At 70.7% G+C, this 461,373-nt stretch carries 367 protein-coding genes, 1 tRNA gene, 7 pseudogenes and 1 riboswitch (2 of these 376 cut by a window edge); of the genes and pseudogenes, 176 read left to right on the plus strand and 199 right to left on the minus strand.

Going from position 1 to position 461,373, the window contains the following annotated elements; genetic code table 11:
* Positions 1 to 814, plus strand: partial view of an ATP-grasp domain-containing protein gene (locus ACIRB1_RS03560; RefSeq protein ID WP_403464429.1) — the 3' portion only. 329 nt of this gene lie to the left of the window's left edge; only the last 814 of its 1,143 coding nucleotides appear in the window; its start codon lies beyond the left edge, outside the window; the stop codon is at positions 812 to 814.
* Positions 815 to 952: 138 nt separating this feature from the next.
* Positions 953 to 2,635 (plus strand): carbohydrate binding domain-containing protein, encoded by a 1,683-nt coding sequence (locus ACIRB1_RS03565; protein WP_352180981.1) that lies wholly within the window; start codon positions 953 to 955, stop codon positions 2,633 to 2,635.
* A gap of 54 nt (positions 2,636 to 2,689) precedes the next feature.
* Here the strand turns inward: ACIRB1_RS03565 and ACIRB1_RS03570 are convergent, their stop codons facing one another.
* The 3 genes from ACIRB1_RS03570 to ACIRB1_RS03580 all read right to left on the minus strand — a co-directional run bounded on the left by ACIRB1_RS03570 (position 2,690) and on the right by ACIRB1_RS03580 (position 7,959).
* Positions 2,690 to 5,749: an alpha-mannosidase gene (locus ACIRB1_RS03570; protein WP_403464430.1), complete on the minus strand. Its 3,060-nt coding sequence runs from the start codon at positions 5,747 to 5,749 to the stop codon at positions 2,690 to 2,692.
* Positions 5,750 to 5,860: 111 nt separating this feature from the next.
* Complete coding sequence (locus ACIRB1_RS03575) at positions 5,861 to 7,198, minus strand: 6-phospho-beta-glucosidase (protein ID WP_403464431.1); 1,338 nt, start codon at positions 7,196 to 7,198, stop codon at positions 5,861 to 5,863.
* Complete coding sequence (locus ACIRB1_RS03580) at positions 7,195 to 7,959, minus strand: DeoR/GlpR family DNA-binding transcription regulator (RefSeq protein WP_019058991.1); 765 nt, start codon at positions 7,957 to 7,959, stop codon at positions 7,195 to 7,197. Before ACIRB1_RS03580 ends, ACIRB1_RS03575 begins: the two co-directional genes overlap by 4 nt.
* 149 nt (positions 7,960 to 8,108) lie before the next feature.
* Between ACIRB1_RS03580 and ACIRB1_RS03585 the strand changes: the two genes are divergently transcribed.
* The 8 genes from ACIRB1_RS03585 to ACIRB1_RS03620 all read left to right on the plus strand — a co-directional run bounded on the left by ACIRB1_RS03585 (position 8,109) and on the right by ACIRB1_RS03620 (position 19,708).
* Entirely contained in the window at positions 8,109 to 9,125 is a 1,017-nt protein-coding gene (locus ACIRB1_RS03585) for a carbohydrate kinase family protein (RefSeq protein ID WP_352180977.1), read from the plus strand.
* Positions 9,126 to 9,221: 96 nt separating this feature from the next.
* Positions 9,222 to 10,508: an extracellular solute-binding protein gene (locus ACIRB1_RS03590; RefSeq protein ID WP_352180976.1), complete on the plus strand. Its 1,287-nt coding sequence runs from the start codon at positions 9,222 to 9,224 to the stop codon at positions 10,506 to 10,508.
* Complete coding sequence (locus tag ACIRB1_RS03595) at positions 10,508 to 11,467, plus strand: sugar ABC transporter permease (protein ID WP_352180975.1); 960 nt, start codon at positions 10,508 to 10,510, stop codon at positions 11,465 to 11,467. Before ACIRB1_RS03590 ends, ACIRB1_RS03595 begins: the two co-directional genes overlap by 1 nt.
* 13 nt (positions 11,468 to 11,480) lie before the next feature.
* The gene (locus ACIRB1_RS03600) at positions 11,481 to 12,344 is read left to right on the plus strand and encodes a carbohydrate ABC transporter permease (RefSeq protein WP_403464432.1); all 864 of its coding nucleotides are present in this window, start codon (positions 11,481 to 11,483) and stop codon (positions 12,342 to 12,344) included.
* Positions 12,344 to 15,265 carry a glycoside hydrolase family 2 TIM barrel-domain containing protein gene (locus tag ACIRB1_RS03605; RefSeq protein ID WP_403464433.1) on the plus strand — a complete coding sequence of 974 codons (2,922 nt, stop codon included), beginning with the start codon at positions 12,344 to 12,346 and terminating at the stop codon, positions 15,263 to 15,265. The genes ACIRB1_RS03600 and ACIRB1_RS03605 overlap by 1 nt, the downstream gene beginning before the upstream one ends.
* A 52-nt stretch (positions 15,266 to 15,317) precedes the next feature.
* A complete protein-coding gene (locus ACIRB1_RS03610) occupies positions 15,318 to 17,165 on the plus strand; it encodes a LamG-like jellyroll fold domain-containing protein (RefSeq protein ID WP_403464434.1) in 1,848 nt (615 codons plus the stop codon).
* Between the two features lie 27 nt (positions 17,166 to 17,192).
* A complete protein-coding gene (locus ACIRB1_RS03615) occupies positions 17,193 to 18,866 on the plus strand; it encodes a PHP domain-containing protein (protein ID WP_403464435.1) in 1,674 nt (557 codons plus the stop codon).
* Positions 18,866 to 19,708 (plus strand): hypothetical protein, encoded by an 843-nt coding sequence (locus ACIRB1_RS03620; protein ID WP_403464436.1) that lies wholly within the window; start codon positions 18,866 to 18,868, stop codon positions 19,706 to 19,708. The genes ACIRB1_RS03615 and ACIRB1_RS03620 overlap by 1 nt, the downstream gene beginning before the upstream one ends.
* Before the next feature lie 73 nt (positions 19,709 to 19,781).
* On the opposite strand, the gene ACIRB1_RS03625 is transcribed toward ACIRB1_RS03620, so the two are convergent.
* From ACIRB1_RS03625 to ACIRB1_RS03640, 4 genes are read right to left on the minus strand one after another with little or no spacing between them, the layout of a single operon-like run.
* Positions 19,782 to 20,237, minus strand: coding sequence for a MaoC family dehydratase (locus ACIRB1_RS03625; RefSeq protein ID WP_266774220.1), 456 nt, complete (start codon positions 20,235 to 20,237; stop codon positions 19,782 to 19,784).
* A gap of 23 nt (positions 20,238 to 20,260) precedes the next feature.
* A complete protein-coding gene (locus ACIRB1_RS03630; protein WP_403464437.1) occupies positions 20,261 to 21,763 on the minus strand; it encodes a long-chain fatty acid--CoA ligase in 1,503 nt (500 codons plus the stop codon).
* Between the two features lie 10 nt (positions 21,764 to 21,773).
* Entirely contained in the window at positions 21,774 to 22,643 is an 870-nt protein-coding gene (locus tag ACIRB1_RS03635) for an amidohydrolase family protein (RefSeq protein ID WP_352181362.1), read from the minus strand.
* Between the two features lie 11 nt (positions 22,644 to 22,654).
* Positions 22,655 to 23,572, minus strand: coding sequence for an SDR family oxidoreductase (locus ACIRB1_RS03640; RefSeq protein WP_352180968.1), 918 nt, complete (start codon positions 23,570 to 23,572; stop codon positions 22,655 to 22,657).
* A 278-nt stretch (positions 23,573 to 23,850) separates the two neighbouring features.
* On the opposite strand from ACIRB1_RS03640, the gene ACIRB1_RS03645 reads away from it, so the two are divergent.
* The gene (locus ACIRB1_RS03645) at positions 23,851 to 24,276 is read left to right on the plus strand and encodes a MarR family winged helix-turn-helix transcriptional regulator (RefSeq protein WP_266774218.1); all 426 of its coding nucleotides are present in this window, start codon (positions 23,851 to 23,853) and stop codon (positions 24,274 to 24,276) included.
* A gap of 20 nt (positions 24,277 to 24,296) precedes the next feature.
* Complete coding sequence (locus ACIRB1_RS03650) at positions 24,297 to 25,181, plus strand: IclR family transcriptional regulator (protein WP_403464438.1); 885 nt, start codon at positions 24,297 to 24,299, stop codon at positions 25,179 to 25,181.
* 147 nt (positions 25,182 to 25,328) lie between these two features.
* Here ACIRB1_RS03650 and ACIRB1_RS03655 read toward each other — a convergent pair whose 3' ends face one another.
* A complete protein-coding gene (locus ACIRB1_RS03655) occupies positions 25,329 to 27,989 on the minus strand; it encodes an FAD/NAD(P)-binding protein (RefSeq protein WP_403464439.1) in 2,661 nt (886 codons plus the stop codon).
* A 341-nt stretch (positions 27,990 to 28,330) separates the two neighbouring features.
* On the opposite strand from ACIRB1_RS03655, the gene ACIRB1_RS03660 reads away from it, so the two are divergent.
* Together ACIRB1_RS03660 and ACIRB1_RS03665 are read left to right on the plus strand one after the other, a co-directional pair.
* Positions 28,331 to 29,575, plus strand: a complete 1,245-nt coding sequence (locus tag ACIRB1_RS03660; RefSeq protein ID WP_403464440.1) for an Ig-like domain-containing protein — start codon at positions 28,331 to 28,333, stop codon at positions 29,573 to 29,575.
* Positions 29,576 to 29,849: 274 nt separating this feature from the next.
* Positions 29,850 to 31,253, plus strand: a complete 1,404-nt coding sequence (locus ACIRB1_RS03665; RefSeq protein WP_403464441.1) for a glycoside hydrolase family 16 protein — start codon at positions 29,850 to 29,852, stop codon at positions 31,251 to 31,253.
* A 28-nt stretch (positions 31,254 to 31,281) separates the two neighbouring features.
* On the opposite strand, the gene ACIRB1_RS03670 is transcribed toward ACIRB1_RS03665, so the two are convergent.
* Entirely contained in the window at positions 31,282 to 32,223 is a 942-nt protein-coding gene (locus tag ACIRB1_RS03670) for a helix-turn-helix domain-containing protein (protein ID WP_403464442.1), read from the minus strand.
* Positions 32,224 to 32,369: 146 nt separating this feature from the next.
* Here ACIRB1_RS03670 and tkt point away from each other — a divergent pair, with 146 nt between their 5' ends.
* The 8 genes from tkt (at position 32,370) to ACIRB1_RS03710 (ending at position 42,872) form a co-directional block, all read left to right on the plus strand.
* Positions 32,370 to 34,445, plus strand: coding sequence for a transketolase (tkt, locus tag ACIRB1_RS03675; protein WP_352180961.1), 2,076 nt, complete (start codon positions 32,370 to 32,372; stop codon positions 34,443 to 34,445).
* A 19-nt stretch (positions 34,446 to 34,464) separates the two neighbouring features.
* On the plus strand, positions 34,465 to 35,640 hold the full coding sequence (gene tal, locus ACIRB1_RS03680; RefSeq protein ID WP_403464443.1) for a transaldolase: 1,176 nt from the start codon (positions 34,465 to 34,467) through the stop codon (positions 35,638 to 35,640).
* Positions 35,637 to 37,235, plus strand: coding sequence for a glucose-6-phosphate dehydrogenase (zwf, locus tag ACIRB1_RS03685; RefSeq protein ID WP_403464444.1), 1,599 nt, complete (start codon positions 35,637 to 35,639; stop codon positions 37,233 to 37,235). The genes tal and zwf overlap by 4 nt, the downstream gene beginning before the upstream one ends.
* Positions 37,232 to 38,167 carry a glucose-6-phosphate dehydrogenase assembly protein OpcA gene (gene opcA / locus ACIRB1_RS03690; RefSeq protein ID WP_352180958.1) on the plus strand — a complete coding sequence of 312 codons (936 nt, stop codon included), beginning with the start codon at positions 37,232 to 37,234 and terminating at the stop codon, positions 38,165 to 38,167. The genes zwf and opcA overlap by 4 nt, the downstream gene beginning before the upstream one ends.
* Positions 38,160 to 39,833, plus strand: a complete 1,674-nt coding sequence (pgi, locus tag ACIRB1_RS03695; RefSeq protein WP_403464445.1) for a glucose-6-phosphate isomerase — start codon at positions 38,160 to 38,162, stop codon at positions 39,831 to 39,833. Before opcA ends, pgi begins: the two co-directional genes overlap by 8 nt.
* A gap of 5 nt (positions 39,834 to 39,838) precedes the next feature.
* Complete coding sequence (gene gnd / locus ACIRB1_RS03700) at positions 39,839 to 40,714, plus strand: phosphogluconate dehydrogenase (NAD(+)-dependent, decarboxylating) (RefSeq protein WP_352178250.1); 876 nt, start codon at positions 39,839 to 39,841, stop codon at positions 40,712 to 40,714.
* 7 nt (positions 40,715 to 40,721) lie between these two features.
* Positions 40,722 to 41,309, plus strand: a complete 588-nt coding sequence (locus ACIRB1_RS03705) for a histidine phosphatase family protein (protein ID WP_352177441.1) — start codon at positions 40,722 to 40,724, stop codon at positions 41,307 to 41,309.
* A gap of 99 nt (positions 41,310 to 41,408) precedes the next feature.
* Positions 41,409 to 42,872, plus strand: a complete 1,464-nt coding sequence (locus ACIRB1_RS03710; RefSeq protein ID WP_352177442.1) for a membrane-associated oxidoreductase — start codon at positions 41,409 to 41,411, stop codon at positions 42,870 to 42,872.
* On the opposite strand, the gene ACIRB1_RS03715 is transcribed toward ACIRB1_RS03710, so the two are convergent.
* Positions 42,859 to 44,700: a TIM barrel protein gene (locus ACIRB1_RS03715; RefSeq protein WP_352177443.1), complete on the minus strand. Its 1,842-nt coding sequence runs from the start codon at positions 44,698 to 44,700 to the stop codon at positions 42,859 to 42,861. The genes ACIRB1_RS03710 and ACIRB1_RS03715 overlap by 14 nt on opposite strands.
* A gap of 119 nt (positions 44,701 to 44,819) precedes the next feature.
* The gene (locus ACIRB1_RS03720) at positions 44,820 to 45,734 is read right to left on the minus strand and encodes a shikimate dehydrogenase (RefSeq protein WP_352178251.1); all 915 of its coding nucleotides are present in this window, start codon (positions 45,732 to 45,734) and stop codon (positions 44,820 to 44,822) included.
* A 214-nt stretch (positions 45,735 to 45,948) separates the two neighbouring features.
* Here ACIRB1_RS03720 and ACIRB1_RS03725 point away from each other — a divergent pair, with 214 nt between their 5' ends.
* Positions 45,949 to 46,614: a TetR/AcrR family transcriptional regulator gene (locus ACIRB1_RS03725; RefSeq protein ID WP_403464446.1), complete on the plus strand. Its 666-nt coding sequence runs from the start codon at positions 45,949 to 45,951 to the stop codon at positions 46,612 to 46,614.
* 185 nt (positions 46,615 to 46,799) lie between these two features.
* The gene (locus ACIRB1_RS03730) at positions 46,800 to 48,140 is read left to right on the plus strand and encodes an MFS transporter (RefSeq protein ID WP_403464447.1); all 1,341 of its coding nucleotides are present in this window, start codon (positions 46,800 to 46,802) and stop codon (positions 48,138 to 48,140) included.
* A gap of 324 nt (positions 48,141 to 48,464) precedes the next feature.
* On the opposite strand, the gene ACIRB1_RS03735 is transcribed toward ACIRB1_RS03730, so the two are convergent.
* Positions 48,465 to 48,920, minus strand: coding sequence for a PPOX class F420-dependent oxidoreductase (locus ACIRB1_RS03735; RefSeq protein WP_403464448.1), 456 nt, complete (start codon positions 48,918 to 48,920; stop codon positions 48,465 to 48,467).
* An 85-nt stretch (positions 48,921 to 49,005) separates the two neighbouring features.
* Here ACIRB1_RS03735 and ACIRB1_RS03740 point away from each other — a divergent pair, with 85 nt between their 5' ends.
* Together ACIRB1_RS03740 and ACIRB1_RS03745 are read left to right on the plus strand one after the other, a co-directional pair.
* On the plus strand, positions 49,006 to 49,599 hold the full coding sequence (locus tag ACIRB1_RS03740) for a TetR/AcrR family transcriptional regulator (RefSeq protein WP_352177447.1): 594 nt from the start codon (positions 49,006 to 49,008) through the stop codon (positions 49,597 to 49,599).
* A gap of 230 nt (positions 49,600 to 49,829) precedes the next feature.
* A complete protein-coding gene (locus tag ACIRB1_RS03745; RefSeq protein WP_352177448.1) occupies positions 49,830 to 51,059 on the plus strand; it encodes a serine hydrolase domain-containing protein in 1,230 nt (409 codons plus the stop codon).
* A gap of 77 nt (positions 51,060 to 51,136) precedes the next feature.
* Here ACIRB1_RS03745 and ACIRB1_RS03750 read toward each other — a convergent pair whose 3' ends face one another.
* The 5 genes from ACIRB1_RS03750 to ribA are packed head-to-tail and all read right to left on the minus strand — an operon-like array spanning position 51,137 to position 56,151.
* A complete protein-coding gene (locus ACIRB1_RS03750) occupies positions 51,137 to 52,285 on the minus strand; it encodes a saccharopine dehydrogenase family protein (protein WP_403464449.1) in 1,149 nt (382 codons plus the stop codon).
* Positions 52,278 to 53,345, minus strand: a complete 1,068-nt coding sequence (locus ACIRB1_RS03755; protein WP_403464450.1) for a saccharopine dehydrogenase — start codon at positions 53,343 to 53,345, stop codon at positions 52,278 to 52,280. Before ACIRB1_RS03755 ends, ACIRB1_RS03750 begins: the two co-directional genes overlap by 8 nt.
* Positions 53,342 to 54,487: an NAD(P)/FAD-dependent oxidoreductase gene (locus ACIRB1_RS03760; protein WP_403464451.1), complete on the minus strand. Its 1,146-nt coding sequence runs from the start codon at positions 54,485 to 54,487 to the stop codon at positions 53,342 to 53,344. The genes ACIRB1_RS03755 and ACIRB1_RS03760 overlap by 4 nt, the downstream gene beginning before the upstream one ends.
* Positions 54,484 to 55,455 (minus strand): ornithine cyclodeaminase family protein, encoded by a 972-nt coding sequence (locus tag ACIRB1_RS03765; RefSeq protein WP_403464452.1) that lies wholly within the window; start codon positions 55,453 to 55,455, stop codon positions 54,484 to 54,486. Before ACIRB1_RS03765 ends, ACIRB1_RS03760 begins: the two co-directional genes overlap by 4 nt.
* Positions 55,456 to 55,488: 33 nt before the next feature.
* Positions 55,489 to 56,151, minus strand: coding sequence for a GTP cyclohydrolase II (gene ribA, locus ACIRB1_RS03770; protein ID WP_352177453.1), 663 nt, complete (start codon positions 56,149 to 56,151; stop codon positions 55,489 to 55,491).
* Positions 56,152 to 56,189: 38 nt separating this feature from the next.
* Between ribA and ACIRB1_RS03775 the strand changes: the two genes are divergently transcribed.
* On the plus strand, positions 56,190 to 56,945 hold the full coding sequence (locus ACIRB1_RS03775) for a creatininase family protein (RefSeq protein ID WP_403464453.1): 756 nt from the start codon (positions 56,190 to 56,192) through the stop codon (positions 56,943 to 56,945).
* A gap of 140 nt (positions 56,946 to 57,085) precedes the next feature.
* Here the strand turns inward: ACIRB1_RS03775 and ACIRB1_RS03780 are convergent.
* From ACIRB1_RS03780 to ACIRB1_RS03800, 5 genes and pseudogenes are all read right to left on the minus strand, one after another.
* Positions 57,086 to 58,174 (minus strand): annotated as a pseudogene (locus tag ACIRB1_RS03780) (YbhN family protein); the annotation flags it as partial.
* The gene (locus tag ACIRB1_RS03785; protein ID WP_403464454.1) at positions 58,171 to 59,271 is read right to left on the minus strand and encodes a trans-aconitate methyltransferase; all 1,101 of its coding nucleotides are present in this window, start codon (positions 59,269 to 59,271) and stop codon (positions 58,171 to 58,173) included. The pseudogene ACIRB1_RS03780 and the gene ACIRB1_RS03785, both read right to left, overlap by 4 nt.
* Entirely contained in the window at positions 59,268 to 60,452 is a 1,185-nt protein-coding gene (locus ACIRB1_RS03790; RefSeq protein ID WP_403464455.1) for a glycosyltransferase family 4 protein, read from the minus strand. Before ACIRB1_RS03790 ends, ACIRB1_RS03785 begins: the two co-directional genes overlap by 4 nt.
* Complete coding sequence (locus tag ACIRB1_RS03795; protein ID WP_403464456.1) at positions 60,449 to 60,847, minus strand: 6-pyruvoyl trahydropterin synthase family protein; 399 nt, start codon at positions 60,845 to 60,847, stop codon at positions 60,449 to 60,451. The genes ACIRB1_RS03790 and ACIRB1_RS03795 overlap by 4 nt, the downstream gene beginning before the upstream one ends.
* 151 nt (positions 60,848 to 60,998) lie before the next feature.
* Positions 60,999 to 61,979 carry a zinc-binding alcohol dehydrogenase gene (locus ACIRB1_RS03800; protein ID WP_403464457.1) on the minus strand — a complete coding sequence of 327 codons (981 nt, stop codon included), beginning with the start codon at positions 61,977 to 61,979 and terminating at the stop codon, positions 60,999 to 61,001.
* Between the two features lie 105 nt (positions 61,980 to 62,084).
* On the opposite strand from ACIRB1_RS03800, the gene ACIRB1_RS03805 reads away from it, so the two are divergent.
* Positions 62,085 to 62,855 carry a CDP-alcohol phosphatidyltransferase family protein gene (locus ACIRB1_RS03805; protein ID WP_403464458.1) on the plus strand — a complete coding sequence of 257 codons (771 nt, stop codon included), beginning with the start codon at positions 62,085 to 62,087 and terminating at the stop codon, positions 62,853 to 62,855.
* Positions 62,856 to 62,910: 55 nt separating this feature from the next.
* Here ACIRB1_RS03805 and ACIRB1_RS03810 read toward each other — a convergent pair whose 3' ends face one another.
* The 6 genes from ACIRB1_RS03810 to ACIRB1_RS03835 form a co-directional block, all read right to left on the minus strand.
* Positions 62,911 to 63,648 carry a YcnI family protein gene (locus ACIRB1_RS03810; RefSeq protein WP_403464459.1) on the minus strand — a complete coding sequence of 246 codons (738 nt, stop codon included), beginning with the start codon at positions 63,646 to 63,648 and terminating at the stop codon, positions 62,911 to 62,913.
* Positions 63,649 to 63,687: 39 nt separating this feature from the next.
* Positions 63,688 to 64,296, minus strand: coding sequence for a hypothetical protein (locus ACIRB1_RS03815; protein ID WP_403464460.1), 609 nt, complete (start codon positions 64,294 to 64,296; stop codon positions 63,688 to 63,690).
* Positions 64,297 to 64,369: 73 nt separating this feature from the next.
* On the minus strand, positions 64,370 to 65,662 hold the full coding sequence (locus tag ACIRB1_RS03820) for an MDR family MFS transporter (RefSeq protein WP_403464461.1): 1,293 nt from the start codon (positions 65,660 to 65,662) through the stop codon (positions 64,370 to 64,372).
* Entirely contained in the window at positions 65,659 to 67,557 is a 1,899-nt protein-coding gene (locus ACIRB1_RS03825) for an ABC transporter permease subunit (RefSeq protein WP_403464462.1), read from the minus strand. The genes ACIRB1_RS03820 and ACIRB1_RS03825 overlap by 4 nt, the downstream gene beginning before the upstream one ends.
* A 3-nt stretch (positions 67,558 to 67,560) precedes the next feature.
* On the minus strand, positions 67,561 to 69,117 hold the full coding sequence (locus tag ACIRB1_RS03830) for an ABC transporter substrate-binding protein (protein WP_403464463.1): 1,557 nt from the start codon (positions 69,115 to 69,117) through the stop codon (positions 67,561 to 67,563).
* Between the two features lie 5 nt (positions 69,118 to 69,122).
* On the minus strand, positions 69,123 to 69,659 hold the full coding sequence (locus ACIRB1_RS03835; RefSeq protein WP_352177465.1) for a GNAT family N-acetyltransferase: 537 nt from the start codon (positions 69,657 to 69,659) through the stop codon (positions 69,123 to 69,125).
* 157 nt (positions 69,660 to 69,816) lie between these two features.
* On the opposite strand from ACIRB1_RS03835, the gene ACIRB1_RS03840 reads away from it, so the two are divergent.
* From ACIRB1_RS03840 to ACIRB1_RS03850, 3 genes are all read left to right on the plus strand, one after another.
* Positions 69,817 to 70,764 (plus strand): ATP-binding protein, encoded by a 948-nt coding sequence (locus ACIRB1_RS03840; protein WP_352177466.1) that lies wholly within the window; start codon positions 69,817 to 69,819, stop codon positions 70,762 to 70,764.
* Between the two features lie 54 nt (positions 70,765 to 70,818).
* Positions 70,819 to 71,211: an SCO5389 family protein gene (locus tag ACIRB1_RS03845; protein WP_403464464.1), complete on the plus strand. Its 393-nt coding sequence runs from the start codon at positions 70,819 to 70,821 to the stop codon at positions 71,209 to 71,211.
* A gap of 227 nt (positions 71,212 to 71,438) precedes the next feature.
* Complete coding sequence (locus ACIRB1_RS03850; RefSeq protein ID WP_403464465.1) at positions 71,439 to 71,567, plus strand: DUF6408 family protein; 129 nt, start codon at positions 71,439 to 71,441, stop codon at positions 71,565 to 71,567.
* A gap of 71 nt (positions 71,568 to 71,638) precedes the next feature.
* Here ACIRB1_RS03850 and ACIRB1_RS03855 read toward each other — a convergent pair whose 3' ends face one another.
* The 7 genes and pseudogenes from ACIRB1_RS03855 to ACIRB1_RS03885 form a co-directional block, all read right to left on the minus strand.
* Positions 71,639 to 73,753: a DUF2075 domain-containing protein gene (locus ACIRB1_RS03855; protein ID WP_403464897.1), complete on the minus strand. Its 2,115-nt coding sequence runs from the start codon at positions 73,751 to 73,753 to the stop codon at positions 71,639 to 71,641.
* Between the two features lie 221 nt (positions 73,754 to 73,974).
* Positions 73,975 to 75,857: pseudogene (locus ACIRB1_RS03860) on the minus strand (DNA/RNA helicase domain-containing protein).
* A gap of 198 nt (positions 75,858 to 76,055) precedes the next feature.
* Positions 76,056 to 77,930, minus strand: a complete 1,875-nt coding sequence (locus ACIRB1_RS03865; protein WP_403464466.1) for a discoidin domain-containing protein — start codon at positions 77,928 to 77,930, stop codon at positions 76,056 to 76,058.
* A 142-nt stretch (positions 77,931 to 78,072) separates the two neighbouring features.
* Positions 78,073 to 79,431 carry a GH1 family beta-glucosidase gene (locus ACIRB1_RS03870; protein WP_403464467.1) on the minus strand — a complete coding sequence of 453 codons (1,359 nt, stop codon included), beginning with the start codon at positions 79,429 to 79,431 and terminating at the stop codon, positions 78,073 to 78,075.
* A gap of 38 nt (positions 79,432 to 79,469) precedes the next feature.
* Positions 79,470 to 80,339, minus strand: a complete 870-nt coding sequence (locus ACIRB1_RS03875; RefSeq protein WP_352177470.1) for a carbohydrate ABC transporter permease — start codon at positions 80,337 to 80,339, stop codon at positions 79,470 to 79,472.
* Entirely contained in the window at positions 80,332 to 81,327 is a 996-nt protein-coding gene (locus ACIRB1_RS03880) for a sugar ABC transporter permease (RefSeq protein ID WP_352177471.1), read from the minus strand. The genes ACIRB1_RS03875 and ACIRB1_RS03880 overlap by 8 nt, the downstream gene beginning before the upstream one ends.
* A gap of 8 nt (positions 81,328 to 81,335) precedes the next feature.
* Positions 81,336 to 82,652, minus strand: coding sequence for a sugar ABC transporter substrate-binding protein (locus tag ACIRB1_RS03885; RefSeq protein ID WP_352177472.1), 1,317 nt, complete (start codon positions 82,650 to 82,652; stop codon positions 81,336 to 81,338).
* 210 nt (positions 82,653 to 82,862) lie between these two features.
* Between ACIRB1_RS03885 and ACIRB1_RS03890 the strand changes: the two genes are divergently transcribed.
* Entirely contained in the window at positions 82,863 to 84,629 is a 1,767-nt protein-coding gene (locus tag ACIRB1_RS03890) for a coagulation factor 5/8 type domain-containing protein (protein ID WP_352177473.1), read from the plus strand.
* A gap of 87 nt (positions 84,630 to 84,716) precedes the next feature.
* Here ACIRB1_RS03890 and fusA read toward each other — a convergent pair whose 3' ends face one another.
* From fusA to ACIRB1_RS03930, 8 genes are all read right to left on the minus strand, one after another.
* Positions 84,717 to 86,774 (minus strand): elongation factor G, encoded by a 2,058-nt coding sequence (gene fusA, locus ACIRB1_RS03895; protein WP_352177474.1) that lies wholly within the window; start codon positions 86,772 to 86,774, stop codon positions 84,717 to 84,719.
* 269 nt (positions 86,775 to 87,043) lie between these two features.
* Positions 87,044 to 87,898 carry an NlpC/P60 family protein gene (locus tag ACIRB1_RS03900; protein ID WP_352177475.1) on the minus strand — a complete coding sequence of 285 codons (855 nt, stop codon included), beginning with the start codon at positions 87,896 to 87,898 and terminating at the stop codon, positions 87,044 to 87,046.
* A 155-nt stretch (positions 87,899 to 88,053) separates the two neighbouring features.
* The gene (locus tag ACIRB1_RS03905) at positions 88,054 to 91,920 is read right to left on the minus strand and encodes a helix-turn-helix domain-containing protein (RefSeq protein ID WP_403464469.1); all 3,867 of its coding nucleotides are present in this window, start codon (positions 91,918 to 91,920) and stop codon (positions 88,054 to 88,056) included.
* Between the two features lie 169 nt (positions 91,921 to 92,089).
* Positions 92,090 to 92,467 (minus strand): hypothetical protein, encoded by a 378-nt coding sequence (locus ACIRB1_RS03910; protein ID WP_352177477.1) that lies wholly within the window; start codon positions 92,465 to 92,467, stop codon positions 92,090 to 92,092.
* Positions 92,468 to 92,674: 207 nt separating this feature from the next.
* Positions 92,675 to 93,367, minus strand: coding sequence for a response regulator transcription factor (locus ACIRB1_RS03915; RefSeq protein WP_352177478.1), 693 nt, complete (start codon positions 93,365 to 93,367; stop codon positions 92,675 to 92,677).
* On the minus strand, positions 93,364 to 94,683 hold the full coding sequence (locus ACIRB1_RS03920; RefSeq protein WP_403464470.1) for a sensor histidine kinase: 1,320 nt from the start codon (positions 94,681 to 94,683) through the stop codon (positions 93,364 to 93,366). The genes ACIRB1_RS03915 and ACIRB1_RS03920 overlap by 4 nt, the downstream gene beginning before the upstream one ends.
* 84 nt (positions 94,684 to 94,767) lie before the next feature.
* Entirely contained in the window at positions 94,768 to 95,613 is an 846-nt protein-coding gene (locus tag ACIRB1_RS03925; RefSeq protein ID WP_352177480.1) for an ABC transporter permease, read from the minus strand.
* On the minus strand, positions 95,610 to 96,545 hold the full coding sequence (locus ACIRB1_RS03930; RefSeq protein WP_352177481.1) for an ATP-binding cassette domain-containing protein: 936 nt from the start codon (positions 96,543 to 96,545) through the stop codon (positions 95,610 to 95,612). Before ACIRB1_RS03930 ends, ACIRB1_RS03925 begins: the two co-directional genes overlap by 4 nt.
* A gap of 302 nt (positions 96,546 to 96,847) precedes the next feature.
* Between ACIRB1_RS03930 and ACIRB1_RS03935 the strand changes: the two genes are divergently transcribed.
* Positions 96,848 to 97,960, plus strand: a complete 1,113-nt coding sequence (locus ACIRB1_RS03935) for a glycosyl hydrolase 53 family protein (RefSeq protein WP_352177482.1) — start codon at positions 96,848 to 96,850, stop codon at positions 97,958 to 97,960.
* A 64-nt stretch (positions 97,961 to 98,024) separates the two neighbouring features.
* Here ACIRB1_RS03935 and ACIRB1_RS03940 read toward each other — a convergent pair whose 3' ends face one another.
* A complete protein-coding gene (locus ACIRB1_RS03940; RefSeq protein ID WP_352177483.1) occupies positions 98,025 to 99,044 on the minus strand; it encodes a glycosyl hydrolase in 1,020 nt (339 codons plus the stop codon).
* 306 nt (positions 99,045 to 99,350) lie between these two features.
* Between ACIRB1_RS03940 and ACIRB1_RS03945 the strand changes: the two genes are divergently transcribed.
* Positions 99,351 to 100,094, plus strand: coding sequence for a phosphotransferase (locus ACIRB1_RS03945; RefSeq protein ID WP_352177484.1), 744 nt, complete (start codon positions 99,351 to 99,353; stop codon positions 100,092 to 100,094).
* Between the two features lie 50 nt (positions 100,095 to 100,144).
* Here ACIRB1_RS03945 and ACIRB1_RS03950 read toward each other — a convergent pair.
* Positions 100,145 to 100,324 (minus strand): annotated as a pseudogene (locus tag ACIRB1_RS03950) (sigma-70 family RNA polymerase sigma factor); the annotation flags it as partial.
* Between the two features lie 60 nt (positions 100,325 to 100,384).
* The gene (locus ACIRB1_RS03955) at positions 100,385 to 101,755 is read right to left on the minus strand and encodes an MATE family efflux transporter (RefSeq protein WP_352177485.1); all 1,371 of its coding nucleotides are present in this window, start codon (positions 101,753 to 101,755) and stop codon (positions 100,385 to 100,387) included.
* A 231-nt stretch (positions 101,756 to 101,986) separates the two neighbouring features.
* Between ACIRB1_RS03955 and ACIRB1_RS03960 the strand changes: the two genes are divergently transcribed.
* Positions 101,987 to 103,141, plus strand: coding sequence for a Gfo/Idh/MocA family oxidoreductase (locus ACIRB1_RS03960; RefSeq protein ID WP_352177486.1), 1,155 nt, complete (start codon positions 101,987 to 101,989; stop codon positions 103,139 to 103,141).
* Between the two features lie 456 nt (positions 103,142 to 103,597).
* Here the strand turns inward: ACIRB1_RS03960 and ACIRB1_RS03965 are convergent, their stop codons facing one another.
* Together ACIRB1_RS03965 and ACIRB1_RS03970 are read right to left on the minus strand one after the other, a co-directional pair.
* Positions 103,598 to 104,269 carry a DUF4232 domain-containing protein gene (locus ACIRB1_RS03965; protein ID WP_403464471.1) on the minus strand — a complete coding sequence of 224 codons (672 nt, stop codon included), beginning with the start codon at positions 104,267 to 104,269 and terminating at the stop codon, positions 103,598 to 103,600.
* Between the two features lie 237 nt (positions 104,270 to 104,506).
* Complete coding sequence (locus ACIRB1_RS03970) at positions 104,507 to 105,397, minus strand: glycoside hydrolase family 19 protein (protein ID WP_352177488.1); 891 nt, start codon at positions 105,395 to 105,397, stop codon at positions 104,507 to 104,509.
* Positions 105,398 to 105,801: 404 nt separating this feature from the next.
* On the opposite strand from ACIRB1_RS03970, the gene ACIRB1_RS03975 reads away from it, so the two are divergent.
* The gene (locus tag ACIRB1_RS03975; RefSeq protein ID WP_403464472.1) at positions 105,802 to 106,053 is read left to right on the plus strand and encodes a Smr/MutS family protein; all 252 of its coding nucleotides are present in this window, start codon (positions 105,802 to 105,804) and stop codon (positions 106,051 to 106,053) included.
* 84 nt (positions 106,054 to 106,137) lie between these two features.
* On the opposite strand, the gene ACIRB1_RS03980 is transcribed toward ACIRB1_RS03975, so the two are convergent.
* Entirely contained in the window at positions 106,138 to 109,425 is a 3,288-nt protein-coding gene (locus tag ACIRB1_RS03980; protein WP_403464473.1) for a lectin, read from the minus strand.
* Between the two features lie 644 nt (positions 109,426 to 110,069).
* On the opposite strand from ACIRB1_RS03980, the gene ACIRB1_RS03985 reads away from it, so the two are divergent.
* Positions 110,070 to 111,794 (plus strand): carbohydrate binding domain-containing protein, encoded by a 1,725-nt coding sequence (locus ACIRB1_RS03985; protein ID WP_403464474.1) that lies wholly within the window; start codon positions 110,070 to 110,072, stop codon positions 111,792 to 111,794.
* Positions 111,795 to 111,883: 89 nt separating this feature from the next.
* Here ACIRB1_RS03985 and ACIRB1_RS03990 read toward each other — a convergent pair.
* From ACIRB1_RS03990 to sucC, 5 genes are all read right to left on the minus strand, one after another.
* Positions 111,884 to 111,968, minus strand: a tRNA-Leu gene (locus ACIRB1_RS03990).
* A 184-nt stretch (positions 111,969 to 112,152) separates the two neighbouring features.
* Positions 112,153 to 112,596, minus strand: a complete 444-nt coding sequence (locus ACIRB1_RS03995) for a MarR family transcriptional regulator (protein ID WP_352177492.1) — start codon at positions 112,594 to 112,596, stop codon at positions 112,153 to 112,155.
* 113 nt (positions 112,597 to 112,709) lie between these two features.
* Positions 112,710 to 114,302: an aldehyde dehydrogenase family protein gene (locus ACIRB1_RS04000; protein WP_403464475.1), complete on the minus strand. Its 1,593-nt coding sequence runs from the start codon at positions 114,300 to 114,302 to the stop codon at positions 112,710 to 112,712.
* A 214-nt stretch (positions 114,303 to 114,516) separates the two neighbouring features.
* On the minus strand, positions 114,517 to 115,425 hold the full coding sequence (gene sucD / locus ACIRB1_RS04005; RefSeq protein ID WP_352177494.1) for a succinate--CoA ligase subunit alpha: 909 nt from the start codon (positions 115,423 to 115,425) through the stop codon (positions 114,517 to 114,519).
* Between the two features lie 11 nt (positions 115,426 to 115,436).
* Positions 115,437 to 116,567, minus strand: a complete 1,131-nt coding sequence (gene sucC / locus ACIRB1_RS04010) for an ADP-forming succinate--CoA ligase subunit beta (protein WP_352177495.1) — start codon at positions 116,565 to 116,567, stop codon at positions 115,437 to 115,439.
* A 179-nt stretch (positions 116,568 to 116,746) separates the two neighbouring features.
* Here sucC and ACIRB1_RS04015 point away from each other — a divergent pair, with 179 nt between their 5' ends.
* The 5 genes from ACIRB1_RS04015 (at position 116,747) to ACIRB1_RS04035 (ending at position 124,730) form a co-directional block, all read left to right on the plus strand.
* Positions 116,747 to 118,429, plus strand: a complete 1,683-nt coding sequence (locus ACIRB1_RS04015; protein ID WP_403464476.1) for a thiamine pyrophosphate-binding protein — start codon at positions 116,747 to 116,749, stop codon at positions 118,427 to 118,429.
* Positions 118,430 to 118,440: 11 nt separating this feature from the next.
* Positions 118,441 to 119,673, plus strand: coding sequence for a formyl-CoA transferase (gene frc, locus ACIRB1_RS04020; protein ID WP_352177497.1), 1,233 nt, complete (start codon positions 118,441 to 118,443; stop codon positions 119,671 to 119,673).
* Between the two features lie 4 nt (positions 119,674 to 119,677).
* Positions 119,678 to 121,822: an acetate--CoA ligase family protein gene (locus tag ACIRB1_RS04025; protein WP_403464477.1), complete on the plus strand. Its 2,145-nt coding sequence runs from the start codon at positions 119,678 to 119,680 to the stop codon at positions 121,820 to 121,822.
* A 120-nt stretch (positions 121,823 to 121,942) separates the two neighbouring features.
* Complete coding sequence (locus ACIRB1_RS04030; protein ID WP_352177499.1) at positions 121,943 to 123,331, plus strand: OFA family MFS transporter; 1,389 nt, start codon at positions 121,943 to 121,945, stop codon at positions 123,329 to 123,331.
* Position 123,332: 1 nt separating this feature from the next.
* Complete coding sequence (locus tag ACIRB1_RS04035; RefSeq protein WP_403464478.1) at positions 123,333 to 124,730, plus strand: OFA family MFS transporter; 1,398 nt, start codon at positions 123,333 to 123,335, stop codon at positions 124,728 to 124,730.
* A 116-nt stretch (positions 124,731 to 124,846) separates the two neighbouring features.
* Here the strand turns inward: ACIRB1_RS04035 and ACIRB1_RS04040 are convergent, their stop codons facing one another.
* The 4 genes from ACIRB1_RS04040 to ACIRB1_RS04055 all read right to left on the minus strand — a co-directional run bounded on the left by ACIRB1_RS04040 (position 124,847) and on the right by ACIRB1_RS04055 (position 128,240).
* Positions 124,847 to 125,524 carry a GntR family transcriptional regulator gene (locus ACIRB1_RS04040; protein WP_352177501.1) on the minus strand — a complete coding sequence of 226 codons (678 nt, stop codon included), beginning with the start codon at positions 125,522 to 125,524 and terminating at the stop codon, positions 124,847 to 124,849.
* A 192-nt stretch (positions 125,525 to 125,716) separates the two neighbouring features.
* Positions 125,717 to 126,655: a beta-ketoacyl-ACP synthase III gene (locus ACIRB1_RS04045; RefSeq protein ID WP_403464479.1), complete on the minus strand. Its 939-nt coding sequence runs from the start codon at positions 126,653 to 126,655 to the stop codon at positions 125,717 to 125,719.
* Positions 126,656 to 126,805: 150 nt separating this feature from the next.
* A complete protein-coding gene (locus ACIRB1_RS04050) occupies positions 126,806 to 126,940 on the minus strand; it encodes a hypothetical protein (protein WP_019065011.1) in 135 nt (44 codons plus the stop codon).
* Complete coding sequence (locus ACIRB1_RS04055) at positions 126,909 to 128,240, minus strand: OFA family MFS transporter (protein ID WP_352177503.1); 1,332 nt, start codon at positions 128,238 to 128,240, stop codon at positions 126,909 to 126,911. Before ACIRB1_RS04055 ends, ACIRB1_RS04050 begins: the two co-directional genes overlap by 32 nt.
* A gap of 305 nt (positions 128,241 to 128,545) precedes the next feature.
* On the opposite strand from ACIRB1_RS04055, the gene ACIRB1_RS04060 reads away from it, so the two are divergent.
* Both ACIRB1_RS04060 and fdhD read left to right on the plus strand, forming a co-directional pair.
* Positions 128,546 to 129,517: a 2-dehydropantoate 2-reductase gene (locus tag ACIRB1_RS04060; protein ID WP_352177504.1), complete on the plus strand. Its 972-nt coding sequence runs from the start codon at positions 128,546 to 128,548 to the stop codon at positions 129,515 to 129,517.
* Positions 129,518 to 129,667: 150 nt separating this feature from the next.
* The gene (fdhD, locus tag ACIRB1_RS04065) at positions 129,668 to 130,516 is read left to right on the plus strand and encodes a formate dehydrogenase accessory sulfurtransferase FdhD (protein WP_352177505.1); all 849 of its coding nucleotides are present in this window, start codon (positions 129,668 to 129,670) and stop codon (positions 130,514 to 130,516) included.
* Between the two features lie 135 nt (positions 130,517 to 130,651).
* Here the strand turns inward: fdhD and ACIRB1_RS04070 are convergent, their stop codons facing one another.
* A complete protein-coding gene (locus ACIRB1_RS04070) occupies positions 130,652 to 131,470 on the minus strand; it encodes a LysR family transcriptional regulator (protein WP_403464480.1) in 819 nt (272 codons plus the stop codon).
* 102 nt (positions 131,471 to 131,572) lie between these two features.
* Here ACIRB1_RS04070 and ACIRB1_RS04075 point away from each other — a divergent pair, with 102 nt between their 5' ends.
* Positions 131,573 to 132,319 (plus strand): SDR family oxidoreductase, encoded by a 747-nt coding sequence (locus ACIRB1_RS04075; RefSeq protein WP_403464481.1) that lies wholly within the window; start codon positions 131,573 to 131,575, stop codon positions 132,317 to 132,319.
* A 33-nt stretch (positions 132,320 to 132,352) separates the two neighbouring features.
* Here ACIRB1_RS04075 and ACIRB1_RS04080 read toward each other — a convergent pair whose 3' ends face one another.
* Positions 132,353 to 132,901, minus strand: a complete 549-nt coding sequence (locus tag ACIRB1_RS04080) for an isochorismatase family protein (RefSeq protein WP_403464482.1) — start codon at positions 132,899 to 132,901, stop codon at positions 132,353 to 132,355.
* A gap of 304 nt (positions 132,902 to 133,205) precedes the next feature.
* Here ACIRB1_RS04080 and ACIRB1_RS04085 point away from each other — a divergent pair, with 304 nt between their 5' ends.
* The gene (locus tag ACIRB1_RS04085) at positions 133,206 to 135,074 is read left to right on the plus strand and encodes an exo-alpha-sialidase (protein WP_403464483.1); all 1,869 of its coding nucleotides are present in this window, start codon (positions 133,206 to 133,208) and stop codon (positions 135,072 to 135,074) included.
* 10 nt (positions 135,075 to 135,084) lie between these two features.
* Positions 135,085 to 136,323: a hypothetical protein gene (locus ACIRB1_RS04090; RefSeq protein WP_403464484.1), complete on the plus strand. Its 1,239-nt coding sequence runs from the start codon at positions 135,085 to 135,087 to the stop codon at positions 136,321 to 136,323.
* Here ACIRB1_RS04090 and ACIRB1_RS04095 read toward each other — a convergent pair.
* Positions 136,256 to 137,272 carry a bile acid:sodium symporter family protein gene (locus ACIRB1_RS04095; RefSeq protein WP_403464485.1) on the minus strand — a complete coding sequence of 339 codons (1,017 nt, stop codon included), beginning with the start codon at positions 137,270 to 137,272 and terminating at the stop codon, positions 136,256 to 136,258. The two genes, ACIRB1_RS04090 and ACIRB1_RS04095, sit on opposite strands and share 68 nt — an antisense overlap.
* A gap of 174 nt (positions 137,273 to 137,446) precedes the next feature.
* Here ACIRB1_RS04095 and ACIRB1_RS04100 point away from each other — a divergent pair, with 174 nt between their 5' ends.
* Positions 137,447 to 138,313: a LysR substrate-binding domain-containing protein gene (locus ACIRB1_RS04100; RefSeq protein ID WP_352177511.1), complete on the plus strand. Its 867-nt coding sequence runs from the start codon at positions 137,447 to 137,449 to the stop codon at positions 138,311 to 138,313.
* 119 nt (positions 138,314 to 138,432) lie between these two features.
* Here ACIRB1_RS04100 and ACIRB1_RS04105 read toward each other — a convergent pair whose 3' ends face one another.
* Positions 138,433 to 139,404: an Lrp/AsnC family transcriptional regulator gene (locus ACIRB1_RS04105; RefSeq protein ID WP_352178253.1), complete on the minus strand. Its 972-nt coding sequence runs from the start codon at positions 139,402 to 139,404 to the stop codon at positions 138,433 to 138,435.
* 117 nt (positions 139,405 to 139,521) lie between these two features.
* On the opposite strand from ACIRB1_RS04105, the gene ACIRB1_RS04110 reads away from it, so the two are divergent.
* Both ACIRB1_RS04110 and ACIRB1_RS04115 read left to right on the plus strand, forming a co-directional pair.
* A complete protein-coding gene (locus ACIRB1_RS04110; protein WP_352177512.1) occupies positions 139,522 to 141,021 on the plus strand; it encodes an MFS transporter in 1,500 nt (499 codons plus the stop codon).
* A 241-nt stretch (positions 141,022 to 141,262) separates the two neighbouring features.
* Positions 141,263 to 143,089 (plus strand): long-chain fatty acid--CoA ligase, encoded by a 1,827-nt coding sequence (locus tag ACIRB1_RS04115; protein ID WP_352177513.1) that lies wholly within the window; start codon positions 141,263 to 141,265, stop codon positions 143,087 to 143,089.
* Positions 143,090 to 143,101: 12 nt separating this feature from the next.
* Here ACIRB1_RS04115 and ACIRB1_RS04120 read toward each other — a convergent pair whose 3' ends face one another.
* From ACIRB1_RS04120 to ACIRB1_RS04135, 4 genes are read right to left on the minus strand one after another with little or no spacing between them, the layout of a single operon-like run.
* Positions 143,102 to 145,144: a PQQ-dependent sugar dehydrogenase gene (locus tag ACIRB1_RS04120; RefSeq protein WP_352177514.1), complete on the minus strand. Its 2,043-nt coding sequence runs from the start codon at positions 145,142 to 145,144 to the stop codon at positions 143,102 to 143,104.
* Positions 145,141 to 149,718, minus strand: a complete 4,578-nt coding sequence (locus tag ACIRB1_RS04125; RefSeq protein WP_403464486.1) for a glycosyl hydrolase family 28 protein — start codon at positions 149,716 to 149,718, stop codon at positions 145,141 to 145,143. Before ACIRB1_RS04125 ends, ACIRB1_RS04120 begins: the two co-directional genes overlap by 4 nt.
* 48 nt (positions 149,719 to 149,766) lie before the next feature.
* On the minus strand, positions 149,767 to 150,555 hold the full coding sequence (locus tag ACIRB1_RS04130; protein ID WP_403464487.1) for a Tat pathway signal sequence domain protein: 789 nt from the start codon (positions 150,553 to 150,555) through the stop codon (positions 149,767 to 149,769).
* A gap of 4 nt (positions 150,556 to 150,559) precedes the next feature.
* Entirely contained in the window at positions 150,560 to 151,735 is a 1,176-nt protein-coding gene (locus ACIRB1_RS04135) for a glycoside hydrolase family 105 protein (RefSeq protein WP_403464488.1), read from the minus strand.
* A gap of 480 nt (positions 151,736 to 152,215) precedes the next feature.
* Between ACIRB1_RS04135 and ACIRB1_RS04140 the strand changes: the two genes are divergently transcribed.
* Both ACIRB1_RS04140 and ACIRB1_RS04145 read left to right on the plus strand, forming a co-directional pair.
* Positions 152,216 to 153,052, plus strand: coding sequence for an aldo/keto reductase (locus ACIRB1_RS04140; protein WP_352177518.1), 837 nt, complete (start codon positions 152,216 to 152,218; stop codon positions 153,050 to 153,052).
* Positions 153,053 to 153,237: 185 nt separating this feature from the next.
* Positions 153,238 to 153,930 (plus strand): glycoside hydrolase family 75 protein, encoded by a 693-nt coding sequence (locus ACIRB1_RS04145; protein ID WP_403464489.1) that lies wholly within the window; start codon positions 153,238 to 153,240, stop codon positions 153,928 to 153,930.
* An 80-nt stretch (positions 153,931 to 154,010) separates the two neighbouring features.
* Here the strand turns inward: ACIRB1_RS04145 and ACIRB1_RS04150 are convergent, their stop codons facing one another.
* Complete coding sequence (locus ACIRB1_RS04150; protein ID WP_266774119.1) at positions 154,011 to 154,715, minus strand: SDR family oxidoreductase; 705 nt, start codon at positions 154,713 to 154,715, stop codon at positions 154,011 to 154,013.
* Between the two features lie 127 nt (positions 154,716 to 154,842).
* The gene (locus ACIRB1_RS04155; protein WP_403464490.1) at positions 154,843 to 155,805 is read right to left on the minus strand and encodes a class I SAM-dependent methyltransferase; all 963 of its coding nucleotides are present in this window, start codon (positions 155,803 to 155,805) and stop codon (positions 154,843 to 154,845) included.
* 150 nt (positions 155,806 to 155,955) lie between these two features.
* Here ACIRB1_RS04155 and ACIRB1_RS04160 point away from each other — a divergent pair, with 150 nt between their 5' ends.
* Positions 155,956 to 156,732, plus strand: a complete 777-nt coding sequence (locus ACIRB1_RS04160) for a phytanoyl-CoA dioxygenase family protein (protein ID WP_352177522.1) — start codon at positions 155,956 to 155,958, stop codon at positions 156,730 to 156,732.
* A gap of 46 nt (positions 156,733 to 156,778) precedes the next feature.
* Here the strand turns inward: ACIRB1_RS04160 and ACIRB1_RS04165 are convergent, their stop codons facing one another.
* Together ACIRB1_RS04165 and ACIRB1_RS04170 are read right to left on the minus strand one after the other, a co-directional pair.
* Positions 156,779 to 158,494 (minus strand): glycoside hydrolase family 6 protein, encoded by a 1,716-nt coding sequence (locus ACIRB1_RS04165; protein WP_403464491.1) that lies wholly within the window; start codon positions 158,492 to 158,494, stop codon positions 156,779 to 156,781.
* Between the two features lie 82 nt (positions 158,495 to 158,576).
* The gene (locus ACIRB1_RS04170) at positions 158,577 to 160,058 is read right to left on the minus strand and encodes a cellulase family glycosylhydrolase (RefSeq protein ID WP_403464492.1); all 1,482 of its coding nucleotides are present in this window, start codon (positions 160,056 to 160,058) and stop codon (positions 158,577 to 158,579) included.
* A 277-nt stretch (positions 160,059 to 160,335) separates the two neighbouring features.
* Here ACIRB1_RS04170 and ACIRB1_RS04175 point away from each other — a divergent pair, with 277 nt between their 5' ends.
* Positions 160,336 to 163,254, plus strand: coding sequence for a glycoside hydrolase family 48 protein (locus tag ACIRB1_RS04175; RefSeq protein ID WP_403464493.1), 2,919 nt, complete (start codon positions 160,336 to 160,338; stop codon positions 163,252 to 163,254).
* A 245-nt stretch (positions 163,255 to 163,499) separates the two neighbouring features.
* Positions 163,500 to 166,193 carry a cellulose binding domain-containing protein gene (locus ACIRB1_RS04180; RefSeq protein WP_403464494.1) on the plus strand — a complete coding sequence of 898 codons (2,694 nt, stop codon included), beginning with the start codon at positions 163,500 to 163,502 and terminating at the stop codon, positions 166,191 to 166,193.
* An 85-nt stretch (positions 166,194 to 166,278) separates the two neighbouring features.
* Here ACIRB1_RS04180 and ACIRB1_RS04185 read toward each other — a convergent pair whose 3' ends face one another.
* The 3 genes from ACIRB1_RS04185 to ACIRB1_RS04195 all read right to left on the minus strand — a co-directional run bounded on the left by ACIRB1_RS04185 (position 166,279) and on the right by ACIRB1_RS04195 (position 168,558).
* Positions 166,279 to 167,028, minus strand: coding sequence for a class I SAM-dependent methyltransferase (locus tag ACIRB1_RS04185; RefSeq protein WP_403464495.1), 750 nt, complete (start codon positions 167,026 to 167,028; stop codon positions 166,279 to 166,281).
* 74 nt (positions 167,029 to 167,102) lie between these two features.
* Positions 167,103 to 167,408, minus strand: coding sequence for a 4a-hydroxytetrahydrobiopterin dehydratase (locus tag ACIRB1_RS04190; protein ID WP_352177528.1), 306 nt, complete (start codon positions 167,406 to 167,408; stop codon positions 167,103 to 167,105).
* A gap of 121 nt (positions 167,409 to 167,529) precedes the next feature.
* Positions 167,530 to 168,558 carry an ADP-ribosylglycohydrolase family protein gene (locus ACIRB1_RS04195; protein ID WP_403464898.1) on the minus strand — a complete coding sequence of 343 codons (1,029 nt, stop codon included), beginning with the start codon at positions 168,556 to 168,558 and terminating at the stop codon, positions 167,530 to 167,532.
* Positions 168,559 to 168,892: 334 nt separating this feature from the next.
* Here ACIRB1_RS04195 and ACIRB1_RS04200 point away from each other — a divergent pair, with 334 nt between their 5' ends.
* The 5 genes from ACIRB1_RS04200 (at position 168,893) to narI (ending at position 176,398) form a co-directional block, all read left to right on the plus strand.
* A complete protein-coding gene (locus ACIRB1_RS04200; protein ID WP_403464496.1) occupies positions 168,893 to 169,756 on the plus strand; it encodes a helix-turn-helix domain-containing protein in 864 nt (287 codons plus the stop codon).
* A 138-nt stretch (positions 169,757 to 169,894) separates the two neighbouring features.
* On the plus strand, positions 169,895 to 173,578 hold the full coding sequence (locus ACIRB1_RS04205; RefSeq protein ID WP_403464497.1) for a nitrate reductase subunit alpha: 3,684 nt from the start codon (positions 169,895 to 169,897) through the stop codon (positions 173,576 to 173,578).
* A complete protein-coding gene (narH, locus tag ACIRB1_RS04210) occupies positions 173,578 to 175,185 on the plus strand; it encodes a nitrate reductase subunit beta (RefSeq protein WP_352177532.1) in 1,608 nt (535 codons plus the stop codon). The genes ACIRB1_RS04205 and narH overlap by 1 nt, the downstream gene beginning before the upstream one ends.
* Positions 175,185 to 175,679, plus strand: coding sequence for a nitrate reductase molybdenum cofactor assembly chaperone (gene narJ, locus ACIRB1_RS04215; protein WP_403464498.1), 495 nt, complete (start codon positions 175,185 to 175,187; stop codon positions 175,677 to 175,679). The genes narH and narJ overlap by 1 nt, the downstream gene beginning before the upstream one ends.
* The gene (narI, locus tag ACIRB1_RS04220; RefSeq protein WP_403464499.1) at positions 175,676 to 176,398 is read left to right on the plus strand and encodes a respiratory nitrate reductase subunit gamma; all 723 of its coding nucleotides are present in this window, start codon (positions 175,676 to 175,678) and stop codon (positions 176,396 to 176,398) included. The genes narJ and narI overlap by 4 nt, the downstream gene beginning before the upstream one ends.
* Here narI and dnaK read toward each other — a convergent pair.
* The 6 genes from dnaK to ACIRB1_RS04250 all read right to left on the minus strand — a co-directional run bounded on the left by dnaK (position 176,395) and on the right by ACIRB1_RS04250 (position 184,514).
* Positions 176,395 to 178,275, minus strand: a complete 1,881-nt coding sequence (gene dnaK / locus ACIRB1_RS04225) for a molecular chaperone DnaK (protein ID WP_403464500.1) — start codon at positions 178,273 to 178,275, stop codon at positions 176,395 to 176,397. The genes narI and dnaK overlap by 4 nt on opposite strands.
* A 115-nt stretch (positions 178,276 to 178,390) precedes the next feature.
* A complete protein-coding gene (locus ACIRB1_RS04230; RefSeq protein WP_266774099.1) occupies positions 178,391 to 178,816 on the minus strand; it encodes an OsmC family protein in 426 nt (141 codons plus the stop codon).
* Between the two features lie 54 nt (positions 178,817 to 178,870).
* Positions 178,871 to 180,673 (minus strand): DUF2201 family putative metallopeptidase, encoded by a 1,803-nt coding sequence (locus ACIRB1_RS04235; RefSeq protein ID WP_352177536.1) that lies wholly within the window; start codon positions 180,671 to 180,673, stop codon positions 178,871 to 178,873.
* Complete coding sequence (locus ACIRB1_RS04240; RefSeq protein WP_403464501.1) at positions 180,670 to 181,731, minus strand: ATP-binding protein; 1,062 nt, start codon at positions 181,729 to 181,731, stop codon at positions 180,670 to 180,672. The genes ACIRB1_RS04235 and ACIRB1_RS04240 overlap by 4 nt, the downstream gene beginning before the upstream one ends.
* A 91-nt stretch (positions 181,732 to 181,822) precedes the next feature.
* Positions 181,823 to 183,898 carry a phage holin family protein gene (locus ACIRB1_RS04245; RefSeq protein ID WP_403464502.1) on the minus strand — a complete coding sequence of 692 codons (2,076 nt, stop codon included), beginning with the start codon at positions 183,896 to 183,898 and terminating at the stop codon, positions 181,823 to 181,825.
* Between the two features lie 184 nt (positions 183,899 to 184,082).
* Complete coding sequence (locus ACIRB1_RS04250) at positions 184,083 to 184,514, minus strand: hypothetical protein (RefSeq protein WP_266774095.1); 432 nt, start codon at positions 184,512 to 184,514, stop codon at positions 184,083 to 184,085.
* Positions 184,515 to 184,599: 85 nt separating this feature from the next.
* Here ACIRB1_RS04250 and ACIRB1_RS04255 point away from each other — a divergent pair, with 85 nt between their 5' ends.
* Together ACIRB1_RS04255 and ACIRB1_RS04260 are read left to right on the plus strand one after the other, a co-directional pair.
* A complete protein-coding gene (locus ACIRB1_RS04255; protein WP_352177539.1) occupies positions 184,600 to 185,373 on the plus strand; it encodes an MBL fold metallo-hydrolase in 774 nt (257 codons plus the stop codon).
* A complete protein-coding gene (locus ACIRB1_RS04260) occupies positions 185,370 to 185,999 on the plus strand; it encodes a DedA family protein (protein WP_403464503.1) in 630 nt (209 codons plus the stop codon). Before ACIRB1_RS04255 ends, ACIRB1_RS04260 begins: the two co-directional genes overlap by 4 nt.
* A 103-nt stretch (positions 186,000 to 186,102) precedes the next feature.
* Here the strand turns inward: ACIRB1_RS04260 and ACIRB1_RS04265 are convergent, their stop codons facing one another.
* The 7 genes from ACIRB1_RS04265 to ACIRB1_RS04295 form a co-directional block, all read right to left on the minus strand.
* Positions 186,103 to 187,164, minus strand: coding sequence for an MBL fold metallo-hydrolase (locus tag ACIRB1_RS04265; protein WP_403464504.1), 1,062 nt, complete (start codon positions 187,162 to 187,164; stop codon positions 186,103 to 186,105).
* The gene (locus tag ACIRB1_RS04270; protein WP_403464505.1) at positions 187,161 to 188,408 is read right to left on the minus strand and encodes an aminotransferase class I/II-fold pyridoxal phosphate-dependent enzyme; all 1,248 of its coding nucleotides are present in this window, start codon (positions 188,406 to 188,408) and stop codon (positions 187,161 to 187,163) included. The genes ACIRB1_RS04265 and ACIRB1_RS04270 overlap by 4 nt, the downstream gene beginning before the upstream one ends.
* Before the next feature lie 53 nt (positions 188,409 to 188,461).
* Positions 188,462 to 189,061, minus strand: coding sequence for a hypothetical protein (locus tag ACIRB1_RS04275; protein WP_352177543.1), 600 nt, complete (start codon positions 189,059 to 189,061; stop codon positions 188,462 to 188,464).
* A gap of 260 nt (positions 189,062 to 189,321) precedes the next feature.
* Entirely contained in the window at positions 189,322 to 190,125 is an 804-nt protein-coding gene (locus ACIRB1_RS04280; RefSeq protein WP_352177544.1) for a SigB/SigF/SigG family RNA polymerase sigma factor, read from the minus strand.
* Between the two features lie 128 nt (positions 190,126 to 190,253).
* A complete protein-coding gene (locus tag ACIRB1_RS04285; RefSeq protein ID WP_352177545.1) occupies positions 190,254 to 190,475 on the minus strand; it encodes a DUF6158 family protein in 222 nt (73 codons plus the stop codon).
* A gap of 111 nt (positions 190,476 to 190,586) precedes the next feature.
* Positions 190,587 to 192,206 carry an ABC-F family ATP-binding cassette domain-containing protein gene (locus ACIRB1_RS04290; protein WP_352177546.1) on the minus strand — a complete coding sequence of 540 codons (1,620 nt, stop codon included), beginning with the start codon at positions 192,204 to 192,206 and terminating at the stop codon, positions 190,587 to 190,589.
* A 163-nt stretch (positions 192,207 to 192,369) separates the two neighbouring features.
* Positions 192,370 to 193,041, minus strand: coding sequence for a histidine phosphatase family protein (locus tag ACIRB1_RS04295; protein ID WP_352177547.1), 672 nt, complete (start codon positions 193,039 to 193,041; stop codon positions 192,370 to 192,372).
* A gap of 154 nt (positions 193,042 to 193,195) precedes the next feature.
* Here ACIRB1_RS04295 and ACIRB1_RS04300 point away from each other — a divergent pair.
* The 3 genes and pseudogenes from ACIRB1_RS04300 to ACIRB1_RS04310 all read left to right on the plus strand — a co-directional run bounded on the left by ACIRB1_RS04300 (position 193,196) and on the right by ACIRB1_RS04310 (position 195,808).
* Positions 193,196 to 194,695: pseudogene (locus ACIRB1_RS04300) on the plus strand (bifunctional phosphatase PAP2/diacylglycerol kinase family protein).
* Between the two features lie 78 nt (positions 194,696 to 194,773).
* Complete coding sequence (locus ACIRB1_RS04305) at positions 194,774 to 195,595, plus strand: class I SAM-dependent methyltransferase (RefSeq protein ID WP_403464506.1); 822 nt, start codon at positions 194,774 to 194,776, stop codon at positions 195,593 to 195,595.
* A gap of 42 nt (positions 195,596 to 195,637) precedes the next feature.
* Positions 195,638 to 195,808 carry a hydrophobic protein gene (locus ACIRB1_RS04310; RefSeq protein ID WP_403464507.1) on the plus strand — a complete coding sequence of 57 codons (171 nt, stop codon included), beginning with the start codon at positions 195,638 to 195,640 and terminating at the stop codon, positions 195,806 to 195,808.
* Between the two features lie 107 nt (positions 195,809 to 195,915).
* Here ACIRB1_RS04310 and ACIRB1_RS04315 read toward each other — a convergent pair whose 3' ends face one another.
* Entirely contained in the window at positions 195,916 to 197,763 is a 1,848-nt protein-coding gene (locus tag ACIRB1_RS04315) for a transketolase (RefSeq protein ID WP_403464508.1), read from the minus strand.
* A 137-nt stretch (positions 197,764 to 197,900) separates the two neighbouring features.
* Here ACIRB1_RS04315 and ACIRB1_RS04320 point away from each other — a divergent pair, with 137 nt between their 5' ends.
* On the plus strand, positions 197,901 to 198,248 hold the full coding sequence (locus tag ACIRB1_RS04320) for a VOC family protein (protein WP_328827594.1): 348 nt from the start codon (positions 197,901 to 197,903) through the stop codon (positions 198,246 to 198,248).
* 21 nt (positions 198,249 to 198,269) lie between these two features.
* On the opposite strand, the gene ACIRB1_RS04325 is transcribed toward ACIRB1_RS04320, so the two are convergent.
* Positions 198,270 to 200,222, minus strand: coding sequence for a DUF5107 domain-containing protein (locus ACIRB1_RS04325; protein ID WP_403464509.1), 1,953 nt, complete (start codon positions 200,220 to 200,222; stop codon positions 198,270 to 198,272).
* A gap of 145 nt (positions 200,223 to 200,367) precedes the next feature.
* On the opposite strand from ACIRB1_RS04325, the gene ACIRB1_RS04330 reads away from it, so the two are divergent.
* Positions 200,368 to 200,715: a DUF6204 family protein gene (locus tag ACIRB1_RS04330; protein ID WP_352177552.1), complete on the plus strand. Its 348-nt coding sequence runs from the start codon at positions 200,368 to 200,370 to the stop codon at positions 200,713 to 200,715.
* Here the strand turns inward: ACIRB1_RS04330 and ACIRB1_RS04335 are convergent.
* The 7 genes from ACIRB1_RS04335 to ACIRB1_RS04365 all read right to left on the minus strand — a co-directional run bounded on the left by ACIRB1_RS04335 (position 200,687) and on the right by ACIRB1_RS04365 (position 208,568).
* Positions 200,687 to 201,238, minus strand: a complete 552-nt coding sequence (locus ACIRB1_RS04335) for a GNAT family protein (RefSeq protein ID WP_352177553.1) — start codon at positions 201,236 to 201,238, stop codon at positions 200,687 to 200,689. The two genes, ACIRB1_RS04330 and ACIRB1_RS04335, sit on opposite strands and share 29 nt — an antisense overlap.
* Positions 201,239 to 201,258: 20 nt before the next feature.
* Complete coding sequence (locus tag ACIRB1_RS04340; RefSeq protein ID WP_352177554.1) at positions 201,259 to 201,501, minus strand: LapA family protein; 243 nt, start codon at positions 201,499 to 201,501, stop codon at positions 201,259 to 201,261.
* 91 nt (positions 201,502 to 201,592) lie between these two features.
* The gene (locus ACIRB1_RS04345) at positions 201,593 to 203,386 is read right to left on the minus strand and encodes a CocE/NonD family hydrolase (protein ID WP_403464510.1); all 1,794 of its coding nucleotides are present in this window, start codon (positions 203,384 to 203,386) and stop codon (positions 201,593 to 201,595) included.
* A gap of 133 nt (positions 203,387 to 203,519) precedes the next feature.
* The gene (locus ACIRB1_RS04350) at positions 203,520 to 204,467 is read right to left on the minus strand and encodes an LD-carboxypeptidase (RefSeq protein ID WP_403464511.1); all 948 of its coding nucleotides are present in this window, start codon (positions 204,465 to 204,467) and stop codon (positions 203,520 to 203,522) included.
* A complete protein-coding gene (locus ACIRB1_RS04355) occupies positions 204,464 to 206,416 on the minus strand; it encodes a prolyl oligopeptidase family serine peptidase (protein WP_403464899.1) in 1,953 nt (650 codons plus the stop codon). The genes ACIRB1_RS04350 and ACIRB1_RS04355 overlap by 4 nt, the downstream gene beginning before the upstream one ends.
* A gap of 15 nt (positions 206,417 to 206,431) precedes the next feature.
* Positions 206,432 to 207,742 carry a M20/M25/M40 family metallo-hydrolase gene (locus ACIRB1_RS04360; RefSeq protein ID WP_403464512.1) on the minus strand — a complete coding sequence of 437 codons (1,311 nt, stop codon included), beginning with the start codon at positions 207,740 to 207,742 and terminating at the stop codon, positions 206,432 to 206,434.
* Positions 207,735 to 208,568 (minus strand): M55 family metallopeptidase, encoded by an 834-nt coding sequence (locus ACIRB1_RS04365; RefSeq protein WP_352177559.1) that lies wholly within the window; start codon positions 208,566 to 208,568, stop codon positions 207,735 to 207,737. Before ACIRB1_RS04365 ends, ACIRB1_RS04360 begins: the two co-directional genes overlap by 8 nt.
* A 366-nt stretch (positions 208,569 to 208,934) precedes the next feature.
* On the opposite strand from ACIRB1_RS04365, the gene ACIRB1_RS04370 reads away from it, so the two are divergent.
* A complete protein-coding gene (locus tag ACIRB1_RS04370) occupies positions 208,935 to 213,215 on the plus strand; it encodes a discoidin domain-containing protein (protein ID WP_403464513.1) in 4,281 nt (1,426 codons plus the stop codon).
* A 73-nt stretch (positions 213,216 to 213,288) separates the two neighbouring features.
* Here ACIRB1_RS04370 and ACIRB1_RS04375 read toward each other — a convergent pair whose 3' ends face one another.
* Entirely contained in the window at positions 213,289 to 214,629 is a 1,341-nt protein-coding gene (locus ACIRB1_RS04375) for a beta-1,3-glucanase family protein (RefSeq protein WP_403464514.1), read from the minus strand.
* 270 nt (positions 214,630 to 214,899) lie between these two features.
* Between ACIRB1_RS04375 and ACIRB1_RS04380 the strand changes: the two genes are divergently transcribed.
* On the plus strand, positions 214,900 to 215,709 hold the full coding sequence (locus ACIRB1_RS04380) for a thioesterase family protein (protein ID WP_403464515.1): 810 nt from the start codon (positions 214,900 to 214,902) through the stop codon (positions 215,707 to 215,709).
* Positions 215,710 to 215,724: 15 nt separating this feature from the next.
* On the opposite strand, the gene ACIRB1_RS04385 is transcribed toward ACIRB1_RS04380, so the two are convergent.
* The 5 genes from ACIRB1_RS04385 to ACIRB1_RS04405 form a co-directional block, all read right to left on the minus strand.
* The gene (locus ACIRB1_RS04385) at positions 215,725 to 216,435 is read right to left on the minus strand and encodes a TetR family transcriptional regulator (protein ID WP_352177562.1); all 711 of its coding nucleotides are present in this window, start codon (positions 216,433 to 216,435) and stop codon (positions 215,725 to 215,727) included.
* A gap of 137 nt (positions 216,436 to 216,572) precedes the next feature.
* Positions 216,573 to 217,298, minus strand: coding sequence for a class I SAM-dependent methyltransferase (locus tag ACIRB1_RS04390; protein WP_352177563.1), 726 nt, complete (start codon positions 217,296 to 217,298; stop codon positions 216,573 to 216,575).
* 163 nt (positions 217,299 to 217,461) lie between these two features.
* Entirely contained in the window at positions 217,462 to 219,963 is a 2,502-nt protein-coding gene (locus tag ACIRB1_RS04395) for a SpoIIE family protein phosphatase (RefSeq protein ID WP_403464516.1), read from the minus strand.
* 138 nt (positions 219,964 to 220,101) lie between these two features.
* Positions 220,102 to 222,525: an MFS transporter gene (locus ACIRB1_RS04400; protein WP_403464517.1), complete on the minus strand. Its 2,424-nt coding sequence runs from the start codon at positions 222,523 to 222,525 to the stop codon at positions 220,102 to 220,104.
* Between the two features lie 183 nt (positions 222,526 to 222,708).
* A complete protein-coding gene (locus ACIRB1_RS04405) occupies positions 222,709 to 223,152 on the minus strand; it encodes an SRPBCC family protein (protein ID WP_352177566.1) in 444 nt (147 codons plus the stop codon).
* A gap of 168 nt (positions 223,153 to 223,320) precedes the next feature.
* On the opposite strand from ACIRB1_RS04405, the gene ACIRB1_RS04410 reads away from it, so the two are divergent.
* The 4 genes from ACIRB1_RS04410 to ACIRB1_RS04425 all read left to right on the plus strand — a co-directional run bounded on the left by ACIRB1_RS04410 (position 223,321) and on the right by ACIRB1_RS04425 (position 227,150).
* A complete protein-coding gene (locus ACIRB1_RS04410; protein ID WP_403464518.1) occupies positions 223,321 to 224,367 on the plus strand; it encodes an Rv2578c family radical SAM protein in 1,047 nt (348 codons plus the stop codon).
* A gap of 147 nt (positions 224,368 to 224,514) precedes the next feature.
* A complete protein-coding gene (locus ACIRB1_RS04415) occupies positions 224,515 to 226,098 on the plus strand; it encodes an alpha/beta hydrolase (RefSeq protein ID WP_403464519.1) in 1,584 nt (527 codons plus the stop codon).
* Between the two features lie 69 nt (positions 226,099 to 226,167).
* On the plus strand, positions 226,168 to 226,566 hold the full coding sequence (locus tag ACIRB1_RS04420; protein ID WP_403464520.1) for a RidA family protein: 399 nt from the start codon (positions 226,168 to 226,170) through the stop codon (positions 226,564 to 226,566).
* A 41-nt stretch (positions 226,567 to 226,607) separates the two neighbouring features.
* Positions 226,608 to 227,150: a GNAT family N-acetyltransferase gene (locus tag ACIRB1_RS04425; protein ID WP_403464521.1), complete on the plus strand. Its 543-nt coding sequence runs from the start codon at positions 226,608 to 226,610 to the stop codon at positions 227,148 to 227,150.
* A gap of 150 nt (positions 227,151 to 227,300) precedes the next feature.
* Here the strand turns inward: ACIRB1_RS04425 and ACIRB1_RS04430 are convergent, their stop codons facing one another.
* Positions 227,301 to 227,876 carry an adenylosuccinate lyase gene (locus ACIRB1_RS04430; RefSeq protein ID WP_403464522.1) on the minus strand — a complete coding sequence of 192 codons (576 nt, stop codon included), beginning with the start codon at positions 227,874 to 227,876 and terminating at the stop codon, positions 227,301 to 227,303.
* A gap of 372 nt (positions 227,877 to 228,248) precedes the next feature.
* Here ACIRB1_RS04430 and ACIRB1_RS04435 point away from each other — a divergent pair, with 372 nt between their 5' ends.
* From ACIRB1_RS04435 to pssA, 9 genes are all read left to right on the plus strand, one after another.
* Entirely contained in the window at positions 228,249 to 230,054 is a 1,806-nt protein-coding gene (locus ACIRB1_RS04435; protein ID WP_403464523.1) for a 3-hydroxyacyl-CoA dehydrogenase family protein, read from the plus strand.
* Between the two features lie 118 nt (positions 230,055 to 230,172).
* Positions 230,173 to 231,000 carry a TetR family transcriptional regulator gene (locus tag ACIRB1_RS04440; protein ID WP_352177573.1) on the plus strand — a complete coding sequence of 276 codons (828 nt, stop codon included), beginning with the start codon at positions 230,173 to 230,175 and terminating at the stop codon, positions 230,998 to 231,000.
* Positions 231,001 to 231,424: 424 nt separating this feature from the next.
* The gene (gene ccrA / locus ACIRB1_RS04445; protein ID WP_352178256.1) at positions 231,425 to 232,762 is read left to right on the plus strand and encodes a crotonyl-CoA carboxylase/reductase; all 1,338 of its coding nucleotides are present in this window, start codon (positions 231,425 to 231,427) and stop codon (positions 232,760 to 232,762) included.
* A 10-nt stretch (positions 232,763 to 232,772) separates the two neighbouring features.
* Positions 232,773 to 234,812 (plus strand): protein meaA, encoded by a 2,040-nt coding sequence (locus ACIRB1_RS04450; protein WP_403464524.1) that lies wholly within the window; start codon positions 232,773 to 232,775, stop codon positions 234,810 to 234,812.
* Positions 234,809 to 235,780 carry a CoA ester lyase gene (locus ACIRB1_RS04455; protein WP_352177575.1) on the plus strand — a complete coding sequence of 324 codons (972 nt, stop codon included), beginning with the start codon at positions 234,809 to 234,811 and terminating at the stop codon, positions 235,778 to 235,780. Before ACIRB1_RS04450 ends, ACIRB1_RS04455 begins: the two co-directional genes overlap by 4 nt.
* A gap of 4 nt (positions 235,781 to 235,784) precedes the next feature.
* Positions 235,785 to 236,354: a MaoC family dehydratase gene (locus ACIRB1_RS04460; RefSeq protein WP_352177576.1), complete on the plus strand. Its 570-nt coding sequence runs from the start codon at positions 235,785 to 235,787 to the stop codon at positions 236,352 to 236,354.
* Positions 236,355 to 236,356: 2 nt separating this feature from the next.
* Entirely contained in the window at positions 236,357 to 237,562 is a 1,206-nt protein-coding gene (locus ACIRB1_RS04465) for an acyl-CoA dehydrogenase family protein (RefSeq protein WP_352177577.1), read from the plus strand.
* 169 nt (positions 237,563 to 237,731) lie between these two features.
* Positions 237,732 to 238,388 (plus strand): phosphatidylserine decarboxylase, encoded by a 657-nt coding sequence (locus ACIRB1_RS04470; RefSeq protein ID WP_352177578.1) that lies wholly within the window; start codon positions 237,732 to 237,734, stop codon positions 238,386 to 238,388.
* Positions 238,389 to 238,410: 22 nt separating this feature from the next.
* On the plus strand, positions 238,411 to 239,229 hold the full coding sequence (gene pssA / locus ACIRB1_RS04475) for a CDP-diacylglycerol--serine O-phosphatidyltransferase (protein WP_266776869.1): 819 nt from the start codon (positions 238,411 to 238,413) through the stop codon (positions 239,227 to 239,229).
* Positions 239,230 to 239,304: 75 nt separating this feature from the next.
* Here the strand turns inward: pssA and ACIRB1_RS04480 are convergent, their stop codons facing one another.
* Positions 239,305 to 240,423, minus strand: coding sequence for a glycerate kinase (locus tag ACIRB1_RS04480; protein ID WP_403464900.1), 1,119 nt, complete (start codon positions 240,421 to 240,423; stop codon positions 239,305 to 239,307).
* A gap of 280 nt (positions 240,424 to 240,703) precedes the next feature.
* Here ACIRB1_RS04480 and ACIRB1_RS04485 point away from each other — a divergent pair, with 280 nt between their 5' ends.
* On the plus strand, positions 240,704 to 241,201 hold the full coding sequence (locus tag ACIRB1_RS04485; protein ID WP_403464525.1) for an NUDIX domain-containing protein: 498 nt from the start codon (positions 240,704 to 240,706) through the stop codon (positions 241,199 to 241,201).
* Between the two features lie 139 nt (positions 241,202 to 241,340).
* Entirely contained in the window at positions 241,341 to 242,066 is a 726-nt protein-coding gene (locus ACIRB1_RS04490) for a Sir2 family NAD-dependent protein deacetylase (protein ID WP_352177580.1), read from the plus strand.
* Between the two features lie 114 nt (positions 242,067 to 242,180).
* On the opposite strand, the gene ACIRB1_RS04495 is transcribed toward ACIRB1_RS04490, so the two are convergent.
* Both ACIRB1_RS04495 and ACIRB1_RS04500 read right to left on the minus strand, forming a co-directional pair.
* Entirely contained in the window at positions 242,181 to 242,666 is a 486-nt protein-coding gene (locus ACIRB1_RS04495; RefSeq protein ID WP_403464526.1) for a methylated-DNA--[protein]-cysteine S-methyltransferase, read from the minus strand.
* Positions 242,667 to 242,682: 16 nt separating this feature from the next.
* Positions 242,683 to 244,149: an AlkA N-terminal domain-containing protein gene (locus tag ACIRB1_RS04500; RefSeq protein WP_403464901.1), complete on the minus strand. Its 1,467-nt coding sequence runs from the start codon at positions 244,147 to 244,149 to the stop codon at positions 242,683 to 242,685.
* Between the two features lie 150 nt (positions 244,150 to 244,299).
* Here ACIRB1_RS04500 and ACIRB1_RS04505 point away from each other — a divergent pair, with 150 nt between their 5' ends.
* Together ACIRB1_RS04505 and ACIRB1_RS04510 are read left to right on the plus strand one after the other, a co-directional pair.
* Entirely contained in the window at positions 244,300 to 245,589 is a 1,290-nt protein-coding gene (locus ACIRB1_RS04505) for an aminotransferase class I/II-fold pyridoxal phosphate-dependent enzyme (protein WP_403464527.1), read from the plus strand.
* Positions 245,590 to 245,701: 112 nt separating this feature from the next.
* Positions 245,702 to 246,088: a luciferase family protein gene (locus ACIRB1_RS04510; protein WP_352177583.1), complete on the plus strand. Its 387-nt coding sequence runs from the start codon at positions 245,702 to 245,704 to the stop codon at positions 246,086 to 246,088.
* Positions 246,089 to 246,111: 23 nt separating this feature from the next.
* On the opposite strand, the gene ppk2 is transcribed toward ACIRB1_RS04510, so the two are convergent.
* The 3 genes from ppk2 to ACIRB1_RS04525 are packed head-to-tail and all read right to left on the minus strand — an operon-like array spanning position 246,112 to position 248,458.
* Entirely contained in the window at positions 246,112 to 247,002 is an 891-nt protein-coding gene (gene ppk2 / locus ACIRB1_RS04515) for a polyphosphate kinase 2 (protein ID WP_403464528.1), read from the minus strand.
* A gap of 50 nt (positions 247,003 to 247,052) precedes the next feature.
* On the minus strand, positions 247,053 to 247,286 hold the full coding sequence (locus ACIRB1_RS04520) for a hypothetical protein (RefSeq protein WP_266774041.1): 234 nt from the start codon (positions 247,284 to 247,286) through the stop codon (positions 247,053 to 247,055).
* A 17-nt stretch (positions 247,287 to 247,303) separates the two neighbouring features.
* Positions 247,304 to 248,458 carry an anion permease gene (locus ACIRB1_RS04525; protein WP_403464529.1) on the minus strand — a complete coding sequence of 385 codons (1,155 nt, stop codon included), beginning with the start codon at positions 248,456 to 248,458 and terminating at the stop codon, positions 247,304 to 247,306.
* A 291-nt stretch (positions 248,459 to 248,749) separates the two neighbouring features.
* On the opposite strand from ACIRB1_RS04525, the gene ACIRB1_RS04530 reads away from it, so the two are divergent.
* Positions 248,750 to 250,618, plus strand: a complete 1,869-nt coding sequence (locus ACIRB1_RS04530) for a M1 family aminopeptidase (protein WP_403464530.1) — start codon at positions 248,750 to 248,752, stop codon at positions 250,616 to 250,618.
* Between the two features lie 177 nt (positions 250,619 to 250,795).
* On the opposite strand, the gene ACIRB1_RS04535 is transcribed toward ACIRB1_RS04530, so the two are convergent.
* The 8 genes from ACIRB1_RS04535 to ACIRB1_RS04570 all read right to left on the minus strand — a co-directional run bounded on the left by ACIRB1_RS04535 (position 250,796) and on the right by ACIRB1_RS04570 (position 260,370).
* Entirely contained in the window at positions 250,796 to 251,305 is a 510-nt protein-coding gene (locus tag ACIRB1_RS04535; protein WP_403464531.1) for an O-acetyl-ADP-ribose deacetylase, read from the minus strand.
* Positions 251,302 to 252,711 (minus strand): phytoene desaturase family protein, encoded by a 1,410-nt coding sequence (locus ACIRB1_RS04540; protein ID WP_403464532.1) that lies wholly within the window; start codon positions 252,709 to 252,711, stop codon positions 251,302 to 251,304. Before ACIRB1_RS04540 ends, ACIRB1_RS04535 begins: the two co-directional genes overlap by 4 nt.
* 110 nt (positions 252,712 to 252,821) lie before the next feature.
* The gene (locus ACIRB1_RS04545; protein ID WP_403464533.1) at positions 252,822 to 253,664 is read right to left on the minus strand and encodes an inositol monophosphatase family protein; all 843 of its coding nucleotides are present in this window, start codon (positions 253,662 to 253,664) and stop codon (positions 252,822 to 252,824) included.
* 121 nt (positions 253,665 to 253,785) lie between these two features.
* Positions 253,786 to 255,579, minus strand: a complete 1,794-nt coding sequence (locus ACIRB1_RS04550) for a gamma-glutamyltransferase family protein (protein ID WP_403464534.1) — start codon at positions 255,577 to 255,579, stop codon at positions 253,786 to 253,788.
* 34 nt (positions 255,580 to 255,613) lie between these two features.
* Positions 255,614 to 257,611 (minus strand): LamG-like jellyroll fold domain-containing protein, encoded by a 1,998-nt coding sequence (locus ACIRB1_RS04555; protein WP_403464535.1) that lies wholly within the window; start codon positions 257,609 to 257,611, stop codon positions 255,614 to 255,616.
* 115 nt (positions 257,612 to 257,726) lie between these two features.
* Positions 257,727 to 258,554, minus strand: coding sequence for a class I SAM-dependent methyltransferase (locus ACIRB1_RS04560; RefSeq protein WP_403464536.1), 828 nt, complete (start codon positions 258,552 to 258,554; stop codon positions 257,727 to 257,729).
* A complete protein-coding gene (locus ACIRB1_RS04565; protein ID WP_403464537.1) occupies positions 258,551 to 259,258 on the minus strand; it encodes a response regulator in 708 nt (235 codons plus the stop codon). Before ACIRB1_RS04565 ends, ACIRB1_RS04560 begins: the two co-directional genes overlap by 4 nt.
* Complete coding sequence (locus ACIRB1_RS04570; protein ID WP_403464538.1) at positions 259,255 to 260,370, minus strand: sensor histidine kinase; 1,116 nt, start codon at positions 260,368 to 260,370, stop codon at positions 259,255 to 259,257. Before ACIRB1_RS04570 ends, ACIRB1_RS04565 begins: the two co-directional genes overlap by 4 nt.
* Before the next feature lie 165 nt (positions 260,371 to 260,535).
* Between ACIRB1_RS04570 and ACIRB1_RS04575 the strand changes: the two genes are divergently transcribed.
* Complete coding sequence (locus tag ACIRB1_RS04575) at positions 260,536 to 261,531, plus strand: carboxymuconolactone decarboxylase family protein (protein WP_403464539.1); 996 nt, start codon at positions 260,536 to 260,538, stop codon at positions 261,529 to 261,531.
* A 164-nt stretch (positions 261,532 to 261,695) separates the two neighbouring features.
* Positions 261,696 to 262,367 (plus strand): hypothetical protein, encoded by a 672-nt coding sequence (locus ACIRB1_RS04580; RefSeq protein ID WP_403464540.1) that lies wholly within the window; start codon positions 261,696 to 261,698, stop codon positions 262,365 to 262,367.
* Between the two features lie 46 nt (positions 262,368 to 262,413).
* On the opposite strand, the gene ACIRB1_RS04585 is transcribed toward ACIRB1_RS04580, so the two are convergent.
* The 10 genes from ACIRB1_RS04585 to ACIRB1_RS04630 form a co-directional block, all read right to left on the minus strand.
* Positions 262,414 to 263,946, minus strand: a complete 1,533-nt coding sequence (locus ACIRB1_RS04585) for an NCS1 family nucleobase:cation symporter-1 (protein ID WP_403464541.1) — start codon at positions 263,944 to 263,946, stop codon at positions 262,414 to 262,416.
* A 128-nt stretch (positions 263,947 to 264,074) separates the two neighbouring features.
* On the minus strand, positions 264,075 to 265,094 hold the full coding sequence (locus ACIRB1_RS04590) for a TIGR03842 family LLM class F420-dependent oxidoreductase (protein ID WP_352177597.1): 1,020 nt from the start codon (positions 265,092 to 265,094) through the stop codon (positions 264,075 to 264,077).
* A gap of 11 nt (positions 265,095 to 265,105) precedes the next feature.
* Complete coding sequence (hydA, locus tag ACIRB1_RS04595; protein ID WP_403464542.1) at positions 265,106 to 266,509, minus strand: dihydropyrimidinase; 1,404 nt, start codon at positions 266,507 to 266,509, stop codon at positions 265,106 to 265,108.
* Between the two features lie 163 nt (positions 266,510 to 266,672).
* A complete protein-coding gene (locus tag ACIRB1_RS04600; protein WP_352177599.1) occupies positions 266,673 to 267,515 on the minus strand; it encodes a nitrilase-related carbon-nitrogen hydrolase in 843 nt (280 codons plus the stop codon).
* Positions 267,516 to 267,727: 212 nt separating this feature from the next.
* Positions 267,728 to 269,308, minus strand: coding sequence for a PucR family transcriptional regulator (locus ACIRB1_RS04605; RefSeq protein ID WP_352177600.1), 1,581 nt, complete (start codon positions 269,306 to 269,308; stop codon positions 267,728 to 267,730).
* Between the two features lie 28 nt (positions 269,309 to 269,336).
* The gene (locus ACIRB1_RS04610; protein ID WP_403464543.1) at positions 269,337 to 270,623 is read right to left on the minus strand and encodes an aspartate aminotransferase family protein; all 1,287 of its coding nucleotides are present in this window, start codon (positions 270,621 to 270,623) and stop codon (positions 269,337 to 269,339) included.
* Positions 270,620 to 271,462 (minus strand): nitrilase-related carbon-nitrogen hydrolase, encoded by an 843-nt coding sequence (locus tag ACIRB1_RS04615; RefSeq protein WP_403464544.1) that lies wholly within the window; start codon positions 271,460 to 271,462, stop codon positions 270,620 to 270,622. The genes ACIRB1_RS04610 and ACIRB1_RS04615 overlap by 4 nt, the downstream gene beginning before the upstream one ends.
* Before the next feature lie 180 nt (positions 271,463 to 271,642).
* The gene (locus ACIRB1_RS04620) at positions 271,643 to 273,301 is read right to left on the minus strand and encodes a hypothetical protein (protein WP_403464545.1); all 1,659 of its coding nucleotides are present in this window, start codon (positions 273,299 to 273,301) and stop codon (positions 271,643 to 271,645) included.
* A gap of 136 nt (positions 273,302 to 273,437) precedes the next feature.
* Positions 273,438 to 274,631 (minus strand): MFS transporter, encoded by a 1,194-nt coding sequence (locus tag ACIRB1_RS04625; RefSeq protein ID WP_403464546.1) that lies wholly within the window; start codon positions 274,629 to 274,631, stop codon positions 273,438 to 273,440.
* Positions 274,632 to 274,665: 34 nt separating this feature from the next.
* A complete protein-coding gene (locus ACIRB1_RS04630) occupies positions 274,666 to 274,917 on the minus strand; it encodes a helix-turn-helix transcriptional regulator (RefSeq protein ID WP_352177605.1) in 252 nt (83 codons plus the stop codon).
* A gap of 32 nt (positions 274,918 to 274,949) precedes the next feature.
* Between ACIRB1_RS04630 and map the strand changes: the two genes are divergently transcribed.
* A complete protein-coding gene (gene map, locus ACIRB1_RS04635; protein WP_352177606.1) occupies positions 274,950 to 275,720 on the plus strand; it encodes a type I methionyl aminopeptidase in 771 nt (256 codons plus the stop codon).
* A 124-nt stretch (positions 275,721 to 275,844) separates the two neighbouring features.
* Complete coding sequence (locus ACIRB1_RS04640) at positions 275,845 to 278,394, plus strand: ATP-dependent Clp protease ATP-binding subunit (protein WP_403464547.1); 2,550 nt, start codon at positions 275,845 to 275,847, stop codon at positions 278,392 to 278,394.
* A 61-nt stretch (positions 278,395 to 278,455) separates the two neighbouring features.
* On the opposite strand, the gene ggt is transcribed toward ACIRB1_RS04640, so the two are convergent.
* Positions 278,456 to 280,255 (minus strand): gamma-glutamyltransferase, encoded by a 1,800-nt coding sequence (ggt, locus tag ACIRB1_RS04645; RefSeq protein WP_403464548.1) that lies wholly within the window; start codon positions 280,253 to 280,255, stop codon positions 278,456 to 278,458.
* A gap of 142 nt (positions 280,256 to 280,397) precedes the next feature.
* Here ggt and ACIRB1_RS04650 point away from each other — a divergent pair, with 142 nt between their 5' ends.
* Both ACIRB1_RS04650 and ACIRB1_RS04655 read left to right on the plus strand, forming a co-directional pair.
* Entirely contained in the window at positions 280,398 to 281,153 is a 756-nt protein-coding gene (locus ACIRB1_RS04650) for a hypothetical protein (RefSeq protein WP_352177609.1), read from the plus strand.
* Between the two features lie 116 nt (positions 281,154 to 281,269).
* Positions 281,270 to 282,835, plus strand: coding sequence for a CocE/NonD family hydrolase (locus tag ACIRB1_RS04655; protein ID WP_403464549.1), 1,566 nt, complete (start codon positions 281,270 to 281,272; stop codon positions 282,833 to 282,835).
* 37 nt (positions 282,836 to 282,872) lie between these two features.
* On the opposite strand, the gene ACIRB1_RS04660 is transcribed toward ACIRB1_RS04655, so the two are convergent.
* From ACIRB1_RS04660 to ACIRB1_RS04680, 5 genes are all read right to left on the minus strand, one after another.
* Positions 282,873 to 283,730, minus strand: a complete 858-nt coding sequence (locus ACIRB1_RS04660; RefSeq protein ID WP_403464550.1) for an amino acid ABC transporter permease — start codon at positions 283,728 to 283,730, stop codon at positions 282,873 to 282,875.
* A complete protein-coding gene (locus tag ACIRB1_RS04665) occupies positions 283,727 to 284,371 on the minus strand; it encodes an amino acid ABC transporter permease (RefSeq protein WP_352177612.1) in 645 nt (214 codons plus the stop codon). The genes ACIRB1_RS04660 and ACIRB1_RS04665 overlap by 4 nt, the downstream gene beginning before the upstream one ends.
* Positions 284,372 to 284,382: 11 nt before the next feature.
* Positions 284,383 to 285,294, minus strand: coding sequence for a glutamate ABC transporter substrate-binding protein (locus ACIRB1_RS04670; RefSeq protein ID WP_352177613.1), 912 nt, complete (start codon positions 285,292 to 285,294; stop codon positions 284,383 to 284,385).
* Between the two features lie 17 nt (positions 285,295 to 285,311).
* Complete coding sequence (locus ACIRB1_RS04675; protein WP_403464551.1) at positions 285,312 to 286,055, minus strand: amino acid ABC transporter ATP-binding protein; 744 nt, start codon at positions 286,053 to 286,055, stop codon at positions 285,312 to 285,314.
* Positions 286,056 to 286,168: 113 nt separating this feature from the next.
* On the minus strand, positions 286,169 to 286,576 hold the full coding sequence (locus ACIRB1_RS04680) for a DUF6278 family protein (RefSeq protein WP_352177615.1): 408 nt from the start codon (positions 286,574 to 286,576) through the stop codon (positions 286,169 to 286,171).
* 147 nt (positions 286,577 to 286,723) lie between these two features.
* Between ACIRB1_RS04680 and ACIRB1_RS04685 the strand changes: the two genes are divergently transcribed.
* Positions 286,724 to 288,049 (plus strand): alpha/beta hydrolase family protein, encoded by a 1,326-nt coding sequence (locus tag ACIRB1_RS04685; RefSeq protein ID WP_403464552.1) that lies wholly within the window; start codon positions 286,724 to 286,726, stop codon positions 288,047 to 288,049.
* Between the two features lie 43 nt (positions 288,050 to 288,092).
* On the opposite strand, the gene ACIRB1_RS04690 is transcribed toward ACIRB1_RS04685, so the two are convergent.
* The 8 genes from ACIRB1_RS04690 to ACIRB1_RS04725 all read right to left on the minus strand — a co-directional run bounded on the left by ACIRB1_RS04690 (position 288,093) and on the right by ACIRB1_RS04725 (position 299,057).
* A complete protein-coding gene (locus ACIRB1_RS04690; protein ID WP_352177617.1) occupies positions 288,093 to 288,872 on the minus strand; it encodes an exodeoxyribonuclease III in 780 nt (259 codons plus the stop codon).
* Positions 288,873 to 288,902: 30 nt separating this feature from the next.
* Complete coding sequence (locus ACIRB1_RS04695; RefSeq protein WP_403464553.1) at positions 288,903 to 289,538, minus strand: MBL fold metallo-hydrolase; 636 nt, start codon at positions 289,536 to 289,538, stop codon at positions 288,903 to 288,905.
* Between the two features lie 94 nt (positions 289,539 to 289,632).
* Positions 289,633 to 290,922, minus strand: coding sequence for a 4-carboxymuconolactone decarboxylase (gene pcaC, locus ACIRB1_RS04700; protein WP_403464902.1), 1,290 nt, complete (start codon positions 290,920 to 290,922; stop codon positions 289,633 to 289,635).
* A 292-nt stretch (positions 290,923 to 291,214) separates the two neighbouring features.
* Positions 291,215 to 292,744 carry an SWIM zinc finger family protein gene (locus ACIRB1_RS04705; RefSeq protein WP_403464554.1) on the minus strand — a complete coding sequence of 510 codons (1,530 nt, stop codon included), beginning with the start codon at positions 292,742 to 292,744 and terminating at the stop codon, positions 291,215 to 291,217.
* Positions 292,745 to 293,496: 752 nt separating this feature from the next.
* Positions 293,497 to 296,331 carry an SNF2-related protein gene (locus tag ACIRB1_RS04710; RefSeq protein WP_403464555.1) on the minus strand — a complete coding sequence of 945 codons (2,835 nt, stop codon included), beginning with the start codon at positions 296,329 to 296,331 and terminating at the stop codon, positions 293,497 to 293,499.
* A 97-nt stretch (positions 296,332 to 296,428) separates the two neighbouring features.
* Complete coding sequence (locus ACIRB1_RS04715; RefSeq protein ID WP_403464556.1) at positions 296,429 to 297,010, minus strand: sugar kinase; 582 nt, start codon at positions 297,008 to 297,010, stop codon at positions 296,429 to 296,431.
* Entirely contained in the window at positions 297,007 to 298,155 is a 1,149-nt protein-coding gene (locus ACIRB1_RS04720) for an ROK family glucokinase (RefSeq protein ID WP_266774003.1), read from the minus strand. Before ACIRB1_RS04720 ends, ACIRB1_RS04715 begins: the two co-directional genes overlap by 4 nt.
* Before the next feature lie 164 nt (positions 298,156 to 298,319).
* The gene (locus ACIRB1_RS04725) at positions 298,320 to 299,057 is read right to left on the minus strand and encodes a GntR family transcriptional regulator (RefSeq protein ID WP_352178259.1); all 738 of its coding nucleotides are present in this window, start codon (positions 299,055 to 299,057) and stop codon (positions 298,320 to 298,322) included.
* A gap of 130 nt (positions 299,058 to 299,187) precedes the next feature.
* Between ACIRB1_RS04725 and ACIRB1_RS04730 the strand changes: the two genes are divergently transcribed.
* Positions 299,188 to 300,204 (plus strand): Gfo/Idh/MocA family oxidoreductase, encoded by a 1,017-nt coding sequence (locus ACIRB1_RS04730; RefSeq protein WP_403464557.1) that lies wholly within the window; start codon positions 299,188 to 299,190, stop codon positions 300,202 to 300,204.
* 307 nt (positions 300,205 to 300,511) lie between these two features.
* Here the strand turns inward: ACIRB1_RS04730 and ACIRB1_RS04735 are convergent, their stop codons facing one another.
* The 3 genes from ACIRB1_RS04735 to ACIRB1_RS04745 form a co-directional block, all read right to left on the minus strand.
* Entirely contained in the window at positions 300,512 to 301,696 is a 1,185-nt protein-coding gene (locus tag ACIRB1_RS04735) for a cytochrome P450 (protein WP_403464558.1), read from the minus strand.
* A 65-nt stretch (positions 301,697 to 301,761) separates the two neighbouring features.
* On the minus strand, positions 301,762 to 302,442 hold the full coding sequence (locus ACIRB1_RS04740) for a response regulator (RefSeq protein ID WP_403464559.1): 681 nt from the start codon (positions 302,440 to 302,442) through the stop codon (positions 301,762 to 301,764).
* Positions 302,443 to 302,600: 158 nt separating this feature from the next.
* Positions 302,601 to 303,848: a histidine kinase gene (locus ACIRB1_RS04745; RefSeq protein ID WP_352177626.1), complete on the minus strand. Its 1,248-nt coding sequence runs from the start codon at positions 303,846 to 303,848 to the stop codon at positions 302,601 to 302,603.
* 236 nt (positions 303,849 to 304,084) lie between these two features.
* On the opposite strand from ACIRB1_RS04745, the gene ACIRB1_RS04750 reads away from it, so the two are divergent.
* Positions 304,085 to 304,474: a ribonuclease gene (locus tag ACIRB1_RS04750; RefSeq protein ID WP_352177627.1), complete on the plus strand. Its 390-nt coding sequence runs from the start codon at positions 304,085 to 304,087 to the stop codon at positions 304,472 to 304,474.
* A 151-nt stretch (positions 304,475 to 304,625) separates the two neighbouring features.
* Here the strand turns inward: ACIRB1_RS04750 and ACIRB1_RS04755 are convergent, their stop codons facing one another.
* Both ACIRB1_RS04755 and ACIRB1_RS04760 read right to left on the minus strand, forming a co-directional pair.
* The gene (locus ACIRB1_RS04755) at positions 304,626 to 305,780 is read right to left on the minus strand and encodes a DUF6745 domain-containing protein (protein ID WP_403464560.1); all 1,155 of its coding nucleotides are present in this window, start codon (positions 305,778 to 305,780) and stop codon (positions 304,626 to 304,628) included.
* Positions 305,781 to 305,836: 56 nt separating this feature from the next.
* The gene (locus ACIRB1_RS04760) at positions 305,837 to 306,163 is read right to left on the minus strand and encodes a hypothetical protein (protein WP_328931989.1); all 327 of its coding nucleotides are present in this window, start codon (positions 306,161 to 306,163) and stop codon (positions 305,837 to 305,839) included.
* A gap of 167 nt (positions 306,164 to 306,330) precedes the next feature.
* On the opposite strand from ACIRB1_RS04760, the gene ACIRB1_RS04765 reads away from it, so the two are divergent.
* From ACIRB1_RS04765 to ACIRB1_RS04790, 6 genes are all read left to right on the plus strand, one after another.
* The gene (locus tag ACIRB1_RS04765; RefSeq protein WP_403464561.1) at positions 306,331 to 307,290 is read left to right on the plus strand and encodes an STM4015 family protein; all 960 of its coding nucleotides are present in this window, start codon (positions 306,331 to 306,333) and stop codon (positions 307,288 to 307,290) included.
* On the plus strand, positions 307,287 to 308,468 hold the full coding sequence (locus ACIRB1_RS04770) for an STM4014 family protein (protein WP_403464562.1): 1,182 nt from the start codon (positions 307,287 to 307,289) through the stop codon (positions 308,466 to 308,468). Before ACIRB1_RS04765 ends, ACIRB1_RS04770 begins: the two co-directional genes overlap by 4 nt.
* 7 nt (positions 308,469 to 308,475) lie before the next feature.
* On the plus strand, positions 308,476 to 309,291 hold the full coding sequence (locus tag ACIRB1_RS04775; protein WP_403464903.1) for an STM4013/SEN3800 family hydrolase: 816 nt from the start codon (positions 308,476 to 308,478) through the stop codon (positions 309,289 to 309,291).
* Positions 309,288 to 310,625 (plus strand): STM4012 family radical SAM protein, encoded by a 1,338-nt coding sequence (locus tag ACIRB1_RS04780; RefSeq protein ID WP_403464563.1) that lies wholly within the window; start codon positions 309,288 to 309,290, stop codon positions 310,623 to 310,625. The genes ACIRB1_RS04775 and ACIRB1_RS04780 overlap by 4 nt, the downstream gene beginning before the upstream one ends.
* 9 nt (positions 310,626 to 310,634) lie before the next feature.
* Positions 310,635 to 311,555 carry an STM4011 family radical SAM protein gene (locus ACIRB1_RS04785; RefSeq protein WP_403464564.1) on the plus strand — a complete coding sequence of 307 codons (921 nt, stop codon included), beginning with the start codon at positions 310,635 to 310,637 and terminating at the stop codon, positions 311,553 to 311,555.
* A 126-nt stretch (positions 311,556 to 311,681) separates the two neighbouring features.
* Complete coding sequence (locus ACIRB1_RS04790) at positions 311,682 to 312,680, plus strand: CHRD domain-containing protein (RefSeq protein WP_352177633.1); 999 nt, start codon at positions 311,682 to 311,684, stop codon at positions 312,678 to 312,680.
* An 84-nt stretch (positions 312,681 to 312,764) separates the two neighbouring features.
* Here the strand turns inward: ACIRB1_RS04790 and ACIRB1_RS04795 are convergent, their stop codons facing one another.
* The 5 genes from ACIRB1_RS04795 to allB all read right to left on the minus strand — a co-directional run bounded on the left by ACIRB1_RS04795 (position 312,765) and on the right by allB (position 318,098).
* Positions 312,765 to 313,670 (minus strand): DMT family transporter, encoded by a 906-nt coding sequence (locus tag ACIRB1_RS04795; protein WP_352177634.1) that lies wholly within the window; start codon positions 313,668 to 313,670, stop codon positions 312,765 to 312,767.
* Positions 313,671 to 313,761: 91 nt separating this feature from the next.
* A complete protein-coding gene (locus tag ACIRB1_RS04800; RefSeq protein WP_352177635.1) occupies positions 313,762 to 314,394 on the minus strand; it encodes a dihydrofolate reductase family protein in 633 nt (210 codons plus the stop codon).
* 92 nt (positions 314,395 to 314,486) lie between these two features.
* Positions 314,487 to 315,299 carry an AIM24 family protein gene (locus ACIRB1_RS04805; RefSeq protein WP_352177636.1) on the minus strand — a complete coding sequence of 271 codons (813 nt, stop codon included), beginning with the start codon at positions 315,297 to 315,299 and terminating at the stop codon, positions 314,487 to 314,489.
* 118 nt (positions 315,300 to 315,417) lie between these two features.
* On the minus strand, positions 315,418 to 316,533 hold the full coding sequence (gene alc / locus ACIRB1_RS04810) for an allantoicase (RefSeq protein WP_352177637.1): 1,116 nt from the start codon (positions 316,531 to 316,533) through the stop codon (positions 315,418 to 315,420).
* A gap of 227 nt (positions 316,534 to 316,760) precedes the next feature.
* The gene (allB, locus tag ACIRB1_RS04815; RefSeq protein ID WP_352177638.1) at positions 316,761 to 318,098 is read right to left on the minus strand and encodes an allantoinase AllB; all 1,338 of its coding nucleotides are present in this window, start codon (positions 318,096 to 318,098) and stop codon (positions 316,761 to 316,763) included.
* A gap of 274 nt (positions 318,099 to 318,372) precedes the next feature.
* Between allB and ACIRB1_RS04820 the strand changes: the two genes are divergently transcribed.
* Entirely contained in the window at positions 318,373 to 319,167 is a 795-nt protein-coding gene (locus ACIRB1_RS04820; RefSeq protein WP_352177639.1) for an IclR family transcriptional regulator, read from the plus strand.
* Positions 319,164 to 319,865, plus strand: coding sequence for a DUF6304 family protein (locus ACIRB1_RS04825; RefSeq protein ID WP_403464565.1), 702 nt, complete (start codon positions 319,164 to 319,166; stop codon positions 319,863 to 319,865). The genes ACIRB1_RS04820 and ACIRB1_RS04825 overlap by 4 nt, the downstream gene beginning before the upstream one ends.
* 1 nt (position 319,866) lies before the next feature.
* Here ACIRB1_RS04825 and ACIRB1_RS04830 read toward each other — a convergent pair whose 3' ends face one another.
* Complete coding sequence (locus tag ACIRB1_RS04830) at positions 319,867 to 320,187, minus strand: DUF5955 family protein (protein WP_403464566.1); 321 nt, start codon at positions 320,185 to 320,187, stop codon at positions 319,867 to 319,869.
* Positions 320,188 to 320,375: 188 nt separating this feature from the next.
* Between ACIRB1_RS04830 and ACIRB1_RS04835 the strand changes: the two genes are divergently transcribed.
* Positions 320,376 to 320,975 carry an NTP transferase domain-containing protein gene (locus tag ACIRB1_RS04835; RefSeq protein WP_403464567.1) on the plus strand — a complete coding sequence of 200 codons (600 nt, stop codon included), beginning with the start codon at positions 320,376 to 320,378 and terminating at the stop codon, positions 320,973 to 320,975.
* Between the two features lie 187 nt (positions 320,976 to 321,162).
* Positions 321,163 to 322,785 carry a malate synthase A gene (aceB, locus tag ACIRB1_RS04840; protein ID WP_352177643.1) on the plus strand — a complete coding sequence of 541 codons (1,623 nt, stop codon included), beginning with the start codon at positions 321,163 to 321,165 and terminating at the stop codon, positions 322,783 to 322,785.
* A gap of 41 nt (positions 322,786 to 322,826) precedes the next feature.
* Here the strand turns inward: aceB and ACIRB1_RS04845 are convergent, their stop codons facing one another.
* From ACIRB1_RS04845 to ACIRB1_RS04860, 4 genes are all read right to left on the minus strand, one after another.
* Positions 322,827 to 323,096: an Rdx family protein gene (locus tag ACIRB1_RS04845; protein WP_352177644.1), complete on the minus strand. Its 270-nt coding sequence runs from the start codon at positions 323,094 to 323,096 to the stop codon at positions 322,827 to 322,829.
* A complete protein-coding gene (locus ACIRB1_RS04850) occupies positions 323,093 to 324,016 on the minus strand; it encodes a HipA family kinase (RefSeq protein WP_352177645.1) in 924 nt (307 codons plus the stop codon). The genes ACIRB1_RS04845 and ACIRB1_RS04850 overlap by 4 nt, the downstream gene beginning before the upstream one ends.
* Before the next feature lie 20 nt (positions 324,017 to 324,036).
* A complete protein-coding gene (locus ACIRB1_RS04855) occupies positions 324,037 to 326,235 on the minus strand; it encodes a protein kinase (RefSeq protein ID WP_403464568.1) in 2,199 nt (732 codons plus the stop codon).
* Positions 326,236 to 326,395: 160 nt separating this feature from the next.
* Entirely contained in the window at positions 326,396 to 327,910 is a 1,515-nt protein-coding gene (locus tag ACIRB1_RS04860; RefSeq protein WP_403464569.1) for an IucA/IucC family protein, read from the minus strand.
* A gap of 151 nt (positions 327,911 to 328,061) precedes the next feature.
* Between ACIRB1_RS04860 and ACIRB1_RS04865 the strand changes: the two genes are divergently transcribed.
* The 3 genes from ACIRB1_RS04865 to ACIRB1_RS04875 are packed head-to-tail and all read left to right on the plus strand — an operon-like array spanning position 328,062 to position 331,660.
* Positions 328,062 to 329,576, plus strand: coding sequence for an IucA/IucC family protein (locus tag ACIRB1_RS04865; protein ID WP_403464904.1), 1,515 nt, complete (start codon positions 328,062 to 328,064; stop codon positions 329,574 to 329,576).
* A 9-nt stretch (positions 329,577 to 329,585) separates the two neighbouring features.
* Complete coding sequence (locus ACIRB1_RS04870; protein WP_403464570.1) at positions 329,586 to 330,851, plus strand: VWA domain-containing protein; 1,266 nt, start codon at positions 329,586 to 329,588, stop codon at positions 330,849 to 330,851.
* Entirely contained in the window at positions 330,851 to 331,660 is an 810-nt protein-coding gene (locus tag ACIRB1_RS04875) for a hypothetical protein (protein WP_403464571.1), read from the plus strand. The genes ACIRB1_RS04870 and ACIRB1_RS04875 overlap by 1 nt, the downstream gene beginning before the upstream one ends.
* 54 nt (positions 331,661 to 331,714) lie before the next feature.
* On the opposite strand, the gene ACIRB1_RS04880 is transcribed toward ACIRB1_RS04875, so the two are convergent.
* Positions 331,715 to 332,344 carry a winged helix-turn-helix transcriptional regulator gene (locus ACIRB1_RS04880; protein WP_403464573.1) on the minus strand — a complete coding sequence of 210 codons (630 nt, stop codon included), beginning with the start codon at positions 332,342 to 332,344 and terminating at the stop codon, positions 331,715 to 331,717.
* An 88-nt stretch (positions 332,345 to 332,432) separates the two neighbouring features.
* Between ACIRB1_RS04880 and ACIRB1_RS04885 the strand changes: the two genes are divergently transcribed.
* From ACIRB1_RS04885 to ACIRB1_RS04905, 5 genes are all read left to right on the plus strand, one after another.
* Positions 332,433 to 333,641: a pyridoxal phosphate-dependent aminotransferase gene (locus tag ACIRB1_RS04885; protein WP_352177651.1), complete on the plus strand. Its 1,209-nt coding sequence runs from the start codon at positions 332,433 to 332,435 to the stop codon at positions 333,639 to 333,641.
* 36 nt (positions 333,642 to 333,677) lie between these two features.
* Complete coding sequence (locus ACIRB1_RS04890; protein ID WP_403464574.1) at positions 333,678 to 334,211, plus strand: HAD domain-containing protein; 534 nt, start codon at positions 333,678 to 333,680, stop codon at positions 334,209 to 334,211.
* Positions 334,212 to 334,214: 3 nt separating this feature from the next.
* Positions 334,215 to 334,814 (plus strand): histidine phosphatase family protein, encoded by a 600-nt coding sequence (locus ACIRB1_RS04895; protein WP_352177653.1) that lies wholly within the window; start codon positions 334,215 to 334,217, stop codon positions 334,812 to 334,814.
* Between the two features lie 59 nt (positions 334,815 to 334,873).
* Entirely contained in the window at positions 334,874 to 335,533 is a 660-nt protein-coding gene (locus tag ACIRB1_RS04900) for a hypothetical protein (RefSeq protein WP_403464575.1), read from the plus strand.
* A gap of 114 nt (positions 335,534 to 335,647) precedes the next feature.
* Positions 335,648 to 336,070, plus strand: a complete 423-nt coding sequence (locus tag ACIRB1_RS04905; RefSeq protein WP_352177655.1) for an acyl-CoA thioesterase — start codon at positions 335,648 to 335,650, stop codon at positions 336,068 to 336,070.
* Positions 336,071 to 336,104: 34 nt separating this feature from the next.
* On the opposite strand, the gene ACIRB1_RS04910 is transcribed toward ACIRB1_RS04905, so the two are convergent.
* A complete protein-coding gene (locus tag ACIRB1_RS04910; protein ID WP_266773967.1) occupies positions 336,105 to 336,494 on the minus strand; it encodes a helix-turn-helix domain-containing protein in 390 nt (129 codons plus the stop codon).
* Positions 336,495 to 336,596: 102 nt separating this feature from the next.
* Here ACIRB1_RS04910 and ACIRB1_RS04915 point away from each other — a divergent pair, with 102 nt between their 5' ends.
* Entirely contained in the window at positions 336,597 to 338,036 is a 1,440-nt protein-coding gene (locus ACIRB1_RS04915) for an MFS transporter (RefSeq protein ID WP_403464576.1), read from the plus strand.
* Positions 338,037 to 338,173: 137 nt separating this feature from the next.
* On the opposite strand, the gene ACIRB1_RS04920 is transcribed toward ACIRB1_RS04915, so the two are convergent.
* Positions 338,174 to 339,028, minus strand: a complete 855-nt coding sequence (locus ACIRB1_RS04920) for an NAD(P)H-binding protein (protein WP_403464577.1) — start codon at positions 339,026 to 339,028, stop codon at positions 338,174 to 338,176.
* Between the two features lie 96 nt (positions 339,029 to 339,124).
* On the opposite strand from ACIRB1_RS04920, the gene ACIRB1_RS04925 reads away from it, so the two are divergent.
* Entirely contained in the window at positions 339,125 to 339,928 is an 804-nt protein-coding gene (locus ACIRB1_RS04925) for a helix-turn-helix domain-containing protein (RefSeq protein WP_403464578.1), read from the plus strand.
* Positions 339,929 to 339,995: 67 nt separating this feature from the next.
* On the opposite strand, the gene ACIRB1_RS04930 is transcribed toward ACIRB1_RS04925, so the two are convergent.
* From ACIRB1_RS04930 to ACIRB1_RS04960, 7 genes are all read right to left on the minus strand, one after another.
* Positions 339,996 to 341,360, minus strand: a complete 1,365-nt coding sequence (locus ACIRB1_RS04930) for a nucleobase:cation symporter-2 family protein (RefSeq protein WP_403464905.1) — start codon at positions 341,358 to 341,360, stop codon at positions 339,996 to 339,998.
* A 266-nt stretch (positions 341,361 to 341,626) separates the two neighbouring features.
* The gene (locus tag ACIRB1_RS04935; protein WP_403464579.1) at positions 341,627 to 343,006 is read right to left on the minus strand and encodes an 8-oxoguanine deaminase; all 1,380 of its coding nucleotides are present in this window, start codon (positions 343,004 to 343,006) and stop codon (positions 341,627 to 341,629) included.
* 119 nt (positions 343,007 to 343,125) lie between these two features.
* Positions 343,126 to 344,073, minus strand: coding sequence for a factor-independent urate hydroxylase (pucL, locus tag ACIRB1_RS04940; protein WP_403464580.1), 948 nt, complete (start codon positions 344,071 to 344,073; stop codon positions 343,126 to 343,128).
* Between the two features lie 89 nt (positions 344,074 to 344,162).
* Positions 344,163 to 344,561, minus strand: a complete 399-nt coding sequence (gene uraH / locus ACIRB1_RS04945) for a hydroxyisourate hydrolase (protein WP_403464581.1) — start codon at positions 344,559 to 344,561, stop codon at positions 344,163 to 344,165.
* Positions 344,558 to 345,076, minus strand: a complete 519-nt coding sequence (gene uraD, locus ACIRB1_RS04950; RefSeq protein WP_352177662.1) for a 2-oxo-4-hydroxy-4-carboxy-5-ureidoimidazoline decarboxylase — start codon at positions 345,074 to 345,076, stop codon at positions 344,558 to 344,560. The genes uraH and uraD overlap by 4 nt, the downstream gene beginning before the upstream one ends.
* A 155-nt stretch (positions 345,077 to 345,231) precedes the next feature.
* Positions 345,232 to 345,600: a helix-turn-helix domain-containing protein gene (locus ACIRB1_RS04955; RefSeq protein ID WP_352177663.1), complete on the minus strand. Its 369-nt coding sequence runs from the start codon at positions 345,598 to 345,600 to the stop codon at positions 345,232 to 345,234.
* Positions 345,597 to 345,848: a hypothetical protein gene (locus ACIRB1_RS04960; protein WP_352177664.1), complete on the minus strand. Its 252-nt coding sequence runs from the start codon at positions 345,846 to 345,848 to the stop codon at positions 345,597 to 345,599. Before ACIRB1_RS04960 ends, ACIRB1_RS04955 begins: the two co-directional genes overlap by 4 nt.
* Positions 345,849 to 345,986: 138 nt before the next feature.
* Here ACIRB1_RS04960 and ACIRB1_RS04965 point away from each other — a divergent pair, with 138 nt between their 5' ends.
* The 4 genes from ACIRB1_RS04965 to ACIRB1_RS04980 all read left to right on the plus strand — a co-directional run bounded on the left by ACIRB1_RS04965 (position 345,987) and on the right by ACIRB1_RS04980 (position 350,147).
* Positions 345,987 to 346,817: a TIM barrel protein gene (locus ACIRB1_RS04965; protein WP_403464582.1), complete on the plus strand. Its 831-nt coding sequence runs from the start codon at positions 345,987 to 345,989 to the stop codon at positions 346,815 to 346,817.
* Between the two features lie 38 nt (positions 346,818 to 346,855).
* The gene (locus ACIRB1_RS04970; protein ID WP_384868055.1) at positions 346,856 to 347,746 is read left to right on the plus strand and encodes a 2-hydroxy-3-oxopropionate reductase; all 891 of its coding nucleotides are present in this window, start codon (positions 346,856 to 346,858) and stop codon (positions 347,744 to 347,746) included.
* 343 nt (positions 347,747 to 348,089) lie between these two features.
* On the plus strand, positions 348,090 to 349,547 hold the full coding sequence (locus ACIRB1_RS04975) for a catalase (RefSeq protein WP_403464583.1): 1,458 nt from the start codon (positions 348,090 to 348,092) through the stop codon (positions 349,545 to 349,547).
* 366 nt (positions 349,548 to 349,913) lie between these two features.
* Complete coding sequence (locus ACIRB1_RS04980) at positions 349,914 to 350,147, plus strand: hypothetical protein (protein ID WP_352177668.1); 234 nt, start codon at positions 349,914 to 349,916, stop codon at positions 350,145 to 350,147.
* Positions 350,148 to 350,345: 198 nt separating this feature from the next.
* On the opposite strand, the gene gcl is transcribed toward ACIRB1_RS04980, so the two are convergent.
* Positions 350,346 to 352,130, minus strand: coding sequence for a glyoxylate carboligase (gcl, locus tag ACIRB1_RS04985; RefSeq protein WP_352177669.1), 1,785 nt, complete (start codon positions 352,128 to 352,130; stop codon positions 350,346 to 350,348).
* 175 nt (positions 352,131 to 352,305) lie between these two features.
* Here gcl and ACIRB1_RS04990 point away from each other — a divergent pair, with 175 nt between their 5' ends.
* Positions 352,306 to 353,013, plus strand: coding sequence for a hypothetical protein (locus tag ACIRB1_RS04990; protein ID WP_352177670.1), 708 nt, complete (start codon positions 352,306 to 352,308; stop codon positions 353,011 to 353,013).
* 33 nt (positions 353,014 to 353,046) lie between these two features.
* Here the strand turns inward: ACIRB1_RS04990 and ACIRB1_RS04995 are convergent, their stop codons facing one another.
* Together ACIRB1_RS04995 and ACIRB1_RS05000 are read right to left on the minus strand one after the other, a co-directional pair.
* On the minus strand, positions 353,047 to 354,654 hold the full coding sequence (locus ACIRB1_RS04995; RefSeq protein WP_403464585.1) for an AMP-binding protein: 1,608 nt from the start codon (positions 354,652 to 354,654) through the stop codon (positions 353,047 to 353,049).
* Entirely contained in the window at positions 354,651 to 356,321 is a 1,671-nt protein-coding gene (locus tag ACIRB1_RS05000) for an AMP-binding protein (RefSeq protein ID WP_403464586.1), read from the minus strand. The genes ACIRB1_RS04995 and ACIRB1_RS05000 overlap by 4 nt, the downstream gene beginning before the upstream one ends.
* Positions 356,322 to 356,446: 125 nt before the next feature.
* On the opposite strand from ACIRB1_RS05000, the gene ACIRB1_RS05005 reads away from it, so the two are divergent.
* The 4 genes from ACIRB1_RS05005 to ACIRB1_RS05020 all read left to right on the plus strand — a co-directional run bounded on the left by ACIRB1_RS05005 (position 356,447) and on the right by ACIRB1_RS05020 (position 362,113).
* The gene (locus ACIRB1_RS05005; protein ID WP_403464587.1) at positions 356,447 to 357,280 is read left to right on the plus strand and encodes a response regulator transcription factor; all 834 of its coding nucleotides are present in this window, start codon (positions 356,447 to 356,449) and stop codon (positions 357,278 to 357,280) included.
* Positions 357,281 to 357,451: 171 nt separating this feature from the next.
* Positions 357,452 to 360,268, plus strand: a complete 2,817-nt coding sequence (locus ACIRB1_RS05010; protein WP_403464588.1) for an ATP-binding protein — start codon at positions 357,452 to 357,454, stop codon at positions 360,266 to 360,268.
* A 202-nt stretch (positions 360,269 to 360,470) separates the two neighbouring features.
* Entirely contained in the window at positions 360,471 to 361,262 is a 792-nt protein-coding gene (locus ACIRB1_RS05015; protein ID WP_403464589.1) for a S1 family peptidase, read from the plus strand.
* A gap of 203 nt (positions 361,263 to 361,465) precedes the next feature.
* Complete coding sequence (locus tag ACIRB1_RS05020) at positions 361,466 to 362,113, plus strand: LysE family translocator (protein WP_352177676.1); 648 nt, start codon at positions 361,466 to 361,468, stop codon at positions 362,111 to 362,113.
* A gap of 76 nt (positions 362,114 to 362,189) precedes the next feature.
* Here ACIRB1_RS05020 and ACIRB1_RS05025 read toward each other — a convergent pair whose 3' ends face one another.
* On the minus strand, positions 362,190 to 363,536 hold the full coding sequence (locus ACIRB1_RS05025) for a DNA glycosylase AlkZ-like family protein (protein WP_403464590.1): 1,347 nt from the start codon (positions 363,534 to 363,536) through the stop codon (positions 362,190 to 362,192).
* A 163-nt stretch (positions 363,537 to 363,699) separates the two neighbouring features.
* Here ACIRB1_RS05025 and ACIRB1_RS05030 point away from each other — a divergent pair, with 163 nt between their 5' ends.
* Together ACIRB1_RS05030 and ACIRB1_RS05035 are read left to right on the plus strand one after the other, a co-directional pair.
* Positions 363,700 to 364,869, plus strand: a complete 1,170-nt coding sequence (locus ACIRB1_RS05030) for a magnesium and cobalt transport protein CorA (protein ID WP_403464591.1) — start codon at positions 363,700 to 363,702, stop codon at positions 364,867 to 364,869.
* 277 nt (positions 364,870 to 365,146) lie between these two features.
* A complete protein-coding gene (locus ACIRB1_RS05035) occupies positions 365,147 to 365,716 on the plus strand; it encodes a hypothetical protein (protein ID WP_403464592.1) in 570 nt (189 codons plus the stop codon).
* A gap of 128 nt (positions 365,717 to 365,844) precedes the next feature.
* On the opposite strand, the gene ACIRB1_RS05040 is transcribed toward ACIRB1_RS05035, so the two are convergent.
* Positions 365,845 to 367,455, minus strand: coding sequence for a purple acid phosphatase family protein (locus ACIRB1_RS05040; RefSeq protein WP_403464593.1), 1,611 nt, complete (start codon positions 367,453 to 367,455; stop codon positions 365,845 to 365,847).
* A gap of 544 nt (positions 367,456 to 367,999) precedes the next feature.
* On the opposite strand from ACIRB1_RS05040, the gene ACIRB1_RS05045 reads away from it, so the two are divergent.
* The 9 genes from ACIRB1_RS05045 (at position 368,000) to ACIRB1_RS05085 (ending at position 380,150) form a co-directional block, all read left to right on the plus strand.
* Positions 368,000 to 368,533 (plus strand): universal stress protein, encoded by a 534-nt coding sequence (locus tag ACIRB1_RS05045; RefSeq protein WP_403464594.1) that lies wholly within the window; start codon positions 368,000 to 368,002, stop codon positions 368,531 to 368,533.
* A 159-nt stretch (positions 368,534 to 368,692) separates the two neighbouring features.
* Positions 368,693 to 369,136, plus strand: a complete 444-nt coding sequence (locus ACIRB1_RS05050) for an SAV_915 family protein (RefSeq protein ID WP_352177683.1) — start codon at positions 368,693 to 368,695, stop codon at positions 369,134 to 369,136.
* A 9-nt stretch (positions 369,137 to 369,145) separates the two neighbouring features.
* Positions 369,146 to 370,495, plus strand: coding sequence for a diaminopimelate decarboxylase (lysA, locus tag ACIRB1_RS05055; protein ID WP_403464595.1), 1,350 nt, complete (start codon positions 369,146 to 369,148; stop codon positions 370,493 to 370,495).
* A gap of 253 nt (positions 370,496 to 370,748) precedes the next feature.
* The gene (locus ACIRB1_RS05060) at positions 370,749 to 372,554 is read left to right on the plus strand and encodes a methylmalonyl-CoA mutase family protein (protein WP_403464596.1); all 1,806 of its coding nucleotides are present in this window, start codon (positions 370,749 to 370,751) and stop codon (positions 372,552 to 372,554) included.
* Complete coding sequence (gene scpA, locus ACIRB1_RS05065) at positions 372,554 to 374,740, plus strand: methylmalonyl-CoA mutase (RefSeq protein WP_403464598.1); 2,187 nt, start codon at positions 372,554 to 372,556, stop codon at positions 374,738 to 374,740. The genes ACIRB1_RS05060 and scpA overlap by 1 nt, the downstream gene beginning before the upstream one ends.
* Positions 374,737 to 375,729, plus strand: a complete 993-nt coding sequence (meaB, locus tag ACIRB1_RS05070; RefSeq protein WP_352177686.1) for a methylmalonyl Co-A mutase-associated GTPase MeaB — start codon at positions 374,737 to 374,739, stop codon at positions 375,727 to 375,729. The genes scpA and meaB overlap by 4 nt, the downstream gene beginning before the upstream one ends.
* 98 nt (positions 375,730 to 375,827) lie before the next feature.
* A riboswitch (cobalamin riboswitch) is annotated at positions 375,828 to 376,052 on the plus strand.
* A gap of 136 nt (positions 376,053 to 376,188) precedes the next feature.
* Positions 376,189 to 378,507: a 5-methyltetrahydropteroyltriglutamate--homocysteine S-methyltransferase gene (metE, locus tag ACIRB1_RS05075; RefSeq protein ID WP_403464599.1), complete on the plus strand. Its 2,319-nt coding sequence runs from the start codon at positions 376,189 to 376,191 to the stop codon at positions 378,505 to 378,507.
* Between the two features lie 105 nt (positions 378,508 to 378,612).
* Positions 378,613 to 379,197, plus strand: a complete 585-nt coding sequence (locus ACIRB1_RS05080; protein ID WP_403464600.1) for a histidine phosphatase family protein — start codon at positions 378,613 to 378,615, stop codon at positions 379,195 to 379,197.
* Positions 379,198 to 379,349: 152 nt separating this feature from the next.
* Positions 379,350 to 380,150, plus strand: a complete 801-nt coding sequence (locus ACIRB1_RS05085; protein ID WP_403464601.1) for a polysaccharide deacetylase family protein — start codon at positions 379,350 to 379,352, stop codon at positions 380,148 to 380,150.
* A 61-nt stretch (positions 380,151 to 380,211) separates the two neighbouring features.
* On the opposite strand, the gene ACIRB1_RS05090 is transcribed toward ACIRB1_RS05085, so the two are convergent.
* On the minus strand, positions 380,212 to 381,222 hold the full coding sequence (locus tag ACIRB1_RS05090; protein ID WP_352178265.1) for a DUF2278 family protein: 1,011 nt from the start codon (positions 381,220 to 381,222) through the stop codon (positions 380,212 to 380,214).
* Between the two features lie 202 nt (positions 381,223 to 381,424).
* Between ACIRB1_RS05090 and ACIRB1_RS05095 the strand changes: the two genes are divergently transcribed.
* Complete coding sequence (locus tag ACIRB1_RS05095) at positions 381,425 to 381,865, plus strand: SRPBCC family protein (RefSeq protein ID WP_403464602.1); 441 nt, start codon at positions 381,425 to 381,427, stop codon at positions 381,863 to 381,865.
* Between the two features lie 140 nt (positions 381,866 to 382,005).
* On the opposite strand, the gene ACIRB1_RS05100 is transcribed toward ACIRB1_RS05095, so the two are convergent.
* A complete protein-coding gene (locus ACIRB1_RS05100) occupies positions 382,006 to 382,647 on the minus strand; it encodes a LysE family translocator (RefSeq protein WP_403464603.1) in 642 nt (213 codons plus the stop codon).
* A 172-nt stretch (positions 382,648 to 382,819) separates the two neighbouring features.
* On the opposite strand from ACIRB1_RS05100, the gene ACIRB1_RS05105 reads away from it, so the two are divergent.
* Entirely contained in the window at positions 382,820 to 384,985 is a 2,166-nt protein-coding gene (locus ACIRB1_RS05105; protein ID WP_403464604.1) for a PQQ-binding-like beta-propeller repeat protein, read from the plus strand.
* Between the two features lie 10 nt (positions 384,986 to 384,995).
* On the opposite strand, the gene ACIRB1_RS05110 is transcribed toward ACIRB1_RS05105, so the two are convergent.
* The 5 genes from ACIRB1_RS05110 to ACIRB1_RS05130 all read right to left on the minus strand — a co-directional run bounded on the left by ACIRB1_RS05110 (position 384,996) and on the right by ACIRB1_RS05130 (position 391,735).
* Positions 384,996 to 386,147, minus strand: a complete 1,152-nt coding sequence (locus ACIRB1_RS05110) for an XdhC family protein (RefSeq protein WP_403464605.1) — start codon at positions 386,145 to 386,147, stop codon at positions 384,996 to 384,998.
* Between the two features lie 46 nt (positions 386,148 to 386,193).
* Entirely contained in the window at positions 386,194 to 387,654 is a 1,461-nt protein-coding gene (locus tag ACIRB1_RS05115; protein WP_403464606.1) for an NCS2 family permease, read from the minus strand.
* Positions 387,655 to 387,861: 207 nt separating this feature from the next.
* A complete protein-coding gene (locus tag ACIRB1_RS05120) occupies positions 387,862 to 390,249 on the minus strand; it encodes a molybdopterin cofactor-binding domain-containing protein (RefSeq protein WP_352177694.1) in 2,388 nt (795 codons plus the stop codon).
* A 2-nt stretch (positions 390,250 to 390,251) separates the two neighbouring features.
* Positions 390,252 to 390,836, minus strand: coding sequence for a (2Fe-2S)-binding protein (locus ACIRB1_RS05125; RefSeq protein ID WP_403464607.1), 585 nt, complete (start codon positions 390,834 to 390,836; stop codon positions 390,252 to 390,254).
* A complete protein-coding gene (locus ACIRB1_RS05130) occupies positions 390,836 to 391,735 on the minus strand; it encodes a xanthine dehydrogenase family protein subunit M (protein ID WP_352178266.1) in 900 nt (299 codons plus the stop codon). The genes ACIRB1_RS05125 and ACIRB1_RS05130 overlap by 1 nt, the downstream gene beginning before the upstream one ends.
* Before the next feature lie 310 nt (positions 391,736 to 392,045).
* Here ACIRB1_RS05130 and ACIRB1_RS05135 point away from each other — a divergent pair, with 310 nt between their 5' ends.
* Positions 392,046 to 393,719, plus strand: a complete 1,674-nt coding sequence (locus tag ACIRB1_RS05135; RefSeq protein ID WP_352177696.1) for a PucR family transcriptional regulator ligand-binding domain-containing protein — start codon at positions 392,046 to 392,048, stop codon at positions 393,717 to 393,719.
* 117 nt (positions 393,720 to 393,836) lie between these two features.
* Positions 393,837 to 394,619 carry a hypothetical protein gene (locus tag ACIRB1_RS05140; RefSeq protein ID WP_352177697.1) on the plus strand — a complete coding sequence of 261 codons (783 nt, stop codon included), beginning with the start codon at positions 393,837 to 393,839 and terminating at the stop codon, positions 394,617 to 394,619.
* Between the two features lies 1 nt (position 394,620).
* Here ACIRB1_RS05140 and ACIRB1_RS05145 read toward each other — a convergent pair whose 3' ends face one another.
* Entirely contained in the window at positions 394,621 to 394,893 is a 273-nt protein-coding gene (locus ACIRB1_RS05145) for a hypothetical protein (protein ID WP_403464608.1), read from the minus strand.
* Positions 394,894 to 395,021: 128 nt separating this feature from the next.
* Entirely contained in the window at positions 395,022 to 395,828 is an 807-nt protein-coding gene (locus ACIRB1_RS05150) for a GntR family transcriptional regulator (protein WP_403464609.1), read from the minus strand.
* A gap of 157 nt (positions 395,829 to 395,985) precedes the next feature.
* Between ACIRB1_RS05150 and ACIRB1_RS05155 the strand changes: the two genes are divergently transcribed.
* Together ACIRB1_RS05155 and ACIRB1_RS05160 are read left to right on the plus strand one after the other, a co-directional pair.
* Entirely contained in the window at positions 395,986 to 396,834 is an 849-nt protein-coding gene (locus tag ACIRB1_RS05155) for a (2Fe-2S)-binding protein (RefSeq protein ID WP_403464610.1), read from the plus strand.
* A gap of 303 nt (positions 396,835 to 397,137) precedes the next feature.
* Positions 397,138 to 398,181 carry a DUF2637 domain-containing protein gene (locus tag ACIRB1_RS05160; RefSeq protein WP_352177701.1) on the plus strand — a complete coding sequence of 348 codons (1,044 nt, stop codon included), beginning with the start codon at positions 397,138 to 397,140 and terminating at the stop codon, positions 398,179 to 398,181.
* Between the two features lie 110 nt (positions 398,182 to 398,291).
* Here the strand turns inward: ACIRB1_RS05160 and ACIRB1_RS05165 are convergent, their stop codons facing one another.
* Positions 398,292 to 398,744 carry an ATP-binding protein gene (locus tag ACIRB1_RS05165; RefSeq protein WP_352177702.1) on the minus strand — a complete coding sequence of 151 codons (453 nt, stop codon included), beginning with the start codon at positions 398,742 to 398,744 and terminating at the stop codon, positions 398,292 to 398,294.
* A 486-nt stretch (positions 398,745 to 399,230) separates the two neighbouring features.
* Positions 399,231 to 399,701, minus strand: a complete 471-nt coding sequence (locus tag ACIRB1_RS05170) for a hypothetical protein (protein ID WP_403464611.1) — start codon at positions 399,699 to 399,701, stop codon at positions 399,231 to 399,233.
* 146 nt (positions 399,702 to 399,847) lie between these two features.
* Here ACIRB1_RS05170 and ACIRB1_RS05175 point away from each other — a divergent pair, with 146 nt between their 5' ends.
* Positions 399,848 to 401,089, plus strand: coding sequence for a helix-turn-helix transcriptional regulator (locus tag ACIRB1_RS05175; RefSeq protein WP_352177704.1), 1,242 nt, complete (start codon positions 399,848 to 399,850; stop codon positions 401,087 to 401,089).
* Here the strand turns inward: ACIRB1_RS05175 and ACIRB1_RS05180 are convergent.
* On the minus strand, positions 401,086 to 402,828 hold the full coding sequence (locus ACIRB1_RS05180) for a pyruvate dehydrogenase (protein WP_352177705.1): 1,743 nt from the start codon (positions 402,826 to 402,828) through the stop codon (positions 401,086 to 401,088). The genes ACIRB1_RS05175 and ACIRB1_RS05180 overlap by 4 nt on opposite strands.
* A 73-nt stretch (positions 402,829 to 402,901) precedes the next feature.
* Positions 402,902 to 403,852 carry a protein phosphatase 2C domain-containing protein gene (locus ACIRB1_RS05185; protein WP_403464612.1) on the minus strand — a complete coding sequence of 317 codons (951 nt, stop codon included), beginning with the start codon at positions 403,850 to 403,852 and terminating at the stop codon, positions 402,902 to 402,904.
* Between the two features lie 1,784 nt (positions 403,853 to 405,636).
* Between ACIRB1_RS05185 and ACIRB1_RS05190 the strand changes: the two genes are divergently transcribed.
* Positions 405,637 to 406,617, plus strand: coding sequence for a helix-turn-helix domain-containing protein (locus ACIRB1_RS05190; RefSeq protein ID WP_352177707.1), 981 nt, complete (start codon positions 405,637 to 405,639; stop codon positions 406,615 to 406,617).
* Positions 406,618 to 406,653: 36 nt separating this feature from the next.
* Complete coding sequence (locus tag ACIRB1_RS05195; protein WP_352177708.1) at positions 406,654 to 407,136, plus strand: DUF456 domain-containing protein; 483 nt, start codon at positions 406,654 to 406,656, stop codon at positions 407,134 to 407,136.
* Positions 407,137 to 407,146: 10 nt separating this feature from the next.
* On the opposite strand, the gene ACIRB1_RS05200 is transcribed toward ACIRB1_RS05195, so the two are convergent.
* Positions 407,147 to 408,496 carry a GDSL-type esterase/lipase family protein gene (locus tag ACIRB1_RS05200; protein WP_352177709.1) on the minus strand — a complete coding sequence of 450 codons (1,350 nt, stop codon included), beginning with the start codon at positions 408,494 to 408,496 and terminating at the stop codon, positions 407,147 to 407,149.
* Between the two features lie 180 nt (positions 408,497 to 408,676).
* Between ACIRB1_RS05200 and ACIRB1_RS05205 the strand changes: the two genes are divergently transcribed.
* Positions 408,677 to 409,051, plus strand: a complete 375-nt coding sequence (locus ACIRB1_RS05205; RefSeq protein ID WP_352177710.1) for a PPOX class F420-dependent oxidoreductase — start codon at positions 408,677 to 408,679, stop codon at positions 409,049 to 409,051.
* Position 409,052: 1 nt separating this feature from the next.
* On the opposite strand, the gene ACIRB1_RS05210 is transcribed toward ACIRB1_RS05205, so the two are convergent.
* The 6 genes from ACIRB1_RS05210 to ACIRB1_RS05235 all read right to left on the minus strand — a co-directional run bounded on the left by ACIRB1_RS05210 (position 409,053) and on the right by ACIRB1_RS05235 (position 417,056).
* Entirely contained in the window at positions 409,053 to 409,562 is a 510-nt protein-coding gene (locus ACIRB1_RS05210) for a methylated-DNA--[protein]-cysteine S-methyltransferase (protein ID WP_352177711.1), read from the minus strand.
* Positions 409,559 to 411,010, minus strand: coding sequence for a DNA-3-methyladenine glycosylase 2 family protein (locus tag ACIRB1_RS05215; RefSeq protein ID WP_403464906.1), 1,452 nt, complete (start codon positions 411,008 to 411,010; stop codon positions 409,559 to 409,561). The genes ACIRB1_RS05210 and ACIRB1_RS05215 overlap by 4 nt, the downstream gene beginning before the upstream one ends.
* A gap of 208 nt (positions 411,011 to 411,218) precedes the next feature.
* Positions 411,219 to 412,343, minus strand: a complete 1,125-nt coding sequence (gene rsgA / locus ACIRB1_RS05220) for a ribosome small subunit-dependent GTPase A (RefSeq protein WP_403464614.1) — start codon at positions 412,341 to 412,343, stop codon at positions 411,219 to 411,221.
* 630 nt (positions 412,344 to 412,973) lie between these two features.
* On the minus strand, positions 412,974 to 414,470 hold the full coding sequence (locus ACIRB1_RS05225) for a cellulose binding domain-containing protein (protein WP_403464615.1): 1,497 nt from the start codon (positions 414,468 to 414,470) through the stop codon (positions 412,974 to 412,976).
* Between the two features lie 214 nt (positions 414,471 to 414,684).
* On the minus strand, positions 414,685 to 416,004 hold the full coding sequence (locus tag ACIRB1_RS05230; RefSeq protein ID WP_352177715.1) for a radical SAM protein: 1,320 nt from the start codon (positions 416,002 to 416,004) through the stop codon (positions 414,685 to 414,687).
* Between the two features lie 392 nt (positions 416,005 to 416,396).
* Positions 416,397 to 417,056, minus strand: a complete 660-nt coding sequence (locus ACIRB1_RS05235) for a pyridoxamine 5'-phosphate oxidase family protein (RefSeq protein ID WP_352177716.1) — start codon at positions 417,054 to 417,056, stop codon at positions 416,397 to 416,399.
* 97 nt (positions 417,057 to 417,153) lie between these two features.
* Between ACIRB1_RS05235 and ACIRB1_RS05240 the strand changes: the two genes are divergently transcribed.
* From ACIRB1_RS05240 to ACIRB1_RS05325, 18 genes and pseudogenes are all read left to right on the plus strand, one after another.
* The gene (locus ACIRB1_RS05240) at positions 417,154 to 417,378 is read left to right on the plus strand and encodes a hypothetical protein (RefSeq protein WP_403464616.1); all 225 of its coding nucleotides are present in this window, start codon (positions 417,154 to 417,156) and stop codon (positions 417,376 to 417,378) included.
* A complete protein-coding gene (locus tag ACIRB1_RS05245; protein ID WP_352177718.1) occupies positions 417,375 to 418,619 on the plus strand; it encodes a D-arabinono-1,4-lactone oxidase in 1,245 nt (414 codons plus the stop codon). Before ACIRB1_RS05240 ends, ACIRB1_RS05245 begins: the two co-directional genes overlap by 4 nt.
* A 161-nt stretch (positions 418,620 to 418,780) precedes the next feature.
* Positions 418,781 to 420,037: an ROK family transcriptional regulator gene (locus tag ACIRB1_RS05250; RefSeq protein ID WP_352177719.1), complete on the plus strand. Its 1,257-nt coding sequence runs from the start codon at positions 418,781 to 418,783 to the stop codon at positions 420,035 to 420,037.
* Between the two features lie 114 nt (positions 420,038 to 420,151).
* Positions 420,152 to 422,017, plus strand: coding sequence for a glycoside hydrolase (locus tag ACIRB1_RS05255; RefSeq protein ID WP_352178268.1), 1,866 nt, complete (start codon positions 420,152 to 420,154; stop codon positions 422,015 to 422,017).
* 211 nt (positions 422,018 to 422,228) lie between these two features.
* Positions 422,229 to 423,494, plus strand: a complete 1,266-nt coding sequence (locus ACIRB1_RS05260) for an ABC transporter substrate-binding protein (protein ID WP_403464617.1) — start codon at positions 422,229 to 422,231, stop codon at positions 423,492 to 423,494.
* A gap of 17 nt (positions 423,495 to 423,511) precedes the next feature.
* Positions 423,512 to 424,477: a sugar ABC transporter permease gene (locus ACIRB1_RS05265; protein ID WP_352177721.1), complete on the plus strand. Its 966-nt coding sequence runs from the start codon at positions 423,512 to 423,514 to the stop codon at positions 424,475 to 424,477.
* Positions 424,474 to 425,346, plus strand: coding sequence for a carbohydrate ABC transporter permease (locus ACIRB1_RS05270; protein ID WP_352177722.1), 873 nt, complete (start codon positions 424,474 to 424,476; stop codon positions 425,344 to 425,346). Before ACIRB1_RS05265 ends, ACIRB1_RS05270 begins: the two co-directional genes overlap by 4 nt.
* Before the next feature lie 29 nt (positions 425,347 to 425,375).
* Positions 425,376 to 428,264: a glycoside hydrolase family 2 TIM barrel-domain containing protein gene (locus tag ACIRB1_RS05275; RefSeq protein ID WP_403464618.1), complete on the plus strand. Its 2,889-nt coding sequence runs from the start codon at positions 425,376 to 425,378 to the stop codon at positions 428,262 to 428,264.
* 5 nt (positions 428,265 to 428,269) lie between these two features.
* Positions 428,270 to 429,433 (plus strand): MFS transporter, encoded by a 1,164-nt coding sequence (locus ACIRB1_RS05280; RefSeq protein WP_403464907.1) that lies wholly within the window; start codon positions 428,270 to 428,272, stop codon positions 429,431 to 429,433.
* Between the two features lie 34 nt (positions 429,434 to 429,467).
* Positions 429,468 to 429,788, plus strand: a pseudogene (locus ACIRB1_RS05285) (ATP-binding cassette domain-containing protein); the annotation flags it as partial.
* A gap of 323 nt (positions 429,789 to 430,111) precedes the next feature.
* A complete protein-coding gene (locus ACIRB1_RS05290; RefSeq protein ID WP_352177724.1) occupies positions 430,112 to 430,474 on the plus strand; it encodes a hypothetical protein in 363 nt (120 codons plus the stop codon).
* Between the two features lie 444 nt (positions 430,475 to 430,918).
* On the plus strand, positions 430,919 to 431,110 hold the full coding sequence (locus ACIRB1_RS05295) for a DUF5678 domain-containing protein (RefSeq protein ID WP_352177725.1): 192 nt from the start codon (positions 430,919 to 430,921) through the stop codon (positions 431,108 to 431,110).
* A 63-nt stretch (positions 431,111 to 431,173) separates the two neighbouring features.
* Positions 431,174 to 431,413 (plus strand): hypothetical protein, encoded by a 240-nt coding sequence (locus ACIRB1_RS05300; RefSeq protein ID WP_403464619.1) that lies wholly within the window; start codon positions 431,174 to 431,176, stop codon positions 431,411 to 431,413.
* 166 nt (positions 431,414 to 431,579) lie between these two features.
* Positions 431,580 to 432,521: a hypothetical protein gene (locus tag ACIRB1_RS05305; RefSeq protein ID WP_403464620.1), complete on the plus strand. Its 942-nt coding sequence runs from the start codon at positions 431,580 to 431,582 to the stop codon at positions 432,519 to 432,521.
* Between the two features lie 163 nt (positions 432,522 to 432,684).
* Positions 432,685 to 433,926, plus strand: coding sequence for a hypothetical protein (locus ACIRB1_RS05310; RefSeq protein ID WP_352177728.1), 1,242 nt, complete (start codon positions 432,685 to 432,687; stop codon positions 433,924 to 433,926).
* Between the two features lie 190 nt (positions 433,927 to 434,116).
* Complete coding sequence (locus ACIRB1_RS05315) at positions 434,117 to 435,061, plus strand: restriction endonuclease (protein ID WP_352177729.1); 945 nt, start codon at positions 434,117 to 434,119, stop codon at positions 435,059 to 435,061.
* 164 nt (positions 435,062 to 435,225) lie between these two features.
* Entirely contained in the window at positions 435,226 to 436,437 is a 1,212-nt protein-coding gene (locus ACIRB1_RS05320; protein ID WP_352177730.1) for a hypothetical protein, read from the plus strand.
* Between the two features lie 323 nt (positions 436,438 to 436,760).
* The gene (locus tag ACIRB1_RS05325) at positions 436,761 to 437,723 is read left to right on the plus strand and encodes a hypothetical protein (protein ID WP_352177731.1); all 963 of its coding nucleotides are present in this window, start codon (positions 436,761 to 436,763) and stop codon (positions 437,721 to 437,723) included.
* A gap of 287 nt (positions 437,724 to 438,010) precedes the next feature.
* Here the strand turns inward: ACIRB1_RS05325 and ACIRB1_RS05330 are convergent, their stop codons facing one another.
* Positions 438,011 to 439,201 carry a hypothetical protein gene (locus ACIRB1_RS05330; RefSeq protein WP_352177732.1) on the minus strand — a complete coding sequence of 397 codons (1,191 nt, stop codon included), beginning with the start codon at positions 439,199 to 439,201 and terminating at the stop codon, positions 438,011 to 438,013.
* A gap of 412 nt (positions 439,202 to 439,613) precedes the next feature.
* Between ACIRB1_RS05330 and ACIRB1_RS05335 the strand changes: the two genes are divergently transcribed.
* The 3 genes from ACIRB1_RS05335 to ACIRB1_RS05345 all read left to right on the plus strand — a co-directional run bounded on the left by ACIRB1_RS05335 (position 439,614) and on the right by ACIRB1_RS05345 (position 442,073).
* On the plus strand, positions 439,614 to 440,099 hold the full coding sequence (locus ACIRB1_RS05335; RefSeq protein WP_352177733.1) for a DUF2690 domain-containing protein: 486 nt from the start codon (positions 439,614 to 439,616) through the stop codon (positions 440,097 to 440,099).
* 164 nt (positions 440,100 to 440,263) lie between these two features.
* Entirely contained in the window at positions 440,264 to 440,554 is a 291-nt protein-coding gene (locus ACIRB1_RS05340) for a hypothetical protein (protein ID WP_352177734.1), read from the plus strand.
* Between the two features lie 928 nt (positions 440,555 to 441,482).
* Positions 441,483 to 442,073: a hypothetical protein gene (locus ACIRB1_RS05345; RefSeq protein WP_403464621.1), complete on the plus strand. Its 591-nt coding sequence runs from the start codon at positions 441,483 to 441,485 to the stop codon at positions 442,071 to 442,073.
* A 73-nt stretch (positions 442,074 to 442,146) separates the two neighbouring features.
* Here the strand turns inward: ACIRB1_RS05345 and ACIRB1_RS05350 are convergent, their stop codons facing one another.
* Positions 442,147 to 443,580: a hypothetical protein gene (locus tag ACIRB1_RS05350; RefSeq protein ID WP_352177736.1), complete on the minus strand. Its 1,434-nt coding sequence runs from the start codon at positions 443,578 to 443,580 to the stop codon at positions 442,147 to 442,149.
* A gap of 410 nt (positions 443,581 to 443,990) precedes the next feature.
* Between ACIRB1_RS05350 and ACIRB1_RS05355 the strand changes: the two genes are divergently transcribed.
* On the plus strand, positions 443,991 to 444,407 hold the full coding sequence (locus ACIRB1_RS05355) for an Lsr2 family protein (protein WP_352178270.1): 417 nt from the start codon (positions 443,991 to 443,993) through the stop codon (positions 444,405 to 444,407).
* A 334-nt stretch (positions 444,408 to 444,741) separates the two neighbouring features.
* Here ACIRB1_RS05355 and ACIRB1_RS05360 read toward each other — a convergent pair whose 3' ends face one another.
* Genes ACIRB1_RS05360 through ACIRB1_RS05370 form a run of 3 tightly spaced genes read right to left on the minus strand, consistent with a single transcriptional unit; the run spans position 444,742 to position 446,239 of the window.
* Positions 444,742 to 445,098 (minus strand): hypothetical protein, encoded by a 357-nt coding sequence (locus tag ACIRB1_RS05360; RefSeq protein WP_352177737.1) that lies wholly within the window; start codon positions 445,096 to 445,098, stop codon positions 444,742 to 444,744.
* Positions 445,099 to 445,158: 60 nt separating this feature from the next.
* Entirely contained in the window at positions 445,159 to 445,560 is a 402-nt protein-coding gene (locus tag ACIRB1_RS05365) for a recombinase family protein (RefSeq protein WP_403464908.1), read from the minus strand.
* On the minus strand, positions 445,445 to 446,239 hold the full coding sequence (locus ACIRB1_RS05370; RefSeq protein ID WP_403464919.1) for a hypothetical protein: 795 nt from the start codon (positions 446,237 to 446,239) through the stop codon (positions 445,445 to 445,447). The genes ACIRB1_RS05365 and ACIRB1_RS05370 overlap by 116 nt, the downstream gene beginning before the upstream one ends.
* 126 nt (positions 446,240 to 446,365) lie before the next feature.
* On the opposite strand from ACIRB1_RS05370, the pseudogene ACIRB1_RS05375 reads away from it, so the two are divergent.
* The 3 genes and pseudogenes from ACIRB1_RS05375 to ACIRB1_RS05385 form a co-directional block, all read left to right on the plus strand.
* A pseudogene (locus tag ACIRB1_RS05375) lies at positions 446,366 to 447,061 on the plus strand (AAA family ATPase); the annotation flags it as partial.
* Position 447,062: 1 nt separating this feature from the next.
* A pseudogene (locus ACIRB1_RS05380) lies at positions 447,063 to 447,865 on the plus strand (ABC transporter permease).
* Positions 447,865 to 448,671, plus strand: coding sequence for an ABC transporter permease (locus ACIRB1_RS05385; RefSeq protein ID WP_403464622.1), 807 nt, complete (start codon positions 447,865 to 447,867; stop codon positions 448,669 to 448,671). Before ACIRB1_RS05380 ends, ACIRB1_RS05385 begins: the two are co-directional and overlap by 1 nt.
* Positions 448,672 to 448,837: 166 nt before the next feature.
* On the opposite strand, the gene ACIRB1_RS05390 is transcribed toward ACIRB1_RS05385, so the two are convergent.
* The gene (locus ACIRB1_RS05390; protein ID WP_403464623.1) at positions 448,838 to 450,115 is read right to left on the minus strand and encodes a YhgE/Pip domain-containing protein; all 1,278 of its coding nucleotides are present in this window, start codon (positions 450,113 to 450,115) and stop codon (positions 448,838 to 448,840) included.
* Positions 450,116 to 450,238: 123 nt separating this feature from the next.
* On the opposite strand from ACIRB1_RS05390, the gene ACIRB1_RS05395 reads away from it, so the two are divergent.
* On the plus strand, positions 450,239 to 450,811 hold the full coding sequence (locus ACIRB1_RS05395; RefSeq protein WP_403464624.1) for a TetR/AcrR family transcriptional regulator: 573 nt from the start codon (positions 450,239 to 450,241) through the stop codon (positions 450,809 to 450,811).
* 126 nt (positions 450,812 to 450,937) lie between these two features.
* Here ACIRB1_RS05395 and ACIRB1_RS05400 read toward each other — a convergent pair whose 3' ends face one another.
* Positions 450,938 to 452,644: a DUF2264 domain-containing protein gene (locus ACIRB1_RS05400; protein WP_403464625.1), complete on the minus strand. Its 1,707-nt coding sequence runs from the start codon at positions 452,642 to 452,644 to the stop codon at positions 450,938 to 450,940.
* 79 nt (positions 452,645 to 452,723) lie between these two features.
* Positions 452,724 to 453,767: a rhamnogalacturonan acetylesterase gene (locus ACIRB1_RS05405; protein ID WP_352177745.1), complete on the minus strand. Its 1,044-nt coding sequence runs from the start codon at positions 453,765 to 453,767 to the stop codon at positions 452,724 to 452,726.
* Between the two features lie 187 nt (positions 453,768 to 453,954).
* Between ACIRB1_RS05405 and ACIRB1_RS05410 the strand changes: the two genes are divergently transcribed.
* Positions 453,955 to 455,634 carry a rhamnogalacturonan lyase B N-terminal domain-containing protein gene (locus tag ACIRB1_RS05410; protein WP_403464626.1) on the plus strand — a complete coding sequence of 560 codons (1,680 nt, stop codon included), beginning with the start codon at positions 453,955 to 453,957 and terminating at the stop codon, positions 455,632 to 455,634.
* 39 nt (positions 455,635 to 455,673) lie between these two features.
* Positions 455,674 to 456,747 carry a pectinesterase family protein gene (locus tag ACIRB1_RS05415; RefSeq protein WP_403464627.1) on the plus strand — a complete coding sequence of 358 codons (1,074 nt, stop codon included), beginning with the start codon at positions 455,674 to 455,676 and terminating at the stop codon, positions 456,745 to 456,747.
* An 8-nt stretch (positions 456,748 to 456,755) separates the two neighbouring features.
* On the opposite strand, the gene ACIRB1_RS05420 is transcribed toward ACIRB1_RS05415, so the two are convergent.
* Entirely contained in the window at positions 456,756 to 458,168 is a 1,413-nt protein-coding gene (locus ACIRB1_RS05420; RefSeq protein WP_403464628.1) for an RICIN domain-containing protein, read from the minus strand.
* A 160-nt stretch (positions 458,169 to 458,328) separates the two neighbouring features.
* On the opposite strand from ACIRB1_RS05420, the gene ACIRB1_RS05425 reads away from it, so the two are divergent.
* Positions 458,329 to 460,434, plus strand: a complete 2,106-nt coding sequence (locus ACIRB1_RS05425; RefSeq protein ID WP_403464629.1) for an autotransporter-associated beta strand repeat-containing protein — start codon at positions 458,329 to 458,331, stop codon at positions 460,432 to 460,434.
* 117 nt (positions 460,435 to 460,551) lie between these two features.
* Positions 460,552 to 461,373: the 5' portion of a homocysteine S-methyltransferase gene (gene mmuM, locus ACIRB1_RS05430; RefSeq protein ID WP_403464630.1), read on the plus strand. The gene runs 108 nt beyond the window's last position; only the first 822 of its 930 coding nucleotides appear in the window; its start codon is at positions 460,552 to 460,554; the stop codon falls past the right edge of the window.

A 461,373-nucleotide genomic window follows, 5' to 3' on the forward strand; every position in this document is an offset into this window, starting at 1 on the left:
CGTCGCCGTCTTCCACGACAAGGTGATCGCGTACGAGGCCGTGCAGGCGATCGGCGTGCCCGTGCCGCCGTGGTGGCGGGTCCGCACCGCCCCTGAACTCGTGGCCGCCGTCGAGGAGTTGGAGGCCGCCGGGCACAAGGCGTGCTTCAAGCCGGCGTCCGGTGCGGGCGGGGTGGGCTTCCGTGTGATCACGCGCGCCCCCTTCTCGCTCATGCACCTCAACGGCTTCCCGAGCCCCTACGTCCCGCTCGACATGGTCGTCGAGGCGCTGGAGCAGGCCGACGAGCAGGTCGACTGGCTGGTCATGCCGCGTCTGGAGGAGCCGGAGGTGTCGGTGGACTGCCTGACCGGTCCCGACAACCTGGTCCGGCTCGCGGTGGGCCGCACGAAGAACGGCCGCCGTCGCGGATTCACCCTGCACGAGCAGTGGCTGGAGCCGGCCCGCCGGATCGCGGAGGGCTTCGGGCTGCACTACCTGTCCAACATCCAGTTCCGTATGTTCGGCGACCAGCCCGTGCTGATGGACGTCAACACCCGGCCCGCGGGCGGCCTGCACCAGCTGTCGCTGTGCGGGGTCAACGCCCCCTGGGCGGCAGTGCAGTTGGCGCTCGGCGAGGACCCGGGCACGATGGAGCCGCCGTTCCTGGGCGCGGACTACGCGGTCGTCTCGGGCCCGCGTCAGCTGCGTCCGGTGTCGCTCCCGCACCAGCGCGCGGAGGAGTCGGAGCCGCTGCTCCCGGCGGCGCCCGCACCGGCGCAGGACGAGGTGGAGACGGTGACGGAGACGGGCAGCCGGGCCGCCGCCCGCGCCTGACCCCCGCTCTCCCCTCACAATTTCACACCGGTCTGGACCAATCATGGCGTCGCATCTTGACACCGCGATTGGTCCATACCAACTTGGTTGCGCACCTTCCTGTACTCCCGAACACCCCCATTCCTTCAGGGAGATCGCGTGCGCAACAGACTCAGACGTTCCAGACACCGGCTCCTCGCCCTGCTCGGTACCGCCGCCCTGGCCATGGCCGGGGCCATCGCCCTGCCCGGTACGGCGCAGGCGGCCAACGTCCTGACCAACCCCGGCTTCGAGTCGGGCAGCCTCTCCCCCTGGTCCTGCTCGGGAAACCTCGGCTCGGTCGTCTCCTCGCCCGTGCACGGCGGTTCCAAGTCCCTTGCCGGTGCGGTCAGTTCGAGCGACACCGCACAGTGCTCCCAGACGGTCGCCGTGCAGCCGAACACGGCGTACTCGCTCAGCGGCTGGGTGCGCGGCAGCTATGTCTACCTCGGTGTCAACGGCGGTTCCTCGACGTGGACCTCGTCCCCGTCGGCGTACAGCCAGCTGACGACGTCCTTCACCACCGGCGCCTCGCAGACCAGCGCCACCATCTATGTCCACGGCTGGTACGCGCAGGGCACCTACTACGCGGACGACATCAGCCTCGACGGTCCGGGCGGTGGCGGCGGCGACACCCAGGCCCCGACCGCGCCGACCGGCCTGACCTCGACCGGCAAGACCTCCTCCAGCGTGTCGCTGTCCTGGGGCGCCGCGACGGACAACGTGGGTGTCACGTCGTACGACGTCTACAGCGGCGCGAACCAGGTCCTCAGCGTCTCCGGTACGAGCGGGACGGTCAGCGGGCTCTCGGCCGGCACCGCCTACACGTTCACCGTGAAGGCGCGGGACGCGGCCGGGAACACCTCGCCGGCCTCCAACGCGGTGAGCGTCACGACGAGTGCCGGTACCGGTGGCGGCACCGGGTTCACCCAGGCCGCGCCGTATCTCTACGAGGGCTGGGGCGATCCGCCGGCCCCGAGCACGGTGATGAGCGCGACCGGCATCAAGTGGTTCACGATGGCGTTCGTGCTCGACTCCGGTGGCTGCAACCCGAGTTGGGACGGCAGCCGGCCGCTGACCGGTGGCGTCGACCAGACCGCCATCAACCAGATCCGCGCGGCCGGTGGTGACATCGTGCCGTCCTTCGGCGGCTGGCAGGGCAGCAAGCTCGGCGCCAACTGCTCCTCCGCGAGCGCGCTCGCCGGGGCGCTCCAGAAGGTGATCAGCGCCTACGGGCTCAAGGCCATCGACATGGACATCGAGAACACGGACGAGTTCGAGAACGAGGCCGTGCAGGCGAAGATCCTGACCGCGCTGAAGACCGTCAAGGCCAACAACCCGGGCCTGCGCACGATCGTCACCTTCGGCACCTCGACAACCGGCCCGACGTACTACGGCAACCGGCTCATCGAGCAGGCGCAGTCCCTCAACGCCGGCATCGACGTCTTCACCATCATGCCGTTCGACTTCGGCGGCGGCTCCGACATGTACGGCAACACGGTCGCCGCGGCCGAGGGCCTGAAGACCAAGCTGAAGTCCACCTTCGGGTGGGACGACGCGACGGCCTACTCGCACATCGGCATCTCGGGGATGAACGGTCTGTCGGACCAGTCGGAGACGACGACCCCGGCCATCTGGACGCAGATCCGCGACTGGTCGAACGCGCACCACATCGCACGGCTCGCGTTCTGGGCGGTCAACCGGGACCGCGGGTGCGCCGGTGGCGGAGTGGTGAGCAACTGCTCCGGCATCAGCCAGAACACCTGGCAGTTCACCTCGATCACGGCCGGTTTCACCGGCTGACGACCCCCACCCCTGGCGGCCGGTCCCCCGTGTGGGCCGGCCGCCTCGGTGTGTCTACTCGCCTGCTGACTCCCGCTCCAGACGGAGCGTCAGGATCTGGAACGGCCGCAGGGACACCGCCACCGAGTCCCCTTCGACGGAGACCTCGTCCGCCAGCGGTCGCTCCAGCAGGTCGGTGATCCGGGCGCCCGCGAGCGGGAAGCCCGTGCGCAGGACGCCCTCGGCCCGGCCGCCGTTCGACTCGTAGAGGCGGACGACGACGTCGCCGGACTCGTCGTCGGCGAGCTTGACCGCCTCGACGGTGATGCCGCCGCCGTCGACGGACACGACCGGCTCCGGGGCGCCGCCCGAATCGACCACCCGCAGCGGGAGGTTGAGGGCGTAGCCCTCGGCGACCGCGTCCTCGATGCTCGCGCCGGGCAGCAGCGCGTAGGTGAAGCGGTGCCTGCCCTGGTCGGCGCCCGGGTCGGGGATGCGCGGGGCGCGCACCAGGCTCAGGCGGACCGTGGTCGTCGTACCGCCGTCCTCGCGGACCGTGCGGGAGACGTCGTGGCCGTACGTCGAGTCGTTGATGACGGCGACGCCGTAGCCGGGCTCGGCGAGGTGTACCCAGCGGTGGCCGGAGACCTCGAAACGGGCCGCCTCCCAGCTGGTGTTGGTGTGCGTGGGCCGCTGGATGTGCCCGAACTGGATCTCGGCGGAGGAGTGCGCGGCCCGGATGTCCACCGGGAAGCCGGCCTTGAGGAACTTCTCGGCCTCGTGCCAGTCGATGTCGGTCTCGAAGTCGATACGGGGGCTGCCCGCGCGGACGGTGATTGTCTGGACGATCTTCGAGCCCTTGCCGAAGGACCGTTCCACCCGGATCGCGCCGAGCAGCGGGTCCTGCTCGACGACGGTGATGGAGTCGGTGTCGAGGAGGTCGGTGAAGCGGTTCTTGTAGTGCTTGTCGACGTCCCAGGCGTCCCAGTAGTTCGGCAGGTCGGTGTGCAGGCGCAGCAGGTTGCCCTGGTCGGCGAGGACTTCGCGGCCGCCGTGGCGCAGGTCGCGCACGGAGGCGAGGGTGCCGTCGTCGGCGAGTTCGACGCGGACGATGCCGTTGTCGAGGACGCGGTCGGTGACGGTCACCGACTGCGGGACGTACTCGGCGGCCAGCGGCGCGCTGCCGTTCGCGGGGACCGTCGCGTACATCGGCACACCCGTCGCGGTGCGGATGACCTCGGCGCGGTCGAAGGGGCTGGTGTTGAAGACACGTGTCCCGCCGCCGCCCAGCCCGGCCACGGCCGCCGCCGTCAGCTCCTCCAACTCCGTTGCCACACGGGCGTATTCGGCCTCGGCCTCACGGTGCACCCAGGCGATCGAGGAGCCCGGCAGGATGTCGTGGAACTGGTGCAGCAGCACCGTCTTCCACAGCCGGTCGAGCTTCTCGTACGGGTAGGCGTAGCCCGGTGCGTGCAGCGCGGCCGTGGTCGCCCACAACTCGGCCTCGCGGAGCCGGTGTTCGCTGCGCCGGTTGCCCTGCTTGGTGCGGGCCTGGGAGGTGTAGGTGGCGCGGTGGAGTTCGAGGTACAGCTCGCCGACCCAGACGGGGGCGTCCGGGTACTCGGCGCGGGCCTTGGCGAAGAACTCGTCCGGGTGCTCCACGACGACCTTCGGCGAACCCTCCAAGTCGGCGAGCCTGCGCGCCCGTTCCATGATCTCGCGGGTGGGGCCGCCACCGCCGTCGCCCCAGCCGAAGGGGGCCAGGGAGCGGGTGGCGCTGCCCTTCTCCCGGTAGTTGCGGACCGCGCGGGACATCTCCTCGCCGCTGAAGCGGGCGTTGTAGGTGTCGACCGGCGGGAAGTGCGTGAAGATGCGGGTGCCGTCGATGCCCTCCCACCAGAAGGTGTGGTGGGGGAAGGTGTTGGTCTGGTTCCAGGAGATCTTCTGGGTGAGGAACCACTCGTTGCCGGCGAGTTTGGCGAGCTGCGGGTAGGCCGCGTTGTAGCCGAAGGAGTCGGGCAGCCAGACGCCCTTGGTCTCGATGCCGAAGTGCTCGATGAAGAACCGCTTGCCGTGGACGAGTTGGCGGGCGATGGCCTCGCCGCCGGGCAGGTTGCCGTCGGACTCGACCCACATGCCGCCGACCGGCGCCCACTGGCCGCGCTTGACGGACTCCTGGATCCGGGCCCACACCTGGGGGTAGTTGTCGCGCACCCACTCGTACTGCTGGGCCTGCGAGCAGGCGAAGATGAAGTCCTCGTACTCGTCCGCGAGGGACGTCACGTTCGAGAAGGTGCGGGAGGTCTTGCGCTTGGTCTCGCGGATCGGCCACAGCCACGCCGAGTCGATGTGCGCGTGCCCGACACCGGAGACGATGTGCGCGCTGGCGTTGGCGGGCTTGGCGAGCACCGGCTTGAGGGCGGCCCGGACATCGGCGGCCGAACCGGCGACGTCGTCGAGGTCGAGCAGGTCCAGGGCGCGGTCCAGGGCGTGCGTGATCTCGTGGCGGCGGGGGTCGTGCTCGCCGAGTTCCAGCATCAGTTCGCGCAGCACCTGGATGTCGAGGTCGAGGTGGAAGACCTCCTCGTCGAGGACGGCGAGGTCGGCGCGGCGGAATGTATACAGTGGACGGTCGCCCGCCGTCAGGACGTCGCCGAGCGGGGTCGGCTCCGCGAAGTCGTTGGCGAGGATGTCGGGGTTGGAGGCCGCCTCGACCAGGTAGTCGATCACCTCGCCGCCCTCGGCCGGGTTGGCGATCGCCACGTACTGGTTGAGCGGGTTGACCGCCTTCAGCGGTGTGCCGTCCGTCCGGTGGACCAGGGCCTCGGCCTGGTTGCCCGGCCAGTCACCGGTGAAGCCGAGGTCGATGACGGCCTCGACGCGCCTCCCGGCCCACTCCGCCGGCACCTGCCCGTGCATCCGGAACCAGGTCGTGCCCCAGGGCGGTCCCCAGGGGGTGTCCATCGCGAACGGCGCGTACGGCGCCGCCGCGGCCTCGTCGAAGGAGACCGGCTCACCGGGGGCCTGCCATGCCTCGACCGTGAAGGGCGCGGTGGCCGCGTAGATCGCGGGCTTGATGCGCTGGTTGTGGGCGCGCTCGACGCGCTCCTCGATCCGGCGGCGTTCGTCGTGCATGGGAGGTCTCCAGGGAACCAGGGAGCTGCTGAGTACGGGGGAAGCTGCCGAGAGCCCGCTGCGGAGGAGCCGTGACGGAGACTCGGGGGAAAGCGCTTACTGAACGGATGCCTACTTAAGGTACGCCAGGCCCGGGTGGACCTCGGTATAGCCCTCCACCAGCCGGCGTGCGACGTTCACCGAGTCGACCAGCGGGTGCAGCGCGAAGGCCTTCACCGCCGTCGCGCGGGAGCCGTTCTCGGCCGCCGTGAGGATCTCGCGCTCGACGCCCTTGACCGCGCAGACCAGGCCGGTGGCGTGGTCGGGCAGCGGGGCGACCGCGACCGGGTGGGCGCCGTTGGCGTCGACCAGGCACGGCACCTCGATGACCGCGTCGGCGTCGAGGACTGACAGCGCGCCCTGGTTGCGGACGTTGAGGATGAGGGTGGTGCGCTCGTCGCGGGCGATGGCCCGCATCAGGGCGAGGGCGACCTTCTCGTACCCGCCGGACAGGTCGTCCTCGTCGCGCTCCCCGGCGCCGGCGGTCTCGCGGTTCTCCGCCATGTAGGTCGCCTCGCGCTCGGCGCGGGTGCGGTCCCAGGCGGTGAGCGCCGAGGCGTCGGGGCGCTTCATCTCGTCGTAGAACCGGGCCTGCTGGTCGCGGAGGAACGCGCCGCGGGTCTTCTCGACCTCGGTGTAGGCGCGGACGGTCTCGCGGTTGAAGTAGTAGTAGTGCAGGTACTCGTTCGGGATGGCGCCGAGCGACTGGAGCCAGTCGGTGCCGAAGAGCTTGCCCTCCTCGAAGGAGCCGAGCAGGTCGGGGTCGGCGAGCAGGCGCGGGAGTTCGTCGCGGCCGGCGACGCGCAGGCCGCGGACCCAGCCGAGGTGGTTGAGGCCGACGTAGTCGATGAAGGCCTCGCGCGGGTTCGCGCCGAGCACCTTGGCGATACGGCGGCCGAGGCCGACCGGGGAGTCGCAGATGCCGATGACGCGGTCGCCGAGGTGGCGGGACATGGCCTCGGTGACCAGGCCCGCCGGGTTGGTGAAGTTGATGACCCAGGCGTCGGGGGCGAGACGGGCCACGCGCCGGGCGATGTCGACGGCGACCGGGACCGTGCGCAGTCCGTAGGCGATACCGCCGGCGCCGACCGTCTCCTGGCCGAGGACGCCTTGCGCGAGGGCCACCCGCTCGTCGTTGGCCCGGCCCTCCAGGCCGCCGACGCGGATCGCGGAGAAGACGAAGTCGGCGCCGCGCAGGGCCTCGTCGAGGTCGGTGGTGGCGGTGACGGTCGGGGCGTCGGGGACGGTGGCGGCCTGTTCGGCCAGTACACGGGCGACCGCATACAGTCGACTGTCGTCGAGATCGTGCAGCACCACCTCGGTGACGCGGCCCTCCCCGCGGTCCGTGAGGAGTGCCCCGTAGACGAGCGGCACCCGGAACCCGCCGCCGCCCAGAATCGTCAGCTTCACGCTTTCACCTTTCCTGCCACGACGACCTCGACGCCCGCTTCCTCCAGGGAGGAACGGGTCACCGGGTCGACCGGGGCGTTCGTCACCACCGCGTCCAGGTCCTCGGGACCGCACACCTTCGCCATCCCCGTACCCGGGAACTTCTGCGCGTCCGCGAGCAGCACGACCTTGTCGGCGGCCTTGATCATGGCCCGTTTCACCGGCACCTCGACGACCGTCGTGTCCATCACCTGCCCACCGGGACGCACTCCACTGGTGCCGAGGAAGAGCCAGTCGGCGTGCAGCTGGCGCAGGTTGTCCTCGGTGAGGAAGCCCACCAGGGAGCGGTACTCGCGCCGCACCATGCCGCCGAGCAGCACCAGTTCGATGCCCTCGTCGTCGGCCAGCTCCTCGTAGACCACGAGGTTGCTGGTGATCACGGTGAGCCGGCGGCCGTGCAGCTGCCGGGCCAGCCGGTAGGCGGTGGTGCCGATGTCGAGGAGGACCGACTGGCCGTCCGCCACCATCGCCGCGGCGCGCGCCGCTATCGCGTCCTTCTCGGCCACCCGCACCTCGGCGACCTCGGCGAAGGGCTGGTCGCCCTCGTCGGCCACGGCGCCGCCGTGGACGCGCGTGAGGAGTCCGTCCTCCTCGAGCTTGAGCAGATCACGCCTGATCGTGGCGGGGCTCACACCCAGCTGCTCGGAGAGATCGGTCACGGCCGCGGGGCCACCGGAGCGCAGGGCCCGCAGGATGAGTTGATGTCGTCGTTCTGCCAGCACGCCGTGAACACTACTCGTCATCTTCAATCATTTCTATGCTCAGTTCTGCTCGGGTATTGACCAATCCCGTCGAGCAGCGCACGATTCCCGTCACCGAAATGAAGAGTTTTGACGAACTCCAGCTGACGTGCCGACGAGAGGATGTGCGCGTGGACGACGACCGGCCCGATGTGCTGCTGACCGGGCTGCTCTTCTACGACCTCGTCCTCACGGGTCTGGGGCAGCCGCCGACGCCGGGCGAGGAGATCTGGACGGCCGGCATGGGCTGCGGCCCCGGCGGCATCGCGAACCTCGCGGTCGCCGCGTCCCGCTTCGGCCTGAAGACCTCCCTGGCCACCGTGTTCGGCGACGACTTCTACGGCGTCTACTGCCGTGAGGTCCTCGCCGGCCAGGAGGGCGTCGACCTCTCCCTGTCCCGCACCGCGACCGGCTGGCACACCCCCGTCACCGTCGCGCTCGCCCACGGCGGCGACCGGGCCTTGGTCACCCACGGCCGGCAACCGCCGTACTCCCAGGACGTGTTGATGGGCGACCCGCCCGAGGCACGCACGGCACTGGTGCACCTGGAGGCCGAGCCGCGCGCATGGCTCGCCAAGGCCTCGGCGAACGGCACGCAGATCTACGCCGACGTCGGCTGGGACCCCACCCAGCAGTGGTCCCGCGACCTGCTCGACCAGCTCGCCCTGTGCCACGCCTTCCTCCCCAACGAGGCCGAGGCGATGGCCTACACCCGCACCGACAGCGCGGTCGCGGCGCTCGGCACGCTCACCGAGCTGGTGCCGGTCGCGGTGATCACGCGGGGCGGCGACGGGGCGGTCGCCGTCGACCAGACGACCGGCGAGTACGCGGAGGTCCCGGCCCTGGCCGTGGACGTCCTGGACGCGACGGGCGCCGGTGACGTGTTCGGCGCGAGCTTCGTCGCGGCCTCGCTCGGCGGCTGGCCGCTGGAGGAACGGCTGCGGTTCGCGGTGCTCGCCGCCGGGCTCTCCGTCCAGCACCACGGCGGCGCGCTGGCGGCGCCCGGCTGGTACGGCGTCGACCGTTGGCTGCATACAGTCCGCGATCCGGAACTGCGGCGTGCATACGGCTTCCTCGTCGACAGAATCCCGGCGGACCCCGGCCCGCCCGTGATGTACGCGCCCGTCACTCCCCCCGCACGGGAGTAGCCCCACCCCCACGAAGTCCCCTGCAAGTCCCCCCACTTCAGCCCCTCGTATGCACGACCCGAACAGATCGAACAGATCCGAAAGGCGGTGGGAGCTGTGCGGCTCTCACGAAGAGGCCTGCTCCGTGCGGGCCTGGCCGGTACGGCCGCCACTGCGCTCGGCGGCCTGGCGTCCGGCTGCGCCGTACCGACCGGTTCCACCGGCCGGAACATGGTCCTGTGGTACTGGGACGGCGGCCTCGGCGACACGGTCCTCAAGAACGCCAAGGCGCGGTACGACCGTACGGTCGACCTCCAGGCGATCAAGATCGGCGGCTACTACCGGTCCAAGCTGATCACCACGATGGCCGGCCGCGCCCACATCCCCGACATCGCCGGCCTCAAGGGCGAGGACATGGCGTCCTACCTGCCCAACGCCGACCAGTTCGTGGACCTCAGGACGCTCGGCGCGGACAAGTACAGGAGCCAGTACCTGGACTGGAAGTGGCAGCAGGGCATCGCCGACGACGGCACGATGGTCGGCTTCCCCATCGACTGCGGTCCGGTCGCGCACTTCTACCAGTACGCCGTGTTCCGCAAGGCCGGGCTGCCGTACGAACCCGCCGACGTGTCACGGGAGTTGAACACCTGGGACAAGTTCTTCGCGGCGGGCGAGCAGCTCAAGAAGCGGATTCCGGGGACGTATCTGGTCACCGACGTCAACAGCATCTTCGAGAACGTGGTGAACCAGGGCTCCAAGCGGTACGTCGACAAGGACCGGCACTTCATCGGGGACCAGGAACACGTGCGCCGTGCTTGGGCGTTGGCGGTGGAGACCAAGCGGCGCGGGATCGTCTCGGACCTGGTCAGCGGCACCCCGGACCAGCTCTCCGCCGTGCAGGACGGCAAGCTGCCGAGCCAGATCAACGCCTCCTGGGTGACCAGCGACATCAAGACGGGCGTGCCGAAGACCAAGGGGCGCTGGCGAGTTGCCCAGATGCCGGTGCGGCCCGCCAACATCGGCGGTTCGTTCCTGTCGATCACCAAGGCGTGCCGGGAACCCGAGCAGGCCTTCGCGATCATCAGCTGGATCCTGAACGCGGCCAACCAGGCGCAGGGTTTCGTCGACGCGGGCCTGTTCCCCTCCACCCCCGCCTCGTACGACCTGAAGACGGTGCGGGTGCCGGACCCGTTCTTCGGCGGGCAGGACACGATGGAGATCTTCGGGCCCGCCGCGCAGAAGATCACGGTCGCATACAACAGCCCGTTCGACATCGCGCTCGGGCAGCCCCTCAAGGACGAGATCAAGAACGTCGGTGTCCTCGGCAAGGACCCCAAGAAGGCCTGGAGTGACGCCATGAGCAAGTGCCGGCGCATCGCGGACCACCTGGGGGTGACCTACTGATGGCCACCGCACTGGACAAGCCCCCTGCCGCCGTGGACAGTTCGGCCGCCCCGTCGCGGCCGAGGAGCGGCTTCCGCAAGTACTGGCATCTGTATGCCGCGATCTCCCCGTTCTATCTGCTGTTCCTCTGCTTCGGGCTGATCCCCGTCGGGTTCTCGTTCTATCTCTCCCTGCACCGCTGGGACGGCCTCGGCTCCATGGAGTGGGCGGGCCTGTCGCAGTACAAGTACCTGCTGAGCGACACCGACTTCTGGAACTCGATCGGCAACACCCTGATCATCTGGGTGCTGGCGACGTTTCCCATGATCTTCCTCGCGATGGTCACGGCCGTGATGCTCAACTCCGCGGTCCGCTTCAAGAACGTGTACCGCTTCGCGTACTTCCTGCCGAACGTCACCTCGGTGGTGGCGATCGCGATCGTCTTCGGGTCGGTGTTCTCCACCAACTTCGGCCTGGTGAACGCCCTGTTGCAGGCCGTGGGCTTCGACCAGATCGCCTGGCTGAACACTCCCTGGGGCATCAAGATCGCCATCGCGACCCTGATGACCTGGCAGTGGACCGGCTACAACGCGATCATCTTCCTCGCCGGTCTCCAGACCATCCCGGGCGAACTCTACGAAGCGGCACGGATGGACGGCGCCGGACCGGTCCAGACGTTCTTCCGGATCACGCTGCCGATGCTGCGCCCGGTGCTTCTGTTCGTGCTCGTCATCTCGACGGTCACCGGTCTCCAGAGCTTCTCCGAACCACAGGTGCTGTTGCAGAACACCTCGAACGACTCGACGTTCGCGGGCGGTCCTGGCCACTCCGGCCAGACGATGGTCCTGTACTTCTTCCAGCAGACCTTCGACAACAACGACTTCGGTTACGGCGCCGCCGTGGCCTGGGGCATCTTCCTCGTCGTCATCCTCTTCTCCATCGTCAACTGGCGCCTGGTGCAGCGCCGGGGCGAAGACTAGGGAGTCGGTCACCATGGCATTCCTCCACGGCACACGGCGACCGAAGGGCATCCGGGGCACCCGGAGCCGCGGCATCGGCCTCCATGCCACCCTGATCCTGGGCGTGCTGCTCTCGGCCTTCCCGTTCTACTGGGCCGTGATCATGTCGACGCACACCACGTCGGAGATCTTCTCCTACCCGCCGAAACTGCTGCCCGGCTCGCACTTCCTGGAGAACCTGCGCAGCCTCTTCGACAACATCGACTTCTTCGGCTCGATGTTCAACTCGGTACTGGTCGCGGGGTCGGTGACCTTCCTGGTCCTGCTCTTCGACTCGCTCGCCGCGTTCGTCTTCGCCAAGTTCCGGTTCCCGGGCAAGAACGTGCTGTTCGCGCTGCTCATGGTCATCTTCATGGTGCCGGCGCAGCTCGCGGCCATCCCCCAGTTCGTCATCATGGCGAAGCTCGGCTGGATCGGCTCGATGACCGCGCTGATCGTCCCGGCGGCGGCCAACGCGTTCGGCATCTTCTGGATGCGCCAGTACATGAAGAGCGCGATCCACGACGAACTCCTCGACGCCTCCCGCATCGACGGCGCCAACTTCCTCCGCCAGTACTGGCACGTGGCGCTCCCGGTGGTCCGCCCGGGTCTCGCCTTCCTCGGCATCTTCACCTTCATGGGCCAGTGGAACGACTACGCCTGGCCCCTGATCGCCCTCACCAACCCGAACAACGTCACCCTCCAGGTGGCCCTGTCCCAGCTCAACGGCACCCACGGCACCACCGACTACGGAATGGTCATGACCGGCGCGCTCCTGGCTCTCATCCCCCTGCTGATCGTGTTCGCGGTCGGCGCCAAGCAGATCATCGGCGACCTCGGCAAGGGAGCCATCCGCTGATGACCGACCCGCTGCTCGCGCTCCGCCCCTGGGAGTCACCCGAGGTGACCTCCTGGGGGCGGTTGCCCATGTCCGCCGTCGACCGCCGCGCGGGGGCCGTCTCCCTGGACGGCGACTGGCGCTTCCAGCTGCTGCCCGCGCCGGACGCGCCGCTCACGGAGACCTGGTCGTCGTCCCGCGTGCCGGGTGCGTGGACCATGCAGGACACGGACGACCGTCCGCAGTACACGAACGTCCGTATGCCGTATGCGGAATTCCCCCCGCTGTCGCCGGTCGACAATCCGACAGGGGTCTACGAGCGTGAGGTGGACGTCCCGGCCGACTGGGCCGGGCGGCGGATCGTGCTCCAGGTCGGGGCCGCCGAGAGCGTGCTGCTGGTGCATGTGGACGGGCGGCCGGTCGGCATCTCCAAGGACTCCCACCTCGCCGCCGACTTCGACCTCACGGATCTGGTGCGCCCCGGCGGGCGGGCCACCGTACGGCTGACCGTGGTGAAGTGGTCGGACGCGTCGCACCTCGAGGACCAGGACCAGTGGTGGCACGGCGGCATCACCCGGTCGGTGCTGCTGTACGCGACCGATCCGCTGCATCTCGCGGACGTGACCGTGCGGGCGTCCCACGACGGCACCCTGCGGGTCGACTGCCAGGTGCGGGACACGGCCGGCGCACTGCCCGACGGGTGGTACGTCTCCGGCGATCTCGACGGTCAACTCCTCACCCAGGACGAGGAGTTCGACCGGTTCAACATCGAGGACGACCGGGTCTCCGACTTCCTCGGCGAGGCACGCATGCGTGCCGCCGTCTCCGAGGTGCGCACCTGGAACGCCGAGACACCCGAGCTGTACGGCCTCACCGTCCGGCTGCACCGCGCGGACGGGACGGTCGCCGACGCGTCGTACCGGCGCATCGGGTTCCGGGACGTGGAGATCGCCGGCCGGGACCTGCTCGTCAACGGCGAGCGCGTGTACATCCGGGGCGTCAACCGGCACGACTTCCATCCGCTGACCGGCCGCACCGTGTCGTACGACGACATGCGCGCGGACCTGGTGCTGCTCAAGCGGTTCGGCTTCAACGCGATCCGCACCGCGCACTACCCGAACGACCCGGCGCTCTACGACCTCGCCGACGAGCTGGGTTTCTACGTCGTCGACGAGGCGGACATCGAGTCGCACGACCACGCGCACGAGATCGCGGACGACCCGCGCTATCTGAACGCGTTCGTGGACCGCATGGCGCGGATGGTGCTGCGCGACAAGAACCACCCCTCGGTGATCATCTGGTCGCTCGGCAACGAGTCCGACTACGGCGCGAACCACGACGCGGCCGCCGGCTGGGTCCGCCACCACGACCCCACCCGACCGATCCAGTACGAGGGCGCGGCCAAGCGCGGCTGGGCGGACCCGGACCTCGCCTCCGACATCGCGTGCCCGATGTACGCGCCGCTGGAGGACTGTGTCGCGCACGCGCTCTCCGGTGAGCAGACCAAGCCGTTGATCCAGTGCGAGTACTCGCACGCGATGGGCAACAGCAACGGCACCCTCGCGGACCACTGGGCTGCCATCGAGTCAACCCCGGGTCTTCAGGGCGGCTTCATCTGGGAGTTCTGGGACCACGGAATCCTTCAGCGTGTGAGCGACGGAAGACCCACCGGCCGCGCGGGCGCCGGGCTGTACGACAACGGTGTCGCCGCGCCCGGTCAACGCTGGGCGTACGGCGGTGACTTCGGCGAGGCGATCCACGACGGCGTGTTCATCGCGGACGGCGTGGTGTTCCCCGACCGCACCCCCAAGCCGGTGATGTTCGAGCACCGGGAGATCGCGGCGCCCGTGCGCATCGAGTGCTTCCGGCACGAGGGCATCGTCCTCGGCAACCACCAGCACTTCCGGGGCCTCGACTGGCTCGCCGGGACCTGGGAGCTGGCCCTCGCGGACGGCCGGACACTAACCGCTCCGGCCGAGCTGCCCGCCCTGTGCCCGGGCGAGACGGTGGCCGTACCGCTGCCGTTCGCGCTGCCGGAGGACGGCGGCGAGGCCTGGCTGACGCTGCGGGTGACGACGGCCGAGGACCAGCCGTGGGCACCGCGCGGCACGGATGTGTGCGCGCCGCAGGTGCGCCTGCGGGCGGCAACGCCCATGGCGGCAGCGGTGGTCGGCGGCGGCCGGGTGGAGGTCGACGCCGAAGGGCTGCTGCTCCACCCGCTGTTGGCCGTCGCCCCGACGCTGTCCCTGTGGCGGGCGCCCACCGACAACGACGAACTGGGCGGCATGGCCGCGCGCTGGCGGACCTGGGGGCTCGACTCGCTGGTCCGCAAGGTCGTCTCGGTACGGCGCGACGGCGAGCGGATCACGGCGGTCGCCGAGTACGCCGGGGCCACGGGTGTGGTCACGCACCGCCAGGTGTTCACACCGGTGGAGGGCGGGGTCCGGATCGAGGAATCGGCCGAACTGCCCGACGAGTTCGACGACGTGGCCCGGGTCGGCACCGTGTTCGAGATGGTGCCGGGGCTCGATCTGCTGGAGTGGTTCGGCCGGGGTCCCTGGGAGTCGTACCCCGACCGCAGCACGGGCGCGCCCGTGGGCCACCACTCGGTCCCCGTCGACGCGCTGTTCACCCCGTATCTGCGCCCGCAGGAGAGCGGTGGGCGGCACGGGGTACGGCGGTTCACGCTGTCGGCACCGGACGCCACCGGTCTCGCGGTCGACCTCGACGAGCCCCGCCAGGTCTCGGTGACCCGCCATCGCGCCGAGGACCTCACCGCCGTACGGCACCACGACGAACTGGTGCCGCGTGCGTCCTGCGTGGTGCACCTCGACGCGGCGCACCGGGGGTTGGGCACGGCGTCGTGCGGCCCCGACACGTCGCCGGAGTATCTCGTCACACCGGGTGTCCATCGCTGGAGCTGGACCCTGCGCGTTCTCTGAACTCCCCGGTTCTCAGCAGCTTTCACGAGCACTCACCCTGTACGGAGCACACGTGTGCACTTCGCATGAGCACGAGCACGAACCGTGCGAGACGGCCCAGGCCGGCGCCGGGCGGCGCAACTTCCTCCGGGCGACCGCCCTGCTCGGCGCCGCCGCCACGGCCGGCGTCGCACTGCCGGCCGCCGCCGAGGCGGCCCCGGACTCCGCGTCCGCGAAGGCGGGTCGGCGGCCCGACACCGAGAGCCGGCGCTTCACGCTCGCCGTGATGCCGGACACCCAGTACCTCTTCGACGGGCCGAGCATCGACAAGGCGCCGGTCGAAGCCTCGCTGCGCTACCTCCTGGAGCACGGCAAGGACGACAACATCGTCTTCCTGTCCCACCTCGGCGACCTGACGCAGAACGGGGCCGTGCCCGAATTCGCCGCCATCGGCGAGGCGTTCGAGCTGCTGGACCGGCGGGGCGTCGGCTACAGCGTGCTGGCGGGCAACCACGACATCAAGTCGTCGACGGACGACCAGCGCGGCTCGTCGCCCTACCTGGACACGTTCGGCCCGCGCCGGTTCAGGAACAACTCCACGTTCGGCGGGGCCTCTTCGGACGGCTACAACACGTACCACGTGTTCCGGGCGGCTGGCCGGGAGTGGCTCGTACTGGCCCTGGACTGGCGGCTGTCGGCGCAGGGCTACGCCTGGGCGAAGGACGTCATCGCGCGGCACCCGAGGACGCCGGTCGTCCTCACCACGCACGAACTCGTCGTGGGCGACGACACGTTGTCGGACTACGGGCAGCAGCTGTGGGACCGGCTCGTCGCGGACCACGACCAGATCTTCCTCACCCTGAACGGCCACTACTGGCCCGCGGGCCGGGCGACCCGCAAGAACGCGGCGGGCAACGACGTCCACCTGCACCTGACGAACTATCAGAACCGGTACTTCGGCGGCGCGGCGATGATCCGCCTCTACCACTTCGACCTGGACCGCGACGTCATCGACGTGGAGACGGTGTCGCCGTGGATCCTGGGCAGGGCCGCGAAGGGCCTCAACGAGCTGGAGCGGCAGGAGATCGAACTCAGCGGCGACGCCGACCGGTTCTCCGTGGGCATCGACTTCGCGGACCGCTTCGCCGGCTTCGACCCGGTGCCGGTCCGTCCGGCACGCCCCGCGGCGAAGATGGTGATCCCGGGCACGGCCGCCTACTGGCGCTTCGAGTCCCCGGTCTCCGGCACCGTCCGCGACCTGTCCGGCCGCGGCAACGACCTCACCGTGGTCGCGGTCGGCGGCGGGACCCTCGGCTGGTCGGCCGACCATCACCCCGACCAGCCCGGCCACGGCAGCCTCGAGTTCACGGGCTTCAAGTCCCCGCTGAAGGGCGCCTATCTGCGCACGGTCGACCGGGCGCCGCTCAACTCCGCGACGTTCGAGCGGGGTTACACGATCGAGGCGTTCTTCCGGCTGCCCGCCGACTGGGACCCCGACCACAACGCCTGGTCCGGGCTGGTCAGTCGGACCGGTACGGGCGGCGCCGCGGGCAAGACGGTGGACGACCCGGACGAGCCCCTCGCCACGCTCTCCCTGTCCAACGACCGTGAACCGCAGTGGGCCGTCCGCCCGTTGAACCAGGAGGGCATCGCCAGCAACTGGGGCCAGGAGACCCCACTGGAGACCTGGTCGCACCTCGCCGTCGTCAACGACGGCAGGCACACCACGATGTACGTCGACGGCTGCCCGGTCGTCCGCAATCCGAAGGCGCCCGCCGTGGGCCTCACCTCGGTCGGCCTGCCCTGGCTGCTCGGCGGCTACGAGTACGCGGACCGGATCGACCAGATCCTGCACGGCCGCCTCGGCGACGTCCGGATCGTCTCCCGGGCGTTGCCCGTCACCTCCTTCATGACCCACTGACAGCCCTCCAGAGGACTCCCGAAGATCATGACCGAGCAGCAGCTGCCCACCTGGGCCGATCCGTCCGTCTCCCCCGCCGCCCTCGACGCGCAGGGTGTCTCCCGACGCCAACTCCTGCGCCGCGCGGGCCTGTTCGGCGCCGCGTTCACCCTCGGCGCGGGACCGCTCGCCACCTCCGCGGCGGCGGCCGGCCGGGGCTACGGCGGCAACGACCCGCGCCTCGCCTACCTCGTCGGCGACCACCACGTGCACTCCGTGTACAGCCACGACGCGAAGTACACCTTCTCCCAGCAGGCGAGGGCCGCCGCGCGGTACGGCCTCGACTGGATGGTGTTCAACGAGCACTCCAACTTCGGACACGCCTCCTACGGCGCCAAGTCCGAGCACGCGGAGATCCTCAAGGCGCGGGCCGCCAACCCCCGGCAGCTGATCTTCCAGGGCCTGGAGTGGTACATACCGGCCGCCGAGCACTGCACGATCTTCGCCGCGCCGGGCCGGCACGAGGTGGATCTGCTCACCGCGTTCGAACTCGCCTACGACGGCAAGCTGTTGGGCTACGACAAGGGCGGCGTCGCCGACACGGACACCGCCCGCAACGAGGCCCACGCGGTGAAGGCCATCAAGTGGCTGGCGGAGCAGCGCCGTTCGGGCTACGTCGACGACGTCCTCGTGCTCGCCAACCACCCGCTGCGCCTGGGTATCGACTCCCCGCACGAGATGCGCGCCTGGCGGGACGCGGCCCCCGAGATCATGATCGGCATGGAGGGAGCGCCCGGCGCCCAGGGCGCGGCCCTGCCCGGCTGGCGCGGTGCGACGTCGATCCGCGGCGAGTACGAGAACAAGCCGTCGGCCCAGTCCTGGCCGGGCTATCCGGCGGACGCGTTTGTGACGTACGGCGGTTTCGACTGGGCGACGGCGACCGTCGGCGGGCTGTGGGACTCGATGCTGGCCGAGGGGCGGCTCTTCTCGATCACCACCAACTCCGACAACCACCGTACGGTCTACGACACATGGGCCAACGGCACCTGGCCCGACGGGCAGAACTTCGACAACACCGGCAAGCTCCCCGACCCGGTGCAGACCGACTCCCCGCAGCCCGGCAGCGACTTCTGGCCCGGCGAGTTCAGCCGCACCCATGTGGGCGTGACCCGCTACGGCTACCGCGAGGTCATGGCGGGCCTGCGCGCGGGCCGCGTCTGGGTCGACCACGGGCATCTGCTGGACGGGCTCGACGTCCGCCTGAAGCGGGACTGCGACCACGGCCAGGGGGTCACGCTGGGCGGCCGGCTGCGGGTCCGCAAGGGTGACCGGCTCACCCTGAACATCACCGTGACGACCGCCTCGCGGCCCAACGCCCAGGGAATTCTGCCCGAGTTGGCGCACGTGGACGTGATCCGGGGCGCGGTGCGCGGCGCGGTGTCCGACCGGGACGCGTGGCGGGCGCCGGACACGAAGGTCGTCCGTACGGCGGACGTCGGCGGCCGCAAGGGGACGTACACGCTGCGCGTTCCGGTGACCGCCGGGGACGAGTCCTTCTATCTCCGGCTGCGCGGCAGCGACGGCAAGCGGCACGGTGCGGGCTACCTCGGCGCCTCGGTGGACCCGCACGGCCCGATCCCCCACGAGCCCGGCAACGGTGACCCGTGGGCCGACACATGGTTCTATTCCAACCCCATCTTCGTCGACCTGGCAGGTATCTGATGAAGCGTCAACTGACTCTCCTCGCCGCCTTATTGGGTGCTCTCACGCTCGGCGTGAGCACCTCCTCCGCAGCCGCCTCCACCACCTGGGCGGAGACCGGCACGGCCTACACCGGCAGTCTCGGCGGCGGTGAGGGCGTCGCCAGTCAGGCGGACGGCTCGCTGCTGTACCGCGGGCTGGCGTCCATCCCGCTGGATCTGCGCATCCAGGGCTGGAACCACATCGGTGACCCGGACATCGCGAACGGCTACGTCTTCGACGCCTACCAGGCCGCCGACACCGGCACGTCCAAGATGTTCGCGGTCACCACACCGTCCGGGACGCGCTACACGTACGTCCACCCGCTCGACTCCGGCGAGAAGATCAACAACTCGTTCGACGCGATATCGCCGGACACGCAGTGGATGGTGTCGGGCGAGTGGGGCGACCAGTCCAGACTCCAGGTCTTCCCCACTCCCCTGCTCAACGCGTCCACCCCGAAGACGGGCGGGACGCTGCCGCAGGCCGGGCAGATCACCCTGGACCGGACGGTGAACGACATCCAGGGCTGCGACTTCGTGACGGACACCCGCCTGGTGTGCCTATCGGACGACGCGTCGGGGACCAAGTTCCCCGAGATCCGCCCGCTCCTCCAGGTCGACCTGCCGCACAAGCTCGACGGCGGGCCGGTCACCGGGACGGTCACCAGCCTGTTCGCGCTGCCCCAACGCAGCATCTGCACCGGCACGTTCGAGGCCGAGGGCATCGACTACGACGTGAACAGCGGCACGCTGCGGGCCGAGGTCGTCCAGCCGGGTGTGTGCCAGGTGTCGACGAGCGTGTACTCGTACAGGCAGCAGTAGGCGGACGGCGGTCCGCGCACGGCGGTGGCCGGTCGACCGTGGCCGCCGGTGAGGCGCGGAACCGCGGGAGACTTCAGGCGTAGAACCGCGAGAGACTCTGGAGGACGGCGGCGGGCTTCGGCCCGCCGTCGATCTCTATCGTGCCCTCGACGGCGATCTGCACCCCGCCCGGTACGTCCTCGACGGCCGCGAGCTTGGCGACGAGCCGAATCCGTGAGCCGACCTTGACCGGCGCGGGGAAACGGACCTTGTTCAGGCCGTAGTTGACCTTCGTGGACACGCCCTCGACGTCCAGCAGTTCGGTGAAGAGCGGGATGAAGAGGGACAGGGTCAGATAGCCGTGCGCGATGGGCGCGCCGAACGGTCCGGCCGCGGCCCTCTCCGGGTCGACGTGGATCCACTGGTGGTCGCCCGTCGCGTCGGCGAAGGTGTCGATGCGTTCCTGGGTGACCTCGATCCACTCGCTGGTGCCGAGGTCGCTGCCGGCGAGCTTCTTGAGTTCGTCGAGGCCGTTGACGGTGATGCTCATAAGTAGCCAGTTCCTTACGGGAGTTACCGGTCGCCGAAGCGCTTGCGCACCCGGGACTTGAGGAGCTTTCCGGAGGCGGTGCGCGGGAGTTCGTCCGCGACCACCATGGACTTGGGGATCTTGTACTTGGCGAGCCGGCCGGCCAGCGACGCGAGCACCTCGTCGGGGTCGAGCGCGACGCCCTCGCGCGGGACGACGACCGCGCGCGGCACCTCGCCCCACTTGTCGTCCGCGACCCCGATCACCGCGCACTCCACGATGCCGGGATGGGCCAGCAGCAGGTCCTCGATCTCGGCGGGGTAGATGTTCTCCCCACCGGAGATGATCATGTCCTTCATACGGTCGACGATGTACACGTAACCGTCCTCGTCGGTGCGTGCCGCGTCCCCGCTGCGGAACCAGCCGTCGGCGAAGACCGCGGCCGTCTCCTCGGGCAACCCCCAGTAGCCGGGCATGACATGGGGCCCGCGCACCACGACCTCGCCGGTCTCGCCGACGTCGGCGGGGGTGAGGTCGGGCCGTACGACCCGTACGTCGCTGAAGAAGTGCGGCACGCCCGCCGAACCGGCCTTGCTCTGCGCGTGTTCGGCGTCCAGGAACAGGGTGCCGGGCGCGGCCTCCGTCATGCCGTAGCCCTGGAGGAAGGTCAGCCCGCGTGCCTGGTAGGCGGCGATCAGCGGGGAGGGCACCGGGGAGCCGCCACAGGTGAGGATGCGCAGCGAGGAGAGGTCGGCACCGGCCCAGCGGGGGTGCCGGGCGAGTTGGTCGAACATCGTCGGGACCCCGAACATGAAGGTGATCCGGTGCCGTTCGATGAGGTCGAAGGTGGCCGCCGGGTCGAAGGCCTCGACCAGGACGCAGGTGCCGCCCTTGAGCAGCACCGGCAGGGTGAGCATGTTGAGGCCGGCCGTGTGGAACAACGGGGCGGAGACCAGGGCGCGTTCGTCGGCGATCAGGTCGGTGTCGACGAGGACGTTGATCGCGTTCCAGGCGAGGTTGCCGTGGGTGAGCATGGCACCTTTGGGCCGGCCGGTCGTGCCCGAGGTGTACATGATGATGCAGGTGTCGTCGGCGGTGACGGGCTCGTCGATCGGCTCGCTCGACGCGGCGTCGGTCAACTCCTCGTACTCCGGGCCGACTTCGATGTAGACGCGTACGTCGGTGCTGCCCGGCAGCCCCGCGACGAGCCCGGCGTGCGTCGGGCCGTAGACGAGGATCTTGGCGCCGGAGTCGGTGAGTTGGTGGGCGATCTCGGGGCCGGCGAGGCGGGTGTTGAGCGGGACGAAGACCGCGCCGAGGATGCCGGCCGCGAACAGGGTCTCCAGGTAGGCGGGGTGGTTCGGGCCGAGGTAGGCGATGCGGTCACCTCGGCGGAGGCCCCGGCTGCGGAGGGCGTGGGCAAGGCGGGTGGTTCTGGTATGCAATGTGCCGTAGTCCGTCGACGATCCGCCGTGTACCAGAGCCGTACGACGCGGGGTCTTCCGAGCCCGGCGGGCGGGCCAGGACCCCAGTCCCTCGTTGCGCATCCGGTGCCCCTTACGTCAGGCCGAGCAGGCGGGCGGCGTTCTCCTTGAGGATCTTCGGCCTGACCTCGTCCTTGATGGGCAGCTTCTCGAAGTCGGCGAGCCAGCGGTCCGGGGTGAGGACGGGGTAGTCGGAGCCGAAGAGGACCTTGTCCTTGAGGAGGGTGTTGGCGTACTGCACGAGCTGCGGCGGGAAGTACTTCGGCGACCAGCCGGACAGGTCGATGTGCACGCCCGGCTTGTGGGTGGCGACCGCGAGGGCCTCGTCCTGCCAGGGGAAGGACGGGTGCGCCAGGATGATCTTGAGGTGCGGGAAGTCGGCCGCCACGTCGTCCACGTGCAGGGGGTTGGAGTACTTGAGCCGGATGCCGCCACCGCCCGGGACGCCCGCGCCGATGCCGGTCTGGCCGGTGTGGAAGAGGGCGATCGTGCCCGTCTCCTCGATGACCTCGTACAGGTCGTAGGCCACGGCACGGTCGTTGGGGAAGAAGCCCTGGATGCTGGGGTGGAACTTGAAGCCCTTCACCCCGTACTCCTCGACCAGGCGGCGGGCCTGCCGGACGCCCGCCTTGCCGCGGAAGGGGTCGATGGAGGCGAAGGGGATGAGGACGTCGGCGTTGGCGGCGGCGGCCTCGGCGACCTCCTCGTTCGGGACGGGTTCGGTGCCGGTCGCGGACTCGGCGTCGACCGTGAAGATCACGGCGGCCATGTTCCGCTCGCGGTAGTACGCGGCGGTCTCCTCCAGGGTCGGTTTCCGCTTGCCCTCGACCTTGAAGTAGGCGGAGGAGGCGTCGTGCAGGTCGTCGTCCAGGGAGGAGTGGCCCTTGGAGGACACCTCCGCGTGGGTGTGGACGTCGATCGCGACGAGTCCTTCGACGTCCATCGGGGCTGTCATCACGCCTCCGGAAGCTTCGGTGCGGGGATGCCGACCGACTGGAGTTCGGCGCCGACCGAGGTGGGGAAGGCGTCGGCCAGGGTGTCGGGGGTCCAGCCGCCGTCGGCGTAGGCGGTGCTGATCTCCTGCGGGTGGGACCAGAGTGCCACCTTGTCGCCGCCGATGCCGATGGCCTGCCCGGTGATCCCGCGCGCGGCCTCGGAGGCCAGGAACGGTACGAGTGCCGCGCAGTCCTCCGGGGTGCCGAAGCCCTCGCCCTTGCGCAGGACGTCGGGGAGGGGCTCGCCGTTCTTCATCGCCTCCACGTAGGGCGCGAACGCGGGGATCGTCTCGGTCATCGCGGTCGCGGCGACCGGCACGATCGCGTTCACGGTGATGCCCGCGCGGCCCAGCTCCATCGACCAGGTGCGGGCCATCGCGGCGATGCCCGCCTTGGCGGCGGCGTAGTTCGTCTGGCCGAAGTTGCCGCGCTGGCCGGCCGGCGAGCCGACCAGGATCAGGCTGCCGCCCTCGCCCTGCTCGCGCATCCGTACGGCGGCGGCGCGGGCACAGGTGAAGGTGCCCTTGAGATGGGTGGTGATCACCGCGTCGAAGTCGTCGTCGGTCATCTTCCACAGCACCCTGTCGCGCAGGATGCCCGCGTTGGTGACCAGGATGTCGAGCCGCCCGAACTCTTCGACGGCCCTGGTCACCAGCCGTTCGGCGGCCTCCGTCGTACCGACCGGGACCACCTCGGCGACGGCGGTGCCGCCCGCCCCGGTGATCGACTTCACGGCCTGCTCGGCCACCGCCTCGTCGATGTCGTTGACGACCACGGACGCGCCGTGGGCGGCCAGGGCGTGCGCGTAGGCGAGGCCGAGGCCCCGGCCACTGCCGGTGACGACGGCGACCTTGCCGGTCAGATCGATGCTGGGCACGAGCGGTCCCTTCACAAGACGAGGCTGCGGTACGGCACACCGGGACCGCGACCACGGAGTCCGTGAGGACGGCGTGGACTGCGAACGGCACCGGTGCGGCTACGAGATCGAAGCTAAGAGCAATAATTGTTGACGTCAATAGTTGTTGCCGATGGACCAGGTGCGTCAGACTGACCCCGAACGACCGCACGCCCCGCCCGGGGCCTCGACCCAGGGAGCCCGCCATCGCCCGTCAGCCGCACGCCGCGAACCCGCCGATCGACGCGCACGAGCCGTGGATGCGCGGGCTGCACGCGGACACGGGCTACCTCATGTACCGGCTGGGCCTCAGGTCCGGCCAGCTCTTCAACACGTTCCTCCAGGAGTCGGGGCTGCGCCTGCGCCACTACGCGCTGCTCCGCTTCCTGGCCACGTCCGAGGGCGCCCTCCAGCGCGAACTGAGCACCCGCCTCGGCTACGACCCGAGCGCGATCGTCGGCCTGGTGGACGACCTGGAGAAGCTGGGATTCGCCGAGCGCCGCCCTTCCCCCGACGACCGGCGCAGCCGCATCGTGGTCCTGACGGCGGACGGCCGCGGCTTCCTCCGCGACACGGACGAGGCGGGCCTGCGCGTCACGAACGAACTGCTGGGCCCGCTCGACGCGACCGAGCGCGCGACCCTGCACACCCTGCTGCAACGGGTCGCCGAGGACGGACTCGCCTGACCCCGGACGGAGGCCCGGCCATGCCCACCACCCGGTCCACGACGACCGCCGATTCCGCCACGGCCATCAGGTCCACGGCCACCGCGCGGTCGGCGCCGGCCACCGGTCCGGCGACCACCTCCGCGCGGCCCTCGAAGATCCCCCGGCCGGCGGCGCCCGCCACCCGCTCCGCGCCGGACCGGCTGCTCGCCGTGCTCGCCGCCTTCGACCACACGCACACGGCCCTGTCCCTCTCCGACATCAGCCGCCGCGCCGGCCTCACCCTGACGACCACCCACCGGCTCGTGGGCGCCCTCACCGAGTGGGGCGCGCTGGAACGGGACACGTCGGGCACGTACCACGTCGGCCTACGGCTGTGGGAGATCGCGGCGCTCGCCCCGCGCGGCCTCGCCCTGCGCCAGCTGGCCCTGCCGTATCTGGAGGACCTGTACGAATCGACGCACGAGAACGTGCAGTTGGCGGTGCGGGACGGCGCGGAAGTCGTCTACACCGAGTGGATCTCGGGCCGTTCGGCGGTCGGCGTGCACATCCGGGTCGGCGCCCGCTGGCCCCTGCACGCCACCGGAGTGGGCCTCGCCCTGCTGGCCCACGACGACCCGGACGGCCAAGAGGCCTACTGCACCGGGCCGTTGGCGTCCTTCACGCCGTACACGATCACCGATCCGGTACGACTGCGCCGGGTGCTGGCCGAAGTACGGCACACCGGCGTCGCGGTGAGCAGCCGTCAGATCACGGACGACGCGCTGTCGGTGGCGGCTCCGGTGCGTGGGCAGGGTGGTGCGGTGGTGGCGGCCGTGTCGGTCGTGGTGCCTCAAGCGGACGCGCAGGTACCGGCGTTGGTCCCGGCGGTACGGCTCGCGGCGCGCGGGATATCGCGGGCGCTGGGGTGGCGGCCGGAGCCGTGACGGCATCGTCCTCGGCCCGGGCCCGACCCTCGTGGACCGACAGGCCGACGTCCACCACGGCACGCTCCATCACGGCACGCTCCACTTCGGCGCAGACCCCGAGGGAGGCATGGAGGTCTCCCTCGGTCGTCCCGCACCCTCCTCATCTCACCCGGGCAGCCCCGCCAGCATCCGCCGGTCCCGAGGCGCCGGCTTCCGGTCCAGCCTCGCGTCCAGCAGCCGTCGCGCCGCGTCGCACCGCCCCGCCGACACCAGCGCGTACAGCAACGTCTCCTCCACGACCTCGCGTTGGGCCGCGCTGCCGCCCACCTTGCGGAGGACCGGAAGCAGCGCGTCGAGGCCGTGGGCGGCCTCGTGGAAGCGGTGTTCGACGAGGGCGGTGAAGGCGTCGCACAGCGGGGCGATGACCTCGCGCTGCACCGGGTCGGCGCCCGCCGCGTGGTCGCGCAGACGGCGGAGGGCCGGGAGGTCACCGGCCGCCGTCAGGGCCACCGCGGCGTGCAGGGCCGTGAACGCCGTCGCCGGCCGCTCCAGGACCTCGCACGTCACCGAGTCCAGGACGTCCGAAGTGGGCAGCTCCCCCTGCCAGTTGCCGCTGAGCCGGGCCCGCCACAACAGGGACCCCGAGTCGACCAGGGCACGCACCCCGGTCACCCGTCCCGGTGCCAACTGGGCGAACCAGCGCCTGCGTACGGCGGCCGGGTCGTCCAACGCCAGTTCGTGCAGGGCGATGTGCCAGGAGAAGTGGGCCCGGTGGACGGCACCCCGGCCTTTCCCGGAGACCCAGCGGTCCAGCCAGTCGCGGCCCGCCTCGTGGGCGCCGGACTCGTAGTGGACGTGGGCCAGCGCGTGCACGGCGTGGCCGGAGGCGGGCTCCACCGCCAGAGCACGGTGGGCGAGTTCGCCCGCCTCGTGCAGCCGGCCCTGCTCCTGGCGGAGGAACGCGAGCAGCGAGGTGTGGAACCAGTGTCCGTCGTAGGCCGGGGACGTGCGCTCGACGAGCCGCAGGGCGTAGTCGTCGTCCAGGTCGGTGACGCCGGAGAAGGCGATGGTGGGGACGGCGGTGGCGAGGGCGAGCGCGTCGGCGGGGTGGGTGTCGAGATGGCGGATCAACGCGCGGTCCCCGTCGGTGGACTGGACCCTGCGGGTGATCACGTCGACGAAGGACCGCTCGCGTGCGTCGGCGCGTTCGTGTGCGCTGCGCTGGGCGTCGGCGAGTGCCCGGGGGACGTCGACGGCGGCTCCGCACTCGTGGCCGAGGAGGGCCAACGCGGCGTGGCCCAGGGCGAATCCGGGGTCCAGGGCGACCGCGCGGGCGAAGGCGTCCTCGGCTCCGGCGCGCACTTTGAGGACCCGGTCGAGTCCGTTGCGGTAGGCGGTGGCCGCCTCGGCGTGGGTGGACAGCGGGAGTCCGAGTCCGTCGACGGGCCTGCGGCGGGCGCGGCGGGCCGGTGGGACGAGGAGTTGCCGGGCGAGGGCGGCGGCCTGGACTCGTATCTCGGGGATGGCGGTGGTCTCCCAGAGTTCGCCGCGCCGGGGGGCGCCGAGCGTGAACAGCGGTCGTACGCAATGGCCTTGGGCGTCGAGAAGGCGTCCGTCGCGGGTGGCGGACCCCATGCCGAGCGGTCCGGGCACGGCCCTGCCGGACTCGAACAGGCCACGCCACATGGGGTCTTCGAGCCGTTGCCCCGGTCCGGTGCAGTCGATCACCCAACCGGCCCGCACTATGCGGCCGTTGGAGAGTGTCACCACCAACTGGTCGCCGGAGTCCACCACATCGGTGATCGTGGCCGTGTGGACCTGGAGGCGGCGGGCGGTGCGGGCGCGGGTCAGGGACTCGGCGGTGGCGGGGGCCATGCGGTGGCGGTGGGTGTTCCAGAGGGCGCCCTCGCCCCCGAGGAACTCGCCGCGTTCCTCGGGGGTGAGGCTGTGCCAGAGGCGGGCGGTGTGCGGGCGGAGGCTGTCCAGGGCGGGGCGCCAGTCGCCGTGGGTGCGGACGGAGCGGCTGATGTGCCGGTAGACGGTCCGGCGCAGGCCGCTCAGGGTCAGATCGCGCGGCCAACTCGGCGCCTCCATCGCGCCGGCCGGGCCCAACGCGTGGGGCTGGGGCAGGAGTCCACTGCGGGAGACGGCGTGGACCGTGCGCCCGGCACCGTCCAGGGTGAGGGCGAGGTCCACGGCGGTGAGGCCGGTGCCGACGAGGAGGACGTCGGTGGCGTCCTCGCGTACGGCGTCCAACGCACCGGGACTCCAGGGCGAGTTGATGAAGCGGGGTGAGGTGCGCAGTGCGGGCGGCGCCCAAGCCGCCGTAGGGGCGGCGGGGCCGGTGGCGAGGACGGCGCTGTCGGCGGTGAGGAGACCTCCGTCGGCGAGGTGGAGTTCCACCGGGCCTTCGGGGGCGCCGGTACAGCTCTCGGCGCGGGTGCGCAGCCGGCGTACGGCGACCGTGCCGTGGGAGCGGACCACGGCCTGGGCGAGGGTGTCGGCGAGATAGGCGCCGTAGCGGTAGCGGGTGGCGAAGTCGGCGCCCCTGACCGTGGGTTTACCGTGGCGGCACAGCCAGCGGGTGAAGTGGCCGGGGTCGTCGGGGTAGCAACTCATGCCGGCCGCGGGGACGTTGAGCCGGTGGCGCGGATCGGGGGTGGCGTACGCCGTGCCGCGGCCGGCTTCCGGGGCCGGGTCGACCAGCACCAGGTCGAGGGGGGTCCGGCGGCGTGCGGCGGTCTCGCAGAGCTGGACGGCGGTCAGGGTGCCTGCCGCGCCCGCTCCGACGATCGCCACGGTGGGCCGCTTGCGGACTTCGGTCACGAATACCTCCGGCGTGGTCTGCCACGGAGCCGCCGAGACGGGTCTCCGCCTTCAGTTCCTTCCACACTATTCCGACCGGTCAGGTGGGGAAGCCCTGGCGGGACGGGGATCTCACCGGTTACTCAGGGCATCGGTCGGCGCCTTCATACTCTGTTCACACGCGGGAAGCGTCCGGCAACCGTGGTTTCAGGCCTTCTTTCAGGCTCTCTTCACAGGAATCTCAGGTGGAGCCCCTGGGATTCAAAGATTCAACCCAGGGAAGTGGCACAGGATGCAACGGCACTGGTGATCTCGTCGCGTATCGCCAGGGGGTGTGCGCGACATGCGGAGGAAGGCCTGCCGTGGGCGTGTCGCACATATCCAACCGGTCCGAGAAGCAGTCGGAGAGGTGGTCCCGTCGTGGGGTCCTCACCGTGCTCGGGGTGGTGCCGGCCGCCGTCCTGACGGGTTGCGGCAGTTCGGCGGGGGCCGCGGAGAGCTCGTCCTCCGCCGGTCCGTCGGCGACGGCGTCGGTGAAGGCCGCGAAGGCGCCGACCATCACGGTCTCCCCCGCCGACGGCACCAAGAAGGCCGATTTCACGGCCCCGGTGACGGTGACGGTGACCGACGGCACCTTGGCCGCGGTGAAGGTGACCGGCAACGACGGCTCCACGCTGGCCGGCACCTTCGACGACGCCAGGACGACATGGACGTCCGCGAAGAACCCGTACTCGGGCACGAAGTACACGGTCGCCGCGCAGGCGGAGGGCGCCGCCGCGAAGACGCTGACCTTCACCACGAAATCCCCCGGCGAGACCTTCGTCGGCTACTTCACCCCCGAGGCGAACTCCACCTCCGGCGTCGGCATGCCCGTCTCGATCAACTTCACGCACGCGGTCAAGGACCGGTCCAGCGTCCAGAAAGCGATCACCGTCACCGCCGAGCCCGCCGTCGAGATCGTCGGCCACTGGTTCAGCGACACCCGGCTCGACTTCCGCCCCGAGACGTACTGGGCGGCCGGCACGAAGATCACGCTCAGCCTCCGCCTGAAGGACGTCGAGGGCCAGGACGGCGTCTACGGCGTGCAGTCCAAGGACGTCACCTTCGACATCGGCCGCGAGCAGATCAGCACCGTGGACCTATCCAGCAAGGAGATGGTCGTCAAGCGCGACGGCACGACCCTGGCCACCTACCCGGTCAGCGGCGGCAACGCCCAGCACACCACCTGGTCCGGGATCATGGTGATCAGCGAGCGATTCAAGCAGACCCGCATGGAGTCCTCGACGGTCGGCCTCGGCGACGAGTACGACATCTCCGACGTCCCGCACGCCCAGCGTCTCACCACCTCCGGCACCTTCGTGCACGGCAACTACTGGGCGTCCACGTCGGTGTTCGGCAACGAGAACACCAGCCACGGGTGCGTCGGCCTGCACGACGCGAAGGGCGCGAACGACACGTCGGTGGCGGGCTACAAGTTCTACGACAGCTCGATGCTCGGCGACGTCGTCATCGTGAAGAACTCCGGCGAGAAGACCGTGGCCGCGGACAACGGCCTCAACGGCTGGAACCTCTCGTGGGCGCAGTGGAAGGCGGGGAGCGCAATCTAGGGGCTGCCCGCGCCGTCCCGCCGTGGCCCGCAGCGCGGCGGACGGGGAGGGGCGGACAGGCCTCAGCGCCTTGACCCCGCAAGGCGGATCGGAAACCTCCTCTTTCGCCGTATCAACCCCTGAACCCCCGCCCGCCCGAAGGACTTTCCCGGCTTCACCTCTTGACGTCCGGAGTGGCTGAGAGCACATTGACCGCGCACCCACTGTCTGAGAGCGCTCTCAGACAGGCGCGGGCAACCGCACTCGCACCCCACCCCGTACCCGGGAGGCACCCATGAGTGACACCTCCGGCAGGCAGCGCAGACCCCGTCCCCTACGGCGTGTCCTGCTCGCCGTCCTCAGTACCCTCGGTCTGGCGGCCGCCACGGCCACGGCCTTCACCCTGCCCGCGAACGCCTCGGCGCCCACACCGCCCTCGGGCTGGACGCAGGTGTTCCTTGACGACTTCAACGGCACCGCGGGCACCGGTGTGTCGACCGCCAACTGGCAGTACGACACCGGGACTTCGTACCCGGGCGGTGCCGCCAACTGGGGCACGGGCGAGGTCGAGACGATGACCTCCTCCACCAACAACGTGGCGCTCGACGGCAACGGCAACCTGCTGATCACCCCGCGCCGGGACGCCTCCGGCAACTGGACCTCGGGCCGCATCGAGACCAACCGCACCGACTTCCAGCCGCCGGCCGGCGGGAAGCTGCGGGTCCAGGCCCGTATCCAACTCCCCAACGTCACCGGCTCGTCGGCGCTCGGCTACTGGCCCGCGTTCTGGATGCTGGGCGCGCCGTACCGGGGCAACTACCAGAACTGGCCCGGCGTGGGCGAGTTGGACATCATGGAGAACGTCCAGGGGCTCAACACCGACTGGTCCACCATGCACTGCGGCACCAGCCCGGGCGGTCCGTGCAACGAGACGACGGGCATCGGCGGTTCCACGGCGTGCACGGGCACGACCTGCCAGGCGGGTTTCCACACGTACGCGATGGAATGGGACCGGTCCACGAGTCCCGAGCAGATCCGCTACTACCTCGACGGCGTCAACTTCGAGACGGTGAACTCCAGTCAGGTCGACGCGACGACCTGGGCCAACGCGACGAACCACGGCTTCTTCATCATCCTGAACGTGGCGATGGGCGGCGGCTTCCCGAACGCGTTCGGCGGCGGCCCCACCAGCGCCACCGACCCGAACCACCCGATGACGGTGGACTACGTCCAGGTCCTCTCGTCGACGGGCGGTGGGAGCGGCACCACGCCTCCGCCGACCGGCAATCGGGACGCGTACAGCGCGATCCAGGCCGAGTCCTACGACAGCCAGTCCGGCACGATCGCCGAGACCACCACGGACACGGGCGGCGGCCAGGACATCGGGTCGATAGCCAACGGCGACTGGGCGCTCTACAAGGGCGTCGCCTTCGGCTCCACGGCGGCCACCCAGTTCAACGCGCGGGTCGCGAGCGGCGCCGCGAGCGGGGTCAGCGGCCTGGTGCAGGTGCGCCTCGACAGCCCCACCGCGACCCCGGTCGGCAGCTTCGCGCTGGCCAGCACCGGGGGCTGGCAGTCATGGAGAACGGTCCCGGCCAACATCAGCTCGGTCACCGGCACCCACGACGTCTACCTCGCCTTCACCAGCGGCCAGCCCGCGGACTTCGTGAACGTCAACTGGTTCGACTTCGGTCACTGATCCCGGCTCCCCACCGGGCCAAGGGGCTTCACGCGGGCGCGTGGGGCCCCTTTCGGCGTGCCCTCGCCGTCAACCGCAGCTCCGCCCGGAACCCCGCCGGTGTCACATCCGTGTGCTGCTGGAAGAACTTGGAGAAGTTCGCCGCGTCGGGGAATCCAACCGCCGCCCCCACCCGGCCGATCGGCAGGTCCGTGTGGGCCAACAGGCGTTTCGCCTCCAGGACGACTCGCTTGTCGATGAAGCCCTTGGGGGTCTCGCCGGTGGCGGCGCGGACCGCGCGGACCAGGGTGCGGCGGGAGTAGCCGAGGGCGTCGGCGTAGGCGCTCACGCTGTGGTTGGTGGCGAAGCCCCGCTCCACGGCGTCGCGGAAGAGGGTGAACGTCGTGTCGGCCTGGCGTGCGGCGTCCTCGGCCGAGCTGGCGGCGAGGTGCGCGAGCCGGAGCAGGAAGGCCGTCAGGGAGTGCCGTAGGACCGAAGTGTGCAGGCTGAGCGGGAGGGTCTCCGTGTCCTCGTACTCGCGCTGGAGCTGGTCCAGGGAGGCGCGCAGGGCGGCGAGGCGGGGCTCGTCGGGGTGCAGGAGCGGGGGGAGGTCGTAGCGGTAGAGGCCGGTCGCCTCGACCGTGGCGCGGGGGAGGAAGCCCGGTTGCATGGTCAGGACGGTGCCGCGGTACTCGCTGGTCGGGGAGAAGCGGTGGACCTGGCCGGGGCGGATCCACAGGACGTCGCCTGCGGTCGCCTCGTACTCGGCGAAGTCGATCATGTGGCGGACCGGGCCGCCGGAGAAGAGCATCACCACATGGAAGTCGATGCGGTGGACGCGGTGCAGGGGCGCGTCGGCGTGCCAGGTGCGGCCGGTGCCCATCGGGCCGACCTGCATGCCGACGCCGCAGACACTCAGATCGACAGGGAAGGGAAACGTTCTGATCACGTCGCCGTCACTGCCTGCGTCTTGGATAGTTCTGTCCGTCATGTCCTTCTCGTGCCGCCTCAACGCTCATCCCGGTGTCCCACTTTCACCACAGGCTGGCACACCGGCACCTTCCCTCGTAAAAGTCAGACTTTTAGATTTGAAGGCGTCCGAGCAGTTCTGCCGCTCTTACCGAGGACTTCTTGAAGATGAACGCGCACACACCTGACAGCTTCGAGTGGACCGACCTCGACCGTCGCGCCGTCGACACCGCCCGCATCCTGGCCGCTGACGCGGTCCAGAAGGTCGGCAACGGTCACCCGGGCACCGCGATGGCACTGGCTCCTGCCGCGTACACGATCTTTCAGAAGGTGATGCGTCACGACCCCGCGGATCCCGAGTGGACCGGCCGTGACCGCTTCGTCCTCTCCCCCGGCCACACCTCGCTGACGCTGTACACGCAGCTGTACCTCGCCGGGTACGAGTTGGAGCTGGACGACCTGAAGGCGTTCCGCACGCACGGGTCGAAGACGCCTGGTCACCCCGAGTACGGGCACACGGCCGGTGTGGAGACCACGACAGGACCGCTGGGCCAGGGCGTCGCCAACGCGGTGGGCATGGCCATGGCCGCCCGCTACGAGCGCGGCCTGTTCGACCCCGAGGCCCCCGAGGGCGAGTCGCCCTTCGACCACACGATCTGGGCGATCGTCTCCGACGGCGACCTGGAGGAGGGCATCTCCGCCGAGGCCTCCTCGCTCGCCGGCCACCAGAAGCTCGGCAACCTCGTCTTCGTCTACGACGACAACCACATCTCCATCGAGGGCGACACCGCGACCGCCTTCTCCGAGGACGTCCTCAAGCGGTACGAGGCCTACGGCTGGCACACCCAGCGCATCGAGCCCGCCGCCGACGGCGACATCGACCCCCACGCGCTGTACACGGCGCTCAGGACGGCGCAGGCGGAGACCGGGCGCCCCTCGATCATCGCGATGCGCACGATCATCGCCTGGCCCGCCCCGAACGCGCAGAACACCGAGGCCTCCCACGGCTCCGCGCTCGGCGCCGAGGAGATCGCCGCCACCAAGCGCGTCCTCGGCTTCGACCCGGAGCAGTCCTTCGAGGTCGCCGACGAGGTCCTCGCGCACAGCCGCAGGGCCCTGGACCGGGGCGCCGAGGCGCACTCCGCCTGGGACAAGCGGATCGACAAGTGGCGCGGCGCCCAGCCCGAGCGGGCGAGGCTCTTCGACCGGATCGTCGCGGGCCAGCTCCCCGAGGGCTGGGAGCAGTCCCTGCCGGTCTTCGAGGAAGGCTCCTCCGTCGCCACCCGCGCCGCCTCCGGCAAGGTCCTCCAGGCCCTGGGGACGGTCCTGCCCGAGCTGTGGGGCGGCTCCGCCGACCTGGCCGGCTCGAACAACACCACCATCGACAAGACGTCGTCCTTCCTCCCGGCGGGCAACCCGCTGCCGGAGGCCGACCCGTACGGCCGTACGATCCACTTCGGTATCCGCGAGCACTCGATGGCGGCCGAGATGAACGGGATCGCCCTGCACGGCAACACCCGTGTCTACGGCGGCACCTTCCTGGTGTTCTCCGACTACATGCGCAACGCCGTGCGCCTGTCCGCGCTGATGCAGCTGCCGGTGACGTACGTCTGGACGCACGACTCGATCGGTCTCGGCGAGGACGGCCCCACCCACCAGCCGGTCGAGCACCTCGCCTCGCTGCGCGCCATCCCGGGCCTGAACATCGTGCGCCCCGCCGACGCCAACGAGACGGCCATCGCCTGGGCCGAGATCCTCAGGCGGCACGCCACGAAGCCCGCCCCGCACGGTCTCGCGCTGACCCGTCAGGGTGTGCCGACCTACGCGCCCGACCCCGATGCGGCGCGCGGCGGTTACGTGCTCAAGGACTCCTCCACCGAGACCCCCGACGTCGTGCTGATCGCGACCGGTTCCGAGGTGCACCTCGCCGTCGAGGCGCGGGAGCGGCTGGAAGCCGAGGGCGTGGGTACCCGGGTGGTGTCGATGCCGTCCGTGGAGTGGTTCGAGGAGCAGTCGCGCGAGTACCGCGACCGTGTCCTTCCGCCGTCAGTGAAGGCCCGCGTTGCGGTCGAGGCCGGGATCGGTCTCACGTGGTACCGGTTCACAGGTGACGCAGGCCGCATCGTCTCCCTCGAACACTTCGGCGCCTCCGCCGATGCCAAGACCCTGTTCGCCGAGTTCGGTTTCACGGCCGAGAACGTCGCCGCCGCCGCCCGGGAATCCCTTGCCGCCGCGCGCGGTTGATCCGATCGCCAGAAAGAAGATGATCACAGTGACCGAAGTGACCGCGACCGCGGGAGCTCTCAAGCGCCTGTCCGACGAGGGCGTCTCCATCTGGCTGGACGACCTGTCGCGCAAGCGGATCGAGTCCGGCAACCTCGCCGAGCTCGTCGACACCAGGAACGTCGTCGGTGTCACCACCAACCCCTCGATCTTCCAGGCCGCCATCGGCTCCGGCGAGGGCTACGAGGAGCAGCTCGCCGACCTGGCCGTGCGCAAGGTGACGGTCGAAGAGGCCGTACGGATGATGACCACCGCCGACGTCCGCGCCGCCGCCGACATCCTGCGCCCCGTGTACGACGCGACCGACGGCCGGGACGGCCGGGTCTCCATCGAGGTCGACCCGCGCCTCGCCCACGACACCGAGGCGACGATCGCCGAGGCCAAGCAGCTCTCCTGGCTGGTGGACCGCCCCAACGTGATGATCAAGATCCCGGCGACGCAGGCCGGTCTCCCGGCCATCACCGAGGTCATCGGCCGGGGCATCAGCGTCAACGTCACGCTGATCTTCTCCCTGGAGCGCTACCGCGAGGTGATGGACGCCTACCTGGCCGGCCTGGAGAAGGCCCGCGCGGCGGGCATCGACCTGGCGACCATCCACTCCGTGGCCTCCTTCTTCGTCTCCCGCGTCGACTCCGAGATCGACAAGCGCCTGACCGCGCTCGCCACCGGGGACACCTCCCAGGCTTCCGGCGCCGGGGCAGAGGCCCTCGCCCTCAAGGGCAAGGCCGCCCTCGCCAACGCGCGGCTCGCCTACGAGGCCTACGAAGAGGTCTTCTCCGGTGACCGCTGGACCGCTCTCGCCGGCGCGCGGGCCAACAAGCAGCGCCCCCTGTGGGCCTCGACCGGCGTGAAGGACCCGTCGTACAAGGACACCCTGTACGTCGACGAGCTGGTCGCGCCCGGCACGGTCAACACCATGCCGGAGGCGACGCTGAACGCCACCGCCGACCACGGTGACATCCACGGCGACACGGTGACCGGCGGCTACGCGCAGGCCCGCGCCGACCTGGACGCCGTGGAGCGGCTGGGTATCCCGTACGACGTCGTCGTCAAGCAGCTGGAGGACGAGGGCGTCGCCAAGTTCGAGGCGGCCTGGCAGGACCTGCTGGACGCCGTCGCGAAGTCGCTGAACGGCAAGGGGGTCGACGGGGAATGAGCGAGGACCTTCCCACCACGAATCCGGCCGCGCAGGAGCTGACCGTCGAGGAGATCACCGACGCCCTGACCGCCGGCTGGGACAACCCGCTGCGGGACGAGCGCGACCGCCGGCTCCCCCGGATCGCGGGCCCGTCCGGGCTGGTCATCTTCGGTGTCACCGGCGACCTGTCCCGCAAGAAGCTGATGCCGGCCGTCTACGACCTGGCCAACCGCGGGATGCTGCCGCCGGGCTTCTCCCTCGTCGGGTTCGCCCGGCGCGACTGGGAGGACCAGGACTTCGCGCAGGTGGTCCACGACTCGGTGCGCGAGCACGCGCGGACCGAGTTCCGCGAGGAGGTCTGGCAGCAGCTCGCCGAGGGCATGCGGTTCATCCCCGGCGACTTCGACGACGACACCGCGTTCAAGCAACTGCGCGCGGCCGTCGACGAGTTGGACACCTCACGCGGTACCAGCGGCAACTACGCGTTCTACCTCTCCGTACCGCCGAAGTTCTTCCCGAAGGTCGTCAAGCAGCTGAAGAAGCACGGGCTCGCGGACGCGCCGGAGGGTTCCTGGCGGCGCGCGGTCATCGAGAAGCCGTTCGGCCGCGACCTGAAGAGCGCGCGTGAGCTGAACAAGATCGTGCACGAGGTGTTCGCCCCGGACCAGGTGTTCCGCATCGACCACTACCTCGGCAAGGAGACCGTCCAGAACATCCTGGCGCTCCGCTTCGCCAACCAGATGTACGAGCCGATCTGGAACCGGTCCTTCGTGGACCACGTGCAGATCACCATGGCCGAGGACATCGGCATCGGCGGCCGGGCCGGCTACTACGACGGCATCGGCGCCGCCCGAGACGTCATCCAGAACCACCTGCTCCAGCTGATGGCGCTGACCGCCATGGAGGAGCCGATCGCCTTCGACGAGGAGGCGCTGCTCACCGAGAAGCTCAAGGTGCTCAAGTCGGTGCGGCTGCCCGAGAAGCTGGGCGAGCACACGGTGTTCGGGCAGTACGCGGAGGGCTGGCAGGGCGGCGAGAAGGTCGTCGGCTACCTCCAGGAGGACGGCATCGACCCGCAGTCGAAGACCGACACCTACGCGGCCGTCAAGCTGGAGGTCGACAACCGCCGCTGGGCGGGCATCCCCTTCTATCTGCGCACCGGCAAGCGCCTCGGCCGCCGCGTCACCGAGATCGCGGTCGTCTTCAAGCGCGCCCCGCACTCCCCCTTCGACTCCAACGCCACCGAGGAGCTGGGCCAGAACGCGATCGTCATCCGCGTCCAGCCCGACGAGGGCATGACGGTCCGGTTCGGCTCGAAGGTGCCGGGCACCTCGATGGAGATCCGGGACGTGTCCATGGACTTCGCCTACGGCGAGTCGTTCACGGAGTCGAGCCCGGAGGCGTACGAGCGGCTCATCCTGGATGTGCTGCTCGGCGACGCCAACCTGTTCCCGCGCCACCAGGAAGTGGAAGAGTCCTGGAAGATCCTCGACCCGATCGAGGAGTACTGGGCACAGCACGGCAGGCCCGCGCAGTACTCCTCGGGCAGTTGGGGCCCCGAGGAGGCGGACGAGATGCTCGCACGAGACGGACGGAGCTGGCGCAGGCCATGAAGATCGACCTGAGCGACACCACGGCAAGCAAGATCAACAAGGCGTTGGTGCAGGGACGCCGCGACATCGGCACCCCGGCCGTGGGCATGGTCCTGACGATGGTCATCGTCACGGACGAGGAGAACGCCTACGACTCGATCAAGGCGGCCGAGGAGGCCTCGCACGAGCACCCCTCGCGCACCCTGGTCGTCATCAAGCGGCACGCCCGCACCCCGCGCGACCGCACCAACTCGCACCTCGACGCCGAGGTCCGGGTGGGTGCGGACGCGGGCACCGGCGAGACGGTCATCCTGCGGACCTACGGCGAGGTGTCCGACCACGCCGACTCCGTGGTGCTGCCGCTGCTGCTGCCGGACGCGCCGGTCGTCGTCTGGTGGCCCGGGGACGCCCCCGAGGTCCCGGCGAAGGACCCGCTGGGCGCCCTCGCGCAGCGCCGGATCACCGACCTGTACGCGGCGTCGGACCCGCTGGTGGCGCTGGACTCCCGGGCCCGTTCCTACGCGCCCGGCGACACCGACCTCGCCTGGACCCGGCTGACGCCGTGGCGCTCGATGCTGGCGGCGGCCCTCGACCAGGCCAAGTCCAAGATCACCTCGGGTGCCGTGGAGAGCGAGGCGGACAACCCGGCCGCCGAGCTGCTGGCCCGCTGGCTGGAGGCCCGCCTCAAGGTGAAGATCGACCGTGTGGTCACGGCGGGACCGGTCATCACGGCCGTCCGGCTGGGCACCGCGGCCGGCGAGGTCGTCATCGACCGCCCCGAGGGCCCGCTGGCCACGCTGTCCCTGCCCGGTCAGCCCTCCCGCACCCTCGCGCTGAAGGTCCGCACCACCTCCGAACTGATCGCCGAGGAGCTGCGGCGCCTCGACGCCGACGAGATGTACGCCATCGCCCTGCGGGCCGAGGGCACCAAGGAGACCGCCCGTCATGCCTGACTCCCCCAAGCTCACCCGGCGGCCGGAGTGGACCGCGCTGGAGGACCACCGCGCGGCCGAACTGAACCCGCAGCTGCGTGAGTTGTTCGCCGCGGACCCGGAGCGCGCGAAGCGGTACGTCGTCACCGTCGGCGACCTGCGCATCGACTACTCCAAGCACCTGATCACGGACGAGACCCTCGCCCTGCTCCAGGAACTGGCCGCCGCGACGGATGTGTTCGGTCTCCGGGATGCCATGTTCCGCGGGGAGAAGATCAACGTCACGGAGGACCGCGCGGTCCTGCACACCGCCCTGCGTGCCCCGCGGGACGCGGTGGTCGAGGTCGACGGCGAGAACGTGGTGCCCCAGGTCCACGCCGTCCTCGACAAGATGGCCGGCTTCGCGGACCGGGTCCGCTCGGGCGAGTGGACCGGCCACACCGGCAGGCGCATCAAGAACATCGTCAACATCGGCATCGGCGGCTCCGACCTCGGCCCGGCGATGGCCTACGAGGCGCTGCGCGCGTTCACGGACCGGGATCTGACGGTCCGGTTCGTGTCGAACGTGGACGGCGCCGACCTGCACGAGGCCACCCGTGACCTCGACCCGGCCGAGACGCTGTTCATCATCGCCTCCAAGACGTTCACCACGATCGAGACGATCACCAACGCGACCTCCGCCCGGGACTGGCTCCTGACCGAGCTGAAGGCCGGCCAGGACGCCGTCGCCCGGCACTTCGTGGCGCTGTCGACGAACGCCGGGAAGGTGTCGGAGTTCGGTATCGACACGGACAACATGTTCGAGTTCTGGGACTGGGTCGGGGGACGCTACTCCTTCGACTCGGCGATCGGTCTCTCCCTGATGATCGCTGTGGGCCCGGACCGCTTCCGGGAGATGCTCGATGGCTTCCACCTCGTCGACGAGCACTTCCGCACCGCCCCCGCCGAGTCCAACGCACCGTTGCTGCTGGGCCTGCTGGGTGTCTGGTACGGCAACTTCCACGACGCCCAGTCGCACGCGGTGCTGCCCTACAGCCACTATCTCTCCAAGTTCACGGCCTACTTGCAGCAGCTGGACATGGAGTCCAACGGCAAGTCCGTGGACCGGGACGGCAGTCCGGTGGAGTGGCAGACCGGCCCGGTGGTGTGGGGCACCCCGGGCACCAACGGTCAGCACGCCTACTACCAGCTCATCCACCAGGGCACGAAACTGATCCCGGCGGACTTCATCGGCTTCGCCAGTCCGGTCGGTGAGCTGAGCGAGGCTCTCAAGGCGCAGCACGACCTGCTGATGGCCAACTTCTTCGCCCAGACCCAGGCGCTGGCGTTCGGCAAGACACCGGACGAGGTCCGCGCGGAGGGCGTGCCCGAGGAACTGGTGCCGCACAAGACGTTCCGGGGCAACCACCCCACGACGACGATCCTGGCCCGCGAGCTGACCCCGTCCGTGCTCGGGCAGCTGATCGCACTGTACGAGCACAAGGTGTTCGTCCAGGGCGCGGTCTGGAACATCGACTCCTTCGACCAGTGGGGCGTCGAACTCGGCAAGGTCCTCGCCAAACGCGTCGAACCCGCCCTCACCGAAGGCACCGACGTCCCCGGCCTCGACCCCTCCACCACCGCGCTCGTGGCCTCTTACCGGGCGCTCCGTAATTCCCAGGATTCTCAGGAAGTGAAGCTGACATGACAGCGATGCAATTGGGTCTGATCGGCCTCGGCAAGATGGGCGGCAACATGCGCGAGCGCATCCGCCGCGCGGGCCACACCGTCATCGGCTACGACCGCAACCCCGAGGTTTCCGACGTGAGCGGCCTGGCCGAACTGGTCGACAAGCTCGAAGCGCCGCGCGTGGTGTGGGTGATGGTCCCGGCAGGCGCCCCGACCCAGTCGGTCGTCGACGAGCTGGGCGAGCTGCTCCAGCCCGGCGATGTCATCGTGGACGGCGGCAACTCCCGCTGGACGGACGACGAGAAGCACGCCGAGGAGCTGGGCGCCAAGGGCATCGGCTTCGTCGACGCGGGCGTCTCGGGCGGCGTCTGGGGCCTCCAGAACGGCTACGCGCTGATGGTCGGCGGCGACGCCGAGAACATCGCGAAGGTCCAGCCGGTCTTCGACGCCCTCAAGCCCGAGGGCGACTTCGGCTTCGTCCACGCCGGCAAGGTCGGTGCGGGCCACTTCTCGAAGATGGTCCACAACGGCATCGAGTACGCCATGATGCAGGCCTACGCCGAGGGCTGGGAGCTGCTGGAGAAGGTCGACTCCGTCACGGACGTCCGTGAGGTATTCCGCTCCTGGCAGGAGGGCACCGTCATCCGCTCGTGGCTGCTGGACCTCGCGGTCAACGCCCTCGACGGCGACGAGCACCTGGACAAGCTCAAGGGCTACGCGGAGGACTCCGGCGAGGGCCGCTGGACCGTCGAGGCGGCCATCGACAACGCCGTACCGCTGCCCGCGATCACGGCCTCCCTGTTCGCGCGGTTCGCCTCGCGTCAGGACGACTCGCCGCAGATGAAGATGGTCGCCGCGCTGCGCAACCAGTTCGGCGGCCACGCCGTCGAGTCCAAGTAGGCGCGCCGTGGGGGATCTTCTGCTGGTCCGCCACGGCGAGACGGAGTGGAGCGTGTCGGGCCAGCACACCAGCTGGACCGACCTGCCCCTCACCGAGCACGGCGAGGAACAGGCCAAGTCCCTCGCTCCGCTCCTCTCGGGCCGGGCCTTCGCTCTCGCACTGACCAGCCCGCTCGGCCGCGCGATACGCACCGCCGAACTCGCGGGCATCACCGGGGCCACACCCGACCCCGAGCTGCACGAGTGGGACTACGGCGCCTACGAGGGCGTCACCACCGTCGACATCCACCGCACCCGCCCCGACTGGTACCTGTGGACCGACGGGGTGCCCCCAGGCCCCGCCGGACACCCCGGCGAGTCCCCGGACGAGATCGGCGCCCGCGCCGACCGCGTCCTGAAGCGGGTGGACGCCTCGCTGGCGGACGGCGACGTGATCCTCGTGGCCCACGCCCACTTCCTGCGCGTCCTCACCGCCCGCCGGCTGGGCCTGCCCGCGGCGGACGGCCGCCTGTTCCAGCTGGCGACCGGCACGGTCAGCCGACTGTCCACCGAGCACGACCGCCCGGTGATCGCGGAGTGGAACACCCGGCCGTAACAGCGGCACAACTCCACGGCCCGGACCACACGTTGACGTGCGGTCCGGGCCGTCGCCGTCCCTGTGCCCGCGCGCCCGCCCCGGCTAGAGTCCCGCCTGATGGAGATCAACGAGCTGACACCGGCCGAGGAACAGGTGTGGCGTGCCTTCCCGTTGGGCGAGTCCGTGGACTTCCGCACGGCGGACGACGAGGACGTGGCCCTCGGCGCCACCTGGGGCCCCGAACGGACCGTCCGCGCCCACGTGTTGCGGGCCCTGCTGCTCAACGGTCCCAGGGAAGCGGGGGAGATAGCGTCGCTGAGCCTGGCGGGCGCCCGGATCACCGGCAGGCTCGATCTTCAGTACGCGACGATCGACCAGCCCGTCCGGCTGCGGTACTGCCACTTCGACGACGTGCCCCGCTTCTACGCCTCCCGACTGCGCGAACTCAACTTCGGCGACTCGGTGCTGCCCGGTCTCACCGCCCACGCGATGCGGGTCGACGGCGTGCTGCGGCTGACCCGGTCGCGGTTCGGCGGGGTGGTGCGGCTGGCCGGGGCGAAGATCGCCGGGAGCCTGTTCATGGAGGGCTCGGAGATCATCGCCCCGGACGCCGAGGAGCCCGTGCTCCAGCTCAACCAGGCCGCCGTGGGCGACGATCTGCGGGCGACCGGGCTGCGCACCCGGGGGCAGATACGGCTCAGCGGCGCGAGCGTCGCCGGGTCCGTCCACTTCAACACGGTGGACTTCCGCAACCCCGGGGACTCCGCCGTCGACGCCGAAGTCCTCGCCGTGGAGGGCAACTTCCTGCTGCGGGAGGCCCGGGTGGAGGGCTGGGTCGGACTGCGCGGCGCACGCATCGCGGGCCGGCTGGACCTGTCGTACACGAGCCTGGCCAACCCCGGCGGTTCCGCGCTGCTGGCGTCCAGCACCACCATGGGCGAACTCTGGCTGCGCGAGAGCCCGCCCGTCCGGGGCGCGGTCGTGCTGCGCAACGCCCAGATCGACGTGCTGCTGCTGGAGCCGCGGGTCCTCCCGGAGCAGGTCTTCCTCACCAGCCTCGCCTACACCTCGCTCATCCCCCACGAACCCGCCGAGCGCAGGCTGACCATGCTGGAACGCGACGGCGACGGCTATGTCCCGCACGCCTACGAGGAGTTGGCCGCCGCCTACCGCCGCGTCGGCGACGACCAGGCCGCCCGGCGCGTGCAACTCGCCAAGCAGCGCCGGGTGCGCGGCACGCGCCCCTGGTACGGCCGCGTGTGGGGCTACGTCCAGGACGCCACCGTCGGCTACGGCTTCCGTCCGCTGCGCGCCTGCGCCTGGCTGCTGTCGCTGCTGGCGATCGGCTCCCTCGCCTACGGCCTGCACCACCCGCACGCCCTGAAGGCGTCCGAGGCCCCGCACTTCAACCCGGTGTTCTACACCCTCGACCTGCTGCTCCCGGTGATCTCCTTCGGGCAGGAGGAGGCGTTCGCGCCGGACGGCTGGTACCAGTACCTCGCCTACGGCCTGATCATCACCGGCTGGATCCTGGCCACGACGGTCGTCACCGGCGTGACGAGGACCGTCAGCCGCCAGTGAGACGCTTCGCGGTGTGCTGGGCGGCCAGGCGCACCGGCGCGTTCTGGGCGCCGTAGCCCCGGTAGCCCGCCTCACGCTGGACCAGTTCGAAGAAGACCCGGCCGACCGTCCGGGTGTAGCAGTGCCGGAACGCGCCGCCCGCGTCCCGGTCGTAGAGGATGCCGAGGTCCTGGTACGTCTCCAACTCGCCCTCGGCGAAGTCGAATCGGGCCGCGAGGTCGTCGTAGTAGTTCGCGGGGATGCGCAGCAGCCGGCCACCGGCGTCACGGAAGCGGCGGGCCGCGGCGACCACGTCGTCGGTCGCGAGGGCGATGTGCTGGGCGTGGGCGCCGTCCTCGCCCGGGGCCGCGCCGACGCTCAGCGCGATCCGGACGCTGCCGTCGGGGGTGGTGACGGCACGGCTGCGCAAGAGGCCGTAGGGGTCGGCCACGTCGACGCTCTCCTGCGCCTGGAGCCCGAGGACGCTGCGATGGAAGAGCGTCGCCTCGTCGAACTGGTGCCAGGGCTGGGTGAGGGCGAGGTGGTCGATGCGGTGGACGCCTGTGGCGGTGGGCAGTTGGCCGGATGCGGGATGCTGAACACCGGTTTCCTGCCGGAGTTGGCCGGGGGTGTCGGCGAAGTCGGCTCGCCAGCCGGGGTGTTCGGGGGTGTCCGGTGCGCAGAAGAAGAGTTCCGTGCCGTCCGGGGCGGCCACGGCGTCGAGTCGGGCGTCCTCGGGGGTACGGCGGCGGGGCAGGACCGGCGCGAGGAGGGCCTCGGCGCGGCGGGCGGCGCCCTCCGGGTCCGGGGACTCCAGACCGATCGCGGCGAGGGCGGTGCCGTCCCTGCGCAGGGCAGGGCCGGTGTTGACCAGGATGCGGGCCTCGCCCTGCTGCCACAGGTCCACCGGTTTGCCGCGGTGGCGGGCCGTGCGGGTGAAGCCGAGGGCGGTGAGCAGGGCGGTGACGGGTTCCGCGTCGGGCGTGACGAGTTCGGCGAAGGCAATGCCCGTGGGGACGACCGGCGCGGGCGGCTCCCAGAGGCCGACCGTCTCCTGAAGGACCAGCAGCGAGCGCTGGGCGTCGACCGCCGTCGGGCCCGCCTCCGCCTGCCGGAACACGTCGTTGAAGATCTCCAGCGAGAGCGGCCCGTCGTACCCGGTGCTCAGGACCTGCCGTACGAGTCCGGCGACGTCGAAGCCGCCCTGCCCCGGGAAGCACCGGTAATGGCGGCTCCATTGCAGGACGTCCATCGCGAGCAGCGGGGCGTCGGCGAGCTGGAGGAAGAAGATCTTCTCCCCGGGGATGTCGGCGATGCCCTTCGGGTCCGAGCCCCGGGAGAGGATGTGAAAGCTGTCGAGACAGGTGCCGAGCGCGGGGTGACCGGCCGCCTCGACGATCCGCCACGCGTGGCCGTACGTGCTGACGTGCCGCCCCCAGGCCAGCGCCTCGTATGCGACACGGACCCCGAACTCCTGCGCGAGGTCGGCGAGTTGGCTCAGCTGGGCGGCGGCGAGCGCGTCGTCGTCCTCGGCGAGCGGGGACACGCTGGAGCAGACGAGGACGGTGTCGGCACCGAGCCTGCTCATCAGCTCGAACTTGTGCCGGGCGCGCCGCAGATTCCGCGCGAACTCGCCCTCGGGCACGGCCTCGACGTCCCGCATCGGCTGGTACAGCTCGATGGCCAGGCCGAGGTCGGCGCACCGGGCGCGGATCTCCTCGGGCGCGAGCGGGCTGGCGAGGAGGTCGTTCTCGAAGATCTCGACGCCGTCGAAGCCGGCCCGTGAGGCCGCGGTGAGCTTCTCGGTGAGGGAGCCGCTGAGGGAGACGGTGGCGATGGACGTACGCATCGGAGTACCTCGCTGATTCCATGGCGGGCACGGGTGGGGGTGTGCTGGGGGTGGGGCTCTGTTCGGTGCGGGCGGGGCGCTGTCGGTTGCGGGCGGGGTCTGTTCGGGCCGTGCAGGTCCTACTTGGGGGCGGGCAGGGCGCCGGCCAGTCCCGCGATGTCCGCGAGCATCCGCGCGCTGTCGGGCTCCCGCCCGGTGAACAGGCGGAACGCGTCCGCCGCCTGGAAAACCGCCATGCCGCCCCCGTCCAGGGTGGCGCAGCCCAACGCGCGGGCGGTGCGCAGGAGTTGCGTCTCCAGTGGGCGGTAGACCACCTCGGCGATCCACAGTCCGGGGTGCAACAGCCGTGCGGGGAAGGGGAGTCCGGGGTGGGCGGCCATGCCGGTGGGGGTGGCGTGGACCATCCCGTCGGCGGCGGCGAGCAGTTCGGGGAGCCGGTCGGGGGTGGCGCCGGTCGCGCGGCCGGGGCCGAAGTGGCGGTTCAGGGAGTCGGCGAGGCCGGTGGCGCGTTCGGGCAGCGCGTCCACGACGGTGACGCGCCCGGCGCCCAAGGTGAGCGTGGCATGCGCGACGGCCGCGCCCGCGCCGCCCGCGCCCAGCTGGACGACACGTTCCATGGGCGCGTCGGGCAGCCCGCGAGCGAAGGAGGCGGCGAAGCCGGTGACGTCCGTGTTGTGGCCGATCGCGCGCCCGTCTGCCTCGAAGACCACGGTGTTGACCGCGCCCAGCGCCGCGGCCTGCGGGGCGAGTCCGTCGAGGTGTTCGATGACGAGCTGTTTGCAGGGGTGCGTGATGTTGAGCCCGTCGAAGCCCATGTCACGGGCGGCGCGCACCAGTTCGCCCACCGCCTCGGGGCCGACGCCGAGCACATCGATGTCGATGAGCCGGTACACATAGCGCAGCCCCTGCCGGTCGGCCTCGCGCTCGTGCAGGGCCGGACTGAGGGAGGGCCCGATACCGGAACCGATCAGCCCGACGAGATACGACCGCCCGGAGCCGCCCGCACCCTCGAACCCGGGGACCTCCGCGCCCACCGCCCCGGAGCCGTCCGCACCCTCGACGTCATACGGGTCCTTGAAGACATCGGCCACGGCGGCCCTCCTGAGTGGCTCACTAATGTACGAACTAGTACGTTAGCTATACCAGCATCGACGTCCCACGGGAAGCCCCGGCGACCGACTCGGCGTCCTCCCGCGGGGACCCGGCTTCTACAATCACCGGCACTGGCCCCTCGCCCGAAGGAACCCGATGACCAGCGTCGAAGAACCGGCACGACCGAACGGGCGGATCCGCGACGCCGCCCGCACCAAGGCCGAGATCCTCGACGTGGCCACCCACGAGTTCGCCCGGGCCGGCTACGACGGTGCCCGCGTCGACGAGATCGCCGCCCGCACCCGCACCACCAAGCGGATGATCTACTACTACTTCGGCGGCAAGGAACAGCTCTTCACCGCCGTCCTGGAACGCTCCTACGGCGTGATCCGCGAGGCCGAACGCGGCCTGGACGTCGAGCACCTGGACCCGGTCGCGGCCATCCGCCGGCTCGCCGAGCTGACCTTCGACCACCACGAGCAGCACCCGGACTTCATCCGCCTGGTGTCCATCGAGAACATCCACGGCGCCGAGCACATCGCCGCCTCCGAGGAACTCGGCACGATCGGCTCGCCCGCTCTCGACGTGATCCGCCGCATCCTGGAGGCGGGGCAGAGATCCGGCCTGTTCACGGCCGACGTGGACGCCGTCGACCTGCACGCGATGATCAGCTCCTTCTGCTTCTTCCGGGTCGCCAACCGGCACACCTTCGGCGCCCTTTTCGGCCGCGACCTGGTGGCCCCGGCACAGCGCGAGCACTACCGCACCATGCTGGGCGACATGGTGATCGCCTATCTGACGGCGGAGCGCGCGACCGACTGAAGTCGCCGGACGCCCCCTCTTGACAGCCGGGAAACGTCGGCGCAACATCCCTACCCACCGAGACTAACTACCCAGTGGGTTAATTAGCCGCGACCCGCGCCGCCACCTCTCCCCCACTCCCCGCTCCCCATCGCCCCGTCTCCGCTCACTCCGCCCACGGTGGAGTTCCCCCGAAGGAGCAAGCCGTGTCCGTCCCCGCCAACGCCGTCGGGCAGCCGAAAAAGGCGGCCACTGCCGCCTGGATCGGCAGCGCCTTGGAGTACTACGACTTCTTCATCTACGGCAGCGCCGCCGCCCTGATCTTCCCGAAGGTCTTCTTCGACGACTCGGACCCGGCGACCGCGACCCTGCTCTCCCTCGCGACCTTCGGTGTCGCCTACGCGGCCCGGCCGGTCGGCGCGCTGTTCCTCGGGCACTTCGGCGACCGGGTCGGCCGCAAGAAGATCATGATCTTCACGCTGCTGCTGATGGGCCTGTCGACGTTCCTCATCGGCTGTCTGCCCACCCGGGCCCAAGTAGGCGGCCTGGCACCGGTGCTGCTCGTGCTGTGCCGGGTCCTCCAGGGCATCTCGGCGGCGGGCGAGCAGGCCAGCGCGAGTTCGATGACGCTGGAGCACGCGCCGCCGGACCGGCGTGGTTTCTTCACCAGTTTCACGCTGGGCGGCACCCAGGGCGGCCAGCTCATCGCGACGCTCGTGTTCCTCGCCGTGGCCCAACTCCCGGACAAGCAGCTGCTGTCGTGGGGGTGGCGCGTTCCCTTCTGGGCGAGCGTGCTGGTCGCGGTCGCGGGATACCTCATCCGCCGCAACCTCCAGGAGACGCCGGCCTTCGCCGAGCAGGCCGCGACCGAGGGCGTCGTCAAACTGCCGCTCGTGGTCCTGCTGCGCGAGCACTGGGCGGACGTCCTGCGGGTGATCGCGGGCGCGCTCATCGCCTCGGTCTCCACGATCTTCACGGTGTGGGCGCTGGCCTACGCGACCAGTGACTCCGTCGGCATGTCCCGTACGTCGATGCTGTGGGTGGGCGCGCTCGCCAACCTCGTCGCCCTCGCCGCGATCCCCCTGTGGGCCACGCTCTCCGACCGCATCGGCCGCCGCCCGGTGTATCTGATCGGCGCGGTCGGCAGCGCGATCACGATGTTCCTCTACCTCTGGGCGATCTCGACCGGCTCCTACGCCCTCACCCTGATCCTCGGCATCGTCGCCTTCGGCGTGGTCTACAGCGCCGCGAACGGCGTCTGGCCCTCCTTCTACGGCGAGATGTTCTCGACCCGGGTCCGGCTGTCCGGCATGGCGATCGGCACCCAGATCGGCTTCGCCGTGGCCGGGTTCGCGGTGACGTTCGCCGCGCAGATCGCGGGTCCGGACGGCACGGACTGGTCGTCGGTGGCGCTGTTCACGGCGGCCCTGTGCGTCCCGCCGGTGATCGCGGCGGTCTCGGCCCGCGAGACCCGCGCGGTCCCGACGGAGCTGCTCGGCACCCGTTCGCCCCGCGAGGCGTCCCAGCCGGAGACGGTGACGGCCTGACCGTCGCACCCCGACCACCGCTCCCCCGGGCCTCGTTCATGACGTCGCCCGGGGGTTCCGGCTTCCGTCCCGTGGTTGACAGATGACGTTTCGGGCAAGAACATCGGCCGGAACGAGCAGAAAAGAACAGCGCTGCCGCACGGCACCCCGATGGCTCGCCCGTGAACCCGCGTGCGCGGGGTGACGCCGAGGCGCTCACCGCCCCGCGCCGCCAGTAGGGGTCTCCGCGTGCCCCGGCCGATTTCAGGGGCGGCCGGTGCACGCGGGCCCGGGGCCTGACCGTCCAGCCCGATCACCCGGGCGGAAGGCGGTCGAGCGGCGCGCTCAACTCCGCGTGTCCGCCACCGGAATCCCGTACGCCCGCTCCACCCGCAACCGCAGCACCAGCCGCCGGTCCCGCACCATCGCCGCGCGGTAATCGTCCCAGTCGGAATGCTCGCCGAGGACGTCGCGGTAGAGGCGGATGAGTTCCTCGACCGTGTCGTCGTGCGGGTCGGCGGCGACCGGGGGGAGGTCGGCGGTGCCCTCGGCGACCGTGTAGGCCCAGCGGTCGGCGCTGGTCACGTGGTAGGAGGCGCGGGGGTCACGGCGCAGGTTGCGGGTCTTGGCGCGGTCGTCGGTGATGGAGACCCGGATGATCCGCTCGTCGGGGTAGTAGGCGTGGCTGACGTTCGACAGCTGGGGGCGGCCGTCGCTCTTGAGGGTCACCAGGACCCCGCCGTGGCCCTCGGAGAGCAGCCGGAGGAGTGCCGCGTCGTCTTGTGCCGTGTTCTCGGTCATGACGGTTCAACGGGCTCGACGCATCCGCCATTCCCCGGTGGGCGGCCCGTAGACGCTGTCTACGTGCACCTGGTAGACGGTGTCCATGCCTGACACGGAAGCATCGGAAGCGGCAGGACTCCGCGCCCGCCTCGTCGACGTCGGCGTCGACCTGGTCGCGAGGGAAGGCGCGCAGGCCCTCACCCTGCGCGAGATCGCCCGGCGGGCCGGGGTCTCGCACGGCGCGCCCCGCCGCCACTTCCCCACCCACCTGGAGCTGCTGTCCGCCATCGCGCGGCGCGGTTTCGCCCAGCTGGGCGAGCGGACGGCGGAGACCCTGGCGGACGCCGGGACGGAGCCGCGTGCCCAACTGACAGCCCTGGGCCGCGTCTATCTGGAGTTCGCGCTCGACAACCCCGGCATGTACGCGTTGATGTTCCGTCACGATCTGCTGGAGAGCGGGCACTTGGGGCTGCGGGACACCAGCCTGCCGTTGTTCGGGGTCCTGGTGGAGCTGGTCGGCCGCGCCCGTCCCGACCTGGACGCCCGTCTGGTCGCGGGCGCGCTGTGGGCGAACCTGCACGGCGTCGCCCAGCTCTGGCGCTGGGGCAGCCTCCAACGCGCCACCGGTGCCGACGACTTCATCCCCCTGCTGCACTCGGCCCTCGACGCCCACCTCGGCCCGGAGACCGCCGTATGACGGCGCACCGGCGGATCGCGCCGGCGAGGATTCGCCCTGCTCGTGCTCGCCGCGGTGGCTCTGACCGGCGCTCTCGCCTGTCCCGTGCTGCCCGGGCGGACAGTCGCGTCGCTCACACATCCCCCCGTTACAGGAGACCGCGCAGGTGTTCCTGCGCGACGATGAGTTCCGAGGTGTCCGGGGCCGGGTATGCGGGACCCCACCTCGTGAACGCAATTCGGAGGAGAGCCATGGCACAACTGCGACAAGAGGTCGACCCGGACGAGGTCGGACTGGATCACAAGGCGCTGGACCGCCTGGACCAGCACTTCGCCCACTACGTCGACGTGGAGCGCCTGCCGGGCTTCCTGGTGTCCGTGGCCCGCGGCGGTCGCGTCGCCCACCTCACCGCGCACGGGCACCGCGATGTCGCGGCCCGACTCCCGGTCACGTCGGACACGTTGTACCGGATCTACTCCATGACCAAGCCGGTCACGGCGGTCGCCGCGCTGATCCTGATGGAGGAGGGCAAGCTCTCCCTGGACGACCCGGTCGGCGACCATCTGCCGGCCTTCGCGGACATGCGGGTCTACGACAGCGGCTCCGGCGCCGAGGTGAAGACGCGGCCGGTGGAGCAGCCGATGCTGATCCGGCATCTGATGACCCACACCTCGGGCATGACCTTCGCGTTCTACCACTCGCACCCGGTCGACGCCCTGTACCGGGACGCGCACCTGGAGTCGTCCGTGCCGCCCGGCGCGAACCTCGCCGAGGCGATCGACATCTACGCGAGCCTGCCGTTGCAGTTCGAGCCGGGCACGCAGTGGAACTACTCCGTCGCCTCGAACGTGCTCGGCCGTGTCGTCGAGGTGGTCTCGGGGCAGCGGCTCGACGAGTTCTTCGCCGAGCGGATCTTCCGTCCGCTCGGGATGCCGGACGCCGGTTTCCAGGTCCCGGACGAAAAGGCCGACCGGCTCTCGGAGTTGTACGGCGACGCCGACGGCGGCGGGATCGAGCCGATCGCCGGGCTGCCGCTGCGGGGCGGCCGGCCGCGGTTCCTGTCGGGGAGCGGCGGGATGGCGGCGAGCCCGTACGACGTGCACCGGTTCGCGGAGTTCCTGCGCCGCCGGGGCGAACTCGACGGCACACGGCTGCTGTCCCCCGAGACGGTCGACCTCATGGCCAGCAACCACCTCCCCGGCGGCGCCGACATGCGCGCCTTCGGCAGCCCCGCGCACCAGGAGCCCGGCAACGACGGCATGGGCTTCGGCCTCAGCGTCTCCGTCGTCATCGATCCCGAGCGCACCCAATCCCCCATGGGACTGGGCGCGTTCGGATGGAGCGGCGCGGCCACGACCACGTTCTGGGTGGACCCGGGCCGTGACCTCACCGTGCAGTTCATGACCCAGCTGCGGCCCAAGCACTCCCTGAAGATCATCCCCGAGCTGAAGCAGCTGGTGCACGAGGCGATCACGGACTGAGGCGAGCGGTGCGACGAGCCGGGCACGTGCCGAGGCCCGTCCGGTCCATCACGGACCGGGGCCCGGCCCCGGCACCGCTACTGGTCGACCCTCAGCGTGAACTCCAGTCCCTCCCGCGCCAGTTCGCTCAGCCACTCCCGTGACCGCTCCGCCGTCTCCGCCGCCCGGTTCAACCCGGACGGCAGGTCGTCGGACAGGATGTGGCGGACGGCGAGGGAGAGGGGACGGGAGACACAGCGGGCCATCGCGCTCTCCTCCTCGTCGCCGACCAGGTCGAGGAGGTAGCTGCCGGACCAGGTCTCGCCCGTGGCGCCCCTGACGTCCAGGGACACCGCGAGGACGACCCGGTCGTGGTCGGCGTCCGTGGTCGGGTAGGTGGCCGCCAATTCCCGTGCCAGCGCGGCGATCCGGGCGTCGTCGCCCGCCTTCAGCTCCTCGAACACCGCGTCCCAGGCCCGCAGCCAGCCGTCGAGCCGTAGCGTGCCGCGCACGAAGGTCCGGGGGCGCCAGCCCGTCGGCAGGCCGTACTGCTCGATGAACGGCACGCTGTCCCGGTTCGGGTACACCTCGAAGGTCTCGCCGTCGAGGACATGCGGCCGGGTCGCCTCCCACGGGCGTTCGGCCGTGGTCTCCTCGCCGTCCTCCAGGTACCGCGCCGGTGAGCGCAGCGCGCCCAGCACCCCGGCCGGGGCCCAACTGAACCGGTACCGGAACTCGTTGGGCACCGCGGGCACCCCGCCGCAGTACGAGGTGAGGCTGTACGAGGCCTCGTCGCCGATCGCCTCCCGGGCACGGGCGACGAGGCTGTGGGCGAAGAGGTGGTCGATGCCGGGGTCGAGACCGGCCTCGGTGAGGACGACGATCCCGGCCCTCTCGGCCGCCGGTACCTGTTCCAGCACGGCGTCCGACACATAGCTGGAGCAGGCGAAGTGGGCCTGTCGTCGCACACAGACGGCCAGCAGCGCCGCGTGCTCGGGCGCGGGCAGCATGGAGACGACGATGTCTCCGGGCACCAACTCGTCCGTGAGCGCGCCGAGTCCGAACGCCCGCGGTTCGGCGCGTCCCCTCAGGTCCAGGCGGTCGAGTGCCCGCGCCGCGCGCTCCTCGGTGCGGTGCCACACCCGTACCCGCTCGGCGGTGTCGCACAGCAGGGCGAGACCGCTGCCCGTGGACAGTCCGGCGCCGATCCAGTGGACGGTACCGCTCGCGCGCACCACGTCAGACATGGCCCAACTCCCCGTCCGCCACGGCGATGCCGAGTTCGCGGCACGTCGTACGGAACAGCTCCAGGTCGCGCCGCCACGCCTCGCCGGTCCCGAAGTCGAGGAGGTGGGGCAGCAGCGCGGCCGAGAAGTCGGTGCTGGACTCCCTCGGGAGGAGGGACGGCAGGTTGTCGATGGCGATGAGGTCGAGCGGGGGGCGGTCGCGCAACCGCCGTACCGGGGCGTCCCATTCGGTCGTGCGGTCGTAGACGGGCAGGACGTTGAGGGGCGAGCCGACGTCGCAGGTGACGTCGGAGACGGTGCGCAGGCGGCGGGTCGGGTCGTCGAGGTCCGGCGCGCGGAGGAAGGGCGGGACCGGGGTCGTGGCCAGGACGCAGTTGACCAGGACGTCGTGGGCCAACAGGGCCGGGCGGTCGAGGTTCCGGGTCTCGGCGAGGTCCCAGCGGGTCGGGTCGGTCCCGGCCGTGGAGAACGCGTCGCGTGCTCCGCGTCCGCTGCGGCCCAGCGCGCCGATCACCAGGGCGCTGAACTCCGGGTCGTCGGCGGCGGGTTGGAGCCGCTTGTCCAGCTCCTCCTTCGACGTGGGTGTCAACGGCGCGACCAGCCGGCCCCGGTGCTGGAGGACGGCCAGGGCCGCGCCCAGGTAGCCCGCCCAGAAGCCGAACGCGGCGAGGCGGCGGCCGGTGTCGTCCACCAGGTATTCGAGGTCGAGGAGTGCTCCGCCGCCGGCCGCGAACCGGCTCAGCAGGTCGCGCGCGCCCGGCTGGCCCTTGTAGGCGTGCCCGAAGAAGATGTGCCGGTGGGTCAACTCGGCCGGATCGTCCGGGAGTTCCTTCAGGCCGAGGATCACCGTGCCCTCCGGCGCCGACGCCCACGAGCCCGCGGGGGCCACGCGGGCGCCGATCGCCTCGTAGTCCTCGATCGGGAAGATCCGTTGCGGGGAGTCCTCGACCGTGAGGGTCACCCCGTGCTCGACGAGGCGGCGGGCGCCGGAGGGGACGACCGGGGTGCGGCGTTCGGTCGTGCGGGCCTCGTGGCGGAGCCACAGTTGGAGCTCGGTCATACCAGGTTGACCTCCGGACGCGGGGCGTCGGCCGCGAACCGGCCGGCGCTCAGGGGGCTGACGTCCACGAAGGGTACGTGGCCGAGGTACAGGTCGCGGACGACCTCGCCGACGGCCGGTCCCTGGAGGAAACCGTGGCCGGAGAAGCCGGTGGCGTAGAGGAAGCGGGAGACCGAAGTCGCCTCGCCGATCAGGGCGTTGTGGTCCGGTGTGTTCTCGTACAGGCCCGCCCAGCCGCCGGTGCGGCGCAGCGCCAGGAGGTCGGGGGCGCGGCGGCGCATGGCGTCGGCGAGGCGGGGGATCCAGCGGTCGTGGGTGTCGGTGGCGTAGCCGGGCCGCTCGTCGGGGTCGGACATGCCGACGAGGAGGCCGGGGCCCTCGGAGTGGAAGTAGAGGCTGGTGCTGAAGTCGATCGTCATGGGGAGCGTCGGCGGAAGATCCGGCACCGCTTCCGTGACCGCGATCTGGCGGCGCAGCGGCTGCACCGGGAGGTCCACGCCCGCCATCGCGCCGATCGCCCTGGACCAGGCGCCGGCCGCGCAGATCACCGTGCGGGTGTCGATGCGGCCGAGGGTCGTGACCACCGCCGTGATGGTGTCGCCTCGGGTCTCGATGCCGGTGACGTCGGTGTGGCGCAGGATCGTCGCGCCGTGGCTGCGGGCGGCGGAGGCGTAGCCGTGGACGACGGCTTCGGGGGTGCAGTGGCCGTCGTCGGGCGAGTAGGCGGCGGCGAGGAGGCCCTCGGTGCTGATCAGCGGGGAGAGGCGGCGGGCCTCGCCGGGGTCGATCATGCGGCTGGGCACGTCGAGGGAGTTCTGGAGCCGGACGCCCGTCTCGAAGGAGGCGACGTCCTCGGGGGTGGAGAGCAGGAACAGGTAGCCGACGCGATGTAACCCGATGTCGTGGCCGGTGTCCTCCTCGAAGCGGGCGAAGGCCTCCAGGCTGCGCGCGCCGAGCTGTACGTTGAGGACGTCGGAGAACTGGGCGCGGACTCCCCCTGCCGCCTTGGAGGTGGAGCCCGCGGCGAGTTCATCCCGTTCGACGAGGACGACGTCCCGGACGCCGGCGCGGGCCAGGTGGTAGGCGATGCTGGTGCCGATGACCCCGCCGCCGATGACGACGACCTCTGCCTGACGCTTCACGGGCGCTCCTTCGTGGCCGCGTCGATGACGGCCCAGGCCGCTGCCGCGTCCTGGATGCCGAGGCCGACGCTGTTGTAGTAGACGATGTCGTCGGGTCGGGTACGGGCGGCGCGGCGGCCGGTGAGGACGGCGCCGAGCGGGATCAGGTCGTCCGGGGTGAGCACGCCGTCGCGCAGGGCGGCCACCACCGGTCCCGCGTGCTCGGCGGCCGTCTCCGGGTCGTCGACCACGACGGCCGCGGAACGCCGTAGGACGTCCGGGTCGACCTCGCTGCGGGTGGGTTCGAAGGAGCCGACGCTGACGACCGTGCAGCCGGGGGTGAGCCATTCGCCGTGCACCACGGGGGTGGTGCTGAGCGTGCAGGCCGCCACGACGGAGGCGCCGGTGACGGCTTCCCGTGCGGTGGCCGACGGCCGGACGGGGAAGGGCAGTTCGGCGTCCAGGGTCGCGGCAGCCCGGGTGCGGCGCTCGGGGTTCGGGCTCCACAGGCGTACGGAGGTCAGGTTCCGGACCCGGGCGATCGCGCGGACATGGGCGAGGGCCTGGGTGCCGGAGCCGAGGACGGCGAGGCGGGTGGCGTCCGGGGCGGCCAGGGCGTCGACGGCGACGGCGCTGCCCGCGGCCGTGCGCAGGGTCGTCACCGCCGTGCCGTCCATGACCGCGACCAGCTGCCCGGTGACCGGGTCCAGGGCGCTGATCACCGCGTGGATCGTGGGCAGCCGGGCCCGCGCGTTGGCCGGGTTGACGCTGCCGAACTTCGCCACCGCCCCGGTGTCCGCCGAGAGCCGGGAGACGTAGGCGAAGACGACGCTGTCGTCGAAGCGGCTCGGGTGCATGATCTTGCCGGGCAGGTCGGCGGCGCCGTCACCGAGCGCGGTGAAGGCCGCGCGCTGCGAGGCGATGGCCGCGTCGGCGTCGAGCAGGTCCGTGACCCGGTCGCCGGAGAGGAAGAGGACGTCGTCGGTCATTCCCTCTTCCTGTCCGGACTCCGCTCACCGGAATCAGGACCAGTGCGCCACTGCGTCCAAATGGGGCAGCCGATGGTCGAGGCGTTCCCGTTTGGTGCGGAGATAGGTGATGTTGTTCTCGCAGGGCGGGATCAACAGCGGTACCTCTTCGACGACTTGGATGCCGTGGTCGATCAACGCCTCGCGTTTGCGTGGGTTGTTGGACATCAGGCGGACGCTCGCGACGCCCAGGTCGTGCAGGATCTCGGCGGCCACGCCGTAGTCGCGGGCGTCGACCGGCAGGCCGAGGGCGAGGTTCGCCTCGACGGTGTCCAGGCCCTCCGCCTGTAGGGCCATCGCGCGCAACTTGGCGAGCAGGCCGATGCCCCGGCCCTCGTGGCCTCTCAAGTAGACGACTATGCCCCGGCCTTCGGCGACCACGGCCCGCATCGCGGCGTCCAGCTGGTCGCCGCACTCGCAGTGCTGGGAGCCGAAGGCATCGCCCGTCAGGCACTCGGAGTGCAGCCGGGTGAGCACCTCGTCCGTGCCGATCTCGCCGTAGACCAGGGCCACTTGCTCGTCACCGCGGTCGTGGTCCAGGTAACCGACCGCCTGGAATTTGCCGTACACGGTGGGCAAGGGAGCATTCACGACGCGTTCCACGCCGGTGGGCTGTGGAGACTTCTTCTTGCCGAGTACGCCAATGTTTTCTGTCATGATCTGGTTCCTAAGCAGAGACGAAAGGCCGTGAAACAATGAATGGTTCGGGCTCACGGACGGCGGCATACGGACTGGTGCCGGCGGACACCACGGAGGACGTACGGGTCAGGGGGGCGGGTGTCTCGACGCAGGTGGCCGTCCTTCCGGTCGGCAGTTTCGAGCAGCACGGCCCGTATCTCCCGCTGGCGACCGACACGTTGGTCGCCTGTGCCGTGGCCCGGGAGATCGCCGCGGCATACCCGGTGCATCTCCTCCCTCCGGTGACGATGGCCTGCTCGCACGAGCACGCGGCCTGGCCGGGGACCGTCAGCATCTCTTCCGTGACCCTTCATGCGGTGGTGCGGGACATCGCGGACTCGCTCCGCCGCTCGGGGGTCGAGACCCTGGTGGTGGTCAACGGTCACGGCGGCAACTACGTCCTGGGCAACGTCGTTCAGGAGTCCTCCGCGCGCGGTGAGCGGATGGCGCTGTTCCCGGCCGCCGAGGACTGGGAGACGGCGCTGGAGCGGGCCGGGGTGCTGACCTCGCTGCTCACCGATATGCACGCGGGGGAAATCGAGACCTCCATTCTTCTGCACGCTCATCCCGAATTGATCCGTCCCGGATATGAGACCTCCGATTTCGTCGCCGACGACCGTCGCCATCTCCTGACGCTCGGTATGTCCGGCTATACCGAGTCGGGTGTCATCGGGCGCCCGTCCCTCGGCTCGGCGGAAAAGGGGAAGGCGCTGCTGGCGAGCCTCGCCGATTCCTTCGGCGCGTATTTCTCGGTGCTGACCGCGGAGGCCTGAGCGGGCGCCGGGTCCGGTACGCGGGTGCCGGGTCCGGCGGTGCGCAGTCCCGCGCCCCAGCGGACGATCAGCACGGCCAGGCCGGGCAGCGCGGCGACGAAGCTGAGCACGCCGTAGATCACCGACACGGACAGGCCGCTGCTCGCGCCGAGGCCGGCGGCGCCGAACGCCCAGGCGGTGACGCCCTCGCGGGGTCCCCAGCCGCCGACGTTCAGCGGCAGGCCCATGGCGACCAGCGCGAGGACGGCGATCGGCATCAGTTGGGCGACGGTGGCGGCAGAGCCCGCGGCGCGGGCGGCGACCACGAACATCGCCAGGTGGCCGGCGAGGACGACCAGCGAGGAGAGGGTGACGCCGGGCCAGTTGGCGCGGGAGAACAGTCCGGCGCGGGCCTCGTCGAGGGTGGTGCGCAGGGCGCGGCCCCGGCGGGTGGCGGCGGCCGGGCGGTTCATCCGTACGGCGGCCACGACGGCCAGCGCTCCGAGAGCGGCGAGCAGGACGAGCGGGGCGATGTTGCGGACCTCGGACATCACCGGGGAGTCGAGACCGAGCAGGATCGTCACGCCTACGACGGCCAGGGCGATCTGGCCCGCGACGCGTTCCAGGACGACGGCGCGGACGGCGCGGCCCATGTCGCCGGCGCTCTGTCCGTGGCGTACCGCGCGGTGCACGTCGCCGAGGATGCCGCCGGGCAGGGCCGCGTTGAGGAACAGGGCGCGGTAGTAGTCGGCGACGGCCGGGCCGAGCGGCAGCCTGATGCGCAGGCCGCGCGCGACCAGGGCCCAGCGCCAGGCGCTGAACACCGTGGTGACCACGCCGATCGCGAGCCCGGCCAGCAGCGTCGGCGCGTCGATGCGACGCAGGCCGTCCAGGAAGACGCCGGTGCCGAGACGCCAGAGGAGGACGCCGAGGATGGTGATGCCGGCGACGGAGCCGAAGTGGGTGCGTACGGCGCGGGAGTTCACCCGGGTCAGGATCGCGCGCAGCACACGGCGGGCACCGGAGGCGCGGTCGGTGCCGGGGCGCGGGGCGGCGACGATCACCCCGATACGGTCGCCGGAGACGGCCGAGCTGTGCAGCGCCGGGGCGTGCCCCGGCCGTAGCCGCACCTCGTCGACGGCGGTCTCGGTGCGCCGTTCGAGCGCGACCGGTGCGGACCGGTCCACGCGCACCCTGCGAGTCCGGGTGCCGGGCCTCGGCGCGACCGTCCTCATCGTCTCCACGCTCATCGTGTGCCCCCCGTCGGCCGGGCCAGTGCCAGCAGATCGCTGTGGTGGACGAGCACGCTCAACTCCCCTGCCGTACACGCCTCCAGACGGTCCCGGAGATAGCGGTCGGCGCGGTCCTTCAGCTCGGGGCGCTCCTCGACGGCGGCGCCGACCCAGCCGCGCAGCCACTCGGCGGTCAGCGCGGCCTCGTCGGGGCCGAGCCGCCAGGCGCTCGGATGGACGCGGACCGTGGCGCCGTGCGCGGCGAAGGCCTCGCAGGTGACGGTGACCGCGTCCGGGCCGAGGAGTCCGTCGCGCCGCTGGTGGGCGTTGAACGCGTCGGCGATCTCCTCGTCCATCGGGTGGGCCGGGGTGAGTTCGACCCGGCCCGCCACCGACAGCGTGAGCAGCGCCGGGCATCCGGCGCCGACGCAGGCGGTGACGAGGGCGTCGACCTCCTCGCGGGTGAGGACGTCCAGGAGCGCCGAGGCCGTCACCAGCGAGGCGCCGACCAGCGCGTCCGGGGTCAGCCGGGCCACGTCGCCGCGCCGGGTCTCGACCGTCACGCGGCTGCCGTCGGCGGCGGCACGCGGGGAGGCGACGGCGGCGAAGTGCAGGAGGTAGGGGTCGCGGTCGTGCAGGATCCAGTGCTGGGGGCCGTCCAGGCGGGGCGCGAGCCAGCGTCCCATCGAGCCGGTGCCGCAGCCCAGGTCGTGGATGACGACGCCGGAGCGGCCCGGCAGGTTGGCGAGCCGGATGCGCAGCGGGTCGAGCAGGTCACCCGCCCGCGCGACGGCGTCGGCGCCCTCCCGCAGCTCCAGCCACTCGGGCGCGTAGCGCGGCGGGTCGTCGGGTCCGACGTCCCGCAGCCGTACGGTGGCCCGCTCGCCGGGCCGGTTCGCGGGTCCGGCGCCGGGGATCACGGAACCCGGCTCCGCCTGCTCGACGGCGTCCGTCCGCACCGTTCCACCCATGATGTCCTCCGGCCCCGGCTCTCCAGCCGTCAGGTCCTTCGCTCCGGCCTGCGCCGGGGCGACCAGCATGCCCAGCGGTACGCCCCTGGGCCCCGGCTGCGCCGGTATCCGTGCGGCCTGTGCCGTGGTGGCCGTCTTCCTCATGCCGCCCTCCGGGGTTCGCCGGGGAGGCGGGTGAGGACACCGGCCAGGCTGCGGGCCGTGGTGGCCCACCCGTCGAGAGCCGCGCGCCGGCCCCGGGCCGCCGCCTTGAGACGCCGCCGTACGTCGGCCTCGCCGAACCAGCCGCGCAGTTCGGCGGCGAGGGCCGCGGGGTCCTCCGGCGGGACGAGGATGCCGGGCACGCCTCCGTCGGGGGCGCGGCCGACCGCCTCGGGCAGCCCGCCGACGTCCGTGGCCAGCACCGGGATGCCCCGGGCGAGGGCCTCGGTGACGGCCATGCCGTAGGTCTCGGCGTACGACATGAGGACCATGAGGTCGGCGGAGGCGTAGGTCGCGTCGAGTTCGGCACCGGCCCGCGGGCCGGCGAGGTGCAGCCGGTCCTGGAGGCCGTACCGCTTGATGAGGCCGCGCAGGTGGTCGACGTACTCCGGGTCGTGGCCCAGGCCGCCGACGCAGACGCAGGTCCACGGCAGGTCGGCCGCGGCGGCCAGCGCTTCGACGAGCCGGTGCTGCCCCTTGCGCGGGGTCACGGTCGCGACGCACAGCAGGCGGGAGACGCCGTCGGTGCCGGAGGCGAGGGGCGCGATGTCGGCGCCGGGGGTGGCGACGTGGACGCGGTCGGGGGCCAGGCCGTGGTGCGAGACGAGGCGGCGGACGGCCCACTCGCTGGTGCCGATGACGGCGGAGACCGCGCGCAGGACCGTGCGCTCCTTGGCGTCCAGCTCGGCGGCGACGGAGGCATCGAGGCCGGTCTCGTCGCCGAGCGGAAGGTGGACGAGGACGGCCAGGCTCAGCCGGTCGGCCTCCGGAACGACGATCTCGGGGACCCCGCAGGCCACGATCCCGTCCAGGAGTACGGCGGCGCCGTCCGGCAACTCGCGCAGCACCCGGGCGAGTTCGGCCCGCGCGGAGGCTGCGGGCCGGGGCCACTCGCCGTCCACGGCGTGCTTGTGGACCTGCCAGCCGAAGCCGGGCAGGTCCAGGCTGACCCGGCGGTCGTAGGCGTTGCCGCCGCTCGGCGCGGCCGGGTCGTCGACACCGCCGGGCATCACGAAGTGCACGGTGCGCAGGGACATGGGGATGATCTCGGCATTCCGGGAGGCCGCGCGCTGTGCGGGCAGGAATCCCAGCGAGGGGGCGCGGTCGATGGTCAGGTCGCTCACAGGGCACGCTCGTAACTCGCCCAGGCGACGTGCGACTCGTGCAGGGTGACCTGGAGTCCGGTCAGGCCCTGGGCGCCGTCGCCGAGCGCGCCCTTCTGGATCCGCTCGGCGAGCCGGTCGGCGATGACCTTCGCGAGGAACTCCGTCGAGGTGTTGACCCCGGCGAAGTCGGGCTCGTTGTCGAGGTTTCTGTAGTTCAGCTCGCTGACGACGGCACCGAGCTCCTGGGTGGCCAGTCCGATGTCGACGACGATGTTGTCGTCGTCCAGCTGCTCGCGCCGGAAGGTGGCGTCCACCAGGAACGTGGCTCCGTGCAACCGCTGCGCGGGACCGAACACTTCGCCGTGGAAGCTGTGGGCGATCATGATGTGATCGCGGACGGTGATGCTGAACAACGGACGACCCTCCAGGTGCGGCGCGTCTGGTCCTCCGGCTGATCCCTGCCGGGGGATGCCGTGTAGTACGGCTCCACGACTCCCCCTGTTCAGCCCTCACTCACTCTTTTCTCAGGTCAGACGCGCTTGCTCGTACGGAATTGAACGGTTCTCAGCCGATGTCGGCGTAACGGACCCGGTGGCACAGCGCCGGGATCTCCCCCGAGGCGAGCCTCGGCAGCAGCTGGGGCAGCTCCTCGAAGTCGCTCTCGCCGGTGACGAGCGCGTCCAGCGCGGGGTCGGCGAGCAGGTCGAGGGCGAGCGCGAGCCGGTCGGCGTAGCTGCGGTTCGCGCGGGCCGGGGAGACCGTGCCGACCTGGCTGCTGCGGATCACCAGGCGGCGCGAGTGGAAGGCCTCGCCGAGCGGGAGGCTGACCTTCCGGTCGCCGTACCAGCTGAGTTCGAGGACGGTGCCCTCGGCGGTGAGGAGTTCCAGCGCGCGGGCGAGGCCCTGTTCGGTGGCGCTGGCGTGCACGACGAGGTCGCAGTCGCCGAGCGCGTCCGGAGGCAGCGCGAAGCCGACGCCGAGCGCCTCGGCGGTCTTCGCGCGCGCCGGGTCGGCGTCCACCAGCTGCACGCGCACGCCCGGGAAGCGGGCCAGCAGCGCGGCCACCGAGCAGCCGACCATCCCGCCGCCGACCACCGCGATCCGGTCACCGACCAACGGCGCCGCGTCCCACAGCGCGTTGACGGCGGTCTCCACGGTCCCGGCGAGCACGGCCCGCCCCGCGGGCACCGACTCCGGCACCGGTGTCACGGCGCTCGCGGGGACGACGTAGCGCGTCTGATGCGGATAGAGACAGAAGACGGTACGGCCCACCAACGCGTCCGGCCCCTCCTCGACCACCCCCACATTGAGGTAGCCGTACTTCACCGGGCCCGGGAAGTCGCCCTCCTGGAAGGGCGCCCGCATGGTCGCGTGCTGGCTCTCGGGGACGCCCCCGCGGAAGACCAGGGTCTCGGTGCCGCGGCTCACGCCCGACCACAGGGAACGGACCACCACCTCGCCCTCGGCGGGGTCGGGCAGGACGACGTCACGTATCTCGCCGTGACCGGGTGGACCGGTCCAAAACGCCCTCGCGGTGCGCTTCATCGGGATCCTCCTGAACGATCGGGAAGCTGTTCACGTACGGGTAACCACAGGCCGCGCACAGTACGCGGCGTTGATCGACTCTGTCATACGGCCGGAGGGTGTGCGGTGGCCCTGAACAACACATACGAAGCAAGGCTGGTCCAGCAGGAGACCGCTGTGGGAGCGGGCGTTCAGATCCTGTTGCTGGCGTTGCTCGGCACGGCGATCGGGATGGGCCCGGCGGGCTGGCTGACCGGCCTGGCGTTCGCGATCGCCACCTGGGCCGTGCTCTCCAAGGCCCTGCACCGGACGAGGACCCGTTCCTTCGGCCCGGCCAACCGGGTCACCCTCGGCCGGGCGATCCTGGTCGGCGGGGTGACCGCGCTGGTCGCGGACTCCTTCGAGAGCTCGCCGCCGGTCACCCTCTTCGTCGGTCTGACGGCGGTGGCCCTGATCCTGGACGGCGTCGACGGCAAGGTCGCCCGGCGCACCGGCACCTCCACCGCACTGGGCGCGCGCTTCGACATGGAGGTCGACGCGTTCCTCATCCTGGTCCTCAGCGTCTACGTCTCCACCCAACTCGGCCCGTGGGTGCTGCTGATCGGCGCCATGCGCTACGCGTTCGTCGCAGCGGCCCGCGTCTGGCTGTGGCTCAACGCCCCCCTGCCGCCGAGCACCGCCCGCAAGACGGTCGCCGCCACGCAGGGCATCCTCCTGCTCCTCGCGGGCGCGAACCTGCTGCCGTACGCGGCCAACGTCGCGGTGGTGGCCCTCGCGCTCGGCACGCTCGTATGGTCCTTCGGCCGCGACATCCTGTGGCTCCGGCGCACCTCCCGCACCTCCCTCGTCGAGGAGGTTCCGGCGGAGGAGAAGCTGCTGGAACTCGTCTCGCGGTAGGGACGGTTGCGCCGAAGGGCCCGGATCACTGGTGATCCGGGCCTTTTGGTGAGTGCTACGACCGCGGGGACCGGCTGCGGACGATCGCGAAGGCGCCGGCCGCGAGGCCCAGTACGCCCACGATCAGCCCGGCGATGCCCAGCCCGCGGGCGGTCGAGTCGCTGCTCGACGAGGAGGCGGTGGTGGACTTCGCGGAGCCGGCCGTGGCGGCGGCGGAGGCGGCCGGGGTCGCGTCGCCTTCCTCGCTCTCCTTGGCAGTGAGCTTGAGGACGGGCGCCGGGTTCTCCGGCTCGTCGGCGCCCGCCGCGGTCTCCTCGATCCAGCGCACGACATTGCCGTCCGAGTACGTCTGGAGCGTCTTGAACGCCAACTGGTCGGTATCGTCGGGCAGTTGACCGAAGGCGACGTTGAAGTCCTCGTACTGTCCGGCCCCGATCCGCCCGCCGGTCCAGGTGATCTGGGAGACCGCGTCGGTGATGGTGCCGTCGTCGGTCTTGACCGGCGTCTTCAGCTTGCTGGTGGTGACCTTCGCGGTCCAGCCGTTCTGCGGGGTGACCAGGACACCGAGCACGGGGTGCTCGGTGGGCAGATAGACCTGGACCTTGGTGGTGGCGGCCTTGTCCTCCTCGTTGGGGACGCGGAAGGTGAGGACGCCGTCCGTGGCTCCCTTGGCGTAACTCCCGGGGTGGACGGTGACGTGCGCGGAGGCGACCCCGGCGGCGGCCAGGACTCCGGCGGTGGCGAGCGCGGCGACAGTGCCTGCGCGGCGCAGGGTGGTGCGGTGAGCGGACATGGTGAGGCGATCTCCGTACGGGATGAGGACGTTGGGTGATCAGACCGGGTACGGGATCGGGGCCGGCGGTCCTCTGCGGCTGACCGCGTGCCGGAGGAGAAGCTGGCGCAGGGGGGCCGCACCGGCGGCGGTGCGGCCAGGGCGGCCGGTGGTGCGGGCGGGCCGGCGTGCGGGGGCGTCGCGCCACCAGGCGGCGAGTCCCGGTACGAAGGCGACGGCCCAGCGCAGCAGCGACCAGAGCGCGGCCTCCCCGCGCCGCAGCCACCAGGCCGCGACGAGCGCGGCGACGAGGTGAGCGGCCACGGCGTGCGGGGTCATCGCCTGCGACTGCCGCATGGGCGCCATGGCGTGCCCCGGCATGTGCGCCATCCCGGCCATCGCCATACCGCCGGCACGCGGCCGGGCGGCATCGAACCCGACGTGGACTACGGCCTGGGTGGCGAGCATCGCGGCCCCGATACCGGACAGGGACCGTTCCCTTCCGCCCAGCAGCCACCCCGTCACGAACACGACGAGGAACCCGGCACCGTCCGCCCACCACGGCGGCGTCGCCCCGGTGGCCAGCCCGTGCCCGGCGGCGGCCAGCAGCACGCACACCGCGGCGAACACCGCGGCGCGCAGACTCCGAACCGCCGGGGAAGCGCTCATGGTGACGGATCCTCCCACGCGCCGCTGCCGCCCTCGCCGCCGATGGCGGTTTCGGGGTCAGCTCATATCCGGTTCATGGGTTGGTACGGGGGTGGGGGCCGGGGTGTTCAGCGGGTGTGGGGGTGGGGTGTTCAGCGGGGTGAGGGGTGTGGGGGGAACGCGGCGGACGCGGCAGCAGCCCGACCGCCGCCATCGGTACGGCGGCCAGCACCAGCCAGGGGACGGCCGCGGGCAGCCGCGAGTCGAGGAGGGTGCCGGTGGCCGCGCTGCCGACGAGGACGATCAGCCCGGAGACGGAGGACAGGGCGCCGGTGTAGAGGCCGAGGCGGCCGGGTTCGGCGAGGTCGGGGACCCAGGCGCGGGCGACGGGGGCGATGAGCATCTGGCCGAGGGTGAGCAGGACGACGAAGCCGGTCGCGGGCAACACCCCCGCGGTACCGGTGAGTTCGGCGGGCCGGGCCACCGCCACGGCCGCGAACCCGACGGCGATCAGCGACAGCCCGGCCTTCATGGACCGGCGCGGGTCGAGCCGCTCCCCCGCCCACCGGGTGACGGGCAGCTGCGCGGTCACCACCAGCAGCGAGGAGAGCGCGAACAGCCAGGCCAGCGGCGCCTGCGAGCCCGCCGCGCGCTCCACCTCCTCGGGGAGCGCCAGGTAGAGCTGGTTGTACGCGAGGAGGTAGGCGCCGTAGGCACAACACAGCGCCAGGAAGGGCCGGTTGCGCACCAGCGCCCGTGCACCGCCTTTCTCCTTGATACGCGCCCGCCCGGGTATGTGCTGCGGCAGCAGCCACGCATGCCCGGCGAGCACCAGCACGAAGACCCCCGCCCCGGCCAGACACGCCACCCGGAAGTCCACCGCGAGCAGCAGCGCCCCGAGCAACGGCCCGGCGAACGCGCCGACTTGACCGGAGACGGTGAACAGCGCGAGCACCCGGGTGCGTGAACCCCCGCCCGCCGCCTCCCACTCGACGGCCTGCCGTGCCACCTCCGACTCCACCGCCGGTGAGAACAGCGCGGCGGCGAACCCGATGAGGAGTACGGCCCCGACCACGGACCAGGTGTCCCCCGCGTACCCGAGCCAGCCGAACCCGGCGATCCGCAGGACGCACCCCGCGAGCACCACGGGCCGTACGCCGTACCGGTCGGCGAGGGCCCCGCCCACCACGAACAGCCCCTGCTGGCTGAACGTCCTGAGCCCCAGCACGAGACCGACGAGCCACCCCGCCATGCCGATCACCTCCGCCAGGTGCTCGGCGAGGAACGGCAGAACGGCGAAGAACCCGATGTTGAAGGCGAGTTGGGTGAGAATCAGCAGCCGGAGCAACGGCGACAGCGGGGTCCGCACGAGGGCCACGGAGGTCACCGGGTGGCCGCCTTCCTCGCCCGGTCGGCCCCTTGCGCGGCTCCGGCCGCCGTGACCGCCAGCGCGCCGAGGAGGGCGAGGACGGCGGCGGGGGCGAGAACGGCCCAGGGGGCGCGCTCGGCGTAGGGCTGGTTCTCGGCGAGGAGCACGCCCCATTCCGGGGAGGGCGGTTGCGCGCCGAGGCCGAGGAAGCCGAGCGAGGCGAGCGCGAGGGCGACACCGGGCAGGCCGAGCAGCGCGTGCCGGGTGACGGGCGGCAGCACGGCGGGCAGGAGTGCGTGGCGCAGGATGTACCAACGGCCCGCGCCCAGGCCCCGGGTGGCGGTCACGTGCAGGGTGGCGCGTTCCTGGCACAGCAGTGCGGAGGTGTGTGCCGCGAGGGGCGTCCAGGCGAGCGCGGCGACGGCGAGGGCGGGCGTCGCCGCCCCGCTGCCCGCGACAGCGGTGACCAACAGCGCGGCCAGGACCGGCGGTACGGCGTTCACCGTGTCGACGAGCGGCCCGGACACCCGGGGCGACAGCCCGAGCAGCACGCCGGCTCCGAGCGCGACGGCACTGATCGCGAGGGCGAGCAGCAGGGTGCCGACGGCACCGTGGGCGACCCGCGCGAGGAGGTCACGGCCGAGCGCGTCGGTGCCGAACGGGTGCGCCCAGGTGGGGTGTTGGAGCCGCAGCCCGGTGTCGAGGGCGAGCGGATCGCGGGGCAGACCGAGCGCGACGACACCGAGGAGGAGTGCGCCGTACACAACGGGCGTGGCGCGTCGGCCGGTTGAGGTGGAGGGGCCGTGCAGGGAGGGGAGCGCGTCGGCGCCGAGTGCGGGGCCGATGAGGAGCCGCGCCGCGAGCCGGGTGAGTCCGGCGGCGACGGCGGCCAGGAGAAGGAGGGCGAGGGTGCCGGCCTGAAGGACGGGCAAGTCCTGGGCCAGGGCCGCCTGGAGAGTGGTTCGCCCGAGTCCCGGGATGTCGAAGACCTGCTCGACGGCGACGGCCCCACCGGTCAACCCCACGACGAACAGACCCATGTTGGGCAACAGGCCGGGCAGACACCGCCGCACGGCCTGCCGGGCGATCCGCCGCCCGGGCAGCCCCCGCGCGGCCGCGGCCCGCACCCATGGCTCCCCGAACGCCCCCGGCAGCAGATCGTCCAGCAACCGCCCGAGCACCGCCCCGGCGGGCAACCCGAGCGCGAGTGCCGGCAAGAGCATCCACCGCGGCCCGTACCACCCGAGCGCCGGCAGCCACCCGAGCTGTACCCCGACGACGGTGGCGAGCACGGACGCGGTGAGGAATTCGGGAAGCGTGGCGAGCACGGCGGAGCCACTGCCTCCGGCGCGCTCGACGGGGCGAGGGAACCGGCGGCGGCCACAGCGCCTCGGCCGCGCGCCGGGAGCGGCGGACTCGCTGCCGCCGGGCACCTCCGCCGGCCGACCGCCACGCCGCCGCGCGACGAACTCCCTCTGCACGCGCGGGAATCCGGTTCCGCCCCCACCCGGCCCCTCGATCGCGCGTCCACCCCTCCGCACCGTACGCGCGCACACCGACCCGGCCGTGACGACCGCCACCAGAGCCGCCGCGCTCATCAACAGCAGTGATGCGCCCAGCGCTTGGAGCAGGCCGGGCATGACCTCGGCTCCGGAGATCCAGGAGCGTCCGGCGTCACCGCGGGGCAGGCCGGCGAGCCACTGGCCGAGGAGGTGCAACGGGCCTTTGTCGAGACCGAGTTGAGTGCGAATGGCGGCGAGCACCTCGGGGTCGGGGTCGCGTTCCGCCGACCGTGCCTTGAGGACGGTGAGCGCCGGGTCGGTGCGGGAGAGCCAGGGCAGCAGACCTACGGCGCACACCAGGACGGCCGCGAGGAAGGCGCGCCACACCAGCGTGGCCGTGCGGTGCGGCATGGTTCAGCGCCGGGTTCCGGGGCCGACGAGGGTGCGCTCGTACGGGTCGAGGAGCACGCCCTCGACGGAGGAACCCACGCCGGTGACGACCCGTTGGTGCACGAGCGGCACGACCGCGTCGGCGCCCAGGATCCGGGCCTCGGCGGTCATCGCCGCGTTCTGCCGTGCGGAGGCGTCGGCGGTGTCCTCGGCCTTCGCGACGGCCCGGTCGACGTCCTTGTCGCACAGCAGGGCGAGGTTGTAACCGCCGTCGCAGGTGTAGTCGCCGGCGAGCACGGCCACCGGATCTCCCGTGTCCACCAGGGTGTTGCGCGCCAGGACGAACGCGTCGAACTTTCCGGCCAGCGCGTCGCTCTCGATCCGCGAGTACTCGCGCACCTCCAACTCGACCTTGAATCCGGCCCGTTCGAGCTGCTGCTTCAACACCTGGGCGACTTCGGGGAGTTCGGGCCGGTTGTCGTACGTCGCGAGGGTGACGGTCCGCCCGCCGGGCGCCCCTGCCTTCGCCCGTCCGACCGGTCGCTCGCGCTTGCCCGCGGCCCAGGTGACGGCGGGGCCGTAGATACCCGCCCCGGCGTCGGCGTGCCCCTCGTAGACGCCCTTGGCGAGTGCGGAGGTGTCGACGGCCACGCGCGCGGCGGCGCGGAGCTTCGAATCCCTGAACACGCCTGTCCTCGTGTTGAGTTGGAGGCTGGTGGTGCGGGTGGTGGCGGTCTCGCGGCGGGTGCCCGCGTCGAGGGTCGCGGCCTGGGCGACGGGTATCGCCTCGGCGATGTCGACCTGCCCGGTGCGCAGCGCGTTGGTGCGGGCGGTGCCGTCCGCGATGAACCGTGCGTCGATTCCGGAGGCCTGGGCGAGGCCGCCCCAGTAGTCGTCGAAGCGGTCGAGGGCGGCCGACGTGGAACCGGTGACCTTCGTCAGCTCGAAGGGACCGGTGCCGGTGCCAACGGGATCGACGCGCCCCTTCCCCTCGTACGCCTTCGGGGAGAGCACGGCGAGGGCGGGACCGGCCAGCCTCAACGGCAGTACCGGATCAGGTGAGGCGGTGGTGATACGCAGCCGGTCGGCGCCAGCGGACTCGGCGGTGAGGGTGACACCGGTCAGCGCGGCGGGCGCGGGCTTCGCCTCGGCGGCGTGGGCGAGGGCGGCGGCCACCCGGCCCGGGGTGACGTCGGTACCGTCCTGGAAGGTCGCCTCACGCAGGGTGAACAGCCAGCTCCGGTCACTCTCCCGCTGCCAGGACCGGGCCAGGGCGGGTGCGGCGGAACCGTTGGCGTCCAGCGAGGTCAGCCCCTCGGTGACGCCGAGACGACTGAGGATCGTGGCGTCGGCGCCGTACGGGTTGAGATTCTCGGCGGGCGGGAACGCGAGCGCCACCCGCAGCCGCGAACCGGACGTCGCACTCCCGGCACCTTCCCCGGTCTCCTCACCGGCGGACGCGAAGCAGCCGGTGAGCACCGGCGCGAGCACGAGGGCGAGAAGCGTACGGGACCGCCGTAGCGGCCCAACACGCTTCCTGGCAGCCGCACTTGGGCCGGCGTCCCCACGTCGGAATCGCATCACGCTCATCGCTCCATCGCCAGTTCGAAGTGCACGGTCCGCAGCCCGCCACTCGGGTCGTCGCGCTCGTCGTGCACGACCTTCCCGAGCGACCGCCAGAACGCCTCCGCGCCGGGCACGGCGGGATCGGTGTGCAGATACACGGCGCGGTAGCCGCCGTCGGCCGCGGCGAACGCGAGGAGGTCGGCGACCAGGTGCCGGGCGAGGCCGCGACGGCGGTGCGCGGGGCGGACGTAGACCCGGCGCAGCTGCGCGGTCTCGCCGGAGGGGTAGCGCTCGGCGAGGTCGCGCGGGTTCGGCGGGTGGGCCGGTCCGCGGGAGTCGAGGGCGGCGGTCGCCACGACCGTGCCGTCGGCGGGGTCGAGCGCCACGAGGAGGGTGTGGCGGGCCGGAGCCAGGTAGGCGGCGGCCGGGTCGATGATGTCGCCGTGCCAGCGGGGCACGTAGCCGGTCCGGAAGTCGCGGTAGACGGTGTCGAGCATCACGGCACGCGCACCGTCGATATCGTCCGGGCCTGCCGCCCTGATGCAGTAGTCAAGCACTTGCACATCATATGCATTAAGACTCCCCGTCCTTGATCACCCTGTGGACCGTTCCCGGATCGCCCTTGATCCACTGGATTTGACAGCCTCGCGGCCACCCCCTAAAACCTAGCCACATGACATTCATTTTCAAAACCGCGATCGCGGCGGACCGGTAGTGCGCGTCGCGTTCGTCGGCAAGGGCGGCAGCGGAAAGACCACGCTGTCGGCCCTCTTCGCCCGCCACTTGGACCGTTCCGGCGCCCCCGTGCTCGCCATCGACGGCGACATCAACCAGCACTTGGCCGAGGCCCTGTCCCCCGACACCGCACCGGCCGTCGCCCCGCCCCTGGCCGCCCACCTGACCGAGCTGAAGGACTTCCTGCGCGGCACCAACCCGCGCATCGCCTCCCCCGAGGCCATGATCAAGACCACACCGCCGGGACGCGGCTCACGCCTGCTGCGGCTGCTCGGCGACGACGAGGTGCACGCCCGCCATGTGGGCCGTGCGGGTGAAGTTCCGCTGATGGTGACGGGCGCGTTCCAGGAGAGCGACCTCGGGGTGGCCTGCTACCACTCCAAACTCGGCGCGGTGGAGCTGTACTTGAACCACCTCGTCGACACCCCCGGCGAATACGTCGTGGTCGACATGACAGCGGGCGCCGACGCCTTCGCCTCGGGCCTGTTCACCCGCTTCGACATCACCTTCCTGGTGGCCGAACCCACCCGCAAGGGCGTCTCCGTCTACCGCCAGTACCGCGACCACGCCCGGGAGTTCGGCATCCGCCTCGCCGTGATCGGCAACAAGGTCACCGGCGAGGACGACCTCCTCTTCCTCAAGGAGGAGGTGGGGGACGACCTCCTGACCCACCTGGTCCAGTCCCCCTGGGTCCGCGCCGGGGAACAGGGCCGCGCACAGGGCGAGTTGGAGCCGCACAACCGGCACGCCCTGAACGTCCTCCGCGAGACGGTCGACACCCACACCCGTGGCTGGCCGACCCTGCACCGCCACGCGGTCGAGTTCCACCTGCGCAACGCCCGAGCCTGGGCGGACAAGGCAACGGGCCTGGACCTCGCGGCCCAGGTGGACCCGGACTACGTACCGGGCCCGACACCACACCCCTGACGAAACAGCACTCCCCCGCCCCCACCCCAACTACCGGACAGGACCCCCCTTTTCATGTCTCTCGACGTCTCCCCGAAACTCCTCGCCGAAGCCGAACACGGTGACATCCGCGAGGCGGACTTCGTGGACACGGTCCGCGCGTCCCTCCCGTACGCGTACAACCTCATCGCCGGTCTCGCCACCGAACTCAGCAGCAGCACAAGGGAATTCACCGACAACCAGATCCCGCCCCCGTCCGAGCAGGAACGCGGCCAACTCCTGCGCGCACTGGCCAGCGACGCGATCCGGGGCAGCCTGGAACGCCACTTCGGCATCACCATCGCTTTCCAGAACTGCCACCGGGTGGCGGCGTTCCGGCCGGGGGCACGGGGCGGGGATACGTATGCGCGGTTCACCTCGGTGCGGGCCCAAGTGCTGAATCAGTCACCGGAGTTCAGGGACTGCTGAGGCCTCAGGGGCAGCGTCGAAGGGCGTGGACGGGATCCACCCCGACTGCGCTACCGTTGTCACACGTTGCGCGCCTTCCCGGAGGGTACGGAGCGGAGTTCACGGTCCAGTCCCCTGGTCGTGAGTGACGGTTGGTGAATCCACCACGTGGACCTCGTCTCGGCGAGGGCGGATGCCCGGTAGGGCGATCCCTGCCATTCCGCACTCACCACCTAGGAGTGGCCTCCATGAACCCTCTCGAGTACAAGCCCGCGCGTCGTCCCTGGATCCGCGAGGTCCTGGTCGGCGCCGCCGCCGGAGTCGTCTCCAACCTTGTGTTGGCGATGCTGGCGGCGGCAGCGCACCTGCTCTTCTGAGCAGGTCGGTGGCGGGCCCGGTGAGCCCGCCACTCGCCTCTCGGCCGGAGATCCTCCCCGGCCCCGGCGCCTCAGAACAAGGGCCGCTGGCCCTGCTGAGACGCGGCGCGGCGCGTGCGCGAACGGTTGCGGCCCCCGCGGGCCGGCCGGGGCAGATGCGCTGCGCGGGCCTCCGGCGGAAGGTTCTCCCACGTCGGGCGGAGACCGTGGATGTGTACGTCGCCCACCAGCTTCTTGAGGTAGGCGCGCGTCTCGGCGTCCGTCGAGTAGAGCACGGTCGCCCGAGTGGCCCGCGTCATGAGCACGTGGTAGGCGTGCCGGACGAGGCGGGCGAAGTCCTCGTCGTCGACGCTGCTCGCACGGACCTTGGGATCGAACGACCCCGGCGTTCCCACCCGCTTGACCCCCGACTCCGGGTCCTTACGCTCCTTGCCCCGCCGGAACACCCAGCGGTCGCCCCGGCGCACCATGTCCTCACCCATGATGACGCCGCACCAGTCCCACTCGAGGCCCTGGGCGGTGTACACACAGCCGATCTGACCGAGCCCGTTCTCGTGCACCGACCAGATCTTCGACGGCGGTGCACCGTCCTCGCAGAAACTCTCGCTGTCGGCGTTCCACGGGCGGTGCCAGTCGCCTATGCGGACATCCGTCTCGAGTCTCTTCTCCTTGCCCTGGGGCTTCGCCCACGGCCAGCAGTAACCGGCGACCATGCGCGCGGAGGCGCCGGCGAGGGCTTCCGAGCGGATGACGCGCTCGAGTTCCTCAGGGCTGTCCGCGACCTCCACGTGCATCAGACCGTCCGGGATCCACTCCGTCGCCTCTTCGTCGCTCACACCGAGTGCGGCGCGGACCCACCGGATGTAGCCGTCGCTGCCGCCGCAGCGGAACTGCTCGCTCAGCTCGTAGCGGACCAGTTCGGCGTCGTTGCGCTCGGCCGCGTCCTCGATCAGTTCGACGGAGCCGACTTCGTTCGGCCGTACGGACTGACTCCGGTCCAGGAAGAAGACCGTCAGCCGGGACGCGTCGATGAGTTCGTCCACCTGCGGGCGGGTGCCCTGCTGTTCCGGCCGCCAGAAGCGGCTGGTCGAACGGTCGCGGAGGCGGTGGGCCTCGTCGCAGACCAGTACGTCGAGTGGGGGATCGGGTGTGGTGACGAAGCTGCTGAAGTAGGTGAAGGACTCCCTGAACTCCCGGTCGCCGTACCCGACGTGTTCCTGCATGGCGCCGTTGAAGGCCCTGCTGCCGCTGGCGTACTTGACCGTGCGTCCCTCGCTTTCCATGTCCGCCTTGATCTGCAGGCCGATGGCGCTCTTGCCGGTCCCTGCGCCTCCGGTCACCAGGAACACCACGCGCCTCTCGTCGGGGATGAGCGCGGGTGCGGAGGGATCTCCCAGGACCCGGGCGGCAGTGGCCCGTATCCCGTCCGCGATCTCCCGCTGTCGCCCGCGCAGCGTGAACACGGTGTCCTCGCCACGTGACCGGATCATGGCGTCGAGCAGCGGCGTGTTGCGCAACTGCATGCCGTGCAACAGGATCTCGGCGGCGGACGCTCCTCCGTCCTCGGCGAAGTTCTTGCGCAGATCGGAGAGCAGCCGGTCGCGCCCGTCCCGCGTGTAGACCTGGGCGCAGGGACCTGTCGGTGCGTCCAGGGCCACCAGCGGGGCCACGGACGCGTCGCTGGCATTGTGCAGGTAGGCGAAGCCGCCGCATTCGAAGGGGAGTCCGCTCAGCGGCCCGCGGTCACCGGTGAACGCGTCGTAGTACTCGGCCAGTTGTAGCGCGGGGTGCTTCTTCTCCCCCATGCCCGGCACATGCACCATCCCTGCCACGGTCGACTCCACCCGGGTCACCGTCGACCAGCGCTTCAGCTCGACGAGCTGGACCGAGACGGAACGTGTGTCGGGATGCTGTCCGACCAGTACGACATCGATGAGCCGGGGGCCGCCGGGCGTGCCGGACTCGTCGATCGTGGCCGCGCACTCCACGATCATCTCCACAGTGCCGCGGTCCGCGGCCACGAGATCCTTGGCGAGATCGACCAGGCTCTCGGCCCAGGCACCGCGTTCGGACACCGAGGCGTCCGACCCGCGGAAGTGCCGCCAACGGGCGGCGAGGTGCGGCACCATGCGCCGACGTGAGTTCAGGGTGAGCAGATCCTGCGCCGACAGCTTCAGCAGGAGCATGGACACGAAGTGGTTCCCCCAGGCACGAGTGACTCGTGCGGGTGGGGGCATGTCCACGGTCGGGAAGCCCGGCGGGCCGCAACCGGTGCAGAAGATCCTAGGCACTCCACCAGGCCGTTTCACCGCGACGGGGGCGTCGGGCGCGTGTGCCGACCGATCGATGGCCGAAACCCGCCACTCACCGTGCTGGGCGACAGCACCTCACCGTGGGGCCGCCCCAGTCACACGGCCGCGACCGGGCGCTGCTCGCCGACCAGCCGGCGCAGCTGCTCCCGGGTCTCCGGGTCCGTCGAGTAGATGATCGTCCCGACCATGCCCCTGGTCAGCAGCACCTTGTAGGTGTTGCGGATGAGGCGGTCCACATCGGCGTGCGGGGTGGACTTCTTGAACACCGGATCCCTGGACGCCGCCGGGTCGGTGACCCAACGGTCGCCTCGCCAGAGCAGGTCCGGGCCGATGATGACGCCGGACCAGTCGTACTCGAAGCCCTGGGCCGTGTAGACGCAACCGATCTGTCCGAAACCCGCCGGGTCCGTCGCCCACAGCGCGGCCGGCGGTGCGCCGGAGACGGACCGGTCGCCCCGCAGGTTCCACGGGCGCGCCCAGTCGCCGATGACGACGTCGGCCGCCAGCGGGTCGCCCGGCTTGGGTTCGGGTGACCACCGCCAGCAGTAGCCCGCGGACATGCGGGCGCCGTAGCCCTGGGCCCGACGGGCGTCGAGGAACGTCTCCATCTCCTGGGGGCTGTCGGCCACCAGGAGCCGCATGCGGCCGTCGGGTTCCCAGGCCACGGAGCCACCCGGTGCCAGGCCCAGCAGGCGCACCACCCAGTGCAGATACGCGTCGCTGCCCCCGCACCTGAACTGGCTGTCGAGGGGCACCACCGTGCAGCGGACGCCTCGCCTCGCGGCCACCGCCTCGATCTCGGCGACCGTGCCCATCTCCCCGGGACGTACCACCTGATGCTCGTCGAGGAGGAAAACCGGTACGTGCGCGACGTCGATGAGTTCGTCGATCTGCGCTCTGCCGGTGCGGTGTTCGGCCCGGGTGTAGCGGTTCGCCGAGGTCTCACGGATGCGGTGGGCCTCGTCGCAGATCAGGGCGCCCAGGCTGTTCTTCTCTGCCGTCATGAAGCTGTTGAAGTACTTGAAGAGATCCTGCACCTCACGTCGCCGGGCTCCCGCCACCTTCCGCATCGTCTTCGTGAAGGACTGCGAACCGGTCGCGTGGAGGGCCGGAATGCCACGACGGTACAACTCGCCGAGCAGTTGCAGAGCGATGACGCTCTTGCCCGTGCCCGGACCACCGGTGACGACCACGACCTCCTTGTGGTCGGACTGCTGCGCCCGCCGCACCGCGTTGAGCACGAGACGGTAGGCGACCTGCTGCTCGTCGAGGAGGACGAACTGCTGGCGTTCGCGGACCTCCTGGGCGGCGACGGACATCAGCTGCTTGGAGGGCACTGTCGCCGCGCCGAGAAGTTCGTCGGCGGCGCGTGCGCCGGGATGCCGGTCGCTGAGCCGGGCGCGGAGGTGGTCGAGGAACTCGCCGCTGCGCTCCCCGGTGAACAGTTGCCCGTGGTCGTCGCTCTCGATCTCGCGCAGCCCGGTCACACCGAACTCGGTGGCGTTGTGGAGGAAGGCCACCCCGCTGACCCGGTCCGCGCGACCGCTCAGTGCTCCGTTGAAGTTGACGAGGTACTCGCAGTACCGACGTACCTGCTCGATGGGGTTCAGGACAGGGTGGGCGTAGGCGTCGACGTGACAAAGCGTGGGGTCTTCCTCGTCCGGCTCCGCCTGGCTCCACTGCTTGAGCTCGACGATCACGTACGAGGGCTCCCCCGTGCGAGGGTGAACTCCGGCGAGGACCGCGTCGGCGCGCTTGCTGTTGAGCGGCAGCGCGTACTCGAGCATGATCTCCACGTCCCGAGACCGGCGTCGTTCAGCGCGGCGGCCAGGACGGGAATGCTCCGCTCCCAGGAACGGACCTCTGAGGCACCGGGTCGGTATCCGTGCAGATGGACGAACCGCTCGGTCAGGTGCAGGAACAGCGAACTGTCGAGTGCCCTGACGGCGACCGACTTCGCCGACGCTCGGAACAACAAGGACTTCCCCCAGGCAGCACGAAATGACTCGTGCGGGTGGGGGCGTGTCCTTCGAGACCCCACCGAGGTGGAGCGGAAGCCCGTCGGGCCGCGATGACGATGCGATCAAGGGTACCCGCGAGGCCCCGGACCGACCGGATGACGGCATGTTCCCGCCGACCGGCGGCCCGGACACCTAACACCCCCGCCCGACCCGGCTCACCGCTTCTGCTCCACCCGAACCCAATCCACCTCCGCCTGCACTCCCCCGCCCGCCACCTTGTCCACGCTCGACTGGGGCAGTCCCCAGTACGGAGTGGTCGCCTGGTTCCAGCCGGCCGGGTAGGCGCCGCCCAGGGCGAGGTTGAGGATGACGTACTGGTTGTGGTCGAAGACCCAGGCGCCGCGGGTGGATTCGAGTTTGTTGCGGGTGGTCTCCTGGACGAGGCTGTCGTCGACGTAGAAGCGCATCGCGGTCGGGGTCCATTCGACGGCGTAGGTGTGCCACTGGTCGGCGGTGCCGCCGTTCGGGTAGGTCTGACGGGCGCCGATGTTGCCGTCGGCGGAGTAGCCGGGGCCGTGGAGGGCCGTGCTGGTCCAGGTCGGGTAGCCGATGTTCTCCATGATGTCGGTCTCGCCGGAGGCGGGCCAGGACACGGACGGGTCGTCGACGTTGCTGCCGAGCAGCCAGAAGGCGGGCCAGAAGCCGTCGCCGACCGGGAGTTTCATCCGCGCGCTGACCCTGCCGTAGGTGAAGTCGTAGTGGGTGTGGGTGTCTATGCGGCCGGAGGTGAAGTCGTACGTGCCGCCGCCCGCCTGGGTGCAGCCCTTGCAGTACTTCGCCGCGAGGATCAACTCGCCGTTCTGCGTACGGACGTTGTTCGTGGAGTCGACGTACGCCTGGGACTCCCCGTTGACCGAGCCCATCTCGGTGCCGGTCCTGACCACCCGCCACTTGGAACGGTCCAGCGCGGCGGACGTGAAGTCGTCGAAGAACGTCGTCTGGTACGTGCCCGACTGGTCGCCGGGGAGGGCGGGGTAGGCCGCCGCCGCGCTGCCGCCGGTGCCCCAGACCTGGAACTCGTAGAGGGAGTAGCCGAATTGGGCCGTGGAGGGGGCCGGGTTGTAGAAGGAACGGCGTTCCTTGCCGAGCATGCGGACGTAGCGGCCGGTGACCGGCTGGGGCAGGGTCACCGTGTCGTGGCGGCCCGTGGCGTCGGCGGGTGCCTGGACGTTGGCGCGGCGGGCGGCGATGTCGGCGGCCGAGGGCTCGTAGACCGTGCGCCAGGTGGAGTTGTCGTCCGAGACCTGGAGGAGGTAGTCGACGGCGTAGGCCGATTCCCAGTAGAGGTCGACCGTGGAGATCGTCGAGGCCGCACCCAGGTCGACCGAGACCCAGCGGTCGGCGTTCCAGTCGCTGGACCAGCGGCTCGCGTCGTCCTTGAGGTTGGCGGGCCAGCCGCCGTCGGTGACGTACGCCGGTGAATTGCCGTTGTGCTGGTAGTAGTTGGAGTACGCCGGGTGGTTCAGGGCGAGGTTGGTGCGGGTGGTGGACGCGGGGGCGGGCTCGCCGCCGTAGACCTTGAAGGAGTAGAGCGAGTAGCCGTAGGGCGTGGCACGTTCCAGGCCGCGCAGGCGGACATAGCGGCCGGTCACTTCCTGGGGGTACGTGCTCGTGGTGACCGAGCCGCCGGTGCCTGCCGTCTCCGTGTAGAACGGCGTCCAGTCGGTGCCGTTCTTCGAGATCTCCAGGACGTATCTCTTGCCGTAGGCGGCCTCCCAGTCGAGGGTGACGCGGTCGACGCGGAGGGTGGTGCCGAGGTCGAGGCGGATCCATGCGTCGTCGGCGAAGTTGCTGGACCAGCGGGTCGTGCCGTTGCCGTCGAAGGCGAGGCCGGGGGCGGTGCCGGCGTTCTCGCTGCCGGAGGCGGTGACGGCGGCCGGGTTGGCGGCGTAGGCGGTGGCCGCGCGGTCGGTGTCCCAGGTCGCGGCGGCCGCGGCCCGCGGGGCGGGGGCGGCCAGGGCGGGGCCTGTGGACAGCAGGGCCGCGGTGGTGAGCGTGGCGAGTGCGGTGAGCAGGGTGCGGGACGGCATGCGGGTCTCCTTGAAGGAGGTGGCGAAAGGAACGATGGACGTACCGATCTTGTTGGCGTGCTCATGACACACATACACATGGGGCTGGTGGTGCCCCGGTGGGTGCGGGCTCCCCCGCCCGCGCCCACCGGGACGGTCTCGGTCAGGCCGCTCGCCGCGCCCGGCTGCGGTGGTCGCGGATGATGTCCGCGTACCGGTGGCCGGAGCCCTTGATCGTGCGGACCTGGGTGTCGTAGTCCACGTGGACCAGTCCGAACCGCTTCTCGTAGCCGTACGCCCACTCGAAGTTGTCGAGCAGCGACCAGGCGAAGTAGCCGGCCAGCGGGGCGCCCTTGCGGGCCGCCGACGCGCACGCGGCGAGGTGCTGGACCAGGTAGTCCTGGCGCTCCGGGTCGTCGACGGTGCCGTCGGGGCGGACGACGTCGGGGAACGAGGAGCCGTTCTCCGTGACGTAGATCCGGCGCGGGCCGTACTCCTCGGTGAGGCGGAGCAGCAGGGTCTCGATGCCGGACGCGTCGATCTCCCAGTCCATGCCGGTGCGCGGGACGCCGAGGCGGCGCACGGCGCGGGTGTAGGGGGCGGGGCCGTCGGGGTCGTCGGCGACGGTCGCCGGGAAGTAGTAGTTCAGGCCGAGCCAGTCCAGGGGGGTGGCGATGGTCGCCAAGTCGCCCGGCTGTTCCGGGAGTTCGACGCCGTACGTCTCGACCATGTCGGCCGGGAAGCCGCGGCCGTGGATCGGGTCGAGCCACCAGCGGTTGACGTGGCCGTCCTGCCGGCGGGCCGCCTGGACGTCCTCGTCGCGGTCGGAGGCCGGGTACACGGTGGAGAGGTTGTTGACGATGCCGACCTGCGCGTCGGGGGCGGCGGCGCGGATCGCCTGCGCGGCCAGGCCGTGGCCCAGCAGCAGGTGGTACGAGGCGCGGACGGCGGCCGTCAGATCGGTCCAGCCCGGGGCCATCGTGCCTTCGAGGTGGCCGATCCAGGCCGAGCAGGAGGGCTCGTTGAGGGTCGTCCAGTGGGTGACGCGGTCGCCGAGGCGTTCGGCCACGACCGAGGCGTACGCGGCGAAGTGCTCGGCCGTCGCGCGCTCGGGCCAGCCGCCGCGGTCCTGGAGGGCCTGGGGCAGGTCCCAGTGGTAGAGGGTGACGGAGGGGGTGATGCCCGCCTCCAGGAGTCCGTCCACCAACTCGTCGTAGAACGCGAGGCCCTTGGGGTTGGCCGGGCCGTCGCCGCCGGGGACCACCCGGGGCCAGGCGACGGACAACCGGTAGGCGTTGGCGCCGAGTCGGCGCATCAGGCCGATGTCCTCGCGCCAGCGGTGGTAGTGGTCGCAGGCGACGTCGCCGTTGTCGTCGTTCGCGATCTTCCCCGGGGTGTGCGAGAAGGTGTCCCAGATCGACGGCGAACGACCGTCCTCGGTGACGGCTCCCTCGATCTGGTACGCCGCGGTGGCCGTGCCCCACAGGAAGTCGTGCGGGAGTGCGGCGAAATCGATGGTCACTGAAGTTCCTTCACAGTCAGCTGAGTTGGTCGGGTCGGTCACTTGACGGCGCCCGCCGTCAGCCCGGCGACGAGATAGCGCTGAAGCAGCAGGAAGCCGGCGACCACGGGCACGCTGACGACCAGCGAGGCGGCCATGATCTGGTTCCAGTACACGTCGTTGAGCGTGGAGTAGCCCTGGAGTCCGACGGCGAGCGTGCGGGTCGAGTCGTTCGTCATGACGGAGGCGAAGAGCACTTCTCCCCACGCGGTCATGAAGGCGTAGACGGCGACCGCGACGATGCCGGGGATCGCCGCGGGGACGACGACGCGCAGCAGCGCGCCGAGCGGTCCGCAGCCGTCGACCAGCGCGGCCTCGTCCAAGTCCTTCGGCACGGAGTCGAAGTAGCCGATCAGCATCCAGATGGAGAACGGGAGCGAGAAGGTCAGATAGGTCAGGATCAGGCCGCCGCGCGAGCCGAACAGGGCGATGCCCGTGGCGTTGCCGATGTTGACGTAGAGGAGGAACAGCGGGAGGAGGAACAGGATGCCCGGGAACATCTGGGTGGACAGGACGGTGACCGTGAAGACGCGCTTGCCGCGGAACTCGTAGCGGCTGACGGCGTACGCGGCGAAGACCGCGATGACCACCGAGCAGAGCGTGGCCGAGACGGACACGATCAGCGAGTTCATGAAGTACTTCGCGAGCGGGACCGTCGACCAGATGTCGATGTACGGGCGGATCGTGAGACCGCTCGGCAGCCAGCGGAACTTGCCCGTGACGTCCGAGAGCGGTTTCAGGGAGCTGGAGATCATGACGTACACCGGCACCAGGACGAAGCCGGCGAGCAGGGTGAGGAAGATCCGCCGCGACCAGAGGAAGGAGCGGGGCGGCGCCATCGGCGACCTGGAGAGCGAGGAGCTAGCCATGAGCCGACTTCCTTCCGCGTGAGGTGACCACCAGGTACACGCCGGTGACGACGAGCAGGAACAGCAGCAGCAGGACCGACATGGCCGAGCCGGTGCCGAAGTTCCATGTCACGAACGAGGCTTGGTAGATGTGCACCGAGATGAGGTCCGCGGCTTCGGGTGCCGACCTGCCGAACAGGACGTACGGCGTGTTGAAGTCGTTGAACGTCCACAGGAACAGGACGAGGACCAGCACCTGGTTGACCGGGCGCAGCGACGGCAGGGTGATGCGGCGGATCTGCTGGAGCATGCCCGCGCCGTCGATGGACGCCGCCTCGTACAGCTCCCGGGGGATGTTCTGAAGGCCGGCCATGACGATGAGGAAGGCGAACGGCCAGCCCTTCCACACGTGCACGATGAGCAGCGCGTAGAAGCTGTTGTCTCCGATCAGCCAGAAGGACGGCTTGTTGGTGAGGTGCAGTTGGTCGTGCAGGACGTGGTTCACCAGGCCGTTGTCGTGCTGGAACATGAAGACCCAGGTGATGACGGCCGCGTAGACCGGCAGCGCGTACGGGATGAGGAAGAGCGCTCTCAGGAAGCCCCGGCCGCGGAAGTTGTCCTGCATGTAGATCGCGGTGACCGTGCCGAGCAGCCAGCAGAAGGCGACCGACAGCAGGGTGAAGACCACCGTGACGAAGAAGGAGTGCAGCAGCGCCTTGCCCACGGGGGCGCTGAAGTCCACCGAGACCTTGTAGTTGTCGAAGCCGGACCAGGGCGCGGTGCCCCAGTCGCGGATGTAGAACTGGGTCAGCTCCTTGAAGCTCATGACGATGCCGATGACCATCGGCACCAGGTGGACCAGGAGTTCGAGGATCAGCGCGGGCACGAGCAGCAGATACGGCAGTCCGATGCGGCGGATCCGGTCGGTACGGCGGCGGCGCGGCCCGGGGGCCGCCGTGGCGGAAGAGTCCTTCCGCACGGCGGCCTCCGGGGTGACAGTGCTCGTCACAGTCGCACTCACTTCGCCGGCATCTGCTGCTGGGCCTTTTGGAGCTCCGCCTTGACGGACGCGGTGGTGACCGCGCGTCCGGCGGCGACGTCGGCGAACAGGTCCTTGACGGCCGTGCCGACCGCCGTCTCGAACTGGGACTCGTCGGCGACCTGCGGGAGCGCGGCGGCGCTCTTGGCGAGCGTGTCCTTCAGGACGGCGTTCGCGGGGGTGTTGAACGCGGTGTCCTCCTGCGCGGTCTTCACCGGCGGGATGGAGCTGTACGCCGTGTTGAGGATCTTCTGCTCCGCGTCGCTGGTCATGAACTTCACGAACTTGGTGGAACCGTCCAGGTTGTTCGTGTTCTTGAAGACGGCCAGGTTGATGCCGGCCACCATCGAGTTGGTCTGCGCGCCGGTGCCCGGGGTACCGGACTGCACGGGGATCGGGGCGATGCCGTACGAACTGTCGCTCATGCCCTGGGACTTGAGGTTGGCGGACGCCGACTGCCACATCAGCATCGCTGTCTTGCCCTTGGCGAAGTCGCTGACGGACTGGTTCTGCGCGTACTCGGCGTTGCCGACCGGGATGACCTTGTCCTTGGCCATCAGGTCGACGTACTGCTTGACGGCCGCCACGACGCCGTCGTTGGTGAAGTCGGGCTTGCCGTCGGCGGTGAAGAAGTCGGCGCCGTGCTGCTTGGCGAAGACGAAGGTGTGGTGGATGTTCTCGGAGACGTTGGCGCCCTCGGCGCCGAGGACCTGCTTGCCCTTCGCCTGGATCTTCTTCCCGTCGGCGACCAACTCGTCCCAGGTGGCAGGCGGTTGGGAGATACCGGCGTCGGCGAAGATCTGCTTGTTGTAGTAGAGCGCGTAGGCCATCGAGTACAGCGGGACGGCGGCCGGGTCCTTGCCGGTGGAGCCGGTGGAGCCGAGCGCGGAGTCGACGAAGCGGTCCTTGCCGCCGATCTTCGCGAAGTTGGCCGTGTTCCACGGCAGGAAGGCGCCGGTGGCCTGGAGGGAGGCGCTCCAGGTGTTGCCGATGTTCAGGACGTCGGGGCCCTGTCCTGACGTGGTCGCGGTGAGGATGCGGTTGAGGAGGTCGGACCAGGGCACGACCTCCAGCTTCACCGTGATGCCGGTCTGCTTCTTGAACTTGTCGAGTTCGGGCTGGAGGACCTTCTTGTCGATCGCGATGCTGGCGCCCTGGTTGGAGGCCCAGTAGGTGAGCGTCTTGGGCGAGTCGTTGGATCCCCCACCCGTGGACGAACCGCCACCGCAGGCCGTGGCCGCTAGGGCGAGTGACATGGTGACGGCGCCTACGGCCGCGGCTCGGATGCTGCGCATACTCCGGGTGTCCCTTCAGGGAATGCACTCACGACTTAATTTAGGACGTGAGTTAAACCCCGGAAGCCAGAGGCGTCAAGAGTTTGGACGCCACTCGTCGAACTCGGTCGCAGCTCTTGACGAGCGCGTTCACGGACCTGAAGCATTCCCCGGCGAGAGAGCGCTCCCATCCCCACCCGCGTTCATTTCATGAACAAGGAGAGCCGCCTTATGTCCCCAGTTCCCCGCAGAGCCGTCCTCGGTGCCGCGGCCGCGGTGTCCGCCCTGGCCGGGCTGCCGACACCCGCCTCCGCCGCCCCCGCCACCCCCACCGCGGTGACCCCGCGCGCGCTGCCCGGCGGCGGCGACCTCGGCCCGAACGTCATCGTCTTCGACCCGTCGACGCCGGGCATCCAGGCGAGGCTGGACCAGATCTTCGCCCAGCAGGAGACGGCCCAGTTCGGCACCGGCCGCTACGCCGTCTTCTTCAAGCCCGGCACCTACTCCGGGCTCAACGCCCAACTCGGCTTCTACACCTCGATCGCGGGCCTCGGCCTCTCCCCCGACGACACCACCATCAACGGTGACGTCACGGTCGACGCCGGCTGGTTCAACGGCAACGCCACCCAGAACTTCTGGCGTTCGGCGGAGAACCTGGCGCTGGTCCCCGTGAGCGGCACGAACCGGTGGGCCGTGGCTCAGGCGGCCCCCTTCCGCCGGATGCACGTCCGCGGAAACCTCAACCTCGCCCCGAACGGATACGGTTGGGCCAGCGGCGGCTACATCGCCGACAGCCGGATCGACGGCCAGGTCCAGCCGTACTCGCAGCAGCAGTGGTACACCCGCGACAGCGCGATCGGCGGCTGGCTCAACGGCGTCTGGAACATGGTCTTCTCGGGCGTCCAGGGTGCTCCGGCACAGGGCTTCCCGAACCCGGTGTACACCACCCTCGCCACCACCCCGGTCTCCCGCGAGAAGCCCTTCCTGTACCTGAACGGCTCCGAGTACCGCGTCTTCCTCCCGGAGAAGCGCACCAACGCGAGCGGGGTGACCTGGGGCAACGGCACCCCGCGCGGCACCTCGCTGTCGCTGTCGCAGTTCTACGTCGCGAAGCCGGGCGTCACAACCGCGACCCTCAACCAGGCGCTCACGCAGGGACTTCACCTGCTGCTGACCCCGGGCATCTACCACCTGGACCAGCCGATCCAGGTGAACCGCGCCAACACCGTCGTCCTGGGCCTGGGTTACGCGACCCTCGTCCCCGACAACGGAGTCACGGCCCTGAAGACCGCCGACGTCGACGGCGTACGCCTCGCGGGCTTCCTGATCGACGCGGGCACGGTCAACTCGACCACCCTGCTGCAAGTCGGCCCCTCGGGCACGACGACGGACCACTCCGCCAACCCGACCACCGTGCAGGACGTCTTCGTCCGCATCGGCGGCGCGGGCGCGGGCAAGGCGACCACCAGCATGGTCATCAACAACCGGCACACCATCGTCGACCACACCTGGCTGTGGCGCGCCGACCACGGCTCGGGCATCGGCTGGGACACCAACCGGGCCGACTACGGTCTCGTCGTCAACGGCGCGGACGTGCTGGCCACCGGCCTGTTCGTGGAGCACTTCAACAAGTACGACGTGCAGTGGAACGGCGAGCGCGGACGCACGATCTTCTTCCAGAACGAGAAGGCGTACGACGCGCCCAACCAGGCCGCGATCCAGAACGGTTCGGTCAAGGGCTACGCCGCCTACAAGGTCGCCGACAGCGTGACCGTGCACGAGGGCTGGGGTCTGGGCAGCTACTGCTACTACAACGTCAATCCGTCGATCGTGCAGCACAACGGCTTCGCGGCGCCGAACCGTTCGGGTGTGAAGTTCCACGACCTGCTGGTGGTCTCGCTCGGCGGCCAGGGCCAGTACGAACACGTCATCAACGAGACGGGCGCGCCGACTTCGGGCACGTCGACCGTGCCGTCCACGGTGGTCTCCTACCCCTGAGACCCCGGGAGTCCCCGAGACCCCCGGAGCCCTGAGTACGTGGCGGGTGCGGGCCGAAGCTCCCCCTTCGGTCCGCACCCGCCACCGTCATCGGCGGACGGTCACCGCACCCGGTGCGGGCGCGTAGCCCGTCGGCCGGGCGGTGAACGTGCCCCGGCCCTGTGTCCGGCTCCGCAACCGCGTCGCGTAGCCGAAGAGTTCGGCCAGCGGCACGGTCGCCGTGACCGTCGCCGAACCCGTCCGGGCCGTCGATCCGGTGACCTTGCCGCGCCGGGCGGCGAGGTCGCCGAGCACACCGCCGACCGCGTCCTCGGGCACGGTGACCGTGACCTCGACGACCGGTTCGAGCAGGGCCGTCGTACAGGCGCGCAGGGCTTCCCGCAGGCCCAGGCGGCCCGCTGTGCGGAACGCCTGCTCCGAGGAGTCCTTCACATGGGTCGCCCCGTCGGTCAGCGTGACGCGCAGCCCGGTCACCGGGAAGCCGCCGATCGGCCCCTCGGTGAGGGCGTCACGGCACCCGGCCTCCACCGAGCGGACGTACTCCTGCGGCACCCGCCCGCCGACGACCGCCGACCGGAACGCGAAGCCGGGGCCGTCCAGCGGTTCCACGTCGAGCACGATGTGCGCGAACTGCCCTGCTCCGCCGTCCTGTTTGACATGCCGGAAGACCGCCCCGGACACCCCGCGCACGACCGTCTCGCGGTAAGCCACCCTGGGGCGGCCGACGTTGACCTCCACCCCGGTGGCCTGGCGGATCTTCTCCACCGCGACCTCCAGATGCAGTTCGCCCATGCCGGACAGGACCGTCTGCCCGGTCTCGCCGTCGGTGCGTACGGTCAACGACGGGTCCTCCTCGGCCAGTCGGGCCAGGGCCGAGGTCAGCCGGTCGGTGTCGGTGCGCCTGCGGGCCTCGACCGCCACCGAGACCACCGGGTCGGCGACCGCGGGCGGTTCGAGGACGAGCGGGGCGTCCGGCGCGCACAGAGTCGAGCCCGCGCGGGCCGACTTGAGTCCGGTCACCGCGACGATGTCCCCGGCGACCGCACGGTCCAGCCGCTCGTGCCGGTCGGCCTGCACCCGCAGGATGCGCCCGATCCGCTCGGTGCGCCGCGCGCCCGGGTCCCACACGGTGTCCCCCTTCTCGATGGTGCCCGAATAGATCCGCAAGTACGTCAGCCGCCCGGTCGCGGTCGCGCTCACCTTGAACGCCAGTGCCGCGAACGGCAGCTGAGGATCGGCCGCCCGCTCCTGCGCACCGCCGTCGTACGTGCCCCGCACCGCCGGGACGTCCGACGGCGCCGGCAGATACGCCACCACGGCGTCCAGCAGCGGTTCGATGCCGCGGTTGCGGTAGGCCGAACCGCACAGCACGACGACGCCCTCGCCGGTGCGGGTGAGGTCGCGCAGGGCGGTCCTCAACGTCTCGGCGGACAGGGCCGATCCGTCGTAGAACTCCTCCAGCGCGCCCGGATGCAGTTCCGCGACCGCTTCCTCCAGCAGCCGTCTGCGCCTGCGGGCCTCCTCCAACAGGCCGTCCGGTACCGGGAGTTCCTCCGCCGTGTCGTCGCCGTCGGTCCACACCAGGGCCCGCATCCGCAGCAGGTCGACCACGCCGGTGAAACCGGCCTCCGCGCCGATCGGCAGCTGCACCACCAGCGGCGCCGGATGGAGCCGCTCGCGGATCGAGGCGACGGCCGTGTCGAGGTCGGCGCCCATGCGGTCCAGCTTGTTGACGAAGGCGATGCGCGGGACGCCGTACCGGTCGGCCTGGCGCCACACCGACTCGCTCTGCGGCTCGACGCCCGCGACGGCGTCGAACACCGCGATCGCGCCGTCGAGGACGCGCAGGGACCGTTCCACCTCGTCGGCGAAGTCGACGTGGCCCGGGGTGTCGATCAGGTTGATCCGGTGACTGTCCCAGGCGCAGGTGACGGCCGCGGCGAAGATCGTGATGCCACGGTCGCGCTCCTGGGGGTCGAAGTCGGTGACGGTGGTGCCGTCGTGGACCTCACCGCGCCTGTGGGTGGTGCCGGTGAGGTAGAGGACCCGCTCGGTGACGGTGGTCTTGCCGGCGTCGACGTGGGCGAGGATGCCCAGGTTGCGGACGGCGGAGAGCGGTGTGGTGAGAGGGCGTTCGGTGCGCACGGCCCGTGGCCTTTCGAGAGTGATTCCGTGCAGGGCAGCGCGATTCCCGTGCGGAGCACAGCAGTTGACGGAGCGTCAGAAGGCTGTCACGTCACGGGTGTCCGGTACCGGCCGCGCGGCGGGCACCGGAGGGCCGAGGACACGAGGATCACCTCGTACCGGGAGCGGGGAGCGACGACAGCGGTGGTGTGACACACGGCCGGGCTCCCCTCACTCGTCGACGGATGTGGCGAGTGTAGGGAAGCCCGGGGCGCGGAGCACGGGATTTATCAGGTGGTGCAGGTGGGGACGCCGTCCAGCCAGGCCGGACCCTGGATGTAGATGTTGGTCATCCATGCCTTGTAGTCGGGCAGATAGGCCCAGGCGTCGTTGGTGTAGCCGTCGGAGGTGACGGTCTCGGCGTGCTTCTGGCACTCGACGCGGATGCTGGTCGGACCGGGGAAGGCGTAGACGCGCGTGGCGCTGACGGAGGGTGCGGTCTTCGTCCAGACGCCGGTGCCCCAGGTCCGGAAGACATGGCCGGTGACCGCGCCGGTGTTGACGCGGACGGCTCCGAAGTAGTCGCCTCCCAGGCGTACATCACTGACCATCAGATGGGTGCCGGACTGCCTGGCCTCGACCATCTTGCCCGCGCCGAGGTAGATCGCGATGTGGTGCAGGTCCGCCGAGTCGCCGTAGGCGAGCAGGTCGCCGGGGAGCAGCGGGGCGAGGCCCTGGGCCGCGGTGAAGCGGGCGGCGGCGCGGGTGGTGTAGTACTGCTGGCTCGCGTCGCCGTTGAGGATGTCGGAGCCGGCGGCCTGCGCGTAGGCGTAGCGCACCAGGCCCGAGCAGTCGAAGCCGAGCCGCTCGGGGTCCTGGTTGCTGGCCGGGTCGGTGGGGTCGACCTGGCCGTAGGTGGCGCCGGGCTGTGCGCCGTGGCCGCCGCCCCACGTGTACCAGGTGCCCGCGTCGACCTGGGCGCAGGCCGCGGCGATCGCGCTCTGCGCGGCGGCCGAGGCGCCGGGTGCGAGGACACCGCAGCCGTCGGCGGCCGGTGCGGCCGGGGCCGCGACGGCCGAGGGTGCCCAGAGGACGAGGGCGAGTAATCCGATGAGTGTGCCGATGATTCCGGTCCGCCGGAGCATGCCGGGACCCCCGATTTCTGTGGTCCGTAACTGGTCGTGCACCAGCCTGCCGACCCCGGCCCGGCCGGTCGAGGACCCGGCGTCACCCCACCCCGAAGGGCAACGGGAAACCCCTGGGAAACCCCCTCCCACCAGCGGGATTTGGCCGTCGGCGGTCAGGACTTCGCACACCCGGAGGTGAGGGACACGGGCAGCCCCGGCATCAGCGTCCTGCGCTCCTGGGGGCCGATCGCCCTGCGCAGCCGGCAGATCCGGGTGAGCTGGGCGGCCGGGTCGAGGTCCCACAGTCGTACGGTCCCGTCGTTGCTGCTGCTCGCGAGGGTCCGTCCGCCGGGGGCGAACGCGACGCCCCACACGGCGTTCGTGTGCCCGGTTAGGGTGGCCCACGGCCGCCGCCGGGCCACGTCCCAGAGCCGTACCGTGCGGTCGCTGCCGCTGCTCGCGAGGAGCGTGCCGTCCGGGGAGAAGGCGAGGCCGCGCACGGAACCGGTGTGGCCGGTGAGGGAGGCCTCGAAGCGGCGGTGGCGGACGTCCCACAGGCGTACGGTGCCGTCGTTGCCGCTGCTCGCGAGGGTGCGGCCGTCCGGGCTGAAGACCACGCCCCGCACCGCGCCGGTGTGACCGGTGAGGGTGGCGAGCGGGCGGTGGGTCGCGGTGTCCCACAGGCGGACGGTCAGGTCGTCGCCCGCGCTGGCGAGAGTGCGGCCGTCCGGGCTGAACGTGACATCGTTGGCGTAGTCCGAGTGGCCTTCGAGGACGGCGAGTTGACGGCGGCCCGCGACGTCCCAGAGGCGGACCGTGCGGTCGGCGCCGGCCGAGGCGAGCGTGCTGCCGTCGGGCGCGAACGCGACCGAGAAGACGTCCCCGGTGTGGCCGGTGAGGGACGCGAGCGCGCGGTGCGAGCGGACGTCCCACAGCCGGATCGTGCCGTCCGAACCCGCCGACGCGAGGGTCCGCCCGTCCGGCGAGAACGCCACCGAGAACACGCTCTCGCGGTGGCCCGTGAAGGTGGTCACGAGCCGGCGCCGGGCCACGTCCCACAGCCGTACGGTGTGGTCCGCGTCGGCGGTGGCGAGGAGCTTTCCGTCCGGGCTGTACGCGGACTGCGACACCTCGGTGAAGGGACGGGCCGTCAGCACCGGGCCGCGCAGGTCCCACAGCACCACCGACTGGTCGAAGCCGCCGGTGGCGAGCGTCGTCCCGGTGGAGTCCACGGCGACGGACATCACGTAGTCGGTGTGCCCGGCGAGGACCGCGACCGGCCGGCCCGTCCGCACGTCCCACAGCCGGGTCGTGCCGTCGCCGCCCGCGCTGACGACCGTCGTGCCGTCCGGGGTGAAGGTGACCGCGTTGATGTCGTCGCTGTGCCCGGTCAGCGTCGCCACGGACCGGTGCGAGGCCACGTCCCACAGGCGTACGGTCCGGTCGACGCCCCCGGATGCCACGCTCCGCCCGTCCGGCGCGAACGCCACCCCGAGCACTTCGTCGGTGTGTCCCTTGAGCACGGCGAGCGGCCGTCCCCGGTCGGTGTCCCACAGGCGTACGGTCCGGTCGGAGCCGCCCGAGGCGAGGGTCCTGCCGTCCGGGGCGTAGGCCAGCGCGTTGACCCGGCCGGTGTGCCCGACGAGCCGCACCGCGGTGGGGTGTGCGGCGCCGATGTCCCAGAGTTGGACCGTGCCGTCCTCCCCGGCGACCGCGAGGGTACGGCCGCGCGGGTCGAAGGCGAGCGCGCGGGCGCCGGTGGTGGCCGCGGGCAGCAGGGTCCGCAGCCTGTGGTCGGTGGTGCCCCAGATCCGCACCGGCCCGTCCGAGGAGGTCGCCGCGAGGGTGGAGCCGTCGGGGCCGAAGGCGACCGAGCGGACCCGTCCGGGCACGGGGAGCGTGGCGGCCGTCCGGCGGTCGGCGGTCCGGCGCAGTTGTACGGCGCCGTAGGAGCCGCCGGTCGCGAGGAGACGGCCGTCGGGTGCGAAGGCGACGGCGTTGACCGGCCCGTGCCGGCCGACGAGACGGGCGGAGAACGCCTGGGCCTGGGTGCTCAGCAGGGCGCCGCGGGCCTCGGGGGTGCGGTCGGCGCGATAGGCCTCCTCGGCGAGCAGCATGGAGGCCTCGGGCTGGCCGCCGGCCAGGGAGGTGGACTGCACGGCGAGGGCCTGGGAGCGGGCGACGCGCTCCTGGTCGAGGGCGCTGGCGCGCTGCTGGTAGGCGAGGCCGCCGGCGGTCACCGCGAGGCCGAGGAGGACGGCGAGGGTCGCGAACAGGGCCTGGCGGAACCGGATCTGACGTCTCGCCAGGTGCTGGCGGGCGTCCTCCTCGGCTTGGCTGGCCCTGAGGAATGCCTCCTCGCGGGGGCCGAGGCGGCTGCGGCCGTCGAGGTCGTCGGCCCAGGAGCGGACCGTGTCGAGGCGGGTGCCGCGGTAGAGGGCGGACGGGTCGTGGTCCTCGCGCTCCCATTCGGCGGCGGCGTGGGCGAGTTGCTGGTGGATGAGGAGCCCGGCGCGGTCGGCGTGGATCCAGTCGCGCAGCCGGGGCCAGGCGTGCAGCAGCGCCTCGTGGGTGATCTCCACGGTGTCCTGGTCCACGGTGATGAGCCGGGCCCGGACGAAGACGTCGAGGGCGGCCGAGGCGGCGTCCGCGTCGGCGAGCTGTTCCATCAACGCGCCGCGGCTGGCGCGGCGGCGGGTCGCGGCGGTGCCCTCGTCCGAGACATGGACGAGGCGGGACAACACCCGCCGGATGGTGCGCTGTTCGGCCGGGTACAGCTGGGCGAACACGGTCTCGGCGGTGCGGGCGATAGCGCCCTGGATGCCGCCGGTGCGCTCGTACCCGGCGACGGTGAGGGTGGTGTCCTCGCGCTGCTGCCAGGTGGCGAGGAGGGCGTGCGAGACGAGGGGCAGGGCGCCGGACGGGGTGGTGTCCGGGCCGGCGTCGTGCGGCCCGGTGCCGGGTTCGTCGCGCAGGCCGGCGTCGCGCAGGAGGAGGGGGACCAGGCCGGGTTCGAGGGTGACGCCGGCGAGTTCGGCGGGGCGGGTGATCGACTCGCGCAGCTCCGCCACGGACATGGGCAGCAGGACGAACAGTCCGTCGGTGAACACCGGTGCCAGTTCGGGGAGTTCGAGGCAGCGGCCGGTGAAGTCGGCGCGTACGCCGAGGACGACGACGGCGGGGTCCGGGCCGCCGGTGGACAGCGCGCGCAGCACCCGGACGAACGCCCGTCTCTCGCTCTCGTCGGAGCAGAGGGTGAAGAGTTCCTCGAACTGGTCGACCAGCAGCACCAGCCGGACCGGCGGTGGGCGGCGTCCGTCGGGCCCGGGCGGGGCGCCTTCGGAGCGGGCGCGGACCGCCTCCAGCAGGGCCTCGGGGCGGTCGGTCAACTCCTGTGCGGTGAGGTGGAGGTCGCTGCCGAGGACCTTCGCCGTCCGTTCGAGGAGTTCGTCCAGCGGATGGACGGTGGGGGTCAGGGCGACCACCGGCCAGCGCTCGGCGCCCGGCATCGGGAAGCCGCCGGGGCGCCGCAGCGCCGGGACGAGACCGGCGTTCAGGAGCGAGGACTTGCCCGCGCCGGACGGGGCGACGAGTAACAGCGGGCCCCCGCCGACGCGTTGGAAGACCCGCTCGACGAGCGCGGCCGTGAACCGCTCCCGGCCGAAGAACCAGGCCGCGTCCTGGGAGGTGAACGCGGACAGTCCGCGATACGGACAGGCGGGCGCGGTGGTGTCGGTGGCCGCTCCGGCGCCGCGCTCGGCCGGTCCCGCCTCCCGCACCAGGCGGAGCAACTCGCCGTCGGCGCGCAGGATGTGGTCGCACTGGCGGGCGACGTCGACGGTGGCCCGCTTGACGCCGGTCTCGATCTTGCTGAGATAGCCCTTGCTGTAGTGCGTCTGACGTGCGAGATCGGCCAGCGACAGTCCGCGCTCCCGGCGCAGCCGCCGTAGCTGCGCGGGAAAGGACGACGTGGCCTGTGCGGTGCCTTCCGGGTGGTCGGACCGGTCGGCGCCCGCGTGGTCGTACTGCTGATCCCCCAAGGCGTCCCCCCTGGCATGGCCTGCCCGGATCGTGAGACGGCGGATGCCCAGGTTACTGCGGGGGTCGGACACGGAGACAGGACTTTCACCCGGAGTGGCGAAAACGGGACTGCCGGGACCGATGTGGGGTGTCGGCCCCGGCAGTGCTCCCCCGTGGTGGAAGGTCCCGCTACGGGCGGTTGAGGACGATGGAGTTGATGGGGGTGAAGTTGCGGAGGAGGCCGTTGTCCTGGGCGATCGTCTCGGTGCAGTTCGTGCCGTTGTAGCCGTTGCACAGGGTCACGGACGCGCCGCCGGTCTGGTTGTTGAGGATCCAGTGCTGGCCGACCTGGTTGCTGAGGTTGTGGGCGCCGTAGCTGTAGTACACGTCGGTCGGGTGCGGGTTGTTCGCGGGGACGACTCCCTCGCCGTAGATGCAGACCGCTCCGGACGGGCATCCGTCCCACGGGGTGTCGTCGGCGGGCTTCGCCTGGGCCGCTCCGCTCATCGCGACCACCGTGACGGCGGCGGTGGCGAACGCGGCGGCGGCACCCAACATCTTGCGCATGTATCCCCCTGGTGGGTCTCCTGCGTTGTCGCAGGCCGTGCTTCGTGCTGACGGGGATCAGCCTGTCCGGTGGGAGTTCCGGGGTCGACGGGTTTCCTGTTGCCCGTCCGGGGGGCGGCCGGGAAACCGGGGGTGAGCTGGGGTGTTGTGGGCCTGCGGGCAACGGCGGTTCGGCTCTGCGGGTGATGCCGGCGGAACCGGGCCGGCTCACCCCTCGGGCGCGTTGGGGCGGGCCAGGCCGAGGTCGTAGGCCAGGATCACCGCCTGGATGCGGTCGCGGGCGCCGACCTTCGCGAGGACGCGGCCCACGTGGGTCTTGACGGTGGACTCGGAGAGGAAGAGGCGCTCGGCGATCTCGCCGTTGGTCCAGCCCCGGCCGATGGCGACGAGGATCTCGCGTTCGCGTTCGGTGAGGGAGCGGATGCGGGGGTCGTCGGTCGCGGGCACGGTCGCCGGTCCCTTCGGTGAACTCCTCGGCAGGTGCTGGGCGTAGGCGTCGAGCAGGCGGCGGGTGAGCGCGGGCGCGATGACCGCGTCGCCGGAGGCCACCGCGCGGATGCCGGCGAGGAGTTCCTCGGGGTGGGCGTCCTTGAGGAGGAAGCCGCTGGCTCCCGCGCGCAGTGCCTCGTGGGCATACTCGTCGAGGTCGAAGGTGGTCAGGATGAGGACGCGGGAGCGGTCCCCGGCGGCGACGACGCGGCGGGTGGCCTCGATGCCGTCCATGCCGGGCATCCGTACGTCCATCAGGATCACGTCGGGGCGCAGTTCGGCGGCCATCCGCACGGCCTCGCCGCCGTGGCCCGCCTCGCCGACCACCTCGGTGTCGGGGGTGGCCTCCAGCAGCATGCGGAAGCCCAGGCGCTGGAGGGGCTGGTCGTCCACGATGAGCACGGTCGTCATGCCGCTCCCCCGGTCGTCCCGGTGAGCGGGGTGGTGTCGAGGGTCGCCCGTACCGTCCAGCCGCCGCCCGGCGCGGGGCCCGCGGTGACGGTGCCGTGGTAGAGGGCGGCGCGTTCTCTCATGCCGGCGAGTCCGTGTCCTTCGTCGTGACCGGGTGCGGGTCCGGTGGGGGTGTCGCCCGGGCCGGTGTCGTGGCAGTCGATGTGCACCTTCGACTCCTCGACGTTCACGGCGAGTTCGACGCGGGTGTCGTGGCCCGCGTGCTTGAGGGCGTTGGTGAGGGCCTCCTGCACGATGCGGTACACGGTGAGTTGCACCCCGCGGTCGAGGGCGGCGGGCTCACCGCTGGTGCGGTACACGACCTGGGGACCGGCGGCGCGGATGCGGGCGCACAGGGCGTCGAGGTCGGCGACGCCCGGCTGGGGGCTGAGCTCGGGGGCGTCCGGCGCGGAGGTCTGCACCCGCAGCACGCCCAGCATGCGCCGGAGTTCACCGAGCGCCTGGCGCCCGGTATCACCGATGAGGAGCAGGGCCTGTTTGCCGCGTTCGGGGGCGAGGTCGGTGGCGTAGGCGCCGCCGTCGGCGAGGGTGATGATGACGGAGAGGTTGTGGCCGATGATGTCGTGCATCTCCCGTGCCACACGGGTGCGTTCGGTGGCGGCGGCCAGCTTGGAGCGCTGGTCGCGCTCCACCTCCAGACGGGCCGCCCGGTCGCGCAGCACGGCCAGCTGGGCACGCCGGATGCGGATGACCAGGCCGAGGGCGACGGCCGCCGTGATGGTGCTGACCAGGATGAACAGGGCGTCCAGGACCGGGACTCGGGACGGCAGCCGGGCGAAGAACAGCACCAGGGCGCAGAGGGTGACGGCGCAGGCGGCGGGCAACCGCCTCAACTGCCCGTGCAGGGCCAGGCTGTAGAGGGAGATCAGCAGGGCGACATCGGCGCGGAGCCAGGTGCCGAGGCCCAGTTGGACGAAGAACACCGCGGCGATCACGACGAAGGCCAGGGTCGGCCTGCTCCGCCGCCACAGCAGCGGCAGCACCAGGCCCGACTGGAGGGCGATGGTCGCGGGCCAGTGCAGATGGATGAAGCTGTTGTCGAAGCCGTGCCGCCGGCCGTCGTCATCGCCGACCAGGTCCGGCAGGCAGAACATCACCGCGACCACGACGATCAGGGCCGTGTCCAGCACCCACGGATGCCGCCGGTCGCCCAGCTTGATCCGCCGGCCGAACCGGGACAGCCCGCCCGCCACGGGGTGACTCCATGGGAGGTCCGCCTCCGCGAAGGGCGCGCGGGCGGGATCGTCGGGGCTCATCGGTGTCACATGTCCGGGTTCATGGAGGTCACCTGTCCATTGTGGGGGCCCTGCGCGCGACGCGCGGCCGCAGGGCCCCGGGCCTCAGGCGTCGCTGCGCACCAGTCGGTACGCGGCCCCGGCCAGCGTGAGCGCCGTCCAGCCGAGGAAGACCAGGAGTCCGGCGGTGGGCGACAGGGTCGTCGAGTCATGGGTGAGGGCGAACATCGCCTCGCCCGCGTTGCTCGGCAGGTAGGGGCTGATGTTGTCCTGCCAGGAGCTGGGCAGCAGCGAGATCAGTCCGGGCACCAGCATCAGCGAGGCCACCAGCACCGAGATGCCTCCGGCCACCGAGCGCAGCAGCGCCCCCAGCGCGGTGCCGATCACACCGACGAGGCCGAGGTAGAGACCGGCGCCGAGCAGGCTCCGTACGACTCCGGAGTGCGAGAACGTGAGGGCCGCGGGCGTGCCGGAGACGATGCCGCTCACGATCGGGAAAGCGACGAACACCCCGACGAGGGAGACGCCGAGCGCGACCACGCCGAACACGGCGGCCTTGGACCACAGCACGGGCAGGCGGCGCGGTACGGCGGCGAGCGTGGAGCGGATCATGCCGGTGGAGTACTCGCCGGCGGTGACCAGGACGCCCAGCACACCGAGCGCGAGCTGCGCGAAGTTCGTGCCGAAGAGGGAGAGGTCGAGCGCGGTGGAGTTCGCGTCGTCCGGCCGCAGGTTCCCTGATCCGTAGGAGGACTTGTAGTGCGCGGCGGCGATCAGGCCGAACGCGATGAGGAACAGCAGGCCGAGGCCGAGGGTGATCCAGGTGGAGCGCAGGGACCACAGCTTGGCCCACTCGGAGCGCAGCACGCGGCGCCCGGTGACCTTGTACGGCGGACGGGCCGCTTTCGCCGGGGCGGGTGCGGCGCTGTCGGTCGCGGTGATGGTGCTCACGCGGCCCTCCCGTTGGTGTCGGCGGTGGTGGAGCCGTGGTACTCGACGGCGTCCCGGGTCAGGTCCATGAACGCCTGCTCCAACGAGACGGTGCGCGCGCTGAGTTCGAAGAGCGGGATGCCGTGCTCGGCGGCCTTGAGTCCGATGGCCCGCGCGGTGAGCCCGGTGACGTGCAGTTCCTCGGAGCCGATCTCGCCGGTGATCTCGACGCCGGGTCCGGCGAGGACCTCCCGCAGTCGGGCGGGCTGCTCGGAGGCGACGGTGACGGTGTCGCCGCCCGCCTGCCGGACCAGGTCCCGCACGGTGGTGTCGGCCAGCAGCCGACCCCGTCCGACGACGATCAAGTGGTCGGCCACCAGGGCCATTTCGCTCATCAGGTGCGAGGAGACGAAGACGGTACGACCGTCCGCGGCGAGCCCGGTCAGCAGGTTGCGGATCCACAGCACGCCCTCGGGGTCGAGGCCGTTGACGGGTTCGTCGAGCATCACGGTGGCCGGGTCGCCGAGCAACGCGGCGGCGATGCCGAGCCGTTGGCCCATGCCGAGGGAGAAGGCCCCGGCCCGCTTCTTCGCCACGGACTGAAGGCCGGTCATCTCGATGACCTCTTCGACGCGGCGGCGCGGGATGCCGTGCGTGTGGGCCTGCGCCATCAGGTGGTCGAACGCGGAGCGGCCGGGGTGGATCGACTTGGCCTCAAGGAGCGCGCCGACCTCCTGGAGCGGTGCGCTGTGCTCGGCGTAGTGCCTGCCGTTGACCGTGACCGTCCCGGAGGTGGGCGCGTCCAGGCCGACGATCATGCGCATCGTGGTGGACTTGCCGGCGCCGTTCGGGCCCAGGAAGCCGGTGACCGTGCCGGGCCGGACGACGAAGTCCAGCCGGTCGACGGCCGACTTCTCCCCGTACCGCTTGGTCAGTTGGTGTGCCTCGATCATCGGTTTCCCTCACGCTCACGTGCCACCGCCCCCACTGGGCCGTCCACCCGGAACGCTAGGAGCACGGCGCCCCGAAACCGTCGTACCGCGGGGTCATTGAGGGCGCGGGCGTAGTACCGCGGTACCACTGCCTCCATCGAGTTGTGTACGTTCCCACCCCACACACATCCGAACCACGCCCACCAACTGCGGGAAATACAACTGACACGCATATTTACAGCGCTTGTTACCTCTCCTACTGTGAACGTTCTCAGAACCAACCGCATGCGCATGTCAGTCGACCCAAGGAGGTCGGGTACCCCGTGAAAATCCCGGGCCGCATAGTGAAGGCCGCTCTGCTGCTGGCCGCAGTCGCCCTGCCGGCGGCGCTGCTCACCCCCACGAACGCCACCGCCGCGAACTCGCTCACCATGCTCGGCGCCGACGTCTCGTCCGCGCAGCGCGCCATCGACCTCGGCGCCACGTACTACGACGCGAACGGCGTCGCCAAGGACCCGCTCGACATCCTCAAGGGCGCCGGCGTCAACTACGTCCGCCTGCGGATCTGGAACAACCCCGCCAGCGGCTACAACAACAAGGCGAAGGTACTGGCGTACGCGAAGCAGGTGAAGGCCAAGGGCCTCAAGCTGCTGATCGACTTCCACTACTCGGACACCTGGGCCGACCCGGGCAAGCAGTACAAGCCCGCGGCCTGGGCGAGCCATGGCATCGGCGCGCTCCAGACCGACGTCTACAACTACACCTACGACGTCTGCAACAGCCTCAAGTCCCAGGGCACCACCCCGGACAGCGTGCAGATCGGCAACGAGATCAACGTCGGCATGCTGTGGGACGACGGCAAGGTCGTCAACAACAACTTCACCAACCTCGGGCTGCTGCTGAAGTCGGGCTACAACGCGACCAAGGCGTGCAACAGTTCCACCCAGGTGATCATCCACACCGCCGACGCGGACAGCGACTCCAACGCCCGCTGGTTCTACGACGGCATCAAGGCTCAGGGCGTCAACTGGGACATCACCGGGCTGAGTTACTACTGCATGTGGCACGGCACGCTGGCCAACATGGGCAGCGTCGTCTCGGACATGAAGTCGCGCTACGGCAAGGACGTCATCATCGCCGAGACGGCCTACCCCTTCACCACGTCCGACGCGGACAGCACGGCGAACTCGGTGACATCGGGGTGCACGGGCTATCCGCTCACCTGGGCGGGCCAGGGCGCGGAGTTCACCGCCGTGCAGAACACGGCCCGCAGCGCGGGGGCGATCGGCGTCTTCTACTGGGAGCCGACCTGGTACGCCGTCACCGGCAACGGCTGGGACCCGGCCAACATCTCCGGAAGCGGGGACGGTTGGGACAACATGGCGATCTTCAACTGGACGGGGCAGGTCAATCCGAACGTGAAGTGGACGCCGTAGGGCGGTAGTTCGGGTTCGATGACACAGGAGGGGCCGGAGGGCGGCGGTGCTGCCCTCCGGCCCCTCACTGCTGATGGCCCGTCAAGGCACGGTATACGGCCGAGGACTTGGGGTTGGCCCGGCAGCGCCAGACGCCGTGCGGGCAGTAGTCGCTGATGGCCTGGTAGAGCGGATGCCGGGCGGCCATCCAGGTGAGCATCCCGCGCATGTAGGCGGGGTTGTCGCCGTTCTCGTACAGGCCCCACTCGGGGTAGGCGACGGCTTTGTGGTGCGCGCGGGCGAAGTCGACCTGCGCCGACAGGCCGTACGGCTCGGCGAGTTGGCGGGCGAACGACAGGCCCCGGGGGGCGTCGTAGGCGTCCATGCCGATGACGTCGACGTAGCGGTCGCCGGGGTAGCAGTCGGTCCAGGGGATCGCGTCGCGGCCGCGGTTGGGGGTGAAGTCGAAGCGGAAGCGCTGGCCGGGGACGGAGCGCATCGTCGTGACGATACTGGTCCAGTAGCGCTTCCAGGAGGCCGGGTCGGGGGCGCAGCGGTGGGTGTAGGTGGTGCCGTTCATCTCCCAGCCGAGGACGATCTCCGCGTCGGGGACGCCGAGTTGGACCAGGCGGTCGGCGAGGACGCGGAAGTGGTCGTCGTAGCGTCCGTCCGCGCCCTGGGCGAGTTCGGCGCGGACCACGCTGTCGGGGAGGTGGGCCTCGTTGCGGTCCAGCATCGGCACGTTGAGGACGAGCAGGCGGTCCTGCCGGGCCCGGCGCCAGTCCGCCCACAGGGGGAGGTCGTCGGAGGCGCCCTCGATGTCGCTCCAGTTGCCGCCGGGGAGGTACGCGTGGCCGACGAGGGGTTCGGGGCGGCCGAGCCAGGCGCCGAACTCCGCGACGCGGCGGACGGCTTGGGCGCCGTAGCCGACGTAGGCGCCGTAGTCGGTCGGCGGGGTGGTCGGCCCTACCGGGGTGGCCCGCGCGGGCGGCGGTGGTGTTTCGGCACCGGGTACGCAGGCCGGTCCGGCCAGCAGGGCGAACGCGAGGGCGGCGGCGAGGGTGATCAGGGCCGGCAGACTGCGGCGCGTCCCGTGCGGGGCCACGGAGGGCTCTCCTCTTTTTTCGGGGACCGGGGTGGGGTGCGGGGGTGGGCTTGTGTGTGGGGCTGGGGTGGTGGGTGCCGGCTGTAGTGCGGGGGTGCGACGTTCGAGCAACGTACCAGCGTGCACCGGAAGATGATGACGTAGTGGGTTATGGGGGACATGGTCGCGGGTGAGATGGATAATTCGGGCGGGCCGCAGGTGGTGCGTCCCGTGGGAACGAGGGGCGTGGCCGGGTGCGGTCGGCCTCGCGGTCGTCCGCCGTAAAGCCGGCGACGCGGATCGTCGTCGCCGGGATACTGGGCGACCATGGATGAGGTCGAAGTTGTCGTCGCCCACTCCGAGCGCGCGACCCTGCGTGTCGGCGACGTGTTCCTGAAGGTGGACGCCGATCAGGCGCGCCTGGACGTCGAGGTCGAGGCGATGGGCCTGGTCCCGGTGCCGACCCCGGAGATCCTGTGGCGCAAGCCGCCCGTGCTCGCGATCGCCGCGGTACCGGGGACCGCGCTCGGGCGCCTCGGCGAGCCGTCGACCGCGTCCCCGGCGGCGTGGGCCGCGGCGGGTGCCGCGATCCGGAAGGTGCACGACGCGCCGTTGCCGCCCTGGCCCCGCCGGGGAAAGAGCCTGGACGAGTTGGCGGCGGACCTGGACGGCGAGTGCGAACGGCTCGTGACGAACGGCGTCCTGCCCGCCGACCTCGTCACCCGCAACCGCCGTGTCGCCGAGGCCGCGCTCCGGCCGTGGACGCCGCTGTTCACCCACGGCGACCTTCAGATCGCCCACGTGTTCGTCGACGGCGACGAGGTCACGGGGATCATCGACTGGTCCGAGGCGGGCCCGGGCGATGCCATGTTCGACCTCGCCACCCTCACACTCGGCCACGAGGAACGCCTCGATGACGTCCTCGTCGGCTACGGCACCGACGTCGACCTCGATGCGATCCGCGCGTGGTGGTCGTTGCGCAGCCTGCTGATCATTCGCTGGCTGAGCGAGCACGGGTTCGACCCGTTCGCGCCGGGGTGCGAGGTCGACGTGCTGAGGTCTCGGATGTGAGGCGGAGCGGCGGTGCGGAACCGGGGCGGGTGGAGGAGACCGGCGGTGCCGTCCTTCACCACGTCGTCGACATCGGGCCCCGGCCCCAGCACGCTCACCGCGACGGCCCGCATCCCGGCCCGGTGCCGTTCCAGCAGCAGCCCCAGCGAGGCGACGTCCCCGGCCTGGGCGGCCAGGGTGAGCGCCGCGTCCTCGACCCGAGCGGTTTCACCCATGTTCCGGCTGCTCATGCTGCCCCTCTTCCGACCCCTCGGACGTGCCTACGACCGTAATGGGCGCCCCGCGTGAGGTCACACGCCCGGGCGCGAGGCGGCGCCGCCGCTCCCCTCCCGCACCGCCACCGCGGGCAGCGCACCGACGATCCGGGCGCCGTGCCGCCGGAAGGACACGAACTTGGTCCCGGCCTGGAGCAGGTTCGCGCAGGCCAGAGCGGTCCACAGGCCGGCCAGGCCCGTTCTGTCGGCGATCGGTACGGCGAGGGCGGCGAGGACGCCGAACCAGACCGCCGTGGACACCAGGCTCGGCACGGTGCGTTTGAGCCCGACGAGGCCGAAGCCCGCCACGGCCTGCACGGCGTCGGTGACGACCACGGCGAGAACCAGCGGCAGCAGCCGTATCACCTGGTCCGCCGGGCCCGGACTCCTGGTGAACAGCCCGATCACCGGGTTCCGCAGCACGACGAGTACGGCCCCGAGGGCGACGACCGCGCACAGGGCGACCCCGAACCCGGCGTCCACACTCCGCCGGATGCGCCCGAGGTCGCGTTCCTCGGCGTACCCGGCGATCAACGGCACCGTGGCCTGCCCGACCGCCACGGCGGCGGTGAAGACGAGGTTCACCAGGGACTCGGCGACGCTGTGCACGGCGGCGCTGTCGGTGCCGACGCGGGCTGCGGCGAAGGTGAGCACGCCCAGCACGGAGAACTTCACCAGCACGGTCCCGCCGAGCGGCAGTCCGACCCGGGCCAGTCGCAGCACCTCGCGGGGATCGGGCCTGCCGGGCCGGATCGGTCGCCCGGCGAGGACCGTACGGCGGCGCAGCGCGTACTGGTTGAGCCCGGCCCCGACCAGACTGGAGGCGAGCATGGCCACGCCGGCGCCCGTCAGTCCGAAGCTCGGCAGCGGCCCCGGTCCGGCGACCAGCACCACCGACAGGGTCACGGAGACGGCGGTCGCCACGAGCCCGGACCGCATCACCCGCGCCGACCGCCCCAACGCGACGAGGACGGACGTGGCGGACGAGCTGACCGCGATCAGCAGCACGCTCCCCGCCAACAGCCAAGGAAACAGGCCCAGTTGGCCGAGAATGCGGTCCGGAACGCCGAATGCCCCGCCGAGCAGGGGCACTCCGGCCACCGCCGCCGCGCAGACCCCGCCCACCGCGAACGCCAGCCACATCCCGCTCCGCACCAGCGGCAACAACCCCTCGGGATCGTCCCGACGGGGTGCGACGAACGGCATGACCCCGCGCAGCGCGCCCGCCACCGTGGCGGTCGCCGGGCTGAACACGGCGATCGTCACGGCGAACGCGGCCAGCGAGACGGTGGCGTGCCGCCCCAGCAGCGCGGTGTCGACGAGCGATCCGGCCGACGCGGCGAGGGTGCTCACATACAACGGCGCGGCGGCCCTGGCGATGGTCATGAAGGCGGTGCGTTCGCTCACGCCGCCCCATCCTGCCAGCCAACTCCCTGGCCATGCATGCCAGTTGTCACGGCACCACGTCATCGGGCGGTGGCCCCGCACTCCCCCGCCGTTCCGCGCGCTCGCCCGCCCTGCCGCGGGCGTGGTCACCTGGCGTTGACACCGGGCACGGAGGGTCAGGTATTGACATTAGGACGAACGGGTTCGAGTGTGGCCGGGACAGATTGTGGACCGGTCCAAAGAAGGGCAGTCATGGTGACCTCGCTCGGTGTTGCCGTCGTGGGCTTCGGATGGATGGGGCGGGTGCACACCCAGGCATACGCCCGCGTCCCGCACCACTTTCCGCAGCTGACCGTGCGGCCGCGGCTCGTGACGGTCGCCGAGGAGGTGCCGGGGCGGGCCGAGCAGGCCGCCGAGCAGTTCGGCTTCGCCTCCACGACCCGTGACTGGCGCGAGGTGGTCGACGACCCGCGCGTGCAGGCGGTGAGCATCACCGCGCCGAACTTCCTGCACCGCGAGATCGGCGTCGCGATGGCGGAGGCCGGCAAGCACATCTGGATCGAGAAGCCGGTCGGCCTGTCGACGGCGGACGCCTCCGCCGTGGCCGACGCGGTCTCGAAGGCAGGCGTCCAGGGCGCGGTCGGCTTCAACTACCGCAACGCGCCCGCCGTGGAGGCCGCCCGTGACCTGATCGCCTCCGGCGAGCTGGGCACGGTCACCCACGTCCGCATCCGCCTCTTCAGCGACTACGCGGCCCACCCGGACGGCGCCCTGACCTGGCGCTACGAGCTGGAACGCGGCGGCCACGGAGTCCTGGGCGACCTCGCCTCGCACGGCGCGGACCTGGCTTGCCATCTCCTCGGCGACATCACGTCCCTCGCCGCCGACACCGCGATCTTCCTCCCCGAGCGGGCCCGCCCCAGCGGCGCGACGGCGGGCCACGCGCTGGCCACCGGCGGGGAGTTGGGCCCGGTGGAGAACGAGGACTACGTCAGCTGCCTGCTGCGGTTCGCCTCCGGCGCCCGGGGTGTCCTGGAGGCCAGCCGGGTCTCGGTCGGCGAGCAGAACAACTACGGCTTCGAGGTGCACGGCACCAAGGGCGCGGTGTTCTGGGACTTCCGCCGGATGAACGAGCTGGCCGTCAGCCGCGGCACGAGCTACCAGGACCAGCCCGTCACCACGGTGTATGTCGGCCCGGGCGACGGCGAGTTCGGCGCGTTCCAGCCCGGCGCGGCGAACGCGATGGGCTACGACGACCTCAAGGTGATCGAGGCGTACCGCTTCCTGCGCTCCGTCGCCGAGGGCACGCCGTACGGCGCGACGCTCACGGACGCCGTACGCAGCGCGGCGGTCGTGGACGCCATGGTGCGTTCCGCGGAGACCGGCACCTGGGTGAGCCCGGCGTGAACGGCGCGGGCGTCGCCTGACCGGAGCGACGCCGGGCGCCCGCGCGATCTCGCGCCCACCCGCCGCGAACGCGAGGCCGCCGCGCTCGTCGAGACACCGGGGCGGCGTAGGTATCCGGTATCCCGTACCTACGTACCCTCTCGGAGCCCGCCCGCAGACCGTCTACGTGCACCGATATCCCTACCGAACTACGGGAGTTCACGCCCTCCGCACCCGCCCGGCGCCCCAGGCTGGTCCTACCGTCAGGGGAAGGGAGGTCCCGGGTGCCGGCAGTGTTGGTCAACCCCACGGCTGTCATGGCAAGGCGCCCGTCACCGCACCTCCCCTGGCGGTACTCGCGCGGGCTGCCCCTGTCGGCGGGGGCAGCCCGCTGTTGACCGCGACGAGAGTGTCCTTCCTGCTCGACGTACTCGGTACTCGTGCGGGCGCCTCCACGTCCTCTCTGTGCGGCACCGTCTACCAGTCGATGGCGTCCTGGGGGTCGCTCAGCCAGTAGGTGGTGCGCAGCGAGCTGTCGATGTACGTGCCCTTGCTCGGCAGCGGGACGTCGACGCCGGAGCCGACGAAGTCGAGGTCGCGGTTCTGGAAGATCACCGCGAGGGTCTTCGCGGTGTAGCCGCCGGTGCCGCTGCCGTCGGCGCTGGAGAGGTTGACGCCGGCGTAGCCCGACTGGCCGGGGCCGAGGGTGGTGACCGCCTGCGGCTGCGACTCCTCGACGACCGGGGGCACGGCCTGGGCGTCCTGGAAGCGGAGGGCCGGGTAGCCGTACAGGTAGCAGGTCTTGGAGCCGGTGTTCTTCACGGTCAGCAGCAGGTGGTTCAGCGGACGCGTGACGGTCCGCGCCGTGACCTTGGTGTTGGTGCCGGTGCAGGTGACCCCGGCCGAGGACGCCTTGGTCCCCTTGGACTTCTTGGCCGGCTTCGAGGTGGTGGCGCTCCGGTGGGACTTCGCGACGGTCACGACCGAGTCCGTACCGGAGGCCGCGGCCCGGGTGTCGGCGGCGGTGTGCGGGGTGTGCCGGGCACCGGTGTCCTGGCCCGTTCCACAGGCGGTCAGTGCGAGTGAGGCGGCCGCGGCGAAGCCGGCGGTGAGGAGCGCGGTACGGCGGCGGAAGAGCGTGCTGGACATGATCGGGTTCCCCCTGGATGCGGTGCGGGAAGGCGGGCCACCGGGTCGTGGTGGGCCTCGCCGTCGGACAACCGCAGCTTGCGCGGCGATCCGTCCCAGCGGCTACCGCCGACGGGGGGAACGGGAAGCTGGAACGCTCGCACAGGGGTTGACCTGCGGGGACGTGATGTCCCTGGAACGCGCGGGTGGAACGGGCACCGGCCGTCGGAGCGGTCCGACCGGTGCCGTACCGCACGATCAGCAGTAGAGGTTGGCTCCGGTGCTGGTCCCGAGGATCGAGGTGAACCGCGTGTAGGCGTCCACCCGGCTCTGCACCTGTGCGGGGTTCCTGCCGTCGCACTCGACCGAGCCGTTGATGCTGCGGATGGTCTGGCCGAAGCCGGCGCCGTTGACGATCGCGTTGTGCGGGGTCATGGAACCGGGGCCGCTCTGGGTGTTCCAGTACCAGAGCGCGGTCTTCCAGGCGACGGCCGAGTCGTTCTGCACCAGCCAGGGGTTGTTGAGCAGATCGATGCCCAACGCGTCCCCGGCGGCCTTGTAGTTGAAGTTCCAGCTGAGCTGCAACGGACCGCGCCCGTAGTAGGCGGCCTGACCGGCCGGGCAGCCGTACGACTGGCTCCAGTCGCAGTACGTCGGGTAGTTGGCGGTGTTCTGCTCGACGACGTACACCAACCCGCCCGTCTCGTGGCTGACGTTGGCGAGGAAGGCGGCGGCCTCCTGCTTCTTCGTGGTGTCGCTGCCGGTGTTCGCGAAGCCCGGGTAGGCGCCGAGGGCGGCGGTGAGACCGCTGTACGTGTAGAAGGAGTTCCGGCCCGGGAACATCTGGTTGAACTGGGCCTCGCTCACCACGAAGGTGCCGACGGGCGTGCCGGAACCGCCGTCGCAGGCGTACGGCTCCCAGTACCAGGTGCTGATGACCGGGTCGTAACCCGGGTTGTCGTGCTCGGCGATATACGCCTTTCCATCGGTGTACCGCACGATGTTGCCGGTGACGTACGACTGGCCGGCCACCCAGTTGGGGTAGCTCGAACAGGAGGCGGCGGACGCGCCGGCGGCGGGCAGGACCACGGGCGTCAGGCTACCGAGGACGAGTGCGGTCAGCACTGCGGCGATACGGCGTCTCGACACAGGGTTCAACTCCTCTGTGAAGCACGGCCGTTCCCGCGAAAGGGCAGGGCGGAGCGGAGCCTTTGTGCGCACGGGCCGGTCGGACCGGTCACGACGTGGGGGGCGGCCGTGGTGGGGGGTGACCCACTCACTGAACCGTATTGGTCTGTACCAGTCAAGGGTATAGACCAGTCAACCCACCACCCGGGCACCCGAGTTGCGACCGGGCCTGGGTGAACCGCTCTGTGACCCACTGCTCGCGTGGGAACAGACGGGTCTGGTCCGAGAAGCCGAGCCCGTCGAAGTCCCGGGCCAGGATGTGCGGCACGCTGCGCCGTCTCGCATACGCTGCGACCGCATGCTCCGCGACGCGTGGGCTTCGCACCTCGTGAACGCCGCGACCGTACGCCGAACCCCCGGAGGCGATGGCCCTGATCACCCTCGATCTGCACCCCGTCTTCCGCAGCGACCGCGCCATCGACACGGCCCTGCGGCAGACCCTGTTCAAGGCCGCCGCCACCGGCGTCGACGTCGTCCAGATCATCCCGGGCAAGGGAACGGGCCAGCTGAAGAAGCGGGTGCTGGCCGTGCTGGCGCAGAAGCACCTCAGGAAGCTCTACGTCCGGGTGGAGACGGATCCGACCAACGCGGGCCGGATTCTGGTCCACCTCAAATGACTCCCACCGGCACCCCCGCGACGGCGTGGGCCGGTCCCCAGGCGTGAGCCCGGGGACCGGCCCCCTCCATGCCCTCGGTCCTGCCTACTGGCCGAAGCCGTAGGAGAACAGATGGTCGGTGCCCGTCGAGCCCGTCACCGGCAGCGTGATCGACGCGACCTGCTTGGACGGGTCCAACGCGACCTTCGCGGCGAAGACATAGGTCTTCACCCCGTCGCGGCCACCGCTGCCGGTGTTCCGGTAGGCCGTCGTCGCGGCCGTCGTGTCACCCGGAAGCGGCTTGCTGGAACCGCCGTTGAGGGTCCAGTCCGGGAAGGTGACCGTCCCCTGCGAGGTGGTGCCGTCGGTGTACGTCACGGTCACCGCGCCGGAGACCCCGCTGCCGTCGGTCGGCGCGTTGGTCGCCGTGCCCAGCAGCCCCAGCGACGCCCCGGACGTACCGGCCGGCATCGGGATGGTCTGTCCGGCCATCTCCAGGTTGTCCAGCTGACCCGACGTCACCTTCGGCCAGGTGTAGGTGATGCCGTCGACCGTGAGAGCCGCACCGCTCGTGACACCGGCCGCCGCGAGCGCGTTCTGCGAGAAGGCCCAGCCCCCGCCGTCGAACCCGCCCGAGAAGGTGGCGCCGTCGGGATAGATGCCCTCATTCGTGTTGTACGGCCACAGCGCCCCGGCCTTGGCCACCGCCACCCGGAGCGCCGCCCCGGCCAGCGCCGCACCGGTGCTGTGGTCGGTGAGCGCGAACGTGACCGGGAACAGCCCTTCGTCCGCTCCCGCCGTCACCCGGACCTTCGCCTCGGCACTGCCTGCGGCGGGCACCGTCAGCGAACCGGATGCCGTGTCCAGCGTGACGCCGGACGGCGCCGTCGCCTTCCAGTCGACGGTGACGGCCGTACTGCCGAGGTTGGTCAGGTCGAGCGTGCCGTCACCGGCCGAACCCGGCTGGAGCACCAGGCCGTTGGCGGGACCGGTCGCGGCCAGCACCCGCCCGCCGCCCGTGGTGTCGGACGGCGGCGCCGCCGAAGAGGCGGACCCCCAGGCCGAGTTGGGCTGCGTGCCGAGCGTGAAGTCGAGGGAGCCGGCCCCCTGGAACTTCTGGTACGTCAGCCATGGGGCGTTCCAGGCCTGCCCCTTGACCCCGAGCGACTGCACGTACGGCGCGTCGGTCGCGGCCTGCGGGGCGTTGATCCGCACCGACTTTCCGTTGCCGAAGGTCACCTTGGCCACGGGGAACACCGGGCTGCCGAGCGCCAGCGTGTCCGTGCCCGGGGTCTCCGGGTACATGCCCAGCTCGGACCAGACGTACCAGGAACTCATCGCGCCGAGGTCGTCGTTGCCGAACGAGCCGACCGGAGCGTTGAAGTACAGCTTCTGCTGCGCCTCACGGACGGCCGCCTGCGTCTTCCAGGGCTGGCCCGTGTAGTCGTACTCCCAAGGGATCTCCACACTGGGCTCGTTGCTCAGGTCGGCGTCGGTGTTGCCGGGGCTCGTGATGTCGTCGAGCAGGCTGTCCAGGTACGACGAGTACTCCTTCGCGCCGCCGCGTGCCTGGATCAGCTGCCGCAGGTTGAACGGGACCATCGGCGTGTACTGCGCGGAGGTGCCCTCCACGAAACCGTTGGAGGTACCGGGGGTGAAACCGCTCGCGAACTGGCCGTCCTTGTTCTTGGCCTGCATGTAGCCAGTCTGCGGGTTGAAGACGTTCATCCAGTCCTGGGCGCGGGTGGCGAACTTCTCGTAGACGGACGTCTTGCCCAGCGACTTGGCGAAGGCGGCGATGGCGTAGTCGGCGGAGTCGTACTCGAGTTGAGTGGAGACCGGGCCGTAGAAGTTGCAGCAGTTGTAGTCGTTCTCGTCGAGCGGGAGGTAGCCCTTCGCGTCCCGCACGGACTCGCCGGGGCGGTCGTTGTTCGGGACGGTGGCCTCGTGCTGTAGGGCGGCGAGGGCCTTGGCGGTGTCGAAGCCCGTCGCGCCGAAGGCGTACGCGTCGGCGATGATGCCGGCGGCCGGGTCACCGACCATGACGTAGCTCTCGCCGTTGTTCGAGGCCCACTTGGGCAACAGGCCTGTCTGGTCGTAGCCGTTGAGCATCGAGGTGACGACGTCGGAGGCGACCTTGGGCTCGACCATGGCCATCAGCTGGGTCTGGGAGCGATAGGTGTCCCAGCCCGAGTAGTTGGCGTACTGCGCCTTCTGCCCCTTGGCGAGTCTGTGGACCTGGTTGTCCATGCCCATGTACTGGCCGTCGTCGTCCGAGAAGACGTTGGGGTGCAGGAGCGCGTGGTAGAGCGCGGTGTAGAACTGCGTCTGCTGGTCGGCGGACCCACCGCCCACCTGGACCTTGTTCAGTACGGCGTTCCAGGCGTCGTGGTTGGACCGTTCCACGGCGGCGAGGTTCCAGTTCTTGATCTCGCTCGCCAGGTTGTTCGCGGCGCCCGCGTCACTCGTGTACGAGACGCCGACCTTCGCGCTGACCGTGGGGTTCGCGGCGGTGTCGAAGGTGAGGTACATGCCGTTGGCGCCGGTGGTGGGCGGCTGGGCGGCCTTGGCCGTGGCGGACGACCGGGTGCCGGTACCGGTGCCGTGGATCGTCGGGGCCGGTTTCGCCGGAACGGTGAAGTGCTTCTCCTTCAGCGGCGCCGACTTGGCGGTCTGCGGGGCGAGTTGGGCTTTCCCCGCCTTCAGCGACTTCGCGTCGGGGTTGATGGTGCTGCCGACCCAGGTGCCGCTCGCGGTGAACGGTCGGTCGAACTTGATGTCGAAGTGCAGCGTGTACCGGTTGCCCGCGCCGCAGAAATGGCCGCTGTCGATCGCCCCGCTGATCTCCTTGTCGCTGACCACCTGGACGCGGGTCCCGTCCACCTGTGTGGCGCCGCCGCTCAACTTGAAGAGCAGGTTGGCCTGTTGACCCGTCGGAAAGGTGAAGGTGCCGAGCCCGGCGCGGGTGGTGTCGGTCAGTTCGGTCTTGACGCCGTTCGCGTCGGTGACCTTGTAACTCCCTATGCCGGCCTGCTCGTCGGCGTGGCTGAAACCGACGGACGTACTGCCGAGGTCGCCCGACAGCGCACCGGTCACCGGCAGGATCGGCAGGTCGCCCGCGACGGGGCAGCCGGGGCCCGAGATATGGGTGAGGCTGAAGCCGGAGAGCTTCTTGTCCTGGTACTCGTAGCCGCCGCCGTCGGGGCGGTGGGGTGTGGTGTCGGGACCCCACTGCACCATCCCGGCCGGCATGTCGGGGCCAGGGAAGGTGTCCACCGCGCCGGAGGTGCCGATGAGCGGGTTGACGAGGGACGCGGGGTCCGTCACCAGGGTCGGCGTCGCGGTGCTCGCGGCGTAGGCGCTCCCGATCGCCGGAAGCGTGAGGGCCGTCATGCCCAACACACAGACGACGGCGAGGCGTTGGCGGAATCTGTTTCGGTCACGTGGCACGGCTGGACGTCGGGGTCTCACCATCGGTCGCCTCCGCAGCGGTTCGTGCTTCGCACATCAGGTGGCGGCGCGCCGGAATGCACCGGAACGCCGGCGACAGGCAACAGTTCCTGGTCGCTCCCACGGCCTGACAACGTTGCCATGCACGAGTGTCGAGTGAAACGCCTGCGCTGATGGTGTGTCAACGAGGTGGGCACGAATTTCTGGGTGTGAAGTTGACAAGCGTCCAACCGTGTTGCCGTTGGATGGAGTTCACGCGCGGCCGACGGGGCGGCCGACCGCCCACGTCTCCCCTGGCGGACGCCACGGAGCACCGGCGCGCGGTCGGCTCACGGCCAGCGCGCAGGCGGCGCGCACTCGGCTCGTCAAGGACGTACTGCCTCTATGACCGTGCCCCGCAACGGAGTTGAGGCACGAACCAAGTTGGTCTAGTCCTCTTGACGGAGCGCGCCGCGAGTTGTTTGGTATGTACCAATAACCCGCGCGACGCACCCCCCACATGTCACCCCGCACCGCATCAACTCCCGCGCCCCTCACCCCGCCCCCATCACCCCGCCCCGATGGGCACCCCCGAAAGGGGAACTGTCATGCACTTGGCAAGACTGGCGGCGTCCGTGTCCGCCCTCGCGCTCTCGGTCACCGGCGTCACCCTCGCCCTGGCCCCCGCAAGCAGCGCCGCGGGGAGCAGCGTCTACTCCGTCGCTCCCTACGTCGACATGTCGAACGGTCAGGAAGGACTGCTCGACACCGCCATCACCGGCCACCACCTCAAGGCGTACACCGCGGCCTTCGTGCTCGGCGAGGGCTGCACGCAGATCTGGGGCGACACGCTCCCCATCGGCAACGACTCCTACACCGACCCCGAGATCGCCAGGGCCAAGTCCGAAGGCGCCTCCGTCATCGTCTCCTCCGGCGGGGCCAGCGGCGAACCGCTCGCCTGGACCTGCTCCACCCAGAGCAGCATCGACGCCGGCTACCAGGCCATCATCAACGACTACGGCGTCGCCCAGCTCGACTTCGACATCGAGGGCGCCGCCATCGCGGACACCGCGGCCGCGGCCCGCCAGATGCAGGCGATGAAGGACCTCAAGGCGTCCAATCCGGGCCTTCAGTTCTCCATGACCCTGCCGGTGCTGACGAGTGGGCTGACCAGCGACGGCGTCAACATCCTCAAGGCCGCCAAGAACGCGGGCATCAAGATCGACGTGGTCAACGTCATGGCCATGGACTACTACGCCGGCACCGGCACCGAGATGGGCCAGGGCGCGGTCTCCGCGGCGAAGGCGACCCTGGCGCAGATGCAGTCGGTCGACTCCGGTTACACCTACGCCAACCTCGGCATCACGCCGATGATCGGCAAGAACGACGACGGTTCCACCTTCACGCTGGCCGACGCGCAGACGGTGGAGACCTTCGCCGCGCAGAACGGCGTCGGACGGCTGGCCTTCTGGGCGATCACCCGGGACCAGGCGTGCGGCGGAAGCGCCAACTCCCTGCCCACATGCAGTGAGATCAGCCAGAACAGCCTCGCGTTCACCGACGCGTTCGTACCGTACGAGGGCACGGGCGGCGGTGGCGGAGGCACCACCACGGACTTCTCCCTGTCCCTGTCGCCGGGCTCGGCGTCCGTCACGCAGGGTGGTTCGGCCACGGCGACCGTCTCCACCGCCGTCACCTCCGGCAGCGCCGAGTCCGTCGCCCTCACCGCCTCCGGCGCACCGTCCGGCGTCACCATCGCCTTCAGTCCTGCGTCCGTGACCTCGGGCGGCAGCTCGACACTGACGGCGACGGTCGGCTCGTCCGTGGCCGCGGGCAGCTATCCGATCACCGTCACGGGCAGCGCCGCGTCCGGCAGCCACAGCGTGACCTACACACTCACGGTCACGACGACCGGCGGCGGAGGCGGCGGAGGCGGCGGGGGCGGCGGGGGCGGTTCACTGACCAACGCCGGTTTCGAGACCGGGAGTCTCAGTCCCTGGACGTGCGCGGCGGGCGGCGCGGTCGTCTCCAGCCCGGTCCACAGCGGCAGCCACAGCCTTCAGGTCACCCCGACCTCCAGCAGCACCGGCGAGTGCGACCAGACCGTCACCCTGTCCCCCAACAAGAGCTACACCCTCACGGCCTGGGTGCAGGGCCCCTACGCCTACCTCGGAGTATCGGGCGGCGCCACCGCGAGCACCTGGTCCAACAGCTCGACCTGGAACCAGCTCAAGGTCACCTTCACCACCGGCAGCTCCGGGTCCGTCACGGTCTACGTCCACGGCTGGTACGGCCAGTCGGCGGTCACGGCGGACGACTTCACGCTGGGCTGAGGACACCGGCGGAGCCCCGCCGCGCTCCTCCTGGCACAGCAGAACACCCGCCTCCGACTTTCGCCGGAGGCGGGTGTTCCGTCTCGCTGTGTCCGAGGGGGGACTTGAACCCCCACGCCCGATAAAGGGCACTAGCACCTCAAGCTAGCGCGTCTGCCATTCCGCCACCCGGACTGGGTGTCTGCCGCCTGGCCGGGGGTGTTCCCCGCGGCGACATGGACAACAATACCAAGCTTTCGGAGCGCCTTTCACCTGCATATCCGTCCCCGCGGGAGCCGCTCGCGGACACCCCGCGACCTGCGGGAAGCCGCCACCGCGGGTGAACGATCGACTACGGCCGCGGACCGGTTTCGGCCACTCACTCGCGCTCGGCGACCACCAGCGTCTGGAGTGCCCGGACGAGTGTCGCCGCCGCCTCCTCGTCGAGCGGCGCGAGGAAGCGACGCTCGGCCGCGCGCCGGGCCTGTTCGGCCAGACGCAGGCAGTCCCGGCCCTCCGGAGTCAGCTCGACGATGTTCTTCCGGCGGTCGTGCGGACTGCGCCGGCGCTCGACCAGGCCGTGGTCCTCCAGGCCGTCGATCAACGACACCATCGTGGTGCGGTCCACCCCGAGCCGCCCGGCCGCCTCGACCTGCGACAACGATTCCCCCGCCGACAGCACCACCAGCACGCCCAGCTCATGCCCGTCCACCCCGTGCGGCACCAACGCCTCGGCCGACGCCCGCGCCAGCCGGGCCTGGGCCTGCTTGAGGAGGTATCCGAGCCGGGACTCGAGAGGCGCGGGTCGCTCATCGTGGGCCATGGGCCGACTGTATCGCCGGCCTGATCATCAGCGCCTCTGACGATCTGGCGGTGGCCGTACGCCGACCCGGGCGGCACCCGTGGGACACGACACGAGCACCGCCCGGCCCCGGATCACGGCATCAGCTGGTACTCCGGGAAGTTCCCGGGCAGCCGCTCCCCCACCGGCCCGTACGTCACCGCGCGGACCAGGAGTTCACCGCCGACGAACGCTCCGCGCCAGGACGCGCCGAAGCCGCCGAACAGTTCGTCACGGTCGCCGCGCGAGCGCGGTGTGCCGTGGCCGACCTTGAACGCCCTTATCTGCGGGGCGAGTCGGTCGTACGTCGCCCGGTCGTCGGTGGACAGGGTGGCGACCAGCGCGCCGTTGGACGCGTTCATCGCGGCGAGCAGCTCCGCCTCCGTGTCGACCAGGACGATGGTGTCGACGGGTCCGAACGGTTCCGCGTGGTGCAGCGGGGACGACGGCGGCGGGTTGAGGAGCGTGACGGGGTGGACGTACGCCGAAGTGTCCTGCCCCGGAAGGAAGTCGGCGTCGGACAGCTTGCCGCGGTGCAGCGGTACGGCGCCGCGGTCGATCGCCTCGGCCACCTGGTCGTGGAGTTCCTTGGCCTTGGCCGCGTTGATCAGCGGACCGAAGTCCAGCTGCGGGTAGGGGTCTTGGGCGTCCCGCACGGCCAACGGGTGGCCGACGCGCAGCGTGCGGACGGCCGGGAGGTAGGCGGTGAGGAAGTCGTCGAACAGCTCGCGCTGGACGACGAAGCGCGGATAGGCGGTGCAGCGCTGCTTGCCGTAGTCGAAGAGCTTGGGGATGACGGCGGTGAGCGCGTCCCAGTCGGTGTGGTTCCAGATGCCCCAGGTGTTGAGTCCTTCCTGTTCGAGGATGTGCCGCTTGCCGAGGTCGGCCACGGCCGTCGCCACCGCGGCTCCGGTGTCGCGCCCGCCGACGAAGGAGACGCAGCCGATCTCGGGCGCGCGGACCAGCGCCTCCGACAGTTCGCCCCCGCTGCCGCTGACGAGGGTGACCGGAATGCCCTCGCGCGCGGCCAGCGCGGCGGCGAGGGTGAGGCAGGCGACGCCGCCGTCGGTCGGTGTCTTGGCGATGACCGCGTTCCCGGCCAGCGCCTGGACGAGCATCGCGTGGACGAGCACGCTCATCGGGTAGTTCCAGCTCGCGATGTTGGACACCGGGCCGTCCAGCGGGGTGCGGCCGGCGAGCATCGGCTCGATGCCGTCCACGTACCAGCGCACACCGTCGATGGACCGGTCGACGTCGGCCTGCGCGAGCCGCCAGGGCTTGCCGATCTCCCAGACCAGCAGCAGCGCGAAGAGTTCGCGGTGTTCGGTCAGCGCGTCCAGCGTGGCGGCGACGCGGGCGCGCCGTTCGTCGAGCGGGACATGGCGCCATGCGCGGTGCTGGTCGAGGGAGGCGCGCACGGCCTGGTGGGCGGTGGAACGGTCCAGCCGGGGCGGCCCGGCGATGGGGCTGCCGTCGACGGGAGTGGTGGCGGGCAGCGCCCGGCCGTCCCGCTGCCAGGCCGCGTTCCAGAGGTTGAGGACACGGTCGTCCTGGAACGCCTCGGGCGCGACGGCCAGACAGCGCCGCCAGGCGTCGCTCCAGGACGTGCCCGCCTTGAGGGTCGGCGGACGGGTGGAGGGTGTGGGGGTGGAGGTGGAGGTGATGCCGGGTGTGAGGGTTGATGCCATGCTTCTGCTCCGCTCTCGGTGCACAGTCGGGGCGGGGTGAAACAGGAACGTTCCGACGCACGAACCGCCGTACGCACAAGCCGTCGTACGCACAAGCCGTCGTACGCACAAGCCATCGCGTGCACAAACCGTCGTACGCGCGAATCGCTGTACGGCTGAAGCGCCGTACGTATGAAGCTAGTTGCGCTCGGAGGAGCGCGACAGTCACGTCACCTCACCTATGAGTGACGTCACTTCCCATCTCCTGGGCGCGGAGACGGTCCAGCACGAGTCGTGCCGTCTCAGTCGGCGTGCTTCCGACGGAGACCCCTACGGCCTCCAGCGCCGCCTTCTTCGCCGCCGCCGTGCCGGAGGAGCCGGAGACGATGGCGCCGGCGTGGCCCATCGTCTTGCCCTCGGGTGCGGTGAAGCCGGCGATGTAGCCGACGACCGGCTTGGTGACGTGGTCGCGGATGTAGGCGGCGGCGCGTTCCTCGGCGTCGCCGCCGATCTCCCCGATGAGGACGACGAGTTCGGTGTCGGGGTCGGCCTGGAACGCGGCGAGGCAGTCGATGTGGCTGGTGCCGACGACGGGGTCCCCGCCGATGCCGACGCAGGTGGAGAAGCCGATGTCCCGAAGTTCGTACATGAGTTGGTAGGTGAGGGTGCCGGACTTGGAGACCAGTCCGATGCGGCCCGGTTTGGTGATGTCGGCGGGGATGATGCCCGCGTTGGCCTGGCCGGGGGTGATCAGGCCGGGGCAGTTGGGGCCGATGACCCGGGTGCCCTTCGACGCGGCGTACGCCGTGAAGGCGACCGAGTCGTGGACCGGGATGCCCTCGGTGATGACGACGGCGAGGCCGATTCCCGCGTCGGCGGCCTCGATCACGGCCGCCTTGGCGAAGGGCGGCGGCACGAACACGACGCTGACATCGGCTCCCGTCGACCGCATACCGTCGGCGACCGATCCGAAGACCGGCACAGCGCGGTCGTCGAAGTCGACGGTGCGGCCCGCCTTGCGCGGGTTGACGCCGCCGACGACGTCCGTGCCGGCCGCGAGCATCCGGCGGGTGTGCCTCATTCCCTCGCCGCCGGTCATGCCCTGGACGAGGACCTTGCTCTCCTTGGTGAGGTAGATCGCCATGTCCCGGCTCCTTAGCGTGCGTTGGCGAGGTCGGCGGCGCGGCGGGCGGCGCCGTCCATGGTGGTGGCCTGCTGGACCAGCGGATGCGCGTACCCGTCGAGGACGGCCCGGCCCCGGACGGCGTTGTTGCCGTCGAGCCGGACGACCAGCGGCTTGGTCAACTGGACGGTTTCCAGGGCCCGTACGATGCCATCGGCCACCGCGTCGCACGCGGTGATCCCGCCGAAGACGTTGACGAACACGGATTTCACGGCCGGGTCGGAGAGGATGACGGAGAGTCCGTCGGCCATGATCTGGGCCGACGCCCCGCCGCCGATGTCGAGGAAGTCGGCGGGGCGGGCGCCGCAGCCGGCGACCACGTCGAGCGTCGACATGACCAGGCCCGCGCCGTTGCCGATGATGCCGACCTCGCCGTCGAGCTTGACGTAGTTGAGCCCCTTCGCGGCGGCGACGGCCTCCAGCGGGTCGTCGTGCGCGGCACCCTCGCCTCCCCAACGCGCCTGCCGGAAGCGGGCGTTGTCGTCGAGGGTCACCTTGCCGTCGAGAGCGAGGATCTGCCCCTGCCGGGTCCGCACGAGCGGGTTGACCTCGACGAGGACGGCGTCCTCGCGGACCAGCACCTCCCACAGCCGCACGAGGACGTCGACGGTCTGCGGGGGCAGGCCGGCCGCCTCGGCGATCTCGGCCGCCTTGGCCGAGGTGACGCCCTCGGCGGGGTCGATGTGGATACGGGCCACCGCCTCCGGTCGACGGGCGGCGACCTCCTCGATCTCCGTACCGCCCTCCGCCGACGCGATCGCGAGGAAGCGCCCCGCCGCGCGGTCGAGGACGTAGGAGACGTAGAACTCGCTCTCGATGTCGACGGGTTGGGCCAGCATGACCGTGCCGACCGTGTGCCCCTTGATGTCCATGCCGAGGATCTGGCGTGCCGTCAGTTCGGCGGCGGCCGGGTCGGCGGCGAGTTTGACCCCGCCCGCCTTGCCTCGCCCGCCGGTCTTGACCTGCGCCTTCACCACGACGCGTCCGCCCAGTCTGCGGGCGATCTCCCGTGCCTCCTTGGACGAGGCGGTGACCTCGGCCCGGGGCACCACGATGCCGTGGTCCTCGAAGAGTTGCCTTGCCTGGTGCTCGTACAGGTCCATCTCGGCTCCTGCCCACTGTGTCTGCCTGGGGAGCGACCTGGAGTCCCTCGAAAAGTGCCGCACGCCCCCTGGACACCACCCACCGGATGCGGGATAACAAGTTTCATACAGTATTCGTCGACTGTATGCAATGTACCGCGAGAGCCTTCCAACCCCCTACGAAGGGACAGGACTTCGCCATGCCCGACGACACCCAGGACGTGATTTCCGGTGGTCATCTCGTCGCCAAAGCCCTGAAGGCCGAGGGGGTCGACCGCATCTACACCCTGTGCGGCGGCCACATCATCGACATCTACGACGGCTGCGTCGACGAGGGCATAGAAGTCGTCGACGTACGCCACGAGCAGGTGGCGGCCCACGCGGCGGATGGTTACGCGCGGATCACCGGCAGGCCCGGCTGCGCCGTGGTCACCGCGGGACCCGGTACGACCGACGCCGTCACCGGTGTCGCCAACGCCTTCCGCGCCGAGTCACCGATGCTGCTCATCGGCGGCCAAGGGGCCCTGACCCAGCACAAGATGGGCTCCCTCCAGGACCTGCCGCACGTCGACATGATGACCCCGATCACCAAGTTCGCGGCGACCGTGCCGGACACAGCGCGCGCCGCCGACATGGTGTCGATGGCGTTCCGCGAGTGCTACCACGGCGCGCCGGGCCCCTCCTTCCTGGAGATCCCGCGCGACGTCCTCGACGCGAAGGTGCCGGTGGGCAGGGCCCGGGTGCCCAAGCCCGGCGCCTACCGCGCGTCGACCCGCTCGGCCGGCGACCCCGAGGCGATCGAGAACCTCGCCGACCTGCTGGTCCACGCCGAGAAGCCGGCGATCCTGCTGGGCAGCCAGGTGTGGACGACGCGCGGCACCGAGGCGGCCATTGAACTCGTCCGCACCCTCAACATCCCCGCGTACATGAACGGCGCGGGCCGCGGCACCCTCCCGCCCGGTGACGCGCACCATTTCCAGCTCTCCCGGCGCTACGCCTTCTCCCACGCCGACGTCATCGTCATCGTCGGCACGCCCTTCGACTTCCGCATGGGCTACGGAAAGCGCCTCTCCCCCGACGCGACCGTCGTGCAGATCGACCTCGACTACCGCACCGTCGGCAAGAACCGCGACATCGACCGCGGCATCGTCGGCGACGCGGGGCTCGTCCTGAAGTCGGTCGCGGAGGCCGCCTCGGGACGCCTCAACGGCGGGGCGTCCCGGCGCAAGGAGTGGCTCGACGAGCTGCGGGCGGTCGAACAGGCCGCGATCGAGAAGCGGTTGCCGAGCCTCAGGTCAAACGCGTCGCCGATCCACCCGTACCGGCTCGTCAGCGAGATCAACGACTTCCTCACCGAGGACTCCATCTACATCGGCGACGGCGGCGACATCGTCACCTTCTCCGGGCAGGTCGTGCAGCCCAAGTCGCCCGGCCACTGGATGGATCCGGGCCCGCTCGGCACCCTCGGCGTCGGCGTCCCGTTCGTCCTAGCGGCCAAGCAGGCCCGCCCCGACAAGGAGGTCGTCGCGCTCTTCGGCGACGGCGCGTTCTCCCTGACCGGCTGGGACTTCGAGACCCTCGTCCGCTACGACCTCCCGTTCGTCGGCATCGTCGGCAACAACTCCTCGATGAACCAGATCCGTTACGGCCAGGCCGCCAAGTACGGCCTGGAGCGCGAGCGGGTCGGCAACACCCTCAGCGACGTGCACTACGACAAGTTCGCCCAGATGCTGGGCGGTCACGGCGAGGAGGTCCGCGACCCCGCCGACATCGGCCCCGCGCTGCGACGGGCCAGGGAGTCGGGCAAGCCGTCGCTGATCAACGTCTGGGTCGACCCGGACGCGTACGCCCCCGGAACCATGAACCAGACGATGTACAAGTGAGGTGAACGGCCATGACCGCCAGGGCACTTGAGGGCATCCGCGTCCTCGACATGACGCACGTCCAGTCCGGCCCCTCCGCGACCCAACTGCTCGCCTGGCTCGGCGCCGACGTCGTCAAGCTGGAGGCGCCGACCGGCGACATCACGCGCAAGCAGCTGCGCGATCTCCCGGACGTCGACTCGCTCTACTTCACGATGCTCAACTGCAACAAGCGGAGCATCACCCTCAACACCAAGACCGAGCGCGGCAAGGAGATCCTCACCGAGCTGATCCGGCGCTCCGACGTCATGGTCGAGAACTTCGGGCCGGGCGCGGTCGACCGTATGGGGTTCACCTGGGATCGCATACAGGAGATCAATCCCCGCATTGTGTATGCGTCCATCAAGGGCTTCGGGGACGGTCCGTACACCAACTTCAAGGCGTACGAGGTCGTCGCGCAGGCGATGGGCGGGTCGATGGCGACCACGGGCTTCGAGGACGGGCCGCCGCTGGCCACGGGCGCTCAGATCGGCGATTCGGGCACCGGAGTGCATACAGTAGCCGGGATACTGGCGGCACTCTTCCAGCGTGAGCACACCGGCCGGGGCCAGCGCGTCAACGTGGCCATGCAGCACGCCGTCCTCAACCTGTGCCGGGTGAAGCTCCGCGACCAGCAGCGCCTGGCGCACGGGCCGCTCGCCGAGTACCCGAACGACGACTTCGGCGACGAGGTGCCCCGCTCGGGCAACGCATCCGGCGGCGGGCAGCCCGGCTGGGCGGTCAAGTGCGCGCCCGGCGGCCCGAACGACTACGTGTACGTGATCGTGCAGCCCGTCGGCTGGAAGCCGCTGACCGAGCTGATCGGCCGGCCCGAGCTGGCCGACGATCCCGAGTGGGCGACGCCCGAGGCCCGGTTGCCGCAGCTCTCCAAGATGTTCCAGCTGATCGAGGAGTGGTCGTCCACGCTGCCCAAGTGGGAGGTGCTGGAGCGGCTCAACGCCCACAACATCCCGTGCGGGCCGATCCTGTCGACCAGGGAGATCATCGAGGACGAGTCGCTGGTCGCCAACGAGATGGTCGTGACGGTGCCGCACCCCGAGCGCGGCGAGTTCGTCACCGTGGGCAGCCCGCTGAAGCTCTCCGACTCCCCTGTGGACGTGACCAGTTCACCGCTGCTCGGCGAGCACAACGAAGAGGTCTACCTCGGCGAACTCGGTCTCGGCGACGAAGAGTTGCGCCTGCTCAAGTCGAACGGAGTGATCTGACGTGATGGCAGAGAACCGGGTCCTGACGGTGCGCGCGCTGCTCGACTTCGTGCGGGCCGAAGGACGGTTCGCGCTCACCGCGCCCGAGGGCAGGGTGATCGCCGACGCGTACGGGATCGCCGTACCGGGCGAGGAGTTGGCGACGGACGTCGACGAGGCGGTGGCGTACGCGGCGCGGTTCGGCGGCCCCGTGGTGATGAAGATCGTCTCGCCCGACATCCTGCACAAGACCGACGCCGGCGGAGTGATCGTCGGGGTCGAGGGCGCGGCGGACGTACGGGCCGCGTTCCACACGATCGTCGACAACGCGCGGGCGTACGACGCGCGGGCTCGCATCGAGGGCGTGCAGGTGCAGGAGTTGCTGCCGCAGGGGCAGGAGGTGATCGTCGGCGCGGTGACCGACCCGACGTTCGGGAAGGTGGTCGCGTTCGGGCTCGGCGGGGTGCTGGTCGAGGTCCTCAAGGACGTGACGTTCCGGCTCGCGCCCGTGACCCCGGACGAGGCGCTGTCCATGCTGGACTCGATCCGGGCGGCGGAGATCCTGCGCGGGGTGCGCGGACAGGCGGCGGTCGACCGGTGGGCGATCGCCGAGCAGATCCGCCGGGTGTCCCAACTGGTCGCGGACTTCCCGGAGATCGCCGAGGTGGACCTCAACCCGGTGATCGCGACCCCGCAGGGCGCCGTCGCGGCGGACATCCGGGTGATCCTCGCGGAATCGCAGCCGGTGGCCCGTCGACGGTATACACGCGACGAGATCCTGACGACCATGCGCCGTCTCATGGAGCCGTCCTCGGTCGCCGTGATCGGTGCCTCGAACGAGCAGGGCAAGATCGGCAACTCGGTGATGCGCAATCTCGTCGACGGCGGCTTCGCCGGGGAGATCCATCCGGTGAACCCCAAGGCCGATGACATTCTGGGCCGCAAGGCGTACAAGAGTGTCACGGACGTTCCCGGTGAGGTGGATGTGGCCGTCTTCGCCATTCCCGCCAGGTTCGTGGCAGCGGCGCTGGAGGAGGTGGGGCGCAGGAACATCCCCAACGCCGTCCTCATCCCCTCCGGGTTCGCGGAGACCGGTGAAGTCGCCCTCCAGGACGAGATCGTGGCGATCGCCGAGCGCTACGGCGTCCGTCTCCTCGGCCCGAACATCTACGGCTACTACTCGACCTGGCAGGACCTGTGCGCCACCTTCTGCACGCCGTACGACGTGAAGGGCGGGGTAGCGCTGACCTCGCAGTCCGGTGGCATCGGGATGGCGATCCTGGGCTTCGCGCGGACCACGAAGACGGGGGTGTCGGCGATCGTCGGGCTCGGCAACAAGTCGGACCTGGACGAGGACGACCTGCTGACCTGGTTCGGCGAGGACCCGCACACGGAGTGCATCGCGATGCACCTGGAGGACCTCAAGGACGGCCGCGCGTTCGTCGAGGCGGCCCGAAAGACCGTGCCCCGCAAGCCGGTCGTGGTGCTGAAGGCGGGCCGTACGGCGGCGGGTGCGAAGGCCGCCGGTTCGCACACGGGCGCGCTGGCCGGTGACGACGCGGTGTACGGCGACATCCTCAGGCAGGCCGGTGTCATCCGGGCCCCCGGGCTCAACGACATGCTGGAGTACGCGCGCGGCCTGCCCGTGCTGCCGACTCCCCGGGGGGACAACGTCGTCATCATCACCGGCGCCGGCGGCAGCGGTGTGCTGCTCTCGGACGCGGTGACCGACAACGGCCTGTCCCTGATGGAGATCCCGGCGGATCTGGACGCGTCCTTCCGGAAGTTCATCCCGCCCTTCGGGGCCGCGGGCAACCCGGTCGACATCACCGGGGGCGAGCCGCCGTCGACGTACGAGGCGACGATCCGGCTCGGTCTTGAGGACCCGCGCATCCACGCGCTGGTCCTCGGCTACTGGCACACCATCGTCACTCCCCCGATGGTCTTCGCGGAGCTGACCGCGCGGGTGGTCGCCGAGTTCAGGGAACGCGGCATCGAGAAGCCGGTGGTGGCGTCGCTCGCGGGTGACGTGGAGGTCGAGGAGGCCTGCCAGTACCTGTACGAGCGCGGGGTGGTGGCGTACCCGTACACGACGGAGAAGCCGGTGGCGGTGCTCGGCGCGAAGTACCGATGGGCGCGCGCGGCAGGGCTGTTGGGCGGTGGTTCATGACGTGAGCCGACGCGGGGCCGGCCGACAGTGCGGTCGGCCGGCCCCGAGGACCCGTGCGCACGCGAAAGGCGATGGACAGGGGGCGCTGGCCAGAACTTTCGACGCAAGGGGCACTGAGCGATGGCAACAACGGACTGCACGACGTCCGTCCCCTACAGGGAAGTGACGGACCGTCACGGCCGCGTGTACCGCATCGGTGAGTCCGATGCCGACATCATGGGCCGGGCGCGCACGTGGATGGTCGTCCTGCCCTGGGTGGGCATGATGGGCATCAGTTCCGCCGAGTACGCGTTCACGTCGGCGGAGGACACGCTCCACGACGCGCATCTGTGGAGCAGTGGGCACATCTTCTGGCTGATGGGCGTCTGGGTGTTCTTCCAGGCGGCCGTGGCCTTCCCGGCCGGGCGGTTGCGCGAGAGCGGCCGGCTCCCGGCGCGTACGGCCATGTTGCTCGGCGCGCTCGGCACGCTGCTGGGCTATCTGGCGCTGGCGTTCGCGCCGAACGTGCTCGTCGCCTATCTCGGCTTCGGCATGTGCAGCGGGATCGGCGCCGGGCTGGTGTACGCGACCTGCGTGAACATGGTCGGCAAGTGGTATCCGGAGCGCAAGGGCGGCAAGACGGGCTTCGTCAACGGCGGATTCGCCTATGGCTCCGTACCGTTCGTGTTCCTGTTCACCTCGGTGCTGGACCTCGGCAACTACAAGGTGCTGCTGAGTCTGGTCGGCGTGGGGCTGTGTCTGGTGGTGGCGTCGGCGGGCTGGTTCTTCCGCGATCCGCCGAAGAACTGGTGGCCCGCGCACATCGATCCGCTGAAGGCGGCCCAAGACCCCAGAATCCGGCGGGCGTTGGAGAAGAACCCGCCGGCGGTCAAGCAGTACACACCCAAGGAGGCCGCCCGTACCCCCGTGCTCTGGATGATGTGGTTCTGTCTGCTGTGCACGGCCGGCATCAACATCTTCGGCATCGCCTTCCAGGTGCCGTTCGGCAAGGACATGGGCTTCGCAGGCGGGATCGTGGCCACGGCGATGTCCCTCAAGGCGATCGTGAACGGCACCGGGCGCGGGGTCATCGGCTGGATCTCCGACCGCTACGGCCGCCGCCACACGCTGATCATCGTGTGTCTCGTGCTCGGCACGGCCCAGTTCGGCGTGCTGGTCTCGGGCCAGATGGGCAGCATGCCGTTCTTCCTGTTCTGTTCCATGGTCTCGGGTTTCGGCGGCGGGGCGATCTTCCCGCTGTTCGCCGCCATGACGGCCGACTACTTCGGTGAGAACAACAACGCCAGCAACTACGGGATGGTCTACAGCTCGAAGCTGATCTCGGGGCTCGTCGGCTCCGGTCTGGGCGCGGTCGTCGTGGGTGAGTGGGACTACCACGGCGCGTTCGTCCTGGCCGGTTCGGTGGGCCTGGCCTCCGCGGTGCTGGCGGTCTTCCTCAAGGCTCCGGGCAGGCCCGACGCCCGGCGCATCGTGCCCAATCCGCACCCGCTCGGCGAGGAGATGGCGTGACATGACCGCAGATCCCATCACCACGAACGAATCCGGCGCCGCGAACCGTCCCTATCGTGAAGTGACCGACGCCCACGGCCGCGTCTACCGCGTCGGCGAGACCGACCGGGACATCCTCGGCCACTCGCGGAAGATCATGATCTATCTGCCGTGGATCGCCATGATGGCGATCAGTGTCTTCGAGTACGCGTACGGCTCCGCGGAGGACACCCTGTCCAGCGCGCACGGCTGGACGCAGAGCAACACCTTCTGGATCCTGAGCGTTTGGGTCTTCTTCCAGGCCGGCATCGCCTTCCCGGCGGGCTGGATGCGCGAGAGGGGCATCCTGACGGCGCGCCGGGCGATGTTCATCGGCTCCGTGCTGTGCGTCATCGGTTTCCTGGCCCTGTCGCATCTGAGCAATGTGTGGCTGGCGATCATCGGCTTCGGTGTGATCGGCGGTGTCGGCGCCGGTCTCGTCTACGCGACCTGCATCAACATGGTCGGCAAGTGGTTCCCCGAACGGCGGGGCGCCCGCACCGGGTTCGTCAACGGCGGCTTCGCGTACGGCTCGCTGCCGTTCATCTTCATCTTCAACTACGCCTTCGACACCGGGAATTACCACCGGGTCCTGGATCTCATCGGGTGCTACATCCTGATCGTGGTGTTCGGCTGCGCGTTCTTCTTCAAGGACCCGCCGCAGAACTGGTGGCCCGCCGACATCGACCCGCTGACCTACGGCGGCACCGGCAAGAGTGCGACGGGCCTCGCCAAGAACCCGCCCGCCGTGAGGCAGTTCACCCCGAAGGAGGCGATCCGGACCGGCATGCTGCCCCTGATGTGGCTGTCGATCGTGCTGACCGCCGGGGTGTCGATCTTCGGGATCTCCTTCCAGGTCGACTTCGCCAAGGACGTCGGTTTCGGCCCGCTGGTGGCGGCGTCCTCGATGGGCATCATGGCGGTCATCAACGGCATCGGCCGCGCCGTCGTCGGCTGGCTGTCCGACCTGTGGGGCCGCAAACTCACCCTGGTCTTCGTCATCCTGGTCCTGGGCCTCGCCCAGTTCGGCGTGATCTGGGCCGGCCATCTGCGCAGTGAGTGGCTGTTCCTGTTCTTCGCCTTCCTCTCGGGCTTCGGCGGCGGCGCCTTCTACCCGATGTTCGCCGCGCTGACGCCGGACTACTTCGGCGAGAACTTCAACGCCACCAACTACGGCCTGGTGTACAGCGGAAAGCTCATCAGCGGTCTGTTCGGCGGCGGCCTCGGTTCGATGGTGGTCGCGGCCTGGGGCTACAACGGCGCGTACGCACTGGCGGGAGGGGTCTCGATGGTGGCGGCGGCCATCGCGTTGCTGCTGCGTCAACCAGGGCGCGGGGAGAGGGAGTCGGCCCAGGCTCCGCGACCGCAGCCCGCGGTCTGAGCGTTCGTACGTCAGGGTCGTCGGATCACCTGGTGGCCCTCCCCGGTCGGGAGGGCCATCGCGCCGCGTCGACGCCGCGACAGCGGCCCGCCCCGGCGCCGACAGCCTGCCCGGGATCAGGACGTGGCGCGCTCGTGGTACGACCGCCGGGTGTGCTCGGTGTGCTCGCGCATCAGCAGGCCGGCGCGCAGCTCGTCACGGGCCGCGATCGCGTCGATCAGGCGGCGGTGCTCGATCCAGGACGTCAGACCGCGCTGACGGGCCACCGGCGTGTAGTACCAGCGGACCCTTCGGTCGACCTGCGCTGCGAGTTCGGCGAGGACGGCGTTGCCCGCCAGCTCCATGATCTTCGCGTGGAAGCGGGCGTTCATGGCGACGGCGGCGTCCACGTCGTCGGCGTCGACCGCGCGCTCGCCCTCCGCACACAGCTCCTCCAGGACGGCGATGCCGGCCTTGCCCGCGTTGACGGCGGCGAGCCGGGCGGCCTCGGCCTCCAACAGCGTGCGTACGGTGAGGAGTTGGTCGGCCTCCTCCTCCGTGGGCTCGTGCACGAACGCGCCCTGGGCGGGCCGCAGATCGACCCAGCCCTCGGTGTTGAGCCGCTGGAGCGCCTCCCGCACGGGCTGCCGGGACACCCCGAGGTGCCCGGCGAGTTCGCTCTCGACGAGATGCTGGCCGGGCTGAAGGGCGCGTGTGGTGATGAGTTCGAGCAGTGCCTCGTAGACGCGGTCGCGCAGCGGTCCCGGACGTTCGAGCTTGGGCACCGCCCCCTGCGGCAGTCCTTGCGACAACATCGCGGTCCCCCTCCTGGGCAGCATCGGCATGGTGCAGACAGTAGACAGCGGACGGCAGACAGTGGACGGACGGCGGTAGCCGTACTCCTAAGTATCGATTGTCTATCGTCTACAGTCTACGGCGCACAGTAGCCAGATAACGAGGGAGTCGCTCTCGTCACATTCGGTGCCGCGTGGGGCCGGAGACGCAGGTCACGGGCAGCGGACGACCTGCCCGGCGTACGACAGATTTCCGCCGAAGCCGAACAGCAGGACGGGGTCGCCGGTACGGATCGCGCCCTGTTCGACGAGTTTCGAGAAGGCGAGCGGGATGCTGGCGGCGGAGGTGTTGCCCGATTGGACGACGTCACGGGCGACGACCGCGTTGACGGCGCCGATCTTCTCGGCGAGGGGCTCGATGATGCGCAGGTTCGCCTGGTGCAGGACGACTCCGGCGAGGTCGGCGGGGGTCAGGCCCGCCTTCTCGCAGGCCTTGCGGGCGATCGGCGGGAGCTGGGTGGTGGCCCAGCGGTAGACGCTCTGGCCCTCCTGCGCGAACCGCGGGGGCGTGCCCTCGATCCGTACCGCGTTCCCCATCTCGGGCACGGAACCCCACAGCACCGGGCCGATGCCGGGTTCGGCGGCGGCCTCGACGACGGCGGCGCCCGCTCCGTCGCCGACGAGGACACAGGTCGTACGGTCGCTCCAGTCGGTGACCTCGGACATCTTGTCGGCGCCGATGACCAGGGCGCGGGTGGCCGCTCCGGCGCGGACGGCGTGGTCGGCGGTGGCCAGGGCGTGGGTGAAGCCGGCGCACACGACGTTGACGTCCATGGCGGCGGGCGACGGGATGCCGAGGCGGGCGGCGACGCGGGCTGCCATGTTCGGGGAGCGGTCGATGGCCGTGGAGGTGGCGACGAGGACCAGGTCGATGTCCCCGGGCGTCAGGCCCGCGGCGGCGAGGGCCTTGGCGGCGGCGTGCGCGGCTAGCTCGTCGACGGGCTCGTCGGGCCCGGCGATGTGACGGGTCCGGATGCCCACCCGGGAGGTGATCCACTCGTCACTGGTGTCGACCAGGCCCGCCAGGTCCTTGTTGGTGAGCACCTTGGCGGGCTGGTAGTGGCCGACGGCGGCGATCCGCGTGCCGTTCATGGGTGGTCCCCTCGTTGCCTTGGGTAGCGGGAGATCCACCAGTCTTGCCAGTGACTCGCGGGTACGGCGGCAGGTGATGCCACAGGAAACTGCCGTCCGGGTTGTCGGCTTCTGTCATCCGTCCTGCGATGGGCGGTGACGCCCGAACATTCAGCCGGTGAACAGCTGCTTCGCCTTGAGGACGAGTTCGTACAGGCCGTACACGAGCGGGGCGCCCACCCAGAGCCAGGCGAAGGCGATGAGCGGCCTGCGGTCAGGCGGACTCTGACTGCTGTCGTTCGACATCGGCGGCCTCCCTCGGGGCGGGGATGTGGTGGCGGGCATGGACGGGCCGGACGAGTTCGTTGGCGACGAAGCCGACGACGAGCAGGCCGATCATGATGATGAAGGACGTGTCGTAGAGGGACGCGCCGTGTTTGCCCGCGTTCTTCTGGTGGTCGGCGATCCAGTTCACGATCAGCGGTCCGAGGACACCGGCCAGGGACCAGGCGGTGAGCAGCCGGCCGTGGATCGCGCCGACCTGGTAGGTCCCGAAGAGGTCCTTGAGGTACGCCGGTACGGTCGCGAAGCCGCCGCCGTAGAAGGAGAGGATCACCAGCGCGCACAGGATGAACAGCGGCTTCGAGGAGTCGCCGAACAGTGCGATGAGCGTGTACATGACCGCGCCGACGCCGAGGTAGACGCGGTAGATGTTCTTGCGGCCGATCAGGTCCGAGGTCGAGGACCAGCCGATACGGCCCGCCATGTTGGCCGCGGAGAGCAGCGCGACGAAGCCGGCGGCGGCCGAGGCGGAGACGGGGGTGGAGGTGTCCGCGAAGAAGTCCGTGATCATCGGGGCGGCCTTCTCCAGGATGCCGATGCCCGCGGTCACGTTCATGCACAGGACGACCCACAGGCACCAGAACTGCGGTGTGCGGACGGCGGTGTTGGCCGAGACCTGGACGCCCGAGAGGACGCTGGGCGCGTTCGCGACGGGCTTCTCGGTGCGCGGCACCCGCACGAGCAGGACGCCGAGCGTCATGAAGACCGCGTACGAGAGGCCGAGTACGAGGAACGACTGGGCGATGCCGGTGTTGTCGGAGCCGAACGACTTCAGCATCTGGGCGGACCACGGGGACGCGATGAGCGCGCCGCCGCCGAAGCCCATGATGGCGATGCCGGTGGCCATGCCGGGGCGGTCGGGGAACCACTTGATCAGGGTCGAGACCGGCGAGATGTAGCCGATGCCGAGGCCGATCCCGCCCACGAAGCCGTAGCCGAGGACGATCAGCCAGAACTGCTTCGTCTCGGCGCCGAGCGCGGAGATCAGGAAGCCGGAGGAGAAGCAGATCAGGGCGACGGTCATCGCCCAGCGCGGTCCGTTGCGCTCGACGAGGGTGCCGCCGAACGCGGCCGACAGACCGAGCATGACGATCGCGAGCTGGAAGGGCAGCGCGCTCTGGGTGCCGCTGAGGTTCAGCGAGGATTCGAGCGGCGGCTTGAAGACGCTCCAGGCGTAGGCCTGGCCGATGGAGAGGTGGACCGAGAGGGCGGCGGGTGGAACCAGCCAGCGGCTCCACGCCGGGGGTGCGACGGGGGGACTCATGATCCCGGACGGTAGGGAGCGGCACGGGAGTTGAGAAGGCCGCACGTCGACCGTATGCGATGAACGGTATGCAGACTGCGCCGAACGGTCGCCGGGGAGTTCCTGCGGCGGCTCCCGACGCCGGCACGGCCCGGGTCGCTCCTCCCGCCGGCCCCTGGTTCCAGTCCCTGCCGGAACCCTTGCCGCCCGAACTTCCATACTGTAGACAATATTTCGTCGACAGTGTTCGTCTCCGGCTTCGCCCGGTATCGGCCACGGCGGCAGCCACCTCCGCGGTACTCCCTCGACCGAACGGAGAGTCTCCGGTGAAAGTCGCAGTCCTCGGCGCCGGTGCGATCGGCGCCTATGTCGGTGCCGCGCTCCATCGTGCGGGCGCCGATGTGCATCTCGTCGCCCGTGGACCGCATCTCGCGGCCATGAGGCGGCACGGCGTCCAGGTGCTCAGCCCGCGCGGTGCCTTCACGGCCCGCGCCCATGCCACCGACGACCCGGCCGAGATCGGCCCGGTCGACTTCGTCCTCCTCGGCCTGAAGGCCAACTCGTACGCGGCGTGCGGGCCGCTGATCGAGCCCCTGCTGCACGAGACCACGGCGGTCGTCGCCGCCCAGAACGGCATCCCCTGGTGGTACTTCCACGCGCACGGCGGCCCCTACGACGGCCGGCGCATCCAGAGCGTGGACCCGGACGGCGCGGTCAGTGCGGTGCTCGCGCCCGAACGGGCCGTCGGCTGTGTCGTCTACGCGGCGACCGAACTGGCGGGGCCGGGAGTCGTCCGGCATCTCGAAGGCACCCGGTTCTCGATCGGCGAACCCGACCGGAGCGTCTCGGCGCGCTGTCTGGCGCTGAGCGAGGCGATGCGGGCCGGCGGCCTGAAGTGCCCGGTCGAGCCGGAGCTGCGCAACGACATCTGGCTCAAGCTGCTCGGCAACATCTCCTTCAACCCGATCAGCGCCCTGGCCCGCGCCACCATGCGGCAGATGTGTCTGCACGGCGGCACGCGCAAGGTCATCGAGACGATGATGACCGAGACGCTCTCCGTCGCCGAGGTCCTCGGCTGCGAGGTCGGCGTCTCCATCGAACGCCGGCTCGCGGGCGCGGAGCGCGTCGGCGACCACCGCACCTCGACGCTCCAGGACCTGGAGCGCGGCAAGCCGCTCGAACTCGACGTGCTCCTCGCGGCCGTGGTCGAGCTGGCGGAGATCACCGGCGTCGAGGTCCCCACCCTGCGCACCGTGCACGCCATCTCGGACCTGCTCGCGCTGCGGAGCGCCGCGTGACTGGCCGCGCCGCACCCGCGGGACGGCACGTGCAGGACAATGGGACGGCGAAGGCCGCGTCCGCGCCCAACCGCCCGGTGACCCGCGGCGGCCTCCGCGGCAAGGGCCGTTTCGGCCACCCGTACGCAGAGAACCGGGGCTGATCAGGACATGGGACGAGTCACGGAACGACGCAAGGTGATCCGGATCCGGGACGGCGCGGTCTCCAGCCGCCCGGACACCCTGGTCGCCGAGGAGCCGCTGGAGATCCGGCTCAACGGCAAGCCGCTCGCGATCACCATGCGCACCCCGGGCGACGACTTCGCGCTCGCGGCCGGGTTCCTGGTCAGCGAAGGTGTACTGGCGAACGCGGAGGATCTTCAGAACATCGTGTACTGCGCGGGGGCGACCGTGGACGGGTCGAACTCGTACAACGTGGTGGACGTACGGACCTCTCCCGACGTCGTCATCCCGGACATCACGCTGGAACGCAACGTGTACACGACGTCCTCGTGCGGTCTGTGCGGCAAGGCGAGCCTGGACGCGGTCCGTACGACGGCTCGCTGGCCCATCGCCGACACTCCCCCGGTCCGTGTCGAACCCGCGCTGCTCGCGAGCCTCCCCGACCGGCTCCGCGCGGCCCAGCGGGTCTTCGACCGGACCGGGGGTCTGCACGCGGCGGCCCTGTTCAGCGAGGCGGGCGAACTGCTGGACATACGGGAGGACGTGGGCCGGCACAACGCAGTCGACAAGCTGGTGGGCCGCGCCCTCCAGAACGGGGACCTGCCGCTGTCCCGGGTGATCCTGCTGGTGTCGGGCCGGGCCTCGTTCGAGCTGGCGCAGAAGGCGGTGATGGCCGGCATCCCGGTGCTGGCGGCGGTGTCGGCGCCCTCGTCGCTCGCCGTGGACCTGGCGGCGGAGACGGGCCTGACCCTGGTGGGCTTCCTGCGCGGCAGCAACATGAACGTGTACGCGGGCGAGGACCGCATCGCCCTCCAGGCCGCGGCCACCCAGGGCTGAGGCCCGCGCCCCGCGTCACGGCGGCGGGGCCCCGACCGGCGGGGAGCGCCCCCTGCGCCGCAGGGGCCCCGCCTCGGCCCCGCCCTCACCTCACCTCACCTCACCCTCGCGAGCCTCCGCGAAGGCCGGCCCCTCTCAGCCGGGCGCACCCCGCACGCTCTCCACGAACCCCGCGATCAGCGCCGAGCGCCGGTTCGCCTCCCACGCCAGCACCACCTCGTCGGGTTGGGCGTCGGTGACGGGCACGTAGGTGATGTCGGGGCGCGAGTACTGCTCGGCCACGGAGACGGGGACCAGGGTGATGCCCGCGCCGGAGGCCACGGCCTCGAACTTCTCCTCGATGCTGCGGATCGGTATGTCGTCCGGGCCCTGGTCCGTGTACCGCAGCCAGGTCTCGCCGTCGAGGTCGGCCCGCACGAGGTCCTGCTTGCCGGCGAGGCGGTGGTCGGCGGGCAGCATCGCGACCCGGGTCTCGGTGAACAGCGGCAGCAGTGTGAGGCCCTCCTCGCGGATCGGGCGGCGCAGATAGGCGAGGTCGACGGTGCCGTCGAGGATCAGCTGTTCCTGGTCGTCCCACTCGACCCGGCGGGCCCTGACCTCGATGCCGGGGTGGGCGGCACCGTAGGCACGCAGGGTGCGGGTGACGACGATGCCGGCCCGGAAGCCGATGACGAGCCGGTGGGGACCGCGCCCTGACCGTTGCACCCTGCGGCGGGTGGCGTCCGCCGAGGCGAGCAGCGCGCGCCCGTCGTCGAGGAGTTGGAGTCCGGCCGTCGTCAACGTCACGCCGTGGCTGTCGCGTTCGAAGAGGGAGGAGTCCAAGTCCTTCTCCAGGGCCCGGATCTGACGGCTCAACACGGGCTGTGCGATGTGCAGTCGCTCGGCGGCGCGCCCGAAGTGCAGCAGCTCGGCGACCGCCACGAAGTAGCGGACCTTCCGCAGGTCGAGGTCCATGGGTGCCGCCCTTCCGTACGCCGTCGGCGATGCCTTCAGGGTATCGCCACCGCCGGAAGAGGTCTTGGACGGCGAGGCGGCCCCGGCCGCAGGCTGGATCGCGTGACAGCAACGCGAAAGGGGCAGGACATGGGACTGCGAGGACAGCGGATCGTCGTCATCGGCGGTACGGCGGGCATCGGGCTCGCCGTCGCGGAGGCGGCCGGACAGGAGGGCGCCCGGGTGGTGGTCGCCTCGCGCCGGCAGGAGAACGTGGACGCGGCGCTGAAGCGGCTCCCGGCGGACGCCGAGGGCAGGGTGCTCGACGCGAGCGACGAGGGCGCCGTACGGGACTTCTTCGCCGGGATCGGCGGCTACGACCACCTTGTCTACACGGCAGGTGAGGCGCTGCTGATGGAGCGCCTCGCGGAGTCCGACCTCGGGCGGGCCCGCGCCTTCCTGGACACCCGGCTGTGGGGTGCCTATACGGCGGTGAAGTACGGCGCTCCGTCGATCCGGGAGGGCGGTTCCGTGGTCCTGACGACGGGCACCGCGGCGCGCAGGCCGCTGCCCGGCACGACCGTCGCCGCCGCTCTGTGCGGGGCGATGGAGTCGCTGACCCGTGCGCTGGCCCTGGAGCTGGCCCCGCTGCGGGTCAACGTGGTGGCGCCCGGTGTGGTCCGGACCGAGCTGTGGCGGGAGTTGGGCGCCGAGGAGCGGGACGGGCTGTTCGGGTCCGTCGCGGGTTCGCTGCCGGTCGGGCGGATCGGTGAGCCGGCGGACGTCGCCGAGGCGTACCTGTATCTGATGCGCGGCGGCTACAGCACCGGTTCGACGGTGGTCGTGGACGGCGGCACCCTCCTCGTCTGACCGGACGGTGGCCCCGAACCGGGGGTGACGGGCTCAACCGCCCTTCGCGAACCGCACCTCCGCGGCCGTCACCACCGACCCCAGCCGGGGGAAGTCGAGCTTCACCGACGCCTGGTGCTCGGCGGCGGTGAGCGCGCTCATCGCGTCCTCGACGAAGACGAGGTGGTGGCCGAGGTCGCCGGCGGCACGCGCGGTGGACTCCACGCCGAGGTTGGTGGCGATCCCGCCGAACACCAGGGTGGTGATGCCGCGTTCACGCAGCCGCTCGTCGAGTCCCGTGCCCTGGAAGCCGCCGATCGTCCGCTTCACGATCTCCAGGTCCCCTTCCCGGAGCAGCCCGTCGGCGAGTCCACTGCCGGCGGGCTGCTCGGCCGTGCCGGGACGTTCGACCCGGATCAGCACGACGAGCGCGCCGACGGAGCGGAAGGCGGCGGCCAACTCCTCGGCCACGGAGAGGACTTCGGTTCCCCTGTACGGTTCGAGCGGCAGCGCGACGATGCGGTCCATCAGGTCGACGAGGACCAGGGCGGTGCGCTCGGGGTCGAGGGCGAGCCGGGGATCGGGTGTCCGGGGTGGAGTCATGACGGAACGTTAGCCCCCATCAGCCGTCCGTACCGGAAATCCGGATCAACAGGCCCATGAACCCGGCGCGTTCGGCCTCCGACAGCGGGGTGAGACGTTCGTCGTCGGCGCGGCACGGGCGGCCTTCTCCTGAGCCGCAGCCTCATCTGACACTCCCTCATCATCCTTCCCACATGGCGAAGTTATGGGGCGACATGCGCTGCACGCTTCTTGTGAGGCGCCGGAGGCCCCAACTAACGTCTGTGACGCGCCCGTTGGACGTGGGATGTCCAGATGTCCAGATGAATGAAGGGCAGGAAGCACCATGCCGTCGAGTCTTCGCGCACGTCTGAGATCCACCTTCACCGCCGCACTCACCCTGGCCGCGCTGCTCATGCTCCCGGGCCACGCGCACGCCACCGCCACCACCTCCCCCACACCCGAGTTCGACCAACAGGTCCTCTTCAAGGCTCCCCAGGACGCGGGCTACGCCTGCTTCCGGATTCCGGCCATGGTGAGGACCAACGACGGCACCCTGCTCGCGTTCGCCGAGGGCCGGGTCCTCAACTGCGGTGACGCCGCCGACATCGACATCGTCGTCAAGCGCTCCACGGACGACGGCCGCACCTGGAGCCCGTTACAGGTCGTCAACCACGGCGGCGGCGACACCCACGGCAACCCGGCACCCGTCGTGGACCGGAAGACAGGCCGCGTCCTGATCGCCGAGACGTACAACACGGGCCGTACGGACAGCGCCAGTTGCTCGGTCCCCTGCGACCGCACCCCGCACATGCAGTACAGCGACGACGACGGCCTGACCTGGTCGCAGCCGCGCGACCTGAGCGACGAGATCCTGCCCCCGAACTGGAACTCCTGGTACGCCACAGGTCCCGTGCACGGCATCCAGCTCACCCGCGGCCGGCACAGGGGGCGGCTCGTCTTCGGCGTCAACACCGAGACCTGGGACGGGAGTCGGGTCACCGCGAACAACGCGGCGCTGATCGTGAGCGACGACGACGGCGACCACTGGAAGATCGGCGCGACCGACTCGTACCCGATCGCGGCCGACGGCACCTGGCGGCAGAAGCCGTCCGAGGTGACGCTGACCGAGCGCACCGACGGCGCGATCCTGGTGAGCGGCCGTGAACAGGACGGCACCGACCTCGGGCAGCGCACCCAGGCGGTCAGCCACGACGGCGGCGACAGCTTCACCGCGCCCTTCCGCGCCCTCCCCGACCTGTACGCCCCGCAGGTGCAGTGCTCGACGCTCGGCGTCGGCTCCCGCATCCTGCTGGCCTGTGACGCCGACCCCGACCGCCGCCGCACGATGATGATCCGCTCCTCCTACGACGGCGGCCGCACCTGGGACAGCGTGGACCGCGGCACGGTCGTGACGAAGGACTGGTCGGGCTACTCCGACATGGCACGCGTCGACGGCGACAGCGTGGGCCTCCTCTACGAGGGCGGCGCGGTGACCGCGACCGACGAGATCCGCTTCGCCCGCTTCGACGAGGCCTGGCTGCAACCGCGCCGGGGCCCGGACCCGACGACCGCCGACCTCGCCCCGTACGCCCGGCGCGCGGCCGTGCTCGGCGGCGCCCAGGAGACCGACGGCGTGTCCGGTGGTGCCCTGTCCTTCGACGGGGTCGACGACGCCGTGCGGCTGCCGTACAGCGACCGACTCCCGCTGGGGACCAAGGACTTCACGGTGTCGCTCTGGTTCCGCTACACCGCCACGACCGGCGACCAGCCCTTCCTGTGGATGGGCGGGGTCGGCACCACCGAGCCACAGGTGTGGCTGCGCGGTGAGCCCGCGGGCAACGACGTCCGGGCGCTGATCACCACCCGCGTCGGTGCGAAGACCGTCCACACGGCCTCCGTGGTCACCGCCGGCGCCTCCAACGACGGGCAGTGGCATCGGGCCGTACTGCGGCGCGGCGGCGGGCAGTTGACGCTGTCCGTCGACGGGACGACGGTGAGCACGGCGGACATCGTGGGCTCCGTCAGCCGCAACTCACCGTTCGGTGTGCACATCGGCCAACGGATGGACAGCATGCAGTACTTCACCGGCTCGATCGACGACGTACACGTCTGGGACCGGCTGTTGACGGACGACGAACTCGCCGCGCCGCACCCTTCTCCCGCCGGGACCGTCCTGTGGCTGCCCATGGACCATGTGAGCGGCAGCCACTAACGTCCCGGGCGTGCCCGACGACCGACGAGCACGACAGCGCCGGGGAGCCGGGGTCGGCCTGCTGCTGACCCTGGCCCTCGCGGCCGTGCTGCTCACCGCCCTCCCCCGGGACCACCGCGGGGAGGGCGGCGGCACGTGCACGGCCCGTACGGTCCGCGCGTGGTCGCCCGACGCGGGGCTCACCGACTCCTTCGCCGCGTACGGCGACGACGAGACCCGCACCGACGACTGGACCGGCGGCGACGGCACCCACTCGGTGCGGCTGCCGGACGGCAGGGTGCTGTGGCTGTTCTCCGACACCTACCTCGGCCGGGTGTACGCCCCGCCCAACCCGGTCGGCGAGTCGTACGCCTGGCGGGACACCGCGGCGCCGCTGGTCCGCAACTCGGCGGTGGTGATGCGCGACGGGCACCCCGAACTCACCCTCCCCGCACCGCTGTTCCCCGACCCCGCCCCGAACGCCTGGCGCTGGCCGGTCGCGGCCCAGGTCGAGCCCCGCTCCCCCGGCTCCGCCGAGTCGGTCGTACGGGTGCTGCTGTGGACGCGGACGGCGGGGCCGTACCCGTGGATCTACGGCGTGCCCGCAGCGACCGAGGTGGCCACGCTGTCGCTGCCCGACCTGCGGGTGGAGTCGATCGTGCGGGTCTTCGGGCAGGAGCTGGTCCAGGACCCGTCCCGGCGGGTGCAGTTCGGGACGACGTCGGTCGTGGCGGGCGACTGGACGTACGTCTTCGGCGGGAACGACGCGCAGGCCGCGGCCCGGCCGACCTCCTCTGCGTATGTGGCGCGGGTGCCGGTGGGGCGGCTCGGGGAGCCGGGCGCCTGGGAGTTCTGGGACGGCTCGGCGTGGACGGCCCGGGCGGGGCCGCGACCGGTGCTCGGCGATGGCCGGCGCACGGGCGTGGGCAGCGCGTTCTCGGTGGTGCGGGACGGCGGGACGTACGTCCTGTTCACGATGGCGGCGGGCAGCCGGGGCCTCACCACCGTGACCTCGTACTGGGCGTGTTCGCCCACCGGACCCTGGCACGGGCCGGGCCGGAGCTTCAGCCCGCCGCTGCCGCCGGGCCAGGTCGCCGCCTACAACCCGCAAGCCCACCCGGAGGTGGGCGACGGCGACCGGCTCGTGCTCAGCTACGACGTCAACTGGCTGGATGCGACGGCCACTTCGGCCGCCCTGAACCTCAGCCGGAACGTGTCGCTGTACCGACCGCGGTTCGTGACCCTGCGGTTGGGGCCCCCGCCTCCATGACCTCGGGGAGCGGATCGTGGGAGCGGCGCTTGGCGATGACCGCGCACACCATGAGCTGCATCTGGTGGAAGAGCATCAGCGGCAGCACGGCGAGGGAGGCGTGCGCGCCGAACAGCACGCCGGCCATGGGCAGTCCGGACGCGAGGGACTTCTTCGAGCCGGCGAACTGGATGGCGATCCGGTCCTCCCGGTCGAAGCGCAGCGCCTTGCCGCCGTACCAGGTCAGGGTGAGCATCACCGCGAGCAGGACGGCCTCGACGGCGAGCAGTCCGGCCAGGCGGACGGCGCTGACCTGGTGCCAGATGCCCTGGACCATGCCCTCGCTGAACGCCGTGTAGACGACGAGGAGGATCGAGCCGCGGTCGACGTAGCCGAGCACCTGCTTGTGCCGGGTGACGAACCCGCCGATCCAGCGCCGCAGCACCTGCCCTGCCAGGAAGGGCACGAGGAGTTGCAGCACGATCTTGAGGAGCGAGTCGGCGGAGAACCCGCCCGCGTTGCCGCCGATCAGTGCCGCCGCGAGGAGCGGGGTGATGACGATGCCGGCCAGCGAGGAGAAGGAGCCCGCGCAGATCGCGGCGGGCACGTTGCCGCGCGCGATCGAGGTGAACGCGATCGACGACTGGACGGTCGACGGGACGAGGGTGAGGAACAGCAGTCCCTGGTACAGGGGGTGTGTCAGCAGCACCGGGACGAGGCCGCGGGCGGCCAGGCCCAGCAGCGGGAAGACCACGAAGGTGCAGGCCAGGACGGTGGTGTGCAGCCGCCAGTGCTTGAAGCCCTCCACGGCCTCACGCGTCGACAGCCGGGTGCCGTAGAGGAAGAAGAGGAAGGCGATCGCGGCCGTGGAGGCGCCCGAGGCGACGTCGGCGCCTGTGCCTCTGGCCGGGAGGAGTGCGGCGACGCCCACCGTCCCGAGCAGCAGCAGGATGTAGGGGTCGATCGGCATCCGGCTCGGCCGTCGCAGGCGTATCACTGTGCTCCACTACCTCGCTGTACGTCCGTCCCGTCGTCCGGGGCGGACTCGTGCCCTCCCCATCCTCCTCTCCGGCCTCTTGATCGGGAATCCGTCATACCGCTCTGACTGCCATCACGTTTCGCGATAAGCGGATACCGTGGGGGCATGTACGACCTCTCCCACCTGCGTACCTTCCTCGCGGTGTCCCAAACGCTGAGTTTCACGCAGGCCGCGCGGCGGCTCGGGCTGCGGCAGTCCACGGTCAGCCAGCATGTGCGGCGGCTGGAGGACGCGACGGGACGGCAGCTGTTCACCCGGGACACGCATTCCGTGGAGCTGACCGAGGACGGCGAGGCGATGCTCGGATTCGCGCGCCGGATGCTGGAGGTGCAGGAGCAGGCGTCGGCGTTCTTCACCGGGACGCGGTTGCGGGGGCGGCTTCGCTTCGGGGCGTCCGAGGACTTCGTGCTCACCCGGCTGCCGGAGATTCTGGAGGGGTTTCGCCACGACCATCCCGAGGTCGACCTGGAGCTGACCGTCGAGCTGTCCGGGACGCTGCACGAGCAACTGGACGCGGGGAAGCTGGACTTGGTGCTGGCCAAGCGGCGGGCCGAGGATTCGCGGGGGGAACTGGTCTGGCACGACAAGCTGGTGTGGATCGGGGCGGAGCGGTTGCGGTTGGACGCGGAGCGGCCGGTGCCGTTGATCGTCTATCCGCCGCCGGGGATCACTCGGGCGTTGGCGTTGGAGGCGTTGGAACGGCAGGGGCGGGCTTGGCGTATCGCCTGTACCAGCGGGAGTCTCAATGGACTGATCGCCGCCGCGCGGGCCGGGTTGGGGGTGATGGCCCACTCTCGGGGGATGGTGCCGCCGGGGCTGGTGCGGGTGCCCGAGCGGGCGGGGTTGCCGGAGCTGGGAGAGGTGGATTTCGTGCTGGTGCACGGGCGCCGGCGGGTTTCCGCGCAGGGGGCGGCGGATGCGTTGGCGGGGGCGATTCTCTCGGGTGGGGACCGCTTGCAGCGGCGGAGTTGAAGGAGTCGAGGGAGGGGTCCCCGGTGTGCGTTCTCGGGTGCCGCGCCGTCGTGGCCGGTCGCGCCGTTCCCCGCGCCCCTGGAGGGTGTCGGCCCCGGTGCTTTTGAGGGACCCGGGGTTCAGCGGAGGGTGCGGTACGTGAGCTGTTTGACCCTGCGCAGGAAGGGGCTCGCCTCCACGTGTGTCACGCCGGCCAGGTGGCCCAGGGGGCCGCTGAGGTAGTCGTAGAGGCCTGCCGTGTTCTTGACCACGGCGGTGACGAAGATGTTGGACGGGCCGGCCGTGGCGGAGGCGTAGGCGATCTCGTCGTGGGTGGCGAGGGCCTCGCCGACCGAGTGCAGGGCGGCCGGGGTCGCCGTGATCCAGAGGACGGCGGCGCGGGAGTAGCCGAAGAACTCCGGGTCGTACTCGAGGTCGATGTACAGCGCGCCGGAGCCGAGCAGGGTGGCCAGGCGGCGTTTGACGGCGGACTCGGAGCGGCCGGTGGCGCGCTGGAGTTCGGGGTAGGTGGCGCGGCCGTCGCGTTCGAGGGCGGCGATCAGGGGCTCGTCGTCGGGGGTGATGCGGGCGGGGCCTGGATCGGGTGACGGTTCGGGGAGGAGGGCGGCCGTCTGGTCGTCGGTGAGGAGGTTGAAGCGGCGCAGCCAGCCGGTGGGGCCGCCGTAGAAGCGGTGGAGCATCTGGTGGGCGCGGATGTCCAGGACGCTGGGGGTGCGCGGGAGTTTGCCGAGGAGGAGGTCGTCGTAGTCGCCGGGGCTGCGGGGGCGGGTCAGGCAGATGATCTCGGTGCCGCCCGAGGCGAGGCCGATCCAGGCGGTGTCGGGGCGTCTGGCGAGGGCGTCGGCGATGTTGAGGGCGTTGTCGGGGGCGCAGCGCAGGCGGAGCATCCACTGGTCCTGGCCGAGGCGTTCGGCGTCCCGGATGGCGACGACGCGGAGGCCGGCCTCGGCGGTGAGGCGGCGGTAGCGGCGGGCGATGGTCTGGTCGGAGGCGCCGAGGACCGTGCCGAGGCGGCTGAAGGAGGCGCGGCCGTTGAGTTCCAGGGCGGTCAGGAGTTGCAGGTCCAGCAGGTCGTAGGTGTCGGATTCCATCTCCAGCACGGCTGCTCCTGTCGGATTCCGGCGGTGAGGCGTCCCGTACTGCTCTGTTCGTCCGCGTGCGGCTCATCGTACGGAGAACTGCACATCCGGAACAGGGGAGTTGAGGGAATGCGTACATGGGGGCCGCTCACGGCGGTGTGCCTGGGCACGTTCATGTTGTTGCTGGACGTGACGATCGTGGTCGTCGCGCTGCCGGACATGGCGCGGTCGTTGCACGCGTCGTTGAGCGATTTGCAGTGGGTGGTCGACGGGTACGCGCTGGCACTGGCCGCGCTGCTGCTGGGAGTCGGTGCCGCCGCCGACGTTCTGGGGCGGCGGCGGGTGCATGTGATGGGCGTCGTGCTGTTCGCGGTGGCGTCGCTGCTGTGCGGGCTGGCGGACGGGCCGGGGGCGCTGGTGGCCGCGCGGGCCGTGCAGGGGGTCGGTGCTGCGGCGATGCTCGCCACGACGCTGCCGTTGCTCGGGTCCGTGTACCGGGGGCGGCAGCGGTCGGTGGCGCTCGGGGTGTGGGGTGCGGTCAGCGGTGGGGCGGCTGCGGTCGGTCCGGTGCTGGGCGGGGTGCTCACCGAGGGGCCGGGGTGGCGGTGGATCTTCTTCGTGAACCTGCCGGTGAGCGTGGCCGCGGTGTGGCTGACGCTGCGGGTGGTGCCGGAGTCGCGGGGGCCTCGCGGGATGCGCATCGACTGGCTCGGGACGGTCGCGTTCGCGGGGTTCGCGGCCGGGGTGACGTATGCGGTGGTGCGGGCCGGTGAGGACGGCTGGGGTGCTTCGGCGACGCTCGGTTCGTTCGCGGTCGCGGCGCTCGCGCTGGTCTGCTTCGTGCTGGTGGAGCGGCGGGTGGCGCATCCGCTGCTCGATCTGTCGCTGCTGCGCAAGCCCGCGTTCGTGGGCGTGATGGCGGGGGCGCTCGCCTTCAACGGGGTGGCGTTCGGCGTGGTGCCGTATCTGTCGATCTGGATGCAGACGCTGCTGGGGATGAGCCCGGTGCGCGGCGGTCTGACGCTGCTGCCGCTGACGGGCGCGGCGGTCGTGGTGTCGGTGCTCGCCGGGAAGCTGCTGCACGGGGTGCCGGCGCGGCTGACCAACGGCGGCGGGCTGCTGCTGATCGGCACGGGCTGCTTCTGCCAGGCCGTCCTGGGCGCCGGTTCGGACTGGACGACGCTGGTGCCGGGGCTGGTGCTGGTCGGCGTCGGTACGGGTCTGGTGGCGCCCGGGATCGCGGGGGCGGCCCTCGCGGCGGTGCCCGCGGAGCGCGCGGGGATGGCGGGCGGTGCCGTGAATACCGTACGGCAGCTGGGGTATGCACTCGGCGTCGCCGTGTCCGGGACCGTGCTGACCTCGCGGATGCGGGACACGCTTCCGCACGACGCGGCGCACGCGCTGGCGGGCGGTGGGGCCGGGGCGCTGCGTGGGGCGTTCTCCGAGCACGCGCTGCGGGCCGCGTTCGCGTCGGGGCTCGACTCGGCGCTCGTGACGGCCGGGTTCGTCGGGACGGCGGCGGGCGCGCTGGTGCTCGCCCTGGCCGGATCGGGGCGCGCGGAGCGGCCCGCGGGGCCGGGACCGGCCGTGCGGACGCCGGGCGGGGAGGAGGCGGCGTCGCGTGGGTGACGGCGGGTGACGGGACGCCTGGGGTAATCGGGTCGTACAGATTCAGTGGAGATTACGGGCTCGAAACCTACGGAACCGTAAGGATTTCTGTCCGGCCCTTCCCCTTGTGCGGGCATTTTCCACCGCTGACCTGTGCGGACCCGTGAACCTCCGGAATTCCCACCCCCTCCCGCCCTTCTGTCCCGTGGGGTAGCTTTCACCGCGCTGAAGGGGAGTGCCAACAGGGATCGGGGAGCGGGGTTTGCGCGAGTTCAACAACCCTCCGTTGGCGTTGGCACCGCCGGTGGGCGGTCTGGCCGACGTCGTCTTCGAGCGTGCCCAGGACGACCCCCTCCATGTCTCCCTCGGCCGCAAGGACGAGCAGGACGAGTGGCGGGACGTGACCGCCGCCGAGTTCCGTGACGAGGTCCTCGCGCTCGCCAAGGGGTTGCTCGCGCGGGGCGTCCGCTTCGGCGACCGGGTCGCGATCATGTCCCGCACCCGCTACGAGTGGACGCTGTTCGACTTCGCGCTGTGGACGATCGGCGCCCAGGTGGTGCCGATCTACCCGACGTCGTCGGCCGAGCAGTGCTTCTGGATGCTGCACGACGCGCAGGTCTCGGCGGCGATGGTCGAGCACGAGGACCACGCGATGACCATCGCCACCGTCATCGACCGGCTCCCCGCGCTGCACCAGCTGTGGCAGCTCGACACGGGTGCCGTACAGGAGCTGTACGACGCCGGCGCGCACATCGAGGACGAGGTGGTGCACCGGCACCGCCAGGCCGTCACCCCGGACTCGACCGCGACGATCATCTACACCTCGGGCACCACGGGCAGACCCAAGGGCTGTGTCATCTCGCACGGCAACTTCATGTACGAGGCCGACACGGTCATCGACTCCTGGGAGTCCGTCTTCCACTCGAAGCGCGGCGACGAGGCGGCGACCCTGCTGTTCCTGCCGCTGGCGCACGTCTTCGGGCGGATGGTGGAGGTCGCGGCGATCCGCGGCGGGGTACGTTTCGGCCACCAGCCGCAGCTGAACGCCGCGGCCCTGCTGCCGGACCTCGTCGCCTTCAGACCGACGTTCATCCTGGCCGTGCCGTACATCTTCGAGAAGGTCTTCAACGCGGCCCGCCGCAAGGCCGAGAAGGACGGCAAGTCCGGTCCTTTCGAGAAGGCCGTCGAGGTCGCGGTGAAGTACGCGGACGCGGTCGAGGCGAAGGCGTGGGGCACCGGCCCGGGCCCCTCCGCGAGCCTGCGCATGCAGCACCAGCTCTTCGACAAACTCGTCTACTCCAAGGTGCGGGCCGCCATGGGCGGCCGTATCCGCAACGCCATGTCCGGCGGGTCGGCCATGGACCGCCGCCTCGGGCTGTTCTTCGCGGGCGCGGGAGTCCAGATCTACGAGGGCTACGGCCTCACCGAGTCGACGGCCGCCGCGACCGCCAACCCGCCCGAGCACACCCGCTACGGCACGGTCGGCCGGGCCATCCCCGGGGTCACCGTGCACATCGCGGACGACGGGGAGATCTGGCTCAACGGCCCGAACGTCTTCCAGGGGTACCTCAACAACCAGAAGGCCACCGACGAGACCCTGCACGACGGCTGGCTCGCCACCGGGGACCTGGGCTCCCTCGACGAGGACGGCTATCTCACCATCACCGGGCGCAAGAAGGAGATCCTGGTGACCTCGGGCGGCAAGAGCGTCGCGCCGGGGCTGCTGGAGGAGCGGGTGCGGGACCATCCGCTGGTCTCGCAGTGCATCGTCGTCGGCAACGACCGCCCCTACATCGCCGCCCTCGTCACCCTCGACCACGAGGCCGTCGAGCACTGGCTGACGATGCGCGGCAAGCCGCAGCTGTCGCCGGCCGAGCTGGTGCGGGACGCCGACCTGGAGACCGAGGTGCGGCGCGCGGTGGTCGCCGCCAACACCCTGGTCTCGCAGGCCGAGTCGATCCGCACCTTCCGGATACTGGCCCAGCCCTTCACCGAGGAGCACGGTCTGCTGACCCCGTCGCTGAAGCTGAAGCGCAAGGCCATCGAGAACACGTACGCGAACGAGGTCGAGGCGCTGTACCGGGCCTGAACTCCCTTCTTTCTAGCCGATGTTGACGCGGAAGAGCTTGTCGGAGCCGGCGGGCTGGTTGCCGTTGTTGTCGCAGTTGGTGGTGGACAGCCACAGCTGGTCGGCGCCGGGGACCTTGGTGACGGTACGCAGCCGGCCGTACGTGCCGACGTAGTACGCGGTCGGGGTGCCGACGTTCTCGGTGTCGCCGTTGATGGGGATGCGCCACAGGCGTTCGCCGCGCAGTGACGCCATGTAGACGACGTTGCGGACGATGGCGATCCCGCTGGGTGAGGCCTCGTTGACGTTCCAGGTGGCCTTCGGGTTGGTCATGCCGGCGACGCTGCACGTCCCTTCGCAGGTGGGCCAGCCGTAGTTCGCGCCCGGTTTGATGAGGTTGAGTTCGTCCTTGGAGCTGTTGCCGAACTCGGCTTCCCACAGGCGGCCGTTGCGGTCGAAGGCGAGGCCCTGCGGGTTGCGGTGGCCGTAGGAGTAGACGTAATTGCCGAACGGGTTGCCGGGCGCCGGTTTGCCGTCCGTCGTCATGCGCAGGATCTTGCCGTTGAGGGAGGTCTTGTCCTGGGCGAGGTCGGGGGTCTGGGCCTCGCCGGTGGAGACGTAGAGGTAGCCGTCGGGTCCGAACGCGAGGCGCCCGCCGTTGTGGTAGCGGTTCTTCTTGATGCCCTGGAGGAGGACGGTGTAGTTGGTGAGGGTGGTGCCGTTGTACGTCATGCGGACGACGCGGTTGCCCTCGGACGCGGTGTGCATGAAGTACACGTAGTGGTTGGTGGCCCACTTCGGGTCGACGGCGACGCCGAGGAGGCCGCCCTCGCCGTTGGTGGTCACCGCGTTCGGCACCGTGCCGACCTGGGTCCGGGTGCCGTCCTTGGTGGTCTTCCAGACCTTGAAGTCGTCCCGCTCGGTGACGAGGGCGCTCTGGCCGTCGGGCATCCAGTAGGTGCCCCACGGGATGGTCCAGCCGCTGGAGAGCGTGGCGATCGACGAGGGGACCCCGCCGTCGGTCGCGCAGGCCTTCGTGGTGAAGGTGACGGTGTTGCTCGGCGCGGAGACGTTGCCGGCCGCGTCGCGGGCCACGACGTCCAGCGTGTACGGGCTGTCGCAGGCGAGGCCGGTGAGGGTGGTGGAGGTGCCGGTGGTGACCGTCTTGTAGACGGTGTCCCCGCTGCGGATGTCGTAGGCGACCACCGCACGGTCGTCGGTGGAGGCCCCCCAGCTGAGGTCGGCCGTGTTCGCCGTGATGGCGGCGCTCGACAGAGTGCCGGGTTTGGTGGGCGGATTGGTGTCGGAACTGGGTGTGGTCGTGCAGTCGACGACCGGGCTGGCGGGTGAGGTGTTCCCGGCCGCGTCCCGGGCGATGACGGTGAGGTTGTAGGTGGTGTTCGGGGCGAGCCCGGTGAGGGCCTTGCTCGTCGAACTACCGGGCGCCTCACCGATCTTGTTGCCGTGCTCGTAGAGGTCGTAGGCCGTGACGCCCACGTTGTCGGTCGAGGCGCCCCAGTTCAGGGTGAGGCCGTCCTCGCCGATGTCCGAGCAACTCGGCTGGCCGGGACGGGTCGGGGCCTGGGCGTCGGTGGGGGTGCCGACGCTGATGCGGTCGAGGTTGGGGCCGCCGTTCGCGGTGGTCGCGGTCGCCCGGATCCTGTCGGTGCCGGCCGTCAGCGGGACGTTCACGGTCTTGGTGGCCCAGGTGTTCCAGTCGGCGGTCGCCGGGAAGGAGACGGCGGGCGCTACGACCGTGCCGTTGACGGAGATGTCCAACGGGCGGTCGACGGCGGTGCCGTTGGCGTAGCGGACGGCGACCGACGCGGTGCCGGCCGCCGCGGCGCTCACCGTGAACTCCACATACGAACCGGTGACGTTGGTGTAGTCGACGAAGCCGGTGCCCGTGTACCCGGTGTGGTTGGTGGCGACGGTGCCCTGGACGACGGTGGCGTCCTCGGCCTGGTAGTCGGTGCTCGCCGCGTGCGCGGTGGCGCCGGTGAGTCCGGCGAGCGGCAGGGCGAGGGCCAGGGAGAGACCCCATGCGCCCGGTGCGAGCCTTCTGCCGCGTTTCATGACCGCCCCCTCAGAGTGCTGTTGACCGGGTTCACACGGATCAGGCGCGTCTCGCCCGGCCGCAGTGTCGCGCTGTACGAGTCCGCGATCGTGCCCTTGTGGGAGCCGGACCAGAGGTCGGTGACGTCGCCCGTGCCGGTGAAGCCGACCTGCGACCAGTTCACGGAGACCGTCGCGTTGCCGGACGTACCGGTGTTGAACAGCGCGACCACGTAGGCGCCGTCGCTCTCGCGTTTGCTCCAGACCTGCTTCACGCCGCTGTTCACGACGCGTTTCGCGGCGACGCCGTCCTGGTCGACGCCGATGAGGCGGTCGTTGGTGAGCATCGCCTTGTCGACGGTGTCGAGGTGGGTGAGGTCGGTGCCGAGGAGCAGAGGTGAGCCCGCCATCGCCCACAGGGTGAAGTGCGAGCGCCGTTGGTCGGCCGTCAGTCCCACCTGGTCGCCGTTGCCGACCTCCAGCGAGTCGAGGTCGTTCCAGCCGCCCGGCCCGGCGTACGGCTGCCAGGACGCGGCGGTGTTGAAGCGCGCGGAGACGTGCGACCAGTCGGTGAGCGGGTAACCGCTGCCGTTGGCGCCGGGCCCGCAGTAGCACTCCACGTCGCCCTGGGTGCGCCAACTGTTCGCGTACTGACGCCAGGTGGCGGCGTCGGCGATCGGAAGGTTGTTGGAGAGCGCGAAGTTGATGGGCCGTCCGCTCGCCCGCAGTGCCTTGTCCCAGGCCTGCACGTCGGGGATGTCGGCACTGCCCACACCGTCGATCTTCAGGTAGTCGACGCCCCACGACGCGAACTGCTTCGCCCACGAGTTGACGAACTCCTGCGCGCCGGGCTTCCCGTAGTCGATGTAGTACATGTTCTTGCAGTTGTAGTTCTTCTCCGTCTTCGACGTGTCCGCGATGTCCTTCGCGTGGTAGGAGGTGCCCTCGATCGGGGTGTTCGCGGTGACCGCGTTCTTGGCGATGCCGGGAGTCACGTAGAAGCCGAACTTCAGTCCCTTGGAGTGGATGTAGTCGGCCAGCGCCTTGATCCCGGACGGGAATTTGGCCGGGTCGACGGCCCAGCGGCCGTAGGAGTCGACGGTGAAGCCGTTCGCGTCGCACTTCTGCCAGAAGTCGTCGAGGTTGACGTACACGAAGCCGTGGTTCTTGAGGCCGCTCGCCACCAGTGCGTCGGCCTGGGCCTTGATCTTCGCCTCGGTGGGCGTGCGGCGGACATAGCTCCAACTGCTCCAGCCCATGGCGGGGCGCTGCGACTGGCCGTTGTCCGACATCGGGGTGAAGGCTGTCGCGGGGGTCGCGTAGGAGGTGCCGATCCACGCCTCGTCGATCCGCAGCCGCTTGTAGCGGGTGGTGTCGGTGGCGGCGGCCCAGGTGGAGTCGACTTCGAGGCGGACGTATCGCGCGGTGGCCGCGGCGAGGTCAATGCCCTGGATTCCGCGCCGACTTGGCACCTCTCCGGTCTTGACCGCACTCCCCCAGGTGGTGCCGTCGTTGCTCAGGAACACCTTGTACGCCTTGATCCGTGCCGACTGCTCGGTGTCGGAGCGGGCGTAGGCCACGGAGTCCTCACGCTGGTTGAGCCCGATGTACTGGACCTTCTTCGAACTGCCCAGATCGAACGTGAGGTTGACCGGCAGGGTCTTGTTGTTGTCCCAGTAGGTGAGGTAACTCCCGTCCCCGGCCGCCGAACCCGCGTGGCCGCTCGCCGAGGCGCTCGCGCTCACGGTGACGCCGGACAGGATGCCCTGACGGCCGGCGGTCGTGACCTTGAAGACGGTGTCGTACGGGTCCCAGCCGCCGAGCCCGCTGAGCGTGAGCACCCCGCCGGACTGGGACCACGAAATCGCCGCCCCGGTACGGAGGTTGGTGACGGAGGCGATGCGGTAGCCGTTGTCGCGGATGCGCAGGGTGCTGGTACTGGGCGGGGTCAGGACGTGGATGTACTGGAGGTCGGGGTCGGTACGGCTGATGGTGGTGACGCCGTGGGCGCCGTCGTTCCAGAAGCCGGGTTTGAGACCGCCGTGCAGGTAGCCGCCACCCTCGGTGCCGTGCAGGGACTCCCAGATCGGGTCCAGGTAGGAGTTCGCGAAGGTGTTGAAGGCGGCCTGGTTGGCCGGGAACTTGCCGTTGACCTGGGCGGTCTCCGCCATCAGCGCCTTGACGGAGGAGCCGGCGTTGGTGACGAGGCGGCCGAGGGTGAGCATCCGGTCGACGGACGGGTCGGAACCGTCGTACCACCAGGCTCCGGTCGAGGGCAGTTTGAAGTCGGCCTCGGTCAGGCGCGGTTGGGCGGTGTAGATGGCCTGCGGGTAGTCGTAGGCCGGGGTCATCCCCGTCTTCTGCTCGTTGCTGATCATGTCCATGATGGGGGTGTCTTCGTTGTTGTTGCTGAGCGTGTAGCCGGGGCGCTTCTGGTAGATCTGCTGGTAGAGGTCGTGGCTCTCCCAGTACGCGTTGTCGTTGTCGATCCAGAAGCCGCCGAGGTCGGGATAGCGGTCCATGACCTCGAAGAAGTTGTCGTAGCTGAACTGCCCGAAGCCGTCGCGGGTGGTCAGGTCGACGCTCTTGCCCTTGTAGGCGGAGTAGGCGGCCGAGTCGAGCCACTCGTGGCCGCCCTCGTCGTGCCACTGCGGGTCGTCGGTCATGTAGAGGATGACCTTCATGCCCTTGGCCTTCGCGGCGGTGATCAGCTCGCCGAGGAAGTCCCGCTTGGTGGAGCAGGAACCGGGGATCTTGGACGGCCAGGGGCGGGCGTAGCCGAGGCGGCTGTGGAACGTCGCCAGGACGAGGTACTGCGTATGCAGTTTCCGGGCCTCGTTGATCCAGTAGTCGGGGGTCCAGCCGCCGCTGGTGACGTCGTTCTCCCAGGCGGTGCAACTGGTGTGGGCGGGCGCGGTGCGCAGGCCCCAGTGGAGGAAGAGGCCGCCGACGGCACCTCGGAGGAAGTCCTGGCGGGGGTTCTCCAGATCGAGGGGACGGGCGGCGGCACCGGACGGGCGAGTGCTCGCGGTCGTGCCGGCCGCTTCAGCCGCTTCAGTCGCCCCGGTCACTCCGGTCGCCTCGGTCGCGCAGTTCTCGGTGGAGCCGGTGCTGGAGACACGTGGCGCGCCGGCGCCGCTGACGCAGTAGCCGTTCACGTCCTGGAAGCCGAGGTCGTAGGGCGAGTTGGTGCCCCGCTGTGCGGTGAAGCCGGTGAAGCGGACGTCGCTCGCGGCGTTGGCGATGACGGCGGGCCGGCCGTCGTTGGCCGCGAACTTCACGGAGCTGTCGGTGAAGTGGACGTTGTCGGCGTTGTGCAGATACCAGCCGTAGGCCGGCCGGGTGCCGATGGCCTTCGGGTTGTAGTCCTTGGGGTCGTTGCTCGGTACGCCGGTGGACATGGTGCCGTTGCCGCCGGGGACGGTGATGTGGACGTTCGTGAAGGTGATCCCGCTGATCCGGTGGCCGCTCTCGCCCCACAGGGTCGGGCTGAAGGAGGGGCTGTTGCCGGTGGCCGTGACGTTGTCGTAGGTGACGTCGCTGATCGAGCCGACGCCCGGACTGTTGCCGCAGCGCTTCCGCGTGCCGATCTTCTCCATGATCGGCGAGTGGACGCCGGTCATGGTGATGTCGCGGTAGTGGACGTCGGAGATCTTCGCGCCGTCCATGGAGACCATGCCGAGGCCGGACTTGTCGGCGCCCTCGATGCGGATCTTCGCGAACTGGTAGTCGGAGAAGTCCCCGCAGGTCTCGGAGCCGAACATGAGCGCGTTGCAGCACTTGGCCGAGAGGGTGGAATCGCTCACACGGACATGGCCGTTGGGGAGTTTCGCGCCGAGTGCGTAGTCGCTCTTGAAGACGAGTGCGTCGTCGTTGGCCTTGATGTTCGCGCCGGTGATCGTGACGTGGGTCGTGGAGATGATGTTCCAGCCGTCGCGGTCGCTCGCGGTGTCGATGGTCAGCCGGTCCGAGGTGACGTTCGTGCAGCCGTTGATCAGCGCGGCGAAGTGGCCGCCCCGGCGCAGGGTGAGCCCGTCGCCGATCCGGAGTCCGTCGCAGCGGGTCAGCGAGAGGATCTTGTCGGCCTGGCCGGACTTGGGGTTGCCGGTGATCAGGTTGCCGAGCCCGTCGATGACCCCGCCGCCGACGAAGCCGATGTTCGTGAGCCGGTCGCCGTAGATCATCGCGTCGTGGAAGTGGCTGTGCCCGTAGTCCTGGTACTGGTCGTTCGGGTTGGCCTCGGGAGCGTCGTAGGTGTCCGCGGACGAGCCCTGGATCGTGGCGCCGGTGTCGACCTGGAGCGTCACGTCGCTCTTCATGTGGATGGTGTTCTTGGACTTGTAGGTGCCGGCGGGGAAGCGGACCGTGCCGCCGCCGGCCGCGTTGGCCGCCGTGATGGCCTTGTTGACGGCCGGGGTGTCGTTGGCGGAACCGTCTCCCTTGGCGCCGTAGTCGCGTACGTCGTACACGGCGGCGTGCGGTCCGTGCGGTGCCGGAGGTGCCGGAGGTGCCGCCGCGAGGGCCGAGGGGTGGGCCAGGCCGAGCACGACGGCGAACGCGAAGAACACGCTCGCCGCCCAACTGCGCCTGTACATCGGTGGTTTCATACGGGATCTGGTGGGGGGTTGCATGGCACGGACTCCTCACACGAGCTGGTAGCCACGGAGATCGGTGAGCAGGAGATAGGTGTTCTGAAGGGACCCGGAGGTGTCGCCGAGGGAGCGGTAGATGCCCCACTTGGGGCGGACGCGGTCGGCGAGGAAGGTGTCGACGCCGGTCTTCGACTTGTCGATCACCGTCGTGGAGCCGGACTTGAGGATCCAGCGGACCGAACCCGCCGTGCCGTTGCCGACCTTGATCTGGAAGTCGACGTCGGTCCAGGTGTCGTGCAGCGGGTCGAGCCCGGTACGGCCGACCAGGACACCGGCGATGGGCAGGTTCAGCTCGATGGTCTGCACGCCGTTGACCCGGCGCAGCGACTGCACGACGATCGGCGAGGTGCCGCTGCCGGGCTGCTTCATCTGCATGATGTGCGTGAAGGTGGTGGTCGCCTTCAGGGAGCTGGGGATGTACATCGAGTACGTGATCCGCCAGGTCTGTCCCTCGGTCCACTTGAGGTAGCTGCCGGCGCCGGTGCGCAGACCGGTGACCTCCTGGCGCTGCCGGTCGGTCGAGGTGTCGCGGTCGACGGTGTGCATGTCGAAGCGCCAGTCGTCCCCGGTGGCGCGGATGTGCGGGTGGCCGGCCGGGTGCGAGTCGGCGCGGTCGTCCTCGACGGTCTCGAAGGCGTCGAGGCCGTCGCCGGTCGCGGTCGGTGCCCATTTCTGCTGCCAGGAGGCGGCGTGGGCGGGGGTGGCGGCAGGGAGGCCGGCCGCCACACCGGCGGCTCCGCCGAGGGCGGCGCCGAGTACCGCCCTTCTGGACGCGCTCATGACACTAATCACCTCGCAGTTGTTCGTTCATGATCAGGAAGGCGCCCAGGCCGTGGAAGTCGTTCACGGCCCGGGTGCGGGCGACGTAGTACGCGTAGTCGCCGACGTTGGTGCCGACGGAGATGTCGCTCAGGTCGGTGCGGCCGTCGGCGCCGACCGAGAGGCGCGCGAGGACGCCCTCGTAGCCGCGCCGGGCGACGTCGGCGTAGTGCCGGTCCAGGTAGCCCTGCTGGGCGCCGCGCGAGAGGGCGTAGGTGAACATGCTGGAGCAGGACGTCTCGGTCCAGTTGTCGCTGCGGGCGCCCTTGTCGACGACCTGGAACCAGCGACCGGTGGCCGGGTCCTGGTACTTCTCCAGTCCGGCCGCCAACCGGCGGAAGATGGCGAGGAGTTGGGGCCGTCGCGGGTGATCGGCGGGAAGTGCGTCGAGGACGTTCGTGACGGCCATCGCGTACCAGCCGATCGCGCGGCACCAGTGTTCCGGCGCGAGTCCGGTGCCGGGGTCGGCCCAGCTCGCGGTGCGGGACTCGTCGTAGGCGTGCTTCAACAGGCCATTGGCGACCTGGAGATGACTGCCGTAGACGTACAGCTGCCGGGACGCCTCGTCGTCGGTGTACGCGCTGTCGCCGAACTCCTTGCCGTACTCGACGAGGAACGGGTTCACCATGTAGACGCCGTCCGCCCAGAGTTGATGGGCGCGGCTGCTGCTGTCGGCGTGCCAGAAGCCGCCGTCGCTCGTGCGCGGGTAGGTGTCGAGGCGGTCGCGGATCTTCTTGGCGGCCTTGCGGTAGCGGTCCTGGCCGGTCTCGTGATGGAGGATCACCAGAAGCCGGCCGGCCTGCATGCTGTCGAGGCTGTTGAAGGACTGGCCGATCGAGCCGTCGCTCTTCACGAAGCGGTCGACGTAGCTCTTGATGTAGGCCAGGTAGCGGGCGTCGTGGGTGCGTTGGTAGGTGAGGTACTGGCCGTAGAGGTAGAGGCCGACCGGGTACGACCAGCCGCCGATGGTGCTCGGCGTGTAGCGGGCCGTCGTGGAGTCGACGACGGCCACGGACCAGTCGGGCGCGGCGGCCGGCCGGGTCGCCGTCACCGCCGTCGCGAGCGGTGGGGCCGCTCCGGTCAGGGTGGCGGTGGCGAGGGCCGCGGCGGTCAGGGCCGTGCGCAGGCGTCGGCGTCTCATGGTCCTCCCTTTCATGGTCTACTGACCGACTGATCAGTCGGTGGGGGTGAAGAAGCACCCGCTCGCCGGCGTCGGCCGACGCCCCGTGCGCACCCGGGGTCGACGAGGCCTTCACCACACCCTTTCATCCGATGTTTCCCGCATACGATCTGCTGCCTACAGAAATCTGGACAGTGGTCTACTGCTGTGCGCATACCTGCTCTCCTGAGAAGTGGGGGTCTCGGAGTCCCAACAGGTGCAAACGTTCACATGGACGTATCGCGTTCACGGACACGTCCGGCGGCGTGTTTCAGGGTTGCGGCACGGCGGTCCGCGGTCAATGGTCCGGACCGAAAAAGGTCGGATGCATTTCTCGCCAATCTTCGACCGAGGGCGCCGATCCGGCGGTGGGTCCGGACGGATTTCGCGGTCAGGAATGCGACACGGGCCGTGATCGTTGACGATATGAGTACCACCCGACGACTGAAGGATCGAGAGCTCGTGAGCAGCAAGGTCCCCCCGATCATCCTCAACAACGGTGTCGAGATGCCCCAGCTGGGCTTCGGTGTCTGGCAGGTGCCGGACGACGAGGCGGAGCGGGCGGTCGCCACCGCGCTCGAGGCCGGGTACCGCAGCGTCGACACCGCTGCGATCTACGGCAACGAAGAGGGCACCGGAAAGGCCATCGCCGCGTCCGGCGTCCCGCGCGAGGACCTCTTCGTCACCACCAAGCTCTGGAACAGCGACCAGGGATACGACGAGACGCTGCGCGCCTTCGACGTGTCACTGGAGAAGCTCGGCCTGGAGTACCTCGACCTGTATCTGATCCACTGGCCGACCCCGGCCCGGGACAAGTACCTCGACAGCTACAAGGCGTTCGAGAAGCTGTACGCGGACGGCCGCGTACGGGCCATCGGCGTCTCCAACTTCGAGCCCGACCACCTCGCCCGGCTGATCGCGGAGACCTCGGTCATCCCCGCGGTCGACCAGATCGAGCTGCACCCGCAGTTGCAGCAGCTCGCGGCGCGCGAGTACCACGCGGAGCAGGGCATCGCGACCGAGGCATGGTCGCCGCTCGGCTCGGGCAAGGGGCTCCTGGAGGTCCCGGCGATCGTGGCCATCGCCCAGAAGCACGGCCGCACCCCGGCGCAGATCGTGCTGCGCTGGCACATCCAGCTGGGCAACGTGGTGATCCCCAAGTCCGTGACGCCGTCGCGGATCAAGGAGAACATCGAGGTCTTCGACTTCAGCCTCGACCCCGAGGACCTCGCGGCGATCAGCGCGCTGAACGAGGACCGGCGGCTGGGTCCGGACCCGTCGACGTTCAACGCGGCCTGATTCCAGGGCAGTTGGCCTGAACCCCGGGCGGCGCGAGCGCCCCGGAGCCCTACGGCTCCGGGGCGCTTCGTTATCCCCCACCGCCGGCCACTTGGTTCGTACCAGGGTCTTGACGCGGGCATGCGGAGGGGGCACCTTGTTGCGCACCTGGTAAGGAAACTTTCCTAACAGAAGGGTCCCCCACAGTGCGCATGCGAACACTGACCCTCGCCGCGGCCTCAGGTGCCGCCCTGCTCGCCGCCGGAGTGCTCCCCGCGAGCGCCTCCGGCGCCACCCCCAGGTCCGCCCAGGAGGGCTCGGTCAGCGCGGCCGACCTGCTCTCCAAGGTGACGTCCTGCTCGCAGATATCGAACGGCAAGTACCGCACCGACGACGAGACGTCGGCCACCGTCCCGGTGTGCGGCAAGAACGGCGCCGTGTTCTGGAAGGCCGACATGGACATCGACTGCGACGGCCAGCGGACCACGAAGTGCAATGAGAACGCCGACCCCTGGTACCAGGACGACACGGCGTTCCATCAGTCCAACGGCCAGCCCCTGAAGGCGGATTCACTCCCGTACATCGTGGTGCCCAGCTCCAGCAGCATCTGGAAGTACTCCAGCTACGGCATCAAGGGCGGGGGCGTGGTCGCCGTGATCTACAACAACAAGGTCGAGTACGCCGTCGTCGGCGACACCGGCCCCACCAACATCATCGGCGAGGCCTCGTACGCCACCGCCAAGGCCCTCGGCATCGACCCCGACCCGGCGACCGGCGGTGCCGACTCCGGCGTGACGTACATCCTGTTCAAGAACTCGACGGTGTCCCCCATCGAGAGCCACAGCGCGGCGGTCTCGCTGGGCGACCAGTTGGCGAAGCAGTTCCTCGCCAACAACTGAGCCGGGAGGGGAGAAGAGGCCCGTTGTCGCGAGCAGGGGCGGCAACGGGCCTCACCCGTAGGGAAGTTGGGCCGCCCCTGTCAGTTGGGCTGCCCGATCGGCCGTACGACGACGGTGTTGATGTCGACTCCGGCGGGCTGGCGGATCGACCACAGAATCGTGTCGGCGATCTGGTCGGCGGTGAGCAGATGACCGGGCGGCAGGCTGCCGTTGCCGTCCCAGAACGGGGTCTCCACCCGGCCGGGCGCGACCAGCGTCACGCCGATCCCGAACTCCGTGACCTGGCGCCGGGTGTTCTCGGCCAGGCCGGTCATCGCCCACTTGGTGGCGCCGTAGATGTTGCCGGGGGTGTGCACGAACCCGGCGACGCTGCCGATCAGCACGATCCGGCCGTGCGTCTGCTTCAGCGCGTCGACGGACGCCCGGATGAGCAGGGCGGGACCGAGGACGTTGGTCAGTACCATCTCGGTCCACCCGGCCGGGTCGCCGTCGGCCACCGCGTCGTGCGTGGCGACCCCGGCGTTGGCGACGACCGCGTCGAGCCGCCCGAAGCGTTTCAGGGTCGTCTCCACGGCGGCCTGCACCTCGTCGTACTCGGCGGCGCTGCCCGGTATCGTCAACAGGCCCTCGGGGTGCCCGAGTTGGGCGGCGAAGTCGTACAGTCGCTGCTCGCTGCGGCCGGTGACGGCCACCCGGCCCCCGGCACCGAGGAGTTGACGGGCGACGGCGGCGCCGATCCCGCTGCCGCCGCCGGTGATGAGCGCGACGTGAGAGTTGTCGTTCATGGTGATGGTCCCCCCGTGTTTCGGTGAACTCCGCGCAGTTGGAGGGGCAGTTCATCACCTTGAGCAGTCTCGAAGTCAAGCCGCCGAGATCACGGCCCCTGTCGGCCCGGCCGGACCACGGGTCTTCTCAGCCGGCCCGCACCGCCGTGTACACGGTGTGCGCGGCGAGCACGAACACATCGGCGCGCCGGTGCACGCTCGCCTCGTCCTGCGGGTCGACGAGCCGGCCGAGGGCGGCCCGGTCCTCGGCGTCCAGGGACTCGCCGTAGACGTCACGGACGCGGGTCAGCCAGGTGGCGACGTAGGCGCGGACGCGGTCGGAGGCCGGGGCGGGCAGGTCGAGGAGGAAGCTGCGGGTGGCGGTGTGCTTGAGGCCGACCGACTCCATCAGGGCGGGCCAGTCCTCGGTCTCGGTGACGGCGCCGGGCAGTTCCTCGCGCATCTGCGCGAACCACTCGGCCTCGATCGCGTCGATCCGCGCCTCCAGGCCCGGGCGGCCGATGCCGAAGTCGCGGGGCAGGAACCGGTAGGGCAGGCCGCCCTCCATGATCGCGAGGGTGCCGCCGGGCGCGAGCCGCTCAGCGAACGCGGCGAGACCACCGCGCTGGTCACCGAGGTGGTGCAGGCTGCGGCTCGCCCACAGCAGATCCGCCGGGTACTCCAACTCGCCCAGGACTTCGGGCAGTTCACCGGTGAGCGTGCTGAAGCGGTCACCGTAGCCCTGCCGGTCGGCGCGGGCGCGGGCCCGCTCCAAGAGGGGTTCCGAACCGTCCACGGCGACGACCCGGGCACCCGGGAACGTCTCCGCGAACAGACCCGCGACCACCCCGGGTCCACTGCCCACGTCGACGATCAGCCCCGGATCGGTCCGCTCCTTCGCGAGCCACGCCATGGCCCGCTCGTACAGCGGCGCGAACAGCTCCGCCTGGGTCTCCAGCAGGGGGCCCATGACGGCCCAGTCGAGCGCGGTGTGGTCGTGCTGCTGACGGCCCCCGCCGGGCTTCCGCGCCTGCCCGGGGCCGTGATCATGCCCGTGACCGTGCTGGTCGTCCTGCCGGTGCTCGTGGTCGTGCCTGTGCTCGTGCGCCATGGTGGTCAGCCTTTCGTCCGCGTGCCGTCAGCCTGCGCCGACGCACCGTGCGGCGGCCAGTCACGTTGCCGAAGCGGCAAAAAGTTGCGGCAAAAAGAGGCGTCGGAAATGGGGATGCGCGGGAGGTCACCGATCCCCGAGCATGCCGGTATGGACGACGCGATGGCGGAACGCTTCCTCGAGGACGGCTTCGTGAAGATCGAGGGCGCCTTCCCGCCCCGGGTGGCGGAGCACTGCGCGCGGCTGCTGTGGCGGGAGACGGGCTACGACGCGGAGGACCCCGGCACCTGGAAGGACCCCGTGGTGTGGGTGGGCGACATGGCCCAGGGACCGTTCGCCGCCTCCGTCAACTCGCCTGTGCTGCATGAGGCGTTCGACGTGCTGGTGGGCGCCGGGCGATGGCAGTCCCGGTACTCGGTGGGGAGTTTCCCGCTGCGTTTCCCGCACGCGACAAAACCGGACGACGCCGGCTGGCACATCGAGGGCAGCTACACGGCGGAGGGCGCGGAGCACGAGTGGCCGTACGCGAACCTGGTCTCGCGGGGCCGGGCGCTGCTGATGCTGATGCTCTACTCCGAGGTCACCGAGGAGGACGCCCCGACGCGCATCCGGGTCGGCTCCCACCTCGACGTGCCCCGCGTCCTGGAACCGTACGGCGCAAGGGGCGCCTCGTCGCTCACGCTCGGCCCGAAGGTGGCCGAGGCGTCCGCCGGGCGCCCCCTCACGCACGCCACCGGCAACCCCGGCGACGTCTACCTCTGTCACCCCTTCCTCGTCCACGCGGCCCAGCCCCACCACGGCACCCGCCCCCGCTTCATGGGCCAGCCACCCCTGATGCCGGCGGTCCCGTACGACCTGGACCGGCCCGACGGCGGCTATTCGGCGGTGGAGTCGGCGATACGCCGGGGCCTGTCCGCCACGGGCTGACCCCGCGCCCCTTCGTCCAGGGGCGCGGGGCTGTGCCTCTGTGTGCCTACAGCGGGGGGTACGCGTTGGCCATCAGCTGCTGGAACTGCGCGGAGAACCAGTGCCCGGACAACGGCGCGTTCGGCAACGCGCCCGACAGGTTGTTCCCGTTGCGCGCGTTCCCGGTGTACGTCGGGTCGCACATCCGGTCGAACCCCTTGCCCTCGTCATTGGCGATGGCCGTGCTGGACCCGTCCGACTCCCCCGGCGGCTTCATCCACACATACGCGTCGATCCCGGCGGCAGGAGCAGCCTGCGGCCGCTCGCCCAGACCCGCACCGGACTGGTTGCACCAGTTCCCGATGTGGATCCGCCGGTCGTACCGCCCGCCGTCCACGTACGTGTCCACGCTGGTGGTCGCACCCGGGCCGGCGGGACGGGCAGAGCCACCCCACCCGTTGCGCGATGTGTCGATCAGCATGCCGATACCGGAGTTGAAGCCCACCGACACCAACTCACTGCGGAATGCCTGGGCGTACGACAGCTCGTCCACGTAGCGGTTCCAGTCGACCCACTTGGACTGGCGCACGGAGACGCCGCCCACGCTGTCGTTGATGGTGAAGTTGTTCTCCTTCAGGGCGCTGTAGTTGGCCGTGTTGGTGATGAAGCCGGCCACGTCGTTGACGGTCGCGCCCTCGGCGTTCGCGGCCTGGTAGAAGAGGTTCGCGGAGGGGGCGAAGTTGTCGTCCCAGCCGAGCCAGCCGTGGTGTCCGGCGTCGATGTAGTTGTAGACGTTGGGGATCGCGCCGAGCTTGTGCAGCGCGTAGCCGACGCCCTTCACGTAGTTGCCGTTGGCGAGCATGGTGTCGCACTGCGGGGTGGCGGTGGCCTTGCTGCCGGTGTTGGTCACGAGGTTGGGCAGCGAGTCGATCTCGATCGTGGTGACGATCCGCAGCGAGGCGTACTTGCTGTCGGCGAGGATCGAGGCGATCGGGTCGATGAACTCGCTCTCGTAGCGGCCGATCTCGGTCGGGCCGAGTTCACCGTTGGAGGCGAGGGCCGAGCAGTCGCGCCCGGGGAGGTCGTAGACGACGAGCTGGATGACCTCTTCGCCGGTGCCCTTCTGGGCGAGGGCCGCGTCGAGGTGGTCGCGCAGGCCCATCCCGCCGTTGACGCCGTTGATCGCGGCGATGCGGTCGAGCCAGACGCCGGTGGGCTGGTTGGAGACCCGGCTGCCGCCGGTCTCGGCGGCGGCCTTCGCGGACCACTCCGGGTTCACGTACACCTTGGCGCCCGCGTACGGGTTGTCGACCCGCCCGCTGGGATCGGGGATGCCACCGCCGCCTCCCCCGCCGCTGCCGTCGTCGACGTTGCAGGTCACCCCGTCCAGGGTGAAGGTGGTCGGCAGCGCGTTGGTGCCGCTGTAGGAGGCGTTGAAGCCGAAGCTGACCGAACCCCCGGTCGCCAGGCTCCCGTTGTAGGTCTCGTTGGCCGCCGTGACGGCGGTCCCGCTCTGGCTGATCTTGGCGTTCCAGCCGCTGGTCACCTTCTGGTTGCCGGCGTACGACCACTTCGCGGCCCAACTGGACTTGGCGGCACCGTTGTTGGTGATCGTGACGGCGGCCGTGAAGCCGGTGTCCCACTGGTTCTGCACCTTGTAGTCGACGCTGCAAGGGATCGCGGCGATGCCGGCGTCCGCCGAGGGAGCGGCGGCGACCGCCGTCCCCGAGGCCCCGGCGACGAGCACCAAGGCAGCGAGCAACGCTGTTCTGGTACGGCTCATGAGTGCGGGTTTCCTTGTCTGTGAAGGAAGTTGACTGCGGTGCTGCGGTGTTCGATGTGCGCTGTTCGGTGTGCGGGGGCGCCTATCCGTCGAGGGCGCGCAGATGGTCGCGCAGCCCGATGCCGTACGCCGTCGGCGTACCGTCGTAGTCGGAGATCAGTGACGGACCCGCGGAACAGTCCCAGGTGTTCCAGGTCCAGCCGAGATACGAGAGCCCGCGGTCGTCGAACCACTTCATGACCTGGTCGACGAAGGCGTGCGAGCAGGTGTTCTCGCCGATCTCCCCTGCCACCAGCGGCACTTGGGCCGCGACGGGGGCGAGTGTGGTGTTCCAGCAGCTCTCGGTCGCGCAGGTGTTGAAGTTGTACACGTGGTACGCGGCGACGAGATTGCCGGTCGGATCAGTGGGTTTGTAGGTCAGCCACTGGCTGAGGTCGTTGGAGTACGCGAGTCCGCCGGCCATGATCACGTTGGTGGCGCCGGTGGACCGTACGGCGTCGACGAGATCCTGCATACCGGCGACCTCGTACCCGATGCCGGGGCAGCTGCCGCCGTCGCGCCAGCACTGCCACGCCTGGGTGGTGGTGGAGGTCGCGCGGTCCGGGTAGGGCTCGTTGAACAGGTCGAACACGACGGCCTTGTCACCCTTGAAGGTGGCGGCGACCGAGGACCAGAACGACGGGCTGTACTGCGCGTCCGGCATCGGCTTCTGGCAGGTGGCGTGCACGTCGGAGCAGCCCGCCGAGTTGCCGGTGTACTGGCCGTAGGTCCAGTGCAGATCGAGGATCGGGGTCATGCCGTGCGCCTCGGCCTTCGCCACCAGGTCCCTGACGGCGGCGATGTAGTTGGCGCCTCCGTACTCGGGCTTGATGTTCGAAAGCCCCAGCCAGCACTCCTCGTTGAGCGGAATGCGGACCGTGTTCGCCTTCCAGTCGGCGATCGCCGCGACGGCCGCGTCGTCCACCGGACCGTCCCAGATGCCGTAGCCCTGCACGCACATGAACTCGCCGCCGGAGCGATTGACGCCGAGCAGACGGCGGTTGGTGCCGTCGGCGTCCACGAGCCTGTTCCCGGAGACGTGCAGCGCGGGCGCGGTGCCGCCGGCCGGTGGTGAGGTCGGAGGCGGCGACGAGGGCGGCGTCGGCTCCGTATCGACGTTGCAGGTCGTGCCGTTGAGCTTGAACGCCGACGGCACGGCGTTGCTCCCCGCCCAGCCGGCGAGGAACCCGGCGCTGACGCTCGCGCCGGTGCCGAGGGTGCCGTTCCAGCTCTCGTTGGTCGCGGTGACCGTCGTGCCGGACTGGGACCACTTGGCGTTCCAGCCCTGGGTGACCTTCTGGCCGCCGGCGAAGTCGAAGCCGAGGCTCCAACTGCTCACCGGTGCCATGTTGTTGGTGATTCGCACTGCGCCTTGGAAGCCGGTGTCCCACTGGCTGGTGACCGAGTACTCCACCGTGCACGCGGGAGTGGCGCCCGACGCCGTGACCACCGGAACGACCAGTGCCCCGACAAGGGCGGTCGCGCCGGCCACGGCTAAAAGTACTGAACGCGGGGGGTGTCGCATGAGCGACTCCTTGCAGCTCGGGCGCGTCGCAAGGACGCGTCGACTGACGGAATCGCTCCCACTGGTGTCCAGGAAGGTAGCGCCAAGTGACGGTGAAGGACAGGGGAGTCACAGACTTTCGCTGACTTTCCCTCAACCCGCGCTCGTCGAATCTATTCGACCCCGTAAGCACCTTGACCGCTCACACCCCCGTCCCCACTATGGGAGCGCTCCCACTGGTTCAAGGCTTGTTGCTGCTCCGCCCCCACTTCTCCGAGCCGCAAGGAGGAACCAGCACATGCACCCCAGAAGGAGACGCCGCGTCACGCGGAGACTCTGGACCGCCCTCGTGGCGGCCCTCGCCCTTCCGTTGTCGCTGCTCGCGACCGGTACAACGCCCGCTCAGGCGGCGACAGTTCAGTGCAGCGTGGATTACCGGACGAACGACTGGGGCTCCGGCTTCACCGCGGATCTGACCCTCACCAACCGGGGCAGTGACGCGATCAACGGCTGGACCCTGACGTACGGCTACGCGGGCAACCAGAAGCTCAGCAACGGCTGGAACGGCACCTGGTCCCAGTCCGGCTCCACGGTCACCGTGACGAACGCGTCGTACAACGGGACGATCGCCGCGGGCGCCGCCGTCTCGACCGGCGCACAGTTCAGCTACAGCGGCACCAACACCGCGCCCACCTCGTTCGCGGTCAACGGCACCACCTGCGCCGGCGCGCACCAGCCGCCGATCACCGTGCTGACCAGCCCGAACGCGGGCGCGATCTACACGCAGGGAGCCGCGGTCCCGCTCGCGGCGACCGCGGCGGCGGCCGACAGCGCGACGATCAGCAAGGTGGAGTTCTACGACGACACCACGCTGCTCGGCACGGACACGACCTCGCCGTACTCTTTTTCGGCCTCCGGTTTGACCGTGGGCAGTCATTCGCTGGTGGCGAAGGCGTACGACAGTCTCGGCGCGTCCGGGGAGTCGGCTCCGGTCGGCATCACGGTGACGTCAGGGCCCGCGGTGGTCGCCTCACCGGCCCAACTCGGCGTCCAGCAGGGCGCGTCGGGCACCTTCGCGGTGTCGCTGTCCTCGCAGCCGGCGTCGAACGTGACGGTGACGACGGCGCGCGCGAGCGGCAACACGGGCCTGTCGGTCACCGGCGGCGCCTCGCTCACCTTCACGCCGTCGAACTGGAACACCGCGCAGATGGTGACCCTCACCGCCGACGCGTCGGGCACCGGTTCGGCGTCCTTCGAGTCGACGGCGACCGGGTTCACCAAGGCCACGGTCACGGCCACGGAGCTGGCGGCGGCGAACGCGTACGACGCCCGCTTCCTGGACCTGTACGGCAGGATCACCAACCCGGCGAACGGCTACTTCTCGCCCCAGGGCATCCCCTACCACTCGGTGGAGACCCTGATCGTCGAGGCGCCGGACCAGGGGCACGAGACCACGTCCGAGGCGTACAGCTATCTGCTGTGGCTCCAGGCGATGTACGGCAAGGTGACGGGCGACTGGTCGAAGTTCAACGGTGCCTGGGCTCTCATGGAGAAGTACATGATCCCGACCCACGCCGACCAGCCGACCAACTCCTTCTACAACGCGTCGAAGCCGGCGACGTACGCGCCCGAACTGGACACCCCGAACGAGTATCCGGCGAAGCTCGACACCTCGGTGCCGGTGGGATCGGACCCGATCGCCGGTGAACTGAAGACCGCGTACGGCACGGACGACGTCTACGGCATGCACTGGCTGGAGGACGTCGACAACACCTACGGCTACGGCGACACGCCGGGCGGCGGGTGCGAGGCCGGTCCGACGGCGAGCGGGCCGTCGTACATCAACACCTTCCAGCGCGGAGCGCAGGAGTCGGTGTGGGAGACGGTGCCGCAGCCGACCTGCGACGCCTTCAAGTACGGCGGCAAGAACGGGTACTTGGACCTCTTCACGGGTGACTCCTCGTACGCGAAGCAGTGGAAGTACACCGACGCTCCCGACGCCGACGCGCGGGCCGTGCAGGCCGCGTACTGGGCCGATGTGTGGGCCAAGGAGCAGGGCAAGGGCTCCGACGTCTCCACGACCGTCGGCAAGGCGGCGAAGATGGGCGACTATCTCCGGTACGCCATGTACGACAAGTACTTCAAGAAAATCGGCAACTGCGTCGGACCGTCGACCTGCCCGGCCGGGGCCGGCAAGGACGCCTCGGACTATCTGCTGTCCTGGTACTACGCGTGGGGCGGCGCCAATGACACCAGTGCGGGCTGGGCCTGGCGCATCGGGTCCAGCCATGTGCACGGGGGTTATCAGAACCCCTTGGCCGCCTACGCGTTGAGTTCGTACGCGGACCTGAAGCCCAAGTCCGCCACAGGCGTGGCGGATTGGAGCACCTCGCTGTCGCGGCAGCTGGAGTTCTACCGCTGGCTCCAGTCGAGCGAGGGCGCCATCGCCGGTGGGGCGACGAACAGTTGGCAGGGCCGGTACGCGAGTCCGCCGGCCGGGACGTCGACGTTCTACGGCATGTACTACGACCAGCAGCCCGTCTATCACGACCCGCCGTCCAACCAGTGGTTCGGGTTCCAGGCGTGGTCGATGGAGCGGGTCGCCGAGTACTACCAGCAGACGGGGAACGCGAGCGCGAAGGCGGTTCTCGACAAGTGGGTGGCGTGGGCGCTGTCCAAGACCACGGTCAATCCGGACGGGACGTATCTGATCCCCTCGACGTTGCAGTGGTCGGGGCAGCCGGACACGTGGAACGCGTCGAGTCCCGGTGCCAATGCGGGACTTCATGTCACCGTCGCCGACTACACCAATGACGTGGGAGTGGCCGCCGCGTACGCCAAGACGCTGACGTACTACGGCGCGAAGTCCGGAAACGCGGCCGCCAAGTCGACCGCGAAGGCGCTGCTCGACGGGATGTGGGGCAACTACCAGGACAGCCTGGGTGTCGCCGTTCCGGAGACTCGCGCGGACTACAACCGGTTCGACGACAGCGTGTATGTGCCGAGCGGGTTCAGCGGGACGATGCCGAACGGGGACGCGATCAACTCCGCTTCCACGTTCGCCTCGTTGCGGTCCTTCTACAAGAACGATCCGGCGTGGTCGAAGATCCAGAGTTATCTGGCGGGCGGGGCCGCGCCGGTCTTCACGTATCACCGGTTCTGGGCTCAGGCGGATGTCGCCTTGGCCATGGGGTCGTACGCGGAGCTTCTCGAATAACCCCGCCGGGTGCTCCGCGGGTTGGGTCGTTCTTTGACTGCGGGTCCGTTGTGGCTGGTCGCGCAGTTCCCCGCGCCCCTAGAAGACAGGGGCGTTGGACAGTGCCCTTTCTCGGAGAGTGCCCGAAGTTTCGCGTGCGTGGCCCCGTCACCTGACGGCGGGGCCTACCGGCCGGGCGGCCCCCACCCGCACTGGGGGTCGCCCGGCGCTTGTGCCGTGCATCCCTCTTCCCGAGAGGACCTCCCGTGCGAAGAACCCGAATTCTCACGGCCGTACTCGCCCTGGCCGCCGGGCTGTTGGTGGGTGGTCCGTCCGCCCTCGCCGCGAACGCGACCCCGGCCCCGAACGCGCCGAAGGTGACCGTCGCGGCCGACACCTACACATGGCACAACGCCCGGATCGACGGGGGCGGGTTCGTGCCCGGCATCGTGTTCAACCGGAAGGAGAAGAACCTGGCCTACGCCCGGACCGACATCGGCGGTGCCTATCGCTGGCAGCAGTCGACGAAGACGTGGACGCCGTTGCTGGACTCGGTCGGGTGGGACGAGTGGGGGCACACCGGGGTGGTGAGTCTGGCGTCGGACCCGGTCGATCCGGACAAGGTGTACGCGGCGGTCGGGACGTACACGAACAGCTGGGACCCGACGAACGGTGCCGTGCTCAGGTCGGCCGACCGGGGCGGGAGCTGGCAGCAGACGGACCTGCCGTTCAAGCTCGGCGGGAACATGCCGGGGCGCGGCATGGGTGAGCGGCTGGCCGTCGATCCCAACAAGGACAGCGTGCTGTATCTGGGGGCGCCGAGCGGGAAGGGGTTGTGGCGGTCCACGGACTCCGGGGTCACCTGGTCGCAGGTGACGAACTTCCCGAACGTCGGCAATTACGTGCAGGACCCGACCGACACGAGCGGCTACGCCGGCGACAACCAGGGCATCGTGTGGGTCACCTTCGACGAGTCGACGGGTACGGCCGGCACCGCGACCAAAACGATCTACGTGGGTGTCGCCGACCAGGCCAACGCCGTGTACCGGTCGACGGACGCGGGCGCGACCTGGAGCCGGGTGGCCGGGCAGCCGACGGGGTATCTGGCGCACAAGGGCGTACTGGATGCGGTCAACGGCTATCTGTACATCGCCTACAGCGACAAGGGCGGGCCGTACGACGGCGGCAAGGGGCAGGTGTGGCGGTACGCGACCGCGACCGGCACCTGGAAGGACATCAGCCCGGTCGCGGAGGCGGACACCTACTACGGCTTCAGCGGGCTGACCGTGGACCGGCAGCATCCCGGCACCGTGATGGCGACGGCGTCCAGCTCATGGTGGCCGGACACGCAGATCTTCCGCTCCACGGACAGCGGCGGCACCTGGACGAAGGCATGGGACTACACGTCGTATCCCAACCGCGCGAACCGCTACACCATGGACGTGTCGTCCTCGCCCTGGCTGACCTTCGGCGCGAACCCGGCGCCACCCGAACAGGCCCCGAAACTGGGCTGGATGACCGAGTCGCTGGAGATCGACCCGTTCGACTCGAACCGGATGATGTACGGGACGGGGGCGACGCTCTACGGCACGGAGAACCTGACGAACTGGGACAGCGGTGGCCAGTTCACCGTGAAGCCGATGGTCCAGGGGCTGGAGGAGACCTCCGTCAACGACCTCGCCGCTCCCCCGTCCGGCGGGGCCCAACTCCTCAGCGCCCTGGGCGACATCGGCGGGTTCCGGCACACCGATCCGACCAAGGTCCCCGCGATGATGTTCACTTCGCCGACCTTCACGACGACCACGAGCCTCGACTTCGCGGAGACCAGCCCCGACACCGTGGTCCGGGTGGGCAATGCGGACTCCGGGGCGCACATCGCGTTCTCGACGGACAACGGCGCCAACTGGTTCGCGGGGACGGACCCTTCGGGCGTGAGCGGCGGCGGGACCGTGGCGGCCGCGTCGGACGGCAGCCGGTTCGTGTGGAGTCCGGCCGGCACCGGCGTGCGGTACACGACGGGTTTCGGCTCGTCCTGGTCGGCGTCGAGCGGTATCCCGGCGGGCGCCATCGTCGAGTCGGACCGGGCCGACGCGAAGACCTTCTACGGCTTCAAGTCCGGCACCTTCTACGTCAGTTCGGACGGCGGCGCGACCTTCACCGCGTCGACGGCGGCGGGCCTGCCCGCCGGTGACAGCGTGCGCTTCAAGGCGCTGCCCGGCACGAAGGGCGACGTGTGGCTGGCGGGCGGGGCGAGCGACGGGGCGTACGGGCTGTGGCACTCCACGGACTCCGGCGCCACCTTCACCAGGCTCACGAACGTCGACCAGGCCGACACCATCGGCTTCGGCAAGGCCGCGACCGGCGCCTCGTACCAGACGCTCTACACCAGCGCGAAGATCGGCGGCGTCCGCGGCATCTTCCGCTCGACCGACAAGGGCGCGAGCTGGACGCGGATCAACGACGCCGCGCACCAATGGGGTTGGACGGGGGCGGCCATCACCGGCGACCCGAGAATCTACGGCCGGGTGTACGTCTCGACGAACGGCCGCGGGATCGTCTACGGCGACTCCTCGGACGCCGGCGACGGAGGCAGCGGGGGCAGCGGGGGCGGCGGGGACGGCGGCACTCCGACACCCACGGGGGCCTGCACGGTGACGTACCGGATCACGAACCAGTGGTCGGGCGGCTTCCAGGCGGACGTACAGGTCACGAACACCGGCTCGACCGCGTGGAACGGCTGGTCACTTGGCTGGTCCTTCGCCGACGGTCAGCGGATCGGCCAGTTGTGGAACGCCGACTACACCCAGTCGGGCGCGACGGTGACGGCGAAGAACGTGAGCTGGAACGGCACGGTGGCGGCGGGGTCTTCGGTGGGCTTCGGATTCACCGGGAGCTGGGCAGGGACCAACACGAAGCCCGGGGCGTTCACGGTGGGCGGTCAGAGCTGCGCGGTCGTCTGAAGCGGCGGCACGGCAACGGCGTGGTGGGAGCAGGCGTTCTCGGTGGACGACGGGGCGAGCTGGGTGACCAACGGGACGAGGGGCTTCACCCGGCCGCCTGCTTCCTGAAGGCCAGGACCGTGAACTCCGGGTCCGCGCGCGGCCGTTCCTGGTCCGGGAGGGACTCCAGCCGGGCGGCGAACCGTTCGGTGAGCGGTTCGCCGGGCGGAAGCATCGTGAACCAGCCGCGCCGCAGATCCGCGACGGTGCTGCGCGGGCTGCGGCCCTGGCCGTGACCCCGGAAGCGGGCGGTGCCGGCGAGGTGGAGTCCGTACTCGGCGGCGTAGGTGCGGACGTGGTCGGGGCGGTCCTGGGCCGGGCGGCGGGGTCGGGGGGCCAGGAGATCGTCGATGTCGCTGCCGACGTCGTGGGCGGCGGCCTTGTCGACCGTGGTGACGTACACGCCGCCGGGGCGGAGGACCCGCGCGCACTCCGCGATGATCGCCCTGACGTCCGCCGGGCCCTCCGCCAGGTGCAGCAGCCATACGGTGGTCACCGCGTCGAACACCCCGTCCGGAAAGGGGAGTTGGCGGCTGTCCGCGAGGAGGATCGCGCCGGGTAAGCGGGTCGCCGCCGTGCGGGTCATGGCGGGGGCGGCGTCGAGACCCGTCACCCGCAGGCCGGGGCGGGCCGCGGCGATGCGGCGGGTGACGATGCCGGTGCCGCAGGCCACGTCGAGGAGGTGGTGTGCGGTGCGCGGGACCAGGCCGAGGACGGCTTCCGCGGCCGCGGCGGCCCGGGGCTCTCCGCCGCGGGTCTCGTCGTAGGCGTCGGCTTCCTTGTCGTAGTCGAGCACGCCTCTCCTTCCTGCCCTTCGCTGTCGTGGTCGAGCGCGTGTCCTTGACCTGCCCCCCGGCGCCGTCGTCGGGCTCAGCTCGCGCCGTGTCCCGGAGCCAAGTCCTCGACTCTGCGGGCGAGTTGGAAGTCCAGCTCGGTGATCGCGCCGCCCACGCTGTGCGTGTTCACCGTGAGGGAGACGGTGTTGTAGCCGAGGGTGAGGTCGGAGTGGTGGTCCAGTTCCTCCTGGACCTGGGCGATGTGAATGACCAGCGCGGTGGCCGCGAAGTGCGAGGCGAGGCGGTAGGTGCGGCTCAGGCGGTCGGCGTCGACGGACCAGCCCGGGAGGTCCGCCAGGCGGTCCTCGATCTCCTCCTGCGACAGCGGTGCGACGGGCATGGCCTCGCTCCTTCCTCAAGGTCGGGTCCGGGTCGGGCTTCGGATGGATCTTCACTCCAGCGTGACACAGGCGGCGCATCACGGGCGGGCTCGCTTCCCTGGTCGGAAGGGTGCCCGGAGGTCAGCCCGGTACGCACTCCGCCGCGAGGTCGTCGGCGAGGGCGGCGATCGTGGCGCGCCCCTCGACCGCCCGGACCCAGGTGTGCGGGAGGCCGTGGTCGCCGTAGCGGGTGCCGAGGAGGTTGCCGCAGAGGGAGCCGGTGGAGTCGCTGTCGCCGGAGTGGTTGACGGCGAGGAGCAGTGCGGCCTTGACGTCGCTCGCCGCGAGCGCGCTGTAGAGGCCGATCGCGAGGGCCTCCTCCGCGACCCAGCCCGCGCCGAGGGACTCGACCTTCTCGGCGGTGGGCGAGCCCTCGGCGGCCAGGTCGAGCGCCGCGCGGAGGGCGGCCGACGTCTCCTCGTGGCCGGGGTGGCGCTCCAGGAGTCGTAGCGCGCGCAGGGCCGCGCCCTCCAGGGACTCCCCCGCGACGAGGTGCGCGACGATGGCGGCCAGGGCGCCCGCCGCGTAGTAGCCGGTGGGGTGGCCGTGGGTGATCTGGGCGCCGCGGGCCGCCATGGCGAAGGCGCCGTCGGGGGTGTTGACCAGGCCGAAGGGGGCCGAGCGCATCACCGTGCCGCAGCCCTTGGAGTCGGGGTTGACGGGGCCGGGGCTGCCGTCGACGGGGGTCCACGGGTCGGGCGCGTACTTCTGGGCGACCTCGGACAGGCAGGCGTTGCCGGGGGCGCGGCGGGCGTGGAGCCAGGGCTCGGCGAGCAGGCCGGACGGGGCGCGGTCGGCCGGTGCGGGCCGGGACTGGGTCTCCAGCCACCGCTCGTAGGCCTCCAGCAGGAGCAGGGACCAGGCGCCGCCGATGCCCTTCTCCTGTTCGCGTGCGTGGGCCGTGATGAGGGCCTCGACGGTGAAGAGGGTCATCTGGGCGTCGTCGCTGATCAGGGCTACGGCGCCGGGCCCGCCGGGCGGGTGGCCCGTCACTCCGCGCGGCCCGTGGGTCGCGCGGATGCGGTCCAGGGAGGTGAACTCGATCGGGTAGCCGAGGGCGTCGCCGACCGCGCCGCCGAGGAGGCAGCCGCGGACCCTGGACCGGTACATCGCGGTGGCCTCCGCGCCGGAGTCCCTTCTGGCCTGCTCGTACGGGTTCCTCGCCTCGTCCACGTGCGCGCTCCTTCGACTACCGTCATGCGTATGACCATTGTCCCGACCGGCACCGACAGCGCCGCCGCCTCGGCAGGCCAGGGCGTCGGCCCGTTGCCGCGCGCCCGGCGGGAGCGGCGGCGGGTCTGCCGGGCGGGGGGATGGTGCAGCGCCTCGCCGCGCACCCGGACGCGTGGGGGGACTGGCGGATGATCACCTCCGAACCGCTGAGAGAGTGGCCGGAACATGGCACACTGCCCCCAGACTTCGGCGCGTATGGGGAGGCGTGGCTGTGAGTGAACGACGGCCCGCGCCCACCGTGGGCCAAGTGGTGCTGGGCAGAAGGCTGCAGGAGTTGCGTGAGGCGGCCGGCATCAAGCGCGAGGAGGCCGCGCAGGTCCTGCGGGTGGCTCCGGCGACCGTACGGCGGATGGAGATGGCCGAGGTCGCGCTCAAAGTGCCGTACGTCCAGGTGCTGTTGAGCACGTACGGGGTCTCCGATGAGGAGGCGGACGCGTTCATCGCGCTCACCGAGGAGGCGAACCAGCCAGGTTGGTGGCAGCGGTTCCACGACGTGCTGCCCGAGTGGTTCAGCCTGTACGTGAGCCTGGAGGGCGCCGCCGGGCTGATCCGCTCGTACGAACCGCACTTCGTGCCGGGGCTGTTGCAGACCGAGGAGTACGCGCGCGCCGTCATGGAGGCCGGGACGATCGGGCAGACCGGGCCCGAGACGATCGAGCGGCACGTGTCCCTGCGGATGGCCCGGCAGGGTCTGCTGGAACGGGACAGTCAGCCGCACCTGTGGGTCATCATGGACGAGACCGTGCTGCGGCGGCCGGTGAGCATCCGCGGTGAGGTCATGCGCGAACAGCTCGACAAACTCCTGGAGTTCGCGGAGCGGGACCGGGTCACGCTCCAGGTCGCGGAGTTCGACAACGGCCCGCACCCGGGGACGTACGCGCCCTTCTCGCTGTTCCGTTTCACCGAACCGGAGCTGCCCGACATGGTGTTCACGGAGTACCTGACCGGCGCCCTTTACCTGGACTCCCGCACGGAGGTCTCCACGCATCTGGAGGTCCTCGACCACATGACGGCGCACGCCGCGTCCGCGCAGCGCACCAAGAAGATCCTGCGGGACTACCGCGAGACCTTCTGAGCACGGTCCGAGCACGGTCGCCGCCGCCCGGTCCACGGCGGGGTCGCCCGCAGGCCCTGACCCGTACGGGCGCTGTGAACAGGTGCTCTCCCCCGCCCCGCCCTAGGTTCGACACCACGGGCGAGCAAGGGAGCGCAGGTGACGGACACGCGGACACCGCCCACCGAGCCGGGAGCGGCGCTGCTGCGGGCCGGACGGTTCTTCCGCCCGGGCACGGCGGCGGCCGATCTGCACAGCATCGGGCTGGCCGGTGGCCGGGAGGCGGACGCCTTCTACCGGGACAGGTGGAGCCACGACAAGGTGGTGAACTCCACGCACGGTGTGAACTGCACGGGTTCGTGCCGGTGGAAGGTGTACGTCAAGGACGGCATCATCACCTGGGAGACCCAGCAGACGGACTACCCGTCGGTGGGCCCGGACCGCCCCGAGTACGAGCCCCGCGGCTGCCCGCGCGGCGCCGCGTTCTCCTGGTACACGTACTCCCCCACGCGCGTGCGCTACCCGTACATCCGGGGCGTGCTGCTGGAGATGTACCGGGAGGCGAAGAGCCGCCTCCAGGACCCCGTCGACGCCTGGGCCGACATCCAGAACGACCCCGGGCGCCGCCGCCGCTACCAGCGGGCCCGCGGCAAGGGCGGCCTGGTCCGGGCGACCTGGGACGAGGCGGTCGAGATCGTCGCCGCCGCGCACGTCCACACGATCAGGACATACGGTCCCGACCGCATCGCCGGCTTCTCCCCCATCCCGGCGATGTCGATGGTGTCGCACGCGGCGGGTGCCCGCTTCCACTCCCTCATCGGCGCCCCGATGCTGTCGTTCTACGACTGGTACGCGGACCTCCCCGTCGCCTCCCCGCAGGTCTTCGGCGACCAGACCGACGTGCCGGAGTCCGGCGACTGGTGGGACGCCGCGTATCTGATGATGTGGGGCTCCAACGTCCCGGTGACCCGCACCCCGGACGCGCACTGGATGGCGGAGGCCCGCTATCGCGGCCAGAAGGTCGTGGTGGTCGCCCCCGACTACGCGGACAACGCCAAGTTCGCCGATGAGTGGCTGCACCCGCACCCCGGCACGGACGGCGCGCTGGCCCTCGCGATGGGGCACGTCATCCTGAAGGAGTTCTTCGTCGACCGCGAGACCCCCTTCTTCGCGGACTACGTACGGCAGTTCACCGACCTCCCCTTCCTGGTGACCCTCACGGAACGCGACGGCGCGTACGTCCCCGGCAAGTTCCTGCGCGCGGCCGACCTCGGCCGGTCCGACGAGGGCGCCGACTGGAAGACGGTCGTCCTCGACACGGAAACCGGCCGCGCGGTCGTCCCGAACGGCTCCCTCGGCTTCCGCTGGACCGAGTCGGGCAAGGGCAGCTGGAACCTCGAACTCGGGGCGATCAAGCCGCGGTTGAGCCTCTACGGCAGTGAGGTCTCGGCCGGTGTGGAGGTGCTCCTCCCGCGGTTCGACACCGAGGGCGGGACCCATGGACAGGGACGCGGCGAGGTCCTGCGCCGAGGTGTTCCGGCGACCCGCCTCGGCGGGCCCGACGGCCCTCTCGTGACGACCGTCCACGATCTCCTGCTGGCACAGTACGGCGTCTTCCGGCACGGCCTGCCGGGCAGCTGGCCCGCCTCCTACGCCGACGCGCGCACTCCGGGCACACCCGCCTGGCAGGAGGCGCACACCTCCGTCCCGGCCGCCAAGTGCGTCAAGATCGCACGGGAGTTCGCGCGCACGGCGGAACGGTCCAAGGGCCGCTGCATGATCCTGATGGGCGCCGGCACCAACCACTGGTTCCACTCGGAGACGATCTACCGCGCCTTCCTCGCCCTGCTCCAGCTCACCGGCTGCCAGGGCCGCAACGGCGGCGGCTGGGCGCACTACGTCGGCCAGGAGAAGTGCCGCCCCTCCACCGGCTGGGCCACCCTCGCCGCCGCCTCCGACTGGTCCCGCCCGCCCCGCCAGATGATCGGCACCGCCTACTGGTTCCTCCACACCGACCAGTGGCGCTACGACCGCTTCGCCGCCGACGTCCTCGCCTCACCGCTGGGCGAGGGCCGGTTCACGGGGATGACGGGAGCGGACTGCCTGGCTCTGTCGGCGCGCACGGGATGGATGCCGTCGTACCCGACCTTCGACCGCAACCCCCTCGAACTCGGCGAGGCTTTCGGTGACCCGGTCGCGGGCGCGATCGCCCAACTCCGTACCGGGGAGCTGAAGTTCGCGTGCGAGGACCCGGACGCGCCGGAGAACTGGCCGCGGGTGCTGACCCTGTGGCGGGCCAATCTGCTGGGCTCGTCGGCGAAGGGCGCCGAGTACTTCACCAGGCATCTCCTGGGCACCCACTCGTCGTTGCGCGCCGAGGAGGCGCCGGAGGACGTCCGGCCGCGCGACGTCACCTGGCGCGAGGAGGCGCCGGAGGGAAAGGTCGACCTGCTGCTGTCGCTGGATTTCCGGCAGACCTCGTCGACCCTGCTGTCGGACGTGGTGCTGCCCGCCGCCACCTGGTACGAGAAGCACGACCTGTCCAGCACGGACATGCACCCCTACGTCCACTCGTTCACGCCGGCCGTCGACCCGCCGTGGCAGGCGCGGACCGACTTCGACACGTTCAAGGCGCTCGCCGAGCGGCTGAGCGCGCTGGCCGTGGACCATCTCGGGGTGCGCAAGGACCTGGTGGCCACCCCGCTCCAGCACGACACCCCGGGCGAGGTCGCCCAGCCGGGCGGAGTCGTCCTGGACTGGAGGCGCGGGGAGTGCGAACCGGTCCCGGGGAAGACGATGCCCGCGCTCACGGTCGTGGAGCGCGACTACACGGCGATCGGCGCGAAGTTCGCCGCGCTCGGCCCGCTGGTGGAGGAACTCGGCCTGCCCGCCAAGGGAATCGTCCTCACACCGGACCAAGAGGTGCAGCAACTGCGGGAGTTGAACGGCGTCGGCCACGAGGGCCGTCCCTCCCTCGACACGGCGGTGAAGGCCGCCAACACCATTCTCGCGCTCTCCGGCACCACCAACGGCCGCCTCTCCACGCAGGGTTTCCGCACCCTGGAGGAGCGCACCGGACAGCCGATGGCGCATCTCGCCGCCGAGCACGAGGGCAAGCGGGTCACCTACGCCGACACCCAGGCCGCACCCGTCCCGGTGATCACCTCGCCGGAGTGGTCGGGGAGCGAGTCCGGCGGGCGGCGCTACACGGCGTTCACGCAGAACATCGAGCAGCTCAAGCCGTGGCACACGCTCACCGGGCGCCAGCACTTCTTCCTGGACCACGACTGGATCCACGAACTGGGCGAGGCGCTCCCGGTGTACCGGCCGCCGCTCGACATGCACCGGCTGTTCGGCGAGCCGGTCCTCGGCCCGGACGGGCAACGGGAGGTGACGGTCCGATACCTCACCCCGCACAACAAGTGGTCCATCCACTCCGAGTACCAGGACAACCTGTTCATGCTGGCGCTGTCCCGGGGCGGCCAGAACATCTGGATGTCCCCGCAGGACGCGGAGGCGATCGGCGTCGTCGACAACGACTGGATCGAGGCGGTCAACCGCAACGGCGTGGTCGTGGCCCGCGCGGTCGTCTCGCACCGGATGCCGCCCGGCACGGTCTACATGCACCACGCGCAGGAACGCACGGTCAACGTCCCCGTCACGGAGACCACCGGCAAGCGCGGCGGCATCCACAACTCGCTCACCCGGCTGATCCTCAAGCCGTCCCATCTCATCGGCGGCTACGCCCAGTTGAGCTGGGCCTTCAACTACCTGGGCCCGACGGGCAACCAGCGTGACGAGGTGACGGTCATCCGTCGCCGCAGCCAGGAGGTCGAGTACTGATGCGTCCGATGGCCCAGATCGCCATGGTCATGAACCTCGACAAGTGCATCGGCTGCCATACGTGTTCGGTCACCTGCAAGCAGGCGTGGACCAACCGGCGGGGCATGGAGTACGTCTGGTTCAACAACGTCGAGACCCGCCCCGGACAGGGCTACCCGCGCCGCTACGAGGACCAGGAACGCTGGCGCGGCGGCTGGGAGCTGAACCGTCGCGGCGCCCTCAAGCTGAAGGCCGGCGGCCGGTTCAGGAAGCTCGCCGGGATCTTCTCCAACCCCGAACTCCCGGAGATCAAGGACTACTACGAGCCCTGGACCTACGACTACAAGAACCTCACCGACGCCCCGCTCGGCGACGACTACCCGGTGGCTCAGCCGGTCTCGCAGCTCGACGGCAAGCCGATGAAGATCGAGTGGTCGGCGAACTGGGACGACAACCTCGCGGGCGCCCCGGCCTACGGCGACCTCGACCCGATGGTCGAGCGGACCCGTCAACAGGCCTCGGACAAGGTGAAGTTCGAGTTCGAGCAGGCCTTCATGTTCTATCTGCCGCGCATCTGCGAGCACTGCCTCAACCCGGCCTGCGTGGCGTCCTGTCCGTCCGGCGCGATGTACAAGCGGGCCGAGGACGGCATCGTCCTGGTCGACCAGGACCGCTGCCGGGGCTGGCGGATGTGCGTGACGGGATGCCCGTACAAGAAGGTGTACTTCAACCACCGCACCGGCAAGGCCGAGAAGTGCACGCTCTGCTATCCCCGCCTCGAAGTGGGCCTGCCCACCGTGTGTTCGGAGACCTGCGTGGGGCGGCTGCGGTATCTCGGGGTGATGCTGTACGACGCCGACAAGGTGACCGAGGCGGCCGAGGTGCGGGACGAAAAGGCTCTGTACGAGGCGCAGTTGGGGGTGTTCCTCGATCCGCACGACCCCGAGGTGCGGCGGGCCTGCGAGGAGGCGGGCATCCCGTACGACTGGATGGAGGCGGCCCGCCGCTCCCCCGTGCGGACGCTGATCTCCGAGTACCGGGTGGCGCTCCCCCTCCATCCCGAGTACCGCACGATGCCGATGGTCTGGTACATCCCGCCGCTGTCGCCGGTGGTCGACGCGCTGACGGAGACCGGGCACGACGGCGAAAACGCGGGCAACCTCTTCGGCGCGATCGACACGCTCCGCATCCCCCTCGAATACCTCGCGGAGCTCTTCACCGCCGGTGATGTCGCCCCGGTCCGGGCCTCGTTGGAGAAGCTCGCCGCGATGCGCTCCCACATGCGGGCGATCAACCTCGGCGAGGAACCCGACCCAGCGACCGCCGCCGCGATCGGGATGACACCCGAGGAGATCGAGGCGATGTACCGGCTGCTGGCGATCGCCAAGTACGAGGACCGGTACGTGATTCCGACGGCGGCGGTCGGGGACGCGCGCAGGCTGGAGGAGTCCGCGCTGCCCGACGAGTGCGGCGTCGGCCACCACGACGAACCCGGCACGGTCGGCGACGGGCCGTTCGGCCGGGACTCGGGGCGCAAGCTGCTGCCGATCGTGTCCGTGGAGAACTTCCACGCGCTGCGCGACCGGCAGACCGCGGACCACCCGGACCACGACACGAAGGATGCCTGATGCCCTCGGACGCTGTGCTGTACCAGGCGGCCGCGCTCTGCCTGACCTACCCCGACGACGACTTCCGAGCCCGGCTCCCCCTGCTGCGCGAAGCCGCCCCGCAACTACGGGAGTTCGCCGACCACGCGGCCCTCACCCCGCCCCAGGACCTGGCCGCGCACTACGTCCAGGTCTTCGACTTCAAGAACCGGCACAGCCTGTACCTGAGTTGGTGGCACGACGGCGACACCCGGCGACGCGGCATGTCCCTGGTCCGCTTCAAGGACCTCTACCGGGCCCACGGGCTGGAGTTCACCGGCGAGGAGCTGCCCGACTTCCTCCCCGCGGTCCTGGAGTTCACGGCCCGCACCGGCAACCTCGACCTCCTCACCGAGTACCGCGCCGCCCTGGACCGGCTCCGCTCCCGCCTGGCCGACTTCGGCACCCCCTACGCGACCGTCCTGGACGCCGTCTGCGCCACCCTGCCCCCCGCCCCGGCCGAGGCACGCCGATGAGCACCTTCCTGTGGGGCGCCCTGCCCTACCTCGCCCTGGTCCTCCTGGTCGCCGGCCTCTTCTGGCGCCACCGCTACGACAAGTTCGGCTGGACGACGCGTTCCTCCCAGGTCTACGAGTCGAGACTCCTCAACATCGCCTCCCCCGCCTTCCACTACGGCATCCTGTTCGTCCTCGCGGGCCACCTGGTGGGCCTGTTCATCCCCGAGTCCTGGACCCGCACGGCCGGCATCAGCGAGCACACGTACCACCTGTTCTCCCTCTACGGCGGCACCGCGGCCGGCGTCCTCACGGTCACCGGCATCCTGCTCCTCCTCTACCGCCGCCGCACGAACGCACCCGTGTTCCGGGCGACCACCGTCAACGACAAGCTGATGTACGTCGTCCTGTTCGCGGCGATCGTGATGGGCATGGTGGCCAAGCTGACCCATGCCTCCGGGAACGGCTACAACTACCGGGATTCCATGGCCCCTTGGGCCCGCAGCCTCTTCACCCTCCAGCCGAGGACGGACCTGATGACGGGCGTTCCGGTGCTGTACCAGGTCCACGCGGTGATCGGCATGACGCTGATCGCCCTGGTGCCGTACACCCGCCTGGTCCACATGTTCAGCGCACCGGTGCAGTACCTGTTCCGCCCGTACGTGGTCTACCGCAGCCGCGACACCGGGGAGCTGGGGCCGCGGCCGGAGCGGCGGGGGTGGGAGCGGACCGGGAGTTAGGCCGCGGGGCCCTTCGTGTCGCGTTCGTCATCGACGATCTCCGCGTCGACGACGCCTTCCTCCTCCTGCTGCTGTGCGGAGCCGGGCTCGTCGGTGTCCTGCGCCTGCTCCGTGGGCGCCTGCTGGGCGGCCTGTGCGTACATCGCCTGGCCCATGCGCTGGCTGACGGTGGCGAGTTTCTCCACGGAGGCGCGCAACTCGGCCGTGTCGGCGGTGTGTTCCAGCAGGGACTTCACCTCCGCGGCCGCCGCCTCGACCTCCGTCCTGATGTCCCCCGGAACGCGTTCCTCGTTCTCCTGGATGAACTTCTCGGTCTGGTAGACGAGTTGCTCGGCCTGGTTGCGGGTCTCGGCGGCCTCGCGGCGCCTGCGGTCCTCGTCGGCGTACTGCTCGGCCTCCCGCATCATCCGGTCGATGTCGTCCTTGGCGAGCGCCGAACCCCCGGTGACGGTCATCTTCTGCTCGCGGGCGGTGGCCAGGTCCTTGGCCGAGACGTGCATGATGCCGTTCGCGTCGATGTCGAAGGCGACCTCGATCTGCGGGACCCCGCGCGGGGCGGGCGGCAGACCCGTGAGGTCGAAGACGCCCAGCTTCTTGTTGTACGCGGCGATCTCACGCTCGCCCTGATACACCTGGATGCCGACCGAGGGCTGGTTGTCGGTGGCGGTGGTGAAGATCTCCGAACGCCGGGTCGGGATGGTCGTGTTGCGTTCGATGAGCGTCGTCATGATGCCGCCCTTGGTCTCGATGCCCAGGGACAGCGGAGTGACGTCGAGCAGCAGGACGTCCTTCACGTCGCCGCGGATGACCCCGGCCTGGAGCGCCGCGCCGACCGCCACGACCTCGTCCGGGTTGACGCCCTTGTGCGGGTCCTTGCCGGTGAGTTCCTTGACGAGGTCGGTGACGGCGGGCATCCGGGTCGAGCCGCCGACGAGGATGACGTGGTCGACGGCGGAGAGCTTGATGCCGGCGTCCTTGACCGCCTGGTGGAAGGGGGTTTTGCAGCGGTCCAGCAGATCGGCGGTGAGTTCCTGGAACCCGGCGCGGGTCAGCTTCTCGTCGAGGTGCAGCGGGCCGTCGGCGGAGGCGGTGATGTAGGGCAGGTTGATCGTCGTCTCGGAGGACGAGGACAGCTCGATCTTCGCCTTCTCCGCTCCCTCGCGCAGGCGTTGGAGCGCCATCTTGTCCTTGCCGAGGTCGACGCCGTACTGCCCCTTGAACTTCTTCACGAGGTGGTCGACGACCCGTTGGTCCCAGTCGTCGCCGCCGAGATGCGTGTCGCCGTTGGTGGCCTTGACCTCGATGACGCCGTCGCCGATCTCCAGCAGCGACACGTCGAAGGTGCCGCCGCCGAGGTCGAAGACCAGCACGGTCTGCTCCTCGCCCCGGTCCAGGCCGTAGGCGAGCGCGGCGGCGGTCGGTTCGTTGATGATCCGCAGCACCTTCAGGCCCGCGATCTCGCCGGCCTCCTTGGTGGCCTGGCGCTGGGAGTCGTCGAAGTAGGCGGGGACGGTGATCACGGCGTCGGTGACGTCCTCGCCGAGATAGGCCTCCGCGTCCCGCTTCAGTTTCTGCAGCACGCGCGCCGACAACTCCTGGGCGCGGTACCGCGTTCCGTCGATGGCGCCTGTGTCCGGGAACCGCCACGCTGTGTCTCCCATGTGGCGTTTCACCGAGCGCGCGGTGCGCTCGATGTTCGTCACGGCCTGCCGTTTGGCGACCTCGCCGACCAGCACCTCGCCGTTCTTCGCGAAGGCCACGACCGAGGGGGTGGTCCTCGCCCCCTCGGCGTTGGCGACCACTGTCGCCTCGCCGCCCTCCAGCACCGCGACCACCGAGTTCGTGGTCCCCAGATCGATTCCGACCGCGCGTCCCATCGCCGTCCCCTTCCGCCAGGCGCTGCCCGATCTCCAGCACAAAACTTGAGTACGGGAATGTCAATGCCGCACCCGGTTTTCCGGGCGCGGCATCGAGCGGGAGCGGTGGCGGGGGTCAGGCGGATTCCACCGTCAGCGTGATCGTCGTGCCCGCGAGGGCCTGGCTGACCGGGCAGTTCTTCTTGGCGTCCTCGGCGGCGGCCTTGAAGCCGTCCGCGTCCAGGCCGGGGACCTCGCCGCGGACGGTCAGGTGGATGCCGGTGATGCCCTCGCCGGGCTGGAAGGTGACGTCGGCCTTGGTCTCCAGACGGGTGGGCGGGGTGCCCGCGCCGGCCAGGCCGTGGGACAGCGCCATCGAGAAGCAGCTGGAGTGCGCGGCGGCGATCAGTTCCTCGGGGCTGGTCTTGCCGTTGGCCTGCTCGGCGCGCGACGCCCAGGACACCGGCTGTACGCCGATGCCTGACGAGTCGAAGGTGACGTCTCCGCTGCCCTGGAGGAGGTTGCCTTCCCAGACGGTGTGTGCGGTGCGCGTGGTTGCCACGGTGATTCCTTTCGATGCGGATGTCGTTCGGTGCCCATCCGATCACATTCCTGTTCAGCGCACGCGGAAGACCGGCCCGCGGGCGGTGAACGGCAGACGAGCGTTCTGCGGTATCAGATAGGCGTGTTCGCGCCGCACCCGCAGCACGTCGCACCAGCCGTCCGTGATGACGAGGACGGGCGCGCCCGGCGGGAAGTCGTCGGCGCGCTGGAGCAGGTCGATGCCGGGCTGAAGGACCGTACCGCCGCGCCCGTGGACGCGGACCCGGCCCGCGATGTCGGTGACCGCCACATAGCCCGCGTCGTGCGGGGCCGCGTCGCAGAACACGACCCGGGCGGCCGGTACGTCACGGGCCTCGGCGTACGAGGCGATCGCGCCCAGCGCCTTGCCGAGGAGGGTGCGGTCCATGGAGCCGGAGGTGTCGAGGACGACGCCGAAGGTGCAGCGGGCGATCTCCTCCGGTGGGAACCAGTGACCGGCGCGCGGGATGTCGGGCGTGGAGGACTGGCGGCGCGAGGGGCGGGCGTACGACCGGACGGGCTCGGGGCGCGGCACGAACTCGTCGAACCAGCGGGCCAGTCGTGCGTCCCACGGCAGCGGCGGATGGCTCAGCGTGCGGATCTCCTCGACCAGCCCGCCGGGCAGGAAGCCGCGTTCGTGCTGCTGGTGCAGGTCCAGGCCGCGGGCGAGGCCGCGCCGGTAGAACTCGTCGAGGTCCACGTAGTCGCGCGCACTGCCGAGCGGGCCGCCGAGGATGTCGCCGGCGCCCTTGCCGCGCAGGGTGGCCAGCCGGCGTGTCCGGCGCAGGTCGCCGGCGATCCGGTCGTAGACCTCCTCGGCGGAGAGGTCCTTCAACTCCGGGTCGTACAGCAGGCCTTCGGGCATCCGGCCGACGTCCATCTCGCGCAGCCAGCCGTTGATGACGTAGTCGGCGGCGATGTTGAACAGGAGCGGGTCGCGGGTGCCGCAGCGGTCGCCGTGGCGCAGTGCGGCGTGCAGCATCTCGTGGGCGAGGACGAACCGCCATTCCTCGTCGTCGAACGAGCGCAGCGGGTTGATGTAGATCTCTGCGGCGCCGGTGTCGACGGCGGCGACGGAGATGCCGTGGGCGCGGGCGAGTTCGGCGTCGGCGACGACCTTGATGCCGGCCGCGATGCCGCCGAGGAGCGGGTAGGAGGAGACGAACCAGCTCAACGCCCTTTCCCAGGGCTGGAGTCGGGTGGGCCCGCCGTACATCGAGTCGCGGCGACCGCCGGCCAGGTCCATCGCGACCGACATGGTCCGGGTCAGCGCGCCGGCGAAGGCGAGCTGCCAGTCCACGGGCTTGCCGGGCCAGCCCTGCCAGGGCACGAGCCGCTGGTCGGGGGCGCCACCGGCCGTACCGCAGTGCTCGTAGGCGGCCGGGATGCCGTCCTGGCGCCAGCGGGCCGCGAGCCGCTCCTCGTCGCCCGCGGGGTAGGCGACGGGCAGGTCTTCGGGGGTGCGGCCGATCGGGAAGGTGAGCAGGAAGCGGTTGACGACGACGCAGCGGGCGGCGAGGTCGAAGCGGTCGGGCTGTGCGCGCTCGCCGTGCGCGCCGGGGACGTGTCCGAAGCCGAGGTGGAGGAGGGCGTGCGCGATGGCCCAGGCCCATTCGGCGGGTTCGGCGAGCCGGGTGGCGTGCGCGTGGAGGTAGCCGTTGGAGTTGACGAGCACGAGCCCGTCCTGGGGCGCGGCCCGGCACTCCTCGTCCCGGCACAGCTCGAAGTCGATCGCGGCGAGCGCGGGGTTGGCCCACACGAGCTTCAGCCCCGCGGCGAAGGCCTCGGCGGCCGGGTCCTTCTTCTTCTCGGGGTCCTTCCGGCGCGTTCGGCTCACCTTCGCGCCTCCACCAGCCGGGGCATGTCCCGGGCCGCCTCCACGAGAAACCAGGCGGGCAGGACCGGGTTGCCGTCCTCGTCCGACGCGATGACGCTCTGGGCCACCTCGACGGAGATCTCGGCGAGTTGCACGAGCAGGGACTTGGCGCGGTAGGCGGTCCGGCGGCCGCTCGCCGACAAGTGGTCCTTGCTGGCCGGGAGTTCCTTGATCAGGCGGCCCCGGAAGGACTCGGCGAGGTAGTACAGCAGGTCGCGGTCCTCGGTCCGGTGGGGCCAGCGGGCGTCGCCCTTGAGGACGGCCTCGATGCCGAACCGGCTGCGCACGATCTTGACGTAGCCGCAGAACGCGACCGCGTGGGCCGGCGTCAGCGTGCCGTGCGCGATGACCTTCAGGGTGTCCTCGTCGAGGTCGGGCCCGAAGGAGCCCAGCGCGTCGGAGAGCATGTGCCAGGACCGGGGCGTGGAGAAGGGCTCCTCGGTCTTCGGCGGCTTGGACCACAGGTGGTCGGGCCGGTCGGTGAGGTGGTCCAGGACCCACGGGTGAATCCCGTGGGCGGCGGCCCAGTTCAGCCAGTCCTTCGGGGACGCCTCCAGGTGGACGTGGGTGAGCCGGTTGATCAGCGCGGACGAGATCGGCCGGGCCAGCGCGTTGTCGGTCGCCCGGTTGCCCGCGCCGATCACGATGGAGCCCTTGGGGAGTTCGTAGGTGCCGATCCGGCGGTCCAGGATCAGCGAGTAGAACGCCTTCTGCACATCCGGTGTGGCCGCGTTGAGTTCGTCGAGGAACAGGCAGTACGGCTCGTCCCGCGCGATCGACTCCGGCGGGCAGAACACCGAGCGGCCGTCCCGGATCTGCGGGACGCCGATCAGGTCCTCGGGGGCGAGCTGCGTACCGAGCAGGCTGACGCACTCCAAGCCCAGCGACTGGGCGAACTCCCTTACCAGGGACGACTTTCCGATGCCGGGCGCACCCCAGATGAACACCGGGCGGACGGTCGCGAGGCCGAGCAGCAACTCCGGTATCCGGGCAGGGGTGACGGTGACAGCAGCCTGCAAAGGAGGCTCTCCTCAAGGGGGTTCGACAAGGGCGCGAGCGCGCTCCGGTGCCCCCAGTGTGTGCCCGCGGCCCACCCGGCGCAGCCGATTTTCAGGCGGCGCGCTCCTCCGGCCCGGCCGCCAGCGGCACTTGGGGTCCGTTGCACTCGCGCAGCCAGCGCCGCAGGACCCGGTGGACGTGCTCGGCGCCGACGAGGTCCTCGCCGTCCTCGACCGGGGGCGAGAAGGTGTGCGGCGAGAGCAGGAACGGCCTGGCCTGGGAGCCGCCGAGGCCGCCGTGGGAGCCGATCTGCTCCTCGAAGGCGAGGACTTCGCCCTCGGCGGGGTCGTACCAGGAGTTGACCATGATGTCGGCGGTGTGCGGGAAGGAGTGGGTGCGCCGGACGGCGTCCGCGACGCCGGGGCCGAAGTCCGCCAACGGGCCCTGTTTGTCGTCGAGTTCGGCCACCGGGAGTTCCGCGCCGTGCGCGCCGAGGACGACCCCGCCGTGCTCCTCGCTGCGGACGAGGACGAAGCCGACGCCGGGGTGGTTCGCGAGGGTCGTCAGCAGTGCCGGATGACGGGCGTCGATCTCCTCCTTGGTCATGCGGTGCGGCACGTCGGGGAAGGAGACCAGGCCGAGGTTGCCGGAGGCCAGCACGACCGGCTCGGAGCGGCGGCCGGGCTGGGGGTGGAGCCCGTCGCCCTTCTCGACCGGTCGGCGCAGTGCCGCGCGGACGGCGGCGCGGGCCTCGGCGCCGCTGTGGGTGCGGCGGGCGCGGCGCGGCACGGGCAGCCCGCAGCCCGCGCGCACCAGGTCGCCGAGGGTGAGGCCGTAGCGGCCCTGGAAGGTCTCGCCGGGGCTCTGGCCGTGGTCGGAGAGGACGACGATGCGGTACGGGCGGGGGGCGTGCTCGGCGACGTTCTCGATCAACGCGAGGGCGCGGTCGAGGCGTTGGAGGACCTTGGCGGCGTCGCGGCTGCGTGGTCCGGAGTGGTGGGCGACCTCGTCGTAGGCCACGAGGTCGGCGTAGACGGCGGTGCGGCCGGCGAGCATGTCGCCCATGACGGCCGCGACGACGACGTCACGCTCGACGACGGTCGCGAAGGCACGGACGAGGGGATAGAGGCCGCCGCGTTTGATCCGGGGGCGCTGCTTGGTGAGGCGGGCGCGGGTCGACTGGCCGATCTCGCGGCCGACCTCGGCCACGAAGGACATCGCGGTGCGGACGGCGTTGGCGGGGTCGGAGAAGTAGGCGAAGTAGCCGGCGCGGGAGCGGTTCTCCCGTTGCCTGCGGCGGGTCGCGATGGACAGGACGAGGGCCTGTTCGTCGGCGCCGCCGCTGAACAGGTTGCCACGGCTGGCGCCGTCCACGGTGAGCAGGCCGCCGTCGCCGGTGTGCTCGATGGCACGGCGCTGGAGTTCGGCGGCGCTGGTCGGGCGGTTGCAGACCATCACCTCGCCGGTGTCCTTCTCGTACCAGCGGAACGCGGGGATGTCGTGGTTCGAGCCGTGCAGGATGCCGAGCTGGCTGGCGCCGGTCTGGCTGGACCAGTCAGTGCGCCAGGGGGTGAGGCGGTGGCTGGGGCGGTCGCCGCCGAGGAGTCTCGCGACGGTCGGCATCAGGCCCCTGGCGATCGCGCCGAGCAGGACGTCGTGGCCGACGCCGTCGAGCTGGAGGAAGACGGTGCCGGGGCTGGACGGGCCGGGCGGCAGGGTTCTTCGGCGGCGGTCGGCGAGGCGGTAGAGGCGGCGGCGGTAGGCGTCGTCGTCGCGGACGGCGAGGGCACCGCCGGTGGCGGAGGCGACGGCGGACATCACGGCGGCCACGACGACGGCGGTCTCGGGGGCGACCTGGCCGCGCAGTCCGCCGTCCGGGTTGATGCGCAGGGCGATCAGCAGCAGCGACCCGTTGAGCACGAACACGAGGAGGCCGAGGACGAGCGCGGGCACGAGCAGCAGCAGCCGTACCAGCAGCGGCCAGACCAGGGCCGACAGCAGACCGAAGGCGCCGGCGCCGAGCGCGGCCGTGACCGCGATGCGGGTCGCGCTGTCGCCGTCCGCCGACTGGAGCTGGAAGTCCGGCAGGATGCCGGCGAGCACCAGCATGGTGACCGTGGAGACCGCCCACACCGCGACGCTGCGCCCGATCTGACTGGCGAGCCGCCGCCAACGCCCTCGACCCACGCCCCGTACACCTCACGTCCCTGGCCCGTCGACCTGGCGGGCCTCCCCCAGCCTGTCATACGGGACGGAGGGCGCCCGGTGCCAGGTTGGCGGGTCCGCGCCCGGTGCGGCGAGAGCATGTGCGGGGCGTCGCGCGGCGGACGGGAAGGGGTCGCGCGGCGGACAGCATGGGTCGGACAGGCCCCTAGCGGCCGTCGTAGCCCGCCGTCGGCATCGACAGACGGCGATGCACGCGGGCCTTCGCCTGCGCGTCGTAGGAGGGTTCCGCCCGGCCGACCGTCTCGATGCGGACCCCGCGTCGCGCGCACTCGTCGGTGAACTCCTCGACGGACGACAGCGCGCTCTCCAGGACCCGGCGGCTGGGGGCGACGAACAGGTCTAGGCCGGGGCGGACGCCGTCCCACAGGGCGCAGTGGTCGGGGCGCAGACCGCGCACCAGAAGTTCGCGGGCGATCACATAGCCGTGGTCGGCGGCCCAGCGGGCGCACATCGCGTGCTGGCTGCGGGAGTCCACCAGGAAGGGGTCCTCGTCCAGCTCCTCCAGCGGTGTCAGGCTGGCGATCGCCGTGACCCGCACCGGCACGGGCATACCGGAGGCACCGCGCACCTGTCCCATGGCGTCCCCCTCACCTCCGGGTTTCGCCGCCGACCCTACTCCTGCCCGTAGGCTTCGGGGGAGTCGCGCGAAGGAGGCAAAGAAGGTGCCGGTGGAGATCACCTGGTGGGGTCACGCCACCTGCACGATCGAGGACTCGGACGTACGCGTCCTCACCGACCCCCTGTTCGCGCGCCGCCTCGCGCATCTGCGGCGCCGCCGGGGCGCGGTGCCGCCGGCCGGCGCCCGGCGCGCGGACCTGGCGCTCGTCTCCCACCTGCACGCCGACCACCTGCACCTTCCCTCACTCGCGGGCCTCGCTCCCGGTACGCGCCTGCTGGTGCCCCGGGGCGCACTCCGCGCGGTGCCGGGACTGCGCCGGCTCCGGCAGCTGCGGATCGAGGAAATGGCCCCCGGCGACCGGACCCGCGTCGGTGACCTGGTCGTACGGGCCGTCCCCGCCCGGCACGACGGACGCCGGCTGCCGGTCGGACCGCACCGGTCCCCCGCGCTGGGCTACGTCGTCGAGGGCGAGGCGCGGACCTACTTCGCCGGGGACACCGGGCTGTTCGACGACATGGCCAAGGAGGTCGGGCCGGTCGACGTGGCGCTGCTGCCGGTGGGCGGCTGGGGTCCGTATCTCGGCGAGGGGCATCTCGACGCGGGCCGCGCGGCCCAGGCCCTCGCCCGGCTCGCGCCGCGCAGCGCGGTGCCGGTGCACTACGGCACGTACTGGCCGATCGGGATGGACGCGGTGCGCCCGCACGAATTCCACACGCCGGGCGACGAGTTCGTACGGATCGCCGCGCAGCTCGCGCCGTCGGTGTCGGTGCACCGGCTCGGGCACGGGGAGAGCGTGCGCCCGGAGGCCGCCCGGTGACATGGATAGCGGAGGCGCTGTCCGCGACCGCGACGACCTCGCCCGAGTCCACCCAACAGGCCATCGGGTACCCGACCTTGTTCCTGCTGGTGCTGTTCGGGGCGCTGGTGCCGGTGATTCCGACCGGGGCGCTGGTGAGTTCGGCGGCGGTGGTCGCGTTTCATCAGACGGCGCCGTTCGCGCTGGCGCTGGTGTTCGTCACGGCTTCGCTGGCCGCGTTTCTCGGGGACATCGCCCTGTATTGGCTGGGGCGGCGGGGGATGGGGTCGAAGAACGGGTCGCGGTGGCTGGAGGCGATTCGGGCGCGGGCGCCGGAGGAGCGGCTGGAGCAGGCGCAGGCGAAGCTCGCCGATCATGGCGTGGCCGTGCTGGTGCTGTCCCGGTTGGTGCCGGCCGGCCGGATTCCGGTGATGTTGGCCTGCCTGATGGCGGAGTGGCCGATCCGTCGGTTCGCGCGGGGGAACGCGCCCGCGTGTCTGGCGTGGGCCGTGACGTATCAGCTGATCGGCATCCTGGGGGGCTCGCTGTTCCCCGAGCCCTGGGAGGGTGTGGTGGCGGCCGTCGCGTTGACCGTGGTGATCAGTGTGGTGCCCAGTCTGTGGAAGCGGGTCCGGGCTGCCGGCTGATGTTCCTTCGCGGGGTGCGGAGGCGGTGTGGCCGGTCGCGCCCCGCGGCGGGGCCGCACATCGGCACAGCCCCGCGCGACGGACGGGAAGTGTCGGACAGGCCCTACGGCATCTCGTCCAGGACTCCTGACGCCCCGACCGGCAGATCCCACAGGTCCTGCCTCGCCAGGCCCGCCTTCTCCCAGGCCGCGCGCACCCTTGTCAGGGGTTCCAGGACCGGTTCGGCCGACAGGACGAAGGTGCCCCAGTGCATCGGAGCCATCCGTCGCGCGCCCAGGTCCTGTGCGGCCTGGACCGCTTCCTCCGGGTCGCAGTGGACGTCGCTCAGCCACCAGCGCGGGTCGTAGGCGCCGATGGGGAGGAGGGCGAGGTCGATTCCCGGGTAGCGGTGGCCGATTCGGGTGAACCAGTGTCCGTAGCCCGTGTCGCCGGCGAAGTAGACGCGCCTTCCGTCGGGGGCTGTCAGGACCCAACCGCCCCACAGGGAACGGCAGGTGTCGGTGAGGGTGCGCTTGGACCAGTGGTGGGCGGGGACGAAGTCGAGGCGGACGCCGTCGAGTTGGGCCGCTTCCCACCAGTCGAGCTCGGTGACGTGGGTGAATCTGCGGCGGCGGAACCAGCTGCCGAGGCCGGCGGGGGCGAACACCGGGGTGTGGCGCGGGAGTCGGCGCAGGGTGGGGGCGTCGAGGTGGTCGTAGTGGTTGTGGCTGATGACGACGGCGTCGATGGGAGGGAGTGATTCCCAGGCGACGCCCACGGGGGTGATCCGGGCCGGGGTGCCGAGGATGCGGCGGGACCAGACCGGGTCGGTGAGGATGGTCAGGCCGCCGATCCGGACCACCCAACTGGCGTGGCCCGCCCAGGTGACGGCGACGGTCAGGGCGTCCACCTGGGGCAACGGCGCGGGGGCGAAGGGGAGTTGGGGGATGTCGGCGAGGCCCTCGGGGCGGGGTCGCACGGAACCCTCGCGGGCGAAGCGGGCGACGGCCTTGAGGCCGGGGAGCGGGGCGGTGAGCCGGTCGTGGAAGGCGCGCGGCCACACACGGCGCTCGCCGAGCGGGCGGGGTTCGGCCAGGGGCGGGGAGGAGGGGGTCAACGGGGGCGCCTGGTCGGCGGGTTGCCGTGTGGTCGTACCGCTGGTGGTCGACTCGGACTGCTGCGTCATCGAGGAGGCTCCCATCGCTGAGCGTCGTCGCGGAGATCGTCGAAGATCGACCTCAAGGACATCAACGCGCGTTGCACGTGTGGCAGTTCCAACGGCAGGGGTGACGTGAGACATTCCGCGCGTTCCGCGTCCGTACGGCCCAGCAGTGGCCCGGTGGACAGCCGTACCCGCAGCGCGCCGAGGTCGTCGCCGAACCGGTGGCCGCCGGGTGCGGGCATGCCGAGCCGGGCGGTGAGGAACTCCTCCAGGTCCTGCGCGTCGCCCACTGCCCGCGGGGTGAGCGCGTGGCGCAACGGCCCGAGGTCGACGTAGAGATGACGTCCCGCCTGCGGCGGCCGGGAGAACGCGCCCGCCCCGGTGACGGCGGCGTGCGCGGCGGCGGCCACACGCGCGTGGAGGCCCACGGCCGTGTCGCGGCGGGCGAGGACGGGCGGGGGTTCGCCGAGGGCGTGGCCGGCCGCGGCGGCGACCGGGGCGGCGACGCGGGCGCCGAGCGCGGTGAGGACGTCGAGCACACGCGCGCGGAGAGCCTGTCCCGCGTGGCCTGCGGGGAAGCGGGCGACGGCGGCGGGCCAGCCGGACGGCAGGAGCGCGCCGGCCAGGTCGGTGACGACGGTGACCCGGTCGGGCAGCATCTCGGCGGGGCTGAGCAGCATGGTGCCCCGGGGTGCGTGCAGGGTGTCGCGCCAGGTCTCGTCGCTGACCAGGTGCAGCCCCTCGGCGGCGGCGGCCTCCACGGTCTCGTGCATGACCTCGGGCGGCGCCACGGTCGCGGTCGGGTCGTCGGCCACCGAGAGGACGAGCAGCCGCGGGTCGCCGCCCTCGTCCCGGACCCGGCGCACGGTCTCCAGCAGGGCGTACGGATCGGGCACCCCGCCGCACTCGGCCGGGGTGCCCACATGGAACACGGATCTGCCCAGCAGACGGGCGTACGGCGCCCACCAGGCGGCGCAGGGTCTCGGCACCAGGACGTCACCGCCGAGCGCGGCGGTCAGCGCGACCAGCAGCGCGGGGGCGCCCGGGGCGGCGGCGACACGGGCGAGGTCGGCAGGCAGGCCGCGGCGTTCGAAGTAGCCGCCGGCCGCGTCGAGCAGGACGGGGCCGCCGCCGACGGGCTGTTCCTCGGTGCGGGACGCGGCGGCGGCGAGCACATCGGCCAGTTCCGGCAGTACGGGCAGGCCGTCGTCGGGGAACACGGGACCGTACCGCACAGGCCCCTGGCCTACCGCGTCCGCCTGCCGCATGGTGCCTCCGCGCAGTCCCTCGTGCAGTGCCGTGCCGTGTGCCGTTCGGGCCCTCAGTGCCCCGGCGTCCGCCTGCGCAGCCGGTACACGGCACCTCCGAAGGCAGCCGCGATCAGTACACCACCGGCGACCAGAGCCGGAACGGAGTCGGTGAAGGTACCGCCCTCCCCCGCCCGCACCCCGCGCTGCACCGCGGCGGGCACGTCACCGCCACAGGCCTCCCCCCGGGGCTCCTCGCACGGCGGCCGGCCGCCGCCACCCCCGTCCCCGCGCTCGATGCTGAAGGTCGCGCTCCAGGGCCTGCCCTGTCCCCCGGGCGGCGCCGGGCAGGTTCCGTCCACGGTCCACGCGGAGTCCCGCTCGACCCCGTCCGTGGAGATCCGCGCGGTCCCCCGGTAGGCGGTTCCCGCGGCGCGGTCGTCGTTGCCGGGCACGCGCTGGAGCTGCACGGTTCCGTCGTCGAATCCCTGGGACGTCGCGTCGATGGTCTCGGCCGCGGCTCCCCCGATCCCCTCACATGTGACAGAGACGGTGACGCTCCCGCCCGCCCGCACACTGCTCGGACTGACCTCGGCCCCCGGATCGGCGGCCACAGCGGGCCCGGCGGCGCCGACAAGGCCGACGACGGCCAGAGCAAGGGCGGTGCGACGCATGAGCGGGTCTCCTTAGACCGAGGACGACGGCACCACCATCGAAGCCCGAGCGCCGGAGTGCCGCGCGCGGCCGGCCCCCATTGGCGGTAAGGAGAGAGCCGAGCGGGTGAACACGGCCCGGCCGGGGCTTTCGGAGTCGCGGCGGCTGTATCGAGGTGCGGCTTCGCCGCGTGGGCGGTACCGGCCGGGCCGCGCCGGACCGGACCCGGACCCGGACCCGGACCCGATACCTACACCTACACCGGCACCGGCACCGGCACCTAGGCCGCGCCCTCCAGAACCTGCTCCCGAATCCGCCGACAGCACCGGTTGATCAACCGCGAGACATGCATCTGCGAGATCCCGAACCGCTCGGCGATCCGGCTCTGTGTCATATCCCCGAAGAACCGCAGATACAGAATCTCCCGGTCCCGCTCGGGCAACGCGGCCAGCCGGGGCCTCACCGCCTCCCGGTCGACGACGACATCCAACGCCGGATCAGCACCCCCGAGCACGTCCCCCAGCGAAAACCCGTCGGAACCGCCGGAGGCCTCCGCGTCCAGCGACAGCGCGCTGAAACTCTCCAACGCCTCGAGCCCCAGCCGCACCTCCTCCTCGGAGAGACACGCGTGCCCGGCGATCTCGCTCACGGTGGGCCGCCGCCCCGGCGTCGTCTGGGCCAGCTCCAGCCCGGCGACCCGCACCCGGTTCCGCAGATCCTGCACCCGCCGCGGCACATGCAGCGTCCACAGGTGATCCCGGAAGTGCCGCTTGATCTCCCCGGTGATCGTCGGCACCGCGTAGCTCTCGAAGGCGCTGCCCCGCTCGGGGTCGTACCGGTCGACGGCCTTGACCAGCCCGAGGGCGGCGACCTGGCGCAGGTCCTCGGTGTTCTCGCCCCGGTTGCGGAACCGTCCCGCGAGCCGGTCGGCCATGGGCCGCCAGTCCTCGACGATGCGTGCGCGGACGATGTCGCGCTGCGGGCCGGGCGGCAGCGCGGCGAGGGCGCGGAAGGCCTCCGCGGTGTCGGGGGCGTCGCGGTGCGCGAGGCGTTTCGTGCTCGTGCGGGCAGGCCGAGTGGGCATGGTGCGTCACAACTCCCTTGAGCATGCTCCGGGTTGGACGGTCACCGTCGGTGGGATCGCGTGTGCGGTCCAGCGCTGGAACTCCGCCTGCCCCCGACCCCTGGGGGCAAACACCCCCCGGTCGCCCCTCAGTCCCGCTCGCGTGCCCCCTGCCGGGTCCGGCCGGGGGCGACGAGGCGACGCGGATGGCGGCGCAGATACTCGCCCTCCAGTCCGGCCATACGGTTGTTGTGGGCGCGCAGCGCGTCGTTCGAGCCGTACAGCAGGGTGTCGTGGCGCGTGCGGTGGATGGTCTCCAGCTCCTTCATGAGCTGGGAATCGTCCAGGCGCGCAGGGTCGACTCCGGTCATGGTGTGCCCCGCTCGTCGAGTCTCACGGTCCTTGAAGCCACTGTACGAACATTCCGGCGTTCCGGCCCCGCGGCCCGTGCGCCGAGGTGGCCGGCGCCCGGCACGCGGGGCCTACCGCGCACGCTCCACCCGCCGCTCGTCCCACACCGGCTCGGTGGTCTCGCGGACCTTTCCGTCGCTGCCGAAGACCAGGTAGCGGTCGAAGGAGCGAGCGAACCAGCGGTCGTGCGTCACGGAGAGCACCGTCCCGTCGAACGCCTCCAGCCCTTCCTGCAAGGCCTCGGCGGACTCCAGGTCGAGGTTGTCGGTCGGCTCGTCGAGCAGGAGAGCGGTGACGCCCTGGAGCTCCAGCAGCAGGATCTGGAAGCGGGCCTGCTGGCCGCCGGAGAGCCGGTCGAAGCTCTGCTCGGCCTGGCCGGTCAGCTCGTAGCGCCGCAGCCGGGACATCGCGGGGCCCTGGGCCTGCGCGTGCTCCTTCCACAGGATGTCGAGGAGGGTGCGGCCCTGGAGCTCGGGGTGGGCGTGGGTCTGCGCGAAGTGGCCGGGCACGACGCGCGCGCCGAGCTTCCACTCCCCGGTGTGCTTCACGTCCTCGCCGGCGAGGAGGCGCAGGAAGTGCGACTTGCCCGAGCCGTTCGAGCCGAGGACCGCGACGCGTTCGCCGTAGAAGACCTCCAGGTCGAAGGGCTTCATCAGGCCCGTCAGCTCAAGTCCCTTGCAGGTGACGGCCCTTACGCCGGTGCGGCCGCCCTTGATGCGCATGGTGATGTCCTGCTCGCGCGGCGGCTCGGGCGGCGGTCCCGCTTCCTCGAACTTGCGCAGCCGGGTCTGGGCGGCGGCGTAGCGGGACGCCAACTCGTGGCTGATGGAGGCCGCCTGACGGAGGTTCAGGACGAGCTTCTTCAGCTGGGCGTGCTTCTCGTCCCAGCGGCGGCGCAACTCCTCGAAGCGGGCGAAGCGTTCGCGCCGGGCCTCGTGGTACGTGGCGAAGCCGCCGCCGTGCACCCAGGCGTCGGCGCCGGTCGGCGAGGGCTCCACGGAGACGATCTTCTCGGCGGCGCGGGCGAGGAGTTCACGGTCGTGGGAGACGAACAGGACCGTCTTGCGGGTCTCCTTGAGCCGCTCCTCCAGCCATCGCTTGCCGGGCACGTCGAGGTAGTTGTCCGGCTCGTCGAGCAGCAGCACCTCTTCGCTGCCGCGCAGCAGCGCCTCCAGCACGAGCCGCTTCTGCTCACCGCCGGAGAGCGTGCTCACCTGCCGGAACTGCGCCTTGTCGTACGGCACTCCGAGCGCGGCCATGGTGCACATGTCCCACAGGGTCTCGAACTCGTAGCCGTGCACCTCGGCCCAGTCCGACAGGGCCTGGGCGTAGGCGAGTTGGGCCGCCTCGTCGTCGACGGTCATGATGCCGTGCTCGGCCCTGTCGACCTCGGCCGCGACCTCGCGGATGCGCGGCGGGGCGACCGACACGAGCAGGTCCCGTACGGTCGTCTCGTCGCGTACGGAGCCCACGAACTGGCGCATCACGCCGAGGCCGCCGCTCACGGTGACCGTGCCGCCGTGCGGTTTCAGCTCGCCGGAGATCAGCCGCAGCAGGGTCGTCTTGCCCGCGCCGTTGGGCCCGACCAGGGCGACCACGGAGCCTTCGCCGACCCGGAAGGACACATCGCCCAGGAGCGGCCTCCCATCGGGGAGGTAGTACTCGAGGTGTGCGGCTTCCAGATGTCCCATGACCACGCATTCTGTGGGGCGGCCTCACGGCCGGGCAAACGCTTATTGTGCCCGTCAGGGCCTCGTCCAGGGCTCGTCCCGGGCTCGTCCGGGGCTTCTCCGGGCCTCGCCATGACCTGGCCCGGAGCTTCGCCGGAGCCTCATGACCTGGCCCGGAGCCTCGCTAGGGCTTCTGGTCCTCGTCGAGCGGCTGGCCCGCCGGGCCGCCGTCCGTGTCCGGTGCCGCCGTCTCCACCAGGGCGCCCTCCCAGGACAGTGCCTTCCAGCCGTCGGCCGGGGAGCCCTCCAGGATCACGATGCCGGTGTTGTCGAGGGGGCGGGCGGCGGCGAAGTCCACGTCGACGTTGCCCGCGCGGGCGGAGGTCCACATCCGGATCGCGGCGCCGTGGCTGACCATGGCGACGGTGCGGGCGCCGCTGTCGGCGGCCTCCGCGACCACGGCGTCGTAGCGGGCGAGGGCCTCGGCGCCGCTCTCGCCGCCCGGCATCCGCAGCTCCGTGTCGCCGGCCGCCCACGCGAAGACGATCCGCATGTACTCGTGGCCGGGCTCCTGGTCGCCCGGGAGCATCTCCAGGTCGCCCGCGGTCAGCTCGCGGAGGCCGTCGCGGATCTGCACGTCGAGGCCGCGGGCGGCGGCCAGCGGGGCGGCGGTGTGCTGGGTGCGGATGAGGGTGGAGGCGTAGAGGGCGTCGATGTCCTCGTCGGCGAGGGCCTCGGGGAGCGCGGCGGCCTGGCGGCGGCCGAGGTCGGTCAGCTCGGCGCCGGGTATGGCCGTGTCGAGGCGGAAGGCCACGTTGGCCGTGGTCTGGCCGTGGCGGATGAGGATCAGGCGCATGCGGGGGTCCTCCGAAGAACGGTCCGCCGGGGGTCGGAGCGAAACGGCCGGTCGACGGTGGACGCGGTCCGCCGACGGCCGGAGCCGAGGGTGAGCCGCCGGTGGAGTCGGTCCGCCGGGCGGCAAAGAGCCATTTCAGGGTACCCGGCAGGGCATGAGCACCGACGTCGACCTCACGGTCCCCCTGCCCGGCCGGCACGCCCTGCGCGACTGGCTGCTCTCCCTGGACAGCCGCTTCTTCGAGATGGCGGCGGAGCGGAAGTGGCCCGCGGCCCAGCCCGTGCTGCCGCGGCTGAGCCGGAGCGCCAATCACGGCGTGCTGTGGTTCGCTACGGCCGCCGCGGTGGCCGCGAGCCGTACACCGCGGGCCCGGCGAGCCGCCGCCAAGGGCATCGCCTCCTTGTCCCTGGCCTCCTTCGCGATCAACACGATCGGCAAGCGGTCCGTGCGCCGCGCCCGGCCCGCCCTGGACCCGGTGCCGATGAGCCGGCAGCTGAAGCGGCAGCCGATCACCACCTCGTTCCCGTCCGGTCACGCGGCGTCGGCGGCGGCCTTCGCGACCGGTGTGGCCCTGGAGTCCCCGGCGTGGGGCGCGGTGGTGGCGCCGATCGCGCTGTCGGTGGCCGCGTCCCGGGTCTACACCGGTGTCCACTTCCCGAGCGATGTGCTGGCGGGGGCCGCGCTGGGCGCGTGCGCGGCGTTCGCGGTGCGCGGCATGGTGCCGGCGCGCTGGCAGAGCGTGCCGCAGGCCCGTGCCCGCGCCGAGGCACCGGCGCTGCCGGACGGCGAAGGTCCGGTCATGGTGGTCGACTCGGTGTCGGGCACCTAGGACCGGGCCGAGGCGCTGACGGACTTCCTGCCGGGGCGCGGAGGTCGTCGCGTGTGAACCGGCGCTCCTCCACGTCGAGTTGGAGAGAAGGCGACGGCCCGTGCCCGGGTCTCGGGGTGTGCGGCGGCGACGGCACGGTGAACGCGGCGGCCGCGGTCGCCCTGCGCCAAGGCCTGTCCCTCGCGGTCCTCCCGCGCGGCACCCTCAATCACTTCGCGTACGGCCTCGGGGTGGAGGGTGCGCGCGATCCGAGCAAGGCGATCGAGCGGGGTGACGCCGTCCGCGTGGACGTCGGCCGGTTCAGGTCCGGCGCCACCGGGGGCATCCTCCTCAACACCCTGAGCCTGGGCGCCTGTCCGGAGCCGGTGCGGGCGCGGGAGCGCTGGGCGCCCCGGATCGGCGGCTGGTCGGCGGGGGTGCCGGCGGCCCTGCGGGTGCCGCGCGCCGACCGGCATCCACCGGAGGCCGAAGTGGGCGGCCGTACCCGGCCGTTGTGGCTGCTGTTCGCCGGGAACGGTGCGTATCGCCGGATGCCGGATGGGGATCGCTTCCGGCCGCCGCGTCGACCTGGCGGACGGGCGTCTCGACATCCGGATCGTGCACGGCGGCCGTAGACCCGTGCTCCGGCTGCTCGCGGCGGCGCTTGCGGGCCCGTTCACCCTCCCCCGGCTGCGCCTGAGCGGCCTGGCCCCCGGCACGCTGCTCACCTCCGACGGTGAAGCCACCGACGTGGAGGGGGACTTGCTGCTGGAGGAACAGCCCGAGGCGCCGACGGTGTACCGCCCGCCGACGGAGTCCCTGATCACCCGTCAGTCCATATCGTAAAACGTGGGTCTCATCATTCGGCATGCGCGCGTACCTTCAGGATGACGAAGAAGCCGCCGCGAAGGGGTAGGTAGAGCCATGCCGAAGCCGCAGGAGACCGCTGTCTACACGCACGGGCACCACGAGTCCGTGCTGCGTTCCCACACCCGGAGGACCGCCGCCAACTCCGCGGCCTACCTGCTCGGTTCACTCAAGCCGCACATGAAGATCCTGGACATCGGCTGCGGCCCGGGCACCATCACCGCGGACCTGGCGGCGCTGGTCCCGGACGGGCAGGTCACCGGGGTCGACCACGCGCCGGGCATCCTGGACCAGGCCCGGGACACGGCGGCCCGACGCGGCCTGGACAACGTGGACTTCGCGGTCGCGGACGTCCACGCGCTGGACTATCCGGACGACACGTTCTGCGTGGTCCACGCCCATCAGGTGCTCCAGCACGTGGGCGATCCGGTGCGGGCGCTGAAGGAGATGAAGCGGGTCACCAAGCCCGGCGGCTTCATCGCCGCCCGCGACGCGGACTACGCGGCGATGACCTGGCACCCGGAGGTGCCGGAGCTGGACGGCTGGCTGGACCTGTACCGCCGGGTGGCCCGGGCCAACGGCGGGGAACCGGACGCGGGACGCCGTCTCAAGTCGTGGGCACGGCAGGCGGGGCTGACCGACGTCACGGCCACGTCCAGCACCTGGACGTTCCACACTCCGGACGAGCGGTCCTGGTGGAGCGGCCTGTGGGCGGACCGTACCGTCGCGTCCTCGTACGCCGGAATCGCCACCGGGGGCGGCCATACGACCACCGAGGAGCTGGAGGCCGTGGCGGGGGCGTGGCGGGAGTGGGGGAAGCAGGACGACGGCTGGTTCGCCGTGCTGCACGGGGAGATCCTGGCCCGCAAGGACGTCTGAGCCGCGGGATCGGGGGCATCCGGGCGTCAGGAGGTACACACCATGGTTCCGATCCTGATCGTCCTGCTGCTGGCACTGATCCTGTTCGGTGCCGGATTCGCCGTGAAGATCCTCTGGTGGGTGGCGCTGATCGTCCTCGCCCTGTGGCTGCTGGGCTTCCTGGTGCGCGGCACCTCGGCCGGCGGCGGCAGGAGCCGCTGGTACCGCTGGTAGCGGCACGTCCCCACACCCCGACAGACGTCCCCCACGCCCCCACAGACATCGAGCCCGTGTCACCCCTAGGACCGGGGTGACACGGGCTCTTGGCGCGCGTCGGCCGTTCAGCGCACGACGGCCGTCTCCACCAGCAGCCGCGCGGCCGCGGCGATGGACTCCGCGTCGATCCCGGCCGCGTGCAGCTGCTCGGCCGGGCTCGCCGAGCCGGGCATGGTGCGCACGGCGAGCCGGACCAGGCGCGGCACCGGCCGGCCGTCGAGGAAGGCGTCCAGGACCGCGTCCCCGAGACCGCCCTCGGGGTGGTGGTCCTCGACGGTGAGCAGACAGCCGGTGTCCTCGGCGGAGTGGCGCAGAGTCTCGACGTCGACGGGCTTGACCGAGTACAGGTCGATCACCCGCACCTGGATGCCCTCGCGGTCGAGCATGCCGGCGGCGGCCAGCGCCTCCTGGACGGTGACCCCGGCGGCCACGACCGTCAGCCGGTCCCGGCTGGAGAACCGCAGCACCTTGCTGCCCCCGACCGGGAACTCCTCGTCCCAGCCGTAGACGACCGGGGCGTCGCCGCGCGAGGTCCGCAGATAGCGCACGCCCTCCAGACCGGCCATCGTGGCGACCAGCCGCGCGGTCTGGTTGGCGTCGCACGGGTAGAGCACGGTCGAGCCGTGCACCGCGCGCATCATCGCCAGGTCCTCAAGACCCATCTGCGAAGGCCCGTCCTGTCCGATGGACACCCCCGCGTGCGAGCCGACGAGGTTGATCCCCGCGCCGCTGACGGCGGCCATGCGGATGAAGTCGTGGGCGCGCGTGAGGAACGCCGCGAACGTGGAGGCGTACGGCACCCAGCCGCGCGCCGCCAACCCGACGGCCGCGCCGACGAGTTGCTGCTCGGCGATGTAGCACTCGAAGTACCGGTCGGGGTGCTCCTTGGCGAAGAACTCGGCGCGCGTGGAGTCCCCGACCTCCCCGTCGAGCGCCACGACGTCCCCGCGCGCGGAGCCGAGCGCGGCGAGGGCCTGGCCGAAGGCGTCGCGGGTGGGGACCTCGTCGCCCCGTTCGTAGCGCGGGAGACCCAGGTGGTCGGCGCGCGCGGAGTGCGGTGCGCCGGCGGCCGGGGGTGCCTGGACGTGGACGCGGAGGTCCCGTACGCCGCCGAGTTCGGCGATGGCCGCGGTCGCGTCGGGCAGGGGTTTGCCGTGCAGGCCCTCGCGGTCCTGCACGGAGGCGACGCCCTTGCCCTTGAGGGTGCGGGCGAGGATCACGGTGGGCTGCCGGTCGGTGGACGCGGCCTCGCCGTAGGCGCGGTCGATCGCGTCCACGTCGTGGCCGTCGATCTCGACCGTGTGCCAGCCGAAGGCCCGGAAGCGGCGGGCGTACGCGTCGAGGTCGTGCCCGTGCCGGGTGGGTCCGCGCTGGCCGAGCCGGTTGACGTCGACGATCAGGGTGAGGTTGTCGAGGTGTTCGTACGCCGCGTGCTCGGCGGCCTCCCACACCGAGCCCTCGGCCAGTTCGCTGTCCCCGCACAGCACCCACACCCGGTATCCGGTGCGTTCGAGCCGCAGGCCGGAGAGGGCGATGCCGACACCGACCGGCAGGCCCTGGCCGAGCGAGCCGGTGGCGGTCTCGACCCACGGGAGCCGCCGCGGGGTGGGATGCCCTTCGAGACGGCTGTCCAGCATGCGGAAGGTGAGCAGTTCCGCGTCGTCGACGGCTCCCGCGGCCTTGTAGGCGGAGTAGAGCAGGGGCGAGGCATGGCCTTTGGAGAGGACGAAGCGGTCGTTGCGGGGGTCGGCCGGGTGGTCGAAGTCGTAGTGGAGGTGGTGGGCGAGCAGGACGGCCATCAGGTCGGCGGCGGACAGAGAGGACGTGGGGTGTCCGGAGCCCGCCGAGTCGGCGGCCCGCACACTGTCCACGCGCAGTTGCTGTCCGAGTTCGACGAGTTCACCGGTGTCCATGGGGCTCCTTTGTGGGGGGTGGTGGCGCGAGGCATTCCGCGTCCCCCTGATCAAGCGGCCCAAACACGTGCCGAACGCTCACCGGGATCGTCCGAAAGGATCACCACCGCCCGCTCTCCCCAACTAGGCTCGTCCGTATGGAGATTCTGGGAGCCACGCTGCGTATCTGCGTCGACGACCTGGAGACCGCCGTCCCCTTCTACGAACGGCTCGCGGGTGGCACCGCGCTCCGCTTCGAGCGCGGTGGGGTGTCGGTGGCCGCGGTCGGCTGTTTCCTGCTGATGAGCGGTCCGCCCACGGAGCTGGAGGTGCTGCGCAAGGTCGCGGCCACCATCGCCGTCAAGGACGTCGACGAGACCCAGGCGGTCCTGACCGAACTGGGCGCCCACATCGTCGCGGGCCCCATCGCCTCACCGGCGGGCCGCAACCTCATCGCGATGCATCCGGACGGGATGGTCTACGAGTATGTGGACCGGCGGGGCTGACCGGCCGGTCCACGGTTCGTCTCAGGGCGTGTCCGGCCGCATCCTGAAGTCGTAGCGCGCCGGCAGTGGTTCGTCGGTGAGCCGGGACCACAGCCGGCCGATCGACTCGGCGCCCTCGCGCAGGTCGGCGACCTCGAAGCCCTCGTCGAAGACGGCCCAGGCGTCGTCGCGCCGCCCCTCCGCGAGCAGCAACTCCGCCTGGAGCAGCAGGAATCGGCCGCGTTCGCGGGTGACGGGGTGCAGCATCTCCCACACGGCGCGCGCGTCCGCCGTCCGGCGCACCCGCAGCAGCGCCTCGACGGCCTCCCGCCCGAGCGCGGCCGTCGCCGCGGTCCACCGCTCCCCCGCGTCCCGCCGTTCTTGGCACAGGTCGGCGAAGGCCTCGTTGTACCGGTCGGCGGCCCGCTCGTGGTTGCCCGCCTCCTGGTCGGCCACGGCGAGACAGCGCAGCAACGGCCAGAGGGACGGGGCGAGTTCGAGAGCCCGCTCCCAGCTCCGCACCGCCTGCGCGCGATCGCCCGCGTGCCACTGCGCGATGCCGAGGTGGTACTCGGTGAGCGGGGTCGCGGGCGCGGTCTCCAGCATGTCCCGCCAGTGCGGGGCGACCAGTGTCTCGCCGGGCGGCCGGACCCGGCGCGGCTCGGGCAGCACCCCGCTGCGCAGCAGTTCCACCCAGGGTGCCTGCTCCTCGCCGAGTGTGGCCTCGTCGAAGGGCGTGCCGGGCAACTTCCAGTCGGCGCGCAGGACTTCGAGGGCGCCCCAGCCGGAGCCGGTGGCGAGGAGCGCGCCGGGTTCGGTGTCGGCGTACGGCTTCCACGCGGTGTGGGCGGCGTCGACGTCGGCGCGCGGCAGCACGGCTTCGAGCCGTGCCTCGGCGCCCGCCACGACGGCGGACCACTCCCCCTCCGCCTCGGCGTCGAGCGGTCCGTACGCCTCCAGCCAGGACACCTCGCTCTCCGGTTCCAGCCGCACGTGCTCCAACTGGGTGCGGGCCAGGCCCGCTTGGATCTCGCAGTAGCCGCCGGTTCCCGGTTCGGTGAGCCACTCCTGCCAGCGCCGGCCGCCGCTGCCCGTGCCCCACACGAACAGCTTCCGCCCGCGCAGCACGTCGGTGGACGTCTGCACCAGCCCGTGCCCGTCCGCGTCGAGCGCGGCGATCCAGCGCCGCCGCCCGTCCGCGAGTTCGCAGAAGTAGTCGGCGGCGTAGGGGCTGTTGAGGGGGTACGTCCGGTCCACTCCGTCGTACGACGGGACGGGCACCCGGCGCTCGTACCCGAAGTGCCAGGCCTCCGACGCCGGTGCGAGGACCCGGCGTTCCTCCGGCACGGCGATGTTGGACCACCAGTAGGCGGGCGCGGGCCGTTCGTGCGGGTTGCGGACGCGGACGCCGACGTAGAGGAAGTCGGAGCCGTCCGGGAGCCAGAGGTCGACCTGGAAGGGGAGGTCGCGGAGGCGTTCCCACTCCCAGAGGCGGAGCATCTCGCCGCCGTCGGGGGCGGGGACGCGGGCCGCGTGCACGGGGGCGCAGGAGAGGGTGGTGTGGCCGGTGGCGCCGATGTTCCACTCGATGCCGCCGGAGAACCAGGCGCCGTTGAGGGCGAAGTTGGTGGGCTGCAACACCGGGTTGCGGTAGAGGAGTTCGCGGTTCGTGGGGGTGTGGACGAGGGAGGCGACACGGCCGCCGAGGGAGGGGAGCACGGTGGCGCGCAGCCGGTCGTTCTCGATCACGAGGGCGTCGACGCGGCGGGGTGCGCGGTCTCTGTCGTAGCCGTCCCTGACGCGGGTGGGCAGCAGGCTGCGGAGCGGTTCGTAGCCGACCTGGCGGGCCATGTCGCGGGGCAGTTCCTCGCGGTCCCGGTCGTCTATGCGGTGTGCCTCGTCGAGCGGACGCAGTGGGGGGAGCGGGTTGTCGGGGCCCAACTCGGCGGCGGGCAGCGTCAGTACCTCACGTCGGATCGTCGTCACGATCACCATGGAACCCGGCAACGGGTGCGGTGGCCAGGGGCATTGCCAGTCAGGATTCCGCAAAGACGGGGCGCCCGGAAATTCCCGGTGCGGTTCGTCCCGGTCGACGTAGAGTCGGCCGTTCGACGACATGGACCGAGGAGCGGAACGGCTGATGGGCGAGCAGCACACGTACCGGGTGATCGTCCGGGGCACCTGGGACGCGCTGACCGACGAGGCGCGGGAGCGGCTGCTCGGCGAGGCCTCCGAGCACGGGATGCCGAGCATGCGCTTCACCGAGGAGGGCTCGCTCAGTTACGAGCCGTCGCCGCTCAAGCACTTCTCGTGGCGGTATGTGGTGGTGTCGGACGCGGCGGACGGCGACGAGATGGCGGCGGCGCTCGCGGAGGACCGCGCGGAGACCGCGCTGAAGGGCCTCGGCTACGGCTTCCGCGACCTGAGGTCGACGGTCACGGATCTGGACACGATGAAGGTCAACCGGAAGTCCGCATCTCGGCGGTGATCGCCCAGCGCTCGTGGTCCCGCCACGCGCCGTCGATGTAGATCATGGCCGGCGAGAACCCTTCGAGGCGGAAGCCGCAGCTGCGAGCGAGGGCGATCGACGGAAGGTTGGTGGGCTGCACGTTGATCTCCAGGCGGTGCAGCCGCATCGGCCCGAAGGCGTGTCCCACCACGAGGTTCATGCCCTCGCGCATCAGCCCGCGCCCGGCCGCGTGCGCGAAGGCGCCGTAGCCCAGGGCGCCGCACTGGAAGCCGCCCTCGACGATGTTGTTGATGTTGATGAACCCGGCGATGCCGCCGCCGTCCACCTCGCACACGAGGAACCCGGCCTTGGTGGGGTCCTGGATCAGCCGCCGCGCGTAGGCGGTGTACGCGTCCTCGCCGACCGGCGGGAACAGCCAGGGCTGGTGCAGGTCCTTGCTCTGCCTGGCCCGCTCGGTGAACTCGGCTCCGTCGTCGTACGTGAAGTGACGGATGCCCACGCGGGGGCCCTCGGCGAGGTAGCGGGATGCGGTGTGCGGCATCCCGTCACCTTAGTTCCGGCCTAACGGCGGCGTCGCATGAAATACCACCCGCACAGGGCGCCGATGACCGCCGTGCCCAGCAGGGCCATCCACAGCGGCATGGTGACCTCGGGGATCAGCAGCCGGATCTTGGTGGCGCGGGTGTTCTCGAAGATGAAGATCAGGGCCAGGACGGCGAGCAGCAGAACCGTGATCCGGGCGGGTGTCAGCACCCGTTCCGGCCGGCCGGTCCTGCCGCCGCTCTCGGTGGTCTTCGGGCTCATGCCTCCAGGGTGAGCCCGAATCCACCATCACGCACGGTGAAGGGGTGCCCCCCGGGTGGCCGGGGCGGTCGACCGGTGCGGCCCGGCCGGCTCAGTCTCCGACCACGGGCAGCTCCAGCACCCCGGTGTCGCCGGGCGAGCTGACGACGGTGACCGGCTTGATGCCCCGGTTCCCGGTGTACGCGTCGTCGCTCGCCGCGATCACGAACCGCAGCCGGTGCCCCTTCTCGTACCGGTGCACGATCCCCGGCAGCGTCACCGCGAAGCTCTTCGTGACGTCCGGCACGCGGACCGGGGCGATCAACCGGTGGACCAGGGTGGTGGTCCCGCCGGGGGCGACGTCGTAGAGCTTGGCGAAGAGGACGAGGTTGTCGGCGGCGTCGCCGGAGTTCTGACGCCGCCGTGCCGTCGGGGAGTCGACCCTGAGCGTCGCCTTGGGGGCGCCGACGACGTCCGTGGTGCGGGTCAGGGGTGCGCTGGTCCAGCCGAGGCCGGTGCCCGGCGTGTCGTACGGTCCCGGGTCCGGCAGGCCGATCGTGCCGCTCAGCGAGTTCTCCGAATGGCTTGTGGGGACGAGCCGGTTGGCGTAGGTACGGCTGCCGCGCGCCACTTTCGCGCGGTCGTCGACGAGCTTGCCGTCGCCGGAGAGGTAGAACTTCTGGTCGGGTGCGGGGAGTTGGCCGGCGGTGGCGTAGGTGTCGGCGGGGTTCGTGATCCAGTCGCGGTAGTAGGCGAAGGCCGGTCCTGTGTCGGTGTCCGTCCGCTTGAGCAGATAGCGGTCGAACCAGGCCAGGATGCGCCGGCCGACGTAGCTCGACTCCACGTCACCCTTGGCCAGGTCGAGTTCACCGGCGGCCGGGTCGGTCATCCCGCCGCTGTGTCCCCAGGACTGCCAGATCATCTTGGCGGTCGTGCCCTGCGCGGTCAGCGCCTTGTACGTCGCGGTCGCCTCGTTGAGGTTGAACAGAGTGTCGGCCTGTCCCTGGACGAGGAGGGTCGGCGCCTTGACCTGCTTCAGATACGTCACCGGTGAGACGCCGCGCGCGTACGCGAGCAGGTCCGCCGTCGCCCCGGCGGGATAGCTCCCGGAGTTCAGGGTGCGGATTATGGCGCAGGCCCTGCTGACGAAGTGCACGCAGGACAGGGAGTTGATCCGGGTCGGGTCGAGGCCCGGCACGGTCAGCGGCTGGGTCTCGCCGATCAGGTAGAAGGCGTTGGTCCACTGCCGTTTGAAGGCGCCGGGCATCTCTCGACTCCCTTGCCCCACCGCGTTGTTGGGGTCGAGGGAGTACGCCAGGTCGTGCCAGGTGATCATGGGGACGAGCGCGTCCACCCGGTGGTCCACGGCCGCCGTCGCGAGCTGGATCGCGCCGCCGTACGAGCCGCCGATCATCCCGACGCGCGGGTCGCCCTGCGCGTCGGGCGTCACGAAGTCGGCCCTGGTGCCGTCGGCGGCGGCCCGGGTCCCCGCCAGGAAGTCGATCAGCCCGGACGCGGCCCGGCCGTCGATGCCCGGGTCGTCGAGCGAGACGAGACACCCGGACTTCCCGAAGCCGAGCCCGGAGTAGACGAGCACGACATAGCCGCGCCGCGCGAAGGCCCTGCCGATGGAGTCGGTGGAACCGTCCGACTTGCTGCCGCCGAAGCCGTTGGTGGCCAGGACGGCGGGCGCCGGGTGGGCGTGGTCGACGCCCGCGGGCCGGTACAGATCGGCGTCGACCGTGCAGTCACGGCCGCCCGCGGGGACGGTGAACTTCAGTGCGGTGACGGTGTACTGGCCGGCGGGCGACGCGGGGGTACCGAGAGCGAGGGGGGCGGTGAGGGCGAGCGGGGCGGTGAGAGTGAGAGCCAGCGCGGCGCGGATTCCGGGCGCACGACGGGACACAGGGACCTCCACACTGAGGACAACCCCACTGAGGGAACGGCGACTTACCGACTGGTAAGTACCGGCCCACGCCCATGGTGTGACACGTGTCAGACCAGGTCAATCACCGTGAAGGGTGTTTCCTGACAGGAATTCAACAAGCGGGCGGCTGGCGCAGAGCGGGCTCGTCCAGCGTCAACGTGCCCGCGTCCGCGTCGAGTTCGGCGCTCACACCGAGGGGTATCGTCAGCGCCCCGTCGCAGTGGCCGAACCCGAACTCCTCCACCACGGGGACGCCGAGTCCACCGAGCCGGTCGACGAGCACCGGGCGCAGGTGCTCGTACGGTCCGCAGCGGTCCCACGATCCGAGGACGATGCCCGCGACGCCGTCCAGCCAGCCGCTGCGCAGGAGTTGGGTCAGCATCCGGTCGACGCGGAACGCCTGTTCGCCGACGTCCTCGATCATCAGCAGCCCGCCCCGCGCACCGGCCGCCGCGTGCGGGGTGCCGAGGTCGGAGGCGAGCAGGGCCAGGCACCCGCCGAGCGTGACACCCCGGGCCCGCCCCGGCACCAGCGCGCCGCCGCCTGTGGGGACGGCCCGGATGGTCCGCACGGACTCGGGGTCGAAGAGGGTCGCCCTCAAGTGCTCCTGCGCGCGGGCGTTCTTGACGAAGTCGGCGCCCGAGGCGACGGGCCCGTACAGCGTGACCAGTCCCAGCCGGGTGGCGAACGCCTGCTGGAGCACGGTGGGGTCGCTGAAGCCGACGAACACCTTCGGCCCGGCGGCCCGCATCGCCTCCCAGTCGAGCAGGTCGACCATGCGCTGCACGCCGTAGCCGCCGCGGGCGCACATCACGGCGGACACGGTCGGGTCGCACCAGGCGTTCTGGAGATCGGCGGCGCGGTCGGCGTCCGTGCCCGCGAGGTAGCCCAACTCACCGTGCCGGTCGAGCACATGGGGTGCCACGACGGGGTCGAGGTCCCAGCCGCGCAGGATGTCGAGTCCTGCCTGAAGCCGGTCCTCGGACACCGGTCCGCTGGGTGCGACGACGGCCACGCGGGCGCCGGGGGCGAGTCGGAACGGGCGGACGAGCGGGGTCACTTGGTGAGCTCCAGGGTGGGGACGCCGGGCGGGTCGATGCCGAAGGCCTGGGCGTAGAGGGAGAGTTCGGCCTCCAGGGCGCGGATCATGGTGTCGGCGCGGCGGAAGCCGTGGCCCTCGCCCTCGAACGCGAGGTAGGCGTGCGGGACCTGGCGTCCGCGCATCCGCTCCAGGAACCGTTCGCACTGGACGGGCGGACAGATCACGTCGGCCAGCCCCTGCATCAGCAGGAACGGCGCGGTGACGCGGTCGGCGTGTTCCACGGGTGAGCGCTCGGCATAGCGGGCGGGCACCTCGGCGAGGGGGCCGACCAGGCTCTCCAGGTACCGGGACTCGAAGTCGTGGGTCTCCCCCGTGGCCCAGTTGGCCAGGTCCAGAACGGGATAGATGATCGTGCCGCAGGCGTAGACATCGGTGGTGACGAGGGACGCGGCGCTGGTCCAGCCGCCCGCGCTGCCGCCGCGGATCGCCAGCCGGGCGCGGTCGGCGGTGCCTTCGTCGGCCAGGGCCTGCGCGACGGCCGCGCAGTCCTCGACGTCGACGACGCCCCACTGCTCGCGCAGCCGGTTGCGGTACTCGCGGCCGTACCCGGTCGAGCCGCCGTAGTTGACCTCGGCGACACCGATGCCGCGGGAGGTGAAGTAGGCGATCTCCAGGTCGAGGACGAGCGGGGACCGGCTGGTGGGTCCGCCGTGCGCCCAGATGACGTACGGCGGCAGTTCGTCGCCGGGTGCGGCCCAACTCGGGTTGTGGGGCGGGTAGATGTGGGCGTGGATGTCCCGTCCGGCGGGGCCGGTGAAGGTGCGGATCTGCGGTTCGGGGTAGTGCGCGGGGTCCACCGGGTCGTCGTGGGCGGCGCCGGTCACCCGTGCCCTGCCGGTGCGGGTGTCGAGTTCGACGACCTCGAAGGCACTGCGCGGGCTGGCCCCGACGCCGACGATCCGCTCGCCGTTCACCGCGAGGGTGGACGCGAACTCGGTCCAGGGTCCGGCCGCGTCGACGACCTCGCCGGTCTCGGGGTCCAGGACGCCGAGCGCGGTGGCGCCCCGGCCGTGCACGACGGCGATCAGCCCGCCCTCCAGGGGCGCGAACCAGCGCTGGCCGAGCTTCCACAGCGGCCCGGCGAACTCCTCCTCGCGGGCGCAGAGCGGCTGGTGGTCCCGGTAGAGGTTCCACCAGCCGGTGCGGTCACTGGCGTAGAGCAGCGAGCCGTCGAAGGCCCAGTCGACCTGGGCGATCGACTCGTCGGGCCCGCCGGCGACGGTCCGGGGCGTCCCGAACGTGCCGTCGTCCGCGACCTCGGCGAGCAGCAGCTCGGTGCCGTCCCACGGCATCCGGGGATGCTCCCAGGCGAGCCAGGCTGCCTGCCGACCATCGGGCGAGACACGCGGCCCGGACACGAACCGGTGCCGGTCGTCGGTGAGTTCACGCACGGCCCGCCGGTCCTCGGCGGCGGAGCCGTCCAGCGGTACGGCGGCCAGGACGCGCCGCACATCGCCGGGGGCCTCGCCGGTGAACTCCTCCAGCACGCACCACACTTCACCCAGGTCTTGGCGCACCTGCGGTTCCGCCCAGCGGAGTCCGCCGCCCACGAGGGAGACGGGGGTGAGCGGGCGCGGCTCGCTCCCGGGGGCGTGGCGGTACAGGCGCTGGTCGGCGAAGTTCACGAAGACCACGAGGGGTTGACCGTCCTGGACGGTGCCGGCCCAGGGCTGTCCGCCGTACTCGATGACGCGGCTTCGGACGTTCCACGGCGCGGGCAGCACCGACTCCTCGGAGCCGTCCGCGCGGCGGCGCACCAGGGTGCGGCGGCCACCCTCGGTGGGCCGTGGTTCGGTCCACCATGCCTCGTCGCCGACGAAGCCGACGTACTCGGGGTGTCCGTCGTGCGCGGCGGCGAGGGCCGCGTCGATGGGCGACGGCCACGAACCGTAGGCCAAGGTCTGCACGTTCTCCCCCACTGGCTAGGCCGTCCTCAGGAAGCGGTCCAGGACACGGACGCCGAAGTGGAGTGCCTCGACGGGGACACGTTCGTCGACTCCGTGGAACAGTGCCTGGTAGTCGAAGCCCTCGGGGAGCTTCAGCGGTGCGAATCCGTAGCCGGTGATGCCGAGCCGTGAGAACTGCTTGGCGTCCGTGCCGCCGGACATGCAGTACGGCACCACATGGCCCTCGGGGGCGAACTCCTCGACGGCGGCGCGCATATGGGCGTAGGTCGGGGAGTCGAGCGGTGCCTGGAGGGCCACTTCGCGGTGGTGGAACTCCCAGTCGACGTCCGGTCCGGTGAGCCGGTCCAGGGTGGTGCGGAACTCGTCCTCGCCGCCCGGGAGATAGCGTCCGTCGACGAAGGCCGTGGCCTCGCCCGGGATCACGTTGACCTTGTAACCGGCGTTCAGCATGGTCGGGTTGGCGCTGTTGCGGACGGTGGGCTCGACGAGTTTCGCTGCCGGGCCGAGCTTGGCGAGGAGTCCGTCGACGTCGTCGAGGCCGGCGTCGATGCCGTACAGGGCGGCGAGTTCGGTGAGGGCCGCGCGGACGGTCGGGGTGAGCCGGAGCGGCCACTCGTGTTCGCCGATGCGGGTGATGGCGGCGGCGAGGCGCGTGACGGCGTTCTCGTGGTTGACCTTGGAGCCGTGGCCCGCGCGGCCGTGGGCGGTCAACTTCAGCCAGCCGGTGCCGCGTTCACCGGCGGCGATGGGGTAGATCTGCCGGCCGGAGCCGTCGTGGAAGGTGAACGCGCCCGATTCGCTGATGCCTTCGGTGCAGCCCTCGAAGAGCCCGGCGTGCCGGTCGGCGAGGAATCCGGAGCCGTCCTCGGCGCTGGCCTCCTCGTCGGCGGTGAACGCGATCACGAGGTCGCGTCGCGGCCGTACGCCCAGGCGGGCCCAGGCGCGGACGACGGCGAGGATCATCGCGTCCATGTTCTTCATGTCGACCGCGCCGCGCCCCCAGACGACGCCGTCGCGGACCTCCCCGGAGAAGGGGTGCACGCTCCACTCGTCGGCCTGCGCCGGCACGACGTCCAGGTGACCGTGCACGAGCAGTGCGTCCGCCGAGGGGTCGGTGCCCTCGATGCGGGCGACGACGTTGGTGCGGCCCCTGGACCGTTCCAGGAGGGTGGGTTCGAGCCCGGCACCGGCCAGTTGCCCGGCGGCGTACTCGGCCGCGGGTCTCTCCTGGCAGTCGCCGCCGCCCCGGTTGGTCGTGTCGATGCGGATCAGGTCCGAGGTGAACGTCACGACCTCGGCCAGGGCCCGCTCGTCGATGTCAGCCATACTGCTCCTCCACCGCGGCCGAGACGATCGTGGTGACCGCCTTGAAGGTCCGGATGCCGTCGTACATGGTGTCGTGGGTGTACGCCACCTTCCGCTCCCCGGTCCGCGCGACGCCGGGGACCACCGTGGCGGCCATCGCCAGGTGTTCGGCGTCGAACTCCAGGGCGACGGTGAACGGGCCGCCCCGCACCGGTTCCTGACGGATCGCCAGTTTCGCCGCCTCCTTCGCCGCCCCGCGGATGTCGGCGGCCGTCCTGGCCGGGGTCCGGCACACGGCCGCGTACCGCGACACATGGTCCTTGACGGCCACCTTCAGCGCCCCGGGCGCGTACCCGAGGGCGTCCTCGCAGGCCACGTCGTCACCCGTGACAAGGACCACCGGTACCCCGTACTCGGCGACGACATGCGCGTTGAGGAGGCCCTCGCTGGCACGGACGTCGTTGAGCCACACGCCGGTGATGGAGTTGGCGAGGTAGGTGTGGGCGAGGACGCCCTCCATGCCGGCGCCCGCGTGGTAGCCGACGAACGCGATGCCGTCGACGTCGCCGTGCTGCACGCCCTCCACCATCGAGAGGGACTTGTGGCGTCCGGTGAGCATCTCGGTGCGCTCGTCGAGCTGTTCGAGCAGGAGGTTGCGCATCGTCCAGTGGGCCTCGTTGACGAGCACCTCGTCGGCGCCGCCGTCGTAGAAGCCGAGGACGGCCGCGTTCACGTCCGAGGTGAACATCGCACGGCACCGCTCCCACTGCGGTGTTCCCGGCAACACGTCGGCCGGCCAGGTGACGCCGGTCGCACCCTCCATGTCGGCGCTGATGAGGATCTTCATGGGGCATCACGTTACGCGTCGGCGCAAAATCCGCCAGGAAGAAGCGGTGCGGAATGGAACAACGTAGAATCACGCAAGAAATTGCGTGACTTGCGTTCGCTTTCGTTCAGCAGCCGCAAGTACGCGCAAGCCAACCCTGGCACCACTCAAGGGTGATGAGCGCTTCTGGTGAATATTGCGCTGTTCCAGCTGTAGACCCTCTCCCATCGCTCTGCAATATTTCGATGAAACAACGCAAAAAACTGCCTCTCAGGGGCAGCACGCACCACGTCACCTCGCACCTTTCTGCTCCTGCACCACTCCCCCAGGAACGAGCCGCCCTCGCCGCCCTACCGGCGCGCGAGCCTCCGCAGGAAGTGACCCCGTATGAACCGACCGGCACGACACAAGCAGAGATCCCCCGGACGGAGCGCGGTGATCGCCGCGCTCGCCTCCGCCGTGATGGTGCTGGGGCTGCCCGCCGTGAGCGCCCACGCGGCCGGCGGCCCCGACGTCGCCGCGGACGCCAGGACCACCGCGGGCAGCACCCGCGGCACGCACAAGGCCACCAACATCACCGACGGCGACACCGACACCTACTGGCAGGCCGGGAAGAAGTCGGCCCAGTGGGTGCAGACCGACCTCGGCAGGAGCAGGCGCGTCCGGCAGGTCGTGCTGCGGCTGCCCGAGGGCTGGGGGACCCGCAAGCAGACGCTGGCGCTCCAGGGCAGCGACGACGGCAAGAGCTTCGCCACGCTCAAGTCCTCGGCGCAGTACGTCTTCGGCCCCGGCGACGGCAACACCGTGAAGATCTCGGTGCCGCCGACCCTCGCCCGGTACGTACGGGCCGACTTCAGCGCCAACTCGGTCGCCGGAACAGCCCAGTTGGGCGAGATGCAGGTCCTCACCACCACCGCCTCCACCCCCAACCTCGCCCAGGGCAGGCCCTTCAGCGAGAGCGGGCACGCCGATGTGTACGGCGCGGCCAACGCCGGTGACGGCAACCGCGACACCTACTGGGAGAGCACCAACAACGCCTTCCCGCAGTGGCTCCAGGTCGATCTGGGCTCGTCGGTCAAGGTCAACCAGGTGACGCTGCGGCTGCCCGGCAACTGGCCGAGCCGCAGCGAGACCCTCAAGATCCAGGGCTCGACCGACAACCAGAACTTCGGCGACCTGACGGCGTCGAAGGCGTACACCTTCGACAGCTCCACCGGCCAGTCGACGACGATCTCCTTCGACGCGACGACCACGCGCTACGTACGCGTGCTGATCACGGCGAACACCGGCTGGCCCGCGGGGCAGTTGTCCGAGCTGGAGGTCTACGGACCGGCCACCGGTGACACCCAGGCACCCACCGCGCCGACGAACCTGAGCTACACCGAACCGGCCACCGGGCAGATCAAACTGACCTGGAGCGCGGCCACCGACGACACGGCCGTGACGGGCTACGACGTCTACGCCAACGGGCAGTTGAGGTCGAGCGTCGCCGGGAACGTGCTGACCTACACGGACACCCAGCCGGCCGGCAGCGACATCACGTACTTCGTGCGGGCCAAGGACGCGGCGGGAAACGTCTCCGCCAACAGCAACAGCGTGACCCGCAAGGGGGCGAGCGGCGACACCCAGGCCCCGACGGCGCCCGGCAATCTCGCCTACACGCAGTCCGGCAGCGACGTGAAGCTGACCTGGCAGGCGTCGAGCGACAACGTCAAGGTCACCGGGTACGACGTCTACGCCAACGACCAGGTCGTCAAATCCCTTGCCGGTGACGTCACTTCGTACACGGACACCCCGTCGGCGACGGCGACGGTCACCTACTACGTGAAGGCGAAGGACGCCGCGGGGAACGTGTCGGTGGCGAGCAACAGCGTCACCCGGGCCGGTTCCGGCGGTGGTTCCGACCTCGCCCGTGGCAAGCCGATCGATGCCTCCTCGTACACCTTCACCTATGTCGCGGCGAACGCCAACGACGGTCAGGTGAGCACGTACTGGGAGAGCGGGGGCGGCGCGTACCCGGCCACGCTCACCACCAGGCTGGGTGCGAACGCCGACCTCGGTCAGGTCGTCGTGAAGCTGAACCCGGATGCCGCGTGGTCGACGCGCACGCAGAACATCCAGGTGCTGGGCCGTGACCAGGACGCGACCGCGTTCACGAGTCTGGCGGCCGCGAAGGACTACACGTTCAATCCGTCGACCGGCAACACGGTGACCATCCCAGTCTCCGGCGCTGCCGCCGACGTCCAGCTCAAGTTCGCCTCCAACACCGGTGCCCCGGGCGCGCAGGTCGCCGAGTTCCAGGTGATCGGCACCCCGGCCGCCAACCCGGATCTGAAGGTCACCGGCATCACCCACACGCCCGCGGCCCCGGTCGAGTCGGACGCCATCAGCCTGACGGCGACCGTCACCAACAGCGGCAGCAAGGCGTCCAAGGCCACCGACCTGAACTTCACACTGGGCGGCACCAAGGCCGCCACGGCGGACGTCCCGGCCCTGGCGGCGGGCGCGTCGGCGACGGTCACGGCGAGCATCGGCGCACGGGACGCGGGCAGTTACCCGCTCGGCGCCGAGGTGGACCCGTCGAACAAGGTGATCGAGCAGAACGAGGGCAACAACGTCTACACCGCCCCCGACGCGCTCGTGGTCAAGCCGGTCTCCAGCTCCGACCTGGTCGCCGCACCGGTCGCCTGGACCCCGTCCAGCCCCTCGGCGGGCGACAACGTCACGTTCACCGTGGCGATCAAGAACCAGGGCACGGTCGCCTCGGCCTCCGGCGTCCACGGCGTCACGCTCACCGTCCTGGACGGCAACGGCAACACCGTCAAGACCCTCACCGGCTCCTACAACGGCACCATCGCGGCCGGCCAGACGACCGCGCCGGTGAGCCTCGGCACCTGGACGGCCGTCAACGGCAAGTTCAGCGTCAAGACGGTCATCGCCGACGACACCAACGAACTCCCGGTCAAGCGGACCAACAACACCACCGCGCAGCCCCTGTTCGTCGGCCGCGGCGCCGACATGCCGTACGACATGTACGAGGCCGAGGACGGCACGGTGGGCGGCGGCGCCCAGGTCGTCGGCCCGAACCGCACCGTCGGCGACATCGCCGGGGAGGCGAGCGGCCGCAGGGCGGTGACCCTCAACTCGACCGGCCAGTACGTCGAGTGGACCACCCGCGCGGCGACGAACACCCTCGTCACCCGCTTCTCCATCCCCGACGGCACCGACTCGACCCTCGACGTCTACGTCGACGGCCAGTTCCTCAAGGCCATCGACCTGACCTCCAAGTACGCCTGGCTGTACGGCAGCGAGACCGCCCCCGGCAACTCCCCGAGCGCCGGAGCCCAGCGCCACATCTACGACGAGGCGAACCTCCTGCTGGGCCGGACGGTTCCGGCGGGTTCCAAGATCCGGTTGCAGAAGGACGCGGCCAACTCCTCCACGTACGCGATCGACTTCATCAACACCGAGCAGGCGACGGCGACTCCGAACCCGGACCCGGCCGCCTACGCGGTCCCGGCCGGCTTCTCCCAGCAGGACGTGCAGAACGCGCTCGACGCGGTCCGCATGGACACCACGGGCAAGCTCGTCGGCGTCTACCTGCCCGCCGGCGACTACGAGACCTCCAGCAAGCTCCAGGTCTACGGCAAGGCGGTCAAGGTCGTCGGGGCCGGGCCGTGGTTCACCCGCTTCCACGCCCCCGCCTCGCAGGAGAACACCGACATCGGCATCCGGGCCGAAGCCACCGCCAACGGCTCCTCCTTCACCGGCTTCGCCTACTTCGGCAACTACACGTCCCGTATCGACGGCCCCGGCAAGGTCTTCGACTTCTCCAACGTCTCCAACATCACCATCGACAACATCTGGGTCGAGCACATGGTGTGCATGTACTGGGGCGCCAACACCGACAGCGTGACCATCAAGAACTCCCGCATCCGTGACACGTTCGCCGACGGCATCAACATGACGAACGGCTCCACGGACAACCACGTCGTCAACAACGACGCCCGTGCCACGGGCGACGACAGCTTCGCGCTCTTCTCGGCGATCGACGCGGGCGGCGCCGACGAGAAGAACAACCTCTACGAGAACCTGACATCGACACTCACCTGGCGTGCGGCCGGCATCGCGGTCTACGGCGGCTACGCCAACACCTTCCGCAACATCCGGGTCGCCGACACCCTGGTCTACTCCGGCATCACGATCTCCTCGCTGGACTTCGGCTACCCGATGAACGGCTTCGGGACCGATCCGACGACGATCGAGAACGTCTCCCTGGACAGGACGGGCGGCCACTTCTGGGGCTCCCAGGTCTTCCCCGCCATCTGGGCGTTCTCGGCCTCGAAGGTCTTCCAGGGCATCCGGGTCAACGACGTCGACATCGACAACTCCACGTACGGCGGAGTGATGTTCCAGACCAACTACGTCGGCGGCCAACCGCAGTTCCCGGTGAAGGACACGATCTTCACCGACATCTCCATCACCAACTCCAAGAAGAGCGGAGACGCGTTCGACGCCAAGTCCGGCTGGGGCATCTGGGCCAACGAACTGCCCGAACCCGGTCAGGGACCCGCCGTGGGTTCCGCCACCTTCGTCAACCTGCGGATGAGCGGCAACGCGCAGGACATCCGCAACACCACGTCCACCTTCACGATCAACGTGCAGTAGCGCCGGCCGTCACCCCATGAAGCGGGGCCGCCCCACCTGACAGGGGCGGCCCCGTTTCGCCGTGCTTGCGTGCCTACCAGCCGACGGCGACCAGGAGCCACTGCGGGTCGGCGTGCGAGATGAACGAGGACTGGCCCGCGACATCGTCGTAGGGGAAGCCGTAGGCAAGCTGGTTGATGGCGTTGTCGTGCCAGAACTTGGCGTAGTAGTTGGCGGGGGCCGCCTTGTAGAACTGCGCCGGGTCGGACTGCTGCGAGGCCGGCAGGGTGGCCACATGGCGGTTGAGGGCCGCGCACATGGTGGGGTCGCCGGCCAGCGAGCCCGCGCACCCGAAGATGTCGGAGGTCGCCGCGTTCACACCCACCGACTGGGCGTAGGACGTGAAGTAGCCGGCGTTGGCGCCGCCCGCGCGGAAGCTCGGGTCGCTGCCGGGCGCGATGATCCGGTACGGCGCCTGGGTCTGGGCCAGCACCTTGAACTGGCTCGGCACCGCGTCGGTGAACCGCTGGAAGGTGGTCGCGCGGTCCTCGGCGAAGGTCGCCCGGTTCTCGCCGACCTCGGTGTCGTACCCGTCCTTGCTGTGCAGGCGCATGGCGAGCTTGAGGCCGAAGGCGTCGACGCGGGTGGTGTTGCCGTTGAAGACGTTGCCGCCGACCGTGAACTCGATGAAGTCGTAGTAGGAGCTGGTGGGCGACCCCAGGTAGAAGTACATGCGGCCCGCGGAGTTGGCGGGCATGTCGAGGTACGGCTGCTCGGCGATGGAGTGCGTCTGCCCGTTGAAGCTCCAGTAGACCTGGCTGTCGGGGTACTTGCCGTTGGTGCGGTTGAGGATCTTCACCTCGACGGCGTTGTGGGCCGCCGGGATGTCACTGGTGCTGCCCCAGAAGTCGTCGGGCGGGGTGGTGCTGCCGGGGCCGTAGACCTGGAACTCCCAGAGGGAGTAGCCGTAGGGGGTGGCGCGGGCGGTGCCGTAGACGCGGACATAGCGGCCGCTGCCGGTGACGGTGAGGTTCTGGGTGCCGCCGGTGGCGGTCGTGGTGGAGTAGACGGTGGTCCAGTTGGTGGCGTCGGTGGAGGTCTGGATCTGGTAGCCGGTGGCGTACGCGGCCTCCCAGTTCAGCGAGACGCGGGAGATCTGCTGGACCGAGCCGAGGTCGACGCGCAGCCACTGCGGGTCGGCGAAGGCGGAGGACCAGCGGGTGCCGGTGTCGCCGTCGACGGCCGCGCTCGCGGGGAAGGCCCCGCTCTCGGTCGAGGACGCGGCGGCGGGCCGTCCCTGGGACAGGAGTTGGTCGGCGGCCCGGGCGGGCGTGGGGCTCAGGGCGGCGAAGCAGGCGAGGATCAGGACGACGACGAGACCGAGGGCGGTACGCGGGCGTACGGCTCCGGTCGGAGGTCTGGCGGACAGCTGCATGGGGGGTCTCCTCAGCGGGGTCGGGAGCGCTCTCCCCGGGTTGTAGTCCCGCCCCTGCCCGCCGTCAACAACTGAAGCCGAATCAGCGGCAGTTCGGCACTGCCGACCCCCACGGCGGAGCATCCGTTCAGGACCCGACCGCAAGCCCGCCCCCGACTCGCCGTGTTCCTCCATCACTTGACGCGTCCGGTATGGACCTTTCCGCACGGTGGCAGAGTGGTCACCGGAACACCGCGCACACGGCGAGAACAGCCTTGGGAGAGAAGTCCGTTGAACCCCGGAACCCCGGTCCCCGACAGCTACTACGAGCGCATCGACGAGCACCGCTACAAGCCCACGGCCCACGCGGGCGGCGCCTGGGACCCGGACGAGCTGCACTTCAGTCCGCTCGGCGGGCTCGTCGTCCACGCCATCGAGCGCCAGGTGGCGGCGCGGCGGCCGGGCGAAGGGCTGGTGATGGCGCGGGTCGGCTACGACATCCTGGGCCGGCTCGCCCTCGACGAGTGCGAGATCCGGGTGGACGTCGTCCGGCCCGGCCGCACGATCGAACTGGTCGAGGCCGTGGTCCTGGTCGCCGGCCGGCCGGTGGTCCGGGCCCGCGCCTGGTTCCTCGCCGCGGCCGACACCTCCGCCGTCGCGGGCGGCAGCGGCGAACTCCTCACCCGTCCTGAGGAGCTGGCGCCCTGGGAGATGAGCGCGCTGTGGCCCGGCGGCTACATCGCCTCCCTGGACGTACGGCCGCTCGCACCGCCCCGGCCGGGCCGTACGACCGCCTGGGTCTCCACCCGGCACGCCCTGGTCGCCGGTGAGCCCACCAGCCCGCTCGCCTCCTATCTCGCACTCGTCGACACCGCGAACGGCATCGCCGTACGGCAGCCGCCGACCGCGTGGATCTACCCGAACGTCGACCTCACCGTGCACCTGCACCGCCAACCCGAGGGCGACTGGACCGGGCTGGACACGACGGTCACCTTCGGGCCCACCGGGCAGGGCCTGACCAGCACCGTGCTGCACGACGTCCACGGCCCGGTCGGGCACGCGCTCCAGATCCTCACGGTGCGGCCCGCGCCGCCCCGTTGAGCGTGCGCGGGCCCCTCAGCCCGCGACGGGGAGCGCTTCCCAGGCCGTCTCGGGGTCGAGGGGCAGGTCGGGCCTGGACCGCTTGAACTCGGCGGCCAGGGCCTCGACGTCCGGGAGTTCGGCGACGGACGCGGCGAAACCGCGGAACAGCGTCGAGCAGTACTCCCCCGACAGGAACGCGGCGTCCCAGCTGCCGTCCGGCCGCACCCACTGGTAGGTGTGGTTGTGCAGATTGAGGAACTGGCGGGTGGCCAGGCGCGGTTCGACCGCACGCAGGGTGCCCGCCTCGACCGCCTCCGTGAGCAGGCCGGTGATCAGCAGCTCGAAGTCGGCGCGTTGGCGCAGCACCGTCTCCAACTCGGCACCGCCGAGGCTGCGGTAGTCGTGCTCGTAGACCCAGACGTGGTCGAGCCTGCGGAAGATCATCGTCAGCAGCGACTCGGACAGCAGGCGCAGCCGCAGCAGCGCTGTCTCGTCGAGAGCCGCGATCTCCCGGGCGCGGGCCAGCAGCGGGTCGAGCACCCGGGACTGGATCTCGATGAGCAGGTTCTCCTTGGAGCCGATGTAGTAGTACAGGGCGCCCTTGGCGAGCCCGACCGCGCGGCCCAGGTCGTTGATGGAGGTCGCCGCGTAGCCCTGCCGCGCGAAGAGGGAGGCGGCGGTGTCAATGATCTTCTGGCGTCTGACCTCGAAGCCCGGCCCATGACCACCCGGCGGTCGTGGCATGTCTGTTCCCCCTGACGGTGACGGCGTGCGGGCCGTCCCGGACCCGCGCGGACGCCGGATGGTGGCACGCCCAGGGCATCGCACCACACCGGCACGGGCTCCGCGCAAGGGGACCCGCGCCGGGAGGTGTGCGGCCCTCAGCTCGCGCGGCCCGCGATGTGCCACTTGGACGGCAGTTCGATGCGGGCACCGTCGGCCCTGAACTCGGTGGTGAGCAGCGGGAGTTCGCCGCTCGCCAGGATGGTGAGACCGGCCGCGCGCAGATACTCGGGCACCGCCGCGTCGGCGACCTCGCCGGGCGCGATGCCGTGGCGGAAGACCGGGGCGAGTTTCGGCGGCGGTCCCGCCGGGTCCTGGGCCAGTGCGCCGAGGACCGGGCGGGCGGCCTCGGCGAGTTCGACGAGGAAGACATGGCCGCGCTCTCCCACCAGCGTGGCGACTCCGTCGACCAGCGGCTGCCGGTCGTCGGGGTCGGCCTGGTGCAGGACGCCCCTCATGTAGACGTTGGCGTCCCCGAGTTCGGCGTGCAGCGCCTCGACGTCGGTCTTGTCGGTGGCGTCCAGCACCCGGTACGTGGCCTGTCCGGCCGGGTCGGCCTGCCGGGCGTGGTCGACGGCGGCGGCGGACAGGTCGGCGCCGACGACATGGGTGAACCGGTCGGCGAGGAAGCGGGTCTGGGTGCCGTTGCCGCAGCCCAGGTCGATCATCTGAAGACCGGGGTCGCGCAACTTCGGTTCGAACAGGGCGAGATGGAGCCCTACGGTCTGTGCCGGGGCCGCGTCCCAGAAGACGGCCCCCTGTCCGTCGGGCGCCTCGCGCCAGAAACCCTCCCAGGCCTCCCGGTACCGACTCGACACGCTCATGCCCAACTCCCCAGGATGCGAGGCCGTTCCGCCATAAGTGACGGGCCAGTACGGTCTATCGCGCCCCGGTCCCGCTCACAAGCACACGGCGCATACCTTCACCGCTCATTCGATCCGTGTACGCCGGTGTGCGCCCCGTACACGCCCCCGGGTCACCTGCGATTCAGCGGCGGGGCAGGGTGAGTTCGAACCAGACGGTCTTGCCCGTGGCCGTACGGCTGGCGCCCCATTCGCGGGCGAGGACACCGACGACGTGCAGGCCGCGGCCGAACTCGGCGTCGGGGCCGGCGGCGAGCAGGGACGGCAGGGTGGGGTCGTCGTCGTCCACCTCGCACAGCAGGGTGTCGCCGCGCACCAGACGCAGCGTGATCCCCCGGCCGCGGGAGTGCCGTACGGCGTTGGTGACCAGTTCGCCCGCCAACAGGGCGGCGGTGTCGGCGAGTCGGCCGAGGCCCCACTCGTGGAGCTGTTCGCCGACCGCCGCGCGGGCGCGGGCCGCCTCGACCGGGTCGAGGGTGAGCCGCCACTCGGCGACGTCGTCCGGCTCGATGCCGTTGAGGCGGGCCATCAGGAGCGCGACGTCGTCCTTGCGGCCGCCGCGGGTGTTGAGGGAGCGGATGATCGTGTCGCAGGCGTCGTCCATGGAGGCGGCCGGATGCGCGGCCGACTCGGACAGGGTCGCGAGTCCTACGCCGATGTCCTCGCCGCGCACCTCGACGAGGCCGTCGGTGCACATCACGAGCCGGTCGCCGGGCTCCACCCGGACGCTGATCGCCTCGAAGGGCACCCCGCCGACGCCGATGGGCGCACCCGTGGGCAGGTCGAGCAGTTCGCTGCGGCCGTCCCCGGCGTGCACGATCACCGGCGGGATGTGGCCCGCGTTGGCGAGGTGGAGTTCGCCGGCGATCGGGTCGTAGACGACGTAGAGGCAGGTCGCGAGGTACGAGTCGCCGAGGCGCTGGGCCAGGTCGTCGAGGTTGCGCAGGAGTTGGGCGGGCGGGAGGTCCAGGGCGGCCATGGTCTGTACGGCGGTGCGCAACTGGCCCATCATCGCCGCCGAGTTGAGGCCGTGGCCCATGACGTCGCCGACGACGAGCGCGGTGCGGGCGCCGGGGAGTTTCACCGAGTCGAACCAGTCGCCGCCGACCCGGCCGAGCAGGGTGCCCGGCAGATAGCGGGTGGCGATGTCGCAGCCCGCCATGCGCGGCGGGATGTGCGGCAGCATGCTGTCCTGGAGGGTCTCGGCGACGGACTCCTGGTAGGTGTACATGCGCGCGTTGTCGAGCACCAGGCCCGCGCGGGCGGCGAGTTCGGCGCCGGTGACGCGGTCCATGTCGTTGAACTCGACGCGCTCCGGGTGGCGCAGCAGGATCATGAAGCCGAGGACGACGTTGCGGGCCTTGAGCGGGACGACGAGCATGGAGCGGCCGGTGATCAGCGGCCTGATGTCGCGCTTCTCGAACTGCGAGGCGATCATGTGCCCCATCTGCTCGCTGATGCGCGGCACGAGGACGGGGTCGCCGCTGGTCATGCACTGGAAGAACGGGGTGTGCGCCGGGAACGGCATGGCCTCGCCGACGGGGACGACGTCGTCCCAGCGGCCGGGTTCGTCGGTGTGTTCCAGGGCGACCCGGTGCCACATGGTGGTGGTGTCGGGCACGCCGTCCGGGAACCCTTCGCCGGCGACGACCTGTTCTCGGAGGTAAGTGCCCGCGACGTCCGTGAACTTGGGGACGACGGCCTTGCTGACCTCGATGATGGTCTGGGCGAGGTCGAGCGAGGTGCCGATGCGTCCGCTGACCTCGTTCAGGAACTCCAACCGGTCGCGTACGGCGGCGTATTCGAGGTCCTCGCCCTCGTCGGCGACGTCCTCAGGGAGCGGATGTCCCTCGGCGGCGGCGAGGGCGGCGCGCTCGCGGCGGGCCCTGCGCTCGGCGCGGCGGGCGACGCCCCAGTCCGGGGTCACCGGAACCCGTTCGTTCTGGCTGAACTCCAGCACGGGGTAGCCGAGTTCGAGGACCTGCCCGACGATGCGGGCGCTCTCGCCGACGCTCATGCTGGGCAGGATCTCGGGGAGCCTGCGGGCGAGTTCGTCGGCGCCGGGGAAGTCCGTGTGCAGGGCGAAGCCGGGGGCGACGCGCTCGAAGGCGCCGTCCGTGCCGGGGAGGTCCTGGCGCAGGCCGCCCGCGTCGGCGGCGAGCACGAGGAGCCGTTCCTGTCCGGGGCCGACCAGGGGGTAGGCCCACCACAGGACGTCCACGCGGCCCCTCCCCCACTCTTCGGGCGGTTGGACCCCCATCTCGCTTGGCTCGGGCACGGTGAGGCGGGCGCGGCCCGCGGCAGGGTAGGACAGATGTCCGTCGAGGGAGGACTCCAGGTCGGGCCCGAGGCCGTCGTAGGAGGCGAACACGCCCTGGGGGCCGGTGTCCTCGTCGTCGGGCAGCGCGCCGGAGACGGGGAGCAGGTCGACGGCGGCCTGGCCGATGGCCTCTTCCCTGGTGACGCCGAAGAGGCGCCGGGCGCCTCGGCTCCAGTGGGAGACGAGGCCGGCGCGGTCGACCAGGATCACGGCCAGCGGGACGCGGCCCGCCGCGGTGTGTTCCAGCACCACGTCGTCCCCGGCCCCGCGGCCGGGAGGTGTCTCCCGCTCAGTGCCACGGTCCATGGCCCAGGCCCTCTCTCCCCACGGCTCCGGAAGATCTGTGCCGCCACCGACCACGCTACGGGGGCGGCCGGTGGCGATGTGTGGCATTCCCGGAATTGGTTCCGACCCGTCGCACCGGCGCGCGCCCCCGCGCGGTGCTCAGTCCTCGTGGCCGAGCTGGAGATCGCGCTCGGTGCGTCCCCCGCCCGCCACTTGGAGCACGGTGGCCACGGGCGGGTACCCGGCGGCGATCACCGTGTACTCGCCGGAGGACAGGTCGACGAAGCGGAACGTGCCGTCCGGGCCCGTGGTGAGGGTGTCGACGACGTTGCCCGCCGCGTCGAGGAGCGTCACGCGCGCGTCCTCGACGGGCCGCCCGCCGCTCGCCCTGACGGTGCCGCGCAGCACGGCACCGCCGGCGAGCTCGACGTCCTGGCGGGTCTCCCGGGACGCCTGGACGCTGACGGGGAGCGCGGCCGGGCGGAACGCGGGCGCGCTGGCCGCGAGGGTGTACTCGCCGGCCACCAGCTCGCTGATGACATAGCCCCCTTCGCGCCCGCTGCGGGTGCTGGCGACGACCTCGCCGTGCACGTTGGTGAGCGTCACGGCGGCCTCCCGCACCGGGGTGCCGTCCGCGGTCAGCACGCTCCCGGCGAGGCGTCCGGCGCCGCCGAGGACGACGTCGAGCTCGACGGGCCGCTCGCCGACGGTCACGGACACCGCCTGCGGCTGGTGCCCGCCGGCCGCCGCGATCAGGACGTAGGACCCGGAGCCGGGCGTCGACAGCGCGTACCGCCCGTCCGCGCCGCTGGCGCCGCGCCCGATCTGCTGTCCCGAGACGTCGATGAGGGTCAGCGCGGCCCGGGGCACGACGGTCCCGTCGGGGTGCTGCACCGTGCCGCAGACGGGGATTCCGGCGGCGTAAGACGAGCGGAGCGAGATGGGGGTCCCCCCGGCCGAAGGCTGGGGGAGGGCCTGCGGGATCGGGGAGTTGAGGGGCGCGGCCTCGGAGGTCTCGGCGGGGGCGTTGTGGGACACCAGGGGTTTCTCCTTGAGGAAGATCGCGATGAGCAGGCCGAGGGCGAGCACCGGCACCAGGTAGAGGAAGATCCGCGGCATGGCGTCGGCGTACGCCTGGATGTAGCCGTCGCGCAGGGCGGGGGGCAGCGTGTGGACGAGCTGCGGGGTGATGGACTCGGGGTCGGGCAGGCCGCTGCCCGCGGGGATGCGGACGCGCAGCGCGTCGGTGAGCCGGTCGGCGAACAGGGTGCCGAAGATGGCGGCGCCGACGCTGCCGCCGATCTGCCGGAAGTAGTTGTTGGCGCTGGTGGCGGTGCCGAGGTCGGCGGGCCGTACGGAGTTCTGCACGGCGAGGACCAGGACGGGCATCACCATGCCGATGCCGGCGCCGAGGACGGCCATCCAGATGCTGTATTGCAGCCGGGAGGTGTCGACCTCCAGCCGGGAGAGCAGCCACATGCCGAGGGTGGCGAGGGCGCTGCCGAGGACGGGGTAGATCTTGTAGCGGCCGGTGTGGCTGATGAGTTGACCGGAGATGATGGACGCGCCGACGATGCCGCCCATCATCGGCAGCATCAGCAGTCCCGACTCGGTGGCGCTGGCCCCGTCGACCATCTGGAGGAAGGTCGGCAGATAGCTGGCCGCCCCGAACAGCGCGACGCCGATCACCAGGCCCACGAGGGCGGTGATGTTGAAGACGGCGTCCTTGAACAGCCGTAGCGGGATGAGGGGTTCGGGCGCGAAGCGCTCGGCGACGAGGAAGAGGGACGCGGCGGCCACCGCCCCCGCGCCCAGCCCGAGGATGACGCGCGAGCCCCACGCGTACTCGGTCCCGCCCCAACTGGTCAGCAGCACCAGGCAGGTGGAGGCGGCGGCGAGCAGCGGCGCGCCGAGGAAGTCGAGGCGCGCCTTGACGGTGGGCTTCGGCAGTCTGAGGACGACCGTCACGACGGCGAACGTGACCACGCCGAACGGCACGTTGATGTAGAAGCACCACCTCCAGGAGAGGTGGTCCGTGAAGTAGCCGCCGAGCAACGGGCCCGCCACGGAGGCGAGTCCGAAGGTGGCGCCGATCAGGCCCATGAACCGGCCGCGTTCCCGGGGCGGCACGATGTCCGCGATGATCGCCTGTACGCCGATCATGAGTCCGCCGGCGCCGATGCCCTGCACCGCGCGGAACGCGATGAGCTGGTCCATCGACTGGGCGCGGCCGGAGAGCGCGGAGCCGATGACGAAGACACCGATCGCGAACTGGAACACGCTCTTGCGGCCGACGAGGTCGCCGAGTTTGCCGTAGACCGGCAGGCCGACCGTGGAGGTGAGGAGGTAGGCGGTGATCGCCCAGGACATCTTGTCCAGGCCGTGCAGTTCGCCGACGATCTTCGGGAGCGCGGTGGCGACGATCATCTGGTCGAGGGCGGCCAGCAGCAGCGCGAGCATCAGGCCGAGGAACACCAACCGCACGCGGCGCGGGCCGAGTTCGGCCTTCTCGACGGGGACGGGGACCGGTGTCTCCGGGGGCGCCGGGACCCGCTCGTCCTGCACCAGAGTCGTCCCGCCCACGTACCGCTCCCCTCGTCGCGCCTGCCGCACAATTCCCGCTTTAGGCGACAACTGCGAGCAAGCGTGACGAGTTACGGCGTACGCCCGGCTCGAACGGAGATCCACTCGAACCGGTGAGGGGCGAGCGCGGGCGTCAACACGCCCTGGGGAGCCGGACTTTGAGGCCCGCCCCGCTTGATCGGCCTACTTCTCGACCTCGGCGGCGAGCCGGGCGAGGACCAGGTCGTAGATCCGGCCGAGGCCCTTGGGGGCGAAGGTCCGCTCGAAGAAGCCGCCGATGCCGCCGGCGCCGTTCCACGTGCTGGTCACGACGACGCGGGAGTTGCCCTCGCCGGCCGGGGTGACCCGCCAGGTGGTGACCATGGTGGAGTTGCGGTCCTTCTCGACCAGCTCGCCGTCGGTCGGCTCGGTGACCTCCAGGAGGCAGTCGCGGACGCGCTTGCTGGTGGCCTGGAGCTTCCAGTGGACGAGGGTGCCCTCGCCGTCGCCGCCCTCGCGCACCTCGTACTCGCTGAACTGCTCGGGCAGCACCTTCGCGCGCGTGCCGCTGTAGTCGGCGAGGGCGTCGAAGACCGCCTCCGCGTCGGCTGCGACGACCCGCTCGGTAGTCGCCTCGACCTGCGCCATCGGTTTCCTCCAGGACATGAGTTCTCGGGGTCGGGGCAAGCCAACCACCCCCGCCCACGGCCGCCCAAATCGGGGTGCCCCAGGGCGACGGGAGGGATCGGAAATGCCCCTTGCACAGAAATTCGAACAAGTGTTTCACTCGGGTGGCAGGCCTACTGAGGAGGCGACATGCGCTGGGAGAACCTCACCGCGGAGTCCGGCGGCCACAGCCGGGCGGCCGATGCCGCGCTGTTCGGCGCGGACGCCGTGGTCAGCCGTACCTTCGACACACCCGAGTTCCGCGGGATCACCTTCCACGAGGTGCGGGCCCGCTCGATCATCAACCGGGTGCCGGGGGCCTCCCGCATGCCCTTCGAGTGGACGGTCAACCCGTACCGGGGCTGCTCGCACGCGTGCGTCTACTGCTTCGCCCGCAAGACCCACAGCTATCTCGACCTCGACACCGGCCTCGGCTTCGACTCGCAGATCGTGGTCAAGGTGAACGCGCCGGAGCTGCTGCGCCGCCAGCTCGGCTCACGGCGCTGGCTCGGCGACCACATCGCGATGGGCACGAACGTCGACTGCTACCAGCGCGCGGAGGGCCGCTACCGGCTGATGCCGGGCATCCTGGGCGCCCTGCGCGACCACGCGAACCCCTTCTCGATCCTGACGAAGGGCACGCTGATCCTGCGCGACCTGGACCTCCTGGTGCAGGCCTCCGAGGTCACCGACGTCGGCATCTCGGTCTCCGTCGGCTTCACCGACCCCGCGCTGTGGCGCACGGTGGAGCCCGGGACGCCCTCCCCGGAGCGGCGCCTCGACGTCGTACGGACGCTGACCGAGCACGGCATCGGGGTCGGGGTGCTGATGGCCCCGGTGATCCCCTTCCTGAGCGACCACCCGGCCCAACTGCGCGCCACGGTAAGGGCGATAGCGGCCTCCGGGGCGACCTCGGTGACGCCCCTGGTGCTGCATCTGCGGCCCGGTGCCCGCGAGTGGTTCATGGCCTGGCTCGGGCAGCACCACCCGCATCTGGTGCGGCGGTACGAGCGGCTGTACGCGGAGGGGTCGTACGCCCCGAAGTGGTACCAGCGCCGGATCACCCGTCAGGTCCACGACCTGGCGCAGGAGTACGGCATCGGTCCCGCGCGCGCGGGGATGCCGCGCCGGATCACCGAGCCGGCGGAGGCGCCCGCTCCGCCGGTGTCCGAGCCGACGCAGCTGACGCTGATCTGAGCGCGTCGGGCTCGGAGCGTTCGAGGGCATCCGGCGGCCCAATCGGGTCAAGTATCGGCGGAACAGGTTCCTCCGGGTGCGCACTCCGGGACGATGCGGCGGGGACCGTGGACTCACGGCCCTCTCCCCTCCGTCCTGGGAGGACGTATGAGAAAACGCGCAGCCGTACTGTGCGGTGCCGCCGTCGTCGTGGCCGGGACGGTCACCGCTCTGCCCGCCGACGCGAGCACCGCGCGCCCCGCCACGCCGACCGTGCAGCCGGCGAAGCCGACCTGGAAGAAGTGCGCCACCACCGACTATCCGACGCTCCAGTGCTCCAGCGTCCAGGTGCCCCTCGACCACGCGAACCCGCACGGGAAGCAGATCACGCTCGCCCTGTCCCGCGTCCCGCACACCGCGAAGACCTACCAGGGCCCGCTGCTGGTCAACCCCGGCGGCCCCGGCGGCAGCGGACTGACCCTCGCGGGCTTCGTCGCGTCCTCGCTGCCCAAGGCGGTGGCATCCCAGTACGACGTCATCGGCTTCGACCCGCGCGGCGTCGGCAGGAGCACCCCCGCCCTCGACTGCGAGCCGGGCTACTTCAACCCGGTGCGGCCCGACTCCGTCCCCAGCACCCCGGCGCTGGAGAAGGCCAACCTCGCGCGAGTGAAGGCCTACACGGCCGCCTGCGGCAAGAAGTACGCGAAGCTGCTGCCGTACATCGACACGGTCAGCGCCGTACGCGACATGGACTCGATCCGGGCCGCGCTCGGCGCGCGGAAGATCAACTACTTCGGCTACTCGTACGGCACCTACCTGGGCGCCGTGTACGCCAAGCTCTACCCGGAGCGTGTGCGCCGCCTGGTCCTGGACTCCATCGTCGATCCCACCGGGGTCTGGTACGACGACAACCTCGGGCAGGACTACGCGTTCAACGACCGCCACCAGGCGCTCATGGCGTGGATCGCCAAGTACGACTCGACGTACAAGCTCGGCACCGACCCGGCCAGGATCGAGGCCAAGTGGTACGCGATGCGGGCCGCCCTGGCCAAGAAGCCGGCCGACGGCAAGGTGGGCGCCTCCGAGCTGGAGGACACCTTCATCCCGGGCGGGTACTACAACGGCTACTGGCCGTATCTCGCCGAGGCGTTCGCGGCCTACGTGAACCACAAGAACGCCGATCCGCTGGTCGAGGCGTACGAGAACTACGCCGCGATCGACGCCTCCGGGGACAACGGGTACAGCGTCTACACGTCGGTGCAGTGCCGTGACGCGTCCTGGCCGCGCGACTGGAACCGGTGGCGCAGGGACAACTGGGCGGCCTACGACAAAGCGCCGTTCATGGTCTGGAACAACGCCTGGTACAACGCGCCGTGCGCGTTCTGGCCGACCAGAACGAAGGAACCGGTCAACATCGCCAACGGCAAGCTCCCGCCGGTGCTGCTGTTCCAGGCGACGAACGACGCGGCCACTCCGTACGAGGGCGGCGCCACGGTCCACCGGATGCTGGCCGGTTCGAGCCTCGTGGTCGAGGAGGGCGGCGGGAACCACGGCATCACGCTGAGCGGGAACGCCTGCCTGGACAGGTACCTGTCGACGTATCTGAGCGACGGCAAGGTGCCGCGCGGTGGCCACGAGGCCGACGCGGTGTGCCAGAAGACGCCCGACCCGAAACCGCTGACCTCGGCCAAGTCGGCGACCAGCACGGCGCATGGTTCGACCCTGCACGGCCTGCTCGGCTTCCGCGGCTGAGACCGGCCCGGCAGCCTCCCTCCGGGGGCGGGAATCCTCGTTGTCAGACCCGTGGTCCACCATGGACGCATGAGTGATCTGACGAGGATTCCCGCCCCCGACGGCGTCGCCCCGGCGACGGCCTACACACACGTCGTCATGGGCACCGGCCGCCTCGTCGCGATCTCCGGGCAGCTCGCCCTGGACGAGGCCGGAAAGCTCGTCGGCGCGGACGACGCGGCGGCCCAGGCCCGCCAGGTCTTCGAGAACCTCCGCCGCTGCCTCGCCTCGGCGGGGGCCGGCTTCGACGACGTGGTCAAACTGACCTACTACGTCACGGACATGGCCCACATGCCGGCCATCCGCACGGCCCGCGCGGTCCACATACCCGACGACCGGCTCCCCGCCGCGTCGGCGGTGCAGGTCGCCGCGCTGGTGCGACCGGAGTTCCTGATGGAGATCGAGGCTTTCGCGGTGATCGCCGAATAATCGGAGGCGGGCTCGGCCGACACCTCCCTAGGGTGCCGCCCATGAGCGACACCGAGCCCGTGCGCATCCGCCCGATGACCCTCGCCGACTGCGACCGGGTCTCCGAAATCCGCGTCCTGGGCTGGCAGTTCGCGTACCGGGGCCTCATGCCGCAGCCCTTCCTGGACGCCCTCAGCGCGAGCGCCGACACCGAGCGCCGCCGGGCCCGTTTCATGGAGGGCGACGGCAGCGTCCTGAACCTCGTCGCCTCGGTGGGCGACGAGATCGTCGGCTGGGCCGCGCTCGGCCCGTACCGCGACGACGAACTCCGCGCCGGGGACGCCGAGTTGTACGCGATCTACCTCGACCCGAAGCACGTGGGCACCGGCGCCGGGCGGGCCCTGATGCGGGAGGGGCTGCGGCGGTGCGCGGCCCTCGGCCACGACCGCGTCTACCTCTGGGTCGTCCGGGGCAACGCCCGCGCCCGCCGCTTCTACGAGCGCGCGGGGTTCTGGGCGGACGACGCGGAGGAGCCGTACGAGGTGGCGGGGGTGTCGGTCCCTGAGCTGCGGTACGTCAGGGAGTTGAGGGGGTTGGGAGGGTGAGGGGGTGGGGGGCGAGGGGGGCGAGGGGGGGGTGAAAGGGCGTTACTGCCGACCACCCGCGAACCCGGATCACCGAAGCCTCCGCGCCGGTCGCCACCCACCTCACCCCACCCCACCCCAGCGCGCCCCCCTAACCCCGACCCCGCCAGCTCACCGCTGCCGCGGAATCCTCCCCAACGCGTTCACCGCCGCCTCCGCCAGCGCCGGATGGGCCAGCGCGTCGTTCAGCACCGGTCGTGCGCGCGGGTCGGCCAGTTCGCCGAGGCCCTCCACGCAGGCGAGGGCCACGCGGCGGTACGGGTCGTGCGGGCGCAGACGGCGCTGGAGCGTGGTGATGAGGGCGGGGACGGACTCGGGGGCGCGGAGGTCGGCCAGGAGGCGGACCGGGTGCAGGGCGTAGGCGACGCGGAGTTCGTTGGTGGCGAGGGCGGCCGCGGCGCGGGCGGTGCGGGGGTCGTCGAGGCGGGCCAGGGCGTACGCGGCGGAGGCGCAGCGCTGTGGGTCACGGTGGTTGAGGAGGAGCACCAGGGACTCGAAGGCACGCCGGTCGCCCGCGAGGCCGAGCCGGAACGCGGCCAGCTCCCTCGCCCAGAGCGGATGACCGGGGGCGGTGAGGACCTCCGCCAGTTCGTCGAGGTCGTCGGTGGCCACGAGACGCTCGTACGGCACCGCCCCTCCCGACTCCCGCCGTAAGCGCTCCGTGAGTGATCGCAACTCTTCGTCCATGAAACCGAGCCTATGGGTGGCGTCGGGCACCCGGGACCCAGATCTTCAACTCGGGGGCTGGCGCGCTCGTTACCCACCGGTTAAGCTCAGACGAGCGAGTTACCCACTCGCGTATCTCCTGACGGTGGCCTGGTGACGCAGCCGCCGTTCGGGGCACCTCCCGCGCCCCTTGAGGCAGTGGGGGAGCAGTCGGTTCGGCACCTCGCGTGCCGCAGTACGGCCAGGCCTGGGACAGGGCCGGCCGGAACTCCCTCTCCCGCCGGGCGTGTGCGCTCGTTGCCCGGCACCACCCGCACTCCTTTCCGTGCTCCGTGCGCCCCTCGGCGTACGGAGCACGCTCCCAGTCGTCACCCTCATTCCAGGAGTCCCGCGATGGCAGCTCCCCTGTCCGACGCCACCCTGTCCCCGTTCAAGACCATTGCCGTGGTCGGTCTCGGCACGATGGGCACCGGTATCACCGAGGTTCTCGCCCGGGCCGGCCGCGAGGTCGTCGGCATCGACGTCGACGAGGCCGCGACCGCCCACGCCTTCGGCGCCCTGGAAGCGGCGACCGCCCACGCGGTGCGCCGCGGCAGGCTGACCGAGCAGGAGCGCGCCGACGCCCTCGCCCGCGTCCGCACCTCCACCGACCTGAGTGCCGCGGCCGACGCCGACCTGGTCATCGAGGTGGCCCCGGAGTCGTACGAGATCAAGCACCAGATCTTCCGTGAGCTGGACGGGATCGTGCGCCCCGACACCATCCTCGCGACCGGCACGAACGCGCTCTCCGTGACCCGGCTGGCGGCCGACTCGGCGCGCCCGGAGCGGGTGTTGGGGCTGCACTTCTTCAACCCGGCGCCCGCGATGAAGCTGGTCGAGGTCGTCTCCTCGGTGCTGACCGCGCCCGCCGCCGTCGCCGCCGTCACTGACCTCGCGATCGAGCTGGGCAAGGAGCCCGTCGCGGTCGGCGACCGGCCCGGGTTCGTCGCGGACGGGCTGCTGTTCGGCTACCTCAACCAGGCCGCCGCGATGTACGAGGCGAAGTACGCCTCCCGCGAGGACATCGACGCGGCGATGCGGCTCGGCTGCGGACTGCCGATGGGCCCGCTCGCGCTTCTCGACCTGATCGGGATCGACACCGCGCGCACGGTCCTGGAGGCCATGTACGCCGAGTCCCACGACCGTCTGCACGCCCCCGCGCCGATCCTGAAGCAGCTCAGCGAGGCGGGCCTGACCGGCCGCAAGACGGGTCGCGGCTTCTACTCCTACGAGGTTCCGGGCAGCGCGACCGTCGTGCGGGACGCGCTCACCCCGGCCGAGGGCGCACGGCTCACGCCGGGGCGTACGGTCCGCTCGGTCGGGGTCGCCGGTTCCGGGACCATGGCGTCCGGGATCGCCGAGGTCTTCGCCAAGGCCGGGTACGAGGTCGTGCTCGCCGCGCGCTCCGAGGAGAAGGCGCAGGTCGCCAAGGACCGTATCGGCACGTCGCTTTCGCGCTCGGTCGACCGGGGCCGGATGACCGCCGAGGCCGCAGCCCAGACCCTGGAGCGGATCACTCCGGCGGGTTCCTACGACTCCTTCGCGGACGTCGACCTGGCCGTCGAGGCGGTCGCCGAGGACCTGGAGATCAAGCAGCGGCTGTTCGCGACGCTGGACAAGGTCTGCAAGCCGGGCGCGGTGCTGGCCACCACGACCTCGTCGCTCCCGGTGGTCGCGTGCGCCCGTGCCACCTCGCGTCCGCAGGACGTGATCGGCATGCACTTCTTCAACCCCGCGCCGGCGATGAAGCTGGTCGAGGTCGTCCGTACGGTGCTGACGGGTCCTGACGTCCAGTCGACGGTCCACGAGGTCTGCGTCAGGATCAAGAAGCATGCGGTCGACTGCGGTGACCGGGCCGGATTCATCGTCAACGCCCTGCTGTTCCCGTACCTCAACAACGCGATCAAGATGGTGCAGGAGCACTACGCGTCGCTTGACGACATCGACGCGGCGATGAAGCTGGGCGGCGGCTACCCGATGGGTCCCTTCGAGCTGCTGGACGTCGTCGGGCTGGACGTGTCCCTGGCGATCGAGAAGGTCCTGCACCGCGAGTTCCGCGACCCTGGCCTGGCTCCGGCACCGCTCCTGGAGCACCTGGTGGCCGCCGGCTGCCTCGGCCGCAAGACGGGCCGCGGCTTCCGCGAATATGCCCGCCGCTGAGCAACCGGAGGACCTGTCCGGGATCGACGGGGACTGGGGCGGGCTGCTCGATCGCACCGGCGGACCCCTGCCCGCGATGGGCGGGGGAAACCCCCGACGTGCACGCCAAGCTGCGCACATGCAGTACGTTCGGGTCATGCCCCAGCCCGCCAAGCCCTCCCGTACACCAGCCACGCCCGACGCACCGGAGAGTGCCGCGGGCAGTCGCGCCGCCGCCCAGCGCCTCAAGATGCGGCGCGAACTGGCGGCGGCCGCGATGGAGCTGTTCGCGACGAAGGGGTACGAGGCGACCACCGTCGACGAGATCGCGGCCGCGGCCGGGGTCGCGCGCCGGACGTTCTTCCGCCACTTCCGCTCCAAGGAAGAGGCGATCTTCCCCGACCACGACGACACCCTGATCCGCGCCGAGGCGGTGCTCAACGCGGCTCCCGCGCACGAGCACCCGCTCGACACGGTGTGCCGGGGCATCAAGGAAGTCATGCGCATGTACGCGGCCCGCCCGGAGATCTCGGTCGCCCGCTACAAGCTGACGCGCGAGGTGCCCACCCTGCGCGAGGCGGAGATCGCGTCGGTGGCCCGCTACGAGCGGCTGTTCACGCGCTATCTCCTGGGCCACTTCGACGAGCACGCGCACGACGACGACGCCAACGACGACCCGCTGCTCGCCGAGGTCGCCGCCTCCGCCGTGGTCACCGCCCACAACCACGTGCTGCGGCGCTGGCTGCGGGCCGGCGGCCAGGGCGACGTCGAGGCACAGCTCGACCACGCCTTCGGGATCGTACGGAAGACGTTCGGCACCGGCATCGGCGCCGGTCGCACCGCGACCCCCAAGCCGGCCGGCACCGCGGTGCACCGGCACGGCGAGGTCCTGGTGACGGTCGCCCGCACCGACGCCCCGCTGGACGAGGTCATGCGGACCATCGAAGAGGCGCTCAGGGACCGCTGAGCCCTCGCCACCCTGTGATGACGGCCACCCCTCGGGGTGGCCGTTTTGGCATGTCAGAGCCCCTTTTCACGCGGCTTTCCGACGCCGTTCGATCGATCATCGCTCATTTGTTACGTAAAGATTTCACCTGAGAGCGATTCATGGCACTCGGTGCCTTGCGAGGTGACACGCAGTGTCATACGTTGAAGGTGTCCGGGCGGCCGGCGTGCAGAGATCTCTCGTACGTCGGCTGTCCCCGCAACCCACCACTGGGATGCGCGCCCGGACGCCTGCGTCACAGGCAACCTCCCGCGCCACAAAGCGCTGCCGAAGCACCACCCCGCCGAACCGACGGCACCTCAGCACCCACCATCAGCAGCAGCACCGACGTACCCGACCGCGCCCCTCCCTCAGGGCGCACTTCGCCGGAGGCAACACCGTGACCGTGAAGGACATCCTGGACGCGATCCAGTCGCCGGAGTCGACTCCGGCCGATTTCGCCGCCCTGCCGCTCCCCGAGTCGTACCGCGCGATCACCGTGCACAAGGACGAGACGGACATGTTCGCGGGCCTCGCCACCCGCGACAAGGACCCCCGCAAGTCGATCCACCTGGACGACGTCCCGGTGCCCGAACTCGGCCCGGGCGAGGCCCTGGTGGCCGTGATGGCCTCCTCGGTCAACTACAACTCCGTGTGGACGTCGATCTTCGAGCCGCTGTCGACGTTCGGCTTCCTGGAGCGCTACGGCAAGCTCAGCGAGCTGACGAAGCGGCACGACCTGCCGTACCACGTCATCGGCTCCGACCTCGCGGGCGTCGTCCTGCGCACCGGCCCGGGCGTGAACTCCTGGAAGCCCGGTGACGAGGTCGTCGCGCACTGCCTGTCCGTCGAGCTGGAGTCCTCCGACGGGCACAACGACACGATGCTCGACCCCGAGCAGCGCATCTGGGGCTTCGAGACCAACTTCGGCGGGCTCGCCGAGATCGCGCTCGTCAAGTCCAACCAGCTGATGCCCAAGCCGGACCACCTCTCGTGGGAGGAGGCCGCCGCCCCGGGCCTGGTGAACTCCACCGCCTACCGGCAGCTGGTCTCCCGCAACGGCGCCGGCATGAAGCAGGGCGACAACGTCCTGATCTGGGGCGCGAGCGGCGGACTCGGCTCGTACGCCACGCAGTTCGCCCTCGCGGGCGGCGCCAACCCCATCTGTGTCGTGTCCTCGCCCCAGAAGGCGGACATCTGCCGGGCGATGGGCGCCGAGGCGATCATCGACCGCACCGCCGAGGACTACAAGTTCTGGGCCGACGAACACAACCAGGACCCGCGCGAGTGGAAGCGGTTCGGCAAGCGCATCCGCGAACTCACCGGCGGCGAGGACGTCGACATCGTCTTCGAGCACCCCGGCCGCGAGACCTTCGGCGCCAGCGTCTACGTCACCCGCAAGGGCGGCACGATCGTCACCTGCGCCTCGACCTCCGGGTTCAACCACGAGTACGACAACCGCTACCTGTGGATGTCCCTGAAGCGGATCATCGGCTCGCACTTCGCCAACTACCGCGAGGCCTGGGAGGCCAACCGGCTCATCGCGAAGGGCAAGATCCACCCGACGCTCTCCAAGGTGTACTCCCTGGAGGAGACCGGGCAGGCCGCCTACGACGTCCACCGCAACCTCCACCAGGGCAAGGTCGGCGTCCTGTGCCTGTCCCCCGAGGAAGGCCTCGGTGTGCGCGACGAGGAGAAGCGCGCCCAGCACATCGACGCCATCAACCGCTTCCGGAACATCTGAGGTCACGTAGATGACTGAGCGCCAGAAAGACCGGCCGTGGCTGATGCGCACGTACGCCGGTCACTCCACGGCAGAGGCGTCCAACGAGCTGTACCGGCGCAACCTCGCCAAGGGCCAGACCGGCCTGTCGGTCGCGTTCGACCTGCCGACGCAGACCGGCTACGACTCCGACCACATCCTCGCCCGCGGCGAGGTCGGCCGGGTCGGTGTGCCGATCGCGCACCTCGGTGACATGCGCCGGCTGTTCCAGGACATCCCCCTGGACCAGATGAACACCTCGATGACGATCAACGCCACCGCCATGTGGCTGCTGGCGCTCTATCAGGTCGTCGCCGAGGAGCAGGGTGTGGACATCACCCAGCTCCAGGGCACGACCCAGAACGACATCGTCAAGGAGTACCTGTCGCGGGGCACGCACGTGTTCCCGCCGGTGCCCTCGCTGCGGCTGACGACCGACATGATCTGCTACACGGTCAACCACATCCCCAAGTGGAACCCGATCAACATCTGTAGCTACCACCTCCAGGAGGCCGGGGCCACCCCGGTCCAGGAGATCGCGTACGCCATGTCCACCGCGATCGCCGTCCTGGACGCGGTGTTCGCGTCCGGCCAGATCCCGGAGGACCGCAGGGGCGATGTCGTCGCCCGCATCTCGTTCTTCGTGAACGCGGGCGTCCGCTTCATCGAGGAGATGTGCAAGATGCGCGCCTTCGGCCGCATCTGGGACCGGATCACCCATGAGCGCTACGGCATCGAGAACCCGAAGCAGCGCCGCTTCCGCTACGGCGTCCAGGTCAACTCCCTGGGCCTGACGGAGGCGCAGCCGGAGAACAACGTCCAGCGGATCGTGCTGGAGATGCTGGCGGTGACGCTGTCGAAGGACGCACGCGCGCGTGCCGTGCAACTCCCCGCGTGGAACGAGGCGTTGGGGCTGCCCCGCCCCTGGGACCAGCAGTGGTCGCTGCGCATCCAGCAGGTGCTGGCGCACGAGAGCGACCTGCTGGAGTACGCGGACATCTTCGACGGCTCCCATGTCATCGAGGCGAAGGTGGCCTCCCTGGTGGCGGAGTCCCTCGCGGAGATCGACCGCATCGAGGAGATGGGCGGCGCGATGGCCGCCGTCGAGTCCGGCTATCTCAAGTCGCAGCTCGTGTCCTCGCACGCGGAGCGCAGGGGCCGGATCGAGTCCGGTCAGGAAAAGATCGTCGGCGTCAACATCTACAACACGACCGAGCCCAATCCCCTCACCGCCGACCTCGACACGGCGATCCAGACGGTCGACCCGGCCGTCGAGGCCCGGGTCATCGCGTCCTTGCAGCGGTGGCGGGACACGCGCTACCAGCCGCCGTTCAACCACCCGCGCCCGTGCAAGGCGCTGGAGCGGCTGAAGGAGGCCGCCAAGGGCACCGGCAACCTCATGGAGGCCACCCTGGAGTGCGCCCGCGCCGGTGTCACGACCGGCGAGTGGGCCGGGGCCCTGCGGGAGGTGTTCGGCGAGTTCAGGGCGCCCACGGGCGTCTCGTCGGCGCCGGTCGCGGTGCCCGCCGAGGAGGGCTCGGCGATGGCCTGCGTACGCCGCAAGGTGGAGATGACGGCGCGCGACATGGGCGTCGGCAAGCTGCGGTTCCTGGTCGGCAAGCCGGGCCTCGACGGGCACTCCAACGGCGCCGAGCAGATCGCCGTGCGCGCGCGTGACGCCGGCTTCGAGGTGGTGTACCAGGGCATCCGGCTGACCCCGGAGCAGATCGTGGACGCGGCCCTCGCGGAGGACGTGCACGCGGTCGGACTGTCCATCCTGTCCGGCTCGCACGCCCAGTTGGTGCCGGACGTCCTCGAACGGCTCCGTGTGGCCGGTGCCACAGACATACCTGTCATCGCCGGTGGGATCATCCCCCATGGTGACGCCGAACAGCTGAGGGCTGCGGGCGTGGCCGCGGTCTTCACCCCGAAGGACTTCGACATCACCGGAATCATCGGCCGCATCGTCGACGAGATCCGGAAAGCGAACAAGCTCGACCCTCTGCTCGACCCCTTGGAGGTCCCCGCATGACCACGCCCGCCCCCGTCAACCGGCTTCGCCCGCGGCGCTCCTGTCTCGCGGTCCCGGGAAGCAACCCGCGCTTCCTGGAGAAGGCGCAGGGCCTCCCGGCCGACCAGGTCTTCCTGGACCTGGAGGACGCGTGCGCGCCGCTCGCCAAGCCCGAGGCGCGGCACACCATCGTCAAGTTCCTCAACGAGGGCGACTGGACGGGCAAGACACGGGTCGTGCGCGTCAACGACTGGACGACCGAGTGGACGTACCGCGATGTCGTCACGGTCGTCGAGGGCGCGGGGCCGAACCTCGACTGCATCATGCTGCCGAAGGTGCAGGACGCCCAGCAGGTCGTGGCGCTCGACCTGCTGCTCACGCAGATCGAGAAGACGATGGGCTTCGAGGTCGGCAAGATCGGCATCGAGGCACAGATCGAGAACGCGCAGGGGCTCAACAACGTCAACGAGATCGCGCAGGCGTCGCAGCGCGTCGAGACGATCATCTTCGGTCCCGCCGACTTCATGGCGTCGATCAACATGAAGTCCCTCGTCGTGGGCGAGCAGCCGCCCGGCTACCCGGCGGACGCCTACCACTACATCCTGATGAAGATCCTGATGGCCGCCCGCGCCAACAACCTCCAGGCGATCGACGGCCCCTACCTCCAGATCCGCAACGTCGACGGCTACCGCGCGGTCGCCCAGCGTGCCGCAGCGCTCGGCTTCGACGGCAAGTGGGTGCTGCACCCGGGCCAGGTCGAGGCGTCCAACGAGATCTTCTCGCCGTCCCAGGAGGACTTCGACCACGCCGAGTTGATCCTGGACGCGTACGACTACTACACGTCCGAGGCGGGCGGCAAGAAGGGCTCCGCGATGCTCGGCGACGAGATGATCGACGAGGCCAGCCGCAAGATGGCGCTGGTCATCTCGGGCAAGGGCCGGGCCGCCGGTATGAAGCGCACGTCCACGTTCGAAGCCCCGGAGGCCTGAGCCCATGCAATTCGGACGCACCTACGAGGAGTTCGAGGTCGGCGCGGTCTACAAGCACTGGCCAGGGAAGACCGTCACGGAGTACGACGACCACCTCTTCTGTCTCCTGACGATGAACCACCACCCGCTCCACATGGACGCCAACTACGCCGAGAACACGACGGACTTCGGCAAGAACGTGGTCGTCGGGAACTACATCTACTCGCTGCTGCTGGGCATGTCTGTGCCGGACGTGTCGGGCAAGGCGATCGCCAACCTGGAGGTCGAGTCGCTCAAGCACGTGGCACCGACGTTCCACGGCGACACGATCTACGGCGAGACGACGGTCCTCGACAAGACGCCCTCGAAGTCGAAGAACGACCGCGGGATCGTGTACGTCGAGACCCGGGGCTACAAGCAGGACGGCACGCTGGTCTGCGTGTTCCGCCGCAAGGTGATGGTGCCGACCGAGACGTACATCAAGGAGCGCGGCGGCGAGCAGCCCGGCCGCCCGCCCGTCTCCCACCCCCACCCTCAACCGACGGCCCTGCGGACCGACCCCTCCGGTTCCCAGCCGAAGCAGACGGAGAAGTAGCCATGGCGCGACTCGCCCAGACCGCAGGTCTCACCGACATCCAGCGGGAGATCCTGTCCACCGTCCGCGACTTCGTGGACAAGGAGATCATCCCGGTCGCGACCGAGCTGGAGCACCGCGACGAGTATCCGCAGCAGATCGTCGACGGGCTCAAGGAGTTGGGCCTGTTCGGCCTGATGATCCCGGAGGAGTACGGCGGTCTGGGCGAGTCGTTGCTGACGTACGCCCTGTGCGTGGAGGAGATCGCGCGCGGGTGGATGTCGGTGTCCGGCATCATCAACACCCATTTCATCGTGGCGTACATGCTCAAGCAGCACGGCACCCAGGAGCAGAAGGACCACTTCCTCCCGCGGATGGCGGCCGGTGACATCCGGGGCGCGTTCTCGATGTCGGAGCCGGCGCTCGGCTCGGACGTCTCGGCGATCTCGTCGAAGGCGGTGAAGGACGGCGACGAGTACGTCCTGAACGGCCAGAAGATGTGGCTGACGAACGGCGGTACGTCGTCTCTCGTCGCCGTTCTCGTGCGGAGTGACGAAGGACACCCGGAGGGCACCGCGCCCCACAAGTCGATGACGACCTTCCTGGTCGAGAAGGAGCCCGGCTTCGGAGAGGTCCGCCCCGGTCTCACCATCCCCGGGAAGATCGACAAGATGGGCTACAAGGGCGTCGACACCACCGAGTTGATCATGGACGGCCTGCGGATTCCGGCCGACCGCGTGCTCGGCGGGGTGACCGGCCGAGGTTTTTACCAAATGATGGACGGAGTCGAGGTCGGCCGCGTGAATGTGGCGGCGCGTGGCTGCGGGGTCGCTCAGCGTGCCTTCGAGCTGGGCGTCTCCTACGCGCAGCAGCGTCACACCTTCGGAAAGCCCATCGCCCAGCACCAGGCGATCCAGTTCAAGCTGGCGGAGATGGCTACCAAGGTCGAGGCCGCCCATGCGATGATGGTCAACGCGGCACGCAAAAAGGACTCCGGGGAACGAAACGACCTTGAGGCAGGGATGGCGAAGTACCTCGCCTCCGAGTACTGCAAGGAGGTCGTCGAGGACGCCTTCCGGATCCACGGCGGGTACGGCTTCTCCAAGGAGTACGAGATCGAGCGCCTTTACCGCGAGGCGCCGATGCTGTTGATCGGCGAAGGTACCGCCGAGATCCAGAAAATGATCATCGGGCGCAGGTTGCTCGAAGAGTATCGATTCCAGGGCTGATTGTCCGTTTCGGGGTGTTTTCTCCGAGAAGAAGATCACACCCCGTCAACGCTCCTCAGCCGCCGACTCGGCTTCCTGGCTTACCCAGTTGTGGCCCGCGACCGGTACGATCCCGGGAAAGCCGCCGTCCCCCGTTACAGCGCGGCATCATCCGCTACGAAGGTCATCCATGCCCCACAGCCAAACCTCTGCACCACGCGACAGCCTGGCAGGCGTACGCCTCGCGCGCGGAGCATCGCCGTGGCTCCTGCCGACTGTCGCCACCGCAGCCCTCAGCCTGGTACGCGCACGCAAGTCCGGCGCCGCCAAGGTCGTGGCCGTACCCGCCACCGCGCTCGCGGCGGGCATGCTGTGGTTCTTCCGCGACCCCGAGCGCGAGATCACCCCGGGCCGGGTCATCTCGCCCGCCGACGGAGTGGTGCAGAGCATCATGCCGTGGAAGGACGGTCGCACCCGCGTCGCCATCTTCATGAGCCCGCTGAACGTCCACGTCAACCGCGCGCCGCTCTCCGGCACGGTGACGTCGGTCGAGCACATCCCGGGCGGTTTCGTTCCCGCGTTCAACAAGGAGAGCGAGAACAACGAGCGGGTCGTCTGGCACTTCGACACCGAGCTCGGTGACATCGAGATGATCCAGATCGCCGGCGCCGTCGCCCGCCGCATCGTGCCGTACGTCCCGCAGGGCACGAAGGTCGAGCAGGGCGAGCGCATCGGGCTGATCCGCTTCGGTTCGCGCGTCGACATCTACCTCCCCGAGGGTGTCGACGTGGACGTGGAGGTCGGTCAGAAGACGGTGGCTGGGGTGACTCGCATTGACCGTGGTTGATCCGGAGACACAGGCGGGCTGGGTGCCCGAGGCCGATGACGTGGACGACGAGGAGGAGATGCCTCTTTCTCTCCGCCTCTCAATAGCGGACACCCTCACCCTCGGCAACGCCACCTGCGGCTTCATGGCGGTGTACTTCACCACCACCGGCATCCTGATCCCGCACCTGACGGGCAACGACGAGTCGACCGGCATGGCCCGCCACAGCGCGGCCACCGCGGTCATCCTGATGCTGTGCGCGGCGGTCTTCGACCTCTTCGACGGCCTCGTCGCCCGCAAGCTGCGCTCCTCCCCCATGGGCGCGGAGCTGGACAACCTGTCGGACCTGATCAGCTTCGGCCTCGCGCCGGCGTACTTCGTCCTCGTCTACGGCATGGTCGCCGACGACGCGCACCAGAGAGTGGCCGCGGTCGGGGCGATCGTCGTGCTGCTGGCGGTGGTGCTGCGGCTTGCGCGGTTCTCGTGCGTGACACCGCCGAACGGCATGTTCCAGGGCATGCCCTCGCCGTTCGGTGCGCTGACCGTGGTCTCGATCGTGCTCCTTGAGCTGCCGTTCGTGGCGACGCTGCTCGCGATCCTGGGCACCGCCTGGCTGATGGTGAGCCGGGTGGAGTACCCGAAGCCGCGCGGTCGCCTCGCGGTGGCGATGCTCGCCTGGATCGTCCTGTCCATGGGCCTGCTGGCGGCCTGGGCCTTCGACGCCCCGAGCGGTCAGCTGCTCCTCCAGACGGGGTGTGCGCTCCAGCTGGTCATGGGCGCGGTGATTCCGCTGTTCGCGACGGCCCGCCGCGTGAACAACTTCCGTGACAACCGCCGTGAGGCGCGGGCGGCGCAGCCGTAGCCGTTCCTCAGTGCTGCCGAAGGGCCCCGGACCGGTTTTCGGTTCGGGGCCCTTCGGCGTTCCTCGGGGTGGGACTCAGACCAGGAAGTCCCGCGCGATGTTCTCCGCCACCCGCTCCAGGATCGGCCCGGCGTCGGCGATGCACTTCGCCACGTCCGGCTCGACGGACGTGAGGGGATACGCGCGGCGGATGCCCGCGTGGCCGAGGGACTGGGGCGGGAGGGCGAGTCGGCCGCAGACGGCGACGACCTCCTTGCCCTCGGCGCGGGCGGCGGCGGCCACGCCTGCCGGGGCCTTGCCGTGGAGGGTCTGCTCGTCCAGGGAGCCCTCGCCGGTGATGACCAGGGTGGCGCCCTCCAGGGCGGAGGCGAAGCCCAGGACGTCGAGCATGACCTCGATGCCGGGACGGAAGCGGGCGCCGAGGAGGAGGGCGCCGTAGCCGATGCCGCCTGCCGCGCCCGCGCCGGGTGCGGCGGCGTACTCGGCGGCCTTGGCGCCGATCGCCTCCTCCAGGACCTTCGCGTAGTGCCCGAGGGCCGCGTCGAGGGCGTCCACGTCGTCCGGTGCCGCGCCCTTCTGGGGACCGTAGACCGCGGGGGCGCCCTTGGGGCCGGTGAGGGGGTTGTCGACGTCGCTCGCGAGGATCAGGTCGACGGAGGTGAGGCGGGGGTCCAGGCCGGTGAGGTCGGCCGAGGCGAGGTCGGTGAGGCCGCCGCCGCCCGGGGGCACCGGTTCGCCCTCCGCGTCGAGGAAGCGGGCGCCGAGGGCGGAGAGCATGCCCGCGCCGCCGTCGGTCGTGGCGCTGCCGCCGACGCCGAACACGATCGTGCGGGCGCCCGCGTCGAGCGCGGCCCGCAGCAGTTCGCCGGAGCCGTACGTCGAGGAGGTGAGCGGGGCGAAGACGCCCTTGGGCAGGCGTTGCAGCCCGCTCGCCTCGGCCATCTCCACGACGGCCGTGTCGCCGCGGACCGCGAAGGCCGCGGTGACCTCGTCGCCGAGGGGTCCGGCGACCCGTGTCTCCCGTCGCTCGAAGCCCGCCGCGACGGCCGCGTCCACCGTGCCGTCGCCGCCGTCGGCAACCGGCATGGCCGTGACCTCCAGGTCGGGTACGACCCGGCGCAGCCCTGCCGTCACCCGCTCGGCGACCTGCACGGCCGTCAGCGACCCCTTGAACTTGTCCGCGGCGACGAGCACCCTGTGGGTGCCCCTCTGTGCAGCGTTCGCCACCTTGCGATCCCCTTGCTCTACGGGCCCCCGCGCGTTCAGGGGCCAGTCGCGCCGCTGTGACCTTAACCGGCGGACGCCCCCGCCGTCATGCCCCGACCGAACGCTGGGACCGCGCTGAGCGGACGCTGTGCCGCCGCGGGGACCCGGAGTGGGCGGGTCGCGGGCGGGGCGTAAGGGGTGCCCGGCCCGGGTCTGCCGCTTCCCCGTGCCGGGCGGGCTGGCCGGGCGGGCTGGTTACCCTTCCTGAATGACCACCACGCAAGACTTCGCCACGTACCTCGCGGGTCTCCCCCGCATCCTCGCCGGTGCCGCCGCCCTCTTCCGCGACGCCGAGGGGAACGTCCTGCTCGTCGAGCCCAACTACCGTGAGGGCTGGGCGCTTCCGGGCGGCACGATCGAGTCGGACGACGGCGAGACCCCGCGCCAGGCTGCGCGCCGCGAGACGCTGGAGGAGATCGGCCTCGACGTCGAACTCGGCCGCCTGCTCGCCGTCGACTGGGTCTACCACGGCCCGGAGTATCCGCCGTTGGTCGCCTACCTCTACGACGGCGGCGTCCTCACCCCGGACGACCTCGCCTCGATCCGACTCCAGGAGGAGGAACTCCTGTCCTGGCGCCTCGTCCCGCGCGAGGACATCCCCGAGTACCTGTCGGGTTCGCTGGGGCTGCGGGTCCTCGTCGGGCTGGACGTGCTGGAGGAGGGCGGGGGTACGGCGGAGTTGGAGAACGGGCTGCGGGTGGTCTGACGGCCCCGGGTCCGACACCGGGCGCGACCGCGCCAGTTGACCGACACCGGCGTCAACTGCGTTTCGGCTGCCGGTGGGTGGCGGCCGGCAGCCCGATATCCGCTCGCCGCCCCGCCCCCGTCCCCCTACCCTCGCCACCATGAGCAAGCCTCTTGTCGCCCTCCTCACCGGCGCGGGTATCTCCACCGACTCCGGCATCCCCGACTACCGCGGCCCGAACGGCCTGTGGCGGAAGGACCCCGAGGCCGAGAAGCTCGTGACCTACGAGTACTACATGGGTGATCCGGAGATCCGGCGCAGGTCGTGGCAGCTGCGGCGGAGGACCCACACCCTCCGGGCCGAGCCCAACGCCGCGCACCGGGCCGTCGTGGAGCTGGAGCGGTCCGGTGTGCCGGTGCGGGTCATCACGCAGAACGTGGACGGGCTGCACCAGCTCGCCGGACTGCCCGCCCGGAAGGTGCTCGAACTGCACGGCACCGCACGGGAGTTCACCTGCACGCGGTGCCATGCGCGCGGGCCGATGGCGGACGCGATCGCGCGGGTCGAGGCCGGGGAGGACGATCCCGGCTGTCTGGTCTGCGGCGGGATTCTGAAGTCCGCGACCGTCTACTTCGGCGAGCGGCTCGATCCCGTCGTGCTCGGTGAGGCCGCCGCCGTCACCAAGGCCTGCCAGCTGTTCATCGCCGTCGGGAGCACTCTGCAGGTGCATCCCGCCGCCGGGCTCGCCGGTGTCGCCGTCGATCACGGGGCCCGGCTCGTCATCGTCAACGCCGAGGCGACGCCGTACGACGACCTTGCCGACGAGGTCGTACGGGAGCCGATCGGGACGGCGCTGCCGCGGCTGCTGGGCGGGCTCGGCGGGTGACACGGAGTGCGGGCCTGTCCTGCGGGAGGTGATCGCCTGCCTCGCAGTGGCCGTCGCCCCGGAGCGGCGGCCGCTGTCATGACTCCGCGGCACCCGCCCGCACAGCCCGGCGCGTCAGAAGAGCGCCGCTCCGCTCTCGAAGTCCAGCAGCCGCTGCTTGCGGTCCAGGCCGCCGCCGTAGCCCGTGAGGCTGCCGTTCGCGCCGACCACGCGGTGGCAGGGGACGATGATCCCGATGGGGTTCTTGCCGTTGGCGAGGCCCACCGCGCGGGAGGCGCCCGGGTTGCCGAGGGCGTCGGCGAGGTCGCCGTAGGAGCGGGTCTCGCCGTAGGGGATGCGGAGGAGCTGGTCCCAGACCCTCTGCTGGAACGGGGTGCCGTGCAGGCGGAGGCGGAGGGTGAACTCCTTCAACTCGCCTGCGAAGTACGCCTGTAGCTGGGCCTTCGGCTCCGCGAAGGGGGTGTCGTCGGGGGTGCCGAAGTTCTCCTCAGGGGGGCGGTGGCGTTGGTCGACCATGTAGAGGCCGCAGAGGGCGCCGTCGCCGTCGGCGACGAGGGTCAGCGGGCCGTACGGGCTGTCGATCAGGGTGTGGTGCTTCATCTGCTGTGCGATCCCCTTACGCGGGAAGGAAGTTGATCGGGTGGCTGTCCGTCGCCCACAGGTACTGGACCGCGTACGCCCGCCACGGCCGCCAGGCAGCCGCGCGTGCGGTGAGGGCGGCCGGAGTCGACGGAAGGCCCAACTCCTGGGCGGCGCGCCGGACTCCGAGGTCGGTGGGGAGGAACGCGTCGGGGTCGCCGAGGGCGCGCATGGCGATGGCGTCGACCGTCCAGGGGCCGAAGCCGGGGAGGGCGAGGAGTCGCGCGCGGGTTTCCGCCCAGTCGCTCTCCACCCCCAAGTGGAGTGTGTTGTCCGCCAGTTGGGCGACCAGGGTGGTGAACGTCGTGCGGCGGGTCCGCGGCATCGCCAGCGATTCTGGGTCCAGCGCGGCCAGTGACCGCGCGGACGGGAAGAGGTGGGTCAGGCCGCCCTCGGGGTCGTGGACCGGTTCGCCGTGCGCGGTGACCAGACGGGCCGCGTGGGTGCGGGCCGCCGCCGTGGAGACCTGCTGGCCGAGGACGGCCCGTACGGCGAACTCGGCCTCGTCGACGGTGCGCGGGACGCGTCGCCCCGGCGCCTTGTCCACGAGCGGCGCCAGCACCGGGTCGGTCCTCAACTGGTCGTCCACCGCGACCGGATCGGCGTCCAGGTCGAGCATGCGGCGGCACCGGCTGATGGCCACCGGCAGGTCGCGCAGGTCGCTGAGGGTGAGGCGGCAGGCGATGTGGTCCGCCTTGGGAGTCAGGGACGCGATGCCGTGGCCGTAGGGCAGGCGGAGGGTGCGCCGGTACGCGCCGGCCCGCCATTCCTCTACGCCCGGTACGGCGGTCGCCGCCAGGTGGCCGAAGAGGTTGTCGGGGTTGAGGGGCGCGCGGAACGGCAGCCGGAGGGTGAGGGTGCCGGGGGTCAGCACCGTGGTCTTCGGGCGTCTGTTGCGCAGCTCGGTCGGCGAGAGGGCGAAGACGTCGCGCACGGTGTCGTTGAAGGTGCGGATCGAGGAGAAGCCGGCGGCGAAGGCGATCTCCGCCATCGGGAGGGCGGTCGTCTCGATCAACAGGCGTGCCGTCTGGGCGCGTTGGGCGCGGGCCAGGGCGAGGGGGCCCGCGCCGAGTTCGGCGAGGAGCTGGCGTTCGATCTGCCGGGTGCTGTAGCCGAGGCGGGCGGCGAGCCCGGGGACACCCTCGCGGTCCACCGTCCCGTCGGCGATCAGGCGCATCGCGCGGGCCACCAGGTCGGCGCGCTGGTTCCACTCGGGGGAGCCGGGGCTGGTGTCCGGGCGGCAGCGCTTGCAGGCCCGGAAGCCCGCCTGCTGGCAGGCCGCCGCGCTCGGGTAGAACGTCATGTTCTCCGGCTTGGGCGGGACGACCGGGCAGCTGGGCCGGCAGTAGATGCGGGTGGTCAGGACGGCCGTGAAGAACCAGCCGTCGAAGCGCGCGTCCTTGGACTGGACCGCGCGTACACAGCGCTCCGTGTCGGTGTGCATCCCGTTCTGCATGCGTCCAGCATCCGATACGGGACGGGCCGGGGCTGGCGGGAATCCGACATCGACGTCGCGTGGCCTGCTGCCGGGGTGAACCATACCCACGGCTTAACCATTGGTGGTGGCGCGCCCGGCTTTGTAACGTCGGCTTCCGTGACCCCGACTCCCCCCTCGGCGAACTCCGCCGATTCCCTCCCGGCGCTCCTCGACGCGGCCCGCAGCGACTACGAAGCCCTGCGCGCGAAGGGACTCTCGCTCGACCTGACCCGCGGCAAGCCCTCCGCCCGGCAGCTCGACCTGTCCGCCGAACTCCTGTCGCTGCCCGGCGACCGGCACACCTCCGCCGACGGCACGGACTGCCGCAACTACGGTGCCGCGGACGGCCTGTTGGAGCTCCGGGAGATCTTCTCCGGGTTCCTCCAGGTCCCGGCAGGGCAGTTGCTCGCCGTGGGCAACTCCAGCCTGGAGCTGATGCACGACAGCCTCGTGCACGCGCTGCTCGGCACGGTTCCCGGCGCGGCCCGCCGCTGGGCGGACGAGGAGCGGATCGCGTTCCTGTGCCCGGTCCCCGGCTACGACCGGCACTTCGCGCTGTGCGAGCGCTTCGGCATCGAGATGATCCCCGTGCCGATGACCGCCGAGGGTCCCGACATGGACGCGGTGGAGCGGCTGGTCGCCGAGGACCCGGCGGTGAAGGGCATCTGGTGCGTGCCCAAGTACAGCAATCCTGACGGGACCTGTTACGGCGACGAGACCGTACGGCGGCTCGCCGCGATGCCGACGGCCGCGCCCGACTTCCGGATCTTCTGGGACAACGCCTATGCCGTGCACCACCTCACCGACGAGGAGGTGGAGATCGCCGACATCCTGGCGGCCTGTGCCGCGAGCGGGCATCCCGACCGGGTCTTCGTCTTCGGGTCCACCTCGAAGATCACGCTGGCCGGTGCGGGCGTCGCGTTCTTCGGCTCGTCCCCGGCCAACGTGGCCTGGCTGCGCGGCCTCAACGCCAAGCGGTCCATCGGGCCCGACAAGATCAACCAGCTGCGGCACGCCATGTTCCTGCGCGATCCCGGCGGGGTGCGCGCCCACCTGCGCAAGCACCGTGAGCTGCTGCGGCCGAAGTTCGACACCGTGCTGCGGGTCCTCGACGAACGGCTCGGCGGCACCGGGCTCGCCGAGTGGTCGACGCCCCGGGGCGGCTACTTCATCACCCTGGACGTGCCGGACGGCTGTGCCCGCGAGGTGGTGCGGCGCGCGGCGGACGCCGGTCTCGCGCTGACTCCGGCGGGTGCCACCCATCCGTACGGCGACGATCCGAGGGACCGTACGATCCGGATCGCGCCCTCCTTCCCGGACGCGTCGGAGATCGCGGAGATCATCGACGGGGTGGCCACCTGCGTCCGGCTCGTGGGGTACGAAAAGCTCGTGTCCGGCGGGAGTTGACCCGGTTCGCGCACCGCACATCTGACGCGTCCGAGGTGTGCGGTACCTCACGCCCCGGTTACGAATCGCTCAACCTCTGGTTGCGAAGCGGTGCGCGGTCCACGATGGGCACATGACCCTGGCCGAGCGAGCCATGCAGCGACTGGAAGACTGGCGCGACCTCAGCGCGGTCCCGGCCAGCTGCGGCACAGGGCGGGCGCTGCGGTCCGCTCACAGCGAGATCGTGCACTTCCACTCCGACCACGATGTGGACCTGCATCTCACGGTCGGGGCCATTCTCCGGTTCCACCACGATCTCAGTGAGTCGACGGCGATCCGGATCATCCCGGGCTCCCGCTGGGTGACCGTCCACCTGGACTGCGAGACGGACGTAGACCTGCTGTTGAGCCTGGTCAGCGTCGCCCTCAAGGCACACGCGGGCGGGCCCCCTGCCGGGAACCCGCCCATGACCGGCTGCAACTTCCACCGGGTGACACTGGTGCCGCGCGACGGCGACTAGGTTCGGCCCGAAGCGGCCCGGTCCTAGAACACCGCCGCCGTGTCGTCCTCTCCCGCCTCCAGCAGAGTGGCCGCCGCGCCGACGATGCGCGGGTTGGGGCTGCCGACGACCTCCTCGTCCTTGTCGGCGTAGTCGAAGCGGGCCAGCACGCTGCGCATGGCCTCGACGCGGGCCCGCTTCTTGTCGTTGCTCTTCACCACGGTCCAGGGCGCGTGTTCCGTGTCGGTCTCCCGGAACATGGCGACCTTGGCGGCGGTGTAGTCGTCCCAGCGGTCCAGGGACTCCAGGTCCATCGCGCTGAGCTTCCACTGCCGTACGGGATCCACCTGGCGGATCGTGAAACGGGTGCGCTGTTCACCTTGTGAGACGGAGAACCAGAACTTGATCAGGTCGATGCCGTCGTCCGCCAGCATCCGCTCGAACAGCGGGGCCTGACGCATGAAGCGGCGGTACTCGTCGTCCGAGCAGAAGCCCATCACGCGCTCGACGCCCGCCCGGTTGTACCAGGACCGGTCGAACAGCACGATCTCGCCCGCGGTCGGCAGATGCTGGACGTAGCGCTGGAAGTACCACTGACCGCTCTCGCGCTCACTCGGCTTCTCCAGGGCGACGACCCGGGCGCCACGCGGGTTCAGGTGCTCGGTGAACCGTTTGATGGTGCCGCCCTTGCCGGCCGCGTCGCGCCCCTCGCAGACGATGACGAGCCGGCGTCCGGTCTCCTTGACCCAGCGCTGGAGCTTCAGCAGTTCTATCTGCTGGAGCCGCTTGTGCCAGTCGTACTCCTTGCGCTCCATGCGCTGTTCGTACGGGTAGTTCTCCCGCCAGGTGTCCACCGGACTGCCGTCGGGCCGGATCAGCACGGGGTCGTCCTGGTCGGTGTAGTCGACCCGCAGCCCGGTCAGCAGTTCAGTCATCCCGGCCTCCTCTCAAGGGGGTTCAGTTGTTCAGCGGTACGCGGCCGTGGTCAGTGGAACTGCGGCACGATCAGATAGATGCCGTACGCCACGACAGCCGCACACGCGAGAAAACACAACCCCGCCTGCGTCAGACCGAGGGCATGCGTGCCGCCGTCCACCTCGCGGGCGGCGTCGACCCGGGCGAGGCCCAGGATGCCCAGCGCGAAGATGACGACCACGCCGACGGTCACGCCGACACTCACCGCGAAGACCTCGCCGAGGGCGTTCCAGTCCAGACTCATAGCTCAACTCCCTTGGCTCAGGCGGCCGTACGGACGTCGGAGGACGCCTCGGTGCGGATGGTGACCTCGTGGGTCTCGTTCACGTTGTCCGCGTGCACGGGGTTGCGGCGCGAGGCGATCACGATGAACCCGGCCACGGCGGCGGCGACCAGGGCGATCAGGGCCGTACCGAGGTTGCCGCCGTGCTTGACGACGGTCGCGGAGAGACCGCCGACCAGGGCGGCGGCCGGCAGGGTGACCAGCCAGGCGATGACCATGCGGCCCGCGGTGCCCCAGCGCACCTCGGCCAGCCGTCGGCCGAGGCCCGCGCCCAGGATGCCGCCGGAGCAGACCTGGGTGGTGGAGAGCGCGAAGCCCAGGTGGGCGGAGGTGAGGATGACGGTGGTGGAGGCGGCCTCGGCCGCGAAGCCCTGCGGGGACTCGATGTCGGTGAGGCCCTTGCCCATCGTGCGGATGATGCGCCAGCCGCCGATGTAGGTGCCCAGGCCGATCGCGAGTCCGGCGGAGGCGATCACCCAGATCGGCGGACCGGCGTCGTGGCCGAGCGCGCCCACCGAGATCAGGGTCAGGGTGATGACGCCCATCGTCTTCTGGGCGTCGTTCGTGCCGTGCGCGAGGGAGACCAGCGAGGCCGAGGCGATCTGGCCGATGCGGAAGCCCTTGGTGACCGAGTCCTTGCGGGCCCGGGCGGTGATCTTGTAGGCGAGGTAGGTGGCGAGGAGAGCGGCGATCCCGGCCACCAGCGGCGAGGCCACCGCGGGGATCAGGATCTTCTCGACAACCTTGTCGAAGTGCACCCCGTCGGAGCCCGCCCCGACCCAGACGGCGCCGATCAGGCCGCCGAACAGGGCGTGGGAGGAACTGGACGGGAGCCCCACCAGCCAAGTCATGAGGTTCCAGAGGATCGCCCCGACGAGCCCCGCGAAGATCATCCCCGGTGTGACCAGGGTGTCGTCGACGATGCCGCCGGAGATCGTCTTCGCGACTTCCGTGGACAGGAAGGCGCCGACGATGTTGAGAGCTCCGCTGATCAGTACCGCCATACGGGGCTTCAGCGCTCCCGTGGCGATGGACGTCGCCATCGCGTTGGCGGTGTCGTGGAATCCGTTGGTGAAATCGAAGGCCAAGGCCGTGACGATGACGACCGCCACGAGGAACGTGATGTGGTCCATCGTTCAATGGAAGCAATCGAAGGCGTACATTCGGCCAACCGGAGGCCACATCGAGGCATGGCCCGTGCAACGCCGCCGTGTGCACGCCCCCTCCGCGCCCCCCGCTCACCCCATCCTCCCCTTCGCGCACACACTTCCCTCTCCTTATGGCATGGCCCGGTCAAATCTGCGAAGCTTCCCCCGCGATCACGCAATCGCTACGCGCACCCCAGCGCCGCCCACCGGCACACCCAGTCCGGCCGGGCGGCACCGAGCAGGCCGGAATCCCGGCCGCCGTAGAAGGAGTTCCGTGTGAGATCGACCCCCCACAAGGCCCCAGGGCCTGTCGCCGCCGGTGTGTTCGCCGCCGCCGCGCTGGCCGCCCTCTCGCTCCCCGTCACCCCGGCCGCCGCCGCGCCCGCCGGGGCCCCGCTCGCCGCCGCCTGCACCCCGGCGCAGGTGGTCTCGGGCGGTGACTTCGAGAGCGGCACCTCGTCCTGGACGCCGTCCTCGACGACCGTCATCACCAGCCGCACCGGCCAGTCCGCCCACGGCGGCTCCAGCTACGCCTGGCTGGACGGCACCGGCGGCACGCATACCGACAGCCTGAGCCAGAGCGTCACGATCCCGTCCGGGTGCAGCAGCGCCACGCTCACCTTCTGGCTGCACATCGACACCGCCGAGACGACCTCGTCCACCGCGTACGACAAGCTCACGGCGAAGATCGGCAGCACGACCCTGGCGACGTACTCGAACCTGAACAAGGCCACCGGGTACGTCCAGAAGTCGTTCGACGTGTCGTCGTTCGCGGGCCAGACCGTGAGCCTCGCCTTCACCGGCACCGAGGACTCCAGCCTTCAGACCAGCTTCGTCCTGGACGACATCGCGCTGAACACCTCCGGCGACACCGCCCCGCCGGCCGACTCCACGCGCACACCGGCCGCCCCGGCGTACACCGTCAGCCTGAGCAGCAACACCGCCGGCACGGTCTGGACCGGCCACGAGAGCACGACCTTCACCAATGCCTCGGCCACCCCGCTCACCGAGGTGTACCTGCGGCTGTGGGACAACTACCACGGCACCTGCACCGCCCCGCCGATCACCGTCACCAACGTCACCGGCGGCACCGCGGGCGCCCTCTCGGTCGCCTGCACGGCCCTGCGCATAGCACTGCCCACGCCTCTGACGCAGGGTCAGTCCACCACGATCGGCTTCGACTTGGGGATCACCGTCCCGAGCGGCGCCGACCGGTTCGGCTACGACGGCGCGTTCAGCATGATCGGCAACGCGCTGCCGGTCCTCGCGGTCAAGGACGGCTCGGGCTGGCACCTGGACCCGTACACGAACAACGGCGAGTCCTTCTACTCCCTGGCCGCCGACTTCAAGGTCACCCTGGACCACCCGACGACCCTGTCGGTGCCAGCCACGGGCACCTCGGTGGACACCCCCGGCACCAGCGGCCGTACGGTGACCACGGCCACCGCGTCCAAGGTCCGTGACTTCGCATGGGCGGCGGGCCCGTTCACCAAGATCTCCGGTACGTCGGCGGCGGGCACGGCGATCAACATCTACTCCGTCTCGGGCATCAGCTCCGCCAACGCCCAGTCGATGCTCACCACGGCCAAGTCCGCGGTGGACGCCCACGCCGGGCGCTTCGGGGCCTACCCGTACGGCGAGTTGGACGCCGTCATCGACAACAACTTCTGGTTCGGCGGCATGGAGTACCCCGGCTTCGTCCTCGACCTGGTCAGCACCACGGCCCTCACCCACGAGATCGGCCACCAGTGGTTCTACGGCATCGTCGGCGACGACGAGTACAACAGCCCGTGGCTGGACGAGGCGTTCACCGACTACGCCACCGACCTCGCCCAGGGCCTGACCGGCACCAACTGCTGGAACAGCGTCTCCTGGGCCTCCTCGGCGGAGAACATCACCAACTCGATGGCCTACTGGGACGCCCACTCGTCCCGCTACTCCACCGTCGTCTACGGCTACGGCAAGTGCGCCCTGCACGACCTGCGCCGCACCCTCGGTGACACCGCGATGGCCAAACTCCTGAAGGACTACGCCACTTCGCACTGGTACGGCGTCTCGACCACCGCCGAGTTCAAGGCGGCGGCCCAGGCGGCGACGACCACGGACCTGACGTCGTTCTGGACGACGCACCGCATCGTCGGCTGACACCGGCAAGGAAGAACGGGGGTTCGCCGTGCTGTCGGCCGACGGCGCGGCGAACCCCTTCGCGGTCCAACACACCGGGGACTCGGGAGTGTTGGACCGCGGGAACCCCGGCGAGTAGTCGGCGGCTGGACCCCGGCCCCCCATCCTTCAGCGGACCTAACGGCCCCGGCCCGCCCCTCAGTGGACCTGGCGGTCGAACGCCTCGTACGCCGTCTCGTCGAAGAGCACGAACGTGACCTCCTCGACGGCCGACGGTGTCGCCCGCACCGTCTCCACCGCGATGCGTGCCGCGTCCTCCATCGGCCAGCCGAAGATACCGGCGGACACGGCGGGGAACGCGACCGTGCGGGCGCCGAGTTCGTCGGCGACGCGGAGGGACTCCCGGTAGCAGGAGGCGAGTTGGGCCGAGCGGTCCTCCTCGCGGGAATACACCGGGCCCACCGTGTGGATCACCCACCGTGCGTCCAGGTCGCCCGCCGTCGTCGCGACCGCCTGGCCCGTCGCCAGCCCCTTGCCGTAGTGGGAGGCGCGGAGCCTGCGGCAGTCCTCCAGAATCGCGGGGCCGCCCCGGCGGTGGATCGCGCCGTCGACTCCCCCGCCGCCCAGGAGTGAGGAGTTGGCCGCGTTGACGATCGCGTCGGCGGTCTGCCGGGTGATGTCGCCCCGGACGAGGGTGATGGTGGTCATGCCTGCCTCAGCCTGCGCCAGACGGCCTTCGCCGCGTTGTGTCCCGACATGCCGTGCACCCCGGGGCCCGGCGGTGTGGAGGAGGAACAGATGAACACGGCCGGGTGCGGGGTGCCGTACGGGGAGAGGGAGAGCTTGGGGCGGAGCAGGGTCTGGAGGCCCGAGACCGCGCCGGAGCCGATGTCGCCGCCCATGTAGTTCGCGTTGCGGGCCGCGAGTTCGGGTGGGCCGGCGGTCGCGCGGGCGAGAACGCGGTCGCGGAACCCCGGGGCGAAGCGCTCCAGTTGGCGCTCAAGGGCGTCCGTGAGGTCGCCGGTCCAGCCGCTGGGGACATGGCCGTAGGCCCAGAAGACCTGTTTGCCGGCCGGGGCGCGGGTGGGGTCGACGACGCCGGGCTGCACGGTGATCATGAACGGTCGGTCGGGGGCGCGGTTCTCGCGGGACGCGGCGCGCAGCGCGGTGTCGATCTCCTTGCTGTCGGCCCCGATCTGGACGGTGCCGGCGATGCGCGCCTCCTTGGCGGTCCAGGGCACCGGGCCGTCCAGCGCGTAGTCGACCTTGAATACGCCCGGGCCGTAGCGGTAGTTGGCGTAGTAGTCGCCGAAGCCGGCGATCTTCGCGAGGGCGGTGGGCGAGGTGTCGAAGACGTAGGCGCGGGCCGGGGGGAGGTCGTCGAGGCGCTTGACCTCGTAGTCGGTGTGGATCTCGCCGCCGAGGTCCTTCAGGTAGGCGGCCAGGGCGTCCGAGATGGACTGGGAGCCGCCGCGGGCCACCGGCCACCCGCGCGCGTGTGCCGCCAGCGCGAAGACCAGGCCGATCGCGCCGGTCGCGAACCCGCCGAGCGGGGCCATCACATGGCCGACCAGCCCGGCGAACAGGGTCTTCGCGCGCTCGTCCCGGAAGCGGCTGGTGAGCCACGTCGACGGGGGCAGGCCGGTCAGGCCGAAGCGGGCGAGGGTGACCGGGTCGCGCGGCAACGCGGTGCCCGGCAGGGACATGAAGTCGCGGACCAGGGTGTCCCACTTGGGCAGGAAGGGCTCGACCAGCCTGCGGTACGCCCCCGCGTCACGCGGTCCGAACGACGCGGCCGTCTCCGCGACCGAGCGCGACAGCACGGCCGCGCTGCCGTCGGTGAACGGGTGCGCCATGGGCAGCTCGGGGTGCAGCCACTCCAGGCCGTAGCGCTCCAGGGGCAGGGCGCGGAACGCCGGGGAGCTGACCCCGAGCGGGTGCGCCGCCGCGCACGGGTCGTGCCGGAAGCCGGGGAGGGTCAGCTCCTCGGTGCGGGCGCCGCCGCCCACGGTGTCCCGCGCCTCGAACACGGCCACGGAGAAACCGCGCCGGGCCAGCTCCACGGCAGCCGTCAGTCCGTTCGGCCCCGCACCCACCACGACCGCATCGAGCATCGACGGCACCTTCGGACCCCTTCGTCAGCCGATGGCAAACCTGGGGCCAGGATATGCCGCGGGACTGACAACCCCGGGGCCAGTCCGTCCGGTGTGCGGAACCCGTGACCCTAGGACGCGCTGAGCAGCTCGATCACGCGCCGGGCGGTGGCCGCGTCGCGGGCTGTCGTGAAGGGCAGCGCGTTGCCCCCCGTGATGCGGAAGGGCTCGCCGGTGAGCGTGAGGTGGGCGCCGCCCGCCTCCTCGACGAGGAGCAGGCCCGACGCGTGATCCCAGGCCGCTTCCCAGGAGAAGGCCGTGGCGTCCAACTCGCCCCGGGCGATGGCGAGGTACTCGAGTCCGGCCGAGCCGCACGGGCGGGTGCGCACGCCGTCCGTCCACAGGCCGAGCAGGGCGCGCTTCTGGGCGTCCGTCGTGTAGTCCGGGTGGGAGGTGGCCACGTCCAGGTCCCGGGCGGGGTCCGGGGCGCCGGAGCGGAGCCGTACGCCGTCCAGGAAGGCGCCGCCGCCCCTCACCGCCGTGGCGAGCTGGTCCCGGGCGGGGGCGTAGGTCCAGGACGCCAGCAGGACGCCCTGGCGGGCGAGCGCGACCAGCGTGCAGAAGCCGGTGTCGCCGTTCACGAACTGGCGGGTGCCGTCGACCGGGTCGACTATCCAGACGGGGGCGTCGCCCTGGAGCGCCTCGTACGTGTACGGGTCCGCGTGCACCGCTTCCTCGCCGACCACGACGGAGCCGGGCAGGAGGGCGCCGAGGACCTCCGTCAGATACCGCTCGGCGTTGCGGTCGGCGTCCGTGACCAGGTCGTGCGGGCCGGCCTTCTGGTCGATCTCGTGCGCGGCGAGCTGCCGGAAGCGGGGCATGATCTCGGTCGCGGCGGCCTTGCGGATGGCTTCTTCGACGTCGGCGGAGTGCAGTGCGAGAAACTCGTCGATGGTTTCGGTGTCTTGGATCATGCCTCCATGAGAGCACGGGTCACTGACAATCCCCACCCGCCCGGTGCACACCGGGTGGATTCACCATGAACACCCGGCGCTGGAGATCACCCGGACCAGGCATCCTCCGGTGGCGGAAGGCTCAGCGGCCCACGGCGTACCCCTGCATTCCCCGGGGGTTCGCCGCCGCCGACAGGATTCCCGCCTCCGGGTCCCGCGCGACCGCGCACAACCGTCCCTCGGACCAGGCGTCCCCGACGGTCACGTCGTGCCCGCGCCGCCGGAGTTCCTCCACCACCGCCTCGTCCATGCGGGACTCGACGGTGACGCTGCCGGGCCGCATGCCGCGCGGGTAGAAGGAGCCGGGGAAGCTGTCGTTGTGCCAGTTCGGGGCGTCGATCGCACCCTGGAGGTCGAGTCCGCCGCGTGCCTTCGCGCGCGTGGCGACCGCGAGGAAGAAGTGCAGCTGCCACTGGTCCTGCTGGTCCCCGCCGGGTGTGCCGAACGCCAGGACCGGGACTCCGTCGCGCAGGGCGATCGAGGGGGTGAGCGTGGTGCGCGGACGGCGGCCGGCGGCGAGGGAGTTGGGCAGTCCGGGTTCCAGCCAGGCCATCTGGAGCCGGGTGCCGAGGGGGAAGCCCAGTTCGGGCACCACGGGGTTGGACTGGAGCCAGCCGCCGCTGGGCGTGGCCGCGACCATGTTGCCCCAGCGGTCGACGACGTCGAGGTGGCAGGTGTCGCCGCGCGTGCCGCCGTCACGGGTCAGCCGTGCGACGGTCGGCTCCCCCGCGCCCATCGGGTCGAAGCCGGGCTCCGCGGGAGCGACCACGCGCGCGTGCTCGCACAGCCGCGGCGCGCGCCCTCCGGGGCTGCCGGGCCGCAGCTCGTAGGACGCCTTCCCGTCGATCAGCCGCCGCCGTGCCGCGTTGTACTCCGCCGACAGCAGGTCATCCAGGGGTACGGCGTCCGCGTCCCCGTACCAGGCCTCCCGGTCGGCCATCGCGAGCTTGCAGCCCTCAATCAGGAGATGGACGTAGTCGGCGGATGCGTGGGCGGGCAACTCGGCCGGGAGCAGGGCGAGTTGCTGGAGGAGGACCGGGCCCTGGCTCCAGGGGCCGGCCTTGCAGAGCGTCCAGCCGTTCCAGTCGTAGGTCGCGGGGGCCTCGTAGGACGCGGACCAGGAGGCCAGGTCGGCGGCCGTGAGGGTGCCGGTGCGGCGCTCGCCGCTGGTGTCCATGGTGGGGCGCCCGGCCTGCCGTACGAGGGCCTCGCCGATGAAGCCGGAGCGCCACACCTCACGCGCGGCCTCGATCTGGGCCTCCCGGTCGCCCGCCCCGGCGACCTCGGCGAGGAGCCGCCGCCAGGTGGCGGCGAGGGCGGGGTTGCGGAACAGCTCACCCGGGCGGGGCGATGTCCCACCGGGCAGGTACACCTCCGCCGACGTGGTCCACTCCGTCTCGAACAGTTCCCGTACGGTCTCGACGGTCGCCCCGACGTTCTCCACGCACGCGTGCCCGTCCTCGGCGTACCCGATGGCGTACTTCAGGACGTCGGCCAGGGCCTTCGTGCCGTGGTCCCTGAGGAGGAGCATCCAGGCGTCGAAGGCGCCGGGGACGGCCGCCGCGAGGGGGCCCGTACCGGGTACGAGATCCAGACCGAGTCCCCTGTAGTGCTCGATCGTCGCTCCGGCGGGCGCGACGCCCTGTCCGCACAGGACGCGCACCTCGCCGCCCGCCGGGGCCAGGAGGATCGGCACCTCACCGGCCGGTCCGTTGAGGTGCGGTTCCACCACGTGCAGCACGAACGCCCCGGCGACGGCGGCGTCGTACGCGTTGCCGCCGTCCTCCAGGACGGCCATCGCCGACTGCGAGGCCAGCCAGTGGGTGGAGGACACCATGCCGAAGGTGCCCTGGAGCGTGGGTCGGGTGGTGAACATACGGAAAATCTACAGACCGGGGATTCCGGGGGACCTAGGCGTTCATGAACTGCCCCGGCTTCAGGGCCCGGTCGCTGATGCGGACGTCGCCGATGGTGCCGTGGAAGACCTGGCTGACCGCGCCGGCCCACTGGTAACCGCCAAGGAGGAACGGCATGCCGAGGGTGGTCAGGCCGACGGCGGTGCTGGTCGGATTGCGGCCCTCCTCGCAGCCGTTGACGTAGAGCTTGCTGATGCGGCCGTCGTTGGTGACGGCGACGTGCCACCACTCCTCCTGCTGGAGGAGGTGGCTCCAGGCGGTGGTGGCGCCGTCCTGGTTGAGCGGGTAGGCGTTCCACTGAAGCTCGATGGAGCTGGAGAGGCTGATGGTCAGGACGGGTTCGTCGGCGGTCGCGGAGGGGCCGTTCTTGCCCGCCTGGGCCGCCGTGCCCGCGCGGCTGAGCATCGAGGACCAGCCGTTGCGGCCGCCGTCCCAGTCGGCGGGGACCTTGAAGAAGACCTCGAAGGTGAAGCCGTGGGCGAAGGTCTCGCGGTTGAGCGGCGCCTTGTCGACGGTCTGGAGGTACGCGCCGCTGACCGGGTTGCCCTGGCCCGCGAACACCAGCCCCGCGTGGGCGGGTTGGTCCGGGTGGTGGTCGCCGGTCCAGGTGAGCGCGTGCGCCGGGGTGCCGGGGACGGTCTTGAGGACGAGGTCGTTGCCGTGGCCCGCCTGGTCCTTGACGACCGTGCCGGGGGCGACGTCGGCGCCGGCCGTGCCGCCCTCGTCGAACCGCCAGTAGGCCAGCGTGCCCGGCAGCAGCATCCGGCGCGCGGGGCGGGACCTGCGCGGCGGGACCGGTGCGAAGCCCGCGAAGCGCTTCTCGAAGTCGATCTCCATCGAGAAGTAGTCGACCTTGGAGGTCAGTTCGAGTTCCTTCGCCGCGAGGGCGTTCGCCTCGCCCTTCTCCGCCAGTTCGCGTATCCACGGCGAGAAGGTGGCGATGTCGATCATCCCGCGGTCGAGGTCGAAGCGGTAGGAGCGGATCATGCCCGCGCCGCCGTAGTAGCGGTCCTGGTAGTTGGTGATGTGCAGGTGGACGTCGTTCCCGGCGCTGTTCTTCAGCACGGTGCTGCCGGGCGGCCAGTAGTGACCGTTGAGGGTGAGGAAGACCTGGTCGTTGTCCTTGATCAGGCCGTCCCACAACTGCTGTCCGTAGGAGGAGAGTTCGGCGACGCCGTCGTCGTCCGCGCCGACGATCTCGTGCGTGGTGACGATAACCGGCAGCGTCGGGTTCTCCGCGATGACGGCGTTGGCCCACGCGAACCCCTTCGCGGACAGGCGCCAGTCGAGGGACAGCAGCATCCAACTCCGGCCGCCCGCGCGGAAGATGTGCGCGGTGTTGTAGCCGTCGGGGCTGGAGGAGTGGTAGCCGGGCGTCTTCCTCGCGCGCGCCGGGCCGAAGGTGTCCAGGTAGGGGGTACGGCCCCGCTGGTCGTCGGCGGACACGTCGTGGTTGCCGGCCAGCACGCCGTAGGAGGCGCCCGCGCGGTCCAGCATGTCGAACACCTTGGTGACGGCCGCGTACTCGCCGGCGAGCCCGTTCTGCGTCACGTCACCGAGGTGCGCGAGGAACACGATGTTCTCGTCGTTGCCGCCCGCGCGGCGCTCCGGGTCGAGGACGTAGCGGAACGAGGCCTCCATCGGCCCCGGGTGGATGCGGTCCTGGTCGAACATGTACTGCGTGTCCGGCATCACCACGACGGTGAACCGGGGGTTGTCCGGATCGGGGTCCCACGTCCCGCGCGGCGCCGGTGACATCGTTGTCCGGCCGTACGAGTCGCTGTCGTCCCCGGCCGCGTACGCGGGCGCCGCGCCCAGCAGCCCCACGGCGGCCGTGCCCGCGCCGAGCGCCCCGGCCCGGTGCAGGAACGTGCGGCGGCTCGACGCGGCGATGCCGTCGCCGTCGAGGTCCGCGGTGCGGGGGCACTCACAGCCCGCCGTGCGCCGCTGGTGGTCGTCGAGGCCTCTGTCACCCGTGGGAGAGCTGTCCATGTCCGCTCCAAATGCCGAGTTGAAGAACGGCGTCACGCTACGGACGGCTGCGGTACGGCGGGCTTGCGCGCCGGGTACCGGCTGCCGAACGCTCCCCCAACACCGCCCGCGCCTCCTAGGGGTCGCGCCGCCCCGCGGTGAGCAGATGGCCGCTGGTGCCGAGCAGCGTGGGTTCGGACTCGATCCGGCGGGTGGCCGCGAGGACAGCCGCGCGGCGGTCCGGGTCGTCCAGCCAGTCCTCGATGCCGCCCATCAGCCAGGCGACGCCCTCCAGGCCGTACTGGCCCGTGACGGTGAGGGCCGCGTCCGTGAACTCCTCGGGGGCTTCGTGCGGTTGGGCGAAGTAGGCGGTCGTGAAGAGGCCGCCGTCCGCGGAGTCGTGCCGCCCCTCCTCCCCCTCTCGGTCGACCCGCGCGCGGTGCCCTGCGGTGAAGTACAGCTCCTGCCTGAGCATGTCGTGCAGTCCCGCGAACCGGTTGATGGTCGCCGCGACGACCGGCCCGCCCGGCCGCACCACGCGATGGGCCTCGCTCAACGCCCTTACGCGGTCGGCCCGTTCGGGCAGGTGGTACAGCGGTCCGAGCAGCAGCACGACATCGTACGACGCGTCCTGGCCGGGCAGCTCCCTCGCGTCCCCGACGCGGGCCTCCACTCCCGGCAGTCGGCCCGCCTGCTCCACGTGCAGCGGTGCGGGGTCGAGGAGTCGGACCTCATAGCCGTCCCGGGCGAGCCACTCGGCGTGGATGCCGCTGCCGCCGCCGACGTCCAGCACCCGCGCGGGGGCCGCCGGCAGCAGGCGCCGCAGCACGTCCTGGGTGCGCCAGAACTCCAGCCGGCCGGAGCCCTGCCGGAGGCGGCCGTCCTCCTTGCCCTGGGCGTAGTAGGCGAGGATCTCCTCGCGCACACCCACGGCCGGGTTCTGCGAGCGTGTCGTCTCGGTCATCGCCCCAGGGTGTGATCCGGGACGTCCGGGGCGCAACGGGATTCCGGGGCGCGGGCCGTCACGAGCCCCGACTCGTAGGCGAACACGACGAGTTGGGCCCGGTCGCGGGCCGCGAGTTTGGTCATCGCGCGGCTGATGTGGGTCTTCGCCGTGAACGGGCTGATGACCATGTGCGCGGCGATCTCCTCGTTGGTGAGGCCGCGCGCGGCCAGCGCGGTGACCTCGCGTTCGCGGCGGGTGAGGTGCTCCAGGCCGGTCGGGGTGGCGCGGTCAGGGGGCCGGGAGACGAACTCCCCGATGAGGGTGCGGGTGACGGCCGGGGAGAGAAGGGCCTCGCCGCCCGCGACGATCCTGATCGCCTGGAGGAGGTCGGCCGGGTCGGTGTCCTTGAGGAGGAAGCCGCTGGCGCCCGCGCGCAGCGCCTCGAAGACGTACTCGTCGAGGCCGTAGTTGGTGAGGATGACGACCCGCACCGAGGCGAGGCCGGGGTCGGCGGCGATCCGGCGGGTGGCCTCGATGCCCGTCATCACCGGCATCTGTACGTCGATCAGGGCGATGTCGGGGAGTTGCGCGCGCACGAGGGCCAGGCCCTGTTCGCCGTCGGCCGCCTCGCCGACCACCTCGATGCCGTCCTCGGCGTCGAGGAGGGCGCGGAAGCCCGCGCGCATCAGCGCCTGGTCGTCGACGACCGCGACCCGGATCATCCCGCCTCCCCCAGCGGCAGTTCGGCCCGGACCGCGAAGCCGCCCTCCGCGCGCGGGGCGGTGTGCAGGGTGCCGCCGAGCGCCGCGACGCGCTCCCGCATGCCGGTGAGGCCGATGCCGGGCTTCGGCGGGCGGTCGGGGTCGGCCGCTCCGTCGTCCTCGATGCGTATCGTCAAGTCCTCGTCTCCGTAGTCCAGTTGGACGCGTACCTTCGCCGGTCCGGCGTGCCGGGCGGCGTTGGTGAGGGCCTCCTGGACGATGCGGTACACCGCGCGGTCGACCGTCGCGGCGAGGGGGCGTTCCTCGCCGGTCACCGCGAGTTCGACGGCGAGGCCCGCCGCGCAGGCCCGTTCGACGAGCAGCGCGGGGGTGCCGGTGGGCTCCTCGGCGGTGCGCAGGATCTCCAGGGTGGCCCGCAGTTCGCGCATCGCCTCGCCGCCGGCCTCCTGGATGGCGAGCAGCGCGGGCGGCACCTCCTCGCCGCGCTTGCGGGCGAGGTGGACGGCAACGCCGGCCTGGAGCTTGACGATCGAGATGCTGTGGGTGAGGGAGTCGTGCAACTCCCGCGCTATGCGCAGGCGTTCCTCGCCCGCGCGGCGCAACGCGGCCTCCTCGCGGGTGCGTTCGGCCTCCAGGGCGCGCTGTTCGGTCTGGCGCAGATACGCCTGCCAGTTGCGGTCGGCGAGGCCGGTGACCACCGCGCACAGGAACCAGCCGGCCAGCAGCGCGGTCCGCTCGACCACCTGCTGGGTCGTCGGCCCGGTCGCGAGGTACGCGACCAGGAACACCCCGCCGCCCGCGGCCGCCGTGCCGCGGTGTCCCGCGCGGGCCGCGGTGTGCATGGCCGCGAAGACGGGCAGACCGGCGACGGGCCCCGGGTGGGCGTGCAGGACGTAGGCCGTCTCGGACGCCGCGGTCACCGCGAGGACCGCCCTCGGAGCCGTCTGGTAGAACGCCAGGGCCGCCGCCGCGAGGGCCATCAGCGCGTAGTCGACGGCCGTGGTGTCCGGGTCGAAGGCCGCGACGGTCACGACGAGGGCGCCGATCACTCCCGCGAGGGACGCGTCGGCGAGCCGCCTGCGTGGGGTCGCATCGACCGGGAACCCGCTCATGTCGGCACAGTAGACCGCCGCGCCGACACGGGCGTCAGCCCTGTGGACAACTCCTGGACTACTCCCCCCGCAGTAGTCCACACCGCCCCGGACCTCCCCGACGTAGCCCCGACTGACTTCCTCCGTACGACGACCCGGCCCGCCCCCGGCGCACATGCTGCTGCCATGTCCACACCCTTCCGGCACACCCGGCCCCCGTCGCCCAAGTCCGCCACCGGCCGCACCGCCGAGGTCTTCGAGCAGATCGCCGTCGACTTCGGCATCGAGCGGCCCCCGACCTTCGTGGTCCTGTCCTCCGCACCCGAACTCCTGGCGCCCGCCTGGGCGTTGATGCGGGAGTCGCTGATCGCCGGCGACGGCAGCCGCACCGGCAAGGAGCTGGCCGCGCTCGGGGTCTCGCTCGCCAACAAGTGCCCGTTCTGCGCGGACGCGCACACCGTCCTGCTGCACGCCACCGGCGACCACGCCCTCGCCGAGCACCTGGCCCGGGGCGGCACACCGGAGAACGAGGTCCACGCGCGTGTGCTCGACTGGGGGCGCCGGACGCGGGTCCCGGGCGCGGCCCTGACGCCGTACCCGTTCCCGCGCGAGCAGGCCGCCGCCTACCTGGGCACCGCTCTCACCTTCCACTTCGTCAACCGCGTCGTGTCGGCCCTGCTGACCGAACAGCTCCTGCCGGGCAACGCCCAGCGGTTCCGGGCGGTACGCAGCCTCGTGGGGCGGTCCGTCGCCCGCACCGTGCGCCGGACGGCCGTACCGGGAGCGGCCCTGCCCCTGCTCGACACGCCGGGACCAGGGCCGGACTGGGCCGCCGGGACCCCCGTGGGCCCTGCCTACGACGCGCTGCGCACGGCCGCGCTCGCGGGTGGCGAGCTGCTCGACGCGGACGACCGGACGCTCGTACGGGAGACGCTGTGGGCCTGGGACGGGTCGCATCCGCCGGTCGTGCTGCGGGGCTTCCCCAACCGGCGGGAGCGGCCCGCGGCGCGGCTCGCGGTGCTGGCCGCGCTCGCGCCGTACCGGATCACCGAGGACGACGTGGCCGCCTGGCGCGGGCCGGGGCGCGACGACGCGAGTCTGGTGCGGCTCGTCGCGTACGGGGCGTTCACGGCCGTCGAGCGGATCGAGACGACGATGCGGGTGACTGCCACCCGCACCTGACACACGGACATAAGGGGACACACAACCCGTCGGCGGTGAGGCTGTGTCACCGCACAGCCACGCAGCGAGTTCACACTTCCGCCTCACAGGGAGTCATGTGAGACTGGCGTCCCCGTCCGCCGTGCGGACCCGCTCCGCACCCTTTCCCCCACGAGAAGTGCGACTTGCGTTCTCTTCCTCTGCCGCTCGCTCTCACCGCACGTCTGTCGCCGGTCGTCGTGCTCGCCACGATGGGCTGGGCCCTGACGTCCGGGCCGTTCGCCGCGACGACGACCGCCGAGCACAAGTCGACGCCCGAGTCCGGGGCCTCCCCCGAGGCCTCGGCGCCGACGGCGACGACCGCGGCCAAGGCGTACGCCACCTCCCCCGCCCCGTGCGGAAGCGTGTCGGTGGCGACACTCAAGTCGCTGGTGCCGGGGGCGAAGACGGCCGGCAAGGAGATCCCGTCGACGGACACGAAGGTCCGCCGCACCTGCTCGTGGAACGCGCTCAAGGGATACGACTACCGCTGGCTCGACGTGTCGTACGAGATCACGGAATCGGACGCGGCGGCACAGAAGTCGTACACCGAGACGACCACGCAGAAGAGCGGCGGGGGCGCGGTTCCCGGGCTCGGCGACTCCGCGTACTCGATCGTGAACCTCACCACGGAGGACAAGCAGCAGACGCGTGAGGGCACGGTCGTCGTCCGCGCGGGCAACGCGCTGGTGACCATCACGTACAACGGCAGCGACTTCGAGAACAAGAAGGCGCCGAGCACGGACGTCATCAACAAGGGTGCGATCAAGGCCGCCAAGGAGGCGGTCACCGCGCTGGAGGGCGGCAAGGCCGCCTAGGCCCGCCGCCCTCCCTCTCAAGTGCTACTCCTCGACCTCTCAGGTCCTACGCCTCGACCGGCGCCGTCTTCTTGCCGGTCAGCAGAGTGAGCACCACGTAGAGCACCATCGACGTGCCCAGGCCCACGGCCCAGCCGTAGTCGGCGAGCGAGGACAGGGCCGGGATGGGCCGGCCGTCGATCAGCGGGTGGAAGTCGGCGCCGCCGACCGCGAGGACCCCGCCCATCACGAAGGCGACGACGGCCCGCCAGTTCCAGCCGCCGTCGTACCAGTAGCGCCCGCCCGCGCGGTACAGGTCGGTGAGGTCGAGCTTGCCGCGGCGCAGGACCCAGTAGTCGGCGATGAGGATGCCGGCGACCGTGCCGAGCAGACCGCCGACCAGACCGAGCCAGGTGAAGATGTAGCCCTGCGGGTCGGAGTACAGCTTCCACGGGAAGATCAGCACCGCGAGGACGCTGGTGATCAGGGCGCCGGTGCGGAAACTGATCTTCCGGGGCGCGATGTTGGAGAAGTCGAAGGCGGGCGAGACCAGGTTGGCCGCGATGTTCACGGACAGGGTCGCCACCAGCACGGTCACCAGCGCGTACAGCAGGCCCACGACGTTGTCGGTCTTCGCGGCCAGCTGCACCGGGTCCCAGATCGCCGTGCCGTAGACCGCCTGCGAACCGGAGGTGACCAGCACCGACAGGAACGCGAACAGGGTCATGGTGGTGGGCAGTCCGAGGGCCTGGCCCCACGTCTGGGCCTTCTGGCTCTTGCCGTAGCGGGTGAAGTCCGGGATGTTCAGCGACAGCGTGGACCAGAAGCCGATCATGCCCATCAGCGAGGGCCAGAACAGCTTCCAGAAGCTGCCGCCCCAGCCGAGCTTGGAGGGCTGGTCGAAGAGCGGGCCGAAGCCGCCGGCCTTGCTGCTCATCCACCACAGCATGACGAACGCGCCGACGAGCACGAAGGGTGCCGCCCAGTTCTCGAAGCGGCGGATCGTCTCCATCCCCCGGTAGATGATGGCGACCTGGAGGACCCAGAACAGCGCGAACGACAGCCACATCGTCCAGGCGTACCCGCCGATGTGCGAGGCGTTGGCCCAGCTGTCCCCGATCAGCTTGCCGGCGAGGAAGTAGATCGCCTCACCGCCGATCCAGGTCTGGATGCCGAACCAGCCGCAGGCCACCAACGCCCGTACGACGGCGGGGAGGTTGGCGCCGCGCACGCCGAACGAGGCACGCGCGAAGACCGGGAAGGGGATGCCGTACTTCGGTCCCGCGTGCCCGGTGAGCAGCATCGGTACGAGCACGATCAGGTTGGCCAGGGCGATGGTGAACACCGCCTGCTTCCAGTCCATGCCGACGGCGATGAGACCCGAAGCGAGCGTCCAGGAGGCCGTGTTGTGGGCCATGCCGACCCACAGCGCGGAGAAGTTGTACGTGGTCCAGGTGCGCTTCTCGACGGGAACCGGCAGCAGGTCGTCGTTGGCGTACGGCCCCGCGGGCCGCGAGGAGTCCGGGGCGAACTCCACCCGCCCGTCGGCGAGGGTGACTTGAGCGGTCGGCGCTATGGCCGTGGGAGCGGTGTCGGTCATGGGCAGGCCAATCGGATGAGGTGGGACGGGAGAGGCCGTGCGGGCGAGCCGGGGGGGTGCGCGTGGGGAGCGCCCTTGACCCCCTTCCCGGGACGGCGGGAAGGGGGAGACCAACGGGGTTGTGCAGGCTAGGCGTTGACCGCCGGGATGATCTTCGCCCCGTAGGCGTCGATCGTCGCTTCCTGCGCGTCGTGCATGTCGTAGACGGCGAACTGGTCGACGCCCAGCTCCTTCAGGGCGTTGAGCTTCTCGATCTGCTTCTCGGCCGAACCGATGACGCAGAACCGGTCGACGATCTCGTCGGGCACGAAGGCCGTGTCGGGGTTGTCGGAGCGACCATGGTGCGCGTAGTCGTACCCCTCACGGGCCTTGATGTAGTCCGTGAGTTCCTCGGGTACGGCGGCGGAGTGCGCGCCGTACTTGGAGACGAGGTCGGCGACATGGTTGCCGACCATGCCGCCGAACCAGCGGCACTGGTCGCGCGCGTGGGCGAGCGCCTCGGGCGAGTCGTCCTCGGTGACGTAGGCGGGCGCGGCCACACAGATCTTGACCTCGGACGGGTCGCGACCGGCGGCGACGGCCGCGTCCTTCACCGCCTTGACCATGTACTCGGTGAGGTAGAGGTCCGAGAGCTGGAGGATGAAGCCGTCGGCCTCCTCGCCGGTCATCTTGAGCGCCTTGGGGCCGTACGCGGCCATCCAGACCGGGAGCTTGGCGTCCTCCTTGGCCCAGGGGAACTTGATGACCGTGCCGCCGAGGTCCGCCTCCTGGCCGGAGCCGAGCGCCCTGATCACCTTCATGGCCTCGCTGATCCGGGCCAGGGTGTTGGGAGTCCGGCCCGCCACCCGCATCGCGGAGTCGCCGCGGCCGATGCCGCACACCGTGCGGTTGCCGAACATGTCGTTCAGGGTCGCGAAGGTGGAGGCGGTGACCTCCCAGGTGCGGGTGCCCGGGTTGGTGACCATCGGGCCGACCGTCAACTTCGTCGTGTTGGCCAGGATCTGACTGTAGATCACGAACGGCTCCTGCCACAGCACGGCGGAGTCGAAGGTCCAGCCGTAGGTGAAGCCGTTGCGCTCGGCGCGCTTCATCAGGCTGATGACCCGCGAGGCCGGCGGGTCGGTCTGCAGGACGAGTCCGAAGTCCATGGGCGCCACTCCTAGTTGAGGTACTGACAGGTGGAACGCGGGGTGTAGACGCCGTGGCCCGCGCGCCCGGTGTACTCCCGCTCGGTGATGACGAGTTCGCCGCGCGAGAGCACCGTCTCGACGCGGCCGGTGAGGCGCTTGCCCTCGTAGGCCGAGTAGTCGACGTTCATGTGGTGGGTCTCGGCGGAGACGGTCTGCTCGGCCGTCGGGTCGTAGATGACGACGTCGGCGTCGGCGCCCGGGGCGATGGTGCCCTTCTTCGGGTAGAGGCCGAACATCCGCGCCGGGGTGGCGCAGGCGATCTCGATCCAGCGGCGGCGGCTGATGTGGCCGTCGACGACACCCTGGTGGAGCAGGTCCATGCGGTTCTCGACGCCCGGCATGCCGTTCGGGATCTTCGAGAAGTCGCCCCGGCCCAGCTCCTTCTGGCCCACGAAGCAGAAGGGGCAGTGGTCGGTGGAGACCACCTGGAGGTCGTTGGTGCGCAGGCCCTGCCAGAGTTTGGCCTGGTGCTGCTGAGGTCGGAGCGGCGTGCTGCACACGTACTTCGCGCCCTCGAAGCCGGGCTCGGCGAGGTTGTCCGTGGACAGGAAGAGGTACTGCGGACAGGTCTCGCCGAAGACGTTCAGGCCCTCGTCGCGCGCCCGGGCCAGCTCGGCGACGGCCTCCATCGCGGAGACGTGCACGACGTAGAGCGGGGCGCCGGCGACCTGGGCGAGCTTGATCGCGCGGTGGGTGGCCTCGGCTTCGAGGAGGGCCTTGCGGACCTCGCCGTGGTAGCGGGGGTCGGTCTCGCCGCGGGCGAGCGCCTGCTCCACGAGGACGTCGATCGCGATGCCGTTCTCGGCGTGCATCATGATCAACCCGCCGTTGTCGGCGGCGCGTTGCATGGCGCGGAGGATCTGGCCGTCGTCGCTGTAGAAGACGCCCGGATAGGCCATGAACTGCTTGAAGGAGGTGACGCCCTCCTGCACCAGCAGGTCCATCTCCTTGAGGGTGTCCTCGTTGACGTCGGAGACGATCATGTGGAAGCCGTAGTCGATGGCGCAGTTGCCCTCGGCCTTGGCGTGCCAGGCGTCGAGGCCCTCGCGGAGGGCTCCGCCGACGTTCTGGATCGCGAAGTCGACGATGGTCGTCGTACCGCCCCAGGCGGCGGCCCGGGTGCCGGTCTCGAAGGTGTCGGCCGCCTTCGTTCCGCCGAACGGCATCTCCATGTGGGTGTGGGCGTCGACTCCGCCCGGGATGACGTACTTCCCGGTGGCGTCGATGACCCGCTCGGCGGTCCAGCCGTCGGCGACGGCCGTGCCGGAGGTGGCGAGGGCGGCGATACGGCCGTCCTCGATCAGGACGTCGGCGTGGAGTTCGTCGGACGCGGTGATGACCAGGCCGCCGCGGATTACGGTACGGGCGCTCATGTTGACTCCGCTGGGTTGTCGTCGGGTGCGGATCGTCCGGGTTGTCGGGTGCGGGTCCGTGCGGGCTGGGCGCGCCCCGCGGCGAGGCCGCTGACGGACGCTGCCCCACGCCCCTTCCGGGAGGGGTTGCGCCCTCCCGGAAGGGGCGCGGAGACAGTCCCGGTTACGGGGCGGTCAGGGGGCCGTACGCGTCCGGGCGGCGGTCGCGGTAGAACTGCCAGCGGTCGCGGACTTCCCGCAGCTTGGCCAGGTCCAGGTCCCTGACGACGAGTTCGGGCTCCTTGTCGCTGGCGACCTCGCCGACGAACTGGGCCTCCGGGTCGACGAAGTACGTCGTGCCGTAGAAGTCGTTGTCGCCCAACTCCTCCACGCCGACACGGTTGATGGCGCCGACGAAGTACTCGTTGGCGGCAGCGGCGGCCGGCTGCTCCAGCTGCCACAGATAGGCCGACAGGCCCCGCGAGGTCGCCGAGGGGTTGAAGACGATCTCGGCGCCCGCGAGACCCAGGGCGCGCCAGCCCTCGGGGAAGTGGCGGTCGTAGCAGATGTAGACGCCGATCCTGCCGACCTTGGTGTCGAAGACGGGCCAGCCGCTGTTGCCCGGGCGGAAGTAGAACTTCTCCCAGAATCCGGGGACTTGGGGGATGTGGTGCTTGCGGTACTTGCCGAGGTAGGAGCCGTCCGCGTCGATCACGGCGGCCGTGTTGTAGAGGACGCCCGGCTGCTCCTCCTCGTACATCGGCAGGACCAGGACGATGCCGTGTTCCCTGGCGAGCGCCTGGAAGCGCTTGACGATCGGGCCGTCCGGGATCGCCTCGGCGTACTCGTAGAACGCCTTGTCCTGGACCTGGCAGAAGTACGGTCCGTAGAACAGCTCCTGGAAACACAGGACTTGGGCACCCTGCGCGGCCGCGTCGCGGACCGCCTGCTCGTGGACCTGGATCATGGACTCCTTGTCGCCCGTCCAGGCTGTCTGGAAGAGAGCGGCACGAATCACGGTGCTCATCGGGACCTCCGGTCGCTAGGGGTGCTGGGGCGGGAGTGCGTGCCGGGCGCGGTGGCGCGGGGGGCACTTCCGACGCCCGTCCCAGGAGCCTAGGAAGTCCGGAAGTCGTCTTTGAGGTGCACGGTGTCACGTCTGCAGGGGCGCGGCGTTCCACGGTGTCACCCTTGCGTGGACGCATGTTTCACCGCCGTTTTCCCAGGTAGTCCCATGTTTCACCCCTGTTGCGCGTCGTGCGCGAGGAGCGCGATGTGCACCGACGCGGCCTGCTCGAAGTCGTCGAGGTCCACCCCGAGCCGGCCCTCTATCGCCTCCAGCCGGCGGTACAGCGCGGGCCGCGAGACATGGTGGAGCTGGGCGGTGCGCGACTTGTTGCGGCCGGTGGCCAGGTAGGTGCGCAGGACGGCGAGGAGGTCCTCGTCGGCCGCGCACAGCAGTCCGTCCAACTCCCGCTCCGCGAACGACTGCACCTGCGGGTCGTCCCTCAACAGCCGGATCAGGCCACGCAGATGGACGTCCTTGAGGCGTACGACGGCGGGGAGTTCGAGGGCGTCGCTGGAGTCGGCCACGGCGTCGGCGACGTGCTGTGCCTCGCGGAGTCCCGCGGGGACGTCGTCCCAGACGGTGCGCTGCCCGGCGGCGGCCACCACCGTCTTCAACGCCCCTGATTCGGTGCGCAGTCGGCTCGCGAAGTGGGCGGCGAGGGCGTCCGCGTCCTGGTCGCGGGGCAGGCTGAGGAGGACGGCGGTGACTCCTTCGGCGAGTTCCGCGACGAGTCCGGAGAGCCCCAACAGCCTCAGTACCCGGTCGAGTTGGGCCGTGTCGCCGTCGCGTACGACCATCGGGACGAAGGTGCGCCGGTTGACGGGGAGTCCGGCCGCGCGGGCGCGGGGCAGGAGGTGGCGGGCCGTGACGACGCCGCTCACCAGGTCGGTGAGCAGGCTCTGCGCGGACTGTTCCTCCCAGGTGTGGGCGGAGCCGCCGAGCATGCGGTGCAGGACGAGGGCCTCTGCGGCGCGGTCGGCGAGGAGGCGGCCGGTGGCGGTGTCGCCGCGGTAGCCGCACAGCATGATCTGGCCCCAGCGCTCGCCGCGTCCGCCCAGTTCGGCGCGGATCCAGCCGTCGCCCTCGCTGCCGCCGGCCTGCCGGGCGATGCGCTCCCAGTCGCGCAGCACGTCGTCCACCGCCGACCGCTCCCCCGCCGTGGCGAGGACGCGGTGCGCGAGGTTGGTGACGACGACGGGACAGGCGCTGTGCGCGGCGACCTCGTCGAGCAGGCTCTGGAGCGGGGCGCCGCCGGTGATGAGCCCGGTGAGCGCGGTCCGTACGGCCTCGGAGAGGCTGACGGCGGCGAACTTCCGCCGTACCAGCCGGGATTGGACCTCTTCCGTCAACTCCGCGAAGGGGAAGGGCCGGTGGAGTACGACCATGGGCAGCCCGCACCGCTCGGCCGCGCGGCGCATGACGTCCGGCGGCGCGGGAAAGGCCCGTCCGAGGCCGAGTACGACGGCGGACGCCTCCGCGCGGTGCAGGGACTGGATGTACTCGGCCTGTGCCGCCTCGTCGTCGGCGAGGAGCACGCCGGTGGTGAGGACCATCTCGCCGCCGGTGAGCATCACGCCGACGTCGGCGGCCTCGGCGACGTGCACCCACCGTACGGGCCGGTCGAGTTGGCCCGCGCCGGCCACCACCTCGGGTTCCCCGGCGAGGACCCGCTCCAGGGCGAGGACCTGGCGCACCGACAGCGCGGGCTCCAGGGCGTCCAGGGTGGTGAGGGTTCCCAAGGTGGTGGTCATGACGGTCTTCCCTTGTTCAGCGTGTGCTCTACTCCGTGCTCCTCAGAGCCTGTTCGAGGATCGCGGCGCCCTCCTCGGCCTCCGCGACGGTCAGGGACAGCGGCGGGGCGACGCGCAGGGCGCTGGTGTTGTGGCCGCCGCCCTTGCCGATCAACAGGCCGCCCGCACGGGCCGCTTCGAGGACGGCGGACGCGGCCTGCGGGTCGGCCTCGTCGGTGCCCGGTTTCACCAGCTCGACGCCGATCATCAGCCCGCGCCCGCGCACTTCCCGTACGCCGGGATGCTGGGCGGCGACGGCCCGCAGCCGCTCGATGAGGAGGCCGCCGACGCGGCGGGCGTTGCCCTGGAGGTCGTGTTCCAGCAGGTAGGTGAGGTTGGCGAGACCGGCCGCCATGGTGACCTGGGTGCCGCCGAAGGTCGAAATGCTGTTGGAGTCGAGGCAGTTCATGATGTCGGCGCGGGCGACGACTCCGCCGATGGACATGCCGTTGCCGATGCCCTTGGCGAAAGTGAGGATGTCCGGCGGGCCGTTCTCCGCGTGTGCCTGCCAGCCCCAGAAGTGGTCGCCGGTGCGGCCCCAGCCGGTCTGCACCTCGTCGGCGATCCACAGGACGCCGTGCTCGGCGAGGACTTCGCGGAACGCGGCGTACAGGCCGTCGGGCGGTGAGGTGAACCCGCCGACGCCCTGGACGGGTTCGGCGATCAGCGCGGCGGGCGGCCGGACATGGCCGAGCAGGTCCTTGAGGTCCTCGACGCAGGCCGCGACGAACTCGGCGTCGGTCAGGTCGGCGTAGGGACCGCGCGTACGCACACCGCCGTGGACGTAGAGCGTCTGGAGCGGGGAGAGGGAGGTCGGGGACCAGCCGCGGTTGCCGGTGATGCCGACCGTGCTGAAGGAGCGGCCGTGGTAGCTGTTGCGCATCGCCAGGATCTGGTTGCTGCGCCGGTAGGTCGTGGCGAGCATCAGCGCGGTGTCGTTGGCCTCGGTGCCCGAGGTGGTGAAGAAGACGCGGGCGTCCGGGATGCCGGACAACTGGGCGACGCGCTCGGCGAGTTCGACCATCGGCCGGTTGAGGTAGAGCGTGGACGAGTGGTTGATCCGCCCGGCCTGCTCGCTCACCGCCTTGGTGACCTCGGGGAGCGCGTGCGCGGTCATCGTGGTGAGGATGCCGCCGAAGAAGTCGAGGTACTTGTTGCCCTCGGCGTCCCAGACGTGCCGGCCCTCTCCGTGCGTGATCTCCAACGGGTCCTGGTAGTACAGGGTCAGCCAGTCGGGGAGTACGTCCCGGTGGCGTCCCAGCAGATCCTTGGTCACGGCTGCACCAACCCTTCGTAGGCGTCGGGACGCCGGTCGCGGTAGAACGCCCACTGCTGGCGTACTTCCTCGATCAGCCCGAAGTCCAGGTCGCGGACGACGAGTTCCTCGTCCTTGTCGCCGGCGACCTCGCCGACGAACTGGCCTCGCGGGTTGACGAAGTACGACGTCCCGTAAAAGTCGTTGTCCCCGTACTCCTCCTGTCCCACACGGTTGATCGCAGCGATGAAGTACTCGTTGGCCACGGCGGCGGCCGGCTGCTCCAGCTGCCAGAGGTAGGCGGAGAGGCCGCGCGAGGTGGCGGACGGGTTGTAGACCAACTGTGCGCCGTTGAGGCCGAGTTGACGCCATCCCTCGGGGAAGTGGCGGTCGTAGCAGATGTAGACGCCGACCTTGCCTACCGCCGTGTCGAAGACGGGCCAGCCCGCGTTGCCCGGCCTGAAGTAGTACTTCTCCCAGAAGCCCTTGACCTGCGGGATGTGGTGCTTGCGGTACTTGCCGAGGAAGGTGCCGTCGGCGTCGATCACGGCCGCGGTGTTGTAGTAGAAGCCGTCCTGCTCGATCTCGAAGACGGGGACGACGATCACCATGCCGGTCTCGCGCGCGAGCTGCTGCATACGGCGCACGGTCGGCCCGTCGGGCACCGGCTCGGCCCACCTGTAGTGCTCGGGTTCCTGGACCTGACAGAAATAGGGGGCGTTGAACACCTCCTGGAACCCGATGATCCGGGCACCCTGGCTGGCCGCCTCGCGGGCGTGTTCCTCGTGTTTCGCCACCATGGACTCGGTGTCGCCGGTCCAGGTGGCCTGGACCAGAGCGGCGCGTACGACGTTGGCCATGAGCTGCTCCTTCGACGGGACGCCAGAGCCTCTACGCCCGTAGACAAGGCCGTAGGGGGATGAACGTAAGCCTCCGGAGGAGCCTTGCCAAGACCATCGTCGTTAACCCGCGGAGTCGATCCTGTTTCACCCTCCGGTGGGTGAGCCGCTGCGCCGGGTAGCCGGGGTCGGGCCGCTGCGCTAGGCGCTGAAGCCCGCCACGCGCAGGGCGTGGACCAGGTCCCAGTGGCGTTCCTCCGAGGCGCCCTGCGCGGCCTCCAGCAGCAGCGGGACCAGTTGCTGGGGGTCGGCCGCGACGCTGCGGGCCGCCTCCTCGGGGGTGCGGACCCGGACGTAGGCGTCGAGGAGGGCGTGGATCTCGCGGCGGCGGCCCTCGGCGGCCAGCGCGAGGACGGCCTCGCCGATCTCGGCGGCGGGGCGGGCCACGCCCTGCCGCAGGATCTGCTCGCCGTCCGCGGTACGGCCCGCCGCGACCAGCGCGTCCGCCGCGCCGACCAGCCGGTCGGCGGGCAGCGAGGCGGCCTCCCACAGCAGCGTCGCCCAGTCCGCGCCGAGTCCGGCGCGCTGGAGTTCGGCCGCGAGCAGCGGGAAGCGCGCGGCGGGCCAGTACGCGGCCTCGACGAGCAGCGCGTGCGCCTCGCCGCTACGGCCCTCACGCCGCAGCCCCACCAGCCGCCGCACGGCCTCCACGGTCAGCTGCCGCGCCTCCGCGTCCAACGGCTCCCGCTGCGGCTGCGCCCGCTCCACCGGCCGGGCGGCGGCCCCGGCGAAACGCGCTCCGCGCGGGCTGCGCCGGGCGGTGGGCGCGGGCACAGGCAGTTCCGGTACGACGGCTGCGGGGTCCGGGGTGGGGGCGGCGGTGTCGGCCTCGGCCATACCGGCGAAGCGGGCGCTGCCCCGGCGGCGCTTGCGTTGCTTGGCGGGCGGGGGGTCCGCGGGGGCGGCTTGGTCCGGGGCGGGCTCGGGACCCGTGAGATCGCCGTCCATGGGGTCCGGGGCGCCGAAGCCGGAGGCGGTGTCGGGGTCCCTGAAACCGTGGTCCACGGGGTCCGGGGTGCCGCGCCGGGACGTGGGCTCGGGCCTGCCGAAGTCCGGGGCGGCGCCTTGGCCGTCGAAGCCGGGATTCGCGCGCTCGAACTCCTCGTAGCCCCGGCGGTTGTCGCGCCGCCGGGGTTCGGTGCCCTGGTGGTCCGCGCCGGCCGGGTCGTGGCCGCGCCGTGCGTCCCCCGCATCGCGCTGGCGCGGCAGCCGGTGGGCGGCGGCCGTGTCGTCGACGCGGAACACGTTGCCGTGGCGGTCGCGATGGACGACCTGGGCACCCCGGGTGCGGGCGCGGTTGTCCAACTCCTCGATGCGCGCCCGGAGTTCGGCGCAGCGGGCGGTGGCGCGTTCGTGGTCGTCATGGGCCCAGGCGAGGTCGAGGCGGAGGGCGTCGGCCGCTTCCTGGGTGGTGGCGGAGTTGAGCAACTGGGCCAGTTTCGCCTGCCGTTCGGCCGCGTACTTCTGCTCGCGGAGCATCACGTCGAGCCGGTCGCCGAGGGCGTCGCGGCTGCCGGGGCGGGCGTCGAACGCGGCGAGCGCCGCCGTGTGCAGGGCGCGGGCGCGGTCCTTCTCCTGGACCACGGCTCCCTGGCCGTACTCCGCCGCGAGGTCCTGGAGGAGGGCCTCCACCACGTCCCAGGGCGGTACTTCACGCCCGTTCAGACAGGCCTGCATGCCCTCGGGATCGCGCTGCCAGAACACCCCGCACCAACCGCCGCCCTGGTCGAGGCGCGCCAGCAGTCCATCGAGGTAGTTCGCGAACTCCCGCACCTGTCCGGGGAGTTGATCCACAGCCATGCCCCAACTCCCGCCAGACCGGAATGCTCCGATCCGTAGAAAACACCATTTGTGTTACGACGCGGCTACGGAAGTTTTTCGAGCCGGGCGCAGAGATTTGGGAGCCTACGCCTCCGGACTGTGCCCCCGCCGGGTTTCATGCCGTATCCGTCGCTTGCCGTACGGTCTCGGGCCGGGCGAGCCGCCCCCGGGACAGGGCCAGGACCAGCGCACCGCCGGTCACCCCGCAGGCCCCGAGCGCGGCGGCGGCCGGCAGGGTCCCGTCGGCGAGGAACAGGCCCGTGACGGCCGATCCGGCGGCGACCCCGGCGCCGATCAGGGTCACCAGCCAGGCGAAGGCCTCGGTCACCGTGCCGTCCGGCGCGAGTTCGCCGACCAGCCCGAAGGACACGGTGAGCAGGGGCGCGAAGAAGACACCGGTGCCGACCGCGACCAGGCAGGCGCCCGCGGGTCCCGGCACGAGCGCCACCAGCCAGTATGCCCCGGCCATTCCGGTACACAGCGCTACGGCCTTCAGCGGTGCGTCCGCGGTCCAGCGCAGGGCGCCGTGGGCGACGGCCCCGAGGAGCGCGCCGAAGGCCGACAGGGACATCAACAGGCCCGCGCCGCCCGGTAGTTCGTGCTGTTCGGCGTAGGCGACGCTGAAGACGTTGAAGCCGCCGAGCGCCCAGCCGGCCCCGAACAGGGCGACGAGCAGCAGGAGCAGCGCGGGGCTGCGCAGCGGGCCGAGCCAGTGCGCGTCCCGGGTCCGGGTCCGCCAGTCCCGGGAGGGCCGGGCGGTGGCCATCACCAGGGAGCCGAGCAGCCCCAGCCCGGCCGCCAGCCACAGGGCGAGCGGCGCGGGGCCGAGCGCGGCGGCACCGGCGACGGCCAACGGCCCCGCGATGAAGACGACTTCCTGCGCCCCGGCGTCCACGGCGTACGCCGACTGCACCTCCTCCTCGGCCACCAGCTCGGGCCACAGCGCCCGCAGACACGGCTCCAGCGGCGGCGCGGCCGCACCGGCGACGACGGCCCCGCCGAGACTGCCGTAGACGGAGCCGGGGGCGAGTGCGAGGAGGACGTAGCCCAGGCCGGACAGCACGGCGGAGGCGATGAGTACGCGCGGCTGTCCGGTGCGGTCGACCAGGCGGCCGAGCAGGGGACCGCCGATCGCCCCGGCCACGGCGAAGACGCCGGTGGCGAGGCCGACGAGGCGGTAGCCCGCGCCGACCTCGCGGAGGGTGAGGGCGATCGCGAGGGCGGCCATGGCGCTGGGCATCCGGCCGACCAGGGAACCGGTGAGCAGGCGCACGACGAAGGGGCGCCGGAGCAGGGTCAGATACGGCACACGTCCCCCGTCGGGCGCGATCTCGGACTCGGGCTCAGGCCGCCAACGGCGCGCACCTGACGACGAGTTGGTCCATGGAGAGGCCGAGCGCCTCGGCGAGGGCTGCGACGGTGAAGAAGGCCGGCGTCGGCGCCCGGCCCGTCTCGATCTTGCGGAGGGTCTCCGCGGAGATGCCCGCCCGCGCCGCTACCTCCGTCATGCTGCGGCCTGCCCGCGCCTCGCGGATCAGCCGGCCGAGCCGTTCGCCGCGTTCGCGCTCTTCGGGAGTGAGAGGGGTACGTACCATGCCGTCATTCTAATACCGGTATAGTAATTGGCATGGTGGAACTCAAGACGGACACGTCTATCGATGCGATGTACGAGGCGGGCCAGGTCGTGGCCCGTGCCCTCACGGCCGTGCGGGAGGCCGCCGACGTGGGCGTATCCCTCCTGGAACTGGACGAGTTGGCGCACGACGTGCTGCGCGCCGCCGGCGCGACCTCGCCCTTCCTCGGCTACCGCCCCGCGTTCGCGCCCACCGCGTTCCCCGCGGTCCTCTGCGCCTCCGTGAACGACGCGATCGTGCACGGCATCCCGGACGGCTACCGGCTGCGCGACGGCGACCTGGTCTCGATGGACTTCGGCGCCAAGCTGGGCGGCTGGGCCGGCGACTCGGCGATCAGCTTCATCGTCGGCACGCCGCGCCCCGCCGACGTCCGCCTGATCGACGCCGCCGAGCGCGCCCTCGCGGCGGGCATCGAGGCGGCCGTCGTCGGCAACCGCATCGGCGACATCGCCCACGCCATCGGCACGGTGTGCCGCGGCGCCGGCTACGGCATCATGGAGGACTTCGGCGGCCACGGCATCGGCCGCCAGATGCACGAGGACCCCGGAGTCCCGAACGAGGGCCGCCCCGGACGCGGCCTCCCCCTCCGCCACGGCATGGTCATCGCGATCGAACCGATGCTGATCGCGAGCGGCCGGGACGACTACCACACGGCGAAGGACGGCTGGACCCTCAGGACGAACGACGGCTCACGGGCGGCCCACGTGGAACACACGGTGGCGATCACGGAAAGTGGACCGAGGGTCCTTACCGAGCGACGGTGAGGCGCCCGACCGGGAGGCGCGGGGAACAGCGCCGGCAGCCGCCACGGGCCCGCGTTCGAACATCAACCGATACCACCCCGAACCTGGACATGCCCCACGCGGTGCCCCGTGCCATGGTGGAGTGATGACCAGCGGCTACACAGACCCGGATGACGACCCCCTCGGCGAGTTCCTGGCCCGGTTCTTCGGCGGAGCCCCAGGTGCGGGCGCGGGCGGAGCCCCCCGCCCCGATCCGCGCCGGATAGACATCGGCCGCCTGCTCAGCCAACCGGCCAGGGACCTCGTCCGCGGCGCCGCCCAGTACGCCGCGGAACACGGCAGCCACGACCTGGACACCCAGCACCTCCTCCGCGCCGCCCTCGCCGCGGAGCCGACCCGCGGCCTCCTCACCCGCGCGGGCGCCGACCCGGACTCCCTCGCCGCGGAGATCGACGAGCGCTCGGGCCCCGCCCACCCCCCGGACGGCACGTCCCTCGCCCTCACCCCGGCCGTCAAACGCGCCCTCCTGGACGCCCACGACCTGGCACGAGCGGGCGGCACCGGCTACATCGGACCCGAACACGTCCTGGGCGCGCTGGCCGCGAACCCGGACTCCGCCGCCGGTCACATACTGAACGCGGCCCGCTACGCCCCGACAGGGCTGCCACCCGAATCCCCGGACGGCGTCCAGACCACCCGCGCCGACGGACCCCGCCCCACCACCACGCCCACGCTCGACAAGTACAGCCGCGACCTCACCGACCTGGCCCGGCAGGGCCGTATCGACCCGGTGATCGGCCGCGACGAGGAGATCGAGCAGACCATCGAGGTGCTGTCCCGGCGCGGCAAGAACAACCCGGTGCTGATCGGTGACGCGGGCGTCGGCAAGACCGCGATCGTGGAGGGCCTCGCGCAGCGCATCACGGACGGCGACGTCCCGGACGTGCTGACCGGGCGGCGGGTCGTCGCGCTCGATCTCACCAGCGTGGTGGCCGGCACCCGGTTCCGCGGCGACTTCGAGGAACGGCTGACGAACATCGTCGGCGAGATCCGCGCCCACTCGGACGAACTGATCGTGTTCATCGACGAGTTGCACACCGTGGTCGGCGCGGGCGGTGGCGGCGAGGGCGGTTCGATGGACGCCGGCAACATCCTCAAACCGGCCCTGGCGCGCGGCGAGCTGCACATCGTGGGCGCCACGACCCTTGAGGAGTACCGCCGGATCGAGAAGGACGCGGCGCTGGCCCGCAGGTTCCAGCCGATCCTGGTGCCGGAACCGTCCGTCGCCGACGCGATCGAGATCCTGCGCGGGCTGCGCGACCGCTACGAGGCGCACCACCAGGTCCGGTACACGGACGAGGCGTTGGTGGCGGCCGTGGAACTCTCCGACCGCTATCTCACCGACCGCAGGCTCCCCGACAAGGCGATCGACCTGATCGACCAGGCGGGTGCGCGGGTACGGCTGCGGGCGCGCACGAAGGGCACGGACGTACGGGCCCTGGAGCGCGAGATGGAGCAGCTGGCCCGGGACAAGGACCAGGCGGCGGCCGACGAGGACTACGAGAAGGCGACGCAACTGCGCGACCGCATCGCCGAGTTGAAGGCGCGGCTGGCCGACGCCGGCGGTGAGGACACGGGCGACGAGGGACAGAACCTGGAGGTCACCGGCGAGGCGATCGCCGAGGTGGTGTCACGGCAGACCGGTATCCCGGTGAGCAGTCTCACGGCGGAGGAGAAGGACCGGCTGCTCGGTCTCGAGGAGCATCTGCACCGGCGGGTCGTCGGCCAGGAGGAGGCGGTACGGGTCGTGTCGGACGCCGTGCTGCGCTCCCGTGCCGGGCTGGCGAGCCCGGACCGGCCGATCGGCAGCTTCCTCTTCCTGGGCCCGACCGGCGTCGGCAAGACGGAACTCGCCCGTGCGCTCGCCGAGGCGTTGTTCGGCAGCGAGGACCGGATGGTCCGGCTGGACATGAGCGAGTACCAGGAACGGCACACGGTGAGCCGGCTCGTCGGCGCCCCGCCCGGCTACGTCGGCCACGAGGAGGCGGGTCAGCTCACCGAGGTCGTGCGCCGCCACCCGTATTCGCTGCTGCTGCTCGACGAGGTCGAGAAGGCGCACCCGGACGTGTTCAACATCCTTCTCCAGGTGCTGGACGACGGCCGGTTGACTGACTCCCAGGGCCGCACGGTCGACTTCACCAACACGGTGATCGTGATGACGAGCAACCTCGGCTCCGAGGCGATCACCCGGCGTGGGGCCGGCATCGGCTTCGGTCCCGGCGGTGCGGACGCGGACGAGGAGGCCCGGCGCGAGCAGATCCTGCGGCCGCTGCGGGAGCACTTCCGTCCCGAGTTCCTCAACCGCATCGACGAGATCGTCGTCTTCCGCCAGCTGACCGCCGAGCAACTCCGGCTGATCACGGGGCTGTTGCTGGAACACACCCGCCGGCTCCTGCACGCGCAGGGCATCACGGTCGAGTTCACGGACCCGGCCGTCGACTGGCTCTCCCGCCGGGGCTACCAACCCGAGTACGGCGCCCGCCCGTTGCGCCGCACGATCCAGCGCGAGGTCGACAACCAGCTGTCGCGGCTGCTTCTGGACGGCACGATCGGCCAGGGAGATCAGGTGACGGTGGGGGTGGAGGGCGACCGCCTGGTGTTCAACACGCGGAACCGGTCGAGCGCCCCTGCCTGAGGCGCACTTCAGGGGCGCGGGGAACTGCGCGAGCAGCCCCCACGCCCCCGCGGACGCTGAACTACGGAGCCGGATCCACCACCTGCGCTGACCCGCCACCCCGTCGCACCGTCTCCGCCGCCGCGAGCCACTTGCCACCGGGCAGCCGCTGCACACCGGTCGCCGCACCGATCTCCGGATTCAGGACGAAGGAGTGCCCGATCGCCTGCAATTGGGTCTTCACGTCGCTGTTGTAGAGGGCCGGTTCGAGGTCCGTGGTGGCCGCGTTGCGCTGACTGGCGCGGGGCGCCGCGATCGCGTCGACGAGCGGGAGCCCTCGGTCGAGGAACTCGGTCAGGGTCTGGAGCACGGTGGTGATGATGGTCGCGCCACCGGGCGAACCGAGCGCCACCACAGGCTTGTTGTGCCGGTCGAGGACGATCGTCGGCGAGATCGACGAGCGCGGGCGCTTGCCCGGTCCTGGCAGGTTCGGGTCGTGGACGGCCGGGTTGGCCGGGGTGAAGGAGAAGTCGGTCAGCTCGTTGTTGAGCAGGAAGCCACGGCCGGGCACGGTCATCGCGCTGCCGCCGGTCTGCTCGATGGTGAGCGTGTAGGAGACGACGTTGCCCCACTTGTCGGCGACCGTGAGGTGCGTGGTGTTCTCGCCCTCGTACGTCGTCGGCGCGGCCGTTCCCTTGGCTGCGCAGGGCGTCGGGTGGCGCGGGTCGGCGGGCGCGAGCGGGCTGGTGAGGACCGCGTCGTCCTTGATGAGGCAGGCGCGCGAGTCGGCGAACTTCTGCGAGAGGAGTTCCTTCGTCGGTACGTCCTCGAAGGCGGGGTCGCCGACCCAGCGCCCCCGGTCGGCGAACGCGATCCGGCTGGCCTCGATGTAGTGGTGCAGGTACTGGACCTCGCTGGCCTTCGAGAGGTCCGTCTTCTCCAGGATGTTGAGCGCCTCGCCGACGGTCGTGCCGCCGGAGGAGGAGGGCGCGATGGAGTAGACGCCGAGTCCGCGGTACGAGGTCTTCGTGGGCGCCTGGAGCTTGGCGCGGTACACGGCGAGGTCCTTGGCGGTCAGCTTGCCGGGGCGGGCGTTGTAGCCCGAACTCGGGTCCACCTTCGGCTTGTTGACCGTGGCGAGGATGTCCTTGCCGAGATCGCCGTGGTAGATCGCGCCGACCCCCTTCTTGCCCAGCTCCTTGTAGGTGCCGGCGAGTTCGGGGTTCTTGAAGGTGGAGCCGACGACGGGAAGCTGTCCGCCGGGCAGGAACAGCTTGGCGGTGTCCGGGAAGTAGCGGAAGCGGGTTTCGTTGGACGCCGTCTGGCTGCGGAAGGTGTCGTCCACCGTGAAGCCGTTGCTCGCGATGCGCTCGGCGGGCTTCAGGACCGTGCCGAGCTTCTCGCTGCCCCACTGGTCGAGCGCCGTCTGCCAGGTGGCGGGCGAGCCCGGGGTGCCGACGCCGAGGCCGCTGGTGACGGCGTCGGCGAAGGGGAGGGCCTTGCCGTTCTCGACGAAGAGCTGGGAGTCGGCGCTAAGGGGCGCGGTCTCCCGGCCGTCGATGGTGTGCACGGTACGGGACTTGGCGTCGTAGTAGACGAAGTAGCCGCCTCCGCCGATGCCGGAGGAGTAGGGCTCGGTGACGCCGAGCGCGGCGGCGGTGGCGACGGCCGCGTCGACCGCGTTGCCGCCCTTCCTCAGCACCTCGATGCCGGCGGCGGTGGCGTCCGCGTCGACGCTCGCCACGGCACCGCCGTAGCCGACGGCGACCGGAACCTTGGTCGGTGTGCCGCTCGTCGCGGCCGGTGGGGCCGCTGCCCCGACCGACACGACGGCGGCCGAGACCGCCAGGACCGACAGTTTCCGTGTCACAGGGCGACGCATCCGTACCTCCAGTCGGGACCGTCCGCGCAGCGTAGCCACATTGCCATGACCCCAACAGACCACCTCGCGCCACTGTCACACGAGTGCCACACGTCGAACACGGGTACGTACCGGCCGCGTCGGGCCGCTAACATGCGCGCCCATGAATGACGACGTGCGCAACATCGTTCTGGGCGTGGCCGCCGCGGGCATCAGCGCCGCGCTCGGCTGGCTCGCCCGCACCTATCTGTGGAAGCGCAGACTCCGGCGCAAGCAGGCGTTCTTCGGGCTGCCCGACAACTCCGAGTCGCTGCTCGTGGTCAACCGCGAGGCGGGCGGCCCCGAACTCACGGTGATGCGGCACGACGTGTTCGCGCTGCTCGAACTCGCGGCCCTGATCAAGGACTGCAACGCGCACGCCCAGGTCGTCGCGCACGACGCGGCCCAGCAGGGCTTCGGCGAACGCACCGAGTTCTGTGTGGGCGGCCCGGCCTCCAACCGCCGTATGGCCGCGCATCTGGCGTCCCTGCTCCCGGGCATCCGGGTCAACGTCGACCCGGAACCGGGTCCTGACCGGGGCGCGTTCCAGATCGGCAGCGAGCGCTACCGACTTGAGCCCGGCAAGGGCGAGTACGTTCTCCTCGCCCGCCTGACCGCGGGTCAACTGGGCGGCGCACGGCCGGTGTTCCTCTTCTGCGGGCAGCGGGCGATCACCAACCAGGCGGCGTCGCGCTATCTCGCCCGCAACCACGAGAAGCTGGCCCGCAAACACGGCGGCAACTCCTTCGTCCTGCTGCTGAAGGTGGTCAACTCACAGGCGTACGGCCCCGATGTGGTGGAGCTGGTCGCGGACGTCACCCGGGCCGCCGAGACACCGCTGCCCGCACCGGCTCCGCGGAGCTCGCACCGTGCCTCCTGAGGTCGCTCACACGTCAACAATCTTTACTGGCACGTAACTTACCGACGGGTTACCTCGGGTAGAGGGGTGCGGTTACCGTCGGGTCACTTTGCCGTGACACGTGTGAGGAGCACCCCGTGCGAACCCATCGCCAGGCCCTGCGGACGACCGCCGCGGGCGCCGTCTCCGCGACCCTGATCGCCGGAGGCGTTCTCGGGCTCGCCCCCACCGCCCAGGCCGCCACGAGCGTCCGCTACGTCGGCATCACCGGCGACGACGGCACGAAGCTCGCGGCGAACGTCGTCACGCCCGCGGGCGCCGACGGCTCGCGCGACTACCCGCTCCTCGTACTGCCCACCAGCTGGGGCTTCCCCCAGGTCCAGTACCTGGCCCAGGCCGAGAAGCTCGCGAACTCCGGCTATGTCGTGGTGAGTTACAACGTCCGCGGCTTCTGGCAGTCCGGCGGCGAGATCGAGGTGGCGGGCCCGAAGGACGTGGCCGACGCCTCCCGGGTGATCGACTGGGCGCTCGCCAACACCCCGTCCGACGCGGGGCACATCGGCATGGCGGGGGTGTCGTACGGCGCCGGCATCAGTCTCCTCGCGGCCGCACACGACAAGCGGATCAGGGCAGTTGCCTCACTGAGCGGCTGGGCCGACCTGATCGGCTCGATCTACTCGGGCCGCACCGAACACGTCCAGGCGGCGGCCCTGCTGAACGGCGTCGGCCTCGTCGCCGGCCGCCCGAGCGCCGAGACCGGCCAGGTCTTCAAGGACTTCTTCGCCTCGAACCTCTCCAGGGAACAGCAGTTGATCGACTGGGGGAAGGCGCGTTCGGCCTCGACCCGGCTGGATCGGCTCAACAAGAACGGCGCGGCGATCATGCTCGCCAACGCCTGGGGGGACACGATCTTCCCGCCGAACCAAATCGCCGACTTCTACGGCAAGTTGACCGGCCCGAAGCGACTGGAACTCCGCCCGGGCGACCACGCCACCGCCGAACTGACCGGACTGTTCGGGCTGCCCAACGACGTGTGGACGGACACCGAGCGCTGGTTCGACCACTACCTCAAGGGCGCCGACAACGGCATCGACCGCGAGCAGCCCGTCGAGCTCACGTCCCGTACCGGGGGCGGCCACGAGGGCTACCCGGACTGGAAGTCGGTCGGCGCGACCCGGCGGAAGCTCGACCTCGCGGGCACGACCACCATCCACACCAACGTGGACTCGGGCGCGGACGGCGGGATCGTCTTCCTGTCCAGCATCCTCGACCAGATCGCCCAGGTGCCCCCGGTCGCGTACATCCCGCTGCTGCCGCGCCGTTGGGCCGCCGTCTGGCAGTCGGGGACGTACGGCAGCGCCCAACAGGTGCGCGGCACCGCCACGTTGCACACCACGGTCACCGACACCAAGGAGAGCGGCACCCTCGTCGCATACCTCTACGACGTGGGCCCGCTCGGCCTCGGCAAGCTGGTCAGTGACGCGCCGTACACCTGGCACGGGCAGACGCCCGGCCAACCGTTCGGTGTGGACCTGGAGTTGGACTCCACGGCCTACGACGTCCCGGCAGGGCATCGTCTCGCCCTGGTCGTCGACACGGTCGACCCGCTCTATGTCGAGCACAACCCGACCGGCGCGCAGCTGACCTTCTCCTCGCCCGCGAACGACCCGTCGTACGTGTCGATCCCGCTGCGCGAGCAGTGATCTCCGGCTGCCGCCGGGCGGGCACGTGCCCTCTCTACTACTGCACCCGCGGCAGCAGCGTCCCTGGTTCCGCCGGGGCCACATCCACGGCCCCGGTCTTGGGACTGCGCTGCTCCCGGCGGGACACCCAACCGGCGAACCAGGAGAGCAGCATGCACATCCCGATGTAGATCGGCGAGATCACCATCACCACGGGGATGAACGGCAAATCGTAGTCGAGGTTCGACGCGATCAGCTTCCCGGCATGGAGAAACTCCTCATAGGTGATCAGATAGCCCAGCGAGGTGTCCTTCAGCGCGACCACCAACTGGCTGATGATCGCGGGCAGCATCGCCCGTACGGCCTGCGGCACGAGGACGTACGACATCACGTGGACCTTCCGCATGCCGAGCGCGAACGCGGCCTCCCGCTGGCCGCGTTCGACGCTGTTGACGCCGGAGCGGAAGACCTCGGCGAGCACCGAGCCGTTGTAGAGCGTCAGGCCCGCGACGAGCGCGGGCAGCGGTTGCACCTTGAGCGCCACGAAGATGAAGAAGATCATCACGAGGACGGGCATGGCGCGGAAGAACTCCACGACGACCGTCGACAGCCAGCGCACGGGCCGGTGGTCCGAGAGGCGCCCCACGGCGAGCACAGTCCCCAGTGCCAGTGACAGTACGGCCGCGAGACCGAAGGCCTTGAGCGTGTTGCCGAGGCCGCGCAGCAGCAGTTCCTGGATGCCCATGTACTCGAAGGGCATCCACTTCGTGTACGTGAACTGGTCGGTGTCGAACAGGAGATAGAGGATCCAGCCGATCAGCGCGAGGATGACGACCGTGGACGCGACGCCGTAAAGGCGGTGCCGTTTGCGAGTCTTGGGGCCCGGGACGTCGTAGAGGGCGTTGGCGGTGGTCATCGGGCGACTCCCCATTTCCGCTCCAGCGCGTTGAACAGCGCGCTGATGGCGAGGGTGATGATCAGGTAGCCGACGGCGATCCAGACGAACGTCCAGACGATGTTGTAGCCGAGTTCGCTCAACGTCCGGTAGGTGCCGAGGAGTTCGGTGACGCTGAACGCGCCGGCGATCGCCGAGTTCTTGGCCAGGGCGATGAGGGTGGAGCCGACCGGCGGGATCACCGAGCGGAACGCCTGCGGCAGGACGACCAGGCTCAGGCTCTGCCCGAAGGACATCCCGAGGCTGCGGGCCGCCTCTCCCTGGCCCCTGGGCACGGTGTTGATGCCGGAGCGCAGCGCCTCGCAGATGAACGCCGAGGTGTAGCAGCCGAGCGCGAGGACCGCGAACACCTTGAAGGGCAGCACGAGTCCGAAGCGCGGCAGGCCGAGCAGCACCGCGAAGAACAGCAGGGTCAGCGGGGTGTTGCGCAGCACGGTCACCCACACCGTGCCGAACACCCGCAGCGAACCGACCGGGGCGACCCGGAAGGAGGCCATGAGGAAACCGAGGAGGAGTGCCAGCACCGAGGCGTAGACGGTCAGTTCGACGGTGCCGAGGAAGCCGTCGCCGAAGGTGGAGAAGTTGTCGGTCAGTACGTTCACGTCTGCCTCCCTCAGCTCGCCGGGTAGCGGTCGATCGCGGGCGGGGTGGGCGCGGGCACTCCGGACAGGCCGAGCGTCGCCTCGTACGCCTTCTTCCAGTCGCCGTTCTTCTCACGGGCCTCCAACGCGTCGTCGAGGGCGAACCGCAGGGCGTTGTCGCCGTGCGGGACACCGATGCCGTACGGTTCCTTCGAGAAGGGCTTGCCGACGACCTTGAGCTGGTCGGGGACCTTCGCCGCGTAGCCGATGAGGATCGCGTCGTCGGTGGTGACGGCGTCGACCTGATAGGTGAGCAGGTTGTCGACACAGACCGAGTACGTGTCGTAGGCGACGAGTTGGGCCTTCGGGTAGTCGTCCTTGATGCGCTGGTACGGCGTCGAGCCGGCCGCCGAGCAGACGCGTTTGCCGGCGAGGTCCTGCGGGCCGTTGATGTCGTGCTCGTCGGTGCGGACGAGGAGCGACTGGCCGGCCAGGTAGTAGGGGCCGGCGAAGCCGACCAGTTTCTTGCGCAGGTCGTTGATGGTGTAGGTGCCGACGTAGTAGTCGATCTGGCCGTTCTGAAGGGCGGTTTCGCGGTTGGCGGAGGCGATCGTCCTGAAGTGGACCGTCTTCGGGGCGAAGCCGAGGGAGGCCGACATCATCTTGGCGATCTCGATGTCGAAGCCGGAGTAGCTGCCCGTCGCGGGGTCCTTCTCGCCGAGGTAGGGCTGGTCCTCCTTGGCGCCGACAATGAAGTAGCCGCGCTTCTTCGCCCGCTTCCAGGTCTTCGAGTCCGGGAGCCGGAAGCCTTGCGCCACCTGGTAGACGGGGAGCTTGTCGGCGGCCGGGCCCTTGACGGGCGGGCTGCCCTCCTTGCCGCAGGCGCTCGCGTACAGCACGGCGAGCACGGCGACGGCGAGGGACGCACGGGTGGTACGGAACATGGATCGCACTCCCCCGCTCAGTGCTTGAGGATCTTGGACAGGAAGTCCTTGGCCCGGTCGCTGCGCGGGTTGGTGAAGAACTCCTCGGGGGTGCGGTCCTCGACGATGCGGCCGTCGGCCATGAACACGACGCGGTTGGCGGCGGAGCGGGCGAAGCCCATCTCGTGGGTGACGACGACCATGGTCATGCCGTCGCGGGCGAGCTGGCGCATGACCTCGAGGACCTCGTTGATCATCTCCGGGTCGAGGGCCGAGGTCGGCTCGTCGAAGAGGAGTGCCTTGGGGTCCATCGCGAGGGCGCGGGCGATGGCCACGCGCTGCTGCTGGCCGCCGGAGAGCTGCGCGGGGAACTTGGGCGCCTGCGCGGCGAGGCCCACACGGTCCAGGAGTTCGAGCGACCGCCTGTCGGCGTCGTCGCGCTTGCGCTTGCGGACCTTCGTCTGGGCCAGCGAGACGTTCTGAAGGACCGTCTTGTGGGCGAACAGGTTGAAGGACTGGAAGACCATGCCGACTTCGGCGCGGAGCTTCGCGAGGGCCTTGCCCTCCTCGGGCAGTGGCTGCCCGTCGAGCTTGATCGTCCCGGACTCGATGGTCTCCAGCCGGTTGATCGCCCGGCACAGCGTCGACTTTCCCGACCCCGACGGGCCGATGACCACGACCACCTCCCCCTTGCCGACGGTGAGGTTGATGTCCTGGAGGACATGCAGCTCCCCGTAGTACTTGTTGACGTCACGCAGTTCGATCAACGGATCGACGGCCATGCCCAGCCCTACTCACTCTCAGCTGTGTCGTGGTTGCCGCAAACTATCCAGACAAGAGTGGAGTTAAGGCACGACACGCACTTTTCGGGCATTAGCCGTATTTACAGCCGCCGTTACTCTTCCGCGACCTCCGCGTAGAGCTGCGAGAGCTCGGGCACACCACTGGCGGCCCACTCGTGCCCCGAGGCCACGACGTCGAACTCGCGCCCGGAGTCGAGCCGTACGACGGGCTGGCCGTCCGCGCGGATCTCCCAGGCGGCGCCCGGGACCGTGCGCACGATCACCGTGCCGAGATACAGACCGGCGTCGTTGCCGAGCCGGGGCAGCGTCTCCTCGTCGTCGCGCCAGCGCGGGACCAGCTGGTCGACCGCCTCCAACGAGTCGACGGAGTCGTCGAGTTGGACGCCCTCCCGGGCCGCTTGGGCGCGGAGCAGTTCGCACTCGGACAGCAACTCGGCGATGCCCTCGGGGTCGTGCGCCGCGTGCTTCTCGCCCCGGTTGCCCAGGAAAGGGATGTTCATACGCCCAGCGTGACATTCGCACCGCCGTACGCACCACAGGGCGTCGCCGATGGCGTGTCAGCACCCCGCTGCGAAGGGGGAAAACCCGTCCGCAGAGGGCGGGTTGGCCGGATGGTGGGCGCGATGTCCTCTTCGTACCGTCGCCGTATGAATCGGACAGGCAAGATGATGATGCTGTCGTCCATGACCGTCGCCCTGATGGTGAGCGGTCCGGTGTCCGCGGGGGCCGTGGGGGCGGGGGCCGTTCCGGCGGTGGCCGCGCACTGGACGCCCGATACGGCACGGGGGCGGCTGGTGTCGGTGGTGCACCTGCGGACGCTGTCCGCGCCGCGGGTGGCCGCCGAGTTGAGGGGCGACGAGGACGGGGCGTGGGACGCCGGGGCCGTCCGCTACGGCGTCGACACCTACCGGGTGGTGTACCGCACGGTCGATCCGAAGGGCCGGCCCACGACCGCCAGCGGGCTGCTCGCGTTCCCGCGCAACGGTGAACGGCGGTTGCGCACCGTCTCGTTCACGCACGGCACCGAACTCTTCAAGGGCGACGTCGGCTCGGTGTCGACCGAGGTGTGGAGCCAGGCACCCGCCCTGACCTACGCGTCGGCGGGCTTCGCCGTCGTACTCCCGGACTACCTCGGTCTGGGCCTCGGCCCCGGTCGGCAGCAGTGGATGGACGTGCCCTCCGAGACGACCACCGCGCTGGATCTGCTGCGGGCCGCGGACTCCTACGCGCCCACTGTGGGGCGGCGGTTGGGGCGGGATGTGCTCATCACCGGCTTCTCACAAGGGGCTTCGGCCGCGCTCGGGCTGGCGCGGGCTCTTCAGGAGGGGGCCGATCCGCGTTTCCAAGTCCAGGCGTTGGCACCGGTCAGCGGCGCGTACGCCTTCCGGGACGTGGCGCTGCCCGCCCTGCTGGACGGACGCGCGGACCCGAAGGACGGCGTGATCTACACCGCGCTCCTCCTCGTCTCCTTCAACCGGCTCCATCACGTCTACGACAGCCCCGGCGAGGTCTTCCGGGCGCCGTACTCCCGCACCATCGAGAGCCTGTTGGACGGCACGCACACCGGGCAGGAGGTCGCGGCCAGGACCCCGGGCACCGTGGACGAGCTGCTCACCGCGCGCGGGCGGGCGCTGCTCGCGCGTCCGACGGGCGGACTGGCCGCCGCGCTGCGGATCACCGACGGGGTGTGCACGGACTGGACACCTCGGATGCCCGTGCGGCTCTACTACGCCCAGAGCGACGAGCAGGCCGTGAACGGGAACAGCGAGCACTGCCAGGCGTCGTTCCGTGCCCGGGGTGTCGAGGTCCCGCTGGTCGACCTCGGCACTCCGGACTACGGCGGCTCCCGCCATCTGGGCTCCCAGCGGGCGGCGACGGCGGCGATCGTGCGGTGGTTCACGTCGCAGCGCCGAGGGGTGGAGCGGGGCGCTGGGAGCGTGGAGCGGGGCGCTGAGGGGTGGCCGGTGTCGTGAGGGTGCCTCGGGGGTCCTGGGGAGGTGTGTCCGGGGCCTCGGGTCAGACGTCCAGGTCGACGACCACGGGGGCGTGGTCCGAGGCGCCCTTGCCCTTGCGCTCCTCGCGGTCGACGTAGGAGTCGGTGACGGCCTTCGCGAACGGTTCGTTGCCGTAGACCAGGTCGATGCGCATGCCGCGGTTCTTCGGGAAGGCGAGCTGGCGGTAGTCCCAATAGGTGTACGGGCGGTCGTACTTGAGGGGGCGGGGGACCACGTCCGACAGGCCCGTGTCGCGCAGGGCGGTCAGGGCGGCGCGCTCGGCGGGGGTGACATGGGTGAGGCCCTCGAAGGCGGCCACGTCGAAGACGTCGTCGTCCGTCGGTGCCACGTTGTAGTCGCCCAGCACCGCGAAGGGGCGGCTGCCCTGCGCGTCGGCGGCGACGGCCGCCTTGAGGGCCTCGAACCACTGGAGCTTGTACGCGTAGTGGGCGTGGTCCACCTCGCGGCCGTTCGGCACGTACACCGACCAGACGCGGACCGGGCCGCAGGTCGCGGAGACGGCGCGGGGCTCCTCGGCGCCGTCGTAACCGGGGTCCCCGGGGAGGCCCTTGACCACGTCGTCGAGGCCGACCCGGGAGAGCACCGCCACTCCGTTCCACCGCCCGGTCGCGTTGACCGCCGCCTCGTAGCCCAGCTCGCGCAGCGCGTCGAACGGGAACTGGGCCTCGGCGAGCTTGGCCTCCTGGAGGCACAGCACATCGGTGCCGCTGCTCTCCAGCCAGGCCAGGAGCCTCGGCAGACGGGCGGTGATCGAGTTCACGTTCCAGGTCGCGATGCGCATGCCTCACAACCTACCGGGCGGGTCTGACAGTCAGAGGTCCGCTGCCTCGCCCGGCGACAGCCGAAGGTGCTCCGCGCCGCCGAGCGTGCCGATCTGCATGTCGTAGATCGGGCGGGCGAGGTCGGTGAGGAGGGCGTCGTGGATGTCGTAGGCGCGCTGCGGCTTGAGCTCGCGGACGTAGTCGATGACCTCGGAGATCTTGCTCCAGGGGGCCATGACCGGGAGCATCAGCGTCTCCACGGCCTGGTCGGGGACGGTGAGGGCGTCGCCGGGGTGGAAGACCCGGCCGCCGTCGACGAGGAAGCCGATGTTGGTGATGCGCGGGATGTCCGGGTGGATCACGGCGTGCAGTTCGCCGTGCACCTGGACGTCGAAGCCGGCCGCCGTGAAGGTGTCGCCGTGGCCGACCGTGTGCACGCGGCCCGGGAACGCGGCGGAGAGCTGGTCGGCGACGGACTTCAGGGTCCAGATCTCGGCCGCCGGGTTGGCGTCGAGGCCCGCCCGCAGCCGCTCCTCGTTGAAGTGGTCGAGGTGCTCGTGGGTGACCAGGATCGCCTCCGCGCCGACCGCGGCGTCCTCCTCGGTGAAGGTGCCGGGGTCGATGACGAGCGACCGGCCGTCCTTCTCCAGACGGATGCAGGCGTGCGAATTCTTCGTCAGCTTCATGGGTCCATCCTGCCGTGCCGGAGGGAGGGACGGGTGGGCGAGGCTGGTGCTTCCGGTACCAGGCGGACGATCACTCGACGGGTCGCCGCCGGGGTCACTCGGTGGGGGTGGTCTCCTCCCGGATGACCTGCTGGGCGACCTTGAAGGCGCTGTTCGCCGCGGGCACCCCGCAGTACACGGCGGCCTGCATCAGGACTTCCTTGATCTCGACCGGGGTGAGGCCGTTGCGCAGGGCCGCCCGGGTGTGGAAGGCCAGCTCGTCCAGGTGGCCGCCCGCGACCAGCGCGGTGAGGGTGACACAGCTGCGTGAGCGCCGGTCGAGGCCGGGCCGGTCCCAGATCTCGCCCCACGCGTACCGGGTGATGAAGTCCTGGAAGTCCCCGGAGAACTCGTCCGCCTGCCCCAGCGCCCGGTCCACATGCGCGTCCCCGAGCACCTCCCGGCGGACCTTGATCCCGGCGTCGTAGGGGTCCGGACGGCCCATGGCCTGCGGCGGTACCGGGGGCGGCGGCGCGATCTCGGCGATGGGCACGACCTGCTGCGGCGGGGCGAGGACCGGCTTGACCGGGGTCGCCGCGATGGCGAACTGCCCGGTGGCGTGCTCGTAGGCGGGCTGCCAGGCCGTGGAGAAGTGCCGGACGAGGAGGTCGGTGACGGCGGCGGGCTGCTCGACGGGGACCAGGTGCGAGGCGCCGGGTACGACCGCGAGGCGGGCGTCCGGGATGCCGGCGACCAGGGTGCGAGCCTCGGCGGGGCCCGTGACCTGGTCGTCCGAGCCGACGAGGACGAGGGTCGGCACGCCGATGCGGGCGAGTTCGGACCGTACGTCGAAGGCGGCCAGCGCCTCGCACGCGGCGATGTAGCAGCCGGGGTCGGTGGTGCGGACCATCTGGACGGCCCACTCGGTGATCGCGGGCTGGGACGCGGCGAACCCGCTGGTGAACCAGCGGTCGGGCGAGGTACGGGCGATGGGGTCGAGGCCGTTCGTGCGCACGATCACCCCGCGCTGACGGAACTCGTCCGCCGTGCCGAAGCGGGGCGAGGTGGCGATCAGCGCCAGCGAGGCGACCCGCTCGGGGTGACGCAGGACCAGTTCGAGACCGACCGCGCCGCCGAGCGCGCAGCCCGCGTAGCCGAAGCGCTGCACGCCGAGGGCGTCGAGCGTGGCCAGCAGCCGGTCGGCCAGGTCGGAGACCGAGCCGGCCGGGTGCGCGGGCGAGCCGCCGTGCCCCGGCAGGTCGAACCGGAAGACCCGCCACTGCTTCATCAGCTCGGGGACCTGGCGGTCCCACATGTGCCACGTCGTCCCGAGGGACGGGCCCAGGATGAGAACGGGCGCGTCTTCGGGGCCGTCGAAGCGGTACTGGAGTGCGGGGGTCTTCATGTCGCTCACCGCTCCAACGTAACCGCCGTTTCCAACGGCCCGGCTGTGGGGCCCCCGCTCTCCGCACGCTGCTCGCACACATCCGTGGGGAACCCTCACAGGGCCTTCACCGGATGGCGGGGAGGGCGGGGGTGCTGTGAGACCGGTGAGGTGGCGGGGGTTGGTGGGGTTGCTGGGATCTGGGACCGGTCGGCCGGTGAAACCTGTGGGCCGGGTGGGACAGGCCGGACGGGTCGGGCTGTGTCGAAGGACACTCCCGGGATCTTGGCGGCGCTCCGTGGTTCTCGGTGGGTCAGAGGTCACCGGGTGCGCCGAGGCCCGTCAGTGCGCCGACCGGGTCCAGGTCGGGGGTGCCTCTGGGCCACCAGTCCTCGTCGCCCGGTTCCGATTCGTAGGCGTACCACAAGCCGTCGCGGCCCAGGCGGAGTTGGACATGGCCGTGGGGGTGGGTGAGGCGGTTGTGCCAGGGGCGGAACGCCGGGAGGTCGGCGGCGAGGAGGAGCGGGCGGGCCCGGTCGAAGCGGCCGGCGGGCGGGTCCCAGGGTTCTTCGAGCACCGCGAGCCCCTCGATGCCGCCCTGCCGCCAGGCGGCGACCGCGCGCGCCAGCTCGCCCGTGGTGCGTCCGGTGGCCTTGGTGAGGGAGGCGTAGAGGGCGCGGGTGGTGACGGTCAGTCCCGACCCGGGGCGGGCCGCGGCGAGCCGTACCGCGTCCTGCCACAGCGTCAGGTCACCGACCGGGTCCCGGCCGGTGCTGAGCAGCGCGTGTGCGCGGGCGGCGGCGTCCGTCGCCAGCTGGTCGAGCGCGAAGGGGTCCGGGCCGCCGGGCGCGGCGGGATACACGGGAGGCTGCTCGGGGTGCGCCGGGATGGGCAGCGGGGGTGGCAGCGGGGGCAGTCGGCGCTCCCCCTGGGCGGCGAGGACGTCCGTGGCTCTTACGCCGGGGAGGGGTGCCGGTTCCTGCTCCTGGGCCGCGCGGGCCGCACGGGCCGCGTTACGGCGGGACAGAGCGTCCAGCAGAGGGCGTTCGCCCCGGCCGCGCAGGAGGAGCAGGACGAAGGGGTCGGCGTCGAGGAGGCGGGCGGTCTGGTAGCAGAGGGCGGCGGCGTGCTTGCAGGGGTGACCCGAGTCGGGGCAACTGCACTGCGGGGCGAGGTCGCCGGGCCCCGGCAGCAGCGGAACTCCGCACTCCGCAAGGGACTTGGGCATCTCCTTGTCGAGCAGCGCGGCGATGTGCCCGGGCCGGTCGGCGGCGGCGTCCAGGAACCGCTCCCAGTCGGCGTCGTCCAGCGTCCGCAACCGGACCTGCACGCGGTACGGGCGCGCTCGGCTGCCCTTCACGTACGCGAGCACGAGTCCCGGCGTCACGGTGATCGCGTCGACGTGCCCCCTCTCCGCGTAACTCCGGCCCCGCAGCAGCCGCTTGGGGTCCAGGGCGCCTTCCTCCAGCGCGGTGACCCATGCGTTGCCCCACCAGGTTTCGGCGAACCGGGGGGTACCGGGAGTGTCATCGCCGCTGTCACCGTGGCCGGCGCCGTCCGAGGGGCGGGGTGGGAAGGCGGGGAACGTGCGGCGCAGGTCGCTGTCGCGGGAGGGGGAGGCCATGGAGGCGGGGGTTTGGGGGACGGCGGAGGTGAGGCCGGGGTCAAAGGTGGGGGCAGAATTCGGGGTGAAGTCCTCGGAGTGCGAACTGCCCTTCACCGAACGGTCGTTGTCCCGTGTGGTCTCCTCCGCGGGCGAGGTCGGCTCGTCCGGCAACTGGAAGGCGCCCGCGAGGAACTCCCGTAGGTCACGGGCGCCGGCCTCGCTCGTACGTCCACGCACACCGCCGCGTCCTCCGACCCCGGCACCGGAACCGCCGCTCGCACGCCGCTCCGGTCGACGTACCGACTCCACTCCCCCGGCTCCGACGTCCTCCCGGGCCTTGCGCGCTGCGCCGCGAGCCGCTCGCAATGCCTCGCGCGCGGCGTCCGCGGGGCGGGTGGACGCGCCGTCCGCGGCGGTTTCGGACGCCTCGGACACCGCTTCCCGCACGGGCGCCGGGTTCTGAGAAGCGGCGGGGCCCTGGAGACCGGCCGAGGCGTCACCCCGCGCATGCCCGGACCGCTCTGCGCCGACAGCTTCGCCGACTCCGGTGTCCGTAAGGTCCGCTGACCCTTCTCCGGCGGCATCTTCTTCCGGAGCGCTCTCGGTCGCACCCTGCGCCGGGCCGTCACCCGGCGCGTCGGCGTCGTCCCCCGAGATGCCGGCAGCGCGCCGCTCGGCAACGGCGCGTCGCAGCGCGGCCCGCGCCACGTCACCCGGCCGGGACCGGGGCTCCGGGTCTTCGCCGACTTCCTTACCGTCAGCGCCCGTCACGCGAGAGGTCCCCGGTGTATGCGAAGCCCCCGAGGACCCGGCGACCTCCGCCTCCACCCCGTGGCTCTCACGGTCACGGGCCGCGTGCAACGCCCGCCGCACCACATCCGCCGGGCTCTCCTCCGCAGGGCTCTCCCCCGCCGGGATCTCCCGCGCCTCCGGTGCTTCCTCCGCGGCGTCCTCCTGCGCCTCCGCCGGCTCCCGCCCCACGCCCCTCATCACGAGGGCCTCCGCAACGACACCAGGTCGGACAGGTCCCGGTCGGACAGCTCGGTCAGAGAGGACTCCCCGGAGCCGAGGATCGCGTCGGCCAACGCCCGCTTGGATTCCAGCATTTCGGCGATGCGGTCCTCGACCGTGCCCTCGGTGATGAGGCGGTGGACCTGGACCGGCTGTGTCTGGCCGATGCGGTAGGCGCGGTCCGTGGCCTGTTCCTCCACCGCCGGGTTCCACCAGCGGTCGAAGTGGATGACGTGGCCCGCGCGGGTGAGGTTGAGGCCGGTGCCCGCTGCCTTCAGGGAGAGGACCAGGACCGGGGTCGCGCCCGCCTGGAAGCGGTCCACCATGCGCTCGCGCTCCGGTACCGGTGTGCCGCCGTGCAGCAGTTCGACCGGGATCGCGCGGGCCGACAGATGGGCGGTGATGAGGCGGGCCATGCCGACGTACTGCGTGAAGACGATCGCGGAGCCGTCCTCCGACAGCACTGTGTCCAACAGCTCGTCCAGCAGGGCGAGTTTGCCGGAGCGGGTGGTCAGCCGGTCGCCGGTGGCCTGTGCTGCCGCGTGGTCCTCCTTCAGATACAGCGCGGGGTGGTCGCAGATCTGCTTGAGGGAGGTGAGGAGCTTCAGGACCAGGCCACGGCGGGCGATGCCCTGTGTCGTCTCGATCGCGAGCATCGACTCCCGCACCACCGCCTCGTACAGCGAGGCCTGTTCGCGGGTGAGCGGGACCGGGTGGTCCGTCTCCGTCTTCGGCGGCAGTTCGGGGACGATGCCCGGGTCGGACTTCTTGCGCCGCAGGAGGAAGGGGCGGACCAGGCGGGCGAGCCGGGTCACGGCCTCCTCGTCCTCGCCGTTCTCCACGGCACGCGCGTGCCGGGCGCGGAAGGACTTCAGGGGGCCGAGGAGTCCGGGGGTCGTCCAGTCGAGCAGGGCCCAGAGTTCGGAGAGGTTGTTCTCCACCGGGGTGCCGGTGAGGGCCACGCGCGCGGGGGACGGGATCGTGCGCAGGGCCTTGGCCGTCGCCGAGTACGGGTTCTTGACGTGCTGTGCCTCGTCCGCGACGACCATGCCCCAGGGCTGCTGGGCCAGGGTGGCCGCCGTCGAGCGCATCGTGCCGTACGTCGTGAGGACGAAGCCGTCGGTCAGGTCCTCCAGGGTCCGGGCCGTGCCGTGGAAACGGCGGACGGGGACTCCGGGGGCGAAGCGGGTGATCTCCCGCTGCCAGTTGCCCAGGAGGGAGGCCGGGCAGATCACGAGGGTGGGGGCGCGGTGGGCCCGCCGCAGGTGCAGGGCGATGAGGGTGATCGTCTTGCCGAGTCCCATGTCGTCGGCCAGGCAGCCGCCCAGGCCGAGGGAGGTCATGAGGTCGAGCCAGGCCAGGCCCCGGAGTTGGTAGTCCCGGAGGGTGGCGTCCAGGCCCTCGGGCGGATCGGCGGGCTGGATGCCCGCCGTCAGGCGGTCGCGGAGGGTGGCCAGCGCGCCGACCGGCACCGCCTGCACCGTCTCGCCGTCGACCTCCGCCGTGCCGGTGAGCGCGACGGACAGGGCGTCGACCGGGTCGAGCAGGCCCAGTTCGCGTTTACGGGCCTTGCGGACGAGGGCCGGGTCGACCAGCACCCACTGGTCCCGCAGTCGTACGACAGGGCGGTGGGCCTCGGCCAGGGTGTCCATCTCGGCCTCGGTGAGCGGGTCGCCGCCGAGGGCCAACTGCCAGCGGAACTGGAGGAGTTCCTCGCTCTCGAAGAAGCCGGTGCCGTCGGTCGCGGAGCCCGGTGCCGAGCGGACCACGGCCGCCGCCGTCAGGTCCTGGGCCAGGTCCCTGGGCCAGTGGACGGCGACCCCGGCCGCCGCGAGCCGGGTGGCCGCCATGCCGAGCAGTTCCCCCAACTCCTCCTCGGACAGGGCGAGTACGTCCGGCACGTCCAGCTCGGAGAGGCGGTCCAGCGGGGGCCAGACGCGCGCGGCCCGCCGTACGGCCAGCGCGGCGTCCACGCGTGCGCGGGGGCCGAAGGCGGAGTCGGCCGTGCCCGCCCAGAGGGCCGCCGCGTCGACCACGAGGGTCGGGTCGGCGAGGCTGTGCACCTGGACGATCGCGGCGCCCGCGCTGCGCACGCGCCCGGTGTCGTCGAACAGGTCGTAGGCCGACAGGTCGAGGCGGAGCGAGATCCGCACGCCCGCGTCCATGCCGGCGGCGACCTCGGCGGCCCAGTCCTGGGCGTCGCGCAGCCGCTGCGGTGCCCGGGCCGCGAAGGGCATCCCCGAGGTGTACGGCGCGGCCGGGGTGCGGGGCAGGGTGTCGGCGACGGCGTCCAGGAAGGACCGCATCAGCGCTTCGGGCTCGGGCAGCCGGAGCGGGCCGGGGCCCGGCAGCGGGACCGCGTGGCCCTCGTACGGCAGGGCCGCCGCGACCGCGCGGACGTGCGCGATGTCCTCCGGCTCCAGGGGGCCCGCACGCCAGGCGTCGTGGCCCGACGCCGTCAGCCCGGGGAGCAGCCGGCCGCGGGCCGTGAGCCGGAGCGCGTGCAGGGCGGCGGCGCCCCAGCAGGCGGTGGCGGGGTGGGCCGCGGGGTCGCGGCGGGCGCGCACGAGCAGGGGCAGCGCGGCTTCGACCGGCAGGGTCAGCGCGGGGGCGGACCTGCGGCGGACCGCGGCGCCCTGTCGTCGTACGACGGTCAGCTCGGTCTGTTCCACGCCCGCTTCCGCTTCGGGGAGGGCGCGCTCGCCGTCGGGGTCCCAGAAGGCGACGCGGCCCTCGCGGGGGACGACGGGGGACGGCAGGAAGACGGCGGCCAGCCGTACGGAGACCTGCTCCGTGATCGCCGTGTCCCTCATACGTCCTGTCACCTCCCGCCCGTGTGTCGTGTCAGCTGTCTTCGACTCTACGGGCGGGGTCTGACAATCGGTCCCGGCGACCGGCCGGGGCCACCTGCTAGGGAACCGTGCGGGCGACGACGTAGACCATGGGGAGCTTGGGGTCGGACAGGTTCACCACGATGTCCTGGGTGGGGGCGGGGTCCTTCTGCTTGTTGACGACGCCCCACCAGGGGCCGGGGCCGGTGAACTTCCAGCCGGTGACCTTCTGGTCGCGGTCGCTGATGGTGATGTCGTTCTTCTTCAGCGTGTCCCGGGGGACGTCTACGCCGGCGAGGAAGGTGTCCAGGCCCGCGTCCGTGGTCTCGAACTGGACGTAGAGGCGGCTGGTCTTCCAGTTGTTGGTCTCGTAGAAGGCGACCTTCTCCGCGGGGTGCGGGACCGGTACCTGGTAGAGGCGGCGCTGGACCTTCGAGGGCCATCCCACGGTGAGCCCGGTCGCCGAGTACTTGTTCTCCTTGTCCTTGCCGCTGTTGCGGCTCTGGTTGGCGGAGATCGCCAGATAGACGGCCGGTACGCCGATGAGCAGCACGATGATGAGCAGGGTGATCGCGCGGCGGCGGGCCTTGTGGCGGGGGTTCTCGGGTGGCCGGGGCGGCTCGTCCCGGGGCATGGCCTGACGGGGCAGTGATGCGGTCATGCCGTGTCCTGGCTGCCGCGCCGGAACTCCGCGAACCGCTCGTAGCGCTCGTACCGCTCGACCCTGCGGCGCTTGGCGCGGCGGAAGCGGCGGGCGACCAGGCGGGCGAGGTCGGCGGCGCCGACCATGCCGGCCTCGGGGCCGAGCTGGGCGCGCACTATGCGGGCCTCGGGGCGGTAGCCGCGGCCGGTGAGCTGGCGCTTGAACGCGTCCCGCGCCGGGCCGATCAGGAGGTCGTCGGCGGCCGAGACACCGCCGCCGATGACGAAGCAGGAGGGGTCGAGGGCGGCGGCGAGGTTGGCGATGCCGACGCCGAGCCACTGGCCGATGTCCTGGAGCAGCTCGATGCACATGGCGTCGCCCTCGCGAGCCAGCTCGGTGATCATCGGGCCGGTGATGTCGCCGATGTTGCCCTTGACGTGCTCGATGATCCCGTACGCCACCGGGGAGTCGGCGGCGGCCAGCTCGCGCGCCTCTCTGACCAGGGCGTTGCCGGAACTGTACTGCTCCCAGCAGCCGCGGTTGCCGCACGCGCAGCGGTGGCCCCCGGGGACGACCTGCATGTGGCCGAACTCACCGGCGACGCCGTACTTGCCGCGCTTGACCTGGCCGTCCTCCAGGATCGCGCCGCCGATGCCGGTGCCGAGCGTGATCATGACCAAATGGTCCTCGCCGCGGCCCGCGCCGAAGCGCCACTCGGCCCAGGCGGCGGTGTTGGCGTCGTTGTCCACCAGGACCGGTACGGAGAGCCTGCTCGTGATGCGGTCCCTGAGGGGCTCGTTCCGCCACGACAGGTGGGGCGCGAACAGGACGCGGTTGCGCTCGGCGTCGACCCAGCCGGCCGCGCCGATGCCGACGGCGTGCACGTCGTGCCGGTCGGAGAGGTCCAGGACCAGTTCGACGATGGTGTCCTCGACGACCTTGGGGCTCTTCGACTTGTCCGGGGTCTCCGTGCGGAGCTTCTCCAGGATATTGCCGTCGGCGTCCACGACGCCCGCCATGACCTTGGTGCCGCCGATGTCGATGCCGACCGTGGGAACGCGGGGGGCCGTCAGGTGCGACCTTCGCTCACGGGTGCCGACAGTCCTGAGTGCGGGGGCACGCCGGGAGCCTATGGGGGCGCTGAAATTGCCGTAGGTGCTCATCGGGCCCGATTCTGCCTCACCGTGACGGTGGGTGCTCTGCGGGGGCGTGAAGGCGGTGCGGATCGTTGTGCGGTGCGGGTGCGTTGTGGCCGCACACCCTGGTTCAATTGTTCGGACATTATGACAAACATCGCAAAGGGAGACCGTGAAGAGAGCCGGTGCGCTCAGGGACGCACCAGGAGCTGGAACTCGAACGAGTACCGCGTCGGCCGATACGTGTGGCTGCCGAACTCCACCGCGCGGCCCGTGTCGTCGAACGTCGTGCGCTGCATGGTGAGCAGCGGGGCGCCCTCGGACTCGGCCAGGCGTTCGGCCTCCTCGGCCGTGGCACCGCGCGCGCCGATGGACTGGCGGGCGCTGTGGAGGGTGATGCCGGCGGTGCGCATCATCCGGTACAGACCGGTGGCCTCCAGCTGCGCGGTGTCGAGGTCGAGCAGGCCCAGCGGGATGTGGTTGGAGAGGTACGCCATCGGCTCGCCGTGCGCGAGGCGCAGCCGGTCGATGCGGTGGACGTCACTGTCCTCGGCCACGCCGAGCGCCGCCGCGACCTCGGCGGAGGCGGGGACGACGGTGTTGACGAGGACCTTCGTGGCGGGACGCTGCCCGGCCGCCTCCAGGTCGTCGAAGAGGCTGCTGAGTTCCAGCGGGCGTTTGACCTGGCTGTGCACGACCTGGGTGCCGACGCCCCGGCGGCGCACCAGGAGGCCCTTGTCGACCAGCGACTGGATGGCCTGGCGGACGGTGGGCCGGGACAGGCCGAGCCGGGCCGCCAGTTCGATCTCGTTGCCCAGCAGGCTGCCGGGCGTGAGCGAGCCGTGTTCGATCGCGGCTTCCAGCTGCTGGGACAGCTGGAAGTACAACGGCACCGGGCTGCTCCGGTCCACGCTGAGCTCGAGCGGCACTGTCGGGTCCACATCTGGTTTCGGCACGGGGCCGAGCGTAGCTGTGTGAATGGTTGACGGGAAGTGATGTAGTTCGATTGTCCGGACATACGCATTGACAGCGCGCCTGGTCGGCCCCCAGTTTGTTCCCATGCGCATCGGAGTCATCGGTACGGGCCGCATCGGGACCATCCATGCCAGGACCTTGAGCCGCCATCGTGAGGTCGGTTCGCTGATCCTCACGGACAAGGACCCGGCACGGGCCCAGGAGCTGGCCAACCGCCTGGGGGAGACGGCCGCACCGAGCACGGAGGAGATCTTCAAATGGGGCGTGGACGCCGTGGTGATCACGACGGCGACGTCGGCGCACGCGGAACTGATCGGCAGGGCCGCGCGCTCCGGGCTCCCGGTGTTCTGCGAGAAGCCCATCGCCCTTGACCTGCCCGGCTCGCTCCAGGCGATCGCCGAGGTCGAGACGGCCGGGACGATCCTTCAGATGGGGTTCCAGCGCAGGTTCGACACGGGCTACACGGGCGCCCGTGAGGCCGTGCGCTCGGGGCGGCTGGGACGGCTGCACACGGTCCGCGCGACGACCTCCGACCAGACGCCTCCCCCGGCCGCCTACCTGCCGATCTCCGGCGGGCTGTACCGCGACACCCTGATCCACGACTTCGACATGCTGCGCTGGGTGACCGGGCACGAGGTCGTCGACGTGTACGCGGCCGGCTCCGACGCCGGGCCCCCGATGTTCCGCGAGGCCAGTGACATCGACACGGCCGCGGCGGTCCTCACCCTGGACGACGGCACCCTGGCCACGGTGACGGCCGCGCGGCTGAACGGGGCGGGCTACGACGTCCGCATGGAGTTGGCCGGCGAACTCGACCAGGTCGTCGTCGGCCTGGACGACCGCACGCCGATCGCGTCCACCGAGCCGACGGGTCCCCCGGCCGCGACCAAGCCCTGGACCGGCTTCCTGGAGCGCTTCGGGCCCGCCTACGAGGCCGAGCTGATCGCCTTCGTGGAGGTCGTCGTAGGCCAGCGCACCAACCCGTGCGACGGCCGCGAGGCCCTCCAGGCACTCCGGATCGCCGAGGCCTGCGAAGTGTCCAGACGCGAACACAGACCCGTCCGCCTCGCGGAGATCGCGGGCGGCCACCCCTACAGCTGAGCGGGGCTCACGGCGGACCGGCAGCACCGTCCCCTGACCCCGTCCCCGAAGGCACTCAGCCGCGCACCGACCAGCCTGCTGAAGGACGGGCCTCCTACGGCATCTACGGCAACAACAGCAACAACAGGGCTACGGCTGGCACGGCAGCCGGGCCCGCCGGGGCCTCCGCGGCTTTCCCGGCGGCTCCAACCGCCCTGCCGGCTACGGCTTCCAGGACCCCGGCGTCGGCACGGCCACCGGCGCCACCCGATGCCAGGTGCCAGGTGCCAGGTGCCAGATGCCGGCACAGCCACCCGGCATCGCCCTTCTACCAGCGCACCGGCAGAGTCCGCATCCCGCGCATCAGCATCCCCGGGAGCCAGTCCCCGGGCGGCCCGTCCAGGGCGAGGCCCGGAGCGCGCGCCAGCAGGGCGCCTATCGCCGTGCGGGCTTCGAGGCGGGCCAGCGGGGCGCCGAGGCAGTAGTGGATGCCGTGGCCGAAGGCGAGGTGGCCTCGGGCGTCGCGGTGGATGTCGAAGCGGTCCGGGGCCGGATAGCGCTCCCCGTCGCGGTCGGCGGCGGTCAGGCCGACCATGACCGGATCGCCCCGCTCGATCGCGGTGCCGGCGATGTCCAGGGGCTCGGCGGCGAAGCGGAACGTGCCGTTCTCCACCGGGCCCTCGTAGCGCAGCATCTCCTCGATCGCGCCGTCGAGGAGGCTCATGTCGGCGCGCAGGGCGGCGAGTTGGTCCGGGTGGCTGAGCAGGGCGTGGACACCGCTGGTGAGGAGGTTGACGGTGGTCTCGTGACCGGCGATGAGCAGGACGAAGGCCATGCCCCGCAGTTCCTGCGGGGAGAGCCGGTCGCCGTCCTCGGCGGTGGTGCGGATCAGGTCGCTGAGCAGGTCGTCGCCGGGGCCCGTGCGGCGCTTGTCCTCGATCAGGTCGCCCAGGTAGTCGGCGAGCCGCACGAACGCGTCGTACTCGGTGCCCGAACTGGTGGGCGCCACCGCCTCCGTGGACAGTGTGCGGAACTCCGCGCGGTCCAGCTCGGGCACGCCCAGGAGTTCGCAGATGACGGTGATCGGCAGCGGGTAGGAGAGCGCCTCGACGAGGTCGGCGCGGCCGGAGGGCAGCATGGCGTCGAGGAGTTCGTCGGTGATCTGCTGGACGCGCGGGCGGAGTTCCTCGATCCGGCGCATCGTGAACGAGCGGGCGATCAGCCCGCGCAGACGGGTGTGGTCGGGCGGGTCGGTGGTCAGCAGGTGTCTGCCGATCAGCTCCTCATCGAGGAACGTCGTCCCGATCTTGCCGCCGTCCTTGGCCAGGCGCGGGTCGGCCAGCGCGGCACGCGCCTCTTCGTACCCCACGACCAGCCAGGTCATGTGGTGCGCGTCCGGCACCGGAAGCCGAACGCGGTGCACCGGGCCCGACTTCCGCAGCGTCGCGTACACCCGATGCGGGTCCCGCCGGAACTCCTCGCCGAACTCCCCCAGATCGATCGCTTCCGTCACGCCTGTCCCCTCCCGGACGACTCCCCGAGGTCTTCCAGTGCAGTGGGAACGGACGGCCGCGGCGACTAGTGCCCGCTCTCCCCGTCCTCTTCGAGCAGGCCCGCGTCGTACACCAACAGGGCGATCTGCACCCGGTTGTTGAGGTCGAGCTTGGCCAGGACGCGGGAGACGTGGGTCTTGACGGTGGCGACGCTCATGAAGAGGCCGGCGGCGATCTCGGCGTTGGCGAGACCCTGGCCGACGGCGACGGCGACCTCGCGTTCGCGCTCACCCAGGGCGGCGACGCGCTCACGCGCGCGTGCCCGGCGGGTGTCGGTGGTGGTACCGGCCGCGTGCTCCATCAGCTGGCGGGTCACCGCGGGCGACAGCACGGGATCGCCCGCCGCGACCCGGCGGACCGCGTCGAGGATCTCGGCGGGCGGGGTGTCCTTGAGGACGAAGCCGGCGGCGCCCGCGCGCAGGGCCCGCAGCACCTGTTCGTCGGCGTGGAAGGTGGTGAGGACGACGATCTGGGGCGCGTCGCCCCGGGCGCGGAGCCGTTCCGTGGCGGTCAGTCCGTCCATGGAGGGCATGCGGATGTCCATGAGGACGACGTCCGGGTGGACACGGTCGACGAGCTCCTCGACCTCGCCGCCGTCGGCGGCCTCGCCGACGATCTCGATGTCGGCGGCGCCGCCCAGCATGAAGGACAGCCCGGCCCGCACCAGCGGGTCGTCGTCGACGAGGAGCAGTCTGATCGCAGTCATGGGGCTACGTAACCACGCGCGCGTGGCGGGCGGTTACCGGGCCGGGCGGGGACACCCCGAGGGGCAGCCCAGGGGGCGGCTCGGAGCGGGGTGACCCGCCCGGGGCCTCCATCCTCCGTGCGCGGCACCGGAGTTGCCTCTGCCGGGCCGCAGCGGACTCAGCCCCAGGGCAGCCACGCCCGGACCCGGAATCCGCCGCCGGGCTGCGGGCCGTGCTCCAGTCGTCCCCCTGCCAGCGTCGCGCGTTCGGTGAGGCCGATCAGACCCTGGCCGGAGCCGGGGACGTGCGGAACCTCGCCCTCCGGGGGCGGGTTGTGCACGGTGACCGTCAGACCGTCCCCGGGGGTGCCGGTCAGGGTGACCGTGACCTCGGCGCCGGGGGCGTGTTTGCGGGCGTTGGTGAGGGCTTCCTGGGCGATGCGGTAGGCGGTGCGGCCGATCGAGGCGGGGACTGCGGCGGGGTCGGTGACCCGGTTGGCGAGGGTGACCTTCATGCCGGCCTCGCGGGACTCGGTGACCAGCGCGTCCAGGGCGCCGAGCGTGGGCTGCGGGCGGCCGGTGTCGTCGGGTTCGCCCGCGCGCAGGACGCCGATGATCTCCCGGAGGTCCTGGAGTGCCTCGTGGGCGCTCTCCCGGATGACACCGGCGGCCCGCGCGACCTCCTCGCGGGGTGCGTCCGGGCGGAACTCCAGCGCGCCCGCGTGCACGCTGAGCAGGGTCAGCCGGTGGGCGAGCACGTCGTGCATCTCGCGGGCGATGGCCTCGCGGGCGAGCCGCTGGGCCTGCTCCGCGCGGAGTTCCGCCTCCGTCTCGGCGCGCCGGGCCCGGTCGCGCAGGCTCAGCATGAGCTGCCGCTTGGAGCGGACGAACATGCCCCAGCCGATGAAGGTGAGGGTGAGCAGTTCGGTGAACGCGACGGCTCCGGCGTACGGCAGGTCGGGGTCCGGGCGCATCCAGAAGTAGAGCGGTGCCAGGGCGAGCTGGATGCCGCCGATCCAGGCGACGTAGCGGAAGGGCCGGTGCACGGCGAGGGTGAACAGGACGACCATCGCGGCGCCGCCCGCGGTGTTCGAGACCAGGCTGACCGGGATCATCGCGACCGCGAGCCCGAGCGGCCAGCGACGGCGCAGCCACACCGCGCCGCAGGCGAGGACCCCGAACAGCTGGTCCACGACGGCCAGGGAGTGCGGGGTCGAGGCGTCGTTCCTGAGGCTCTGGGCGGCGGCCAGGCCGATGAGCAGGGCCAGCAGGAAGCAGACGGTGTCGACGACCCAGTCGCGTGCGGTGCGGCGGGGCCGTCCGTGCCGTTCGACGTCGGGATCGAGTTCGTCGGCCACGGCGGACGGCAGCAGCCAGCGGCGCCCCGCGAACGCCGTCGGTACCTGTGCTGTCCTGTCTCCCGTCACGGTCGACAAATCTATGCGGGTCCCGGCCCGGTCACCCACCCCGCACGGTGGAACGGCGACCAAAGTCGCGAGACCGCAGACTTTCGGCGGACACGCCTCATCCCGCGCCCCGGGAGCGAGGGGCAAGGGGCGCACGGCGGCGCGAGGTTAACTTCCCGAAAACTCATCGGACTTGACGGGAAAATCTCTGCGGTTGTCATTGACATGCCACTATCTACGCGCGTCATCATGAAGTCATGAGATTCCCCCCACGGATCACCGGTATCGGCGCGGCAGCCGCCGTCCTGTCCACTCTCCTCATCGGCGGCACCGTCGCCACCGCGACCCCGGCGGCGGCCGCGGTCGGCAGCATCTGTTACAGCGCCCTGCCTTCCCAGGCGTACGACACGCTCGACCTGATCGCGACGAACGGGCCCTTCCCGTACTCGCAGGACGGCGTCGTCTTCCGCAACCAGGAAGGTGTCCTCCCCAGCCAGGCGTCCGGCTACTACCACGAGTACACGGTCAAGACTCCCGGCTCGTCCACGCGCGGAGCGCGTCGGATCGTCACCGGGAAGAAGACCCAGGAGGACTACTACACCTCGGACCACTACGTCACGTTCAACCTGATCAACTTCGGCTGCTGAGCCGGTCGGTCAGGTCCGTTCCGTAGTCACCCGGGTGTCCGGCTCGCACCGGCCGCACCATCGCTCACCCTTCGCCCCGCGGCTCCCCCCACGTTCACGGGCCGCGGGGCGAGGCACGTCCTGCGGTCGGCCGGGCCTCCTGCGGGAGCGCTCAGGTCTCCCGCTGCGGTGCGTACGTCTCCGCGTCCAGGCCGAAGGTCCAGGCGACCCCCGCTCTGGCCGTACGGGTCGACGGAGGGACCCGGAGCCAGTACGTGCGGTGGGTGCCGTCCGGTTCCGGTGTGGAGTTCAGGACCTCGACCATGACCACGGGCTCGTCGTCGGCCAGGTCGATCCGCCACAGCGTGCCCGTCTCGTCCCGGTGCAGGGGGCGGGCCCCCGAATCGGTGAGGTACCGGTCGTAGCCGTAGTACTCGAGCATCACGCGGCGCAGCTCGGCGTTCTCCTCGGCCCTGATGCGTTCCGGGGTCAGCGTGGACAGTTCGGCGAGGAAGGCGGCCGGGACCGGCATGCCGCGCCAGGCGTGCAGCGCGAAGCCGTCCGGGTAGGCGAGCGCCGGGCCGTCGCCGTGGTCGAGGCGTCCCGCCTCGTCGCGGTGGAGCGCCGAGGGGCGCTCCGACACCACCGCGACCCGCGCGAACGGCCACCACCAGCCGGCGCTGCGGCACACCGCGGACAGCGCGTCGAGCGGGCCGTCGTCGGCGGGGAACGCGGCGAGCCACGGCGCGTCGTGCTGCCCGAGCACGGCGTCCAGGAGGATCAGCCGGATCTGCGCGGCCTCCTTGCCGGTGTCGCTCCCGGCCAGGTCCTCGATCACGCCCGTGCGGATCCGGTCCACCAGGGCCTGCGTCGACGGCCACAGCCTCCCGCCGGTCGCCGCCCAGTGCGCCGACCAGCCCGCGGGCCCCAACTCTGCGTGCAGCAGCCGCCTCGCGGCCGCCCAGGGCGCGCTGCGCACCGCGTCCCGGACGCTCGGGCCCAGGTCCGTCAGTTCCCGGACGAGAGCGACCGCCGCGCGCGGTGACCCGGCCCAGACGACGCGCTCCGGTTCCGCGAGTCCCGCCAGCCGGTAGGCCCGCCGGACGCCCTCCTCGGCACGCGCACGGTCCGCGGCGCCGGTCGCCGAGGACCATGTCCGCCACCGCACGAGGTCGGCGGCGGGGCCGAACGGCGTTCCCCCGTCGTCGAATCGGGCCCCTTCGGTGCCCGGCTCCACGAGGGCCGTCACGCTCCCCGTTCCCCCGTCCGACGCCCCGCCCGCATTCCGGTCCATCGTCCTGTCCACTCCCACGTCCGTCCCGCCCATGTGCCCCTCCTCCACTCCTTGCCCGGCGCTCGCGTACCGCCGTGCGTCCCGGTTCCTCAGTCGGCCACGATCCGCACGGACCCGGGCACGTACTCTCGCTGTCTGACGACCCGGAACCACCCCTTGGGCAGCGCGATCGCCGCGTGCTCCTCGTGCACCACCCGCCCGCCCTGGGGCAGATGGAGCAGCAACGGACCGTAGGGGCCCGGCTCGCGCACCAACTCCCCCGGTCCGACGACCGCGTGGGCGTGGCCGGTCACCTCCCCCAGCGCCAGCACGAGCCGTCCGCGTCCGTCCCGCCGCTCCCGCGGGGCGTGTGCCGCGTGGGCGGGCACCGCGTCCTGCGCGACCGGCACGATCAGCACGTCTCCCTGTCGGTACATGGCTGTCCCCTCACTGCCGGGTGCTCCGCGCACCGGCCTCATGACCCAGACGTTAGGCGCCGCCACTGACAACGCCCCCGGGGCCGCCCCGCCCAACTGCACTGTCAGTGCCGGTTGGTAGAAAGGCGCATCACAGACCACGCACACTTCTTCTCAGGAGCGGCCGCATGACCATCGGTGAGCACCTCGACGCGCTGTACCGGCTGCCGTCGTTCACCTTTCCCGGGCCGGACGCCCCGGCCGACCGCCTGCCCGAGCCGGAGTCGGTGGCCTGGCGCATCGGCGCCAACGTGTACGACACCGACGAGGCGTGGACCGACACGTTCGCCCGCTTCCGTGCCGACGTCGACACGGCCCGGGTCCGGGCCCTGATCATCGGCGGCTGGGAGGAGGCCTACGACACCGCGCCTACGCCGATCGTCGAGGCGCTCGTGGAGGCCCGGGACGCCTTCCCCGCGCTGCGCGCGATGTTCCTGGGCGACCTGGTGATGGAGGAGTGCGAGATCTCCTGGATCCACCAGTCGGACGTCACCCCGCTGCTCGACGCCTACCCGGCGCTGGAGGATTTCGGTGTGCGCGGCGGCACCGGCCTGGAGTTCACCGCGCTGCGGCACGGCGCGCTGCGCCGGCTGGTGGTGGAGACGGGCGGGTTGCCCGTCGAGGTGGTGCGCGGCATCGGCGCCAGTGACCTGCCCGCTCTGGAGCACCTGGACCTGTGGCTGGGCACGCCGGACTACGGCGGTGACAGCGAGGCCGCCGACCTGGAGCCGATCCTGTCCGGTGCCCGGCTGCCGCGTCTGCGTCATCTGGCCCTGCGCAACAGCGAGATGCAGGACTCGGTGGCCGCCGCGGTCGCCGCCGCCCCGGTGGTGGAGCGCCTGGAGGTGCTGGACCTGTCGATGGGCGTGCTGACCGACGAGGGCGCGGTCGCGCTGCTGAGCGGGCAGCCGCTGACACATCTCAAGAAGCTGGACCTGCACCACAACTACCTGAGTGAGGCCGTCGCGGAGCGGGTGCGACAGACGCTGGTGCCGGCGGGGGTGGACGTCGACCTGGACCGTGACGACGCCGACGAGGACACGGAGGACGACGGCACGGTCTGGCGTTACGTCGCCGTCGGGGAGTGACCGCGTCCACCGCGGCCGGGCCGGCCACCGTCACGCCGCCGGCCCGCGCCGGCCTCCGGTTCGCGGTGGTCGGCAATCCCGAGAACCGCAGGGTGTCGCTCTTCGCGGACGCGGTGCGCGCGGCCGGGCTGCCCGCGCCCCGCGTCGTCGCGTGGACGGACGTCCTGCGCGCGGGGGGCGCGGACTTCGCGGCCGACGAGTTCGTCCGGGTCGACTCCCCCGGTGAGAACCCCGAGGTCGACCGGTTGCTGCGGGGTGCCGTGGAGCCGACCCGGGTGGAGGGCTCGGCCCGCTGGTACACCCGGTTCACCGCCGCGCTGCGCACGCTGCGCGGCGGTGTCCCCCTCGCCCACCCGGACGACCTGGCGGTGCTGTTCGACAAGCGGACGTGTCACGCCGTGCTGGACGCGGCCGGTGTGCCCGTCCCGGAGTCTCCGACGTCGGGTCCGCTCGGCGCGCGCGTGCGGGGCTGGGACGACGTGCGGGCGCTGATGCGCGCGCACCGGATGCCCCGGCTGTTCGTCAAGCCCGCGCACGGTTCGTCGGCGTCGGGTGTCCTCGCGGTCGAGACGGCGGGCGGCGGCCGGATCAGGGCGACCACGTCCGTCGAGACCGGTGCGGACGGCGCGCTGCACAACTCCCTCCGGGTGCGGCGGTATCACGACGAGCGGGATGTCGCCCGCATCGTGGACGCGCTGGCGCCGGACGGGCTGCACATCGAGCGCTGGGTACCGAAGGCCTCCCAGGCGGGCCGGGCCGCGGATCTCCGGGTGGTCGTCGTGGCCGGCCGGGCCACCCACGCGGTGGTGCGCACGAGTCGCGGGCCGCTGACCAATCTGCATCTGGGCGGCAGCCGCGGGGATCTCGACGGCGTCCGGCGGGCTGTGACCGCTGCGGGCGCCCGGTGGGCCGACGTCCTGGACGTGTGCGAGCGCGCCGCGTCCTGTTTCCCGCGCACGCTGTGCGTGGGGGTCGACCTGCTGCCGGCCGTGGACTGGCGGCGCGCCTTCGTCGGCGAGGTCAACGCCTTCGGCGACCTGCTGCCCCGGCTGACGGGACTGCCCGGCAGCGGCGCGGAGGGTCTGGACACCTACGGCGCGCAGGTGGCGGCCGTCCTGCGCGCTCCGGCCACGAGCGGCCCGCGTCACCCGTACAGAACAGGAACAGCCCATGCCTGAGCCCGACATGAACGCGGTCGTCGGCGACCACGACATCCTGCTGGTCACCCTCGACACGCTGCGGCACGACGTGGCCGCCGAGCTGGCGGCCGAGGGGCGCATCCCGCACCTGGCCCGCCATCTGCCCGGCGGACGCTGGGAGGAGAGGCACGCCCCGGGCAGTTTCACGTACGCCTCGCACCAGGCGATCTTCGCCGGGTTCCTGCCCACTCCGGCCGAACCAGGCCCGCATCCACGGCTGTTCGCGGCGAGCTTCGCGGGCAGCGAGACGACCGCCGAGGGCACCTTCGTCTACGACACCCCCGACCTGGTGTCCGGACTGGCGGCGGCCGGCTACCGGACGGTCTGCGTCGGGGGCGTGGGCTTCTTCAACCGGCGCGGTCCTCTGGGGTCCGTCCTGCCCGGTCTGTTCCAAGAGGCGCACTGGGAGGAGGAGTTCGGCGTCACCTCGCCGCACTCCTTCGAGAACCAGGTCGCCCGGGTGGAAGAGGTGGTGGGCCGGCTCCCCGCCGAGCAGCGCCTGTTCCTGTTCGTGAACGTGTCGGCGCTGCACCAGCCCAACTGGTTCCATCTGCCGGGCGCGACCCGTGAGGCGGGCGACACCCGGGAGACGCACGCCGCCGCGCTGGAGTACGTCGACCGGCACATCGGGCGGCTGTTCGCCGCCGCGAGCTCCCGGCGTCCGTGCTTCGTCATCGTCTGCTCCGACCACGGCACCGCCTACGGCGACGACGGCTACACCGGCCACCGCCTGGGCCACGAGTCCGTGTGGACCGTGCCGTACGCCCACTTCTTCCTCGACCCCGCCGAGGCCGTCCGATGACCACCGCGCAGCAGACCAGTCCCTACCAGCACTACGTGTACGCCTATCCGCACAAGACGGCCTACCGGCGCCTCCAAGACCGGCCCGCGCTGCGGGAGTTGTGGGCGGCGGAGGACCGCAGCGCCCTCTCGCTGTACATGCACATACCGTTCTGCGAGGTCCGGTGCGGGTTCTGCAACCTCTTCACCCGCATCGGCGCCCCGGACGGTCTGACCGGCGCCTATCTGGACGCCCTGGAGCGGCAGGCGGACGCCGTCCGGGCGGCGCTCGGTGACGCGGAGCCGGTGCGGTTCGCGACCGCGGCGTTCGGCGGCGGCACCCCGACCTTCCTCACCGCGGCCGAGCTGGAGCGCCTGTGCGACATCGCCGAGCGGCGCATGGGCGCCGACCTGCGCGCGGTTCCGCTCTCCGTGGAGGCCTCGCCGGCCACGGCCACCGCGGACCGGCTCACCGTCCTCGCGGACCGCGGCGCGACCCGCCTCAGCCTGGGCGTCCAGAGTTTCGTCGACTCCGAGGCCAGGGCCGCCGTACGCCCGCAGCGCCGTGCCGACGTGGAGGCGGCGCTCGGCCGGATCCGGGACACCGCCATCCCGGTGCTCAACATCGACCTCATCTACGGCATCGACGGCCAGACCGAGCGGACCTGGCGCGACTCGCTGGACGCGGCCCTGGCGTGGCGGCCCGAGGAGCTGTACCTGTACCCGCTCTATGTCCGCCCGCTGACCGGTCTCGGCCGGCATCAGGGGGACGGCGGGGCCGACCCGGCGTGGGACGAGCAGCGGCTGCGGCTGTACCGGGCGGGACGCGACCACCTCCTGGCGCGGGGCTATGTCCAGCAGTCGATGCGGATGTTCCGCCGGGCCGACGCCCCGCCGCAGGGCGCCGACGACTACGCGTGCCAGACCGACGGCATGATCGGGCTCGGCTGCGGGGCCCGCTCGTACACGTCGGCGCTGCACTACTCCTTCGACTACGCGGTCGGCATGCACGAGATCCGGGGCATCATCGACGACTACGTCACGACGGCCGACTTCACGCGCGCGGAGGTCGGCTACCGCGTGGACGGACCCGAGGCGCGGCGGCGTCATCTCCTCCAGTCCCTGCTCCAGGCCGAGGGGCTGTCCGTCGCCGACTACCGTGCCCGCTTCGGGAGTTCACCCGACGACGACTTCGGGGCGGAGCTGGACCGGCTGGCCGGGCGCGGCTGGCTGACCGGTACGGCGGGCGAGCGGCTGGTGCTGTCCCCGGAGGGCCTGGCGCACTCCGACGCGGTGGGTCCTGAGCTGTTCTCTCCCGAGGTGCGGTCCGCCATGGCCGCCTACGAACGGAAGTGACGGACCGTCATGGATCTCACCGTCCTGTACCGGGGACCGCTCGCGTCCTGCGACTACGACTGTCCCTACTGCCCGTTCGCCAAGCGGCGCGACTCGACCGCCCAACTCCGCGCGGACCGGGAGGCGTTGGAGCGTTTCGCGCGCTGGGCGGCGGACAGCGGGGACGAGCTGTCGCTGCTGTTCACGCCGTGGGGCGAGGGACTGGTCCGCTCCTGGTACCGGCGCACCCTCGCCGAGCTGTCCCGGCTGCCGCATGTGCGCCGGGTCGCGATCCAGACCAATCTGAGCTGTCGGACGGGCTGGCTCGCCGAGGCCGACCTCGACACGCTCGCCCTGTGGTGCACGTACCACCCGGGCCAGACCCCGTACGACCGTTTCCTCGCCAAGTGCCGTGACCTGGCCGACCGCGGGGTGCGCTTCAGCGTCGGCGTGGTGGGCCTGCCCGTCCATCTGGCGGCGGCCCGCCGGCTCCGCGACGATCTGCCCCCGCACGTGTACCTCTGGATCAACGCGGCCGAGGGGCACACCTACGGGGACGCGGAGGCCGACGACTGGACCGCGCTCGACCCGCTCTTCCCGTACAGCAGGCACCCGCACCGCAGCGCCGGACTTCCGTGCCGCACCGGCGAGTCCGTGATCTCGGTCGACGGCACCGGTACGGTCCGCCGCTGCCACTTCGTCCGCGACGAGCTGGGGAACCTGTACGACGGCTCCTACCGGGCGGCGCTGCGCCCGCGCGCGTGTCCGCTGGCCGTCTGCGACTGTCACATCGGCTATGTCCACCTGGAGTCCCTGCCCCTGTACGACGTCTTCGCGGGCGGTGTCCTGGAGCGGGTGCCGTCCGCGTTCCCCGGGCCGGGCACCCCGCGTCCCCTGACGCTGACGGCGCGGCCGGAGCGGGTCCCCATGTCCAGGTCGTGTCCTCAGTGATGCCGTCCCTTCTCAGGCGTGTCTCAGGACTGTCATCGGCTGAGGGATCACCCCGGGGGCCCCGTGATGGAGGGAGAACGACCGCGGGGCAGCCGCGGATCGGCCATCACGGGGAGAACGAGACACATGAAGTTCAAGCGATTCGGGACCATCGCCGCGACCGCGATCACCGGCACCCTGCTCCTGACCGCCTGCAACGGCGTGGACGGAGCGGCCGACACCACGGTGTCGCATCCGGCGGCGGGAGCGACGCGGGCGGCGGGTGCCGTCGGCCGCTACGCCGAGAACGCGCCGGGGGCGCGGTACTTCACCACGATCCTCACCGGTGACAACGAGGTGCCCGTCAAGGGCAAGCCTGCGGTGGGCGACAAGGACGGCAGCGCGGTGGCCCTCATGCGCATCCAGGGCGACGAGGTGTCCTTCGCGTTCGCGTGGACGGGCATCGGCACCCCGACCATGGCCCATCTCCACCAGGGGGCGCGGGGCACCAACGGTGACGTGAAGATCCCGTTCTTCATGGAGAAGCCCAAGGGCGGCACGCCGTTCGTGTTCGGCACCGTGCGGGTCGAGGACGCCGGCCTGCTGCGGAACATCGAGGCGCATCCCGACCGGTTCTACTTCAACCTGCACACCGCCGAGTTCCCGGGCGGCGCGGTCCGCGGCCAGGCCGTCGCACTGCCGGGCGCCGTCTCGCTGCCCGACGCCATCCGGCACTCGTCGCTGGCCGGTGTCGTCAAGGGCGCCCAGATCTACGCCTGCACCCGGCAGGACGACGGTTCCTACGCCTTCACCCAGGACAACGTCGACGCCACTCTCCAGGGCGGCATCCAGCACAGCTTCGCAAAGCACGGCCCGGCAGGGCCGCCGCAGTGGATCGCTCCCGACGGCTCCTCGGTGACCGGCACCGTCGTCAACAAGTTCGACAACGGCAAGGGCAACATCCCCCAGCTCCTGCTCCGCGCCGAGCAGACCGGCAAGAGCGGGGGACTGCTGTCCAGGACCACCTCGGTCCTACGGCTCAACACCGCCGGCGGTGTCGCACCGGCCGGTACCTGCGACCCGGCCACACGGCCCACCGCCCGCGTCCCGTACAGCGCCGAGTACCTGTTCCTCGCCACGAAGTAGCACCTCTGAGCGGCACCTGACGGAACCGTCCGCCGGTACCGTCAGGTGCCGCTCACCGGGCGACGGCCCCCAGCGCTCCGGGAGTCACCGTGCGGCCCCGCGCCCCCACGCGGTCCCCACCAGGACGAGCACGCCGCCCGCCAGCCCGAGCGCGCCGAGTCGTTCCCCGCCGAGGGCGATACCGGCCGCGGCGGCCCACAGGGGCTCGGTGCCGAGCAGCAGGCTGACGCGGGAGGGCGAGGTCCGGCGGACGGCCCACATCTGCACGAAGAAGGCGAACAGGGTGCAGCACACGGACAGGAACAGCAGCCCGGCCCACGCGCGGACCCCGAAGCCGGCGGCCGTCTCCCACGGGGTGGTGTCGGCGCCGGTCGACAGGAGCGCGAACACCGTGACGGCGGTGCCGAGTTGGACGGTGGTCAGGGGCAGCGCGTCGGCGCCGCGCACCGCCTTGGTCCGGGACATGGCGAGGACGTGCAGGGTGCGGGCGAGGGCCGCGAGCAGCATGAGGAGGTCACCGAGGGAGGGGCGGGTGAAACCGGCGCCCTGGGTCAGCAGCAGCACGCCGAGCACGGAGAGGGCCGCCGCGCCGAGGAAGCCCCGTGAGGGCCTGGTGCGGGTCACGGCGGCCTCGGCGAGCGGGGTGAAGATCATGGTGAGGCTGATGATCAGGCCCGCGTTGGTCGCCGAGGTGTGGACGACGCCGTAGGTCTCCAGGAGGAAGATTCCGGCGAGGATCAGCCCGAGGAGGGCCGCGCCGCGCCACTGGGCGGCGCTCAGGGCGCGCAGCGAGCGGTGGCCGACGGCCGTGAGGACGGGCAGGACGAGGGCGAAGCGCAGCACCAGGACGGCGAGGACCGTGCGGGCGGTGGTGATGTCCTTGGCGGCGAGATAGCTGGCGCCCCAGACGACGGCGACCAGCAGGACGGGCAGGTCGGTCTGCCAGGTGCGGCGGGGCGCGAGGGCGCCCGGTACGGCGATCGAGGACATGCGGGCGGCTCTCCCGGTCTCCAACGGCGGTGCGGAGACAGCGGCGGCTCCCACTCGGAGCGATCACCGTACCGGCGCGGACCCGTGCCGACTAGGCGTTCTTCGCGGCGTCGTCCGCGTACGAGCCGTAGTTCGGGCGGCCCGCCAGGTCGTACGACTGGATGGAGACGCCGGCGCCGGTGACGCGTCCGCCGGTGTGCCGGAAGGCCATGGGTTCGGTGCCCTCGGGGAACAGCCGCAGGCCGCTGCCGAGCACCACGGGGAAGGTCACCAGGTGGAGCGTGTCGACGAGGCCGAGCGCCAGGAGGGACCTCACGAGCGCGCCGCTGCCATGCACCTGGAGTTCGCCCTCGGTGCGCTCCTTCAGGTCGGTGACCTCCTTGGCGAGGTCCCCGCCGAGGACGGTCGTGCCGGCCCAGGAGGGGTCGGTGAGGGTCGACGAGGCGACGTACTTCGGCAGCGCGTTCAGCTTGGCGGCGATCGGGTCGGCGGGGTCGGTCATGTTCGGCCAGTACCCGGCGAAGATGTCGTAGGTGCGGCGGCCGAGCAGATAGGCGCCGGAGCGGCCGAAGACCTCGACCACGAAGCGGCCGAAGTCGTCGTCGCCGTAGACGAAGCTCCAGCCGCCGTGCGCGAAGCCGCCGCGGGTGTCCTCCTCGGGGCCGCCGGGGCCCTGGTAGACGCCGTCGAGGGTGACGAAGAGGGTGGAGACGAGCTTGCCCATGGCGGGTGCCTGCTTCCTGGTGCGAGGGCCGGTGGTGTCATCGGCTCAGACCCCGTGGCCCCCCGCAACTCATCGGTCTCCGCTACGGCGGCTCATCCCGCGTGGGTCGAGAACATGCCGCCGGTCGGGCCCTGCTTGTCGCCGCCCTGGGCCTTCTTCAGGGCGTTCGCGAGGCTCTCGATGGTGAGGGACTGGAGGATGACCCGGCCGTTGCCCTCCAGGGTGGCGAGGGAGAGGCCCTCGCCGCCGAAGACGGCGTTCATCAGGCCCTGGCGGTTGAGGCCGCCGATGCGCTGGACGCCGTACTGGATGCCCTCCTCGAAGGCGACGAGGCAGCCGGTGTCGACCTCGATGCGGCCGCCGAAGTCGGCCGGGTTCAGGTCGATGAAGTTGCCCGCTCCGGCGATGATCACTGTGCCGTGGCCGGTGAACTTCTCCAGGACGAAGCCCTCGCCGCCGCTCATGCCGGTGCGGCCGCCCTGGAAGGCGATGCCGAACTGGACGGTAGACTCGGCGGCCACGAAGGCGTCCTTCTCCGCGAACCACGCGCGCGTGCCGTCCAGTTCCAGGGCGCGCATCTCGCCGGGGAGCACGCCCGCGAACCCGACGGTGCCCTCGCCGCCCTGGGAGGTGAAGTACTGGAACGCCATCGACTCACCGGCGAGGACGCGCTGGCCGACCTGCATGGCCGTGCCCATGGCCTGCCGGAGCATCCCGCCCATGCCGCCGCTGCCGCCGCCTTGCTGCTGGCCGCCGCTCGACGGGCCGCTGAGGCGGGTCTCCATGGTCACGTTCGTCGTCTTGAAGAGGAACTTTCCGGCCTCGCAGTACACGGTCTGGCCGGGGGTCAGGTTGACGACCGCCATCTGCATGGCGTTGCCGACGATTTCTTGCTGAAGGGTCACGAGAGGAGAACGTAGCGGGTGGGCGTCTCGGTTCCGGGTGCGGGTGGGGTGTGGCGGCCCGCGTCGCCAAGGCGCCGGACAGGCTGACGATGCCTGCCCGGCGTTCCAGGGGTCCGCGTCAGCCGCCCAGTTCCTGGTGCCTGGCCGCCAGCGTCGTCGCCCCCTGCTCGGTCAGCGAGCCGAACAGCCGCAGCCGCGAGATCCCGCCGTCGGGATAGATGTCCACGCGCGCGTGCGTCCCGGTCGCGGGGGCCGGGAGGACGAAGCGGTGGTTGGTGTCGGGCTGGAGGCGGGTGCGCGCAAGGATCTCGGTCCACTCGCCGCTCTCGCCGTCCCGTACCGACACCGAGGCCCAGCCGGCGCTGTTGCCCTTCAGGTACGCCGTGTCGATCTCGATCGCGCGGATCCGGGACTGCGCGGCGAGGCGGTAGCGGATCCAGTCGTTGCCCTGGTCGCGGCGGCGGCGGGTCTCCCAGCCGTCGTCCATCTTGCGGGAGCGGCCGGGCTGGATGGTGTTGCTCGCGGGCGAGTAGAAGAGGTTGGACGCGTCCTCGGCGCTGCCGCCGTTCTCCAGCGCCACGACGTCGAACGTGCCCAGCGCGGCGAGCCAGGCGGGGTCGGGGACGACCTCGCCGTGGACCCGGAGGCGGGCGATGCCGCCGTCGGGGTGCTGGTTGACGCGGAGGTGGGTGAAGCGCTGTTCGGCGGCGATGGCGAAGCCGTTCGCCGCGTGGCCGCCGACCGGTGTGCGCGGGACCAGGGAGGTCCACTTCACGTCGTCGGCGAGGAGGTCCTCGGGCGACGGGGAGCCCGGGAGCGAGGTGCCCTCGACGGAGACCGCCTGCGGGTAGTTGCCGCGGAAGTGGGCCGTGTCGACGATGATGCCCCGGATGACGCCGGGTGCGCCGAGGCGGACCAGTGCCCAGTCGTGGTCCTCCGGCGTCGGCCAGGGGTGCTCGGCCGAGGCGCCGCGGCGGCGGCGGGTCTCCCAGCCGTCCATGATCTTGCCCTTGTGTCCGAAGTGCTCGGGGTCGAACTCGGCGGGCCCGGGCACGAGGAGGTTCTCGCGCTCGGCGAAGAACTCGTCGTTGGCGGCGATGACACCGGCGCCGAGCTGCCGGTCGGCGAGGTTGGCGTACTGGGTGAAGGGGAAGTCGGCCGTGCGGTAGTCCGCGTACGGGTCACCGCCTCCGTAGGGGTTCGCGTCGCCGGTGAAACTGGGAATCGCCGTCACTGCTGTGTCTGCCTTTCGGGAGTGGGCCGCTGCGGGTGCGGAGGTCGGTTCAGGGGGTACGGGTCAGGAGTCGGTCCTTCGGTCGGGTGAACTCGCCCTCCGGCAGGGCGTGTTCGCGGCGCGGCCGGGTCGCCTCGGCGCCCCTGCCGGAAGTGCCGCCGCCATCGCCGTGACCGCCGGTCCGCCTTTCGGAAGCGGGCCGCCACGGGTGGGGGCGGAGGACCGGATCACGGCTTGCGGACCAGGAGTCGGCCCCTCGGCTCGGTGAACTCGCCGTCCAGCACGATGCGTTCGCCGCGCAGCCAGGTCGACCTGACGACCCCGCTGAGGGTCTTCCCGGCGTACGCCGTGACGCGGTTGCGGTGCTGGAGGGCCGCCGGGTCGACGGTGAACGTCTCGTCGGGGGCGAGGACCGCGAAGTCGGCGTCACGGCCCGCCTCGATGGCGCCCTTCTGGTCAAGTCCCGCCAGCTGCGCGGTCCCTGAGGACATCCAGCGGACGACGTCCGTGAGGTCGTGGCCGCGCTTGCGGGCCTCCGTCCACACGGCGGCCAGGCTCAGCTGGAGGCCGGAGATGCCGCCCCACGCGGTCGCGAAGTCGTCGGTCTTCAGGTCGGCCGTCGAGGGTGAGTGGTCCGTCACCACGCAGTCGATGGTGCCGTCGGCCAGCGCCTGCCACAGGAGGTCCTGGTTGGCGGACTCGCGGATGGGCGGGCAGCACTTGAACTCGCTTGCCCCGTCCGGGACTTCCTCGGCGGTGAGGGTCAGGTAGTGGGGGCACGTCTCCACCGTGACGCGGACGCCCTCGGCCTTCGCGGCGGCGATGAGCGGGAGCGCGTCCGACGAGGACAGGTGCAGGACGTGCACGCGCGCGTCGAGCCGCCTGGCCTGCGCGATGAGCCCGGCGATGGCCGTGTCCTCGGCGTCGCGCGGGCGGCTGGCGAGGAAGTCGGCGTACTTGGGGCCGCCGTGCTGCGGGGCCGCTTCCAGGTGGTGCGGGTCCTCGGCGTGGACGATGAGCAGGCCGTCGAATCCGGCTGTCTCGGCCAGGGACAGGGCGAGCTGGTCCTGGTCCAGGTGCGGGAACTCGTCCACGCCGGACGGGGACAGGAACGCCTTGAAGCCGAAGACGCCCGCGTCGTGCAGCGGGCGCAGGTCCTTGACGTTGTCGGGCAGGGCGCCGCCCCAGAAGCCGACGTCGATATGGGCCTTCTCCGCGGCGACCCGCTGCTTCGTACGGAGGTTGTCGACCGTCGTGGTCGGCGGGAGCGAGTTGAGCGGCATGTCGATCAGGGTGGTGATGCCGCCGGCCGCCGCCGCGCGCGTGGCGGTCCAGAAGCCTTCCCAGTGGGTGCGGCCCGGATCGTTCACATGCACATGGGTGTCGACCAGGCCGGGCAGCAGCACGTCGTCGCCGAAGTCCTCGAACCGTGCTCCGGACGGGACTTCGGCGTCGTACGGGAGGACGGCCGTGATCTTTCCCCCGGCGACCGCGACCGTCGCCGCGCGTGTCCCCTCGGGGGTGATGACACGTGTGGAGCGCACCACCAGTTCAGCGTCGGACACCCGGACCCCTCTCTCTGCCGCCGTCGTTACTTCCGGGAAACGGGATTTACTTCCACGTAACGGAATTCAACGTTCTGTTGAAGGAGTCTTCACTCCCGCCCCCGTACCGTCAAGGGCACACTTCTCCACGATGCGCCGCACGCGCACACTCTGGACGTTTCCACAAAGCGGAATTACACTTCCGGCAAGCAGAACGTAGCTACGCACAGGCGGGGAGTCAACCGACCCCCGGGTAGGCTTCAGCCCTTCCCGCCCGTGCCGAAAGGAACGCGCCGTGCCGCCGTCCAGCGTGAGCAGCACCGACTCCACCAAGTCCGCCACGGGCGGCGTCCAGTCCCTGGAGCGCGCCTTCGACCTGCTGGAGCGGATGGCCGACGCGGGTGGCGAGGTCGGCCTGAGCGAGCTCTCCGCGAGCAGCGGCCTCCCGCTGCCCACCATCCACCGCCTCATGCGCACGCTCGTGGCCTGCGGTTACGTCCGCCAGCAGGCGAACCGGCGGTACGCGCTCGGCCCGCGTCTGATCCGCCTCGGCGAGTCCGCGTCCCGTCTGCTCGGCACCTGGGCCCGCCCCTACCTCGCCCGGCTGGTCGAGGAGACCGGCGAGACGGCGAACATGGCGCTGCTCGACGGCGACGAGATCGTGTACGTCGCGCAGGTGCCGTCCAAGCACTCGATGCGCATGTTCACCGAGGTCGGCCGCCGTGTCCTGCCGCACTCCACCGGCGTCGGCAAGGCACTCCTCGCGAACACTCCGGACAACGAGGTGCGCGCGCTGCTCTCCCGGACCGGCATGCCCGCCGCGACCGAGAAGACGATCACCACCCCGGACGGTTTCCTCGCGGCCCTCGCGGACGTACGCCGCCTCGGGTACGCGATCGACGACAACGAACAGGAGATCGGCGTCCGCTGCCTCGCCGTCTCCGTCCCCGACTCCCCCACCGCGGCCGCGATTTCGATCTCGGGTCCGGCGGGCCGGGTCACCGAGTCGGCGACCGACAAGATCGTGCCGGTGCTCCAGCAGGTGGCCGGCGAACTGTCGGAGGCACTGGCCAGCCAGAACCCCGCGTGAGCGCCGACCGGTTCTGGCCGGGCCGGTACACCGACCGGCACGGCACCGAGGCCGTCGTCTTCGAGACGGACGGCCGGGAGTCGATCCGTACGACGATCCGGGGCGTCCGCTTCGAGGGCGACTCCATGGACGGCCTGGGCGCGCTCGGCGGCGACCCCCCGGACGCCCCGTTCACCTTCTTCGACGGGGCGCTGTCCTCCTGCCTGATGGAGTGGGAGGTGCCGCTGTCCGTCGCGGTCGAGGGAGAGGGCGTACGGACGGCCGTACTGGACTGCGCGCTGCGGCTCGGGGCGCCGGCCGGACCGGGCAAGGGCCTGGACGCGGAGACGCTGACCACCACCCTGCGCCTGGACGGGCACGCGTACACGAACGCGGAGGGGGCGGACACCTTCGAGAACGCGTTGGACGAGGTCCAGCGTCAACTCCCCGCAGGGACAAGGATGCGGGCCTGTGTCGCGTGCGCCTGGTCCGACTACAGCCCGCTCGGCAACGGGCTGATGGCGGGGCTCGCCTGCTTCCGCGACGCCAAGGACCGCTACCGCCGGGTCGACGGCAAGCACGGTCCGACCGGTATCTTCGCGCTCTGGGACCAGCACACCGAGTTCGTCCAGGAGACCTGGCTCTGCGGGGAGTTCGAGCACCGGAGCGGCACGCACGCGGGCTACCGGGGACCGTTCCCGGCGCGCCGTGGGCTGTGAACTAGCCCCGCCCGCCCGGAGGTTGACCGAACAGCTCCACCGCGTTGCGTACGTCCGTCAGCCCCCGTGCGAGAGCGCTCACGGAGCCGATCGCACCGGCGATCAGGAGTAACGAGCGGCGCAGGCGCGGGATTTCGGGGGTGCCGTCGATGGTCATCGCGGCCAGCGCCGCGAGTTCGTCCTCGGCGATGACCCGGTCGGGGAACTCGGCCGGATGCGCGGCGAGTTCGCGGCGCAACCGGGACACCGCGGTCCGCAGTTCCGCCACCCTCGGGTCCTCGTCGCTGCCGGTCACTGACCTCTGCCCCAAGCTCCGCAACACAGCTCTCCCCCCTCGCACGACGTCGTGCGCAAGAACTTTGTGGTCCCGTCCGCGTACCCGCACCACTGGTCGGGCGCCGAGGGACGCGGGTCAGTAAACGCCACCCGGTGCGGGGTGCGCCACTCCACGGACCGAAATTAAGTAGGAGGATTCCCTGCCGTCGCCGTCCCGTCAGGTATGCAGGACGTATGACGCGAAACGAAGACCAGGTCGCCGGGCTGCTCCTCGCGGCAGGGGGCGGCCGGCGCCTCGGCGGACGGCCCAAGGCGCTGCTACGACACCGGGGGCGGCCCCTTGTGGAGCACGCGGTCGGGGTCCTGCGCACGGCCGGCCTGACCCGCGTCCACGTGGTCCTGGGGGCGGACGCCGACGCCGTACGGGAGCGGGCGGATCTGGCCGGGTGCGTGGTCGTGGAGAACCCGGAGTGGGAGCGGGGGATGGGGTCCTCGCTGCGAGCGGGGCTCGAGTCGCTCTCGAGTTCCGGGGCGCGGGCGGCGCTCGTGTCGCTCGTCGACCAGCCCGGGATCGGCGCGGAGGCGGTGGCGCGGGTGCTGGCCGGATTCACGGACGAGGGCTCCCTCGTCTCGGCCGCCTACGACGGGGTACGCGGTCATCCGGTGTTGTTCGGGGCCGCACACTGGGCCGGGATCGCCGAGAGCGCGACCGGGGACCGGGGCGCGCGGGCATATCTCAGGGCGCACGCGGACGCGGTCGCGCTGGTCGAGTGCGGGGATGCGGCGCGGCCGTACGACATCGACACTGAGGCGGATCTCGTCCACCTTGAGTGAGCGGGGTGGCACCGAGCGCCACCTTGGCTCGATCCGGAGAATCTCGACATCAACAAACCATTGAACTTCCACAATGAGGAAACTAGTATCCACTGTTCAGAAGCGCCCGACGGCCCCTCGGGTGCTCCCAGCCCTACCCGGGTCACCTGGCACCCGGTGCCACGCACGCTGAAGGAAGTGACAGTTCATGTCCGCACCAGCGCCGTCCTCGCCGGTCGTCGTCGACGCCGAACCCCTCCCCCGGCAGGAGGAGGTCCTCACTGACGAGGCCCTCGCCTTCGTGGCCGAGCTGCACCGCCGGTTCACCCCCCGCCGGGCCGGACTCCTCGCCCGCCGGGCCGAGCGCCGCGCGGAGATCGCCCGCACCTCCACCCTCGACTTCCTCCCGGAGACCGCCGCGATCCGCGCCGACGACTCCTGGAAGGTGGCCCCCTCCCCCGCCGCCCTGAACGACCGGCGGGTCGAGATCACCGGCCCCACCGACCGCAAGATGACGATCAACGCCCTCAACTCCGGGGCGAAGATCTGGCTCGCGGACTTCGAGGACGCCTCCGCGCCGACGTGGGAGAACGTCGTCACCGGTCAGCTGAACCTGATCGACGCCTACACCCGCGCGATCGACTTCACGGACCCCAACTCCGGCAAGTCGTACGCCCTGAAGGCCGAGGACGAACTCGCCACCGTCGTCATGCGCCCGCGCGGCTGGCACCTCGACGAGCGGCACCTCCTGGTGGACGGCGAGCAGGTCCCGGGCGCCTTCGTGGACTTCGGGCTGTACTTCTTCCACAACGCGCAGCGGCTGATCGACCTCGGCAAGGGCCCCTACTTCTACCTCCCGAAGACCGAGTCGCACCTCGAAGCCCGCCTGTGGAACGACGTGTTCGTCTTCGCGCAGGACTACGTCGGCGTCCCGCAGGGCACCGTCCGCGCCACCGTGCTGATCGAGACGATCACGGCCGCGTACGAGATGGAGGAGATCCTCTACGAACTCCGCGACCACGCCTCGGGGTTGAACGCGGGCCGCTGGGACTACCTGTTCTCCATCGTGAAGAACTTCCGTGACGGCGGGCCCAGGTTCGTCCTCCCGGACCGCAACGCGGTGACGATGACGGCCCCGTTCATGCGGGCGTACACCGAACTCCTCGTCCGCACCTGCCACAAGCGCGGGGCGCACGCGATCGGCGGCATGGCGGCGTTCATCCCGTCCCGCCGTGACGAGGAGGTCAACAAGGTCGCGTTCGAGAAGGTCAAGGCGGACAAGGACCGTGAGGCCGGGGACGGTTTCGACGGCTCCTGGGTGGCCCACCCGGACCTGGTGCCGATCGCCATGGCCTCCTTCGACGCGGTGCTCGGCGACCGGCCGAACCAGAAGGACCGGCTCCGCGAGGACGTCGACGTCAAGGCGGCCGACCTGATCGCCGTGGACTCGCTGCACGCGAAGCCGACGTACCCCGGACTCGTCAACGCCGTGCAGGTGGGCATCCGTTACATCGAGGCGTGGCTGCGCGGGCTCGGCGCGGTCGCCATCTTCAACCTGATGGAGGACGCGGCCACCGCCGAGATCTCGCGCTCGCAGATCTGGCAGTGGATCAACGCGGGCGTCGAGTTCGAGAACGGCGAGAAGGCGACTCCCGAGCTGGCGCGGAAGGTCGCCGCCGAGGAACTGGAGAACATCCGCGCCGAGATCGGCGCGGACGCCTTCGCCGCGGGCCACTGGCAGCAGGCCCACGACCTGCTCCTGGAAGTCGCGCTGGACGACGACTACGCGGACTTCCTGACCCTGCCCGCCTACGAGCAGCTGCGGGGCTGACCCTCGACAGGCGTCAGGAACCGCTCACGTGCGGGATCGGCTCACGTGTCCGAGTGGCCCAGGGACTTTCCCGGGGCCACTCGGTCGCGTACGAGCCTCTTCACGGCCGTGGGTTCGGGGAAGCCCTGCTCACGCCGGTCCCACACCACGTCGTCGTTGACGCGGACGACGAAGACACCGCCGGTGCCGGGCTTCAGCGAGAGTTCCGTCAACTCGCCCTCGAAGGTGGTCAACAGCTCCTGCGCCAGCCAGGCCGCGCGGGGCAGCCAGCGGCACTGGGTGCAGTACTCGATCTGAACGCGTTGGGTCATCCGAGGTGTACCGACCAATCCTGTTCCGCCGCCGGTCTGCCGTGCAGGTCGGGGACCCGCTTGAGCCAACTCGGGCGGCCCTGCTGTGTCTTCGCCGCCCGCTGGGCCTCTTCGGCGGCGCGTTCCTCCCGGCTGGGGAAGTCGGTGGGGAGCCAGGCCGCGGAGGCCCGCACCCGCGCGTGGAGGTAGGCGACGTACGCCTCCCGTACGGCGTCGGGTGTCGCGAAGCCCGGTTCGCCGGCCAGCCAGGCGTCCGGCACCTCGGCCACGATCCGGCGCAGCAGCTCCTCGGTCACCTTGGGCGCCAACTCGGCATCGGCGGCACGGGTGTCGGGCCCGTAGTGACCCAGTGCGTGATGACGGAAGTCGTAGGACTTCGCCGGGTCGGCGCCGTCCCAGCGGTGGTGGAAGACGAGGGCGGCTCCGTGGTCGATGAGCCACAGGCGCGGGGGTGCGATGCCGAGCGTCGGCCAGATCATCAGGTTCGAACTGTGCACCGTACGGTCGACGTTGACGGTCAACGCGTCGAGCCACACGATCTTCCCCGCCTCCAGCGGATCGACCGTGCACCGGGCGGCGAGCTCCGGTGTGAAGTCCCGGGCCCCCGGCAGGAAGTCCATCCCGAGGTTCAGCCCCGCGCTCGCGCTGTGCAGATCCCGCACCTCCTGATGCGGCTCCTCGTCCGCGATCGCCGGATCGAAGTGCACCAGCACCAGCTCGGGAAACCGCAGCCCGAGAGCGCGGGCCAGCTCCCCGACGACCACCTCGGCGACCAGCGCCTTGCGCCCCTGCGCGGACCCGGTGAACTTCACGACGTACGTCCCGAGGTCATCGGCCTCGACCACGCCGGGCACGGACCCGCCGGACCGCAGGGGTTCGATGTAGCGGGTCGCGGTGACCTCTCTCAGCGTGTCGGGCATGCAACGAGCATAGAGGCAGGTCAGCGCCAGGAGGGGTGGCCCTCCGGGGTGCTGCCTGTGGTGAGCCTTCGGGCGCCCGTGCCGTCGGCGCGGACGGCCCAGACGGCGGGCTGGTCGAAGGGGCCCCGGACGAAGGCCACCCACTTGCCGTCGGGCGACCAGACCGGGTCCATCTCCTGGGCGGCGGTCTGCACCAGCGTGCGGTCGCCGGTGCCGTCCGTCCTGACGATGTGGATGTCGCCGCCGGTGCCCACGTTCGGTGCGCCGGCGGTGTAGGCGAAGTACTTTCCGTCCGGGGACCAGACGGGGTCGAGGGCGCGCCGGGACTGGTGGGTGATCTGCTGGGGTTCCGCGCCCGGGCGGGACGGGTCGACGACATGGATCTGCCATCCCGACGTCTTCTGAAGGCAGATGGCGATGTGCTTGCCGTCGGGGGACCAGGCCGGGTCCTCCACCTTCGCGGTACCGGTGGTGAGTTGCTGCGCGGAACCGTCCGCGACGGTGACGGCGAACAGCTGCTGCACACCGTCCTGCCGGCGCAGCACGGCCAGCCGTTTGCCGTCCGGGGACCAGGACACCCGGCCGCCCTCGATCGCGGCGACGCGGCGGACGTCCGTACCGTCCGCGTTGGCCGTCCAGACCGCCGACTCCTGCCCCGTGGTGCGCGTGAAGGCGAACGTCCTGTGATCGGGCGACCACTGCGGCAGCGCGTCGCACGTCCCGGCGATCAGCTGTTTCGGGTCGTCCCTGGTGGAGTCACGGCGGCCGATCACGCTGTGACACGTCGACGACCCGGGGTCCGTGTCCATCCGCACGAGCAGCGGGGCATCGGGGAACGCGGCGGCGGTCGCCCGCGGCGACGAGGACGCGCTTCCTCCGGCAGCACCCTTGTCGCCACCGGAACCGGAACCCGATCCCGAACCGGTCCAGGGATGCCACACCAGCACCCCCGCCGCGACGGCCATGACCAACGCCGTCGCCACGACCGCTGCCCTGCGGCGGCCCGGTCCCCCGTCGGCACCGGCCGTCGGCCCGCCACCCACCGGCACCGTTCCCGCACCACCGGGCGCGCCGGGCGCGGGGGTGGGCGGGAACACCGGCGCGGGGCCGAAGCCCGGGCCGGGGCTGTACCCGGGACGAGGGCCGAAGCCGGGGTCGGGCGACGACTGGACCGTCCGGGGACGGGAGACCTCGGGTGGCCGCTCGTCGAACGCCGGCGCAGCCGTGGGCGCCTCCGCGATCACCGGCGCCTCGGGCGCCCACTCCCCGGCCCCCGGCGGACCCCCCGTTCCCGTACGCGGATCGGTCGGCGCCGCCTGCGCCCCCGGCCCCCGATCCACCCCCACGCCGTACGCCCCCGCCTCCTGGCTCCGCACCAGCGCGGTCGCCTCGGCCGGAAGCCACACATCCGTCGGATGCTCGACCGTCAGCCGGTCGAGGAACTCGGTCGGGGTGGGGCGCTCACGCGGGTCCTTGGCCAGGCAGGCCGCGACCAGGTCCCGCAACTGGCCGGGAACGCCCGCGAGTTCGGGCTGCTCGTGGACGACCCGGTACGGCCACGCCGCCGACCCCCCGTCCCCGAAGGGAGCCCGGCCCGCCGCCTGGCCCAGCACGACCCCCAGGGCGAACATGTCGACCGCCGGGGTGAGCGTGCCCCCGGTCAGCTGCTCCGGCGCGAGGAAGCCGAGGGTGCCGATCTGGAACCCGGTCTGGGTGAGGGCCGTACCGTCGAGGGCCCGCGCGATGCCGAAGTCGATGACCCGGGGGCCGTCCTCCGCGACGATGATGTTCGCGGGTTTCAGGTCGCGGTGGATGACCCCGGCCTGGTGGATGGCGGCCAGCGCCTCGGCGAGACCGGCGGCCAGCACGGTGAGCGTGTCCGCGGGGAGCGGGCCGACCCGCTCCAGGACGGCCTGAAGGGTCGGCCCGGGTACGTACGCCGTCACCAGCCACGCCGGGTCGCCCTCCGGGTCCGCGTCCACGACCGGCGCGGTGTGGAAGCCGCCGACGCGCCGGGCCGCGGCCACCTCGTCGGCGAACCGGCGCCGGAAGCCCGGCTCGGTGCTCAGTTCGGGCCGTACGACCTTGACGGCCACCGCCCGCCCCGACCGCGACCGGCCGAAGTAGACGACCCCCATCCCGCCCCGGCCCAGCCGTCCGACCAGCCGGTACCTGCCGTCCCCGACGGACGCGGGATCACCCGCTTCGAGCGGTTTCATGGCTCCCCCATCCCGCTTCCTCAGCGTGGCGGTATCCAGCCGCGAGGCTCCCCCATACCGGCCATCAGTCTAGGTGCTCCGCTCATGACGTCACCGGGTCGGGAACGGTTCCCGTGCGCCCCACCCTTCACCCGGACCGGTTCCTCGCCGGCCCGCCCCCTCACCCCGCCAGCGGGCTCGGCAACGGCAGATACCGCGCGTCCGCTCCGTCCGCCCCGGTCCACCGCAGCAGCAGATTGGTCTTGCCCGGCAGTGTCGGCGAGGCAAGCAGCGCGGCGACCTCGGGCAGGTCGTGACGGGCCAGCTCGGCCCGCACGGCGGGCCAGGGGTCCAGCCCCGGATGACGCTCGGCGAGGACCCCGGCGACCTCGGCGAGGTGGTTGACGACCAGGCAGTACACCAGCCGCTCCCACCCCGCCCCGCGCTCCACGTCCGTCAGCAGCTTCACGCCCTCCGCGTCCCGGTACAGCGCCTGCACGGGCATCCCGTCCGCGTCGACGGCGACCAGCGTGTTCTGCACATGCGCCTCGAGTACGACGCCGTGGTCCGCGAAGGCGGTCAGCGCGGGCGGTACGACCTGCCGCAGATACGCCTCCCACCAGGCCGCGGGGTCACCCGTACGGTCGAGCGGGCTGCCCTCGAACCCCTCCACCAGCCCCGCGGACAGCAGGGGAGTCGTGCCGGGCAGGAGGTGGTCGTGCAGTCCGTCGCGGACCAGGACGGCGAGTTCCTCGAAGGCGAAGTCGGCGGTGCGGTAACCGCGGTCGCTCAGCCAGGCCCCGGGCCCGCCCATCGCGGCGAAGGCGTCCCGGACGGCCGCGTCGGTGCGCCGGAGTTTCAGCAGGTCGTGCCGCCACAACCGCCGTACGTCATTGGTGATGCGCACGTCGAGGCTGAACTTCAGGAACAGATCCTCCCCGCGGTCCGCGGTCCCGGGGCGGTACACCGTACGGATCGCCGCCGTCGGCCAGACCTCGGTCGCCGTGGTGCCGAGCCGGATCAGCCGGCCGTCCGCGAAGGCGTCCGCGAGGCCCGCGCCCACGAGGTCCAGCTGCCACGGGTGCGCGGGCAGCAGCCGGTACCCGGCCGGGGCCTCCCCGAGCGCGTCCAGCGCCGAGACGTCCCCCTCCTCCACGACCGCGTCCTCGCGCAGCCCGAGCAGCACCAGCGGGAACCGGGCGTACGCCTCCGGGGCGTAGGGCAGCCAGCCCGCGACGGGGCCGCCGCCGCGGGCCTTGGGCGCGGGATGGTAGGGATGGCCGGTGATCAAGGACTGTTCGGAGCGGAGATACGGGTCGTCGGGCGCCGTCGCACCCTCGCGCGCACGCAGCAGCGCGGCGACCGTGTCGCGGCTGTCGGTCATCTCGGCGGGCAGTTCGTGGTTGGACACGCCGGTGTGGCGGCGCAGTTCGTCGGCGACGAGTTTCACGAGTTCGGTGTGGCCGAGGTGGTGCCAGGCGCCGCCCGTGTACACCTCGGGGTCGGCGGGCCGCCGCGCGCCGCGCACCCGGAGCAGCCGGCCGGTTCCCGGCAGCCGGTACACGTGGCGTTCGCCCGGGTCCGGGACCGGCTCGGCCACCTCCCGGAGCAGACAGTTGAGGAGGGGGGCGGTCGCGTACGCGTCGGCGCGCTCCGCCGTCTCGTCGCCCGGAGGTGTGAAGTCGACGCGATCCATTCGTTCCCTCAGTCCGTGTCCAGCGATCGCGATCAGTATGTCTCTCGTCGCACCGAGTCCCGCGACCCCGCCGCTCGCCGCCCTTCCTCTCCCCGCCCCGCCTCCCGTCGTCACCGATCACGACGTCCCGTCCGCACCCGAGGAGTCGACCGTGGACCGTCCCCCGCTTCCCGAGACCGAGGTCGCCGAGGAACTCGCCGCCGTCCGGCCCGACCTCCTGCAACGGTACGCGGCCGAACTCCCCGGCGCCCGTGCCGCGGTCCTCACCCGCCTGTGGCGGGCGCTGGCCTTCGAGCCGCTGCCGTGGATCGCCGCCAGGACCCCGGGCCCCGTCCTCCGGCTCGCCGACGGCCGCCGGCTGCGCGGCCCGCACCCGGACCCGTACGCGACGAGCTCCTACGTCACCGTCGTCCACCTCGACGACCTCGCCTACGACGATCCGGCGCGCCTGATGACGGACCTCGCGGTGCCGCACGGGTCCGCCTTCGCGGCCGAGCTCGGGCACAGCGTCGCCTCGTTGGCGCTGTCGCGGGCCAACCAGCCGGCTCCCGTGGAGGAGTGGCCGGCGCACGACTGGGAGTGGGAGCAGCGGATCGTCGACGGGCATCCCTTCCATCCCAACTGCCGTTCCCGGCCGGGGTTCTCGGTGGCGGAGCAGTTGGCCTACGGCCCCGAGCACCGGCCCGTGGTGACGCTCGGGGCGGTGCCGGTGGGGGCGGAGGAGTCGCTGGTGACGGGGGTGTGGCCGGACGGACTGCGGGACGGGGGGCGGCTGTTGATCCCGGTGCATCCGTGGCAGGCGGCGCATGTGCTGAAGCGGACGGGGGACGCGCCGCTCGACGCGCATCCGCTGATGTCCCTGCGGACCCTGGCCCTGCCGGACGGGCCGCATGTGAAGACCGCGCTGAGCGCCCGGCTGACCTCCTCGGTGCGGGACATCTCGGTCTACTCGATCGGGCTGTCGGCGACGTTGTCGGCGTTCGGGGAGACACTGGCGGCGCGCTCGGACGGCCTGTTGCACGTCACCCGCACGCTGGGCGCGGCCACCGCCAACTCCCCCGATCTGGCGGCGGTGTTGCGTGAGTCGCCGCAGACGTACGCGGACACGGAGGCGGGCGAGCGGGTCCTGCCGGTGGCCGCCCTCGCGACCACCGGTCTGCCCCGCTCGCCCGTCTGGCTGGCCGAGTTCACCCGTCTCGCCCTCGTCGTCTGTCTGCGGCTGCTGGAGTCCGGTGTGGCCCTTGAGGCGCACGGTCAGAACCTGCTGGTGGTGCTGTCCCGCACGGGTGCCCCCCTGCGCCTGGTCTACCGCGATCTCGCGGACATCCGGGTCAGCCCCAAGCGCCTTGCCGGGCAGGGGATTCCGGTCCCCGCACTGAGCGGACGCATCGTCACCGACGACGAACTCACCCTGCGCCGCAAGCTGTTCGGCTCCCTGGTCGCGGGAGCGCTCGCGGGCACGGCGGGTTCCGGTACGGCGCTCAGGGCGGCGCTGACGGCCGTCGTACCGGATCTGCCGCGCACCCCGGATCTGCGGACGCTGCTCGAACAGCCTTTGCCGACGAAGGCGTTGACGTTGATGCGGCTGTCGCCCGAGCTGCCGGGGGACCAGTGGACGGGGCTGCCCAACCCGCTCGTTTTGGAGCCCGGTCCATCTGATCAATAGGATCCGGCGATGATCACAAGACAACGGCTGGCGGCGGGGATCTGTGCCCTGCTCGCCACCCTCACGGCCGGGGTCGCCTTCCCTGCCGGAGCGGTCGCCGACGAGACGGACTCCGCGGCCTCCCCGAAGGTCGAACTCCTGCTGGACGTCAGCGGGTCCATGAGCGCCAGGGACATCGACGGCGGCTCACGGATGGCAGCGGCGAAGCAGGCGTTCAACGAGGTGCTCGACGCGACACCCGAGGAAGTGCAGCTCGGCATCCGCACGCTGGGAGCCAACTACCACGGCAACGACCGGAAGACGGGCTGCAAGGACACCGCGCAGCTGTATCCGGTGGGCACCCTGAACCGCACCGAGGCCAAGACCGCGGTCGCCACCCTCACGCCCACCGGCTGGACCCCGATCGGCCCGGCGCTGCTGAAGGCGGCGGACGATCTGAACGGCGGCGACGGCACCCGCCGTATCGTCCTGATCAGCGACGGCGAGGACACCTGCCAGCCGCTGGACCCGTGCGAGGTGGCCCGCGAGATCGCGGCCAAGGGCATCGGCCTGACCATCGACACGCTGGGTCTGGTGCCGGACGCCAAGACCCGGGACCAGCTCAGCTGCATCGCGGACGCGACCGGCGGCACGTACACCTCCGTGCAGCACAAGGAGGAACTCTCCGACCGCGTGGGCCAGTTGGTGGACCGCGCCGCCGACCCGGTGGTGACCCCGGTCGCCACCGAGGGCACCGCCCAGTGCTCCGCCGCCCCGACCCTCAAGTCCGGTCTGTACACGGACCGCGAGGAGTTCGGCAAGCAGCGCTTCTACCGCGTGGACGTGAACCCCGGCCAGGAGCTGCGTGCCTCGGTGAGCGTGGGCGCCGACCGTGAAGTCAACCCGGACTACGGGGTGTTGATGCGCGCGGTCACCGTGCACGGCCGCGAGATAGTGCGCGGCGAGGCCACGGGCAACGGCCGGACGGACGTCATCTCCACGGGTCTTCGCTATCCGAAGGCGGAGAGCGACGACGACAACGCCCCGGCGGAGACGGTGTGCCTCCAGATCACCAACTCCTTCTCGGCGGCCTCCGGCGTGAAGACCACCCCCGGCCTGCCCCTCGAACTCACCGTGGACGTCGTGGACGGCCCCGACAAGGCGAGCGACGTGGCCTCCTTCGGCCTCGGCCGCGGCTGGTGGCTGCTCGGCGCACTCGTGCTGACCGGCTTCGTCGCGGGTCTGCTGTGGGGCTGGCTGTCCCGCTGGCGTCTCGCCGTCTGGAGGACCAACTGATGCGGATCACACGTGTGGTGAGCACGGCCCTGCTGCTGGCGGGACTGGCGGCGACGCCCGCGGCGGCGGACTCCTCCCCCTCCGCGAGCCCCTCCGACGACAGTGCGGCCCCCACCCAGGCGGGCACCTCCTTCCGTACGGCGACGGAGGTGGACCAGGGCCGGCAGGCCACCGCGAGCGGCTCCGCGGGCGACTACCTGTACTGGTCGTTCGCCGCGGACGCCGGCCAACGCCCCACCGTCAAGGCGACGGTGAAGCTGCCGGACACCCACGCCGGCGAGACCTGGCAGCTCGACGTCTACGACGGGCTGCGGCGCCGCCAGGCCTGCCAGTACGGTGCCGCGACGCGTACCGCCGCGCAGGACGCCACCTCCCTGGACCTGGCGTGCACGCTGCGCACCGTCCGTGCCTGGTCGGAGACATGGGCCAATGACCCGCTGCCGGGCACGTACTACGTGCGGCTCACCGTCGTGGACCTCGCGTCCTCGGACCTGGGCAAGCCGGTGAGCACCGAGGTGCGGGTGGACTCCAAGGACATCGGCGGTTCGGCGGCGGTGGACGGTTCGCTCGCGCAGCCGCTGACGCCGGGGATCGCGGCCAAGTCGGCGTCCGACGACGGCAGTTCGTCGTCGACCTCGGCGGCCCTTTCGAGCATCGAGCCCGACGGCGGCTGGTCCTCCGGCTGGTGGTCCGACCGCTGGGTGTGGACGGGCGTGGGCGGCGTCCTGGCCGCGCTCGCCGGGATCGGCGGCTATGCGCTGACGCGGGGGTCCGGACGCCCCAGGCGGGTGCCGCCCCCCGGTATGTGACGGTTCATCAGAAGGCCCGCTTCCGGCGGGCCTTCTGTCGTCCCGGGCCCGATGTCACGCCTCCCGGAGCGCCTTCGCGAGCGTGCCGTCGCCGGTCACCTCGACCCGCCCGGCACGCACCGCGTCGGGAAGGCTCAACTCCCCCTGCGCGAGGGCCGTACAGGTGTCGGCATCGACCACGAGCCGGGCGTCGGGCTCCCGGGGCGCGACCCCCTCGCCATAGACGGGCCCACCCTCCTCCATCCCCGCGTACACATGGAACTCCCCTTCCTCCAGCCGGACTTCGACCAGGCCCTCGCCGTCCAGCGACCGCAGCAGCGGCAGCGCGAACCAGTGCGCGCGCACCGCGTCGGTGGGCCGCCGCTCCCCCAGCTCGGGCGCGCCCCACGCCCCGAGGGCCTGGAGGACCGGCAGCAACTCCCGCCCCCGGCCGGTGAGTTCGTAGACGTAGACCGCTCCCGGAGGCGGCAGCCGCCGACGCGTCGTGAGCCCGTCCCGTTCCATGTCCTTGAGCCGCGAGGCGAGTACGTCCGTGCTGACACCCGGCAGATCGGCGTGCAGGTCCGTGTAGCGGCGCGGGCCTGCGAGGAGTTCGCGGACGATCAGCAGGGTCCAGCGGTCGCCGACGAGGTCGAGGGCCCGGGCCGCGGAACAGTACTGGTCGTAGCTTCGGCGAGGTGACATGCGACGCAGTCTAGACATGTTGTTGGACTTTCCAAGCTCACACTTGGTAAAACCAAGCAACACACGAAGCCGATGGGGCGAGGGCGCAATGGAGTTCCGGCAGTCGAGCAAGCTCAGCGAGGTCTGTTACGAGATCCGCGGTCCGGTGATCGAGCACGCCAACGCACTGGAGGAGGCGGGCCACAGCGTCCTGCGCCTGAACACCGGCAACCCCGCGCTCTTCGGCTTCGAGGCGCCCGAGGAGATCATCCAGGACATGATCCGGATGCTCCCCCAGGCACACGGCTACACGGACTCCCGCGGCATCCTCTCGGCCCGCCGCGCGGTCGCCCAGCGCTACCAGACCCTGGGTCTCGACGTCGACGTGGACGACGTGTTCCTGGGCAACGGCGTCTCCGAGCTGGTCTCCATGGCCGTACAGGCACTGCTGGAGGACGGCGACGAAATCCTCATCCCCGCCCCGGACTTCCCGCTCTGGACGGCCGTGACGACCCTGTCCGGCGGCAAGGCGGTGCACTACCTCTGCGACGAACAGGCCGACTGGTACCCGGACCTGGACGACATGGCGGCGAAGATCACCGACCGCACCAAGGCCGTCGTCATCATCAACCCGAACAACCCGACCGGCGCCGTCTACCCCAAGGAGATCGTCGAGGGCATCCTCGACCTCGCCCGCCGCCACGGCCTGATGGTCTTCGCCGACGAGATCTACGACCAGATCCTCTACGACGACGCCGTGCACCACTCGGCCGCCGCGCTCGCCCCCGACCTGGTCGTCCTCACCTTCTGCGGCCTGTCGAAGACGTACCGCGTGGCCGGCTTCCGCTCGGGCTGGCTGGTGGTCACCGGCCCCAAGCAGCACGCGAAGAACTACCTGGAGGGCCTGACGATGCTGGCCTCCATGCGGCTGTGCCCCAACGCGCCCGCGCAGTACGCCATCCAGGCCGCGCTGGGCGGCCGCCAGTCCATCCGCGACCTGACCGTGCCGGGCGGGCGGCTGCACGAACAGCGCAACGTGGTGTGGGAGAAGCTGAACGAGATCCCGGGGGTCTCGTGCGTGAAGCCGAAAGGCGCGCTGTACGCGTTCCCCCGGCTCGACCCCAAGGTGCACAAGATCCACGACGACGAGAAGTTCGTCCTGGACCTCCTGCTCCGCGAGAAGATCCAGGTGGTCCAGGGCACCGGCTTCAACTGGCCGACCCCCGACCACTTCCGCATCCTCACCCTGCCGTACGCCGACGACCTGGAGGCCGCGATCGGCCGGATCGGACGCTTCCTGGGCGGGTACCGCCAGTAGCGGCTGTCTCCGCACCGCCCTGGGTAACTCCTCCGCATGACCGAACGCCCCCTGCTGCTCCTCGACGTCGACGGCCCCCTCAACCCCTACGGCGCCCGGTTCCTGCGCCACCGCGGCTATGTCACCCGCCGGATGTGGCCGCCGAACTGGTCGGCCCGGCAGCAGCCGGGCTCCCGGCGGCTGCGGCGCGGGCTGCGGGTCCGTCTGCACCCGGGGCACGGCGACCGCATACTCGCACTGCCGTACGAACCGGCCTGGGCCACCACCTGGATGCACCACGCCAACGAGATGATCGCGCCGGTGATCGGGATGCCCTCCGATCTGCCGGTGATCGAGTTCACCGACCTGTTCGCCGAGGACCCGGACGGCCTCTACTGGAAGACCCGCCAGATCGTGGCCTGGGCCGCGGGCCGCCCCTTCGTCTGGGTCGACGACCTCGTCACCGACCTGGACGTACGGCATGTGGAGGCGCACCACGACGGGCCCGCGCTCCTCCTCAAGGTGGACCCGCGCAGGGGCCTGCGGGAGAACGATTTCGCGACGCTGGAGCGATGGGCCCATAGCCTGTGAGCTATGGGCGATCTTTTCCTCGTACGGCACGGAGAGACCGAATGGTCCCGGTCGGGGCGGCACACCAGCTCGACCGATGTCCCGCTCACCGCGAAGGGGCGGGAGGAGGCGCGCGGCCTGGTCCCGCTGATCCGTTCGCACCGGGTCGGCGCCGCGTTCGTCAGCCCCATGCAGCGCGCGCGGGAGACCGCCGAGCTGATCGGGCTGACGGACGTACGCATCGACGTCGATCTGCGCGAGTGGAACTACGGCGCCTACGAGGGCATCACCACCGTCGAGATCCAGCGCACCCGGCCCGGCTGGTTCCTGTTCACCGACGGGGTCGCGCCCGGACCGCCGGACCACCCCGGGGAGAGCCCCGAGGAGGTGGGCCGGCGCGCCGACCGCGCCCTGGCCAAGGTGGACGCGGCCCTCGCCAACACCGAGGGCGTGGTCGTGGTGGTGGCGCACGGCCACTTCCTCCGGGTGCTCACCGCGCGCTGGCTCGGGCTGCCGCCGTCGAAGGGCGCCCTGTTCCAGCTCGCGACCGGAACCCTGTGCCGGCTCGGCACGGAGCACGGACGGCCGGTCATCGCCGCCTGGAATGTCAGACCCCCGTCGTAGCCTTCGAAAGGGCGCGCACACGACGTCCCCGTGGGCCGACAGCCGGGAAGGAGCACGCCGTGACACGACCGCCGACCGCCGCGCAGCGGCGTGTGATCGACGCCGCCGATCCCGTCACCGGGCGGCTGCGGGGCACGGAGACGCAGCTCGCCGCGCTGGTGAAGCGGGGGCTCGCGTTCCGGCACCAGCGCCCGCCGCACGACCACTTCCTGACACCGGCGGGGCATCGGATACGGGAGTCGCCGCCGGACGTCGTCGAGTCCGCGCCCGCCGTGGCGCCCGCGACCACGAGTTCGACCCCCGGGGTGTTCGCCGCGCGCATCGGCGGCGAGGAGGCGTCGGACACCGCTCCCGCCGCCCGTACCCGCGAGGTGCACAGCGCCTGGCAGGGGCTGCTGGAACTGCGCCGGATGACCAATCGGGACGGTTCCGTGGAGCGGCCGTGCGGCTGGGAGCGTACGCATCTGGTGCAGGCCGCCGCGCTCGCCCTGGAGGCCGCGGGGCACCGGCCCGCCGCCCGGGACGCGACGGGGCAGGAGTCGGCGGGCTACAAGGTGCGCGTCACCCCGCAGCCGGAGGCGGTCGCCGTGCGCGATCCGGACGGGGAGGCGCTGCGCGCCTGCGCGGGGACGCTGGAGCGGGCGGGCTGGCAGGTCAGCGAGCACAAGGAGCCCCGCACGGGGGCGAGTTACCTGCTCGCGTCGCCACGGCGGACGTGACGGGACCGCACCCGACCCGTCCGACCGGGCCGATCTCGACCGGACCTGACGGGACCCGAAGGGCATGCCAAGATCGGTCGGTCAGATCGTCCGTCAGTACGAGAAGGGAACGCAGTGAGCGAGCCGTTTTCCGTCCCGGTGACCGTCCGCGGATACGAGACCGACAGCCTGGGGCACCTCAATCAGAGCGTGTATCTGCAGTACGCGGAGCACGCCCGCTGGTCGGCGCTGACCGCCGCGGGGGTGGGCCAGCCCGAGTTGATCGCCCAGGGCATCGGGCCGGTCGTCCTGGAGACCACCATCCGCTATCTGCGCGAACTGCGCGTGGACGAGGAGGTGACGGTGAGCTGCGGCTTCGAGTGGGGCGAGGGCAAGACGTTCCGCGTGCTCCAGACGATCACCAAGGCGGACGGCACGGTCTCCGCGGAGATCGTGTCGACCGGCGGACTGCTGGACCTCCAGAAGCGCAGGCTGGTCGCCCAACCACAGGAGTTCTTCCGGAAGCTGACCACGAATCCGGGCCTGTTCGGGCTCTGAGCCGGGGCGACGGGGACAACCCCGGCTCCCGGTCCTACTCGGGCTCGCGCTCGGTGTCGTAGGCCGCACGGGACTCCGCGATGTAGACGCGATTGCGCTCCGCCCAGTCCGTCAGGCCTTGCAGGGTCTCGTGCAACTCCCGCGCCACCGGGGTGAGTTCGTACTCGACCTTCGGCGGCACCGTCGCGTGCACGGTGCGGGTGACGAGTCCGTCGCGCTCCAGGTTGCGCAGGGTGAGGGTCAGCATGCGGCGGCTGATGCCCTCGATGCCGCGCTCCAACTCGGTGAAGCGGATGGGTCCGTGGGCCGCCGCGACCAGGATCTGCACGCTCCATTTTCCGGAGACCCTGTCAAGAACCTCTCGGACCGGGCAGGCGTGCGCGTTCACGACCTGGACGGTTACACCGGTGTTCCCTCGAGACATCGAAGTGCCTCCTTACGACGGCCTCCATGGTTCCTCACGATGTACCCCGTTACAAGTCGTGCACCGAAGGTTCCCCTGGACATCCACGGAGGTCAGGCCGCCATGACGGCACTCACCCAGTCACCGACCCGCCCCGCAGGCCGAACGTACTCCCGCTGGGCGTCGCTCGTCGTCCTGTGCGCGGGGACGCTGATGACGATCCTGGACGGCAACATCGTGGTCGTCGCCCTCCCGGCGATCCAGAACGACCTCGGTTTCTCCGGGCCTGGGCTGGCCTGGGTGGTGAACGCGTATCTGATCCCGTTCGGCGGACTGCTCCTCCTCGTCGGGCGGCTGGGCGATCTCGTGGGCCGCAAGCGGATGTTCGCCGCCGGGCTCGCCGTGTTCACCGCGGCCTCCGTGCTGTGCGGGATCGCGACGAGCCAGGGCATGCTGATCGCGGCGCGGGCCGTACAGGGCGTCGGCGGGGCGATGGCCTCGGCGGTGGTCCTCGGGATGCTGGTCGCGATCTTCCCCGAACCGCGTGAACAGGCCCGCGCCATCGCGGTGTTCAGCGCGGTCGGCGCCGGGGGCGGGGCGCTCGGCACGTTCCTCGGCGGGGCGCTGACCCAGGCCCTGAACTGGCACTGGATCTTCCTCATCAACCTTCCCATCGGGATCGTGGCCTGGCTCGCGGCCGTCCGCGTCCTCGCCCCGGAGCGGGGCGCCGGACTCGGCCGGGGCGCCGACTACCCGGGAGCCGCGCTGGTCACCGGCGCGCTGATGCTGAGCGTGTACGTGATCGTCGGGTCCGGCACCCGCCCGCTCACCCGCACCCTCCTTCTCGCCGCCCTCGCCCTGGCCCTCTTCGCTGCGTTCACCGTCCGCCAGGCCCGGGCGGCCCGCCCGCTGCTGCGCCTGAGGCTGTTCCGCTCCCGGCTGCTGACCGGGGCGAACGCCGTGCAGATCCTGATGATCGGCACGATGTTCGGCTTCCAGTTCATCGGCGCGCTGTACCTCCAACGCGTGCTGGGCTTCAGCGAGTTGCTCACCGGCACCGCCTTCCTCCCGGCACCGGTCGCGATCGGCGCCCTGATGCTCGGCCTCTCGGCCCGCACCATCGGCCGCTACGGCGCCTACCGCGTCCTCCTCGCCGGACTGCTCCTCATCATCGCCGGGATGACCCTGCTGAGCCGCGCCCCCGCCGACGGCTCCTACGCCCGGGACGTCCTGCCGGCCCTGCTCCTGCTGGCCGCCGGTTTCGCCGCCGCGATGCCCGCGCTGACCGGGCTCGCCATGTCGGGAGCCCGGGAGGAGGACACGGGCCTGGCCTCCGGCCTCTTCAACACCACGCAGGTGGTGGGCGGTTCGCTGGGCCTGGCGGTGCTGACAACGCTGGCGGCGGGACGGACGGATGGACTGGTGTCCAGGGGCGCGGAGTTGATACCGGCGACCGCGGAGGGCTACCGACTCGCCTTCCGGACCGGGGCGTTGATCGCCGTGGCCGCGCTGGTGCTGGCGGCGGCGGTGCTGCGATCGGAGAGGGGGCGGAGCGGGCGATGAGAGCGGGGGCAGGAGCGGAGGCCCGGACACGGGCAAGGACAGGGCTGACATCCCCGCCTACGGCCGCGCGCCTACGCCTAAGCCCCGCGCCTACGACCCGCGCCTCCGCCTACCCCAGCGCCACCGCCTCCGCCGCCTCACCCCTCCCCGAACAGCGCCCGGTGATCCACGGCCCACTCCCGGTAGGTCCGCGCCGGACGCCCCAGCACCTGCCGTACGTCATCCGTGACGACCTCGTTGCCGCCGTTCCTCACGTACGCGCGGCTGATCTCGGAGGCGTCGATGAACGTGTCGCTGAAGCCCAGTCCGAGGAGGTACTCGCGGGCCTCGGCCGAGGTCAGGTCGCGTACGGGGACCGGGCGGCCGAGGATGTCGGCGAGGACGGCGGCCTGGTCCGGCACGGTGAGCACCTCGGGGCCGGTCAGGGTGTACGTCCGCCGCGAGTGCGCCGGGTCGAGCAGGGCCGCCACCGCCACCTCGGACACGTCGCGCGGGTCGACGACACCCTGGCCGCCGTCGCCGCTGGTGTTCGGCACCGGGCTGCCCGCGCGCAGGGACGCCGCCCAGCCGAGGGTGTTCGAGGCGAAGGCCGAGGGGCGCAGGACGGTCCACTCCAACCCGCTGTCCCGCACGGCCTGTTCACCGGCCACGTGCCAGGTGCCGACCGGTCCGACGGCGGGTTCGCCGGTGCCGATGCCGGAGAGCTTCACGATCCGGCGCACGCCCGCGGCCCGGGCCGCCTCGACGAGACCTCGGTCGTGCTCGGCGTCGTCCGGGCCGAACACCCCCACCAGGAAGGCGACTTCGGCGCCGGTCAGCGCCGCCTCCACCGACGCCCGGTCGGCGTGGTGGCCCCGCGCGGTCTCGACTCCCGAGGGGATGTCGGCCCGTTCGGGGTCCCGGGTCAGGGCGCGGACCTTCTCGCCGCGCGCCACGAGCTGTCGTACGACTTCACTGCCGATGGTGCCGGTGGCACCCGTCACGAGGATCATGGTCACCACAGTGGGCGGGGAGGCGGCCCGGGTTCTAGGAGATTCCGGCACGTTCGGGGGCCCGGTCCGGCACGCGGGCGCGCTTACCGTGGAGGGGTGACGAACGCCCTGTCCGAGCGGGTCGTGGACCTGCCCGACGAACTGCGCCCCTGGATCACCCGTGTCGGCGTGCTGCGGCTCGACGCGATACAGAAGGAGCCGTTCGTTCATCTCCCGGACGCGGACACGAAGGTGATCGTGCGGGTCGAGGGCGACGGACGGCGCAGCGTTCTCGTCGTGGGGCCGCGCGTCCGGGCCACCTATCACGCGGGCAAGCCCGTCGTCTCCTGTGTGGAGGTACGCCTGGCGCCGGGCACCACGCTGCCGCTGCTGGGCGTCCCGGCGGTCGATCTCGTCGGCCGGGCGCTGTTCCTGGGCGATCTCCCGGGCGAGGTACCGCGTCGGCTGGCCGCCGAACTCCTCGGGACGGCCCCCGATCCCGAGTCGACGACGACCCGGCTCGCGGAGATCCTCCCCGCCCGCCTCAGCGCCGCGGCGGACCCCTCCCGTACCGAACTCGTACGGGCCGGCGTGGACGCGATGTCCATCCGCACCGGACGTCTCCCCGGCCCGGTGCCCGACGTGGCCCGTGAACTCGCTGTCAGCGAGCGCCAGTTGCGGAACCTGTTCGCCGAGGGGGTCGGCCTCTCCCCCAAGCACTACGCCCGCATCAACCGCGTCCGCGCCGTACTGGCCCACGCCACGGAGCTGTCCTGGGCCCAACTCGCCGCCGTCACCGGCTACTACGACCAGTCCCACATGACCTCCGACTTCCGCGCCCTGATGGGCGTGTCGCCCCGCTCCTACTTCACGGGCCGCCTGCCGGAGGCGATGCCCTGCCGGGTGATCCGACGCGGCTGAGGCGAAGCGCGGGGCGCGCAGTGCGGGGCGGCCGGGTGCGTGAAGTCGCCCCCGGCGCGCGGGAAGGTCATGAGATCGGCTGACGCGCGAGGGGTACGGCTCCGGTGGTGGCGCCGGCCTGTTCGCGGGCCCGGCCGAGGTGGTGGAAGACCAGGTTCAGCGCCACCGCGGCGACGCAGCCCGTGGAGATGCCCGAGTCGAGGACGATCCGTACGGTCTGCGGGAAGGCGTGGTAGAAGTCCGGCGCCGTGATCGGGATGATGCCGACGGCCAGCGAGACCGCCACGATGAGGATGTTGTCGTCGCGGTCGAGGCCCGCCTTGACGAGGGTCTGGATGCCGCTGGCGGCGACCGAGCCGAACAGGACGACGCCCGCTCCGCCGAGGACCGGGCGGGGCACGACGGCGATGAGCGACGCGGCCATCGGGCACAGGCCCATGAGGACCAGGAAGCCGCCGCCGGTGGCGACGACGTAGCGGCTGCGGATGCGGGTCATGGCGACCAGGCCGATGTTCTGCGCGAAGGCGCTGCACATGAAGCCGTTGAAGAGGGGGCTGAGGGCGGAGCCGAGGGTGTCGGCGCGCAGGCCGGCGGCGATGGTCCGTTCGTCGGCGGGGCGGTCGACGATCTCGCCCAACGCCAGCATGTCCGCGGTGGATTCGGTCATCGAGACCACCATGACCACGCACATCGAGATGATCGCGGCGAGCTGGAACTGCGGTGCGCCGAAGTGGAAGGGGCTCGGGAAGCCGATCGCGTCGGCGTCGGCGACGGGGCTGAAGTCCGTGGCGCCGAAGGGGATCGCGAGGAGGGTGCCGATCAACAGGCCGAGCAGGACGGCTATTTGTTTGACGAAGCCGCGGGTGAAGCGGCGGAGTGCCAGGACGACGACGAGTGTCACCGCCGCCAGGCCGAGGTAGGTGCGCGAACCGTAGTCGTGTGCCGAGGGGTCGGGTCCCTGTGCCCAGCCGAAGGCGACGGGCAGCAGGGACACGCCTATCAGGGTGATCACGGTGCCGGTGACGACCGGCGGGAAGAAGCGGACCGCCTTGCTGAAGAAGGGGGCGGCGAGGAAGCCGAGGAGGCCGGCGACGATCACCGCGCCGAAGATGATCGGCAGCGCGTCGGACGTGTCCTTGGTGGAGGCGACGATCGCGGTCATCGGGGCGACCCCGGCGAAGGTGACGCCGTTGACGAAGGGCAGCCGGGCGCCGATCTTCCAGATCCCCAGGGTCTGAAGGAAGGTCGCGAGGCCCGCGGTGAAGAGGCAGGCGCCGGTGAGGAAGGTGAGTTCGGTGCCGGAGAGGCCGACGGCCGCGCCGACGATCAGCGGCGGGGCGACGACTCCCGCGTACATGGCGGCCACGTGCTGGAGGCCCGTGGTGGCCATCTTGAGTGCGGGAAGTTTCTCGTCAACGGGGTGGATGGTCACGTGCTCGTCAACGGGACGGGTGGTCACGGCGGCTCCTCCGGGCGGGTAACACGTCGGCTCTGACGTGGGTTTCAGGAGGTGGTGCGCGGTCGTGCGGGACCGGGACGGAACCCACCGCACAGGGTGGGCAAGGCCGTTCCGGGGCGCGCACAGGCGTGCACGCCCCGGCCACGGCCACCGGACGAGGGCCGTCCCCCTCGACCGGAGATCTTCGACTGGGCGACGCGGCAGGCCGGTTCACGCCGGCCGGGGTCGCCGCTGTCGGCTCAGTGCTGCGCGGCGATCCGCGCCAGGCGCCGGGCCTCGTCCCGCGTGGAACGGGCGATCGTGTCCTCGTCGACGTGCAGCAGGCGGCCCGACTCGACGATCTGACGGCCGTTCACGAAGGAGGCGGTGACGGGGGCCGCGGCGCCGAAGACGAGCGCGGTCACCGGGTCGGCGATCGAGGCGTGGGCCAGCGTGTCCAGGTTCCACAGCACCAGGTCGGCGAGCTTGCCCGGCTCCAGGGAGCCGATCTCCCCCGCGCGGCCCAGGACCTGGGCGCCGCCATAGGTGCCGAGGCGCAGTGCCTGGCGGGCGGTGAGGGCGGCTTCGCGGTGGGCGCCGAGGCGGTTGATGAGGAGGGCGTTGCGCAGTTCGGTGTGGAGTTCGCCGGACTCGTTCGAGGCGGTGCCGTCGACGCCGAGGCCGACCGGGACGCCGGCGGCGAGCATGTCGGGGACGCGGGCGATCCCGGCGGCGAGGCGGGCGTTGGACGAGGGGCAGTGCGCGACACCGGTCTTCGTGCGGGCGAAGGCGGCGATGTCGGAGTCGTTCATGTGGACGCAGTGCGCCATCCACACGTCCTCGCCGAGCCAGCCGGTGGACTCGAAGTAGTCGGTGGGGCCCATGCCGAACAGTTCCTTGCAGAACTGCTCCTCCTCGACCGTCTCCGAGCCGTGCGTGTGCAGCCGCACCCCGAGCCGGCGGGCCAACTCGGCGCCCTGCTTGAGGAGTTCGGTCGACACGGAGAACGGTGAGCAGGGGGCGACGGCGACCTGGGTCATCGCGTCGAAGGAGGCGTCGTGGTGTTCGCGTACCGTCGCCTCGGTCGCGGCGAGGGCGCCCTCCAGGGTCTCGACGGCGAAGTCCGGGGGCAGTCCGCCGTCCTTCTCGCTGCGGTCCATGGAGCCGCGGGCCAGCGTGAAGCGGACGCCCATCTCGCGGGCGGCGCCGATGATCGCGCCGGAGAGGTCGCCGGAGCCCTGCGGGAAGACGTAGTGGTGGTCCATCGCGGTGGTGACTCCGCCGCGGGCCATCATCGCGAGGGAACCCTGCGCGGCGGCGCGGACCATCTGCTCGTCGATGCGCGCCCAGGTCGGGTACAGCGCGACGAGCCAGTTGAAGAGGTTGTGGTCGGTGGCCAGACCCCGGGTGATCCACTGGTAGAAGTGGTGATGGGTGTTGACCAGGCCGGGGGTCACCAGATGGCCCGAGGCGTCGATGCGGCGTACGACGTTCTCCAGCCCCTCGGGGGCGCTGCCCGCGCCGAGGGACTCGATGCGGTTGCCGGCGACGACGAGGTGCCCGGTCGCGTACTCGGTGTCGTCGGCGTCGACGGTCGCGATCGAACAGTTCTCGATGACGGTGCGCTGAACTGCTGCCATGGTTCGTCCTCTGCACTGTGGGAGTGGGCACGGCAGGACCCCGGGATTTGAGTACCGCGGCCCGCACGGGACGGGCGGGCCACGGGTGCCGCGAAGTGAGCCGGTGGGGCGGGTGTCGCTCAGAGGTTGGTGAGGTCCACCGGTATCCCCGGCTCGCAGCCGTCCCGCAGGACGGTCGCCTCGATCAGGCCGTAGGGCCGGTCGGCGGCGAAGTACACCTCGTTGTCGTTCTTCAGCCCGAACGGCTCCAGGTCCACGAGGAAGTGGTGCTTGTTGGGCAGGGAGAAGCGGACCTCGTCTATCTCGCTGCGGTTGTTGATGATCCGCGAACCCATCTGATACAGGGTCTGCTGGAGCGACAGCGAGTACGTCTCGGCGAAGGCCTGGAGCATGTGCTTGCGCACCTGCTCGTAGGACTTCTCCCAACTGGGCATCTTCTGCTCGTCGTCGGACCAGTTGAAGCGCCAGCGGGCGGAGACCTGGGTGGCCAGGATGCGGTCGTAGGCCTCGGGGAGGGTCGTGTACTTGTCCTTGACGTAGCCCCAGAACTCGGAGTTGGTCGAGTTCATCACGACGAGGTCCTTGAGGCCGGAGATGACCTCCCACTTCTCACCGTCGTAGGTGATCTGGGTGACCCGGGTCTCCTGGCCCTTGTGGACGAAGGAGTGCTTGACCTCGTCGGCGCCGATGAACTGGGAGTTGGCGTCGGAGGTGTCGATCCGCTCCCAGGAGTACTCCTCGATGCGGATGCGCGCGGTCGTGATCGGCTCCTGGCTGGTCACGAAGTGCCGGGCGAGGTGGATGCCGAACTGCTCGGCGGACTCGATGCCGTGCTCCTTGGCGAACGCGTACACCGTGTTCTTGGTGGTGTCCGTCGGCAGCACGTTGGCGTTCGAGCCGGAGTAGTGGACCTCGTCCATGTCGCCGCTCAGCGCCACGGACACGTTGAGGTCCTTGATGTGATGGGTGGCGCCGTCCCGCGTGATCTTGACGACCCGGTTCTCGGCCTTGCCGTACTGGTTCTGTCCCAGGATCACAGGGCGGCCCGGGCGGGAATTGTCTGCCATCTTCTGCTAGCTCCCTCGGTAAACGGGCCGTACTGGTTCTGTCCCAGGATCACAGGGCGGCCCGGGCGGGAATTGTCTGCCATCTTCTGCTAGCTCCCTCGGTAAACGGAGTAGCCGAACGGGTTGAGCAGCAGCGGTACGTGGTAGTGCTCGCCGGGCTTCACGGCGAAGGTGATCGCCACCTCGGGGAAGAACACTCCGGTCGCACCGCTGTCCCGATTCGCGGGGGCGTCCTGCTGCGCATCGGCTTGCTTCTTTTCGAAATACGGCTCCACCGCGAAGTCGAGCCGTACGTGTGTGGTGCCCTCCGGCGGCGCCGGGAGGTCCTTGCACCGGCCGTCCGCGTCGGTGGCCGAGCCTCCGAGCGGCTGCCACTCCTCCAACGGGCCGCTGCGCGCGGCGAGTTGGACGGCGACGCCCTCGGCGGGGCGGCCGACGCTGGTGTCCAGGATGTGCGTGGACACCGAGGCGGTGGTGCTGGTGCTCATGCTCGGGCTTCCTCTTCGACGATGCGGGCGAGCCGGATACGGTTGATCTTGCCCAGCTCGGTGCGGACGATCTCGCGTTCCCGCTCCGGCGCGTTGCCGATCCGTTCCCTGACCGCGTCGCGCATCTGCTCGCCGGTCCGGCCGGTGGCGCAGATCAGGAACACATGACCGAACTTCTCCTGGTAGGACAGGTTCAGGTCGAGCATCTCGGCCCTGAGGTCTTCTGAGGCGCCCGCCATGCCGCGCTGTTCGCGGGCGGAGGTGGGGTCGCCGGGCTTGGGGCGGCCGATCGGCGGGTGGCCGGCCATCGCCTCGGCCAGGTCACCGTCGGTCAGCCCGGCCGTCGCGGTGTCGCTCGCGGCGTACAGGTCCTCGGGTCCGGCGTACGGACGGGCGGCGAGCAGCCGCCGCGCCCACGCCGTGGAGGCACACGCCTCAAGGAGTACGGCGTACGCCGCGTGCTCCTCCAGGACGTTGAACCGGGCGAGCCCCGGCGGCGTGGAAGTCGACGTCACGGCAGCCTCCGTGGCCTTGTGCTGAACGGGCTGCCCAGTAGCTAACGCGCTCGGAAACACGACGTCAACACTTTGTTGAAAATTCCGGGTAACAAAGAGGACGCCACCGCCCGGCCGGCTCCGGCGGGCGCCGGTCGGCCGCCCCCGGACGCGACTCAGGCGTCCTTCTCGCGGTTCAGATAGTTGTAGACGGTGAACCGGCTGACCCCGAGGGCGCCCGCCACGGTCTCGACGCCGTGCCGCACGGAGAAGGCGCCGCGGGCCTCCAGGACCCGTACGACCTCCTGCTTGGCCTTGCGGTCGAGGTCGGCGAGGGGCTTGCCCTGCCTGCGCTCCATCGCGGCGAGGATGTGGTCGAGCGAGTCCGCGAGCTGCGGCAGGCGTACGGCGACGACGTCGGCACCCTCCCAGGCGAGCACGACGTCGTCGGGTCCGGCCTCATCAGGCGGCAGCATCTCGCCGCCCATGGCGTCGACCAGCGGCTTCACAGCCGTGATGAACGGCTCGTCCCCCACGCCGGTCATCGTCCGCTCTCCCCGATCACGTTGAGCTGGAGCGAGACCCGGGTGGCACCGGCCTCCAGCGCCCTGCGCAGCAGCGCGTCCACGGCGGTGAGCACCTCGCCCGCGTCCCCCTCGGCGGTGTTGCCGAACGGCCCGACGTCGACGGCGTCCAGCGCCGCGGCCTCGATGACCTCCCTGGCCACCAGCGCATGGGCCGGCGCCTCGTCGAGATCGAAGGGCTCTGTCGTGAACTCCACTCGCAATCGCACGGGCACAACCTAACGCGCGGTGCCGTTTTCCGCCGAGCCCTCTTGACAAGCTCCGACCCCCGACGGCAATCTTCCATTAAGCAGAAACGAACTTCCGTAATACGGAATAACAAACCACGGAAGGGAGCGCAGCGGCTCATGGGATTCGCAGACCAGCGCTTCAACGTCAACCTGTCGATCCTCTTCACCGAACTCCCGCTCCTGGAGCGCCCGGCGGCAGCCGCCGCGGCCGGCTTCACCGCGGTCGAGCTGTGGTGGCCCTGGATCGACTCCCCCACCCCCGAGCAGTCCGAACTCGACCCGCTCAGGCGGGCGCTTCAGGACGCGGGCGTCCAGCTCACCGGCCTGAACTTCTACGCCGGCGAGCTCCCGGGCCCGGACCGCGGCGCCCTGTCGATCCCCGGCGAGGAGTCGGAGAGGTTCCGCGCGAACATCGACGTGGCCGCCGACTTCGCCCACTCCGTCGGCGCCACCGCGCTCAACGCGCTGTACGGCAACCGCGTGGAGGGCGTCGACCCGGCCCGGCAGGACGCGCTCGCGCAGGAGAACCTGGTCCTCGCGGCCCGCGCCGCCGACCGGATCGGCGCGGTCCTGCTGATCGAGGCGCTCAACAAGCCCGAGTCGCCGCTGTACCCGCTCGTCAGCGCGCCCGCCGCCGTGGAGGTCGTCGACAAGGTGAACGCCGCGTCCGGCCTCGGCAACGCGCGCTTCCTCATGGACCTCTACCACCTGTCCATGAACGGCGAGGACCTCCCCTCCGTGATCGAGCGGTTCGCCGCGAAGACCGGCCATGTGCAGATCGCGGACAACCCGGGCCGCGGCGCCCCCGGCACCGGCACGCTCCCGCTGGAAGACCTCCTCGACCAGCTGCGGAAGGCCGGTTACGACGGCTGGGTGGGCCTGGAGTACAAGCCCGGCGACCGCCCGAGCGCCGAGGCCTTCGACTGGCTCCCCCGCGCGGCGCGCTGAACTCCCCCTACTTGCAGAGCAGTTGGAAAGGTCCCCTCATGAGCAGTCTCCCCAAGATCGCATGGATAGGCCTCGGCATCATGGGCTCCCCCATGTCCGAGAACCTGATCAAGGCAGGCTACGACGTCACCGGCTTCACCCTGGAACAGGACAAGCTGGACCGCCTGACCGCCGCCGGCGGCACCGCGGCCGGCTCGATCGCCGAAGCCGTGCGGGACGCCGACGTGGTGATCACGATGGTCCCCGCGTCCCCCCAGGTCGAGGCCATCGCCTACGGCCCGGACGGCATCCTGGAGAACGCCCGCACCGGCACCCTCCTCATCGACATGTCGTCGATCACCCCGCAGACCTCGGTCGACCTGGCAAAGGCCGCCGCGGACAAGGGAATTCGGGTCCTGGACGCTCCCGTGTCCGGCGGTGAGGCCGGGGCGATCGAGGCCGTGCTGTCCATCATGGTCGGCGGCGGGCAGTCCGACTTCGAGGAGGCCGAGCCGATCTTCGACGCGCTCGGCCGGACCATCGTGCTGTGCGGTCCGCACGGCTCGGGGCAGACCGTGAAGGCCGCCAACCAGCTGATCGTCGCCGTGAACATCCAGGCGTGCGCCGAGGCCGTGGTCTTCCTGGAGAAGTCGGGCGTGGACCTGGCGGCGGCCCTCGACGTCCTCAACGGCGGGCTCGCCGGCTCGACCGTGCTGACGCGGAAGAAGGACAACTTCCTCAACCGCGACTTCAAGCCGGGCTTCCGGATCGACCTCCACCACAAGGACATGGGCATCGTCACGGACGCGGCCCGCAACGTCGGCGCCGCGCTGCCCGTCGGTGCCGTGGTGGCCCAGCTGGTCGCGTCGCTGCGCGCCCAGGGCGACGGCGGCCTCGACCACTCGGCGCTGCTGCGCGCCGTGGAGCGCCTCTCGGGCGCCCAGCTCTGATCAACCCGTCCTGACCGACGCTCCGATCAACCCGTTCCGACCGGTCCGCTCTGATCAACCCGTTCCGACCGGTCCGTTCACGTCGGTCCTTCCGATCGGTCCGTTCACATCGCTCGGTTCCCACCGGTCCGATCCGACCGGTCCGATCCGACCGGTCCCCAAGACTTCCGGGCCGCGGCGCCGCTGACATCTGTCCTGTCGCGCCCAGGCGGCGCCGCGGTCCGGAATCCCCATGGAATCGGGTTCAACAAACTGTTGACGCCCCGATCGTCCCAAACCTAGGCTCCACAAAGCGGAAAACAACTTCCGAAGAATTCCGCTGCCCCTCGTACGGAAGGTCACGATGTCGAAGCGCGTGCTCACCACCGAGTCCGGCGCCCCGGTCGCCGACAACCAGAACTCCGCGTCCGCCGGCATCGGCGGCCCGCTCCTCCTCCAGGACCAGCACCTCCTGGAGAAGCTCGCCCGGTTCAACCGCGAGCGCATCCCGGAGCGCGTGGTGCACGCCCGCGGCTCCGGCGCGTACGGCTACTTCGAGGTCACCGACGACGTCACCGGCTTCACCAGCGCCGACTTCCTCGGCAGCGTCGGCAAGCGCACCCAGCTGTTCCTGCGCTTCTCCACGGTCGCCGACTCGCTCGGCGGCGCCGACGCGGTGCGCGACCCGCGCGGCTTCGCGGTCAAGTTCTATACGGAGCAGGGGAATTACGACCTCGTCGGGAACAACACCCCGGTGTTCTTCATCAAGGACCCCACCAAGTTCCCGGACTTCATCCACTCGCAGAAGCGCGACCCCTTCACGGGCCGCCAGGAGCCGGACAACGTATGGGACTTCTGGGCGCACAGCCCCGAGGCCACCCACCAGGTGACCTGGCTGATGGGCGACCGCGGCATCCCGGCGTCGTACCGCCACATGAACGGCTACGGCTCGCACACCTATCAGTGGACGAACGCGGAGGGCGAGGCCTTCTTCGTCAAGTACCACTTCAAGACGAACCAGGGCGTCCGCAGTCTCTCCTCCGAGCAGGCGGCGGAGTTGGCGGGCAGGAACCCCAACTCCCACCAGACGGACCTGCTCCAGGCCATCGAGCGGGGTGTGAACCCGTCCTGGACCCTGCACGTGCAGATCATGCCGGCGGCGGACGCGGCGGAGTACCGCTTCAACCCGTTCGACCTCACCAAGGTGTGGCCGCACCGGGACTACCCGCTCCAGCGTGTGGGCCGCCTGGTCCTCGACCGCAACCCGGACAACGTGTTCGCCGAGGTCGAGCAGGCCGCGTTCTCCCCGAACAACTTCGTGCCGGGCATCGGTCCTTCGCCCGACAAGATGCTCCAGGGCCGCCTGTTCGCCTACGCGGACGCGCACCGCTACCGCCTGGGCGTCAACCACACGCTGCTCGCGGTGAACGCCCCCAGGGCGACGACGGCGCAGAACTACGGCCGGGACGGCTTGATGGCGTCCAACCCCCAGGGCCGGGCGGCGAAGAACTACGAGCCGAACTCCTACGGCGGCCCGACCGAGACCGGCCGCGCCCTGTCGGCGCCGCTGGCGGTGAACGGCTACACGGGCACGCACGAGGCCCCGCAGCACACCAAGGACGACGACTTCTACCAGGCGGGCGAGCTGTACCGCCTGATGTCGTCCGAGGAGCGGTCCCGTCTCGTCGCGAACATCGCCGGCGGCCTGTCCCAGGTCTCCCGTGACGACGTGATCGAGAAGAACCTCGCGCACTTCCACGCCGCCGACCCGGAGTACGGCCGGCGCGTGGAGGAGGCGGTCCACGCCCTGCGCGAGGACTGACCCCACCGACGGCCCGTGGGTGCCGGACGACCCGGATGAGGGGTGGTCACCGGCACGGCGCGGGCAGGGCCAGGACCGCGGCGGAGTGCGAGCCAGTGCGGTGGTGAAGGTACCGAGGCCTCCTTCTCGACCTGAGGGAAGGAACACCCCGGTCCCGTCGCGACCGCCGCGGTCCCAGCCGACAGTTTTCCCTCCACATCACGTGGAGCCCCCCAGACTCCGTCCGGCGGCGCGAACGTCCTGACACCCTCAGCCTCGCGCCACCGGACGGCCACCACGACGAGCGCCGGATACGGACAGTCCCGTATCCGGCGCTCTTCCGCGTTTCCGGGTGCGGATCGGCCGTCCGCGCAGCAGCCTGAAGACATGGCACACCCACCGGAACTTCCGCACATCGTGGTGCACCCCCCGGCCCTGGACGGCTCCCGCCGGGTCACCGTCGGTGATGAGACCCTCGGGGTCGCCTCCCACCTCGACGATGTCGTCGAGATCCTGCGGCTGGCCGACCTGGATCGGATCGAGGTCGAGGAGAGTGACCTGATCGAGTGGCAGGGGGGTGGGCCGGAGGACTGGCCTGGTCTCTCGGAACACGATCTGTGAACCTCAGGTAGACCTCTGGGGCGGGTCGGGGCTGCCTGGGGCTGTTCGTTGCGGGGTGCGGGTCGTCTGTGGCTGGTCGCGCAGTTCCCCGCGCCCCTTTTTTGAGGCGCTGCGCGTCCACAAAAAAGGGGCGCCAAAAGCAAAGGCGGGGCGGCCCATCCCCCCCGGATGAGCCGCCCCGCCTTGCGTGTCCCGCGTTTACACCTTCAGCGTCTTGATCGACGTCGGTGCGTGAGCCGGTTCCGTCGCCAGTTCCTCGAACTCCACCACGTTGCTGATGTCGTTCGTCTTGCTCATGGCGATGTTGGTGACGCGTTCCAGGATCGCCTCAACCACGACCGGGACCCGGAACTCCGCGGCGAGCTTCTTGGCCTGTTCGAAGGCCGCGCCGAGTTCCGCGGGGTCGGTGACGCGGACGGCCTTGCAGCCGAGGCCCTCGACGACCTTGATGTGGTCGACGCCGTAGACGCCCAGCTCCGGCGAGTTGATGTTCTCGAATTCCAGGTTGACCTGGAAGTTGATGTCCAGGCCGATCTGGGCCTGGCGGATGAGGCCCAAGTAGGCGTTGTTCACGAGGACATGGACGTAGGGGATGCGGTGCTGGGCGCCGACCGCCAGCTCTTCGAGCATGAACTGGAAGTCGTAGTCCCCGGAGAGGGCCACCACCGATGCCTCGGGGTCGGCCTTCGCGACGCCGAGGGCGGCGGGGATGGTCCAGCCGAGGGGGCCCGCCTGGCCGCAGTTGATCCAGTGGCGGGGGCGGTAGACGTGCAGCATCTGGGCGCCGGCGATCTGGGAGAGGCCGATGGTGGAGACGTACCGGGTCTCCGGGCCGAAGGCCTTGTTCATCTCCTCGTAGACGCGCTGGGGTTTGATCGGGATGTTGTCGAAGTGCGTACGGCGCTGGAGAGTTGCCTTCCGCTCCTGGGCCGAGGCCGCCCACCGCGAGCGGTCGGGGAGGGCCCCCGCCTCCTTCAACTCCCGTGCCACCTCGACGAACAGCTCCAGTGCGGCCTTCGCGTCGGAGGCGATGCCGTAGTCGGGGGCGAAGATCTTGCCGATCTGGGTGGGCTCGATGTCGACGTGGACGAAGGTGCGGCCCGCCGTGTAGACGTCCAGCTTGCCGGTGTGCCGGTTGGCCCAGCGGTTGCCGATGCCGAGGACGAAGTCGGACTCCAGGAAGGTCGCGTTGCCGTAGCGGTGCGAGGTCTGGAGGCCGACCATGCCGGCGTTCAGTTCGTGGTCGTCGGGCAGGACGCCCCAGCCCATCAGGGTCGGGACGACCGGCGTGCCCGTCAACTCGGCGAATTCGACGAGGAGTTCGGACGCGTCCGCGTTGATGACACCGCCGCCCGCGACGAGCAGCGGGCGTTCGGAGGCGTTCAGGAGACCGATCGCCTTCTCGATCTGCGCCCGGGTCGCGGTCGGCTTGTACACCGCCAGCGGTTCGTACGTCTCCGGGTCGAACTCGATCTCCGTGAGCTGCACGTCGATCGGCAGGTCGATCAGGACGGGGCCCGGGCGGCCGGAACGCATCAGGTGGAAGGCCTGCTGGAAGACGCCGGGGACCTGGGCCGCCTCCAGGACAGTGATCGCCATCTTCGTCACGGGGGCCGCGATCGACGCGATGTCGACGGCCTGGAAGTCCTCCTTGTGGATCACGGCGGTCGGGGCCTGGCCCGTGATGCACAGGATCGGGATCGAGTCGCCGATCGCGGAGTAGAGGCCGGTGATCATGTCGGTGCCGGCCGGGCCCGAGGTGCCGATGCAGACACCGATGTTGCCGGGCGCTGTACGGGTGTAGCCCTCGGCCATGTGCGAGGCGCCCTCGACATGGCGGGCGAGGGTGTGGTGGATGCCGCCGGACGCCTTGAGCGCGGCGTAGAACGGGTTGATCGCCGCACCCGGCACGCCGAACGCGTCGCTGACGCCCTCGCGCTTGAGGATCTCGACTGCCGCGCGGGCAGCGGTCATACGAGCCATGGAGTACTCCTGCTTCGGCTGTCGGAATCACCTCACCGGCGCGCCCCGCGGTGAAAGCTCCTCACTAGCTTCGGACTTCCGCATTACGGAATCTAACTTCTACTATCTGGAATTAATGTAAGTGGGGTGGCCAAGGCCGTCAAGAGACGGACAAGCAGGGGTTTCCAGGAGGAGCATGGGGCTCATGTCAGAGAGCGTGCCGGTGCGCTGTCCGGCCTGCCGACGTGAGCACGTCTACGCTGCGCCGTCCTACCCCTGTGTCTGCGGAGCCCCCGTCGCCCCGCCGCTGGATCAGCGCGGCGTGGCGACGGTCGTGACCCACCGGGTGTGGGACGAGGACTGGATCGCGGTGCGCTGCGCGGCCTGCGGCCGGCTCGACGAGTGGCCGTACCCGGAGCTGGGCTGCCCGTGCGGGACCCTGCTGCGCATCCCCGTCGCGGGGGCGGAGCCGGCCTCGGAACCGACCGTGCGGACCACGCGGCTGGGCGCCGATGTGCGGGGGCGGCCCGCCTTCCAACCCGTGACGATCCGTACCGCGCGCGACGCGGTCACCGCCGCCGCGCTGTATCTGCGCTGGCTCGGCTACCGGGACATCCGCCGCGCCGACCAGCGGCCCCCGTCCGGCATCGGCCTCGCCGCCCGCGGCATCCTCGCGCAGGTGGACCCGACCGTCCGCCCCGCGTCACTGCGGGACGTGGAGTGCCTGTGGCTGACCGCCATGACGGAGTCCACGGAGTGCGTCTACTTCTCCCTCGCTGGTTACGCCGACGACGCCCGCGTCCGCGCGGACGCCCTGGGCGTTCCCCTGTTCGTCCTCGACCTCACGGGCACGCCACAGCCGGTGAACGAGCCGGCCGATCAACTCGACGCGGCGGGAAGTTAGCTGGAGTTCGGGGCCGGGGCGGCGAGGCGCGCCTCACTCCCCCCGCACCGCCCGCTCCCGCAACTCGATCTTCCGCACCTTGCCCGACACGGTCATCGGAAAAGCGTCCATGATCCGCAACAGCGTCGGGATCTTGTAGTGCGCCAGCCTCCCGTCGCAGAAGCCGCGTACCTCCTCCAGCGTCGGCGGGTCCGCCGGGTCGCGGGGGATGACGCAGGCCAGGACCTCCTCGCCGTAGCGTTCGTGGGGGATGCCGACGACCTGGACGTCCGCGATCTTCGGGTGGGTGTAGAGGAACTCCTCGATCTCGCGCGGGTAGATGTTCTCGCCGCCCCGGATGATCATGTCCTTGATACGGCCGACGATCTCGACGTAGCCGTCCTCGCGCATCATCGCCAGGTCACCCGTGTGCATCCAGCGGCCCGCGTCGATCGCCTCGGCGGTCTTCTCCGGCTCGTTCCAGTAGCCGAGCATCACGCTGTAGCCGCGGGTGCACAACTCCCCCGCCGTGCCCCGGGGTTGGGTGACGCCGGTCGCCGGGTCGACGACCTTGACCTCCAGGTGCGGGAGGACCCGGCCCACCGTGCCCGTGCGGTGTTCGAGGTCGTCGTCCCGCCGGGTCTGGAGCGAGACCGGGGACGTCTCCGTCATGCCGTAGCAGATGGACACCTCCGCCATGTGCATCTCGGCGACCACCCGCTTCATCACCTCGACCGGGCAGGGCGAGCCCGCCATGATGCCGGTGCGGAGCGAGGAGAGGTCGTAGGACGCGAAGTCGGGGAGGTTCAGCTCCGCGATGAACATGGTCGGGACGCCGTAGAGCGAGGTGCACCGCTCCTGCTGTACGGCCTTCAGGGTCGCCGCCGGGTCGAACGACGCGGCCGGGATCACCATGCACGCTCCGTGGGAGGTCGCCGCGAGGTTGCCCATGACCATGCCGAAGCAGTGGTAGAAGGGCACCGGGATGCAGACCCGGTCCTGCTCGGTGTAGGCGATCGACTCCCCCACGAAATAACCGTTGTTGAGGATGTTGTGGTGGGAGAGCGTGGCGCCCTTGGGGAAGCCGGTCGTGCCCGAGGTGTACTGGATGTTGATGGGGTCGTCGCAGGACAGCTCGCTCCCGCGGGTCGAGAAGTCCTCGTGCAGATCGGGCGTCCCGCGCCGCAGCAGCGCGTCCCAGCTCGGGTCGCCGATGTACACGACCTCGCGCAACTCCGGGCACCTGCCCCGGACTTGGTCGACCATCGCCCGGTAGTCGCTGGTCTTGTGGCCGACCGAGGCGAACAGGACGGAGATTCCCGCCTGGTTGAGGACGAACTCGACCTCGTGGGTGCGGTACGCCGGGTTGATGTTCACCATGATCGCGCCGATGCGGGCGGTGGCGTACTGGACGAGCACCCACTCCGCGCAGTTGACCGCCCAGATCCCGACCCGGTCACCCTTGGCGACCCCGCTCGCGAGCAGCGCGTAGGCCAACTGGCCGGTGTCGGCGGCGAATTGGGCGTACGTCCAGCGCCGGCCCGACGGCACGTCGACGAGCGCCTCGCGGTCGGGCCAGGCGGCGACCGCCCGGTCGAGGTCGGCGCCGATGGTGTCGCCGAGGAGTGAAGTCCCGCTGGTTCCATGGGAGTACGAGTTCACCGGAAGTCCTCCTCGCGGTACTCGGCGGCCGAACCGGAGGCCGTCGCCTCGCGCAGTGCGATCCGGCGGATCTTGCCGGAGACGGTCTTGGGCAGCTCGGCGAACTCCAGCCGCCGGATGCGCTTGTAGGGGGCGAGGACGTCACGCGAGTGCTCGAACAGCACCTTCGCGGTGTCGGGTCCCGGCTCCCAGCCCGCGGCGAGCACGACGTACGCCTTCGGTACGGCGAGCCGCAGCTCGTCCGGCGCGGGCACCACGGCGGCCTCGGCCACCGCCTCGTGCTCCAGCAGCGCGCTCTCCAGCTCGAACGGGGAGATCTTGTAGTCGGAGGCCTTGAAGACGTCGTCGGAGCGGCCGACGTAGGTGATGTAGCCGTCCTCGTCGCGGGAGCCGATGTCACCGGTGCGGTAGTAGCCGCCGGCCATCGCCTCCGCGGTACGGTCCGGGTCGCCGTGGTAGCCGGTCATCAGGCCGACGGGCGGGTCGGAGAGGTCGAGCGCGATCTCGCCCTCGGCCGCGCCGGGCGCACCCGACACCGGGTCCAGCAGCTCGACCCGGTACCCGGGACTCGGCCGCCCCATCGACCCCGTCTTCAGCGGCTGGCCGGGGCTGTTGGAGACCTGGACGGCGGTCTCGGTCTGCCCGAAGCCGTCCCGGATGGTGACGCCCCAGGCCCGCCGGACCTGCTCGATGACCTCGGGGTTCAGGGGCTCCCCCGCCGCCAGTGCCTCGCGGGGCGGGGTGCGCAGCTGGGTCAGGTCGGCCTGGATGAGCATGCGCCACACGGTCGGCGGGGCGCAGAAGGTGGTGACGCCCGCGCGGTCCATCTCGGCCATCAGGCGGGCCGCGTCGAAGCGCGTGTAGTTGTGGATGAAGACGGTCGCCTCCGCGTTCCACGGCGCGAAGAGGTTCGACCAGGCGTGCTTGGCCCAGCCGGGCGAGGAGATGTTGAGGTGCACGTCGCCGGGCTTGAGGCCGATCCAGTACATGGTGGCCAGATGGCCGATCGGGTACGAGGTGTGGGTGTGCTCCACCAGCTTGGGATGGGCGGTGGTGCCCGAGGTGAAGTAGAGCATCAGCGGGTCGTCGGCCAGGGTCGGCGCGTCCGGCGTGAACTCCGCGGAGGCGGTGTCCGCGTCCGCGTACGACCGCCAGCCCTCGACGGCGCCGCCGACGGCGATCCGGGTGTACGACCCGGGCACCTCGTCGAACTTGGCGGTGTCCTCGGAGCGCACGATCACCTGCCGGACCCGGCCGCGGGCGACGCGGTCGCGCAGGTCGGCGGGGCCGAGCAGCGGGGTGGCGGGGATGACGACGGCGCGCAGTTTCATCGCGGCGAGCGCCGTCTCCCACAGCTCGGTCTGGTTGCCGAGCATGACGAGAATCCGGTCCTCGGGGCGGACGCCCTGGGCGCGCAGCCAGGTGGCGACACGGTTCGAGCGCTCGGACATCTCCGCGAAGGACAGGGCGGACTCGGTGCCGTCCTCCTCGACGATGCGCAGGGCCGTGCGGTCGTTTCCGGCCGCGATGACGTCGAACCAGTCGAGCGCCCAGTTGAAGTGCTCGGGCCGGGGCCAGGAGAAACCCTCGTAGGCCGTGGCATAGTCCTCGCGATGTGCCAACAGGAAATCCCGCGCACTACGGAACGACTCACTCGCCGTCGTCATCTGTCCTCCTCAGTACCGGACCATTGCCGGGCGGCTCTCTGACATCGTGTAATCCGTGACGTGGGTCTCACTACCCCCGTACGGGGGTGTGTGCAGCACGGCGGCCGCAATGAAGGGGCGAGCGGGTGACGACGGACGCGGCAGGGATGGTGGAGATTCAGTCGGCGCTGGTACGGCTCCGGCGCGGGACGGGGCTGCCGGTCGCCTTCGGCGGCCTGGTGGAGTCCGGCCGCCGGCAGATGCGCATCAGCGAACTGAGCGGCACGGCGACCCCCGCCCTGCGCGCCCTCGCGGTCTGCTCGGGCAACGGCCTCGGCGGCAAGGCGGTCGCCCTCGCCCGCCCGTGCGCGGTCCTCGACTACTCCGCCTCCCGCCAGATCAGCCACGAGTACGACGCCCCGGTCGCCGCCGAGGGCCTGCGCGCGATCCTCGCGGTCCCGGTCGTCGTACGCCGCCGCGTCCGCGGTGTCCTCTACGGCGCGCTGCGCACCGCCCAGCCGCTCGGCGACCGGATGCTGAGCGCGGCGATGGAGGCCGCCCGGGACGTCGAACAGGCCCTGGTCGTACGGGAGGAGGTGCACGAGCTGCTGAGCGCGGCGCGTCCGGCACCGGCCCCCGACCCGGCGGCGAGCGCGGTGTGGGAGCAGGTGCGGGAGGCGCACGCGGCGCTGCGGGCACTGGCCCCGCGCATCGCGGACCCGGCGCTGCGGGCAGAACTGCTGGACGCCTGCGGCCTGTTGACGGCGGAGGCGGCCACCGGTGAGGTGGGACTGACACCCCGCGAGCTGGACGTCCTGGCGTGTGTGGCGGCGGGGGCGACGAACGCGGTGGCGGCGGAGCGGCTCGGGCTGCGGCCGGAGACGGTGAAGGGATATCTGCGCTCGGCGATGCGGAGGCTCGGGGCGCACACCCGCGGCGAGGCCGTGGTGTCGGCGCGGCGGGCGGGGGTGCTGCCGTGAGAGGGGGCGAGGCGCCTCCGGGGGCGGCCCCCCTGGCGAGCGTCTATTCATTCATCGGAGCTTTGAATTTCCCGATGCCGCACCGTTGTTATTTCCCTCACCACCCCGTCCATCCGAATTTCAAGGACTGATTGCCTAATATTGGCCCGGACACGACACACGAGGGGAGCGGTGACCGTGCGACGGGACTTCAAGGAGCCTGCCAGATGCCGCTCCGACCTGGTCATCGGCCGGGAGGAGATGTTCTCCGCCGCCCGTGACCAGCTCGCGGAGGGCGGCAGTGTGCTGCTCCACGGCCCCGCCGGAATAGGAAAATCGACCCTCCTGCGGGCGTTGGCCGCGGAATACGGCGAGACGGCGCGGACCGTGTTGCGCTGCTCGGCCACGGAGTCCGAATCCCATCTCCCCTTCCTGGCCCTCGCGGACCTCCTCGGTCTGGTCCTGGACGAGGTGTCCGAGCGGCTGCCCGCCGCACAGCGCACGGCACTGGAATCCGCGCTCACCGGACGCGGCGAGTCCACCCTCCAGCGCGACGGACTCGCCCTGCGCCTGGCCGTCCTGTCCGCGCTGCGCGCCCTGGCCGCAGACGGTCCCGTCCTCGTCGTGGCCGACGACCTGCAATGGCTGGACCCGGCCAGCGCGGAGCTGCTCGGGTTCGCGGCCCGGCGGCTCGGGGACACCCAGGTGCAGATGGTGTTCGCGGTGCGGACCGAGGGCCAGGAGTACGACCGGTATCTGCGCGCGTCACCGCCGGACACCCTCGCGTTCCGGCTCAGTCCGCTGTCCCGGGCACAGGTGTCGGCGCTGCTCGACCATCGCGGATACGCCGGGCTGCCGCGCTCCACGGTCCGCGAGATCCACCGTACGAGTGGCGGAAACCCGTTGTTCGCGCTGGAGCTGGGCCGCGTACTGGCCGAGAACCCCACCCCGCCGAGACCCGGCGAGCCGCTGCCCGTGCCCACCTCGCTACGCGCGTTGGTGCTGAGCCGGCTCGACATGCTGCCCGCCGAGGCGCGCCGCACGCTGCTGGTCGCGAGCGCGGGCGCCCGTCCCACCGTGGCCCTGCTCCAGACGGCCGGCCGGGAGAACGCCGAGGCGGAGACCGCCCAGGCGGCCGAACTCGGCCTGCTGGCAACGGAACCCGAGGGCCCCGCCGTACGGTTCGCGCATCCGCTGATCTCGGCCGCGCTGTACGCGGAGGCACCCGCCCAGGAGCGGCGGGCCGCGCACGCGGCGCTGTCGACGGCGGCCTCCGACCCCATCGAACGCGCCCGGCATCTCGCGCTGGCCACCACCGGCACCGACCCGGACGTCGCCACCCGGCTCGCCGAGGCCGCGACCCTCGCCCGCGACCGGGGAGCGCCCTCGGTCGCCGCCTCGCTCGGACTGCTCGCCGCCCGGCACACCCCGGGCGACAGTGTGCCGGGCCCGGACGAACGCCGGTTGCAGGCCGCCGAGGACGCGATCACCGCCGGGGAGCTGGACCTCGCCCGGGACATCGCGCGCGAGGTGCTGACCCGGACCTCGGTGGCCGCCGAGCGGGTGCGGGCCTGGATCATCGTGATCGACACCGCCGGTCACTCGATGGCGGACGTCGACGCCGTCTTCCCGCAGGCCCTCGCCGACGCGGGCGACGACCCCCGGCTGCTCGCCCTGGTCCGCTACCAACTCGCCTGGCGCGCCCTGCTCGTGGAGGGCGACTTCGCCGGGGCCCGCGCGGAGACGGCACGCTCCGCCGAGCTCGCCGCGCGCGCGGGCGACCGGCGCACCGAACTCCTCGCGCTCTCCTTCCAGGCGCAGACCGAGACCCTGATGGGCCACCCCGACGCACCCCTGACCATCAAGCGCGCGCTGAAGGAGCCCCAGGACCCGAGGGTGGCGTGCCATCACAACGGCGCCGGCTCGGCCCGGTTCCGCTGGCTGGTGATGAGCGATCAGCTGCCCGAGGCCCGCGCGACCATCACCGCCCTGCTGCGCGAGGTGCGGCGGCGCGGGTCGGTGGAGAGCGAGGTGCACTTCCTGCGCGGCTTCGCCGAGACCGAACTGCGCTCCGGGCACTGCGGCCGCGCCCTCGACCTGGCCCGCGAGGGGCTCCGGCTGGCCCGCGACTCCGGCATCGGGCAGACCGCGTCCGCGATGCTCACCGCGCTCGCCGAGGCCTCCGGCGGTGACGTGGACGAGGCGCTCGCCCTCGCCCGGGAGGCGGTCGAGCACGCCGAGGAGGACGGCGACCAGATGTATCTGTCCCGTGCCCTCGGGGCCCTGGGGTACGCCCAGTTGGTCGCCGGGGACGCCCACGGGACCGTCCGCTCGCTGCGCCGGGTCCGCGAACTGGAACAGGCCCTCGGGGTCACCGACCCGGCCCGCGGGCGCTGGCACGGCGACCTCGCCGAGGCCCTCGTCCTGATCGGCGAGAGCGCCGAGGCCCAGGACGTCATCGACGTCACCCGGGAACGCGCGCTGCGCCTGGGCCGCGAGAGCGTCCTCGCCGTCCTCGACCGCGCCGAGGCCCTGGTGCGCGCGGCACGCGGCGACCACGACGCGGCCGTGGCACAGCTGACGTCCGTTCAGGACCGTCTCGCCAAGCTGGGCTACGGCCTGGAGGAGGCGCGCGCCGCCTTCGCGCTGGCGTCGCTGCGCACCGGACAGCCCGGACCGACGTCCTACGACGAGGCGACCCGGCTGTTCCGGCGGTGCCGGGCGCTGCCCTGGCTGCGGCAGGTGGACGAGGCCGCCGTGGCGCGCCCGCCGGAGCCCGCGCCCGCGCCCACGCCCGCGCCGACCCTCGAAGGGCTCGACGGGCTGGCCTCGATGGAGCGTCAGGTGGCCGCGCTGGTCATGGAGGGCGCCACCAACCGGGAGATCGCCGCCCGGTTGTTCATCAGCGTCAAGACGGTCGAGGCGACCCTGACCCGGGTCTACCGCAAGCTGGGCATCCGCTCCCGGGTGGATATCGTCCGACTGGCGGCGGGGCGCCGTCCGAACTGAGGACCCTGCGGGTTTACTGTGCGGCGACCGAGGGTTTTCCCTGCCCAACTCCCCTAGGGGGTTCCCTCATTGGGAGCAGGGTGCACCGGGTTCTAGCTTATGGGTGTGCCGCTCGCCCGGGCATACGGGGGTCGGTCCCGCGACCCCCGTTGCACCCCCCACACCCGCGCGACCCCCCACCGGCAACCCAATGAGGAGACTCATGTTCGGGCTCAACCGCGCCAGGAGAACCACCGCAGTCGTCGCGGCAGCCGCCGCTGCCGCAGCGACCGCACTGCTCAGCGCCCCCACCGCTGTCGCAGCCCCCCAGCCCATCGTCGGCGGTTCCACGACCACGACGACGTCGTACCCGTTCGTCATGCAGATCACCGACGCCTCGCAGAACCAGTTCTGCGGCGGCACGCTCGTCTCCGCGACCAAGGTGGTCACCGCCGCCCACTGCATGGTCGGCGAGAGCACCAGCAGCGTCCGCGTGGTCGGCGGCCGCACCTACCTCAACGGTACGAACGGCACCGTCAGCAAGGTCAGCAAGATCTGGATCAACCCCAGCTACACGGACGCCACCAACGGCGACGACGTGGCCGTCCTGACGCTGTCGACGTCGATGCCGTACACCACGGCGTCGTACGTCTCCTCCTCCCAGACCGGCGTGTACGCGGCCGGCACCACCGCCCGCATCCTCGGCTGGGGCACCACCTCGGAGAACGGCAGCTCCTCCAACCAGCTGCGGACCGCGACCGTCCCGATCGTGTCCGACTCCAGCTGCAAGAGCTCCTACGGTTCGGACTTCATCGCGTCCGACATGGTTTGCGCCGGATACACCTCCGGCGGCGTAGACACCTGCCAGGGCGACAGCGGCGGTCCCCTGCTCATCGGGGGCGTCCTGGCAGGGATCACTTCTTGGGGCGAGGGCTGTGCCGAGGCGGGTTACCCGGGTGTGTACTCCCGGCTGACCACGTTCTCCAGCCTGGTGACCGCACAGGTCAACTCGTGACCCGGAAGAACTCCTGAGTATTCCTCAGGGCAGAACCAGGGTGCGTTGCGGGCTTCCACGAGCAGCCCGCAACGCACCCTGTCCATGGGCCGGTCCCTCGTCGGCTGAGTTGCCGTAATTCCCTGTCCCCGGCTCTAGAGGGGCCTCCTCGACGCCTGTTTCAATGAGCGCCGGACGGGAGCGGGCGGATGGGAGTGACAGACATGGTGTCCACGGACCGATTCCTCGCGTTCGCCGCGATGTCTCTGCTGGTGATCGTGATCCCGGGACCCAGCGTCCTGTTCGTCATCGGCCGCGCGCTCGCCCACGGCCGCCGCACGGCGGTGGCGACCGCGATCGGCAACGTCTTCGGCTCGTATCTCCTCGTGGCAGCGGTCGCGTTCGGCATCGGCTCGCTGGTGGAACGCTCGGTCGCGGTCTACCTGACGGTGAAGCTCGCGGGCGCGGCGTACCTCGTCCACCTAGGGGTCCAGGCGTTCCGCCACCGCAAGGAACTGAAGGCGTCGGCGATGCGAGCGGGCCCGGCGACCGAACCCCGGGGCGACCTCCGCACGGTCCTCGACGGCGCCCTGGTCGGCGTCACCAACCCCAAGGGCGTGGTGTTCTTCGCCGCCGTACTCCCCCAGTTCGTCAACCACTCCACGGGCCACGTCCCGCTCCAGATGCTCCTGCTCGGCCTGATCCCCATCTCCATCGGCCTGGTCACGGACACCCTCTGGGGCCTGACCGCGTCGGCGGCCCGCACGTGGTTCGCGGGCTCCGACCGCCGGTTGTCGTTGATCGGCGGGGCGGGTGGTTTCACGATGATCGGGTTGGGGTTGACGGTGGCGGTGACGGGACGGGCGGACTGATCCCGTACGGGTCCTAGGGGACGCACGGGCCCTAGGGGTTGTACGGGTCCTAGGGGTTGTGGGGGTCCTACGGGTCCTAGGGGCCGACGACCGTCCCGAACCGGATGTCGTACGACGTCCCCTTGTGCAGGGTGTCGAGCATCAGCGCCCCCTCGGCGACGACCTCGCTCCGCTGGGCCCTGGTCAGCTTGCCGAAGGGTTCGACGACGAGGTGGCCGTTGCCCTCGTCGAGTTTCCAGACACCGGCGAGGAAGCCGTCGACGAGAAAGGTGCGGTGAGCGACGTTGCCCTGCCAGGCGCGGCCCCAGTACTCGGCCGGTACGACCCGGGTGCGGTCGGCATGGGAGAGGAGCAGGTTGTCGAACTCCGGGAGGAAGCGCGGCGGGGCCGGGATGTCGGCGGCGGGGTGGGGCGCGTCCGGGAGGTCGAAGAGTTCGACGCCGTTCGGGTCGTGGAAGGTGACGAGCTGCGGCCGTAGCCGCTCGAAGGCCTCGCGCAGGCGGGTCAGGCCGGCCCAGGTCTGCATGTCCTTCACGGAGGCCGGGCCGAAGGCGGCGAGGTAGCGGAGCACGGTGGCGTCCGGGGCGGGCGCGGGTTCGGCGGCGCGGCCCAGCCAGTGCTCGGCGGTGGTCAGGGCCACCTGCCCGCTCCGTCCCCACAGCCCGCGCGGGGTGACCTGGACGAGCGGCAGCTTGCACCGGGCGGCGATCGCGAGGGCCTGCGGGTCGGCGTCCGGCCACTCGACGAGCAGCGCCTCCCGCAACTCCTTCATGGTGCGCGGCTCGGCCTCGAGGAGCTCCCGGGCGAGGACGGCGAGCCGGTCCAGATCGACCCCGACGAGCCCCTTGCGGAACGCACCCAACTCCCGATCACGGGCGGCCTGCACCAATGGGCGCAGGGTGAGGGCGTCGCCCGCCGTGTGGGTGTGGATGGTGGAGCGGAGGGTGACGATACGGACGGCCTCACGCTCGGCCATCATTCGCGACAGCTCCTCGGGCGCGAAGCCGTCGAGGCGGGCGGCGAGGGCGTAGTAGGGCGGCTTGACGTTCTGGGCCTGGAGGCCGAGGAGGTGCGAGATGGCTGCGCCGGCGGGGAGGGGGGAGCGGTGGAGGAGGAGTTGGCGGTGGAGGGTGGCGCGGTTGAGCGTGCGGGTGTCGAGGACGGGGGTGGGGGGTTTGGTTGTGGCGGGGGGTTTGGCGTTGGCGGGAGGCTTGGCTTTGGCGGAGGGTTTGGCTTTGGTAGGGGGCTTGGCTCGGGCCGGGGTCGCCGCACGGCCCGGAGTCTCCGCACGGTCTGGAGCCTCCGCACCGGCCGGAGCCTCCGGGCAGGCCGGAATCTCCGCATGGGCCGGAGTCTTCGCCTGATCCGGCGTCTTCGCCTGGTCCGGGGTCTTCGCGTCAGCCGGGGTCTTCGCCTTGGTCACGTCCTCCACGCTACGGGCGGTTGCGGACAGGGAGTGTCCGCAACTCTCACCGAATCCGGGAACGCGTTCACACGCCAAGGTCGTTTGCCGCGTATATCCTGCTCCTGCTCTGATCCCGCTCCGTGATCACGCAGACGTAGGTTCGACCGAGAGGCAGCCGCGCATGCCCCAGCGACGCGCCCGCCCCACCTCGAAGAACGGCAGGACCGGCCGACGCCCCGGCTGGCGCCGCACACCCGCCCCGCCCCCGGAACCGGCCCCCGAGACCCCGGCGTCCACGGCCGACGCGCCACCCCCGGAACCGTCCGACGCGGGCAGCGTCGTCCAGGCTGCCCTGTACCGGGACGGCGTACGCGTCTCCGCGCCGAACACCCTCGCCGACACCTTCCGCGAACTCCGCGAACAGCCGTCCGGCATGGCCTGGATCGGCCTCGCCCGCCCCACCGAACGCGAACTCCTCTCCCTGGCAGCCGAGTTCGACCTCCACCCGCTCGCCGTCGAGGACGCGATGGAGGCACACCAGCGGCCCAAACTGGAGCGCTACGGCGAGACGCTGTTCGTCGTCCTGAGCGCGGCCCGCTACTTGGACACGACGGAGGAGGTCGACTTCGGCGAGCTGCATGTCTTCGTGGGCCCGGACTTCGTGATCACGGTCAGGCACGGCGCGGCCCCCGACCTCTCTGCCGTCCGCCAACGCATGGAGGAATCACCGGAGTTGCTGAAACTCGGCCCCGAGGCGGTGCTGTACGCCATCCTCGACGCGGTCGTCGACGGCTACGCGCCGGTCGTCGCCGGTGTCCAGACGGACATCGACGAGATCGAGACGGAGGTCTTCCGCGGCGACCCGAAGGTCTCCCGCCGCATCTATGAACTCTCCCGCGAAATGGTCGAGTTCCAACGCGCCACCCGCCCCCTGGTAGGCATGCTGCACAGCCTCATGGCCGGCTTCGCGAAGTACGGCACGGACGAGGAACTCCAGCGCTACCTCCGCGACGTGGCCGACCACGTCACCCACACCAGCGAACAGGTCGACGGCTTCCGTCAGGCCCTCACCGACATCCTCACCGTGAACGCGACCCTGGTCACCCAGGAACAGAACGCGGAGATGCGAGCGCTGGCGGAGGCGGGCTTCGAACAGAACGAGGAGATCAAAAAGATCTCCAGCTGGGCCGCCATCCTCTTCGCTCCCACCCTCGTCGGCACGATCTACGGCATGAACTTCACCAACATGCCGGAACTGCACTGGGGCTTCGGGTACCCGTTCGCGATCGGGCTGATGGGGGTTGTCTGCGTCAGCCTGTACCTGATCTTCAAGCGCCGGGACTGGCTCTAGTCAGGCAGCGCACCCGACACCTTGCCTCCATGATCGGCCTCGCCCCCCCTGGTCCCCTGGGCATCCGCAAAGCCGCCCCTGTCGTGGTCCCGGGGTACGTGTCTCAGCGACGCGGCTGTCCCCGCCGGCTGACCACCAGGCCGGAACCGACTGCCCGCGGCCCGGCGACGTTCGGGGGGTCAAGAGTGCGTCATGTGGAATCCGGGGCTGAGAGGGCCGGGACCTGCCGACGTACTAAGGGCGTAAGCAGACGCGACCCCCGACGAAGGGCACTTCCTTGAACCCGCGACGCATCGTCCTGAGCCTCGTCGCAGGGCTCGCCTCCACACTGCTGGTGGGGGCGTGCGGTTCCTCGGACGGCACGGGCACCGACAACGCCGCCCCGGCCGCGTCCGACCCCGCGATCTCGACACCGGTGGCCTCACCGCCGAGCACGAGTGCGAGCGCGAGCGCCACGTCCGGCACCGGCTCCGACAGCGGGACCACGACCACCGCCGTGACAGCCAAGGCGATGAACGGCCTCGGCAACGTGGTCACCGACAACAACGGCATGACCCTCTACCGCTTCGACAAGGACGAGCCGTCCCCGTCCAAGTGGACGTGCAAGGGCGCCTGCACGATGACGTGGATTCCGGTCATCGTGCGGGACTCCGTCCAGACGTCGGGCGTGGAGAAGAGCCTCCTCGGTACGGTCCACCGGAGCGGTCTGAAGCAACTCACCCTCGCCGGCTGGCCGTTGTACCGGTACATCGGCGACACGGCGGCCGGGCAGGTCAACGGCCAGGGCAAGGACGGCGAGTGGTACGCCGTCGCCCCCTCCGGACAGAAGTCCGCGACAACGGGCTGAACGGGGCGCAGATGGCGACGGTTCCGCGGGTCCACCGGAACGACGTGGACCCGCGGGACCGTCCGCGTGCGAAGCGAACTCCGGTTCGCCCGGCTCTGGTTGCCGGGCGAAGACCAGGGTCCGTCGGATCAGCGGGTGTGGCCGTCCGAGCGCTTGCGGTGGATCGTGAACGTCTCGAAGACCGACAGCTCGCCGTACGGCTTGTTCACGTTGTAGTACGTGACGTGCATACGGGTCGTGTCACCGGCGTGGCGGCCCGGGTCGACGGTGAACGCCGCGAAGCCATAGGGGTGTTCGGTGTCGCGGACGCCGGTCCAGACGGCCTCCTCCTTGGTGTAGGTGGAGGTGCGCTTGCCGTTCGAGCCGGGGCTCGACGACACGGCGGTGATGACCTTGGCGGTGCCGTCCTTGAAGAAGCTCTGGTTCGTGGTGCCCGAGACACCGCCGCCGCCCAGGATCATGTGCACGGTGCCGAGGCCGGTGTCGATGGAGTCGGTGGCCGTGGAGACCGGGTTCGGGGTGAGCGTCTCGCTGCCGGTGACGACACCGCGCACGGCAAGCGAGCGCTCGTAGTTGTGCTCGTGGCCGCACAGGACGAGGTCGACGCCGTAGCGGTCGAAGAGGGGGCCGTACTTCTCGCGCAGTCCGAGGTCTGCGCCGTTGGCGTCCGAGGAGCTGATCATCACCTGGTGCATGGCGACGACGATCCAGTCGGTCTCGCGCGAGGCCCGCGCCGCCTTCAGCTCCTTTTCCAGGAAGGCGAGTTGGCGTCCGCCGGAGTAGCCGTTGATGTAGACGTCGCCGCCGTCCTGGAGGCAGTTGTCGTCGTTCTGGAGCACGATCACGCGGACCGAGCCGACGGTGAACGCGTAGTACAGGCCCGCGAGTTCGGCGTCGGTCTCGGTGGAGGGGAGGTTGAAGTAGGTCTGGTAGGCGCCGAGTCCGATCGGGCCGTTGGCCTTCTCGATCTCGTGGTTTCCGGCCGCCGGCATCCAGGGGCGGAAGCGGGCCGAACGGGTGTTGTTGGTGAAGAAGTTGTTCCAGGTGCGCACCCGGTCGACGTCCAGGTTGGCGTAGCAGAGGTCGCCGTTGAGGAGGTGGACGAGCGGGGCGACCTGCTCGATGCCGGTGACGATGTCCTTCGTCGCCGGGGTGGAGTTCGCGTCGAGCGCGACGGTGCCGTTGGCCGCCCAGGTGACCTGCGGGGCGGACTGGTCGCCGAAGCTGGTGAAGGTGAAGGGGGCCCGGCCGCGCGGCGCGGTGCGGAAGGTGCCGCTGTCGGGGGTCGCGCCCTCGTGGGTGGCCATGTAGACGTAGTCGGTGCCGGGCGACAGGCGCTTCAGCGAGGCGTGGTGGACGTAGACGGTACGGCTGGAGGTGCCGTCCACGTAAGTGACCGTGTGGGCATCGGCCTTGGAGCCGAAGCCGTGCTCCAGCGTGCCGTAGCGGACGACGGGTCTGGTCACCGGTTTGTCGGTGATCCAGGAGACGTTCATCTGGGTGCGCGGGTCGGCGCCGAAGGTGAGGTGCAGGCCCTGGACCGGGGAGGTGCCGGAGGAGTCCGCTGTGAGGTGCAGGGCCGGGGCGGCGAGCGGGGCGGCCTGCGCCGTGCCTGCTCCCAGCAAGGGGGTGACGGCCGCGCCGGCGCCGGCCGTACCGAGGAGACCCAGCGCGTGACGCCGGCTGACTCCCTCGGACGACTGCGCGGAGCCGTCCGGTGTCTCGGTCTGTGTGGTCATGGTGCCCTCCCTGGCGAGCAGTTGAGCTGACGACGACCGCACAGTGGCGCTTCCCGGCGGCCCCCGAGTGAACGGTGCGTTGCCAGACGGTCATCGCGGCCCGGGGTGCGAGTGCCGGGGGCGATTCTTGCCCCGGGCTTTGCCAGGGCGGGCCACTTCGTTGACGCGGGCGGGTCGCGGGACGCGGGGCGAGGCACCATTTCCGGCCACCGGCGCCACACCGCACTGCCCCCGCCGCGAGCCACCGGAGGCACACGCACCGGCCCCGCCACGAGCCATCGGAGGCACACGCACCGGCCCCGCCACGAGCCACCGGAGGCACACCGCACCGCCCCCCGTCCCGAGCCACCGCCGACACACCCCCGTCGCTCTCTGGACGACCCGCCGCCGACGCCCGTCACCCCGTCGTCGCATCACCCCGTCACCGCCGCGTCAAGAATCAGCCCTCCGGCGTCAGACGCCCGGCAACACCACCCTCCACCCGCCCTCTTCGCCCCTTCGATGGGACACGGACAACTCTGTGTACGCCGAGAGGTGAGCGACGATGAGCAGTGGCGGGCGAGCACGCACCGTGGTCGGAGTGAGCGGGTCGACGGGCAGCCTGGCCGCGCTGCACCGGGCGGTGCGGGAGGCCCGCCGCACGGACGCCGAGCTGCTGGCCGTCCTCGCCTGGGAGCCGCCCGGCGGTGAACTCGCCCACGGGCGCTCGATGTTGGCGCCCCCGGTGGCCCACCTCCGCCGGGATGCCGCTGACAGGCTCCTCGCCGTGCTCGACGCGGCGTTCGGCGGGACGGGCCCCGGGGTCCCCCTCCAGGGCCTGGTGGTCCGGGGCACGGCGGGCCGCGCCCTGGTGGAGACCGCCGACCGGCCCGACGACCTCCTCGTCATCGGCACGGGTCCGCGCGGCCCGCTCCGGGCGCTGTTCCCGTCCGTCACCCGCTACTGCGTCGCGCACGCCGGCTGCCCGGTCCTGACCGTGCCGCCGTCCCCTCTGGAGAGCGAGCTCGCCTCACTGCACCGCCGCGTCTCCCTGCGGCTCACGGTCGACGCGCGGGAGCTGACGGAGGGCGGGGGCTGAGCCGTCGTACCCCCCGTCAGCAGGGCGTTATAGCTGGACGCTCCCCCGTCAAGCATCCGTCAGAGCGGCACCCGGACCCCTCCCCCGCGGGCATAGCTTCGAAGAGCACCCGGCCGCACCGGCCGGGCCCCGCACATCACTTCCGCAAGGAGCCGCACGATGTCTCCAGTCGAGCACGCCGAGCACGCCGAGGGCCTCAAGGAGCCGGGGGACGCCGAGCCCTCCGAACGGGTCCCGGCCGGACTTCTGTACGTCCCGGTCCGGTCGGGTCCCGCGGGCTGCACGGCCCGCTTCTTCCGTACGCCGCTGGGCGGCCGTACGGCGGTCGGCTTCACCTCGGCGGCGCGGCTCGCCGCCACCCTGGGCCCCGAACAGGCGGGTATCAGGCTCTCCGAACCCGCGCTGCGCGCCCTCGCCGCACCGCTCGGCGTGACGGCCCTCACCGTCGACCCGCAGTTCTCGGCCCCCTCGGCCGACCGTACGGCGGCTGCCGTGCGGGAGCGGGAGAACTCCTGGCGCCGCTGGCATCCCCAGCACGTCGGCGCACTGCGGGTGACCGGCGCCGCCGCCGTCGTCGCCTGCCTGAACCTCCTGATCGGCTGAGGAGCCCTCATGTCCATCCTGGACGCCCCGCTGCACGTCCTGCCCCAGGTCCCGGCGGACGCCGACGACCTGGCCGTCTGGCCCCGCTCCACCCGCCCCGCCCCCACCGGTGACCTCACCGTCGGCGGTGTCTCCCTCGCCGAGGCCGCCGACCGCTTCGGCACCCCGGTCTACGTCCTCGACGAGCAGGAGATCCGCGAGCGCTGCCGTACGTACCGCGCGGCGTTCCCGGAGGCCGACGTCGTCTACGCGGCCAAGGCGTTCCTGTGCCGGGCGATGGCCCACTGGGTGCGGGAGGAGGGGCTCGACCTCGACGTCTGCTCGGCCGGTGAACTCGCGCTGGCCGTCACGACCGGTTTCCCGCCGGAGCGGATCGTGCTGCACGGCAACGCCAAGAGCCCGGAGGATCTGCGTGCCGCGCTGCGCCTCGGGGTCGGGCGGATCGTGGTGGACAGCACCTCGGAGATCGCCCGGCTGGCCGCGATCACCCCGGCCGGCACCCGGCAGAAGGTGATGGTGCGGGTGGTGCCGGGTGTCGCGGCCGGCGCCCACGTCAAGGTGCGCACGGGGACCGACGACCAGAAGTTCGGTCTGTCGATCACCGACGGGTCGGCGCAGCACGCGGTGACGCGGATACTCGACCAGCCGCACCTCGAACTCGTGGGCCTGCACTGCCACATCGGTTCGCAGATCGCCACCACGAAGCCGTATGTCGCCGCGGTCCGGCGCCTGATGGGCCTGTTGGCCCGCATCCGCGACCAACACGGCGTCACGCTCCCGCAGTTGGACATCGGCGGCGGCCACGCCATCGCCTACCGCCCCGGCGAGGAGCAGCTGAGCATCCCCGTCCTCGCGGGCCGGATACGCGCCGAGCTGGAGGACGGCTGCGCCCGCACCGGGCTGCCGGTGCCCCGGCTCACGCTGGAGCCGGGCCGGGCGATCGTCGGGCCCGCCGGGGTCGCCGTCTACCGCGTCCTGGCCGTCAAGCGCACCGGCGACCGCACGTTCGTCGCGGTCGACGGCGGCATGAGCGACAACCCGAGGCCCGCGCTCTACGGCGTCCGCTACGCGCCCCGGCTGATCGGCCGTCCCGCGACCGCGCCGCCCCGCCTGGTCACGGTCGTGGGCCGGCACTGCGAGGCGGGCGACGTCCTCGCGGACGAGGTGGCGCTCCCGGGCGATGTGCACCCGGGGGATCTGCTCGCCGTACCGGCGGCCGGGGCGTACCACCTGTCGATGGCGTCCGGTTACAACCTCGTCGGCCGTCCGCCGGTCGTCGCGGTGGCCGACGGGATCGCGCGGGTGCTGGTGCGCCGCGAGTCGCTGGACGACATGAGCCGCAGGGACATCGGGCTGTAGCCCCGGCTCCCGCCCACCGGGCGTACCGGTACGGCACCACGCGCACGACGACGTCCGTACGGGCCCGCGGCGGCGCCGTGAGCGGCGGTCCGTACCGGTTCCGGGGAACCCGGCAGCGGCGGCGGGGCTCGGCCTCAGGGACCAGCACGGCGCTCCGCCTCTCGTCCCCGGACTGGTCTAGACCGCCCGGAGAGGCAAAGGTCACAGCCGCGTCCTCTGCTGCTCACCTGCGCATTTGCCCTAGCATCCGAGCATGACGGTCCTTCCTGACGACGGGCTCTCGCTGGCCGCCGAGTTCCCTGACGCGACCCATGAGCAGTGGCAAAGCCTGGTGGCAGGCGTCCTGCGCAAGTCGGGCAGGGACGTCTCGGGCGCGGCAGCGGAAGACGCCCTGTCCACCTCGCTGGAGGACGGGCTGCGCGTCCGCCCCCTGTACACCGCGGACGACTCCGCGCCCGACCCCGGCCTGCCCGGTTTCGCCCCCTTCGTGCGAGGGGCCCGCGCCGAGGGCACCACCCTCGGCGGCTGGGACGTACGGCAGCGGCACACGACCGCCGACAACACCGCGGTCCTCGGCGACCTGGAGAACGGCGTCACCTCGCTGTGGCTGGTCGCGGGCGAACGCGGCATCCCGGTCGCGTCGCTCGGCACCACCCTCGACGGCGTCTATCTCGACCTCGCGCCCATCGCCCTCGACGCGGGCAGCGAAGTCGAGCCCGCGGCGGCCGAGTTGCTCCGGCTGTACGAGGAGCGGGGCGTCGCGCCCGAAGCCGCCCGCGGCACCCTCGGCGCCGACCCGCTGGGCCACGCGGCCCGCACCGGCGACGAGGGCTTCCCCTTCGCGCCGGTCGCCGCGCTCGCCCGGCGCTGCGCCGAGGGATACCCGGGGCTGCGCGCGCTGACCGTGGACGCGCTGCCGTACCACGAGGCCGGCGGTTCGGCGGCGCAGGAGCTGGGCGCCTCGCTGGCGACCGGTGTCGCCTATCTGCGCGAGCTGACCGAGGCGGGCCTGAGCGTCGAACAGGCCGCGGGACAGCTGGAGTTCCGGTACGCGGCCACGGCCGACCAGTTCCTCACCATCGCCAAGCTGCGCGCGGCGCGCCGGCTGTGGGCACGCGTGGCCGAGGTGTGCGGGGCGCCGGGCGGGCAGGTGCAGCACGCGGTGACCTCGCCGGTGATGATGTCCCGGCGCGACCCGTGGGTGAACATGCTGCGCACGACGGTCGCGACGCTGGCCGCCGGGGTGGGCGGCGCCGAGTCCGTCACCGTGCTGCCCTTCGACCACGCGCTCGGCCTGCCGGACTCGTTCGCGCGCCGGATCGCCCGCAACACCTCGACGATCCTGGTCGAGGAGTCGCATCTGTCCCGGGTGATCGACCCGGCGGGCGGCTCCTGGTACGTGGAGCGCCTCACGGACGAACTCGCCCACGCGGGCTGGGAGTTCTTCCAGCACGTCGAGCAACAGGGCGGCCAGGCGGCGGTGTTGCGCTCCGGCGCCCTCCGCGAGGACCTCGCCGCGACCTGGGCGACCCGCAGCGCGAAGCTCGCCGAGCGGCGCGAACCCATCACCGGCGTGAGCGAGTTCCCGAACCTGACCGAGCGACTCCCGGCACGGGCACCCGCCCCCGCGGAGCCCTCCGGCGGGCTGCCGCGCGTGCGCCGCGACGAGGCCTACGAGGAGCTGCGCGCCCGCTCCGACGCCCACCTCGCGGCGACCGGCTCCCGGCCGCGGATCTTCCTGGCGGCGCTCGGCCCGGCCGCCGCGCACACCGCCCGGCTCTCCTTCGCGTCGAACCTGTTCCAGGCGGGCGGCATCGAGCCCGTCACCGCGGGCACGTTCGCGGACAGCGGCGCCACCGAGGCCTGCCTGTGCTCCAGCGACGCGCTGTACGAGGAGCAAGCGGCCGTCGTCGCCGGGGAGTTGAGGTCGGCCGGTGCCACGCAGGTGTTCCTCGCGGGCCGTCCCGGGCAGTACCCGGGAGTCGACGCCTACGTCTTCGCGGGCTGCGACGCCGTAGCCGTGCTCTCCGCCACCCTCGACCGCATGGGAGTGTCCTGATGACAGCGATGGGGCGCATCCCCGACTTCTCCGGGATCGAGCTGGGGACCCCGGCCGGCGGAGCGGGGACCGACGAGTGGCGTGACGCCGTGAAGGGAGCGGCGAGCGGCGACGACCTCCTCTGGGAGACCCCGGAGGGCATCGCGGTCAAACCCCTGTACACGGGGCAGGACGTGGAGGGCCTGGACTTCCTCGCCACCTACCCGGGCATCGCGCCGTATCTGCGCGGCCCGTACCCGACGATGTACGTCAACCAGCCCTGGACGATCCGTCAGTACGCGGGCTTCTCCACGGCCGAGGAGTCCAACGCCTTCTACCGGCGCAACCTGGCGGCCGGTCAGAAGGGCCTGTCGGTCGCCTTCGACCTGCCCACGCACCGGGGGTACGACAGCGACCACCCGCGGGTGACCGGTGACGTCGGCATGGCGGGCGTGGCGATCGACTCGATCTACGACATGCGGCAGCTCTTCGACGGCATCCCGCTGGACAGGATGACCGTGTCGATGACGATGAACGGCGCCGTGCTGCCGGTGCTGGCGCTCTACATCGTGGCGGCGGAGGAACAGGGCGTACCGCCCGAGAAGTTGGCCGGGACCATCCAGAACGACATCCTCAAGGAGTTCATGGTCCGCAACACCTACATCTATCCGCCGAAGCCGTCGATGCGGATCATCTCCGACATCTTCGCGTACACCTCGCAGCGGATGCCCCGCTACAACTCGATCTCCATCTCCGGCTACCACATCCAAGAGGCGGGCGCGACGGCCGACTTGGAGCTGGCGTACACCCTCGCGGACGGCGTGGAGTACATCCGGGCGGGCCGGGAGGCGGGGATGGACGTGGACGCGTTCGCGCCCCGGCTCTCCTTCTTCTGGGCGATCGGCATGAACTTCTTCATGGAGATCGCGAAGTTGCGCGCGGCGCGGCTGCTTTGGGCCAAGCTGGTCAGGCAGTTCGACCCGCAGAACGCCAAGTCCCTCTCCCTGCGCACCCATTCACAGACCTCGGGCTGGTCGCTGACCGCGCAGGACGTTTTCAACAACGTCACGCGCACCTGCGTGGAGGCGATGGCGGCGACCCAGGGCCACACCCAGTCGCTCCACACCAACGCCCTGGACGAGGCCCTCGCGCTGCCCACCGACTTCTCGGCGCGCATCGCCCGCAACACCCAGCTCCTCATCCAGCAGGAGTCCGGCACGACCCGCGTGATCGACCCGTGGGGCGGCAGCGCGTACGTCGAGAAGCTGACCTACGACCTCGCGCGCCGCGCCTGGCAGCACATCGAGGAGGTCGAGGCGGCGGGCGGCATGGCCAAGGCCATCGACGCGGGCATCCCCAAGCTGCGCATCGAGGAGGCCGCGGCCCGCACCCAGGCCCGCATCGACTCCGGCCGCCAGCCGGTCATCGGCGTCAACAAGTACCGGGTGGAGACCGACGAGCAGATCGACGTCCTCAAGGTCGACAACTCCTCGGTCCGCACCCAGCAGATCGAGAAACTGCGGCGGTTGCGCGCCGAGCGCGACGAACAGGCCACCCAGGCCGCCCTGCACGCCCTCACCCGCGCGGCCGAGGGCACCGGCAACCTCCTGGAGCTGGCGGTCGACGCGGCCCGCGCGAAGGCGACGGTCGGCGAGATCTCCGACGCGCTGGAGAAGGTATACGGGCGGCACGCGAGCCAGATCCGTACGATCTCCGGTGTGTACCGCACCGAAGCCGGCGAGTCCCCGTCCGTCGAGCGCACCCGCGCCCTGGTGGACGCCTTCGAGGAGGCCGAGGGCCGCCGCCCCCGCATCCTGGTCGCCAAGATGGGCCAGGACGGCCACGACCGCGGCCAGAAGGTGATCGCCACCGCCTTCGCCGACCTCGGCTTCGACGTCGACGTCGGCCCGCTGTTCCAGACCCCCGGCGAGGTGGCCCGCCAGGCCGTGGAGGCGGACGTGCACATCGTCGGGGTCTCGTCCCTCGCCGCCGGACACCTGACGCTCGTACCGGCGTTGAGGGAATCGCTCGCCGAGGAGGGCCGGGAGGACATCATGATCGTGGTCGGCGGCGTGATCCCGCCGCAGGACGTCCCCACCCTCCTGGAGATGGGCGCGGCGGCCGTGTTCCCGCCCGGGACGGTGATCCCGGACGCGGCCCACGACCTGGTGCGGCGACTGGCCACCGACCTCGGGCACACCCTGTGATCGAGCTCGACACCTATGTGAAGGGCGTCCTCGACGGCAAGCGGGCCCTCGTGGCCCGCGCCATCACCCTCGTCGAATCGACGAAGCCCCAACACCGGCTCATGGCGCAGGAGTTGCTGACCGAACTCCTCCCGCACAGCGGCCGGGCGCGACGCATCGGCATCAGCGGCGTACCCGGCGTGGGCAAGTCGACCTTCATCGACGCGTTCGGCACCCTGCTCACCTCGCTGGGCTTCCGGGTGGCGGTCCTGGCCGTGGACCCCTCGTCCAGCCGCACCGGCGGTTCGATCCTCGGCGACAAGACCCGCATGGAACGCCTGGCCGTGGACCCGGCCGCCTTCGTCCGCCCCTCCCCCACCGCCGGCACCCTGGGCGGCGTGGCGAAGGCGACCCGTGAGTCCATCGTGGTCATGGAGGCGGCGGGCTACGACGTGGTCCTCGTCGAGACGGTGGGCGTGGGCCAGTCGGAGACGGCGGTGGCCAACATGGTCGACTCGTTCCTGTTGTTGACGTTGGCCCGCACCGGCGACCAGCTACAGGGCATCAAGAAGGGTGTCCTGGAGCTGGCGGACGTCATCGCCGTCAACAAGGCGGACGGCCCGCATGAGCGGGATGCCAGGAGCGCGGCCCGCGAGCTGGCAGGCGCGCTGAGGCTGATGCACCCCGCGGACGCGGCCTGGACCCCGCCGGTGTTGAGCTGTAGCGCGCGCGAGGGCACGGGCCTGGACACGGTCTGGGAACGCCTCGAACAGCACCGCTCACTGCTGGAGTCCACCGGCCGGCTGGCCGCGAAGCGCAGCGAGCAGCAGGTGGACTGGACGTGGACGATGGTCCGGGAAGAACTGCTGGGCAGCTTGCGCTCAGATCCCACCGTACGCGCACTGACTCCGGACCTTGAACGCCAGGTCCGTCAGGGCGAGTTGACACCAACCCTGGCGGCGGAGGCAATCCTCCGAGCCTTCGAATCCCGGGGACCCCAGCCTACCTAGGGGCGCGGGGCTGTCTCGATGTGCGGCTCCGCCGCGCGGGCGCGACCGGCCCCCACCGGGCCCGCGGACAAAAATCGACGCACCCACCCCAAACCCTTTAGGCTGACGGCGCAGCTGGTTCGCCCCGTCAGCCAGACGGACGCGTCGCAAGAGGGAACCCGGTGAAAATCCGGGACTGCCCCGCAGCGGTGAGCGGGAACGACCGCCGTCATACGCACTGGGCCCACACAGGACCTGGGAAGCGACGGCCAGTAGGTGTCCTCCGATCGAAAAGGGGGACGTGCCCGCAAGTCCGAAGACCTGCCACCTGCCCGCACGCGAAGCATGCGCGCGCGGAGTCCCGGTGACCTCGTGGGCGGGTCGGCGTACACACGGGCGGTCACCACCCCCGGTCTACGAACCTTCGCGCTCCCGTGCCGCCACCGGGATCCAGGGAGATATCTCGCGAAGGAGATTTCCGTGACAGCGAAGTCCGCAGCCGCGGCAGCACGGTCGACCGTGTACGGCTACCCCCGTCAGGGCCAGGGCCGGGAACTGAAGAAGGCCGTCGAGGGCTACTGGAAGGGCCGCGTCGACGCCGACGCCCTCCGGACCACCGGCGCCGAACTGCGCCGCACGAACTGGCGGCACCTGACGGACGCCGGCATCCACGAGGTACCGACCGGCGACTTCTCGTACTACGACCATGTCCTGGACACCAGCGTCATGGTCGGCGCGATCCCCGCCCGCCACCGCGCCGCCGTCGAACTCGACGCGCTGGACGGGTACTTCGCGATGGCGCGCGGCACGCAGGACGTGGCGCCGCTGGAGATGACGAAGTGGTTCGACACCAACTACCACTATCTGGTGCCCGAGTTGGGCCCGGACACCGTGTTCACCGCCGACTCCACCAAGCAGGTCTCGGAGTTGAAGGAGGCTCTCGCCCTGGGCCTCACCGCCCGCCCGGTCCTGGTCGGCCCGATCACCTACCTCCTGCTCGCGAAGCCCGCCCCGGGTGTCGCGGCCGACTTCGAACCGCTGACCCTCCTGGACCGCCTGCTGCCGGTGTACGCCGAGGTCCTCGCCGACCTGCGCGCGGCGGGCGCGGAGTGGGTGCAGCTGGACGAGCCCGCTCTCGTCCAGGACCGCACCCGCGCCGAACTGAACGCCACCCTGCGCGCCTACCGCGAGCTCGGGGGCCTCACCGACCGGCCGCGGATCCTGGTCGCCTCCTACTTCGACCGGCTCGGCGAGGCCCTGCACGTCCTCGCCAAGACGCCGGTGGAGGGGCTCGCCCTCGACTTCACCGGGGCCGCCGCCGCCAACCTGGACGACCTGGCCGCGGCGGGCGGTCTCCCCGGCAAGCGGCTGGTCGCGGGGGTCGTCGACGGCCGTAACGTCTGGGTCGACGACCTGACCAAGTCCCTCGCCACGCTGGGCACGTTGCTCGGTCTCGCCGAGCGGGTCGACGTGGCCGCGTCCTGCTCGCTGCTGCATGTGCCGCTGGACGCCGCCGCCGAGCGGGACATCGAGCCGCAGATCCTGCGCTGGCTGGCGTTCGCACGGCAGAAGACGGCGGAGATCGTCACCCTCGCCAAGGGCCTGGCGCAGGGCACCGACACGATCGCCGCCGAACTCGCCGCCAACCGAGCCGACTTGGCCTCCCGCGCCGGTTCGGCCCTCCCCAGCGACCCCGCCGTACGGGCACGGGCCGCCGCGGTCACCGACGCGGACGCCCGCCGCTCCCAGCCGTACGGCGAGCGGACGACGGCCCAGCGCGCGCGTCTCGGGCTTCCGCCGCTGCCGACGACCACGATCGGGTCGTTCCCGCAGACGGCCGAACTGCGCACCGCGCGGGCCGACTTGAGGGCCCGGCGGATCGACACGGCCGGATACGAGGAGCGGATCAGGGCGGAGATCCAGGAGGTCATCGCATTCCAGGAGAAGACCGGCCTGGACGTCCTCGTGCACGGCGAGCCCGAACGCGACGACATGGTCCAGTACTTCGCCGAGCGGCTGACGGGCTACCTCGCCACGCGGCACGGCTGGGTCCAGTCGTACGGCACCCGGTACGTCCGTCCGCCGATCCTGGCCGGCGACATCTCCCGCCCGGAGCCGATGACGGTGCGCTGGACGACGTACGCCCAGTCGCTCACCGGCCGTCCGGTCAAGGGGATGCTCACCGGACCGGTCACCATGCTCGCCTGGTCCTTCGTCCGCGACGACCAGCCGCTCGGCGACACCGCGCGGCAGGTCGCCCTCGCCCTGCGCGACGAGGTCAACGACCTGGAGGCGGCCGGGACTTCGGTCATCCAGGTGGACGAGCCCGCGCTGCGCGAGACCCTGCCGCTGCGCGCGGCGGACCGGGAGGCGTATCTCGCCTGGGCCACGGAGGCGTTCCGGCTGACCACCGCCGGGGTCCGGCCGGAGACGCAGGTCCACACGCACATGTGCTACGCCGAGTTCGGCGACATCGTGCGGGCCATCGACGACCTCGACGCGGACGTCATCAGCCTGGAGGCGGCCCGCTCCCACATGCAGGTCGCCCGCGAGCTGGCCGAGCACGGTTATCCGCGCGAGGCGGGACCGGGTGTCTACGACATCCACTCCCCGCGGGTGCCGAGCGCGGAGGAGGCAGCGGCCCTGCTGCGCAGGGGACTCGATGCCATTCCGGCGGAGCGGCTGTGGGTCAACCCGGACTGCGGTCTGAAGACGCGCGGCTGGCCGGAGACCCGTGCGTCCCTGGAGAACCTGGTGGCCGCGGCCCGCACGGTCCGTACGGAGCTGGCCGGGTCCTGAACCGAGGGCGGGGACGGCCAGGGGGGGAGCACCTTCCGGCCGTCCCCCGCCCCGGTGTGGGCGGGGGACGATGTCCGGCACAGCCCGGAGAACTGGAGCGACGACGTGACCAGCCGCATCACCTTGATCTCGCCCGCGATGAACCGGTCCCTGCGGGAGACCCGGTTCGACGACGGGTGCCCGCTCGACCCGCGTGGTGCGGCGCGGGCCGCGTCCGTCGCGGACTCCCTCCGCCCGGCCGACCGGGCGCTGGTCTCGCCCACCCTGCGGTGCCGGGAGACCGCGTCCGCGCTGGGCCTGTCGGCCGTGGTGGAGCCGGAGTTGGCGGGGCTGGACATGGGGCGGTGGCGGGGGCTGACGCTGGACGAGGTGATGGGTCGCGAGCCGGACGCGGTGATGGGCTGGCTGACCGATCCGGATGCGGTGCCTCATGGCGGGGAGTCGGTGCGGGGGCTCTGCGCGCGGGCGGTGCGGTGGCTGGATGCGGCGGGTGGGTTCGAGGGCCGGACGCTCGCGGTGGTCGAGCAGGAGTTCGTGCGGGCCGTGGTGATCGCCGTTCTCGGTGCGCCAGGGTCCGCGTTCTGGCGGCTTGATGTGGCGCCGCTCACCGCGACCGAGATCAGTGGGCGGGGTGGGCGGTGGAATGTGCGGCTCGGGCGGGAGCTGGGGGGTGGGGGGGGGGGGCGTTGAACGCCGCGTCGGATCTGTAGTCGCCTGGCCGCCGGTCGGTGGGGGCTGGTCGTGCAGTTCCCCGCACCCCTAGAAGGGCGCTGCGCTTGACCGGAGTGCTCAGGATCGACCCGCTATACACTCCGTATATACTGGATGTGTATAGTCCTGACATGTCAACTTTGAGGTCTCTGTGTAAGAAGAGGGAAAGAAGCCGGGGCGGGTTGCGTGGCGTCGGCGTGTTTGTGGTGGGCCTTGCAGTGGTGCTGGCGGCCAGTGGGTGCGGCCGGGGGGAGACGACCGCGCCTGCCACCGCCCGCGGCGAGGGTGGGGCGGGTGTCGCGCAGGCGCGTTTCGGGGCGGTCGACTGCCGGGAGGTGAAGTGCATCGCGCTCACCTTCGACGCCGGGCCCAGCGAGAACTCGGCGCGGTTGCTCGACATCTTGAAGGAGAAGCGGGTTCCGGCGACCTTCTTCCTGCTCGGCAAGCGGCACATCGAGAAGTACCCGGAGCTGGTCGCGCGCATGGCGGCCGAGGGGCACGAGGTGGCCAGCCACACCTGGGACCACAAGATCCTGACCCGGATAACCCCCGCGCAGATACGCGACGAACTGGAACGCACGGACACCGCGATAGAGCGGATCACCGGCGAGCGGCCCACGCTGATGCGTCCGCCGCAGGGCCGTACGAACGGCACCGTGCACAGGATCTGCCGGGAGCTGGGCCTCGCGGAGGTCCTGTGGAGCGTCACCGCGAAGGACTACGCGACCACCGACTCCGCGCTCATCACCCGGCGCGTCCTCGCCCAGGCCTCCCGCGACGGCATCATCCTGCTGCACGACCTGTACCAGGGCACCGTGCCGGCCGTCCCCGGCATCATCGACGCGCTGAAGGAGCGGGGGTACGTGTTCGTGACCGTGCCGCAGCTGCTGGCGCCCGGGAGCGCCGAGCCCGGGAAGGTCTACCGCCCCTGAGTCACCAGGTCGGGCGGAGGCGCCCTGGCCGGGCAACTCCCGGGCGGCAAGGTCCAGTTGGTCAGAAGACCAGGGTCCAGCCCTCGCGGGCGGCCTGGTCCGCGGTGTACGAGACGCCGTGCACCTTGAGGCCGCCCGCGTCGAGGAGGGTGATCTCGCCGCCCTGGTTGCCGAGTTGGACGCCGTCGGTGAGCGGGACGAGCAGGGTGGCGCCCGGGGCGAGCGGGCCGGGCGGTACCGCGCACGAGTGGCCTAGCCGGTCCCGGATGCGCCAGCCGGCCGGGTCGAGCGGGTCGGGCGAGGCGTTGAGCAGCGTGACGCTCTCCGACTCGGGCGCCGGGCCACGCGGGTTGACCAGCGCCGCAACCACCCGCACGGGCTGACTGCCGGGGCCGGGGCGTGAGCCGTCCGTCCCCTCCAGGGTGTGGCCGGTGGTGTCGTCGGTGTGCCAGGACTGGCTCTGGAAGGCGAGGAAGATGCCGACCCAACGGGACTGCGCCGGGAAGTGGATGAGGAGACCGCCGTCCTGCCAGACCCCGTCGTCACCGCTGAACCGGCGGCTGTTGCCCTGGTTCATATGGATGTCGTGGACGCCGTTGCCGGGCAGGAAGCCGAACACCTTGTCCTTGACGGTCGGTTCGGGCCCGAAGCGCTCACCGAAGACGTACAGCCGCGCGTCCGGGTCGTCCACCGCGCGCCGTACGTAGTGGTCGAGGAGGTCGGCGAGGTCGTTGTCGGGACCGCTCGCGTCCGGCGGCAGCGTGCGCAGCCGCGCCGGGTCGAAGAGGTTGCCGCGCACGAAGTCGAGGTTCGGGCCGCCGGGGCCGGGCAGCAGGGTGTTCCAGCCGCTCGGGAGGCCCTCCAGGCGGGCGGTGACCGGGTGTTGGAAATCCTCGCTGACGACGTAGAGCAGCTCGGAGGGCTGCTCCGCCGACAGGACGTTGACGGCGGCCCGGAAATGCGTACCCGAGTCGTCCGTGAGATGGATCTGGTAATGCGGTGTACCGGCGGCGCCCTCGCGCCTCGTGTCCACCGCGCGCGTGATCAATACGCCATAGGCCTTCAGCGGCACGACGACCAACTCCCCCTGCGGGCAGGCGGGATGCCCGCCCATGCGGGACAGCGTAGGGGGGAGGCGCCCGCTCCGGCCCGGACGCGGGGAAACTCGGGGCGGCTGTCCGGTGTACGTATCCGAACCTATGAACCGCTAGGCCAAGGGTGTGAGCCCTCGGTGAAAGTACCGCCGATCAGGAAGCGTTCTCTACGATCCAGACATGGTCAACTTCCGTCTCGAACGCACGGCTCCGCTCCCGATCGAGGAGGCGTGGCGCCGGTTGACGGAGTGGTCACGCCACGCCGACGTGGTGCCGCTGACCCGGATCACCGTGGTCACTCCCCCGCCGACCGCCGAGGGCACGGTCTTCGTGGCCCGTTCCGGGCTCGGCCCGCTCGGTTTCGACGACCGGATGGAGGTCACGGTGTGGCGCCCGCCGACGGACGGCGAGCCGGGTCTCGTCCGGCTGGAGAAGCGGGGGCGGGTCGTCCTGGGCTGGGCCGAGATCGAGGTACGGCCGGGGCCCGGGGGCCGTACCCGCGTGGTGTGGGAGGAGGAACTGCGAGTCCGCTTCCTGCCGCGTCTCTTCGACAGGCCGCTGCGATGGACGGCGAAGTCGATGTTCGGGCGGGCGGTGAACGCGCTGCTGAGACGGGAGTGAGGGTCGACGCGGTTCGGGTGGCCGGTCGGGCGGCACCTGTTCCACGCCCCGCCACCCGTCTCGGCGGTCCAGGTTCCACGCCCCTCCACCCGGTCGGCGGTCTCGGCGCCCCCGCTTCCGCTTCCGCCCGGCCCGTGTCCTCAGTCCTTCCGCCCCGTTACCGCGACCGTCACGCCCAGCCCGATCATCGTGAGGCCGCCGATCCCGCCCACCGCGGACAGTCGCCGGGGTGACCGGGCGAACCAGTCCCTGGCGGTGGACGCGACCAGCCCCCACACACTGTCCGAGGCCACGGCGATGAGGTTGAAGACGAGGCCGAGGAGCAGCATCTGCGTGGTCACATGGCCCTGTTCGCGGTCCACGAACTGGGGCAGTACGGCGGCGAAGAACACGATGGTCTTGGGGTTGGCCACCCCGACGGCGAACCCCTCCCACAGCGTGCGCAGTCCGCCGTGCGGGGCCGTCTCCTCGCCCGCGAACGCGGCCCGCAGGGAGCCGCGTCGACGCCACGCCTTCACGCCGAGGTACATCAGGTACGCGGCGCCGGCGAGCTTCAGTGCCGTGAAGACGAGCACCGAGCGTTCCACCAGCGAACCGACGCCGAGCGCGACCGCGACGACGAGCAGATAGGCGCCGAGGGTGTTGCCGACGACGGTGGTCAGCGCGGCCCGGCGGCCGTGGGCCAGCGCGCGGCCGATCACGAACAGCACGCTGGGGCCGGGCACGATGATCAGCAGGAAGGACAGCGCCGCGAAGGCGAGCAGTCGGTCGGTGGACACCATGGGGCCATGGAAGGCGCGGGTGCCCCGGCCCCGCAACCCATTTCCCTCTCCCCGGTCCCTGTCCCGTCCTGTGATCCCGCGAGGTCGATGTCCCGCGGGATGGACGAACATCCTAGTGTGATGGGTCTGGACGGCCCGTCCGGGCACGGAATCAGGAAAGGTGACCGGCGACATGTCGCTTCGCCCCGCGGACACGGAGTCGATCGGCGGATACGTGCTGGTCGACCGGCTCGGCAGCGGCGGGATGGGCGTCGTGTATCTCGGGCGGTCGGCCTCGGGACGGCAGGTCGCCGTCAAGGTCGTGCACGCGCAGTACGCGCTGGACGAGGAGTTCCGGGCCCGCTTCCGGCAGGAGATCGCGGCGGCCCGCCGGGTGAGCGGCGCGTTCACCGCGCCCGTCGTGGACGCCGACGCGGACGCCGAGGTGCCGTGGATGGCCACGCTGTACGTGCCCGGCCGCACATTGGCCGAAGTCGTCGAGAGGGACGGCCCGTTGACGGGCCGCGCCCTGCGCACGCTCGCCCTGGGACTGGTCGAGGCGCTGCGGGACATCCACCAGGCGGGCGTCGTGCACCGGGACTTGAAGCCGAGCAACGTGCTGCTCGCCGAGGACGGCCCCCGCGTCATCGACTTCGGCATCTCCCGCGCCGCCGACAACCAGACCCTCACCGTCACCGGCCGGCTGATCGGCACCCCGCCCTTCATGTCCCCGGAGCAGTTCGCCGCGCCCCGGGACGTCACGGCCGCCTCCGACGTCTTCTCCCTCGGCTCGCTCCTGGTCTACGCGGCCACCGGCAACCGCCCCTTCGACGGCGCCAGCCCGTATTTGACGGGCTATCAGGTCATGCACAAGCAGCCGAGGTTGGACGGGGTGGCCGAGCCACTGCGGAGCATCGCCGAGCGCTGCCTGGACAAGGACGCGGCGGCCCGTCCCCAACTCACGGAACTGCACGGCCTGTTGCTGGCGCTGCCCGACGCGGAGTCCGAGTCCGGGGAGGGGTCCTGGCCCACCGTGGTGACGGACCGTCCCCGGGTGCCGTACCCCCGGACCGGCGCTCCGGAGACGGTCCCGAACAATGACCGCCGGCCGCGCCGGGCGAGACGGTTGGTCATCGCCCTGGCCACCGTGGTCGTCGTCTCCGCGCTCGGTCTGACGACCCTGCACTGGATGTCGGACCGCAGCCCGAGCACCGGCACACCGGCCGCGTCCGCGTCCACCGCGGCCATGGCGCTGCCCAGCGGCTGGCAGCCGTGGCGGTCGAGCCTGCTCACCGGCAAGACGGGCGAGCCCCTCGACTACGGCGAGTCCGGCTGTGTGGCGGGCGGCACCGCCGTGTACTGCGCCGGCACCGGCTTCACGGTCACCGCGCTCGACACCGCCTCCGGCAGGGTCGACTGGCGTTCGGGCACCAGCCCGGAGACCTCGCGCCCGGTCGGCGTCCGGGACGGCCGTGTCTACACCTACGTCAAGCCGGACTCCTCCCAGACCTACATCCCCCGCCGCCTGGTCGCCCTGGACGCGAGGACCGGCACCCAGCTCTGGAAGCACCCGGTCAGCGAGGACCGCAACGCCGTGCTGTTCGAGGGCGGCATCCTGGCGATGGACGTGGAGGCGACCCGGTTCGTCGCCTACGACACGTCCGGCCGCCAGCTCTGGACCGCCGCCGCGAAGTCGCCGAGCGGCAACGCCTGCACCCCGACGGTGCTGGGCGGCGCGCCCTACGGCCTGTGCATGCCGGAGGACGATCCCACCAAGGGCGACCTCAGCCTGCTGCGTCTCGACCCGAAGACCGGCACGGCGAAGGAGGCCGGCCGGCTCCCCACCGGGTCGACGCCGTTGGGCGTGATCGGCGGGCGGTTGCTGTTCGCGGTGCCGAAGCTGGCGGAGGGCTCCTTCGGCAGCGGCGAGGACCAGCCGTACACCACCCTGCTCGAGGTGGACCCCGCCGGCGGGGGCACCCGGGTCCCGCTGCCGGGCGCCTCGCGCGGCACGCCCACCCTCGTCGACGGCGTGGTCTACTTCGTCCGCCCGAACGGCACGGTCACCGCCGTGCGCGCGGCCGACGGCAAGCGGCTGTGGCAGCGCGAGACGAACACCGAGAACCTGTCGACGCCGGTGTACTCGGCGAAGTTCGACAGGCTCTACTTCTCCAACCAGTTCGGGCGGCTGCTCGCCCTGGGCCGGCGCACCGGAGCCGTCGAGTGGAGCACGTCCGCGCTGTCGAACGCCGGTGACTCGACGGCCGACACCACGCCGTCCGTCCTGCTCGTCCAGGACGCGGTCGTGGCCGTGGCGGGCGACACCGCCTTCTCGGTACGGCCACCCGCGGCGCGCTGAGCCGTACCGCTCAGGCCACCGAGCCGATCCGTCCGGCGGGCAGTGACGTCGGGTCGTGGTGGATCGGGGTGTGCGCGCCGGTGAGGGAGACGCCGCTGCCGCCACGCCGGTTGGCGACGATCTCCGCCGCGATCGACAGGGCCGTCTCCTCGGGCGTCCGGGCGCCGAGGTCGAGGCCGATCGGGGACCGCAGGCGGGCCAACTCCATGTCGGTGACGCCGACTTCACGCAGGCGTTCGTTGCGTTCGAGGTGGGTGCGCCGGGAGCCCATCGCGCCGACGTAGGCGACCGGGAGGCGCAGCGCGAGCTGGAGCAGCGGTACGTCGAACTTGGCGTCGTGGGTGAGGACGCACAGGACGGTACGGGCGTCGACGTCCGTGCGGGCGAGGTACGTGTGCGGCCACTCGACGACGATCTCGTCGGCGTCGGGGAAGCGGGCCCGGGTGGCGAAGACGGGACGGGCGTCGCACACCGTCACATGGTGGCCGAGGAACTTGCCGACGCGGACCAGCGCGGAGGCGAAGTCGATCGCGCCGAACACGATCATCCGGGGCGGCGGCACCGACGACTCGACCAGGACGGTGAGCGGGGCGCCGCAGCGGGAGCCCTGCTCTCCGATCTCCACGGTGCCGGTGCGGCCCGCGTCGAGATAGGCGCCGGCCTCGGCGGCGACCGTGCGGTCCAGTTCGGGATGGGCGCCGAATCCGCCGTCGTAGGAGCCGTCGGGGTGGACGACAAGAGCCCGTCCCCGCAGGGAAGTTGGGCCTGAGACGATGCGGGCCAGGGCCGCCGCTCCGCCGCTTGTCGCGGTCGAGAGGGCGGCGGTGATCACCGGTCGGGCGGGGTCGCCCGCCCGCACCGGTGTGACGAGGATGTCGATGACTCCGCCGCAGGTCAGGCCGACGGCGAAGGCGTCCTCGTCGCTGTAGCCGAAGCGCTCCAGGACGGTTTCGCCGTCGGCGAGCGCCTGTTGGCACAGGTCGTAGACCGCGCCCTCCACGCAGCCCCCGGAGACCGAGCCGATCGCCGTGCCCTCGGTGTCCACCGCGAGGGCGGCGCCGGGCCGGCGGGGTGCGCTGCCTCCGACGGCCACCACGGTGGCGACGGCGAAGTCGCGGCCCTGCTCGACCCACCGGTGCAGCTCTTCGGCGATGTCCAGCATCTCTCGGTCTCCTAACAGGGGTGCGGGGAAAGGGCGTTGGGGGCGGCTAGTGCACGCCCAGCCAGCTCTCGAGGGGGTTGAGGGCGAAGTACACGAGGAAGATGACCGTCAGCCCCCACATGAAGGCGCCGATCTCCCGCGCCTTGCCCTGGGCGGCCTTGATGGCGACGTAGGAGATGACTCCCGCCGCGACGCCCGCGGTGATGCTGTACGTGAACGGCATCACCACCACCGTCAGGAACACGGGGATCGCGGTGGCGCGGTCGGCCCAGTCGACGTGCCGGGCGTTCATCAGCATCATCGAGCCGATGACGACCAGGGCGGCGGACGCGACCTCCTGCGGGACGATCGCGGTGACCGGGGTGAAGAAGAGACAGGCCGCGAAGAACAGGCCGGTGACGACCGAGGCGAGGCCGGTTCGGGCGCCCTCGCCGACGCCGGTCGCCGACTCGATGAAGACGGTCTGGCCGGAGCCGCCCGCCACACCGCCGATCGCGCCGCCCGCGCCGTCGATGAACAGCGCCTTCGACAGGCCCGGCATACGGCCCTTGTCGTCGGCGAGCCCGGCCTCGGTGCCGACGCCGATGATGGTGGCCATCGCGTCGAAGAAGCCGGCCAGCACGAGGGTGAACACGATCATGCCGACCGTCATCGCGCCGACCTTGCCCCAGCCGCCGAACTCCACATGGCCGAAGAGCGAGAAGTCCGGCATCGAGACCGCGCTGCCGTGCAGTTCGGGGGCGGCGCCGCTGGCCCACTGTCGGGGGGCGATGACCCCGGCGGCGTTCAGGACCGAGGCGACGACCGTGCCGGTGATGATGCCGATGAGGATCGCGCCGGGCATGTTGCGGGCCTGGAGCATGAAGATCAGCAGCAGGGTGCCGGCGAACAACAGGACAGGCCAGCCCGCGAGTTCGCCCGCCGGGCCCAGGGTCAGCGGGGTCGCCTTGCCCTGGTGCACGAAGCCGGACTTGTAGAAGCCGATGAGCGCGATGAACAGGCCGATGCCCATCGTGATGCCGTGTTTCAGGGCGAGCGGGATCGCGTTCATGATCATCTCGCGCAGGCCGGTGACGACGAGCAGCATGATGACCACGCCGTACATCACGCACATGCCCATCGCCTGCGGCCAGGTCATCTGCGGGGCGACCTGCGAGGAGAGCACGCCGGAGACGGAGAGGCCGGCGGCGAGCGCGAGGGGCACCTTGCCGACGAAGCCCATCAGGAGCGTGGTGAAGGCCGCCGCGAACGCGGTCGCGGTGATCAGGCCTTTCTGCCCGAGCGTGTCCCCCGCGACGTCCTTGCCGGACAGGATCAGGGGGTTGAGCAGCAGGATGTACGCCATCGCCATGAAGGTGGTGACTCCGCCGCGCACCTCACGCGCGACGGTCGATCCCCGCCGGGATATGTGGAAGTACCGGTCGAGCCAGGACCGGCCGGCCGGGACGCGGGTTCCTTCACCCGCGTCTTCGGCTGTGGCCCTGGGCTCAAGGGACTGCTGGGTCATGGTGCCGTCTCCCAAGGTTCAAAGGTGCACCCGCGAACGCCTTTACGATCAGCGGGATTTGGGATGTACACGACCCGGGGGACGGCCCGAGACGAACAAGATTTACTGAGCCCGGGCAACCTCGATTCGACTGTTGCCCGGCGTCGGGGTGCCGCTGCGCCCACCCGTGCCGCCCCAGCGGCACGACTGCCCGCAGCGGCGGCGGGATTACACGGTTCCGGTGAGGTGCTCCGGGCGTACCGGTGTCCTGTTCAGTTCCAGTCCTGTCGCGTTCCGGATCGCCGCGAGGACGGCCGGAGTCGACGACAGGGTAGGGGCCTCGCCGATGCCGCGCAGCCCGTACGGGGCGTGCTCGTCGGCGAGTTCGAGCACATCGACCGGAATGGTCGGGGTGTCGAGGATGGTGGGGATCAGGTAGTCCGTGAAGGACGGGTTCCTGACCTTCGCGGTCTTGGGGTCGACGATGATCTCCTCCATGACCGCGACGCCGAGACCCTGGGTCGTGCCGCCCTGGATCTGGCCGATGACGGACAGCGGGTTGAGCGCCTTGCCGACGTCCTGCGCGCAGGCCAGCTCGATCACCTTGACCAGGCCGAGTTCGGTGTCGACCTCGACGACGGCGCGGTGCGCGGCGAAGGTGTACTGGACGTGGCCGAAGCCCTGTCCGGTGCGGAGGTCGAAGGGCTCGGTCGGGCGGTGGCGCCACTCGGCCTCGACCTCGACGGCCTCGCCCTCCAGGACGTCGGCCAGCTCGGCGAGGACCTCGCCGCCGTCGGTGACGACCTTGCCGCCCTCCAGGAGGAGTTCGGCGGTGGCCCAGGCCGGGTGGTAGGTGCCGAGCTTGCGGCGGCCCATCTCCAAGACCTTCTCGCGGACCAGCTCGCAGGAGTTCTTGACGGCGCCGCCGGTGACGTATGTCTGCCGGGACGCGGAGGTCGAACCCGCCGAGCCCACCTGGGTGTCGGCCGGGTGGATCGTCACCTGGGTGACGCCCAGCTCCGTGCGGGCGATCTGCGCGTGGACGGTGACTCCGCCCTGGCCGACCTCCGCCATCGCGGTGTGCACGACGGCCACGGGCTCGCCGCCGACGATCTCCAGGCGGACCTTGGCCGTCGAGTAGTCGTCGAAGCCCTCGGAGAAGCCGACGTTCTTGATGCCGACCGCGTAGCCGACCCCCCGTACGACGCCTTCGCCGTGCGTGGTGTTGGACAGACCGCCGGGCAACTGCCGTACGTCGGCGGCCTCTCCGGCCGCGAGCCACTGCTGCTCGGGCGGCATGGGCATCGCCTGGACGCGGCGCAGGAGTTCGGCGACCGGTGCCGGGGAGTCGACCGGCTGCCCGGTCGGCATGATCGTGCCCTGTTCCATCGCGTTGAGCTGACGGAACGCGACCCGGTCCATGCCCACCTTGTCGGCGAGCTTGTCCATCTGGGCCTCGTAGGCGAAGCACGCCTGGACCGCGCCGAAGCCGCGCATCGCGCCGCAGGGCGGGTTGTTGGTGTAGAGGGCGATGGCCTCGATGTCGACGTTGTCGACGACGTAGGGGCCGGCGCCCAGGGAGGACGCGTTCCCGACGACCGCCGGGGAGGCCGACGCGTAGGCGCCGCCGTCCAGGACGATGCGGGCCTTGAGGTGGGTGAGCTTGCCGTCCTTCGTCGCGCCGTGCTCGTAGAAGAGCTTGGCGGGGTGGCGGTGGACGTGGCCGAAGAAGGACTCGAAGCGGTTGTAGACGATCTTCACCGGTTTGCCGGTGCGCAGGGCCAGCAGGCACGCGTGGATCTGCATCGACAGGTCCTCGCGGCCGCCGAACGCGCCGCCGACGCCGGACAGCGTCATGCGGACCTTGTCCTCGGGGAGGCCGAGGACGGGCGCGATCTGCCTGAGGTCGGAGTGCAGCCACTGGGTCGCGATGTAGAGGTCGACGCCGCCGTCCTCGGAGGGCACGGCGAGTCCGGACTCCGGGCCGAGGAAGGCCTGGTCCTGCATGCCGAAGGTGTACTCGCCCCTGACGATGAAGTCGGCCTTCTGGGCGGCCTGTTCGACGTCGCCGCGCACGATCGGCTGGCGGTGGACGATGTTCGGGTGCGGGACATGGCCGATGTGGTGGTCGTCGCGGTCCTCGTGGATGAGGATCGCGTCCGGCGCGGTCGCGGACGCCTCGTCGGTGATGACCGGGAGTTCGCGGTACTCGACCTTGATCTTCGCGGCCGCGCGGCGGGCGGTCTCCGGGTGGTCGGCGGCGACGATCGCGACCGGCTCGCCGTGGTGGCGGACCTTGCCGTGCGCGAGGACCGGGGTGTCCTGGATCTCCAGGCCGTAGTTCTTCACATCGGTCGGCAGGTCGTCGTAGGTCATGACGGCGTAGACGCCCGGGGTCTTCAGGGCCTCGACGGTGTCGATGGAGACGATCTCGGCGTGCGCGACCGTGGAGCGCAGGATCTGGCCCCAGAGCATGTCCTCGTGCCACATGTCCGAGGAGTACGCGAACTCGCCGGTGACCTTGAGGGTGCCGTCCGGGCGGAGCGTGGACTCGCCGATGCCGCCCTTGGTCCCGGAGCGCTGGGTGAGGTTGGTGGGGGTGCCGGTGGTGCCCATCGTCAGACCGCCTCTCCCTGCCGGGCGGCCGCCAGGCGGACCGCGTCCATGATCTTCTCGTAGCCGGTGCAGCGGCACAGGTTGCCCGAGAGCGCCTCGCGGATGTCCGCGTCGGTCGGGGTCGGGTTGTGCTCCAGCATCTCGTCGGCGGCGACGAGGAGTCCGGGGGTGCAGAAGCCGCACTGGACCGCGCCGGCGTCGATGAACGCCTGCTGGATCGGGGCGAGTCGCGTGCCCTCGCCGGTCTGCAAGTCGAGCGGTTTCGCCGTCCAGCCCTTGGCCTCGTCGACGGACGTGCCGCAGCCGCCCGTTCCACAACTCCCGTGCTCCGCGCGCTGCTTGGCGTAGTCCGCGAGCCCCTCGACGGTGACGACCTCGCGGCCCTCGACCTGGCCGGCGGCGACGAGACAGGAACACACGGGGATGCCGTCCAGGCGGACCGTGCAGGAGCCGCACTCCCCTTGTTCGCAGGCGTTCTTGGAGCCGGGCAGCCCCATGCGCTCGCGCAGGACGTACAGGAGGCTCTCGCCCTCCCACACGTCGTCCGCTTCCTGCGGGCGGCCGTTGACCGTGAAATTGACGCGCATCAGGCGACACTCCCGTTCTCGATGGAGCGGCCGTCATTGCCGCGGTACGACTCCCAGGTCCAGGTCAGGGTGCGGCGGGCCATGATGCCGACCGCGTGGCGGCGGTAGCTCGCGGTGCCGCGGACGTCGTCGATCGGGTTGCAGGCGGCGGCGCACAGGTCCGCGAACTGCTTGGCGACCGACGGGGTGATGATCCGGCCGTTGTCCCAGAAGCCGCCCTCGTCGAGTGCGGCGTTCAGGAATTCCTCGGCGGCCTTCGCCCGGACGGGGGTCGGCGCGGCCGAACCGATGCCGGTGCGGACCGTGCGGGTGGCGGGGTGCAGGGCGAGGCCGAAGGCGCAGACGGCGATGACCATCGCGTTGCGGGTGCCGACCTTGGAGTACTGCTGGGGGCCGTCGGCCTTCTTGATGTGCACGGCCCGGATCAGCTCGTCGGGCGCGAGCGCGTTGCGCTTCACGCCGGTGTAGAACTCGTCGATCGGGATACGGCGGCTGCCGCGCACCGACTCGGCCTCGACCTCGGCGCCGGCCGCGAGGAGCGCGGGGTGCGCGTCGCCGGCCGGGGAGGCGGTGCCGAGGTTGCCGCCGACGCCGCCGCGGTTGCGGATCTGCGGGGAGGCGACCGTGTGCGAGGCGAGGGAGAGGCCCGGCAGTTCGGCGCGCAGGTTCTCCATGATCTGGCTGTACGGGACCGAGGCCCCGAGCCGCACGCTGTCGGCGCCGACCTCCCAGTCGTAGAGGTCGCCGATGCGGTTCAGGTCGAGCAGGTACTCGGGCCTGCGGTGGTCGAAGTTGATCTCGACCATCACATCGGTGCCGCCCGCGATCGGTACTGCGGTGGGGTGCTCGGCCTTCGCGGCGAGCGCCTCCTCCCAGCTGGCGGGGCGAAGGAAGTCCATGACCGGCTCTCTTCTTCGTCTCGGGTCGTACGGATCAAGCCAGTTCGTGTGCGGCGGGTCCGGCTCGTTCATGCGCTGTTAATGCAGCGTGGAGTCAGTACACAGCGCCGTGCGCGGAGCGGGTCAGTCACGGAAACCATGAAGGAGTTGGCTGGCCAGCACGGGCATCTTGTAGATTCATATGAACGGAGGTCATCAGTAACCCCTCCGATTCCCTGTGGAAACGTGGGAAACAGCCCCGCACGGCCCTGCACCCACAGCACCTCCTGGTTCATCGTAGTTTTCTAGACAAAGAACGGCGGCGACGGCGATGCGGCTGCGCGCACTTCTGGACACCGGGGCGCTGGGGCTGCGCCTGCTCGGCGGCGAGGACGAGCTGGACCGCACGGTCCGCGGGGTGATGACCACCGACCTGCGCGATCCCAGCCGCTATCTCTCCGGCGGCGAGCTGGTCCTGACCGGCCTGGCCTGGCACCGGGACGCGGCCGACAGCGAGCCGTTCGTACGGCTGCTGGTGTCCGCCGGGGTGGCCGCGCTGGCCGCCGGCGAGGCCGAGCTGCGCGACATCCCGGACGACCTGGTGACCGCCTGCGCCCGGCACCGGCTGCCGCTGTTCGCGGTCAACGAGTCGGTGGCGTTCGCGACGATCACCGAGCATGTCGTACGGCAGGTGTCGGGCGAGCGGGCCGGTGATCTCGCGGCCGTGGTGGACCGGCACCGCCGGATGATGACCTCGGGTCCCGCGGGGGGCGGCCCGGACGTGGTCCTGGATCTGCTGGGCTCGGACCTGGATCTGCGGGCGTGGGTGCTGTCACCGACCGGGCGGCTCATCGCGGGCTCGAAGGTGTCGGGCCCGGCGCTGCCGGCCGAGGTGTGCGCGCGGCTGGCCGCCGAGCAGCTGGCCGCCGCCCGCACGGGCCGCCGGGGACCGCACCGGCTGACGCTCGGCACGTCGACGTACTCCCTCTTCCCGATCCGCGGCGGCGGGCGCTCCCCGCAGGGCGCGCGGGACGTGCGCGAGACGGTGCTGTCGGACTGGCTGCTCGCGGTGGAGGCGGACGCCGGGGACTGGCCGGACGAGCGGCTGGACCTGTTGCAGGGGGTCACGCAGCTGATCGCGGTCGAGCGGGACCGGCGGGACGCGGCGCGCACGGTCCGCAGACGGCTCGCGCAGGAGGTCCTGGAGCTGGTCCAGACGGGTGCCGCGCCCGCGGAGATCGCCGCGCGGCTGCGGGTCGCCGCTCCCGTGCTGCTGCCCGGGCTGGGCGCCGCCCCGCACTGGCAGGTGGTCGTCGCCCGGGTCGAGTGGGACGGCGCCGACGTCGAGGCGGGCCCGGTCGCCCAGTCGCTGCTGGAGGAGATCCTGGTCGATCCGCGGACCACGGGCCCCGAGCCCTCCGACCGGATCGCCGTGGCCCACTCGGGTGACGAGGCGATCGCGCTCGTACCGCTGCCTGCGGTGTCGGCGGAGCACGACGGCTCCGAGTCCGGCATCCAGGCGGACGTGCTCCTGGAGGCCGTACGGGATCCGCTGGCGGCCGGGCTCGACGGCGACGGGCGGGTGACGTTCGGGGTGAGCGCGGCCGTGCACTCGGCGGAGGGGCTGCGCGGGGCGCTGGAGGAGGCGCGGCACGCGCGCCGGGTCGCGGCGGCACGGCCGGGGCGGGTGTGCGCGGCGGGTCATCAGGAGCTGGCCTCGCACGTCCTGCTGCTGCCGTTCGTGCCGGACGACGTGCGGCGGGCGTTCACCGCGCGGCTGCTCGACCCGCTGCGGGACTACGACCGCAGGCACCGCGCGGAGCTGATCCCGACGCTGGAGGCGTTCCTGGAGTGCGACGGTTCCTGGACCCGCTGCGCGAACCGGCTGCACCTGCACGTCAACACACTGCGCTACCGGGTCGGCAGGATCGAGCAGTTGACGAGTCGTGACCTCTCGCGCCTTGAGGACAAGCTGGATTTCTTCCTGGCACTGCGGATGAGCTGACCCGGGTATCCCACGACTTTGTGAATTCTTTCACCCAGCCCCTTGGCCGGGCCCCGGGATTCGTGCTGAGATGCGGCCACCACTCAACAGCTCAATGGTGTGCTCGGGGAGGGCAACGTGGCGCTTTCCGCCATGTCTGGGAACGGTACGACCGAAGGCGACGACCCCCTCCAGACCGCGGTGTGGCGGCTGCGCTCGCGGGCCTGCTGGGTCGACGCGGCGGCGCTGCTGCCGCCCGACACCGCGGCGACGGCCCTCCAGCGGACCGCCCTGTTCGTCGAGCGGTGCCTCTACACCGAGCAGGGCTGGGAGGACGCCGACGACGCCCTGCGGACGGCCGAGGCGCTGGCCCACAGTGACGACGAGCGGGGCGCGGCGGCCTGCGAGCGCGGCTACCTGGCCTACGCGGCCACCCTGCACGGCGTGCGCGACCGGGCGGACGAGGCGCGGGCCGCGCTCGGACGGGCGGCGGCGCTGATCCCGCCGGACGGTGCCGGGCGGGCGCTGCTGGACTTCCGGCGGGGTCTGGTCGCGGAGAACCTGGCGCGTTCGCCGCAGGCCGCGCGCGCCGCGTACCGGCGGGCCCACGCGGGGGCCGCCGACCAGGCCGACCCGCTGCTGCTGTCGTTCACCCACCGTCACCTGGCCGGACTCGCCCTGCGGGACGGGGAGTTGACGGAGGCCCGGCACGGCTTCGCCGAATCCCTGCGCATCCGGGAGGAGTTGGGCTACCTCGTCGGGACGGCACCGGCGCTCGCCTCGCTCGCGGACGCGGAGGCCGAGCCCGAGGCGTCCCGGCTGCGCGAGGAGGCGCGGCGGCTGTTCCGGCTGCTCGGCGGTGTACCGACGTGGCTGGCACGGCAGTTGGCGGTGCCGGCGCCGGGTGCGGCGACGGCGTAGGTCAGGCGTGGTCGGTGCGGCTCTGGACGACGTTCACGACGTGGTGGACGAAGTGCAGGACGGATGCGCGGAGTTCGGGGTCGCGGGCGACCAGCACCCCGACGGCGACGAGCAGCAGGAAGGTCAGGAAGCCGCCGCGTGACGAGCCGGAGTGAGCGCGCCTCGCTCCCATCCGGGCGGCGCGCATGCCCTCCTGCGCGGCCTGGCGGGCGGACTGTTCGGCGCCGCGCTGCGCGGCCCGCTGGGCGGCCTGCTGGCCGGGATTCGGAAACATCGGCGTTCTCCCCCACGGATCGGTCGGTCCTCTCCGTGGGGCACGTCACCGGCGGGCGGGCGGGTTCCCGGCAGGGCGCCCGGTGGCGGGACCCGGACCCGCTCGTGACCGGAGTCACATATTCATGGTCACGCGGTTCCCGCGAAGTGCTCCCGCACCAGTGACTGCGCCGCGTCCCACTCCCCCGCGCCCAACGCATCGAGGAGCGCGAGGTGTTCGGCGGCGTCCGCGACCAGATCGGCCCGCCCGCGCGTGACCGGGCCGCCGGCCGGCGGCCACTGGGCGCGCCGGTGCAGGTCCTCGGCGATCTGGACGAGTTGCTCGTTCCCGGCGAGGGCGAGCACCCCGCGGTGGAAGGCGCGGTCGGACTCGGCGTAGGTCGCCCGGCACCCGGAGGACGCGGCGCGGACGGTGCTCTCGGCCAGCGGGCGCAGCTCGGCCCAGCGCGCGGCGGGCACGGTCCGGGCGAGCCGGAGCATCACGGGGACCTCGATCAGGGCACGGATCTCGGCCAGTTCGGCGAGTTCGCGGGCGCCCCGCTCGACGACCCGGAAGCCGCGGTTCGGTACGACCTCGACGGCGCCCTCGGTGGCGAGCTGTTGCATGGCCTCGCGGACGGGGGTGGCGGAGACGCCGAACCGGTCGCCGAGCGCGGGGGCGGAGTACACCTCGCCGGGGGTCAGTTCGCCGCCGACGAGCGCGGTGCGCAGCGCGTCGAGGATCTGGCCGCGCACGGAGGAACGCTGGACGACCGCACGGGGACGCGGGATCGGCGTCTCGCTGTGCGTGTGCTCGCCGCGCACGGCGCCCGAGCCGTCCGCGAGATCCCGATTGCGGTCCACGTCGGCGGCGCGCGGCTGCTGCGGTACCCGGGAACCCCGGGGGCGCGCATCCGGGGTTCCCGTGCCGACGGCGCTCTGCGTGCCCTGCTTCACGGGTCCTCCTCCGGACGTGTCGGTACTTGGGGTCATTACGGCGGCTTGTTACTCGTCCGTCAAGCACCTTAGGCGCAGATCGGACTAGTTCATATCCCCGTCCAGTTGGGTAAGGTAAGCCTTACCTCTAAACCAACGGCGAATCGGTGGTACCGGCATGCCCCTGCCCTCTTCGGCCACAGCGGACGCGTACGCCCGCCTCACCGAGGTCGTCCCCGGGCTCGGCATCACCGAACTCACCCCGGACCAGCCGACCCCGACCGGCGGCGGCTGGGCCTCGGCGGTGGCGCTCGCGGAGGGCGGCGCGGGCCTGGAGGCGTTCCTCGCGTGGGACGACGCCCAGGTCCTGCGCGACCACGGCCGCCGGGGCCGCCCGGACGTCATAGCCACCTTCGGACTGCACCGCTACGCCTGGCCGGTCGTCCTCCTCTTCACCGTCCCGTGGTTCCTGCACCGCCGCGTCCCCCGCCTCCCTGTGACCCACGTCTCCTACGACCGCACGGCCGAGGGCTTCGACATGGGCAGGCTGGCCGTGCGCACCGATGCCTTCGCCTGCCTGCCCGGCGACCCGGCCGCGGCGCTCCCCGGCGCCCGGGTGGTCGCCGACGAGGAGGCGCTGCGGGCGGAGGTACGCGCCGCGATCGCCGAGCACATGGAACCCGTCCTGGCCGGCTTCGGTCCGCGGATGCGCCGGCGGGGCCGCGCCCTGTGGGGCATGGCGACCGACGAGGTCGTCGAGGGCATCTGGTACGTCGCCGATCTCCTCGGCGAACAGCCGCGCGCCGTAAGGGAGTTGGAGCGGCTGCTGCCGGGTTCCACCAAGCCGTACGTCGGTTCGGCCGCGTTCCGCGAGGTGACCGGGCCCCACGGCGAGGCGCTGTCCACGCGGGACAGGGCGAGTTGCTGCATGTACTACACGCTGGACGCGGACGACGCCTGCGCGACCTGTCCGCGCACCTGCGAGACCGAGCGGGTCACCAAGCTGCTGGCCGCCACCGCGAGTTGAGGGACCCTCAGTCACAGGCACCCCTCGACGCCCGCTAGGATCAGCCCCGAACGAGGCGCCCACCCGGTTACAGGGGATTCACAACTTCCTCACTTGTCGCAGGAACTTTCCGTGGAACCACCCGTACGGGTAGTCTTATTCGAACTCAACTCCCGCCCCTCAAGCGGCAGTTCGAGCAGAAAGCCGCCCTGGGCATCCCCTTGCACCTCCTTGGCGGCCTCTTGCCCCGAAAACGCCTGAGGGCCGTTGGGATTGGGCCACTATGGCGGGCGTTACGCCCTATCCCAATGCAAGGGACCCCAGATGAGACTGACCGACATATCGCTTAACTGGCTGCTTCCCGGCGCCGTACTGCTCCTGGGCATGCTGGCGGCGGTTGCGGTGCTCGCGCGGAGCAAGCGGTCCGCCGGGGAGCACGCGAAAGACGACTCGTGGGAGCGCACGGAGGAGCGCCGCAGGCGCAAGGAGGCCATATACGGCATCGCCTCCTACGTCCTTCTGTTCTGCTGTGCGGCGGTCGCCGCGGCACTCTCCTTCCATGGACTGGTCGGCTTCGGCCAGGAGAACCTCGGCCTGACCGACGGCTGGGAGTACCTGGTCCCGTTCGGCCTGGACGGCGCGGCCATGTTCTGCTCCGTCCTCGCGGTCCGCGAGGCCAGCCACGGTGACGCCGCCCTCGGCTCGCGGATACTCGTATGGACGTTCGCGGCCGCGGCCGCCTGGTTCAACTGGGTGCACGCGCCCAGGGGTGTCGACCACGCGGGCGCTCCGCAGTTCTTCTCCGGCATGTCGCTGTCGGCCGCGGTCCTCTTCGACCGCGCGCTGAAGCAGACCCGCCGGGCCGCGCTGCGCGAGCAGGGCCTGGTGCCGCGTCCGCTGCCGCAGATCCGTATCGTCCGCTGGCTGCGGGCCCCCCGGGAGACCTACAGCGCCTGGTCGCTGATGCTCCTGGAGAACGTGCGCAGCCTGGACGAGGCAGTCGACGAGGTGCGCGAGGACAAGGCGAAGAAGGAGGAGACCCGACTGCGCCGCCGCGACCAGCAGCGGATCGAGCGGGCTCAGCTCAAGGCCATAAGCCGGGGTCAGCGCGGCCTCATCGGCCGGGGCGGCGGCCGGTCGCCGGAGCCGCAGGCCCTGGAGCGTGGCGGCTCCGGACAAGCATCCGCGGAGCCTGCTCTATCGACGCCGGAACAACTGCCGGTTCGCACGCGTCCCTCACTCCAGCCAGTCCGCGGGGCATCTGACCCGATAACCGTCGACCTCACCGCCGAGGACGACACCATGGCCCTGCCGCGTCTCGACTCCCTGGAGCGCAAGCTCAAGGACCTGGAGCAGCAGTTCGGCTGAGCCGGAGAGCTGTCACACGAGCACCGGGACCGGGCGACAAACGGGGCGGGGGCGGAGTCCGACTGGACGCCGCCCCCGCCCCGTTGCCCGTGCCGTGCCCGGCACCTCGCTCAGACCGCGTCCGCGGCCAGCTCGAACCAGACGGACTTGCCCACCCCGTGAGCGGACACGCCCCAGGAGTCTGCGAGGGACTGCACCAGGACCAGGCCCCGCCCGTGCGTACCGTCGTCGGCGTCCGGTACGTGCAGTCGGGGCCTGCGGGCCACGAAGTCCCTCACCTCCACGCGCAGTCCGCGCGGTCCGACGGTCGCCGTGAGCACGGCGTCGTCGTCGGTGTGGATCAGCGCGTTGGTGAGCAGCTCACTGGTGAGCAGCTCCGCTATCTCCGATCGTCCCGGCCTCCCCCAGTGCCGTAACAGTTCCCGCAACGCTCTGCGCGCCTCGGGCACCGCCCGCAGGTCCGCGCGTCCGAGTCTGCGCCTCAGTTGAGGCGGCTGCGCCGGTTCCGTGGCGCTGTCGGCCTTGTCCTCCGCCGCTTTCGCCGAGGAGGCCCCGATCGCCATGGGACCGCCCCCTCGTGCTTGCCTCTTCATGACCCCCGCCTGCACGCCGGTTTCCGGTTCCCTCCTGCTCGAACACGTTCACGGGAATCCATGCCCTCGTCGGGAACGGGGCAGTCATGTCGAGTGGCTGACGACCGGGTGTTCGGCCATGCGTACGGCGTGTCCGGCGGGGCGGAGGTTCCGGGGACGATGCCGTCCGACACGTCGAACAGCCGGCCCACGGAGCATGCGTCCCGGGTGGGGCGGCCGGGGCGTTCCCCTCCGGGATGCCTTGGCCCCCGGCGACGGGACCTGACACCCCGTGACGTCCTGACCACGGGCGATCGGACCCGCCGCCGATCCGGGGCCGCCGGTCCGGCCGTGGTCCACGAAGGCGTGGGGCGGCCGGTCCCCCCGCACCGGCGACGGATCTCCCCCGAGCCCCACGCTCCGTGAAACTGGCCGGAATCAGCCGCTCGGGAAGCGGCAACAGGACCTCGGCGGGCCCTACTTGCCGCCGATTCCCTTGGTGCCGATGTGGATGATCTTGTGGGTGGTGGGGGTCATGTCGACGATCAGCTTGGTGGTGTCGCCGCCGCCCCAGGTGAGGGTGACGGCGGCCTCGGTGTGGCCGGCGGTGCCGTTGTCGGTGACCTTCCAGCTCATGGGGGTGTTCTGCGCCTGGAGGACACCGTCCGCGTGGTTCTTCGCCTCCCAGGCCGTCAGCTTCTTGAGGTAGGCCGGGGTGAGGTAGTAGCTGCGCAGCTCGGAGGTCAGCTTCCCGCCGCCGTTGTCCAGGTCGCTCTCGGCGTCGATGTAGGCGCCGTAGAAGTCGGCGATGCGGGTGATGTTGTCGTCCGGTGAGCCGCTCACGGAGCGGGGGGCGCCGGCGGAGGCCTGGGCCGCCACGCCCAGCCCGAGGGCGAGGGCGAGGCCGGCGGCGAGGGCGGTGCGGCGCGTGGCCTTCTTGCTGTTCACGTGTGGTCCCCGTTTCGGTTCGGTGCCGTGCTGTGGTCGGACCGAGCTTCGGCGTACGGCGGCGGCGACTGCAATCGCCGCCGCCGGTCCCGCGACGGTGGAACCGTCCCACCCCTTCTGACCTCCTGATACATGGAGTCCCTGGGATGCCGTCCTGGGACGCGACACACCCGGGAGCGACGGTGTCGGGCGAGGCCAACGACAAGGACGTCGAGGAGTTCGCGGCGCTGCTACGGCGCCTGAAGGCACGCACGGACCGCAGCTACGGCCAGTTGGCCCGCCGCCTGAACATGAACGCGTCGACCCTGCACCGCTACTGCGTCCGCGAGGCGGTCCCCCTCGACTTCGCCCCCGTGGAACGGTTCGCGGCGCTGTGCGGAGCGACGCCGGAGGAGCGGGTGGAGCTGCACCGGTTCTGGATCCTGGCGGTGGCCGCGCGACAGCGGCGGCGGGAGGCGGGGGCGACCGGGTCGGCCGGGGCAGCGGGGGCTCCGGCGGTCGAGGGGGCGCCGGACGGGCCGACCGAACAGCCCGTGCCGGACGGGCCGGCCGAGGAGCCGGTGCCGGATGCCGGGGAACCGCCGGTGGCCGCCGCCCGCTCGCCCTGGTACTGGCGGCGCCTCGCACTCACCGCCGCCGTGTGCGCGGTGCTCGCGGTGTGGGGCACCCTGTCGGCGGTGTCCACGCACGACACGGCCACGTCCAGAAGCGGGACGGGGACCGGTGCCGGGACCGACACCGGTGCCACGAGCCGGAGTTCACCGTCCGCCGCCCCCGCACCCCTCACCTGGACCGCCGACTCCCAGGTCTGGGAGATCGGCTGCGACCACGACTACGTCATCGACAAGGCGCCGAAGGACGTGCCGCCGCCCCCGGTCCAGCAGGACGCCCGGGCCTGGGCGGCGACGCAGCACGCGGTGCACGGCGGGCAGACGGACGTGGAGATCTCGGTGCAGGGCCGGAGTTCTACGGCCGTCGTCCTGGAGGCACTTCGGGTCCGGGTCGTCGGCCGTACGGCGCCCGCCCCGGGCACCGCGTACTCGATGGCCCAGGGCTGCGGCGGGGACATCACCCCGCGCTACTTCGGGGTGAACCTGGACGCCCACCGCCCGCTCGTCGAGCCGGCGCCGGGCAGCGACACGGGCAGGACGGTCCCGGCGGCGCACCTGCCGTACCGGGTCTCGGCCACGGACCCGGAGGTCCTGCTGGTCAAGGCCCGCACCGGGACCTGCGACTGCCGCTGGTACCTGGAACTGGACTGGTCCTCCCAGGGCCGCACCGGCACCCTCCGCGTCGACGACCACGGCAAGCCGTTCCGCACGAGCGGCATCAAGGGCCTGCGGCACCTCTGGTACTCGTCGAACGGATGGGTGCCGTACGACGGTTAGGGCCGGGGCACGTTGCGGATGTTGGAGCGGGCCATCTGGAGCATGCGGCCGACTCCTCCGTCCAGCACGATCTTCGAGGCCGACAGCGCGAAACCGGTGACCATGTCGGCGCTGATCTTCGGCGGGATGGACAGGGCGTTGGGGTCGGTGACGACGTCGACGAGCGCCGGGCCCTTGTGCTTGAACGCGGCCTTCAGCGCGCCTTCGAGGTCCTTGGGCTTCTCGACCCGCACACCGTAGGCGCCGCACGCGCGCGCCACGGCGGCGAAGTCGGGGTTCTTGTTGGTGGTGCCGTACGACGGGAGTCCGGCGACGAGCATCTCCAACTCGACCATGCCCAGGGAGGAGTTGTTGAACAGGACGACCTTCACCGGCAGGTCGTACTGGACGAGGGTGAGGAAGTCGCCCATCAGCATGGAGAATCCGCCGTCGCCCGACATCGACACGACCTGCCGCCCGGTGTCGGTGAACTGGGCGCCGATCGCCATCGGCAGCGCGTTCGCCATCGAGCCGTGCGAGAACGAACCGATCACGCGGCGGCGGCCGTTGGGCGTGATATAGCGGGCGGCCCAGACGTTGCACATGCCGGTGTCGACGGTGAACACGGCGTCCTCGTCGGCGAGTTCGTCCAGGACGGAGGCCACGTACTCGGGGTGGATCGGGACGTGCTTCTCGACCTTGCGCGTGTAGGCCTTGACGACGCCCTCCAGCGCGTCGGCGTGCTTCTTGAGCATCCGGTCGAGGAACTTCCGGTCCCCCTTCGGCTTCACCCGGGGGATGAGACAGCGCAGCGTCTCCTTCGCGTCGCCCCACACCGCGAGGTCCAACTTCGAGCGTCGGCCCAGGTGTTCGGGCCGTACGTCGATCTGGGCGATCTTCACGTTGTCGGGCAGGAACGCGTTGTACGGGAAGTCGGTGCCGATGAGGATCAGCAGGTCGCACTCGTGGGTGGCCTCGTAGGCGGCGCCGTAGCCCAGCAGTCCGCTCATGCCGACGTCGTACGGGTTGTCGTACTGGATCCACTCCTTGCCCCGCAGGGCGTGTCCGATCGGGGACTTGATCTTCCCGGCGAACTCCATCACCTCGGCGTGCGCGCCGGCGGTGCCGCTCCCGCAGAACAGGGTGACCCTGTCCGCCTCGTCGATCATCTCGACGAGCTTGTCGATCTCGGCGTCGCCGGGCCGGACGGACGGGCGTGAGGTGACGAGGGCGGTCTCGGCGGCCTTGTCCGGGGCGGGCTCGGCGGCGATGTCGCCGGGCAGCGAGACGACGCTGACACCGGACTGCCCCACCGCGTGCTGGATGGCGGTCTGGAGCAGCCGGGGCATCTGCTTCGGGCTGGAGATCAGCTCGCTGTAGTGGCTGCACTCCTGGAAGAGCCGGTCGGGGTGGGTCTCCTGGAAGTAGCCGAGGCCGATCTCGCTGGACGGGATCTGCGAGGCGAGGGCGAGCACCGGGGCCATGGAGCGGTGGGCGTCGTAGAGGCCGTTGATGAGGTGCAGGTTTCCGGGCCCGCAGGAGCCGGCGCAGGCCGCGAGCTTCCCGGTTATCTGCGCTTCGGCGCCGGCGGCGAAGGCGGCGGTCTCCTCGTGCCGTACGTGGATCCAGTCGATGGCGGAGTTGCGGCGGATGGCGTCGACCACCGGGTTGAGGCTGTCGCCGACGACGCCGTAGAGGCGCTTGACTCCGGCGCGGACGAGGATGTCGACGAACTGTTCGGCAACGTTCTGCTTGGCCATGGTTCTCGCGTGCCCTTCGGTTTCCTGTGCCCTGCGGATACCTCTGGGTTCCATGAATTCACAGCCTCGGCACTCACGCCTCCCAAACGGCGGCGGCCGTGCGGTCGTCGGCGTAACCCTTGACCCGCACTTGGGTGTCCGCGAGGAAGGCGGCCAGGCCGGGCGGAGTGGTACCGGACCAGCGTCCCGCCAGATGGGCGGACAGCTCGGGCTCGCCGCGCAACGGTTCGGCCAGACCGCCGGTGCACATGAGCAGCGCGTCCCCCGGGCGGGCGACGGAGGCACGGAAGCGGAAGGGTTCGCGGGGTGGTTCGGGGGCGGGTTCGTACGGGCTCGGCGGGGTCGGAATCCCGAGGTCCATCGTCAGCCGGTCGCCCTCGGGGGTCTCGGCGGGCTTCGACCCGAACCCGACGACGGCCTCGCCGATCGCGTCGGCGACGCTGGGCTCGATGTCCTGCCACTCACCGTCACGCAGCCGGAAGAGCCCTCCCGGTCCGACCCCGAAGAACACGCGGGTACGGCACTCCGGGTGCGCGGGGAGGAGCAGGCAGCGCAGGCCGGCCGAGTACTCCTCCGGGTCGATGCCCTGTTCGGCGGCGCTGGCGCGGAGCTTGCCGAGGCTGCGGTCGGTGAGGCGGTGCAGCCCGGACTTCAGGTCCCCGCGCCGGGCGGCCCTGATGTCCTCGGACAGCCGCGCGTGGCTGCGCCCCACGGCCCGCGCGATCCAGTGACACGCCTCGGCAGCGGCCCGATGCGCCCCCGGCGTGGCCCTAGCCCCGGTCGCCATCGCCACCAGCACCAACGCCTGCTCCCCGGCCCCGAACCGCGCGGTCAGCAACGAGTCCCGCCGCGGCTCCCCCCTGAACCGCGCGGAGTCCCCCCGCACCGAAGCGGCCCGAATCGTGCTCGCCCCGTACCGCGCCCCGTCCAACACGGTGTCCGCGACCAGATCGTCCAGCTCGTCCGGGTCGGCGGGGGGCAGCGCGGTGGGCTCGGCGTCGTAGGTGGGAGGTCCGGAGCCCACGTAGTCGGGGGTGTGGGGTGGCGGGGGTGCGGTGGAGATGGCCTGCGGGGCGGGGGCTGTGGGGATGGCGGAGGGGGCGTCCGGACGGAGGTCCGCCGGGGCGGGGGCGGGGTTGCCGGCTGAGGGCTGGGGATAGGGACGCGGATCGTACGGGCGCGCGGGGCGGAGGGGCTGCGGGGCGGGCGCGGGGAGCCCGGGGGCGGCGGGCGGCTGGGGGTAGGGACGCGGGGTGGAGGAACCACCCGGACGGAAACCCTCCGGAGGGACGACGGGGCTGTCGGCCGGACGCGGCGGCACCACCGGCGACTCCGGAGCGACGCCCGCACGGAAACCCTCGCGAGGGGCGACGGGGTCGTCAGCCGAACGCGGCGGCACCACAGGTGGCCGCGGAGCGGAAAGCCCGTCCGGGCGGACATCCCCCGGAGGAACGGCCGGGCTCTCGGCAGGCGGCGCCGGAGCCGTCGGCCGCTGCGGATACGCGGGCGGGGAGATCGCACCGGGTGGCTGCGGAGGTGCCGTGGGCGGGATGCCGGGCTGGGTGTCCGCGGGGCGGCCCTGCCAGAGCGGCGCGGGCGGAGCATCCTTGCTGGGGACGGCCGGGGCGATGGGCGTGAACACCGGAGGCCCACCGTCCGGCTCCACACCGTCATCGGGAGCCGAAGGAGCGTAAGGCGTGAACACCGGAGGCTCGGCAACCGGCTCCACACCGTCACCGGGAACCGAAGGACCGAAAGGCGTGAACACCGGACGCTCCGTATCCGGCACCACACCATCACCGGGAGCCGAAGGAGCGTAAGGCGTGAACACCGGAGGCTCGTCAGCCGGCTCCACACCGTCACCGGGAGCCGAAGGACCGAAAGGCGTGAACACCGGAGGCTCGGCAACCGGGTCCGCGGCGGCGGGTCGCGCGGAGGTGCCCGCCGCGCGCGGCGCCGGTACACCCGACCCCGCCGAACGCGCTCCCTCGCCCGCCGAACCCACACCCGGCCCGGAACGCGCCCCCTCACCCACCGGCCCCGCACCTGCATCCACGCCCGCACCCGAAGCCGGACCCGGACCCGTACCGACACCCGGCCCAGAACCCGACCCCTCCCCCGGCCCGCGAAGCTCCACCGTCCCGGCCGCCGAAGCGAACCGGTCGTCGACGGAGTCCCCCGCGGCCGTCGGACCCGTGTCGTCCGCGGTGTCGTCGTACAGCTGGCTCCACCAGTCGTCGTCGTGACCGGTCGGCGTTCCCCCCTGCTGGCTCATGCCCCTAATTGTCCACCGCGCAGGCCAGTTGGAAACGGGGCGTCCGGAAAATCAGACGTGAGCCGGTCCTCGCACGGCGTGTCGGCGACGTACCGAACTCCCGTCCGACACAGGGCCGCCGGACGGTCCCACCCCCCACGGGAGAACCGCCCGGCGACGACCTGGGTGACCCCGGCCCCGACTCCCCTGCGTGCGAGCGCACGTCATGAGCCCGGGTCACGTTCCATATGACCGAATCCCGTTGCGAGTTCGGCCCACCCGGCCCGAGTGTGACCTGTCTTCCTGAAGATCCGCTGTGACTCCCGGCGGTCTCGTCCACAGCACGCCGTACGCGAACCCGCAGGCCAAGAAGGCCCAATACGGGCGTTGCGGGCGACAGTTGAGGCCCCCGTGACGCAACCTTGGCAGAGTGACGGGTGGTACGGCGATGATGTGCGGAGGCGGGTTCGCGCCGTGGCTGTTTCCCGCCACCGCGGCCGGTTCCGTCACCGCGCACCCCACGGGGTGGAGTCTTCGGGGAGGGACGGCGCCTGATGCTGGGAGCGATAGGCCTGGACGAGGCACATGAGTCGGCGTACCGGGCACTGGTGTCCGCCGGCGCCGCGGACGTGCCCGATCTCGCCCGCCGGCTGGCCCTCGGGGAGTACGAGACCGAGCGCGCCCTGCGCCGCCTGGAACGGCACGGGCTCGCGGCCCAGTCCTCCGCCCGCCCCGGCCGCTGGGTCGCCGCCCCGCCCGGGGTCGCCCTCGGCGCGCTGCTCACCCAGCAGCGGCACGAACTGGAGAAGGCGGAGCTGGCCGCCGCGCTGCTCGCCGAGGAGTACCGGGCGACCGCCGCCGAACCCGCCGTGCACGACCTGGTCGAGGTGGTGCTCGGCGCCGCGGCCGTCAGCCAGCGGTTCCTTCAGCTCCAGCTCGGCGCGACCGAGGAGGTGTGCGCGCTGGTCACCGGGAACCCGGTCGCCGTCACCGGCGGGGAGAACGACGCGGAGGAGCAGGCCGCCGACCGGGGTGTCCGCTACCGGGTCGTCCTCGAACGCGCCGCCCTCGACCTGCCCGACGGCCTCACCGAACTGACCGCCGCGCTCGGCCGGGACGAGCAGGTGCGGGTGGTCGACACCGTGCCGACGAAGCTGGTGGTCGCCGACCGCACCCTCGCGATGGTCCCGCTGACCTCGCACACCGCCGAGCCCGCCGCGCTCGTCGTGCACGCGAGCGGGCTGCTGGAGCTGCTCTGCGGGCTCTTCGAGTCGGTCTGGCGGGACGCGCTCCCGCTGCGCCTGGGCACCTCCGGCGCCACCGAGCAGCAGCCGGACGGCCCCGACGGCACGGACCTGGAGGTGCTGTCCCTGCTGCTGGCCGGGCTGACCGACGCCAGCGTCGCGAAACAGCTCGATCTGGGGCTGCGCACGGTCCAGCGCCGGGTGAAGCGGCTGATGGAGCTGAGCGGGGTGACGACCCGGCTGCAACTGGGCTGGCACGCGTACGAGCGGGGCTGGGTCGCCCGTAGCTGACCTGCGGTTTCACCGTCCGTCCCGCACGCTGGAGGGATGGGAGTGGCTGAACTCCTCCTGGTCGGCGTCGTCATCCTGCTCGGCCTGTGCGGAGTCCTGGTGCCCGGAGTGCCGGGATCGTGGCTGGTGTGGGCCGCGGTCCTGTGGTGGGCGCTGAAGGACCCGCAGCCGGTCGCCTGGGGCGTTCTCGTCGGCGCGACCGTCGTCCTCTTCCTCTCCCAGGTGGTCCGCTGGGTCCTGCCGCCGCGCCGGCTGCGCACGAGCGGGGCGACCCCCCGGATGGGCGTGTACGCCGGGGTCGGCGCGCTGCTCGGCTTCGTGCTGATCCCCGTGCTCGGCGCGATCCCCGGTTTCATGGCCGGGATCTACCTCCACGAACGTCTGCGCCTGGGCCGCCACGGCGAGGCGATGGCCGCCCTGCGTACGGCGATGCGCTCGGGCGGCTCCAGCGTGCTGACCGAGCTGTTCACCTGCCTGCTGATCATGGGCGCGTGGGTGGGCGCGGTGATCTGGGGCTGAGCCGGGCCCCTCAGCCGAGGGCGGTGAGGTCGACCGCGTCGGCGAGGGCCCGCATGCCCGCGTCGTTGAAGTGCAGGTGGTCGCCGGAGTCGTAGCCGGGCAGAATCCGCTGCGGCCGGGCCGGGTCGCGGACGGCGGCGTCGAAGTCGACGATCCCGTCGAAGGGCCCGCCGCCCCGGATGAACGTGTTGACCTTCTGCCGTACGGCCTCCCGCGCGGCCGTGAAGGCACCCGCGCCGCCGTACGGCGTGAGGGTCGCGCCGATGACGCGGATGCCGCGCGCGTGGGCGCGGGCCACGAGGGTGCGGTACGCGGCCTCGAAGGCGCCGGGGTCGGTGGCGTTCGGGTTGCCTTTGATGTCGTTGATGCCCTCGAGGACGATCAGCACCCGTGCGCCCGACCGGGAGAGGGCGTCCGCGTCGAGGCGGGAGAGAGCGCTCGGGCCCACGTCGTCGCGCAGCAGCCGGTTGCCGGAGATACCGGCGTTGAGGACACCGAGGCGGCGGTACGACGGCAGGGTGGCGAGGCGGGCGGCGAGGCGGTCGGGCCAGCGGTGGTTGGCGTCGGGGGTGGAGCCGTTGCCGTCGGTGAGGGAGTCGCCGAGGGCCACGACACTGCCGGCCGCCCGCGCGTCGAGGACGTCGACGCCGGTGACGTAGTACCAGGAGGTGGTGGTCGCCGTGTACGCGGAGCCATCCTCCTCGGCGGTCCGATTCCCTTGCGGGGCACGGTAGTTGGTCTGTCCGGCGGCGCGGTGGTAGGTCGCGGGGCCGGAGTCGCCCGGTGTGTGGACGGTGACCAGGAGGTCCGCCCCGTCGGGCACGGCGAGCGGGACGGGGTCGCTGACCAGGTCCTCGCCCGTCGGGATCGTGACCGCCGTGGCACCGGCGAAGGTGACGGTCCGCATCGAGCCGGGCACGGCGTCCGCTCCCGACTCCCGCAGCGCGACGGTCACCGCGTCGAGCCGGAGGGGCGCGGTACCCAGCCGGTTGGTGAGCCGCACGCGGGTGGCGCCGCCGCCGACACTGACGTGCACGACGTTGCGGAAGGAGGCGCCGGGGTGGGCCGGGACGGTTCCGGAGGGGGCGGCTTCCCAGGTGCCGGTCCAGGTGCCGAAGGGGTCGCGGGCCGGGGCTCCGGGACCGGAGGCGTCAGAAGCGGAGGCTTCAGGAGCGGAGGCTTCGGAGGCATCCGTTGTGAGAGCGGCGGTGTGCGGAGCGGCGGCTCGGGGAGCCGATGCCGTGGGCGCGGAGGCTGGGGGAGTCGCCGCGCCGGCGGTCTCCACCGTCCCCGCGGTGCCGACTGCCGCTCCCAGCCCGAGCACCAGCAGTCCTGCGACGACCCGTCCGGCCCCGACCATGTGCGTTCCACCTCTCCCACCAGCCACGACGAAGGCGACCGTGGCATGCGGGGACGGGTGGACGGCGGCGCATCACCGGTGCCGGGCGCCGCGTCCCCTGTCCGGCGTAGGACGGACCGCGGACGGCGGCCGGGACCGGAGGCCGATGCGCGGGGCGGGCGGGCGTGTTTGGCTGCGGGCATGACCGAATTCACCGAGGCCGAACGCGCGTACCTCACCTCGCAGCGGCTGGGCCGACTGGCCACCGTCGACCCCCAGGGCCAGCCGCAGGCGAACCCCGTCGGCTTCTTCCCGCAGGCCGACGGGACGATCCTGGTCGGCGGCTATGCGATGGGCACGACGAAGAAGTGGCGCAACCTGCGGAAGAACCCGAAGGTGGCGCTGGTCGTGGACGACATCGTCAGTGTCAGCCCCTGGAGGGTACGGGGCATCGACATCCGGGGTGAGGCCGAACTCCTCGTCGGACCGCATGAGTTGGGGCCGCACATGAGCGAAGAGGTGATCCGCATCCACCCCCGGCGAATCCACAGCTGGGGCCTGGAGACCGCAGGCTGACTCACCCCAGTACGTTCTCCAGGGTGAGGAGTCGGACCTTGCGGTCGAGGCCGCCCGCGTAGCCGGTCAGTGTTCCGTCGGCGCCGATCACGCGGTGGCAGGGGCGGACGACCAGCAACGGGTTGGCGCCGATCGCCCCGCCCACGGCCCGCACGGCGGCCCGGGGTGCGCCGATCCGCGCGGCGATCGCGCCGTACGTGGTCGTCGCGCCGTACGGCACGGAGTCCAGGGCGTTCCACACGCGTTCGCGGAATTCGGTGCCGGTGGTACGGAACTCCAGCTGGAATTCCTTGAGTTCACCGGCGAAGTAGGCGGCGAGCTGATCGCCGGCGGCACGGAAGGGACCGGGGTCCTGCCGCCACTCGGGCCGGACGCTGCGGCCGCCCTTCTGGCCGGGGACGGAGAGGGAAGTGAGGGCGCCGAACTCGTCGGCGGTGAGCAGGAGTTGACCGAGGGGGCTGTCGAAACTCGTCCAGCGGACGGCGGTCGGATCGGTCGTGGGGCCGGTCATCGGTGCTCCAACTCCCCTGCCGTGCGCAGGTGTTGTCCTTGTACGTGTTCCGCGTGCCGTTCGTGCCGCGCGTGCTTCAGGTGCTGGACGGCGTAGGAACGCCAGGGACGCCAGGCGTCCGGGGTGTCGGTGCCGGGCGGTGCCACGTCGGGGTCGCCGAGGGCGCGGGTGCGGATGACGGCGACGGTGGCGGCGTCCATGCCGGGCAGCGCGAGCAGGGCGGCCTGGGCGTCGTCCCGGTCGACACCGGCGTCGAGCCGTACGGTGCCGTCGGCCAGGGCGGTGGCGAGGGCGGACAGGGGTTCGCCGGGTGCGGCCTCCACCAGGGCGGACGGCTCGGGGAAGAGATGGGTGAGGCCGCCGGACGGGGCGTCGAGCGTCTTGCCGTACCGCAGCACCAGCCGCTCGGCCTCCACCCGGCCGACCAGTGCCCGTACGGCGAGTTCCTCCGGGTCGGCGGTGCCCGGTGAGCGCAGGCCGGGGCGGGCGGCGACCAGCGGGGCGAGCAGGGGGTCCTCGCCGAGCCGTTCGTCGACGGCGTACGGGTCGGCGTCGAGGTCGAAGAGCCGCCGTAGCCGCTGGACGGCGGTGGTCAGATCCCGGTGGTCGGTGAGGTGCAGCCGGGCGTCGAGCCAGCCGCCGGGGTGGGCGAGGGACGCGGCCTTGAGGACGCCGGGGCGTTCGTCGACGGCGACGATTCCGGTGCCGCAGGGGAGACGGAGGGTGCGGCGGTAGGTACGGCGGCCGGGGCTGCCGGTGATCTCCTCCACGCCGGGGACGGCCTCGCGGGCGAGCAGGTCGAAGACGGCGGCGGACTGGTAGGGGCCGCGGTGGGCGAGCCGCAGCGGGATTCCGGCGGAGGGGCCGCCGGCCGTCGCCCTGGACACGTGCGGCGCCCTGGTGGTCCGCAGCTCGGTCGGGGTCGACGCGTACACGGCGCGGATGGTGTCGTTGAACTGGCGCACGCTGGCGAACCCGGCCGCGAAGGCGACGTCGGTGATCGGCAGGTCGGTGGTCTGCACGAGCACGCGTGCGGTGTGCGCGCGCTGGGCCCGGGCGAGGGCGACGGGCCCGGCGCCGAGTTCGGCGGTGAGCTGCCGCTGGACCTGCCGTGCGCTGTATCCCAGCCGTACGGCGAGCCCGGCGACGCCCTCGCGGTCCACGACGCCGTCGCCGATCAGCCGCATGGCGCGGCCCACGACGTCCGCGCGCGCGTTCCACTCGGCCGACCCCGGCACGGCGTCCGGCCGGCACCGCCGGCAGGCCCGGAACCCCGAGCCCTGCGCGGCGGCGGCGGTCGCGAAGAAGCGCACGTTCCGCCGCTTCGGCGTCACCGCCGGGCAGCTGGGCCGGCAGTAGATCCCCGTCGTGACCACCGCGAAAAAGAACTCCCCGTCGAACCGGGCATCCCGGCTCCGCACGGCTTCGTACCTGGTCTCCTCGTCCATCACGGTGTCCAGTCTCCGCCATCCCCGGGGGTGGGGCTGGCGGAAATCGGACGTGGTGGTGGGGGCGGGTGCCGGGAAGCCCAGGCGGGCGCCGAGATCCCGGGCGCGGCCGACCGCGCGGAGCCGGACCGGACACCCAGGGCACGGGGGCACCGGGGCGCCAGGGCACCCGCCCGCCGACGAGCGGCCGGGACCGTACGCCCGCCCCCTACACCCAGCGCCCGCGCTTCGCCTCCATCGCCGCCTTGCCCTCCGCTCCCTTGCGTTTCCAGTCGCGGCGGAGTTCGGCTCGCATGCGGGCGTCCGTCTTGGCGACGATCCACTGGTTCTCGCGCATGAGCTTGCGGTAGCTGTCGAGGCGGCGTTCGGGGAGGGTGCCGGAGTCGACGGCGGCGAGGACGGCGCAGCCCGGTTCGGCGGTGTGGGCGCAGTCGTGGAAGCGGCACCGGGACGCCAGTTCCGCGATCTCGGCGAACACCTGGCCGACGCCGGTCTGCGCGTCCCACAGGCCGACCCCGCGCAATCCGGGGGTGTCGATCAGGACCCCACCGCCGGGCAGGGCGAGGAGGTTGCGCGTGGTGGTCGTATGGCGGCCCTTGCCGTCGACGTCACGCGTTACCTGGACGTCCATCACGTCCTCGCCCAGCAGCGCGTTCGCGAGCGTCGACTTGCCCGCGCCGGACTGTCCGAGCAGCACGGACGTACCCCCGGCGGCAACCGCGGCCAGCACGTCGGTGCCCTCCCCGGTGGCGGCGCTCACGGCCAGCACCGGCACACCCGGCGCGGCCGTCTCCACGTCCTGGACGAGATACGACAAGGTCACCGGGTCCGGCACGAGGTCGGCCTTGGTCAGCACGACCAGGGGCCGGGCACCGGACTCCCAGGCGAGCGCGAGGAACCGTTCGATACGGCCGAGGTCGAGATCCCCGGTCAGCGGCACCGCGACGATCGCGTGGTCGACGTTGGCCGCGAGGATCTGCCCCTCGGACCGCTTGGAGGAGGTGGAGCGCACGAAGGCGGTACGGCGGGGCAGATACGTCCGTACGTAGCGCGGGGTGCTGCCGTCGGGGTCGACGGCGACCCAGTCGCCGGTGCAGACGACGCGCAGCGGGTCGTTCGGGGTGACGAACGCGGTGTCGGCGCGCAGGGTGCCGTCGGCGGTGACGACGTCGCACTGGCCCCGGTCGACCCGGACGACACGGCCGGGCAGGAGCCCCTGCTCGGCGAATGGGGCGAACTCGGCCTCCCAGTCCGCGTCCCAGCCGTACGGCTGGAGCGGATGCACGGAAGCGGAAGACGACGAGAGCGAACCCGGGAGAGAAGAGAAAGACAAGGGGTGACCCTTCACAAGGGTGGCCCCGGCACCGCGCGCACAGACGCGGGAGAAGGAAAGAGGTCAGCCGGAGGCCACGGGAGTGGACTTGATGAACTTCCGGATGCGGGCAGAGCCCATCTCAGGTACAGCCATCGGTCACACCTCCCACAGGACAAGCCAAGTCACCGGCGGCAACGCACGGTTGCCGCTCCAACAGCATCAAGCCTAGAAGACACACGGGCCGCGGTGCCAGCGAATTACGGCACACCAACCGTCTCTCCCAGTCGGCTACGACGCCGACACCACATGGTCCGAGGCTGCGGCTCTCGACGGGTTCATGCCGGCCACGGTCGGCGAGACCGGCTGGCCGTGCATGCGGTTCCGGGGCGGACCGCCCGGGTTCCTGCACGTGCTCGACGCGACACCCTGGCCTTCGCCGACGTCCGGGGCAACCGGCAGTACATCTCCACCGGCAATCCGCGCGGCGACGACCGGGTCTCCCTGTTCCTCCTGGACCCCGCCCGGCAGGCCCGGCTGAAGCCGTCTCCTCAGCGCGGGCGGAGCCCATGTCGTGTCCCCGCGCACGGACTGGTACCAGACCCTGAGCCGCGAGGTGATCGCCGGACTCATCGGCGAGACGGGCCGGGGCTACTTGCAGGACGCGCCGTTGAGTGTGAAGCCGTACGGCGCCGAGTTCTTGCTGTTGTTCCAGGTGCCGAGGAGGCCGAAGGTGAAGCTGCCGTCCGCGGCGACGTGCTTGTTGTAGTCGGCGGCGGTGGCGGTGACCCGGGAGCCGTCCTGGGCGACGCTCGCGTCCCACATCTGGGTGACCTGCTGGCCGTCGCGGTAGGACCAGGCGAGGCGCCAATTGTCGAGCGCCTTGGTGGTGGTGACGGTGACGGTGGCCTGGAATCCGTCGGGCCACTGGTTGACGAGGTCGTAGGTGGCGTCGCAGCCCGCCGACGCGGCCGTGCCCGAGCCGGAGCCCGAACTCCTCGTGGGGTCCGCCGAGTTGCCCGCCGCCGTCGAGGCGGTGCCCTGAGGTTCCGTGTCGGGGTTCTTGTCCCCGGCATCGGTCGCCGTGCTGCTCACCGTGGGCCGGGGAGACACCGAGGACGTGCCCGAGGGATGGGCGCCGACGGACGACCGGGTGGAGCCGGGGTTGGCCACCGGCTGACGGTCGGCGTCGTCACGGGCCGCGTTGTCGTGGGCGGAGCCGCCCATCGGCATCATCGAGACGCCGAGCGCCACCAGGGACAGCAGCACCGCCGCGGCGAGCAGTCCGTTGCGCACCAGGCGCGCCTTGCTCGCGCCCTCCTTCGGTTCGCCCGCCTCCAGTTCGGCCACGGGACGCCCCGCGCCCAGCCGTACCTCGGCGGCCCGGCGGCGGCGCTCCAGATAGGCGAGCCCGCCCCAGCCGATGACGCCGCTCGCGAGGGCCGCGGGCAGTCCGCCGCCCGCGAGGCGCAGACAGGCGGCGGCCTCCGCGCACTGCACGCAGGTGGCGAGGTGCCGGGAGAGGTCCTCGGGGGTGTCGGCGGCGGGCGAACGGGTCACCGCGTCCAGCAGCCGCGCGTAGCTGCGGCACTCCGCGTCCATCGGTGTGTCGAGGTGGCTGCGGTGGCAGCGGTCCCTGAACAGGGCCCGTACCTGGGCGAGTTCGGTGGAGACGGCCGTCGGGTCGAGGCCGAGGCGGCGGGCCACGACGGGCAGCGGCAGGGCCTCCACCTCGGCCAGCCACAGCAGCGCCGCGTCCGCCTCCTGGAGGTCCCGCAGTCCGCGCAGGGCGATCGGGCGCTGCAACGGCATGCCGTGATAGCGGGCCGCCTTCTCGGAGTTGAGCCACAGCCGCAGGTCCGGGTCGAGCCGGTGCCCGCGCCCGGCCAGCTCCCACGCCGCCGCCGTGGTGCGTACGGCGGTCAGCAGCAGCGGTATCACCGGCAGCACCCGACGGGCCGGCCCGCGCATCAGGCCGGACCCGACGGACCGGGCCTCCTGGATGCCGAGGGCGAACGCCTCCCCGGCCAGCTCGGTGGCCGAGTCGGCTCCGGACGTGCACAGATCGGCGTAGGACAGCACGGCGTCCCAGCACTCGGTGAACAGTGCTGCCTCAGCGGCGTCCTGAGGAGTCGGCAGGTCGGGCATGGGTCTCCTGCATCCACGAATGACGGCCAACCAGCTGTGACAGTAAGCGAGTTGGAGGGGGGCTGCCTCGTGACAGGGCCAGAGCCTTTCACGCATCCGACACAACTGACAAGCCGCGTATTCAATTACGGTGACTGTCCGTCGCCTCTGTGCAGTTGTACGTGTCCGGGCCCCTCCCGGCTCACCCGTCGCAGGAGTTGGCCACACCGTTACCTTACAAAGGCGCGGGCTCCTCGGCGGGGAGACTGTCCATGAAGGAACTGACGGAGAAGACGGCGCGACCGGGGCCCGGTTCGCCGTATCCGGGCGGGGACTTGAGTCCGAAGTCCTCCATCGTGGCGCGGTACGCCTCCAGCAGCCGGATGTGGTACTCCAGCGGCGCACCCTGCGGATTCGCCTTGCCCAGCGGGGTGGTGGGCTCGGGGCACCAGGTCGTGAAGCGGGGCGTGATGCCCTGCGACATGAAGAAGCGCAGTCCCTCGGTCGTCGACGCGATCGCCTCGTCGACGGTCTTGAAGCCGAACGGCTCCGCCATCTCCACGCCGGCCACGAAGTTGGGGATCACATTGCGTGCGCCGAAGATCTCCGCGGAGTCGAGAATCCGCTTGTGCCACTCGTCGCGGCCGACGTACCGCTCCTTGCCCGGGCAGTGCAGCTTGAACAGATACTCGTCCCACACCTCGTAGTTGGGGTGGTAGATCTGCACGCCGTAGTCCTTGAAGCGCTGCACGTCGTCCTTCGGCAGCGCCTGCGCGACGACCTTGCCGATCCAGCGGCCGGGGAAGCGCTCCTCGATGGCCTTGGCGTAGTGGCCGTAGAAGTCGGCCTCGTCGCGCCCGGCGACCGTCTTGGTGATCGCGCCGCCGGTGAGGGTGTAGGCGGTGGACACCTTCGCGGTGTCGTACCGGTCGATGATCTCCAGGGCCTCGAGTACCTCCTCGACGTCCTTGACCCCGGTGTACGGGCGGCCCGCCGCCTTGTGCTGGCGCCAGTTGTGGTTGATGTCGCAGTACTGGCACTCCTCCTTGGCGCCGAAGTACTGGCAGACCCGGAAGACCGTCAGGTAGATCAGGTAGCCCCACTGGATGGTCGGGGCGACCTCCATGACGGACTTCCCGTTGGCGAGCTTGTGCCGGTAGTACTCCGGCATCGGCGGCACCCCGACGTCCGCGATCCGCTTGCCGTCGAGGTACAGCCCGAGGACCCCGTCGTCGTCGGCGGCCACGCGGTACGGCGAGGTCGGGTTCACCCGCACGGAGACGACGGTCCGCCGCAGGTCGTACGGGCCTCCGGTGAGGATGATCTCCTCCGGGGGGCGGCGCAGTGCGGCCTCGCCGAGCTCGGGCAGGGTGCCGTGGTCGAAGGAGAAGATGAAGTACGACTTCGGCTTGACCTCACCGCCCTCGTTGTCGCTGAGCGCGGACGGGTCGAAGGCGACACCCCCGCGGAGCAGGTCCTCCTTGAAGACGGCCTCCCGCGGCACATGCGGAAAGCGCTCCATCAGATCCTCGACCAGCGCGGTGCGGCTGCCCATCCCGTATCTCCTCCTGGCTAGGCGTACGACTCCTCACGGTATGCCCCCGGCGGTTGTGCGGTGCTCTCGGGGGGCGGTGTGGGGCGGTTTGGGTGGGGCGGGGTGGGACGGGGGTGAGGCTCGGGGTGTCTGCGGGGTGCGGGTGTCTGCGGGGTGCGGGTGTGTGTGGGTGGGGGCTGGGGTTGTGTGCCGAGTGCCGGTGCGTTGTGGCTGGGCGCGCAGTTCCCCGCGCCCCTGAGGGCATGGGGGTGGGTCGGGGTCGGGGCGGCAGCCCCGTGGCGGCAGCGGTGCGCAGCTGAGGGCATGCGGTGGGCAGGATTGGGCGGCAGCCCCTGACGGCACCGCTCGCAGCGGCACTGGAGCGCCACCGATCCGACGGGGTCGTTGTCCGGTCAGGTCTGTTCTGTTGCCGCTCTGCGGGCGATGTGTTCGGGTGTCGGGATGCCGGGAGGGAGTGCGGGGTCCGGCACGGGTGCGCCCCAGACCGGGGTGAGCGGGAGCGTGCCCGCCCACAGCCCCAGTTCCGCGTCCGGCCCGTCCCCGTCGTCGGGCGCACCGGCGCGGATCTTGACGGAGGCCTCGTCGAGGGAGAGGGCGAGCAGCGCGGTGGCCGCGAGTTCCTTGCGGCTCGGCTGTCTGGCGTACGACCACTGCCCCGGCGTCGCGTGTTCGGTCAGGCGCCGCAGCCCGGCCAGCTTCTCGTCCGGGTCGGTGACCTTGCGGGGCACCCCGTGGATCATCGCGCTGCGGTAGTTGACCCCGTGCTCGAAGACCGACCGGGCCAGCACCAGCCCGTCGACGTGCGTGACGGTGACGCACACGGGGGTGCCGCCCGCGAGGCTACGACTCGCGACGGACCCGTGGAAGTACAGCTCCCGCCCGTGCCTCCCGTACACCGTGGGTACGACGACCGGCCGCCCCTCGATCACGACCCCCAGGTGACAGACGAACCCCGCGTCCAGGATCGCGTCCAGGTCGGCACGGTCCAGGCTGCCCTGGTCGGCGAGGCGGCGATGGCGGGTGCGGTCGGTCTGCGGGAGGCGATCGGTCATATCGCCGGAGACTACCGATGTCGTAGATCAATTGCCATAGTTCAATTGAATACAGCGGTTGCATCGCATCTGTACGACTAAATCCGAAGCAAAGACGGTGCTGACATGCTTTGCGTACCAGCGCTTCGCGGACAAGCACGACGTCTTCACCGCCCTCGCCGCCTGCCGGCACCACACCGATACGCAGGCTCATCGGCTGCCGACTTATGCTGCGGCAGCAGCAGGAGTCCTCCTCGTCGGGCTGATCCACGCCCGGCTGTGGCGCACCGACCCCTGGGGCAGAACACGCGAACGCACGCTCCCGGAGGGACGGCAGGCATGACGGAGACGGTCACCAACTGGGCCGGCAACATCACCTACGCGGCGAAGGAACTCCACCGCCCGCGCTCACTCGACGCCCTCAGGACCCTCGTGGCCGAGAGCGCGCGGGTCCGGGTGCTGGGCAGCGGCCACTCCTTCAACGACATCGCCGAGCCGGGCCCCGACGGCACCCTGCTGTCGACCGCCGTGCTGCCGCCCGAGTTCGACATCGACACGACGGCCCGCACGGTACGGGTCTCGGGCGGCGTCCGGTACGCGGAGCTGGCCCGCCGGGTGGACGCGCAGGGGCTCGCGCTGCCCAACATGGCGTCCCTGCCGCACATTTCGGTGGCCGGCTCGGTGGCCACCGGCACCCATGGCTCCGGCGTCGGCAACGGCTCGCTCGCGTCGGCCGTGCGCGAGGTCGAGATCGTCACGGCGGACGGCTCCACGGTCACCATCGCGCGCGGCGACGACCGCTTCGAGGGTGCCGTGACCTCCCTGGGCGCGCTCGGTGTCGTCACCTTCCTCACCCTCGACCTGGAGCCCGCCTTCGAGGTCGAGCAGTATGTCTTCACCGAACTGCCGCTCGCCGGGCTGGACTTCGAGACGGTGGCCGCGTCGGCGTACAGCGTGAGTCTGTTCACCGACTGGCGGGCGCCGGGCTTCCGGCAGGTGTGGCTGAAGCGGCGCACCGACCAGCCGCGGGCCGACTTCCCGTGGGCCGCGCCCGCGACGGTGGCGCTGCACCCGGTGCCGGGGATGCCCGCGGTCAACACCACCGAGCAGTTCGGGGTGCCTGGGCCGTGGCACGAGCGACTCCCGCATTTCCGGGCGGAGTTCACGCCGAGCAGCGGGTCGGAGCTTCAGTCGGAGTACCTGCTGCCGCGTTCCACGGCGGTCGAGGCGCTGGCCGCGGTCGACGGCATCCGGGAGACGGTCTCCAGCGTGCTTCAGACCTGCGAGGTGCGGACGGTCGCCGCCGACGCGCAGTGGCTGAGCCCCTCGTACGGCCGGGACACGGTCGCCCTGCACTTCACCTGGATCGAGGACACGGAGGCGGTCCTGCCCGTGGTGCGGCGCCTGGAGGAGGCGCTCGACCCGTTCGACGCACGGCCGCACTGGGGCAAGGTGTTCACGACCCCGGCGGAGGTGCTGCGCGGGCGCTATCCGCGGCTCGGGGACTTCGCGGCGCTGGCACGGGGCCTCGACCCGGAGGGCAAGTTCGCCAACGCCTTCGTCCGAGACGTACTCGGCGACTGAGCGGGTGACCGGGCGGCGACCGGCTGCGCGACCGAGCGGCCGCCCGGTAGGAGCCGACTTTGTACAGCCCCTTTCCTAACCCCTTGTCGAACGCCGCTCCCGCGCCATAGCCTTGCCGCGCGCCGGTGCCGTCGTGCCTCGGCATGATGCGAGGGGGAGGGATGGCGGTCACTTCGGTGAAGCGCACATCACGTGACATCCGAACCGCGAACCGTTACGAGGTGCTGCGCCAGATCATCGCCGAATCGCCCACGTCCCGGCAGGAGTTGGCGGCCGCCACCGGGCTGAGCCTGGCCACGGTGGCCACGCTCGTCGGGGAGCTGCTCGACCTCCGTATGATCACGGAGGTCGGTTTCGAGGACTCGGCAGGGGGCCGCCCCCGGGGGCTCGTGGCGGTCAACGCGTCGGGGGGCGCGCTGATCGGCGTCGACATCGCGGAGACGTACGTCCATGTCGAGCTCTTCGACCTGGCGCTGAACGTCCTGGCCCGCGCCGACGAGGACATGCGTCCCGGTGAGAGCCTGCCGGAGCAGGTGGTGAGCCATGTGGCCGCCGCCGTCGGCTCGGTGGTCGCGCAGGCCGGCGTCGAGGGCGCGCGGGTGCTCGGGGTCGGGGTGAGCGTGCCGGGGCAGGTGGACCGCGCGACCGGTGTCTCGGAGTACGCGCCCAACTGGGACTGGCACGACGTGCCGTTGCTCGACCTGCTGTCCGAGGTCATCGCCTACCCACTGTACCTGGACAACCCGCTGCGCGCCTGCGCGGTCGCCGAGATGTGGTTCGGGGCGGCGCGCGGACGCGGGGACGCGGTGGTGGTCAACCTCGGCACCGGCGTCGGCGCGGGCCTCGCGCTCGGCGGGGCGCTGTACCGGGGCGTGAGCAACAGCGCGGGCGAGTGGGGCCATACGACGCTCGTCCTGGACGGCCGGCTGTGCCGCTGCGGCAACCACGGCTGCGTGGAGGCGTACGTCGGGGCGCCCGGAATCATGCTGAACCTGCGGGAGTTGAGCCCGCGCAGCCCGCTGCTTCACCCCGAGGACCAGACGGCCACCATCAACGCGCTGGCCGGCGGCGTGCGCGCGAACGACCCCGTGGCTCTCGACGTCGTGCGGGAGACGGCCCGTTACGTCGGCGCGGGCATCGCCAACCTGGTCAACATCCTCAACCCCGAAGTCGTCGTGCTCAGCAGCTGGGTCGCCCGCACGCTCGGCGAACCGCTGCTGCACGAGGTGCGCGAGGCCGTCCAACGGCACGCGCTCAGACGGCCGTTCGCCGCCACGCAGATCGTCCTCTCCCCCATCCTCACCGACCCGGCGTGCCTGGGCGCTGCGACGTTCGCGCTGGAAGGGGCACTCCAGTCGGTCGGGCAGCGGGGCGCCTCGGCGTCGAGGGCGCGAGTGCGTGGAGGCCAGAAGGGCTGAGCAAGGCCGTGCGCTCGACACCGACTTGGGCGCCCTCGCAGAAAAAGCACAGCCGGGCAAGCGCACCACCTCAGCAAGGAGCCGTACCGCACCACCTTCATGACGACGGAAGGGATGCACATGACCCACCCCCACCCGAGGAGAACGGTCCTCGTGACGGCGGCAGCCGCGCTCGCTGTCACCGGCGCCCTGCTCTCCGCCCCGCCCGCGACCGCCGACGGCGCCTCACCGGCCGAGGTCTCCCCGCACGCGGCCCAGACCATCGACGACATCGGCGCGTCCGGCGCCTGGTGGGTCAACGACCTCCAGCACTTCACCCCCGCCGCCCAGGCCAAGGTGGCCCAACTCCTGTTCTCGGCACAGGGGTTGAACCTCAGCTCGTACCGCTACAACATCGGCGGTGGCGGCACCGCGGTCACCACCCCGGCCCGCGCCGCACAGGACTTCCTCAACTCCGACGGCTCGTACGACTGGAGCAGGGACAAGGGCGGCCGGACCTTCCTCACGTACGCCGCGAAGTACGGCGTGCGGGACCTGATCGGCTTCGTCAACAGCGCGCCCGCACAGTGGACGACCAACGGGCAGAGCTGCGGCGGCCGGTTGAAGCCGGAGAACGAGGGCGACTACGCGCGGTACATCGCCGACGTCACCGCCCACTTCGCGCGGCAGGGCGCGAGATTCGACTACATCAGCCCCTTCAACGAGCCGAACAACGATTTCGGCGACTGCGGCCAGGAGGGCATGCAGGTCACCGTCGACCAACGCGACGACATCGTCCGGGCGTTGGGCGCCGAGCAGCGGGCCCGGCACCAGAGGACCTCGATCATCGCCGACGAGTCGAGCAGCACGGTCGGCTTCTCCACCGAGGTCCCGCAGTGGATCTCCCAGCCGGACACCGCGCAGTACGTCTCCAAGCTCGCGCACCACACGTACAACAACCCGAACGACGGCCAGTTGGGCAACGTCTACGAGACCGCGAAGACGGTCGGCAAGGACTCCTGGGCCACCGAGATCTGCTGCTTCGGCAAGGGCACCACGGGCTGGAACCAGGAGTACGACCCGACCATCGACAACGCCCTGCTGATGTCCCGCATCATCTACAAGGACTTCGCGACCTCGCACGACTCGGCGTTCCAGTGGTGGGTGGCCCTCGCCAGCGGCTACGGCACGGACCCGACCGCGCGCAACGACACCGGCTGGAACGACGGGCTGATCTACTACGACCCCGACTACGCGACGAACGGCAACCAGACCCTGTACTTCACCAAGCGGTACTACGCACTCGGCCAGTACAGCAAGTTCGTCACCCCGGGCTCGGTCGCGCACAACGTGACGGGCGCGCCGAGCGGCGTCGAGGTCAGCTCCTACGACCGGCACGGCACGTGGGTCGTCGTCGTCAACAACCAGAACACGACGGCCACTTCACTGAACCTGCACTTCAACAGCGGGACACCGCTGCGCGCGGCACAGGCCGTGCGGACGTCGGCCACGGAGAACTGGGCGAAGGCTGCCACGCCGGCCGTGAGCGGCTCCACGGTGTCCGCGTCGCTCGCGCCCCGCTCGATCACGACATACGTCTTCGACCGGAAGAGCGGCAAGGGCCAGAAGGGACAGGGGAGTTCGGCGATCACCGGCGCCCTCCGGGGCAACCAGTCCGGCAAGTGCCTGACCGCCGACGCCTCGGGAGCCGCGCTCGCCACCTGCACCGGCGGAGCCGAGCAGAGGTGGTCGTATGACGCGAAGGGCGGCCTGCGCACCGCCAACGGCTATCTGACGGCCGGGAGTTCGGGGCTGACGACCACGGCCGGCTTCACCGGCGCGCCGGACCAGCGCTGGCTGCTGAACGCCAACGGCCAGATCCTCAGCGAGGCGTCCGGGAAGTGCCTCGACGTGAGCGGGCAGGCGACCGCCGACGGCAGCAGGGTGATCCTCTACAGCTGCAACGGCGGGGCCAACGAGGCCTGGTCAAAGGTGTATTGACCATCTGAATACGGGGTGCTGGTCGCCTCCGCGGCGACCCGCGCCTTCGTCACGTCCGGTATTCCGAACGCCGCACAACGCTTCGCACAGACTTCGTCCAACCCCTTGCCGAAGGCTTAGGCGAAGGTTAACGTCCCGCACCGCACCTCGATTCGGGCCACGTGCCGCGGAGCCGTGGAGCCGCAGCCGCGCGAGAGACAAGGACGTCACCATGTCGGCACAGAGCAACAGCAACTGGTCCCGCCGATCGATATTCCGGGCGGCCGCAGGGATGGCGGCCGCGGGGACGCTGGCCGCTTGCGGCAGCAACAACGGGCGGGGCGCCAGCGGTGGTTCGGGCAAGCAGCTCACCCAGATGTTCCACGCGTACGGCGAGGCCGGGACGGAACAGGCCATCAAGCGCTACGCCAAGGCGTACTCCGGGGCGAACGTGACCACTCAGTGGATCACCAGCAGCGACTACGAGAGCAAGCTCTTCGCCACGCTGCTCACCAAGCACGCCCCCGACCTCTTCGAGTTCCACCCGCAGATCCAGATGGTGAAGAGCGGTCAGGTGGCCGACCTGAGCGACATCATCGATCCGGTCAAGTCCGACTTCAACCCGGCCGACATCGCCTCGCACACGGTGGACGGGAAGATCTACGGCGTCCGGATGATCGACGACCCGCAGTTCTTCTTCTACCGGCCCTCCCTGTTCAAGAAGGCCGGCGTGAAGGTTCCGGAGACCCTCGACGAGTTGATCGAGGCCGCCGCGAAGCTCACCACGGGCAAGGTCAAGGGCCTGTATCTCGGCAACGACCTGCACGCCGTCATCAGCCCGATGATCTGGTCAGCCGGTGCCGACACCCTCAACGACAAGAACGAGATCGCCTACCACACGCCGGGTGTCGTCGAGGGCATCAAGAAGATGCGCAAGCTGTTCACCAGCGGCGACCTGCTGCTCGATGCCCCGACGGACTACTGGGACCCGTCCGCCCTCAACCAGGGCCTGTGCGCCATCCAGTTCTGCGGCATGTGGGCGATGCCGCAGTTCCAGAAGGCGCTCGGCGACGACATCGGGGTCTTCCCGTTCCCGAAGACCATCGACTCGGGCAAGCAGTCGGTCTACAACGGCGGTTGGTCGATGTTCGTCAACGCCAAGGGCGCGAACGTCGACGCGGCCAAGGAGTACGTGAAGTGGCTGTGGATCGACCAGAAGAAGGACCAGGAGGACTGGGCCACCTCCTACGGCTTCCACATCCCGCCCCGTGCGTCGATCGCCGCCGAGGCCACCAAGCTCAAGTCCGGTCTGGCCGCCGAGGGCGTCAAGCTCTTCAACGAGTTCGGCCACTTCGACAACATCGGCTGGACCCAGGCGATGATCACCGCACTGGAGGACGTCTTCGCCAACTCCGTCCGCAAGGGCGGTGACCCGGAGGCCTCGCTCGACAAGGCCGACACGGCCGTGAATCGCGAGCTCAAGAAGCTGTTCGGATAGGCCGGGGCGGACCGGACATGTCGGCGACCACGACACGCGACCTCGCGAGCCCCGCCCCGGCTAAGGCCACCCCGGCCAAGCCGCGGCGGGGCCTGCGGGGCAGCCGTACCCTCAATTTCTGGCTCTTCATCGGCCCGTTCCTCGTCGGACTGATGATCTTCGTCTACGTCCCGATCGGCTGGAGCATCTACCTCAGCTTCTTCGAGGCGCGCTTCACCGTCACACCGAGCAGGTTCATCGGCTTCGACAACTACACCTACATGCTGACGAACCCCGACTTCGTCGGCTCGCTCGGCACGTTCACCGTCTTCGCCGCGTTCATCGTGCCCACCACCTGGGCGCTGTCCCTGGGCCTCGCCCTGCTGGTGAACCGGCTCAGGTTCATGCGGGCCTTCTTCCGGTCCGTGTTCTTCCTGCCGACCGCGTGCAGCTATGTCGCGGCGGCGCTGATCTGGAAGATGTCCATCTTCAGCGGCGTCCGCTTCGGCCTGATGAACACGGTCATCGGCTGGTTCGGCGTCGACAACATCGCCTGGCTGTCCAACCCCAGCCCGCCCTGGTACTGGTTCGTCATCGTCACCGCCCGCCTGTGGCTTCAGTCCGGCTTCTACATGATCCTCTTCCTGGCCGCGCTCCAGAACATCCCGGCGGAGCTGTACGAGGCCGCCGCGATCGACGGAGCCAAGCCGGGCTGGCAGACCTTCCGGCACATCACGCTGCCTCAGCTGCGGGCGACCTCGACCGCGGTGATCCTCCTGCTGCTCATCGCCGCCTACCAGGCCTTCGACGAGTTCTTCAACCTCCTGTCCAAGACCACCTGGGGCCGCCCGCCCCTCGTCGAGCTGTACTACACGGCCCTCGGCGAGAACCAGGACTACGGCGCGGGCAGCGCGGGGGCCGTGATTCTGACCGTGCTGATCGTCATCGTCACCCTGTTCCAGGGAAAGCTCATGGGCTTCGGCCGGGGAGAGGAGGCCAAGTGACCACCACCGCACCGCAGTTGAGGAAACCACGCGGCAAGAAGCGGCACGGCGTCCTCGGCAACACGGGGCTGTACCTCGCGACCGGCGTCGCCGCCTTCCTCTTCCTCGTCCCGTTCTACCTGCTGGTCCGCAACGCGCTCTCCACGGACGCCGAAATCACCGGGGAACACTGGAAGTTCTTCCCCACGCATCTTCAGTGGGGCAACGTCAGCGACCTCTTCGACGACACCTCGGTGGACTTCGCCCGGTCGATGTGGAACTCACTGGTCGTCGCCGTCTCCATGACCGTGGGCATCCTGCTGATCTGCTCGCTGGCCGGCTACGCCCTGGCCCGCATCCCGTACAAGCACTCCAACAAGATCTTCTATCTCGTCCTGGGCACCCTGATGGTTCCCACGGCCGTCACCTTCGTGCCCAGCTTCGTTCTCGTCTCGTCCCTCGGCTGGGTCGATACCTATCGGGGTCTCATCATCCCCGGCCTGTTCAGTGGTTTCACCTGCTTCCTCTTCCGGCAGTACTTCCTGGGGTTCCCGAAAGAGCTGGAGGAGGCGGCACGGGTGGACGGACTCGGCTACTGGGGCGCGTACTGGAAGGTCGTGGTGCCCAACTCGCTGAACTTCTTCGCCGCGATCGCCACGATCACCTTCATCAGCGGCTGGAACGCCTTCCTGTGGCCGCTGGTCATCGGCCAGGACCCGGGGGCCTGGACCGTCCAGGTCGCACTGTCCTCGTACATGACCAACCAGACCGTCGTGTTCCACCAGATCTTCATGGCCACCGCGATTTCCATCCTGCCCCTCGTCTTCGTGTTCCTCTTCCTCCAGCGCTGGCTGGTCCAGGGGATCGCGCAGACCGGCATCAAGGGCTGACACACCCGCCTCTCACGATCAGGAGACCGATGACTCCCAGCACCGCCGCCGGCCATCTCGAAGACGTCTCCCCGGGCAGCGGAGCCCTCCCACCCCGCGCCCGGTACGCGTCCCTGGACGCGAAGTCACTGTCACTGAACGGCAGTTGGCGTCTGCGTGTGTCGGCGACGGCCGACGCCGAGGACGACTCGTTCGCCGGGGAGGGCTACAACGCCGGGGACTGGGCCGAGGTCACGGTCCCCGGTCACTGGGTCCTGCAAGGGCACGGCTCCCCCATCTACACCAACCACCTCTACCCCTTCCCGGTCGACCCGCCCCGCGTCCCGACCGAGAACCCGACCGGCGACCATCTCCGCACCTTCGACCTGCCGTCCGAGTGGCCCTCGGACGGCGGGGCGGTGCTGCGCTTCGACGGCGTCGAGTCCTGCGCCCGGGTCTGGCTGAACGGCACGGACATCGGCGAGTTCAAGGGGTCGAGGCTGCCACACGAGTTCGCGGTCGGACACCTGCTGAAGCCCACCGGCAACGTCCTGGCCGTCCGCGTCCACCAGTGGTCCGCGGGCTCCTACCTGGAGGACCAGGACCAGTGGTGGCTGCCCGGCATCTTCCGTGACGTCACCCTGCTGCACCGCCCGCCGGGCAGTGCCCTCGACTTCTTCGTGCACGCCTCCTACGACCACGTCGGCGGCGCGGGCACCCTTCGCGTCGACTCCGACGTCGACGGCCGGGTCACCGTGCCCGCCCTGGACATCGATGTCGCGACGGGCGAGCCGGTCACCATGCCGGTGCGGCCATGGTCGGCCGAACTGCCGTATCTGTACGACGGTTTACTGACCACGGAAGGCGAACGCGTCCCCCTCCGCATCGGCTTCCGGACCGTGGAACTCTCCGACGGCCTGATCAAGGTCAACGGCAGGGCGATCCTCTTCAAGGGCGTCAACCGCCACGAGTGGCACCCGGAGAAGGGCCGCGCCCTGGACCTGGAGACCATGAGGGAGGACGTGCTGCTGATGAAGCGGCACAACATCAACGCGGTCCGCACCTCGCACTACCCGCCGCACCCCGACTTCCTGGACCTGTGCGACGAGTACGGCCTGTGGGTCATCGACGAGTGCGACCTGGAGACCCACGGTTTCACCGAACAGGCCTGGCGCGACAACCCCGTTGACGACGACCGCTGGACCCCGGCCCTGCTGGACCGCGCGGCCCGCATGGTGGAGCGCGACAAGAACCACCCGTCGATCGTCATCTGGTCGCTGGGCAACGAGGCCGGCACCGGGCGCGGTCTCACGGCGATGTCCGAGTGGATCCACGCCCGCGACAGCTCCCGCCTCGTGCACTACGAGGGCGACATCGACTGCCGTGACGCGGACGTCTATTCACGGATGTACGCCGACCACGCCGAGGTCGAACGCATCGGCAGGGGCCTGGACGGCGGCACCCGGAAGCGGCGCCAACTTCCCTTCATCCTCTGCGAGTACGCCCACGCCATGGGCAACGGCCCGGGCGGACTCGCCGACTACCAGCGCCTCTTCGAGTCGTACGACCGGCTCCAGGGCGGTTTCGTCTGGGAGTGGATCGACCACGGCATCGAGGACGAGCGCTTCGGCTTCGCGTACGGCGGTGACTTCGGCGAGGAGCTGCACGACGGGAACTTCGTCTGCGACGGCCTGATCTTCCCGGACCGCACGCCCTCCCCCGGTCTGATCGAGTACAAGAAGGTGATCGAGCCGGTCCGGATCACGGGCGACGGCGCGGACGGCACCGTACGCGTCACCAACGGTTACGACTTCGCCGACCTCTCCGCCCTGGCCTTCACCTGGTCGTACCAAGTGGACGGCGAGACGGTCGAGTCGGGCACCCTCACCGTGCCGTCGCTCGCCCCCGGCGAGTCCGCCGACGTCAAACTGCCCGAGCCGCCCGCGGCGTCCGACGGTGCCGAATCCCACTGGACCGTAAGGGCGTCGCTCGCGGCCGACACCGCCTGGGGCCCCGCCGGTCATGTCGTCGGCTGGGGGCAGTTCCCGGTCACGGCACGGCCGTCGCCGTCCGTCTCCGCTCTCGCCGGACCCGTGTCCGGGGAGCGGCGGATCACCCTCGGGCCGGCCGCCTTCGACGCCCGCACCGGCGAGTTGAGGACGATCGGCGCGGTGGACGTCACCGGTCTGCGTCTCGACGTATGGCGGGCGCCCACCGACAACGACGACGGCGCGTCCTGGCAGACGGACACCCGATTCGGGCCGCTCTGGCGGAAGTTCGGCCTGCACCGGATGCGACACCGCCTGGACGGGGTGGAGTTGAGCGAGGACGCGCTGACCGTCCGCACCCGGGTGGCGCCCGCCGCCTGGGAGATCGGGCTCGCCACGGTGTACCGCTGGACTTCGGACGGTACGCGGCTGCGGCTGACGGTGTCCGTGGCGCCCGAGGGCGACTGGTCCTTCCCGTTGCCGAGGCTGGGCATCCGGTTCGGGCTCGACGCGAGCGCCGACCGGGTGCGCTGGTTCGGCGGCGGTCCCGGCGAGGGATATCCGGACACCAAGTCGTCCTCGATACTGGGCCGTTGGGAGTCCACGGTCGACGACCTCCAGACCCCCTACCTCCGTCCGCAGGAGAACGGCGCCCGCCCGGACGTCCGTTGGGCGGAGCTGGGCGGGCTGCGGATCGACGGTGATCCGGAGTTCTGGTTGACGGCCCGCCGCTGGACGACGGAGCAGCTGGACGCGGCCACCCACCGCACCGGCCTCACCCCCGGCACCGCGTCCAACAACGACTCCGCGGGTGTGTGGGTGAACCTCGACCACGGCCAGCACGGCATCGGCTCGCAGTCCTGCGGCCCCGGCCCGCTCCCGCGGTACTTCCTGAACGCCCGACCGGCCGAGTTCTCCTTCGTGTTCTCGGAAACCCCGGAGACCAGTTGACCGACATGGTCACGAGCCCGCCCGCGGCCGACCGGCTCTTCACCCGGTCGGCCGCGGTCGCGTCCTGCGCCGGCTTCATCCTCATCGGCATGCTCCAGGCCCTCTACGGCCCCGCGGTCCCGGGCCTGCGCCACGAGTTCGGCCTCTCCCCCGCCGGTGCCGGTCTCGGCCTGAGCCTGCACTTCACGGGCGGGGTCGCCGGTGTCCTCGCCTTCAACGCGATCCACTCCCGGATCAGCAACAGGGCGCTTCTGGCGTGGGGTTACGCCCTGATGGCGGTGGGCGGCGCGGGCTTCGCGCTCGCCCCGGACTGGCCCCTCGCCCTGGCCGCCGCGTTCCTCGCCGGTCTCGGGTTCGGCGGGAACGACTACGGCCTCAACCAGCTCTTCGCCATCGGCTTCGGCGACCGCTCCACCGCCATGCTGAACGTCCTCAACGCCCACTTCGGCATCGGCGCGGTGCTCGGCCCGGCGCTCATCGCCTGGTTGGGCCCGGACGCCTACCCGTACGCGTTCGGCGCGTGCGCGGTGCCGGCGGCGGTGCTGGTGTTCGCGGGCTCACGGGGCGTACGGACACGTGTGTCCGACGCCGCGCCGGCGCCGGAGAAGCCGCGGGCGCCGGGTGTGTCGCGGGTCCTCGTCGGCTTCCTCGTCCTCTACGTCCTCAACGTGGCCGTCGAGGCGGGCGTCGGCGGCTGGGAGCCGACGCATCTGGAGACGGTCGGCTACAGCGCGACCGTGGCCGCGTCGGCGACCTCCGGCTACTGGCTGATGATGACGGCGGGCCGCTTCCTCGTCGTACCGGTCACGCTGCGCCACGCCCCCGAGCGGATTCTCGCGGTGTGCGCGACGGGGATGACGGTGTGTCTGCTGCTGACGCTGGCCGAAGGAGCGGCACCGGTGGCGTACGCCGGTGTCGGCCTGTTCATCGCGCCTGTCTTCCCGACGGGCCTCGCCTGGCTCAACTCGGCGCTCCCTGGGGCCAGGCGGGCGGGGGCGTGGGTGATCGCGGCCTCGAACGTCGGCGGGGTGGCGGCTCCGCCGCTGCTCGGTGTCGGGATCGAGGCCTCCGGTATCCACGCGGTGCCCTTGCTGTTGACCGTGCTGTCGGGCGCGTCGCTGCTGGCGACGCTCCGGCTGATCCGACTGACGAGGAGGTCTGTGTCATGAACGCACTGTTCCGGCTCACCCGAAGGCTGATCCAGTGAGCGCGAGCAGCATCGAGGTGCGCGGGCTCTCCCGTACCTTCCACACAACTGTCCGGCGGCCGGGGCTGGTCGGCGGTCTGCGCTCCCTCGTCAACCCGGAGCGCGTGCCCAAGTACGCCGTCTCCGACGTGACGTTCGACGTCGCCCCGGGTGAACTCCTGGCCCTGCTCGGCCCGAACGGCGCCGGCAAGTCCACCACCATCAAGATCCTCACCGGCATCCTGAGGCCCACCTCGGGCGAGGCCCGGGTCGCGGGTGTGGTGCCGTACGAGGAGCGGGAACGCAACGCCCGTAACATCGGGGCGGTGTTCGGGCAGCACATCACTTCAGGAAGTGGTGCGGACGCGTCCAGTCTACCGCCGGACGGCCGCCCCGTGCAGGTGCTCTGACCTGCAAAGATAGCCCAATCCGGGGCCGGTTGGCCCGTTGGTGCGGCTCGGGCGATCTTGACGCACGCTCGCCCTGGTGGACTGCGGCTGATGATGCATCATCCGGCGAGGTTCGACCGCGTGGAGAGCGCTTCATCAAACGGCGCACATCCGGCCATGGTTGGCCTATTGGCTCCCTCAGGTGACCAGCCGTAGCATCGGTCTGCTCGTGGCTTTTGCACCACGTATGCGGTCTTGCGCGAGGGGGCGCCGTGCTGCCAGGGGATGATCTCTACGACCTATGGGGCAGCTACCTCCAAGACGAGTGGCGACGTGAGCGGTTCATCAAAGCCATTGAAGCCATGGAGCAGATGAACGCCGAGAAGCGCACCCAGCTCCGCGAGGACATGGCCCAGTACGTGGCCGGTAAGCCAGCCAGTAGCACCCTGCGCGACAGCTTCAGGCAGTACATCGAGAAAGAAGCCGCCCATGTCGATGGACGTTCCTCAACCGAGAGACCTGGCACGCCAACAGGGTCCGGGACCGACACCACTAGCCAAGCGTCAACCGAAGGAGATGGACCGGGCGACGACGATTGCGCTTCTCCAGGAGCGGAGTCGGGTCCTTCTGACTGACATGCGGCTGTAGAGAGCCATCCTGGCAAAGGAATTCCCTCAGGTAACTTACCGAGAGCAACCCCAAGCAACAGGAGGGCCGCAACCTGTAGGACTGTGCCCACTACCTTAAGAATCAACCACCACATCGGAGGGTCCTCCTCTGGGTGGTGCATGATGTCTTTGGCGTGGCTATCAATGTCACTGGGGCATCCATCACCCTTGGGGTGGTTGGCACGGTCTTGATGTTCGTAGGAAACTCAACGGTCGTGGATGCAATGAACCGATGGGGTAATCGATCGTTGCCACATTTCAAATGGGGCAACCGCATGCAGATGATTGGCTTCAGTATCACCATCGTTACATTGTTGGTTAAGTAGCCAACGCAATAATGCTTCATAGTCTGATCTTGACTTGCGGGCTCGACACGTCATAATGAGCCTAATAAATAACTGGAGTAGCGCCATGGCAGCACGAGACTGGAGCAAGCTCTATCAGAAATACCGGGGCCAGTGGGTTGCCTTGCAGCAAGACCAGGTGACGGTCATAGCGTCGGCTGGCCCACTGACTGAAGCCATGGACGAGGCCAAGCGCCTGGGCTTTGAGAGCCCCATAATGACTAAGGTGCCGATGGAGCTAAAGCTACTCGTCGGCTAGCCTATGAAATTCAGTTATTCCCGTTAGGGTAGCGCGACTGAACCCCGCCCCATCATCCCGCTGATGCTCCCAACGAAGCGGCGGGCTTTTGAGTACATGGCACTGGTGGACTCCGGGGTCGACCTGAACGTTTTTGATATCGAGATCGCCATAGCCCTGGGCATCAACCTCAAGGCCGGTGAGGCCGTCGACATCGTGACCGTCATGGGCGGTGTTGAGACGGTCTTCTTCCATCCCATCACCATCACGGTGGGCGGGGAGTCGCATCGAGACCCGGGCGGCGTTCCGGGAGCGGTCCTCTGACTACGGCGTTGTTGGTCAAAACGGCTTCTTCGACCACTTCGTCATCACCTTCGACCGCCAGGCCGAGGAGGTGGAGATCAAGCGCCTGGCTGCTCACTCGCAAAAATAGGAGCACCAGTCGCCGCCGAGTTGCGTACAGTGATCCCGGCCTGAAAGGAGGCTAACCGTGGCGCATGCCAACCCCAACGAAGATCTGGCACCAGAGCAGTTCCCCGATCTCAACCGATCCTTCTACGGCTCTGATCCTGCGGACTACTTCCGCAAGCGGTTGGACCTGCTGCTTCTGGCCGCAGCCAAGCCGCGCGAGCTGGATGCCATGCTGGCTGACGGGTTTAGCTATGGTGACCTAACCATCAAGCAGCAAGAGGGCGAGCCAACCGACGAGGGCATGACTTCTCTCAAAGCCTTCATCTCCGCCGAGGCCGAAGTACTCGTTCATCACGCGTCTGAGGCGCTGCTGCGTCTGTATCTCGCCCACGCCGAGGGATCACCCTGCCCATGGCTAGAGTGCGCCGGTCTGACCAGTTTCAAGGTGTTCAAGAAGCGAGTTGCTCAGCTTCGAGACGAGCCCATCCCGGCAGAAGACATAAGTCGGGTTTTTCTGGGGCGCATCAGCGATGGGTCGGATGATGAGGTCCAGCCGCACATCCGCACAATGAGGCGCTTTCTGCGTCTTGTTGCCGCACGTCTCCTGAGTGACAGTAACCTGTACAACTCAGCTAAGCACGGTCTTGCAGTCCTCTCAGGTCCAGCCAATCTGGTGGTAACTGATGATCAAACTGGGGCGTCCTTCGGTGGCGGCGGTCCAAGCTTGAGCTACCTGGAGATCGAGACCAAGGAGAACAAGGACCGTCTGTGGCGGCGTACAACTCGATGGATTGACGCTGAGCAGACGATGATTCAGACCCACGCGATCATCACGGCCATGGTTAGCCTCTGGGACGTTGCTAAAGCCAGGTATACCGGTCCTGAAATTGAGGGCGTCCACGTTCTAACGTCTGAAGCAGTGGATCAATTTGCAGGATTGGGCGGAACAAATGCCAGTCCGTTCACACGCAGCAGCTTCAGTCTGGCCTACTACCAACCGCTACCGGTCGAGGGCACCTGACACCTCGATCACGGCTTGGGCACGCCCCTTGTGCTGCCGCTCATCCGGCTATCTGATCGCGCGGCCGGCGCGGACCGGACCAGCCGATGGCGAGACATGCCCCCTGCCCGCGTGGTCAGGAAAACCGCTATTTGATACCGGGCGTTCTTGTTATTATCTGGACATGACAGGCCTTCTAGACCAAATCGTTGATCACTACCTGGGCTCGGGCGACTTCAACGGCTACTTCTTTCACGAGGAGCCGGAGGGTGTCCGGCGCACGGCCGTTGGCCTGCTTGATGACGGACTCATTGAGGTTGTAGGCGAGGCCGACTACCCGAACCCGCACATCCGCCCTTGGCCGAACCGACGGCCAGTTGAGCAGCAGCGGGACGACATCAATAACTCAGGCACCGAGCGCGGCGCCATCTGTCTCTACCCGACGGCCAGGGCCCTGGAGGGCCGACTTGATGCGCAACTGCATCATGACGAGCCGTACCGGCGTCGGCTGGCCGAAGGGCGTGGAACGCTGGAGCTGGCCTACTTCAGGTTCGACGTGCTGGAGAGCTACCGCAACGACCCTCGCTTCCACTTCGACTTCGATGACTTCGGGGTCAGGATTTCAGTCTCGGATGAGGTCTACTTGGACGAGGACGAAGATCCGGATGACAAGACTTCGATCTACCACGTGGGCTTTGCCTACAACGAGACGACCATCAAGCGGGACAGTACTGAACCCATCACGCGCTACATCTGCGCCTTCCTGGGCGACCTGTCCAAGCTGACTCCGGGCCACCAGCAGCGATGGCGAACCTATGAGGTCACCGCGAAGCCGGAGGCGAGGCCTCACCCGGTATGGATGGCCGCCCAGATGGGGCACTGGCCTGATGGTCTCGGCCCGTTCGCCCGGTTCTTCTTTGAGCTGGAGGCCTGGAACAAGCTCCACACGCAGGCCTTCGGGGTGCCACTACTCAAGACAGTGGACCGTCCGCGAGAGTTCGGGTGGGTACTTCGTGCGTCCCAGCATGAGTACGACGCGTTCATCCACCAGCTCGACAAGCTGCTCTCCGAGAACCTGCAACACAAGGCCTTTGATGCGGCTGACGTGCCACGCAAGGACGAGAATGACCAGCCCATCGGCAGCCTGAACCGACTGGATCGCCTCCTAGCCAAGCACAACATCCCCGAAGGCGACCGGCGAGGCGTGCTCAAGCCCCTGCGGGACGTCCGTACCGCGCGGCAGAAACCTGCCCACACCGTGCGCTCGAACGTCACCAACAAGAACTTCATCCGCGACCAGGCCGAACTGATGGCGCTCGTCGTTGAGAGCCTGATGCTGCTTCGCTCGTTCTGGCAGAACCATCCGAAGAACGCTGGATGGCAGGAGCCGGACTACGTTGCCGACGACCGCTACTACTGGCTCTGACGAGTACCAGCCACAGCGCGGGTACTACCCGTCATCAGCTTGTGTCATCGCATCGCCGGCGCCCATCGGATGACGGACCATCACGGCTCCTTGGATCAAGCCTTGTCGTACAGGCTGGTCATCGACTGATCGCGCGGTACCGTGATAGGTCGGTGACCGTGAGTGCGTGGTGGTCTGCGGAGGGGGACGGATGCAGGACAGCGCCCGTAGCAAGTCGATGAACCAGAGTGCTTACCTGGCGCTCGTCGAAGCCTTGACGTTCGTCTTCTGGAACAAGGGGCCGTTTGAGCTGTACGTGAGGGGCATGCTCAAGGACCACAGCGAGCTCCTGGCGCAACTGAGCTTCCAATCGTCCACCAAGCGGGAAGTGTCCGGCCAGTTGGTCAAGCTGCTGCGCGCCAATGAAGCCCGATACCTCGATGTGACGGTCGCACTCATGCTCGACATCGCGGCCATGGAAACCTTCCCCAACCTGGTGTCCCAGGAGGATGCTGCCGACAAGGTAGCCAAGGCGACTGCCGCCGTAGCTGAACTGAAGCGCTGGACTGCCAAGCAGCGGGAAGTCATTGCGGAGCACGAGGCACACGCGGTCGCCATCGCGGAGAGTGCCAAGCTAGCCCAGGACGGCCGGGCGTTCGCCCAGGCCCATGATGACCTGAAGCAACGCTTCATGGTGATGTACTCGGCCACCGACAAGCACCAGCGGGGCCGGGACTTTGAGGGCTTCATCAACGAGCTGTTCGCGCTCTACGACCTGGAGCCGCGGGCGTCCTACGTCATGGAGCATGAGCAGATAGATGGCGCGTTCTCCTTCGATACTGACCACTACGTCCTGGAGGCGAAGTGGTGGAAGGACGCCATCGGGCGGCCGTTGCTCGACATCTTCAAGGCGAACATCGAGCGCAAGGGCAAGAACACCCTCGGCCTCTACATCAGCATGAGCGGCTTCACCTCGGACGCCCTAGACGTGTACGCGTACAGCACGCCGTTCATCACGATGGACGGCCTGGACTTCATGGCCGTGTTGGATCAGCGCATCCGCCTGGACGAGCTGATGACCCACAAGAGGAAGCACGCCAGCCAGACGGGGCACTGCTACCTGCCGGTTGCCAAAATCTTCTCGCAGTCGGAGTAGGCGGCAGTACAGGCCATCATCCGCTTGCGCCATCGCCCCGCCGGCTCGGGTAAGCATGGGCGAATGATGCAAGCATGAACCCCATTTGATGACCCATCGTCATACAGCTTTGAGGCTACCGGAATTCGGTAGTACTAGCCGATTCCTAGGCGTAACATAACCAGATGGACTATCAATCGGCGCACGACCTTCCCTCGTTTGTGGAGTTGAAGAGACAGCTCCAGGGCCTGCGAGCGCTGAGCCTATTCTCCCGGAAGCAACGGGCAACTGTGAAAACCCTTGAGCAACAGATCAAGGGTCTGGGTGACACCGTGGATCAGTATTACAACCTCCTCGGGCCCCGAAATTGGATCTTCCATGACACGTTGTCTGTCAGTGACATCACCGTCCTTTTGAATGAGAATCCCGATGCGGGGGAAGCGGAAGCCGGGCTAATCGCGCTGTACAACGACCCCGACAATCTGCGCCTCATGATTGCGCGACTTAACCAATTGCCCGCCATGCGCAAGAGGATGGCGCTCATCCTTACAGCTCAGGACGATTACTTCGCCGAGAGGTACTACGCCTGTATTCATGTTCTGCTGAGCGTGATGGATGGATTTGTGAACGAGTTTGAGACCGTGCGTCGTGGCTTGCATGCTCGGGAAGCGGAGGAGCTTCGCGCCTGGGACAGCGTGGTTGGGCATCACATGGGACTGACCAACGCGCATAGGACGTTCACCAAGGGAAAGAGCGCCACGAACGAAGAGCCAGTATTTGAGTTGTACCGCAACGGTATCGTGCACGGCAGCATACTCAATTATGACAACGTGATTGTAGCGACCAAGGCATGGAATCGCCTCTTTGCCGTGGCCGACTGGGCACAGGCGCGGATTAAGGAACAGCAACCGCCTCCAGAGAAAGCGAGCTGGAAAGAAATCTTCGCCCAGGTCGCCGAGAACGATAAGCGCAAGCGCGCCAATGAGGCATGGCAATCATCCACCCTGCACCCCGGAGAAAGTGGCTTTGCCGAGCATCCGGCGAGAGAGCTAGTCGATGAGTTCCTGACTGCTTGGATAGATAAAAACTACGGGCAGATGGCTCAAAAAATCTCGACTGAGGTACGCCAACCGCACGGCAATGCCATGCCTCGACTGGTGCGGATTGAGTACGAAGGACTCGATCTTAAGAGCTACGAGATCGAGGCCATTGACCACACCGCTCCGGCCGTCTGCCTGATCAGGGTAGCGCTGTGCTTTGCGGACGGTTCCCAGCAGACCGTGAATCTGCGCTGGCTCTATGAAGATGGTGATGGGCAACCAGTCGCTTCATCGCTACCCGGGGTCTGGCGTCTGCGCAACTGGGGTCCAATGACGTTCATGAACGCGACCGCATGATGACGGCCGCGGGGCGTCGGCATGAGCGGCAGCCCAGCGTGATCAGAGCCCGCTGAACGTGCTTGGACTACGGGAGTCGCCCTTGGGTCGTCCGCTGGCTGGCTGACGCGCTACAGCAGCTCTACGTCGGCCAGGAGCCAAGCGGATGACGCACCATCGCGCGGGGCCGGCGTGGCCCGGATGATCCGCTATGGCGTATCAGGCACGTAGTGGCCTCGGGTCGGGTGCCAACCGTCGTGAAGATATGGATAGTTGGATCAAAAGCCTCCCCACTTGGGTGTAACTAGGGCACACTGGCCGCCTGTTGAGCAGCGAGGTGGGGGATGGCGGACACCAACACTCCAGATGCGGACACTCAGCCAAACGGCTCGGGAGGCAACCAGCAGCCGCAGCCGATGAGCAAGAAGGTCAAGACATTTGTCTGGGCGGCAGTGCTTGTGGGCTTGTCCGGCAGCATTACTGCAATCACGCAGGGTGCCGTCTCGTGGGTGACCGATGGCATTGCGCACCCCTTCAAAGATGATGACGCCAAACCAAAGCCCTCAAGCCCCAAAACCGGCCCGACTACAAGCATGGCGAAAACGCCTTTCACTGCAACCTTGGAGCAGCCAAGTCCTTGGGATTCTTGTGAAAACGGCAGCGGAATGGTGTATTTGAAGCCGCCATCTCTCGCGGCCATCGACACTGAGTGGAAGCGGCGCTGGGTGCCGCCGTACGACATCATGGGGCTGAAGTCGAATTTCGATAAAAAGTACCTGGGGGAACCGGCTAACTTCGTCATCCTGAAGGTGCAAATCCATGGCACGAGTGACGAAGCCATCACGATCAATGATGTATCGATCGTTCCGGTCAAGGTAGCCCCTGCCCCGAAAGCCCTGCGTCTGAAATCGGAAGGGGGTTGTGGGGGGAGCGGTGAAAGCCAGTTCTCTATCAACCTGGATTCGCCGGGCCAGCGAAAGGTGTTCAAGGTTGGTAAAGATGAGTCTGATGCTGAGTTGGTTCGACGTTTTCCTTACCAGGTAACGAAGAGCGTACCGGAAACAATGGAGATCTTGCCCTTTACTAATGTGAGTGACTATAGCTTCAGGCTAGCGATCTCATGGGCCAGTAGTGCGGGTAAGAGCGTCACGGTGGTGGGTGACCTCAACCATGGCAACCAGCCGTTTCGCGTTGTATCCGGTGCTCAGTCTGAGAAGTACAAAATCGGGCAGGATGCAACGGCGCGTCCGTACGCTGAGACAAAGGTAGATGATCCGTTCGACGAGCTGCCTGCGGAACAGCAGTAACGGTCGGGGCGAGATGACGCACCATCGGGCGTGGTCGGCATGGCATGGAGGATGGCGCATGGACACGCAAAAGCACCCCCGACACGGGAGCCGAGCTCAGGGCTACCGAGGAGGAGAAGCCCGTTAACCGTGCCAGGGGTGCGTTTTGGGGTGATCCTCTATGCAGCCGTAGCCGCAACGTCATCAAGCGGGACTATGGGAAGGCAGCGGACGGGCGTGATGCGGAACTCTAGCTGTGCCTTCACTACCATGCGGCCTCTTTCGTGATCTATATTTTGTGCCACATCCTAGAGCTTGTCGATGCACTCCCGCAGCAGGGCATTCACGTGCGACCCGAGGGGTACCAGGTCGTGCATTGAGATAACATCTTTACTGGTACGAATGTGACGATGAAGCACATCGTCTGCCTGTGTTTTGAAGTCCAGGAGCCGCGCCATGTACTTCTTGTCTGTCCGGGTCCACTTGTAGCTGCTTATGGCGGACTCAAACGAGGTCTGCCCAAGAATCGGTGGCACGTGATCGATGACGGCCCGCACCAGCGCATGGCAAGCATAGGGTCGATCCTCGGCGTAACAGTCGTTGAGTTCACGCAGCAGCTTCAGCAGCTTGTCCAAACTCCACTTGGTCTGGCCCTGCGTTCCTTCCAGCTCCTTGATGAGCTCTTCATTGATGTACTGCGGCGGCTCCTCGGACGGCAGGACGGTACGCGGGCTGACGGCTCCCGTAACAGTTGGTAGACCGCCTGAAAACCTTTCTTCAAGTGACAACCGGCCACCGGAAGAACCAAACACCGATGCCATGGCTGGCAGTGGACTGGCCGGAATAGTGATGTTGTTGGCTGCCATGGTCAGCTCAGAAACCCGCTCCACATAGCCGGACAGATCATCAACACCCCGGTACTCTTTGAGCCACTTGTGAAGCAGGAATTGCCAACTACCTGGGTCACTGCCCCACGGTCGGTAGCCACGCCGCAGTACCGGCTCACGTTCGAAGACGCCCGGCAAAGCTGCAACGAACTCGTCCGTGACGGCAGGAAAGTCGCGCTTGAATTGCTCCGAGTTGACGTACGTGTCCTCGCTCTGGTCGGGGGACGGCACGATGGCACGCTGATGCTTAATGAGGTACTGCAAGACGGAAATGAAGTTGTCACCGAAGAAGTGCCGCAACTCAGGCGAGTGGAGACCAGCAGCAGCAGTGAGGGCCGGACGGCTGTCATCTGCCAACCGGGCCCGGTCGTACCAAGTCAGCCCATATGAAGCGCCAATGGGCCCGGTAGACCCGACTACCGGCAAAGACTTGAGTACTTGCTCAGCATCGTCGTAGCCCAGGTGGTCCATCATCCCGTCGACGTAGCGCCAGAACGGCCACTGCCCATCCTTGAGGAAGGGTTCGGCCATGACCTTGAGCAAGGTGAGTTGGGCATCATCGAGCGGGTCTGTCAGGGCTGGCATGGTTGGTCCGATCTTGGAATGATCCACACAGATGCCCAGATCGTACGCCGCCCTACTGACACTCAGCCAGGACATTGAACGCCGCTGATCAGCGCCACGGGGCAAGGGAGTTGTAGGGCCGGATGGCTGCTAATCCACTGTCATGAGGCGGCGCCGGCGGAGCGATGACCTAAGCGGATGTTCGGCAAGGCAGCCTCAGCTGATGGCTGGCAGCCAGCAGTAACGGTGACGTCGGCCCCTGTTCCTGAAAGGCGAGGGACGCGCTACAGATACAGGAAATTGAACTTCATGCCGCCATCCATTTGATGGGTCGCTAGCGTATTGGTCAATTCTGCTTACGGTTACCACAAATGCCTACACGAAAGGATTGACGGGCTTTCTTTGATTGTTTATATTCATTTAGTCCCGATTCGTGCACGGATCATCCGTGGGAGTACCCATGAAAGAACTACTGACGAAGATCAGAGGCAAGGCCGGGAGGGTGGGCGCAGTTCTTGCCCTTCTGGCTGGAACGACTGTGGCAGGAATAGCCATGGCGCCGACCGCTTCGGCAGCGAGTTGCTACGGTGACTACTGCTCCGGCCAGGACCCGGCGGCCACTGGTTGTGCCGCAGATGGAGTCACGGTGGCCGCGACGGATGTCTACGTGAACAACTGGCTGGGCCAGAGGGTTTACGGCGGATTCCTGGAATTGCGCTGGTCGCCCAATTGCAAGACGAACTGGGCGCGCTTCTCGCCGCAGCAGGGCTTCTCGTACAACCTCACGGCGTACCAGCCTCAGACCGGCTATCGCCAGGACTACAGCAAACCGGCCTGGGCAACCGCCTGGACGTCGCAGATATACTCGCCGACCAAGTGCGTCTACGCAGAGATGCATTCGACGGGCTTCTACTTCACCGGCACCACCAGAACGGCCTGCATCTAGAGGCCGTCCATATGTCTAAAGCCCTTGTCGGAGTATAATCCGAGAGGGGCGTTTTCTTATTAATCAAGAATTAACCTACGAGCTCTTCACTTTTTCGTTCCGACTTTGGAAAAACTCTCTTCGCGACATTAGCATTCGTCTTTGCCTGGTTTGCTTTGTGGCTAGTGGACTATGCCGTGCGAGTGCAACTTAATATGGATCTTCCGTATTTACAGATGGCTGCACCTCTGGCTAGCTTGCTGGTTCTCTACCGGCTCACCGACAAACAGCCTATTTGGGTGCCGCTTGTGGCAACGCTCGTTGCTGCATCGTTTGCATGGCTATCAGTCCGCGCTACCTTCCCGTTGACGCTCAACCAGGAAGGCGCGAGCGTGATCGTGGTGGCCCTCATTGCCGTTCTCGCTTACTGGGTCTACCAGTATGCCGTTCTTCGCTTTGGTGGCGACAAGGCCTAGCCTTTAGCGCAGAGCTAGCAGGTAGCAGAAGTGGAATTGATCAGTCCGATTACGTTGCCACTCAGAGTAAGGTCGGTGCGCGCGTTCGATAGTCAGTCCGGCCCCGTCGTGTCACGCTAGGGGTATCGACTGAAGGCGACACCATAGACCAGACGCACTGGGAGTGGCATGGGAAGTCCTACGCCAGCACCACCCCGACAGCGTGGCAGAGTTCATGAGGCCATAAAGACGCTAGGTGGGCTGTTAACGGGAATCGGTACTGTAGGAGGTTTTGGTCTTGGAGTGCTCATCTTTTACTTGGGTCATCAAACAGGTAGCGATGGAAAGTCTGCTCCCACTCCCAGCGTGACGGCATCTCCAAGGATAAACGTTCAAATAGAGTCACCAGCGGATGGTGCTTCTGTTCCACGATGCATCCCAGTTAGAGGTACAGGGCATGCGCTCCCAGGTCACTCCCTGTGGATTGGGATTCAGGTTCCTGGTAAACAAAGCTACCTAGACAAGCCTGTCTCCATGATGGATAGCGACCACTGGTCGGCTGACGGGATCGCTGTGGGCGCCATAAATGCAGTCGGCGTAAGTCGCGTCCTCGTTGTTGTCGATGTTGAGGGGCCGATGGATAAGTGGCTCCGGTCCCTGACAATCAACAACAAGCTAGGCTGGTACGCCCAAATCATAGGTCCTGATTTTGCCCCGGGAATCCATGTAGTACAAAAGCGCAAGGTGCTACGTGACAGTTCTACGGGCGGCCCAGATTGCTCTATACCGCCGGGGTGACGGCACAGTGCCATGGTGCCACGAATGCAGCACGGCTGACGCGTAGCGTGTGACTCTTCTACCTCGCCCAATGTATCTGGTGGATCATCAAACACGCTAAGCCGTTTGGGTACCAGGTGCGCTGGCTACGGGCGAGTCATTATGAAACTGCTTGGCAAAGCTCGATCATGCCGATGTGACGACAGCATGTGAGGCGACGGCATGGGCATATATCGGCCCTTTGGTTGGCGTGGTGGTGGGCGGTGGCTTCACTTGGGTTATTGCTGCCCTGCAAAGGAGAAAAGAACACCTGTCGGTGCGAAAGATGACTTACAGTGCGTGCGCGACGGCCCTCATGACTCATTACACTGCTTTGCAATCACTCAAGTATGAATTCCACATGCCCATGCAAAACGCATCACTGGCGGCAGAGCGTTTTAACAAAATGTCATCCCTGAACACTGTGGCGATACAAAGTGTCGCGGCAGTTATGGTTGAGGGGCCGTCGCAAACCGTCCGCGTCGCAGAAGAAGCAGCCCGAGCCCTCGAACGGTCGTCAGAGAAGCTGCGGCACTGGATTGTTTCGGGAGGGGGTGAGCCACGATCGTCAGATTTGGATAATTCCTACGGCGATGTTAAAAGGTTCATGGTGGAGGCTCGTATTTCGCTTAGGTATCCGCCACGTGACGAAGAGATTGAGGTCGTCACCTGGCAAACTCGTGTAGACAATTGGCTTAAACGACCCAATAGGGGCTTGAGGTAGCCATAATCCTACGTCGCACATTTTCCGACATGGCTGCCGGAAAACGGCTCTGGGCGCACACGTGTGCACGTGACTAGCTGAATGGATATTTAGCCCATGCTGCCTCGTGCAGAGGGTTTTTGTCTCCCTGCTGGTAGTGCTCGCTCAACGCCGGGCCTAGATGCCAAGTTGCCTGCTCACCGCTGACGATTCCTTGAAGTATGGGGTTGATGTCTTCTCGCTGGCCAATGGCTACCAACATCTCGATATCCCGGGCGGATGCGACGATCACTGGTACGTCAGTATCGGGAAGGAGCTTGCGCACGAAGACCCCGTTCATTCCGTATGCCGAGTCCAGCGTGGCTACGATCCCGATAATGGGCAGATCCCGTGGTACTTCCTCACCTAGCTGCCCGTCAAGTAGAGCTTTGTGAGTGCGGTTAAGTTGCGTGAAAGCCTTTCCAATAGTGTTCTGCAGCTGTGTCTCAAGGGTTTCATCGCCGATGCGGCTGCCAAGAGTGAACCGCGATGCCTTGGCCTCAACGAGCAACAGATGGCTTCCCAGGTTGACAAACCAATCGACAGTCTTCACATGGTCTTTCTTCACCCGGTACTCAATCTCGGGTGTAACCGTAGCGTGTGGCAACGCCTCAAACTGACGGCCAACGTAATCCTCGAAGAGCTCGCCCATATCCCGAGCAAAGGCCACTCCGAACCGCTTGATTCCCGCATAGTAGAGCTCGATGGGCGATAGCTTGCGGGTAACGAGGTGAGGAACTGGAGCCAAGGCCCGGCCATCTGGCATTTGGATGAACGGACGTTCTGTGAGTGGGTTAAACGTGTACTGCGGCAAGAGTGCGTTGGCCGGCGCCTCGGCGGCCTTTGCCTGAAAGCCTGGGATGTCAATCAAGTAGTGGTTCTTGCTTACGCTCTCGATAGTGTGCCGGGGGACTTCCTCCAGTACATCCGCGAAGTTGGGCTGATCGAGCCACCCCGGATCGTAATAGCCGTGGTTGTAATAAGCCCCGCCGTGGAGTAGAAGCCCCACACCAACGGCTTCAGTGACACTGGCCCCCAGCAACTCATGCAGAGTCTCTTCGGAGATAACTTCACAAGGCTTTCGACCGCTGTACCCGTTGAAGAAGGCATCTGCGCGCGCTACTTCCTCGGAACCTGACTCCTGATACGGGAACTGTTCAAATGCGATCCGCGTCAGTATAGAAAGCGGCGTAGCCAATGGGCTGCCAGCAGTTTCCAAGGGTGTGATGTTCGCGTACAGCAGGCAGCAGCGCGCCAAGTCGGTCTCTCTGGGAATGGTAGACCGATATGGGTTACCGTAGAGCAGTGACGCTTGCGCGGTCGCCGCGAGCGCCCATGGAAAGTACGGACTCCAGCGCATGACTTCTTCATCCTGGAGGGCACCGCACTTGGTTGCTATCAGCTCAAGAAGGGCCTGCTGGTTGAACCTGCGGACTTCGTTCTTGAACATCGCGTAGGTGGTCCGTTCCGGGTCCACTCTGATCTCCATGGGGCGCAGTATGCCATAGCGGGTCATGAAACCGGTACTAATTTTCGGTATCCCCCTATTGTCCCCTGCCCTGCTTAGCTTTTGATGAGACCCCGGACCAGAAAGTAGCCCCGGTTTTCGGTCTATGTTTGGCACTTCGACTCAGGCCTTTCTTCGCCATGTACTTTACTATTTATAGTGTTACTTCTGTTGGACACGTTTGACGGAGTGGCGAGACCAATGCACATCTCGTGCGGCGGTAGCACCTTCAAAAGCTGGAGCGCGGCTCGATCTCCTGAGCGCTAGCGCACCATTGGGCCGCGCGCCGGCGGAAGGCTCATAAGGATGGATAGCGGCTATCCCCTGTTCACCGGCGAGATGCCATGGTGCGAGTATGAAGACCTCGGCCTCGACGGTAATCCGCCGTGGCGGTGTCCAGACCAAGCAGCCATTGTGTTGCCTCTGACTGGCCATTTCCATTTTTACTGCGACCTGCACGCCGACTCACTGCGCCGGGTGATTCACAGACTCCTAGATGCGCGTGGTGTTCTCACCGAGAGATCGACCTGTCCGACGCCAACGCCAAGAAGCTCCGTGACGCCTTGGCACCGTTCAACAAGGCATCCCGCCTGGTCGACCCCAAGGTCGGTGGGCGGCGGTTCGCCAACAGTGGCAACGGCCAGATGGGCTTTGCCTACGGTGACTACGACAGTCAGGCCGTCCGCACTTGGGCCCAAGAGAACGGCATCGAGGTGAACGACAAGGGCCGCGTGCCGGATGACGTCGTGCGCCAGTACTTCGCTGCTCAGCAGCAACAGCAGTCCGCAAATGGTGCTGCCGCTCGCTGACCAAAGGCGCCCCGGGCGGGGCTTCCCCTACCCCGTCCGGGGTCTGGCCCTCGTAGGTGTTCACTTACGAGGGCCCTTTTCATGCCTGAGTACTGCTTGTACTCAGGCGCCGCCGACTGGGCTTCAACAGGCCCGATGATGCTGGGCAATTGGCTCGATTGAGCGTAAAATGAGGACAAGTAATAGAGCGTTGGCATGAAGCATTCGAGCACAAAGAAGGCACCCCAACACCGAAGTGATGAGGTGCTTTCAGCCCAGCTGGTTCAAGACTGGGTGAGCAGTCAGCTTGTAGATGCGCCCGCCTTGAGTGCCAAACGCACGAAGCGCGTGGCCGCTATTCTTGGTGGAACACGACCTGTAGCCTAGCCGGATCAAACCGGTTAGCCCTATGACCAGCCCGGTTGAGGACGATGGCCGCAAAGGTCTCGTCCGCTATGGCACGCCGCTGTTCAAGAACCAGGTCGGGCCACTGCTCCGCAATACTGGTTACCTTGGGCCCTGAAGTCTTGCGAGTGTACTTGGTGCGCTCCTTCATGAGCTCGCTAGTCTTCTTGTCTAGCTCCCGAATCTTCGGCCAGATGTAAGCGCCCATGTCCGAGTTTTCTTGGAACTGGGCAAGCAGGCTCGCTTTTTCGGCGCGGGCTTCTTCTAGCTCGGCTGCTTTGGGCCACGGCGCAACTTCAATCGTCACGCGCTGCTGGTCGTAGCGGGCAAACAGAAGCTCACGGATGAGTTGGTCAATGGCGTTACCCTAGCCGGTGTTCTTGCCGCAGCCGTCCCTACAGACGTAGATGAAGCGGTTACCCGGCTGAGCCATGCCGTTCATCTTGGCGCCACAGTTGCCGCAGCGGATGAGCCCGGACAACCAATACTTACGCTTGCCCGAATACTCCCCCGCCCCGAGGCGATCGTCATTGGTGCGCTTGTCGACTACGGCTAGCCAAACATCCTCGTCCAAGATGGCGTCGTACTGACCTTTCACCGGCTCACCATCCGGGCCGATGATGTCCCGCTTTTGAAGCGGCACGGTAGTTGGGTTATAAACGCGCCACCCGACCATACGCGGAGACAGCAGCATGTGATTTAGCGTCCGGCGACGCCATGGGTTGCCTTTGGTGGTGCGCTTCCCTTGCGCGTTCCACCTCCCACCGATGGTGGCCGGTCCAATGTCCGCCAGGATGTTTGGCCGCTTGCCGGATCTGCTCGGCTTCTTCCTCGATGATGGTGCGCTTGTCGTCGGCCCAGCCGAAGGGACGGTTACCACCAACGGGGATACCCCGGACGGCGCGGGAAGCGTGACTGTCCTTGAGCCTGCGTGATGTTGCAGCCGAAGCACCGTTATGGACGGCCACTATGTGGCGGGCCGCCTGGCGGCCGTTGTCGGTGAGTAGGTCGAGTGACCCACGGATATCAAGGATGGGCCGGTGGAAGTACTGGACAACCTCAATGGCGTCTTCTAGATGCCGGTTGTCACGGGTAAGGCGGTCAACGTCGTAGACGATGAGGCCATTGACAGCCGTATGCGGGTCTATGCCGTCCAGCGGCGTGAAGTGACCCGAGACCGGTGAGCCGTTCTTGAGGTCCTTTAGCGAGCCTTCAAAGACGGGCCGGATGACGCGGTACACCGTGGTGCCGTCGGGCTGCTTAACCCGCTTCTTCTTCCAGGCGGATGTGTCGGGCTCGTCGTAGGTGCCGACGTAGTTGCCGCCCCGAGACTCAACGTATGACCGGCAAAGCTTCTCCTGCTCGTCCCGGTTGTTGATGTCCAGACCGGTGAGCGGAGTACCGCGAGAACTACGGAACGGATCGAGCTCAAAGGACAGACGAACCAAACCGGCGAAGTTAAGCCCGGTTAGGTCTCCTTGGTGTGCCCTTACTATGCTGTCGGCCGGTGATGACACTGCGTGATCTCCTGTTACTTAATGTAACATCGATCACTTCCTGTGCCAATGTGCTGCGGGCAGCGCACCCAGCTGTGGTGGGACCTCCCGGTGCGTGAGTCGTTCGCGATCCTGCGGGACATCTACGAGGTGCCGAGGGACCAACACGCGGCGCGGTTGCGGGAGTTCGACGACATCCTCGAACTGTCCGCGTTCTGGGACACCCGCGTCCGGCATCTCTCGCTCGGCCAGCGGGTGCGCTGCGATCTGGCCGCGGCCCTGCTGCACGACCCTCCGGTCGTCTTCCTCGACGAGCCGACCATCGGCATGGACGTGGTCGTGAAGGAGCAGGTGCGGGAGTTCCTGCGGCACCAGGTCGAGGAGCGCGGCCGTACGGTCCTGCTGACCACGCACGACATGACGGAGGTCGCCCGGCTCGCCGAGCGGGTCGTCCTCATCAACCACGGCCGCCTGGTCCTGGACGGCACCCTCGACGAGATCCGCCGGACGTTCGGCTCGACCTGGCAGATCCGCGCGACGCTGGCCGACGCGCACGCCGAGGTCGTACCGCTGCCGGGCATCGCACTCGTCCGGCGGGACGGCCCGCAGGTGGTGTTCGGCCCGGACGGGGCCGAGGGGCCGACCGTCCATCAGGCGCTGAACCAGGTCATCGAGCGGTACGAGGTGACCGAAGTCGCCATGGACGAGGCCGACTTGGAGGACGTGATGCGGGCCGCCTACGTCCAGGCCGGGCCGCCGGCCGAGGAGGCCTGATATGGCCGCCCCGTACGCCTGGCGCGCCGCCCGTGTCACCCCGCTCGGTGAACTGCTCGCCCCGCCCCGCATCACGGCCGCCCTGCTCCGCCTCACCGTGCAGGTGGTGCTGGTGGCGTCCCTGTGGCGCGGCCTGTACGCCCACACCGGCCCCACCGCCGGGCTCACCCGCGACCAGGCGGTGACGTATGCCGTCCTGGCCGTACTCGCGTCCCGGCTGCGGGAGTTGGACCAGTACGCGGGCCGGGACAGGTCCTTCAGCACATGCACTTCGGCACGATCATCTACTGGTACCTGCGCCCGCTGCCGCCCCAGCGCTACTACGCGCTGCGGGCGTTCGGCGAGCAGGTGTACGGGCTGGCCTGGGCGCTGACGGGTTACGTCGTCTGTCTCGCCGCCGGTGTCGTCGCACCGCCCAAGTCGGCTGCCGTGGCGGGGGTGTTCGCGCTGACCATGCTGCTGGGCCAGCTCGTCCTCTACTACGTCATGCTCGTCATCGACCAGTTGTGCTTCTGGACGCTCCGCAACGGTGCCGCGATGCTCATCCTGATCTTCGCGCAGAACCTGCTGTCCGGCGTGTACGCGCCGCTGTGGTTCTTCCCGGGCTGGTTTCTCACGATGAGCGGGTTCCTGCCGTTCCAGGCGACGTTGAGCGTGCCGCTGTCGATCTACGTCGGCCGGGTCCCGCTGTCCGACGCGGGGGCCCAACTCGCCCTCCAGGCCGCCTGGGTGGTGGCCCTGTCCCTGTTCACCCGGTTCCTGTGGCGGCGCGCCGCCCGCCGGGTCGTGGCCCAAGGAGGTTGATGTCGGTGAACGCCGTCCGCATCGTCTGGCGCATCACGCGCCTCAACTTCCGTGCCCAGCTGGAATATCGCACCGAGTTCCTGCTCATGATCGCGATCGGCGCGATCTGGCAGGTGTCGGTGATCGTGTTCGCGACGGTGCTGCTCACCCGGTTCGCCGGGATGGGCGGCTGGGACAGCTCGGACGTGCTGCTGATCCCGGCGACGCGGATGATGGCGCACGGCCTGATGGTGCTGGTCCTGGGCCGGATGCACGGCATCGGCCGGTACATCCAGGAGGGTCGTGTCGACATCTACCTGGTCCGCCCGATGCCGGTCCACCGCCAGGCACAGCTGGAGTACTTCCCCACCAACGCGATCGGCGACCTGACGGTGGCGACCGGCCTGATGATCGGCGCGCTCAGCCGCAGTCACCTGGACTGGACGCCGGGCCGGATCGCGTATCTGATCGCCGCGCTCCTCGGCGGCATGCTCCTGGAGGCGGCCCTCTTCACGGCCGTGGCCGGCGCGTCGCTCCGCTTCCCGTCCGCGGACTACTGGAGCCGCTGGCTGGAGGACCTCCTCGGCACCTTCGGCAGCTACCCGCTCAACGTCCTGCCCCGCGCGGTCGGCGGCTTCCTCACCTACGCCCTCCCGCTCGCCTTCGTCGCCTACCTCCCGGCCGCCGTACTGACCGGCCACGGCCACGACACCGGCGTCCCGTACTGGCTCGCCGCGATCTCACCGCTGGTGGGCGTCCTGGCGTACCTCGGATCACGGCTGCTGTGGCGGTGGAGCCTCGCGCACTACACGGGGGTGAACGGGTGAGCGCCGCACGGGAGTTGTGACCTGGGTGTCACAGGGGGCCGACATCGCTCCTCCGACCAGCGCGCCCAGCGGCCGTATCGAACCGTTGCCGGAATCCAAGATCCGAGGGTGTTCTCTCAGAAACCCTGAGAGTCAACTCTCGGACCTTCCGGACCAATTGACCGGCTCACGCAGGCTGCGGCGTCAGGCGCTTGTGGCCCTTTCTGTCGTAGTACTGGACCATCGCGAAGCCGAAGAGCAGGCCGATCGCCGCGCCGATGCCGATCATGGTCCACGCGCGGCTGAGGCCCGCGTCGCCGCGGGCGTCGAAGTAGAGGATCGCCCTGACGCCGTCGCTGAGTTGGCGCATGGGCTCGAAGTGGGAGAGGAAGCGGTAGAAGCCGGGGACGGCCTGGAGGGGGACGGTCGCGCCGGAGGAGGGGAGGCCGAGGACGATGAACACGAACATGGAGATGAGCTGGCCGATTCCGCCGAACGCGGCGTTGATGGCCTGGACGCCGAGGCCCACGGCGAGGGCGGCGCAGTAGGAGTAGATCCACAGGAGCGGGATGTGGGTCGCGTCCATGCCGAGGATGCTGACGCTGGCGAGCATGATCAGGGAGACGCTGAGGACGGTGATCCCGGCGGTCATGACCATCTTCAGGACCAGCGTCTGGGTGCGGTTGATCGGGACGGTGGGGCGGCGGGTGTGCCAGGGGCCGATCTCGTTGTCGGCGTAGCCGAGGCCGGTGTCGACGCCGTTGCTGATGACGTTGCCGCCCATGAATCCGGCCAGGACCAGCAGCAGGGTGTAGTAGAAGGCGGTCAGGCCGATGCCGCTGTTGGCGCCGATGGGGTGGCCGACCTGGGTGGTGACGGCGACGGGGTCCGCGAGGAGCAGTTTCTGCGTACCGTCGGCCTTCGGTGCAGCCGCGGTGAGCTGCTTGCCGATGGCCAGGGACGCCTGCTGGGCCGCGGTGGTGCTGATCCGGCTGGCGAGGGAGGAGCCGAGGCTGCCCTTGCCGGGGTTGGTCAGCACGGTGATCGTGGGGCGGGCGGTGGCGTTCGCGGTGGTCAGCGCGGCGACGGAGTTCGTGAAGTCGGCGGGGATGACCAGGGCGCCGTAGACCTTTCCGGCGTCGAGTTCGTCCTGTGCCTGGGCTCTGGTGAGCATGCGCCAACCGGCCGCGCGGCTGCTGGAGTCGGCCGTGATGGAGTGGGCGATCTGGGTGCCGAGGTTCTGCCGCTGCCCGGTGAGCGGTCTGCCGGTGTCGCTGTTGACGAGGGCGATGGGCAGCGCCTTCAGCTCGCGGTTGGGGTTGACGATGCCGCCCATGTAGAGGAGGGACAGCAGGAATGCGAGCAGGCCGGTGAGCACGGTGGGGATCAGCCACAGCTTGGGGCGGCCGAGAAGTGCGCTGGCGCGGAGGCCGGTGGGGGCGGGGGTGCCGGAGTCGTCGTCCATGGTGGTCAAGTCTGGAGTCGGAATCCGGTGGGGACGGCGGTGAAACGCGCCGGGCGCCCGTCTTGTTATTGGCTATTGTCCTAGGGGTCACGTCGTCGCAGGTCAGAGAAGAGGTGGTGGGCCGTGGCACGCGCGGGACTCACCGCCGACCGGGTCGTGTCGGCCGCCGCCGACCTCGCCGACGAGGTCGGCTTCGAGAACGTCAGCCTGTCCGCGCTCGCCCGCCGGTTCGGCGTGAAGGACGCGAGCCTGTACTCGCACGTCCGCAACCTCCAGGACCTGCGCACCCGGGTCGCGTTCCTCGCGGGCGGCGAGCTGATCGACCGCATCGCCGTCGCGGTCGCCGGCCGCACCGGCCGGGCCGCCCTCGGCGCCTTCGCCGACGCCTACCGCTCCTACGCCCTGGAGCACCCGGGCCGGTACGCGGCCACCCAGATCCGCGTCGACCAGTCCCTGGTCGCCGACTCCCCCGCCCTGCGCCGCACCGCCGAGATCACCTACGGCATGCTGCGCGCCTACGGCCTGGAGGAGCCCGATCTCACCGACGCCGTACGGCTGTTGAGGAGTACGTTCCACGGCTACTGCGCCCTGGAGTCCACCGGCGGCTTCGGCGCGTCCCGTGACGTACAGCGGTCCTGGGAGCGGGCGGTCGACGCACTGCACGTGGCGCTGACCCGGTGGCCGGGCGAGAGCTGACGGAACCGCCGACGGGCCCGCCCCCGCCGTGGAGCCAAGGGTGGACGCCACCGGTGACCTGGCGGTCCTGAGGAACGCCACGCCGACCTGGGCCTACGTCCCGTCACGCCGACTGCGCGTCCCCGCTCAACAGGGCGTCACCGACCACGACGAGCCTCCGGATCGCCCGGCCGACTCCGTGAACCGGAAGCCCACCCGTCTGCCGTCGGCCCACTGGACGCAGACGCCGTGATCCCCGTCGACCTCCACGGACACCAGGTCCGCGAGGGGACGGGGGTCCGGCTCCGCCGTGAGCCGGGCCAGCGCGACGAACAGGGCGGGCCCGTCGCCGATCACGCCTTCGCCCTCCACCAACCCGTGCAGGGAGACGAGTTCGGCCACCGCCGGCTCCCCGGACGGCCACCCCGTGACCCGCACGGTCGTCCCCGCGACCGCGCCCACCACCAGATGGGCCCGCACCTCCACCGCCCCCTCGGCCACCACCAGGCTGATCACCCGGGCCCCTCCGGCGGCCGTGTGCCCGGAGGCGACCCAGCCGTCCCCCACCCCCAGCGGCACGATCTCCGTACGGCTCGGATCGCCGCCGACGATCACGCTGTTGTCGTACGACGACGAAGGCGCCGTCACCGTGGAGTAGGCGAGGCGCGTGTAGTACGGGTCGTAGCGGACGTCCTCGCTGCCGTGGTTGTGGAGGCGGACCAGGCCGTCCGAACTCGTCGACTGGAGCAGCCAGTTGGCGGGCGCGACCGGCGTGACCGCGTCCTCCCGCTCGGCCGGGCCCGGTTCCTCCGTCACCGTCCACACCTCGTGGTCCGGCGGGAGGAGCAGGCCGAGGAAGCCCTTGCTCGCCCAGTACGGCGAGGCGGGGCCCGAATAGCCTTGCAGAAACGCCTCGTCGGGGCCGTGCCAGCCCAGGGTGAGCAGACCGTGGGCGTCGACCGCGTCGCGTTCCAGGAAGTACTTCAGGGCGCCCGACGCCAGCCGTCGCGTCTCCCCGGGCCGCAGGGGCGTACGGCCCGTCAGCGCGCCGAGCCACAGCGGGGCCGTGGTCGCGAAGCGGTAGGTGAGGGAGCGGCCCTGGAGCATCGGGGCGCCGTCGGCGCCGAACAGGCGCGCGTAGTCGGCGAGATGGCGTTCCAGGCGCCCGCCGTAGAGGTCGAGGAGGCGGGAGTCGTCGGCGAGCCAGGCGTGCAGGACCGGGTAGAGGTGCATCGCCCAGCCGTTGTAGTAGTCGAACTTGCGGCCGTCGCCGTCGGTGTACCAGCCGTCGCCGACGTACCAGTCCTCGATGCGCGACAGGCCCCGGTCGACCGCCTTGCGGGACGCGTCGACCTCGTGGCCGACGTCCTGGAGGAAGCCGCCGACCGTGACGGGGAACAACTCCCAGTTGCAGGGCCAGGGTTCGGCGGTGAGGGCGTCGGCGAGCCAGGCCGCCGCGCGCTGTCGCACGGGGTCGTCGAGGCGGTCCCAGAGGAGGGGGCGGGTCAGGCGCAGGGCGAGGGCGATGGAGGCCGCCTCGACCAGCGGCTGGCTGCGGTCCTCGATGCTCGGCCAGACGCCGGCGACACCCGCGGCGAGGCCGTCGGCGTAGCGCTCCAGTGCCGTCGCGTCACGGCGGAAGGCGGCCAGCAGCAGGGTGCGGGCGTAGCCCTCCAAGCCGTCGGAGAGCCTGCCGGACCAGCTGGTGTGGGTGCCGGGGAGGTGGTAGAGCGCGCGGTCCTCGGTCGCGTACGGCTCCACGGCGGCGAGGAGGGCGTCGGCCGCCGTCTCCCAGTGGGCGCGGGTGAAGCCGGTGCGGGGGCTCGACGCGCGGTCGTAGGAGGGCAGGTGCATCGGCTCGCTCTCACGCTGGAGGGGGTGGAACCTGGGGCGCCCCGGTTCCGGTCGGAACGCCCCAGGGGTCTGTCGGGTCTCACCCCACTCGTACCCGGCTCTCCGGCAGCAGATGCCGGGCGACGAGTGCGTCGCGGACCAGGCCCGCGTACACGGTGGCGCCGTGCGCGGAGGTGTGCGTGTTGTCCTTCTTCTCGTTGTAGAGGTAGAGCGCCTTCGAGCCTTCCACTCCCAGCGATTCCACCAGCGCCTTGGTCTGCGCCGTGAGGTCCACGAGCGTTACCCTCTCGGCCGCGGCGACCGAGCGGATGACACCCGGAAGGTCGACGCCGAGCCCGTTCACCAGCAGCGCGGTGTCGTTGTCCAGTGTGCCGTCGGCATTGAACCAGCGGCGGACGATCGGTGTCACGAGAACCGGACGGCCTCCCCTGTCACGGATACCCCTCACGAGCGTTTCCAAGTTCGCGCGATAGGTCGCCTCGTCGGTGGTCTTGTCGTTGTGGGCGAGCTGGACGAGGACGAGGTCGCCGGGGCGGATCAGCGGCTCAACCGTCCCCCACAGCAGGGGATTCTCCAGGTAGGTCACCGTACTCTCCCCGGAATCGGCGTAGTTGGCGACGGAGACGCCCTTCCGGAGGAACTGTGGCAGCTGTTGACCCCAGCCCGAGTACGGGTCGCCCGGCTGGTCGCAGACCGTGGAGTCGCCGATCAGGACGACCTGGCGGGCGTGGGGCGCGGGTGTGACGCGGATGCCGGCGAGTGCGGGGGCGGTGCCGCCGAGGGTGAGGTCGAGGCCGGGGGTGCCGTCGGGGCCGGTGGGTTCGCCCTCGGGGGTGCGGACGTCGACCGTGAAGCCGCGGGTCACGGTGGAGCCGGCGGCGGTGGCCGTCTCGGGGAGCAGGGAGCGCCGGGTCTCGCCGCTGATGGCCGTACTCGCCGCCGTCGCGCCGCCGAGGCGGACCGTGACGTCGTAGGTGCCGGGCGGGACGTCGAAGTGGCAGGCGGTGGCGGTGCAGTGGGCGAGGCCGGGCGGGGGTGTGCGGTCGTGCGCCTGGGCGGGTGCGGCCGACAGGGTGGTGCTCAGGGTCAGTGCGGCCAGCAGGGCGAGGGTGAAACGTCTCATGCGTGGCTCCTCCGTCCGACGACAAGGCCTGGCGGAGGACCGTACCGCTCCGGACAAGCGCTTTCTAGAGTCTGGTCAGTTTTCACGTCCTCGCCAACTCCAAGGCTGTGAAAGCCCTTTCGCGAAATCGATTCAACTGCCACGCTCCAAAGCACCCGCACCCCCCACCTCCCGAAGGAGGCACCCCATGTCCGGTTCTGTGAACAGACCGGTTCGCCGCCGCACCTTCGTCCTCGGCACGGCGGCCGCGGCCGGTTCGGCGGCGCTCGCCGGGCCGCTCGCACAGAGCGCGTCGGCCGCGAGTTTCGGCTATACCGACGACGGCTCGAACTACGTCGTCGACACCGGCGCGAGCCTGGTCTTCAAGGTCAGCAAGACGAACGGCGATCTGACCTCGTTGGTCTACAAGGGCACCGAGTACCAGGGCTACGGCGGCATGAACTCGCACGTCGAGTCCGGCCTCGGCGCGTCCACGGTGACGATCGCGCAGTCCGGCACGACGATCCTGGTCTCCGTCACGCACGGCACGCTGAAGCACTACTACGCGGCCCGCAGCGGCGAGAACAACGTCTATCTGTGGACCAACAAGGCCGACACCTCGGTCAGCGCGACCCGCTACATCGTGCGGGTGAAGGCCGGCCTGTTCCTCAACGACCAGCCGGATTCCTACACGTACGCGCCGACCACCATCGAGTCCGCGGACGTCTTCGAGAAGTCCGACGGCCAGACCCGCTCCAAGCACTACTCGAAGAACCGGGTCATCGACTACGACTACGTCGGCTGGACCACCGGCAGCGTCGGCCTGTGGGTCGTGCGCAGCAACCACGAGAAGGCGTCCGGCGGCCCGTTCTACCGTTCCCTGCTGCGCCATCAGAGTGCGGACGGCGGCGGGTTGTACGAGATCCTGTACTACGGCGAGAACCAGACCGAGGCCCAGCGCTTCGGCCTCCAGGGCCCGTACGTCATCGCCCTCACCGACGGCGGCGCGCCCTCCTCGTCGCTGTACCACGCGAACCTCACGACCTCGTGGGCCGATGGGCTCGGCATCTCCGGCTACACGGCGGCGAGTTCGCGGGGCCGGGTCGCGGGTGTGGGCATCACCGGGCGGAACACGGCGTACGCGTACACGGTCGGGCTCGCCAACTCGGCCGCGCAGTACTGGGGTTCGGCCCGCGCCTCGGACGGCTACTTCTCGATCACCGGGGTGCTGCCGGGGACGTATACGCTGACCGTGTTCAAGGGTGAACTCGCCGTCTACACGGGCTCGGTGGCGGTCACGGCGGGCGGGACGACGACGCTGAACAGCATCGCGATCCCCGCCTCGAACGACCCGTCCAACGCGAGCGCGATCTGGCGGATCGGTGACTGGGACGGTTCGCCGAGCGGCTTCAAGAACGCGGACCTGATGACGTACGCGCACCCCTCGGACGTGCGGGCCGCGTCCTGGACCGGCAACGTCGTCGTCGGCAGCGGGACGGAGACCTCGGCGTTCCCCTGCTATCTGTGGAAGGACGTGAACAGCGGCATCATCGTGTACTTCAAGCTGACGGCCGCCCAGTCGGCCGCCGCCCACACGCTGCGCATCGGGGTGACGACGGCGTACGCGAACGGCCGGCCGCAGGTCGTCGTCAACGACACCTGGACCTCGGCCGTCCCCTCGCCCCCGGCCCAGCCGAGCACCCGGTCGCTGACCGTGGGCTCCTACCGGGGCAACAACTACACGTTCACGTACAGCGTCCCCGCATCGGCCTGGCTGACGGACGCAAGCGCCTACAACACGCTGAAGATCTATGTGGCGAGCGGGTCGGGCACGACGTCGTTCCTGAGCGCGGGCACGTCCGTCGACGCGATCGATCTGCTCGTCTGAAGGCGGCAACTCGCGGGCGGTCCGCGGCGACCCGTAGGCATGACTGAGCCGAACACGCACCACCGCTCCCCCGCCCGGCGCCGTGGCGCAGCCGTCGCGACCGGTACCGCGGCCGCCCTCGGGCTGGTCGCGGTGCCGCCGGCGACCCAGGCGCGGGCCGCCACCGTCATCACCGTCGCCAAGGACGGTTCGGGGCAATACACCTCCATGCAGGCCGCGGTGAACGCCGCCGCGGCCGGCGACACGATCTCCGTCGCGAAGGGCACGTACACCGAGATCGTCAACGTGCCGTCCGGGAAAACGGGGTTGACCGTCAAGGGCGCCACCGGCAACGCCGAGGACGTCGTCATCACCTATGACCGGGCCGCCGGTTACACCGACTCCGGGGGCAACAAGTACGGCACGCGGGGCAGTTCGGTCGCGACCTTCTCGGCGGGCGGTCTCACCGTCACCGGGATCACCGTGCAGAACACCTTCGACAAGGCGGCCCACCCCGAGATCACGGACACCCAGGCCGTCGCGGTCACCGCGCAGGGCGACCGGCAGACGTTCACCAACGACCGTTTCATCAGCCGCCAGGACACGGTCCTCAACTGGTCGCCGTCCTCGACCGGCCAGTACCGGCAGTACTTCTACGCGTCGTTCATCTCCGGTGACGTGGACTTCGTCTTCGGCGACGCCACCGCCGTCTACGACCGGATCACCATCCGGCTGCGCGACTCGGGCGCCGCGGCGGGCGGCCTCAACGGCTTCCTGTCGGCACCCGACACCAGCTCGGCGAAGACGTACGGCATCCTCGTCACCGGCAGCTCGGTGACCAGTTCGGCCGCGGCCGACACGTACTACCTGGGCCGCCCCTGGCACCCGACGGCGGACGCGGTGGGCCAACTGGTCGTGCGCGAGACCTCGTTGCCCGCCGCCGTGAAGGTCGCCGGGCCCTGGACGGACATGAGCGGCTACTCGTGGAAGAACGCCCGCTTCTTCGAGTACAGGAACACGGGCGCCGGTGCCGCGGTGAACTCCAACCGCCCGCAGCTCACCGACTCCCAGGCCGCGAGCTACACGGCCCGGACGTACCTGGCGGGCACGGACGGCTGGAATCCGGTCCGGTAGACCGGCTCTCAACTACCGCGCGTCCACTGCTGGTTGGTCGCCCCGCTGCACGTGTACGTGATGATCGCGGCGGAGTTGGCGGTGGACGCGCCCGACACGTCCAGGCACTCGCCGCTCGTCCTGGCCTTCACGAGGACGTAGCTGCCGGAGGCGGTGAGGCTCCACTGCTGGGCGGTGGCGCCGGTGCAGTTCTCCTGGGTCACATTGGCGGCGTTCTCCTGGAGGCACAACGAGCTGCCCCGGCCCATGAGTTCGTAGTAGCCGGTGCCGAGGTCCTTGAACCACCACTTCTGGTTGGCGCCGCCGTTGCAGGTGTACTGGCTGATCGCGACACCCTGCCACAGCGACTGGTTCGCCACGTCCGCGCACTTGGAGCTGTTGCGGGCGACGAGCGTGTTGTACGTGGCGCTCGTGCCGGTGATCGTGCCGGCGGCCGTGTCGATCGACACCTCCGGGTACCAGGACGCCATGGACATCGAGGTCGTGGTCGGGAACGTCAACGGCAGCCAGACGTAACGGGAGTCGTTGACGGTGCCGCCGAAGGAGTTGCCCCAGCGGTCGCCCATGTAGAGGTACGAGGTGCCCGAGGTCCCCTGGACCGGGAGGACGTAGGCGGTCTGCGAGTTGTAGGCGGTCGAGTCGCCGACGTTGGTGAACGCCGTCCACGGGCCGCTGATGCTGGTGGCGGTGGCGTACTGCTGCTGGTTGGCGCTCCAGCCGGTCGCGGCCGACGTCAGCATGAAGTACACGCCGCCCCGCTTGAAGAGGGCCGGTGCCTCGCGGTGTCCGCCGACCCACGGGTTGGCGACCAGGCTGTCGATGGCGGTGTAGTCGGCGGTGAGCCTGTAGATGTGCAGGTCGTAGTTCTCGTTGGCGGCGGAGACCATGTAGGCGGTGCCGTCGGTGTCGACGAACGTCGTGATGTCCCGAGACATGTTGTCGCCGAGCGGCTGGAAGCTGCCCTGGTAGGTGTAACTGCCGTCCACGGTCGAGGAGACGGCGACGGCGGCCTTCGCCTCGCTGTAGTCGACGCCGTTCTCCTTGTGCATCCACATCACGAACTTGCCGGTGGACGCGTTGTAGACGACCTTCGGCCGCTCGATGTACGCGGTGCCCAGCTCGGCGGCGCTGGACTGGGTCAGGACGTGGCCCCGGAACTCCCAGTTCTTCAGGTCCGTGGAGCGGTACGCATCCACGTACCTGAAGGTGTTGTCGGCGTTGCGGTCCTCGCCGAACCAGTAGTAGTAGCTGCCGACCTTGATCACTCCGCCGCCGTGCGCGTGCACGGCGTTGCCCGACGTGTCCGTGAACTGCGTGCCGTTGGTGATGGTCTGGGCCGCGGCCTGCGCCGGTCCCGCGGTCACCAGCGCCGCGGCGAGCGCGCAGCACAGGGCGACGAGGATTGCGTACACACGTCTCATCTGACGCCTCTCCGAAGGGAGTTCGAAATCTCGTACGGCATCTGTCATGACGAACGCCGAAAAGGTAAGGGTGTGTTACGGGAAGGTCAACGGGTCGTGCGGGACAAAGACGGCCGCGAGATTTCTGTTATCGCCGGCGCCGACGCGCGTCTCCAGAGACGTGCGCAGCCAAACCCTCAAGACCTCAGCCGCCGCAGGCGCCCTCGCGATCGTCGCCCTCCTCGTCGGCGCACCTCCTTCCTTTGGTTCCGTCGGCCCCCGTGACGCGACCGCCGACGTCCTCGCGGGCCGCGATGTGACGCTCACCGGCGACACGGTGGTCACCGTGCCTTCGGGGACGACGACGTACGACGGGGTGTTCCGCGGCCGGGGCACGCTGACCGTGCGCGGCGGCGGGACGCTGATCCTCACCAGGGACAGCGACTTCACGCTCCCGGCGTCCCGGCAGCGGCAGCGGGTGACCACCCAGGGCGGCAACCACCCGTACACGACCGTCAGCAACCCGGACCCGCCCGCGATCACGGTCGACCGCGGCACAACTCTCCAGTACGGCACGGGCGGTGGGACCGGCCTGATCGGCCACTTCCCTTACAGCACGCCCGGCTACCGGCTCAACGAGCTGAACGTCCGGGTCGACGGCACCCTGCGCCTCTCCCTGACCCGCACCTTCAACATCGGCACGATCAGCGGCTCGGGCCTGGTCACCCAGCCGCGCTCCCTGTGGGGCACGCTCGACCTGGCCGGAACTCAGCCGTTCTCCGGCGTGATCGACAACGGCACCGGCACGGCGGCCGGCCGCCCCGAGTACCCGGTGGCCCTCCCGAACGCCCGCGCGATCCTCAACCAGGGCTCCTGGATCATCGACACCCCGCTGTACCGGACGATCGTCCTGCGCCAGGACTTCTACCAGCGGGAGTACGGCAGCGACGTCAACGTCCACTCGCGCCCCGGCAGCAAGGTCGTCCTCACCGGCCAGTACAGCTACAGCGACCAGGGCGGCGACACCGACCCCTCGCTCAGCGACCCGTCCCTCAACTGGCGTGCGATCGCCCACCAGTCGAACAAGCGCGGCACCAACATCGAGGGCGCGGACGTCCAGTGGGGCGACGGCACCACCCACCGGATCTTCATGCCGGGCACCAGGGACACCGTCTACATCAACCTCCACGAGGCGAGCGGCGTCCGCTCCCGGCTGACCTTCGACTACGACGGTCCGGTCACCCTGGGCGCGCCGATCGGCGGCGGCAGGTACCACGACACACTGGCCGCGCCCGGCGCCGGGGACATCGTGATCGCGGGGACCCGCGGCAACGACGTGACCTTCGCGGCGCCGCAGTACTACGACGGTTCGACGACCGTGGAGAAGGGGGCGGTGCTGCGGCTCGGGTCCGGAGAGGCGGGCGGCGACGGGGGCGTACTGACCGGGACGGAGCGGCGGCGGATCGTCGACGACGGGACCCTCGTCGTACGCAATGCGGCACTCGGCGTCCAGCTGTCGCACCTCGGCGGCACGGGCTCCCTCGTCCAGTCCGGCAGCGCGACCACGACGCTGACGGGCCCCGCCGTGACGTACACCGGGACGACGACGGTCTCGAAGGGCACGCTGGCGCTGCGGTCGGGAGCGACGCTCGCCCGCAGCAGGGCGATCCGGCTCACCTCGGCGGGCGCGCGGCTGGACGTGGGGGCGGCCGGCCTGCGTGTGTCGACGGAGCTCACCGGTGCGGGCACCGTGCAGGGTTCCATCACGAACGACAGCGTGGTGACGACCGGCCTCACCGTGACCGGGGACTACACGCAGCGCGCGCGGGGCGAACTCGTCCTGGGCGCCGAGCCGCTGAAGGTCGCGGGCAGGGTCGGCCTCGCGGGCGACCTGGACCTCTCCGCCGCCGGGACCCACCCCGCACGGACGGTCACGATCCTCGACCACACGGGTCACGCCCCGACGACGGGCGCGTTCAGGGGACTTCGCGAGGGCGCGAAGCTGAGGCTCGCCGACACGACGTACCGCATCAGCTACCGCGGCGGCGACGGCAACGACGTCGTCCTGACCACCGCCCCGCAGGGCAGCGCCTCCCCCACCGCCCGCCCCGAGGACTCGCCCGGGACGGCACTCGCCGAGGCCCGCGCCACGGACACCGCCCGCGGCGACGGCTTCGGCTGGTGGCCCTACGCCCTCGGCCTCGGGCTCCTCGGCGGCCTCCTGGTCCCGGCGACCAGGCGCACCCGGGGCGGCGGCAGGCGCGGGGGCGGGCGGCACGCGGCGTAGGACCGACAACGGCCCGGCCGGCTGCCGGGACCCCGCGTCGCGTCCCGCATTCCGGGCATTCCGTTCGCGGACTGGACGCCGCCCCGGCTCCCCGGCCGTATCGACTAGCGTCGTGACATGACCAGCCACACCTCTGCCCCGTTCACCGACGCCCTCGCCGCCGGGACGCTCGTCCTCGACGGCGGTCTTTCCAATCAGCTCGGGGCGGCCGGGCACGATCTGAGCGACGAGCTGTGGTCGGCGCGGCTGCTCGCGGACCGGCCCGAGGCGATCACCGAGGCGCACCTCGCGTACTACGAGGCGGGCGCCGACGTGGCGATCACGTCCAGCTACCAGGCCAGCTTCGAGGGCTTCGCCAAGCGCGGCATCCAGCGCGAGAGGGCGGCCGAACTCATCGCCCTGAGCGTGGAGTTGGCGCGCGACGCGGCGGTGGAGGCGGGGCGGCGGGGCATCGGGCGGCGCCTGTACGTGGCGGCCTCGGTCGGGCCCTACGGCGCGATGCTCGCGGACGGCTCCGAGTACCGGGGACGGTACGGGCTGAGCGTGGCCGAGCTGGAGGCGTTCCACCGGCCCCGCATGGAGGTGCTGGCCGCCGCCGGCCCGGACGTGCTGGCCCTGGAGACGATCCCGGACACCGCCGAGGCCGAGGCGCTGCTGCGGGCGGCACGCGGGCTCGGGGTGCCGGCCTGGCTGTCGTACTCGATCGCGGGTGACCGCACCCGCGCCGGGCAGCCGCTGGAGGAGGCATTCGCGCAGGCCGCCGAGGCGGACGAGATCGTCGCGGTCGGCGTCAACTGCTGCGCGCCCGAGGACGTCGAGGGGGCGGTCGAGACGGCGGCCCGGGTCACCGGCAAGCCCGTCGTGGTCTACCCCAACAGCGGTGAGACCTGGGACGCGCGGGCCCGCGCGTGGACGGGCCGTTCGACCTTCACCGCCGAG

This window comes from Streptomyces sp. NPDC096013, from assembly GCF_044763565.1.
Classification (GTDB): Bacteria; Actinomycetota; Actinomycetes; order Streptomycetales; family Streptomycetaceae; genus Streptomyces.

Excerpts from the sequence above, each read along its gene's own strand:
- ACIRB1_RS04135 (WP_403464488.1), bottom strand. The coding sequence starts at position 151,735 with ATGAGACGCCGACGCCTGCGCACGGCCCTGACCGCCGCGGCCCTCGCC.
- ACIRB1_RS05415 (WP_403464627.1), top strand. The coding sequence starts at position 455,674 with ATGACTGAGCCGAACACGCACCACCGCTCCCCCGCCCGGCGCCGTGGC.
- ACIRB1_RS04250 (WP_266774095.1), bottom strand. The coding sequence starts at position 184,514 with ATGGGACAGGTGCGCGGTGCCTCCGGTATGCCCGTGCCGGTGCGGGTC.
- ACIRB1_RS04535 (WP_403464531.1), bottom strand. The coding sequence starts at position 251,305 with ATGACCACCATCACCCTCGTCCGGGGCGACATCACCCGGCAGACCGCC.
- ACIRB1_RS04990 (WP_352177670.1), top strand. The coding sequence starts at position 352,306 with ATGGGGCTCATGTCAGAGAGCGTGCCGGTGCGCTGTCCGGCCTGCCGA.
- ACIRB1_RS04340 (WP_352177554.1), bottom strand. The coding sequence starts at position 201,501 with ATGAGCCCGAAGACCACCGAGAGCGGCGGCAGGACCGGCCGGCCGGAA.
- ACIRB1_RS04015 (WP_403464476.1), top strand. The coding sequence starts at position 116,747 with ATGCCCGACGACACCCAGGACGTGATTTCCGGTGGTCATCTCGTCGCC.
- ACIRB1_RS03825 (WP_403464462.1), bottom strand. The coding sequence starts at position 67,557 with ATGCCGCACCGCACGGCCACGCTGGTGTGGCGCGCCTTCCTCGCGGCC.
- ACIRB1_RS05045 (WP_403464594.1), top strand. The coding sequence starts at position 368,000 with ATGAGCAGTGGCGGGCGAGCACGCACCGTGGTCGGAGTGAGCGGGTCG.
- ACIRB1_RS04315 (WP_403464508.1), bottom strand. The coding sequence starts at position 197,763 with ATGGACACCGGTGAACTCGTCGAACTCGGACAGCAACTGCGCGTGGAC.
- ACIRB1_RS04295 (WP_352177547.1), bottom strand. The coding sequence starts at position 193,041 with ATGCGCCTGATCCTCATCCGCCACGGCCAGACCACGGCCAACGTGGCC.
- ACIRB1_RS03915 (WP_352177478.1), bottom strand. The coding sequence starts at position 93,367 with ATGACGACCGTGCTCATCGTGGACGACCAGCCCCTCCAGCGCCTGGGC.
- ACIRB1_RS04290 (WP_352177546.1), bottom strand. The coding sequence starts at position 192,206 with ATGGGACATCTGGAAGCCGCACACCTCGAGTACTACCTCCCCGATGGG.
- ACIRB1_RS04470 (WP_352177578.1), top strand. The coding sequence starts at position 237,732 with ATGCCCCACAGCCAAACCTCTGCACCACGCGACAGCCTGGCAGGCGTA.
- ppk2 (WP_403464528.1), bottom strand. The coding sequence starts at position 247,002 with ATGACTGAACTGCTGACCGGGCTGCGGGTCGACTACACCGACCAGGAC.
- ACIRB1_RS04895 (WP_352177653.1), top strand. The coding sequence starts at position 334,215 with ATGGGCGATCTTTTCCTCGTACGGCACGGAGAGACCGAATGGTCCCGG.
- ACIRB1_RS05400 (WP_403464625.1), bottom strand. The coding sequence starts at position 452,644 with ATGCACCTGCCCTCCTACGACCGCGCGTCGAGCCCCCGCACCGGCTTC.
- ACIRB1_RS04585 (WP_403464541.1), bottom strand. The coding sequence starts at position 263,946 with ATGACCGACACCGCTCCCACGGCCATAGCGCCGACCGCTCAAGTCACC.
- ACIRB1_RS05205 (WP_352177710.1), top strand. The coding sequence starts at position 408,677 with ATGACCGAATTCACCGAGGCCGAACGCGCGTACCTCACCTCGCAGCGG.
- ACIRB1_RS05350 (WP_352177736.1), bottom strand. The coding sequence starts at position 443,580 with ATGGAGATCAGAGTGGACCCGGAACGGACCACCTACGCGATGTTCAAG.
- ACIRB1_RS04835 (WP_403464567.1), top strand. The coding sequence starts at position 320,376 with ATGACGCGAAACGAAGACCAGGTCGCCGGGCTGCTCCTCGCGGCAGGG.
- ACIRB1_RS04550 (WP_403464534.1), bottom strand. The coding sequence starts at position 255,579 with ATGTTCACCACCCGACCCACGCTCCAGGGCACCTTCGGCATGGTGTCC.
- ACIRB1_RS04600 (WP_352177599.1), bottom strand. The coding sequence starts at position 267,515 with ATGAGCACCGTGATTCGTGCCGCTCTCTTCCAGACAGCCTGGACGGGC.
- ACIRB1_RS04685 (WP_403464552.1), top strand. The coding sequence starts at position 286,724 with ATGAATCGGACAGGCAAGATGATGATGCTGTCGTCCATGACCGTCGCC.
- ACIRB1_RS04095 (WP_403464485.1), bottom strand. The coding sequence starts at position 137,272 with ATGCCGATCGACCCCTACATCCTGCTGCTGCTCGGGACGGTGGGCGTC.
- ACIRB1_RS04870 (WP_403464570.1), top strand. The coding sequence starts at position 329,586 with ATGATCACAAGACAACGGCTGGCGGCGGGGATCTGTGCCCTGCTCGCC.
- ACIRB1_RS04165 (WP_403464491.1), bottom strand. The coding sequence starts at position 158,494 with ATGAGCCGTACCAGAACAGCGTTGCTCGCTGCCTTGGTGCTCGTCGCC.
- ACIRB1_RS03995 (WP_352177492.1), bottom strand. The coding sequence starts at position 112,596 with ATGGCCCACGATGAGCGACCCGCGCCTCTCGAGTCCCGGCTCGGATAC.
- ACIRB1_RS05335 (WP_352177733.1), top strand. The coding sequence starts at position 439,614 with ATGAAAGAACTACTGACGAAGATCAGAGGCAAGGCCGGGAGGGTGGGC.
- ACIRB1_RS04440 (WP_352177573.1), top strand. The coding sequence starts at position 230,173 with ATGCAGTACGTTCGGGTCATGCCCCAGCCCGCCAAGCCCTCCCGTACA.
- ACIRB1_RS04780 (WP_403464563.1), top strand. The coding sequence starts at position 309,288 with ATGACCACCGCGCAGCAGACCAGTCCCTACCAGCACTACGTGTACGCC.
- ACIRB1_RS03975 (WP_403464472.1), top strand. The coding sequence starts at position 105,802 with ATGGCCCTGATCACCCTCGATCTGCACCCCGTCTTCCGCAGCGACCGC.
- tkt (WP_352180961.1), top strand. The coding sequence starts at position 32,370 with ATGAACGCGCACACACCTGACAGCTTCGAGTGGACCGACCTCGACCGT.
- ACIRB1_RS03960 (WP_352177486.1), top strand. The coding sequence starts at position 101,987 with ATGGTGACCTCGCTCGGTGTTGCCGTCGTGGGCTTCGGATGGATGGGG.
- narI (WP_403464499.1), top strand. The coding sequence starts at position 175,676 with ATGAGCACCTTCCTGTGGGGCGCCCTGCCCTACCTCGCCCTGGTCCTC.
- ACIRB1_RS04740 (WP_403464559.1), bottom strand. The coding sequence starts at position 302,442 with ATGACTGCGATCAGACTGCTCCTCGTCGACGACGACCCGCTGGTGCGG.
- ACIRB1_RS04175 (WP_403464493.1), top strand. The coding sequence starts at position 160,336 with ATGCACCCCAGAAGGAGACGCCGCGTCACGCGGAGACTCTGGACCGCC.
- ACIRB1_RS04970 (WP_384868055.1), top strand. The coding sequence starts at position 346,856 with ATGAGCAGTCTCCCCAAGATCGCATGGATAGGCCTCGGCATCATGGGC.
- ACIRB1_RS03920 (WP_403464470.1), bottom strand. The coding sequence starts at position 94,683 with ATGAGCCCCGACGATCCCGCCCGCGCGCCCTTCGCGGAGGCGGACCTC.
- ACIRB1_RS04730 (WP_403464557.1), top strand. The coding sequence starts at position 299,188 with ATGCGCATCGGAGTCATCGGTACGGGCCGCATCGGGACCATCCATGCC.
- sucC (WP_352177495.1), bottom strand. The coding sequence starts at position 116,567 with ATGGACCTGTACGAGCACCAGGCAAGGCAACTCTTCGAGGACCACGGC.
- ACIRB1_RS05110 (WP_403464605.1), bottom strand. The coding sequence starts at position 386,147 with ATGCTGGACATCGCCGAAGAGCTGCACCGGTGGGTCGAGCAGGGCCGC.
- ACIRB1_RS04570 (WP_403464538.1), bottom strand. The coding sequence starts at position 260,370 with ATGAGCGGGTTCCCGGTCGATGCGACCCCACGCAGGCGGCTCGCCGAC.
- ACIRB1_RS05255 (WP_352178268.1), top strand. The coding sequence starts at position 420,152 with ATGCACATGACCCACCCCCACCCGAGGAGAACGGTCCTCGTGACGGCG.
- ACIRB1_RS05300 (WP_403464619.1), top strand. The coding sequence starts at position 431,174 with ATGCTCCCAACGAAGCGGCGGGCTTTTGAGTACATGGCACTGGTGGAC.
- ACIRB1_RS05295 (WP_352177725.1), top strand. The coding sequence starts at position 430,919 with ATGGCAGCACGAGACTGGAGCAAGCTCTATCAGAAATACCGGGGCCAG.
- ACIRB1_RS05315 (WP_352177729.1), top strand. The coding sequence starts at position 434,117 with ATGCAGGACAGCGCCCGTAGCAAGTCGATGAACCAGAGTGCTTACCTG.
- ACIRB1_RS04520 (WP_266774041.1), bottom strand. The coding sequence starts at position 247,286 with ATGAGTCTGGACTGGAACGCCCTCGGCGAGGTCTTCGCGGTGAGTGTC.
- ACIRB1_RS04980 (WP_352177668.1), top strand. The coding sequence starts at position 349,914 with ATGGCACACCCACCGGAACTTCCGCACATCGTGGTGCACCCCCCGGCC.
- ACIRB1_RS03750 (WP_403464449.1), bottom strand. The coding sequence starts at position 52,285 with ATGTCTGACGTGGTGCGCGCGAGCGGTACCGTCCACTGGATCGGCGCC.
- ACIRB1_RS04760 (WP_328931989.1), bottom strand. The coding sequence starts at position 306,163 with ATGTACCGACAGGGAGACGTGCTGATCGTGCCGGTCGCGCAGGACGCG.
- ACIRB1_RS05405 (WP_352177745.1), bottom strand. The coding sequence starts at position 453,767 with ATGAGACGTTTCACCCTCGCCCTGCTGGCCGCACTGACCCTGAGCACC.
- ACIRB1_RS05120 (WP_352177694.1), bottom strand. The coding sequence starts at position 390,249 with ATGGGCACCACCGGCACCCCCACCAACCTCACCCAGCGCTCCGGGACC.
- ACIRB1_RS05410 (WP_403464626.1), top strand. The coding sequence starts at position 453,955 with ATGTCCGGTTCTGTGAACAGACCGGTTCGCCGCCGCACCTTCGTCCTC.
- ACIRB1_RS04195 (WP_403464898.1), bottom strand. The coding sequence starts at position 168,558 with ATGTACCGGTCCAGGGTCCGCGGCTGCCTCCTCGGCGGCGCGGTCGGC.
- ACIRB1_RS04560 (WP_403464536.1), bottom strand. The coding sequence starts at position 258,554 with ATGACCGAGACGACACGCTCGCAGAACCCGGCCGTGGGTGTGCGCGAG.
- ACIRB1_RS04000 (WP_403464475.1), bottom strand. The coding sequence starts at position 114,302 with ATGGCATCAACCCTCACACCCGGCATCACCTCCACCTCCACCCCCACA.
- ACIRB1_RS04675 (WP_403464551.1), bottom strand. The coding sequence starts at position 286,055 with ATGGCCGTCGATCCGTTGATCGAACTGCGTGACGTCAACAAGTACTAC.
- ACIRB1_RS04050 (WP_019065011.1), bottom strand. The coding sequence starts at position 126,940 with ATGTCGAACGACAGCAGTCAGAGTCCGCCTGACCGCAGGCCGCTCATC.
- ACIRB1_RS03885 (WP_352177472.1), bottom strand. The coding sequence starts at position 82,652 with ATGCGCAGCATCCGAGCCGCGGCCGTAGGCGCCGTCACCATGTCACTC.
- ACIRB1_RS05210 (WP_352177711.1), bottom strand. The coding sequence starts at position 409,562 with ATGACCGGCCCCACGACCGATCCGACCGCCGTCCGCTGGACGAGTTTC.
- ACIRB1_RS03755 (WP_403464450.1), bottom strand. The coding sequence starts at position 53,345 with ATGACCGAGCTCCAACTGTGGCTCCGCCACGAGGCCCGCACGACCGAA.
- ACIRB1_RS04375 (WP_403464514.1), bottom strand. The coding sequence starts at position 214,629 with ATGCAGCTGTCCGCCAGACCTCCGACCGGAGCCGTACGCCCGCGTACC.
- ACIRB1_RS03745 (WP_352177448.1), top strand. The coding sequence starts at position 49,830 with ATGGCACAACTGCGACAAGAGGTCGACCCGGACGAGGTCGGACTGGAT.
- ACIRB1_RS04490 (WP_352177580.1), top strand. The coding sequence starts at position 241,341 with ATGAGCAAGCCTCTTGTCGCCCTCCTCACCGGCGCGGGTATCTCCACC.
- ACIRB1_RS03980 (WP_403464473.1), bottom strand. The coding sequence starts at position 109,425 with ATGACGGCCCTCACGCTTCCGGCGATCGGGAGCGCCTACGCCGCGAGC.
- ACIRB1_RS05165 (WP_352177702.1), bottom strand. The coding sequence starts at position 398,744 with ATGGCGATCGGGGCCTCCTCGGCGAAAGCGGCGGAGGACAAGGCCGAC.
- ACIRB1_RS03865 (WP_403464466.1), bottom strand. The coding sequence starts at position 77,930 with ATGCCGTCCCGCACCCTGCTCACCGCACTCGCCACGCTCACCACCGCG.
- ACIRB1_RS03735 (WP_403464448.1), bottom strand. The coding sequence starts at position 48,920 with ATGACCGAGAACACGGCACAAGACGACGCGGCACTCCTCCGGCTGCTC.
- ACIRB1_RS03890 (WP_352177473.1), top strand. The coding sequence starts at position 82,863 with ATGTCCCCAGTTCCCCGCAGAGCCGTCCTCGGTGCCGCGGCCGCGGTG.
- ACIRB1_RS03740 (WP_352177447.1), top strand. The coding sequence starts at position 49,006 with ATGCCTGACACGGAAGCATCGGAAGCGGCAGGACTCCGCGCCCGCCTC.
- ACIRB1_RS04055 (WP_352177503.1), bottom strand. The coding sequence starts at position 128,240 with ATGAGTCCCCCCGTCGCACCCCCGGCGTGGAGCCGCTGGCTGGTTCCA.
- ACIRB1_RS03620 (WP_403464436.1), top strand. The coding sequence starts at position 18,866 with ATGAAGCGTCAACTGACTCTCCTCGCCGCCTTATTGGGTGCTCTCACG.
- ACIRB1_RS03810 (WP_403464459.1), bottom strand. The coding sequence starts at position 63,648 with ATGTCCGCTCACCGCACCACCCTGCGCCGCGCAGGCACTGTCGCCGCG.
- ACIRB1_RS04080 (WP_403464482.1), bottom strand. The coding sequence starts at position 132,901 with ATGACTCCACCCCGGACACCCGATCCCCGGCTCGCCCTCGACCCCGAG.
- ACIRB1_RS04365 (WP_352177559.1), bottom strand. The coding sequence starts at position 208,568 with ATGAAGATCCTCATCAGCGCCGACATGGAGGGTGCGACCGGCGTCACC.
- ACIRB1_RS03765 (WP_403464452.1), bottom strand. The coding sequence starts at position 55,455 with ATGACCGACGACGTCCTCTTCCTCTCCGGCGACCGGGTCACGGACCTG.
- ACIRB1_RS04275 (WP_352177543.1), bottom strand. The coding sequence starts at position 189,061 with ATGCGTCGCACCGCCCTTGCTCTGGCCGTCGTCGGCCTTGTCGGCGCC.
- ACIRB1_RS03775 (WP_403464453.1), top strand. The coding sequence starts at position 56,190 with ATGAATGGTTCGGGCTCACGGACGGCGGCATACGGACTGGTGCCGGCG.
- ACIRB1_RS04910 (WP_266773967.1), bottom strand. The coding sequence starts at position 336,494 with ATGTCTCGAGGGAACACCGGTGTAACCGTCCAGGTCGTGAACGCGCAC.
- ACIRB1_RS05230 (WP_352177715.1), bottom strand. The coding sequence starts at position 416,004 with ATGGGCAGCCGCACCGCGCTGGTCGAGGATCTGATGGAGCGCTTTCCG.
- ACIRB1_RS05385 (WP_403464622.1), top strand. The coding sequence starts at position 447,865 with ATGTCGGTGAACGCCGTCCGCATCGTCTGGCGCATCACGCGCCTCAAC.
- ACIRB1_RS05325 (WP_352177731.1), top strand. The coding sequence starts at position 436,761 with ATGGCGGACACCAACACTCCAGATGCGGACACTCAGCCAAACGGCTCG.
- ACIRB1_RS05200 (WP_352177709.1), bottom strand. The coding sequence starts at position 408,496 with ATGGTCGGGGCCGGACGGGTCGTCGCAGGACTGCTGGTGCTCGGGCTG.
- ACIRB1_RS04460 (WP_352177576.1), top strand. The coding sequence starts at position 235,785 with ATGCAATTCGGACGCACCTACGAGGAGTTCGAGGTCGGCGCGGTCTAC.
- ACIRB1_RS04070 (WP_403464480.1), bottom strand. The coding sequence starts at position 131,470 with ATGGACCTCGACCTGCGGAAGGTCCGCTACTTCGTGGCGGTCGCCGAG.
- ACIRB1_RS04405 (WP_352177566.1), bottom strand. The coding sequence starts at position 223,152 with ATGGCGCAGGTCGAGGCGACTACCGAGCGGGTCGTCGCAGCCGACGCG.
- ACIRB1_RS03855 (WP_403464897.1), bottom strand. The coding sequence starts at position 73,753 with ATGCTCCTGCTGAAGCTGTCGGCGCAGGATCTGCTCACCCTGAACTCA.
- sucD (WP_352177494.1), bottom strand. The coding sequence starts at position 115,425 with ATGGCGATCTACCTCACCAAGGAGAGCAAGGTCCTCGTCCAGGGCATG.
- ribA (WP_352177453.1), bottom strand. The coding sequence starts at position 56,151 with ATGACAGAAAACATTGGCGTACTCGGCAAGAAGAAGTCTCCACAGCCC.
- ACIRB1_RS04720 (WP_266774003.1), bottom strand. The coding sequence starts at position 298,155 with ATGAGCACCTACGGCAATTTCAGCGCCCCCATAGGCTCCCGGCGTGCC.
- ACIRB1_RS03900 (WP_352177475.1), bottom strand. The coding sequence starts at position 87,898 with ATGCTCCGGCGGACCGGAATCATCGGCACACTCATCGGATTACTCGCC.
- ACIRB1_RS04935 (WP_403464579.1), bottom strand. The coding sequence starts at position 343,006 with ATGGCAGCAGTTCAGCGCACCGTCATCGAGAACTGTTCGATCGCGACC.
- ACIRB1_RS04360 (WP_403464512.1), bottom strand. The coding sequence starts at position 207,742 with ATGGCTGACATCGACGAGCGGGCCCTGGCCGAGGTCGTGACGTTCACC.
- ACIRB1_RS05145 (WP_403464608.1), bottom strand. The coding sequence starts at position 394,893 with ATGTTTCCGAATCCCGGCCAGCAGGCCGCCCAGCGGGCCGCGCAGCGC.
- ACIRB1_RS03715 (WP_352177443.1), bottom strand. The coding sequence starts at position 44,700 with ATGCGTACGTCCATCGCCACCGTCTCCCTCAGCGGCTCCCTCACCGAG.
- ACIRB1_RS04265 (WP_403464504.1), bottom strand. The coding sequence starts at position 187,164 with ATGACGCAGCAGTCCGAGTCGACCACCAGCGGTACGACCACACGGCAA.
- ACIRB1_RS05225 (WP_403464615.1), bottom strand. The coding sequence starts at position 414,470 with ATGCCCGACCTGCCGACTCCTCAGGACGCCGCTGAGGCAGCACTGTTC.
- ACIRB1_RS04525 (WP_403464529.1), bottom strand. The coding sequence starts at position 248,458 with ATGGACCACATCACGTTCCTCGTGGCGGTCGTCATCGTCACGGCCTTG.
- ACIRB1_RS04450 (WP_403464524.1), top strand. The coding sequence starts at position 232,773 with ATGACTGAGCGCCAGAAAGACCGGCCGTGGCTGATGCGCACGTACGCC.
- pgi (WP_403464445.1), top strand. The coding sequence starts at position 38,160 with ATGCCTGACTCCCCCAAGCTCACCCGGCGGCCGGAGTGGACCGCGCTG.
- ACIRB1_RS05180 (WP_352177705.1), bottom strand. The coding sequence starts at position 402,828 with ATGGCCAAGCAGAACGTTGCCGAACAGTTCGTCGACATCCTCGTCCGC.
- ACIRB1_RS04040 (WP_352177501.1), bottom strand. The coding sequence starts at position 125,524 with ATGTTGTCGCAAGGACTGCCGCAGGGGGCGGTGCCCAAGCTCGAACGT.
- ACIRB1_RS04280 (WP_352177544.1), bottom strand. The coding sequence starts at position 190,125 with ATGCCCACTCGGCCTGCCCGCACGAGCACGAAACGCCTCGCGCACCGC.
- ACIRB1_RS04575 (WP_403464539.1), top strand. The coding sequence starts at position 260,536 with ATGTCCACACCCTTCCGGCACACCCGGCCCCCGTCGCCCAAGTCCGCC.
- ACIRB1_RS05100 (WP_403464603.1), bottom strand. The coding sequence starts at position 382,647 with ATGGTGTCCACCGACCGACTGCTCGCCTTCGCGGCGCTGTCCTTCCTG.
- ACIRB1_RS04630 (WP_352177605.1), bottom strand. The coding sequence starts at position 274,917 with ATGGTACGTACCCCTCTCACTCCCGAAGAGCGCGAACGCGGCGAACGG.
- ACIRB1_RS04410 (WP_403464518.1), top strand. The coding sequence starts at position 223,321 with ATGCGCTGGGAGAACCTCACCGCGGAGTCCGGCGGCCACAGCCGGGCG.
- ACIRB1_RS04485 (WP_403464525.1), top strand. The coding sequence starts at position 240,704 with ATGACCACCACGCAAGACTTCGCCACGTACCTCGCGGGTCTCCCCCGC.
- ACIRB1_RS05060 (WP_403464596.1), top strand. The coding sequence starts at position 370,749 with ATGACGGTCCTTCCTGACGACGGGCTCTCGCTGGCCGCCGAGTTCCCT.
- opcA (WP_352180958.1), top strand. The coding sequence starts at position 37,232 with ATGAAGATCGACCTGAGCGACACCACGGCAAGCAAGATCAACAAGGCG.
- ACIRB1_RS03630 (WP_403464437.1), bottom strand. The coding sequence starts at position 21,763 with ATGCGCAACGAGGGACTGGGGTCCTGGCCCGCCCGCCGGGCTCGGAAG.
- ACIRB1_RS05095 (WP_403464602.1), top strand. The coding sequence starts at position 381,425 with ATGGTCAACTTCCGTCTCGAACGCACGGCTCCGCTCCCGATCGAGGAG.
- ACIRB1_RS04325 (WP_403464509.1), bottom strand. The coding sequence starts at position 200,222 with ATGGTGATCGTGACGACGATCCGACGTGAGGTACTGACGCTGCCCGCC.
- ACIRB1_RS03650 (WP_403464438.1), top strand. The coding sequence starts at position 24,297 with ATGCCCACCACCCGGTCCACGACGACCGCCGATTCCGCCACGGCCATC.
- ACIRB1_RS03665 (WP_403464441.1), top strand. The coding sequence starts at position 29,850 with ATGAGTGACACCTCCGGCAGGCAGCGCAGACCCCGTCCCCTACGGCGT.
- ACIRB1_RS05105 (WP_403464604.1), top strand. The coding sequence starts at position 382,820 with ATGTCGCTTCGCCCCGCGGACACGGAGTCGATCGGCGGATACGTGCTG.
- ACIRB1_RS04105 (WP_352178253.1), bottom strand. The coding sequence starts at position 139,404 with ATGGAATCCGACACCTACGACCTGCTGGACCTGCAACTCCTGACCGCC.
- ACIRB1_RS04795 (WP_352177634.1), bottom strand. The coding sequence starts at position 313,670 with ATGTCCTCGATCGCCGTACCGGGCGCCCTCGCGCCCCGCCGCACCTGG.
- ACIRB1_RS04670 (WP_352177613.1), bottom strand. The coding sequence starts at position 285,294 with ATGTTCCGTACCACCCGTGCGTCCCTCGCCGTCGCCGTGCTCGCCGTG.
- pcaC (WP_403464902.1), bottom strand. The coding sequence starts at position 290,922 with ATGAAGACCCCCGCACTCCAGTACCGCTTCGACGGCCCCGAAGACGCG.
- ACIRB1_RS04860 (WP_403464569.1), bottom strand. The coding sequence starts at position 327,910 with ATGGATCGCGTCGACTTCACACCTCCGGGCGACGAGACGGCGGAGCGC.
- tal (WP_403464443.1), top strand. The coding sequence starts at position 34,465 with ATGATCACAGTGACCGAAGTGACCGCGACCGCGGGAGCTCTCAAGCGC.
- ACIRB1_RS04885 (WP_352177651.1), top strand. The coding sequence starts at position 332,433 with ATGGAGTTCCGGCAGTCGAGCAAGCTCAGCGAGGTCTGTTACGAGATC.
- ACIRB1_RS04285 (WP_352177545.1), bottom strand. The coding sequence starts at position 190,475 with ATGACCGGAGTCGACCCTGCGCGCCTGGACGATTCCCAGCTCATGAAG.
- ACIRB1_RS04425 (WP_403464521.1), top strand. The coding sequence starts at position 226,608 with ATGAGCGACACCGAGCCCGTGCGCATCCGCCCGATGACCCTCGCCGAC.
- ACIRB1_RS04565 (WP_403464537.1), bottom strand. The coding sequence starts at position 259,258 with ATGATCCGGGTCGCGGTCGTCGACGACCAGGCGCTGATGCGCGCGGGC.
- ACIRB1_RS04030 (WP_352177499.1), top strand. The coding sequence starts at position 121,943 with ATGGCAACAACGGACTGCACGACGTCCGTCCCCTACAGGGAAGTGACG.
- ACIRB1_RS03625 (WP_266774220.1), bottom strand. The coding sequence starts at position 20,237 with ATGAGCATCACCGTCAACGGCCTCGACGAACTCAAGAAGCTCGCCGGC.
- ACIRB1_RS03945 (WP_352177484.1), top strand. The coding sequence starts at position 99,351 with ATGGATGAGGTCGAAGTTGTCGTCGCCCACTCCGAGCGCGCGACCCTG.
- ACIRB1_RS05250 (WP_352177719.1), top strand. The coding sequence starts at position 418,781 with ATGGCGGTCACTTCGGTGAAGCGCACATCACGTGACATCCGAACCGCG.
- uraH (WP_403464581.1), bottom strand. The coding sequence starts at position 344,561 with ATGAGCACCAGCACCACCGCCTCGGTGTCCACGCACATCCTGGACACC.
- ACIRB1_RS04385 (WP_352177562.1), bottom strand. The coding sequence starts at position 216,435 with ATGCCACGACCGCCGGGTGGTCATGGGCCGGGCTTCGAGGTCAGACGC.
- ACIRB1_RS05130 (WP_352178266.1), bottom strand. The coding sequence starts at position 391,735 with ATGGACTTCCTTCGCCCCGCCAGCTGGGAGGAGGCGCTCGCCGCGAAG.
- ACIRB1_RS05190 (WP_352177707.1), top strand. The coding sequence starts at position 405,637 with ATGCTGGGAGCGATAGGCCTGGACGAGGCACATGAGTCGGCGTACCGG.
- ACIRB1_RS04555 (WP_403464535.1), bottom strand. The coding sequence starts at position 257,611 with ATGGACAGCTCTCCCACGGGTGACAGAGGCCTCGACGACCACCAGCGG.
- zwf (WP_403464444.1), top strand. The coding sequence starts at position 35,637 with ATGAGCGAGGACCTTCCCACCACGAATCCGGCCGCGCAGGAGCTGACC.
- ACIRB1_RS04025 (WP_403464477.1), top strand. The coding sequence starts at position 119,678 with ATGGCAGAGAACCGGGTCCTGACGGTGCGCGCGCTGCTCGACTTCGTG.
- gcl (WP_352177669.1), bottom strand. The coding sequence starts at position 352,130 with ATGGCTCGTATGACCGCTGCCCGCGCGGCAGTCGAGATCCTCAAGCGC.
- fdhD (WP_352177505.1), top strand. The coding sequence starts at position 129,668 with ATGGGACGAGTCACGGAACGACGCAAGGTGATCCGGATCCGGGACGGC.
- ACIRB1_RS03595 (WP_352180975.1), top strand. The coding sequence starts at position 10,508 with ATGGCCACCGCACTGGACAAGCCCCCTGCCGCCGTGGACAGTTCGGCC.
- ACIRB1_RS04875 (WP_403464571.1), top strand. The coding sequence starts at position 330,851 with ATGCGGATCACACGTGTGGTGAGCACGGCCCTGCTGCTGGCGGGACTG.
- ACIRB1_RS04605 (WP_352177600.1), bottom strand. The coding sequence starts at position 269,308 with ATGACCACCACCTTGGGAACCCTCACCACCCTGGACGCCCTGGAGCCC.
- ACIRB1_RS04320 (WP_328827594.1), top strand. The coding sequence starts at position 197,901 with ATGGAGATTCTGGGAGCCACGCTGCGTATCTGCGTCGACGACCTGGAG.
- ggt (WP_403464548.1), bottom strand. The coding sequence starts at position 280,255 with ATGCGTCGCCCTGTGACACGGAAACTGTCGGTCCTGGCGGTCTCGGCC.
- ACIRB1_RS04110 (WP_352177512.1), top strand. The coding sequence starts at position 139,522 with ATGCGTACATGGGGGCCGCTCACGGCGGTGTGCCTGGGCACGTTCATG.
- ACIRB1_RS04590 (WP_352177597.1), bottom strand. The coding sequence starts at position 265,094 with ATGGACTTCGGACTCGTCCTGCAGACCGACCCGCCGGCCTCGCGGGTC.
- ACIRB1_RS05275 (WP_403464618.1), top strand. The coding sequence starts at position 425,376 with ATGACTCCCAGCACCGCCGCCGGCCATCTCGAAGACGTCTCCCCGGGC.
- ACIRB1_RS04170 (WP_403464492.1), bottom strand. The coding sequence starts at position 160,058 with ATGCGACACCCCCCGCGTTCAGTACTTTTAGCCGTGGCCGGCGCGACC.
- ACIRB1_RS04920 (WP_403464577.1), bottom strand. The coding sequence starts at position 339,028 with ATGATCCTCGTGACGGGTGCCACCGGCACCATCGGCAGTGAAGTCGTA.
- ACIRB1_RS04775 (WP_403464903.1), top strand. The coding sequence starts at position 308,476 with ATGAACGCGGTCGTCGGCGACCACGACATCCTGCTGGTCACCCTCGAC.
- aceB (WP_352177643.1), top strand. The coding sequence starts at position 321,163 with ATGTCCGCACCAGCGCCGTCCTCGCCGGTCGTCGTCGACGCCGAACCC.
- ACIRB1_RS04755 (WP_403464560.1), bottom strand. The coding sequence starts at position 305,780 with ATGGGCGGGACGGACGTGGGAGTGGACAGGACGATGGACCGGAATGCG.
- ACIRB1_RS04660 (WP_403464550.1), bottom strand. The coding sequence starts at position 283,730 with ATGACCACCGCCAACGCCCTCTACGACGTCCCGGGCCCCAAGACTCGC.
- ACIRB1_RS04435 (WP_403464523.1), top strand. The coding sequence starts at position 228,249 with ATGGCAGCTCCCCTGTCCGACGCCACCCTGTCCCCGTTCAAGACCATT.
- ACIRB1_RS04495 (WP_403464526.1), bottom strand. The coding sequence starts at position 242,666 with ATGAAGCACCACACCCTGATCGACAGCCCGTACGGCCCGCTGACCCTC.
- ACIRB1_RS04545 (WP_403464533.1), bottom strand. The coding sequence starts at position 253,664 with ATGATCCAAGACACCGAAACCATCGACGAGTTTCTCGCACTGCACTCC.
- ACIRB1_RS04765 (WP_403464561.1), top strand. The coding sequence starts at position 306,331 with ATGACCATCGGTGAGCACCTCGACGCGCTGTACCGGCTGCCGTCGTTC.
- ACIRB1_RS05030 (WP_403464591.1), top strand. The coding sequence starts at position 363,700 with ATGCCCCAGCGACGCGCCCGCCCCACCTCGAAGAACGGCAGGACCGGC.
- ACIRB1_RS04420 (WP_403464520.1), top strand. The coding sequence starts at position 226,168 with ATGAGTGATCTGACGAGGATTCCCGCCCCCGACGGCGTCGCCCCGGCG.
- ACIRB1_RS05195 (WP_352177708.1), top strand. The coding sequence starts at position 406,654 with ATGGGAGTGGCTGAACTCCTCCTGGTCGGCGTCGTCATCCTGCTCGGC.
- ACIRB1_RS05310 (WP_352177728.1), top strand. The coding sequence starts at position 432,685 with ATGACAGGCCTTCTAGACCAAATCGTTGATCACTACCTGGGCTCGGGC.
- ACIRB1_RS04690 (WP_352177617.1), bottom strand. The coding sequence starts at position 288,872 with ATGCGCATCGCGACCTGGAACGTGAACTCGATCACCGCCCGTCTGCCG.
- ACIRB1_RS04390 (WP_352177563.1), bottom strand. The coding sequence starts at position 217,298 with ATGAGCGTGTCGAGTCGGTACCGGGAGGCCTGGGAGGGTTTCTGGCGC.
- ACIRB1_RS05175 (WP_352177704.1), top strand. The coding sequence starts at position 399,848 with ATGCCGTCCTGGGACGCGACACACCCGGGAGCGACGGTGTCGGGCGAG.
- ACIRB1_RS04335 (WP_352177553.1), bottom strand. The coding sequence starts at position 201,238 with ATGCCGCACACCGCATCCCGCTACCTCGCCGAGGGCCCCCGCGTGGGC.
- ACIRB1_RS03725 (WP_403464446.1), top strand. The coding sequence starts at position 45,949 with ATGACCAGCGTCGAAGAACCGGCACGACCGAACGGGCGGATCCGCGAC.
- ACIRB1_RS04455 (WP_352177575.1), top strand. The coding sequence starts at position 234,809 with ATGACCACGCCCGCCCCCGTCAACCGGCTTCGCCCGCGGCGCTCCTGT.
- ACIRB1_RS05155 (WP_403464610.1), top strand. The coding sequence starts at position 395,986 with ATGCCCCTGCCCTCTTCGGCCACAGCGGACGCGTACGCCCGCCTCACC.
- ACIRB1_RS03875 (WP_352177470.1), bottom strand. The coding sequence starts at position 80,339 with ATGGCTAGCTCCTCGCTCTCCAGGTCGCCGATGGCGCCGCCCCGCTCC.
- ACIRB1_RS03910 (WP_352177477.1), bottom strand. The coding sequence starts at position 92,467 with ATGCGCAAGATGTTGGGTGCCGCCGCCGCGTTCGCCACCGCCGCCGTC.
- ACIRB1_RS05115 (WP_403464606.1), bottom strand. The coding sequence starts at position 387,654 with ATGACCCAGCAGTCCCTTGAGCCCAGGGCCACAGCCGAAGACGCGGGT.
- ACIRB1_RS04620 (WP_403464545.1), bottom strand. The coding sequence starts at position 273,301 with ATGGCTGTGGATCAACTCCCCGGACAGGTGCGGGAGTTCGCGAACTAC.
- ACIRB1_RS03965 (WP_403464471.1), bottom strand. The coding sequence starts at position 104,269 with ATGTCCAGCACGCTCTTCCGCCGCCGTACCGCGCTCCTCACCGCCGGC.
- ACIRB1_RS04695 (WP_403464553.1), bottom strand. The coding sequence starts at position 289,538 with ATGAAGCTGACGAAGAATTCGCACGCCTGCATCCGTCTGGAGAAGGAC.
- ACIRB1_RS03785 (WP_403464454.1), bottom strand. The coding sequence starts at position 59,271 with ATGAGGAAGACGGCCACCACGGCACAGGCCGCACGGATACCGGCGCAG.
- ACIRB1_RS05160 (WP_352177701.1), top strand. The coding sequence starts at position 397,138 with ATGAGACTGACCGACATATCGCTTAACTGGCTGCTTCCCGGCGCCGTA.
- ACIRB1_RS04430 (WP_403464522.1), bottom strand. The coding sequence starts at position 227,876 with ATGGACGAAGAGTTGCGATCACTCACGGAGCGCTTACGGCGGGAGTCG.
- scpA (WP_403464598.1), top strand. The coding sequence starts at position 372,554 with ATGACAGCGATGGGGCGCATCCCCGACTTCTCCGGGATCGAGCTGGGG.
- ACIRB1_RS05235 (WP_352177716.1), bottom strand. The coding sequence starts at position 417,056 with ATGACCGATCGCCTCCCGCAGACCGACCGCACCCGCCATCGCCGCCTC.
- ACIRB1_RS05085 (WP_403464601.1), top strand. The coding sequence starts at position 379,350 with ATGTCAACTTTGAGGTCTCTGTGTAAGAAGAGGGAAAGAAGCCGGGGC.
- ACIRB1_RS04270 (WP_403464505.1), bottom strand. The coding sequence starts at position 188,408 with ATGCGGCAGGCGGACGCGGTAGGCCAGGGGCCTGTGCGGTACGGTCCC.
- ACIRB1_RS04850 (WP_352177645.1), bottom strand. The coding sequence starts at position 324,016 with ATGCCCGACACGCTGAGAGAGGTCACCGCGACCCGCTACATCGAACCC.
- ACIRB1_RS03645 (WP_266774218.1), top strand. The coding sequence starts at position 23,851 with ATGCGCGGGCTGCACGCGGACACGGGCTACCTCATGTACCGGCTGGGC.
- ACIRB1_RS04035 (WP_403464478.1), top strand. The coding sequence starts at position 123,333 with ATGACCGCAGATCCCATCACCACGAACGAATCCGGCGCCGCGAACCGT.
- ACIRB1_RS04085 (WP_403464483.1), top strand. The coding sequence starts at position 133,206 with ATGCCGTCGAGTCTTCGCGCACGTCTGAGATCCACCTTCACCGCCGCA.
- ACIRB1_RS03615 (WP_403464435.1), top strand. The coding sequence starts at position 17,193 with ATGACCGAGCAGCAGCTGCCCACCTGGGCCGATCCGTCCGTCTCCCCC.
- ACIRB1_RS04800 (WP_352177635.1), bottom strand. The coding sequence starts at position 314,394 with ATGGGCAAGCTCGTCTCCACCCTCTTCGTCACCCTCGACGGCGTCTAC.
- ACIRB1_RS03830 (WP_403464463.1), bottom strand. The coding sequence starts at position 69,117 with ATGCGATTCCGACGTGGGGACGCCGGCCCAAGTGCGGCTGCCAGGAAG.
- ACIRB1_RS05390 (WP_403464623.1), bottom strand. The coding sequence starts at position 450,115 with ATGGACGACGACTCCGGCACCCCCGCCCCCACCGGCCTCCGCGCCAGC.
- ACIRB1_RS04120 (WP_352177514.1), bottom strand. The coding sequence starts at position 145,144 with ATGAAACGCGGCAGAAGGCTCGCACCGGGCGCATGGGGTCTCTCCCTG.
- ACIRB1_RS04130 (WP_403464487.1), bottom strand. The coding sequence starts at position 150,555 with ATGAGCGCGTCCAGAAGGGCGGTACTCGGCGCCGCCCTCGGCGGAGCC.
- ACIRB1_RS03800 (WP_403464457.1), bottom strand. The coding sequence starts at position 61,979 with ATGAAGCGCACCGCGAGGGCGTTTTGGACCGGTCCACCCGGTCACGGC.
- ACIRB1_RS05245 (WP_352177718.1), top strand. The coding sequence starts at position 417,375 with ATGACGGAGACGGTCACCAACTGGGCCGGCAACATCACCTACGCGGCG.
- ACIRB1_RS04640 (WP_403464547.1), top strand. The coding sequence starts at position 275,845 with ATGACCAGCGGCTACACAGACCCGGATGACGACCCCCTCGGCGAGTTC.
- ACIRB1_RS04845 (WP_352177644.1), bottom strand. The coding sequence starts at position 323,096 with ATGACCCAACGCGTTCAGATCGAGTACTGCACCCAGTGCCGCTGGCTG.
- ACIRB1_RS04045 (WP_403464479.1), bottom strand. The coding sequence starts at position 126,655 with ATGAACGGCACGCGGATCGCCGCCGTCGGCCACTACCAGCCCGCCAAG.
- ACIRB1_RS04310 (WP_403464507.1), top strand. The coding sequence starts at position 195,638 with ATGGTTCCGATCCTGATCGTCCTGCTGCTGGCACTGATCCTGTTCGGT.
- ACIRB1_RS04150 (WP_266774119.1), bottom strand. The coding sequence starts at position 154,715 with ATGAACGACAACTCTCACGTCGCGCTCATCACCGGCGGCGGCAGCGGG.
- ACIRB1_RS03600 (WP_403464432.1), top strand. The coding sequence starts at position 11,481 with ATGGCATTCCTCCACGGCACACGGCGACCGAAGGGCATCCGGGGCACC.
- ACIRB1_RS04750 (WP_352177627.1), top strand. The coding sequence starts at position 304,085 with ATGAGATTCCCCCCACGGATCACCGGTATCGGCGCGGCAGCCGCCGTC.
- ACIRB1_RS04510 (WP_352177583.1), top strand. The coding sequence starts at position 245,702 with ATGACCCTGGCCGAGCGAGCCATGCAGCGACTGGAAGACTGGCGCGAC.
- gnd (WP_352178250.1), top strand. The coding sequence starts at position 39,839 with ATGCAATTGGGTCTGATCGGCCTCGGCAAGATGGGCGGCAACATGCGC.
- ACIRB1_RS05020 (WP_352177676.1), top strand. The coding sequence starts at position 361,466 with ATGGTGTCCACGGACCGATTCCTCGCGTTCGCCGCGATGTCTCTGCTG.
- ACIRB1_RS05320 (WP_352177730.1), top strand. The coding sequence starts at position 435,226 with ATGGACTATCAATCGGCGCACGACCTTCCCTCGTTTGTGGAGTTGAAG.
- ACIRB1_RS04540 (WP_403464532.1), bottom strand. The coding sequence starts at position 252,711 with ATGCTCGATGCGGTCGTGGTGGGTGCGGGGCCGAACGGACTGACGGCT.
- ACIRB1_RS05125 (WP_403464607.1), bottom strand. The coding sequence starts at position 390,836 with ATGCGCGTCAATTTCACGGTCAACGGCCGCCCGCAGGAAGCGGACGAC.
- frc (WP_352177497.1), top strand. The coding sequence starts at position 118,441 with ATGACCGCCAGGGCACTTGAGGGCATCCGCGTCCTCGACATGACGCAC.
- ACIRB1_RS04100 (WP_352177511.1), top strand. The coding sequence starts at position 137,447 with ATGTACGACCTCTCCCACCTGCGTACCTTCCTCGCGGTGTCCCAAACG.
- ACIRB1_RS04155 (WP_403464490.1), bottom strand. The coding sequence starts at position 155,805 with ATGGCGCACGAGCACAGGCACGACCACGAGCACCGGCAGGACGACCAG.
- ACIRB1_RS05050 (WP_352177683.1), top strand. The coding sequence starts at position 368,693 with ATGTCTCCAGTCGAGCACGCCGAGCACGCCGAGGGCCTCAAGGAGCCG.
- ACIRB1_RS04965 (WP_403464582.1), top strand. The coding sequence starts at position 345,987 with ATGGGATTCGCAGACCAGCGCTTCAACGTCAACCTGTCGATCCTCTTC.
- ACIRB1_RS03710 (WP_352177442.1), top strand. The coding sequence starts at position 41,409 with ATGGAGATCAACGAGCTGACACCGGCCGAGGAACAGGTGTGGCGTGCC.
- ACIRB1_RS04415 (WP_403464519.1), top strand. The coding sequence starts at position 224,515 with ATGAGAAAACGCGCAGCCGTACTGTGCGGTGCCGCCGTCGTCGTGGCC.
- ACIRB1_RS04785 (WP_403464564.1), top strand. The coding sequence starts at position 310,635 with ATGGATCTCACCGTCCTGTACCGGGGACCGCTCGCGTCCTGCGACTAC.
- ACIRB1_RS04680 (WP_352177615.1), bottom strand. The coding sequence starts at position 286,576 with ATGAACATCCCTTTCCTGGGCAACCGGGGCGAGAAGCACGCGGCGCAC.
- ACIRB1_RS04615 (WP_403464544.1), bottom strand. The coding sequence starts at position 271,462 with ATGGCCAACGTCGTACGCGCCGCTCTGGTCCAGGCCACCTGGACCGGC.
- ACIRB1_RS04125 (WP_403464486.1), bottom strand. The coding sequence starts at position 149,718 with ATGTACAGGCGCAGTTGGGCGGCGAGCGTGTTCTTCGCGTTCGCCGTC.
- ACIRB1_RS04715 (WP_403464556.1), bottom strand. The coding sequence starts at position 297,010 with ATGACCGCATCACTGCCCCGTCAGGCCATGCCCCGGGACGAGCCGCCC.
- ACIRB1_RS03815 (WP_403464460.1), bottom strand. The coding sequence starts at position 64,296 with ATGAGCGCTTCCCCGGCGGTTCGGAGTCTGCGCGCCGCGGTGTTCGCC.
- ACIRB1_RS03850 (WP_403464465.1), top strand. The coding sequence starts at position 71,439 with ATGAACCCTCTCGAGTACAAGCCCGCGCGTCGTCCCTGGATCCGCGAG.
- ACIRB1_RS05040 (WP_403464593.1), bottom strand. The coding sequence starts at position 367,455 with ATGACCACACAGACCGAGACACCGGACGGCTCCGCGCAGTCGTCCGAG.
- ACIRB1_RS04650 (WP_352177609.1), top strand. The coding sequence starts at position 280,398 with ATGAATGACGACGTGCGCAACATCGTTCTGGGCGTGGCCGCCGCGGGC.
- ACIRB1_RS03570 (WP_403464430.1), bottom strand. The coding sequence starts at position 5,749 with ATGCACGACGAACGCCGCCGGATCGAGGAGCGCGTCGAGCGCGCCCAC.
- ACIRB1_RS05280 (WP_403464907.1), top strand. The coding sequence starts at position 428,270 with ATGGTCACGAGCCCGCCCGCGGCCGACCGGCTCTTCACCCGGTCGGCC.
- narJ (WP_403464498.1), top strand. The coding sequence starts at position 175,185 with ATGCCCTCGGACGCTGTGCTGTACCAGGCGGCCGCGCTCTGCCTGACC.
- ACIRB1_RS04305 (WP_403464506.1), top strand. The coding sequence starts at position 194,774 with ATGCCGAAGCCGCAGGAGACCGCTGTCTACACGCACGGGCACCACGAG.
- map (WP_352177606.1), top strand. The coding sequence starts at position 274,950 with ATGGTGGAACTCAAGACGGACACGTCTATCGATGCGATGTACGAGGCG.
- ACIRB1_RS04790 (WP_352177633.1), top strand. The coding sequence starts at position 311,682 with ATGAAGTTCAAGCGATTCGGGACCATCGCCGCGACCGCGATCACCGGC.
- ACIRB1_RS04330 (WP_352177552.1), top strand. The coding sequence starts at position 200,368 with ATGGGCGAGCAGCACACGTACCGGGTGATCGTCCGGGGCACCTGGGAC.
- ACIRB1_RS04915 (WP_403464576.1), top strand. The coding sequence starts at position 336,597 with ATGACGGCACTCACCCAGTCACCGACCCGCCCCGCAGGCCGAACGTAC.
- ACIRB1_RS05215 (WP_403464906.1), bottom strand. The coding sequence starts at position 411,010 with ATGGACGAGGAGACCAGGTACGAAGCCGTGCGGAGCCGGGATGCCCGG.
- ACIRB1_RS05000 (WP_403464586.1), bottom strand. The coding sequence starts at position 356,321 with ATGACGACGGCGAGTGAGTCGTTCCGTAGTGCGCGGGATTTCCTGTTG.
- ACIRB1_RS03605 (WP_403464433.1), top strand. The coding sequence starts at position 12,344 with ATGACCGACCCGCTGCTCGCGCTCCGCCCCTGGGAGTCACCCGAGGTG.
- ACIRB1_RS03670 (WP_403464442.1), bottom strand. The coding sequence starts at position 32,223 with ATGACGGACAGAACTATCCAAGACGCAGGCAGTGACGGCGACGTGATC.
- ACIRB1_RS04370 (WP_403464513.1), top strand. The coding sequence starts at position 208,935 with ATGAACCGACCGGCACGACACAAGCAGAGATCCCCCGGACGGAGCGCG.
- ACIRB1_RS04395 (WP_403464516.1), bottom strand. The coding sequence starts at position 219,963 with ATGGACCGTGGCACTGAGCGGGAGACACCTCCCGGCCGCGGGGCCGGG.
- ACIRB1_RS04855 (WP_403464568.1), bottom strand. The coding sequence starts at position 326,235 with ATGAAACCGCTCGAAGCGGGTGATCCCGCGTCCGTCGGGGACGGCAGG.
- narH (WP_352177532.1), top strand. The coding sequence starts at position 173,578 with ATGCGTCCGATGGCCCAGATCGCCATGGTCATGAACCTCGACAAGTGC.
- ACIRB1_RS04880 (WP_403464573.1), bottom strand. The coding sequence starts at position 332,344 with ATGTCACCTCGCCGAAGCTACGACCAGTACTGTTCCGCGGCCCGGGCC.
- ACIRB1_RS04160 (WP_352177522.1), top strand. The coding sequence starts at position 155,956 with ATGGACGACGCGATGGCGGAACGCTTCCTCGAGGACGGCTTCGTGAAG.
- ACIRB1_RS03635 (WP_352181362.1), bottom strand. The coding sequence starts at position 22,643 with ATGGACGTCGAAGGACTCGTCGCGATCGACGTCCACACCCACGCGGAG.
- ACIRB1_RS03985 (WP_403464474.1), top strand. The coding sequence starts at position 110,070 with ATGCACTTGGCAAGACTGGCGGCGTCCGTGTCCGCCCTCGCGCTCTCG.
- dnaK (WP_403464500.1), bottom strand. The coding sequence starts at position 178,275 with ATGGGACGCGCGGTCGGAATCGATCTGGGGACCACGAACTCGGTGGTC.
- ACIRB1_RS04890 (WP_403464574.1), top strand. The coding sequence starts at position 333,678 with ATGACCGAACGCCCCCTGCTGCTCCTCGACGTCGACGGCCCCCTCAAC.
- ACIRB1_RS04710 (WP_403464555.1), bottom strand. The coding sequence starts at position 296,331 with ATGAGGGACACGGCGATCACGGAGCAGGTCTCCGTACGGCTGGCCGCC.
- ACIRB1_RS04955 (WP_352177663.1), bottom strand. The coding sequence starts at position 345,600 with ATGACCGGCGTGGGGGACGAGCCGTTCATCACGGCTGTGAAGCCGCTG.
- ACIRB1_RS03845 (WP_403464464.1), top strand. The coding sequence starts at position 70,819 with ATGTCTCTCGACGTCTCCCCGAAACTCCTCGCCGAAGCCGAACACGGT.
- pucL (WP_403464580.1), bottom strand. The coding sequence starts at position 344,073 with ATGGCAGACAATTCCCGCCCGGGCCGCCCTGTGATCCTGGGACAGAAC.
- ACIRB1_RS04975 (WP_403464583.1), top strand. The coding sequence starts at position 348,090 with ATGTCGAAGCGCGTGCTCACCACCGAGTCCGGCGCCCCGGTCGCCGAC.
- ACIRB1_RS03930 (WP_352177481.1), bottom strand. The coding sequence starts at position 96,545 with ATGATCGAGGCACACCAACTGACCAAGCGGTACGGGGAGAAGTCGGCC.
- ACIRB1_RS04465 (WP_352177577.1), top strand. The coding sequence starts at position 236,357 with ATGGCGCGACTCGCCCAGACCGCAGGTCTCACCGACATCCAGCGGGAG.
- ACIRB1_RS05015 (WP_403464589.1), top strand. The coding sequence starts at position 360,471 with ATGTTCGGGCTCAACCGCGCCAGGAGAACCACCGCAGTCGTCGCGGCA.
- ACIRB1_RS04190 (WP_352177528.1), bottom strand. The coding sequence starts at position 167,408 with ATGCCCGTCGCACCGCTGTCGCAGGAGGAGATCGAGGACCGCCTGGCG.
- ACIRB1_RS05265 (WP_352177721.1), top strand. The coding sequence starts at position 423,512 with ATGTCGGCGACCACGACACGCGACCTCGCGAGCCCCGCCCCGGCTAAG.
- hydA (WP_403464542.1), bottom strand. The coding sequence starts at position 266,509 with ATGAGCGCCCGTACCGTAATCCGCGGCGGCCTGGTCATCACCGCGTCC.
- ACIRB1_RS05420 (WP_403464628.1), bottom strand. The coding sequence starts at position 458,168 with ATGAGACGTGTGTACGCAATCCTCGTCGCCCTGTGCTGCGCGCTCGCC.
- lysA (WP_403464595.1), top strand. The coding sequence starts at position 369,146 with ATGTCCATCCTGGACGCCCCGCTGCACGTCCTGCCCCAGGTCCCGGCG.
- ACIRB1_RS04500 (WP_403464901.1), bottom strand. The coding sequence starts at position 244,149 with ATGCACACCGACACGGAGCGCTGTGTACGCGCGGTCCAGTCCAAGGAC.
- ACIRB1_RS05135 (WP_352177696.1), top strand. The coding sequence starts at position 392,046 with ATGCGGCTGCGCGCACTTCTGGACACCGGGGCGCTGGGGCTGCGCCTG.
- ACIRB1_RS05260 (WP_403464617.1), top strand. The coding sequence starts at position 422,229 with ATGTCGGCACAGAGCAACAGCAACTGGTCCCGCCGATCGATATTCCGG.